Below are 350,608 nucleotides of genomic sequence, written 5' to 3' on the forward strand. Positions count from 1 at the left end.
AGTTCGTGCCGAAACCTCCCGGCATTCTCCAGCGCATCATCGTCCAGGCCCGCTGGTACGCCATCGGCATCTTCCGCGACGAGCCCCATCCACACGAGCCCTCTCCCGCCGAGCACTTCAATGCCCTCCAGGCCATCACCTACTGGAAGGTCATGTACCTGCTCATGCCGCTCATCCTCATCACCGGACTCATCTATCTCTATCCCGAGTTCGCCCCGGACAGCCTCTTCGGCTTCGACGGCCTTCTCCCCGTCGCCATGCTCCATTACCTCGCCGCCGTCGCTATCCTCCTCTTCATGCTTTCCCACATCTATCTCGGCACCACCGGCAAAACCGTCGGCCAGATGTTCAAGATGATGTTCACCGGTTGGCACGAACACTAGTCCTTGCCGCCTTCCTTCAACCCCTCATCGATCCCCGGAGTCCTCCCATGAAAACCTCCCTCATCATCTCCTCCCTCGGCTTCGCCGCCGCCATCGCCTTCTCGCCCCTCTCCCATGCCGCCGACGCCGCCGCAGGCGAAGCCCTGGCCAAGAAGGAAGGCTGTCTCAAGTGCCATGCCATCGACAAGAAAAAAGATGCCGAATCCCTCAAGGGCATCGCCAAAAAATTCGCCGGCAAGCCCGACGCCGAAGCCAAAATCATGACCCAGATCACCTCCGGCGCTAAAGTCAAACTCGAGGACGGCTCCGAAGACGAACACAAAATCGTCAAAACCAAGGACAAGGCCGAACTCTCCAACATGATCCAGTGGATCCTCTCCCTCAAATAAACCCCGCAACAACACCTCTGCGTGCCTAGGGCGCGTCTCAATCCAGCAGTTAGTTGAGAACACACCCTAACAGCACGCAGAGCCTGCGGTCATGACACACAACATCATTTCCATTAGCGGCCTTTCCAAGACCTACCCCAAGGGCTTCGAGGCGCTGCGCAATATCCATCTCGACATCCGCCAGGGCGAACTCTTCGCCTTGCTCGGCCCCAACGGCGCAGGAAAGACGACGCTGATCAACCTGATCTGCGGCATCGTGCGCCCCACCGTGGGCAGCGTCAGCGTCGGCGGTTTCGACATCATCACCCGCTACAAGCAGGCGCGCGCGATGATCGGCCTGGTGCCGCAGGAACTTACCACGGACGCTTTCGAGACGGTCTGGGCGACCGTCTGCTACACGCGCGGGCTGTTCGGCAAACGCCCCGACCCGGCCTATCTTGAAAAACTGTTGCGCGACCTGTCGCTCTGGGAAAAGAAGGACAGCCAGATCGTCACGCTTTCGGGCGGCATGAAACGGCGTGTGCTGATCGCCAAGGCGCTCTCGCACCAACCGCACGTCCTGTTTCTCGACGAACCGACCGCCGGCGTGGACGTCGCCCTGCGGCGCGACATGTGGCAACTCGTGCGCGATTTGCGCAATGCCGGTGTCACGATCATCCTGACGACGCATTACATCGAGGAAGCCGAGGAGATGGCCGATCGCATCGGCGTCATCCGCAAGGGCGAACTGATCCTCGTCGAAGACAAGGTCGAGTTGATGCGCAAACTCGGCATGAAGCGACTGTCATTGCAACTGGCCGAGCCGATGACAGCGATTCCGCCGAGCTTGGCCGGCTATGGACTCGAACTCTCGCCGGACGGCAACGTATTGACCTACACCTACGACAGTCAAAGCGAACGCGGCATGATCGCCGCGCTGCTCGACACCCTGAACCGGCTCGGCATCGCCTTTCACGACCTCAACACTTCGCAACGCTCGCTCGAAGACATCTTCGTCAGCCTCGTGCACGAGGATGCTGCGCCATGAATCCCATCGCTTTTCTCACCATCTACCGCTACCAGATGGCTCGTACCTGGCGGACCCTCTTCCAGAGCGTCTTCTCGCCGGTCATCTCGACGTCGCTCTATTTCGTCGTTTTCGGTTCCGCCATCGGCTCGCGCATCACCGAGGTCGACGGTATCCACTACGGCGCCTTCATCGTGCCTGGCCTCGTCATGATGTCGCTCCTGACGCAAAGCGTCTCGAACGCCTCGTTCGCCATCTATTTCCCGCGCTTTACCGGCACCATCTACGAATTGCTGTCAGCACCGCTGTCGTACATGGAAATCGTCCTCAGCTATACGGCGGCCGCCGTTTCCAAGTCGATCCTGCTGGCTACCATCATTTTGCTGACCGCCAGCATCTTCGTCCCACTGCATATCGCCCACCCGGTCTGGATGGTGCTGTTCATGCTGCTGACGGCAACGACATTCAGCCTGCTCGGCTTCATCATCGGCATCTGGGCCGACAACTTTGAAAAGCTCCAACTCGTTCCACTACTGATCGTCACTCCGCTCACCTTTCTCGGCGGCACTTTCTATTCTGTCCAAATGCTGCCGCCCTTCTGGCAGACGGTCTCGCTGTTCAATCCAGTGGTTTACCTGATCAGCGGCTTCCGCTGGAGCTTCTACGACATCGCCGACGTACCGCTCTCGATCAGTCTCCTCGTCACCGGCGCTTTCCTCGCCATCTGTCTCGCCATCCTCGCCTGGATTTTCAAGACCGGTTACCGACTCAAGCAGTGAGACTGGCGATAGCCGGCAGGCCCGCCTTTATGGGAGAATGCCAGACATTCGCTCTTACTTCGGAGTCTTGGAGATGCTTGACCAGCCACTGCCGGATCTCGATGCCTGGATCGCTTTTTTCAGCGAAGCCGAATTGCCGATTCTTCGGCAGACTGGACGTCGCCTCGAAGAAGCGCAAGTCGATATCGACAAGCTCAATGGACGCGACATCGCAACCATCGTCTTGCAAGACCCCTTGATGGCCGTCCGCGTCCTCTCCTACATTCAGCCTTTGAGCAGCAAGCGACTGCATTCCGACATCACCAACATCGGTAATGCCATCATGATGCAGGGCGTTTATCCGTTTTTCGCCAACATCGGTACGCCACCGACGATCGAAACCATGCTGCGTGCCGAACCGCAAGCGCTGCTCGGCGTTCTCCAGGTCATCCGGCGCGCCCAGCGCGCATCACGCTACGCGCACGACTGGGCTTTCGACCGTCATGACATGAACATTGACGAGGTCACACTCGCAGCCCTCCTGCACGACCTGCCGGAAACCCTGCTGTGGTGTTTCGCGCCAAAACTGGCGATGGCCATCCGTGACCAGCAGCAAGCCGATCCCAAGTTGCGCAGCGCCATGGCACAAGAAAAAGTGCTCGGCATCCGCCTCGTCGACATGCTGCTCGCGCTCTGCGACGTCTGGCATCTGCCAAATCTGCTCAGGACGCTGATGGACGACAACAACGCGCACATCCCGCGCGTTCAGAACGTCACTTTGGCCGTCAATCTGGCGCGCCACTCGGTCAACGGCTGGGAAAACCAGGGACTTCACGAAGACTTTGCCGGCATCGAAAAACTCATGCGGCTCGACCGCGAGACGCTGCTCAAGCGACTGGACGTCCCCGAAGACTTCCGCCCGCGTTTCATGACGCCAGCCGAGACCGGCGGCGAAACGCCACCGGTCTGAATTCGCGTTTCGTTTAGCCGCCGAACGCCGGTTTACGCTTCTCGACGAAGGCTTTCACGCCTTCCAACCCGTCCGCCGAACGACTCAACTCGGCGATCTGCCGCGTTTCCCGCTCCATCTGGGACTCCAGCGAGTCGTTTGCCGACAGCAGCAGCAATTTTTTGACGCCGCCCATGGCGCGCGTCGCGCCGCGCGCCAACTGCATGGCCAGGGCATCCACCGATTCGCTCAATTCAGCCGCCGGAACGACCCGATTGACCAAACCCCACTCGAGCGCTTCTGGCGCCTTCAGCACACGGTTGGTCAGGAACAATTCCATCGCCCGGCGACGTCCGATCAGGCGCGGCAAATAGTAAGTGGCGCTGCCGTCAGGAGTCAGCCCGATCTGCGTGTAGGCGCTGGTAAAGACCGCCGTATCGGCAGCGATGGCGAGATCGCAGGCGGCGGCAAGGCTCAGCCCCGCACCGGCGGCCACCCCATTCACTGCGGCGATGACCGGCGCATCCATCCACGCCAGCCGTGAAATCGCCTGATGCAGATAACCGGTGATTTCCTTGATCAGCAGATCGACTGTTTCCGGCTGTGCGGCGAACGAGGCCACGTCGCCGCCGGCGCAGAAAGCCTTGCTACCGGCACCGGTGATGATCACCGCACGCACGGAACGATCGGAACCGCAACGATTGACGATATCGCACAGTTCCCGGGCGCTCTCCAGGTCGATCGAATTGAAGGCTTTCTCTCGGGAAATCGTGATGCGGGCAATCTGTGCGTCGACGCAATAATCGAAATTTTGGTAATTCACGGAACACTCTCCTCAATAGCCTGGGTTGATCGCAGTAAGGCGCCAGCGGGCAATGGGTCGGCAGCCTTATTCGCCGCCGCCGAGCATTTCTCGTGCGTGCCGGCGCGTGATCTCGGTAATTTCAACGCCGCCCAGCATGCGGGCGATTTCCTCGACCCGTGCCGACGCTTCCAGCGTTTCGACACGGCTGCGAATGACACCATCCTGAGCCGACTTCGCCACTTGCCATTGCCAGTTCGCCCGCGCTGCCACCTGCGGCAAATGCGTCACGCACAACACCTGTCGCTCCTGCCCCAATTCACGCAGCAGCCGACCGACGACCTCGGCGACGCCGCCGCCGATACCGACATCGACCTCGTCGAACACCAGGGTCGGAACGCTCGCCGCCTTGGCCGTCACCACCTGTATCGCCAGACTGATACGCGACAACTCGCCGCCCGAGGCCACTTTTGCCAAGGGCCGCGCTTCACTGCCGGCAAGACCGGCGATCCGGAATTCGACCTGCTCGAGTCCGCTCGACGCGCCCCCCTCGACCGGTACCAGCCCGACCTCAAACCGGCCTCCGCCGAGTGCCAATTGCTGCATGACACGACTGACCGCGTCGCCGAGTTCCTTTGCCGCTTTTAGACGCGACTTAGACAAGCGCGTCGCAACCGCGTCGTACTGCTTGTGCGCAGAGGCGACACGTGCGGCGAGCAACTCCACATCGGCCGCCTCGCCGAGTGCCGACAGGCGCGCCTGCCAACGATCGAGCAAGGCCGGCAAAGCCTCTGGCGCGACGCGAAACTTGCGCGCGCAGGAGAGCACCGCTTCGATCCGGCGTTCGACCTCGCCCAAGCGCTGCGGGTCCAGATCCATCCGGTCGGCATAGCGACGCAAGGCCGACACCGCTTCAGCAAGTTCTGTCTGCGCCGAGGCCACCTGCGCAGCGATCTCTCCAAGACCGGCGTCGTAGGCAAGTAGATCGTCGAGGCGACGAACGACCGCGTCGATTTGTCCTTCGCAGGCGCCTTCCTCCTCGGACAGGATTCCCAACGCGAAGCGCGCCCCGTCGGCCAGGCTGGCCGCATGTGCGAGCCGTTTGTGCTCGACGTTCAATCCATCCCATTCATCTGCCGAAACGCCGAGGGCCGACAATTCCCGGCATTGCCACTCAAGCTGCTCGCGCTCCTGGATGATCGCGTCCGCCCCGGCCGATGCCGCGTCGAGCTGGCTCTGCGCTTCCCGCCACTGACGCCATGCCGTAGCGACCTCCTCCGCCAGCGGCATCAAGCCGGCATGCTCATCGAGCAGGCTGCGCTGCACCTCCCGGCGCAATAACGACTGGTGCGCATGCTGTCCATGAATATCGACCAGCGCCTCGGCAACCTCGCGCAACTGCTGGACCGTCACCGGCGAACCACAGAGATAGGCGCGCGAACGCCCGTTCGTATCGACAACCCGACGCAGGATCAGGACGCCGTCGTCGCATTCGAGGTCAAGCTCACGCAACCAGGCAATGACCGCCGAGGAATCGGCCACCTCGAACTCGGCACTGACCTCGGCACGCTCTGCCCCGGCCCGAATCCAGCCGGTGTCGGCGCGTTCGCCGAGGACGAAGGCCAGCGCATCGACGAGAATCGACTTGCCCGCCCCGGTTTCCCCGGTCAGGGCGCCGAAACCCCGCTGAAAATCCAGTTCAAGCCGATCGACAAGGACAAAATCGCGGATCGTCAGGCGCAGCAACATCGTCAGTCGTCCCCTTGGTCGCCGTGCTTGAGAATCTGCGGCAATTCGCTCCAGTGGAGTTTTTCGCGAAGCATCGCGAAATAACTGTAGCCCGGCGGATGCAGCAGGCAGATCGAAAATTTGGAACGACGAATGCGGACCACGTCCTCGGTACGCAGATCGAAGGTCACCTGCCCATCGAAGTGGGCACGGGAATCGATCGCCTGGCGGATGCGGATCTCGATTTCGTTGCGGTCGCTGACGAGAATCGGACGATTGGTCAGCGAATGCGGACACAAGGGCACCAGCGCGATGCCGGACACCTGCGGATGCTGAATCGGACCGTTCGCCGACAGGGCATAGGCGGTCGAGCCGGTCGGTGTCGAGACGATCAGACCGTCGGATCGCAGGGTGAAGACGAATTCATTGTCAATGTACAACTGGAACTCGATCAGACGGCCGATCGGCCCCTTGTCGACGACGACCTCATTGAGCGCCAGGCTGGACGCGACTTTCTCGCCGCCGCGGAAGACCTCGGCTTCGAGCAAGAGACGCGTTTCCGGTTTGAATTTTCCGGCCAGCAGATCATCCATGGCGGCGAGCATGTCGCTGCGCGCGATGTCGGTCATGAAGCCGAGCCGACCCTGGTTAACGCCGACCAGCGGCACGCAATAATGTGCCAACTGCCGTGCCGCATTCAGCATGGTGCCGTCGCCGCCGAGCACGATGGCCACATCGGCACGCTGACCGATCCCGGCGAAATCACAACGCTCCCAGCGGTCAAATTCGGGCGACGACGCGCTGTCCGCAGTCGACTTCTCGACGATCACCGTCAGACCGCGACGTTCCAACTCGCGGGCCAGCAAGGACAGGGATTCGGAAATCTCGCGGCTTTGGTATTTTCCGATCAGAGCAACCGTTTTCGGGTCGAATCGGTAGTGTGTCGGGTGAGCTTCTTCCATGGACGGAATTAAACCACAAACGCCGGTATTGCGTCCTCATCACGGAAATGCCAATGCTTTTTTATCCGTCATTTCCACCGATTTTTTTGTAGAATCCCTCCCATGCTCGACGACCGCGCCCAAACCCTGCTCAAGACCCTGATCGAACGTTACATCGCCGACGGACAGCCGGTCGGATCGCGCGTACTCTCGAAGTACTCCGGACTCGACCTGTCGGCGGCGACCGTCCGCAATGTCATGGCAGACCTCGAGGACCTGGGCTTCATCGCCAGTCCGCATACTTCAGCCGGGCGTGTGCCGACGCCTCGAGGCTACCGTTTCTTCGTCGACCGCCTGCTGACGATGCAACCGCTCGACTCCGACAAGATCCACGCGATCGAAGACCAGTTGCATCCTTCCCAGCCGCAACAACTCATCAGTAGCGCCTCGAATCTCATCTCGGAACTGACCCATTTCGCCGGTGTGGTGCTGACGCAACGCCGCAAGGCTCCGAAAATACGGCAGATCGAATTCGTCAGCCTGTCGGAAAAGCGGATTCTGCTGATTCTCGTCACCACCGACGGCGACGTCCAGAACCGGATTCTCTTCGCCGAACGCCCTTATTCGCCGGCCGAACTCGTCACCGCCACGAACTATCTCAACCAGTATTTCGCTGGACAAGACTTCGACCACATCCGTCAACGCGTCAAGGAAGACCTGCTCAAACTGCGCGGCGACCTACAGGCCCTGATGGCGGCCGCGCTCGCGGCCGGCGACGATGCATTGCATCAGGCAGACAGCCAGTACGTCATTTCCGGGGAGCGCAACCTGCTCGAGATCGAGGAGTTGTCGTCGAACATGAAGCGGCTGCGCGAACTTTTCGATCTTTTCGAGCAGCGCACGGCCATGATGCAACTGCTCGACATGTCACACCGCGCCGACGGCATCCAGATCTTCATCGGCGGCGAATCGGGACTGGCGCCACTCGACGAGTGCAGTGTCATCGCCGCCCCCTACGCAGTCGACGGACAGATCGTCGGTTCTGTCGGCGTCATCGGCCCAACCCGCATGGCCTATGAGCGCGTCATTCCGATCGTCGACATCACCGCCAAGCTGCTGTCTTCGGCGCTCACATTCCAGTCGAATTCCTGATGCCGCGCTATCTTCCCGAACCGAAAGTACGGCCCGACGTTCCGGGCGGCACCGCCTGCCTGCTGATCAATCTGGGTACGCCCGACGCGCCGACGGCGCCGGCAGTACGCCGTTATCTCAAGGAATTCCTCGGTGATCCGCGCGTCGTCGAACTTCCGCGCGCGCTCTGGTGGCTGATTCTCAACGGCATCATCCTCAACGTCCGACCGAAGCAATCGGCCAAGAAATACGCGTCGATCTGGACGCCGGAAGGCTCGCCGCTAAGAGTCAATACGGAACGCCAGGCAGAGCAACTCCAGATCGCCATGAACGACGCCGGTCTGAACGTCCGGATCGACGTCGCAATGCGGTACGGACAACCGTCGATCGCATCGGTCCTTTCACGACTGAAAGCCGATGGCTACCAGCGCATCCTGTTGCTTCCGCTCTATCCCCAATATGCCGGCAGCACAACGGCAACGGTGTTCGATGCGGCTTTTGCCTGGGCGACGGAAACGCGCAACCAACCGGAATTCCGAACGATCCGCAGCTTCGCCGACGACCCCGGCTACATCGCCGCCTTGGCGGCACGCGTCCGCGCCCACTGGACCAAAGTCGGCCCACCCGGCGACTCGTACCGACTGCTGATGAGCTTTCACGGCATCCCGCGCGCGACGGTCGACCAGGGCGACCCGTATGCTCAGGAATGCTTGCAGACCGGCGCCAAGCTCGCCGCCGCGCTCGGCCTGACGCCGGATCAGATGCAGGTCACATTCCAATCCCGTTTTGGGCGCGCGCAATGGCTTCAGCCCTACACCGCGGAAACACTCGCGACATTCGGCAAGTCGGGGCTGCAGCGCGTTGACGTCATCTGCCCCGGATTCACATCCGACTGCCTGGAAACGCTCGAAGAAATCGCCATCGAAGGAAAAGCGACCTTCCTAGAATCCGGAGGAAAAGCGTTCCATTACATTCCCTGTCTCAACGACAGCCAGGAATGGATCCAGGCGCTTGCCGACATTGCCATCCGCCACCTGCAGGGATGGCCGCTCGTCTCCGACAAAACCTGAAGAAGGCGGCAAGGGGACTTCTGCGAAATCGCGGCGTTACATTTCAACGCCTCAGCACGTCGAGAAAATCGCCTCGTTTTCAGCACGCACCCCCTTTTCGAGATTAGGTAGAACTACTCAGTCGCAAATCGGCACTATGCCTGACGTGGCCTGACAACCTGACCTAAAACCCATTGACGGACAAGTCTCCCAAGCATAGAGTTCAAGGCAGTGCCTGCCGCTCTGAACGCGCACTGCACACCAATAACATTCACATAAACGAGGAGTCATGAACATGAAACGCAGAACCCTGCTCGCGTCCGCTTTGGTTTTGACTGCCGGCCTCTTTGCCGCTCCGGCCTTTGCCGCCTTCCCCGAAAAGCCGGTCACCGTCATCTGCCCGTGGACAGCCGGCGGCGGCACTGACGTGCTCTTGCGCGCGCTGTCGAAGGAAGCCGAGAAGTTCCTCGGCCAGACGATCAACGTCGTCAACCAGACCGGTGGCGCCGGCGCCATCGGCCACAATGCCATTCGCACCGCGCGTCCGGACGGCTACACCGTCGGCATGATCACCTTCGAGCTCAACTCGCTGCCGCCGCAAGGTCTCGTTCCGTTCACCTGGAAGGACTTCGACCCGCTGATGCGGATCAACTCCGACCCGGCCGCGCTGACCGTCAAGGCCGACGCGCCCTACAGCACCGTTCGCGGCTTCATGGACTACGCCAAGGCACATCCGGGCGAAATCACCATCGGCAACTCGGCGCCGGGATCGGTCTGGCACATCGCCGCCGGCCTCGCCGCCGAAAAGACCGGCGTCACGGTCAAGCACGTTCCCTTCGACGGCGCGCAACCCGCAGTCACCGCGCTCGTCGGCGGTCACATCAAGGCAGTCGCGGTATCGGTCGCCGAAGTGCGCAGCCAGGTTCAGGCGAAGAACCTGAAGATCCTCGGCGTCATGTCGTCCGAGCGCGACAAGATCTTCCCCGATGTGCCGACCTTCAAGGAACAGGGTGTCGACGTCCAGTTCTACACCTGGCGCGGCCTTGCCCTGCCGAAGGGCGTCCCGGCCGCCAACAAGGCAAAGATCCTCGACGCCTACAAGAAGGCTTTCGAAACGAAGGACTTCCAGGAATTCGCCGCCAAGGCCTCGCTCAACCTGTCGTATCAGGATAGCGCCGAGTTCGCCAAGTTCCTCGACCAGAACTTCAAGGATGTCTCGGCCGTCATGAAGAACCTCGGCCTCGCCAAGAAGTAGAACATCGCACCAAACAGGGCGGCCGATGTCTGGCCGCCTTTTTTGTATCGCTTGCAGGCGCTCAAGGAAGTACTCCTGACATGAAAAAAGCAGACATCATTGGCGGTCTGATCGGTATTCTGATCGGTCTCTACGCCATCTGGGAAGGCAGCAACATGCCTGAAGACGTGGTCATGAAAATCGGCCCGAGCTTCTTCCCGACCATCCTCGCCTCGCTCCTGATCATTTTCAGCCTCGTGCTGATCGTCAATGCTCTGCGCGGCAAGAGCAAGGGCGAAGTCACGCCGCTCAAGCTTTCGGACAAAGGCGTGCAGCGCGGACTGATCACGCTGGTTGCCGCGATCGTCTTCTGCATCGCGCTCGACCCGATCGGTTTCATTCCGACCGCCATCGTCTTTCTTGCCTGCATGATGTGGGTGATGGGCAACCGCAAGCCCATGCTGATGATCGTCGTTCCGCCGCTGATAACGCTGTCGATCTGGCTGATCTTCGAAAAAGTGCTCAACCTGTCGATGCCGGCGGGTTTGCTCATCGATATCCTGTAACAGGAAATATTATGGAATTCAACTGGGAATTGATGTTCACCAGCTACGCGGCGGTCTTCACGCCGAGTATCCTGTTCATGATCTGCGTCGGCACAGTTGCTGGCATCGTCATCGGCGCACTGCCGGGACTTACCGCCACCATGGGCGTTGCGCTTCTGGTGCCGCTGACTTTTGGCCGGGCGCCGCTCGAAAGCCTGTCGATGCTGATGGGCATTTATTGCGGCGCCATGTACGGCGGCGCCATTTCGGCGATCCTGATCCGCACACCGGGCACGCCCGCCGCGGCTGCCACCGTGCTCGAAGGCTATCCGATGGCAAAGCGCGGCGAAGCCGGCCGGGCCATGGCGATGGCGCTCTTCGCCTCGTTCTTCGGCGGCGTCGTCGGCGCGCTGATCATGACCTTCGCCTCGCCATTCATTTCGAGCGTGGCCCTTGAGTTCGGCCCCGTCGAGTATTTCGGCCTCGCCATCTTCGGCCTCTCGGTCATCATCTCGATCTCGGGACGCTCGCTGATCAAGGGCATGATGTCGGCGTTCTTCGGACTCCTCATCTGCACCACCGGGTTCGACCCCATCTCCGGCTATCCACGCTATACCTTCGGCATCGTCGAGATGATGGAAGGCCCGCCTTTTATCCCGACGCTGATCGGCCTCTTTGCGGTCTCGGAAGTCTTCAACGAAGTGCAGAAGATCGGTGGCGCCCAGCAGATCATGGCAAAGCTCGACCAGTACCTGCCGAGCTGGGCCGACATCAAGTACTGCTTCAAGGAGTTGTGCCGGTCGAGCATCATCGGCACAGTCATCGGCGCGATTCCGGGCGCCGGCGGCGACATCGCAGCTTTCATTTCCTATGGCGAAGCCAAGCGTGCCTCGAAAAACCCGGAACGTTACGGCCACGGGGAAATCGAGGGATTGGCAGCCTCCGAATGCGCGAACAACTCCTGTTCGGGCGGGGCGATGATTCCATTGCTATCGCTCGGCGTTCCTGGCGACGCCGTTACGGCCGTCCTGCTCGGCGCCTTCGTCATCCAGGGCTTGCAGCCGGGACCGATGCTGTACAAGGAGCATATCGATCTCGTCTACCAGATCTTTGCCTCGATGATGCTCGCGCAGTTCGCCATGCAGTTCATCGGCATGGCCGGCATCCAGCTCTTTGCCCGCGTCATCATGGTCGACCGCGCCATCCTGACACCGGCGATCTTCGTGCTCTCCTGCGTCGGCGCGTTCGCCATGCGTGCCAATGTCTTCGACGTCTATTGCACGCTGTTCTTCGGCATCCTCGGCTATGTCATGATGCGTTATGACTATCCGCTGTCGCCGATTTTGCTGGCGTTGATCCTGGGCCCAATGGCTGAGTCGAACTTGAGGCGCGCGCTGGTCATTTCCGGCGGCGACTTCAGCATTCTATTCAGTCGACCGATCGCGGTCACGCTGATGGTCCTGGCCGTCATCTCGCTCGTCATGGCCATCCGCGGCCACCAAAAGGTCGAAGCCAAGCTTGCCGAACAGGAAAAACTGTTCAACGAAGTCACCCAAGAGTAAGCCGAACAGCTGGCCGGAAACCGCTTCCGGCCAGCGTTTCATCCCCTTCGCACAGAACCGCCTCAAGTCTCCGGCATCTTCGCCCGTTAATCCGTGTAAAGCCCCTTACGGAAAACGAGGAGACGGCCATGAGAATCGCCAGCGGATCGCTGTCGCTTGACGCGCAACACGCGTCGCAACAAAGCTGGGCGCTACAGGAGAACCTGGACATCCGGGTGAGCCAGAACACGGGGGCGACGGCAAACACCGCCGGAACTTCGGCAGCGCCACTCACCTCTTCGTTGGTCGCCATCTCCAGCGCCGGCAGCGCAAGACAATCGAGCGAAACGAATGCCGTCAGGCAAGGTCTCGATGCGGCCGAGCGCGACCCGATGCTGCAGTTGTTACGGGCAATCATCGCGCTGCTGACGGGCCATGAAGCCAAGGTCTTCGATGCCAGTTCGCTCGCTCAAGGCTCCGCCGCTTCCAGCACCGACACAACGACGCCGACAACAAGCCAGGTGAGTTCGCCATCGCCATCTGCACCGGCGATCAGCCTGGACTACACGCGCACCGAATCCTATACCGAGGTCGAACAGACGAGTTTCAATGCCAGCGGCAGTATTCGCACCGCCGACGGGCAGACACTCCAGTTCTCCCTCTCGCTCGACATGTCGCGGGTTTACCACGAAGAATCGAGTACGCATATTCAGATCGGCAATGCCGCCCGCACACAGGACCCGCTCGTCCTCAATTTCGCCGGTACCGCCGCCCAGTTGAGCAGCCAGCGCTTCCAGTTCGACCTCAACGCCGACGGCCAGAACGAAAGCATCAATTTTGCCGGGCCCGGAAGCGGCTTCCTCGCCATCGATCGCAACGGCGACGGCGTCATCAACAATGGTAGCGAACTGTTTGGCGCGCAATCAGGCAAGGGGTTTGCCGATCTGGCGATCCTCGACGCCGACCATAACGGCTGGATTGACGAAAATGACCCGGCCTACGAACAACTGCGCGTATGGACAAAGGACGCGAACGGCAACGACCAGTTGGGCACACTCAAGCAGGCAGGGGTCGGCGCCTTGAACCTGGCCAACACCGCGACACCGTTTGCGTTGAAGGACGCCAACAACGAACTCCTCGGTCAGATCGTGTCGTCCGGCGTTTTCCTCAATGAGAACGGAAGCGTCGGAACGATCCAGCAGGTCGATCTGACGGTCTGAAGCCGACGCTGCGCAACCCGTAATTTTTTCGCTTGCGCTCTTGAAACCCGGAAAGCCGCCCTCATATGAGTGCGGTTTTCTGGAGATCAGACACTATGCAAGCGCACGACACCCCCAACAACGAAGCGACCCCGGAAGCTCTTTCCGTCAAACCCGACACGGCTTCGACCGAAGCACCTCAGACCGAGGCAACTGCGACCGAATCGACGCCCAGCCTTGAGGAAATGATTCGCAAGGCCGAACTGCAAGCTGCCGAGCATCACGATGCCTGGCTGCGTGCCAAAGCCGAGACCGAGAACGTCCGCCGGCGCGCCGCCGAGGACATCGCCAAGGCCTCGAAATTCGCCGTCGAGAAGTTCTCCAAGGAACTGCTGGCGGTCAAGGACAGCCTTGAAGCCGGCCTCGCCACCGAAAATCCGAGCGTGGACAGCCTCAAGTCGGGCACCGAACTGACGCTCAAGCAGCTCGTCGCCGCCTTTGAAAAGGCCAGCATCAAGGAAATCAATCCGACCGGCGAGAAATTCGACCCGCATTTCCACCAGGCCATCAGCATGATCGAGGCAGACCAGGAGCCGAACACCGTCGTCACGGTGCTGCAAAAAGGCTACCTGCTGGCGGAACGCGTCCTGCGCCCGGCGCTCGTCGTCGTCGCCAAAGCGAAGGCTTGAAAAGTATCCCCTTATCCCCAAATAGGCACTAGCAATCGATTAACTGCGGGGCGCGTGGCGTGGAAGGAAAGCACCACCCACTCTTCCACCCGTGACCACCCAACTGAAAGGAATTGACATGGGCAAGATTATTGGCATCGACCTCGGCACGACGAACTCCTGCGTCGCCGTCATGGAAAGCGGCAAACCGAAAGTCATCGAAAACTCCGAAGGCGCGCGCACGACGCCGTCGATCGTCGCTTACGCCGACGAAGGCGAGATCCTTTGCGGCGCCCCGGCCAAGCGCCAGGCCGTCACCAACCCGCACAACACGCTGTTCGCGGTGAAGCGCCTGATCGGCCGCCGTTTCGAGGAAAAGGAAGTACAGAAGGACATCGGCCTGATGCCCTACAAGATCCTCAAGGCCGACAATGGCGACGCCTGGGTTGAAGCGCGCGGGAGCAAAATCGCGCCGCCGCAGGTTTCGGCTGAAGTGCTGCGCAAGATGAAAAAGACTGCCGAAGACTATCTCGGCGAAGAAGTCACCGAAGCCGTCATCACCGTGCCGGCTTACTTCAACGACAGCCAGCGCCAAGCAACCAAGGATGCAGGCCGCATTGCCGGCCTCGAAGTCAAGCGCATCATCAACGAGCCGACCGCGGCCGCGCTTGCCTTTGGCATGGACAAGAAACAGGGCGACAAGAAAATCGCCGTCTATGACCTCGGCGGCGGCACCTTCGACATCTCGATCATCGAGATCGCGGAAATCGACGGCGAGCACCAGTTCGAAGTGTTGTCGACGAACGGCGACACCTTCCTCGGCGGCGAAGACTTCGACCAGCGCCTGATCGACTACATCATCGACGAATTCAAGAAGGAATCCGGCGTCAACCTGAAGTCCGACGTGCTCGCCCTGCAGCGCCTCAAGGATGCGGCAGAAAAGGCCAAGATCGAGCTGTCGTCGAGCCAGCAGACCGAGATCAACCTGCCCTACATCACCGCCGACGCCAGCGGCCCGAAGCACCTGACGCTCAAGTTGACGCGTGCCAAGTTCGAAGCGCTGGTCGAGGAACTCATCGAGCGCACCATCGAGCCGTGCCGTATCGCCATGAAGGACGCCGGCTGCAAGCTGTCGGACATCGACGACGTCATCCTCGTCGGCGGCATGACGCGCATGCCGAAGGTGCAGGACAAGGTCAAGGAATACTTCGGCCAGGAACCGCGCCGTGACGTCAACCCGGACGAAGCCGTTGCCGTTGGCGCTGCGATTCAGGGCGGCGTGCTTCAAGGCGAAGTCAAGGACGTGCTGCTGCTCGACGTCACGCCGCTGTCGCTCGGCATCGAAACGCTGGGCGGTGTCATGACCAAGCTGATCAAGAAGAACACGACGATCCCGACCAAGGCCTCGCAAGTCTTCTCGACCGCCGATGACAACCAGTCGGCCGTGACGATCCATGTCCTCCAAGGCGAACGCGAAATGGCCGGCGGCAACAAGAGCCTCGGCCAGTTCAACCTGACCGACATCCCGCCGGCACCGCGTGGCATGCCGCAGATCGAAGTCACTTTCGACATCGATGCGAACGGCATCCTGCACGTCTCGGCGAAGGACAAGGCGACCGGCAAGGAAAACAAGATCAAGATCCAGGCTTCCAGCGGTCTTTCCGAGGAAGAAGTCCAGCGCATGGTGCAGGACGCCGAGTTGCACGCCGAAGAAGACAAGAAGGCGCACGAACTGGCCGAAGCGCGGAATCAGTGCGACACGATGATCCACATGGTCAAGAAGTCGCTTGCCGAGCACGGCAGCGAACTGACCGAAGAGGAAAAGGCAGCGATCGAGAAGGCCATGAAGGACGCCGAGGAAGCCCATCGCGGCAACGACCTCGATGACATCAAGGCCAAGAGCGAAGCGCTCGGCACCGCAGCCCAGAAGCTCGGCGAAAAGGTGTACGCCAAGCAGCAAGCTGAAGCCGGTGCGGCCCAGGGTGCTGCCGGCGGCGCTGGCGCGGCGCCTGGCGGCGAAGCCAAGAAGGACGACGGCGACGTGGTCGATGCCGAATACACCGAGGTGAAAGACAAGAAGTAAGGCTGCAACAACGAGGGAGCCGGAAGACACGCCGGCTCCCTTTCTGCCGTACACTGGCGACACTGATCACCCATTCCCCACGGTTTCCCCATGTCCAAACGCGATTTATATGACATTCTCGGCGTCAACCGCGACGCCAACGAGGATGAAATCAAGAAGGCCTACCGCAAGCTGGCCATGAAGTACCATCCGGACCGTAATCCGGACAATCCCAAGGCGGAAGAGCACTTCAAGGAAGCGAAGGAAGCCTACGAAATCCTCTCCGATGCGCAAAAACGCGCTGCCTACGACCAGTACGGCCACGCCGGGATCGACCCGCAGGCGGGCATGGGCGGCGGCTTCGGCGGTTTTGGCGGCGCGGGCGGATTCTCCGACGCTTTTGGCGGAATCTTCGACGAAATCTTCGGCGGTGGCGCCCGCGGCGGACGTTCGAACGTCTATCGTGGCGCCGACCTGCGCTACAACATCGAGGTCACGCTCGAACAGGCCGCCTTCGGCACCGAGACCAAGATCCGCATCCCGACGATGGAAGCCTGCGAATCCTGCAAAGGAACGGGCGCCAAATCGGGTACCCAGCCGAAGACCTGCCCCACCTGTCAGGGCAGCGGCCAGGTTCGCCTGCAACAGGGTTTCTTCTCGATCCAGCAAAGCTGTCCGAAGTGCCACGGCACCGGCAAGTTCGTCGCCGACCCGTGCAACGCCTGCCATGGCGCCGGTCGCATCAAGCAGCACAAGACGCTGGCCGTCAAGATCCCGGCGGGGGTCGACGAAGGCGATCGCATCCGGCTCTCGGGCGAAGGCGAACACGGCATTAACGGTGGTCCGTCGGGCGACCTCTACGTTCAGATCCACCTCAAGCCGCACGCCGTCTTCCAGCGCGAAGGCAACGATCTCCACTGCGAAATGCCGATCAGTTTTGCGACGGCGGCACTCGGCGGCGAAATCGAGATCCCGACGCTGGACACCGTTGCCAAGATCAAGATCCCGCCGGAAACACAGTCGGGCAAGATCTTCCGCCTGCGTAGCAAAGGTATCAAGGGCGTCCGCAGCAACACGCACGGCGACCTGCTCTGCCATGTCGTCGTCGAGACGCCGGTCAATCTGACCGAACGGCAGAAGGAACTGCTGCGCGAACTGGAAGCCACCAGCCGCGAACAGGACGGGCGGCACAACCCGCGCGCCAAGTCGTGGATGGACCGCGTCAAGGAATTCTTCGCCGCCAGCTGATCTTGCCGCAGAGCCGGGAGACACCACCGGATCGATGCATCAAAGCACGAAAGCCCCGCATGCGGGGCTTTCGTTCATTCCGGGGACCGCAGACTTCAGCGCGGCCAATGGCGAATTACGGCAGGATCAGCGTCGAGCCCTCGGTGGCGCGCGCTTCGGCGGCCCGGTGCGCCGCAACGATATCGGCGAGCGCAAAGCGTGCACCGATACTGGACTTGACCGAACCCGCGGCGATCGCCGCGAAAAGTTCGGCGGCATTCTCGCGGAACACGCGCGAATCGGCGTTATGCGGGAACACCGACGGGCGCGTCAGGAACAGGCAGCCCTTCTTGTTGAGCAGTTCCGGCTCGATCGCCGGCGCCGGCCCGGAAGCCGCGCCGTAGAGCACCACGAGTCCGAAGGGCGCGGCACACTCGAGCGACTTGAGAAAGGTATCCTTGCCGACCGAGTCGTAAACCACGTTCGCCTTGCGACCGCCGGTCGCCTCCAGCAGGGTCTTCGTCCAGTCCTCGCGCGAATAATCGATCGCCACGTCGGCCCCCGCTGCGCGGGCGGTCTCGCACTTGGCCGGGGAGCCCGCCGTGCCGATGACAAAGGCACCCAAGGCCTTGGCCCAGCGGCAGAGAATCTGTCCGACACCGCCCGCCGCCGCATGCACAAGCACCACTTCGCCGGCCTTGACGGCATGCGTCTTGCGCAGCAGATATTGGGCCGTCAATCCCTTGAAGATCAGCGACGCCGCCTGCTCGTCGGTAACGTCGTCGGGAATGCGCACCAGACGGTCGGCGGCGACGTTGCGGACATCGGTATAGGCACCAAGTCCGGCGTGCATGTACGCGACCCGGTCGCCCACGGCAAAATCGCTCACCTCGGCGCCCACCGCCTCGACCACGCCGGCCGCCTCATGCCCCAGGCCCGTCGGCAGCGGCAGCGGGTAAACTCCCTTGCGCTGATAAACGTCAATGAAGTTGAAGCCCATCGCGGTTTGCCGAATGCGGACCTGATTCGGCTGCGGATCCGGCAGTTCGACCTGCGTCAGTTGCAAGACTTCCGGACCGCCGAATTGTGTGATGATGACTTGGCGAGCTGTTGTTGTCACTTTCAATCTCCGTTATGCCAATCAAAAGATCAGTCTAGGGCGCGGCATGCAGGCTTGCCAGCCGCAATAAAACAAAAAGAATCACATCGCCGGCGCATGCACCACGACTGCCAGCTACGACCGCACGAAGGCGCGATAATTCAGTTTCCGTGCGCGATGCGTTCAAGGCCGACGATATCGGCCGCAAAAAACCGCCCGCCCGATTCACGGCGCACGATCAAGCGCTCGCGCTGGAACGCCGCGGCGATACGGCTGGCCGTTTCGATGGTCACTCCCAGCATCAAGCCGAGCTCTTCGCGCGAAAAATTGTAGATGCGCGTACTTTCGCCATCACGCAGGCGCAAGAGCAAACGCGCCATGCGCGTCCGCGCACTTGCGCCGGGACTGGCCAGATCGACCAGCCATTGCTCGGTCTCACGCAAGGCGGCTTGCATCCGTTGCATCAGATTCCATTGGAATCCGGGATGTTCGAAACAGAGTTGCCGAACCGCCGCCAGCGGCACGCGACAGGCATGCACATCGCCGAACAGCACGGCCGTATGGGAAAACCGCCCCGCCAACAAGGCTTCGAGCCCTGCCACGTCACCCGCCTTGAGCACCCGGACGATACGCTGCGAGCCATCCCATGCCGTCGCCAGCAATTTAACGGCCCCCGTACGCAACACCCAGACGTATTCCGCGTCGGACTGCGGCGTATAGAGCGTCATGCCCTCGGGCAGCGCTGTGTTATCCACATCGACATGCATGCCGGCCACCACGTCCGGGGCCAGTCCGGCAAAAAACGCATTCTCGCGACCATCGCAGGCAAGGCATTCGCCCTGCCCGCGCCAGGCCGTACAAATGCGCAGGGGCTCCATCTCAGGCGCGCCTCCAGGTCGTCCCCTGTGCCGTATCCTCGAGAACGATGCCCGCTGCCAGCAACGCGCCGCGAATGCGGTCGGCCTCGGCAAAATTCTTCGCCTTCTTGGCCGCCACACGTTCGGCGATCAACGCATCGATCTGTGCCGGTTCCATTCCGCCAGCATCGGCGCCTTCACCGGCCGGCGTGGCCTGCAGGAAAACCTGCGGATCGCGCTTCAGCAAACCCATGAGTCCGCCCAGGGCGCGCAACTGGCCCGCCAGCGCCGCCGACTTGCTGCGATTGACTTCGGTGGCCAGATCGAAGAGCACGGCACAGGCTTCCGGCGTATTGAAATCGTCATCCATCGCCGCCTTGAAACGGAGCGCGTGCGCCTCGTTCCAGTCAACGCTCACCTCGGCCGACTGGACGGCCTTGAGCGCCGTGTAAAGCCGCGCCAGCGCCTGCCGCGCATCGTCGAGATGCTTGTCCGAATAATTGAGCGGACTCCGGTAATGCGCGCGCAGGATGAAGAAACGGACGACTTCGGCGTCATACTTCTTGAGCACTTCGCGGATCGTGAAGAAATTGCCCAGGGACTTCGACATTTTCTCGTCATCGACGCGCACGAAGCCGTTATGCATCCAGTAGTTAACGAATTGGCATTGATGCGCACCTTCCGACTGGGCAATCTCGTTTTCGTGGTGCGGGAACTGCAGATCCTGTCCACCGCCGTGAATGTCGAAACGCTGCCCGAGCAGATGCGAACTCATCGCCGAGCACTCGATGTGCCAACCCGGACGCCCCTTGCCCCAGGGGGAATCCCAATGCGGCTCGCCTTCCTTGGCGTGTTTCCAGAGAACGAAATCGAGCGGGTCGTGCTTGGCTTGATCGACATCGACACGCTCGCCAGCGCGCAGATCGTCGAGCGACTTGCCGGAAAGCTTGCCGTAACCGGGAAACTTGCGCACGGCAAAATTGACGTCGCCGTCAGGCGCCTGATAGGCCAAGCCATTGGTTTCGAGCGAATCGATCAGCGACAGCATCTGCGGCACATATTCGGTCGCGCGCGGCTCGTGGTCCGGACGCTGGACGCCGAGCGCATCGGAATCCTCGTTCATGAAGGCAATGAAGCGATTGGTCAGTTGCCCGATTGTTTCGCCGTTCTCGTTCGCCCGCTTGATGATTTTGTCATCGATGTCGGTGATGTTGCGCACATAAGTCAGCTCGAAACCGCTCGCCCGCAGCCAGCGCTGGACCATGTCGAATACCACGAGGACGCGCGCATGACCGAGGTGACAATAGTCATAAACGGTCATCCCGCACACATACATGCGAACCTTTCCCGGCTCGATGGGAACAAAATCCTGCTTTTCCCTGGACAGGGTATTATAGATTTTCAGCATTTTTGGGCTCGATCAACGGCGCCCTCAGGGCGCTGGAAAGAAGAACGAAGCGACGTGAAGATTTTGGTTTCGCCGCGCTTCTTGATAGAATTCGTCGGTTAAATACCAACCTTCCGCGAAGTATACCATACCGATGTTTCTATTCTCCGAGACGCCTTCGCTGGCACGCCTTACCGCAGTTCTCGCCGGCCTCGTGCTGTGCTTCTCCGCCTCGTGCATCAACGCTCAGCAAAACACCCAGGCGGCCCCGGCCAACACCCAGGCGGTTGCTGAAATCCAGCGCCTGATGAAACAGGGACAACTCTCCCAGGCGCTCGAAAAGACAGAGCAGCTGATCGCTTCAAAGCCGCGCGACGCCCAGGGCCGCTTCCTCAAAGGTCTGATCCTGACCGAAAGCGGGCGTCAGCAGGATGCCATCGCAATTTTTACCCGACTGACCGAGGATTTCCCGGAACTCCCCGAGCCATACAACAACCTGGCCGTGCTCTACGCCCAGCAAAAGCAGTATGACAAGGCGCGCACCGCGCTCGAGATGGCGATCCGCACGCATCCGAGCTATGCCATCGCCCACGAGAACCTCGGCGACGTCTATGCCAAGCTCGCCAGCCAGGCCTATGACAAGGCACTGCAGCTCGATTCGTCGAACAAGTCGACGCAATCGAAGCTGTCGATGATCAAGGATCTGATCACGACCAAGCCCGGCGCCAAACCGACAACACCGACCGAGGCAGCCGTGCCCACCCCGACCAAGGTAGCCACGGCGGAACCGGCCAAACCGGCACCAGTGGTGACGCCACCGGCTGCCCCGGCAGCGAGCAAGCCGACCGAGAAACCGGCTGAAAAACCGGCCGAAGCCGCCGCCGACGCCAAGAAAGCCGAACCGAAGCCGAGTCCCGAACCCAAGCTTGAAAAAGCCCCGGTCGCAAGCGGCGTCGAAGCGGACATCACCAAGGCCCTGCAAAGCTGGGCCAGCGCCTGGTCGAACAAGGACGTCAAGGGCTACCTCAGCCATTACGCGGGTGACTTCCAGACCCCCAACGGCATGCCGCGCAAAGCCTGGGAAAGCGAGCGCGCCCAGCGCATCGACAAGCCGGGCAAGATCCAGGTCAGCGTCGACAACTTCAAGATCTCGATCGCCGGCGACAAGGCAACCGTCAAATTCCGCCAGCATTACACGTCGGCAACGCTGAAGACCTCGGCCGCCAAGACCATCGTGCTGGTGAAATCGGGTAGCCGCTGGCTGATCCAGCAGGAGCGTGTCGGCTGATGCGTCGTACCCTCATCGGCCTGCTGCTCGTCGCCTGCGGCATTGCCGGATCGCTGGTCGTCATCGGATCACCGAGCCGAAACACCCCAGTCGCGACGTTTTCGGACTCCGGGCCTGAACCGCAGCTCGCGCGCATCTTCGGCGAAATCGAGAACAACCGGCTCGACCAGGCGCTGACGCAAACCGAAGCCCTGCTCCAGCAATATCCGAAATTCCGTCTCGCGCACCTGATCAAGGGCGACCTGTTGCTGGCACGCAGCCGTCCAATCTCGACGCTCGGCAACGCCGGCGGCGCGCCCGAGGAAAAACTCAGCGACCTGCGCGAGGAAGCGATCGCCCGGCTCAAGGCCTACCGCGAACGCGGCGCCGTCGCCCACAACGTACCGCGCTACCTGCTGCAGTTGCAGCCCGACCAGAAATACGCCATCGTCATCGACACGCAAAAGGCGCGGCTGTACCTCTACCAGAACGACAACGGACGCCCGCGATTCGTCGCCGACTACTACGTCTCGCATGGCAAGCTCGGCGCCGGCAAGATGCTGGAAGGCGACAAGAAGACGCCGACCGGCGTCTATCACGTCACGTCCAGCCTGCCGGCACAGAAGCTCGGCGATCTCTATGGCGTCGGCGCCTACCCGCTCAACTATCCGAACGAGTGGGACAAGCGGCAGGGGCGCAAGGGACACGGCATCTGGCTGCACGGCACGCCGTCAGACACCTATTCGCGCCCGCCGAAAGCCTCGGACGGCTGCGTGGTGCTGACCAATACCGATCTCGATGCCGTCGCCAAGAACCTGCAGATCGGCCTGACCCCCGTGATCATCAGCAACTCGGTCGAATTCCTCTCGCTCGACGACTGGCAAAAGGAGCGGAGCTCGCTCAACAAGAAGATCGACGAGTGGCGCAACGACTGGGAAAGCCGCGACGTCGAACGCTTCCTCAAGCACTACTCGAAGAACTTCCAGACGCGCGACACGAATTTCGCCCAGTTCGCCGAGCAGAAGCGCAAGGTCGGTTCGGGCAAGGAGTGGATCAAGGTCAAGATTTCCAACACGTCGGTCTTCCGCAATCCCGGCAAGGAAGAACTCGTCGTCGTGACCTTCGAACAGGATTACCAAAGCAACAACCTCAGCAACCAGATGAAGAAACGTCAATACTGGATTCGCGAAGACGGCCAGTGGAAGATCGTTTATGAAGGAGCCGCCTGATGCATCGCACGATTCGTTTCCTGTCGGCCGCTTGTGGCCTGATCGCCGCCGTCGCCTTTGCCGCGCCGAGCGTCGAAATGCAGACGAGCGCCGGCAAGATCGTCCTTGAACTCGACGCCGCCAAGGCTCCCAAGAGCGTCGATAATTTTCTGCAATACGTCCGCAGCGGTCAGTATGACGGTACCGTATTTCACCGCGTCATCGACGGCTTCATGATCCAGGGCGGCGGCTTCAACAAGGACATGGGCGAAAAGCAGACCCGCGCACCAATCCAGAACGAGGCCACAAACGGACTCAAGAACCAGCGCGGCACGATCGCCATGGCGCGTACCGGCGACCCGCACTCGGCGACGGCGCAGTTCTTCATCAATCTCAACGACAACGGCTTCCTCAACCACACAGCCCCCTCGGGCAACGGCTGGGGCTATGCCGTCTTCGGCAAGGTCACGCAAGGCATGGAGGTCGTCGACCGGATCGCCAAGGTCGCCACAGGCAACCGCGGATTCCACCAGAACGTGCCGATCGAGCCTGTCGTCATTCAAACCGTCAAAGTTCTCTCCGACAAATAGCAAGGAAACTTTATGATCAAGCTGCACACCAATTTCGGCGTCATCGCACTCGAACTCGACGCCGAAAAGGCCCCCGAAACGACGAAGAACTTCATCGCCTACGTCGAGGCCGGCCACTATGACAACACCATCTTCCACCGCGTCATTGCCAAGTTCATGATTCAGGGCGGCGGTTTCGAACCGGGCATGAAGCAGAAGCCGACACTGGCAGCGATCAAGAACGAAGCCAACAACGGCCTCAAGAACGACCGTTACACGATCGCCATGGCGCGCACCAACGACCCGCATTCGGCGACGGCCCAGTTCTTCATCAACGTCAAGAACAACGACTTCCTCAACCACACGGCGCCGACTTCGAACGGCTGGGGCTACTGCGTTTTCGGCAAGGTCGTCGAAGGCACCGAGATCGTCGACAAGATCGAGGGCGTCGCCACGGGCAATGCCGGCTTCCATCAGGACGTCCCGAAAGAAGACGTGATCATCGAACGTGCCGAGGTCTGCTGACCGCTACTCCAAGAGAGTCCCGTGATCCACTTCATATCGGACCTTCATCTTTCCTCAGATACGCCGGGCATCGCCCGGCGTTTTCTTCATTACCTCGAACACGACGCGCGGAGCGCCGAGCAGCTGTTCATCCTCGGCGACCTGTTTGAAGCCTGGCCGGGCGATGACTGCCTCGACGAACCGGAAGATCATCTCGAGCGCGATATCGCTGCCGCCTTGCGCCGAACCGGCGATGCCGGCGTCAAGATCTCCGTCATGCACGGCAATCGCGATTTCATGCTTGGCGAGGACTTCGCCAGGCGCTGCGGCGCCCGGCTACTGCCCGACCCCTTCCTGCTTCCGATCGACGGAGGAGCGATAGTGCTTTCGCATGGCGATGCCTTATGCACCGACGATATCGAATACCAGGCGTTCCGCGCCAAGGTGCGCCATCCCGCCTTCCGCGCCGCAGTCCTGTCGCGGCCGCTGAGCGAGCGCAAAGCAACAGCGGCCGCCCTCCGGCAGCAGAGCGAACAGGCCAAGCAGGAAAAGAACGCACAGGGCCGCTATTCGAGCGACCTCAATCGTGAGGCGACCGACGCCTTCCTGCGCGAGCACGGATGCATCGTTTTCATCCACGGCCACACCCACCAGCCGGCAACGCACACGCATCAGATCGAGGCACGCACGGTCGAGCGCTGGGTGCTCGCCGACTGGACCGAAATCCGCGGAGAATACCTTGCCTTCGACGGCCGGGATTTTCGCCGTTGCCCCATTCAACTCCCCCTTTAATCATCCAGCGAGAGCGAGCACAGATCATGACTGATACCTCCGCCGTTCCGACCCTTCTCCTTGACGCCGAAATCGAACGCAATGTCGCGGCCGCGCTGGCCGAAGACGTCGGCGGCGGCGACCTCACCGCGCAACTCGTTCCGGCCGGCACCATCGCCCATGCCACAGTCATCGCCAGGGAAAACGCGGTACTCTGCGGCACGGCCTGGTTTGAGCGCTGCTTCCGCACTCTTGACACAAGCATTCAGGTGCGCTGGAAGGCAAGCGATGGCGACCGGGTCGTTCCCAACCAGTTGATTTGCGAAATCGATGGACCGGCGCGCGCGCTGCTGACGGGCGAGCGCACCGGGCTCAATTTCCTCCAGATGCTGTCGGGCGTCGCCACCAAGGCCCGGCAATACGCCGACCTTGTCGCCGGCACATCAGCCGAAATCGTCGATACGCGCAAGACCTTGCCGGGGCTGCGCCTGGCGCAGAAATTCGCGGTCAAGTGCGGTGGCGGCGGCAACCACCGCCTCGGTCTCTATGACGCCATCCTGATCAAGGAAAACCACATTCATGCGGCCGGCAGCATTGCGGCAGCCGTCGCCGAAGCCCAACGCATCGCTGCGGCCAATGGCGACCGTTGCAAGTTCATTCAGGTCGAAGTGGAAAATCTCGACGAACTCGAACAGGCCCTCGTCGCGGGCGCCAAGATGATCCTGCTCGACAACATGAACAACGAGCAGATGCGCCAGGCGGTGGCGCAGACGAACGGCCGCGCGATCCTGGAAGCTTCAGGCAACGTCAGCCTCGACACGGTGCGCGGCATTGCCGAAACCGGTGTTAACCGCATCTCGATCGGCAGCCTGACGAAAGACGTGCGCGCGCTCGATCTGTCGATGCGCTTTCAATAGAACCAAAAGCCTATTTCGGCGGGGCTCGCGGGCCGCGTTGTCGATAGGGGCGGAGGGATGCAAGGCGCGAGGCGCAGCGCATGGTTGTTCCATGCGCAAGCGGAGCAACGCCGCAGACACCGTCCCTATCGGCAAACTGAAGGGCCGCCGGCGCGGCCCACGATCCCTATCGAAATAGGCTCTAAGGAATATCGGCCGGCGCAAGGATCGCCGGCCGTAGCAACGCTCAGTTGCAGTGGCGCTCGATGTAGCGCTTCACCGCATCGACATCGACGTCCATGACCTCGACGCGTTGCGGCAGATTCTCGATGCCGACCATCGACGCCGGCCGTGCTGGCGTCATGCCCAGCGCTTCGACGATCGTTTCTTCGAACTTGGCCGGCAAGGCCGTCTCGAGCGCCAAAGTGGAAATCCCCGGCAGACGATGTTCGGCGGCAACCTTGAGACCGTCGGCCGTATGCGTATCGACCATGATCCCGTATTGCTCATGAATGCGCCGGATCGTCGCCAGGCGATCGGCATGGCAACTCTTGCCGGAGGCAAAACCAAACGTCGGCAGCCTGGCGAAATGCGGCGTCCCGGTCAGATCGAAACTGCCGCCGGCATCGACGCTCGCCCACAAGGCACGGACAACGTTGGGATCGCGCCCGACGAGATCGAAGACGAAACGCTCGAAGTTCGATGCCTTTGAAATATCCATCGACGGACTCGATGTCACCATCGTTTCCGCCGTGCCGCGCGGACGATAGATACCGGTACGGAAAAACTCGTCGAGCACGTCGTTTTCATTGGTCGCCAGCACCAGGCGGGCAATCGGCACCCCCATCATGCGGGCGATGTGTCCGGCGCAGATGTTGCCGAAATTGCCCGACGGCACCGACAGGACGATCTGCTCGTCATTGGAGCGGGTCCCCGCCAGATAAGCCCGCACGTAATAGACGGTCTGCGCCAGCACACGCGCCCAGTTGATCGAATTGACCGCGCCGATCTTGTAGCGCGACTTGAATTCGTGGTCGTTCGACACCGCCTTGACGATGTCCTGCGCGTCATCGAACATGCCGCGCACGGCGATGTTGAAGATATTGGCATCCTGCAGCGAGAACATCTGCGCCCGCTGGAAAGCGCTCATCCGGTTGTGCGGAGAAAGCATGAAGACGCGGATGCCGCGCTTGCCGCGCATGGCATACTCGGCCGCGGAACCGGTATCGCCCGAGGTCGCGCCGAGGATATTGATGGTCTCGCCCCGCTTTTCCAGCACATACTCGAACAAATTGCCAAGCAGCTGCATCGCCATGTCCTTGAAGGCCAGCGTCGGACCGTTGGACAGCTCAAGTAGCCCAAGCCCCGGCTCCAGCCAGCGCACCGGCGTGATCTCGGCAGCCAGCTCGGGATTGCGGCCATTGCAATACACCGACGCCGTGTAAGTCTTGTCGATCAGCGCCTTGAGATCGTCGGCGGGAATATCGTCGACGAATTTCGAAATCACGGCGAATGCCAGTTCGGCATACGACAGACCCCGCCAGGCATCGAGTTCGGCGCGCGTAATCTGCGGATATGATTCCGGCAGATACAAGCCGCCATCCGGCGCCAATCCGCCCAGCAGAATATCGGTGAAAGTTTTACGGGCGGGCGTCGACGAATCGTCGCGAGTCGAGATATAACGCATGGTGATCGAGGGTCGGCTTGGTTTTCTGAACAAGCAAGTCTACCATGCCCGCCCGGCAAGCCGCTATTTGGCGGCTACTTCGGCCACAACTTGCGAACCGCCCGAGGAAGATCGCCGCTCAGGCGGCAACGACGCAACGCTTTCCCTGCCGTTTGGCGACGTACATCGCCCGGTCCGCGCGTTGGATCACGTCGTCGAGATCTTCAGCACCACAGTACATCGCCACGCCGGCGCTGAAACTCATGCCCTGCGTCGTGCCGGGAATGTTCGACGACGAGAACTCCTGCAAGAATCGACGGACGACACCAAGCGCTGCATCGATCGCCGTATCCGGCAACATGACGACGAATTCCTCTCCGCCGAAACGTGCGACAACGTCCGATGGCCGCAAGGAACGCCGGAGACGGCTGACGAGGTATTTCAGCGCACGATCGCCGACCGCATGACCGAATGAGTCGTTTAGCCGTTTGAAATCGTCGAGATCGATCTGCACCAGACAAAACCGTGTCCCAAAGCGTGCAACCCGTGCCATTTCGCGCTCGCACACCTGCTCGAACCCGCGTCGATTCAGCGCACCGGTGAGCGGATCGACGAGAGCCGCTTCGCGAGCCTCTGCCAACGCCTTTTCCAACTCGGCAATCCGCATTTCCGCCGCCAACAACTCGAGCATGCCCGCATCGCGAACGACATTTTCCGGCAAGCCCGCAAGAATGCGCGGCGCACTTTGGGGAAACTGCGCAACCGCCGGCGGCAAATACGACGACGTCAAGCGCACCGGACGACGGTGCAGACGGCGCGAGGCCAATCGATTTGACAAGACGATTTGCGGCGTACTGCGATTCATGCTTCTCACTCCGTGGTCGGCGCTTCGGGTATGGCACCCGAACTCTTGTCAACGGAGCAAAAAAGAGAAACTTGAATCGATTTTCAGGAAGGAATTACAAGAACTTGTTTTTATTATTTTCTTACCCACTCACCCTTACTGCCGATCCGCCACCATCCAGCCGGAGACTTCGCCTGCCAGGCCTTGCCGAAAGTCGTACGCACGAAGGACAACCAGGACGAAAGAGAATCATCGCCATGCCCGACGGCAATGCACATACCATAGTAGAACACGTCCCGATCGTCATTTTCGTCGCGTACAAGCTGAAACAATTCCGGCGAAACGCGCTCCACCTCACGAACGGCAAGCTTGCCGTCGTCCGTCAGGCCAATCTCGCCACGCTCGAGATGTTGTTGCAACTGCGGGAAACGCGCCTGCATGCGCGCCAGCGGCTCGGCAATATTGATCGCCCCCTGCCGTCCCTGATAGGGCAAGGGCCAGACATCCTCACCGAACATCTGGCCAACCAGGCGTTCCGCCTGGATCTCCGTCCCGGCGGCGGCGTAGGTCAGCAGGCGGTTCGGCGTACTCTCGCACGCCGCCAAGGACAATACCGCGACGATACCAGCCACGCGAATCAGCGTTCTCATATCCCAATGTCCTTTCACCGCCGCGCCGAACAGGCTTTCAACGCTCGATTAGAGCAGCGACTCCATGCGCAAGCGGATCGTCTTGCCGGTAACGACGGACAAGGCATTGATGCTGGCGATCGCCGCATCGATGTTCTTTTCCTTCGTCTGATGGGTCAGCATGATGATATCGGCCTGATCCTCGCCCTCTGCCGGTTCCCGCTGGAACATCGCGTCGATCGAAATCTGGTGATCGGCGAGGATGCGAGTGATGTCGGCCAGCACACCCGGCTTGTCTTCGACGCGCAAGCGCAGGTAATAGCTGGTGACGACTTCAGCCAGGGGCAGAATCGGCAGATCGACCACGGCATCCGGTTGGAATGCCAGGTGCGGAACCCGGTTTTCCGGATCGGAGGTATGCATGCGCGTGACATCGACGAGATCGGCAATGACCGCCGAGGCCGTCGGCTCGGCACCGGCACCCTTGCCGTAATAGAGCGTCGCGCCCACCGCATCGCCCTTGGCGAGCACGGCATTCATCGCGCCCTCGACATTGGCGATCAAGCGTTTCGACGGAATCAGCGTCGGATGGACGCGCAACTCCACCCCTTCCGGCATCCGTTTGGTGATCCCGAGCAGTTTGATCCGGTAGCCCAGTTGTTCGGCATACTTGATGTCGACCGCTTCAAGCTTGGTAATGCCCTCGACCGAGGCCTGATCAAAGCTGACCCGATTGCCGAAGGCGATGGCGCTCATGATCGACAGCTTGTGTGCCGCATCGATGCCCTCGACGTCGAAGGTCGGATCGGCCTCGGCATAACCGAGTCGCTGCGCTTCCTTGAGCACGACGTCGAACGGCAGGCCCTTTTCACGCATCTCGGTCAGGATGAAGTTGGTCGTCCCGTTGATGATGCCGGCGATCCATTCGATGCGGTTGGCCGTCAGCCCTTCGCGCAAGGCCTTGATGATCGGAATGCCGCCAGCGACGGCAGCTTCGAACGCGACCATCACGCCCTTTTTCTGGGCCGCGTCGAAAATCTCGTTGCCATGCTTGGCGAGCAGCGCCTTGTTCGCGGTGACCACATGCTTGCCGTTTTCGATGGCCTTGAGCACGAGTTCGCGGGCAATGCCGTAGCCGCCAATCAATTCAATGACGATATCGACGTCGGGATCCGTCACCACCGAAAAGGCATCGTCGGTCAGACGGCATGCCCCGCCCGTCACCTTTCGCGCCAACTCGAGATTCTTGTCGGCAACCACCGTAATCTCGATCGGCCGACCGGCCCGCCGGGTAATTTCCTCGCTATTGCGCTTGAGAACGGAAAAGGTGCCGCCACCGACGGTACCAATGCCCAACAGACCGACGTTCATTGCCTTCATTTCAAAGCCTTCCTAAAACAAAATGCGGGAATATGCATTCCCTCGCGAAAATAAAATCGATGGGCGCCCGCCCGTTGCACGCCGGAATCCAGCGCCAAGGCATCGCACCCCAAAGACACCGCCTTCTGTTCCAACCACCCGAGCAAACATTTGCCGACGCCTTGTGAGCGATGCAAATCGTCGCTGACGAGGTCGTCGACATACAGTCGCCGTCCCTCGCTGGTGTTTTCGATCACCCGCCAGATCGCCACAGCGAGTAATGCCTCGCCATCGACGACCACCGCCATGCGCCCGCCATTGGCGAAAATCATCGCCATCCGAGCGCAATAATCTGCCGGAAGACACGGCCGCAACTGGCGATGTACCGCCTCCGCCTTTGCCAGCCATCCGGTCGACAGGACCGCGCCCGCATCATCGGTCACGGCCAATGCCTGCATCGTTACACCCCCGCCCCGTGCCGCTTGCGATAGTTCTCCAGGAAGCGGGCGATGCGCGCGATCGCCTCGCGCAGGTCATCCTCATAGGGCAGGAAAACCAGGCGGAAGTGATCGGGCTGCGGCCAGTTGAAGCCAGTACCCTGCACCAGAAGAACACGCTCCTGCTGCAAAAGTTCCTTGATGAACAATTGATCGTCGGCGATCGGATAGATCTTGGGATCAAGGCGCGGGAACATGTACAGCGTCGCTTTCGGCTTGACGCAGGAAACGCCGGGAATCGACGTGATCAAATCATGCGCAACCTCACGCTGACGATACAGACGCCCGCCCGGCATCACCAGGTCATTGATGCTCTGATAGCCGCCGAGCGCCGTCTGGATGCCGTACTGTCCCGGCACGTTGGCGCACAAGCGCATCGAGGCGAGCATGTCGAGCCCTTCGATATAGTCGCGCGCCGAACGCTTGTCGCCGGAAACCACCATCCAGCCGGCACGATAGCCGCACGACCGGTAATTTTTCGACAAACCATTGAAGCTGATCGTCAGCACATCTTCCGAAAGCGAGGCGAGCGCCGTGTGCTGCACGCCGTCGTACAGCACTTTGTCATAAACCTCATCGGCATAGATAATGAGCCCGAACTCGCGCGCGACGGCAACGATCTCGCGCAGCAGGTCGTCCGGGTACACCGCCCCGGTCGGATTATTCGGATTGATGACGACGATGGCGCGCGTATTCGGCGTGATCTTCGCGCGGATATCGTCGATATCCGGCAACCAGCCATTGCTCTCGTCGCAAAGGTAGTGACGCGGCGTGCCGCCCGACAGGCTCACTGCGGCGGTCCACAGCGGATAGTCTGGCGCCGGCACCAAGACTTCGTCGCCGGCGTTGAGCAACGCGTTCATCGACATGACGATCAATTCGGAAACACCGTTGCCGATGTAGATATCCTCGAGCGTCACGCCCTTGATCTGCTTCTGCTGCGTGTAGTGCATCACGGCCTTGCGCGCCGCGAAAATCCCCTTCGAATCCGAATAGCCTGCCGCGTTCGGCAGATTGCGGATCATGTCGAGCTGTATCTCTTCCGGCGAGTCGAAGCCAAAGGCTCCCAGATTGCCGATGTTGAGCTTGATGATCTTGTGGCCTTCGTCCTCCATTCGTTTGGCTTCCTGGAGCACGGGTCCGCGAATGTCATAACAGACATTGGCCAGCTTGTGCGATTTCAATACCGGTTTCATACACATTCCCTTCGCAGCGCGCGCGCCGGGCACGCCGCCGTTTCAAGCCCGCCATGCCCCGGAGATGCAATCCCGGAAGACGGGCGTCGATAAGATCCGCCGAAAAGTTATAATCCTACTTCTAATGACCGCATGCCGCAATTTATGACGCTCCCGCCCGACGGCAACAGCCCGCCCTACACGTTCACGGCATATGGGGATGCCCACGTTTGCGTTAACACGATCCGTCACGACAATAATATCATTGTCATGAAGGACCGCCTGATTCCGGCGTGGACACAGAACAAATTCGCATCGTTGACGATCGAGGACATGGAGATCGTGGCCCCGCTTGATGCTGAGATCATTCTCTTCGGCACTGGCCGGCAGATTCGTTTCCCGAGACCCGAACTGATGCGGCCGCTCGTGCATGCGCGCAAAGTGCTGGACGTCATGGACATCCATGCTGCCTGTCGTACCTACAACCTGCTGAGCAGCGAGGGCCGCAGCGTTGCGGCCGTGCTGCTCTTCGACTGAACTGCCAGAGCCTCATCCCAAAATCACGCAATGAAACGCATCGCACTGAAAATCGACGTCGACACCCTGGCCGGAACGCGCATCGGCGCCCCGGCGCTCGCCCAATTGCTCGATCGCCAGCAAGTCAAGGGCACCTTCTTTTTCTCCCTCGGTCCGGATCGCGCCGGCTGCCAGAAATCGGGCGAATCGCTCAAGCGCTTCTATCCACTCGCCACGCGACTGCGCGGGCGCCTGTTGCCATCAGCCGACATCAGCCGGCGGACGCTCGACATTCTGCGACGGATTCATTCCGAAGGCCATGAGGTCGCCCTGCACGCCCACGACCGCGTCGCCTGGGAAGCAGGCATCGACAAAGCGACCACGGCATGGATCGACGCCGAGATGTCTCGCGCCGAAAAGCGCTTCACCGAAATATTCGCAGAAAAGCCCGCCGCCTTCGCCGCTCCCGGCTGGAAAAGCCAACGTCATGCGCTGCGCCTGACCCAGCGCCTTGGATACAGCTACGCCAGCGACACCCGCGGCAGCCACCCGTTCATTCCCGTCATCGACGGCGAAATCGTCGCTTGCCCGCAGCTCCCGACGACTTTACCCACGGTCGACGAAGTACTGGCGCTCGACCCGGCGCTAACCACTGCCGGCGCCTACGAACGCATCCTGAAACTGTCGCTGGCCATCCCGGGCGATCACGTATTCACGCTGCGCGCCGAAATCGAAGGCATGCGTTTTCTCACCGAATTCGAAAAGCAGATCGCCGACTGGAAAGAAGCCGGCACCGCGCTCGTGCCACTGCGCGAACTCCGAGCCGACTCGGCCGTTGCGCTACTGCCGCGGCACGTCGTCGAATGGGCCGAAATTCCCGGTCGCCGCGGCTTGCGCATGACTCAAGGCCCGGCCTACCCGCTCGGCGAATGACAACAAAAAGGGCGGCCGCAGCCGCCCTCGCAGGAGAATTACTTCTCCGACTCAGTCGCGATCGCCGCTGAAAGCCATGAGCAGATTGAGCAGGCTGACGAAGACGTTGTAGATGTCGAGATACACCGCCAACGTCGCCGTGATGTAGTTATCCTCGCCACCATTCACGATCCGGCTGATGTCGAACAGGATGTAGGCGGAGAAGATCATCACGACCAGCGCCGAGATCGTCAGCGACAGGGCCGGAATCATGAAGAAGATATTCGCCAGCGACGCCAGCAGAACAACGATCATGCCGATGAAAAGGAACTTGCCCATGAAGCTGAAGTCCTTCTTCGTCACCGTCGCAACCCCGGCCAGGGCAAAGAAGATCGCCCCGGTACCGCCTGCCGCCGTCGCGATCAGGCTGCCGCCGTTGGAGAAGCCCAGCGCCACCTGCAGGATGCGCGACAACATCAGGCCCATGAAGAAGGTGAAGCCGAGCAGCAAAACGACCCCGGTCGCGCTGTTCTTGGTCCGCTCGATGCCCCACATGAAGGCAAAGGCGATGCCGAGGAACACGAAGAAGGAGATCAGCGGACTGCCGGCGAAGAACGAGAAGCGCATCTGCACGCCGATCAACGCCCCCAGAACCGTTGGCACCATCGACAGCGCAAGGAGCAGATAGGTATTACGCAGCACTCGGTTCTGCTGCAGCGTATCGACCTGAGTGCCTTGTTGTGTCAAATGATAGGGCTGTTGCATCGATTCATCCTCCGTGGAAAAAACGTTGTGGAACTAGGACTCTACCAGACTATCAATAGTTTCAAAACATCGGGTAACCGCGTGTAACGTGGTATGATGCGCGCCTCGCCCAAACAGGGCGCGCACGGACCGCATCGGAAGCGTGGCAGAGCGGTTAAATGCACCGGTCTTGAAAACCGGCAGGGGTTTACGCCCCTCGTGAGTTCGAATCTCACCGCTTCCGCCAACAATCATTAAGAATCAAACGCTTAGGTGATTTTTTCGTTTCAACCATCAAACCAAGCATCAAACAAGTCGAGCTTTGCACGTTGATTGCTTGCTTGATGAGTGACGCTGTGACCCACGCCCGGCCATCGGTGACGCTTATAGGTCAACCCGATCACCATAAACCTGACGACACACCGTCGACGCGATCCACTTGCGCGTATCAAAACGCACGTGCTTGTTTTGCACCCAAGCGGACCAACTCGCAGGATCACGCCCCTCGGGGATGGGTTCGTCGGCCAACGCGATCAACTCCTCGGCTAGAAACGCGGCACGGTCTTGCACCGCAAGGTCGTAAGCATCGCGAAGTGCGGGGTCGGATCGGGTGTGGATTTTTGCAAGAGCATATTCGACTCCTGTTCTTTTCCTTTAGCCAGGCTTCGACGTTGATGCCGAACACGCTTTTCTGTCTTTGCTGAAATCCTTTCAGCACATCATCTGCCTGGCAACAAACAATCCCCTCCCTGTTGCCCGCTTGTCGAGGGCAAGCGCACTCGCCCGCAACATCGCCAACCAACGCTAAGGTCATGTTCTAGCCGCCCGAGTATGAGAGAATGTCGCATTGCGCTACCAGGCCTGGTACAAAAAACCGGTACAGACGACGAAGCACAAAATTACCAAGAAATTGTTTATTAAGATTTTTCAGAACGGTGTCGAATCTCGCCGTTTCGACAAAAACACCATCGCATACCCCTGCCACAACGCCTTGTGATACGCACGCATGAGCACCTCCGTCCCTCGCCTGGAACTGCTGAACATTACTAAGCGCTATCCGACGATCGTCGCCAACGCAGACGTCAGCCTGTCGGTCATGCCCGGTGAAATCCACGCCATCCTTGGCGAGAACGGCGCCGGCAAGAGCACCTTGATGAAGATCATCTACGGCGCCGTCAAGGCCGACGCCGGCACGATCCGGATGAACGGCGAGGACATCGCCATCACCAATCCGGCGCAGGCCCGACGCCTCGGCATCGGCATGGTCTTCCAGCACTTTTCGCTGTTCGAGACGCTGACAGTCGCCGAGAACATCGCGCTGGTACTCGACGAACCTTTCGACCTGGCAGCGCTGTCGCAGCGCGTCAAACAGATCTCCGAACGCTATGGACTGCCGCTCGATCCGGATCGACGCGTGCACAGCCTGTCGGTCGGCGAACGCCAACGCGTCGAAATCGTCCGCTGCCTGCTGCAAAACCCGACGCTGCTGATTCTCGACGAACCGACCTCGGTGCTGACGCCGCAAGCCGTCGAAAAGCTTTTCGACACGCTGCGCCAGCTGGCCGCCGAAGGCGTCTCCATCCTCTACATCAGCCACAAGCTGCACGAGATCCAGGCGCTCTGCGATCGCGCCACGATCCTGCGCAACGGTCGTGTCACCGGCACCGCCAATCCGCGGGAGGAATCACCGGCCAGCCTGGCGCGCATGATGATCGGACGCGAACTGCCAGTCTGCGAAGCGCCGCCTTATCTCGGCGAACGCCGCCCGATGCTGACGGTGCAACATCTGAACCTGACGTCTGCGGGACCGTTCGGCACCTCGCTGCATGAGGTCTCACTGACTGTGCACAGCGGCGAGATCCTCGGCATTGCAGGCATCTCCGGCAACGGACAATCCGAACTGATGGCCGCGCTTTCCGGCGAACACCCGGTCCACAAGGACGCGGTTCGCCTCGACAGCAAGCCGATCGGCCATCTCAACGCCGGCACCCGCCGCGCCAAGGGCCTCGTCTACGTCCCCGAAGAACGCCTCGGCCGCGGCACCGTGCCGCCGCTGAGCCTGAGTCGCAACGCCCTGCTCACCGCGCACCGCCACGGCATGAAACACTGGGGGCTCGTCCGTTACGGCAAGGCGCGCGACTATGCCGAGGAATGCGTCGCGCGCTTCGACGTCCGCGGCGGCGGCGCCGGCACCAATGCCCGCGCGCTCTCGGGCGGTAACCTGCAAAAATTCATCGTCGGCCGGGAGATCATGCTCAAACCCAAGGTCATGATCGTCGCCCAGCCCACCTGGGGCGTCGATGTCGGCGCCGCCGCGGTCCTTCGCCAGGCACTGCTCGACCTCTCGCGTACCGGCGTCGCGATCCTCGTCGTTTCGGAAGAGCTCGAAGAGCTTTTCGAAATCTGCGACAGCATTGCCGTCCTCGCCCAGGGACGGCTCTCGCCGGCCCAACCGAAGACGAGCCTCAACGCCGAATCGGTCGGCCTGCAAATGGCCGGACTTTTTCCCAAAACACCTCTGACCGTGCACGCCGAATTCGATCATGCATCTGCTTGAACCCCGTCCTTATCCCTCGCGCGTCATGCGCTGGACGGCGCCGCTGATCGCCGTCGCCGCCACGCTGATCGTCGGTTCGATGCTTTTCCTTGCGCTTGGCAAGGATCCGCTCGAATCCTTCCATGTCTTCTTCGTCCAGCCGCTGGAAAGCAGCTACGGCTGGAGCGAACTGCTGATCAAGGCCTGTCCGCTGATCCTTATTGCCCAAGGCCTCGCACTCGGCTTCAAGGCTCGCATCTACAACATCGGCGCCGAAGGTCAGCTGATCGTCGGCGCACTGGCCGGCGGCGGTGTCGCGATCGCCATGGAAGGCAGCGACGCAAGCTGGATCGTCCCGGCGATGGTCGTCGCCGGCGCCATCGGCGGCGCGCTCTGGGGCGCTATCCCGGCGCTGCTCAAGACGCGCTTCAACGCCGAGGAAACGCTGACGACGTTGATGCTCTCCTATGTCGCCAACCATCTGCTTTCCTACATGGTCAACGGCCCCTGGCGCGACCCGGAAGGCATGAATTTCCCGCAATCGATCATGTTCAGCGACAGCGCGCTGTTCCGCATTCTGCTCGAAGGATCGCGCGTCAACACCTCGGTTTTCATCACCCTGTTCGCCATCGTCGCCTTCTGGATCTTCAACGCGCGTAGCTTCCTGCATTTTCAGATCGAAGTCGGCGGCCACGCGCCGGCCGCGTCACTGTATGCAGGCTTTTCGTCAAAACGCGCCGTCTGGCTGACGCTCGTCCTCTCCGGCATGACCGCCGGCATCGCCGGCGTCGGCGAGATCGCCGGCCCGGTCGGGCAACTCAACCTGAATATTTCACCGGGCTACGGCTTCGCCGCCATCATCGTCGCCTATCTCGGCCGCCTCCATGCACTTGGCATTGTCCTCGCCGGTTTCCTGATGGCGCTCATCTATCTTGGTGGCGAGGCCGCCCAGGTCGCGCTGCAACTGCCGGCGGCGATCACCGGCATCTTCCAGGGCATGCTGCTGTTCTTCCTGCTCGGTTCCGACGTTTTCATCGACAACCGCCTGCGTCGCCGGCTCGCCTGATTTCCTTTCACTGGCCATGATCGAACATCTCATCCCCATTCTCGCCGGCACCTTCGGCGCCGCCGTTCCGCTGATCTTCGCGGGGCTCGGCGAACTCGTCACCGAACGCACGGGCGTCATCAACCTCGGCGTCGAAGGCATGATGCTGATCGGCGCCATCGCCGGTTTCGCCGCTGCCGCGGAGACCGGTTCCGGCGCCGCCGTCGGCATCCCCGCCGGCGCGCTCGCCGGTGCCGGCATCGCGCTGGTCTTCGGCTTCTTCGCGCTGTCGCTGGCCGCCAACCAGGCCGCCTGCGGGCTGGCACTGACGATTTTCGGTATCGGCCTCTCGGCCTTCATCGGCCAGCACTACATCAGCTACAGCCTGCCCGGGCTCAAGCCGATCATCATCCCCTTGCTCTCGGACATCCCGGTGCTCGGCCCGATCGTTTTCAAGCAGGATGCCGTCGTCTACCTGTCGCTGCTGGCGTTTGCCGCGATCGCCTGGACGCTCGCCAAAACCCGCCTCGGCCTGCTGCTCAAGGCGATCGGCGAATCGCCCGAAGCCGCCCATGCGATCGGCTATCCGGTCATCAGCATCCGCTTCGGCGCCGTTGCTTTCGGCGGCGCCATGGCGGGGATCGCCGGCGCGTATCTCTCCACAGTCTATACGCCGCTGTGGGTGCAGAACATGAGTGCCGGACGCGGCTGGATCGCTGTCGCGCTGGTGGTTTTCGCGTCCTGGAAACCGGCACGACTGATGCTCGGCGCCTACCTGTTCGGCGCCGTCACGATCCTGCAATTCCATGCCCAGGGACTAGGCATCATCGTTCCGGTGCAATTCCTCGCGTCGCTTCCTTATGTCGCAACGATCATCGTGCTGGTAATCATCTCGCGCGATCGCCGCGTTCTCCAGAACAACCTGCCAGCCTCGCTCGGCAAACCTTTCCTGCCCTGACCGCCCAACGCCCATGACCACGCTCCTGCTCAACCATGCCGATGTTCTTGTCACCATGGATGCCGAACGTCATGAAATCCGTGACGGTGGCGTATTCATCCGCGATGGCGTGATCGAGGCCGTCGGACCGAGCGACAGCCTGCCAGCCTACGCCGACGAAGTCGTTTCCCTCGCCGGCTGCGTTGCCATGCCCGGGCTCGTCAACACGCACCACCACATGTATCAGAGCCTGACGCGGGCGATTCCCGGCGCGCAGGACGCGGAACTCTTCGCCTGGTTGCGCCGCCTCTATCCGATCTGGGCCGGCATCACCCCGGAAATGATCCGGGTATCGACGCAAACCGCGATGGCCGAACTGATCCTGTCGGGATGCACGACCAGCAGCGATCACCTCTATCTCTATCCGAACGGCGCCCGACTCGACGACTCGATCGAAGCTGCCGCCGAAATCGGCATGCGTTTCCACGCCGCGCGCGGCAGCATGAGCGTCGGCGAGAGTGCCGGCGGTTTGCCGCCCGACCGGCTCGTCGAGGACGAGGCGGCGATTCTCAAGGACACGCAACGCCTGATCGAAACCTGGCACAACCCCGCCCGCCATGCCATGCAGCGCATCGTCGTGGCGCCCTGCTCGCCCTTCTCGGTCAGCCGCGACCTCATGCGCGAAGCGGCGAATCTGGCCCGCTCCTTCGGCGTTTCGCTGCACACGCATCTTGCCGAAAACGACAACGACATCGCCTACAGCCGCGAAAAATTCGCCATGACACCGGCGCAATATGCCGAGTCGCTGGGCTGGGTCGGCCCCGACGTCTGGCATGCGCACTGCGTCAAGCTCGATGCCGAAGGGATCGCCCTCTTCGCCCGCACCGGCACCGGCGTCGCCCACTGCCCGTGTTCGAACATGCGACTGGCCTCGGGCATCGCGCCGATTCCGGCGATGCGTGCTGCCGGCGTACCGGTCGGCATCGCCGTCGACGGCAGCGCCTCGAACGATTCCGGCCACCTGTTGGCCGAGACCCGGCAGGCCATGCTGCTTGCCCGCGTCGGTTTCGGCCCGGCGGCGATGAGTGCGCGACAGGCGCTCGAAATCGCGACATTGGGTGGCGCCAAGGTGCTCGGCCGTGACGACATCGGCGCGCTGGCGCCGGGCATGAGCGCCGACATCGTCGCCTTCGGCCTCGACAGTCTCGACCTGACCGGCGCAGCCGTACACGACCCCGTCGCCGCCCTGCTCTTCTGCACGCCGCCAAGCGTAAGGCACTCGATCATCAACGGCCGGCGCATCGTCAGCGACGGCACCCTGGTGCCGATCGACCTGCCGGTGCTGATCGAACGGCACAACCGCTTGGCCGTCGAACTTCTCAACGCCAGATAAAAGAAAACCGGTCGCATGACCGGTTTTCCCCTTGCTGCCCGGCATCCGCCGGGTGAGTTCGCACGTCTACTTGTTCTTCTTGAGCGGCGGCACGAATTTGTAGTCGATATCCCAGGGGAAATATATCCACTTGTCCTGGTTGAATTCCTTGACACAGAGATCGACGATCTCGCGGCCCATCGGTTTGGCATAGAGCGTGGCGAAATACGCCTTGGGCAGCAATTTGCGGATGACGCGTGCGGTGTTGCCGGTATCGACGAGGTCGTCGATCAGCAAATAGCCCTCGCCGTCGTGCTCGATACCTTTGAGGATCTTTACGTCCGAGCGCTTGATTTGCGCGCCTTCGCTGTCTTCCGCGCTTTCCTCGTAACTCGACGCGCAGATCGTGTCGATCAGGCGGATCTCCAGTTCGCGCGCCACCAGCGCCGCCGGAATCAGGCCGCCACGGGCGATGGCGATGATGCCCTTGAATGGGCCCTTGTCCATCAACGCATGGCACAAGACTCGGGTGTCGCGATGCAGTTCCGGCCAGGAAATGACGATATCGTCCCGATACGGGCTGACGAACGAAGCTTCCATGAAGATCCTCAGAGGCAGAGATGAAAGGTGCGAATTATATGCCGGTCCACGCCGGAAGGGAGCGTTGAGATGCTGTAAACGCAAGACGCGGCCCTGAAGGCCGCGTCGCTTCGAAACGACTTACTTCGGAATGCTGCCTTCGACGCCTTCGACGTAGAAATTCATCTTCTTCAACTCTGCGTCGGAATAGACCTTGCCAGCCGCCAGGAATTCCTTGCCCGACTGATCCTTGAGCGGCCCGGTGAACGGATGCAGTTTGCCGGCCTTGATGCCATCGCGGCGCTCTTCAGCCACCTTCTTCACGTCAGCGGGAACGGCTGTGCCGAAGTTGTCGATATTGACCGCGCCATCCTTGACGCCCCACCACAGGTCGCCGGTCTTCCACGTTCCGGCCTGGACTTCTGCCGCCGTTTTCTTGTAGATCACGCCCCAGTTGAGGATCGATGCGGCCAGATGCGCCTTGCCACCGAACTTGGTCATGTCCGAATCCCAGCCGAAGGCCATGACGCCTTTTTCCTGGGCGGTCTGGACAACTGCCGGCGAATCGGTGTTCTGCATCAGCACGTCGCAGCCCTGCGAAATCAGCGCCAATGCCGCTTCACGCTCCTTGCCCGGATCGAACCATGCGTTCACCCAGATGACGCGGGTCGTCACCGCCGGATTGACGCTGCGCGCGCCGAGCGTGAAGGCGTTGATGTTGCGGATGACTTCAGGAATCGGAATCGACGCGACGATGCCGAGCTTGTTGCCCTTGCTCATCTTGCCGGCGACGACGCCGAGCATGTACGAGCCTTCATAGGTGCGGACGTCATAGACGCCGAGGTTCGGTGCCGTCTTGTAGCCGGTGGCGTGCATGAAGACGGTATTGGGGAAGGCCTTGGCGACCTTGACCATCTGGTTCATGTAACCGAAGGACGTGCCGAACACGACCTTGTGGCCCTTCTGAGCAAGATCGCGGAAGACGCGTTCGGCATCGGCCGTCTCCGGCACGTTCTCGACGAAGGTGGTCTTGACCTTGCCGGCCGACTCGGTTTCGAGCATCTTCCGGCCGACGTCGTGCGAATACGTCCAGCCATGATCGCCGGTCGGGCCGATATAGACGAAGCCCGCCTTCAAGGGCTCGGCGGCATGAGCCAGGGTAAAGCAGGAAACGGCGGCAAACGCCGTCATCAGCGTTTTTAGACGAGATAGCGCCATGCTGGAAACTCCTTGTATGCGGAAAACAGAGGGGGAAAAACCAAAACCGCATTGTCCGGAAGTTTGATGCGCTTGTACACCTCGGTTTACTTCATTCGCCGCGTACGGGAAAAGATCGGGTCATCGGGCGCAAAGAGCGCCGAACACAGCCTCGCCGGCAGCCAGCAGACGCTCGTCTTCACCGTGGCGCGCCACCAGTTGCACACCCAGAGGCAGGCCGCGCGGACCGACGCCGAACGGCAGGTGCAGACAGGGTACGCCGAGCAGGGTCCACAACCGGCCGCAGAGCGGATCGCCGGTTGCTGCGAGACCCTCGGGCGCCTCACCAAGCGCCGACAGGGTCATCAGCACGTCGGCATCACCGAGGAAGGTGTCAAACTGCGCGCGGCAACGCTGGGCGAGTTGCTGGTCGGCGACATAGCGATCGGGTGTCACCGACTCCGCCGACGCGATCAACTGCCGGAGCGGCGTGCTCAGCTGTGTCGCATGGCAGGCCACCTCATGGCTCAAGGCTTCCGCGGCTTCGACCGCCATGATCTCGGTCTGGGCGGCATACAAGCCCTCGAACACGCCGGGAAGGTCGTGCTCGACAACGGTCGCGCCCTTTTGTGCCAAGCGTGCGGCGGCCGCCTCGAGCGTCGCCAACGCCGCCGGTTCGGCCCGCTCGGCCGCCGGAGTGCGGCACAGGACGATGCGCGGCAATCCCGCCGCGGCCGGAATGCGCCCGGCACGCCCCGACAAGACACCGGCAAACAGCGCGGCATCGGCAACATCGCGGGCGAACACACCGATCGTATCGAGCGATTCCGACAAGGGTTTCACCCCGGCCCGGCAGATCCGCCCGAAACTCGGCTTGAAACCGACGACACCGCAATAGGCGGCGGGCCGGATCACCGACGCGGCCGTCTGCGTTCCATAGGCAAGCGGCACCATGCCATCGGCCACTGCCGCCGCCGAACCGCTCGACGACCCGCCCGGCGTCGCGCGGGGATCATGCGGATTCGCCGTTTTCCCGGGGCAGTACGTGGCAAATTCCGTCGTCACCGTCTTGCCGAGCACCAACGCCCCCGCCGCACGCGCACGCGCGACACAGGCGGCATCCCAGGCCGGACGATGGCCTGCATAGATCGACGAACCATAGGCGGTCGGATACTGGACCGTGTCGATCAGATCCTTGACGCCCAGAGGCACGCCGGCCAAGGCCCCCCTAACACCGGCGGCATCGAGCCGACGCGCCTCGGCAAGCGCGTCGTCGACGTTGAGCCAAGTCCAGGCGCCCACCGTCGGCTCGCGCTCGGCAATGCGCTCAAGACACGCACGTACCACGGCCTCGACCGTCGTCGTCCGCTGGGCGATGCGCTCGACAATCTGCCGGGCGCTCATTGGCATGAACGTCGTCATTGCCTTGTCTCCGTATTCGTCTCGCTCAGAAGGGAAATACTCAAACACGCCGCGTGGCGTCGCCCCACTGATCGCGCAGGATACGCCGCCCGACCGAAGTAATCCGCCCTTCCAGACAGGCGGCACATTGTCCGGCACTGTCGTCGAGACAGGGTTTTCCGTCGTAGAGCGTGTATTCGCGCCGCACATGCAACGGCGTCGCCTGCGGCATGATGACATTGGCACCATAGCGCAAGCCCTGCTCGCGTCCATCGGGCGCCAGCGTCTGCAAGGCCGTCGTCGCGGCGATGTTGATCGACGGCAACAGCAGGCGGGTTGCAGCGATCATGCGCAAGGCGAGCGTCATGCGCGCTGGCACGTCGCGCACCGACGCCGAGTGCATCGGCGTCTGCTCGTGCGGGATGTACGGTCCCATGCCGATCATGTCGGCGCCGATGTCGCGAAAGAAGAACAGATCGTCGACAAGATCGTCGACCGTTTGTCCCGGCAAGCCGATCATGACGCCCGTCCCGACGCGGTAACCGATCGCCTTCAGCGTTTTCAGGCAGTCGACGCGCGACGCGTAACGCTGTTCGGCCGGATGCAGCGCTGCGAACAATCGCGGCGACGAGGTCTCCATGCGCAGGAGATAACGATGCGCACCGGCCTCGTACCATTCGGCATAGGTTTCCGGCGATTGCTCGCCGACGCACAGCGTGATGCCGACGCCTTCGCGCAGCGCGTCCGAACGCGTCGCCGCCTTGATCGCGCGCACAGCCTCGGTAACGAAAGCCGCGAACTTCTCGTCGCGCCGTTCGCCCGACTGAAGCACGACCGAACCATAACCCTGTTCGCCGCACCAGCGCGCCGTCTCGACAATCTCATCAAGCGCGAGCGTGTAGCGCGTCGGCGCCCGGTTGCTGCGGCGGATGCCACAGTAATAGCAGTCGAGCGTGCAGCGATTGGAGAACTCGATCAACCCACGCAGCCGCACCGTATCGCCGCAGTGCGTGAGCAAGGCCTGTTCGGCCGCCTGCCGGATGACCTCGACCTCATCGGCGAGATCCGTCGCCAGGATGCGCCGCAAGGTCTCGCGATCGGGCACACCCGATTGCAACCGGGCCACCATCGCCTGCGCCTCGACGCCGGGCGCGGTCACCGCCGTCTTGCGCACGAACTGGACCGTCGCCGTCGTCATCGGGCGCTCCCGGCCATGCCACGCCGATACGCATCGAGGGCAGCGGGGAAACATTCGAGCGCACGCTCGATGACGCCCTGCGAGACCGAAATGGCCATTCCGTAATTGGTCATCGGCACGCCCTGTTGCGCCGCGCGATATTGCCGCACGAGGATCTGCTTGCGCGTCACTGTACAGCCGCCGCACTGCACGATCAGCGCGTACGAACTCAGGTCCTCGGGAAAGTCCTTGCCAGAACGCACTTCGATGTCGAGATTGCCGCCAGCATACTGACGCAACCAGCGCGGAATCTTTACGCGGCCGATATCGTCGGCGAGCGCGTGGTGCGAACAGGCCTCGGCGATCAGCACCTTGTCGCCCGGTTTCAGGCGCGAGATGGCACCGGCGCCTTCGGCCAGGCCGATCATGTCGCCCTTGAAGCGCGCCATCAGGATCGAGAACGTCGTCATGCGGATGTCGGGCGGCGTATCGGCCGAAACCTTGTTCACCACCTGCGAATCGCAGACGACAAGCCGTGGCTTGTCGCTCATGCGAGCGAGCGCCGCGGCGAGTTCGCGCTCCTTGACCATCAGACCGACGGCATCGCTGTCGAGAATGTCGCGCATCGTCTGCACCTGCGGCAGGATCAGGCGACCTTTCGGCGCGCCGAGATCGATCGGCACGACAAGCACGACGAGATCGCCGGGGCCGATCAGATCGCCGACCAGGCGCGGATCTTCGATGCTGCTCTCCGGCGCCTGCCGGAACAGCGCTTCCTTGACCCGGTCGATGCCGCGCCCGGTAGCCGCCGAAATCGAAACGGTCTCGATCGCCTCGGCCGCGAGTTGCGCCAACTGCTCGGCCGGCGGCTCGCCAAGATCGCTCTTGTTGAAAACGATGGCAAACGGCGTATTGGCGGCGCGCAGCGTCGCCATCAAATCGCGTTCGGTCGCGGTCATTCCACCGGCATCGACAACGACGAGCGCGACATCGACGCGTTCCAGCACCTGGCGCGTCTTCTCGATACGCAGCGCGCCAAGATCGCCTTCGTCATCGAGACCGGCCGTATCGATGAAGACGACGGGGCCGAGCGGCGCCAGCTCGAAGGTCTTCTCGACCGGGTCGGTCGTCGTGCCGGGCTGGTCGGAAACGATGGACACCGACTGGCCGATCAGCGCATTCATCAGCGTCGACTTGCCGCTGTTACGACGGCCAAATATGCCGATGTGCAAGCGCAGGCCCTTGGGGGTTTCCAGCATGTTCAATCCTTCAGTCTCTGATTCGGCGGATAGCCCAGCGCCGTCATCGCATCGACCGAGAGCAGACGATCGAGCACCGGCTCGCCGAGCAGGCCGCGGGCAAGGACGACGGCGCGGATCGTCTGTCCGGTAGCTTGCGCTTCCTTGGCGACCTCGGCCGCGAGATCGTAACCCAGCGCCGGTACCAGCGCCGTCACCTGCGCGTGCGAGTGTTCGAGTAGATCGACACAACGTGCCGCGTCGGCCGTCATGCCGGCGATACAACGCTCGCGGAAGAGCGTGTCGGCGCGTTCAAGCAGGCTCAGATTGCCGAGCAAGGCGTGCGCCACGAGTGGCAGGAACGCATTCAGTTCGAGTTGGCCGGACTGGGCCGCCGCAGTCACCGCCGCATCCTGCGCGATCACCTGCAGCGCCGCCTGTCCGACGGCCTCGCAAATAACCGGATTGACCTTGCCCGGCATGACACTCGACCCGACCTGCATCGCCGGCAGGCGCAGCTCGCCGAAACCGGCATGCGGCCCGGAGGCCAGCAGGCGCAGGTCGGAAGAAATCTTGAAGAGATTGACCGCATGCGCCTTCAGAATACCGGACACCTCGACAAGCGCATCGGCATTCTGCGTCGCATCGACAAGATTTTCGGCGCGGGCGAGGTTCATCCGCGTCAGCTCGCGCAGCGTCTCGGTCGCCCGGAAAATATAATCGCGCGGCGCCGTCAGCCCGGTGCCAATCGCCGTGCCGCCAAGATTGACGACACGGATGCGCTCCTCGCACTTGAACACGCGCCAGCGGTCGCGCCCGAAGGCTTCGGCCCAGGCTGAACACTCGGCACCCAGCGTCATCGGACAGGCGTCCTGCAACTGCGTGCGGCCGACCTTGAGGATCGCCGCGAATTCGCTTTCCTTCGCCTGAAACGCTGTCTGCAAGGCCGCGATTGCCGGCTCCAGCCGCTTCAACCCTTCGATGACCGCAATCTTCAAGGCGGTCGGGAAGACATCGTTGGTCGACTGGTGCAGGTTCACATGATGCAGCGGATGCACGCGGACGTAGCGGCCGCGTCGCCCGCCGAGCAATTCTTCGGCACGATTGGCGATCACCTCGTTGACGTTCATGTTCAGCGACGTACCGGCGCCGCCCTGCAGTGCGTCGACGATCACCGCCTCGCGGTGTTGGCCATCGGCCAGTTCGTTCGCCGCCTGGGCGATCGCCTGCGCCACCTCGGCATCGAGATAGCCGAGCGCCGCATTGGTGCGGGCGCAGGCCAGTTTGACGAGCGCGACGGCGCGAATCAGCCCTGAATGACAGGGCTGTCCGCTCAGGGAAAAGTTCTCGCGCGCCCGGGCCGTGTGAATGCCGTACAGCGCGTCCTGCGGCAACTCGAACGGCCCCAGCGAATCGGTTTCCGTCCGCATGCTCGCCTCCCTGTCCTCAGCAGAAAACGTCCCGCTTGCCGGCCTTGATGTGCGACAACATCTTTTCGGCATTGCGTCGCGCTTTGGTACCCATCTTGTCGAGTTCGCAATCGATCGCCGCCTCACCGGCGCACCGCGTCTCTTCCTTGGCGTAATCGATCAGATATTCCTGGAAGGTCGTCACGGCGTTCGGATCGCACTTGAGTTTGATGAGACCCGGCTTGGCCAGATCCATGAAATCCTGACCGGTTCGTCCGAGACGATAACAGGCGGTGCAGAACGACGGGATAAAGCCCGACTCGGCCAGGTCGGCGATGACCTCTTCGAGCGAACGATGGTCGCCAAGCTGGAACTGCCCGGCCGCATGCGCGTTCGCATCCTCGCCCTCGCTGTAACCACCCGGATTGGTGCGGCTGCCGGCCGAAATCTGCGACACGCCAAGCGCATAGCACTCGCGCCGGATCGCCGTCGACTCGCGCGTCGACAGGATGATGCCGGTATAGGGAACGGCGAGCCGCAGAATGGCGATGATCTTCTTGAAGTCGGCATCGCTGACCGCGGCCGGCGGCGCCATCGAGAGATCGGAACCGTCCGCCGGCTCCATGCGCGGCACGCTGATCGTATGACAGCCGACACCGAACACATCTTCGAGATGCTGGATGTGCTGCATCATGCTGAGAATCTCGAACCGCCAGTCGTGCAGCCCGAACAGCACGCCCATGCCGACGTCGTCGATCCCGGCCTGCATGGCCCGGTCGAACGCAGTCACGCGCCAATCGAAATCGCGTTTCTTGCCGGAAAGATGCACCGCCGCATAAGTCTCGCGGTGGTAGGTTTCCTGGAAAAGCTGGTAGGTGCCGATCGAGGCGTCCTTGAGCAACTTGAACTCGTCGACCGTCAAGGGCGCCAGATTGACGTTGAGTCGGCGGATATGGCCATGCTTCTCGGTCACGTCATAGACGGCACGAATGGCGTCGAGTACGTAGTTGAACCCGCCCTTCGCCGCCGAATAGCCCTCGCCAGCCACCATCAGCAGGCGCTTGTGCCCCTGCCGCACGAGTTCGAGCGTCTCGCGGCGGATGCCGTCCATGTCGAGCGCCGTCCGCACCAGTCCCTTGTTGGTCGACCGGAAAGCACAATAGGTGCAATCGTTACCGCAAACGTTGGAAATATACAGCGGCGCGAACAGGACCATGCGATGGCCATAAATCTGTTCCTTGACCGTTCGCGCCGTTTCGAACAAGGCCTCGGCCAGATCGGGAGAACCGATCTGGCATAGCGCCGCCACGTCGGCAGCATCGAGCCCCTTGAGCTCGCGGGCCTTTGCCAGCACCTCGCGAATTTTTCCTTCGTCGCACTTGGCAGTTTGAAGCAGATTCCCGACTTCACTTGCCACCAACCAATCCCGAGCCGGGAACTCCTTCATATCAACCCCTGCCTTGTTTGCTGAGTTCGCTCCAGGCGGCATCGATATCGGCATCGATTCCGCAGAGGCGAGCGGTGTACTTCGTGTGCAGCATGTGATGCGCTTTCTCCGAATGCGGCGCTTCAAGATACTCGGCATACAGCCGCTTGACCTGGCTGTTGTTGTGCGACTGCCGTACCTTGGTCTTGCGATCGATGTTGAAGATCGTCTCGCGGCGCTTCATGGCATATGGAATATACGCCTTCTTCGAACGCAAGGTACCGCCGCCATCGACGCAGCCACCCGGGCAAGCCATGATCTCGATGAAATCGAAATCGGCCCTGCCGCTCAGCACCGCCTCGACCAGCTCGCGCGTGCCCTTGAGACCGTGACACATCGCCACCTTGATCTCGCCGTACTGCCCGCCGAGATTGACGTTGGCCGAGCGGACGTTCTCGAAGCCGCGCAGCTGCGACACTTCGATATGCTCAAGCTCCTTGCCATTGACGACGTAATACATCGTCCGCACGGCGGCTTCCATGACACCGCCGGTGGTGCCGAAGATCGCCCCGGCACCCGAGTACTCGCTCATGAACGGATCGTCATAGAAGGACGGTTCCAGTTGCTTGAGATCGATCCCTTCGCGCCGCAGGAGCCGTGCGAATTCACGCATGGTCAGCACGACATCGACATCGGGAACGCCGTGCGTCGCCAGTTCGCCGCGCGCCGCCTCGCCCTTCTTCGCCGTGCAGGGCATGATCGAGATCACGCGCATCTTGGCCGGATCGATGCCGCGCTTCTCGGCCAGATAGGTCTTGATCACCTTGCCCATCACCTGCTGCGGCGAACGCGTGCTCGACAGCAGCGGCAGGACATCGGGATAGTGCTTCTCGGCGAAATTGATCCACGCCGGACAGCAGGAGGTGAACACCGGGCGCTTCTTCTCGGCCAGTTTGCCGAGCAGTTCGGTGCCCTCTTCCATGATGACGACGTCGGCGGCGAAGTTGGTGTCGAGGATGATATCCGCGCCCATCTTGCGCATCGCGGCGATGATCTGCCCTTCGACGTTCGTCCCCGGCGGCAAGCCGAATTCCTCGCCGAAGCCGACACGAATAGCCGGCGCGGTCTGGAAGACGGTGACGATATCGGGATCGGCCAGGTAATCGAGCACGTCCTGCGTCTGGTCGCGTTCGGCCAAGGCGCCGGTCGGACAGACCATCACGCACTGACCGCAATTGACACAGGGCGACACATCGACCGCGCCACCTTTCAGGCGTATGCCCGCGGTATTGCCCCAGCCGGTCAACTCAAGCGCGTCGACGTTCTGCACTTTGCGGCAGACGGCGACGCAGCGCTGGCAGCGGATGCAGCGACTGCGGTCATAGACGATCGGCTGCTTGCCGTGATCCGGTTCGAGATTCTCCCAACCCTCCGTGTAGTGGAAGCGCACCTGCTTCAAGCCAACTGCATTGGCCGTCGGCAACAACTCGCAGTTACCGGTGCGCGGACAGGAAGCGCAGTCCTGATGGTGATCGGCCATGATCATTTCCATCTGGAGTTGCCGCATTTCCTGCACCTTCGGCGTACGCGTCCGCACCTGCCAGCCTTCGACCATCGCCGTATCGCAGGCGGTCAGATGCTTGGGTTCCGTATCGTCGTCCGACTCGACCTCGACCAGGCAGACCCGGCAGGTCCCCGGTGCGTGGTCGATGTCATTCAGTTCGCACAGCGTCGGAATGTAAATGTCGTTGCGTCGCGCCACGTCGAGGATGGTCTCATTGGCCTCGAAAGCGACTTCTCTTCCATTGATAAAGGCTTTCATTCGATCACTCCGCGAGGACGGTTTCGTTATTGGAAATCAACGGTTCGCGTGGCAGATGTTTCTCGGTCACCACCGAATAGAGCCGGTAACAGCGCAGGCACCGGCTGGCTTCCTCATAGGCACTCTGTTTGGAAATGACCTGATCGACCTCGTCAAAGTTCTTGACGCGCTCGGCCGCATCGAGCTCCGGCATGACCGCACGGTCTTTGTGCGGCGGCGCAACCTCGAGACACTCGTCGGCCAGCAGCTTGTTTTTCGACAGCAGATTCTGGATTCTCCGCTCAGGCCGCACATAGACGTCGCCGCTGAGGAGGAAATCGCGAATGCTTGCCGCCGCCCGTTCGCCCTGGTCCAGCGCATGCACCAGGGTCAATGGCCCGAGCACGCAGTCGCCACCGGCGAACACACCCTTGCGCGTCGTCTCAAGCGTATCGGCATTGACGACGATACAGTTCCAGCGATCGAGCTCGATGCCCTCGCCGGGCTTCACCACGTTGCGCTCGACCTGCTGGCCGATTGCCGCGACGACGAGATCGCAGGGCATCGTGTACATCGAATCGGGCACCGGTTCGATATTCCAGCGGCCTTTTTCGTCGCGCCCCTTGGTCTGCATTTCGACCATTTCCAGCGCGGTGACGGTGTTGTTTTCGACCATCAAGCCGGTCGGCGTCGTCAGGAAGTGGAAGATGACGCCCTCATGCTGCGCGGCGATCACTTCCTCGCGCTCTGCCGGCATGTCTTCCTCGGTCCGACGATAGACGAGATGCACCGACTTGGCACCCAGTCGCAGCGCCGAACGTACGCAGTCCATGGCGACGTTGCCGCCGCCGACGACGACCACGTCGCCTTTGACCTCGAACGGAACGTCGTGCTCGACCCGCTGATGGACCTTGAGCAGGAAATCGACGCCGGTGATGTAGCGATTCAATCCCGGATACTCGTTCTTGATGCCGAAGCGCGTGCCCTGGCTGGCGCCGTACGCGAGGAACACCGCGTCGTAGCCCTTGCCGAGCAGTTCATCGACGGTGAAATTCTCGCCGAGCACCTTGCTGTAGAAGAAGTTTCCGCCCAACTGGCGAATGATGTCCTCGCTCTCGGCCTTGAGCACGTCCTTGGGCAGGCGGTAGCTCGGAATACCGACCGAAGCCATGCCGCCGGCGGCGCGCTGCGCGTCGAACACGTCGACCTTGATGCCGCCGAGCAGCAGTTTATAGGCGCAGGTAATGCCGGCAGGACCGGCGCCGATGATGGCGACGCGCTTGTCATGTTGTACCGGACTCGGCTGGAAATGCAGGCGATTATTCAGAATCGCCTGATCCGCCGCATAGCGCTTCAGCATGCGGATTCCGACCGGCCCTTCGGCCTCCTGGCGCCGACACGCCGATTCGCAGAAGCGCACGCAGACACGTCCGCAGGTCGCCGCCATCGGATACTTGTCGAGAATCACCCCGAGCGCATAGTCGAACTTGCCGCCCTTCACCCCGTCGATATACTTGGGCACATCGATCTTCGACGGACAGGCTTCGACGCAGGGTGCCGTCGTATAGACGAAACTGTGTTGAAAGACGGCCTGGGCTGGCGTCAGTGGTTTGAATTCATCACGGAAATGTTCGAGTGCGTCGAGCAGGCTGCGCGCACAGGACTGGCCCATACCGCAGAGCGACGTATCGGTGACCTGACGCGCCAGTTCGGCGATGTCGTCGAGCACGCCCGGATCGGCCTGATTGGCAGCGACTTCGCGCAGCAGGTCGCGCATCCGCTGGGTACCGACTCGACACGGCGTACAGCGTCCGCAGGACTCTTTTGCCGCTTGTGCCATATAAGCACGAAAAGCTTCGACCAAACTGGTTTCGCGATCGAAAACCATGAAGCCCCGGTCGGCGATGAACGCCTTGGTCGGGTTATGCGGCGCAAAATCTTCGAGACCTTCCAACACCGGGGGCGGCATGCCCTGCGGCGCGTTTCGGAAATCGTGCACCTTCCCATCCCAGATACCATATATAGAAGTACTCACCACGTCCCCCTGAGAACACATCGGCCTTAGCCTGAAAAACTGTCGAACGACCCTTTCCCTTGTGTACTGCCACTGCATCAGTCCGTGAAGCCCAACCATCCTGCCATCATAGACCCGAAATCGATTCTCGAAGCAAGATCGGCAAACCACAAACGACAATTTGGCAGATGTTTATTCCAAAAAAGAACTTATCCGCCAATATCGAAAATATCACGATACAAAACGAAAGAACTTAGCCGCTAATTAAACTCATTTTTTTCCAAAAAGAAAATCCTATTTTCATAATTTCAAAACTCAATATACGAAATCACATTGTGCAATGCTGGAACAAGCACGCTTCTCACCCAAGCCAGCACCGCTTGTACACCCATCACCCGAACACGCCGTCCAGGCAATTGAGTTAGCGGCCAAGACAAACGCATTTCCGGAGGCAAACACCAAAAATTCACAACAAGCGTTGACACGCCGCCAAAGGCACGTATAATGCGCGCTTCTTCGACGTCGCAAGCAGCTCGGCGACACAGAAGGCGCGTAGCTCAGCTGGTTAGAGCACCACCTTGACATGGTGGGGGTCGTTGGTTCGAGTCCAATCGCGCCTACCAATTTTAAAAAGCCAGAGCCCGTCTCTGGCTTTTTTCATTTCTGGGGTTGAAACATGCCGGTCATTACACTGCCTGATGGTTCGCAACGGGAATACGCGCAATCGGTGACGATTGCCGAAATCGCACAAAGCATCGGCACCGGCCTAGCCAAAGCCGCCCTTGCCGGCAAGATCGACGGAAAGCTCGTCGACACCTCCTACCGTATCGAAGCCGACGCACAGGTCGCGATCATTACCGACAAAAGCGATGAAGGCATCGACATCATCCGTCACTCGACGGCGCACTTGCTGGCCTATGCGGTCAAGGAACTCTTCCCCGATGCACAGGTGACGATCGGTCCTGTCGTCGAAAACGGCTTTTACTACGACTTCGCCTACAAGCGCCCATTCACGCCGGAAGACCTCCTGGCCATCGAAAAACGCATGGCGGAACTCGCCAAGCGCGATCTGCCAGTCACGCGCGAAGTCTGGAAACGCGATGACGCCACGGCATTCTTCAAATCGATCGGCGAACACTACAAAGCCGAACTGATTGCCGCGATCCCCGCGGGTGAAGACGTTTCGCTGTACCGCGAAGGCGATTTCGTCGATCTGTGCCGCGGCCCGCACGTCCCGTCGACCGGCAAGCTGAAGGTCTTCAAACTGATGAAGGTTGCTGGCGCCTACTGGCGCGGCGACCACCGCAACGAACAGCTGCAACGCATCTACGGTACCGCCTGGGCGAAGAAGGAAGACCAGGAAGCCTACCTGACGATGCTTGAGGAAGCGGAAAAGCGCGACCACCGCAAGCTCGGACGCCATCTTGACCTCTTCCACCTGCAGGACGAAGCCCCGGGCATGGTGTTCTGGCACCCCAAAGGCTGGGCCATGTGGCAGCAGATCGAGCAGTACATGCGCCGCGTCTATCAGGACAATGGCTATCTTGAGGTGAAGTGCCCGCAGATCCTTGACCGCACGCTCTGGGAAAAATCCGGCCACTGGGCGAACTACAAGGACAACATGTTCACCACCGAATCGGAGAAGCGCGACTACGCGATCAAACCGATGAACTGTCCGGGCCACGTCCAGATCTTCAACACCGGCCTGCGCAGCTACCGCGACCTGCCGCTGCGCTATGGCGAATTCGGCTCCTGCCACCGCAACGAACCATCGGGTGCGCTGCACGGCATCATGCGGGTCCGCGGCTTCACGCAGGACGACGGTCACATTTTCTGTACCGAAGACCAGATCCAGTCGGAAGTCACCGCTTTCAACGCGCTGGTCCGCAAGGTTTACGCCGATTTCGGCTTCAACGACATCACGGTCAAGCTGGCGCTGCGCCCGGAAAAGCGCGTCGGTGCCGACGACGTCTGGGACAAGGCCGAAGACGGTCTGCGCGAAGCGCTGAAGTCCTCCGGCCTCGCCTGGGAAGAACTCCCTGGCGAAGGCGCATTCTACGGTCCGAAGATCGAATTCCACATCAAGGACGCGATCGGTCGCTCCTGGCAGTGCGGCACGATCCAGGTCGACTTCTCGATGCCGCAACGATTGGGCGCCGAGTACGTCGGCGAGGACAACGCCCGCCACACGCCCGTCATGCTGCACCGCGCGATTCTCGGCTCGCTTGAACGCTTCATCGGCATTCTCATCGAGAACTGGTCCGGCGCGCTGCCGCTTTGGCTGGCGCCGGCGCAGGCGGTGGTTCTGAACATCTCCGAGAACCAGGCGCAATATGCTGAAAATGTTGCAAAAACGCTACGTGAAGCAGGTTTCCGGACCGAGGCGGATTTGCGCAACGAGAAAATTACCTATAAAATACGAGAACATAGCTTGAACAAGTTGCCGTATCAGCTTGTCGTGGGCGACAAGGAAATGGCAGCAAACATGGTTGCCGTGCGTACACGCGGCGGTCAGGATCTCGGGCAGATGACGCTTGAGACGCTGATCGGGCGACTTCAGAACGAAGTCGCCGCGCGAAGTGGCACGGCTTAATTTTTGTCAGATCAAGGAGCTTAGCCATCGCACTGCAAAAGACGCAACGCATCAACGAGGAAATCAACGCACCCGAGGTCCGTCTAGTCGGCGTCGAGGGTGAAGCGCTCGGAATCGTGAGCGTCCGGCAAGCGCTGTATCTGGCGGAAGAAGCTGGCGTTGATCTGGTGGAAATTGCCCCGATGGCGCAACCGCCAGTTTGCCGAATCATGGATTTCGGCAAATTCAAATATCAGGAGCAAAAGCGCCAGCACGAGCAGAAGCTCAAGCAAAAACAGATACAGGTCAAGGAAGTCAAACTTCGGCCGGGCACGGACGAAAACGACTACCAGATCAAGCTGCGCAATATGACGCGTTTCTTGCAGGACGAAGACAAGGTAAAAGTGACGCTGCGTTTCCGCGGTCGCGAAATGGCGCACCAAGAAATCGGCATGCGGCAGATTGAACGCATCAAGATCGATTTGCAGGACTATGCGACGGTCGAGCAGATGCCCAAGATGGAAGGCCGCCAGATGGTGATGATTCTGGCGCCGACGAAGAAGAAGTAAGAGTAACGAGCAGTTTTGTAGTTGTAGTACCCAAGTGGCATCAGGTTAACAAGCATTCCCGCCGGGAAACACCTGCCGCCATGGATAAAAGAGGAGCATTCAATGCCCAAGATGAAGACCAAGAGTGGCGCCAAAAAGCGCTTCAAGGTCAGTTCCAGCGGCCGCATCAAGCGCGGCCAGGCGTTCAAGCGCCACATCCTGACCAAGAAAACCACCAAAGGCAAGCGCCAGTTGCGTGGTATGACCGGAGTGCATGACTCCGATAAGGCCATGGTTCACGCCATGCTGCCCTACGCGTAAGGAGGAAGAAAGATGCCCCGAGTCAAACGTGGAGTAACGGCGCACGCTCGCCACAAGAAGGTTCTTGCCCAAGCCAAGGGTTACCGCGGTCGCCGCAAGAACGTATACCGCATCGCCAAGCAAGCGGTGATGAAGGCCGGTCAATACCAATACCGCGACCGTCGTCAACGCAAGCGTCAGTTCCGTATTCTGTGGATCGCCCGTATCAACGCAGCGGCCCGCGAACTCGGCATGAAGTACAGCACGCTGATGAATGGCCTGAAGAAAGCGCAGATCGAAGTGGACCGCAAGGTTCTGGCCGATCTCGCCGTCTTCGACAAGGCGGCCTTTGCCGCGCTGGCCAGCCAGGCCAAAGCGCAACTCGGTTCCTGATACATCAGGCGCGGACAAGGGAGGCTCGCGCCTCCCTTTTTTGTTCGAAGACTGGAAACACACTCTCATGCAGAACCTCGACCAGATAGCACTGGAAGCGGCCGCCGCATTTGCCGCGACCGATGATCCCGATACACTCGAACAGATCAAGTCACGCTACCTCGGCAAGAGCGGTCAAATCACCGAACTGCTCAAAGGCATGGCCAAACTGGCGCCCGAAGAGAAAAAGCAAGCCGGCGCCGCCATCAACCGAGCCAAAGTATCCATTGAGAACGCCCTCGCAGACCGTCGCGATGCCATTCGCCGCCTGGCGCTAGAAGCGCGACTCGCGGAAGAATCGCTCGACGTCACCCTGCCCGGCCGCAGCGAAATGCGCGGCGGCCTCCATCCGGTCACCCGCACGCTGGAGCGCATCGAAGCGCTGTTCCGTTCGATCGGTTTCGAAGTGGCCGACGGCCCCGAAATCGAGGCTGACTTTCAGAATTTCACGGCATTGAATACGCCCGAGGATCACCCGGCGCGTTCGATGCACGACACTTTTTATCTCCTCGACGAACAAGGCAAAGTTGCCGAGGACATCCTGCTGCGTACGCACACCAGCCCGATCCAGGTGCGCTATATGCAAGCGCACGTGGCCAAATACGCGCATCTCGAAACGATGCCGGAAATCCGCATCATCGCGCCAGGCCGTGTCTACCGCGTCGACTCCGACGCCACGCACTCACCGATGTTCCATCAGGTCGAAGGTCTGTGGATCGGTGAGAAGGTCAGCTTCGCCGACCTCAAGGGCGTCGTTGCCGACTTCCTCCGCCGTTTCTTTGAAAGCGACGACCTTCAGGTCCGCTTCCGCCCTTCGTTCTTCCCGTTCACCGAGCCTTCCGCCGAGATTGACGTCGCCTTCATGAGCGGCACGCTCAAGGGCCGCTGGCTGGAAATCGCCGGCTGCGGAATGGTGCACCCGAATGTGCTGCAGCACGTCGGCATCGACCCGGAAATGTACGTCGGCTTCGCCTTCGGCATGGGACCGGATCGCCTGACCATGCTCCGCTACGGCGTCAATGACCTGCGCCTCTTCTTCGACGGTGACCTGCGCTTCCTGCGCCAGTTTGTGTAATGGAACGCCCATGAAATTCTCAGAATCCTGGCTTCGCACTTTCGTCAATCCGGCACTGACCGGAACCGAGTTCACGCACCTCCTCACCATGGCCGGCCTTGAGGTCGAGGAAGAGGAAAGCGTCGCCCCTCAATTTAACAACGTCATTGTTGCGCAGGTGCTCGAAGTCACCAAGCATCCCGATGCCGATCGACTCAACGTTTGCCGCGTGGATATCGGACGCGACACGCCGGCGCAAATCGTCTGCGGCGCTCCCAATGTCGCCGCCGGACTCAAGGTTCCGTGCGCGCTTCCCGGCGCCAATCTGCCGGGCGATTTCAAGATCAAGATCGCCAAGGTGCGCGGCATCGAATCGTCGGGCATGCTCTGCTCGGCGAAGGAACTCGGCATTGCCGAAGACGCCTCCGGACTGCTCGTGCTGCCGTCCGATGCGCCTGTCGGTCAGGACATTCGCCGCTATCTCGACCTCGACGATCGTCTGCTGACGCTCAAGCTCACCCCCAATCGCGCCGACTGCCTCTCGCTCACAGGCATTGCCCGCGAGGTTGCCGCGCTGACCGGCGCGCCGATGACGCTCCCGGTGATTGAGCCCGTAAGCGCCACGATCGACGCGCAACGTACGATTGTTCTCGATGCACCCGAGGCCTGCCCGCTGTATTGCGGTCGCGTCATCGCCGGCGTCAACGCCAAGTCACCGACGCCCGAATGGATGAAGCGCTGCCTCGAATGCTCGGGCATCCGCTCGATCTCGGCGCTGGTGGACATCACCAACTACGTGATGCTCGAACTCGGCCAACCGCTGCACGCGTTCGACAACGCCAAGCTCGAGGGCGCGATTCACGCCCGCATGGCCGCGCCGCAAGAAAAAATCCTGCTGCTCAACGAGCAGACGCTCGAACTTCAGGACGACGTCCTGCTCATCGCCGACGACAAGCGTCCGCTCGCCATGGCCGGCATCATGGGCGGCGAAGACAGCGGCATCACGCTCGACACCACTGAAATGTTCCTCGAATCGGCATTCTTCGCCCCCAAGGCGATTGCCGGCAGAGCGCGGCGCTATGGCTTCGGTTCGGACGCATCGCACCGTTTCGAACGCGGCGTCGATTTCGGCACCGCGCGCGCGGCGCTCGAGCGCGCATCGCGGCTAATCGTCGACATCTGTGGCGGCCAGGCCGGCCCCGTCTGCGAGACAACAGCCACGTTGCCGGCACGTGCGCCAGTACGGCTACGTCCGTCACGCGTTGCCAAGGTACTGGGCATCGCCTTCTCCGACGACGAGATCGCAGCGCTGTTCACGCGTCTTGGCCTGCCCTTCACGCGGGACAATGCCGACTTCGTCGTCACGCCGCCGTCCTATCGTTTCGACTTCGAAATCGAAGTCGACCTGATCGAGGAAATCGCCCGATTGCACGGCTATGACAACATCCCCGCCCCTGCCCCGCAGGCTGCGCTGGCAATGTTGCCGCAGACCGAGGACACCCGACCGCTCTTCCGCGTGCGCCAGATCCTGGCCGATCGCGGCTTCCAGGAGGTCGTCAATTACGCCTTCATCGAAGAGTCGTGGGAAGCCGATTTTGCCGCCAATGCGTCGCCTATCCGCCTCGCCAACCCGATCGCCAGCCAGATGAGCGTCATGCGCTCGACGCTGATCGGCGGGCTGGTCGCCAACGTGACGACCAACTTGAAGCGCAAGCAGAACCGTATCCGTGTTTTCGAAACCGGCCGCTGTTTCTATCGTGATGCAAACGGCGGCCCGGTGACGGGTTTCCGCCAACCGCTGAAGCTTGCGGGACTCGCCTACGGAACGGCGCAACCGGAACAATGGGGAACACCGTCGCGCAATGTCGACTTCTTCGACATCAAGGGCGAAGTCGAACTGCTTCTCGCGCCGAAGACCGCCCGCTTTGAGAAGGCCACGCATCCGGCCATGCACCCGGGCCGTTGCGCACAAATCATCGTCGAAGGCCGCGTCGTTGGCCACATCGGCGAACTGCACCCGCAGTGGCAGCAAAAATACGAGCTGCCGCTCGCCCCGGTCGTGTTCGAACTTGAACTCGACGTCCTGACGCAGTCGCGTCTGCCGAAATTCAGCGAAGTTTCGAAATTGCCGCCGGTCATCCGCGATTTGGCGATCGTCGTCGATCAGAAACTCGAATACCGGCAGATCATCGATGGTCTCGAAGGCAAATTGCCAACGCTCATTCAGGACATCCGACTCTTCGACGTTTACACCGGAAAAGGTGTTGAACAGGGTAAAAAAAGTCTTGCTTTTCGTATAGTTATGCAAGATACTCAAAGGACTTTGCAAGACGCGGAAATCGATGTCGCCATGCAGCAGCTGATCACCAGCCTGCAAAATAATTTTGCGGCACAGCTTCGCGTCTGACAGGGATAACCAAAATGACGCTCACCAAGGCAGAACTCGCAGACTTGTTGTTTGAAAAAGTCGGCCTCAATAAACGTGAGGCCAAAGACATGGTAGAAGCCTTTTTCGAGGAAATCCGTAACGCGCTGGAGCGTGGTGACGGAGTAAAGCTCTCGGGATTCGGCAACTTCCAACTCCGTGACAAGCCACAGCGCCCTGGGCGCAATCCGAAGACCGGAGAAGAAATTCCGATTACGGCACGCCGCGTGGTCACCTTCCATGCCAGCCAAAAACTGAAGGGTGAAGTGGAGCAATCCTACGATGGAAGCCAGCAGTCCTAAGGACATTGGCAAGGAACCGCTACCTCCGATTCCTGCCAAGCGCTACTTCACCATTGGTGAAGTGAGCGAGCTATGCGGCGTCAAGCCGCATGTTCTGCGCTATTGGGAGCAGGAATTCACCCAACTCAAGCCGGTAAAGCGCAGAGGTAATCGTCGCTATTACCAGCACCACGAAGTGCTGCTCGTTCGCCGCATCAGAGAACTTCTCTACAACCAGGGATTTACGATCAGCGGCGCACGCAACCGGCTTGATGAAGGCAAGACTCATCAGCAGCCGGAGGTCTTCACACCGGAAAAAATCCGGGCCGAGTTGCTGAGCATTGCTGAAATGCTCCGAATATAAGCCACACACGCCGAAAATCAGTTATAATTGAAGGCTGTCGGGGCGTAGCGCAGCCTGGTAGCGCACTTGCATGGGGTGCAAGGGGTCGCGAGTTCGAATCCCGCCGCCCCGACCAATAGTTTCAAGCACTTAGGCCAGTCTTCGGACTGGCCTTTTTGCTTTCTTTGAATTGAGCACCACCGGAACGACCCCATCCGTATCGCCAGCACAGCAAAAGAATTTTCATTTCGTAAACCAGTAGATCATTAATGCAATCCACCGGACGGCTTTGCAAATTACGATCCATGCCGAGATGAATTGAGTGCACATCGCACGCACGCGATCTATCCTGACAAAACCTGCACCGATACGTCGCCATCATGACTCGATGCACGGCAAGAATCGCTTGCCGAAGCAAACTTTCTTGCGCTATTGTAGTGAACATGTAATCGATTACACATTGCTTGTTTCTGTCCCTTGCCCGCATGTCCCCGCGCGGTCGGTTCGGCACCGCAACTATTGATTGGGAGGACGCAGAAGTGCGACTTGCCGTCTGCAATGAGTTGTTTGGACACATGCCGCTGCGCGATGCCGCGGCGATGACTGCGCGATGCGGTTTTCATGGGCTGGAACTGGCGCCTTTCACCGTTTTCGGCGATTTCACGGCACCGGCGATCAAACGCGGTATCGCTGAAACGAAAGCGGCCCTGCAGGCATCCGGGCTGCGCTTCGCCGGCTTCCATTGGTTGCTGGCCAAGCCCGACGGGTTGCACATCACCACCGCCGACAAGGCGCTCCGGCAGAAATCCTGGGATCATCTGCGCCGCCTGCTTGACGCCGCCGCCGAACTGGGGGGCGGCAACATGATCCTCGGCTCGCCGAAGCAGCGCGGCACGCCGCCCGGGCAGACACACGCCGAAACGATCGACATCCTGACCGACGAACTCGCGGCGATCGCGCCCTACGCGGCCGAACGGCAGTCGGCGATCCTGCTCGAAGCCCTCTCGTCGGACCAAACCGATGTCGTCAATCTGATGAGCGAAGTCGACACCATCATCCGTCGCATCAACAACCCCGGCGTCTGCGGCATGTTCGATTTCCACAACTGCGCCGACGAGTCTTCATCCTACGAAGCGCTGATCGATCGACACTTCGACATGATCCGCCACGTGCACCTCAATGATTCCAAGGGCAACGCCCCTGCCTGCGGTGACACGAGCTACCACCCTGCCTTCGCAACCTTGAAGCGGTTTAACTATGCTGCTTGGGTGTCGCTGGAAATTTTCTCGATACCCGAAGACCCGTTGAAGATCCTGCAGCAAACAATGGCATATCTGAATGAAGTCGAAACGATGACGAAGTAATTTCTTGCCCTGTCCGGGGCTGGAGACTGAACCGGCGCAGTTCGGCCATCTGCAATCTTGATCAAGTGGAGGAGTTCGACATGAAAGGAAGACAGATTCTGCTGGCATCGGTTGTTGCAATTTCGGCCCTGAGCATCATCCCGCTCACCAGCATCGCCCAGGAAAAATGGAAACCGACGAAGACCATCTCGGTCGTCGTACCCTGGCCCGCTGGGGGCGCTTCTGACACCGTCGCCCGGATGACCGCCGGCGTCATGGAACAGTCGCTCGGACAACGGATGGTCGTCGTCAATACGCCGGGCGGCGCCGGCGCCATCGGCACCAAGGAAGTCTGGGACAAGCCGCACGACGGCTACACCCTCACCGCCAATGCCACCGTCAGCGTCGGCAGCTATCCGATCCTCGGCAAGCTCGAACAGACCCACCGCGACTGGATTTACTACCTGCCGATCTTCACGCCGAACGTCGTCTGCGTCAAAGCCGACTCGCCGATCAAGTCGATCGACGATCTCGTCGCCCTGATGAAGTCGAAGCCCAATGCCACCGTTCTGGCATCGGCCGGCGTCGGCAGCTCGGGCTACTTCGCCGCGGAACTCTTCAAGGCCGCGGCCGGCGTCACCTACCGGCACGTTCCCTATGCCGGTGGCGTACCTGCGGTGATGGCGGTCGCCTCCGGCGAGGCCGAAGTCGTTATGCAACTGTCGGTCGAAGTCGCAGAACTGCTGCGTAGCGGCAAGCTGCGCGCGCTGGCGGTGTCGTCGAAGCAGCCGCTGGCCATCGACGGCTACGGCGAGATTCCGTCCTTGCAGAAGTTCATTCCCAACTTCCCGGACTACGGCTCGTACTTCGGCATCATCGCCCCGGCCGATCTGCCCAAGGACGTCGTCGCCGCCTATGACGATGCCTTCGTCAAGGGCGCGGCGTCGCAAGCGGTGAAGGACTACGCGAAGACCAAGGGTGCCATGCCGATCGCCATCTACGGCAAGGACGCCAAGGAACTCACGGAACGGCTGGCCAGCAAGGAGGCCTGGATCCTGTTCGATTCCGGCACGGCCGCCAAGTCGCCGGCCGACTTCAAGATCGCACGCTGACCGGGCATGACGGAAGAATCGATCAAGGCGGCAGAGGACCCGGTCCTCTTGCCGCCGGATGAAACGACGCGGCGGCCACGCCGGGAATTTCTCGGCGCCCTGCTGCTGATGGCCGTCGCCGCCGCTTTCATCTTCCAGGCGCTGAGAATGCCGTTCAAGGACCCGTCCTGGGAGTGGTACACGGCGCCGAACATCTTCCCGCTTGCGATGGCCGTCTGCCTCGGCCTGTGCGCACTCTTCGTCGCCGTTCGCGGCGTCCTCGAATGGCGCGCCAATCCCGCCGCCGTCGAACCGCTGAACGTGGTCGACAGCGCCCGCCGCTGGGGAATGGGACGCTTCATCGGCGGCGTCGCGATGATCGGCGTCCTGATATTCCTCCTCGGCAAGCTCAGTTTCTATGTGCTGGCACCGGGTTCGATCCTCGTCTTCGGCCTCATCTTCCGCAGCGATCCCTGGCCCAAGGCCATCCGCGCTTCGGTGATCGCGGCGGTTTTCATCGTCGTCTTCCTGTATTTGATCAGCAGGATCTTCGGCATCGTCTTTCCGTAATGAGAACAGCATGGATATCCTGAGCATCCTGTCGGGCATGTGGAAACTGCTCCTCGATCCGGTGACGATCGCCTATATCTTCGTTGGCGCCCAGGCCGGCATCATCTTCGGCATGATGCCGGGCCTGACGACGACGACCGCGCTCAGCCTGCTCACCGGACTCACCTTCTCGCTCGCACCGGACAAGGCCATCGCCGTGATCCTCGGCGCCTATGTCGGATCGGTAACCGGTGGCAGCCGCTCGGCGATTCTCGTCAACATTCCCGGGACACCGGCGCAAGCTGCCGTCTGCCTCGACGGCTATCCCCTGGCGAAACAGGGAAAGGCCGCACAGGCCATCGGAATGTCGGTCACCGCATCGACCATCGGCACCCTGCTCGGCTTCATCTGCCTCGCCCTCTTCACCCCCCTGATCGGCACCGCGGCCCTGAGCTTCGGCACCTATGAATTCTTCTGGCTGGCGGTGTTCGGCGTCATCATCGCCGGCAGTCTCTGCGCGCCGAAAGACCCGATCAAGGGATGGATCTCCGGCTTCCTCGGACTGGTCCTGATGACCGTCGGCGACGACAACATCCACGCCGTCGACCGCTTCACCTTCCACCTCAGCGCCCTGTCGGGCGGCTTCGCGCTGATCCCGGTGCTGATCGGCGCCTACGGCATTCCCGAGGTCCTCGACTCGCTGCGCAAGAAGCAGCACATCCAGATCCAGACCGAGGTCGGACGCGTCGTCCCGCGTCTGTTCGAGGTGTTGCAGCACAAGTGGGTCATCCTGCGCTCGGCCTTGATCGGCATTGTCATTGGCATCATCCCGGGCGTCGGCAGCGATACCGCCTCCTGGCTGTCCTATTTCACCGCCAAGAAGAGCAGCAAGACACCGGAATTGTTCGGGCACGGTTCCGTCGAAGGCTTCGTCGCCGCAGAGGCCGGTGATAACGCCTGCATCGGCGGCGACATCATCCCCACCCTCACACTCGCCATCCCCGGCAGCGCCCCTGCAGCGGTGCTCCTGGCCGCGATGACGATCCACAACCTGCGCCCCGGTCCCTTGCTCGTCGCCGAACAACCCGAAGTGGTCGGCCAGATCATCGCCATCTCGATGGTGTCGACGCTTGCCGTCTTCATCCTGAGCCTCGCCTGGACGCGCCAGATGGTCAAGATCCTGTTGATTCCGCGCTACGTGTTAATGCCAACGGTCTTCATCATCTGCGTCACCGGCGCCTATGCCCTCTCCGGGCGGCTCTTCGACATCTACGTGCTGTTCGCCTTCGGGCTGCTCGGCGTCGTCATGAACGAACTCGACTATCCGGTCGCCCCGCTGGTGCTCGGCTTCATCCTCGGCCCGATGGCCGAAGACAATCTGCGGCGCGGCCTGATGATCACCGGCGGCGATCCCTCGCCCTTCTTCACCCGGCCGGTATCCATGGTGCTGTGCGTCACGCTGATCGTTTCGGTGGTCTGGTCGACCCGCGCCGGGCAACGGATCAAAGACGGCGTCATGCGCCGGATTCGCGGCCTGCGGACGACAGGCACCCGCTAGCGGAGGAGACATCGATGCAAGAACGCAAAGTCAGATTCGGCATCATCGGCGCCGGCATGATCGCCAACTACCATGCCGAGTCCATCCGGGCCGTACCGCAGGCCGAACTCGTCGCCGTCTGCGGATCGAATCCGGCAAGGACAAAAGCATTCGCCGACAAATACGGTATCGCGGCCTACACCGATCTCGAGGCGTTTCTCGCACAGGCGCCGATCGATGCGGTGACGATCGCCACGCCCACCGGCCTGCACGAGCCCGTTGCGGTGCCGGCGGCGCGCGCCGGAAAGCACATTCTCTGCGAGAAGCCGCTCGATGTGACGCCGGAAAAATCGCAGGCGATCATCGACGCCTGCCGTCAGGCCGGTGTCATTCTTGCGCCGGTCTTCCAGTACCGCTTCGGCCACGGGGCGATCACCGTCAGCAAAGCGATCGCGGCGGGACGCTTCGGCAAGCTCTTGCTCGTCAGCGGCCGCATCAAGTGGTGGCGCAGCCAGGAATACTACGATTCCGGCGCCTGGCGCGGCACCTGGGATCTCGACGGCGGCGGCTGTCTGATGAACCAGTCGATCCACACCATCGACCTGATGCTGCATTTCGGCGGCAAGCCGGAACAGGTCTTCGGCTACACGGCAACGCGAACCCACACCGGCATCGAGGTCGAAGACAATGCCTGCGCTGTCCTCCGCTACGAGAACGGTGCACTCGGCGTCATCGAAGCCAGCACCTCCTGCGCGCCGGGTTTTCCCTTGCGCATCGAGGTCTCCGGCGAGCGCGGCACCGCCATCATTGAAGGAGATGCCATCATCGACTGGCGCTTCACCGACAGCGATCCGGGCGACGCCGCCATCCTGGCGCAGATCGGCGGACGCGCGCTGGGCAGCGGCGCCAGCGACCCCAAGGCGATCAGTACCGAAGGGCATCGACTGCAGATCGAAGACATGACGCGAGCCATCCTGTCCGGCACGTCGCCGGCCGTCGACGGTGCCGAAGCGAAGACCCCGGTCGAACTGATTTGCGGCATCTATGCCTCGATGCAGAGCGGCCGCCCCTATTTCTTCAAGGAGTAAGCGATGCGACTCAGCGGCTTTGCCGACGAAGCGGCGAACGGAATCGACGGCCAGATCGAAGCGACGCTGGCGCTGGGATGGCGTCATATCGAGGCGCGAAGCATCGATGGCACCAACATCCACGACCTGCCGGAAGACAAGTTCGATGCCGTCTGCAAGAAGCTCGACGAGGCCGGCATCCGCATCAACTGCTTCGGTTCGACGATCGCGAACTGGAGCAAGAAGCTCGACGAACCCTTCGCCGACACCCTGGCGACCGTCGATCGCGCCATCCACCGCATGCAAGTCCTCGACGTCCCCTTCGTGCGCATCATGAGCTATGCGATCCGGCTGGACGACAGCGGTCGCGCCCTCGCCGATCAGCACAAGGAGGAACGTTTCCGCCGCCTGCGCGAGATTTGCGCGCGCTTCCTCGCCGCCGGCATCACCCCGGTTCATGAAAACTGCATGAATTTCGGCGGCATGAGTTGGCAGCACTCGCTCGAAATGCTAGAAGCGGTACCCGGCCTCAAACTGGTGTTCGACACCGGCAATCCCGGCATCACGCCGGACTTCCGCAAGTCTTTCCCCTATCCCAACCAGGACATCCAGGAAAGCTACCACCACCTGCGCGAGCATATCGTCCATGTGCACATCAAGGACGGCGTCCGCGACCCGCAAACCGGCAAGGAGACCTACTTCTTCCCGGACGAAGGCGTCTGCCAGGTCCCGTCGATCGTCGAGGATCTCCTCCGCACCGGCTATGACGGTGACTTCAGCATCGAGCCGCACATGGCGGTCGTCTTTCACGACGCCCACGTCTCCGCCTCCGAACGCGCCCGCTTCGACAATTACGTCGACTATGGCAAACGCTTCGAGCGTCTGCTCGAACGCGCCAGAAGCAACGCAAGAGCATGAGCCGGAACGGAATCAGACATGAATGAGCCGATCCACACCGCGCACATCGATAGGCTGCGCGTCGAGGTTTATGCCGATCGCGAAGCCCTCGGCGCGGCGGCGGCCCGCGCCGCGTGCCAGCGCATCGAGGCGGCAGTCTCGCGTACCGGACGATGCCGGGGTATTTTCGCGGCGGCACCGTCACAGAATGAACTGCTCGCTCACCTGCGCGCGGCGCGCGCGCTTCGCTGGGACGCAGTGGAAGCCTTCCACATGGACGAATACATCGGCCTTCCGGCCGGCGCCCCGCAACGCTTCTCGCATTTTCTGCGCACGGCGCTCTTCGACCACGTTCCGCTCAAGGCTGTGCATCTCCTCGACCAGGCCGGACTGCCGATTGCCGACGAGATGGCGCGTTATGCCGACATGCTCGCCAGCGCGCCGATCGACGTGGTCTGTCTCGGCGTCGGCGAGAACGGCCACATCGCCTTCAACGACCCGCCGGTCGCCGATTTCAATGACAGTCGACTGGTCAAGGAAGTGCAGCTTGACCTCGCCTGCCGCCTTCAACAGGTGAACGACGGCGCCTTCGCCACGCTTGCAGCAGTCCCCGAGCGCGCCATGACGCTGACCGTCCCGGCGCTGATGCGCGGCGAATCGCTGATCTGCGTCGTCCCCGGCGAGCGCAAAGCAGCAGCGATCCAGTCGATGCTGTGCGGTCCGATCGAGGAAAACTGCCCGGCGAGCATCCTGAGACGGCATGACGACTGCACGCTGTATCTGGACGCCGCCTCGGCGGCACTGTGGCTGGAATCCGCCGGCCGGTGATCACCGGAAACGTTCAACTGGCGTGATTCAGGCGGCGGCGATCTGCCTGACCGAATCGCCGGCGAGCACGACGCTGTCGAGGACGATCTCTTCTACCGGTGCATCGACATCCCGCAAGCATTTGAGCAACAGCCTGGCCGCCGCCTCGCCCATCGGGTGCTCAGGCCGCTGGATGCAGGTGATGCGCGGACGCAGCACCCCAATCCAGTCGGGCGTGCCGATCATCACGACGGAAATATCGTCCGGCCAGCGTACCCGCTGGTCCTGGAAATACAGGAGCGATCCCCGCGCCGTGTCGTGGTGCCCGAAAACGACGGCGCCAATACCCGCATCGAGCAATTTCGCCGCCATGCGCTGCCCGCCCGCCTCGTTCAACTCGTCGACGAGGACGCACTCGTCCGAAACGGGAATCCCGAATTCGCGCAGCGCCATGCGATATCCGTCGATGCGGTCGCGAACGTTTGGAATCGGCGAATCCCAGCCCGAATAAGCAATCCGCCGATGCCCCGCGTCCAGCAGTTGCCGCGTGGCGAGATAGCCGGACTGGAAATTGTCATGGCCAACGAAATGATGGCGCGTCGGCGATCCCGGGAACGAACGCTCGAGAATGACATAGGGAATGCGATGGCGCCGCAACAATTCGGTATTTTCCTCGCGCGAGAGCGCCGGGCTCAATATGCATCCGTCAATGCGCTGGGAAATCAGTCGCTCGATGATCATCCGCTCCTGCGCCGGGTCCTCGTCGCTGTTGCACAGGGTGACGACAAAGCCGGCATCGCGGGCGATGGCGACGATATCGACGCACATCCGGGTGAAAAAGGTATTGCCGAACTGGGCGACGACGACCGCCAGGATGCCGCGCTGTTGCCCGCGGATGCTGCCGGCCGCGGCATTCTTGACGTAACCGATCTCGGCGGCGGCTTTGAGCACGCGTTCGCGGAGTTCATCCCGCACATAGCGGTCGCGGTTACTCAACACATAGGAAACGGTGGCGACCGAGGTCCCCGCGTGCGCCGCGACATCCTTGATTGTGACAGAGCGCTTTGTCTGACTCACGGACCGTGACCTTCGATCAACTTCGCCTCACCCGCGACGTCGACAAACCTCGAGTCTGCATACGCCGCCCACCCTCCAACAGTGCTTGAATTCTAGCACTTGGCGAACATCGCAAAGCGCCGTATTTCAGCCGCCGCAAGCGGAAAAACGGCCCAGCGCCTCGACGAGCGATGCCACGACGCCGGCCCAGTCACCGCGTTCGCGCTGACGGAAAAGGCGCGCCGTCGGATACCAGGGCGAGTCCTCGCGACCAAGCAGCCAGCGATAATCGGGCGCATAGGGCAGCAGGATCCACACCGGTTTGCCCATGGCCCCGGCCAGATGAGCGACGGCGGTATCGACGGAAATGACGAGGTCCATCGACGCGATCAAGGCCGCCGTGTCGGAAAAATCCTCCAGCATCGTCTCGTGCCGGACAATGACATCATAGTGATCAAGGACAAGGAGATCGGTGTCGCGATAGTTGTTTTGCAAGGAGTGAAACTCGACCGCCGTATCGAAAAGCCTCGCCAGGCGAGCGAAAGGCATGCTGCGATTGGCGTCGTTACGATGATTTTCCGCGCCGGACCAGGCGACTCCGACCCGGAGTTTCTTTGCCGGCCCGAGCCGCGCCTGCCACTGTGCCGTTTTGGCGACATCGGCAAAAAGATACGGCACCGGCGCCGGGATCGTATCGACCGTCGTCGCCAATGCCAGCGGCAAGCTCATCAACGGACAGTGATAATCGAATTGCGACGGCAGAAAGCCCTTCTCGACGATTGTCATGACACACGGCAGGCTCGACACCAAGGCAACGAGCGGCGCCGGCACGAGAAACGTCAGTTCGGCGCCGAGCGCGGCCAGCGTCGGCAGATACCGGCAAAACTGAATGGCATCGCCGGCCCCCTGCTCGGCATAAATGAGCAGGCGCTTTCCGCCGATATCCTGCTCTCCCCGCCAGGCCGGCTGGGGAAAGCGATAATAGTTGTCGCGCGTGCTTTCCTTTTCCAGCCGCGACTCGTAGAGCGCCCATCCTTCCCGGTAGTCTCCCATCAGGAGCCGGGTCAGCGCCTTGTTCCACAGGGCATCGGCATAGTCCGGCCGCAGGGCGATGGCGCGATCGTAGTCGGCCAGCGCATCTTCCAATCGCAGCACGCCATGCAGGGTATTGCCGCGATTGGAATAGGCCGCCGCGAAGTCGGGCTTCAAGGCAATCGCTTCGTCATAGCGCGCGAGCGCCTCGGTGTCGCGGCCAAGCTCTTTGAGGGCATTGCCGCAATAGTTGTAGGCCTCGGCGTAGTCGGGCCCAAGGAGAATCGCGCGCTCGAAATCGGCTAGCGCCAGATCCAGCTGCCGAAGGTCATAGCGCAAGACGCCGCGATGGCAGAACACCAGGGCGTAGTCGGGCTTCAGCGCAATCGCCTGCTCATAGTCGGCGAACGCCGCTTCGTACTGCCAGAGATCGCGATGAACGACGCCACGGTGGCTGAACGCTTCGGCATGGTCGGGATTCAGCACAATGGCCCGGTCGAGGCTTACCAAGGCCTCGTCGAATCGTCCGAGCATCCTGAGCGCAAGGCCACGGTTGCAGAACGCCTCGGCATGGTCGGGCTGCAAGGCAATCACCCGGTCATAACTCCCAACCGCTTCGTCGGCACGCCCGAGATCGATCAGCGCGTTGCCGCGGTTGTAATGGGCAATGACATCGTCCCGGTTCAGGCCGATCGCCGTATCGCAACTTGCCAGCGCCGCCTCCGCCTGCCCCAGATCGAGAAGCGCCGCGGCGCGCGCACGATGGGCCTCGACGAGGCCGGGCGCGAGTCCTAGCGCCGCATCATAATCGCGCAGCGCTGCCGCGTGCTTCCCCCGTTGCGCCAACAGGAGACCGCGGTTGCAGAGCGCCTCGACGTAATCGGCTTTGAGCGCGATCGCCCGGTCATAACAGGAAAGCGCCGCGTCCGCCTGGGCCTCGTCTTTCAAGGCGTTGCCGAGATTGTTGTGGGCAAAGGCATGGTCGGGCGACAGAACGACCGCCCGTCCGAGAAAATCGATCGCCGACGCGAGATCGCAGGCCTGATGACAGGCAGTGCCAAGAAGATAGAGCAGCTCGCCGTTGTCGGGATTTCCGGACAACACGAGCCGGTACAGCGGAATGGCATCGGCGACTCGGCCGGCCTCATGCAACTGCAGGGCAGCGTGAAAAACTGCCTGCAGGTGAATCACTTCTCGCCTTCCGGCAAGGCGGCGCGGCGGGGTCGCACCCGGCAGCGCATCGCTTATGCGTCCCGGATACGCCGATGCAATTTTGCCGGAATCGTGATCGATGCCGGCACCGGATCGCCGCCGATCATGGCCAGCAGGCGTTCGAGACTGGCCGCCGCGAGCGCGTTGCTGTCCTGCTCGATGGAATCGACGCGCAAGGGCAGGCAGTCGAGCAGATTATGATCGTCGAATGTCACCAGCCGCTTCGGTGCGATGTCGAAATGATCATGCTCGCTGATGAAGGCCAGCGCGCCTTCGAGCAAGGTGATCGACCCCGTAAACAGGAAGCGGGGATAGCGGCCCAGTTCGAGATAGCACGCCCGCATGAATTCGTAGCCGCTGCTGCGGCGGTAGTCGCGCGCCCGAATCCACTCCGGTTGCACCGCGACGCCCTTGCGCGCCAAGGCGGCGCAAAAACCTTTGAGGCGGTCGATACTCGGCGAGAAGTCGGGCTGACCGCCGAAATAGTAGATCTCGTCATCCGGAGAACTCAGCGTGTCGCTCACCAGTTCCGTCACCGCGGCCTCGGCATCGGACACCACATACGGCAGCGCCGGATCGTCGAGACGACGATCGACGAGGAAAAGCGGGAGCCGCGTTGCCCACTTGCGATAAACATCGGATTCGATGGCACAAGGCACGATCACCAGGCCATCGACCTGCCGCGCAATCAGATGCTCGATCCCGGCCTTCTCCTGCTCGGGATCGTCGTTACTCGTCACCACCAGCAACTGATAGCCGACCTGATGACAAATCGGTTCCATCGCCTGTGCCAGGCTCGCGTGCGCGAAGTTGGTCAGTTCCGGAACCACCAGGCCCAGCGTATTGCTCGACCCGATCCGCAAGGTGCGCGCCGAATGCGACGGCTGGAAATTGTTGTCCCGCGCCGTCGCCAGGACGCGCTCCTGCGTCGCGGCGGAAATACGGTACTGCCCGGCACGCCCGTTGAGCACCATGCTCGCGGTGGTGCGCGACACGCCCGCCATGCGGGCGATGTCGTCGATGGTAAGGCGGGTATAGGTGCTCATGGGATGCCTGCAGACTTTATTGCGTCACGTAACCCATCGACTTCGGCAGCCACAGGATGATCTCGGGCACCAGGGTCAGGGTCAGCAACAGGATCAGCAACATGACGAGGAACAACCAGCCCTCCTTCATCATGTCCTTGATCGGGATGCCGGTCAGCGCATTGGTGACGAACAGCAACATGCCGAACGGCGGGTGGATCAGACCGATCATCATGTTGAGCACGACAACGACGCCGAAGTGGACGAGATCGATGCCCAGCATCTTGGCGATCGGCAGCAGGATCGGCACGAAAACGAGCAGGATCACGGCGATATCCATGAAGCAGCCAAGCGCCAGGAAGAGCAGGTTGGACAGCAGCAGGAAGCCGACCTTGCCGAGATGCATCTCGAAGACCCATGCCGCCAGCATCTGCGGCACGCCTTCGGCCGTAAACGCGTAGTTCATCATGTAGGCGCCGGCGATGATCATGGTGATGACCGCGCTCGAGCGCGTCGACTCCAGGATGACATCGAAGAACTGCCGCCACGACAAGGCACGATAAACGATACAGGCGAGGATCAGCGCATGCAGCGCGGCGACGGCCGCGGCCTCGGTCGGCGTAAAGATGCCGGTGTAGATACCGGTCAGCAGCACTACCGGCAACGACAAGGGCAAGGCGCCGCGGAACAGGATGTTCGGCCATTCGGACAGCGGCACCGGTTCGTCGCGCGGCATGTTGCGTCGCGTGGCGATGATGTGCGTCGCGATCATCAACACGACGGCCATGAGCAGACCGGGGAACACCCCGCCGAGGAACAGCGCGCCGACGGATGCGCCCGAAACCAGGCCGTAGATCACCAGCGGAATCGACGGCGGAATGATCGGCCCGATGGTCGCGCTGGCAACCACGACGGCACCGGCAAAACCTGGCGAGTATTCTGGCTTCTTCAGCATCTGCTTGATGCTGACAAGACCCGGTCCGGCGGCATCGGCAATGGCGCTGCCGCTCATGCCGGAGAAGATGACGCTGACCAGGATATCGACTTGCGCCAGACCGCCCGGCAATCGTCCGACCAGGATGCGGCAGAAATCGAAGAGCCGATCGCTGACCGTTCCTGCGTTCATCAGGTTGGCGGCAAGAATGAAGAGCGGCACCGCCAGCAGCACATAGCTGTTATAGAGGCCGTTCAGGATCTGATCGGCGACCAGGCCAACGTCCTGTCCTTTGACGGCAAGATAGGCGACGCCACTGACGATCATCGAAAAACCGATCGGCGCCCTCAGGATGAAGCCGGCGACGATCACGGCAATTAGAGCCAAAAGCGCGCTTGTCATTTATTTACCTCGGCAATCGCTCGCAGGTGCGTCACAATCGCCCAGATTGCCCTGCAGACCAAAGAAATCAGAAACAATGCGAAGGGCAGGAATACCCACATGAACGGCCATCCGAGCACCGGCGTTCCTTCGCGTTCCATGAAGTGAATGTAGCTCCACGATGCCGGCAGCCCCCACGCCGCCAGGCCACCGACCATCACGTGCGCCAAAATGCTCATGACATGCTTCATCCCGGGCGACGCCATGTGATAGACAAGATCGAAGACCACATGCTCGCGTTCGGGCACCATGAATGCCGCTGCCCAGAGAATCACCCAGATATACAGGATAACCACCAGTTCGTCGCTCCACGGCAACGGCTGGTTGAAGAAGAAACGGGCGATCACCTGAACGATGAACACCCCGAACAGGGTCAGGTACAAAAAACCGCCGACAGTGTCGGCGGCTTTCTTACCCAGTTTGCCAATATCAGCGAACCGCATTGATGCGCTCCAACAGTCCCTTCGGCCAGGTCGCGGCCATTTCCGACTTCTGGTACTTTTCCTGCACCGTCTTGCGGAATTCGGCGACGTTCGGCGTGATCACCTTCATGCCCTGCGCCTTGAAGAAGTCGACGATTTCCTTTTCGTCCTTGATGCGATTCTCGTTGTTGTACTTGGCAGCAGCTTGCGCGGCCTCGACCACTTTCTTCTGCTGTTCCGGCTTCAGCGCATTGAAGGCCTTGGTCGAATAAGCGAGGAAGATCGCGTCGACGAGGTGGCTGGTCAGCACCACCGTCTTGCTCGGCTCGTAGAACTTGGCGGCACGGGCGCTTGGCAGCGGATTTTCCTGGCCGTCGATGGTGCCGGTCTTGAGCGCAAGATAGACTTCGCCGAAGGCCAGCGGCGTCGGCGTCGCGCCCAGCGCTTCGCCAAGGAACAGCCATTCCTTGCTGGCCGGCATGCGCAGCTTGACGCCCTTGAGATCGGCCGGGACCATCACGTTCTTGTCTTCACGCAGCATGACCTGACGCGTGCCGAGGTAGGCTGTCGCGAGCGGCGTCACTTCCATCTTCTGGACGACGGGCTTGAAAACTTCCTGGCCGATCGGGCCGTTGAACACCTTCTGCTGGTGATCGGGATCGCGGATGATGTAGCCGGCGGTAAAGATCGAGAACTCGGGCACGATCTTGGAGATGTCCTGCGCCGAAATCGGCGCCATTTCCAGGTTGCCGCGCGCCATCGCCGCCGGCTCGGTCCCCTGCTTGAACAGCGTGGCGTTCAGGTGGATCTGGACTTCGAATTCGCCGGGAGCGGATTTTTCCAGGCTGTCCTTGAACACCGTCCACATCTTGGCATGCCAGTCTTCAGGAACGGCGGCAGTCGAGATGCGGATGACCGTCTTGTTTTGCGCCATGGCGTACGGCGCGGCGAAACCGAGACCTAACGCGGCAGCCAGGGCCAGCGCCTTGAATGTCGTGCGGCGAAGCGTGCTTGTCATGATTTAACCTCTCCTTCGGTGACGTTGTGATGAATGTGGGCGATGAGCCGCCCCTGGACCTCGTTGCTGCTTGCTTTTGATTTAACTTCGTTCGAACAAAAACGACTCGAGTTGCGCGCGCGTCGGCATACCGCTCTGGGCGCCGCTGCGGGTGACCGACAGGGCGCCGGCGGCACACGCCAGACGGGCGATCTCGGCCATCGGCAGCCCCCAGAACGCGGCGATCGCGCCATTGAAGGTATCGCCAGCGCCGGTCGTATCCACCGCTTCGACGGGGAATGCCGGCTGATGGCGCAACTGCCCGTCAGCGTCGGCGAACCAGGCGCCCTCGGCGCCATGCGTCATCAGAATGCGCTGCGGCCGGCTGCGGAGCGTCGCTTGCCAATCGCCGCAATCGCCCGCGTAGACGAGCGCCAGCTCGTGCTCGTTGGGCGTCATCAGCGTCACACGATCGAGAAGTTCGTCAGACAGGACGACCGCCGGTGCCGGATTGAGCAAGAACGGCTTGCCGTGGGCCGCCGCTTTCCGGGCGACGACATCGACGATCGCAAGCGGAATTTCCAGTTGGCAGAGTACGACATCGGCATCGGCAAACGCCGCTTCCGCCGCATCGAGCTGCGCCTCCGTCAGCGCATGATTGGCGCCCGGGACAACGACAATCGAATTCTCGGCACCGCTCAGCGTGATCGTCGCAACGCCGGTCGACACGCCGGGTACCCGGCGAACAAAACGGGTATCAATCCCTTCGTTCGCCAATTGTTCGGTCAGCTGGGTGCCAAAAGCATCATCGCCGACGCAGCCGATCATCGTCACGTCCGCACCGAGGCGCTTCGCCGCCACCGCCTGGTTGGCGCCCTTGCCACCGGGAAAGGTGGAAAACGACTGCCCGAGCACGGTTTCTCCCGGTCCGGGGAAACGCGCCGCGTTGACCACGAGGTCCATATTGATGCTGCCGATGACCAGAACACGGGCCATAGCCATCCCACTCCCGAATTTGTTGTTTTAGATGCAAAGACAAGCACTAAATCGTGCACAGCACAGCCAATTTAACCTGATCGACAGCGCTTGTCTAGTCCCTCATATCGCCTATGAATTCGACGGCTATCACGTTTTAGCAAACCTCCGACAACCGGCGGCGACACGCCCCTGCCCAATCGAGCCCGAGGCCGGCCGACGCACCGGCAGCCGGCGCATCGCGCAGACGTTCAGGTATCGACATCGATCAGCCGCGGCGGCTCATCGACATCGTCATAGGGCGTGGGCATGCGAGGGAACAGCGACAACTGCGTCGCGAGCGTCTCAGGTAGCGTAGAAGTCTCGGGCGTCGCCGCTTCTTCGGGCAATGCCTGGACGACAGGCTCGGGCAGCACGAAATCCTTGATGTCCAGCCATTTCACGTCGCCGCGCGGCAAGGACGCAAAAATCCGGGCTGCCGCCGTTTCGGACAGCCGCTCGCTGCGCTCACCCTCGACGACGAACACGGCGCACTCGAACCGGCACCCGTGCGCTTGCATGATTTCGCAGCGATCATGCATGGCCAGCAAGGCGTTATGCAGCCCGATCTTGCTGCCGGGATGGATCGAATAATCGACCCAGCGCGGTTCGCTGCGCCGATCGACAAAATCGCGCGGAAGCAAGGACGACCAATAGCGAACGACAAATTCCATGATCGAAACATTCGTGGACTGCCCCGATTCACAATGCGACCGGCATTTACCCGACCCCGCATCGCCCCACTTCCCGACTTCCGACGACACCCGCCAGCGCCGCTCGACACGCGCCGAACGATCCTATCATGCCGCCGACCTGCCGAATCAAGCGCAGGCGCCCCGCCCGCATCTTATTCGACGGGGCAACGTGTTTCGCCAAGCTGGACGAGAAGATAACTGAGTTCGCGCCGTTTGGCCTGGGCAGCCGCCTGATCCGCCGGCAACTGGCGGATTTCCTCGCGCAAGCGCGCCACCGCCTGACGCATCGACACCTCCGACGGCACCAGACCGGCACGTTTGAGGATGTGATTGACCATGCGCTGTTCCGGCGAAACGAAGGGCTCATCGACCAGGTCGAGCGGCTGTCCCGCCCCCGGCAGGTCGTCAAGATCGCCGTTCGCAATCGCGTCGCGAATCTTCTGTTCGGCAAGAATCTCGAAAAACAGCATGCTGGCATTGAACCCGAGTGAATTGCCGGCGAGCTTAGCACGCCGGCCCGGAAGCCAGAAACCGCGGGACCGCGCCGCATGCGCGGTCGCGACACCCGGTCTCGGCCGTCACTGCGGCCCGGAAAATTCCGGATTCTTGTTATAGAACTCGAAGCATTGCTTCATCAAGGCCGTCTGGACCGCATCGAGCACACCGAACTCGATGCCGCACTGGTAGCTGCCCCCGACCTTTCTTTGCCAGGCGATCTTGCCCTCGACGCGCAGGGGTTCCTGCTTCTCATAAACGGCCAGGTCGTCATGGGGAAGATAAAGCGCCAGTTCGACGCTCTTCGATCCGGAAATCGGTTGCGCCAGTCTGAGCCGCAAGCCTTTCAGCGAGAAATCGCTCGCCACCGACTCGAAGGTGGTGCCATTTTGGCCGATCTTGACGCGCAGGCTGTTGCTGGCGCGCGGCACGTCGCGCTTCTCGTGCTGGACCGGCTCGATCTCGAGTCCGCCGACAAAGGTAAAGCCGGCCATGATGTCGTTGAGCCGCCCGGTCACCGCGCGCAAATCTTCGCCGATCGTCGCCGTCGTCTTGACCTTGAGACCGCTTTCGCGCAAGACGGCGAACAGCGTGTCGAGCGTCGCCCGCAGCAACTCGAACTGCGCCACCTGCTCCTGGCTGACCGTCGAAATCGTCCGGTTGGCCTTGGCCGTCTCGACCGCCGTGCTGGCAATCCCGGCCATGGCATCGGCCGTCTTGCGGGCCTCCTGCTGGGTCGCGTCGACCTTCTGGACGACGATATCCATCGTCGATACGACCTGCGTCACCTTGCCCGACAATTGCCCGATGATGTCATTGACCTCGGTCGCCGAGCGCGTCGTGCGCTCCGCGAGTTTCCGCACTTCGTCGGCGACGACGGCAAAGCCGCGCCCGGCTTCGCCCGCCCGTGCCGCCTCGATCGCCGCGTTCAGCGCCAGGAGGTTGGTTTGCTCGGCGATCTCCTTGATGACGTTGACAATGCGGTGGATCAACTGTGCGAACTCTTCCAGCTCCTGCGTTTGCGTCGACGCACGGCTCACCTGGTGAGAGGTTTCCTCCATCGAACTGATGTTCTGGCGAACATTTTCGATACCGTCACGCGCCAGCCGCTCGACCTGATCCGACTGCGCCAAAGCTTCCAGTGCCTGGGTCTGCACATCGGACGAAATGCGATAGACCTGTTGCATCACGCTCGTCACTTCGCCGGATTGCCCTTCCTGCTGCCGGCTGACATCGGCAATCTCGTTCGAGATCATCGCCACCTGAAACGCCGACTGCCCCATGTTCCTGCCGCAATCGCCGATTTCCTTGAGCACGACATGGAGCTTCTCCTGCATCTGCTCCAAGGCCGTCAGCAAGGCACCGGGTTCGTCCTGCGCGACAATATGAATGTCATTGTCGAGGCGGCCGGCCGCCACCCGTTCGGCAACGGCGACCGCGTTGGCCAAGGGCCGGCTGACAAAGCGGCGGACAAAGAGGAAGACGACGATCAGGAAAGGAACGCTCAACAGCACCGCCAGACCGGCAAACATCGACACGAAGCGCGTGGTCTGCTGATTCACCTTTTCGAGCGAAATCTTCATGCTGACCGCGCCAAGCACCGAACCTTCCGGAACCTGATGACACATCAGGCAATCCTTGCCCAGATAGTTCTTTTGCGCAAACGCCGGGAGGGTCGCCTTCAGGAAGCCTTTCTCGACATCGACACGCAGGAACGGCTTGCCCGTTGCCAGAACTTCCTTGTCTTCCGGCTCGGTCGCCGTCTCGTCCGAGGCGCCGGGACCGAACTGGTTAACGACGTGTTCGCTGCGGAACACCTCCAGCTTCTCGATGCTACCGGCATTGCGAACCTGATCGAGATAAAGCGCACGCTGCCCGATCGACCCGGTCATCATCATGCCGGTCAGGGACGCCAGCGTCATCTGGTGGACGCTGGCAGCGAATTCCTTCGCCTGCGTTTCCGCGTTGTTCTTCTGTTCAACATAGGTCCAAACGATCATGCTGCTGAGCAAGAACACCAGCATCGCCCAGATCGTGACCACCAGACGCACCCAGATCTTCTGATTCCGAAACCAATTGCTGACCATGACCATCTCACCGCTTTTCAACCAGAGCCTGAGCGCGAACCATACTACGTCGCTCTGCCATTGTCATGCTGTCATGACGATTTATTTTTTTGCCAGCAATGAATCGCGTTGAACGAGCGCATGTCGCCCGCCCTGACAATACCCATGGAATAGCGCCGGATGCGGAGAATCAGTTCTTCAGCGGCCCGACTTCGCCCCGCTCACATGCGCTCCGGCATCGTCCGGGAGCCGGACGAAATCGAGGATGGCCAACGCCGAAAAGAGCGCCATCGCGAGAAAGGCGACCTGGAAATTGAAGAGTTCGAGCGTGACACTGCCGGTATTCAGGAGCGTACTGGCCTGAAGCGCCGCAGCCCCGAGGGCGACGCCCAAGGCGATGCCCATCTGGAAGAAAATGCTGCTCAGCGTCGAGGCGCCGTTCATCCGGTCCTTGGCGATATCGCAGAAACTCAGGGTATTCAGGCAGGTAAACTGCATCGAGCGACACAAACCGCTGAAAAACAACACCGCCATGATCAGCGCCTTGGATGTGCCTGGCACCAGCAGCGCGCAACCGACAAAGCCAAGGGCCACCAGCCAGCCATTGACGATCAGCACACGCCGGAACCCCCAGCGCTGCATCACCCAGGTCGTACCCGGCTTCATGCAGAGGTTGCCGGCAAACAGGGCGAGCAGCAACATGCCCGACATCGACGGAGAAAAGCCGAAAACAAGCTGGAACAGCAGCGGCAGGAGGAAAGGCGCGCTGTTGATCGCCATCCGGAAAACCGATCCACCCCACATCGCCACGGCAAAGGTCTGAATCGACAGCGCCCGCAAATCAACGAGCGGATGCTGCGCCCGTTTGAGATGCCGCACCGCCCAGACCGTCGCGACCAGCCCGACGACGGCCAAAACGGCCACGTCACGCAGGACGAAAGGCGTGTGGCTGGCCAAGTCACAAGCGAGCATGAGCGCGGAACACCCCACCCCGGACAAGAGAAACCCCGGCAGATCGAACGGCCGCGCTTCCCCTTGCGAAACGCCGATCCAGCGCAAGGCGAGAATGAAACCGATCAACCCGAGCGGCACATTGATCCAGAAAATCCACTGCCAGCCCCACTGCTCCGTAATGAAGCCGCCTAGCGGCGGCCCCAGCACCGGTGCCGTCAGCGCCGGCCAGGTCAGCATGGCGATGGCGCGAATCAAGCCTTCCTTCGGCGTCCCCCGGAGCACGGCAACACGCCCGACCGGTACCATCATCGCCCCGCCGATACCCTGCAGTATCCGCGCACCGGTAAACAACCAGAGCCCGGTACTAAGACTGCAGAGCGCAGAAGCAAGCGTAAACACGAAAACCGCCCCGCCAAAAACGCGCCGGGGACCGAAACGTTCGGAAATCCAGCCGCTCAGGGGAATGAAGACTGCCATGGCGAGCATGTAGGCACTCATGCCGGTCGACATCTCGACGGTCTGCGCGCCAAAGCTTCGAGCCATTTCCGGCAAGGCTGTCGTAATGACCGTCGCATCGAGAAATTCCATGAAATAGGCGCCGGCAACGAGCCACACGACCCCGGGATGATCGACGCAGGAAGACTCTGGATCTTTTTCAGACACGGACGGAATCACTCGACAAGAAGCACCCAACGAGCCCAGCGATCTGGTCTCGATGCATGTACGGTGCGGGGCCAACAGACGTGCGACGGAAATCCCGTGGATTATATGACGCTCACGTGCCACCCGACGAGCGCCAATCTGCTGATTGAGCGATTCGGCAGTGGATATACCGGCATCGATGCAACAGACACGGTTCCCGGATCGATGCATCGAGGCAAAGCGCATCGCCTCCGTGGCGGCATCGCGGTTGCGATGATGCCTGACACCGATAACTGGCGAAAAACGGGCGAAACGCCCCGAAAATCAGGTTCGTTTCGCCCGCGGCGGTTGCCGCAAGAATCCGTCCGCGAGGTGCCAGTGTGCTGCGGCACCTCCGGGGACCCTTCGACTATTGGCCGGATTATGGTTAGATGCGGACAATCATGGTCAGATACGGATAACCGACGCCAAGCAGCACGCAAAGATAGATCGCCCCGAAGATGAGACCCAGGCGCCAGAAATCCTTGCTCGGCAGATAACCACTGCCGAAAAAGATCGGCGACTGCCCGGCGGCATAAGGCGAGATCACGCCCATGATGCCAAGACTGAAACAGAACATCATGGCGATAATCTTGACCGGCATATCCGGCACGGCAATGGCTGCCGCCATGAATACCGGCAGCAACGCCGTCGTATGTGCCGTCAGGCTGGCGAACATGTAATGCACAAGGAAGAAGATGACCACCAACGACAATAGAATGGCGGCGATCGGCAGCCCCTGCATCGCACCGGCAGCCGATGTAGCGAACCAGTCGAGAAACTTGACGAGTTTCAGACCATCGGCCAGCGTCACCAGCGTACCGAACCAGACCAGCACGTTCCAGGCGGCCTTATTGGTGACGACGTCATCCCAACTGATCACGTGCAGCAGGATCATGGCGCAAAACACCATCAGTGCCACCACCGTCGCATCAAGCTTGAACAACTCGGCACCGAAGATCCAGAGGATCAGGGCGAGCACCGCCAGCACCGCCATGGTGATTTCTTTGCGGCCCATGGGGCCCATCTTGGCGAGTTCGGCCGACGCCCAGGCCGGAACGTCGTCGCTGGTACGAATCTGCGGCGGATAGATCTTGTAGCTGAGATAGGGATTCAGCAAGAAGAGGATCAGACCGACCGGCAGGACGCCGAGGAACCAGTCCATCCAGCTGAGATTGATCTTGGCCACCTTGGCCAACAGATCGATCGCGAGAAGATTCGGCGCCAAAGCCGTCAGGAACATCGAACTCGTAATACAGGCCGTGGACACCGCAACCCACATCAGGCAGGAACCGATCTTGCGCCCCGACTCGCCCGGATAGGAATCATAGAGCGGCGGGATGTTCTTGATGATCGGGTAGATGGTGCCGCCGCTGCGCGCCGTGACCGACGGTGTAAACGGCGCGATGACGAGATCGGCCAAGGCGATCGCATAGCCAAGCCCGAGCGTATCCTTGCCCAACAAGCGGACCAGATGCAGTCCGATCCGGCGTCCCAGCCCCGTATTCTCGTACCCCTTGGCAAACATGAAGGCGATGAAGATCAGCCAGACAATGCTGTTGCTGAAGCCTGAAAGCGCCCAGCGTAGTGAACCTGCCGGCTTCGGATCGACCAGCAGCAGGACCGCCGACAGCGTCACCCCCATAATACCGATCGCGGCGGCCGGGATCGGCTCAAGAACGAGGCCGGTCACCACCGCCGCAAACACCGCAAAATAAAACCACGCCGCGGGTTGCAAGCCTTGCGGCACGGGCATGAGACACAGTCCGACACCGATCGCCAGCGGCACAAGAAACTTCCACAATACCGGTTTGTTCATTCTCTCCCTCCATCTCGGAAAAACCGCGTGATATCGCGCCACATCGAGCGCACATAGCCGTCATCACGAAACTGGCATTTCGTCCACATGTGCAACATGTCGACACTCATGCCGCCCGACGACATCGACCAGGGATTTCAGTGTTTTTCTTTGATTCAGCCCCGGGAGAAAGGTATCCAGCAATCCGGACACCACGGAGTTATACACCGAGATGAAATAAGGCAATGTGCCATTTTTACTTGACACAAGACCACCGCAAGTGTAGATGACAGCATCAAATGAAATCCGTCGTGGCGACGCAGAAACGCACGCCTGGCAGCCATGGAAACCGGATACTGGCTACCGGACACACCTATTCCTCACGGACATCACGGGCAATTCGCATCACCGGGCTTACAGCCCGCGCCCTGGCGCTATAGGCCATTTGAATAGACGCAACACTCGGATCGACAAGCGCAACTGATCACGGCTCTGTGCCGCAGTCGAGAAAGGCGGTGCCGATGTATCGACACCTCATCAGGAAAGCCCGCACTGCCACTCGCCTGTCATGCCGAAGATGCCGCCGCGCTAACTCCACCGGCACCATGCCGGCACAGGAGACGTTGTGCGGAGGCCAGCACCATGCCGTTGTACCTGAGGGAATGGCGTACAGCCAAACGCATCGTCAGACGTCCGCTACAACGAGCCAAAAAGTCGACGCTATGCCGTCCGCTTCAGCCCGGAGACAAGGATTCAACCGTGAACAATGCGGCGCGCAAGCGCTCGGCGTCGACAGCCCCGGGAAGGAAGTGAATCGACTCCTGCGCCCGTAGCGTATGCGCAACGAAAGCGGCAATGCCATTTTCATCGTGGGGATCGACACCGAGATCGGAAAGCCGACGCGGCAAGCCGAGCGCGCCGAGCGCGCCATACAAATTCAACAGCTCGCCCTGCCGCTTCTCGAGCGCCAACTGAACAAGAATGCCGTAAGCCACCTTGGCGCCATGCAGGAAGCGCTCTGTACCGGCAACAACGGTCAGGCCGTTGTGAACCGAATGCGCCGCGGCCAGCCGCGTAAAGCGCTCGCCGAGCCCACCGACGAGACCACCGCCGGCAATCACGGCGTCGATGACGCGAACGAGCGCGGGCGTGACCAAACCATCGGTATTGGCCGGCACCGCCGATGCCCCATCCACCAGCAGCACGTCGCGAATCTGCGCAGCCACCGACAACCCGATGCTGGCGGTCAGCGGCAAGACGCTCTCGGCGTCACAGAGCACGCGCGCTTCGTACCATTTGGCCAAGGTATCGCCGATGCCGGCGCGCAGATAGTCGGGCGGCGCCGCCGCCAGGAGTCGCGGCTCGACCAGCACCAGCTGGCTGGCCAGCGGGAAAAGTTCATAACCGAGCGCGCGCCCGTCATCGTCATACCACACCGAGAGCGGCGTCCAGGCGGCGCAGGTCGCGGCGATCGTCGGCACGGCGACGAAGGGCCGCTGCAGGCGATGCGCCACGGCCTTGGCCGTATCCAGCACCGAACCGCCGCCGACGCCGATCACCAGATCGGCTTGCCGTCCCTCTTCAACGTAGGCGGCCACCTCGCGCTCGCTGCAATGACCGGCGAATACCTTCCGGCGCGACCGCGAGTCCTGATACAGCGCCGGCAGATACGGCGCGGCGGCTTCCAGCGCGCGACGCCCGCCGATCCAGAGTACCTGACCGAGGCGCTCGGCGGGGAAGAAGCGCTCGATCTCGCCGAGCGCGCCTTCATAGGAAAAGTAATTGGCCGCCCCGGGCTGGACCCGGATTCCATCACTTTCGTTCATCGCGATCCCTCGCTTACCACGCGGGGAAGACGGAATCCTTGAATTCCTTCTTGATGAACTGCTTGACCTCGTCATTCTGATAGGCCTTGAGCAGCTTCTTGAGCACCGGGCTGTCCTTATCGGCGGCACGCACAACGATCACGTTCGCATAAGGCGACTTGAGGCTCTCCATGGCGATGGCATCGCGCGAGGGCACCAGACCGGCCTGGATCGCGTAATTGGTGTTGACCGCCGCCACGTCGGCGTCATCGAGTGCGCGCGGCAACTGGGCAGCGTCGAGTTCGATGAACTTCAGTTTCTTCGGGTTCTCGATCACATCGAGCGGCGTCGCCTTGAGACCGGCTTCCGGCTTCAGCTTGATCAGCCCCTTGGCCTGGAGCAGCAGGAGCACCCGTCCGCCGTTGGTCGGATCATTCGGTAGCGCCAGGCGGGCGCCGGACGGAATCTGCTCGAGCGTCTTGAATTTCTTCGAATACAGGCCGATCGGGAAAATGATCGTCTGGCCGATCGACACGAGTTTGTAGCCGCGATCCTTGTTGGCGTTGTCGAGATACGGCTGGTGCTGGTAGCTATTGACGTCCAGATCGCCGGCCGCCAACGCTGCGTTCGGCTGGACATAATCAGAGAACTCGACGATCTGGAGCTTGAGACCATCCTTCTCGGCGATCTTCTTGACGAACTCGAAGATCTGCGCGTGCGGCCCGGCCGTGACGCCAATCTTCAAGGGTTTGTCATCGCCCAGCGCCGCGTGCGCGGCGACGGATACCAGGGCCAGGGCGGCCACCAGGCCGCGAACGAGTTTTGCAATTTGCATGGGAAATTCTCCTTTGAATGGATGCGAAATAAGCAGGCGGTACCGGATCAGCGGTGGCTCAGACGCTGCGCGAAACGGTCGCCGAGGGATTGAATGAGTTGCACGAGGACGATCAGCACGACAACGACCAGCGCCATGACTTCGGGCAGAAAACGCTGGTAGCCGTAGCGAATGCCGAGATCGCCCAAACCGCCGCCACCGACCGCGCCGGCCATCGCCGAGTGGCCGATCAGACTGACGAGGGTGATGGTGAGACCGGCGACGATGCCCGGCAATGCCTCCGGAATCAGCACGGTGCGGATGATCTGCCAGGGCGTCGCTCCCATCGATTGCAGGGCTTCGATCAGGCCACGATCGACTTCGCGCAGCGCCGATTCGACCAGGCGGGCAACGAAGGGAATTGCCGCAATCGACAGCGGCACGATCGCTGCGCCGGTACCGATCGAGGTGCCGACGATCCAGCGCGTCAGCGGAATCACGGCCACCAGCAGAATGATGAAGGGCGTCGAGCGCACGGCATTGGCGAACACGCCAAGCACACGGTTGAGCGGCCGGTTCTGCAGCAACCCGTACTGATCGGTGATGACCAGCAACACGCCGAGCGGCAGACCGAGCGCAGTGCCGATCGCACCGGAGACGCCGACCATCCACAGCGTTTCGAGCAGCGAGGTCTGGAATAACGCGAGCAATTCGGGACTCATAGCACCACCTCTTCGACGCGGATGTCTTGCGATTCGATAAATGCCGCCGCGGCATCGAGCACGGCGTCGGCACCGGCGGCCGCGACGACGAGCGAACCAAAGGGCATGCCCTGGATGTCGTCGATATAGCCGTGCAGCAGATTGATCTTGAGACCGAAGCGCTCCGCCGCCTCGGTCAGCGCAGGACGGTCGACGCTCTCGCCGCGGAAGGACAGGCGCCAGATCCGCCCCTCGCCGCTCTCGAGCAAGCGTGCGGCGCGGTCGCGAACGCCGGCCGGAATGTCGTTGCCGATCACTTCGCGCAGCAAGGTGCGGGTGATCTCCTGCGTCGGCGCGGTAAAGATGTCGCCGACACTGCCCTGCTCGGCCAGATGCCCGCCGTCGAGTACGGCGACGCGGTGGGCGATCGCCTTGATCACCTGCATCTGGTGCGTGATCAGCACGATCGTCAGGCCGAGCCGGCGGTTGATGTCGGCCAGCAACGCAAGGATCGACTGGGTCGTTTCGGGATCGAGCGCCGAGGTCGCCTCGTCGCACAGCAGCACGCGGGGCTCGGTCGCCAACGCACGGGCGATACCGACGCGCTGCTTCTGGCCGCCGCTGATCTGGTTCGGATAACGGTCGCGCTGCTCGCGCAGGCCGACGAGATCGAGCAGTTCGTCAACGCGCGTCGCAATGTGCGATTCGGGGACGCCGGCGAGTTCAAGCGGCAAGGCGATGTTGCCGGCGACGGTACGCGACGACAACAGGTTGAAGTGCTGGAAAATCATGCCGATGCGCCGGCGCAGTTGCCGCAATTCGGCGGCATCGAGCGTCAGCAGGTCGCGGCCTTCGAACTCGATCGTGCCGGCACTCGGTCGCTCCAGCAGGTTGAGCGTGCGCAGCAAGGTGCTCTTGCCGGCACCGCTGCGCCCGATGATGCCGAAGATCTCGCCTTCACGGATATCGAGGTTGATATCATCGAGCGCCTGAACGCCGCCGTCGAAGAGCTTGCCGATCGTCCGCAGCGAAAACAGGCGACTGGCGGCTACATCCCCCACGCCTTGCGTCGCCGCCGTCGGCGCCACGATGTCTCGGACCAAGGGGGGCAGCGCCGTCGAGCGATCGCCACCCCGGTTCCCGGCATCCCGCCAGGCCGTCAGCCAGCGGGAAAGAACACCGCCTTGCGCCGCCACGAGCGGCAAAGTTCTTATTAACTCCGTCACGTTTCATCACCTCATCAGGACACGCTGTGCGAGGCCCGAGCGACGAAACATCCGGAATTCATCCGACGGCGTACCGTCCGTGCCTTGCAGTCAAGGCCACACCTTATAACCAGAAAAAGGCGCCGTGAACGAATTAATAATTATTTGAATATATCAAAATGGCAGATAGGCCCCAAACCGGTGCTGCTCGAGACGTCAGCGCGGCGGCCGCACGGATGCCGACCGCGTGCCGACCACGCAGCGGCCGTCCTGCCGCTTCCGCACGAACGGCCGGACAGACGCCGCGCGTGCGCCTCAGTCGCGATGGAAACTGGGCTTCTTCGGATCGTATTGCCAGTCCGGCACGAGGTAGCGCATCGCCACCGCATCGTCCCGCGCGCCGGGCCCGAGCGACCGGTACAGCGCATGGGCACGCTCGATCGCGTCGAGGTCGGGTTCGATGCCGAGACCGGGCCGCTCGGGTACCTGCACGAGACCATCGACAATACGCAAGGGTTCGCGCGTCAAACGCTCACGCCCTTCCTGCCAGATCCAGTGCGTATCGATCGCCGTGATCTTGCCCGGCGCTGCCGCGGCGGCATGGGTAAACATCGCCAGCGACACATCGAAATGGTTGTTGGAATGCGAGCCCCAGGTCAGTCCAAAGGCATCGCACATCTGCGCCACGCGGACCGAGCCTTGCATCGTCCAGAAATGCGGATCGGCGAGCGGAATGTCGACGGCATCAAGCTTGAGCGAATGGTTGAGCTGGCGCCAGTCGGTCGCCACCATGTTCGTCGCCGTCGGAATGCCGGTGGCACGCCGGAACTCGGCCATGATCTCGCGCCCCGAATAACCGGCCTCCGGACCGCAGGGATCTTCGGCATAGGCGAGGATGTCGCCGTGTCCGCGACAAAAGGCGATGGCGTCGGCCAACGGCCAGGCGCCGTTTGGATCGAGCGTCACGCGCGCCTGCGGGAAGCGTCGCTTGATCGCGGCGACGGCTTCGATCTCCTCGTCACCCCGCATCACCCCGCCCTTGAGCTTGAAGTCGCTGAAACCGTAGCAGTCGGCCGACGCTTCGGCCAGACGTGCGATCGCCGCCGGCGTCAGCGCCTCTTCGTTGCGCAGGCGATACCAGTCGTGATTGCCTTCCGACACCCCGGAATACGGCAAGTCGGTGCGCGTCCGGTCGCCGATATAGAAGAGATAACTCAGCATGCGCACGGCATCGCGCTGCTGGCCGTTGCCGAGCAGTTCGCACACCGGCACGCCGAGATGCTGACCGAGCAGGTCGAGCAGCGCGGCTTCGACGGCGGTAATGACATTGTCCATGCGCAGGTTGATCTCGTGCGGCTGCGCCAGCACCCGCGCTTCCGAATCCGACACCACCCGATGCACGATCGTCTGGTGTGCCGCCGGACCATGCGCGAACGACTGGCGCAAGCGGTTGAGCACGGCGTTGTAGCGCCCGACCGGCTGCCCGATCACAAGCTCGCGCGAGCGCTCGAGAGCCTGCCGAATGCCTTCGCCGCCGGGTACCTCGCCGATGCCAAGACGGCCGGCGTCATCCTTGAGCAGGACAATATTGCGCGTGAAATACGGCCCGTGGGCACCGCACAGGTTGAGCAGCATGCTGTCCTGGCCGGCCACCGGGATCACCTGCATCTCGATTACGCGCGGCGTGTCGGCCCGCGCACTTGCTTCCGAATAATCCTTGCTCATGAATGCTTTCCATCGTTCGTCATGATCACCCTGTTCATGCCATCCGCCGCGCGCGACAACAGGGCAGCACCGACCGGCGCGCCGCGCCGGTCGTCCTCTTTAATGCAAGCTTTCAGGGTCAGTCGACCGTCGCGCCCGACTTCTTCACCAACGCCGCCCAGCGCGGAATCTCGCGCTGCATCAGGGCGGTCAGTTCTTCCGGCGAACTGGCGACGATTTCCATGCTGATGCCTTTTTCCAGCTTGTCCCGGGCGTCCTGCGACTTCAGGCCCTTGACGATCTCGGCATGCAGGCGCTTGACGATCTCCTTCGGCGTGCCGCGCGGCGCATAGACCGCCTGCCAGGACACCATTTCGAAGTCCTTGACGCCGGCCTCGGCCATCGTCGGCGTCTCGGGCGCCAGCGGCGAACGCTTCGGCGAGGTCACCGCCAGCAGCTTCAATTTGCCGGCCTTGACCAGCCCTGCGCCGGCCGTGAGCTGATCGAACATGAAGGCGACCTGCCCGCCCGCCACGTCCTGGAAGGCCTGCGGACTACCCTTGTAAGCGACGTGCGTGACCGGCACACCGACGATATCGCCGAACAGTTCGCCGGCCAGATGCGTCGAGGTTCCGGCGCCCGACGACGCGAAGGTACGCACGTTGGCATCCTTCTTGAGCAACGCGACAAGATCGGCGACCGAATTCACCGGCAATTGCGCGTTCACATACAGCGCGTTGGGAATGAAGCCGACGAGCGTGATCGGCTCGAAATCCTTGACCGGATCGTAAGGCAGATTTTTGTAGAGACCGGCATTGATGGCATGCGTGCTGATCGTCCCGCCCATCAGCGTATAACCGTCCGGTTTTGCCTTGGCGGTATAGGTCGCACCGACCGCGCCGGCGGCGCCGGGACGGTTCTCGATAACGACCGGCTGGCCGAGCGCCGTCGATAGATGCTGCGCCACCGTGCGGCCGACGACGTCGGTCGTCCCGCCGGCCGTAAACGGCACCACATAGGCGATCGGCTTGGTCGGCCAGGCCTGCGCCGAAGCCGGAAGAGACACACAGGACAGCACGGCGGCCGCCGCCAGGATGAACTCACGTCGAATCACAGCAAACTCCTTCCCTGAAGTTGATACACCCGATTCCCCACCTCGCGCCGGACCGCCGAAGGAGCGCGCCGACGCCATGACAAAGCCATCAATCGTCCTCGACGAACACCTCTTCGCGCTTCTTGCGCAAGGCCGGCAGCAAGACCGTCAGCATCGCCAGCGCGGCGATCGCCAGCATCGTTGCGCTGATCGGCCGCGACACCAGCACCAGCGGATTGCCTTTCGAGAGCAACAGGGTGCGGCGCAGGAATTCCTCCATCATCGGCCCGAGGATGAATCCCAGCAGCATCGGTGCCGGCTCGCATTCGAGCTTGCGAAAGAGGTAGCCGGCCAAGCCGAAAACCGCCATGAAATAGATATCGAAGGTGGTGTTGGCGAGGCTGAAGACGCCGATCGCGCAGAACACCATGATCGCCGGAAAAAGAAAGTGATACGGCACCGACACCATGCGCACCCACAGGCCGATCAGCGGCAGGTTGAGCACGACGAGCATCAGGTTGCCGATCCACATCGACGCGACGAGCCCCCAGAACAGCGCCGGCTGCTCGGTCATCACCGACGGCCCGGGCTGGATGCCCTGCATGATCATCGCGCCGATCATCAGCGCCATCACCGGATTCGAGGGAATCCCCAAGGTCAGCATCGGAATGAAGGACGACTGCGCGCCGGCGTTGTTGGCGGCTTCCGGCGCCGCGACGCCCTCGATCGCCCCCTTGCCGAAATTCTTGGCATTGCGCGAAACCTTCTTCTCCAGCGCATAGGCGGCAAAGGACGACAGCATGGCGCCGCCGCCGGGCAGGATGCCGAGGATCGAACCGAGCGCGGTGCCGCGCAGGGCCGGCGCCGCGATCGCCTTGAGTTCGTCGCGGGCCAGCATGAGCCCGGTCACTTTCTTCACCAGCAGGCTGCGCTCCCCCTCCTTCTCGAGGTTGCTGATGATCTCGCCGAGGCCGAAGACGCCCATGGCGACGACGACGAAATTGATCCCGTCAAGCAACTCGGGTACGCCGAAGGTATAGCGCGCGACGTTGGCATTGACGTCGGTACCGACGATACCGAGCAGCAGGCCGAACACGATCATGCCGATCGCATGGAGCAGCGAGCCATGGGCGAGCACTACCGAGGCGACGAGACCGAGCACCATCAGCGAGAAGTATTCGGCGGGTCCGAATTTCAGCGCGATCTCGGCGAGCGGCGGCGAGAACAGCGCAATCAGCACCGTCGTCACCGTACCGGCGAAAAAGGACGCCAGCGCCGCCGTCGCCAAGGCCTTGCCGGCCCGGCCCTGTTTGGCCATTTCGTGCCCGTCGAGCGCCGTCACGACCGACGAGGATTCGCCGGGCAGGTTGATCAGGATCGCTGTCGTCGAACCGCCGTACTGGGCGCCGTAGAAAATCCCCGCCAGCATGATCAGCGCCGACACCGGCGGCAAGCCGAAGGTTACCGGCAGCAGCATGGCGATCGTCGCCACCGGCCCCAATCCAGGCAACACGCCGATTGCCGTCCCCATGACAACGCCAAAGAGGCAATAGGCCAGATTGACGGCACTCGCCGCCGTTTGCAGCCCCAGTCCGAGATTGGCAAAAATACTCGCATCCATCGTCGTGCCTCAGCTTTCGAACCAGGAACCGAAGAGCGGCATCGGCAGCGACAAGCCCTTGACGAAGACCAGCGCGCAGAAGGCGATCAATCCGATCGCCGCCAGGATCGCCCGCCATTCGAGCCGGAATTTCGCGCTCGCCGAGGCGCTCCCGAGGATCAGCACCGCCAGGGCGATCAAGAGCCCGGCCCGTTCGAGCAGGAAGGCGAACGCGACGGTCGCGGCGAACACGATTCCGGCCTTGCGCCAGGCGAAACCGTTCAGCGGCGCACCGCGGCGCGTCAGGCTGCGCAAGAGCGACAGCGCACCGATCAGCATCAGCAGGCCGGACAGCAGACTCGGAAAATACCCCGCGCCCATCCGGCTCGCCGTCCCGACCGGATAGTCGCGGGCGATCCAGTAGGCGGCCGCGCCGAACACCAAGTACAGGCATCCGGTCCAGAAATCCTTCTGGCTCTTGATCTTAACGCTCACACGCTCCCCTTCCCTGTTCCTTCGGCAGAGCCGCGCCGCAATGACGCTTCCTGCCCGGTCGCTTGCCACGAAACGCGCGGTGCCGTAATGCACGGCGGGCACGCTTGCGTCTAAGAGCCTATTTCGGTAGGGATCGTGGGCCGCGCCGGCGGCCCTTCGGGTTGCCGATACGTGCGGTGTCTGCGGCCTTGCTCCGCTTGCGCATGGAACAACCATGCGCTGCGCCTCCCGCCTTGCATCCATCCGCCCCTATCGACAACGCGGCCCGCAAGCCCTACCGAAATAGGCTCTAAACTGTCGTACTTGTTGTTGCGAAGGGCAGTAAAGCACTAATATATTAGTGTGTCAACGCCGTTACGGAGCCAATCCATGGAAGTCATGTCCACTCTTTCCTCGCCGCCGTCGTCAGCGAGCCCGGATACGCCGCGGCTCGACCGCTCGCGTCATGCCGCGCCGCAAGTGCTCGACTACTTGCGCGAACAGATCATTTCGCTGCGTTTGCCGCCGGGCAGCGTGCTCTCGCGACAGGACATCGCGACCCAGTTCGGCCTCAGCCAGACGCCCGTGCGCGACGCCCTCATCCACCTGACCGAAGAAGGCCTGGTCGACGTCTTCGCCCAGCACAAGACCGTCGTCAGCCGGATCGACGTCCAGGCGGCGCAACAGGCGCATTTCCTGCGCCGATCGATCGAAAAGGAAATCGCCCGCGTGCTCGCCAGCCAGAGCGATCCGGCGCTCATCAAGGCGCTCGAGGCGATCATCGCCAGCCAGCAACACGCGCTCGAGGCGGAGAATTACGAGGACCTGATCGGTAACGACCGGGGCTTTCACCGTCGCATGTACGACGCTGCCGGCGTGCCGGATCTCTATGCGCTGGTGCGGCGCAACAGCGGCCACCTCGACCGCCTGCGCCGCCTGCATGTCCCGGTCCCGGGCAAGGGATTGTCGGTGATCGAGGAACACCGGCGCATCGTCGCGGCAATCGCCTCGGGCGATCCCGATGCGGCGATGCGCAGCGTCGAGAAACACCTCGCCGGAACGCTGTCATGGATTGACGGCGTCCGCGAGCAATTCCCCGATTACATCATCCACTGACGCCGGCCGGCGTCCGCCGTTTACTTGCCGGGCGCGGGCGACGCCGCTTCCCCCGGCGCCTTGGGCGCCGGCGTCTTCGGCAGCGTATTCACCACCATGAAGGTGACGAAGGAGGTCGCGACCATCACCCAGATCAGCGCACCAAATCCCGCCTGTTTGACCACCGGCCCGATCAGCCAGACCGCCAGCGAACTGGCACCGAGCGCGACGGTGAGCCGCATGCCGGAGACGCGCGAGCGCATGGCATCGTCGACAAAACGCACGACCATGGCATCGGTAAAGGGAATCGCGCCGAAAATCGCCGCCATGAAGACGATCTGGGCGACATAGAACAGCCAGCCCTCGGCGCCGCTGGCGACGATCAGACCGAACAACTGCAGGACAACGACGCTGATATACAGCGGCTTGAGCGCGACGGTGTCGATCAGGCGGCCGATCACCAGCTGGTTCAGCGAGGCAATCGTATAGACGATCGCGAGCAAGAGGCCGATCTGCGCGGGATCGGACGCCAGGTCGGCGAACTTGCTGCTGAGCAGTTCGAAATTGCTGCTCGTCGAGAAATTGAACAGCGTGCTGCCGCTGGTCGCTGCCACGGTCATGATGAACAGGACCTTGGCCATCGACATGCCCTGATGCTCGCCCGCCGCCGCCTTTTTCTTGGCCGGGGCCGAATGCTCGCGCGTCGCGGCCAGCGCGAAGGCGATACCGGCAAGCACGCTGATCACGCCGGGCACGACGAAGGCCATGCGCCAACCAAAATACTTGATGAGCAGACCGGTCACCCCGGCCGCTGCGGCCACGCCGAGATTGCCGGCCAGGCCGTTGAGGCCGATCACCCAGCCCGGCCGCTGTTCGCCCTGCACCAGCATCGGAATGCCAACGGGATGATAGATCGAAGCCGCGCAGCCGATCAGCGCCATGGCGATCGAGAGCTGGAGCGGCGATGCCGTCAGGCTGACGGCGATCGAGGCGAGTCCGATGCCGACGAAAAAGACGACCATCATCGGGCGCCGCCCCCAGAGATCACCGAAACGCCCGGCAGGCAAGGAGCCGAGGCCGAAGCAGAAGAAGGCCGGCACGCTGTAGGGCATCAGGTCCTCCCAGCGGGCGAGGCCGAAATCGCGGGCGATCGAGGTCACCGCTGTGGCAAAAATCAGCAGGAACATGTGGTCCAGCGCGTGACCGAGATTGAGTAGAAGCCGTGTCGTCAGATTGTGCATGGGCTGATTATCGACTACGATCGCTTGTCGTATTTGTTATAAAACGCAAAGATTGAGTCCAAAACCGCCAACACCGACCGCCGCCCGTCCGCACAAGGCACCGCATGCCGATGCGCAGGCGGCCAACCGTGTACCGCGTCCGGTCTCGGCCTTTTCACGCCAGGACAAGGCCGGCCAACTGATCCGCACGCACACGCACGAGCGCGACCAGCTGATCACTGCCATCCGCGGCGTCATGACGGTCGAAACCGGCGACACCTTATGGACGATCCCGACCAGCCACGGCCTGTGGATGCCGGCCAGGGTCGGGCATTCGGTGCGCATGGACACCGACGTCGAGATGCACACGCTCTATTTCGAGGCCGGCAGCGTCGCCGGCGCGCCGCACGACTGCCGCCTGCTGGCCATCTCGCCGCTGCTGCGCGAACTGATCGTCCGCGCCATGGCGATTCGCCCGGTCTATGAGATCGACGGGCCGGACGGTCGACTGATGCGTGTCATCGTCGACGAGGTCGGACGCCTCGAAAGCGCGCCGCTCAGCCTGCGCCTGCCCGCCGACCGCCGGCTCGCCCGCCTCTGCCGGCATTTGATCGAAACGCCGGGAAACACCGAATCGATTGCCCAACTCGGCCCCCGCGTCGGTCTCTCCGAACGCAGCGTCATCCGCCTGTTCCCGCTCCAAACCGGCCTGAGCCTGCATCGCTGGCGACAGCAGGCCAAGCTGATGCGCGCCTTCGCGCTGGCCGAGCAGACGCCGTCGATCGGCGCCATCGCCGCCGATCTCGGCTACAGCAGCCCGTCGGCCTTCGCCAAGATGTTCCGCAAACTGTACGGCCGGCCGCCGACGGCGATACTGGCGCCGCGGCGCTGAGGTGTCCACGTAGCACCAGCGTCGCAGCCCCGCCGGGGACATCGGTGACGGATAGCGTCACGCCGACGCTTGTCAGCGCTTGGCGGCGACTTTCCAATCAAGGACGCGCCTGTCAACCAGATCGCGAAAGGCCTGCTGGTTTCCACCCAACTCTTTCGCATCCGGAAGGCGCTTGAGCACAAATCCGCGCCCGTCTGACCAAGCGACGCTGGCGGTCTTCATCAAGGCAATCAGTTTGATTCGCCGCGGATCCGTGTCGGGAAGAAGCCCATACCACCCCCACTCGTCAGGACGGAAGCCGTCTTGCGCGGCATTGGCGGCTTTGTTGGCGATCGACACATCGAGGGTTGCGTCGCTGACGGTGTTCATCAGCGTCTGCAGTTTTTCGTTCGACCACCAGTTCTCACCGATCAGTTTCGAGAGTTGCGCCATGTAGCACAAGGGTTGCAAACTGAAATTGTGGTAGTACAGGGCGCGCTTGCCGCGCCAGATTTCGGTCGCCAGAAAGCCGTCCGAGCGGACGGCACGGGTGAGCTGATTGAACGCGGTCCTGCCAAAGTCAATGTCATCCTGGTTGTTGGTCAGCACCCCGAGTTGCATGACGCCGACGGCGCCCCACGCGTAGTGGTTGTTGCGATACTCGTTCCCGGCCCAGAACTTCCTGATGTGCAGCGAAACCTGAGTCAGCCATCACTTGATGCGCGCATCCTGGTCGGGCGTCGCCAGATCCTGCACCTTGAAATACTGGGCGGACACCGCCGCAAACAGCCACTGCTGGTGGTAATAGCTCTGCCGCGGTTCATGCGGCATTTTCCTGATTTCGCCGAGCAAGGCATTCGCACGCGCCCAATCGTCGAGAAAGGCGACGGCGCACTTTCCCGATTCGAGGTCTTTTCTGAGCAGATAGTCATCCGCCAACGTGTTGAGCTTGAGATTCCACGCCTCCAACTGCTTGAACGCTTCCTTCCACGCGTTAAAGCGCTTGGTGTCCATGATCGAGTAGCTTCCGCCCTTCATGTCGGTGTAGAAACCGTCGAGCGCAAGATCGACCGGAATCGGCGACATGCTTCCGCAAGCACCAGGCGTTGCCGTGACAGCCGTCTTGAAGACCGATGGTTTCGACGCTTCGACCTCTTTCAGCGTCGGCGCCGATGCACAGGCCGTCAACAGGACGACCAACGGCAGCGAGAAACTGGTTTTCCGCATGCTTCTTCTCCCTGCCTTGCGGACCCTGATTTCATGCTTGGCCGCAAGCCCATGTTTCGCATCGCTCCATGGACTGCCCACCATGGATGAAGGCTCTTTTTTGCCCCTTGCGATACTCGCCGCTATCCCTCGTCGCGTATGACATATGCCTTAATCCTGAGATCGTGGTGAACGATATGGTCAACGATCCAGGCCTTGAGATGTTTCAAGGTCTCCGTACGGCTTTTCACTTCCATATTCAGCAAAGCTTCATTCACCCGATGGTATTGCTCGAGAATTCGGCGGTGCGCTTCGACGTGTCTAATCACTTCCTCAGCCGACATGCCGAGCGACCCAAGCACTTCTTCCTCATTCAGGAAGTGTGACTTGAGCACCCGCCCAATCTCGTTCATGGCCTGGGAAAAACGCTCGGATCCGGGCGTCGATTCCTCGTCGTTCAGCAAGCCGTCGAGCAGAAGGACCAAATCAAGGTGCTCCTGGTCGATCGCAGGAATACCCGTCTTCAGCGACGGATCGATGCCGGCGGGCTGCGCTGGCGCATCCAACGCTCTCAGCAGCGTCGAATACAGCATCTCCGGAATAAATGGCTTGGCGATGAAATCGTTCATTCCGGCAGCCAGGCAACGCGCCCGATTTTCGACGAAGGCATTGGCGGTCACCGCCAGAATCGGCGTGCGCTGCCGTCCCGGCATGGTGCGGATTCTCTGCGTCGCCTCCAGGCCATCGACATTCGGCATCTGCATGTCCATCAGGATTGCGGCATAGTTGCTTGTACTCGCCTTCCGCATCGCATCCAGCCCGTCCTTCGCCGTGTCAACCTTGAGACCGATGTCTTCGAGCAGGAACTTTGCAACCTCCAGATTCATTAATTCGTCATCGACGATCAATATATGCCGACCGGCATGCCGATCCCTGAGCGCGTGTTCGGCCGCCGATGACATGACCGGCAATCGAGTTCCATGGCCATCGATTTTCTTCAATTGCGCCGTAAACCAGAACGTGCTGCCAACACCAAGGGTGCTTTCCACACCGGCTTCGCCCCCCATCAATTCGGCCAGGCGTTGGGTGATCGCCAGCCCCAGCCCGGTCCCGCCATATTTCCGGGTCGTTGAACTGTCGGCCTGTGAGAAAGCGCTGAACAGACGAGGCAACACCTCCGTAGCAATGCCGATTCCGGTGTCTTGAACTTCGAAGCGGATCAGCACCGCCTCGGCCGTCTCTCGCAATTTCAAGGCGCGCAGGGTGATGCCTCCGCGTTCGGTGAACTTGATCGCATTCCCGACATAGTTGATCAGGGACTGCTGAAGGCGCGTCGAATCTCCCAGCAATTCGCACCACGCCGTCCCCGCCTCGACCTGAAGCTGCAGCCCTTTCACCTGGGCACGGCCACTCAGGATCGTCTGGACGTTGCCGAGGAGCGCCGGGATATCGACCAGGGTCTCTTCCAACATCACCTTGCCAGCCTCGATCTTGGACAGGTCGAGAATATCGTTGATGGTATTGAGCAGGTGCTCGGCCGAAGCATCGATTTTGTCGAGGCGCTCGGCCTGTACCGGGGTCACGTCGCTTCGGCGCAGGACATGCGTCATGCCGATGATGCCGTTCAGGGGCGTGCGGATCTCATGGCTCATGTTGGCCAGGAAAACGCTCTTTGAAAGATTGGCAGCTTCGGCAGCTTCTTTGGCTAGCGCCAACTCGCGAGTACGCGAATCCACCAATTCCTCGAGGTGCTGCCGGTATTGTTCGAGCTCGGCCTCCGTCCGTCGCTGTTGGGAAACATCCATGACCAGCGAAAACACGCCAATCACCTTGCCGTCACCATCGCGCAGCGACGTGCTATACCATTCGCATTCGATGATACTGCCGTCCTTACAAGTATTCTTGTTGTCCGTCTTCGTCCCTCTGTGACCGAGAGCCAACTGTTGCATTGCAGCCTGAACAAGCAGAGAAGCCTCTTCGGGAACGATGAAGCTTGCATGTTGCCCGATCGCTTCACTGGCGCTATAGCCGAATATCTGCTCGGCCGCCGGATTCCAGCGCGCCACTTTGAACTCCAGATCCCATTCGATAAAAGCCAGCGGAGCCTGCTCGAACTGCAGGGCAAGCTTTTGATTGGCGGAAAGCAATTCTTCTTCCCGTAACTTCAGCTCGCTGATGTCCGCATTGATACCCAACATCCGCTCCGGCTCGCCATCGCTGCTTCGAATGACCAAGCCATTGGCCTTGATATGCTTGACGATTCCGTTGGAATGGCGAACGCGGAAAGTCGTATCGAACGCTCGTTCGCCGGCAAGGGCCGCATAACAATCGGCAATGGCCCTGTCCTTGTCCTCCGGATGCAAGCCCTGCGTCCAGGCTTCGATGGTGCTTGGGGTACTCTCTCTTGACCGCCCGTACAACTCGTACATCCGGTCATCCCACACCATGAAATCCTGCCGAAGATCCCAGTCCCAAACGCCGAGCTGCGCTGACGAGGTCGCCAGCAAAAGCCGCTGCGACACCTGTTGCACCAGTTCCTCGGCTTCTTTCCGTTTGCTGATATCGACGATACTGATCCGTAGCAATTGCCGGTCCTTGTGCGGAAGCCTGGCAAGTCGCATCTCGCAGAAAATGTTTCGCCCATCGAAGGTCCGCAGGGCCCGCTCTATCTGAATGTGCTCGCCGGCGATGACCCGTTTGAAATTGGCCTCCCGCGCTTCGTCAGATGCTGCACCAGGATGGCTGGAATCATAGAATCTGAACAGATCCCCGTTCAGCAACTCGGCGCGAGAGCATCCCAGGAGCATTTCGGCGCTGGGATTCGCTTCAATGATCAGTCGTGTTTCCCCATCCTGCAGCAGAATCGCATCCGGAGCCTCTTCGACCAACATGTGCGAAAGCGCTTCTGCCAGGCGGCGGCGATGACGCTGGTAAATCAGCGCGATGATCAGTCCGGAAAGAAGGAATATCGCCAGTCCCGCAACGATGACATAGCCCCTGTACTGGCCCCAGAGCGTCACCGGCTTGTTGATGAAGAGCGTGTCGGCAGCCAAGACGCCGGGATCGCCCCCCCATCGTTCGACTTGCTGCCAGTCGAACATCGCCGTGCTGGGGTTCGAAATGAACATCACCGGATCGCTCGGCCGGTAGCCACCCTTGAGTATGTCGACTCCGAAGGACGAAAGCTGCGATGCGTCGCCGCCGATCCGCGTCACCATCCCGCCAACGAAGCCCGTGCCGATAGTCGTGTCATAGAGAACGAAGGCCGGCGCCTTGGCGAACTTGACGATCCGGGCGTAGGAATCGTTCGGAAGAAACTTTGCCCCGGTTGCGTCCTGGAGAATCCCGACTCCCATGATGATGGTATTGGGCGCCGGATTGGACAGCTTGTGGTCAATCTCGTCAAAGCTCAGGGCGCGGGTATCCTCAATCTGAAGTTTCCCCGCCCAGGGCGCGAGATCGTCGTGGATGTTCGCTTGCCTGGCCAGTTCAAGCTCGCTGTTTCCCTGAATGACGATGACACGCTCGGTCTTCGGAAACAGCTCGAGCGCACGCTGCAGGGTGCCTCGATAATCGAGGCGCGATGTCTGGAACACGAATTTCTGGGTGCTGGTGTTCGTCCCTGGCGGCAATTGGGCGTAGGCGCTCAGAACAGTCGCTCTAGGCGCCAGATCCCGGGCATCATTCAGCAAAAAATTCAGCGCCGGCTGTTGTACGCAAAAGACCACGTCGAAATCGACATGACGATATTTTTCCTTGAGCAGCGTGGCCAACGGCTTACGAAGCCTGTCGCCGATACTGGGCAGATCGAGGTATTCGGTATGAATATCGGTGCTCTTGATGCCGCCCTTTTTCAGCCCGCTGTTCAGCGCAGCGACATACTGGTCGATCCCCGGGCCGCCGAACTCCACCGACACCAGGATCAGCGCCTGTTTGCCCGAGGACGCCGCAACGGCACCGGCAAGCGCGCTGAATGAAGAAAAGGCAAACCAAAGGAATAAAACGACAGCCAATAGACGCGGCACAAGTCTTACGCGGGACACCGGCTTGATCATATCGCCCTCGATAGTTGGATGTTCTTTTCGGGTCAGCGAGTCATCGCGTCGACGTTTCTTGTTGTGCATAACTCTAACGCAATAAAGAGGCAGAAGTGAAGCAATTGGATTGGCATCACCTGCCGCGCGATCCTCCTTGGCGTTTCATCTGCCAAGGCCGGTATCCGCCGGCGACGGACTTTACGTCGCCAGCATTTAGTCTTACTCTTCCAGGGCCCGAAGCAGTCCGCGAAGAGATGCCTCTTCAACTGACGCGAGGTCGAAAAAGATGCCCCTTAGGAACATGCTGCGGCGCGCATCGAATGCATGGATTCGCCGTAAAAGGAGGAAGGTAAAATTTGTGAATTGTTAGGCATGAACTGCAACGTCCCGACCGACATCTGCTTCTCCTTCAGCGGATTCCAGGCGCGTGGCGGCGCCACCGATGTGCACCGCGACGGCTGGGGCATCGCCTTCTTCGAGGGCAAGGGCGCCCGCGTTTTCCTCGATCCGCAGCCTTCGTGCGACTCGCCGGTCGCCGAACTCGTGCGCCGTTATCCGATCCGCTCGCTCAACACGATCGCGCATATCCGCAAGGCGACGCAGGGGGCGACCGGGCTTGAGAACACACACCCCTTCATGCGCGAGCTATGGGGCCGCTACTGGATCTTCGCCCACAACGGCAACCTGACCGATTATGCCCCCGCCCTGGACGGCAGCTTCCTGCCGGTCGGGCAGACCGACAGCGAACGCGCTTTCTGCCATCTGCTGCAGCGCCTGCGTCAGCGCTTCCCGCAGACGATGCCGGCCGCCGACGCGCTGCTCGCGGCACTTGAGGAATTCGCCGCGGAAACGCGCCGTTTCGGCAGCTTCAACTTCCTCTTGTCGAACGGCGAGCGGCTGTTCGCCCACCGCGCCACCGAACTCCATTACCTGGTCCGGCAGGCGCCCTTCTCGGTCGCCCACCTCAAGGACGAGGACCTCAGCATCGACTTCAACGAGGTGACGACGCCGAACGACCGCGTCGCGCTGATCGCGACGCAACCGCTGACCGACAACGAATGCTGGCACCCGCTGCCCACCGACCGCGTCTCGATGTTCTGCGACGGCACGCTGGTGTCATAAGCAGGTGAAGCTGCCTCGCCGCTAGACCGCGATGATTTCGAAGTCGTGCGTGATCTCGGCGGTCTTGCCGAGCATGATCGACGCCGAACAGTATTTTTCCTTCGACAGGGCGATCGCCCGCTCGACGACTTCCGGCTTCAGTCCCGTGCCGCTGACGCGGAAGTGGAAATGAATCCGAGTGAACACCTTGGGGTCGGTCTCGGCCCGCTCGGCCTGCAGGCTGACTTCGCAGCCCTGCACCGCATGCCGGCCCTTCTTGAGAATCGAGACGACGTCGAAGGCCGTGCAGCCGCCGGTGCCGGCCAGCAACAATTCCATCGGTCGCGGCGCCAGATTGCGTCCGCCGGCCTCGGGTGGCCCGTCCATCATGACGACGTGGTTGCTGCCGGTCTCGGCCAGAAACGACATCCCGCCTTCAATCCATTTCACACGACATTCCATGGGGTTTTTCCTGTCTTCGCAAAGAAATAAAAAACACGGCGAAGCATTGCCTCGCCGCGCCTCTTTGAACTAAGACGCCGCCAGCGCGCTGGTGGTTCCACGCGCTAGCCGGCGACCGCTCCGACGATCACTTCACCAGCACGTACTTGCCTTGGCGAATCTGCAGCTTGGCCAGCGTCTTCGACGGTTCGCGCGTCTTCGGATCGAAGGAGGTCGCGCCGGTCACGCCGGGAAAATCGCGGGTCGCCGCCAGCGCGTCGCGGACCTTGGCACGCGTCGCATTGGCACCGCCGGCGGCGACAATCGCGTTGAGAACGATATTGGTCGCATCGAAGGCCTGCGCCGCGAACATCAGCGGCTTGCTGCCGTAACGCGCCTCATACGCCTTGACGAAGGCGCGGACATGCGATTCGGGGCTATCGACGACGAAGGAGGTCGACAGGTACAGTCCCTCGGTGGCGGCGCCCGCCAGCTCGATCAGCTTCTGCTCGTAGAGCGACGAGGTGCCGTAGATCGCCTGCTTCAGGCCGAGCTGCGCCTTCTGCTGCAGGAAGGCCGAGCCGTCCTCGTAAAACGCGCCGAGATAGATGGCGTCCGGGTTGCTGCGTGCAATCTTGGTCAGGATCGAACGAAAATCGCGCGTGCCGGGATTGAACATCTCGGTTTCGGTGACGACACCGCCACCGGCCTTGACCGCATCGACGAAGTTCGACACCACCGACTGGCCCCAGTCGTTCTGGATCGCCACGACAGCGATGCGCTTGACGCCGTTGGCCAGCGCCCAGCGCGCCACCAGCGGCCCCTCGTAGGCCTGCGTCGTGATGTTGCGGAACTGGTACTCGCTGATCTTGGTGAAGTCGGGATGCGACGCGGTCTGCGACAGCTGCGGCAGCTTCGTCTGGGCATAGACCTGCCCGGCCGCCATCGACACCGTCGAGCTGAAATCGCCGAGCGCCGCGACAATGCTTGCGTCATCGGAGAACTTTCGCGCGATATTGACGCCTTCCTTGGCGTCGCCCTTGCTGTCCTCGAATTTCAGCTGGACGGTGACGCCCGGCAGACGTCCGGACTTGTTGAATTCATCGACCGCCAGCGTCGCCGAGTTGCGGAACAGTACGCCGTACTGCGCATTCTCGCCGCTCAACGGCGCCTGGTAGCCGATGGCGACCGTCTTGTTCTGCGCCAAAGCGCTGCCGGCCAGCAGCAGGGCCGACACGGCCGACAACAGGATATGGCTTCTCTTGATGCTCATCATGCACTCTCCATGGCAGGGAATCGAAATCGGTGCTCATGGTAGCGGGCCGCTCGCGGCCGGCAAAAGAAGAAATATCTCTATCGATATAATCGCTCGACCACAATGCCTATCGCATAAAAAATCCTCACCGCATCAATGACGAGCGGACACGTCGCGACGCGCGGCGTGTCGACCTCAGCGAACGCCGGCGGCCAGACGTCGGACTTCGGCGGCGATTTCCAGGGCGGCGCGCCCCAGCGCGCGGCGTTGCGCGGCGACACGCTCGCCCACCGAGGCGGAAGTTAACGCAACTTCGGACGCCACACCGGACGTCGTTTCGCGAATCCGGCTGCGCCCGACGATCTCCTTGCCGTCGCGCGGCTTGAGCACCCAGGAGAGGTCGAGATCGACGGCCCCGTCGGTCTGCGCATCGAGCTGCTGGACATGCAGGGCGAGGCGGAAATCGGCATCGAAATACGGCGCCCCCGCCGGCACGGCAACAATGCCGGACGAGTCGAGCGCTTCGGCAAGACGCGCGGCCATCAGCCGGGGAATCGCGCTGCGCAAGGGTTCCGCCCAACGCTGCTGTTCGCTCAGGACGAGACGCGAATCGGCGGCGCGGAGCACCATCTGCGGTCGGTCCAGCGCCTCCGGCACACTCGCCGACGTCACCAGCACGGTCGGACTGGCGCCACGCGCGGCAACAATGACGCCATCATCGAGCGCGTAGTAATTGACGCTCGGCGACGAAGTGCACGCACCCAGCGCGACCAATCCCATCAACATCCAATATCGACTTGGCATCGTCTACTGTTCCTTTTTTCCCTTGAGCAGCGCTTCCGGCTGCCGTTCGAGCAGATCGGCCAGATCATGCACCGACCGCGCCGCCCGTGCCACTTCGCGCAAAGCGTCGCGAATCTCCTGCTGCATTGGCGTATCGCTCGCCATCAGCGTCCGCGCCTGTTCGAGCGTGCCGCGCGCCGACCGCATCGTCTCGTTGAATTCCGGCGCGACCTCCTTGTCGAGCCGGGCGATCAATCCATCGGCATGCTGCAGCGTCTGTTGCAGCATGGTCGCGATATTCATCAGTTGATCCTGCAAGGAATCGAGGCTGCCCGGCTGCGTCGGCAATTCGGGGATACGCTTGTCCCAGCGGATCTTCGCCGGCTCGGTGCGCGGGAAATAATCGAGCGCGACATAGCGCTGACCGCTGATCACGTTGCCGGTGCGCAATTGCGCCCGGAACCCGCGCGCGACCATCGCATCGAGTACTTCGCGCATTTCCTTGCTCGACGCATCGCGTGCCGACAGATTGCGCGTGCGCCGGGTCAGGCGTTCGGGATACAGCTTGACCTCGACCGCCAGCGAGAAATCGGTGGTGCTCTTGTCGAAATCGAGTTCGATGCGCGAGACCTCGCCGGCGACGATGCCGCGGAAATCGACCGGCGCGCCCTCCGACAGTCCGCGCACCGATTCCTTGAAGACCAGAACGTATTTGAGGAATTCGGTATCGCGTACGCGCTGCGCCGAGGCCTGGTCGCCAAACAGCGTGAACACCGTCGTTGCCGGCACCGTTTCGGCCGCCTCCATGCCATCGCGCTCCGGTGAGGAAAAGGCGATACCGCCGACAACCAGGCTGGCCACCGACTGCATGTTGAATTTAATGCCATCCGCATCCATCGCGACATCGACGCCGCTGGCATGCCAGAAGCGTGATTGCGGCACGACGAAGCGGTCATACGGCGCGTCGATGAAGATCTGCACATCGACGCCGCGCCCGTCTTCCTGCATGCCGTAACCCGTCACGCGCCCGACCTGGATGCGACGGTAATAGACCGGCGCGCCGATATCGAGCGAGCCGAGGTTATCGCTGCTCAGTCGAAACGCGTGGCCGCGTGTCTCGTTGGTGATCGTCGGCGGTTCTTCCAGGCCGACGAACTTCCGGGTAGTGGTACTCGACTGTCCGGGATCCATGGCAATGTGCACGCCGGAAAGCAGCGTCGCCAAGCCGGACACGCCGGCAACCGTCACGCGCGGGCGAACGACCCAGAAGCGGCTGTCTTCGGAAAGCAGATCGCTGGCATCGCGGTTGAGTTGAATCCGCACCAGCACGGCCCCGCGATTCTCGCTCAGCATGATTTCCTTGACCGTGCCGATATCGACATCCTTGTACTTCACGCGCGTCTTGTTGGCTTCAAGCCCTTCCGCCCGCACGAACTGGACAAGCACCTCCGGACCGCGTTCGAGCAGCGCCTTGATGCCGAGCCCCAGGCTCAGGCAGATGGCGAGCAAGGGGACGATCCATACGAGGCCTAAGCGAAAGCGCGGCGCGTTCACACGCACCTCGGGAATGGACGCGTCATCTTCGGAAGGTTTCATTCAGATTTTCCTGGAAAAGGCGGTGGCGACTCGACATCCCAGATCAGCCGCGGATCGAAGGCCATGGTCGCCAGCATGCTGAGCACCACGACAGCGCCGAAGGCGACAATGCCGGGACCGGGAACGATGACGGCCAGGGACTGGACCTGAACCAGGGCCACCAACAAAGTCACCACGTAAACATCGAGCATCGACCAGCGCCCGATCAGTTCGAGCAGACGAAAGAGACGACTGCGCGCGCGCCGGTGACGGACCGAGCGTCGCCCCACCGAGAGCAGCAGATAGGTCAGGGAAAACAGCTTCAGCATCGGTACCACGACGCTGGCCGCAAAGACCACGACGGCGAGCGACCAGGAGCCGGAGTTCCAGAGAAAAACGACGCCGCTCAGGAGGGTGCTCTCCTCGGTGCCGAAGGGTGATTGCGTCTGCATCACGACCAGCAGATTGGCGGGCAGGTAGAGCACGCAGGCGGACAGGAGCAGCGCCCAGCAACGCCCGAGACTGCCGGGTTTGCGCAGGTGCAGCGGCGCCCCGCAACGCGGGCAGTGCGCGGCTTCGGCGAGCGGCGTGAGGCGTCCGCACACCTCGCAGACGGCCAGGCCGCGGCTGGCGGCGGTCACCGTCACGCGCGCGCCTTCCTGAACCGTCGCAAGGCGCCGCCGGCAAACGGCAGCGGCCGTGCCGCATCCCAGGCCTGCCAGAGCGCCGGCGGGTCGATCAGCACCGACAAGGCGGCGAGCAGCGCCATCAAACCGCCGAAGCAGGCCATCGCCGGACCCGGCAGCACATCGGCCAGATGCGAGAGCTTGACCAGCGACACCAGCACACCGAGCACGAAGACCTCGACCATCGCCCAAGGCTGCGCCAGACGAAGCAAACGGAACACCCGCGCGAAGCCCCACGGCCGCCACCCGCGCCACAAAGGCAGGACCAACCAGAGGACGGCGCCCAGCTCGAAGAGCGGCATCAACACCGTGGTCAGCAACACCAGGCCGGCAAGCAAGCCGCGCTCCTCGCGCCAAAGCGCCTGCGCGGCATCGAGCACCGTCGTTTCGGCATAGTGACCCTGGATGTCGAGGCCGACAATCGGAAAGCTGATCGCCGTCACCAGCAGCGTCAATGCCGCCACCGTCAAGGCCAGGATCTTTTCCAGGCGATCGTGATGACAGCCATACAGCCGGGCGCCGCAGCGCGGGCAGTACGCCTGACTGCGCGCCGCGCTCAATTCCAGCGGCATCAGCAGGAGATCACATTCATGACAGGCGATCGGAGTCATCACAGCTCATTGCAGCTCGGCGCAAGGCAAACTGTTATGATACCGGCCTCACCGCCGGCTGCGCCAGGAAACTTCACCACGGCAGCGCCCGGACGCCGCCTGACGAGCGCAGCGGGCACGCTTCGACACATGGCGTACGCGCCGCTGCCGACGCGATCAAAAATGCAGCGCACCGCCCCCCCGGAAGACAAAAAACAATACTAGAATAGCACCTTCATTCATCGACACCCCGCTGATGTATTCTCGCAAGGCAGTTCCCTCGTGCGCGCGCTGCGCACTGTCCGCCGGCTCACGCCGCGTCGAGGAGACGCGATGAGCAAGCTGCCGGCCGGAACCCCCAAAGGCATTCTTCTCGTCATGACCGCGGTCGTCTTCTTCTCGGTCGGCGACCTCCTGGCCAAACAACTGACCCGCGACTATCCGATCCCGCTGATCGTCTGGGCGCGTTTCACCTTTCACCTGCTCTTCGTCATCGTCGCCCTCGGCCCGCGTCATCGCCTCGCGCTTTTCCGCACGCGTTTTCCCGGCATCCAGTTCCTGCGCGGCCTGATGCTGCTTTTCGGTTCGATCTTCTTCATCACCGCGCTCAAGTACATGCCGCTCGCCGAGACGACGGCGATCGCCTATCTGGCGCCGATCCTCGTCACCCTGATGTCGGTCGTCTTCCTCAAGGAAAAGGTCGACCTCGGCCGCTGGATCGCGATTCTCTGCAGTTTCGTCGGCGTCCTGACGATCATCCGGCCGGGCAGCAGCGTGTTCACCTGGGCCGTGTTGCTGCCGATCGCCAACGCGCTCGCCTTCGCCACCTACCAGATCCTGACGCGCCGCATCGCCGGCCTCGAAAGCCCCTACACCTCGATCCTCTACGCCGGCCTTGTCGGCTCGCTGCTCTCGCTCGCGACGCTGCCGGACGCCTGGACGCTACCGAAATCGCCGGTGCATCTGCTGCTCTTCCTCGGCATCGGCATCCTCGGCAGCGCCGGCCACCTGATCCTGATCAAGGCCTACAACCACGCACCGCTCTCACGGTTGGCACCCTTCAGCTATTCGCAGTTGATCTGGGTGGCAATCATCGGCTATGTCGTTTTCGACGACTTCCCCGATGCCTGGTCGCTGACCGGCATCGCCATCCTGCTGGCCAGCGGCATTTACATCGCCGGCCGTGCGCGCCAGGGCGATCCGGTGCAGACGTCCTAAGACGCCGTCATCGCGCCGGCGTGCTCAGGAACCCAATCCCCGCACAAGCGCACCGGCCCCCTGCCAGAATATTTCGATGCCGATGCACAGCAGGATGAAGGCCGAGAGCCTGAGGAACACCGCCGTGCCGGTCTCGCCGAGAAAAACGAGCAGCCGCGAGGCGTAGGCAAAGGCGTAGTAGGTCGTGATACCGATCACGCATACGGCGATCGCTCCGCCGATGGTGTTGGCGACCGTCAGATAGAGATTCTGTGAGTTCATCGCGACGCCGACCGTGATTCCGATGGAAATCGACGCCGGCCCGCAGGTCACGGGAAAGGTCAGTGGATAGAAGGCCAGCTGGCGTATGACGTGCAATGAAGTCGGGCTGAAACTCGGCGCTTTGTCCTGCCCCGGCCCAACCGCGTTGAGCATGCGCCAGGCATTGGCGATCAGGACGATGCCGCCACCGACGCGCACGATCGGGAGCGACAGGTTGAAAAAGTCGAGGACATAGGACCCAATCAGCATCGCCCCCATCATCAGCATGACGACATTGCGCGCGATCAGCCGCGCCAGATGCCGCCGCACGCGCGGCGCGGCGCCCTCGGTCAGCCCGAGGAACACCGGTGCCGAAGCGGCCGGATTGAGAATCGGCATCAGCGCTGCCAGCACCAGCAGAAAGCTCTTGCCCAGCCCTTGTGCCAGCAGCTCAATGCTCATCGATTTCCCGGCGCCCCGACCATCTCGAGCAGGCGGCGACGCATCGCGCGTTCTGCGTGCTGTCGTTCGAACCAGTCGGCCCGAATGGCGCGGATCAGCGCCACCGCCATGAGCGGAATGACGAAGGCAAACGGCAGGGCAAAAACGATGGTGGCAGTCTGCATGGCCTTGATACCGCCGGCCAGCAACAGGCTGATGGCGATTCCGGTGATCAGCAGCCCCCAGACGAGCTTGGTCCGGGTGCTCGGATTTTCCGAACCGCCGGAACTCATCATGCCGAGCACCAAGGTCGCCGAGTCGCCGGAGGTGACGAAGAACAGCAGGACCAGCAAGGTCGCCATGACCGACATCACGGTCCCCAGCGGCAGGGCATCGAAGAGCGCGAACAAGGCGGTGGCGACGTCGGCGCGGACGGCCTCGGCGATCGGCACGCCCTGCCAGATTTCCATGTACAGCGCCGTCCCGCCGAACACGGAAAACCAGACGAAAGCGGCGACGCACGGCGCCAGCACCGTCCCGACAATGAATTCGCGCACGGTGCGCCCGCGTGAAATGCGGGCGATGAACAAGCCGACAAAAGGCGACCACGAAATCCACCAGGCCCAGTAAAAGACCGTCCAGTTACCCACCCAGGCGCTCTCGCGGAACGGCGTCATGCGCAAGCTCATGCGCACAAGATCGCTGATGTAGGCGCCCAGCGTCGTCGTCAGGGTATTGACGATGGCGATGGTCGGCCCGAGGAAGAAGACGAGGGCCGCCAGGCCGGCGGCAAGCATCAGGTTGAACGATGACAACCACTTGATGCCGCGATTGACGCCGGTCGCGGCCGACAACATGAACAGTCCCGACGCGATGACGATGATCGTGATCTCGGCCAGCGTCGAATTGGGAATGCCGAAGACAGCGTTCAAGCCGCGATTGATCTGGGCCGCACCGATCCCCAGAGAGGCCGCGACGCCAAACGCCGTCGCAATGATCGCGACGACATCGAAGACGCCGGACAGCTTCCTGACCGGCAACCACGGGAGGCTGGACGTGACGGCGCTGACGAGGCCCGCCGCGCCGCGCCGGAAACGGAAATAGGCGATGGCCAGGCCGACGATGCTATAGACCGCCCAGGGATGGAAGCCCCAGTGGAAAAAGCTGTATTTCATACCGGTGTTGGCCGCGTCGGGGGTCAGCGCCACGGTGCCCGGTGGCGCGCTGGCATAATGCGAAAGCGGCTCCGCCACCCCCCAGAATACAAGACCGATGCCCATGCCCGCGGCAAACAGCATCGAAAACCAGGCACCGCTCGAAAACTCCGGTTCCTCGTCGTCGCCGCCCAGGCGCAGATCGCCGTAGCGGCTTACCGCAAGAAAAAGCGCGAGCATGACGAGGGCCAGCACTTCCCAAAGATAGAACCAGCCGAAATTGCGCGTCACCGACAGCAGGGCCTGGTCGAAGACCTGCCCCAGACTGGCGGGAAAGACCACACCCCAAAGCACGAGCACGGCGATTGCAAGCGCCGAAACAACAAGTTTCATGGCATTCCTCCTCAAGGCCCGGTCGATTCGATGTCAGCGCGACACAACGGACGTCATACGCTTTCCGACCCGGCAGATTCTTGCCGACCGCCGCTGATAGGCGGGACGCTCGAACTGAGCGAACGATCGGCGGGATGCCGCGGCATCCGGGGAGGCAAGCTCATCTGCGCGTAGTGTTTGCGCAAGCCGCTCCCACAGATCCTGCAGCCATTGTTGAACACGCTTCGAACAACGAAGCCCCATGACAAAAACAATTTTTCGACGCGCCGGCCTCACAGCCACCAGAACGCCATGCCGGCCACCCAGGTCGGCGCGAGCGCAGCAACGAACAAGCGAGACGGACTGATCGACTGCTTGTCGAAATGGCGACGCAGGATGCTGATGCCAGCGGGATTGGGCGCGTTGGCGATGATCGTCAGCCCGCCCCCGGCCACCGCACCGGCCACCAGCGCGTACTGGAAGTCGGACGAAAGACCGTCGACCAGCGAGCCGAGATAGGTCAGCGCGGCATTGTCGGTGAAGGCCGTCAGGCCGAGCGCGCCGACGAAAACGCTGTTTGAATCGAGGCGCATCAGCAGCGGTTTCAGCCACCACTCCTGAAGTCCGCCCAAGACCACGAGGCCGCCGAGAAAGAAGCCGACGAGCAGCGCCTCTTTCAGGATCAGGCGCTGTTGATAGCGCGGATAGGCATGGGCAACGCCGAGAAAGAACAGCAGGATGCCGAGAAAGATCGGCGGGTGATGCGCAAACGCCACGATCCCGCCGAGAAAGCCCAGATGCAGCAGGACCATCGGCAAGGGAATCGCCGGGCGCGCGGCGGCGGACGCCCCCTCCTCCGGCGGCAATCGCTTCAGTTCCCGCCGGAACAGCCAGGCCGCGCCCAAGGTATTGACGCAGACGACCACCATGGCCTTCCAGCCAAAGTGCTGCAACATGAACAGCGTGTCCCAGCCCCAGGTCGACGAAACCATCAGGACCGGCGGCGCGGCGAAATTGGTCAGCGTGCCGCCGACCGACACGTTGACGAAGAGCACAGCCAGCGTCGCGTATTTGAAACGCAGCGAAACGCCACGGGCGAAAAACTGCTGGCCGATGATGATGGCCGCCAGCGTCATCGCCGCCGGCTCGGTAATGAACGATCCCAACAGGGGAATGAGGCACAGCGTCGCGGCATAGGTGCCGAGCATCGTCGTCGCACTCAGCGCCTTGCCGATGCGCAGGATGATCGCCGAGGTCGATTCGAGAATCGGCCGCGTCGCGGCGACCGCCATGATCGCGAAGACGAAGAGCGGCTCGGTGAAATTCCGGCTATCGATATAGGCGATCGCCGAAGACAGATCGCCGGCCAGCGCCAGCAGGGCGAACAACACGAACGCCCAGAGACCGAATACCACCTCGACCTCGCCAAGCAGGTGCCAGAAGCCCTGGTGGTCCGCCGACAGGCGGGCACGGTGCTCGAAGTACTTGGTCGAAAAGGTGTGCGTCACCGCGATGACAAACAAGGTCAGCGCAATCAACTCGGTGGCATTCGGATTCATGGTGTCTCACTGGTAACAGGATGGATGGATAAGCTCGCGTCAGGCAGACCCCGCCGTCATCGCCGTGTCGGCGGAAACGAGGAGCAGCGGATGGAGGCGCAGACGCTCGGAAATTCGCAGCGTCGCCCGCTCGATCGCCGTATTCATGCTTTCGCCGACGCCTTCGACGACGACAAAGGAGTGATCGCGAAAATGCAGGACGATCCGGCACAGCTGGCTGACGCCGCTGCGACTCGATTGACTCAGGTCGTCCAGCTGTACACGGACGTGCTCGACCGCGCGCGAAAACTGCCCGACCTGCACCAGCGTCGCCTGCACGGCAAAGCGCCGGCAACGCGAAGCCAACGCGCTCCCCTGGGCTTTCACGGAAATGTTCAAGGCATACCTCCTGTGGTTTTATCGCTGCAACAGGCGACACTATACGGCGCGGTATCTCTACGGTATATTCGTATTTAATTCATATTCCATACCGTTTTTTCGGATAGTTAGCCATGAACTACAAGCATCTGTTCTATTTCTGGAACGTCGCCAGGCACGGCGGCATCCTGCGGGCAAGCGAAGCCATCCACATCTCGCCGCAAACCCTGAGCGGCCAGATCAAGCTGCTCGAGGAAAGTCTCGGCACCCCGCTCTTTCGCCAGCGCGGCCGACGGCTCGAACTCACCGAGGCCGGCGACGTCGCCCGTGAATATGCCGACGAAATGTTTTCGCTGGGCGCCGAACTCGAGCAGGTGATCCGCGGCTATCCGCGCGGGCGTCCGGTCGAATTCCGCGTCGGCGTCTCGGACGCCCTGCCGAAGTCGGTCGCCTATCGCCTGCTGCGTCCGGCGATCAGCCTCGACAAGGAGGTCAGGATCGTCTGTCGGGAATGGCGGCTCGACCGCCTGCTCAACGAACTCGGTCAGCATCGCCTCGACCTGGTGATCTCCGATGCACCGACGCATGCGGCGGTGGATGCGAAGCCCTATGCCCAGCGACTGGGACGATCGGCCGTCGTTTTTCTCGCCCACCCCGAACTCGCCAAACGCGGCTCGGGCGATTTTCCCGAACGACTGCAGGACATTCCGCTCTTGTTCCCCGGAGAGGATTCGGCCTTGCGCAACGCCATCGACCGCTGGGTCAAGCGCCGGAATCTTCGCCTTTATACCGCCGGAATTTTCGACGACATGGCGCTGATGGCGGCATTCGGACGCGAAAAAATCGGTGCCTTCCCCGCCCCGGCAACGCTTGTCGACGAATTCACCGCCGACGGGCCACTCGTCGTCCTCGGCCAGGCCGACGGTGTGTACGTCGATTACTATGCGCTGTCCGTCGAGCGCAAGACGCGCCACCCTTGCGTCGCCGCCATCACCGCGGCCGCCCGCGACAGTCTCGAACCGGCCTAGGCCAGGCGCTCCTCCTGACGCGGCGCCCGGCCGTAGTTCAGCTGTTCCGGCGCGTTGGCGCCCCCGGTCATGACAAACGCCAGCGCCTCCTCGACCGACCAGTCGATCGGCGTCGTTTCGGCAAGCGGAACGATTTCGATATAGCCCGATGTCGGATTCGGCGAGGTCGGCACGTAGACCGCCGCCAACTCGATGCCGCTGTCGGCATCGCGCATCAATTTCGTGACGAAACCCAGCGTCTTGAGTTGCGGCGACGGAAAATTGATCAGCACGACGCGTTGCCCTTGTACCGGCGGTGTCCTCAGCGTCTGCAGGAATCGCTTCGTTCCCGAATATACCGTCTGGATAATCGGCAGCCGGGCAAGCACGGATTCGAGCGCCGCAATCAGGCGCAATCCGGTCATGAACGACGTCAGCAGTCCGACGACATAGAGCGCACCGACCGTCAGCAGCAACGCGACAACCGTCTCGACCCACGGATGCTGCAGCCATCCGGCCAAGGGCAGCGCGCTGGCGGAGGCGATGGCGCCCACTGCGCGCAGCAGCGGGCGCCCCGAATCGGCCAGCAACCGCAGGACGAACTCGAAGAGCATCCAGGTGATCCACAAGGGGGCGATCGTCATCAAGCCGATCAGCATCGTGCGCACCAGATGGCGCGGCGTTTCATGCATGCATGACCTCCACTGTGCGATCGCTCAATACCCCATCGCCTGCGGAATGAACAGCGAGATGGCCGGCACGTAGGTCACCAGCAAGAGCACGCCGAGCAGCCCGACATAGAACGGAAGCATGCTCTTCACCACCGCTTCGATCCTGAGTTTGGCGACGGCACTGCCGACAAAGAGCACCGATCCGACCGGCGGCGAGATCAATCCGATGCCGAGATTGACCATCATGATCATGCCGAAGTGCACCGGATGGACGCCGAGCGCGCTGACGACCGGCAACAGGATCGGCGTCAGGATCAGGATCAGCGGCGCCATGTCCATCAAGGTTCCGAGCACCAGCAACATCACATTGATGCACAACAGAATGACATAAGGATTGTCCGACAAGGACGTGAATAGCGCGGTGATCTCGGCCGGCAGCTGCATGAAGGTCATGATCTGCCCGAAGCCGGCGGCGAACCCGATCAGGATCATGACGATGGTGACGGTCTTGACCGTGCGGTGAATGAGCTTTGGCAAATCGCGCCAACGGTAGTCGCGATAGACGAACATCGTCACGCCGAAGGCCCAGACACAGGCGACCGCGGCCGATTCGGTCGCGGTGAAGATCCCCGACATGATGCCGCCGAGAATGATGACCATCGTCATCAGCCCCCAGAGCGCATCGAGGACGATCCGGCGCGCCTGCGCCATGGGGATGACCTCGCCTTTCGGATAGCCACGCCGATACGCGAAAAACAGGCACAGCCCGGCAACTGTCATGCCGAGCAACAAGCCGGGCAGGATTCCCGCCAGGAAGAGGCTGGCGATCGACACCGAGCCGCCGGCGGCAAGCGAGTAAATGACGGCGTTGTGACTGGGCGGAATCAACACCGCCTGGACCGAGCCGCTGACGGTCACGGCCGTGGCGAAATCGCGCGGATAGCCCTTCTTCTCCATTTCCGGAATCAGCACAGTGCCGACCGAAGCCGTATCGGCGACGGAAGAACCGGAAATGGCGCCGAAGAAGGTCGAGGCGAGAATATTGACGAGCGAAAGTCCACCGCGGATAAAGCCGACGAGAACGCTGGCGAACTCGACGAGCCGGCGGGCCATGCCGCCCTCGGCCATGATCGCGCCGGCCAGGACGAAGAATGGAATGGCCAGCAGCGAGAACTTGTTCACGCCCGATCCGATCGCCACCATCAGCGCATCGAGCGGCAGGTCGATGACCCAGTAGCCGACCATCGAGGCGATGCAGAGCGAGTATGCGACCGGCACGCCGATCGCCAGCAAAACGGCAAGACTGCCAAGTAGAATCAATGCTTCCATGGTCAGGACTCCTCGACGTTCTGATCAATCGTGCACACGGCACGCCGCGACTGCGACCCCGACACGATGCATTCAATGACAAACACGATCGTGCACAAGGCGCCGAGCGGAATCGGCAGATACGACAGACCGACGCGAACCGCCGGCAGGTCGGGCATGGTCTGATTCCAGGTCAGCAGGCACAGCTGCGCCCCCCAGATCAGGACGAATCCGGCCGCGCCCAGCATGAGCAGATTGACCAGCACGCCAAAGATTTTGCGCAGCAACGCCGGGACGCGGTCGGTCACCGCCGTCACGGCGATGTGGGCACCGGCCCGATAACTCGCCGCCGCGCCGAGAAAGGTGAACACGAGCATGCAGATGATTGCCACCGGCTCCGGCCAGCTGGCCGCCCGGTCAAGAACGTGGCGGGTGAACACGCCCCAGGGCACGATCAGCGCCATGACGACCAGCGACGCGCCGGAAATCCATATGCAGGAAAGATAAATACGGTCGAGCAGCTTTGCAGTGACTTCACGCATCGACTACCTCCGGGTCTGGCTGGCGGCCGAAGCCGCCAGCGGTGGATGGGATAACGTCGTCAGTTGACGTCCTGGATACGGCGGATGAGATCGGCATAGGGACGGCCGTACTTCTCGCGCACCGGTTCGGTGGCGGCGATGAAAGCCTTCTTGTCCACATCATCGACAAAGCTGATGCCCTTGGCCTTGAGGCTTTCCGTATCCTTGCGCACGCGTTCATCCCACAGCGTGCGCGCCTCGAACTGCGCCTCGCGCGCCAGGCGCCGGATGCGTTGCTGATCGTCAGGACTCAGCTTGTTCCAGGCGGCCTTCGAGAACACCAGGATTTCCGGCAGGATCAGGTGCTCGGTGCGGCTATAGACCCGGACGACCGAGTAATGGTTATGCGTCCAATAGGTCGGCTCATTGTTTTCAGCACCGTCGATCAAGCCGGTCTGCATCGCCGAATACACCTCGCCGCTGCCCATCGACACTCCCGATCCGCCCATCGCGTTCATCGTTTCGACGAACAGCGGATTGCCCATCATGCGGATCTTGAGGCCGCGCAGATCGCCCGGCGTCCGCACCGCGCGGTTGCTATACACGCTGCGCGAACCGGAATCCATGAACGCCAGCGCGACAAGGCGCGCCTGGCTGTCGGTGATCTTCTTGAGGATCTCGTCGCCGATCGGGCCATCGATAACCTTGCGCATGTGCGTCACGTCGCGAAACACAAACGGCATGTTGAAGACGTTCACCTCGGGAACGACGGGTCCCAGCGCGCCCAGCGACATCCGCTGGAACTGGATGGCGCCGGCCTGGGTCTGTTCGAGTGTCGACTTTTCATCACCGAGCACGCCGCCCGCGTACATCCGCACTTTCAACCGCCCTTTGGTTTCGGCCTCGAGTTTCGTGCCGAGGCTTTTCACGGCCTCCACCGTCGGATAGCCGTTCGGATGCACGTCGGCCGCCTTGAAAGTCGCTTTCTGCGCCAGCGCTCCGCCGGCTGTGCACACGGCAACCGCCAGCACGGCACATTTCCATAACATTCGATGTTTCATCTCTTCTCCTTGGTTATTTGGATCGCATTAATCCTGGCGATCGCCCGGGGGCGACGATGGCGCTCGCGCCGAACGAAAGACCGCGGGGCGATACGCCGACGCGTCCCCGGCCGGCGCTGACGACCGTTTCTCCTGCGACGATTCCGGCTGGCGCCGATCGATCCACCTCCGTCCATTCGGCATATCGTGTGAGCGGATCGAGTCGTGAAGCCTGCGATCGCGCCCAGTGCGACGCTCGGTGTTGCTGGACATGACGTTCTCCTTTCGCGTTGAGTGATTGCATAAACAGAAGCGGGCACGCCTATCGACACGGACGCACCGCGTGGCTAACAAGAAGCCGTGCCGCACAGCCCTATCGTAGGGATCGAAGGCGCCGGCGGCTTGACCCGGAACGCCATCCGCTTGACATCCCGCGCCATCCGGCCACGACCGGAACAGGCACAGGCCGCCACGTCGTGGAGGCGCCGAATCCGACGATAACCGACACGCTCATTCGCATCAGTCGGCCGCGATACGCTCCATCCGAATGGCATTTTTCCCCGAGCGCTTGACCTCATACATCAGGCGATCGGCCACCTGGAGCATCGTGTCGAGCTGCGTTGCCGGCCGGCTGTAATAGGCGATACCGATACTGAAGCTGATATCCCAGCCGCGCTCGCTCATGCGGCGGGCCAGTCTTTCGCTCAGATCGCGCGCATGACTGACCGAGGTCTCCGGCGTCGTATCGAGCACGACCGCGACGAACTCGTCGCCGCCCATGCGTCCGATGACATCGGATGCGCGCGAGTTGGCCTCCAGTTCCCGCGCAATCGCCCTCAGGACCTCGTCACCGATGGCATGGCCCAGCACATCGTTGACCTTCTTGAATCCATCGACATCCATGAACATCACGGCGACAGGAACCTGGTTGCGAACGGCATAGGCAAGCAGGCGCTGCGTCGCCTCAAAGAAGCCGCGACGGTTGAGCAGTCCGGTGAGCCGATCCTTGCGCGCCAGTTCGCTCTCCTGGATGAGCAACTTGCGGATCTGGGCCAGGCCGAGCACCAGCCCGGAAAAGATCAGCGTGCGGGTCAGCCAGTTGAAGGACGCGGCCTGCAAGGATGAGGCCTGGTCGAGACTCATGACGCGGTCGGAGACGTACCATACGCTCGTGCATAGAGCGGCCTGAAGCAATCCCATGGCGGTGCCATAGCGCCAGGTCACGACGATGACCGGCAACAGAAACAGCAGATGGAATTCGTAGGCGGTGCCGGTCGCGTAGTGGATGCCGGCAATCAGCACCGTCGCCAGCACGGCCGTGAACAAGGCCAATCCACTCGGCGCCTGCGTGGGTAAGACGGTCATCGGATTTTTCCAGAGGCTCTGGCGATGATCCAGGCTAGTCATCCTGGCGTCTCCAGGATCGATGGGGATCGTTGGCTGCCGGCACGCGGCGGGCCAGCCAAGCGAGCAGTTCGTCGGCCGTCATCGGCGGTGCGTAGTGAAATCCCTGGAACGCATCGACCCCGGCTGCCACGATCGCGACCGCCTGAGCGGTGGTCTCGATCCCCTCGGCCACCACGCGCATGCCCAATTCATGAGCCAGGCGTGTCAGCGCAGTGACGATTGAATAGGTCCGGTCGTCGCCGGGAAGTCGGGCGATAAACGAGCGATCCAGCTTGATCTTGGTCGCCGGGATATCGCGCAGGCTGGCGAGCGAAGAATATCCCGTACCGAAGTCATCGATCGCCAATGAAATACCGGCCTTGCGTATCGCCCTGAGGTTCTCCCAGACAATCGTCGATGCGCCAAAAAAGGTCGACTCGGTCAATTCAAGCTCGAGCAGATCCGGCGGCAGCACGCTGTCATCGAGCATCCTGTTCAGCATCGACGAGAAGCTTGCCGAGCCGATTTGCGCAGCCGACACATTGATCGCCACCTTGGTCGGAAGGCCATGCGCCATCAACCATTCGGCGCGCCGGATGCCCAGCCTGAGCGCCCATTTTCCGAGCTGGACGATTTTTCCCGACGCCTCGGCAATCTGCACCAATCTCGCCGGCGCAACCGAATATTTCCAATCGCTGCCGCAACGCACCAGCGCCTCGACCGCCTCGATCTCCCCGGTCGCTGTCACCAGCGGTTGATAAGCCTGTTCCAGGCTGTCCGCGTCGAGCGCGTCATGCAGCGCGTTTTCGATACGCAAATGTTCACGCGCGCCGACGACGACAAGCGCCTCGTCATCCAGGCCGCCGACATAAGCAATGCGGTCGCCGCCGTTTGTCTTGGCGAGGCTGCGGGCATGATCGGCGCGCGCCAGCACCGTCGACATCCTTTCGCCGTCACGCCAGAGCGCCAGACCAATGCTGGCCGACAGACGGAACGATTCGCCACCGATGCGCAAGGGCTTCCTGACTTCGCGCAACCAGGTGCGACAGTAGCGAATCGCCAGGCGGTGCGAACATCCCGGAATCAGCACCACGAACTCGTCATTGCCGACGCGGATCAACTCGCCCGCCGGCACCGCGGAAAGACGGATACGCTCGGCAACGATCCTGATGACGTGGTCGCCGCCAACGTCGCCGAGTGCGTGGTTGATGTGTTGAAAGCGATCCAGGTCCAGCCAGACCACCGCCAGATAACCGCCATGCAGCCTGGAATGCAGAGCCATGGGTTCGGCGAGCTTCTGCATGACGCTGCGATTCCACAGGCCGGTCATGGCATCGCGCTCGCCCCCCCGCACGCCTTCGTGTCGTGATGACGGGTTGATTGTGGAGCTGATTGCCGTTTGCATGAAATCCTCGTGCAGATCGTTTCGGACCCCAAGGATAGCCAGCGCCGGCCGGGGAAACTTGACCCAACGCGCCAGATGCTTGACTATCGATGCCATCTTCATCATTCCGGCTTCCCGACGCGATCTGGTATGCAACAACCGGCAAGCACGCTGGCCACGCTTTGGCAAATCATCCTGCGCCTGATTGAAAAACAGGGACTCGACGCAGAACAGTTTTCCCGCGAACTCGGCATTAGCGCGGAAGTGCTGCGCGACCCGACGGCGCGCCTGCCGAGTCGCCTGACCGACCGCGCCTTTGCCAAAGCCGAGGCCGTGCTTGCAGACCCGGCCTTTGCGCTGCGGGCGGCAGAATGCTGGCATCCGTCGAACCTCGGCATCATCGGCTTTGCCTGGCTTTCAAGCCGTACGCTGCATACGGGACTGAAGCGAATGGAGCGTTTTTCGCGGATTCTCGGCAGCCGTTTCAGCTACCGTTGCGCCATGGAAGATCGCGGACTCCGCTTCGTCTATAACCACGGTCGCGGCGATTGGGATGTCGGCCATGCCATGACCGATTTTTCCCTGTCGATTCTCGTCGACATGTGCCGGACAAACATCGGCCACCGCCTGGAACCGCTCGAAGTCACGCTACGCCGCCCGGAACCGGCCGACACGTCGCCGTGGCGGGACTATTTCGGCTGCAAGGTCCGCTTTGGCGCCGATGAAGACAGCTTTCTGCTGGATGGGGAAACCGCCAACGCACCGCTGCCGACCGTCAACGTGCCGCTGGCGAACACCTTCGACGCGATTCTCACCGAACAACTCGCCACCGTGTTCAACGACGATATCGTCAGTCGGTGCAAGGCCTTCCTGTTGCGGGAACTGACCTCGGGCGAGCCTTCCGCCGCCGCACTCGCGCTGGCGTTGTGCATGAGCCAACGCAGCCTGCAGCGGCGCCTCGCCGCGCTCGGCCTGACGTTCCAGGGCATTCTCGACGAGACCCGGCACGAACTGGCACGCCGCTATCTTGATGACAGCAGCAAATCGGTGACCGAGATCACCTTCCTGCTGGGATTTTCCGAGCAGAGCGCGTTCACCCGGGCCTTCCGGCGCTGGAGCGGCATGTCACCGACCGGATACCGGGGCAACAGCGCGTTTGCGCATTGAATTCCGCAAGCATCGGCCGGGCCGTTGCCACGCGGCAAAGCCCGGCGTTGCCCGGTGACATCGGCATGGCGAAACGATCGCTGCAAAGCCGATAAAAAAAGCTCCGCACATGGCGGAGCTTTTGGGTGATACCGATTGATTCGAACGCTCAGCGCGCCGTCATCCACTTGAGTGGCAAGGTGACGAGTTCGGGCACGAAGACGAGGAGGAAGAGCACCACCGTCTGCGCGATCATGAACGGCACCACCCCCTTGATCGCCCCGCTCATCGGAATCCGAGCCACGCCGCAGACGACGTTGAGCACCGTCCCGACCGGCGGCGTCACCAGTCCGATCGCGTTGTTGATCATGAACAGCACACCGAAATAGACTGGATCGATCCCCGCCTGCTTCAGCACCGGCATCAACACCGGCGTCATGATCAGGATCGTCGGCGTCATGTCCAGCGCCGTCCCGACCACCAAGACCAGCAGCATCAGCACGAAGGTCAGCAGCATCTTGTTGTCCATGAACGGCTCGACCATCTGCGCCAGCTGTCCCGGAATGTCCGCCGCCGTGATCAGCCACGCCGATACCCCTGCCGCCGATACCAGGAACATGATTACCGCCGTCGTCTCCGACGCCCGCAGGAACAGGCTGAAGAGCTGCGATACCTTGATCTCGCGATAGATCACCACGCCAACGAAGAGCGAATAGGCCGCCGCAATCACCGCCGCTTCCGTCGGCGTGAACACGCCGATCTTCAGGCCGCCGACAATGACGATCGGCAACACCAGCGCCCACGCCGCCTTACGCGTTTCCTCCAGCTTCACCTTCAGGCTCGTCTTCGCCTCGACGCGCATCTCGTCATGCTTCGTGCACCACCACCAGGCAAGCATGATCGAGGTTCCCATCAGCACCCCCGGCACAATCCCGGCAATGAACAGCTTGGTGATCGACACCCCGCCGGTCACGCCATACAGGATGAAGCCGATCGACGGCGGGATGATCGGCGCGATGATGCCGCCGCAGGCGATCAGCCCGCATGAACGGTTGACGTTGTAGCCGGCATTGCGCATCAGCGGTACCAGCACCGAGGCCAGCGCCGCCGTGTCGGCCACCGCCGATCCCGACAGGGCCGCCATGATCACCGCCGCCATGACCGCGACATAGCCGAGTCCGCCACGGATGTGACCCACCCAGGCCATCGCCATCGTGATGATCCGCCGCGTCATCCCGCCGGCATTCATCAGTTCGCCCGCCAGCATGAAGAACGGGATCGCCATCAGCGGAAAATTGTCCGCCCCGGACACCAGGTTCTGCGCCAGAATCTGCACGTCGAACGAGTTCAGGTGAATCATCAGCGACACGCCGCACACCAGCAGCGCAAACGCCACCGGCATGCCCAGCGCCATCAGCCCGAGCAGCGACGTGATAAAGACTAATACGGTCATGCCTTGTTCCCCCCGTGGCTCGCGTGCTCGGCCATTTCCTTCTCGATCTCGTGCGCCTCTTCCATGCCTTCTTCCTGCACGTCGATCAGTTCGCTCTCATCGACCTGCCCGAGCAGCAAACGCACAATGTTCGACAGACAGATGATGGTGATCGCCGTCCCCGTCAGGTAGCTCACGCCATAGACCCACAGCATGCTCAACTGCAGCACCGGCGAAGCGTTCGACGCAATGATCTCGTGCTGCATCCACGTCCCGTACAGCATGTACAGGCTGCACACCGTCATGATCACCTGGCTGATGCCCCAGCACACCTTGCGCCCGAATACCGGCAAGGCCGCCACCACCATATCCACCCCAAGGTGCGTGTGCTTGTTCATCCCGATCACCGCACCGACAAATGTCATCCAGATGAAGGCGAAGCGCGGTATCTCCTCGGCAAAATCGATGCCCGTGTTGAAAAAAATCCGCAGCATCACGTTCAAGAACACCAGCACAAACATCACCACCATGCTGATCACCAGTATCACTTCCAGCAAACGGTAGAAGCCACTTCTCACCGCGTGCAAAAAATCTTTCATCTCACGCTTCCTTACGAGAGAACAGACACAAGTTCAGACGCTCCCCGAGAGCGCCCGGCCCCTTGAAACACCGAGGCCTCGGCCGGGTTGCCGCCCGACTGGCAACAACCCGGCATCCATTGACGCAGCTTACTTGGCGGCGCGAACCTTCTCGATTTCAGCCTGGAATTCCTTGAGGAATTCCTCGCCGATCTGCGGTGCGAACTTGGCGATCACCGGCTTCACCTTTTCCTGGATCTTGGTCAGTTCGGCCGGCGGAATCGCATCGACCTTGACGCCGGCATCGCCGAACTTCTTGATCACGTCGCGATCGCCTTCGTCGAGCAACTGGCGTTGCACGAGACGGGCTTCATCGGCCGCCTTCTGCACGCCTTGCTTGTCAGCCGCGCTCAGGCCATCCCAGAACTTCTTCGAGGCGACGAGCGCCACCGGGGTGTACACGTGGTTCGACAGCGAGATGTACTTCTGAACTTCCTGCATCTTGTTCGAGTACATGTGCACGAGCGGGTTTTCCTGACCGTCGATGGCCTTGATTTCGAGCGCCGTAAACACTTCGGCGAAAGCCATCGGCACGGCGTTGGCGCCGAGCGTCTTCCAGGTTTCGAGCGCCACCGGGTTGGCCATGACGCGCACCTTGAGACCGTTGATGTCTTCGAGCTTGGTCACCGGACGCTTGCTGTTCGACAGATTGCGGAAGCCCATGCCAGTCCACATCAGGCCATGCACGCCGATCGGCTCGAGCTTCTCGAAAATCTTCTTGCAGGCGGCGCCGTCAAGCACCGTATAGACTTCCTTGGTGTTGGCGAACAGGAAGGGCAGATCCCAGACCTGGACTTCCTTGACCTTCGCCGAGAACGGCGCCAGCGTGCCGATATAGAGTTCCTGCGTGCCGGCCTGAACCGCCTGCAGCATCTTCTCGTCGCTACCGAGCGTGGCGCTGTGGAAGGCCTTCAACTGGACATTGTTGTTGGTGTACTTCGCGGCCAGTTCGACGAATTTGTTCATCGCCTTGGCTTGCGGATGGTCTTCCGGCATCGCGTGACCGACACGTCCGGTCACTGCCGCAAATGCACTGCTGCCGGCCAGAAAACCGAAAGCCACAGCCACGGCGATTTTCTTCAACATCGACTTTCTCATGCTTGCTCCTTTATAGATGGAATTGACCCCACAAAAAACACAATCAAGTTTGCCTGAAACCAACATACCAACTGCACGCACGCGGCCCCTGCAAACGCTTACAAAAAATCATGAAACCTCTTCCTTGACCAGTTCGGCAAAGGCCCGATCCTGGGTATCCAGCACCATATGACGCGATGCTTCTTCCGCCGCCACGGCATTCTTCCGCCGGATGGCGTCGAACAACTCCTGATGCACCTGGATCGTCCGCGCGATATGCGCCTCGTCGGTGCGGAAAGTGTAGTCAAAGATCGCCCGCTGCAGCGCCGTGATCGCGTCGCTCAACTGCTGGATGACGACGTTGTGGGTCGCCAGCAGAATGGCATTATGAAAACCGATATCGGCCTCGTGGAAGGCATGCGGATGCCCCCGGCTGGCGATCATCGCATTCAGGTTGGCTTCGATGGCAACGAGATCGACCGCCGTCGCGCGCTCGGCCGCCCAGCGCGAAATCGTCGGCTCGATCAGGCTGCGCACCTCGATCAGCGACGAAATCAGATCCTGGTTGACGCCTTTCTCGAGCACCCATTCCAGCACGTCGGCATCGAGATAGTTCCACTGCTCGCGCGGCATGACGAACAAGCCGCGATGACGCTGGGCATCGATCAGCCGCTTGGTCGACAAGACCTTGACCACTTCGCGCAGCACATTGCGCGAGGTCTCGAAGCGCGTGCAGAGTTCAGCCTCGGACGGCAGCGCCGAGCCCGGCACGTAGTCGCCCTGGGCGATCTGCTTGCCGAACGCTTCGATCAGTCGATCGGTCTTGGTCATAATGGGTGGGTCGCTTTCGAAAAGAAGAATGAGCCTACGGCGAAACGATTACCTTCATCAAGCCCGGCTCGCCGCGGTGCAAGCGCTCGAACCAGGCCGCAGCATCCTCGAGCGGCACGACCGCCGACATCATCTCGTCGACCTTGACGCGGCCGCTGGCGATCATGTCGAGACAGGCCGGATACTCACCCGCCGACGCGCAGGAACCGTAGATCGTGATCTGCCGCGTCACCACCGCCTGCAGCGGCAGATCGATCTTCGGCGAGAGATTGCCGACGAGCGCGACCTTGCCGCCCTTGCGCACGCCGTTGATGGCGAGATTCACCGTCGGCGTGATGCCGACGACCTCGACGGCGAGATCGGCGCCACGTCCATGCGTCAGCGCGCGGATCTTGTCGATGATCTCGGCATCATCGGCCTTGAGCGCGTGGTCGGCGCCGAACTTGATCGCCTTGTCGAGACGGGACTGATCGAGATCGATGGCGATGATGCTGCCGCAGCCCTTGATGCGCAGCGCCTGAACGACGAACAGGCCGATCATGCCGCAGCCGACGACGATGGCACTGTCATTGAGTTCGCTGGGCAGAAGATTGACCGCGTGGAAAGCGACCGAGACCGGCTCGGTCATCGCCGCCTGCTCGAAGCTCAAGCCCTCGGGCAGCCGATAGAGCACCGACTGCGGCACCGCGACGAACTCGGCGAAGGCACCATGCTGACGGTATTCCGGGCAGGAGACGCCGAGCACCTTGCGGTAATCGCTGAGATTGAACGTGCCTTTTTGCGAATAGAAATCCTGACGCGTGACGACCGTCGAATCGAAGGTGACGCGCTCGCCGACCGCCCACTCGCTGACGCCCGAACCAACCTGCTCGATGACGCCGGCGGCTTCGTGCCCCATGATGATCGGCGGGATGCGCCGGCCGGTGCTGCCGTCCATGCCATGAACATCGCTACCGCAGATGCCGCAGGCCTTGACGCGGATCAGTACCTCGTCGGCGGCGATCTCGGGGACCGGCACTTCTTCACAGACAAAATGATTGTATTCCTTGAGAACCAGCGCTTTCACAAACCTTCTCCTGAAGACATCGTCATTGCAAGGGCACCGATGTGTAGGTGCCGTAATCCCGATCGCCGGCGTCCGGCGCGAGCGGGAACTTGACCGGAGCGCCGGTCTTCTGCGAGCGATAGATGGCGGTGAAGATCTCCACCGTCCGCCGGCCGTCCTCGCCGCTGATCAGCGGTTCGGTCCCGGCGAGAATCGCGCGCAGGAAATCCTGAAGTTGCAGATGGAAATAATGCGCGACGGCATTGGGCAAGCCGTTGAACGCGTCGCTGTCCTGACGCTTCCACTGTTCGAGCAGATGCTCTTCGCCGGGTACGGTCCATAGATCGTTGATCGGCGGTTCGAGCACCGACGACATGCCGGCGACGAACATCGCGCCGCCGTCGGTCTGCACGCCGACCGAGGCACCGTTCTGTCCATGCACATGGACTTTGCCGTAGATGCCGGGCTTCTGCGAATTGCTGACGACGATATTGCCGAGCGCACCGCTGCGGAAACGCACGATCGCCACCGCTGTATCCTCGACCTCGATATAAGGATGGTTGAGATTGGCCCAAACGCCGAACAACTCGTCGATCGGCCCCATGAACCATTGCAACAGGTCGAGCTGGTGCGGCGCCTGGTTGACCAGCACGCCGCCGCCCTCCGACGCCCACTGGCCGCGCCAGGGATCGCTCTCGTAATATTTCTCGTCGCGCCAGCCGAGCATCAGTACGGTGCCGAGTGCCGGCCGTCCGATCTTGCCGTCGTCGATGGCGCGGCGCAGACGCTGCACCGGCGCGTAGAAACGCCGTTGGCATACCGTGCCGATCTTGACGCCGGCACGGCGGGCCGCGTCGATCATGTCGTCGCATTCCTGCAGGCTCGCGCCGAGGGGTTTCTCGACGAGCACATGCGCACCGGCTTCGGCCGCCGCGATGGCGGCGGCGCGGTGCGCCGGATGCGGCGTGCATACGACAACCATCTCGACGCCCGCCGAGACGATCATCTCGCGGATATCGCTGAACCCTTGCACGCCATATTTCTTGCCGTACTGCTCGGCCTTGTCGCGACTACGGCTGTAGATCGCGACGAATTCGGCCTCCGGCGTCGCTTTCATTGCTTCGGCATGGAGGTCGCTGACCTTGCCGCAGCCGATGATCGCCGTCCTGACTTTGCGCATCGACATCTGCCTTCGACTCCCGCCTTAGCGTTGCACGCGCGCCGAACCGCCTTGCGCCAGCGCCCGCACTTCGTCGACCGAGGCCATACTGACGTCACCGGGGAAGGTCGTCAGCAGCGCGCCGTGCGCCCAGCCGAGCTTGATCGCCGCTTCCGGCGTCTCGCCGCTGAGCAGGCCGTAGAAGAAGCCGGCGGCAAAACCGTCGCCACCGCCGATGCGGTCATGCACATCGAGTTCCATCGTCGGTGCCGCATAGGTCTTGCCATCCACCCACGCCACCGCGCTCCAGCTATGACGATTGGTCGAATGCACTTCGCGCAGTGTCGTCGCGACGATCTTGATCTGGGGATGCTTGGCCAGCACGGCATCGATCATGCCGAAGAAGGCGCTCGAATCGAGCTTCGACTTGGCCTCGACTTCCGGTCCCGCAATACCGAGGCTCTTCTGCAGGTCTTCCTCGTTGCCGACCAGCACATCGACATGCCTGAGGATGCGGTCGAGCACGGCCACGGCATGCTCCTCGCCACCGGCGACGTTCCACAGCTTGGCGCGGAAGTTGAGGTCGAAGGAAACGACGGCGCCCTGCGCCTTGGCCGCTTTCATGCCCTCGATGATCACCTCGGGTGTCGTCGCCGACAGCGCCGAGAAAATGCCGCCGCAATGGAACCAGCGGACGCCACCGGCAAAGATCTGAGCCCAATCGAAGTCGCCGGCCTTGAGCATGCCTGCCGCTTCGTTCGCCCGGTTGTAGAAGACCACCGGTGGACGCACGCCCTGACCGCGATCGCTGTAGACCGTCGCCATGTTCGGGCCATTGACGCCGTTATGCTTGAAGCGTTTGTAGAAAGGCTTGACGCCCATCGAGCGCACCGCGTGATCGATCAGTTCGCCGACGGGATAATCGACCATCGCCGAGACGATGCCGGTCTTGAGGCCGAAGCAGCTGGCGAGATTGGCGGCACAGTTGAACTCGCCGCCGCTGATGTGGATGTCACAGCCCGTCGCGCGCCGGAACGGCACGATGCCCGGGTCCAGACGGTGAATCAGTGCGCCCAGCGAAACGAAATCCAGCGCGCCCTGCGGAAGAATATTGAGTCCGTATGCCATAGTGTTCACCCTTGCCTCGTCTTCATGGTCCGTTAATGCCATGGCCCTGTCAGCGGGAAGAGCACACATCGGCCCCGCACGCGCGATCGCCGCGCGCACTCGCCTCAGGCACCCTCCCCCCATGTTGTCTCGCCCCCCAAACGGGAAAACGGGACGGCACTCGACAGGTGCCCTTTATCGTTTGTGACCCACAGTCTGCTACACGTTATGGTGCAATGTCAACACGATTGTAGTACAATCCTACTTGTATTGTAGATCACACTATTTCCATTGAGACGGGATGAGACCCTCCCACCACGACGCATGAAAACACAGCACGAAGTCATCAATCCCGAGTTCGCCTCGCTCCATGTTGAAGAGCGCAGCAACCCGTATCAAGAATGCATCCAGGGTCTCGCCAACGAGCCCATTACCGTGCAGGCGCTGCTCCGGCGCGCCGCCGAACTGCTCGATGCCGAGCCTGGATTTGCCGGCCTGGGCGAAATCTCGCAGGCGGTCATCGTCGAGCGCCTCGTCGCCAACCGCCCGCGCATCTGCATCATTGCCGGATCGCCCGACCATCCGGCCCACCTCTACGACCACGAACACGTGCTGCGTGCCGCCGCGCGCATCTGGCAGAACGGCGGCGTTCCCTTCGCCTTCGGCCTGCCGGTGATCTGCGACGGCACGGCCCAGAGCAACATCGGCCAGAGCTATTCGCTCGCCTCGCGCAACCACAGCGCGATGGCCGTCAACATCAATTTCGAAGGACACAGCTACCACGCCGCCTACGTGCTGTCGGGCTGCGACAAGACACCGACCGGCATCCTCTCCGGCCTCGCCGCTGCCGACCGGGCGCGGCGCGCGCCCGAACGCGGCACGGCGCCGGTCTGGGCCGTTTTCGTCCCGGCCCATGTGCTCAAGGGCGGCACGATCCCGGCGACGACACGTGAAAAGTTGCTTGTCATACAGGACAAGGCACGCGCCGCCGGCGACGAGCAACTCGCCGACGACATCGAGAACAACTGCCATTACATCCTCCAGTGCTCGTCCGACGAAGCCTTCCTCGGCATGCTCAACCGCGCCGTCGAACACGACCTCATCGGCGCGTCGGAAGCACGCACCATTCTCAACGAACTTGCCGCCGCCACCTGCGACGACAAGGGCGGCATCTGCGCCTTCAACGGCAGCGGCAACTCGTCGCGCACCCTCGTCTCGGCGCTCGGCTTCGTCCCGCCCGAGGCCGAACTCCTGATCGACGAACCGCCGACGGCACTCGTTTCGCGTTACGTCGACAGCCTGTTCCGCCTGATCAATCGTCCGGAATATGCCGTCTGCGAGATCCTGGCCGCCAACTATGCCAATGCGATCCGCATCCACAACGCCACCGGCAGCTCGAGCAACCTGATGCTGCACATGCCCGCCGTCATGCGCCACGCCGGCTTCGACGTTTCGCTCTTCGACTACGAGGCGATCGGCAACGAACACCCTGTGCCGGACATCTTCGCCCACAGCCTGACCCAGCAGCGCGATACCTACGTGCTGGCGCAGCAATGGCTGGCCGGACATCACCATGGCATCGCCAGCTTGTACAAGGCGCTCGAGACCCTGCGTGTACCGCTCGACCTCGACGCACCGACCGTCGCCGGCAAGACCTGGGGCGAGCGCCTCGCCGCCATCGACGTCGCCGTCTCGCCGGCGCTGCCGCAGGAACGCTCGGTCATCCGCATCCATCCGATCCGCGACATCTCCGGCACCGACATCCTGCGCGGCAACTTCTTCTCGTCCTGCACGCTCAAGGTTTCGGGCATGGCGACGGCGCAGTACGAATGCTTCAACGACCATGTCTTCGTCGTGCGCTATTACGAAAACGAGCATCCGTGCAACGACGAACTGCATTCCGGCAACCTCGTCGACACCCTCGCCGAGATGCCGGAACTGACGCCCGAACTCCTCGCCGCGCTGCGCCGTCACAATCACGCACCAGCGGACGAAGACATCCGCACGATGATCGAGCGCGGCACGCTGTCCTTTGCTTTTGTCATTGCCGGCCAGGGACCCAAGGCTTTCGGCATGCCCGAGATGTTCGCGCCGAGCCAATACCTGCGCCACCACGGCGTCGTCGAAAAGACCTCGATCATGATGACCGACGGCCGCTATTCCGGCGTCACCAAGGGCGCCTGCGTCGGCCACACGGTGCCGGAAGCCTTCGAAGGCGGCGGCATCGGCGCGCTGATGAACGGCGACCTGCTCTGGGTCCGGCTCAGCGACAAACGCATCGACCTGCTCGATCGCCAGGCTTTCCTGCGCGGCGAACTCGTGCCGCTTGCGGCGCCGCCCTTCGATACGCGTCGCGCGCTGATGGACGAACGCCGCGCGCGCATGGAAAAACGGCAGGCGCAGATCGCCGCCTGCAGCCTCTTGGACAGCGTCTCGACGGCCGAGTATGGTGTCGTACCGATGGCCGTCCATCGCCGCGCCACCCTGCCCTGGCGAAAGCCCTCCGGCCGCTGAGACGAATCGCAACGCATAGAACACCCGCATTGAACAATCTTGACAGGAGAATGACCATGGAATCGCTTGCTTGTGTACTCCACTCAGAAAAGGATCTGCGCATCGAATCGGTGCCGGTCGCCGACATGGGCGATGACCAGGTGCTCGTGCGCATCGGCGCCGGCGGCATCTGCGGCTCCGACCTGCACTACTATCTCGACGGCGGCTTCGGCGTCGTCCGCGTCAAGCAACCGATCGTCCTCGGCCACGAAGTCGCCGGCACGGTCGAAGCCGTTGGCGCCAAGGTCACCAAGGTCAAGCCGGGCGACCGCATCGCGCTCAACCCGAGCCGCCCCTGCGGCCACTGCAAATTCTGCCAGGCCGGCGAACAGCAGCACTGCCTGGACATGTGGTTCTATGGCAGCGCCATGCGCATTCCGCATAGCCAGGGTGCTTTCCGCGAGCGCATCGTCGCCCACGAGTTCCAGTGCGAACCGGTTGGCGATACCGTCTCGCTCGGCGAAGCCGCCTGCTGCGAACCCTTGTCGGTGGCGCTGCACGCCGTCCGCCAGGCCGGATCGCTGACCGGCAAGCGCGTGCTCGTCACCGGCTCCGGCCCGATCGGCGCGCTCGTCATCGCTGCCGCCCGTTATGCCGGCGCGCTCGAAGTCGTCGCCACCGACCTTCATGACGCCGCGCTGAAGAAGGCGACGGCGATGGGCGCCACGCGCACCGTCAACGTCTCGCAGGCACCCGGCCTGGCTGCCGAGGAATTCACCGCCGACAAGGGCTACTTCGATGTCGCCATCGAGTGCACCGGCGCCGGCGTCGTCATCAAGGACGTGCTGCCGGTCCTGCGGCCGCGCGGCACGCTCGTCCAGGTCGGCGTCACCGGCGAAGTGCCGATCCCGATCAATGCGCTCGTCGGCAAGGAAATCTGCTTCCAGGGCGCCTTCCGCTTCCATACGGAATACGCGCTGGCCGCCCGCCTGATCAAGGAAGGCCGCATCGACGTCAAGCCGATCATCACCGCCACGGTACCCTTCGAGCGCGCCGTCGAAGCCTTCGAGATGGCCTCCGACCGCAAGGCGCACATGAAAGTCCAACTGACGTTCTGAACCGCAACGAGGTCCGCCCCATGAGCATCCGCATCACCGATGTCAAAGTCATCCTGACGGCGCCGGAAGGCATCAACCTCGTCGTCGTCAAGGTCGAGACCAACCAGCCGGGGTTGTTCGGCCTCGGCTGCGCCACCTTCGCCTACCGGCATGTGGCGGTCAAATGCCTGGTCGACGAGTACCTCAAGCCGCTGCTGGTCGGCCGCGATGCCGAAGCGATCGAGGAGCTCTGGCAACTGATGCACCAGAACGCCTACTGGCGCAACGGCCCGATCGAGAACAACGCCATTTCCGGCGTCGACATGGCGCTCTGGGACATCAAGGGCAAGCTCGCCGGCATGCCGCTCTACCAGCTGTTTGGCGGCAAGGTGCGCGAAGGCGTGCCGATCTATCGTCATGCCGACGGCAAGGACCTCGCCGAACTCTGCGACAACATCCAGCGCTACCGCGCCCAGGGCATCACCCATATCCGCTGCCAGAGCGGCGGCTACGGCGGCGGCGCCTACGGCCCGGCGCCGACGACGGCGCCGACGGGCGCGCCGGAAGGCGTCTATCTCGACAGCAAGCGCTACATGCGCGAGACGATCAAGCTCTTCGAAGGCATCCGCGACCGCGTCGGCTGGGACGTCGCGCTCTGCCACGATGTGCACGAGCGCCTGAAACCGATCGAGGCGATCAAGTTCGCCCAGGAACTCGAAGCCTTCGAGCTCTTCTTCCTCGAGGACGCGATTCCGCTCGAGGAAGGCGACTGGCTGCGGCAACTGCGCGAGAAGACTTCGATCCCGCTCGCACAAGGCGAGCTCTTCAATCATCCGCTCGAATGGAAGACGCTGATCGTCGAGCGCCTGATCGACTATATCCGCGTGCATCTCAGCCAGGTCGGCGGCATCACGCCGGCGCGCAAGCTGCAGATCTTCGCCGAGCAATTCGGCGTGCGCACGGCCTGGCACGGCCCCGGCGACATGTCGCCGCTGGCCCATGCCGCCAACATCCATATCGATCTCGCCGCGCGCAATTTCGGCATCCAGGAATGGTCAGGCACCGAACCGCCCAACTTCGTCATCCAGGAACTCAAGGGTCCGCGCGAGGCGCTGCTCGACGTCTTCCCCGGCCTGCCGGAGTTCCGCGCCGGTTATGTCTATGCCAACGACAAGCCCGGCCTCGGCATCGAGCTGAACGAAGCCGAAGCCGCCAAATACCCCTGCGAGAAAACCGTGACGACCTGGACGCAGACGCGTCTCGCCGACGGTTCGCTGCAGACGCCCTGACACCCTGACACGAAGGAAAGACAACATCATGTCTCCCCTCTTCAATCTCTCCGGCCGCACGGCATTGATCACCGGATCGGTGCGCGGCATCGGTTTTTCGCTGGCCGAAGGCCTCGCCGCCGCCGGCGCCCGCATCCTGATCAACGGCCGCCAGCAAACCGCCGTCGATGAGGCCGTCGCCAAGCTGCGTGCCGCCGGACACGCCGCCGAAGGCTGCGTCTTCGACGTCATCGACGAAGCCGCCGTTGAGGCCGCCTTCGCCGATCTCGATGCCCGTGGCATTGCCGTCGACATCCTCATCAACAACGCCGGCATCCAGTTCCGCAAGCCGATGGTCGAACTCGAGGTCGCCGACTGGCAACGCGTCATCGACACCAACCTGACCGGCGCCTTCATCGTCGCGCGCGCCACGGCGAAACGCATGATCGCGCGCGGCCAGGGCGGCAAGATCATCAACATCGGTTCGCTGACCAGCGAAGCCGCACGCGCCACGGTTGCGCCCTACACCGCCGCCAAGGGCGGCATCAAGATGCTGACGCGGGCGATGGCGGCCGAATGGGCGCCGCACAACATCCAGGCCAATGCCATCGGCCCCGGCTACATCCTCACCGAAATGAACACGGCATTGATCGAGAACGCCGCTTTCGACGCCTGGGTGCGCGCCAGCAACCCGGCCGGACGCTGGGGCAAGCCCGACGAACTGGCCGGCACGGCCGTCTATCTCGCTTCGGAAGCCTCGAACTACGTCAACGGGCAGATCATCTACGTCGACGGCGGCTGGCTCGCCGTGCTGTAGCATTTATTAGTCACGCCCGCGCCGGGAGTTGCCATGAAGATCACCCGCCTGACCACCTACCGCCTGCCGCCGCGCTGGATGTTCCTCAAGGTCGAGACTGACGAGGGCATCAGTGGCTGGGGCGAACCGGTCGTCGAGGGCCGGGCGCGCAGCGTCGAAACCGCGGTCCATGAGCTTTCCGACCTCCTCATCGGCAAGGACCCGGCACGCATCAACGACCTCTGGCAAACGCTCTACCGCGGCGGTTTCTATCGCGGCGGGCCGATCCTGATGAGCGCCATCGCCGGCATCGACCAGGCGCTCTGGGACATCAAGGGCAAGGCACTCGGTGTGCCCGTCTATCAGTTGCTCGGCGGCCTCGTCCGTGATCGCATCAAAGCCTACAGCTGGGTCGGCGGCGACCGACCGGCCGAGGTCATCGCCGCTATCCGCAGCCTGCAAACGGCCGGCTTCGACACCTTCAAACTCAACGGCTGTGGCGAGATGGCCCTGATCGAAAGCAGCCGCCAGATCGATGCCGCGATCGCCACCGTCGCCGAAATCCGCGCGACCTTCGGCAACAGCATCGAATTCGGCCTCGATTTCCACGGACGCGTCACCGCGCCGATGGCCCGCGTCCTGCTCAAGGAACTCGAACCTTACCGGCCGCTGTTCGTCGAGGAACCGGTACTGTCCGAACAGGCCGAACACTATCCACGCCTGGCCGCCGCCACCTCGATCCCGCTGGCCGGCGGCGAACGCCTCTATTCGCGCTTCGACTTCAAGGCGCTGTTTGCCTCCGGTGGCCTCGCCATCGCCCAGCCCGATCTCTCTCATGCCGGTGGCATCACCGAGTGCCACAAGATCGCGTCAATGGCCGAAGCCTACGACATCGCCCTGGCGCCGCACTGCCCGCTCGGCCCGCTGGCGCTGGCGGCCTGCCTGCATATCGACGTCGTCGCGCGCAACGCCGTGCTGCAGGAACAGAGCATGGGCATTCATTACAATCAGGGCGCCGACCTGCTCGACTATGTCCTCAACCCCGAGGATTTCCGCTTCCATGACGGCCACCTGTTGCCGCCGTCACGGCCCGGACTCGGCGTCGAGATCAACGAAGCGCGGGTGATCGAACGCAGCGCCAACGCACCCAACTGGCGCAATCCGGTCTGGCGCCACGCCGACGGATCGATCGCCGAATGGTGAGCGGCGCCTGAAACGACGGGTTTCGCACACCGCGCCAGGACTGCTTTGAGTTCGCTGCGCCGACATCTTCTCTGTCGCCGGGCTTTGGTGTAGGCTACGCTGAGCTTGGCGACCCCCGCTATTCCAGCGACATCGCCACATCGACGAACACCGCGACGGAGGTGGCCCATGAACCGCAAAATCCCGTACTGCCTGTGCCTGATCGGCTCTCTTGCCCTCACCGCCTGCGGCCAGAAGGATGTCAGCTTCAAAGCCGACGTCATGCCGATCCTGCTGCAGAACTGCCTCGAGTGCCACACCGAAAAAGGCGAAGGCGCGCAAAAGAGCGGCCTGGTCATGGAAAGCTATGACAGCCTGATGAAGGGGACGCGCTTCGGCGCCATCGTCAAACCCGGCGACAGCCTGACCAGCGCGCTCAACATGCTGGTCGAAGGCCGTGCGGCGCCGTCGATCCGCATGCCCCACCACAAGACTGCGCTACCCAAGGAAAAGACCGACATCATCAAGAAGTGGGTCGACCAGGGCGCCAAGAACAACTGATTGCCGTTCCCAGCGCGAGCGCTATATCCCGCTTTCGCCGCTATATCCAGCTGCTATATCCAGCTGCTATATCCAGCTGCTATATCCAGCCGCTGGCGCCGAGGATGCCGCCGAGCGCCAGCAGCCAGAGGATGTGAACGCGGTAACGCGCAACGAGGACCACGGTCAGCGCCGACAGCAGCCACAGCCGCCAGTCCTGTTGCGCATCGCGATGCGCGCCCGCCAGGATCCAGCCGGTCGCCACCAGCAGCGCCACGACGATCGGCCCCATGCCGAGCTTGAAGGCGCGCACGGCGCGCAGTTCGCGATTACGGTGCCCCCACTGCGCAGCGAAGTACGTCAGCAGAGAACTCGGCAACAAGGTGCCGAGCAGCGTCAGCAACAAGCCGAACGCCGCCCACGCGAAACCGCCGGCATTGAGCCCGATATTCCAGCCGACGATGCCGACAAAAAGCATATTGGGACCCGGCGCGGCCTGGGCGATGGCGATCGAACCGTTGAATTGCGCGTCGGTCAGCCAGGCATGCTGATCGACCAGATAGCGATGCATTTCGGGTACCGTGGTGATAACGCCGCCGATCGAAATCAGCGAGAGCATCGCGTAGTGCAGGAACAGCGACAACCAGTCGTGCCACTGCAGATCGATCATCAGGGCGGTCATCGACCGATCCTCCAGTAGGCGATGACGCAGGCGATGCCGCCAAGCCCGAAGAGCACATAGACCAGCGGCACGCGCAGCAGCGCGATGCAGACGAAACAAACGCCGGCGAAGAGCGCGCACAAGGGTACGCCGAGCGGGTTCTTGCGCAGCGCCGGCAGCATCTTGAGACCGGTGGCCATGATCAGCCCGGCGGCGACCGCGCCCATGCCGCGCAAGGCACCGGCGACGGCCGGAATATCGGAGAACTGCTGGTAGCTGACGGTCAGCACGAGCAAGAGCAGCAGCGGCAGGACAATCATGCCGGACATCGCCGCCAAGGCGCCGGGCAGCCCGAAATAGCGGCTGCCGATCATGATCGAAATATTGATGACATTCGGGCCGGGCAGGATCTGCGCGACCGCCCAGTTCTCGACGAATTCCTCGTTCGTCATCCAGCGCTTGCGTTCGACAAGTTCCTGCTGAACGACGGCGAGCACCCCGCCGAAGCCCTGCAAGGCGAGCCAGGTGAAAGAAAAGAAGAGGTCCGACAACGAGGTCGGCCGGGGTCGATCGTCACACGCCAAGACCGGGCTCCTCCCGCAACCCACGCACGGCCTCATGCCATCGCAATTGCGGTCAAAGCCGGGATTCTAGCGTAATCGGAACGACTATGACGGCACGACGCCGACGCTCAGAGCCTATTTCGGCAGGGCTCGCGGGCTGCGTTGTCGATAGGGGCGGATGGATGCAAGGCGCGAGGCGCAGCGCAGGGTTGTTCCATGCGCAAGCGGAGCAACGCCACAGACACCGCCCCTATCGGCAACCCGAAGGGCCGCTTCGCTGCGGGAGGCAGCGCAAGGCGTGGGCGATGAGGTGGAGTTACTCTCCACGAATCGACCGCAACGCAGCGATGCGCCCGCAGCGAAGCGGCTCGGCCCACGATCCCTACCGAAATAGGCTCCTAATGCGTCACGTGTGTACCGACGCTGACACCGAGATAGACTTCGCGCAAAAAAAGCCCGAGCGCGGCAATGACGGCGCACAGCGCGAGAATGAAAACGATGGCGACGCCCTTCGAAAGATCGACCGAAATCAGCGCACCGAGGAAGGCGCCGATCATCACGAGACAAATCAGCAGCGCCGACAGCACGGCGAAAAAAATGCCGAGATACGACAGATGGGCACGCAGGCTCAAGGTCCGCAACTCGAGGTCGCACTCCTCGTCGATCGCCGGATTCTCGCCCCGCCGCTGTTCGAGCACCTTGCGGCGACGATCGACGATGCGGCCGAGACGGGTGTTCATCGCATTGATCATCGTCGCGATCGAGGTCAGCAGGAAAACCGGCGCCACCGACAGCTGGATGACATGCGAAATATCATTGACATGCAATTCCATGAGCAAGGCTCCAGAAAACGGAAAATCAGATCGCCGCGTCGTCGTCCGGCAAGCGTGTCAGCAGCACCTTGTCGACCCGGTTCTTGTCCATATCGACAACTTCGAAACGGCAACCGGCCGCCTCGAAATGATCGGTAACGCCGGGGATGCGGCCGAGCACGAACATCACCAGCCCGCCCAGCGTGTTGAAGGCGTTCTCGTCCTCGCCCGGCAAATTCTCCTCGATCCCGGCCACCTGCTTCAGCCGTTCGATCGACAAGCCGCCATCGACCAGCCAGGAACCGTCCTCGCGCTGCACGACGTCGGGCGCCTCGCCGCTATCGGACGAAGGCAACTCGCCGACGATCGAGGTCAGCACATCGGTCAGCGTCACCAGTCCCTGCAATTCGCCGTATTCGTCGACGATCAGCGCGCATTGCTGCCGCGAGGAACGGAAGCTCTCGAGCAACAATGTCGTGCTGACGCCTTCCGGCACGTACAGCGGCAAACGCAGATGCTGCTCGATGTCGAGCTTTTCGCCAGCCAATGCCGGCCGCAGCAGATCGGCGGTACGCAGTATCCCGACGACATGATCGAGACCGTCGCGGCAGACGATGACGCGCGTGAAGGGCGACTCGGCCACTTTGGCCCGCAGCGTCTCCTCCGAGTCTTCGAGGTCGAGCACATAGATGTCGTTGCGATGCGTCATGATCGCGCCGATGCGCTGCTCGTCAAGGCGCAGGACATTGGAAACGATCGCCTGTTCGCTCTCGTGAAAGACGCCCGCCTCGGCGCCCTGCTCCATCAGCACATTGATCTCGTCGTCGGTCACCGGCGGCTCGTCGCGATTGCGCGTGCCGATCACGCGCAGCACCAGGGTCGATGACGACGACAACAGCAGGACCAGCGGCCGCGCCGCGCGCGCCAGGAAATTCATCGGCGCCGCCACCAGCGCCGCGATCGCTTCGGGCGCCAGCAGACCAAGACGCTTTGGCACCAGCTCGCCGATCACGACGGAAAAATACGTCAGTCCGACGACCACCAGCGTCAGCGCAATGCCGCGCGCATAGGGAGCGAGAAATGCGAATTGCTCGAGCCAGCCGGTCAGCGGGTCGGCCAGTGCGCCTTCGCCGATCGCGCCGCTGAGAATGCCGACGGTGGTGATGCCGATCTGGATCGTCGACAGGAAGCCCGACGGTTCGTTGGAAAGTTCGAGCGCACGCTGCGCGCCGAGACTGCCGTCATCCGCCAGTTTCTGCAGACGCGCCTTGCGCGACGACACGACGGCGATTTCCGACATTGCCAGCACGCCGTTGAGCAGCACCAGGAAAACCAGCAGCAGCAATTCCATCAAGAAGGCAGATTCCGAAAGGACAGGCCTTGATTATAGGGGATCGCGCCGCACGCGCGAAACAAAGGCACGGGCGGCGATCAACAAGAGCGCATCATGCCAGCGCTTCGACGGCGACAATGGCCTTGGCCTGGTTGAAGTCATCGGCATAGCCGCTGGCGTACAGACAGCACGCCAGTTGATTCGCCAACGGTGCCGGCATCGCCACCGTGCCGGCCAGTACCGCCTGCATCCACGTTACCGTCGAATGCACATCGCATTGCTCGGGCAGATGCGGCATCGCGCGCAGGCTTTCGTGCTCGGCGTCGAAAAGCAGATCGATGGTGCCGTCATGCAAGTACTCGATACGCGGCCGACGCTTTGGATTGGCGACGGGTTCGCCCTCGGTCGCACGCAGGAGCAATGCCGTCGCCCCAAGTTTGGACAGCAACTCGCGCATCAACTCCAGATATTCCGGATGCGTCGCAGCGGCAAGTAACAAGCCCTTGCCGGCGAAAGGATCGAGCATCTTGACGAGACTGTGCGCCGAGTTGCGCAGACCGAGGCGGCTGCGGGCGGTCAGGAGTTGCGCCAGGCCCGGCGATATGACCGAGAGCGGCACAAAGGTCACCGCCCCCTCCTTCAGATGCTGATTGGCATGCGCCCGACTGGTCACCGGCATGATGCCGAGCTCGCGCAGGATCTGCGCCGTCGTCACCCGACCATAGCCCTCGATCAGACCGTGGATCAGTACCGGCACGCCGAAACGTTGCAGCAACAGCGCAAGCAGGGGCGTCAGGTTTGGCCCCTTGCGGGCGCCGTTGTAACTCGGGATGACCACCGGACGCAGGCGGTCGCGCGGCAGGTCGAACGTGGTCAGGCGCTCGTTCGCCGCCGCCATGAAGCCGGCCATCTCGTCGATGACCTCGCCTTTCATGCGTAGCGCGATCAGAATCGCACCCAGCTCGATATCGGGAACGCCGCCATCGAGCATCGCGCCGTAGAGTTGCTGCGCCTCGGCAAACTCGAGGTCGCGTGCGCCTTCGCGGCCGCGCCCGATTTCCCGGATGAAATGTGCAAAATTCATGTCCGCTCCGCTCTTGGATTGTCTATGACAAAGACCTGTTTGCTGCGTACTGGTTTCGCAAAAAACACAGCAACAGACGTGCCACCCATCAAAAACAGGTATTTAAGTCATAAAACCGGAATTTTCGGTACCGCGACGCGCCATTCTGGTGCGCCACTCGGCCAGACGGCCGACTCGGTGCGCCCAATGGACGCCGGTCCGGCATCGGACCCGCACCGGGCAAAAGATGCGCTTACTTGATGCGCTGCAGCTTCGGGCGATTCGGCGACGGCGGCGGCTCGGTGGGCTCGGTGGATTCCGGGCTCGTGTCGCCGGTTTCCGTCGACGGCTTCGACTCGGTCTCGAAGGACATGCCGACGCCATTTTCCCTGGCGTAGATGGCCGCGACATTGTCGATCGGCACGTACAACTCGCGCGCGACGCCGCCAAAACGGGCCTGGAAGGTGATTTCCTCGTTGCCGATATGCAGGTGTCCGGTCGCCTCAAGGCCAACGTTCAGGACGATCTGGCCGTCCTTGACGAATTCGCGCGGCACCCGCGCCCGCCCATCCGGAAAGACTGAGATGTAGGGGGTAAACCCGTTGTCACAACACCACTCGTGAATGGCGCGCAGCAGATAGGGTTTGGTCGATGGCAGATTCATGGCGTTCCGGAAGAAAAAACGTCCGCCCGGTCACCCGGACGGACGTCGATACGTCGATCAGCGGCGCATGGCCTTTTCCGACGGCGTCAGCGCGTCGATGTAGCCCTGGCGGCTGAAGATCCGCTCGGCATACTTCATCAACGGCGCCGCCGACTTCGGCAGTTCGATGCCATAGTGGTCGAGACGCCAGAGCAGCGGAGCGATGGCGACGTCGAGCATCGAGAACTCCTCGCCCAGCATGTGCTTCTGTTTGACGAAGATCGGCGCCATTTCGGTCAGCCGGTCACGAATGATCTGACGCGACTTGTCGGCCGTCTTGAGATTCTTCTCGAGCGCCTCGATGTGCGCGAAAACTTCGCGTTCCATCGTGATCAGCAACTGGCGCGCCCGCGCGCGCATGATCGGATCCGGCGGCATCAACTGCGGATGCGGGAAACGCTCGTCGATGTACTCGTTGATGATGTTGGGCTCATACAGGATCAGGTCGCGCTCGACGAGCACCGGCACCTTGCCGTACGGATTGGTGACAGCGATATCCTCGGGCTTGCCGAAGAGGTCGACGTCGATTACCTGAAAGTCCATCCCCTTTTCGTAGAGGACGATGCGGCAACGCTGACTGAACGGGCAAGTCGTGCCCGAATAAAGGTTCATCATGGTCAATATCCCGAAAAAACAAACCGGCATCGCTACAGCGGGCGGTGATTTTCCGCTCGCCGGCGATGCCGAGACCTGAAAGCAGGTGGCTTACAGCCGTAATGATACCCGATCTACTTGATATCCTTCCAGAATTCCTTTTTCAGCGCGTAGGAAACCCCGAAAAGCACGAGCAGGAAGAGCAAAACGCCGACCCCGACCTGACGCCGGAAGGCCGCCGACGGCTCCGCCGCCCAGACCAGGAAACCGACGAGATCGGCCACTTGTTTGTCGTATTCGGCTTCGGAAAGCTGGCCGGGAACGCCCGGCACGATCTTCTTGGCCGTCGCGTCGAATTCAGGCTGGCCCTGCAATTCCCACAGCACATGCGGCATGCCGACATTGGGGAAAAGCGTGTTGTTCCAGCCGGTCGGCCGCTGCGCGTCGCGGTGGAAGGAGCGCAGATAGGTGTAGAGCCAGTCGGCGCCGCTACCGTCCGCCGAGGCGCGGGCACGGGCGACGAGCGAAAGATCGGGCGGCGCCGCGCCGAACCAGAGCTTCTGCTCGCCGGTACGCGCGGCAACGCGCATCGGCTCGCCGATCTTGTCGGCGCTGAACATGAGATTGTCCTGAACCTGCTGCTCGTTCAGCCCAAGCTCGGTCAGCCGCTTGTAACGCACGAAGCTCATGCCGTGGCAGTTGAGACAATAATTGACGAAGAGGCGTGCGCCATTCTGGAGCGCGGCCTGATCGCCCTGGACATCCGGCGCCCGATCGAGGTGCGCGCCGCCCGCGGCGAACACCGCCAGGGGCAGCAGGAGAATCGCCGTCAGGAAAGACTTCAGCATGCGAGTTTTCATTAGAAGGTCACCCTTTCCGGAACCGGTTTGCACTTGTCGATCTTCGAATACCAAGGCATCGCCAGGAAGAATCCGAAATAGATCAGGCTGCAAATCTGCGAAATCAGTTCGCTCGCCGGCGACGGCGGCTGCGTGCCGAGATAGCCGAGCGTCAGAAAGGCAACGACGAAGACCGCCAGGAAGGACTTGTAGATCGGCCCGCGGTAGCGGATCGACTTGGCCGGGCTGCGATCGAGCCAGGGCAGGAAGGCGATGATCATCACCGACGCGCCCATCGCGACGACGCCCCAGAACTTCGCATCGATGCCGAAGATCGGCCAGACGACGGCGCGCAGGATCGAATAGAAGGGCGTGAAGTACCACACCGGCGCAATGTGCGGCGGCGTCTTGAGCGGATCGGCCGGGAAGAAGTTGTTGTACTCGAGGAAGTAGCCGCCGCCTTCCGGAGCGAAGAAAACGACGCCGGCAAAGACGATGGCGAAGACCACGACGCCAACGATGTCCTTGACCGTGTAATACGGATGGAAGGGGACGCCGTCGAGCGGAATGCCCTTTTCATCGAGGTGTTCCTTGATCTCGATGCCGTCGGGATTGTTCGAGCCAACCTCGTGCAGCGCCATGACGTGCGCGGCGACGAGTCCGAGCAGCGCCAGCGGCACGGCGATGACATGGAAGGAGAAGAAGCGGTTGAGCGTCGCATCGCCGATCACGTAGTCGCCGCGAATCCAGAGCGAGAGAGGATCGCCGATCAGCGGGATGGCCGAGAACAGATTGACGATCACCTGCGCGCCCCAGAACGACATCTGCCCCCAGGGCAGCAGATAGCCCATGAAGGCTTCCGCCATCAGCACCAGGAAGATCAGCACGCCGAACACCCAGATCAGCTCGCGCGGCTTGCGGTACGACCCGTAGAGCATGCCGCGGAACATGTGCAGATAGACGACGATGAAGAAGGCCGAGGCGCCGGTCGAATGCATGTAGCGTATCAACCAGCCCCAATTGACGTCGCGCATGATGTATTCGACGCTGGCGAACGCCGCCGGCACGCCGTTGGCATTGAGCGCGGCGTCGGGCTTGTAGAACATCACGAGGAAGATGCCGGTGGTCAGCTGGATGGCCAGCACGACGATGGCGAGCGAACCGAAGAAGTACCAGAAGTTGAAATTCTTCGGTGCGTAGTATTCGGCAAGATGCCCGCGCCACAAAGAGGTGGCCGGGAAGCGCGCATCGAACCACTCGAGCACGTTGCCGAGCAGCGAACCGTCCGATTTGTATTTTTCGTAGCCGGAATTCGACGCCATGATCAGGCTCCCTTCCTGTCTTCGCCGATCAGGATGCGCGTATCCGACAGATACGTGTGCGGCGGAATTTCAAGGTTGGTCGGCGCCGGCTTGCTCTTGAAGACACGCCCGGCAAAGTCGAAGGTCGAACCGTGGCACGGACAGAGGAAACCGCCCTGCCAGTCGGCCGGCATACCGTCTTCGGCACCCTTCTTGAATTTCGACGACGGCGAGCAGCCGAGGTGCGTGCAGATGCCGATGGCAACGAGCATGTTGGGCTTGATCGAACGCGTCGCGTTCTTGCAATACTCCGGCTGCTGCTTGACCTCCGACTTGGGATCGGCCACCGCGCTCTCAAGCTTCGGCAACGTTTCCAGCATTTCGGGGCTGCGGTTAAAGATCCACACGGGCTTGCCGCGCCATTCGACCGTCATCAACTGGCCCGGGGCCAGGTTGCCGACATCGACCTCGACCGGCGCACCGGCCGCCTTGGCACGTTCCGACGGCAACATGCTGGAAAGAAACGGCACCATCGCCGTCACCATACCCGCACCGCCCACGGCCGCCGTCGCGACGATCAAACGCCGCCGGCCACAATCCACCTTGCCTTCTTGACTCATCAGACCCATCCTCTGAACGACGCTGCCGATGTGGTAAGCATTAGCAGCCGATTATACGCAAAAGCCCCTAGCGATCAAGGCAGCGTTCATGCCAAAGACCTATTCTGCGACGCCGCTATTGCGTCACTGCCCGGCGTTCACGGACAGCCTGCGCCAGCGTTCCGGCATCGACATATTCAAGCTCCCCGCCGACCGGCACGCCGCGCGCGATGCGCGAAACGCGAAGGTCGCGACTCTTCAGCATTTCAGTCAGATAATGCGCGGTGACTTCACCTTCGTTGGTGAAATTCGTCGCCAGAATGACTTCCTGCACAATGCCGTCGCACGCCCGCGTCATCAGCTGTTCTAGCTGCAGTTCGCGAGGCCCGACGCCGTCAAGCGGAGAGACCCTGCCCATCAAAACGTAGTAAAGACCATTGTAGGCGTGTGTTTGTTCCATCATATTCATGTCGACCGGCGTTTCGACGACACAAAGCTGCGTCGGGTCGCGCCGGGAGGACAGACAACGCTCGCAAATCTCCGCCTCGGTGAAGGTGTTGCACCGCTGGCAATGGCGCAGCGCGGAAAGCGCGCGCTGCAGGCTATCGGCCAGGAGCCTCGCGCCCGGCCGATCCCGCTGCAACAGGTAGTACGCCATGCGCTGTGCCGACTTCGGCCCAACCCCGGGCAGGCAGCGCAACGCCTCGATCAGGGAATCGAGACTGGATGGATGGGTCATCAGAACGGCAGCTTCATGCCGGGCGGCAGGTTGAGACCGGAAGTAAACCCGGCCATGCGCTCCTGCGACACCGCTTCGGCGCGGCGCACGGCGTCATTGACGGCCGCAGCGACGAGATCCTCGAGCATTTCCTTGTCATCCATGACCGAAGCGTCGATGGCAACACGACGGACATCATGGGCGCAGGTCATGACGATCTTGACCATGCCGGCGCCGGACTGGCCCTCGACTTCGACTTGCGCCAGTTGCTCCTGCGCCTTCTTCATGTTTTCTTGCATTTGCTGAGCCTGTTTCATCAGGCCGGCGAGTCCGCCTTTCATCATTGCGATTGCCTCAATTCGTTGAAATGGGTTTGATGGAAGATTCGATTACAGTGGCATCGAACAGATCGATCGCCTCGCGGACGAATTCGTCCTGCTCAAGCGATGCCACCGCTTGTTCCTGGCGCTCCTGCCGCCGTCGCTGCGCGGTGACGGCCGGCGTGTCCCCCGCGACCTCGTCGAGGTCGATACGGAGCGAAAGGGGACGACCGAAATACTCGGACAAGGCTTGCTGCAGCTTGTCCTGCGCCGGTTTGATCTGCAGGTGCCGATGCGCCGGCGACAGACAGAGCACGATCCGCGTTTCCTCGACGCTCTGCAGCAAGCAATGCTGTCCGAGTTCGCGCGCCATGCCGCTCACCCCCAGCGCCGGCAGGATATCATGCCAGTCGCCTGAAACCTGCTTCGGCGCCGATGTCTTCTGCGCCACGGGAACGACCGCTGGCGGCACGTCCTGCGCTTCCGCAATTTCGGCAGCCGCCGCTGGCGCACGCTGCGCAAAGTCCGGCGCCTCACTCATGCTTTTGGTCGTCGGCACCCCCGCCTCCGGATTGGCGACCGGTGCCGCAGCCGCGACGACCGGCGCTCTTGCCGGCGCCGGACGCGCCGTCGGCGGCGCTGCCGGCCGTGCCGCGGGCGGCGGCGATACGTCGCCGTCATTGGCCGGACGGAAGGTATGGAGTCGCAACAGGGTCATGATGAACCCCGCCTGCTCGTCCGGTGCCAGCGGCAGTTCCTTGCGCCCATGCACGGCGATCTGATATCCCAACTGGATGAACTCCGGATCGAACTGCCCGGCCAGCGCCAACAATCGCTCGCGCTCCGGCAACTCGTCGGCGATCGCCTGCGGCGCCAACTGGGCGATCTGGAGGCGCGTGAATAACGCCGCCAGTTCCTGCAGCGCCTCGTCGAACGACAGACTGCGGGTCGCCATCGCGTCGGCCACCTGCAGCATTCCGCTGACATCATCGGCAAGCAGGGCGTCGAGAATCGAATACAGGTAGTCGAGATCGACGGTACCGAGCATGTCGCGCACCTGGTCCTCGTCGACCTTGCCGGCGCCATGGGCGATGGCCTGGTCGAGCAGCGACAAGGCGTCGCGCATGCTGCCCGAGGCCGACCGCGCCAGCAGGTTCAGCGCCGCCGCGTCGGCGGTAATGCCCTCGACATCGAGAATGTGGCGAAGATGACCGGAAATCAGCGGCGGCGTCATCTGCTTGAGGTTGAACTGCAGACAGCGCGACAACACCGTCACCGGAATCTTTTGCGGATCGGTCGTCGCCAGGATGAATTTGACATGCTCTGGCGGCTCTTCCAGCGTCTTCAGCATGGCGTTGAAGGCCGAGTTGGAGAGCATATGGACTTCATCGATCACATAGACCTTGAAGCGGCCACGGGTCGGCGCATAGACGGCATTTTCGAGCAACTGCCGCATTTCATCGACTTTGGTGTTGGTTGCCGCATCGACTTCGAGCAGATCGACGAAACGGCCGGAATCGATTTCGGTGCAGGCCGAACAGACACCGCAGGGCGTCGCCGTCACACCCGTCTCGCAATTGAGCGACTTGGCGAGGATACGTGCCAGCGTCGTCTTGCCGACCCCGCGCGTGCCGGTGAACAGGTACGCGTGGTGCAGTCGCTGATCGCTCAACGCATGCGTCAGGGCGCGCACGACGTGCTCCTGCCCGACGAGACTTTCAAAGGATTTCGGCCGCCATTTGCGCGCCAGGACTTGATAGCTCATAGCCGGATTTTACTCTGGATTCGCCCCCGAACGCTGCCGGTCACTGCAGGCATTCCTGTGCCGCGACGACACCGCTGGCCTTGAGCGGCACGCCGAAGGCGCGCATGCCCATTTCGCAGCCGCTCAAGGCTGCCAGCAGGGTCAGTGCATTGCAGTCGCCGAGATGGCCGATACGGAAGACGCGGCCCTTGACCTTGCCGAGCCCGGTCCCCAGGGACAGGTTGTAGCGTTCGAGAATCAAGCGGCGCAGTCCATCGGCATCGTAGGCTTCGGGCAGCAGGACCGCCGTCGATACCGGCGAAACCTGTGACGGATCGAGACAGAGATTCTCCAGCCCCCAGGCATCGATCGCCGCCCGGCAGGCGGCGCCCAGGCGCTGATGACGCGCCAGGACATTGTCCAGTCCTTCGCCGAGGATCATGTCGATGGCTTCGTGCAGGCCGTAGAGCAGATTGGTCGCCGGCGTCGTCGGCCAATAGCCGTTGCGGTTCATGTCGAGATACTCGTCCCAGGCCCAGAAAGCCTTGGGCAGGCGCGCCAGCCGCGACGCCTCGAGCGCCTTCGGCGAAATGGCGTTGAAGCCGAGTCCGGGCGGCAGCATCAACCCCTTTTGCGAGCCGGCGACGGTGACGTCGACGCCCCAATCGTCATGGCGGTATTCGGCCGAGCCAAGCCCGGAAACGGCATCGACCATCAGCAGCGCCGGATGTCCGGCCGCGTCGATGGCCCGGCGCACGGCGGCGATGTCCGAAACGACGCCGGTGGAGGTCTCGTTATGCACGACGCAGACCGCCTTGATGCGATGCTGCGTATCCTCGCGCAGACGTGCCGCGATCCGCTCGGGATCGACGCCGCGACGCCAACCCTCGATACCGGGGAAACTGATGAATTCGGTCTGCAGGCCAAGCCGGTCGGCGAGCTTGCGCCACAGCGAGGCGAAATGCCCGGTCTCGTACATCAGAACGAGATCGCCGGGCGACAAGGTATTGACCAGCGCGGCTTCCCACGCCCCCGTCCCCGACGCCGGATAAATGACAACCGGATGCTGCGTGCGGAAGATCTGCTTGATGCCCTCGAGTACCTTGAGCCCCAATTGCCCGAACTCGGGGCCGCGATGATCGATCGTCTGAAAACTGATCGCGCGCAGAATCCGCGCCGGCACCGGACTCGGTCCCGGAATATGCAGAAAGTGCTGACCGGACGGGTGGGAATCTAGCCTAAGCATCGTTCATCCTCTCTGTGCGTTTTTATGACTCCGCGATCCGCACCGCGGAACGAAGGACGAAGACTATACCGTGTTTCGACGCGATCGTTACAGCGCAACGCGCATCGGATCACTGCCGCGGACATGAAAAGGCCCGGAAACCTGTTCCGGGCCAAGCTTCTGCGGCACGACGGCTGCCGCTCGGTAAATCAGACGGTGTGCGTCATATGCGGATAGACATAGGACTCGCAGATCGTCGGCGTTCCCAGCAATTCGTCAATCTGCGTCTGCACGGCAATCCGGGCTTCGCTCGCAAGCCAATCGAGCCAGCTCTTTTCACTGTCCCAGATGCTGATGACGACATACTCTTCCGGCTTGGCCGAGTTATGCAGGGTCTCTCCGGAAATGTAGCCTTCCTGCCCGGAAGCGCCAATACGCAACTGCGTGACCAGTGCCAGCAATTCCTTTTCCTTGCCGGCAGGAACTGTCCGTTTAAGAATTACCTTGAACATCATGAACCTCCTTTCGTCCAGATGACCTTCGCCCCTAGACCCATCCCGTACTTTCAGCGTAGGAGATAAATCCGGGGAATCAAGCCTTCCGAAAGAAGGTTCTGCGTCAGCCCTCCGAGCGCTGGGCCCGCCGACGTTCATGCTCGGACAGGAACTGCTTGCGGATGCGAATATTCTTGGGCGTGATCTCGACCAGTTCGTCGTCGTCGATGAACTCGACCGCGCTTTCGAGCGTCAGTTGCACCGGCGGCGTCAGACGCACGGCCTCGTCGGTACCGGACGCCCGCACGTTGGTCAGCTGCTTGCCCTTGATCGGATTGACGACGAGATCGTTCTCGCGCGAATGGATGCCAATGACCATGCCTTCATACAGCCGGTCGTTCGGCACCACGAACATGCGACCACGATCCTGCAGCTTCCACAAGGCATAGGCGACGGCTTCACCGTGTTCGGCCGAAATCAGCACGCCGTTGCGACGTCCGGGAATGTCACCCTTGATCGGCGCATAGTCGTCGAAGACGTGGCTCATCAGACCGGTACCGCGCGTCAGGTTCATGAATTCGCCCTGGAAGCCGATCAGGCCGCGCGCCGGCACGCGGTATTCGAGACGCACGCGACCGCGACCATCCGACACCATGTCGACGAGATCGCCCTTGCGATAACCGAGCGCTTCCATGACACCGCCCTGATGCGCTTCCTCGACATCCAGCGTCAGCATTTCATACGGCTCGCACTGCTCGCCGTCGATCGTCTTGAAGATCACCTTGGGACGTCCGACCGCCAGTTCATAGCCTTCGCGCCGCATCGTTTCGAGCAAGATGGTCAGGTGCAGTTCGCCGCGTCCCGACACCAGGAAGGAATCGGTTTCGTTGGTATCCTCGACGCGCAGGGCCATGTTCGTCAGCAGTTCCTTCTGCAGGCGCTCGCGGATCTGGCGGCTGGTGACGAACTTGCCTTCGGTCCCGGCATACGGCGAATCGTTGACCATGAAGGTCATGTTCAGCGTCGGCTCGTCGATCTTGAGCATCGGCAGGGCTTCCGGCGCGGCCGGATCGGTAATCGTGCAACCGATCGACAGTTCGTCGATGCCGGTCACCAGCACGATGTCGCCTGCCACCGCCTCGGCCATCGGCGTGCGCTCGATACCGCGGAAGCCAAACACCTGATTGACCTTGGCGGTCTTCGGCGTCCCATGCGCGAAATTGCCATCGGCATCGGGCTGGCCGTACATCACGGTAACCTGCTGCGCCGGCTTCAACTTGCCGCGCTGAATGCGGCCGATACCGATGCGGCCGACATAGGACGAATAATCGAGCGCCGCGATCTGCAGTTGCAGCGCGCCCTCGATGTCGTCAGCCTCGGGCGGCGGCACGTATCTCAGGATCTCGTCGAACATCGGACGCATGTCGGTACCGGGATTCTTGAGATCGGTCATCGCGTAGCCGTTGATTGCCGACGCGTAGATCACCGGAAAATCGAGCTGTTCGTCGGTCGCGCCGAGTTTATCGAAGAGATCGAAAGTATGGTCGACCACCCAGTCCGGGCGGGCGCCGTCGCGGTCGATTTTGTTGACCACGACGATCGGCTTGAGACCCAGCGCCAGCGCCTTCTTGGTGACGAAGCGCGTCTGCGGCATCGGCCCTTCGACCGCATCGACGAGCAGGAGCACGCCATCGACCATGCCCAGCACGCGCTCGACCTCGCCGCCGAAGTCGGCGTGTCCCGGCGTATCGACGATGTTGATATGCACACCCTCATAATCGACGGCCAGGTTCTTGGCCAGAATCGTGATCCCGCGCTCGCGCTCCAGATCGTTGGAATCCATGACGCGCTCGGCAACATGCTGGTGGGCAGCGAAGGTGCCAGCCTGCTGCAGCAGCTTGTCGACGAGCGTGGTCTTGCCGTGATCGACGTGGGCGATAATGGCGATATTGCGGACGGAACGGGACATGAGGGCCTAACTCGTTGAAAAAGGCGGCAATTCTACCACAAGCCAAGCATCACCGCCCGGCATGATCGCATTATCGCGCCGTGGCGCGACCGAAACCCTTGACGCAGCGCCAGCAAGCACGGGGATATCTCCTATAATGACGCCGTGCATCCGCAAAGGATCTGACCGATGAACCCGAGCAAATCGCTGCGCACCCTTGCGCTTGCCCTGCTGGCAGGCCTGGCCGCACCCTCGGGGCACGCCGAAGACAAAGTCATCAGCTGGGCGACCAACCCGAAATATCCGCCCTATGACTGGAGCATCAACGGCACACAGTACGAGGGCGCCTGCACCCACCTCCTCGAACTCGTCATTCCAAAGGAATACACCCTGCGCCCTGTCCTGGTCCCCTGGGCAAGAGCACAGAAAATGGCCGAGGAAGGCAGCATCGATCTGCTCGTCAATCTGCGGGTCACACCGGAGCGCTCGACCTGGCTGGAGTTCTCGAAGAATCCCACTTTCAGCAACCCGATCGCCATCTTCATGCGGAGGGATCAGAGCATTACCTTCAAGTCGTGGAACGAACTCAAACCGCTGACCGGCGGCGTCACCATCGGCGACGCTTTCGGCAACGGCTTCGACGAATTCCTCAAAGCCAATCTGAAGGTCGAGCCGACGGCCAGCCCTTTCAACAATTTCCGCAAACTCGACAGCGGACGCATCGACTACTTCGTCACCGGCTACTACATGGGCATGGCAATGCTGAGCAGCGCCCAAATCAAGGATCACATCGTCGCGCTACGCCCCTTCGTTTCCGACCAAGCGATCCATCTCGGATTCAGCAAGCGCTCGCCCTATCGGACACTGCTCCCCGAAATCGACCGGAAACTCGCACAACTGACCGCCGACGGCACCCTCGCCAAGATTCTCAACGACCACCTGCTTGAAGCTTCCCGGATTCCGATTTCGGTATTTTCAGAGTAGCTTCGCCGTCGCTCGGCCCCTGCCCAAGACGAGGACTCAGCGCCCGCGCCGCACCGCCGGCCCCGGCCGTTTGCCACTCGGCGCCTTGCCACTCGGCGCCTTGCCACTCGGCGCGCGATCGACCTTCTTGCCCGCCGCGCCCGATCCGGTTTCGCGGACGGCGCCGAAACGCAGCCCGGTGCCCGCCGGCTGGAAGTTCGGCACCAGATGTTTCTTGCCGTTGCCGATCAGGTCGGCCCGACCCATCTGCTTGAGCACCTCGCGCAGGAGCGGCCAGTTCTCCGGATCGTGATAGCGCAGGAAAGCCTTGTGCAGGCGCCGCTGGCGCGCGCCGCGCACGGTGCCGACCAGCGGCCCGTTACGCGTCACCTTCTTGAGCGGATTGCGCTCGCTGTGATACATCGCCGACGCGATCGCCATCGGCGTCGGCAGGAAAGTCTGCACCTGGTCGAGACGGAAATCGTTGCGTTTCAACCACAGCGCGAGATTGACCATATCCTCGTCGCGCGTACCCGGATGCGCGGCGATGAAATACGGGATCAGGTACTGTTCCTTGCCCGCCTCCTTCGAGAACTGGTCGAACAGGCGCTTGAAGGTGTCATAGGTGCCGATGCCCGGCTTCATCATGTGCGCCAGCGGCCCCGGCTCGGTATGCTCCGGCGCGATCTTGAGATAACCACCGACGTGATGCGTCACGAGTTCGCGGATATACGCCGGCGAGCGTACCGCCAGGTCGTAACGCAGCCCCGAACCGATGAGGATGCGCTTGATGCCCTTGAGCGCCCGCGCCTTTCGATACAGCTCGATCAGCGGCGCGTGATCGGTACCGAGATTCTCGCAGATGTCCGGATAGACACAGGACAGACGCCGGCAAGCCGCCTGGATACGATCGTCGCGACAAGCCAGCCGGTACATGTTGGCGGTCGGTCCGCCGAGATCGGATATGACACCGGTAAATCCCGGCGTCTCGTCGCGGATCTCCTCGATCTCTTGCAACACCGATTCTTCGGAACGACTCTGGATGACCCGGCCCTCGTGCTCGGTGATCGAGCAGAAGGTGCAACCACCGAAGCAGCCACGCATGATGTTGACCGAAAAACGGATCATTTCGTAGGCCGGAATCTTCGCCTCGCCATACGACGGGTGCGGCCGGCGCTGGTACGGCAGGCCATAGACGCCGTCCATCTCGGCGGTCGACAGCGGCAAGGGCGGCGGGTTGAGCCAGACATCCCGGCCGCCGTGCGCCTGCACGAGCGCCCGCGCGTTATTCGGATTCGATTCGAGGTGGAAGGTGCGCGAGGCATGCGCGTACAGCACCGGATCGTCCTTGACCTGTTCGTACGAAGGCAGACGCACCGCCGTGTGCGAACGATCGGCGCGAGCGCGACTGGCCGGCGGATGAAAGCGCACCGCCGCCGTAGTGGCTGCAGCGGGCGCCGGCGCCGCCGCATCGGCCTCGCCATACGGATTGGGATGCCGCATCAACGGCCCCGGCATATCGACGTCGGAGGCGTCGATCTCGACCCATTCGTCATCAGGGCGCCACCCCGGCGGCACCATGAAGGCCGAACCGCGCAAATCGCGGATCTGCGCGATCGGCTCGCCGGCGGCCAGTCGATGCGCCAGCGCGACGATGGCGCGCTCGGCGTTCCCGAACAGCAGCAGATCGGCCTTGGCGTCCGGTAGCACCGAGCGCCGCACCGTATCCGACCAGTAATCGTAATGGGCAATGCGTCGCAGGCTGGCTTCGATCGAGCCGATGACGACATTGACATTGGGGAAAGCCTCGCGACAACGCTGCGCGTAGGCCACTACCGCACGGTCGGGCCGCTTGTCGGACGCACCATCCGGCGTATAGGCGTCGTCGGAGCGGATCTTGCGGTCGGAGGTGTAGCGATTGACCATCGAATCCATGTTGCCGGCCGACACACCGAAAAACAGGTTGGGCCGGCCGAGCGCCCGGAAAGCCTCGGCCGAACGCCAGTCCGGCTGCGCGATGATGCCGACACGGAAGCCCTGCGCCTCGAGCAGGCGCCCGATCAGCGCCATGCTGAAACTCGGATGGTCGACGTAGGCATCGCCGGAAATGATGATGATGTCGCACGAATCCCAGCCGAGCGCATCCATCTCCTCGCGCGACATCGGCAGGAACGGCGCGGTGCCGAAGCGTTTCGCCCAGTACTTGCGGTAAGAAAACAGGGGCTTGGGTGCGTCCATCGGCAACTCAATCGACAAAATAATGGCAGGGGGACGGATTGTAGCGCCTCGCCGCCGGCGACACTACATGGCAGGATACGACGGCCCGTCGCCGCCCTCCGGCGGCGTCCACTCGATATTCTGCGAGGGGTCCTTGATATCGCAGGTCTTGCAGTGCAGGCAATTCTGCGCGTTGATCTGCAAAACGGCACGCCCGTCGGCCTCGTGCCGGATTTCATAGACACCCGCCGGGCAGTAGCGCTGCTCGGGCGCGTCATATTCGGCCAGGTTGACCCGGATCGGCAATTCAGGATCCTTGAGTCGCAGATGGCAGGGCTGCTGCGCGTCGTGGCGGATGTTCGACAGGAAGACCGAGGAGGCACGATCGAAGCTCAAGACACCGTCCGGCTTCGGATAGACGATGGCCGCACTATCCGACGCCTTGTCGAGCCGAAGATGATCGGCCGGGCATGGCGACAGTGTCCACGGCGCCGACGCGCCGAACAGCTTCTGTTCGATGCCGAACAGGGCGCCGCCAACAAACAGGCCCTTGTCCAGCCAGGATTTGAAGTTACGTACCCCCCAAAGCTCGCGGTACAGCCAGCTGTCGCAGACCGCCTGCGGATACTCGACCAAGACATCGTTGTGACGGCCTGCCTGCACCGCCGTCACGACTGCCTCGGCCGCCAACATGCCGGACTTCATCGCCGTATGCGAGCCTTTGCTGCGCGCTGGGTTGAGGAAACCGGCCTCGTCGCCGACCAGCACACCACCAGGAAAGGCCAGCGCCGGCAAAGCGCCAATCCCGCCGGAAACGACCGAGGCGGCGCCGAAGGCTACGCGCCGGCCGCCGGCGAGCACGCCGCGGAGGGCCGGATGCGTCTTGAAGCGCTGGAATTCCTCGAAAGGCGACAGATACGGATTGCGATAGCCGAGCCCGACCACCAACCCGACGGCAACACGCCCGCCCGACTGGTGATAGACGAAGCCACCGCCGTAGGTATCGGCGCGCAGCGGCCAGCCGCAGGTATGAACGACACGCCCCGGATGCGATTGCGCTGCCGGCACTTCCCACAACTCCTTGATGCCAAGGCCATAGGTCTGCGGCGCCACGCCGTCACGCAGGCGATACTGCGCCATCAGACGCTTGCCGAGCGGACCGCGGCAACCCTCGGCGAAGATCGTGTAACGGCCACGCACCTCGATCCCCGGCTGGAAATTCGGCCCGGCGCTGCCGTCTGCCTGCCGGCCGGCATCGCCAGTGATGACACCAGCAACGGCGCCGTCGGCATCGAAGAGCACATCGATGGCGGCAAAGCCCGGAAAAATCTCGACGCCCTGCGCCTCGGCCTGCTGCGCCAACCAGCGGCACACCTCGCCGAGCGAAACGACGAACCCGCCGTCATGATGAAAACACTGCGGCAACAGCGCCGTCGGCAGGCAGAGACTGCGCGATGCGCCGAGCCAGAGAAAATGCGCGTCGGCAACGGGGGCATCGAACGGCGCACCGGCGTGCCGCCATTCCGGCAACAACTCGTCGAGCGCACGCGGATCCATGACCGCTCCGGACAGGACGTGCGCACCGATCTCGGCCGCCTTCTCGAGGACGCATACCGACAGATCGAGCGCCTGAGCCTGCGCCAGTTGCCGGAGACGAATCGCCGCCGCCAGCCCGGCCGGGCCGCCGCCAACGACGACCACGTCGAACTCGATCGATTCTCGCGTCATGATTGTCCCGTCCCTGCGACGCTTGCCGTTTATCCGAGCGCGGCGACCAGCGCCGGCACCGCTTCGAACAGATCGGCGACGAGGCCGTAGTCGGCCACCTTGAAAATCGGCGCCTCGGGATCCTTGTTGATGGCGACGATGATTTTGGCATCCTTGATGCCAGCCAAGTGCTGAATGGCGCCAGAGATGCCGACGGCAACGTAGAGATCCGGCGCGATGATTTTTCCGGTCTGGCCGATCTGCAAGTCGGGAGCGGCATAGCCGGCACTCACTGCCCCATAACTCGCGCCGAGCGCGGCACCGAGCTTGTCGGCCAGCGGCGTCAATAGGCGATTGAAATCATCGCAGCTACCGACCCCGCGCCCACCGGCGACGACGACGCGGGCAAGACCGAGCTCGGCGCGCCCGGCATCGCGCCGATCGCGGCGCAACACTTCGACGAGACCCAGATCGGGCGACGCGGCGATCTCCAGGACAGTGCCATTGCCGCCCTCCTCGACCGCCGAAAACGCCGCCGCGCGGATACTCAGCACCTTCTTCGCGTTAGCGTTGCGCACCGTCGCCAGCGCGTTGCCGGCATACACCGGGCGCACGAAGGTGTCGGCGGAAAGAATGCGGCAGACGTCGGAAACCTGCTCGACATCGAGCAGCGCCGCAATCCGCGGCAACAGGTTCTTGCCAAAGGCCGACGCCGATGTCAGGACATGCGAATACGGCCCGGCTTGCGCCGCGACCAAGGCCGCGAGATTCTCGGCCGTCTGCGCCGCATAATGCGCGGCCTCTGCCAGCAACACCGAGCGCACGCCAGCCAGGGCTGTTGCCGAGACAGCGACGTCGCGGCAATCGCAGCCGGCCACCAGCACATCGACATCCAGACCGAGTTGTTGCGCGGCGAAGACCGCATGCCGCGTCGCCGGAAACAAACGCCGATGATCGTGCTCGGCAATGACAAGAACGCTCACGCTGCCCTCTCCTTACAAGACCTTGGCCGCGCGAAGCCGATCGACGAGATCGGTAACGCTCTCGACGCGTACGCCGGCGCGCCGTACCGGCGGCTCGGCCCATTCGATTGTCATCACCCCGACAGACGGCTCGCCGCCCAGTTCGCCCGGCGCAACGACGCGCAGCGGCTTCTTGCGCGCCTTCATGATGTTGGGAAGCGTCGCATAGCGCGGTTCGTTGAGTCCGAGCTCAGTCGTCACGACGGCCGGCATCGGGAGGCGTAGCGCTTCCCGACCGTCATCGAGATCGCGCGTGACACAGACGCGGCCATCGACGATATCGAGCGCCGACGCGAACGTCGCCTGTGGCCACCCAAGCAGTGCGGCGAGCATCTGCCCGGTCTGGTTGGCGTCATCGTCGACCGCTTGCTTGCCGCAGATGACGAGATCGGGCTTTTCCTCGGCGCAGACGGCCTTGAGCAATTTGGCGACGGCCAGCGGTGACAATTCGTTCGCGGTCTCGACCAGGATGCCGCGATCGGCACCAATTGCCATGGCGGTGCGCAGTACCTCCTGAGACGCAGGAACACCGCAGGAAACCGCGACGACCTCGGCCGCCACCCCCGCTTCACGGAAACGGACAGCGGCTTCGACGGCGATTTCATCGAACGGATTCATGCTCATACGCACGCCGCTGGCATCGATACCCGACGCATCGGGCTTGACCCGCACGGCGACACACGGATCCACCACACGTTTGACAGGCACGAGAATTTTCACCAACAATCCTTACGTTCGAACGGCCAGCCGCAAGTCTAGTGTTTTTCCGCGCACAGGCCAAATACGGAGGCATCGAACGCCCGTAAGAAATACGCCATTGGCATCACGCGCAAAGAAACCATGAAAGAAAAAGCCCCGCAGTTCGCTTGAACTGCGGGGCTTTGTCTGGGGCGATGTACCGGGATCGAACCGGTGACACTCGGAATCACAATCCGATGCTCTACCAACTGAGCTAACACCGCCATTGTTCTGGCGCGCCCGGCGAGACTCGAACTCACAACCCCCGGCTTAGAAGGCCGGTGCTCTATCCGGTTGAGCTACGGGCGCGAGGCACGCATCTCTCGGAGTTTCGCTTCCTGCTGGCAACGCTTTGCTGCTTAATTCTGGTCGGGGCGGTGGGATTCGAACTCACGACCCTCTGCTCCCAAAGCAGATGCGCTACCAGGCTGCGCTACGCCCCGAAGAAGCGCGCATTCTACAGAGACTGACCGGTCAGGTCAATCGTCATTTCATCAAATTTGAATTGCGCAACACCCAGCCCAAAAAGTAGGAAATAGTTGGAGACAGAATTTGCGCCAAAGACTATTCTTCGCATATGGGCGCGCGACAACACAGGCGCTTGCGGCGCTCGAAAAATTCTGATATTAAGTCGCCTTTTTGCAAAAAATAGAGGATGGTCTCAGACATGCCTGAAGATATGCTCCATAAACAATTTGCTCCCTACGTTCCGAAGAAGGGCGAGGAATACATGAGCACTCGGCAACTGGCTCATTTCCGCACCATCCTTGAAGCGCTCAAGACGGAACTGATGAACGACATCGAGCGTACCGTCCACACGATGCAGGACGAAGCAACAGTCTTTGCCGACCCGAACGACCGCGCCAGCCAGGAAACCGATATTGCCATCGAACTGCGCAACCGCGACCGCGAACGCAAGCTGATCAAGAAAATCGAGGAAACGATCGGGACGATCGACAGCGGCGATTATGGCTACTGCAGCAGCTGCGGCGTCGAGATCGGCATCAAGCGCCTCGAAGCGCGTCCGACGGCCTCGCTCTGCATCGATTGCAAGACGCTCGAGGAAGTCCGCGAAAAGCAAGTCGCCAAGTAATATCGCGCGGAACGAGGGGAGCGCTCCGCCGACACAGCCCGTCGAGTTCAGCATCCGGGCAAAAAAAAAAAGGACGCCGCATGGCGTCCTTTTTCATTACCTGATACTTACTGCGGTGCGGCAGGCGTTTCAACCACCGGAGCCGGCGCCGGCGCCGGAGCCATGCCACCCTCTTCAACCGTCACCGCCTTCATCGACAGACGGACACGACCCTTCTCATCGGCTTCGAGCACTTTGACGCGCACTTTCTGGCCTTCCTTGAGGTAGTCGGACACGGCATTGACGCGCTCGTTGGCGATCTGCGAAATGTGCAGCAGACCGTCGCGACCCGGCAGGATGCTGACGATGGCGCCGAAGTCGAGCAGCTTGAGCACGGTGCCCTCATAGACCTTGCCAACCTCGACGTCGGCGGTAATCGCCTCGATACGGGCCTTGGCGGCATTCGCGGCATCGCCGTTGACCGACGCGATGGTGATCGTGCCGTCTTCCTTGATGTCGATCGTCGTACCGGTTTCCTCGGTGATGGCGCGGATGACCGCACCGCCCTTGCCGATCACGTCGCGGATCTTCTCCGGATTGATCTTCATCGTGTAGAGACGCGGCGCGTAGTTCGACACGTCCTGACGCGGCGCGGCAACGGCACCCTGCATCTGCGCAAGGATGTGCATGCGGGCTTCCTTGGCTTGCGCCAGCGCCACTTGCATGATTTCCTTGGTGATGCCCTGGATCTTGATATCCATCTGCAGCGCCGTCACACCCGAATCGGTACCGGCCACCTTGAAGTCCATGTCGCCCAGGTGATCTTCATCACCGAGGATGTCGGTCAGCACGGCGAAACGGTTGCCTTCCTTGATCAGGCCCATCGCGATGCCAGCGACATGCGCCTTGAGCGGCACGCCCGCATCCATCAGCGCCAGCGTCGAACCGCAGACCGACGCCATCGAGCTCGAACCGTTCGACTCGGTGATTTCCGAGACGACGCGCATCGTGTAGGAGAAGTCCTCAGCCTTCGGCAGCACCGCGATCATCGCGCGCTTGGCCAGGCGGCCGTGACCAATTTCACGACGCTTCGGCGAACCGACGCGACCGCATTCGCCGGTAGCGTACGGCGGGAAGTTGTAGTGCAGCATGAAGCGATCGCGCGACTCGCCTGCGAGCGAATCGATGATCTGCTCGTCGCGGCCCGTGCCCAGCGTCGCCACCACCAGCGCCTGCGTTTCGCCACGCGTAAACAGGGCCGAACCGTGCGTACGCGGCAGCACGCCGGTACGGATCGCGATCGGGCGAACGGTGCGCGTGTCGCGACCGTCGATACGCGGTTCGCCGGCCAGGATGCGGCCGCGGACGATACGCGATTCCAGATCGAAGAAGAGGTTGCCGATCGTCGTCGCATCCGGCGCACCTTCACCCGCGGTCAGCGTTTCGACAGCCTTGGCGGCGATTTCATTGACGCGGTGCGTGCGTTGCTGCTTGCTGGTGATGCGATAAGCATCTTGCAGATCGCTTTCGACGAGCGCGGCGAGCTTGGCCACGAGTTCCTCGTTCTTCGCCGCGGGCGCCCAGACCCACTCGGGCTTGCCGGCTTCATCGACGAATTCGTTGATGGCGCTGATAACGCTCTGCAGTTGCTCATGACCGAACACCACGGCGCCGAGCATGACGTCTTCGGGCAGGACATCGGCTTCCGACTCGACCATCAACACCGCTGCCTGCGTACCGGCGACGACGAGGTCGAGACGGCTGGTTTGCAGTTGCGTGCGCGTCGGGTTGACCACGTACTGGCCGTCGACATAACCGACGCGCGCAGCGCCGATTGGGCCGTTGAACGGGATGCCGGAAACGGCCAGCGCCGCCGAGGCGCCGATCATCGCCGGGATGTCCGCATCGATCTCGGGATCGAGCGAAACAACCATCGCAACGACTTGGACTTCATTGTAGAAACCGTCCGGGAAGAGCGGACGCAGCGGACGGTCGATCAGACGCGAGGTCAGCGTCTCCTTCTCCGAAGGACGGCCTTCGCGCTTGAAGAAACCGCCGGGAATGCGGCCGGCGGCATAGGTCTTCTCGATGTAATCAACGGTCAGCGGGAAGAAATCCTGACCGGGCTTGACCGACTTGGCGCCGACCACGCTCACCAGAACGACGGTGTCGCCCATCGACACCATGACAGCCGCGCCGGCCTGCCGGGCGATCTCACCGGTTTCAAGCGTCACCTGGTGTGCCCCGTAGGTGAACGTCTTCTTGGCGATATTGAACATGTTTTCCTCTCTCAATGGTTTCGCATACCCACGACACCGGCATGCAATGCAACGTGCCTAAATGGCAAAAAACTCCAATACGACAACAGCGGCACAACCCGCCCGGGCTGGCCGCTGTCTTTCATTCGACTATCTGCACACGAACCGCATCGCGGTCTGGCAGACAGATTACTTACGCAGACCGAGACGCTGGATCAGCGTACGATACGAATCAACATCGGTACGCTTCAGGTAGTCCAGCAGGGTGCGGCGACGGCTGACCATGCGCAGCAGACCACGACGCGAGTGGTGATCCTTGACGTGTTCCTTGAAGTGACCCGTGAGGTCATTGATGCGCGCCGTCAGCAGTGCGACCTGAACTTCGGCCGAGCCAGTGTCAGCGGCGTCGCGCTGATAATCCTTCATGATCTGCGCTCTTTGCGCAACGGTAATCGCCATGTCAAACTCTCTTTCTGAGAAAACGACGCCGCCCCGGTTTGATAGAGCCGGACGCCTGGTTGATGAAAATAAAATCGCTTGGCGAAGCGAGCCGCGGATTATAGCGCAGCGGACGCCCGCCGGCAAGAAACCCCTCGGCCGTTCGGGACTTGTCAGGCCGAGACAAGACGACGCGGCGCCAGTCGGCCGTCATCGCCAAGATCGCCGACGCCAAGCAGTACCGTATCGGCATACACCCGGCACTTGCCGACCGCCCTGTTGTTGTCGCCGACGCCGACCTCGACGGGATTGCCATGCGTGAAGCGACGCGCCAGACCTTCCGGCAGCATGATTTTCGGCAGCGACTGCAGCAAGGCATCCGGCGACTGCAGCATGGCAGCACGGACCTCTTCAGCCAACGCCTCGATCTGTTCGAGTGTTACCGCCATCGTCACATCAAGATCGCCGACGCCGATGCGGCGCAAGGCGACAAGATGCGCGCCGCAATCGAGACGCTCGCCGACATCCTCGGCCAGCGTGCGGATATAGGTGCCCTTGCTGCAGCGAACACGGACGCGGCAGCGCTCGCCACTCCATGACAATAGCGTCAATTCGTGAATCGTCACGGCACGCGGCGCGCGCTCGACTTCGACGCCCTGCCGGGCAAGTTCGTACAAGGGCCGCCCGTCGCGTTTCAATGCCGAATACATCGGCGGGACCTGCAGGATCGGACCGCGGAACGCTGCCAGCGCGGTCACCAGATCGGCGGCCGAGAACGTCACCGGGCGGCGTTTGACGACGACGCCATCGGCATCGCCGGTATCGGTCGTCGCACCGAACAGCACATCGGCTTCATAGGTCTTGTCGGCATCGAGCAGATCGGCCGAGAACTTGGTCGCCTCACCGAAGCACAGCGGCAGCAAGCCGGTGGCCATCGGATCGAGCGTGCCGGTATGCCCGGCCTTGGCAGCGGAAAACAGGCGACGCGCTTTCTGCAGCGCCGCATTCGAGGTCATGCCTTGCGGCTTGTCGAGCAGCAGCACACCATCGACGCGCCGCCAGACTTTCCGGGGCGCCTGCGCTGCCACCGTCAATTCAGCGCTCGCCCGAACCGGCGCCGTCAGCAGCTTCGCTCTCGTCGCCACCGGACACCGAGACCGCCTGCTGGATCAAACGGGTCAGATCGGCGCCGCGTTCGAGCGACTGATCGAAGACGAAGTGCAGTTGCGGCGTCGTGTGGATGCGGATGCGCTTGCCCAATTCGCGGCGCAGAAAACCCGAGGCTTTTTGCAGACCTTCGAGCACGCCGTCAACCGACGCACTGCCGGACAAGGTGCTGAAAAACACCTTGGCATGAGCATAATCGGGCGTCACCTGCACTTCGGTGACACTGACCATGCCGACGCGCGGATCCTTGACCTCGGCCCGGATCAGCTCCGCCAGTTCGCGGCGGATCTGTTCCGATACCCGGTCCTTGCGGGAAAAGCTCTTGTTGCCTGCCACTTAGAGCGTCCTGGCCACTTCGGTGACGTCGAACACCTCGAGTTGGTCGCCCGACTCGTAATTGGTGTAGTTCTTGAGCGACAGACCGCATTCGAAGCCGGCGCGCACTTCCTTGACGTCGTCCTTGAAACGCTTGAGCGACTCGAACTCGCCTTCCCAGATGACGACGTTGTCGCGCAGCAGACGGGCCCGCGAAGTCCGCTTGACGACGCCTTCGAGCACGTAGCAACCGGCGATCGTGCCGATCTTGCTGGCACGGAACACCTGCCGGATCTCGACGAGACCGGTGACATCCTCGCGCTTCTCGGGCGAAAGCATGCCGGACAAAGCCGACTTCACATCATCGACAGCGTCGTAAATGATGTTGTAGTAACGGATCTGGACGCCCGCACTTTCGGCCGCCTTGCGCGCACCGGCATCGGCACGGGTGTTGAAGCCGATGATGACGGCCTTAGACGCCTGCGCCAGATGCACGTCGGATTCGCTGATCGCGCCGACCGCAGCGTGAATGACATTGACCTTGACCTCGTCGGTCGACAACTTCTGCAGCGAATGCACCAGCGCTTCCTGCGAACCCTGGACGTCGGCCTTGATGATCAACGCCAGCGACTTGACTTCGGCTTCGCCCATCTGTTCGAGCAGGTTCTCCAGGTTCGCCGCCTGCTTGTTGGCGAGCTTCACATCGCGGAACTTGCCCTGACGGAACAGCGCGATTTCACGAGCCTTGCGTTCGTCATTGAGCACCACGGCTTCCTGACCGGCCGTCGGCACGTCCGACAGACCGAGGATTTCGACCGGGATCGACGGACCGGCTTCCTTGATCGAGCCGCCATTCTCGTCGAGCATGGCGCGGATACGACCGAACACTTGCCCTGCCAGCAGCACGTCGCCCTGGCGCAGCGTGCCGGATTGCACCAGCATCGTCGCCACCGGACCACGCCCCTTGTCGAGCCGCGCTTCGATGATCAGACCCTTGGCCGGCGTTTCCTTCGGCGCCGTCAATTCGAGAACTTCAGCCTGCAGCAGGACGTTTTCGAGCAGCTCGTCGATGCCCTGGCCGGTCTTGGCCGACACCGAGATGAACGGCGATTCGCCGCCATACTCCTCGGGCACCACCTGCTCGGCGACGAGTTCCTGCTTGACACGATCCGGATTGGCTTCCGGCTTGTCGATCTTGTTCACCGCGACAACGATTGGCACTCCTGCCGCCTTGGCGTGGTGGATGGCCTCGCGCGTCTGCGGCATGACGCCATCATCGGCAGCGACAACCAGGATGACGATATCGGTGGCCTTGGCGCCGCGGGCACGCATTGCCGTAAAGGCCTCGTGACCCGGGGTGTCGAGGAAGGTGACCATGCCGCGCGCCGTTTCGACGTGGTAGGCACCGATGTGCTGCGTGATGCCACCGGCTTCACCGGATGCCACACGCGTACGACGGATGTAGTCGAGCAGCGAGGTCTTGCCGTGGTCGACGTGGCCCATCACGGTCACCACCGGCGCACGCGGCAGTTGCTCCGCATCCTTGTGTTCCGAATCGTCGATGAAGGCATCGGGATCGTCAAGCTTGGCAGCAAAGGCGCGGTGTCCCATTTCCTCGACGACGATCATCGCCGTTTCCTGGTCGAGCACCTGGTTGATGGTGACCATCGAACCCATCTTCATCAGCGTCTTGATGACTTCGGTCGCCTTGATCGCCATCTTGTGCGCCAGATCGGACACGGAGATGGTTTCGGGCACATGCACGTCGCGCACGACCGCCTCGGTCGGCTGCTGGAAGCCATGCGACTCATCGGCCTCGTGCGAGCGCCCGGAGCGCTTGCCCTGCCGTCCGTCGCGCCAGCCGGAACCACCGGTCGGCGCAGCACCGCCGCGCGTCTTGAGACCCGGACGCTTGGCGCCGCCCTCATCCTTCCAGGTCCCCTTCTTCTCGCCCGGACCCTTCTTGTCGGTTTTCTTGTCTGCCACGCCGGCTTTTCCGGCCGGCTTGTGCAAGGTCTTGTCCTCGGCAGGACGGTCCGATGCCGTCTTCGCCGCGACCTGCTTGGCAGCTTCCGCAGCCTTCGCCGCCACAGCCTTGGCCTCGGCCTCCTGCTTCAGGCGAACGAGTTCAGCCGCACGCTGCTGCTTCTCGAGGAATTCGGCTTCCTGGCGCGCGCGCAGTTCCGCCTTGCGCCGTTCTTCCTCGGCGCGCAGACGCTGTTGCTCCTCGCCGATAATCGACGCACGCGAAACCACTTTCTTGACAGCCACCTTGGTCTCGCCAACCGGTTTCGTTTCCGGCGCTTTTTTCGCATCGCCGGCATGCTTGGCGGCATGACGCTGCGGCGCAGGACGACCGTCCTCAGCTTTTCTCGCCTCCGGCGCCTTCTCGGTTTTCCTGGCAGGCGCGGCTTCCACGACGACAGGCTTCTCGACCGGCACTTCAGCCACCGGTTCGACCGGCGCTGGCGCCTCGACCACGGGCTCGACCGCTTTTTCGACGACCGACTCGACCTTCGGCGTTTCGACCACAACTTCCTTCGGCGCCTCAACCTCCACCGCCTCGGCGACGACGGGCGCAACCGGCACGACCTCGACGGGTGTCGGCGAAATCTCGACGACGACTTCCGGCTTGATTTCCTCGACCGGCGCCGACGCGGCTTCGACAGGCGTAGCAGCCTTGATTTCGGGAATATCGCGCTTGACGAGGATGCGCTTCTTGCGCACTTCGACCTGCACCGTCCGCGATTTACCCTGCGCATCCTGCGATCGGATCTCCGACGTTTCTTTGCGTGTCAGGGTAATTTTCGTCTTCGCTTCGACCGCGCCATGCGAACGCCGCAGGTAGTCGAGCAAACGGGTCTTGTCCTGTTCGGTCAGCAGGTCGTCGGTCTTGGTCTTGACCACACCCGCCTTCTGCAATTGCTCCAGCAGGACGACTGCTGGCATCTTTAGGCTATCGGCAAATTGGGCAACGCTTGTTTGCGCCATAGAATCCTCTTCTCCGCTTACTCGAACCAGTGCGCACGCGCCGTGGTAATCAGTTGTTTGGCCCGATCGGCGGTGATGCCGGTCATCTCGGTCAGTTCATCGACGGCAAGATCCGCCAGGTCGTCGAGCGTCTTGATCCCGTTCGTCGCCAGCTTTCCGGCCAGTTGTTTGTCCATGCCGTCCATGCCAAGCAGATCGTCGGCGACATCGCCGATCTGCTCTTCGGTGACGATGGCCTCCGTCAGCAGGACGTTGCGGGCCCGCTCACGCAATTCCTGAACCGTCTCTTCGTCGAAGGACTCGATTTCCAGCATTTCATGCAGCGGCACATAGGCGACTTCTTCCAGCGTCGAGAAGCCCTCGGCGATCAGGATGTTCGCCACTTCCTCATCGACGTCCAGTTTTTCCATGAACAGCACGCGGATCGCCGCCGATTCCGCTTCGACCTTGGTGACCGACTCTTCTTCGGTCATCAGGTTGATGGTCCACCCGGTCATCTCCGACGCCAGACGGACATTCTGGCCGCCGCGGCCGATGGCGACGGCGAGGTTGGCCTCGTCGACCACCACGTCCATGCTGTGCTTGTCTTCATCGACGACGACCGAGCTCACGTCGGCCGGCGCCAGCGCGCCAACCACGAATTGCGCGGGATCCGGCGACCAGAGCACGATATCGACGCGTTCGCCGGCCAGTTCGTTGGTTACCGCCGTCACACGCATGCCGCGCATGCCGACGCAGGTACCGATCGGATCGATCCGCTGATCGTTCGACTTGACCGCGATCTTCGCGCGCAGACCGGGGTCGCGCGCCGCCGCCTTGATCTCGAGCAGGCCGTCATCGACTTCCGGCACTTCCATCTCGAACAGCTTGACAATGAATTCCGGCGCCGTCCGCGACAGGATCAACTGCGGGCCGCGTGCCTGGCGATCGACGCGCAGCAAATAGGCCTTGACGCGGTCGCCGATGCGCAGGTTCTCACGCGGGATCATCTGATCGCGCGGCAGGACCGCCTCGATCTTGCCGGCCTCGACGATGGCGTTGCCGCGTTCCATGCGCTTGATCGTCCCGGTAACGAGATGTTCCTTGCGGTCAAGGAAGTCGTTGAGGATCTGATCGCGTTCGGCGTCGCGAATCTTTTGCAGGATGACCTGCTTAGCCGCCTGCGCACCAATTCGTCCGAAATCGATCGGCTCGAGCGCTTCTTCGAGAAAATCGCCGACCTCGACATCGGGATCCTGCTTGCACGCTTCCGACAGGGGGACCGTCAGCGCTTCATTGAGATAGTCGCCGTCGGCGACCACTTCCCAGCGGCGGAAGGATTCGAAATCGCCGGACTCACGATCGACGACGACGCGGACATCCGCCTCGTCGTGGAGGCGCTTCTTGGTCGCCGACGCCAGCGCCAACTCCAGCGCTCCGAAGACGATTTCCTTGGCGACGTTCTTTTCGCGCGCCAACACGTCGACCAACAGCAAAATTTCACGGCTCATACGCTCACTACCCCCTCTTCCGCACTCAGTATTCGCTCGGCACCCTCAGGCACGCCGCGCTCAATCAAATTTCGGCACCAACCGGGCCTTGTCCACATTGGACAACTCCAGCTCAACGTCGCCCGTGTCGATGGTCAGACAGACCTTGCCGTCACGGACGCCCTGCAGAATGCCATTGAAGTTGCGCCGCCCGGCCAGCGGCAGCCGCAACCTGAGATTCACTTCCGACCCCGCAAAACGTTCGAAATCCGCGAGTTTCTTCAGAACCCGATCCAGCCCCGGCGACGACACTTCGAGGCGGTCGTAATCGACGTTCTCGACCGCCAGCACGCGCGTCAGATGGTTGCTGACCGTCGCGCAGTCTTCAACATCGATGCCGCCCTCTTTTTCAGGCTTGTCGATAAACAGACGCAGGACGCGACCGCGCGGGCTTTGTTCAACGTCTACCAGCTCAAATCCCAAGCCGGTCACCGTTTTTTCGAGAAGTTCGTGCAAATCCATGGCCACAAATAAAAAATGGGCAAATGCCCATCCAGAAAAAATGCCCGCAAAGGGCGCTCCGAAAAATCGGACGGATTATACCCGTTATTCTTCGCCCCGACAATGCCAACATGCAATTAAGCTGCTGTTGAAAAAACCCTTTTTTTCGATTTCTGCAATTTTCCATCGGTGCGGCGGCATCAAAACAGCGCCGCACCGAAGCCCGTCGTCAGCGCGGACGTCGCTTCACCGGCGTCCGTTCCGGCGCCTCGAGACCGAACTCGGCCATCAGCTTGGCTACGACCGCGTCATCGAGTTCCTGCACCTGGCCGCGCTTGAGGTTGGGCGGCAGCACGAAAGGACCGTAACGCACACGCATCAACCGGCTGACGGTCACGCCGACGGCCTCGAACATGCGGCGCACCTCGCGGTTGCGTCCCTCGAACAAGGAGACGCGGTACCAGTGATTGGCGCCATCGCCGCCCGCATCCTGAAACGACGAGAACTGCGCCAGCCCGTCCTCGAGTTCGACACCGTCGAGCAGGCGCTTTTGCGCCTCGACGCCGAGATCGCCGAGCACCCGCACCGCGTATTCCCGGACCAGTTGGTAACGCGGATGCATCAAGCGGTTGGCCAACTCGCCCGACGTCGTGAATAGCAGAAGACCGCTGGTATTGAAATCGAGCCGGCCGACCGCTACCCACCGCGCCCCGGAAAGCCGAGGCAGCGACGTAAACACGCTCGGACGGCGATCCGGATCGTCGCGCGAGACGATTTCACCCTCCGGCTTGTGGTACAGGATGACGCGCGGCAGGCGGTTGGAAAACTTCAGATTGACGAGCCGACCGTTGACCTTGACGCGATCGCCGGGACTCGCCGACTGCCCGAGCGTCGCCGTTTCGCCATTCACCGTCACCCGCCCTTCGCCGATCAGTGTCTCCATTTCGCGACGCGAGCCGATCCCGCTTTGCGCCAGCAGCTTCTGCAGGCGCTCGGGCTTGGCCGGCGCCACCATGTGCCGCTCGCGCTTGCCGAGATCGGTGGGTGGACGGCGCGGACGCTCGACTGCCGGCGCAGCATCTTCGGGCGTCGGACGCCCGGCCGGTGCCGGCACGCGCTCGGCGGGGCCGCCACGACGCCCGGTCGTGCGGCGGGAATCGGCCTGAGGCGACCGGAACGGGGTTTTCTTCTGATTATTCGGCATGAACGAGGTCCAGTGTTTGATTCATCATATCGAGTTGCGGAAGCTCGGACACGCTGCGCAAGCCGAGATCGTCGAGGAATTGCCGGGTCGTCGCCAGCAGCGCCGGGCGCCCCGGCGTATCGCGATGCCCGACGACATCGACCCAGCCGCGCTCCTCGAGCGCCTTGATCACCTGCGAAGACACCGTCACACCCCGGATATCCTCGATATCACCGCGGGTTACCGGCTGACGGTAGGCGATGATTGCCAGCGTTTCAAGCACGGCTCGCGAGTACTTGGGCGGCTTTTCCGGATGGAGCTTTTCGAGGTAGGGCATGAACTCGGCCCGAATCCGGAAACGCCAGCCGCTCGCCAGTTGCAGGAGTTCGAGCGGGCGCGTCGCCCATTCGGCGCGCAGTTCGTCGAGCAGCACGCGCAGCGCGTCGCCCGACATTTCGCCGTCGAAAACCCGCCGCAACTCCGACATCGACAAGGGCTGCGTCGAACTCAGCAGCACTGCCTCCAGAATGCGCTTGATTTCGCGGGTGTTGTCCGGGGGATCGGGCGGCGACGGTTCGAGCGCGAATTCGGAAGCATCCGGAATCACCTGCCCGTCCGGCGCGATCATCGCCGCCGGCACCTCAGGCGCCGTCGCTGCGTCCGTCATCGTCTCCGGCGTCTCCACTGTCGGCGGGTTCATCGGGCTCGGCATCGTTTCCGTGGTGTGGTTCGTTTCGTCCATCGGCCAACCTCACATAGATGGGAGCAAAAGCTTGTTCCTGGGTCAATACGAGCAAATGCTCGCGCGCCAGTTCGAGCATGGCGAGAAAATGCACGACGACGACCGGCGCCCCCTTGGCGGCATCGAACATCTGTGTGAATTCGACGAAGCCGCCGTTGTCGCGCAGCAGACGAAGGATTTGCCCCATGTGCTCGCGCACCGACAATTCCTCGCGCTGGATCGTGTGGTGCGTGTGCAGCTTGGCCTGGCGCAGGATCGCATTCCAGGCATCGCGCAAATCCTCGGGCTGGACTTCGGGCAATCGCTGCATCAGCGACTTCTCGACCCAGACCTCGGCCCAGTCGAAATCGCGCTCGGCCTGCGGCAAGTCGTCGATCCGCGCTGCCGCGAGCTTCATCTGCTCGTACTCGATCAGGCGCCGCACGAGTTCGGCGCGCGGGTCCTCGGCCTCGCCATCTTCATCGAGGCGCGGCTTGGGCAACAGCATGCGCGACTTGATCTCGATCAGCATCGCCGCCATGACCAGGTAATCGGCCGCCAGTTCGAGGTTCTGCGAGCGCATCGCCTCGACGTAGGTCAGGTACTGTACGGTCAGCGGCGCCATCGGAATGTCGAGGACATTGACGTTGGCCTTGCGGATCAGATACAGCAATAGGTCGAGCGGCCCTTCGAAAGCGTCGAGCATCACCGCCATCGCGTCGGGCGGGATGTACAGGTCGAGCGGCATCTGCTGCATCGGCTCGCCGTAGATGCGCGCGAGCGGCTCCGCCTCGGTCTCGAGAGACGGGGACGCCTGCGCCTCGGCCACGGCCTCCGCCGTGCCCTCTGCGGGCATCTCCGCTGCGTCGTCCGCCAAAGGCGCGCTGATCGTCGTTTCGCTCATGCGTGGAGTTTAGGCGTAATTGAGGCCCATCGCCGCGCGCACGTCGCGCATCGTCTCGCGCGCCAGCACCCCGGCCTTGCGATTGCCTTCGGCGATGATGTCGCGCACCAGCGCCGGTTGGTCCAGGTATTTCTGCGCCCGTTCCTGCATCGGCGCCTGTTCGCGCAGGATGCCGTCGATCACCGGCTGCTTGCACTCGATACAGCCGATGCCGGCACTGCGGCAGCCCTTCTGCACCCAGCCCTTGCACTCGGCATCGGAATAGACCTGATGCAGTTGCCAGACCGGGCAACGATCGGGTTCGCCCGGATCGGTGCGGCGCACGCGCTGGGTGTCGGTCGGCATGCGCTTGATCTTCTGCGTCACCGACGCCGCATCCTCGCGCAGCGTAATCGTGTTGTTATAGGACTTGGACATCTTCTGGCCATCGAGCCCCGGCATTTTCGAGGCTTCGGTCAGGAGATAGCCCGGTTCGACGAGAATCGTCTTGCCGGTGCCTTCGAGATAGCCGAGCAAGCGCTCGCGGTCGTCGGCCGAGAGTTGCGGCAATTCGGCCAGCAGCGCACGGCCCTTGGCCACCGCCTCCTTGTCGCCGTCCTGCTGGAAGCGCGTGCGCAAATGTTCGAAGGAGCGCTTGTTCTTGCTGCCGAGCCGGGCGACGGCTTCCTTGGCCTTTTCCTCGAAGCCCGGTTCGCGCCCGTACATGTGGTTGAAGCGCCGCGCCAGTTCGCGGGTGAATTCGACGTGCGGAATCTGGTCTTCGCCGACCGGCACCTTGTCGGCCCGGTAAATCAGGATATCGGCGCTCATCAGCAACGGATAGCCGAGGAAGCCATAGGTCGTCAGGTCCTTGCCCGACATCTTTTCCTGCTGATCCTTGTAGGTCGGCACGCGTTCGAGCCAGCCGAGCGGCGTCATCATCGAGCACAGGAGGTGCAGTTCGGCATGCTCGGGCACCTGCGACTGGATGAACAGCGTCGCCTTCTCGGGATCGACACCCGCCGCCAGCCAGTCGATGATCATGTCCCAGGTCGCCTTCTCGATACCCTGCGGATCGTCGTACTGGGTCGTCAGCGCATGCCAGTCGGCGACGAAGAACAGGCAGGGATACTCATGCTGGAGCTTGATCCAGTTTTTCAGCACGCCGTGATAGTGGCCGAGATGCAGGCTGCCCGTGGGGCGCATGCCGGAGAGGACGCGTTCTGCGAACATGGTGTCGGTTCGTTTCAGTTGAGTTGGAAGAGGGAAAGAATAGTCTGCTTGAGCAGCGAAACCAAGGGCCAGACGGTGACGTCGAGCACATTGAAATACATCAGCGCGAGTAGGATGAAGAAGCCCCAGCGCTCAAGGCGGGCGAAGCGGATCGCCAGCGACCACGGCAGCAGGCTGACAGCAATGCGACCGCCGTCGAGCGGCGGTAGCGGAATCAGGTTGAGCGCCATCAGCGCCAGATTGATGCCGATACCGACCTGGCACATCAGCGCCAGCGGATAGCTGAATTGATTGACCGGAATCAGGGTATCGACCTTGAGCAGCGCCGCCCAGCCGAGCGCCATGACGAGATTGACCGCTGGCCCGGCCGCCGCGACCCAGAGCATGTCGCGCTTCGGATGGCGCAGCCGGCTGAAATCGACCGGCACCGGCTTGGCCCAGCCGAACAGGAAGGGACTATTGACGAGATAGAGCAGGATCGGCAGCAGGATCGTCCCGAACAATTCAACGTGGCGCAAGGGATTCAGGCTGATGCGCCCGGCCAGCCAGGCGGTCGGATCGCCAAAATAACGCGCGGCATAACCGTGCGCCGCTTCGTGCAGCGTGATGGCCAGCACCACCGGTAGCGCGGCGATCGACAGCGTCTGGATGATCGAGGCGAACTCCATGCTCACTCCAGGCCGAAAGGTTCGAGCGCCCCGCGCCCGGCCCGCACCAGCTGCGGCGGCAGGCTGGTCAGATCGACGACCGTCGTCGGCTCGGTACCGCACCAGCCGCCATCGAGAATCAGGTCGACATGATCGTCGAGCCGGTCCTGGATCTCCCAGCCTTCGGTCAAGGGCGCTTCGTCCCCCGGCAGCATCAGCGTCGAGGTCAGGATCGGTTCGTCGAACACCTCGAGCAGCGCCAGCACGGCCTTGTGATCCGGGATACGCAAACCGATCGTCTTGCGCTTCGGATGCAGCACCCGGCGCGGCAACTCGTGCGTCCCTTCGAGAATGAACACATAACTGCCCGGCGTCGTCGCCTTGAGCAGGCGGTACTGGGCATTATCGACGCGCGCGAACTGGGCGATCTGCGAGAGATCGCGACACATCAGTGTCAGGTGGTGCCGGTCGTCGAGCGCGCGGATGCGGCGAATGCGTTCCATCGCGTCCTTGTCGCCAACGCGGCAACCGAGCGAATAACAGGAATCGGTCGGTATCGCGATGACGCCGCCCGCCTGCAAGACCTCCGCCGCCTGCGCCAGGAAACGCGGCTGCGGATCTTCCGGATGAATCGACAGATAACGTGCCATGTCAGAAAGACTCCCACACGGGCGTCAAGCCCTCGGGCAGGCTGGCCACCCGACCGAGATCGGCATAGCTCTCGTCCGGCCCGTGAAAATCGGACCCGCTGGTCGCCATGAAGCCATATTCGCGGGCGATGCGGCTGTAGGTGCCGACATCGTCGACCGAATGACTGCCGGACACGACCTCGATAGCCTGTCCGCCGCATTGTTTGAATTCGTCCAGCAGCTTGCGCATCTCGCCGCGCGAGAACGCATAGCGGGCCGGGTGTGCGACGGCGGCAATGCCGCCGGCACCGACGATCCAGCCGACGGCTTCGGCCACCGTCGGCCAGCGATGTTCGACATAACCGGGTTTGCCCGGCACCAGATAGGAATCGAAGACGCTGCGAACATCCTTGCAGACACCGGTAGCCGCCAAATGGCGCGCGAAATGCGCGCGGCTGATCAGCTTGGGATTCTCGGCAAAGCGCATGGCGCCCTCGAAGCACCCGGCAATCCCGATTTTTTCAAGCGACTCGGACATGCTCCGGGCACGCACCAGGCGTCCGCTGTGGATCGATGCCAGCCCCCCGGTCAGCGCCGCGTCGTCGGCATCGAAACGATAACCGAGCAAATGCACCTGCGCGCCGCCCCATTCGATCGAGATCTCGACGCCATTGACGAAGCGCATGCCGACCGTCTCAGCCTCCTGACGCGCCCGCGCCAGTCCGCTGACACCGTCGTGGTCGGTCAGCGACAGCAACGAGACGCCGTTGCCGGCGGCGCGGCGCACCAGCGCCTCGGGCGACAACAAACCGTCCGATACGGTGGAATGACAATGAAGATCAACGATGAGCTGCACCAGGAATCGCCGGAAAATTAAACCCTCGATGATAGCACAGACCCCTCTCCGAACACGCCGCACACTGCCCGGCGACGGGGCGACGACGCGCCTGCCGGCGAGCACTGGCGGCTAGCGTCACGAAAGTTTCCTTCGGCAAGGAAGAGCGGAAACGGGTCGGCCGACCCAAACGCAGGATGCCGATCTCAGCGTCGCGAAGACCGGCCGGCACGCCCCTATCCGGGAAGAATCACTGCGGATAGCGAACGAGCTGTCGCTCGCCGGCGCGCTCCGAAAAACGGTTCATCGCCGTCAGGCGTTCCTGCTCCAGTTGAAAGGGCCGTCCGCCATACACCGACGCCGACAGCCAGGCAATTTCCTCGTCGAAAACCGCCTTCCGGATCGCCTTGGCCCAGACTTTCTTGTCCGGATTCCAGCGATAGCCGCGTTGTCTGAGTACATCCTTCGATTCAAACGGCGAGCCCAGCGCGGAAATCCGGATCTCCGCCTCACGGGCATTGACCAGCAAGGCCTGCATGGCCTTCGTCCCGGACGTCGGCAAGTCCGCCTGCAGCACTTCGAGCAAGGCCTGGCAATCGATCGAAGCCCGGTGGCCGGTGAAGTGGAAGCCGCAGCGATAGGCGAGAAACTCGAGCTTGGCCGAAGAGATACCTTCATCGCTCCACGGCACCTGCTGGAACGAACACGCCCAGGCCTTAGTGGCAAAGACCGGCCAGCGTTTTTCGACGAAGGGCCGGTCGAAGCCGGCATTGTGCGCGACGACGAGCGCGACCGGCGCCAGCAGGCGGGCGACTTCGTCATCGTCGATACGCTTGCCGGCCACCATCTCGTCGGTGATGTGGTGGATCTGCGTCGACGCCGGCGGAATCGGCATGCCGGGATCCTCAAGCTGATTGAAGACCTGCAGCACGCGATACGCCTGGCCGGTATCGGGCGCGATCTCGACGAGCACCATGCCAAGTTCGATTACCTTGTCGGCCTGCTGATCAGTGCCGGTGGTTTCGGTATCGAGAATGGCGACCGTGACGAGTTTCTCCGGGCGCTCGCCGACAGCGAAGGACTCACGCGCAACGAGTGGTCGGATGAGGCGATAATCGGCACCGCCAAGCCAGCGCGAAATCGTTTCGATCTGGTCGGGCGTCGGCGGATTCGCAAGGTCGATGACAGGCATGGGGAATCAAGACGATGTAATAACAATACGTCATGGTACCCATTTGTCCTTGCCAGCGCACGCCAGCACCGAAAAACGAAGAAGCGAAGTAGATACGCACGCCATTCGGGACGCCGACAGCCCGGCTTGCACGGCAAAATACAGCCCGTGCAATTACGAACGCTTACATACCGGCCACGATAAATGTGATAAACAGGTAGTTTGCGACGACCAGAGCGCTTCACATCGAATTCAACATCAGGGGGTGTTCACAATCAACCGCTGGATTGCGTTGCACCCTGCGCTGGAACGGCTGCAAGGCGCGTGTCGCAGCGAAGGGTCACTCCCTTCGCAAGACACGCAACGCCGCAGACGACCGGCGCAGGGGCAACCCGAAGGGCAAGGGATTGGCAGGGTGCATCGCGTTGTTGCCGGATGCTTGCATGGATGGCCATGCGGCGCATCCGACGCCTAGCGCTGCGCCCTGCCAGTCCCTTGCGCAACCAACGCTTGATTGTGAACACCCCCTAGAAAAATAGGTTGGTCATGCACGACACAACGGCATCCCTGAGCAAATGCCTTGCCTCTCTCCTGATCCTCAGCCTGTGCGGCTGTGCCGCGGTCGGCCCCGACTATGTCGCCCCGACGCTCAGCGGCAAGGAGGTCCCGGACCAATGGACCTCACGTACCGACGTCCCGCCGGCAACGGAAACGTCGCCCACGGCAAAACCCGAACAGGTGCCGCAATGGTGGGGCGAACTTTCCGACCCGGTGCTTGACCAGCTCGTTACCGAAGCCTTCACCAACAACCCGACGATCGAGGCGGCCATCGCCCGCCTGCGGCAATCGCGCGCGGCCTATACCCAGAGTGCGGCCGCGGGATCGCCCGCGGCCAGCGCCGGCGCGTCGAGCCAACGGGCGACGGATTCGTCGGGCACGCTGGCGACCGAATCCTGGCTATCGATGAATGCCTCCTGGGAACTCGATTTCTTCGGCTCGGTGCGCCGCGCCAAGGAAGGTGCCCTGGCCCGCGAAGGCGTCCAGCTGGCGACGCTGGCCGATGTCCGGGTCAGCCTCTCGGCCGACGTGGCCGATGCCTACCTGAGTCACCGCGCCTGCCAGTCGCGCCTCGAACTGACCGAACAGGACCTAGTTTCGCGCGAAGCCACGGAAAAACTCACGGCCGACAGCATCAGCGCCGGCTTTACCGCGCCCTACCAGGGCATTCGCAGCACGGCCTCGGTGGCCGAGGCCAAGACCCAGGTAGCGGCAACGCGTTCCCAGTGCGAACAGATCGAGAACCTGCTGACGCGGCTGACCGGCATGGCGCGGCCGGGATTGATGAAACTGCTGGCCGAGCGACCGACCGGACTCGCCCGGTTGCCGGTGCCGAAACACTTCAGCATCGCCATTCCGCGCGATGCCCTGATGCAGCGGCCGGACATCCGCGCCGCCGAGCGTGCCGTCGCCGCGGCCTCGGCCGACATCGGCCTGGCCGAGGCTGACCGCTATCCGCGCATCGCCCTCAACGGCACCCTCGGGTATGCCGCGAACAGCACCAGCGGCAGCGGCGCGTTGTCGTTCGGCACCTGGTCCTTCGGCCCCTCGATCAGCCTGCCGATTTTCGACGGCGGCCGCCGCAAGGCCGCGGTGGAGATCGCCAGGAGCAAATACGACGAGTCGCTGGCGAACTACAAATCGACGACACGGCGGGCGATCCAGGAAGTCGAGGACGCGCTGACCCGTTATGCTGCCACGCACGAACGCGCCGAAAACGCGCGACAGTCGGCGGACCAGTACCAACACTTTTTCGACGCAGTCGAACTCCGCTACCGCGAAGGTGCCAACAACCTGCTCGAACTCGAGGACGCCCGGCGCGCCATGCTGACAGCGCAAAAGACGCTGCTTGGCGTCCAGCACGAGCGCCTGCAGGCCTGGATCGCGCTCAACCGGGCCACTGGCGGTGCCGCCCAATTCGACCCGGACGCCGCGACGCCGGGCCCTCTTTCCGACAAGCGATGAATATTGACCGGACCCCGATTTATGCGCTCACCTGAACACAGCGACCTGACTTTCCGATTTGCCCGACGCGCCGCACTCCTGATCGCCCTCGCCTCTGCCCTGATCAGCGGCGTGGTGGCGCAGACGCATCCCCCCGCCGAAGCGCCGGCGAAAAGCGCCGTCCCGGAACGCAGCAACAAGGAATCGACGACGCCCCCGAGCAGCAGTGCCGAACCGGTCATCCCGCAGGTAGCGATCGTCCGCCCCAAGCAGCAGAGCTGGCCGGCGGCGGTCGACGCTCAGGGCAACATCCAGCCCTGGCAGGAAATTCATATCAGCGCAGAAGTCGATGGCCTGCGCGTCAACAGCGTGCTCGCCAGTCTGGGCGACGTCGTCAAGAAAGGCCAGGTGCTGGCCCGCCTCAATTCGGCCTCGGTCGAAGCCGAACTCGATTCGGCGACGGCGCAGCTCAACGAAGCCAAAGCCGCGCAAGCGCAAGCCGCCTCGACGCTCGAACGCGCCACCCGGCTGGCGCCTTCGGGCGGCATCAGCAAGCAGGAACTGACGCTCTACGAAACGCAAAAACGCACGGCCGACGCACGTTATTCGGCCGCGCTCGCCCTCGTCAAAAAGCAGCAGCTCCGGCTCGAACAGGCGACGATCGGCGCTCCCGATGACGGCGTGATTTCGTCGCGCACGGTCGTCGAAGGCGCCATCGTCCAGACCGGCAACGAACTCTTCCGGATGATCCGGCAAGGCCGCCTGCAATGGCGCGCCGAAGTCCCCGGCGACCTCCTGCTGAGGGTCGCACCGGGACAAGAGGTACTGGTCAAGAGCCCGCTCGGCGAAGCCATCAAGGGCCGCGTTCGCCAGGTATCCCCGACCATCGACGTCGCCACCCAGAAGGGCGCGGTCTTCGTCGACCTCCCGACCGACAGCAACCTCAAGGCGGGACTGTCCGTGAGCGGCACATTGAATGCCGGAAAACGCCAGGTGCTGGCGCTGCCGGCCTCGGTCATTCGCAGCCGCAACGGGGTCGAGACCGTGCTGACGGTAAATCAGGACAACAGGATCGAGATCGTCGAAATCAAGACCGGCGAACGCCGCGACAAGTTCGTCGAAGTCCTCTCGCCGCTGGACGAAAAGACACGCGTGCTTGCCGACAAGATCGACACACTGACGCCCGGAGACAGCGTCAGTATCCTGCCACGGGCCGCAGCCCCGGCTGCCCCCGCCATCCCCGCTCCGACGCCCGCCAACTGACCGTCCCGCCCGGCGCGGGACCGCAGGACGGCGCGTACCCCGACCCAGCCCGGCGACGCCAACCTGTCATTGGAAAGTCGCCGAAATCCATCTACCATCGGGAGTGGATCCGGCCGACGCCTCTCGCATCACCCTCCGCCGTTCGCCGACGTCCGGATACGCCGCACAACCAGAAGAAGGGGGTCACATGGCACTCGTTCTCTCCGCAACGCAAGGGCACACCGGCATCATCACGCTCAACCACAGTGAAAAGCGCAACGCCCTGAGCGAAGCGCTGGTCCACGAACTGATCGGAGTGCTCGACGACTTCCGGCATCGGGAAATCCGCGCCGTCATCCTGCGCGCCCAGCCCGGCATCAAGGTCTGGTCGGCCGGACACGACGTTAACGAACTGCCCGGTCGCGGCCGCGACCCGCTCGGCTGGAATGACCCCTTGCGCATCCTGATCCGCACCCTCCAGGAATACCCGGCACCGATCATCGGACTGATCGAGGGCAGCGTCTGGGGCGGCGCCTGCGAGGTCGCGATGGCCTGCGACATCCTCGTCATCACGCCCGACGTCAGCTTCGCCATCACCCCGGCCAAGATGGGCGTACCCTACAACATCGGCGGCCTGCTGACGCTGCTCAACATGATCCCGCTGCCGATCGTCAAGGAAATGCTGTTCACCGCCGAACCCTTGCCGTCCGACCAGGCCTTCAATCTCGGCATCGTCAATTACGTCAAACCCGCCGACGAAATCGAGGCCTTCGTCGGCAACATCGCCGACCGCATCGCACTCAACTCGCCGCTCAGCATCGGCGTCATGAAGGATGCATTACGCCTGCTGTCGAGCGCGCACGCAGTCAGTCCGGAACTCTTCGAGCGCATCCAGGGCATGCGCCGGATCGTCTATGACAGCGAGGATTATCAGGAAGGCATCCGCGCCTTCCGCGAGAAGCGCAAGCCCAAGTTCCCGGGCAAGTGAGGGATCGGGTCGGTCGCTTGCCATCGGCCATCGATTGCGTCACACTGGCCCTTGTCCGCATGACTGACGCGAATCAGGGGAGGCGACACCCCGAGGGAGTGCGGACCTGGGTGAAAACCCGGTAAAGCCGCGCGTCTGGGCGTATTCCTGCTGGCCGACAGCAGGGAGCGCCCACCGGTTCTCCCCGTTGCGACCAGCCCAACACGTTTGTGGAGGTCGCCATGCAACAATCATCGCAGTCCATTCAATCCGCATTTCCCCTGCTCTCCTCGTCCGATCCGCAACTCGCCGCGCTGCTCGTCGATGAAGAACATCGTCAACGCGACAAGATCCGCCTGATCGCCTCGGAAAACTACGTTTCCGGCGCCGTACGCGAAGCCTGTGCCTCGGTCATCACCAACCAGTATTCGGAAGGCTATCCCGGGGCCCGCTATTACGAAGGCCAGCAGATCGTCGACCAGGTCGAACGTCTCGCGATCGACCGCGCCAAGGCGCTGTTCGGCGCCGAGCACGTCAATGTCCAGCCGCACTCCGGCTCGCCCGCCAACCTCGCCGTCTACCTCGCCTTTCTCAAGCCCGGCGACACCGTGCTGGCGATGCAACTCGCCCATGGCGGCCACCTGACGCACGGCTCGAAAGCCTCGATCACCGGCAAACACTGGAACGTCGTGCATTACGGCCTCGACCCGCAGACGCGGCGGCTCGACACCACGGCGATCCGCGAACTGGCGCTGCAACATCGGCCGAAACTGCTGATCGCCGGCCACTCCGCCTATCCGCGCCTGCTCGATTTCGCCGCTTTCCGGGCGATTGCCGACGAGGTCGGCGCCCTCCTGATGGTCGACATGGCCCATTTCGCCGGCCTCGTCGCCGGCGGCGCCCATCCCTCGCCGGTTCCCTATGCCGATGTAGTCACGACGACGACGCACAAATCCTTGCGCGGTCCGCGCGGCGCCATGATCCTGTGCCGCGCCGAACATGCGGCAAAGATCGACAAGGCGGTGTTTCCCGGCCTGCAGGGCGGTCCGCACAACGCCATCACCGCGGCGATCGCGGCGACGCTGAACGAAGCCCTGCGCCCCGAGTTTGCCACCTATGCGGCGCAGTGCGTGACCAATGCCCGTGCGCTCGCCGACGAACTCATGTCAAACGGATTCGAACTGGTCACCGGCGGCACCGACAACCACCTGATCCTGATCGACCTGCGCAACAAGGGCATCGGCGGCAAACCGCTGGCGGCGGCGCTCGACCGCGCCGGCCTCGTCACCAATTACAACGCGGCCCCCTGGGATGACCAGCCACCGCAGAATCCGTCAGGATTGCGCCTCGGCTCGCCGTCGATGACGACACGCGGATTCGGCGAAACGGAATTCCGGCAGATCGCCCGATGGCTCGCCCGCGTGGTCGACTCCGGACTCGATGAAAGTGTCATCACGACGGTGGCAGCGGAAACCGGCGCGCTCTGCCGACGGTTTCCACTTCCCTGAGTTGCGGCCACACTGACTGTTTTCCAGTCAAAATGAGATAAGCGTCAGCGAAACCGGCTCACGTCACAACGGGCTGGTTTCGGCGAACTTCAGCGCCGAATCGACGAAGTGGAACAGAACCGTCGGGGGGAACCAGCCAGACGCCGGGCGCAGGACTTTCTTGACCGACTGGTCGAGCTGCAGTTCGATCCGGTACGAGGCCGGGAAAGTTGTGTCCCAGCGCGGAAGAACCTTCTTGAGATAGTCGAGTTGCAGGCTTTCGTCGCGAATGACGCCCATGGTTTCGAGCAGGCTCAGCTTCGGCCAGTGCTCGCCGCCCGGACGCCCGTAGGAAACGATGCTGAGAAAACGGTTGAAACTGCGGTAAAACTTGTCACTCGGTTCGACGAGCTTGCCATTCGAATAAATGGCATCCATGAAATAGGTCACCGTGTGGTTCTTCGGCGCCCGCTTGGCCCACTGGTAGAGGATGTCGTGCAAGGACGCCGACATGCAGGCTTCGAGATGCCCGCCGACGATATAAAGATGATCGGCCGACAGATCGAAGCTGATCTCGCCACCGGCGGAGGAGACCCAGTAGTCCGGGTTGCAGTCCTCCATGAAATAGAATTTTTCCGGCGACTCATCGACGAGATAGATCACCGGTATCCGTTTCGACTTGGCAAAACGAACGGCCTCGTCCACGCCCCGTTTCGTCGAATACCGCGCGTCATAGGTCGACGTCTCATGCACGACGATCATCACCGAATCGCCCTGGATATGGATATGGGACGGCACGGTCGTCCGGGCCTCCTGGCACGCCCAGGACAACGAGAACCAAAACACGCCGAGCACGACGACCCAGAAATTCCTGACGGTCATGGCGATTTGATCAGAAAAATGTAATGACGGGATTATGAGCACGGCAAAACAAGGCCGTAGCAACGGAAATAATTTGAAATGACTTTTTCCTCCCGGGCGATTTTCGGCGCTGGCTTGCCGTCACCGCCCCCCTCGCGTTATAGTTCGGCCGCGAACGGGAGAGAGCGGAAAGAGCGATCCCCGCCGCCGAAGGCGCAATCCACCCGAAAACGCTCAGGCAAAAGGACCGTTCGTGCAATGAACTCTGGAGAGCGGCGCCCGGCAGTTGCACGGAGCGCCCACCGATGGGGCAACACGGCACCGCCTGCGGGCCGTGATAATCTCTCAGGTACCAAGGACAGGGGGGTGAACTCGAGACGAGTTCGCCCTTTTTTTGTTTCCGAAATTCAACGCCTTTTCCAAGGACTTGAAATGACACAGAAAACTGTCCTCAACGAAACCCATCGCCGGCTTGGCGCCCGCATGGTCGATTTCGGCGGCTGGGACATGCCGCTTCACTACGGTTCGCAGATTGAGGAGCACCACGCCGTGCGCCGCGACTGCGGCATGTTCGACGTCTCGCACATGTGCGCCGTCGATATTGCCGGCGCCGACGCAAAAGCCTTCCTGCTGCGCCTCATCGCCAACAATGTCGACAAGCTCAAGGAACCCGGCAAGGCCCTCTACAGCGCCATGCTCAACGAATCCGGCGGCGTCGTCGACGACCTGATCGTTTATTTCGTCGCCGACGGCCAGTACCGCATGGTCATCAACGCCGGCACCGCCGAAAAGGATCTCGCCTGGATGGCTGCCCGCCTCGCCGACTGGCAGCTCGATGTCGCCGTCGTGGCGCGCCGCGACCTGGCGATCATCGCCCTGCAGGGCCCGAACGCCAAGGCGCGTGTCTGGCAGGTCCGGCCCGACGCGCGTGCCGCCACCGAAGCGCTGAAGCCCTTCTACTCGGTCAGTGTCGGCGACTGCTTCATCGCCACGACAGGCTATACCGGCGAAACCGGTTTCGAGATCACGCTGCCGGCCAGCCAGGCCGAAACGTTCTGGCAGCAATTGCTCGATGCCGGCGTCGCGCCGATCGGCCTCGGCGCCCGCGACACCCTGCGCCTTGAAGCCGGCATGAACCTCTACGGCCAGGACATGGATGAATCCGTGTCACCGCTCGACGCCGGCCTCGCTTGGACCGTCGATCTCGACAGCCCGCGCGATTTCGTCGGTAAACCGGCGCTGCTCGCCCAGCCGCAGCAGAAACAGTTTCTCGGTCTGGTACTGCTCGACAAGGGCGTGCTGCGCGCCCACCAGAAGGTCGTCACCGCGCAGGGCGACGGCGAGATCACCAGCGGCAGCTTCTCGCCTTCGCTGCAACAGTCCGTTGCACTGGCGCGCTTGCCGCTCGCCACCGCCATCGGCGACACCGTCCAGGTCGATATCCGCGGCAAGCTGCTCGCCGCCAAGGTCGTCAAACCCTGTTTTGTCCGCAACGGCAAAGCCCTCGTCTAAACCACCGATCCCCAGGAGTTCCGCATGAACATTCCCGCCAACCTGAAGTACACCAAGAGCCACGAATGGGTGCGCGTCGAATCCGACGGCACGGTCACCGTCGGCATCACCGACCACGCCCAGGAACTGCTCGGCGACCTCGTCTTCGTCGAACTGCCGGATATCGGAAAAACGCTGGCGGCCGAACAGGAAGCCGCGATCGTCGAATCGGTCAAGGCCGCCTCCGACGTCTACGCGCCAATCGCCGGCACGGTGATCGAGGTCAACGGCGCCGTCCCCGACGCGCCCGAGAGCGTCAACCAGGATGCCTACGCCGCCTGGCTGTTCAAGCTGAAGCCGGCCAACGCCGCCGATGTCGATGCCCTGCTCGACGCCGCTGCCTACGCCGCCTGCGCCGACGAATAATCCGGCCGATTTCCGTCGATTTCTGTCGCACCGGCGCAAGCCGGTGCATGGCGATTTGAGGCCCCGGATTCCGGCCGTCGCCGCCATGACACTTTCTTCGCCCCGCCACCCTCTTTGCGCTTTTTGACGCTTCCGCCATGCCCACAATGCCACCGCTCTCCGCGCTCGAGCAGCGCGACGAATTCATCGCCCGTCATATCGGCCCGTCGCCCGACGACATCCCGGCCATGCTGGCGGCCATCGGCGCACCCGACCTCGAGACGCTGATCGACGAAACCGTTCCGGCCGCCATCCGGCTGCCGGCGCCCTTGCCGCTCGCCGAGCCGCGCCCTGAAGCCGAGGCGCTGGCGGCACTGAAGGCGATGGCGCGCAAGAACAAGCTGTACAAGTCGCTGATCGGCATGGGCTATGCCGACACGCGGACGCCGACCGTCATCCTGCGCAACGTGCTCGAGAATCCGGGCTGGTACACGGCCTATACGCCCTACCAGGCAGAAATCGCCCAGGGGCGCCTGGAAGCGCTGCTCAACTACCAGCAGATGGTCATCGACCTGACCGGCCTCGAACTCGCCAACGCCTCGCTGCTCGACGAAGCCACCGCCGCCGCCGAGGCGATGACGATGGCACGGCGCATCAGCAAGTCGGCGTCGAACCGTTTCTTCGTCGATGCCGGCTGCTTCCCGCAGACGATCGACGTGCTCAAGACGCGTGCCGGCTACTTCGGTTTCGAACTCGTCTTCGGCGCGCCCGAGGAAGCCGCCGACGAAGCGGTCTTCGGCGCCCTCTTCCAGTATCCGAACGACTCCGGCGAAGTCATCGACCTCAGCGAGCCGATCGCCGCGGTCAAGGCGCAGGGCGGCGTTACCGCCGTCGCCGCCGACCTGTTGGCGCTGGTGCTGCTCAAGTCGCCGGGCGAAATGGGCGCCGACATCGCGCTCGGCTCGACCCAGCGCTTCGGCATCCCGATGGGATTCGGCGGTCCGCACGCCGCCTTCTTCGCCACGCGCGACGAACACAAGCGCTCGGTCCCCGGCCGCATCATCGGCGTCACGGTCGATGCGCGCGGCAAGCGCGCGCTGCGGATGGCGCTGCAGACACGCGAACAGCATATCCGGCGCGAGAAAGCCAACTCCAACATCTGCACCTCGCAGGTGCTGCTCGCCAACATGGCCGGCATGTACGCCGTCTATCACGGACCGCAGGGGCTGCGCACGATCGCCGAACGCATCCACCGTTTCACCCAGCTGTTCGTCACCGCGGCGACACATGCCGGCGTCGACGTGCTGACGACGCATGCTTTCGACACCGTCTGGGTCGACCTCGGCAGCCACGCACCGCTCGTCTATGAAGGCGCGCTGGCGGCCGGCTACACCCTGCGCCGCGTCGCCGACGGTGTGCTCGGCTTCGCCTTCAACGAGACGACGACGCGCGATGACGTCGCCGCGATGATCACGCTGGTCGTCGGTTTCCCGCCCAACCTCGACGCCATCGACGCACGCCTCGCCGAGGGCGAAGCGCTGCTGCCAGACGCCCTGCGCCGCCAGGATGCGATCCTGACGCATCCGGTCTTCAACCGCTACCACACCGAGCACGAGATGCTGCGCTACCTGAAGCGCCTGCAGAACAAGGATCTGGCGCTCGATCACTCGATGATCTCGCTCGGTTCGTGCACGATGAAGCTCAACGCGACAAGCGAGATGATTCCGATCTCCTGGCCGGAATTCGCCCAGATGCATCCGTTCGCGCCGCTCGACCAGGCGCGCGGCTACATGGAGATGATCGGTACGCTCGAAAACTGGCTTAAGACGATCACCGGCTTCGATGCCATCAGCCTGCAGTCGAACTCGGGCGCCCAGGGCGAATATGCCGGCATCGTCGCCATCCGCCGCTATCACGAGAGCCGCGGCCAAGGTCACCGCAACATCTGCCTGATCCCGCGCTCCGCGCACGGCACCAACCCGGCGACGGCGCAGATGTGCGGGCTCGAGATCGTCGTCGTCAATTGCGATGACAATGGCAACGTCGATGTCGCCGACCTGACGGCCAAGGCGGCGCAGCATGCCGACACGCTCGCCTGCCTGATGATCACCTATCCGTCGACGCACGGCGTCTTCGAGGAAGCGATCGGCGACATCTGCGCGATCATTCACGCCCACGGCGGTCAGGTCTACATGGACGGCGCCAACCTCAACGCCCAGGTCGGTCTCACCTCGCCCGGCCACATCGGCGCCGACGTCAGCCACATGAACCTGCACAAGACTTTCGCCATTCCGCACGGCGGCGGCGGCCCCGGCATGGGTCCGATCGGTCTCAAGGCGCATCTCGCACCGTTCATGGCCAACCACGCCGTGCAGCCGATCGACGGACCGCACGAAGGACAGAGCGCGGTGTCGGCGGCCCCCTGGGGCTCGGCCTCGATCCTGCCGATCTCGTGGATGTACATCGCCATGCTCGGCGGACGCGGTCTCACGCGCGCCACCGAAGTCGCCATCCTCAATGCCAACTACATTGCCGCGCGACTGAAGCCGCACTACCCGGTGCTCTACACCGGCAGCCAGGGCCGCGTCGCGCACGAGTGCATCCTCGACATCCGCCCGATCAAGGCGGCCACCGGAATCGCCGAGATCGACATCGCCAAGCGCCTGATGGACTACGGTTTCCACGCGCCGACAGTCAGTTTCCCGGTCGCCGGCACGATCATGGTTGAACCGACCGAATCGGAATCGAAGGCCGAACTCGACCGCTTCATCGCGGCGATGATCTCGATCCGCGAGGAAATCCGGAAAATCGAGCAAGGCTTGTGGCCGGCGGGGAACAATCCGCTCAAGCACGCGCCGCACACGCAGGCCGACATCGTCGCCGACTGGGACCGCCCCTACAGCCGCGAAGAGGCGGTTTTCCCGCTGGCGTTCGTGCGCGACAACAAGTTCTGGCCGAGCGTCAACCGCATCGACGACGTCTACGGCGATCGCAACCTGTTCTGCGCCTGCACGCCGATGGAGGACCTCGGCTAGCGCTGAAACACGAAGGCCCCCGTCGTCAGGCGAGGGCCTTCGGCATCAAGGCGCCGCGATCCGGGCCAGCGCCGCGCGGATCGATTCGGCGTCGTGCGGACGCACGAGGCGCTCGACTTCCTTGCCGTCGCGCAAAAAAATCAGGCTCGGCCAGAGCTTGACCGTGAACGAGCGGCCGAGAGGCCGTCCCTTGCCGTCCTCGACGCGGATATGGCGAACGCCCGGAAACCCGGTAAACGCCTCGGCAATCAGCGGCTGAGCCGCCTGGCAGTGCTCGCACCACGGCGCGCCAAACTCGAGCAGCGTCGCGCCGGCCAGGGCGTCGATCTCGCTACGTACCGGCTCGACGGCCACAAATGTCGCATTCAGTCCCATCGCATTCCTTTCGTTTCAACAACGCGCACCATGACGGTCGCAAAACCACATTATATCGGCGTCGAAACCACACCTTAAGCGAAACGCCGGCAAAAGGGGCTAGCGGACGGACCGCGATGCTATACTCGTCGGCAGTTTCCTTGCACCGGCGGATCGCCAATGCCGGTCGTAGATAAAGAGGGATACCCATGAACGCCCCCACCGCCTCTCTCATCCTCACCGCCATCGGCGACGACCGCCCCGGCCTCGTGGAATCCCTGGCCGCGACAATCTCCCGTCATGACGGCAACTGGCTGGAATCGTCGATGTCGCATCTGGCGGGAAAATTCGCCGGCATCGTCAACATTGCCTTGCCGGCCGACCGGATCGACGGTCTCAAGGCCGACCTTGCCACGCTGCAGGGGCTTCGGGTCACGGCGGAAATCTCCGATGCCGCAGCGAAAGAAAGCGGCCAGCGCAAGCTCAAGCTCTCGCTTGTCGGCCACGACCGGATCGGCATCGTCAAGGAGGTCTCGCAAGTACTGGCGCGACAAGCGATCAACGTCGAGTCGCTGACCACCTTCACCTCGAGCGCCGCGATGTCGGCCAGCACGCTGTTCCACGCCGTCGCCGAACTCACCGCGGCGCCTTCGCTCGACGCGCGGGCGCTCAAGCACGAACTCGAAACGCTTTCGAACGACCTCATGGTCGATATCACGCTCGACGAAACCATCAACTGACAGCGCCGCGCTTTCATGGCCCCCGCCCAGCAACGCCTGACAACCCATTCGCGCCTGATTGTCGTCATCTTTTTCCTGATGTGCGGCGGCTTCGTGTTGACCTCGTTGAGCACCTATTACGTTTCCCGGGCTGAAATTCGCGACGCGATCATTAACACGGAACTGCCGCTCACCGCCGACAACATCTATTCGGAAATCCAGAAAGACCTGGTCCGCCCGACGCTGATTGCCTCGATGATGGCGCGCGACACCTTCCTGCGTGACTGGGTGCTCGTCGGCGAGCGCAACACCCCGCAAATGACGCACTACCTGAACGAGATCCGGAACCACTACGGCGCCACGAGCAGCTTCTTCGTCTCCGACCGAACACACGCGTACTACTCGACGCGCGGCATTCTCCGCAAGGTCAATGACCAGGATCCGCGCGACGCCTGGTATGCCCGTGTTCGCAGCATGAAGGAAACGCATGAGATCAATGTTGATTCGGACGAGCCCCCCCCCGGAGCGATGTCCATCACCATCAACCACCGAGTGCTCGACTACAACGGCAATTTCATCGGCGTCACCGGCGTCAGCCTCTCCGCCGATACGGTCACTCGCCTGGTCGACGAATACCAGAAGCGCTACGGCCGCAACATCCTTCTAACCGACGCCGAAGGCAAGATCATCCTGCGCGGCAAGGCACCCCGTAACGCCGGCGGCCAGTCCGCCCCTGCCTCCGACATCTTCAAGACCCCGGGATTGCGCGACATCGCTCCGGCGATCCTGAAGGCCAGCAGCGCCTCGTTCGAATACACGAACGACGGCGAGCGCCACTTCATCAACGTCCGCGCCCTTCCCGAACTCAAGTGGTTCCTGATCGTCGACAAGCCCGCGCACCAGGCATACAGCGCGGTACAGCGAAGCCTCTTGATCAACCTGCTGCTATGCCTCACCACCACGATGATCGTGCTGGGGATCGTTCATCTCGCACTCCTGCGCCATCAGCAGCAACTCGAAGTCATCGCCACTACCGACCGCCTGACGGGCCTCGCCAACCGCCGCGCGCTCGACGTCCTGTTGAAGCAGAAAATCCACGAAGCAAGCCGTCAAAAAACGCCGCTGACGGCCATCCTGATCGATATCGACCATTTCCGGACGATCAACGACACGCGCGGCCAACTCGCCGGCGACCGCATCCTCAGCGAGATCGCCCAAACCTTGCGCAACAACCTGCGCGCGTCTGACGTCGCTTGCCGCTGGGGCGGTGAAGAATTCCTCATCTCGCTGGCCGATACCGACCTCGAGGCGGCCACGCAAGTCGCCTGTACGCTCAGGGAAAAAATCGAAAACAGCCTGTATTTCTTCGAGAACGAAGCGCTGCGCGTCAGCGTCAGCGCCGGCGTCTCGCTTTTCCGCACCGGCGAGACGGTAGACGACTTCGTCGCCCGTGCCGAAGCGATGCTCCAGCGTGCCAAGGAAGAAGGCCGCAACCGGGTCTGCCGCGAGCCGATCGAATCGAACTGAGTCCGCTCCCGACCGCCGGCTTCGGATTTCCGCAATAGCATTGTCCTACCCATTTTTGATATACCTATGGGATTGGCGTTTTGTGCTTGCACAACGTCAATCTTCGCAATGCCTCACTCTGAAGGAAGAGGAAACATTCCATGAAAAAAACAACACTCAGAAGTATCGCCGCCATAGCACTTGCCTCGCTCGGGCTGTTGTGCGCAGGGACCGCGGCGGCCTCCGATGCCACCACCAACAAATACAGCAACATATCCCTCGACGAACTGCACAAGGGTAAGAAGGTGACCTGTGTCGGTTGTCATGAAGAAAAGCAGCAGGACAAGATCGCCGTCGACGACAACGAAACGGTCGTGAACGCGACCTGCGTCGAATGCCACGGCACGCTCGGCGAACTCGCCGCCTCAGCCAAGGGGCATATCACCCCGCACCGTTCGCACCTGGGTCAGATTGCCTGCACGTCCTGCCATAGCGGACACAGCCAGTCGAAGGTCTACTGCAACAACTGCCACACCTTCGACATGTCGATCCCGGGCGGCAAGGCGCCGGTCAAGAAGGTCGAGCGCCTGGCGATCAACGCCCGCGGCGTCGAGAAGACCGATGTCCTCGTCATTGGCGCCGGCGCAGCCGGATTCACCGCCGCGATCACCGCGCATGACGGTGGCGCCAAAGTCATCCTGGTCGAAAAGCAGCCGATCACCGGCGGCAACAGCGCGCTGTCGGCCGGCGGCATGAACGCGACCGAAACCGTCTTCCAGAAGAAGAAAGGCATCAAGGATTCGGTCGACGTGATGATCAGCGACACGATGAAGGGCGGCGGCAACGCCAATGACGCCGAACTGGTCAAGATCCTGGCGACCAAGTCGGCCTCGTCGGTCGACTGGCTGACCTCGATCGGTGCCGACATCAGCGACATCGGCCAGATGGCCGGCGCGACCAACTACCGCACGCACCGTCCGACTGGCGGCGCGGCCGTCGGCTCGCACATCACCAACGTGCTGAAGAAGAATGCTGCCGACCGCAAGCTCGACGTGCGCGTCAATAGCAAGGTGCTCAAGCTCGTCGAAGACGGCTCGGGCCGCGTCATCGGCGCCGTCATCGAAGGCAAGCACAGTGGCACCTACACCATCCTCGCCAAAGTCGTTGTCATGACCGCCGGCGGCTTCTCGGCCAATCAGGGAATGATCGGCCAGTACCAGCCGCAATACGTCGGCATGACGACGTCGAACCAGCCGGGCGCGACCGGCGACGGCATGCTGATCGGCGAACAGGCCGGCGGCCAGCTGATCGACATGAAGGAAATCCAGATCCACCCGACCGTCGCAGCCGGCAGCCGCATCCTGATCACCGAAGCCGTGCGCGGCAACGGTGCGATCCTGATCAACCGCGACGGCAAGCGCTTCGTGAACGAGCTGACGACGCGCGACAAGGCTTCGCAGGCGACGCTGGCGCAGCCGGGCGGCTCGGCCTACCTGGTCTTCGACTCGGTGATCCACAAGAGCCTCAAGCAGATCGACGGCTACTTCGAACTCGGCCTCGTCAAGGAAGGCGACTCGGTCGAGGCGCTGGCCAAGGCGATCGGCGCCCCGGCCGATGTGCTGGCACGCAGCATCGACACGTACAACAAGTCGTTCGACGCCAAGAAGGACAGCGAATTCGGCCGTCCGGACATGCCGCGCGCGATCCGCACGGCGAAGTTCTACGCCATCGAAGTCAAGCCCGGCATCCACTACACGATGGGCGGCCTGAAGATCAACCGCGACACGCAAGTCATCGGCAAGGACGGCAAGATCGTTGCCGGCCTGTTGGCGGCGGGTGAAGTCACCGGCGGTGTGCACGGCAAGAACCGCCTCGGCGGCAACTCGATCTCCGAGACGATCACCTTCGGCCGCATCGCCGGCGCCAACGCGCTCAAGATGGTCAAGGACAGCAAGTAAGCTGATTCAAGTAACGCAAGAAGGCGGACCGATAAGCGGTCCGCCTTTTTTATTCCCGCATCGCAACGCGCCACACAGCGGCTGGCTCGGGTAAACTTGCGGTTTTTCCATTTTCATTCTCGAAATCAACGCCCATGGCCCAATACGTAATGTCGATGCTGCGCGTCAGCAAGATCGTTCCCCCGAAGCGTCAGATCATCAAGGACATCTCGCTCTCCTTCTTCCCCGGCGCCAAGATTGGCCTGCTCGGCCTCAACGGCTCAGGCAAGTCGACGGTGCTGCGCATCATGGCCAACGTCGACAAGGAATACGACGGTGAAGTCCAGCATCTGGCCGGCATCAAGATCGGCTACCTGCCGCAGGAACCGCAGCTCGACCCGGAAAAGACGGTCCGCCAGGAAGTCGAATCGGGCATGGGCGAAGTCATGGAAGCGCAGGCCAAGCTCGAAGCGGTTTATGCCGCCTACGCCGAGCCCGATGCCGATTTCGACAAGCTCGCCGAAGAACAGGCACGTCTGGAAGCGATCATCGCCACCGCCGGCTCGGACACCGAAAACCAGATGGAAATCGCCGCCGACGCGCTGCGCCTGCCGCCCTGGGACGCCGCGATCGGGAAGCTTTCCGGCGGCGAAAAGCGCCGCGTCGCGCTGTGCAAGCTGCTGCTCTCGCGCCCCGACATGCTGCTGCTCGACGAACCGACCAACCACCTCGACGCCGAATCGGTCGAATGGCTGGAGCAGTATCTCTGCCGCTTCCCCGGCACGGTCGTCGCCGTCACCCACGATCGCTACTTCCTCGACAACGCCGCCGAGTGGATCCTCGAACTCGACCGCGGCCACGGCATTCCCTGGAAGGGCAACTATTCCTCCTGGCTGGAGCAGAAGGAAGCCCGCCTGGAAACCGAGCAGAAGCAGCTCGACGCTCACATGAAGGCGATGAAGCAGGAACTCGAGTGGGTGCGCTCCAACCCGAAGGCCCGACAGGCCAAGAGCAAATCGCGTATCGCCCGCTTCGAGGAGATGTCGAGCGTCGAATACCAGGCACGCAACGAAACGCAGGAAATCTTCATCCCGGTCGCCGAACGACTCGGCGGCAAGGTCATCGAATTCAACGGCGTCAGCAAGGGCTTCGGCGACCGTCTCCTGATCGACAACCTCAGCTTCAGTGTTCCGCCCGGCGCCATCGTCGGCATCATCGGCCCGAACGGCGCCGGCAAATCGACGCTGTTCCGCATGATCACCGGCACCGAAACGCCGGATAGCGGCAGCGTCGACATCGGCCCGACGGTGAAGATGGCCTACGTCGATCAGAGCCGCGAGGATCTCTCCGATACCAAGACCGTGTTCGACGAACTCTCGGAAGGCCGCGACATCATCCAGATCGGCAAATTCGAGATGCCGAGCCGCGCCTACATCGGCCGCTTCAACTTCAAGGGCGGCGATCAGCAGAAGATCGTCGGCAAGCTCTCCGGCGGCGAACGCGGCCGGCTGCATCTGGCCAAGACGCTGATGACCGGCGGCAACCTGCTGCTGCTCGACGAACCCTCGAACGACCTTGACGTCGAAACGCTGCGCGCCCTCGAAGATGCGCTGCTCGAATTCGCCGGCTGCGCGATGATCATCTCGCACGACCGCTGGTTCCTCGACCGTATCTGCACGCACATCCTCGCCTGCGAAGGCGAATCGCAATGGAGCTTCTTCGCCGGCAACTACCAGGAATACGAGGAAGACAAGAAAAAGCGGCTCGGCGAAGAAGGCGCCAAGCCGAAGCGCATCCGCTACAAGCCGATCAGCCGCTGATTACCGGCTTGCCCAGCAAAAGGCCCGCAGGACGCGGGCCTTTTTCATTTTGCGCCAGCATCAAGCGAAGCGGCAGATCAGGCGCGCAACGAAGGGGCCGGTCAGGATCACCAGGAACAGGCGCAAGGTCTGCGCCGCGACGACGAAGGGGACGTCGGTATTGGCGCCCATGGCCAGCAGGATCACCGAATCGAGGCCGCCCGGCGTCGTCGCCAGATACGCGGTGAGCGGATCGCAATGCGAGAAGTGATAGAGCGACCAGGCGAAGAAGGCGCACAGCGCGATCAGCAGGAAAGCCGAGAAGAACAGCCAGTGCAGCTTGCGCAAGGTCGAGATCAGCAGCGCGCGATTGAAGCCCAGGCCGACGTACCACCCGACCAGCACCGAGGCGCCGATCTGGAAGGCATTGGGCAGGCGGAACTCGACGACGCCAGCCGAATTGAGGACGGCGCCGACGATCATCGTCGCCAGCAAGGGACCGGCCGGAATGCGCAGGCGAACGGCGATCAGGCTGCTGACGACGGCGATCGCCAGCGTCAGCGCCATCTGCACCGGCTGTCCCTGAAACAGCGCGGCGAACGACCACGGCGATGCCAATGCCGACGCGACCGGTTGCGGTACCGTCAGCCAATGCGCCACCATCGAGGCTGAGAGCACGACGACGAGCACGCGCAGATACTGCATCATCGCCACCAGGCGCGCATCGGCACCGAAGGACTCGGCCATCGCCACCATCGCCGCCGCGCCACCTGGCGAAGAGCCCCAGGCGGCGGTATTGCCCGGCAGGATATGGAAACGGGTCATGCACCAGCCGACGAGGCCGCCGGCCACGACCGAACTGCAGACCATGCCGGCGAAGACCAGCCAGTTGGCGGCGAGCACACCGAAAATCTGCGGCGACATGCTCTTGGCCACCGAACAGCCGACCAATGCCTGGGCACAGAAGAAGAAACGACGCGACAGTTTCAGGCCGCTGCCGGACAGGCTGAAGATCAGGCCGCAGACGACCGCCCCGACGAAAAACGCGGCGGGGACATCAAGCCAGACGAGACCTGCGCCCGCAAGCAGGGACACGGAAAACAGCAACAGCCACAAGAGCACGGGCTTTGTGGCGATTCGGGGCGAAGGGGTATCGGACATCGGGGTCGGCCCCCGCAATCGGGGGCATGGCAGTCGGATCGGAAAGGCGGACATCATACCTCAGGCCGACATGGACCGCGCGGCGAATGGTCTGCCGAAATAAAATAACCCGCCACAGAGGCGGGTTATTTTGACGATCCGGGTTTTCGGCCGGGCGGCCGAAAACAAAATTTCAGTGTTCGGCGCGCAGGCTGGCAGCGAAGGCCGCTTCCATGCTCTCGGGGAACTCGAACTGGCTGAAGGTGCGATGGATCTCGGCGTGATTGACGCCGGAAGTCGCATCCTGGAAGCTGATCCCCAGCGGCCGCCCGTTCGACGCGAGGGTCGCAAAGGCAAAGCGCCAGCGTTGTGCTTCGGCCAGACGTTCGCGCAATTCGCGCTCGTTGCTGATCGCAACACCCGCCTGCTTCAAGGAATCCAGAAACTCATCGAAGGATTCGTTACTCAGACTGCCCATAATTTGCTCCGTCAGAAACAGTGGATTTCCCACCATGCGCCAAATAACGCGTCCTATTGAGGCCGGTTGACACAGTTTTTAATAATTTTGAAAAATTTTTACCAGAACCGCCGGCGCCGCCCTCTTGCCACTTTTCGATCAAGTACTTAGGAATGATTTAAAATACGCGCCCGTTTGAAAATCCCAACCCATGACCACGCGCCCCCCCTGTCTCGAACTCCTGGCCCCGGCCAAGAACGCCGATTTCGGCATCGACGCCATCACCCATGGTGCCGACGCCGTCTATATCGGCGGCCCGAGTTTCGGGGCTCGCAGCGAGGCCGGCAACAGCATCGCCGACATCGAGCGGCTCGCCCGCCACGCCCACCGCTTCAATGCCCGTGTGCTGGTTGCGCTCAACACCATCGTCGACGACCGCGAACTCGCGCAGGCGCGCGACATCGCCTGGCAAAGCTGGAACGCCGGCGCCGACGCGCTGATCGTCCAGGACATGGGCCTGCTCGAATGCGACCTGCCGCCGATCGCGCTGCACGCCAGCACGCAATGCGACATCCGCACACCGGAAAAAGCCCGTTTTCTCGACGCCGTCGGCTTTTCGCAGATGGTGCTGGCGCGCGAACTCTCGCTCGCCCAAATCGCCGCCATTGCTGCGCAGACGACGGCAACACTCGAATTCTTCGTACACGGCGCCCTCTGCGTCAGCTACAGCGGCCAGTGCTACCTGAGCCACGCGCAGACCGGGCGTAGCGCCAACCGCGGCGAATGCTCGCAGGCCTGCCGCCTGCCCTACACCGTCGCCGACGGCCAGGGCACCGTACTGCTCGAACGCAAACACGTCCTGTCGCTCAAGGACAACAACCAGACCGACAATCTCGCCGCATTGATCGACGCCGGCATCCGCTCGTTCAAGATCGAAGGCCGCCTCAAGGATCTCTCCTACGTCAAGAACGTCACCGCCCACTATCGCCAGCGGCTCGACGCCCTCCTTGAGCAACAACCGGCCTTGCGCCGCGCCTCGTCGGGCCGCAGCACCTTTCAATTCACGCCGAATCCGGACAAGACTTTCCATCGCGGCGCCACCGATTATTTCGTCACCGGCCGCCAGATCGACATCGGCGCCTTCGACTCGCCGAAATTCGCCGGCGAAGCCATCGGCGAAATTGCCCGGCTTGGGCGCAAGGAATTCGATCTCGCGACAAAAATTACGCTGAACAACGGCGACGGCCTCAGCTTCTTCACCGCCGACGGCGAACTGACCGGGTTGCGCGTCAATATCGCCGAGCCGATCGACGGCGGCTTCCGCCTGTCGCCCTCATTGACCGACGGGCGCCTGCCGGCTGGTCTCGCGGTCGGCACGAAAATCTTCCGCAACCACGACCAGGTGTTCGAACGGGCGCTCGAGAAGAAGTCGGCCGAGCGCCGCATCCCGCTGCAGATCCGGCTCGACGAAAGCGCCGACGGACTCGTGCTCGGCCTGACCGACGACCGCGGCGTCAGCGCCACGGCGACGATCACCCAGCCGCTCGAACCGGCCCGCGACGGCGAGCAGGCGCTGGCGGGGCTGCGCGAAGGTCTCGCCAAGCTCGGCAATACCCTCTACACGGCCGACACGATCACCCTCGACATCGCCACGCCGCGCTTCATCCCGGCCTCGCTGCTCAATGCACTGCGCCGCGAGGCGGTCGAAGCGCTCGACGCGGCACGCGCCGCCGCCTATCGCCGGCCCGAACGGGTCGCGGCACAAATACCACCGGCGCCTTACCCGGAAGCGGCGCTCTCCTATCTCGGCAACGTCTTCAACGCCGGCGCGCGCGCCTTCTACGAAAAACACGGCGTCACACGCATCGAACCGGCCTACGAATGCGGCGAGGAAACCGGCGAGGTCTCGCTGATGGTGACCAAGCATTGCCTGCGCTTCAGCCTCACGCTCTGCCCGAAACAGGTCAAGGGCATCCGCCCCGAACCGTTGCAACTGATCCACGGCAAGGACCGCCTGATGCTGCGTTTCGACTGTCGCGCCTGCGAAATGCACGTCCTCGGACGCCTGAAACCGGTTCGCCGCTAGCCCCGCCGTCGGACCGTCCGCAACACTCCCCAAGCCGGAGTGATCGCACCGATTATCAAATGTGATTTGCCTGCCTGTCTGGGCCGCTCTAGATTGCGTCCCACGACGACTGTGGCGCGGCCATTCCGCGTCGACCGGTCGCTCACTTCCCAAGGAGGAAAATCATGCATTGTCGGAAACTCGTCTCCCTCTGCGCCGCCGCGGTCTGTCTCACGGCGCTGTCGATGACAGCACACGCGCAACAGAAGCTCTACGTTTACACCTCGATGAAGGAATCGATGGTCAGCGGTCTCAAGACCGCCTTCATGAAAAAACACCCGGACATCAAGATCGACTTCCAGTCGGCCGGCGCCGGCAAGTTGATGGCCAAGATCGCCGCCGAACGCGAATCCGGCAAGATCCTCGCCGACGTACTCTGGACCAGCGAAATCCCCGACTTCTATCAACTCAAGGCCAACGGCCTGCTGCTCAAGTACGTGCCGACCGAGATCAAGTCGCTGACCAATCCGATCCCCGACTATGACGGCTCCTTCACCCCGGCCCGCCTCGGTACCATCGGCATCGCCTACAACACGCGCTTCGTCAAGGAAGCGCCGAAGAGCTGGGACGATCTCAAGAAGCCGGCCTTCAAGGGCGCCTTCGGCATCGCCAACCCGGCGCTGTCAGGCACAGCCTTCATGAGCGTCGACGTCCTCGTTCAGAAATTCGGCTGGCAGTTCTTCGAAGGACTGCGCGCCAACGGCGCCAAGATCGGCAAGGGTTCCGGCCAGGTCGTCGACGACACCGCCTCGGGCGACCTCGTCGGCTGCCTCGGCGTCGACTACATCACGCTCGACAAGGTCGAAAAGGGCGCTACCCTCGCGCTCGTCTTCCCGCCCGAGATGCTGGTCATCCCGAGCCCGGTGGCGATCTTCAAGAACAGCCCGAACGCCGACGCCGCCAAGAAATTCGTCGACTTCCTCGTCTCCAGGGAAGGCCAGGCGATCATCGCCGAGGACGGCACCATCCCGGTCCGCACCGACGTCAGCATCCCCGAGCGTTTCCGCGCCGTACTGCCGCCGGCCGACCAGGCCATGAAGCGGGCGCTGCCGGTCGACTACCGCAAGATGGCCGCCGAGAAAGAAGCGGAAGTGCGCGGCACCAAGAAGCCTGAAGCGGCCGGACAGCTCAGCGACAAGGAAGCGACGATCAAGAAGTTCACCGACATCATGCAGAAGTGACGCCATGGCCAACATCCAGATCGACCACCTCGGCAAACGCTACGGCGACAAGACCGTGCTCGCGGATTTCTCGCTCGACCTGACGGACGGCGAATGTTTCACGCTGCTCGGCCCGTCCGGCTGCGGCAAGACCGTGCTGCTCCGGCTGATCGCCGGCTTTGAAAAACCCGAGTCCGGAACGATCCGGATCGATGGCCAGGTCGTCACCGACGCCGGCGACGGCAGTTCGGTGTCGCCGGACCGGCGCGGCCTCGGCATGGTCTTCCAGGACTATGCTGTCTGGCCGCACATGAGCGTCTTCGACAACATCGCCTATCCGCTCAAGCTCGCCGGCATCGAAATATCGGCGCGGCGTGAGCGGACGCTGCGCGCCATCGAACTCGTCGGCCTCGCCGGGCTCGATGCGCGCCTGCCCTCGCAGCTCTCGGGCGGCCAGCAACAGCGTGTCGCCCTGGCGCGCGCGCTGGTGTCGGAACCGCGCCTGCTCCTGCTCGACGAACCGCTCAACAACCTCGACGCCAACCTGCGCGAGGAAATGCGCTTCGAGATCAAGGCACTGCAACAGAAGCTCGGCATCACCATCCTCTACGTCACGCACGACCAGGAAATCGCGCTGGCGATCGCCGACCGCATCGCCGTCATGGACGAGAACGGCCGCCTGCGCCAGCTCGGCACGCCGGAAGAGGTTTACGAGCGCCCGGTCGACGACTTCGTCTTCCGCTTTCTCGGCATCGCCAATTTCCTGCCGGTCAGCCGCCGCGACGGCGCGCTTTGCGTCGGCGACCAAGCCGGAGACTGGCCGTCGCTGCCGCCCGCGCATTACGGCGACACACTCACCGCCGGTTTCCGTCCCGGCGACGTGCAGCTCAGCCGCGACGGCGCCGGCCTCACCGGCACGATTCGCCGCGCCAGCTTTCTCGGCGCCCAGTTCGACTATCTCATCGACATCGGCGGCGCGCTGATCCGCACCGCGCTGCCCAGCCATGACGCCCTCGCGCTCGGCCTGCTGTTCGACGAAGGCGACGCCTGCCGCGTCGGCTTCCACAGTGTGCAGTGGTTCGACCGCGCCATCCCGACTTCCGACAAGGTGTAAGTGATGATCGCGACCAAACGCTTCAACTTCGGCACACCCGAGCTGCTGTTCACGCTCTCGGTGGCGGTGCTGCTCATCGTGGTCGTCTTCCCGATGCTGCTCATCTTCTTCAACGCCTTCTGGGTCGACGGTCACTTCAACGTCACCGACGTGCTGCGCGTCCTGCAGCGCCAGGAAACCTACCAGGCGCTTGGCAATTCGCTCGTCCTCTCCGGCGGCGTCACGGTCACCGGCACCCTCGTCGGCACGCTCTTCGCCTGGCTCGTCACCCGCACCGACCTGCCCTTCAAGAAGACGATGAAGCTGCTGTTCCTCGTCCCCTTCATGCTTCCGGCATTCATCGGCGCCCTCGCCTGGAAAATGCTGCTGTCGCCCCGGGCCGGCTACATCAACCGCTTCTTCATGGATTACCTGGGTTTCGACAGCCCGATCTTCAACATCTATTCCTATGCCGGGATCATCCTGGTCGAGACGATGTACCTGTTTCCCTTCGTCTTCATCCAGGTCAGCGGCGCGCTTGAGCGCATGGACCCGACGCTCGAGGAATCGGCTCGCATCTCGGGCGCCGACCTGTTCACCATCACGCGCAAGATCACCATCCCGCTCGTCATGCCCTCGATCCTGTCGGGCGCGCTGCTGATCATGCTCTACTCGATGGCGCACTTCGGCACCGTCGCCGTGCTCGGCATCGAAACCGGCATCTACAACATCCCGACGCTGATCTACGAGAAGATCCACCAGAGCGCCGGCAGCTTTGATTCGATCCGCACCGCGACCGTGCTGGCGACCGTGCTCGTCATCACCGCGGCGGCGATCCTCTGGCTGCAGAACCGCATCCTCAGCAAGGGGCGCTACCAGATCATCGCCGGCAAGAGCTTCCGGCCGAGCGAACTCAAGCTGCGCGGCCTGCGCATCCCGATCCTGATCTTCTGCCTCGCCTACATCGCGCTGACCATCGTCCTGCCGACGGTGACGATCTTCATGGTCGGCGGCCTCAAGACCTACGGCCTGCCCTTCGCGCTCGAGAACATGACCTGGGCCAACTACTCGCACATCCTCTTCGAGTGGGACCTCACGCGCGATTCGATCTGGAACAGCATCAGCCTCGGCCTCGCTTCGGCGCTCGTCACGATGTTTGCCGGCGTCATCATCTCTTATGTCATCGTCAAGATGAAGGTACGCGGCAAGGGCCTGCTCGAATTCCTCGGCATGCTGCCCTTCTCGGTGCCAGGCTCGGTCATCGCGCTGGGCGTCATCCTGGCCTGGAGCGGCAAGTTCGGCGTCAGCCTCTACAACACCGTCTGGATCATCCTGATCGCCTACATCGCCCGCTACATGGCCTTCTCGCTCAAGGCCAACTCGGCCGCGCTCGAACAGGTGCACGATTCGCTCGTCGAAGCGGCGCGGGCATCCGGTGCGACGATGGCGCAGGCGCTCCGTGACGTCGTCATCCCGCTGGTGCGCCCCGGCATGGTCGCCGCCTTCTTCCTGATCTTCCTGCCGGCGCTGCGCGAACTGACCGTCTCGGTCCTGCTCTACGGCCCGACGACACGCACCATCGGTGTCGCCATCTACACGCTCAACGAAGACGGTGAAACCGTCTATTCGGCGGCGCTGGCCGGCATCGCGCTGATCATCATCGTCACCGGCGAGGTGCTGATCAAGCGCCTCGTCACCGGCAAGAACGCCGCCTGAGGGATACGTCATGGCCTATATCGAACTCAAGCAAGTCACCAAGCTGTTCGGCGCGGTCCGCGCCGTCGACCGCCTCGACCTCGACATCGCCCAGGGCGAATGCGTCGCCATGCTCGGCCCGTCGGGTTGCGGCAAGACGACGACGCTGCGCATGGTCGCCGGTTTCGAGGATCTCGACGACGGCGCGATCCGCGTCGGCGAACGCATCATCTCGTCGAAGCGCGACAATTTCTATCTGCCGCCCGAGCACCGCAATTTCGGCATGGTCTTCCAGGCGTTCGCCGTCTGGCCGCATCTCTCGGTCTATGAGAACGTCGCCTTCCCGCTGCGCATCCGCAAGCTGCCGAAGGAAGAGATCGCGGCGCGCACCGAGGAAGCGCTCAAGCACACCAACCTGTGGAAGGCCGCCGGCGACAGCCCCGACGACCTCTCCGGCGGCGGCAAGCAGCGCGTTGCGCTGGCGCGGGCGCTGGCCATCCGCCCCGACGTCATGCTGCTCGACGAACCGCTGTCCAGCCTCGACCCGCATTTCCGCGAGGAGATGCGTTTCGAGATCAAGGACCTGCAACGCCGTTTCGGCTTCTCGATTCTCTACGTCACGCACGACCAGTCGGAAGCGATGGCGCTCTCGGACCGCATCCTCGTCATGCGGTCGGGCGTCGTCCAGCAGGTCGGCACCCCGCTCGAAGTCTATGGCGAACCGGCCAACCGTTTCGTCTTCGAATTCATCGGCCTGTCCTGCTTCCTCGACGCCGACCTGACGCCGACCGGCATGCGCATCAACGGCGTCGACGCGGCCTGGCCAGCCGGCATCGCACCGGCGCCGGAACTCCTGGCCGCCGGACGCGCCTGTCTGGCGGCGCGTCCCAGCGAGATCGATTTCGTCGGCGAAGGCGGCTTGCGCGGCATCGTCTCGCGCAAGGCCTACCTCGGTGAAACCGTCGATTACCGCGTCATGGTCGGCGACGCCGAGATCCGCGTCCAGAAAGGCCGGCGCGTTCCCGGACCGGGCATCGGTGAAGCCGTCGGCCTCGCCTTCCCGCGGCCGCACTGGTATCCGACCGCCTAGCGCCATGCCCGCCAACCGGTCGATCCGGGAGATGGACGGCACGTTCCGGCGCCGCCAGCCATGACCAGGACCTGGCAGCGGCAGGCGCTCGCCGTCGGCATGCTCTGCGCCACGCTCATCGCCGGCGTCTGCCGCGGCGACAATGTCGTGCTCGTCGCCTCGCCGTTCCCGAAGGAAATCCTGTCGGCCTACAAGCAGGCTTTCGACGCGCAGTCCCCGGACACGCGCGTCGAGTTCCTCAATTTTCCGGCGACGCAGATCCTCGCCTTCGTGCGCGGCCGTCCGCCCGGCGCACGTCCCGACGTCTTCTGGGGTTCCTCGCCGGAGGCCTTCCGCGCCCTGCAACGGGAGGATCTGCTCGAACCGTCGCCCGACGCCGCCAATCCCGGCATCCCGACGCACATCGGCCGCGTCCGCATCAACGCCGCCGACGGCACGGCGCTCGGCCAGGCGCTGTCGGGCTACGGCATAATGTGGAACACGCGCTATCTGGCGGCACGCGGGCTGACACCGCCGGAAAGCTGGGACGAACTTGCCGAAGCGCGCTATTTCGGCCACCTCGTCATGGCGCCGCCGTCGCGCTCGTCGACAACCCACCTGATCGTCGAATCGATCCTGCAAGGCAAGGGCTGGGATGCCGGCTGGTCGCTGATCATGCGCCTCGCCGGCAACGCGGCGACGCTGACCGAGCGCACTTTCGACGTCCCGAACGCCATCACCCGGGGACGCTTCGGCCTCGGCCCGGTCGTCGACTTCCTGGCGCTCTCGGGCAAATACTCGGGCTTCCCCGTCGATTTTCGCTATCCCTGGCCCAACGTCGTCACGCCGGCCGGCATCGCCCGGCTGCGCGGCGCGCGCAACCCCGAGGGCGGCCGTGCCTTCGTCGCCTTCGCGCTCTCCGAAGCCGGTCAGCGCCTGCTGCTGCGTCCCGAGATCAGCCGGCTGCCGGTGCTGCCGGCCGCCTACGCCAGCGCCGACCGGCCGAGCGGCTTTCCCGACCTCTCCGAGGTCGCCCGCAGCACCCTGCCCGACTATTCCGCTGAACTGTCGGCAGCACGCTACCGCAGCGTCAACGCGCTCTTCGATCAGCTGATCACTTTCCAGCACCGCGCTCTCGTGCGCATCTCCGGACGCATGCACACGCTCGAAGCGCGTCTCGTGCGCACTCCGAACGCCGCCGCAGCCGCCCTCCTCGACGAAGCGCGACAGCTCGCCTACCGGACACCGGTCACCGCCGCCGAAGCCAGGGCCGACGCCTCGCACGCCGACGAGGGCGCCCACATGGCCGCGCGCGAAGCCGACTGGTCGCGTCAGCGCCGCCGCGACCTCACCGACGTCGACGCGCGGCTCGAACGCGCTTTCGCACAGGTGGCACCATGAAGGCCGCCGGACGCCGTGAGCCGCCCCTCGTGCACCTCGCCGTGGCGCTGCTCTTCCTCTTTCTTCTGCTTTTCCTCGCGCTGCCGGTCGGCCGGCTGGTGCTGAGCGCCCTCGGCGACAACGCCAGCGGACACTCGACCTTCGCTCTGCTGCTGGCCAACCCGCTCTACCTCGACAGCCTGATCGGCAGCCTCGCTGCCTCGGCCGGCGCCGCGCTGCTCGCCGCCATGCTCGCGCTGCCGCCCGCCTGGACGCTGTGGCGCCTGCAATGGCAGCCGCCGCTGGCCGTTCAACTGCTCGGTTTCATGCCGCTCTTCGTGCCACCGTTCATGCTCTCGTTGTCGCTGCAGTCGCTGCTCGGGCGCGGCGGCGGACTCGGCTTCTGGCTCGCCGGCCGCATCGACCTCGACCCGTCGCAATGGGGACTCGCCGGACTGATCGTCATCGAAGCGATCCATTACGCGCCGCTGCTGCTCAGTCTCGTCGTGCTCAGCACGGCGCCGTTGGCGCGCGACGCCGGCATCGCCGCCCACCTCGGCGACGGCTGGGCGCGTCTGACGCGGCGCGTCTTCCTGCCGCTTGGCATGCCCGGCCTCGCCTTCGGCATGGCCATCACTTTCCTCAAGACGCTCGACGACCTGGCAACGCCGCTCTCGCTCGGGCTGACCAACCTGATCGCACCGCTCGCCTATTTCCGCGTCGGCACCCACGGCGCCGGCGACCTTGTCGCGGCCGCCCTCGCCCTCGTGCTGATCGCCGTCTCGATGCTGGCCTGGACGCTTGGCGCCGGACGCATGCGACAAATCCCGATGACATGGAATGGGACGCACCTGCGCCCGGATGCCGCCCGCCCCGGCCAACAGCACCTCGCCGCGACATTGCTCGCCGCCGTCGCCGGCTTCACCGCGCTCTGTTACTCGGGCATGGTAGTCACCGCGTTCGCCGGCGTCTGGAGCCACACGCTCTGGCCGGAGTCCTGGGGACTGCAACATTTTGCCGCGGCACTGGCGACCGAATCGGCCAGCTTCATCAACACCCTGCGCTACTGCGGCACTGCCGCGCTCATTGACGTCGTCATCGGTCTGGCGATCGCCTATGTCCTGCGGCGGGCGCCGGCGCGGCGGGAACTGCGTCTGACGCAGGGCGTTGCCGGCCTGCTCGGCGTCCCCGGCGTGGCGCTGGCGATCACCTACCTGCAGTGCGTCGACAGCGGCATCGCCATTCCCTTCGATGCCACCGGCGTACTGCTGGCGCTGGCCTTTGCCCTGCGTGGCCTGCCTTTCGCGCTGCCGGCCTGCAGCTACGCGCTGCGCGGCCTGCCCGACGCACACCTCGACGCCGCACGCCTCTCGGGCGCTTCGACTTTCCTGATCGCCTGGCGCATCGTCCTGCCGGCGCTCGCCTTCGGCCTCGTCGTCGCCTTCCTGATCTCGTTCGGCATCGCCGCCGTCGACCTGTCGTCGGCAATGCTGCTCATCCCAAGCGAAACCGAAGCCCCCGCTGCCTACACGATCTACCTCAACATGCAGACCTCGACCGGACGTGGCACCGGCTCGGCGCTGGCAGTGCTCGCCATCGCCGCCGTGGCCATCGTGCTGACGGCAACGGCGGCGCTCATCGCGCGCCGCGACCCCGGCGCGGCAGCCCCCCGGTCGGAGCACGGAGCCCCGCCATGAGCCCGAGTCGCATCGAACTCTCCGACATCGACTTCGCCTTCGCGGCCAAGCCGGTCCTGCGTCACCTCTCGCTCAGCGTCGAGGCCGGCGAACTCTTCGCCGTCGTCGGCCCCTCGGGCGCCGGCAAGACGACGCTGCTGCGCATCCTCGCCGGACTCGAACGGCCGGACGCCGGCAGCGCCACCATCGGCGGCATCCCGGCCGACGCCAAACGCGAGGACGGTGAACGCTGCGTCGGCATGGTCTTCCAGGATTTCGCGCTCTGGCCGCACCTCTCCGTCTATGAAAACGTCGTTTTCGGCATGCCACGGCAGGCGCTTCGCGACGGATCGGCCAAGGCGCGCGCCGAGGAGCTTCTGGCGGCGCTCGGCATCGCCGACACGCGCGACACACGACCGGACTGCCTCTCCGGCGGACAGCGCCAGCGCGCCGCCCTGGCGCGTGCGCTGATCGGCGCGCCGCGCCTGCTCTTGCTCGACGATCCGTTCTCCAATCTCGAGCCGACCCTGCGCCGGCTGTTGCGCCGGGACTTGCGCCGATTGCAGCGACAACTCTCACTGACGACGATCTTCGTCACGCACGACCTCGATGATGCCTTCAGCATTGCCGACCGTGTCGCTGTCATCGATGCAGGCAAGATCCGTCAGGTCGGCACACCGATGGCGATCTACGATTTTCCCAACTCGGTCGCCGTCGCGCGCTTCGTCGGCATCGAGAATTTCGTGCCGGGCACACTGACGCCGCTTGACCGCGTCCGCGTCGAATTTCATAACACCGATCTCGGCACGCTGCGCTGGTCGATGCGCGAAGCGCCGCCGGCCGGGCCGTCCATTCTCAGCATCCGGCCGAACGCGCTCTGCCTCTGCCCCATCGACAGTTTCCGCGACGCGCGTTACCTGTGGGTCTCCGGCGAAATCAGCGCCAGCGAATTTCTCGGCGAGGCGGTGCGTTACCGCGTCGCCATCGGCGAGACGCGCCTGACCGTGCAGCAGCCCCACGCGCTCGGCGCCCCGGTGACGCCGGTCGGTACGCCGATGCTGGTCGGCATCGACCCGACGCTCGCCCGGCTGTTTCCGGTTCTCGACGAAACGACGGAAACGGCCCGATAATACGCCATGGACATTGTGCGCCTCCGCTCGTTCGTCATGGTCGCCCGACTCGGGCACCTGACGCGTGCTGCCGAACGCCTGTGCCTGACGCAGCCGGCCGTCACCGCCCACATCAAGGCGATCGAGCAGGAACTCGGCCTCGCGCTTTTCGACCGCGCGCCGGGACGCATCAGCCTGACCCGCCACGGCGAACTCCTGCTGCCCGAAGCCGAGCATGTGCTCGCCACGGTCGAAGCTTTCGCCGGCAAAGCGCGCCAGATCAAGGGCGAGGTCTCGGGAAATCTGCTCATCGCCACCGTCGACGACTCCGACTTTCTGCGTCTCGGCGAACTGCTCTACGCGCTGCGCGGCGCCCTGCCACTACTGCAACTCAAGACGCGGCAGATGCTCGCCGACGACATTCTCGACGGCCTGCTCAACGAAGAGATCGATGCCGGCTTCCACATCGGCAGTGCCGATCATCCCGATATCGGCGTCCTGCCGCTGCGTACGCTCGTCTATCAGGCCGTCGGCCCCCGGTCCCTGAGCGACCGCCTCGCCGGCGCGAGCTGGAAAGACATCGCCCAGCTTCCCTGGATAGCGGCACCGGAACGCTCCCATGTCGCGCGTTTCACGCGCACCCTGTTCGCCCAGCACGGCGTCCGGCTGAACGAGGCGATCGAATGCGACCAGCTTTCGGCAACGCTCGATCTCGTCCGCTCCGGCCTCGGCCTGAGCCTGCTGCGCGAGGATCTGGCGCTCGCCGCCGTCGAAAAAGGCGAAGTCGCGCTCTGGCCGCACGGCCGCATCGAGGCGCGTCTGAATTTTCTCTACCGCCTGCGCAGCGAAGCCGACCCGAGCATCATCGGCCTGCTCTCGGTGCTGCGCCAGCACTGGGCCGTCTAGCGAATCTGGAAGCGGGCCACCGATTGCCGCAAGGCTTCGGAAAGCATCTGCAACTGGTCGGCCGACGAGACCACCTCGCAGATCGCCGCGTAATTCGACTCCGACATCTGCGCGATGTGTTCGACACTCCTGGCGATCTCGCCATTCGCATGGCTTTGTTCGCGCAATGAGGTCGAAATGCCGTCGATCGCCACCAGCACCTGGTCCGTGCTGCCGTGGATCGTCGTCATCGACTCGCCGGTATGCCCGACGAGTTGCATGCCCTCATTCACCATGACCACGCCATCGGTCATGCTCGCCACCGCCTGCAAGGTGCCGCTGCGGACCGCCTCGATCATCACGGCGATATCCTCGGTCGACAGCCGGGTACGCTCGGCCAGCTTGCGCACTTCGTCGGCGACCACGGCGAACCCACGCCCCTGTTCGCCGGCCCGCGCCGCTTCGATCGCTGCGTTGAGGGCCAGCAGATTGGTCTGTTCGGCGATTTCCTTGATGACATTGACGATGTCCGCGATCTTGTGCGACTGCTCGTCCAGCGTCTTCATGAATACTGAGGACTGATTGACGTTGTCGACGATCCGATTCATCTCAGCAATCGTCTTCCCGGCAAATTGCTCGCCTTCCTCGGCCATTTCCTTCGACGCGACGGCGCGCCGGTTCACGTCGGCCGTATTGTCGGCAATGTGGCCGATACTGGTGGTCAGTTCCTCGACCGTCGCCGCAACGCTCGCCGCTGCATCGGTCTGGCGATTGCTCGCTTCCTGCACCTGATGCGAAGACGCCGACAACTGCCGCGCGAACCCGGCCAGCTGGACGGTCGCGACGATGATCTGCTCGATCATTTCACGCAATCCATCCTGCATGACCTTCATCGACGCCAACAGGCTCGTCGAATCGTCATGATCGAGGCGGATCGCCGCCGACAGATCGCCTTGGGCGATGCGACGCGCCACGCGAGCGGCATATTCAGGCTCACCGCCCAGCGTCAGCAGCAGGTTGCGGACGATCGCAAAACAAATCCACAAGGTCACGCCGAGCGACGCCAGCAGCAGGCCGAGGTAGCTGAGCAAGGCATCGCGATCGGCCTTCATGTTGGCGCGGATTTCACGCTCAATGTCTTCGGTATAGCGCTCCTCGACGCTTCTCAACAGGTCGATCTTGCTGGAGATCTTGGCAAACCAGTCTTCCGGCGAATAGACGAGTTCGCCATTCGCGCCCTTGTCCGCGACCATTTGCTCGATCGTCGCCACCTCCCTGGCAATCGGCTCGTCCAGCTTGGCTTTCAGCAATTCCTCCTGCGTTTCCGTCGCATAGGTGATCGCCATCCGCAAATAGGTCGCCTGATCGCCCAGCAGCGTGCCGAAGGTCGCAAACTGCGCCGGCGTCAGCCGCCCGGCGCTGAAACCGCCGGTCAACAAGGCGCGCTCCTGGCCGTTGCGCTCCTTCAGGAACAACAGGGCCTGTTTGGCATTCGACAAGCGCGACAGCTTCGACGAGGGCATTTGATTCCCCGTCCGCGCGGCGATTTCGAGCAACTGCGAAATCGTCCGGCTGTAAAAATCGAAGGACTCGCTCGGCGCGAGCGTCAGCCTGGAAATCTGTTCGCGCTTATTCACCAACTCGCCCAAGGGCTCCCCGGTCGCCGCCAGGAGCTTGACGAAACGCGGCCCGATCCGCGCCAGATCGACGCGCCGGATATTCTCGTTCAGGCGCGCGATGGCCGCGTCCGACCGGGTCCGCTGCGCCGGAAGCGTGTCGGCGAATTTGCCGCCCTTGCTGCCGAGAAAGCCCGAACTCATGCCGCGCTCTTTCTGCAGTTCATGAACCGTCTCACCGAGTTCGACCACCAGCCTGACCAGCACATCCGCCGCTGCACGGGCCTGGTATTCCGAATATTTCTGCCAGGCCCCGCTCGCGCCAAGCGCGAGCACGATGACGAGCGGCACTGTCGCGATCAGCAACAGACGTTTTTTCAAACTCAGCTTTTCAAACATACGATTCCTATCGACCCGGCAAAGGCCGGCGCTGACGCAAACAGGACATGAGCATCAAACGCGCGTCGCGACGTTTGCGCATGTGCCGAAATCGCTGCTCACCGGGAGAAATCGGGCGCAGCGCGGCCGCGCGACTGAAATCGGCGCCACCGCAGCAGGAATATCGACGAGACCGCCATGCAAACGCGACGGGCCGACACCATGCGGAATCACTTCGGCCGGAATTCCCCAATCATATTCCGGCAAACGAAAAATGCCTGAAACATGCGATACAACGAGGTCGGATCAGACTCCGGGGCGAGATTCTACCTCGTCGCAGAAGATGCCGTTTGAATTTCACCGAAAAAAGACGAATGCCGCGAAAACGGCATCCGTGGGGTCGGGCGGCCAAGGCCCGACGTCAATGCGGTGCGGCGGCGATTCAGCCGGGTCGGCCGTCGACGCGCGGATTAATCAGGATCGGCGCGTATTTCCACAGATAGAGCACAAACGCCAGCGACCAGGCGAGCGACGATGCACCGAGGAAGGCGTGGTAATTCGCCGGCAGACCGAACTGCGGCAGCACGCGCAGCGCCAATGCCACCTGCATCAGCCAGTAGGCCGCGGCCTCGATCCGCCCGGCCTTGAGCAGACGGCCGGTATGGCCGAGTGCGGTACGCGTGATCATGCCGACGATCAAGCCGCCGGTGGCACCGACGGTCAAGAGATGCAGCACCGGCGTCGCTGCCACCGCGCCGCTTCCGGCCAGGGCCAGCCAGAACAGCGCGACGACGATCCAGCCGTGCGAGACGTGCAGGATCCAGAGCAGCGGCGTGCCGACCGTCGCGCCGGGACGCCAGCCCCGGATGCGCACCGCCTGCAGCAGCGCCGCGCCGGCGGCGACGATGCCGGTCAAGGCCGGCGCCAGTTCGAGCGCCCAGCCCGCCAGCGCCGCTGCGGTCAAGGTCACCGCGGCGAGATCGACACCGCGATGCCGCCAGGGCACCGTCTTCAGCGCGTTGGCCGTGAAGCTCGGGACGATGCGACCGGCGATCACGGTTTCGAGCAGTGTCACCAGCGCCACGGCGAGATGCAAGCCGGCCTGCGGCGAAACGTCGAGCCAGCCATTGACGCCGGCATGAACGACGGCGTTGCAACCGGCCAGCGCCAGCAACAGCACCGGCACAAAGTAGTTGCGACGGCTGCCGGCGCGCAGGACGAGACGCGCCAGAATCAGCGCGACGACCGGCAGAAAGGCGAGATCGATGACGGCGGCGATCGCCGGATTGGTGCAGAACATCGCCCCCCGGCCAGCCAGCCAGAGTGCCAGGAGCGCCGCCAGCGGGGCGCCGGTCGGCGTGGCGAGGCCGGTCCAGTTGTGCCCGGCAGTGAGCAGAAAGCCGACGATGATCGCCGCGACGAAGCCGAACAGCATCTCGTGGCCATGCCAGAGCATCGCCGGCAACACCGGCTGCAGCGGCAGGCCACCGGCCAGCACGACGATCCAGAGCGGCACGGCAATCGCCGCGAAGGCGGCGCCGAACAGGTAGAAGGGACGAAAGCCGAAGGCAAACAGGGCAAAGCCCTTCGGCGGCGTTTTGGGCATGACCCGGGGTTCTTCGAGACGAATGATCGCCATGGTATTCCTGACAGACGGTGAATCGGAGCACGCCCGCCGGAAAGAACAGACCGGCGTACTAGTAGTGGGGCGGAATCTCGTCGCGCGGCGTCGTCACCGCCGTCGGGTCGGCCGTCTCGTTCTGAGACTGCATCTGCCGATAAAGGTGGCGCAACTGCGCCTGGAGAAGATCCAGCTGTTCCTGTTGACGGAAAACAGTGCGGTTGAGTTCCTCAATCAGGTCCTCGGTCAGGCTCAGCTTGATTTCAAGTTCGGTGATGCGATCAGTCATGGCGCGTCTTCACAGGCAAACCGCGAGCGTCACAGGCTGCGGCGTAGGGGGTGTTCGAACACCCCCCAGCTATTATAATCGGGCTATCCCGCCCCTTGAGGAAACCGCCATGCCGCTCGTCTCCTGCCGTGCCTGCAAACATCAGGTCGATACCTCGGCAGAGGCCTGCCCACGGTGCGGCGCCACCGACCCGGCGAAGAAAATCAGCCGACAGCAGCGCGAATTCCGCAGTTTCATCGTCCAGACCGTGCTCTGGATCGCCCTGCTCGGCACCGCCGCCTGGTACGGCTGGAACGTCGGCATCCCGATGCTGCGTCAGCTGCTCAACAAGCCGGCCGCCGTCGAGCAGACGCAAACCGAGAAATAGGCACACGGTCGACGGCGCTCAGGCCGGCGACGCATCATTCCCCGCATCGTCCCCATCGTCAGCAGACGCCGCCGGCGCTTCCGCCGCGCGCATCGCCGCCAGCATGGCTGCCCGCGTCGCCGGCGTTTCCAGGCTGATGCGTCCGAGCTTGCCGTCGCGGTAGTCCTGCAAGAAGATCAGCGCCGCCTTCTCGAGGTCCGGCTCGCCGCCGCGCAGTCTCAGCGCGCGCCGACGGGCGATGCCCTCGACGATGGCAACGGCGTCGATCTCCTTGACCGGAAAACCGTAGCGCGCTTCCAGCTGCGCCGCGTAGCGCGTCTTCAGCACGCCGGCAAGAAAGATCGCGACCTCGTCGTCGATGATGGCGTTACGGCCGATGGCGTGACTCGCCGCCAGCATGAAGCCGTCGCTGTCGTGCTCGATCTTCGGCCACATCATTCCCGGCGTATCGATGATCGTCTGGCGCACGCTGATCTGGTGCACCTGCTGCGACTTGGTCACCGCCGGCTCGTCGCCGACCTTGGCGATCTTGCGCTTGACCAGCGCATTCATCAGCGTCGACTTGCCGACGTTGGGAATGCCCATGATCATCATCCGCAACGGCTTGACGTTGTCGCTGCGATGCGGCGCCAGCGTCTGACACAGGCCGGGCAGACGGGCCACCTCGCCGGCCTTCTTGCTCGACACCGCCACGGCCTTGACGCCCGGCTGGCGATTGTAGAATTCGATCCACGCCCGTGTCGCCTCCGGATCGGCAAGATCGGACTTGTTCAACACCTTGAGACAAGGACGCTGACGGTGCAGGCGCAGCTCATGCACCATTGGATTGGTACTTGCCGCCGGCAGACGCGCGTCGACCACTTCGATGACGACGTCAACGTTGGCCATCGTCTCGGCCGCCTTCTTGCGCGCCGAGGTCATATGCCCGGGATACCACTGAATCGCCATACCCAACCCGATTATTCGAAAAGAACGTCATTATCCCATTTGTCGGGCGATTTCTCCGCATCGGTATTAAAGAACCTGTTTCGGCAGGGATCGCGGGCCGCGCCGACGGCCCTCCGGGTTGCCGATACGGGCGGATGGATGCAAGACGCGAGGCGCAGCGCATGGTTGTTCCATGCGCAAGCGGAGCAACGCCGCAGACACCGCCCTTATCGGCAACGCGATCGCGTGCCCTGTCGAAATAGGCTCTAGAATGAGCGCCTATGAAGAAAACCGCCCCCACCCCGCCCGCCGAACTGCGCCCCGGCCAGTCGATCGAACTGCTCAAGGAACTGCATATCCTGACGCGCGACGGCCAACTCAACCAGGACAGCCGGCGCAAGCTCAAGCAGGTCTATCATCTGCTCCAGTTCATCGAACCGCTGCTCGCCGAACTCGCCGAAGATGGCACGCTCAGCGACGCGCCGACGCTCGTCGACCACGGCGCCGGCAAGTCCTACCTCGGCTTCCTGCTCTACGACCTCTTTTTCAAACAACGCGCCGAAGGCCGCATCGTCGGCATCGAAACACGCGCCGAACTCGTCGACAAATCGAAGCAACTCGCTGAACGCCTCGGTTTTACGCGCATGGATTTCCATCACCTCAGCGTCGACGCCTCGATCGCCTCACCCTTGCTGCCGGAACGCATCGACATCGTCACGGCGCTGCATGCCTGCGACACCGCCACCGACGACGCGATCCGTTTCGCCCTGCGCAAGAACGCCCGCTTCATCGTGCTCGTCCCCTGCTGCCAGGCCGAGGTCGCCGCCGTGCTGCGCAAGCACAAGAACGCCTCGTTCGGGCTGACCCCGCTCTCGGAACTCTGGCGCCACCCGATCCACACCCGCGAATTCGGCAGCCAGGTCACCAACGCCCTGCGCTGTCTCGAACTCGAAGCCGCCGGCTACCAGGTCACGGTGACCGAACTCGTCGGCTGGGAGCACTCGATGAAGAACGAACTGATCGTCGCGCGGCACACCGGGCAAGCGCGCCGCAACGCCGCCGAACGGCTGCAGGCGATCCTGCACGCGCTCAATCTCGACGAGTTGCGCGAGCGCTTCCTCCCGCAAGGACAATGACATGGAACGCTGGATCATCCGCTTCGTCGCGCTGCTCTGTCTCGCCGGCAGCGCCGGTCTGCTCTGGACCTTCGGCGTCTTTGTCGTCGTTCCCTGGCGCGCCGGCCGGCTGCTCGCGCTCAGCGCCAGCGAACTGCAGGTGCTGGCCGCCTCGCTCGGTTTTGGTATTGGTGTCGGCGTCGCCGCGCTGCATCTTTTTGCGCTTGGCGAGAAAGAAGCGCATCCGCGCCGGTATGCGGTGCTGCGTGCCGCGCTGATCATCGCCCTGCTGGCGGCAACGAGCTCCGGCGTGCTCTGGTCGCTGCAGCGCGGCTAGGCGCCACGCGACACGTCGGGCGGCACGCCCGGCGATCCCCGATCAGGCCGTGGTATTGACGCGCGTGCCGACGGTTTGCCCGCTGCTATTGACGCTCGGACGATTCTGTTCGGCTTCGGCACGGGCACGTTCGGCGGCTGCTTTTTCCTCGCTCACCCGGCGGCTTGCATCGCTTTGTTGCGCCTGCTGCGCGGCCTTTGTTTCCTGCGCGTTTTTCTCCTGCTGCACGTCCTGCGCCTGCTTGGCCTGCTGCTCCTGGTCGGCCGACCGCGCCCGCGACTGCCCTGAAGCGGCATTGGCATTGGTGTTGGTGTTGGCGGCAACCGGCGACCCACTGACTGATCCGACGTCCATCATCGACTCCCTCATTCCGGGAAGAAAGCCCGGACGGTTCCATCATAGCCCAAACGGGAAAAAGCGCAGACCGTCATTCGGCCGAGAGGGCAGCGCCGCTTGCGGGCATTTGCGAACACACCCCGACGCAGGCGAGGCATAATTCGGTCTGGTGTCATTTTCAGCAGAAATCCCTCATGCGCTCTCTCCGCTGGCCGCTCATTTCCACGATCCTGGTCGCTCTTCTCGTCGCTGGCGGATTCGCCGGCTACCAGACCGCCGTCCGGACCCTCCGCGAACAGATCGAACGGGCGCTCGGCCCCGATGGTGAAGCCCGCGAAATCCGCGTCGACCTGACCGGCATCGAACTCATCGACCTGCGCTTCAAGGCGCCGGCCGATGCCACCTGGTCGGCCGGCGAACCGCTGCGCGCCGACCGGGTCTTCATCTCCCCCGACTATATCAATCTGATTGCCGGCAAGCGTTCGATCGATACCGTGCGCATTGAAAACGCCCGACTGGCCGTGCTGCGCACGCGCCAGGGCAAACTGATCGTCCTGCCCGGACTGGCCGGCCGGGCAGCGGCCCCCGGCGCGGCCAACACACCGGCAAACGCACGCAATCCTGATGCCGACGTCTTCATCCGCCGCATCGAAATCGTCGGCAGCACGCTCGAACTCGTCGACGCCAGCGTGCGTACGCCGCCGCAGGTGCTGCGTCTCGAACAGATCAACGCCGCCATCGGCCGCGTCAGACTGCCGTCGCTGACCGGCGTCAGCACCATCGACCTCGTCGCCGCTCTCAAGGGCCCGAAGGAAAACGGCACGCTGTCGATCACCGGCACCGCCGAATTGGCGACGCGCGAATCGGGCCTGACCGTCCGCCTGCGCAGCCTCGACCTCGTCGCCCTGCAGCCCTACCTGCTCAAGGCGGGTGAAGGCGGCGTCAAGACCGGCTCACTCGACCTCGACATCAACGCATCGGTCCGGCAAGGACTGCTGCATGCGCCGGGGACACTGACGCTCAGGAACCTGAACCTGGCGACGATGAATGGCACGCTGATGGGCATGCCACGCCAGGCGGTCGTCAACCTAATGAAACGGCGCGACGGCAGCCTCCGCTTGCGCTTCGTCCTCGAAGGCCGGCTCGACGACCCGCAGCTCGCCCTCAACGAAAAACTCGCCCGGCAACTGGCGAGCGCGCTCGCCGCCGCACTCGGCACACGGCTCGAAAATTTCGCCCGCGAGGTCGATAGCCTCGGCGGCAAGGCGATCCAGGAACTCGGCAACAGCCTCGGAAAGGCAGGTCGCTGATGAGCACCTCCGCCGACCTGCGCATCACCGTCGCCGGCGCCGGCGCGATCGGCGGTTTCATCGCCGCCCGCCTCGCCGCCGCCGGGACACCGATCAACGTGCTGGCGCGCGGCCAGACGCTGGCGACGCTGCAACGCCAGGGACTGCGTCTCGTCACCGGCGATAGCTGCCGCGACCTTCCGGTCAAGGCCAGCGACACGGCCGACGATTTCGGCGTCCAGGACCTGCTGATCATCGCCGTCAAGGGACCGTCGCTGCCGGTGCTGGCGCCGTCGCTGCGTCCGCTGATCGGCCCGCAGACGACGATCCTGCCGACGATGAACGGCGTGCCCTGGTGGTTCTGCCAGACCGGCCAGGGCTACACGCCCTTCGCGCTGAAAAGCGTGGACCCCGACGGCAGCATCGCCCGTCACCTGCCAACGGCGCAGACGCTCGGCTGCGTCGTGCATATCGGCGCGAGTTGCGACGCGCCTGGCGTCGTGCGTCATGCCATGGGCAAGGAACTGATTCTCGGCGACGCCCGCGGCGGTTTTTCGCCGCGCACCGAGGCGATCGCCGCGCTGTTCGAACGCGCCGGCCTCGACATCAAGCGCTCGTCCGACATCCGCCAGGACATCTGGTACAAGCTCTGGGGCAACCTGACGATGAATCCGGTCTCGGCATTGACCGGTGCGACCATCGACCGCCTGCTTGGCGATCCGCTGGTCAGCGAGTTCTGTTCGGCGGCGATGCGCGAAGCCGCCGTCATCGGCGACCGCATCGGTTGCCACGTCGATCAGCAACCGGAAGACCGCCACGCCATCACCTTCCGGCTCGGCGCCTTCAAGACCTCGATGCTGCAGGACGTCGAGGCCGGACGTCCGATCGAACTCGACAGCATCGTCGGCGCAACCTACGAAATCGGCCACCACTTCGGTATGCAAACGCCCTGCATCGACGGGATCTTCGGGCTCACGCGCCTGATGGCCCGGACGCGCGGGCTCTATCCCGACGAAACCAGGCCGACGCCGGCCGCCGGCTGAACGTTCAGGCCTTCAGCCGGGCGATCTCGGCGGCGATCGCCGCCGTCGCCAGGCCCGGATCGGGCTGCCCGCAGATCGCCGACACCACCGCCACCCCGCCGGCACCGGCCGCGAACAGGTCGGCGCAATGTCCCGGCTTGATGCCGCCGATGGCCACCGTCGGCAGCGTCGTCGCCGCCGCCAGCGCGGCAAAGCCGGCGACGCCGGTGGCCGCGCCGGCATCCGGCTTGGTACCGGTCGGGAAGATCGGCCCGATGCCGATGTAATCGACGCCCTCGGCCGGCACCGATGCGAGCTCGGCAAAATCGGAGACCGACACGCCGAGCAGCCTGCCCGGCCCGATCAGGCGGCGCGTTTCGGCCACCGGCAGATCGTCCTGGCCGATATGTACACCGTCGGCATCGATCGCCAGCGCCACGTCGATCTGGTCGTTGACGATCAGTGGCACCTTGAACGGCGCCAGCGCCGCCTTCAGCGCGCGACCGGCTTCGAGCCAGGTCTTTTTCTTCCAGCCCGGCGCGCGCAACTGCACGACCGTGGCGCCGTTCTCGGCCGCTGCCCGCGCCGTGCGCACCATGCCTTCGACACCGCCGCAGAGGTCGGGATCGAGCACCAGATAGAGCGAGAGATCGATCGGATTGCGGCTCATTTCACCAGCTCCCGCAAGAGATCCGGCGTCACCTGGTAGAGGCCGTCGAGGAAGGCCGACTTGAACGAACCGGGGCCATGGCACTCGCCGGCCGCCCGCGCACCGCAGAGCCCGGCCATGGCGCAGGCGGCAGCGACGGCGTCGAGACGGCTGTCGGCCTTGGCGGTAAACGCCGCGACCAGCGCCGAGAGCGCACAGCCGGTACCGACGACGCGCGTCATGATCGGATTCCCCCACGGCGTCGCCCAGGTATCGGTGCCGTCGGTGATGTAATCGGTCTCGCCGGTCACCGCGACGATGGCACCGGTCGCCCGCGCCAACTGCTCGGCCGCCGTCACCGCCGACTCGGAACCGGCGGTCGTATCGACGCCGCGACCGCTGCCGGCGAAACCCGCCAGCGCGAGGATTTCCGACGCATTGCCGCGGATCGCCGCCGGACCGGCGGCGAGAAACTCGCGGCACGCCTCGCTGCGATAGTCGAGCACCCCGACGGCGACGGGGTCGAGCGTCCAGGGTACGCCAGCGGCATTGGCCGAGGCGATCGCCTGGCGCATCGCCGCCAGCCGCGCCGGATAGAGCGTGCCGACATTGATGAGCAGCGCCCCCGACATCGCCGCGAACGGCGTCACCTCTTCCTCGGCGACGATCATCGCCGGCGACGCACCGGCCGCCAGCAGCACGTTGGCCGTAATTTCCTGCACGACTTCGTTGGTCAGGACATGAACGAGCGGATTGACGGAGCGCAAGCGCGCCAGTTCGTCGGCGACGAGCGCCAAGGGCAGGATGGTCGGCATCGGGCGGGGTTCCAGGTCAGCGAAAAAGCCGAAGTATACGCGTTCTGCCGGGCTGGCTGAACCATCGACCCACGGACACGGCATTCGAACCGGCCTTTTCGGCGACAGGCCGGCCGGGCATTGCTACACTATCGCCCTTTTACCCACCCGGCCTATGACTACCATCGCCATGCGCCTGTGCCTCGTCCGGCACGGCGAAACTGCCTGGAATGCCGAACAACGCATGCAGGGCCACAAGGATCTGCCGCTCAGCCCCGAAGGACTCGAGCAGGCGGAACAAGCGGGCGGCCTGTTCGTCGGTCTCAAGGCCGCCGCCCTCTACAGCAGCGACCTGCAGCGCGCCTGGCAGACGGCTCAACCGATCGCCGCCGCACTCGGACTGCCGATCACGCGCCTCACGGCGCTGCGCGAACGCAACTATGGCCGCTGCGAAGGCATGATCCGTCACGAAGTCGCGGCGCGTTATCCCGACGACGCCACCGCCCTGCGCGAGCGTACCCCTGACTACGTGCTGCCCGGCGGTGAAAGCCTCAACCAGCACCGCCGGCGCATCGAGGCGTGCATCAACGCGCTGGCCGAAAAACACGCCGGCGAGACGGTCGTCGTCGTCACCCACGGCGGCGTGCTCGACCTCATCTACCGTCGCGCTACCGACACGCCGATCGAAAAACCGCGCGACTTCCCGATTCCCAACACCGGCATCTGCTGGCTCAACATCGCCGGCGACGACTGGCAGATCGAACAATGGGCCGACACGGCCCATCTCGGCGAACGCGGCGCCATCGAAGTAACGGCGAATTTCTAGGGAGTGTTCAGGCGCGAACGACGATCGGCGTGATGCGGACCGGGTCGCCGCCGCCGGTGATCAGCGCCTCGCCTTCCTGGATCGTGCATTGCAGCGACATCGAACGGCTGGCGAGCCCCGCCAGCGCCTGCACATCGTCGGCGCCGATGCGATAAACGCTGAGGTTCGGCAATTTTTCGAGCGTCGCCCGGTTCTGCTCCCACCAGACCTCGGCGACGCGATCGCCGTAGGACATGACGACCACCCGCCCGGCCCGGCCGGAGGCCTTGCGCAGCCAGCGCTCGTCGAGCTGGCCGAGCGAGATCCACAGCTCGATCGCGCCGGTGAGATCCTTCTGCCAGAGATCGGGCTCGTCGTCGGACGACAGGCCGCGCCCGAATTCAAGCCGCGCATCGGCAAAGAGCATGAAGGCGAACAGCCGCACCATCATCCGCGCGTCATTTTCCGACGGATGCTGGGCGAGCGTCAGCGTGAAGGTGTCATAAAGATTGCGGTCGAGGTCGGCGATCGCCACCTCGGCCTTGAAAATCGTTGCCTTGAGTGCCATGAAAGTCTGCAGTGCTCCGCAAAACGCGGGCGCGATCACATCGACACGACGCCGACGTCATCCGACCCGCTGCGAGGGAAAGGAAGGCCGCTATACTAGCGGAAAATCCGGATTCGCCCACTTTATGCCGCTCGCTTCGACCGCTTTCGACGTCGCCCTCCCCCCCGTCCCGGACAACGCATCCGGCATCCTGCCGGCCATCCGCAGGGCGCTGGCGCTCGTCGCCGCGTCGATGGCATTGATGGCCACACCGGCCGCCGCAACCGGTTTCGACCCACTCGGCACCGACGCCCTGCTGCCGCCCCGCCCCCCGGTCGCCGGCGAAGACGGCCGCTTCGCACCCTGCCCGCCACCGGCCGCCGATGCCGCTCTCGGCGTGCTCGACGTCGTCGACCAGGCGCTCTGCCGCCACCCCAAGACCTTCGAAATCTGGGCCAGTGCGCGCAACCAGGCGGCGCTCGTCGGCGTCAGCCAGGCCACCTTCCTGCCCGGTGTCAGCGCCAGCGGTACGCTGAATCGCAGCCGCAGCGACGGCGAAAATGCAACGACGCGCAGCACGGCGATGACGCTATCGTGGCTGCTGGCGGACTTCGGCACGCGTTCGGCCAACCTCGAAAACGCCCGGCAGTTGCTCGTCGCCGCCGCCTCGACGCTCGACGCCACGGTCCAGAGCGTCTTCCTCAACGCCCTGCAGGCCTACTACAACACCCAGGCCGCGCGCGCCGCCGTCGATGCCGCGCAGGAGGCCGAGAAAGCCAGCCGGGAAAGCCTCAACGCCGCCGAAACGCGCTATCGCGTCGGCACCGCCACCCCGGCGGATCAGTTGCAGGCGCGCACCGCCTGGTCGCAAGCGGTACTCAACCGCATCAAAGCCGAGGGCACGCTGCGCACGGCGCTCGGCACGCTCGCCAGCGCCATCGGCCGCGATCCCGGCGCCTCGCTCCGGCTCGACGCCATCCCCGACGCCACGCCCGACACCGCCTTCAGCGTCGACGTCGACGCGCTGATCGCCACCGCCCGCGGCCTGCGCCCCGACCTCCGCGCCGCCGAAGCACAGGCCCGCGCCGCCCGCGCCTCGATCGACGCCGCCCGCGCCGCCGGCCTGCCGACGCTCTCGCTCGGCGCCGGCCCCTCGTGGCAAGGCACGCGCAGCGGCGGCGATACTTTAACCACCCATGCCAACGCCATCGGACTGACGCTGACCGTGCCGATCTTCTCCGGCTACGACACCACCTACCGCGTGCGCTCGGCCGAAGCCAAGGCCGAAGTCGCACTCGCCCAGCGCGACAGCCTGGCGCTGCAAGTCGGGCTCGACGTCTGGTCGACCTACCAGGCGCTGCAGACGGCGACGCAATCGCTGCGTACCGCCGCCGACCTGCTCGCCAGCGCCGAAGAATCCGAACGCGTCGCACTCGGCCGTTACCGGGCCGGCGTCGGCACCCTCATCGACTTGCTCAACGCCCAGAGCGCGCTCGCCGCCGCCCGCGTGCAGCGCATCCAGGCCGCACTCGACTGGCATGTCTCGCGTGCGACGCTGGCCAAGGCCGTCGGCACGCTCGACCGCCGCCTGCTCACTTCCGCCGAACTCACCCTGCCATGAAACCGATCGCACGCCTCGCTCTCGCCGCCCTCGTCGTCATCGCCCTCGGCACCGGCGCCGTCATCGCCTACCGACTCGCCAGCGCGCCGACACCGGAACAGCGCTATCGCCTGCAAACCGTTGAAAAGGGCGACATCGTCCAGTCGGTCTCGGCCAACGGCACGCTCAACCCGATCGTCCTCGTCAACGTCGGCACGCAGGTCTCCGGCACCGTCACCCGGCTCTTCGTCGATTTCAACGACAAGGTCGAGAAAGGCCAGGCGCTGCTCGAACTCGACCAGTCGCTGTTCGCCGCCCAGGCACGCCAGTCCGAAGCCAACGTCATCAACATCCGGACCTCGCTCGACCTCGCCCGCGCCACCGAAGCGCGCATGCAGGCGCTGTTCGCGCAGGAATACGTCTCGCGCCAGGATCTCGACCAGGCCGTGCAGGCGCGCCGCTCGGCCGAAGCCCAGTACGCCCAGGCCAAGGCCGCCGCCGACAAGGACCGCGTCAATCTCGGCTACACGACGATCCGCTCGCCCGTCTCCGGCATCGTCGTCGACCGTGTCGTCGATCTCGGCCAGACCGTTGCCGCCAGCCTGCAGACACCGACGCTCATCAAGATCGCCCAGGACCTGTCGGAAATGCGCATCGACACGAGCTTCGCCGAAGCCGACGTCGGCAAGATCCGCGAGGGCCAGAAAGTGCGCTTCACCGTCGACGCCTTCCCCGACCGCAGCTTCACCGGCGAAGTCCAGCAGGTGCGCATGAACGCGACGGTGACGCAGAACGTCGTCACCTACAATGTGCGCGTCTCGCTGCAGAATCCCGATCACATGCTGCTGCCCGGCATGACCGCCTACGTCAACATCGCCGTCGCCCGGCGCGACGATGTCCTCGTCGTCCCCAATGCCGCGCTGCGCTTCAAACCGGCCGACGCCGCCGACAAGCGCGAGGACGCTGCCGGCAACGGCAACGGCGCCGCCGCCGGCGAGGAAGGACGCGGCAAAGGCCGCAAGCGCGATCAGCGCAGCGGCACCGTCTACGTCGTCGACGGCAAAACGATCAAACCGGTCGCCGTGCAGATCGGCATCACCGACAACCGCAACACCGAGATCAGCGGCGGCGACCTCAAGGCCGGCGACCGCGTCGTCGTCGGCGACGCGCCGGGCGCCGCCGGCAAACCAAGCAGTGTCGGCGTGAGACTGTTCTGATGCGCGTCGACGCCGAGGACAACGTCATCCGCGTCGCGCGGCTGACGAAAACCTACGAAACCGCCGCCGGCCCGTTCCCGGCGCTGCGTGGCGTCGATCTCGACATCCGCCGCGGCGAATACGTCGCCATCATGGGACCGTCGGGATCGGGCAAATCGACCTTCATGAACCTGCTCGGTTGTCTCGACACGCCGAGTTCGGGCGAATACGCGCTGGTCGGACGCAATGTCGCCCACCTGCCCGGCGACGAACTCGCCGCGCTGCGCAACCGCACGATCGGCTTCGTTTTCCAGGGTTTCAACCTGCTGCCGCGCATGACGCTCGAGGACAATGTCGCGCTGCCGCTCGTCTATGCCCACGTCGAACGCGAGGAGCGCCGCCGTCGCGCCCGCGAGATGCTCGCCCGCGTCGGACTGGAAGGTTACGCCCGTTCGCTGCCGGCGCGTATCTCCGGCGGCCAGCAGCAGCGCGTCGCCATCGCCCGCGCGCTGATCAACGGGCCGCGCCTGATCCTCGCCGACGAGCCAACCGGCAACCTCGACAGCCACACCAGCGAGGAGATCATGACGTTCTTCCGCGAGCTCAACGACGAAGGCATCACCATCGTCCTCGTCACGCACGAGGCCGACATCGCCGCGCACGCCGAGCGCCAGGTCCGTTTTCTCGACGGCCTGATCGTCAGCGACCGGCCGACGCCGCGCATGGAGATGCCGACATGCTAAGCGTCATGCTCGGAGAAGCCTGGCACGCGATGGGCTGCAACCGCCTGCGCACGGCGCTGACGATGCTCGGCATGGTCATCGGCGTCGGCTCGGTGGTGCTGATGATGGCCATCGGCCAGGGCGCCCAGTACGCGGTCGCGCAGACCATCAGCACCATGGGCAGCAACCTGTATGTCATCATCGCCGGCTGGACGCAGCAGGCCGGCGTACGCAGCGGCGGCGGCTACGGTTTCACCTTGCGTCTCGGCGATGCCGACGCCATCGAGGAACTCGACGGCGTCTCGCTCGTGGCGCCGGCGCACCAGGGGACACAGCAGGTCGTTTACGGCTCGAAGAACTGGAGCTCGGTCATCGTCGGCACCACGCCCGCCTATCTCGAAGCGCGCGCCTGGTCGGTCGCCAGCGGCTACGGCATGGACGACTCGGATGTGCGCTCGGCGACGCGCGTCGCGCTGGTCGGCAAGACCGTCGTCGAGAGCCTGTTCGAAGCCGACGAGGAACCGCTTGGCAAGACCATCCGCATCCGCAACACGCCCTTCACCATCATCGGCACGCTCGCGCCCAAGGGCCAGAACCTCGACGGCCGCGACCAGGATGACACCATCATCGTGCCGCTGACGACGGCACAGCGCAAGGTCTTCGGCGTACCGTTCGCCGGCTCGATCCGCCAGATCGTCGTGCAGGCCGAATCGAACGAAGCGATGCCGGCGGTGGAAAAATCCGTGACCGCGCTGCTGCGCCAGCGCCACCGTCTGCGCGCCGATCAGGACAATGATTTTTATATCCGCAACCTCGCCGCCGCCGCCGACTCCGCCGCCGAGACGACGCGCGTGATGTCATTGCTGCTCGGCGCCATCGCCTCGGTATCATTGCTTGTCGGCGGCATCGGCATCATGAACATCATGCTCGTCTCGGTCACCGAGCGGACGCGCGAAATCGGCGTGCGCATGGCCATCGGCGCGCGCCAGAAGGACATCCTCGCGCAATTTCTGCTCGAAGCCATCATGATCTCGATCACCGGCTGCCTGATCGGCCTCGCGCTCGGTATCGGCAGCGCGCTCGCCGTCAATGCGCTCACCGACATGGTCATCGTCATCTCCGGCAGTGCCGTGCTCGTCGCCTTCGTCGTCGCCGCCGGCGTCGGCGTCTTCTTCGGCTTCTACCCCGCCCGCAAGGCGGCCGCGCTCGACCCGATCGAAGCACTGCGCTACCAATAGGCCCCGCAGTTATGCTACGGGCATCGAAGCGGAACGGCCATTCCGGTTAAGGACGGTGGCATCGCGTAAATCACGGTAAGAGTCGGTTGATAGCGGTGCCGCACCGGTATTTCCAGCGCATAGTACGGGTGTCCACATGACGAACACCCGCAACTCCGATGGAGCATATTGCCGATGAAACTGATCCCTTCCCTGTTGATCCCGCTGAGCATTTTCGCAGCCGCCGTGGCCCATGCCGCCGAACCGGCCCCGGCCAACACCGGCGCCCCGGCGCCGAACAGTCCGCCACCGCATCACCGGCATGGCGACATGAAGGGCCCGCCCCCCTTCGATCCGGCGCTCTGCCAGGGCAAAGCCCCCGGCACCGTGGTCGAACTGCGCATGCCCGACGGACGCGCCTTGCGCGGCAGTTGCCAACTCGTTTTCCTGCCCGACATGCCGGGACAGGCCGCGGCCCCGGCGCAGCCCGCCGCGTCGGCGGGCAAGCGCCCCTGACATTCGCAGCACCGAGTCAATCGGCATAGCACCGACCGCATCGACTCTTCCTGACTCCCGCCCAAGGCACGAAGGGGCCACGCCGCAAACGGCATGGCCCCTTCGTGGGGAGCTTCCTCAGTAACGAATTACGACTTCTGCGCGAGCGGCTGCACGCCCAGCGTACCGATCAGGCTGCTGCGGTAATCGCCGCCACCGACCCGCACGCGCTCCGCCTGCACCTGCGTGCGACGGGCGACGAGCCCAAGCCGGTTCACCACTTCGCCATTGTCGGCCGCGTCGATGAAGTCATAGAGACTCGCCACCGCCTGCTTGAGTCGCGCCTCGTCGGCCTGCTGCTTGGCATCGAGCCGCGCCGCATACCAGTCGCTCGCCAGCACGCTCTCGCGCGTGAATTGCGCACGCACCTGCGGCGCGTCGAGCCCGTAGCCCTCGGCCGTCTTGCCGTAGGCCATGATTTCGAGCAAGGCCTTGAGCGGCGGGCAGGCCAGGGCGATGGTGCCGTCCTTGAAATAGCTCTCGGCGACGCGTTCGTGCGTGGCGACGATGTTGGCCATGCTCTCGGCGAACACGTCCATGTCCTGCAGTTCGGGACGCAGCATCTCGTCGGTGAATACCGAGTGCGGATGCAGGAAGATGCGACCGAAATAGATCGCCGCGAAGCGCGCCGTCATGCGATAGCCGAGACGGCTGGCCAGCACCGGCTTGCCCTCGTGCTCGAAATCGGCGACGCGTTCGAGCGCGCCCAGCGCGATCAGGTTCTCGGCGCTGCGTTCTTCCGGGCTCATGCGCGCGAAGACTTCCGGCACGAGCAGGCTGACGTCATGATCGACGCGCACGTTCGGACCAACGTAGCCGGCGCTCGACACCCAGCCGTCATAGCCGGTAAGCGCGAAGGAGACGAAGGCGGCGTTGAGGTCGATGACGGCCGGCAGGGCGTTGAACGGCCCCTTGGTCAGCGCGCCCTCGGAGCCGGCGCCGGTCGTCGACGGCGACTTGCCGGTCATCGAGCTGATGAACTCGATGAAGAGCTCGGGCAGTTCCATGTAGTGCAGTGGGTTGTAGGTACACAGCGGCCGCACGCCCTCCTCGGGCGGATTGTTGCGGCGTCCGGCGGCGACGACGTGCACCGGCGTCACCATCGGCGCCTGTACCGACTGCTTGCGGAAGAGCCGCATCGCCAGTTCCGCCGAGGCGGGTGCCTTCGGATTGGCGACATCGGGGCGCAGCTGCAGATAGCGCGGGTTCTTCGACGGCTTGCCATCGACCATGCGCGGATGCGCCGACGAGACGAAGTACTGCGGCGAGGTGCCGTCCGGCGCGCCGGCGGCACCGGCGATCAGTCGCTGCATCGGTTCGGTGTAGGCCGAGAAACCGATGACGTCGTCGACGAGTTCCTGCGCGTCGTTCTTGTTGAGCGGCTCGAAGTTGGAGATGAAGGTATCGGGTTCGGCGATGTCGGCTTCGGCCTGGTGGTCGTAGCCGCGATGGATCGCGTCGTCCGGACGCTGGAACAGGCGCCGCTCGCAGTTCTCGATGATCTTGCGCGAGAGGTTGCCGGCGGTGCCGGGCACGACGCCGGCCGGCGCGACGACGCTGGCGGTGATGTCGTCCTCGGTCTGCACCTTGCAGGCCGGGTGGAAGTCATGGCGCAGGCAGAAAATCCGCCACGAACCGTCCTTCTGGAAACCGACGCGCAAGGTGTTGGCAACGAGCTTGTTGCCGTCGAGGCGCAACGCGTTGCCGAGCCGTCCGTTGATGATGTCGACCGAGTAGTGGCTGCGCCAGTCGTTGCCCCATTCGGGCTTGTGGTAACGCTTGACGACGAAGACGAGTTCCTTGACGTGCTGCGGGATGGCGTTGAGCCAGGCGTTGTATTCGTCGGTGTAGTCGGCGCTCGGCGTCAAGAGTTTGATGACGCTGCCCATCGAGCGCGCGGCGCTGAGGATCAGGCGGTGGTCGACACCGTTCTTCTTGGGATCGCGGAAACGATCGGAGAAATCGCGGGCGAAGATCTCGGTCACCGCATCCATGTCCTTCTCGAGGTCGGCGACATAGACGGCGCCGGCCAGGATCGCGTCCGACAGCGCCTTCGAGATTTCCGATTTGCCGCCACCCGAGACGGTGCTCGGCTTGTGGCAGGACGTGACTTCCGGCGAGGTGCCGACGAGGCTCCACACGCGCCGGTCGGGACTCGTCGGCTCCATGTGGATGCGGTAGCCGTTCGGCCCCATGTAGGTCTTGTCGGCGCGCAGCTTGATCGACGCGCGCGTGCCGTCGGCCTGGGCCCACGACACCGTCTGCGTGCGCAGGCTGTAGGTAGACTTTTCCGGCACCAGCACGATATGCGACTGTTCGCGGTCGAGCGCGTAGCCTTCCGGCTGCAGCGCGAAACGCTGCGGGTCGCGCGCCAGCACGTCGGCGAACTTGTACGCGTCGCCGGCCGAATTGTCGACGTATTCGAGCCCTTCGTTATAGCTCGGGAAAACCAGCGCGCCGCCAGCGTGCTCCTCTTCGGCAAGGCCATAGAGGTTGGCCGAATAGCTGATCTGCGTTTTGACTTCCTTCTTGCAATAACCGAAGTAGTTGTCGGCGATCACCGTGACGATGACGCCGCGCGCATCGCGGGCGCAGATCTTGAACGCGCTGCCATTGTTGTAAAGCTCGGTGTCGCTCTTGTAGCACATGCCGTCGCGGCGCTGACGCTCGGTCGCGTCGTCCCAGTGCGGCAGGCCAAGCAGGTGCTTGGGCACATGCGTGAGGTGCGGCGCCAGGATGACGCAGCCGGTGTGACCGGTCCAGCCGTCCGGGTCGAGCGAAGCGTCGTTCTCGGGCAGGTAGGGATCGCCGCCGTTACCAAAGATGCTCTCGACGAAATCGAGGTTGGAAACCAGTCCGCCCGGCACGAAAAACCGGACTTCCATGCGCTTCTCGGTGGTGAATCCCGGCACCGCCGGCACCACCAGCGGACGCAGCAGCAGCGAGACGAAACAGGCGCCCGGCGTCGCGGCATTGGCCGTGTAGGGCAGACGCATCGAATCCTCGGGCGGCGTCAGCGCGATCGCGAGGAGTTTCGAGAAGGCGACTTTCGGCACTTCGAGCTTGTCGTCCGGCGTCGGCAGACCGCCCTCGACGACGTGGAAAACACCGGCCGTCGTGCGCCGGTCGTTGGCCGGATTGTGCAGCACGCCGTTGCGCAGGCGATAGCTCGACAAGAGCGGCGACTTGAATTTGTCGGCGTCATGCGGCAGCGACAGCCCGCGTGCCAGCCCCGACTGATCGAGCACCAGCGTCCGCCGCGGCAGCGACGGCGCCGAACCGGTGTCGGCGAGGTATTCCTTGAGGAAGTTCTGAATCCGGGCATCGGTGGCGCAGAGCCGATCCGACAGGCGCCGGCTCAGTTCGCGCTGGCGCGCCAGAATCGGTGAAACCAGGCTCGAAATATCGGCGCCGTGGGCGCCATCGCTCAGCGGCAGATCCAAGAGCGCCAAGCGCAGATTGATAGCGGCATGAAGATCCTCCCCGCACAGGGAAGGCGCATTCGACACAGTTGCTTTTGCAGCGACATCCATAGTTCGCATCCAATCAACATAACAAGAAAACATCACCCTCCACGCACCCGGGCGCGGAGCAAGACCCGGCAGACCCTGCCGGCCGAACTCGCCTCAAATGGCCTGACCAGTTTACCACATTCGAACTTCCATACAAGTTACCGTACCATGAAACGGCCGCAACGCCAAAAGCCACGTCGGCGACACGGATTAGCACCAGGCACGGCAAGGCTTTGCCGGCATCGGCAGCGACCGCTATACTCACTCTCCCCAGCCCGCCCGGCGCGCCATGCCGGCGCGATCCCTCCACTCAAAACATCATCAACACCATGCCTGTTTACGCCCTCGGCTCCCTCGCCCCCGAACTCGATCCGCAAAGCTGGATCGCCCCCAATGCCACGGTCATCGCCCAGGTCGTCCTGAAAAAAGACGCCTCGATCTGGTGGAACTGCACCGTCCGCGGCGACACCGACCGCATCGTCATCGGCGAAGGCACCAACATCCAGGACGGCAGCATCATCCACACCAATCGCGGCATCGTCGTCACGCTCGGCAACCGCGTCACCGTCGGCCACGGCGTCATCCTGCACGGCTGCACGATCGGCGACCACTGCCTGATCGGCATGGGGGCGACGATCCTCAACCGCGTCAGCATCGGCCGCAACAGCATCGTCGGCGCCCATTCGCTGCTGCCCGAAGGCAAGCAATACCCCGAGCGCTCGCTGATCATGGGTTCGCCCGGCAGGGTCGTACGCGAACTCACCGACGAGGAAGTGGCACGACTGCCCGACAGCGCCGAACGCTATATCGTCAACTGGAACCGCTACCGCAACGAACTGACGCCCGTTTGAACAAAAATCATTCGGTTTTCCGAATGATTATAGCGTCATAAATACGGATTTCCGAACAACTGTATTGGTCCAGACAGAAAACCGGAACCGCTTCAACGACTTGCAAATACAACACAACTGGCATAAACCGTGCTCTAATGAATTGTGCTGCAGGTCGGGCTGCTCTGGTCGGCCAGCAACCTTGTGTGTAAAACAATTTAACTTAGGAGAGTGTCAATGAAGCAACATACCAAGTTGTTGCTGGGCTTCATCTTCGGCGTAGCCCTCGGCCTGATCGGCTTTTACTATTTCCCGGCCAAGGAAATGGTCTTCATGGGTCGGGTGACCGAAGTATTCACCTTCGTCGGTGCGATCTTCCTGCGCATGATCTTCATGGTGACCATTCCGCTGATCCTCGCCGCGCTGATGCTCGGCACCATGGAACTCAGCCAGGGGACGGGCGGTTTCGGCAAAGTCGGTAGCCGTTGCCTGATCTTCACGGTCGTGCTCAGCGGCATCGCCGCCTGTATCGCGCTGTTCACCACGAACACCCTGAAGCCGGGTGCCGGCCTCGTGTTCGACAAGGCTGCGCTGGCTGCGAACTCTGGCGTGCTGACCATCGCCAAGAACGCGACCGCGGCGAAGGACAAGCCCTGGTTCCAGTACCTCGTTGACCTCCTGCCGCAAAACCCGATCGACTCGGCGGCACGGGCCTTCCAGGGCGAAATCATCGCCATGATGGTCTTCGCGCTGTTCTTCGGCTGGGCACTCAGCACGGTCATCAAGGAAGAAAATCACCCGATGACCAAGGTCCTCGACGCGATCTTCCAGGCCTGCATGAAGATCATCGCCGTCGCCATCCAACTCGCGCCGGTCGCCATCTTCTGTATCGTCTTCAACACCGCCTACCGCATGGGCGCCGGCTTCCTCGGCAACGTCGCCTACTTCGCGTTCGTCGTCGTGCTCGGTCTGCTCATCCAGTTCTTCGTGGTGTACAGCATCGTCCTGATCACGATCGGCAAGACCAATCCGTTCGCCTTCTACAAGCAGTGCCGCGAGGTCTACGTCTATGCCTTCTCGACGGCATCGTCGAACGCCACGCTGCCGGTCGCGCTGAAGTGCGCCACGGACGTGCTCAAGATCCCGCCCCGCATCGCCCGCTTCGTCATCACCATCGGCGCGTCCGCCAACCAGAACGGTTCGGGCCTGTATGAAGGCGTTGTCGTGCTGTTCATGGCCCAGGTCTTCAGCGTTGATCTGACCGTCGGACAACAGGTCCAGGTCGTTCTGATGTCCATGCTCGCCGGTGTCGGCACGGCCGGTATCCCCGGCGGTTCGCTGCCGCTGATCGTGGTGCTGATGGTTAACGTCGGTGTTCCGGCCGAAGGTATTGGCCTGATCCTCGGCGTCGATCGCTTCCTCGACATGTGCCGTACGACCCTGAACGTTGCCGGTGACCTGGTCATCGCCAAGCTGATCACGGAATCGGTCGGCCAGGAAGCCATCGACCAGCTTCACGCCTCCTGATTTTCCAGGAATACGCAAACGCTTCAAGCAACGGCCCCGGGGCAACTCCGGGGCCGTTTTTTCACTCAAGACACCTGATCCGACGACGATCTTGACCCTGAGACAGCACCTGCAGATCCGCCACCCGCTGCGCCTGACGGCCCTCGTCAGCGCCTGCGCGCTGCTGATTGCCATGATCGCCTTCGCGACCTACCGCATCAGCCAGCAGATGGGCCTCGCCGAGATGCAGATCACCGGCCGGCACCGGCTCGACCTCTACGCCGCCAGTCTGGAACGGGAGATCGTCAAATACGCCTACTTCCCCTCGACGCTGGGACTCGAACAAAGCGTCCTGCAATTGCTTACCCACCCCAACGACCCGAAGCTCGTCGCCAAGGTCAACAGCTTTCTCGAACAGGTCAATGAACGCGCCGGCACGCTATCGATCTACGTGATGGACAACAAAGGACAGGTGCATGCCTCCAGCAACTGGCGCCGTCCGGACAGCTTCATCGGCGAAGACCTGTCATTCCGCTCCTATTTCCGCGACGCCATGGAAACCGGCACCGGCCGCTTCTTCGGCATCGGCACGACGCGCAGCGAACCCGGGTACTACCTTTCCTCGGCCGTCGAAAACCGCAACGGCACGCTCGGCGTCGCCATCGTCAAAGTCAGTCTCGAACAACTCGAAAAATCCTGGACGACCGTCGAGACGCCGGTGCTCGTTTCCGACGAAAATGGCGTCGTCATCCTCACCTCGGTCCCCGACTGGAAATTCACGACGCTGCTGCCGCTCGACGACAGGACGCGCACAGCCTTCGACCGCACGCAGCAGTACAACCGCCGCGCCCTGCAATCGCTCGGCGTGCGCGAGATCAGCCGGCTCGGCAACGGCGCGCGCCTCGTCAATGTCGCCCGCCACAAGCAGGAACTCGTCTCGCCCTACCCGGTATCGGGCCGCTTCATGGAACAGTCGCTGCCGCTGCCCGGGACCAAATGGTCGCTGACCGTATTCACCCCGCTCGACGCCGTCGACGACATGAGCACCACGCGCGCCGCCGTCGCCGCCGTCTCGACGCTGCTGCTCTGCATCCTCGCCTTGCTCGTCAATCAACGCCGCCGTCATCTGCGCGACCTGCTCGCGGCGAGCCAGGCGCTGCAGAAAGCGCACGACGAACTCGAACGCAAGGTGGCGGAGCGCACTGCCGACCTGTCGTCGGCCAACCGCCAACTGCAGGAGGAAGTCGTCGAGCGCGTGCGCGCCGAACGCAGCCTGCGCGCGACCCAGGACGGCCTCATCCAGGCCGGCAAACTGGCGGTCATCGGCCAGTTGTCGACCGGTATCGCCCACGAACTCAACCAGCCGCTGGCAGCGCTGCGCACGCTGTCGGGCAACACCATGCGCTTCCTCGAACGCGGCGACGCGACGACGGCGCGCTCCAATCTCGAACGCATCGCCCAGATCGTCGATCGCATGGGCCAGATCACCGGCCAGCTCAAGGCCTTTGCCCACAAATCGAGCGGCCGCCCGCAAGCCGTCGATGTGCGCCAGGTCGTCGCCCATGCCGTCGCATTGCTCGACCAGCGCCTGAAAACCAGCGCTACCGAAATCCGCACCGATTTCCCCGACAGTCCGCTCGAAGCCTGGTGCGACCCGAACCGCCTCGAACAGGTCCTGATCAACCTTCTCGGCAACGCCCTCGACGCCATGGCCGGACTGGCTTCGCCGCGCATCGACATCAACGGTTGCGAAGAAGGCATGATGATCCGCCTCGAAGTGCGCGACCACGGCCCTGGCCTCAGCGACGAGGCGCTGGCGCGGCTGTTCGAGCCCTTCTACACGACCAAGGAGGTCGGCGTCGGACTCGGGCTCGGACTCACCATTTCCGCCGGCATCGTCAGCGACTTCGGCGGCACACTGACCGGCGACAACCACCCCGATGGCGGCGCCTGCTTCACGCTCGTCATTCCAAAGTCATAGCACTGAATCCATCATGACCGACACGCTCAAAGTCCTCATCATCGAAGACGACCCCGATGTCCGCCTCGGCTGCGAACAGGCGCTCCAACTCGAAGGTATCGCCACCGAGGCCGTCGACAGCGCCGAGGCCGCCAAACGCCGCGTCGGCCCGGACTTCCGCGGCATCATCGTCAGCGATATCCGTCTGCCGCGCATGGACGGCATGACCTTCCTGCGCCAGATCATGGCGCTCGATCCGGAACTGCCGGTCGTCCTGATCACTGGCCACGGCGACATCTCGATGGCCGTGCAGGCGATGAAGGATGGCGCCCAGGACTTCATCCAGAAGCCCTTCCCGCCCGAATATCTCGTCGAGGTCGTCCGCCGCGCGCTCGAAAAGCGCCAGTTGATCCTCGAGAACCGCGAACTGCGCCACCGGCTCGAAGGCCGCGAGCAGATCGAGGCCCGCCTGATCGGCGACTCCGGCGCAATGAAGCGCGTGCGCCAGCTGATCGCCGGGCTCGCCGACAGCGCCGCCGACCTGCTGATTCAGGGCGAAACCGGCACCGGCAAGGAACTCGTCGCGCGCTGCCTGCACGAAGCGAGTCCGCGCCAGACCGGAAACTTCGTCGCCATCAACTGCGGCGGCCTGCCCGAAACGCTGTTCGAGAGCGAAATTTTCGGCCACGAAGCGGGCGCCTATACCGGCGCCAGCAAGCGCCGCATCGGCAAGATCGAGCACGCCAACGGCGGCACGCTCTTCCTCGACGAAATCGAGAGCATGCCGATGCCGATGCAGATCAAGCTGCTGCGCGTCCTGCAGGAACGCTCGCTCGAACGCCTCGGCTCGAATACCACGATTCCGATCGATTGCCGCGTCATCGCCGCCACCAAGGAAGACCTGCTGGCGCTCTCGGAACAGGGCCGTTTCCGCAGCGACCTCTACTACCGCCTCAGCGTCGCGACGCTGATGCTGCCCTCGCTGCGCGAACGGCGCGAGGACATCCCGCTGCTGTTCCAGCACTTCCTGATGCAGGCCGCGGCACGTCACGGACGCCCGGTGCCGCCAACCGACGCGGCGCGCAGCAACACCTTGCTCGGCTACCACTGGCCCGGCAACGTGCGCGAACTGCGCAACGTCGCCGACCGCTGCGTCCTCGGCATCGAAGCCAGCGCCCCGCCCTTCGGCAACGACAGCGACGACAAGCCGCGCCCGCTCTCGGAGACGGTCGAAGCCTTCGAGCGCGCGCTGATCGCCGACGCGCTCAAGCGCCATCAGGGGAGCCTCGCGCGCAGCGCCGAAGCGCTTGGCATTCCGAAGACAACCCTGCACGACAAGATCCGCAAGTACGGATTGTCGGACACCGGCACCGCCTGAACGGCGACGAACGATCCGACGCCGGCACGGTCCGAAGCCCATCACCCTCAGGAGTCCGCCATGAAACGCCTGCCGAAACTCTCGCTGCTGTTGTCGCTGTGGATCACCCTGCCCTTGGCCTGCGCCCTGCCCGCCGCTGCCGCCGACATCAGCCTGCTGAGCGGCGGCGCCGTCGAACCCGGCATCGTCGCCTTCGCCGCGCTGGTCAAACGTGAACTCGGCCACGACCTGAAGATCCAGTTCAATACCGCACCGCAGATCGCCAAACGCCTGGCCGCCGGGGAAACCTGGGACATCCTCGTCTCGCCGCCGGCGGTGATCGACGCGGCGCAGAAGGACGGCAAGATCCTTGCCGACGGCCGCACCCAGGTCGGACGCGTCGGCGTCGGCATCGTCGTGCGCGAGGCGCTGCCAGCACCGGTCATCGGCTCGGCCGAAGCGCTCAAGGAGGCGCTGATGCGTGCCGACTCGGTCGTCTATAACTCGGCCTCGACCGGACTCTATCTCGACCGGCTGTTCGCACAACTCGGGCTGAGCGACGCCCTGCGCCCGAAGACGACGCGCTACCCGGACGGTGCCTCGGTGATGGAACACGTCATCCACGGCAAGGGACAGGAGATCGGCTTCGGCGCCATCACCGAGATCGGCCTCTATACGAGCAAGGGCTTGCGCTACGTCGGTCCGCTGCCGGCCGAAACGCAAAATTACACCCGCTACGATGCCGCCATCATGACCGGCGCCAAGCAGGGCAGCGCCGCCGCCGACGTGCTCAAGCTGCTGGCGACGCCGGCCGCGCGCGCGGCCTTCACCGCCGCCGGCATCGACTGAGCGCCGACGCCGGTTCTACTCGCGGGCCGGCAAGCCGTCCCAGTCGCCGCCCAGCGCCTTGAACAGCGCCGCCGCCGCGACCAGGCGGCGACCGCTGACATCGACGACGCTACGGTCGGCCGACAGCGCCGCCGTCTGGTTCGTCACGACATTCAGATAACTGACGGTGCCGGCCTGGTACTGGTTCTGCGTCAGCCGCAAGGCTTCGGCGGCAAAGCCCGCCGCTTCGCGCTGGACGCCGTCTTCCTCCGCGAGCACGCGCAGCGCCGCGAGATTGTCCTCGACCTCCTGGAAGGCCGTCAGCACGCTCTGACGGTACGTTGCCACCGTTTTGTCATAGGCAGCGAGGGCCTGTTCCTTCACCGCCGACCGGGCGCCGGCATCGAACAGCGTCAGCGCCAGCGCCGGGCCGAGCGACCAGAAACGGTTGGGTAGCGTCGTCAGTTCCGACAGGCTGGTCCCCTGATAACCACCGCTCGCGCTCAGCGTCAGCGCCGGGAAGAAGGCGGCCTGGGCAACGCCGATCTGGGCGTTGGCCGCCGCCGCCCGGCGTTCGGCACCGGCAACGTCGGGACGACGCTCCAGCAGGCGCGCCGGCAAGAGTTCCGGCAAGGCCGGCAGACGCGGCAGAGCGCCGGTCGGCGCGATCGAGAAATCGGCCGGCGCCTTGCCGACCAGCACGGCAATGGCATGTTCGTACTGCGCCCGCGCCACCTTGAGGTCGACGGCCTGCGCCTCGGTCGTGCGCAGTTGCAATTCTGCCTGCGCCACATCGATACGCCCGGCGACGCCAACCTCGAAACGGTTGCGCGTGATCTCGAGCGAGCGGCGATACCCCTGCGCGGTTTCTTCGAGCAAACGTCGCTGCGCATCGTTGACGCGCAACTGCAGGTAGTTCTGTACCAACGTCGCCTGCGCGCTCAGCTTGGCCGCCTGCAGGTCGGCGGCGCTGGCCGCGACGCTCGCCCGGTTCGCTTCGACGTTGCGCGAGATGCGCCCCCACACGTCCGCCTCCCAGCTTGAGGTCAGCGTCAGACGATCGGTGTTCTTGATCGGCGTCCCCGGCGATACCGTGCTGCCGCTCGTCGTCGTGCTCGACACGCCCTGCGCGCGCGAGGCCGTGAAATTGCTGCCGAGCGTCGGAAACCACGCGGCGCGGGCGGCACCAAGCACGCCCTCGGCCTGGCGGAATTGCGCGGCGGCGGCGAGCACGTTCTGGTTGGAAAGATCGACCTGTTCGACCAGGGCGTTCAACTCGGCATCGCCGAAGCGCGCCCACCAGCGTCCGGTCGGCGCATCGTCGGCCGGCTGCGCCGGTTTCCAGTCGCGCGATTCCTTGAAGGCGGCCGGCAGCGGCGCCTGCGGACGCACATAGTCAGGCCCGACGGCACAACCACCGAGCAGGGCAAAAACGCAGGCGGCGATCAGGCAAGGCTTCGTTCTCATCATTGCGCATTCCATCCGAAAATCATGGCAAAACCTCCGCCGCGGCCGAGGCGGCACGGCGGGCCAAGCGCGCGGCGCGGCGGCGTTCGCGCCACAGGCGCAGGCGGTCGAGCGAGAGATAGACGACCGGCGTCGTATAGAGCGTCAGCAACTGGCTCAGGATCAGGCCGCCGACAATCGAAATACCCAGCGGCTGACGCATCTCGGCGCCGTCACCGCGTCCGAGCATCAAGGGCAAGGCCCCGAACAGCGCCGCCATCGTCGTCATCATGATCGGCCGGAAGCGAAGTAAACAGGCTTCGCGGATCGCGTCGCGCGGATCGAGGCCACGCTGGCGCTGCGCCTGGATGGCGAAGTCGATCATCATGATCGCGTTCTTCTTGACGATGCCGATCAGCAGGATGACGCCGATCAAGGCGATGATCGAGAAATCGGTCTTGAAAGCGAGCAGCGCGAGAATCGCGCCGACGCCGGCCGAGGGCAGCGTCGACAGGATCGTCAGCGGATGCACGAGGCTCTCGTAGAGCACGCCGAGCACGATATAGACGGCCAGCAACGCCGCCAGGATCAGGACCGGCTGGCTGCTGAGCGAGGCCTGGAAGACCTTGGCCGTGCCCTGGAACGAGCCGATCAGCGTCGCCGGCGCGCCAAGGCGCTGCATCGCCGTATCGATCGCCCGCGTCGCCTGCGACAAGGACACGCCAACCGGCAGATTGAAGGAAATCGTCGACGCGGCGAACTGCCCCTGGTGATTGACGGCCAGCGGCGTCGAGGTCGTCTCCCAGCGCGCAAAAGCCTTGAGCGGCACCTGCACCGTTCCGCCGGCGGCGGTCGTGCCAACGACATAGACATCCTTGAGACTTTCCTGACTCTGCCAGTATTCCGGCGCCGCCTCCATGACGACGCGATACTGATTGAGCGGGTGGTAGATCGTCGACACCTGGCGCTGGCCGAAGAGATCGTTGAGCGTCGCGTCGATCAGCCGCTGGTTGAGACCGAGCCGGGCGATCGCGTCGCGATCGACGACGAGGGAGGTCTGCAGGCCCTTGTCCTGCTGGTCGGTATTGACGTCGGCGAGTTCCTTCAACCCGCTCAGCGCCGCCCGTACGCGCGGCTCCCAGGTACGCAGCTCCTCGATGGTGTTGGCCTGCAAGGTAAACTGGTAGAGCGCGTTGGCCGCGCGGCCGCCGACACGGATGTCCTGGACCGGCTGCAGGAACAGGTTGGCGCCCGGCTCCTGCGCCAATTTGCGGCGCAGGCGGCCGATCACCTGGTCGGCCGAGACGTCGCGTTCCGAACGCGGCTTGAGCGAGACGAACATGAAGCCGGAATTGCGCTGGCCACCGCCGGTGAAGCCGATGACACGCTCGACCGCCGGATCGCTGCGCACGATGGCAATGAAACTGGCGAGCTTGTCGCGCATCGCCTGGAAGGAAATGCTCTGGTCGGCCTGGATGTTGCCAACGATGCCGCCGGTATCCTGCTGCGGGAAAAAGCCCTTCGGCACAATGCTGTAGAGATAGATGTTGAAGGCGATGGTGCCGAGCAACAGAAGCAGCATCAGGCGGCCGTGCGCCAGTGCCCAGTCGAGCGAACGGCGGTACCCGGAAAGCATGGCCGCGAAGAGGCGGCCGCTGCCGGCCGGAGCCTCCTTGGCCGCCGCGTTCCCGGCCGGCCCGCCACGCCGACGCAGCAGGCGTGCGCACATCATCGGCGTCGTCGTCAGCGAAATGACGAGCGAGATGAGGATCGCGGCCGACAGCGTGAAGGCGAATTCGCGGAAGAGGCGGCCGACGATGCCGCCCATCAGCAGGATCGGAATGAAGACGGCGATCAGCGACAGGCTCATCGACAACACCGTGAAACCGACCTCGCGCGCGCCCTGCAGCGCCGCCTGGAAAGGTTCCATGCCGTCCTCGATATGGCGCGAGATGTTCTCGAGCACGACGACGGCATCATCGACGACGAAGCCGGTGGCGATCGTCAGCGCCATCAATGACAGGTTGTTGAGGCTGAAGCCGGCGAGATACATGATGCCGAAGGTGCCGACCAGCGAGACCGGCACAGCGACGATCGGCACCAGCGCGGCGCGCGCGTTGCGCAGGAAGAGGAAGACGACGAGCACGACGAGCGCGATCGAAATCATCATCGTGCGCTCGACCTCGATGAGCGAGGCGCGGATCGTCGGCGTGCGGTCATTCGCCACCTCGAGATCGATCGTCGCCGGAATCGAGGCACGCAACTGCGGCAGCAGCGCCTTGACGGCATCGACGGTCTCGATGATGTTGGCGCCCGGCTGCCGGTTGATGATCAGCATGACCGCCGGCTTACCGTTGAAAAGGCCGGCGTTGCGCACGTCCTGCTCGGCATCCTCGACCTTGGCGACATCCGACAGGCGCACGGCGGCACCGTTGCGCCAGGAAACGACGAGCGGCATATAGTCGGCGGCCTTCATCGCCTGGTCGTTGGCGACGACCTGCCAGTGCCGGTCGCCCGATTCGAGCGCGCCCTTGGGCCGATTGGCGTTGGTCGCGACGATCGCCGCGCGCAGATCCTCGACACCGATGCCGGCACGCGCCAGCACGCCCGGATTGACCTCGACGCGCACCGCCGGCAACGAACTGCCGCCGACGCTGACCTGCCCGACGCCTTTCACCTGCGCGATCTTCTGCGCCAGGATCGTCGACGCCGCGTCGTACATCTGGCCGCGCGTCATCGATTCCGACGTCATACCGAGGATGAGCACCGGCGCGTCAGCGGGATTGACCTTGCGATAGGTCGGATTGCTCGGCAGTCCCGTCGGCAGGAGGTTGCGCGCGGCGTTGAGCGCCGCCTGCACGTCGCGGGCAGCACCGTTGATCTCGCGATCGAGGTCGAACTGCAGCGTGATGCGCGTCGAGCCGAGCGAACTCGTCGAGGTAATCTCGGTGACGCCGGCGATCGTGCCGAGCGACCGTTCGAGCGGCGTCGCCACCGTCGCCGCCATCGTTTCCGGACTCGCGCCGGGCAAGGACGCCTGCACCGAGATCGTCGGAAAATCGACCTGCGGCAAGGGCGAGACCGGCAACAGGCCGAAGGCCAGCGCACCGAACAGCGCAATGCCCACCGTCAGCAAGGTGGTGGCCACCGGGCGCCGGATGAAAGTCGTCGAGATGAACATCGCCGTTCAGTGCGCCGAATCGACGTCTTCGAGAGCGTCGTCAGAAACGAAACGGCTGTGGATGCGACGACCGAAACGCCGCGCCAGCCGATCGAAGGCGAGATAGATGACCGGTGTCGTGAAGAGCGTCAGCACCTGGCTGACGATCAGGCCGCCGACCATGGTGAGACCAAGCGGATGCCGCAATTCGGCGCCAACGCCGGTGCCGAGCATCAGCGGCAAGGCGCCGAGCAGCGCCGCCATCGTCGTCATCAGGATCGGCCGGAAGCGCAACAGACAGGCCTCGAAGATCGCCTCGCGCGGCGTCTTGTCCTGCTCGCGTTCGGCTTCGAGCGCGAAGTCGATCATCATGATCGCATTCTTCTTGACGATGCCGATCAAGAGGATGATGCCGATGATCGCAACGATGTCGATGTCGGCACCGGCCAGAAGCAGCGCCAGCAAGGCGCCGACGCCGGCCGAGGGCAGCGTCGACAGGATCGTCACCGGATGCACGTAGCTCTCGTACAGCACGCCGAGCACGATGTACATGACGACGATCGCCGCGAGGATCAGCAGCAGCGTATGGTCGAGCGAAGCCTGGAAGGCCTTGGCCGCCCCCTGGAAAGCGGTCTGCACGCTGGCCGGCGGATCGAGTTCCTGCTGCGCCGCCATGATCGCCTTGACGGCATGGCCGAGCGAGACGCCGGGCGCCAGGTTGAACGACAGCGTCGCCGCCGGGAACTGGCCGATGTGATTGACCGACAGCGGCATTGTCCGTTCGGAAATCCGTGCGATCGCCGAGAGCGGCACCGGCACGGCCGATCCGCTCGTCGTCGAGACGAGATAGAGATCGGCCAGCGACAGCGGATTCTGCTTGAATTCCGGCTTGACCTCGAGGACGACGCGATAGAGGTTCGACTGCGTGAAGATCGTCGACGCGATGCGCTGCCCGAACGCGTTGTAGAGCAGATTGTCGATCGCCGAGACACTGATGCCGAGCCGGCTGGCGCTGGCGCGATCGATGTCGACGTAGGCCTGCAGACCCTTGTCCTGCACGTCGCTGGCGACGTCGACGAGTTCCGGCAGGCGGCGCAGACGCTCAAGCAGCTTCGGCACCCAGACGGCAAGCTCGTCGGGATTGGCGTCCTCGACGCTGTACTGGTACTGCGTGCGGCTGACACGGTTCTCGATCGTCAGGTCCTGCACCGGCTGCAGATAGACGGAGATGCCAGCCACCCCGGCGAGCCTCGGTTGCAGGCGCCGGATGATGGCACTGGCATCGGCGTCGCGTTGCGCTTTCGGCTTCAGGTTGATGAGCAGGCGACCGCTGTTGAGCGTGGCATTGGCGCCATCGACGCCGATGAAGGACGACAGGCTATCGACGGCCGGATCGGCAAGCAGCGCATCGACGACCGCCTGCTGCCGTTCGGCCATCGCCGGGAACGAGATCGACTGCGGCGCCTCGGTCACGCCCTGAATGACGCCGGTATCCTGGACGGGGAAGAAACCCTTGGGCACGACGAGGTAGAGCAACACGGTCAACGCCAGCGTGGCGAAAGCGACGAAGAGCGTCGCCGCCTGGCGGTCGAGCACCCAGGCCAGCACCTTGCCATAGCCGGCGATGATCGCGTCGAAGACCGCGCCGCTCCAGCGGAAGAAGCGGCCCTGCTCGGCTTCCGGCGTGTGATGCAGGAGGCGTGCGCACATCATCGGCGTCAGCGTCAGCGAGACGGCCGCCGAAATCAGGATCGCCACCGCCAGCGTGATGGCGAATTCGCGGAAGAGGCGACCGACGACTTCGCTCATGAACAGCAGCGGAATCAGCACGGCGATCAGCGAGACCGTCAGCGAAATGATCGTGAAGCCGATCTGCTGCGCCCCCTTGAGCGCCGCCTGCAACGGCGACTCGCCCTCCTCGACGTAGCGGGCGATATTCTCGATCATGACGATCGCATCATCGACGACGAAGCCGGTGGCGATCGTCAGTGCCATCAGCGTCAGGTTGTTGATCGAGAAGCCGGCGAGGTGCATGACGCCGAAGGTACCGACCAGCGACAGCGGCACGGCGACGCTCGGGATGATCGTCGCCGGCACGTTGCGCAGGAAAACGAAGATGACCATGACGACCAGCGCGATCGAGAGCAGCAGTTCGAAGCGCACGTCGTCGATCGAGGCGCGGATCGTCGTCGTCCGGTCGGTCAGGACGCGCACGTCGACCGACGGCGGCAGCGCCGCCTGCAGCTGCGGCAGCAGGCGCTTGATGCGATCCACCGTCTCGATGACATTGGCACCGGGCTGGCGCTGGATGTTGAGCACGATCGCCGGCTGCTGCCGGCCGCCGACCGCCGCCCAGGCGGCCAGGCGGGCATTCTCGGCGCCATCGACGACGTCGGCGACATCGGCGACACGGATCGGCGCGCCGTTGCGCCAGGCGATCACCAGTTGCCGGTATTCGTCGGCCGAGCGCAACTGATCGTTGGCATCGATCGTCGAGGCGCGCGTCGGGCCGTCGAAGCTGCCCTTGGCCGAATTGACGTTGGCGGCGGCGATCGCCGTGCGCAGGTCCTCGAGATTGAGCCCGTTGGCGGCAAGCGCCTTGGGATTCGCCTGCAGCCGCACGGCCGGACGCTGTCCGCCGGCGAGGCTGACGAGACCGACACCGGGCAGCTGCGACAACTTCTGCGCCAGCCGCGTATCGACGAGATCCTCGACCTTCGGCAGCGGCAGCGTCTGCGAGCTGATCGCCAGCGCCATGACCGGCGTGTCGGCCGGATTGACCTTGCTGTAGATCGGCGGCATCGGCAGGTCGGTCGGCAGGAAGGAATTGGCCGCGTTGATCGCCGCCTGCACCTGCTGCTCGGCCACGTCGAGGCTGACCTCAAGCGTGAACTGAAGCGTGATCACCGAGGCACCGCCCGAACTCGTCGATGACATCTGGTTGAGGCCGGGCATCTGCCCGAACTGGCGTTCGAGCGGCGCGGTAATTGAAGAGGTCATGACATCCGGACTGGCGCCCGGATACAGCGTCGTCACCTGGATCGTCGGATAGTCGACCTCGGGCAGCGCCGACACCGGCAGGAAGCGGTAGGCCAAGAGGCCGGCCAACAGAATGGCCAGCATCAGCAGCGAGGTCGCGACCGGCCGCAGGATAAACTGACGCGAAGGATTCATTCGCGGCCCTTGGCGTCCGCCGGCGCGGCTTTCGTCGCGGCCGAATCCGGGGCGCGGCGTTCGCTCCCCTCGGCCGGCGCGCCCTCCGGCGGCCGTTTGCCTTCGCCACGACGCGCACCGCCCCGCTCACCCGCCGGCTTGCCACTCGCCCCACCCACCTGGCGCGACTCGGGCGTCATGATCTCGACCTTGGCATCCTGGCGCAGCTTGTCGGCGCCATCGACGACGACCTGCTCGCCCGGCGCCAGGCCCTTCTCGATGGCAACGACGTTGGCATTGCCGGCGCCGAGCGTCACCGGCCGCACGGCCACCTTCTTCTCGGCGGGGTCGATGACATAGACGAAGGTCCCCGGCGTCCCGCGCTGCACGGCGGCAACCGGCACCAGCGTCGCGCCGCGACGGGTGTCGACGCGCAATGCGGCGTTGACGAACTGGTTGGGGAAGAGCGCCTGATCGTCGTTGGCGAACTCGGCCTTGAGCTTGACCGTGCCGGTCGTCGTGTCGATCTGGTTATCGACCGAGGCGAGCTTGCCGACCGCCAGCCGCGTCTTGTTCTCGCGATCCCAGGCCTCGACCTGCAGGGTCTCGCCGGCGTTGATGCGCTGCAGCACCGCCCCGAGGCTGTCGGCCGGAATCGAGAAGACCAACAGGATCGGCTGCGTCTGGGTGATGACGACGATGCCGGTGGTATCGCTGGCCTTGACCATGTTGCCGAGATCGACCTGGCGCAGGCCGAGCCGGCCGGAGATCGGCGCGGTGATGCGGGTGAAATCGAGTTGCAGCCGCGCCGTGTTGAGGTTGCCCTGATCGGCGAGCACGGTGCCGCGATACTGTTTGACGAGCGCTTCCTGCGCATCGAACTGCTGGCGCGCGATCGAATCCTTTTCGAGCAGCGCGCGGTAGCGCTCGAGGTCGATCAGCGCATTGGCGAGCAGCGCGTGATCGCGCACCAACTGGCCGTTGACCTGTTCGAGCACCGCCTGGAAGGGACGCGGATCGATCTCGGCAAGCAGTTCGCCGGCCTTGACGATCTGCCCCTCGTGAAAAGCGATGCGCACCAGTTGGCCATCGACGCGCGGCTTGACCACGGTGGTGTTGCGCGCCGTCACGGTGCCGAGCGCGTTGACGATGACATCGATATCGCCGCGCACCGCCTCGGCCGCCATCACCGGCACCGCACGGCCATCCATGCCGCGCCGACCGCCGGGGCCACCGGGGCCGCCCGGCCCACCCGATCCGCTCACCGCCGCGCCAGGCGCGCCGGCTTGCCACGGCAGACCATACAGTCCGTAATAGGCGGCGGCACCTGCCACCAGCAGGACACCCGACAGCGCCCAGACGGTTTTCTTCTTCATGTCTACAGTCCCAGACAATCCCGTCCGATTCGCACGGCATACCAACGGGGCATACCTGAACGGCGCGAAAATACCGGGCGGTCAACAGAGTGCCACTATAGCAAACGCAACGGCACCGGTTACCGGAGTGGAATATTTTGCAACGATTGCGCCCGGCGCCCGTCACGCCGCGAGACAGCGGGACAGGCGCCCCGGGTGCCCCCCGGACTACAGCAGTTCCGGAATCGTCACCAGCGAATAGCCGGCCCGACGCAGGCCGTCGCGGATCGCCTCGGCCACGGCCACCGCTTCCTCGTTGTCGCCATGCACGCAGATGCTCTGCGGATTGACCGGAATGCGCTTGCCGGTAATCGAGATCAGCGCCCGCTCCTCGACCATGCGCATGACATGGGCAAGGCTCGCCTCGGCGCCGTGGACCATCGCCCCCGGCTGGCTGCGTGGCACGAGATTGCCGTCGTCGAGATAGGCGCGGTCGGCGAAGATCTCTTCGACGATGGTCAGCCCGAGCGCCTGTCCGGCCAAGGCCATCTGCGAGGCCGCCGGCGCCAGCAGAATCAGCGACGGGTCGAGCCGATGCACGGCGCGCGCGACGGCATCGGCAACCTTGCGGTCGGCGCTGGCGATATTGGACAGCGCGCCATGCGGCTTGACGTGGGTCACGCGCGTCCCTTGCGCCCGCGCGCAGGCATCGAGCGCGCCGATCTGGTAAATCAGCATGGCTTCGAGTTCCGGCGCCGGAATGTCCATGCGCCGCCGGCCGAAACCCTGCAGGTCGGGGAAGGACGGATGCGCGCCGATGCTGACGCCGTTTTCCCGGGCGCGCGTCACCGTCTTGATCATCACCAGCGGATCGCCGGCGTGATAACCGCAGGCGACGTTGGCCGAATTGACCGTGCGCAGCATCGCGTCGTCGCCCGCCATTTCCCAGGCGCCGAAACTTTCGCCCAGGTCCGAATTGAGGTTCAACTTGATTGTCATTGCCATCTCCTTGCCGGGAAAATGTGGCGGCGGTCCGACGACCGCCGCCATCGAACAGTCTCTAGCCGAGGTCGCCGACCCACGCCTGCCAGCGTGCCGCCAGTTCCGCCCGCGCCGCCGCGGCCTGCGCCGCATCGACCGCCGCGAAGCGGATCGCCTCGCCCGGCCGCAACTGCGCGAGCCGGGGCAGGTCGGCCGAAATCACCGTGGCGATCTTCGGATAACCGCCAACGGTCTGGCAGTCGGCCAACAGGATGATCGGCTGGCCGTTGGCCGGCACCTGGATCACGCCCGGCGTGACGCCGTCCGAGACGATATCGGCGGCCGCCGGACTGCGATGCACCAGCGCCTTTCCTTCCAGACGCAGGCCCATGCGGTCGCTTTGCGGCGTGACGCGATACTCGCCGGCAAGAAAATCCTCAAGCGCCGCCGGCGTGAAATGATCGTCCTGCGGCCCGAGCATGACGCGAACCAGCCCGCTACCCGCCGACCAAGGCGCAGCAGCGCGCTCCGGCCCGGAGGCCACATCGCACGGAATCTGCAGCCCGAAGCTGATCGCCGAACCGATCTCGGCGCGCAGGTAAGTCGAACGACTGCCGAGTTGCAGCAGCGTCGCGAAACCGCCCGAGACCGCGAGATACGCCGTCCCGCCCGGCTGGAAGCCGACCTGCAACTCGTCGCCGGCATCGAGCGTCACACTCTGCCAGGGCAAGACCTCGGTCTCGTCGCCCTCGGCGCTGACGCGCGTCGCCGTCGCCTCACCGGCCAAGGCGAAACGCAGGGGCCCGCTCAACACCGCCAGCGACGGCCCGGCCGCGCGGATTTCGATACAGGCGCAGTCGGCGTCATTGCCGACCAGCGCATTGGCGCAGCGCGCCAGCCAGGGATCGAGACAGCCCGACACGGCGATCCCCATGTGGCGGAAGCCGATCCGTCCGAGATCCTGGAGACTGTTGGCGATGCCGGCGTTGACCACTTCGACAAGCCCGTTCATGGCCGTCCCTCCTGCACCAGCAGACTGTCGCGCGCGATCTCGCCGCGCTGCGCCGCCGCTTCCATGGCATCGAACTCGGCCCGGTCGATCGCCCGCCACATCACCCGGTCACCCGAGGCGAGCAGCGCGGGCGCCGTCTCGTCGGCCGCCGAGAACATCGGCATCGGCGTGCGCCCGAGCAGGCGCCAGCCGCCGGGACTTTCCCAGGGATAGACAGCGCACATCGATCCGGCCACCGCCACCGAACGCGCCGGCACCGCCTTGCGCGGCGAGGCGAGACGCGGCATCTCGAGTTCGGCCGGCAGCCCGCCCATGTAGGGAAAACCGGGCATGAAGCCGATCATGTACACCTCGAAGCAGGTGCTCGTCATTTTCTCGATCACGGCCGCGCGCGTCAGGCCCTTGGTGGCGGCCAAGTCATTGAGGTCCGGCGCCAGGTCGTCGTCGAAGCACACCGGGATGCACCAGCGGCGCCCTTCGCGGCGCACCGCGCCGGCAGACTGCGCCAGCGCCACCAACGTGCGCCCGAGCGCTTCGCCGTCGCCCCGCTGCGGATCGTAATGCACCGTCAGCGAACGGTAGGTCGGCACGACGTCGACCACCGCGCCGCACTCGCCGCGGCCCCGCGCCGTTTCGAGCGCATCGAGCAGGCCGATGACGCGGGCATGCAGCGCCGGGTCGATGCGATCGCCGAACTCCACCGTCCAGGCGGTGTCCCCAAGCGGCAGCAGGCGCACGGCCTTTTCCTGCGACATCTCGCTGGTCATGACGGTCCTCACCCCTCCATATGTTTCGGCAGCCAGCTAACGATTTCGGGAACGAAATACATCAGCAGTACCATCACCACCATCAGCACGAACAGCGGGAAGGCGTGCTTGGCGATGTAACCGATATCTTTCTTGGTCATTCCCTGCAGTACGAACAGGTTGAAGCCGACCGGCGGCGTCACCTGCGCCATCTCGACGACCAGCACGATGAAGATGCCGAACCAGATGAGATCGAACTGCATCGCCTCGATCGTCGGCAGCAGCACGCCCATGGTCAGCACGACCATCGAGATGCCGTCGAGGAAACAGCCGAGGACGATGAAGAAGACGGTCAGCACGGCGATCAGCGCCAGCGGCGACAGATGCAGGCCGATGATCCACTCGGCCAGATGACGCGGCAGGCCGATGTAGCCCATCGACAGCGTCAGAAAGGCGGCGCCGAAGAGAATCATGGCGATCATGCAATAGAGCCGCGTCCCGCCCATCAGGCTGTCGATGAAGGTCTTCCAGGTCAGATCGCCCTGCACACCGGCGATGATCAGGGATCCGACGACGCCGAGCGCGGCCGCTTCAGTTGCGGTGGCGACACCTGTATAAATCGAACCAAGCACGGCGACGATCAGCGAGACGACCGGGATCAGGTGACGCGATTCGTATACCTTCTGCATGAAGCTCAGCTGCTGGTCGGCCGGCGGCACCTTCTCCGGATTCATCAGCGCCCAGACGATCGTGTAGCCCATGAACAGGCCGGCCAGGATGATGCCCGGCAAGACGCCGCCGATGAACAGCTTGGCGATCGAGACGTTGGCCATGACACCGTAGACGATCATGATGATCGACGGCGGAATCAGCAGGCCGAGCGTACCGGCGCCGGCCAGCGTACCGATCGAGATCGACTCGGGATAGCCGCGCTTCCTGAGCTCCGGCAGCGTCATCTTGCCGATCGTCGCGCAGGTCGCTGCCGACGAGCCCGACACCGCCGCGAAAATCGTGCAGCCGATGATGTTGGTATGAAGCAGGCGACCCGGCAGACGGTCGAGCCAGGGAGCCAGGCCCTTGAACATGTCCTCCGAGAGCTTGGTGCGGAAGAGAATTTCGCCCATCCAGATGAAGAGCGGCAGCGCCGTCAGCGTCCACGAGGAGGCCGAGCCCCAGATGGTGATGACCATGCTGTCGCCGACCGGGCGGTTGGTAAACAGCGCCATGCCGATCCAGGCGACGCCGGTCAGGGTCAGACCGATCCAGACGCCGCTACCGAGAATGACGAACAGCGCGAGGATGAGAAATGCGGTGACGTAAAGTTCCATGAAGTTTTCCCCGTCGCTTTGGCTATTCGGTGCGGGCCATTTCGCCCGATTCCTCGCGGACCTTGCGTCCGGCCAGGAGATCGACGAGTTCGGCGACGAAAGCGAGCGCCAGCACGGTCGTGCCGACGGCCATGCCGATCTGCGGAATCCACAGCGGCGTCGCATCGAGGCCGGTGGAGATGTCGTTGTAGTTCAGCGATTGCAGCACCAGCTGGATCGAGTACCAGGCCAGCGCCGAGGACACCACCAGGGCGACAACATGACAAAAGATATCCATGCGGCGATACCCGGCGTCGGACAGACGATTGATGATCAGCGTCACGCGGATGTGTTCGCCGCGGCGCAAGGTCGTCGCCAGCGCGAGGAAAGCCGAGGTCGCCATGCAATAGCCGGCGTAGGCGTCGGCGCCGTGCAGATCGAGCACCGGCAGGATGCGGCCGAAGATGCTTGAAAGCACCGCCAGCAAGGTGCCGATCATGAACAGGCCGGCCAGCCAGCCGGTCGCCTCAAACAGGCGATCAAAAAAAGTTCGCATTCGAAACAATCCCCAAAAAGGACGGACGCCCCGAGGGGCGTCCGGTCAGCTACTTATTTGCGAAAAGCATCGATGATGGCTTGCCCTTCGGCGCCCGTCTGCGTCGTCCAGTCGCCGATTATCGTCAGGCCGATTTTCTTGAAGTCGGATTGCAACTGGTCGGAACCGGCGCTGACCGTCATGCCGTTCTTGATGAGTTGCTCCTTGTACCACTTGTTCTTCTCTTCGCTGACCTTCCAGCCACGCGCCTCGGCAGCGGCTGCCGCCTTGAGCACCGCGTCCTGGGTCGGCTTGTCGAGCTTGTCGAAGGCTTTCTTGGAGACGATGACGAGGTTCTTCGGCAGCCAGGCATTGACTTCGTAGTAGTACTTGACCTGCTCCCACACTTTGCTGTCATAGCCGGTCGCGCCCGAGGTCATGAAGGTCGTGACCGCGCCGGTCGCCAGCGCCTGGGTGAGTTCGGCCGCCTGGATCGTCACCGGCTGCGCGCCGACGAGTTGGGCGATGCGGCTGGTGTTCGGGTTGTAGGCACGCCACTTGGCGCCCTTGAGGTCGGCCGCCGAATTGAGCGGCTTGGCGCTGAAAATCCCCTGCGGCGGCCACGGCACATTGAACAGCACCTTCAGGCCCTGCTTGGCGAGCCGCGCCTCGGTCGCCGCCTTGGCCGCAGCCTCGAGCTTCTTGGCCGCCGGATAACCGGTCGCCAGGAAGGGAATCGAATCGACGCCGAACATCGGATCCTCGTTCGAGAAGCCGGAGATGATGATTTCGCCGATATCGGCCTGCCCGCCCTGAACGGCGCGCTTGATTTCGTTGGCCTTGAACAGCGAGCCGCTGTCATGCACGGTAATCTTCAGCTTGCCCTGCGTCGCCTTGTCGACATCATCGGCGAACTGGCGGATGTTTTCGGTGTGGAAATTGTTCGCCGGATAACCGGTCGGCATATCCCACTTGGTCTGCGCCTGTACCGAGGCACCAAAACAGAGCATCGCCGAAACGGAACCGGCGACAACGAGCTTCTTGAACATAGAGTTCTCCCACGAGAAAAATCGAATCAACAAGAATCCGCACGGAAAACAACCCGCCCGGGACGCCAACCATAAACACGAGCAATGCTTTTATTTCAGGCGCTTAGAAAATGCGCATACTGGCCTGACCAATCGAGCAAACACAACGCTAATAAAACATCAATATAATGTCAATGAAAATTCCGTATAACATCTTGAAACTTTCGCACCACTCTTGGGGAACACCACATGACTGCCCGAACCCCCTCTAGCAAGGATCATGCAAAGGAACAACCGCGCATCGTCTCCTCGGCGCACCTGGTCTCGGAAAAATCCCCCGAACTGTCGGAAATCGAGTTCGGTCTGATCATCTTTTCGCACGCCTTCAACCGCTGGATGATCCGCTGCATGAGCGCCGCAGGCGTCAAGGACATGACGCCGGTCGACGTGATGGTGATGCACCACATCAACCACCGGGGATCGGAAAAGCGCCTGGCCGACATCTGCTTCGTCCTCAACATCGAGGACACGCATGTCGTCTCCTACTCGGTGAAGAAGTTGCTCGGCATGGATCTGGTGCAGAGCACCAAACGAGGGAAGGAAGTCTTCCTCAAGGCGACCGAGGCCGGCGCGGCGCTCTGCGCGCGCTACCGCGACGTGCGCGAGGCCTGTCTGTTACCGGGATTTTCCGGCGAGTCCGAAGAAAACGGTCGCTTCGGCGAGGTCGCGCAACTCCTGCGCACGCTCTCCGGCCGCTACGACCAGGCGGCCCGCGCCGCCTCGTCCTATTGATCGGGAAACGCCTGTTTCAGCGCCCGCGGTAAAGCACGCTCGGGTGGATCTCGTGCAGAATCTTCTGCATACCGAGCCGTGACTTGAGATTGAGAATCACCGGCGAACGGGTGTTGGCGCCGATCGCGCCGTCGGCGGCGGCATCGCGGTAGACAATGACGACCACCGCGGCATCGGCCGGGTCCGACAGACCGAGCAAGGCACAATCTTCGTCGGACAGTTCGATTTCGTAGGCGAGATCGAGCGCCTCGGGCACGACGATCGGAAACATCACCAGCGAATCATCCACCGACTGCAGCCAGAACACCGTGCCGCCGCCTTCCTGGTGGAAGAGCTTGAAACGGCGATGCGCCTCGAATCCGGCCAGCCCCTGCGGGAAATTGAACAGCGTGTCGGGGTCCACGTCCACGTTCTTGAGCCCCAGTCGGTCGATATCGATTTTCATGCCCACTCCCGGAATGAATAGGTTGCCGAGCGCACGGACCGCACCCGATCCTCGCAATTATGACGGGCGCGCACGACAAATGCCAGGCACGCCGAATTGCGTCGACGCGGATCGATTCGGCGAATCAGCAGGCGGACGCTCTCCCTTTCCAAAACCAAGGTGGCATGCCTGTGCTTCACTCCGATCCGCGATCCGACAGTGGCGGAATTCCGCACTTCCGGACGGAATATCAATACGCTCTCGCAAGCGCCCTGAGGCAGGTTCTCACGACATCACCGGAAAAAAGGCTTTTCCTTCTGGGCATGGAACTGTTCTTTGTCTGATTCCACTCATTCCCGGCAAGACATTTTTTCCGAAAACAGTGCGCGACGGCGACCCTCTCGCTGCCGCACCGACACGCAAAGGAGCGCACCATGAGAATCAGCGAATACAAGACGGCTTTGGCACAAGTTGACGACCACCAGATGGACCGCTTGTTCGCCACGCTGAAGGGCACAATCATGCATTTCGAGCGCCCAAGAAGGCCGCCTAAGCAATGGCAGAAAGTAGTGGGCGCGATCACCCATATGCCGGGGCCGCGAGCGCCCAAAGGCAATAACCATCCAACCGACAGCAAGTTCCCTCGGCCGATATTTCTCACTCTCACCAAGTTCTTCCTGGATCTGCAAGACGAATTCGGTGCCAGCATCGCAACGGACTGCATTAATCGTCTCAAGCAGACCGGCGATACCCCACTCTCAGCCCGCACCGTCAAGAATGTCATCGACAACGCCGAAGAGTCTCGGAAATTCACGCAATTGGAAAACGACGCCCGCCTGACCTCATATCTTGGCAGTGTCACGTGGGTCGGTCTCGTGCCCCCGGCCAACCCAAATCTGAGAACAAACCGCGATCACGGAATCCCTGACGACAATATCTCAGAATTCGTCAAGACCCTCATTATTGATAGATGCGTGGCTAGCCCCGACTACGATCGGCGCCTACTGCAGCACGCCGATTTTAACGATATCGCGCTACCCGTACTCCAGCTGTACGAGGAGGTCCTGCGCTTGCCGGGAATGACCGGCTCCATGCTGAACACGACCTTTGAGATGGCCTACAAAAACTCTCGGATGGAAGGGATCGAAAACGTCACGCAGAGACTCGCGAGCTACGCCGCCACGGCCTACATTCACCACAATCTCGACTCCGACGACCCGGATTCGTTAATGAATAAGGCGGTGCAAGCCCACGACTACGATCCGCCCCTCCCGCCGCTTTCAGACATATTCATGACCCGTATCGAATCCGCGTTAACGGCCAGGATAGCGAAAGCAACGGACGAACACGAAATCGCAGAAGAGGCCTCGATACGCATCGTTTTCCAAATCCTGACCGAACTGGCGACGCAAACCCTCGACTCCCTTCTCAAAGAACACTACTGGCTGCAACACCAGATCGAAACTTCGACGGTCCTTACCCAACGACAAAAGACGATGCTCCACCAATCGCTCGACCATGGACAACTGCCGCGCGAACGGCTGCCCTTTATTTTGCGGCGGGCCGAATGGATGAATACGCAAATTGCTCCACGCATGACCCGGTTGAATGATGACCGGAAAGGAAAATCCGGCAACGACGTCACTGACATCCTGACTTTGCTGGACGATCTCGCCTCTCCAAGCCAGGAAGACATCAACGCCTTTCAGGCGCAATATCCGAAGCTCCGGTCGGACGCAACGCTTCACAGCGAGATTACCCAGTGGTTTTGCAAGACGCAGATGGCCTTCTTTGCCGCCGGACTCAGCAATAATGACGCGCAAATCCTGGCGGAAGTGCTATCCAGCACCCCAGTCAACGTCTTCCCGGAAGAACGCTTCACGCAGGATAAGGCAGCTATTCTGTTAGCCTACCGCACATTGAAGAGCGCACTGAACCGACGGCAGAGGGAGGTCGGCGACGACATTCACGCCCTGATGGCCAAGACCTTCGATCAAACGATTCGCCAAATCAAATCCAATCACGACAACTTTGTCCAGACTCCCTCCGGACTTACCGTCGCACAAGCTTTCTGGGAAGCGGTGCGCGATGGCATACTCAAGCTCGAAAATGATGACAACACGGCTTTCATCGGTTTTCACGGATGGGACGAAGGATGGCAAGCCGACGCCAAAGACCTCACCGAATCCTACATCGATCTTGAGGACTGGGACAATATCGACGAGGCGACGAAACTCCGGCGCCTGGATGACGGCCTCCAAAGCATCGTCAACACCGTATTCGACGGCGACAAAGGCAAGGCTGCCACTTTCACACGCCACATCATAACCTTCTTCCCGGCCATTCTAATGGCAGTCACCGCCAACGAGGATTTGAACCCGATCAAACTGGGAGGAGAGATCCCCGTGAGTGGTTTTGGAACAAATCGCGCTAAGACAATATACAAAGTCACACTGTTGCACGTGGACAACGGCCACCTGACGATCCGGTTCGAACTGTCGAGTCTTGGACTTCGAGTCGCCACTGACATGCATAACCACCGGTACTGGCTGGACAGCAAGGGAAGCGCGATATCGCTTAGCAGCCTCTTCACGCTGAGCCCCAACGGACGATTCACCCTGCAAATGCCGATGACGCTCTCGTACCGACTGGAACTCGACGATTGGCCGGAAAGCGCCTACCCGCAACCGATACCGAGTGACTTGTACAGTCCGCGACGTCCCGTCCACGGCGATCTGTTGAACTACGTCGCATTGAAAGGGAACCCAAGCGAGCTCGCACTGATGCTGGCGCTCGACGCCGTGCATCGATTCAAGGAACATCCTTCGGCCGAGCAGGCGCTGTTGGTTTATCACCACTTCATTACCGCCGGCAACCAGGCGAATCTGGAAGATTTCAGTGCTATAACCTGCGCAATAATGCAGAAGCTCTCCGACAAGGAGTATGACGAAATCCGCCTCGGCCAATTGAATTTCTTACGCAACACCCTGGACATTGTCTTGGGCACCCCCAGCCTCGCTCACCACAAAGATGCAGCGCTCGCGCTCCGGAACCATATCGACGCTTTCATCGCCAGTCCGACCCCGGATATCTTCAACCGGCTGCTCGAGGAATTACACACTCCAGACAGTCCATACGCAGCGCTTAAGACGGTGATACCTGATGCTATTGAACTTGTGCTCTCAGGTCCGCCGATGAATTCATCCCAGGTGGCTGACGCATCGCTGGTTGACGCACTGGAGAAAGGCCTCGTCAATTACATCGGCGACGAGGTTCTGCCTTCATTCATCGAGTCCGTCAGGGCGTCGGCCACAAGCACTTTTGCAAACACCTGATTGGAAGCGCGTCGGAACGCCGGCGCAACCCGGGCGGGTACGTGTCATTCGAACACGATGACCTGACACCCGCTCATTTTCGTCTCAGTGGTAGACGCAGGCAACACCGCTTCCTTACACCACCGGCAAGGACCCGCCTGCGCTCTCGAAAACCTCCGGGCGACGCCGGCGAAGACGTGTCTTTTGCCTGACGACAGGACAGGTCCGGGCTTCCGTGATTCCGGACGACTTGTCAATACATTTCTGCCAACCGTTCCAAACAAGTCATCGCGATTATCCGCGCAAAAAAGCCGCTTTTTCTGGGCAAATGGAACCGTTTTTCACCCATCCCCACTCATTCCGTGCAAGACAGTTTTTCCAAAACACGCACACGACGGCTCCCCCCTCGCTATCGCACCGACACGCAAAGGAACGCACCATGAGAATCAGCGAATACAAGGCAGCTTTGGCCCAGATTGACATCAAGGACATGGACAAACTTATCGCCGCGCAGACGGGAACCTCCGTGCATTTTCAAGCGGCGACGGCGCCGCCCGAGCGCTGGCAACGGGTACAGGGTGCAATCATCAACGCAGCGGGAGACACAGGGACTGAAGGCGGCAGCCCTTCGCCCGGCGACGCCCCCCCGCCGTCGGCGATACTCTCACTCGCCACGTTCCGCACGGATCTGCAACGAGAGTTCGGCGCCAGCATCACGATGGAATGCATTGACCATCATCACCTGGCCGGCGACACCCCGATCACGGCCCGCACCGTCAAGAATGTCATCGACATGGCCGAAAACAGACGGAGAGCCATGCAAATGGCCAACGACAGCAACCTGTCCGCATACTTTGACCATGATATGTGGGCGGGCATCCTGCCCTCGGCCAAGACAACCGGGGGCAGCCAACATCTGCACACGGCCGTCCCTCGCGGGATCCTTGGCGAGCGTGCCGCACAATTCGTCACGACGCTCATCACGACAATGTGCGAGCGTCACCCCGACTACAGCCGGAAAGCGCTGACGCTCATTGAATTCATCCATGTCGCGCAGACCGCACTCAATCTGTACGACAACGTCGTGCACTTGTCGGCAATCCCACCCGCCACGCTGGAATTGACCTTTGCCATGGCCTACGAAGATCTCTTGAGACACGGGATCAGCCACGCCGTGCGGAGGCTCCCGGTCTACGCCGCCACAGCCTGCCTTTGCCACAAACTCGACCCACGGGATCCTGGCTCGTTCATGCATCAAGCCCTGCAGACTGCCGCCCGCGATCCGGGACTCCCGCCGTTGTCCGAGATGTTCATCTCCTGTGCCGCGAACAAGTTCACGATCGAAATCAAGAAAATGGCGGCCTGCCAGGAAATTTCCGAGAACGACTCGATGGCGACCATATTCGCCAACCAGATCGCACAGGGACGCCTCACCCTCGAGCGCTTCTTCGAAGATCACTACGAACTGCAAAGTCTCATCGAAACCTCGACCGTCCTGACGCAACGGCAGAAGACGATGCTCCACCAATCGCTCGACCACGGACGCCTGCCTCCCGAACGACTGAAATTACTTGTGAACTTGGCCACATGGATGGGAAACGAATTTGCGGAGCGCTTGAACTCACTCCTCGATCCGGAACGTTTTTTCGTCGACCACGTTGTCTACGTCTTCAACGCCTGGGTGGAAACACTCGCCAAGACAGCCCTGCAGGAAGTGGACGAAGCAATGGGTGACTTTCTCGCACAACCGCAGGGGGACGATTCCGACGACAGCCTACGCGCCGAGATGATCGAGAGCTATTGCAAGGCTCATGCGGCCTTCATGGCCGCCGGACTCAGCACGGACGACGCAGGAGCCCTGGCGACCCTGCTATCCAAGGAGTCGGTCGTCGCATTCCTGAACGAGCACCTCGATAAGCTAGACCCCCTTTATGGGCTTATCTACCGCAGCCTCATGACTGCGCTGGCCCGACGGCGGATAGAGGTCGGGGACGACATTCATGCCCTGATGCTCACATCGCTCGACCAAACGATTCGCAACACCGTCGTAAACCCCGCCGGGCCTTTTCAGCTTCTCTGCGGACTCCGCATCCCGAAAGCTTTCTGGGAAGCCGTGCGCGATAACACGCTGATCCTCAGCAAGGATAACGATACGGCTTTCATCGATTTTTACGGATGGGAGGAATCACTGGAGCAGCTCGAAGCCGGCAACTTACAATCCTTCATCAACCTCACAGACTGGCACGACCTTGGCGACGAAACGAAGTTGAAGCGCCTGGAGATCGCCTACCAGAACATCGTCAACACCATATTCGGGGGCAACGCAGACAAAGCCGCCACCTTCATGAACAACATCATGGCCTTTCTTCCGGCCGTCCTGGCGGTATGCGCCACAACCCCGGCGTCGGATCCGATCAACCTGGGCCCGGAAAACGCCGTGATCAATCTGGGCACAAACTTCAACCAGACGCAATGCATCGTCACGCTGATGCGCAAAGACAACGGTCATTTGCCGATTCGATTCGAGTACTCGAGTCACGGGCTTCGTAGCGCCACCAACACGCGTCGCCAGCGGCACTGGATGGACGTGGACAAAAGCCAGATATCGCTTGAATGCCTGGTTACACTGAGCCCCAACGGACGGATCGTCCCGCAGGCACCGATGAAACTTGAGTACCTGCTGATGCCCGACAACTGGCCGATAGACAACTATCCGCGGCCGATACCGGGGGACTTATACAATCTGCAGTATGCGGCCCATGACGATCTGTTGCACTACGTTGCGTCGTCCGGGAACGAAAGCCAGCTCGACCTGATTCTGGCACTCGACGTCATCCATGACTACCGGGCGCAGCCTTCGTTCCAGCGGGCGTATCTGATTTATGACTCATACATCGCGACCGGCGCCTTGGATTGCCTGAATGACGCGAAGCCCGCATTCCTCGAGATCGAGCAGATGCTCTTCGATCAACTCAATGCCAAGCCCTTCTGCGACGTCTTGAAGTCCGTGGACGGCAGCCTGGAAATTGTCTTTGGCGATCCACACTTCGCTCGTTACGAAAACGCAGCGGTCGCTCTCCGGAACCACATCAGTGCTTTCATCGACACTCCGGACCCGATTAGCTTCAGACGACTACGCGCGTACATGTTCACCCGGGGAGGCGCTTACTCACTGCTTCGGGACATTATTCCCAAAGAATACCAGGAAGCGCTCGCCGGGCCGCTCACGGAAGCACTCCGGGCACCCAGCGCATCGCTGGTCTACGCGCTGGAGAGAAAGCTCGTCAAGTACATCGGCAAGGAAATTCTGCCTGGATTCATCGCGTCAGTCAGGGAATCCGCCGCAAGGACTCGGCCGAACACCTGACCCCCCGTCCCGAAACCTCCGGGTAACGCGGGCGAACACTTGTCTTTTCAAACATGATTGCGTAGTGTTCGCCCTTTTTTCCCCTCGACAAGAACCACCGATGTCCTCTGCAGAACTTCGCATCACCCAGAAAATCGCCGAAGAAGTCGGCTGCCGCCTGCAACAGGTGGTGGCTACCGTTACCCTGCTCGACGAAGGCGCGACCGTCCCGTTCATTGCCCGCTACCGCAAGGAAGTCACCGGCGGGCTCGACGACACGCAACTGCGCCTGCTCGACGAACGCCTGACCTATCTGCGCGAACTCGAAGACCGCCGCGCCGCGATCCTTGCCTCGATCGAGGAGCAAGGCAAGCTGACGCCCGAACTCGCCGCCCAGATCGACGGCGCCGAAACCAAGCAGAGCCTCGAAGACCTCTATCTTCCGTACAAGCCGAAGCGCCGCACCAAGGCGCAGATCGCCCGCGAAGCCGGCCTCGCGCCGCTCGCCGAAGCGCTGCTCGCCGACCCGACGCTGTCGCCGGAAAGCGAAGCCGAAAAATACCTCAATGCCGATGCCGGCTTTGCCGACACCAAGGCCGTACTCGACGGCGCGCGCCAGATCCTGATGGAGCAGTTTTCCGAAGACGCTGTCCTGCTCGGCGAACTGCGCGCCTACCTCGACGATCATGGCGTCGTCAAATCGACCGTGGTCGAGGGCAAGGAAACCGAAGGCGCCAAGTTCCGCGACTACTTCGACTATTCGGAACCGCTCGCCAGCGTTCCCTCGCACCGCGCGCTGGCGCTCTTACGCGGCCGTAACGAAGGCATGCTGCAGGTCGCGCTGGTACTCGATTCGGAACTCGACGAAGCCAACAAGCCGGTCGGCCACAACCCCTGCGAGGCGCGCATCGCCAAGCGTGCCGGCATCAGCGACCAGGGCCGTCCGGGCGACAAATGGCTGTCCGACACGGTGCGCTGGACCTGGCGCATCAAGGTCTTCATGCACCTTGAATCGGACCTGATGAACGCCTTGCGCGAACGCGCCGAGGAAGAAGCCATCCGCGTCTTCGGCACCAACCTGCACGACCTGCTGCTCGCCGCGCCGGCCGGGCCGCGCACGACGATGGGCATCGACCCCGGCATCCGCACCGGCTGCAAGGTCGCCGTCGTCGACGCCACCGGCAAGCTGCTCGAAACGGCGACGATCTACCCGCACGAGCCCCGCTGCGACTGGAACGGCGCGCTGCACACCCTGGCCGTGCTGGCGAAGAAGCACAATGTCAACCTGATCAGCATCGGCAACGGCACCGCCTCGCGCGAAACCGACAAGCTCGCCGCCGACCTCATCCGCGGCCTGCCGGAAATGCACATGACCAAGATCGTCGTCTCCGAAGCCGGCGCCTCGGTCTATTCGGCTTCCGAATATGCCGCCCGCGAATTTCCCGAACTCGACGTCAGCCTGCGCGGCGCCGTCTCGATCGCGCGCCGCCTGCAGGACCCGCTCGCCGAACTCGTCAAGATCGAACCGAAATCGATCGGTGTCGGCCAGTATCAGCACGACGTCAGCCAGACCAAGCTGGCGCGCGCCCTCGACGGCGTCGTCGAGGACTGCGTCAACGCCGTCGGGGTGGACGTCAACACCGCCTCGATCCCGCTCCTGACGCGCGTATCGGGCCTCAACAGCACGCTGGCGAGCAACATCGTCGCCTTCCGCGACAAGCACGGCGCCTTCGCCAACCGCAAGGCGCTGCTCGAAGTACCGCGCATGGGCGAGAAAACCTTCGAACAGGCCGCCGGCTTCCTGCGCGTCATCAGCGGCGACAACCCGCTCGACGCCTCGGCCGTGCACCCGGAAGCCTATCCGCTCGTCGAACGCATCCTTGCCGACATCAAGAAAGGCATCAAGGACGTGATCGGCGACACGCGCCTCGTCAAGTCGCTGCAAGCGGTCAAATATACCGACGACAAGTTCGGCCTGCCGACCGTGCAGGACATCCTCAAGGAACTCGAGAAGCCGGGCCGCGACCCGCGTCCCGAATTCAAGACCGCCGTTTTCAAGGACGGCGTCGAGGCAGTCAAGGACCTGCGCCCCGGCATGCTGCTCGAAGGCGTCGTCACCAACGTCGCCAATTTCGGCGCCTTCGTCGATATCGGCGTGCACCAGGACGGCCTCGTACACATCTCGTCGCTCTCGAACAAGTTCGTCAAGGACCCGCGCGAAGTCGTCAAGGCCGGCGACGTCGTCAAGGTCAAGGTGCTCGAAGTCGATCTGCCGCGCCAGCGTATCGCGCTGACCATGCGCCTGACCGACGACGTGCCGGCCGGACCGAAAACCGGCAACGTGCCGATGAGTGGCAAGGCGCGGCAACAGCAGGCGCGCCAGCCGGAGCAATCCGGCGCCATGGCGGCGGCATTTGCTAAACTGAAGCGCTGAGCCCGGGCGGGGCGCCTGCCCCGCCTCCCCGCCAACGAAAGGAGTCCCGCATGGTCCTGCTTGAATTCTCGATGTTCCCGACCTCCGTCGGCGAAAGCAAGAGCGCTTATGTCGCCCGCATTATCGACATCATAGACAAGAGTGGCGTCACCTATCAGTTGACGCCGATGGGCACCATCCTCGAAGGCGAGTGGCCTGAAGTGATGGGCGTCGTCACCGCCTGTTTCGAGGCGCTCAAGGCCGACTGCCCGCGCATCAGCACACAGCTCAAAGTCGATTACCGCGCGGGCGGCGAAAGCCGGATGAAGACGAAGATCGCCTCGGTCGAGAACCATCTCGGACGCACGCTGTCGACCTGAGCCCGACACTTACCGCATCCCATGATCACGGTCTACGGCATAAAAAACTGCGACACGATGAAGAAGGCGTTTGCCTGGCTCGACGCGAATGGCATCGCCTACGAATTCATCGACTACAAGCAGGCCGGCGTGACGGACAGTCGCCTGCCCGACTGGAACCGCCGCGCCGGATGGCAGACGCTGCTCAACACGCGCGGTCTGATGTGGCGCAAGCTCTCCGAGGCGGAGCGCACCGATCTCGATGAAGACAAGGCGCTGGCCTTGATGAAGCGCTATCCGGTACTGATCAAACGCCCGGTACTCGATACCGGCACAGCGCTGCTGGTGGGCTTCTCAGCCGACACCTATGGCGACACGCTGATCTGACCCTCCCCGCACGAACCCGGCGGACAACGAAAAAAACATTGCGAAGCCGGCCAAGTGCCTGCTTGATTTCCTTGTCACGGCGTATCACAGGCAGACGCAAGACCGACTCCGAAACATAACAACGGCGATGCCATTCTCGCCAGCATCCGCAACATCGGATCGACACCGGTGGGTAGCGGCATCATCGAGACCATCGCTCAGCTCGGCCAGGCCCTGAAGCTCTCGGTCATTGCCGAAGGCGTCGAGACTGCGCAACAACTCGCGACACTGAAAACGCTCGGCTGTAACGAGGCGCAGGGCTACCCGATCAGCCGCCCGCTCGAAGCTGAAGCGTTCGAACGCTTCCTGGCCGAACGGCCGGGGCGGAAATTACAGTAGAATAGTCGCCCGTTTAGCCAAGAAAGTGAATTGAAGCGATGCCCAATATCGTCCAACGTTTTCTGTTCGACGACCTCGACATCCGCGGCGCCGTCGTTCGCCTGGACACTGTCTGGCAGCAGTTGCTGACCGGTCGCGACTACCCGGCAACCATCATCGACCTGCTCGGACAGATCAGCGTCACCACCGTGCTGCTTGCCGACGCGCTCAAACAACCGGGGCGGCTGACCATCCAGTTGCGCGGCAACGGTCCGCTTTCGCTACTCGTGATCGACTGCAGCGAAACGCTCAACCTGCGGTGCATGGCCCAGGTCGGCGAAAACATCGGCAGTTCGACGAAGCTGGTCGAACTGCTCGGCCATGGCCAACTCCTGCTCTCGCTCGACATGGCCTCGATGCGAGAACCGTATCAGAGCGTGGTGCCGGTCGTCGGCGACAGCATCGCCGCGATCTTCGAACACTACCTGGGGCAGTCCGAACAGCTCGCTTCGCGCTTCTTCCTTGCCGCAACGCCCACGGGCATCGCCGGCCTCTTCCTGCAGAAAATGCCCTCGACCGACCAACGCGACGCTGACGGCTGGGCGCGCATCGAGGCACTGGCCGCGACGGTTACCAAGGACGAACTGCTGACGCTCGGCAGCGAAGCGCTGCTGACCCGGCTGTTCCATGAAGAAACGGTACGTCTCTTCAACGCGCGCGAGATCACCCACCATTGCCCGATGGACTGGGAGAAAGTCGGCAACATGCTGCGCACGCTCGGCCGCGAAGACGTTTACCGGACGCTGGCGGCGAACGGCGCCGTCGTCATCCGCGACGACCTCGCCAACCACACCTACCGCTTCGACAAGGCAAAAATCGACGAGATCTTCAGCAACGTCTCCGACTCGCCGCGATCGGTGCACTAGGCCTCCGCAACGCTTCGGAAAAACGAAAGCTGTTTGCAAGCTTGCCCGGCTAGAGTTCCCCTGTCGCCAACGCACAGGGGAGAACATCAGCATGGACCGCCGTCAATTCAATCTCGGAATGCTCGGACTCGGGGCCGCTTCGACACTGCCGCTCGGACTGGCCGCCTGCGCCACCGGCGCGACCGGTGAAAAACGCGCCGTCACCGGCGTCGACACGCATGCCCACGTCTTTCACCGCGGCCTGCCCTTCGTGCCGAACCGGCGCTATACGCCCGATTATGACGCCTTGCCCGCCGACTATCTGCGCATGCTCGACAGCAACGGCATGAGCCACGGCGTCATTGTCCCGATCAGCATACTCGGCACCAACAACGACTACACGCTCGACGTCATCCGCCAGAGCGGCGGACGCGTGCGCGGGCTGGCGGTCATCGACCCGGCCAAGGACATCGGCAAGCTCGACGCACTCAATGCCGGCGGCATTGTCGGCATCCGCCTCAACCTGATCGGCAAGCCGGTCGACGACATGAAGAGCAGCGTCTGGCGCGAGCTCGTCGCCACCTGCCGCCGCCTCGACTGGCAGATCGAAGTCTATGACGATGCGGCACGTCTGGCGCAGACCGTGACGCCGCTGCTCGACCAGGGCGCCAAGGTCGTCATCGACCACTTCGGCAAGCCCGACGTCACCCAAGGCATCAACGACCCCGGTTTCAAATACCTGCTGGGACTGGCAAACACGCGCCAGGTCTGGGTCAAGCTCTCGGCGCCCTACCGCTCGAGCGACGCCATCGCCGCCGACGCGGCGCCGTTGCTGCTCAAGGCCTTCGGCCCCGAGCGCCTGGTCTGGGGCAGCGACTGGCCGCATACGGCTTTCGAAGGCAAGGTCTCGCACCGCACGCTGCGCGCCCAACTCGACGGCTGGGTTCCCGACGCCGAAGCCCGCCGCATCATCCTGACGGAAACGCCGGCCAAGCTGTTCCGCTTTTGAGTCCGGCTTTTGCGTCGTGCTCCCAAGTACTGTTTCCGAGCACTTGAAGGCAAGCCGCCCGAAGCGGCTTGCCGTATAGCGCCCTACTTTCCCGCGAACAGCTTGACGACCGCCGTCAGCTGTTCGGCGCCGAAACCGGCGGCCGCGGTATCGGCAAATACCTGCCGCGCCGCCGCGATCGTCGGTGCTGCGGCGTCGGAACCGGCGGCGCGCAGCACATAGCCAAAATCCTTCTCGACCAGTTCGACCGGAAACTGCGGACGGAAATCGCCCGCGAGCATCGATGGCAAGGCCCGCGACGCGTAGGGGCTCCAGACCGCCGTCGAACCGACGATCTCAAGCGCGCGCGCCGGGTCCATGCCATTGCGCTGGAGCACACCGACGAGTTCGGCGATCACCGTAACCTGCACGCCGAGCAAGGTGTTGGTCGCCAGCTTCACCAAGGCGCCGCTGCCGACCGGCCCGGCGTAATGCGCCGCCGACCCCATCGCCTTGAGCACCGGCTCGACCTGCGCGAACACTGCCTGATCGCCGCCGACGAGAAAGATCAGTTGCCCGGCATCGGCCTGTGGACGCGAGCCGGACACCGGCGCATCGAGGAAGCGGACGCCCTGCGCCTCGATGGCGGCGCCGAGCGCGCGGCTGCCCTCGAAAGACAAGGTCGAACTGTCGATCGCCACCGCGCCGGCCTTCATGCCGGCCAGCGCGCCCTGCCCGGCATCGAGCCAGACCGCCCGCGCGGCCTCGTCATCACGCACCATGACAACGACAATATCGGCACCAAGCGCAGCCTCGCGCGGCGTTGCGGCCAGACGAGCCCCCCGGCTGACGAGTTCGGCGGCCGCTGCCGGCGTGCGATTCCAGACGGTCAGCGGATAGCCGGCCGACAACAGATGAGCAGCCATGCGGGACCCCATCGCCCCGAGGCCGAGAAATGCAATTTGCATCATTCAGTCACTCCATGATCAATGAAAAATGGCGCTGCCGCGCGCCCGAAGGCACGCCTGCGACGCCCTTGAAATACGATCTCAACCCGGCCGATAGCGGTTCAGCCAATGCGCATACGGTGCCGGCAGGACCCAGGCGGCTTTGTCTTCCTTGAGCGCCAGCGCCGCCTGATACGGCCAGTGCGGATTGGCGAGGTGCACGCGACCGATCATGACGAGATCCATCTGCTGCTCGGCCACGACACGGTCGGCCGTCTGCGGATTCTCGATCCCCCACGACGACGCCACCGGCAGCCCGGCTTCGCGCCGCACGCGCTCGGCCACCGGCGCCAGGAACGCCGGGCCCCAGGGAATCTTCGCATCGGGAATCGAAAAGCCGACGCTGACATTGAGAAGATCGAGGCCGCCCTGGCGAAACTGCCGGGTCAACTGGATCGATTCGGCCAGCGTCGCCTCATCGTTGCCGTCGTATTCGATGACACCGAAACGGGCCGTCAGCGGCAGATTTTCCGGCCAGACGGCACGCACCTCGGCGAGCGTCTCGAGCAGGAAGCGGCTGCGCCCGGCGAAGCTGCCGCCGTAGGCGTCGTCGCGGCGGTTGGAATGCGGCGAGAAGAAATTCTGGGCAAGATAGCCGTGGGCGAAATGAAGTTCGAGCCACTCGAAGCCGGCCGCCCGTGCGCGCCGCGCCGCGGCGGCGAAATTGCCACGCACGCGGTCGATGTCGGCGAGACTCATGGCCTGCGGCACGCGCGGCAGATTGGCGCCGAAGGCGACGGCCGACGGTGCGATCGGCGTCCAGCCACTCGGATTGTCGGCGGCAAGGTGATCGTCGCCCTCCCATGGCTTGTTGGCGCTGGCCTTGCGGCCGGCGTGGCCGATCTGGATGCCTGGCACCGCGCCGGCCGCCTTGATCGCGCGCGCAATGCGCGCCAGGCCTTCGACCTGCGCGTCATCCCAGAGACCGAGACAGGCCGGGGTAATGCGGCCCTCGGGCGCAACGGCAGTCGCTTCGACGATGACCAACCCGGCGCCACCGCGTGCCATGCTGGCGTAATGGACCTGGTGCCAGTCGTTGCTCAGGCCATCGACAGCGCTGTACTGGCACATCGGCGGAATCGCGATGCGGTTGCGCAGGGTGACATCCTTGAGCTTGAACGGTGAAAACAGGGCAGACATATTCTTCTCTCCTCAAAATCGAACGGCAGGCGTTCCGGCATGCCGTCATTGTGCTACGAAAAACGACAAAAGCATCGATACTGAAAACGCCGGCGCTCAGACACGCTCACGCAAGAAAAAATTCCTGCAACACTGGCCGCATCGGGCTCTTGCATTCACTCTCGCTCAAACCTTGCCGGCCCGGGCCGCGCGCACCAAACCGTCGAGCCATGCCTGATGCGCGTTGAGCATCGGATTCGGCGTCGTCGCCGCAAGCGCCTTCGCCGGCACACCGTTCTGCGTCTCCTGCGTCAGGATGCGCACGCGACCGCCCGGCAGATCTTCGAGCAACCAGGCATGATGCACATCGAGACGCGCCGTCGCGTCGCCCTTGACCCAGCCGTGCCAGGCGACATGCGCCGATTTGCCCGCTACCGGCGGCTCGAACTCATTGACCTCGGCCTCGACCAGGAAGCCGAAGGTGCTGAAACGAAAGCGCATGCCGAGACCGAGTTCGGCAGCACCGTCGTGATGAAGCCGCACCGCCGAGGCGTTGTCGTAATAGCCCGGCCAGCGCGACGGCGTCACCAGAAACGGCCAAACCTCGGCCACGGATAGACCGGCGACGATGACTTCGTTCGACACATAGTTGTCGCTCATACCCGGCAGATAAGCGTCGGGCCAACAGATTTCGCTCATGATGCAATACGTCCTTTTCTCAAGATTGCGGATTAACCCGGGAAGCCCGGGCCGAAGCCAGGCGGCGAGAGGCGCCGTTTCCCGACAGGCGTCACTGTATTCGGCACCGCAAAGCGAATAAAGACCGGTAGAATCATTTTATTTATTACATTGTTGAACATATGCGCGGCATCGACCCGGTCCAACTGAGCAGCATCGAACAGTTCTGCAAGGCCGCCGAACTCGGCAGTTTCACCGCGGCGGCGGAGTTTCTCGGCCTGACGCCGGCCTCGGTCAGTCGCTCGATCAGCCGGCTCGAAAACCGACTCGGCGTGCGTCTCTTCTCGCGCACGACGCGCAGCATCCGCCTGACCGCCGAGGGCGAACTCTATCGCCAGGAATGCCAGCAGGCACTCGAACGGATCATCGAAGCCGAGCGCGCCATCACCGGCCGACAGAAGACGCCGTCCGGCACACTGCGTGTCAGCGTCGGCACGCTCTACGCCAACTACCGCCTGATGCCGCTACTGCCGGCCTTCACGGCGGCCTATCCGCAGATCGAACTCGAACTCAGCCTCTCGAGTCAGCTTGTCGATTTCGTCGAGGAAGGCTTCGACCTCGCCATCCGCCTGGGCGTCCCCGACGACTCGCGCCTGATCGCCCATCCGCTCGAAAACGCGCCGGTCGGCGTCTTCGCCACCCCGGACTATCTCGCCCGCAAGGGCACGCCGCAAACCCTCGCCGACCTCGCCGCGCACGACTGCATCCAGTTCATCCTGCCGAGCACGGGCCAGGCGATGTCGTGGATATTCCGGGACGAGGATGGCCGCGACATCGACTACAGCTTCCGCAGCCGCCTGCGCGTCCTCGACGACGCCCTCGGCTGCATCAGCTGGGCCGCTGCCGGCGGCGGCCTCTTCCAGATCTACCACTTCATCGCCGCACCGGCCGTGGCACGCGGCGAACTCGTCGAAGTCCTCGGCCGCTACGGCGGCCGCAGCCGTCCATTCTCTATCCTGTATCCGCAGAACCGTCACCTGTCGGCAAAAGTCCGGGCATTTGTCGACTTTCTCGTCAACGCCGTGCGAACACCGCCGCGCGCATCGTCCTAGTCCGACCGGCGTCGCTTTTCGCAATCGCCCGGGTTCCTTCTATACTGGCCGCCTTGACGCCAATATTTCCACCTTCAATTCTATTTCCCGCACCCGCCATGCCCTCGCAACAGGCCATCGACCGCGCCCTCCGGCAAATCGCCGTCGACCTCTCGAACACCATGCCGGGCGAGGTCCAGTTCCAGCGCCTCGTCGCCGCCATCGGCTCGGTCCTGCCCTGTGACGCGATCGCGCTGCTGCACCTGCAGGATGGCCAACTGATTCCGATGGCAAGCCAGGGCCTGGCGCCCGAACTCATGGGCCGCCGCTTCGATCCGGCCGCGCATCCGCGCCTGGCGGCGATCATCAACAGCCCGACGCCGGTCCGTTTTCCCGCCGACAGCACGCTGCCCGATCCGTTCGACGGACTCATCGCCACCGACGCCGATCGCGCCCTGCCGGTCCATGCCTGCCTCGGCTGCGCGCTACACGTCGACGCCGAACTCGTCGGCGCGCTGACGCTCGACGCGCTCGACGAAGAAGCCTTCGACCGCATCGGCGACTCGACGATCGCCGCCTTCGCCGCGCTCGCCGCCGCCACACTGCGCAACGTCGCGCTGATCCGCGCCCTCGAACAGGCGAGCGAACGGCAACGCGCGATCGCTCGCGACCTGATGCAGGAAGCCTATCGCCGCGAAGGCAACCTGGTCGGCAACAGCCGCGCCATGCGCCGCCTGCGCCAGGAAATCGCGACGGTGGCGGCCACCGACCTCGCCGTCCTGATCACCGGCGAAACCGGCACCGGCAAGGAACTCGTCGCGCGCACGCTGCATGCCCAGTCGAGCCGCAGCGAGCAGGCGCTGGTGCAGATCAATTGCGCGGCGCTGCCGGAAACCGTCGCCGAAAGCGAACTTTTCGGCCACCGCAAGGGCGCCTTCACCGGCGCCACCGCCGACCGGCCCGGCAAGTTCGAGCTGGCGCACGGCGGCTCGCTCTTCCTCGACGAAATCGGCGAATTGCCGCTGTCCTTGCAGGCCAAGCTGCTGCGCGCATTGCAGCAGGGCGAAATCCAGCGTGTCGGCGCCGACGAGATCATCCGTGTCGATGTCCGCATCATCGCCGCGACCAACCGTGACCTGCAGCGCGAAGTCGACGCCGGACGCTTCCGCAGCGACCTCTATCACCGCCTGCACGTCTACCCGGTGGCGGTGCCGCCGCTGCGCGAACACCGCGAGGACCTCGCCGTCCTCGCCGGCCATTTCCTCGATCTGGCCCGCCACAAGCTCGGCCTCGCCCGCGTCGACCTGCATCCGTTGGCGCTCGCGGCCCTGGCGGCCTACGACTGGCCCGGCAATGTGCGCGAACTCGAACACCTGCTGCTGCGCGCGAGCCTCAAGGCAATGCAGCGCGATCCGGAACGCACCTTGATCCAGCCTGAAGACCTCGGCCTCGGCAACGGCACGACGGCGCGCACCGAGACCACCGCTGCACCGCAAGCGACACCGACCGACAGCCTGCCCTTGCGCCAGGCCATCGACGCTTTCCAGGCACAACGCATCGCCGCCGCCCTTGCTGCCTGCGACGGCAACTGGTCGCAAGCAGCGCGACAACTGGGTATCGACCGCGCCAATCTGCAGCGCCTTGCCCGCCGCCTCGGCATCGGCAGCTGACGCCAGGCGGCAAGCCCTTCAGCGCGCCGCGCCGTCCGGACGGCCGGGACTCAGCGCGACGTAAAGACCGCTGGCGGTGATGATGGCAATGCCGAGCAAGGACCAGACATCCGGCACTTCACCGAAGAACACCAGGCCGAACAACGCGGCCCAGGCGAGCTGCGTGTAGGTGAAGGGCGCAGCGATCGCCGGCCCCATGCGCTCGAAGACCTGGATCAGCATGTAGTGGCCGATGCCGGCGAGCAGGCCAAGGCTGACCATCAGGCAGCCCGGTCCCCAGGCGGGAATCACCCAGCCGGGTTGCCAGGCGAAGCTGCAGACGACGAAGCCGACGAGGCCGGTATAGAAATGCGTCGTCACCGGATGCTCGCTGCCCTTGAATTTGCGCGTCAGCACCTGGTAGAGGCTGTAGCAGACCGCCGACGCCAGCGGAAAGATGATCGCCAGATTGAGCGACGAACCGGCCGGCCGGACGATCACCAGGACGCCGATAAAACCGGCCAGCACCGCGCCCCACTGGCGCGCATCGACACGCTCCTTGAGCAAGGGCGCCGACAAGGCCGTGACGAGCAGCGGGGTCAGGAAGATGATCGCCGTCGTCTCGGCCAGCGGAATATGACGCAAGCCTTGCATGACGAGGAAGGAAACCGCCACCAGCATCGACGCGCGCAGGAGTTGCAGCACGGGGCGCGCGGTGCGGACGATATCCCAGCCCATGCGGCGGCCGAACAGCGCGACGAGCAAGGTGACGTGGGTCACATAACGGATCCACAGCAGTTCGGGAATCGGATACCCGCGCGCCAGATACTTCGAAATCGCGTCGTACGCCGCGAACATCACCATCGTCACCAGCACCAGCGCGATGCCCTGTTGCCGCGGCGTCAGCCGCCATGCTGTCGTCCTGCCTTCCCCGCCCGACCCCATCATTTCTCCGCCGATCCCGGCCAACAAAGGCGACATCCTAACCGTCGCCGGGCGATCTGACTACGGCCACACAGCAGAGTCAAAACGACTCACCGGAGTGTTTTTGACTCCAACACCGGCCGAGTCATTTCGACTCCACCTCCTCCCGAGTTGGCGACAAGTCATTGACGCAAAAGGCCGCAGCGTCCCTGGCACGATCCTCGCAATAAGGTTTTCCGTTTTCCAACCCATCCCATTTTTCGAGAAAGGCAACCCCATGTTTTGCGTGCAATGTGAACACACGATCCGAACCCCCCAAGGCGACGCCGGCTGCACCTTCGCCCGCGGCATGTGCGGCAAGACCAGCGAGGTTTCCGACCTGCAGGACATGCTCGTGCACCTGTTGCAAGCCGTGTCGACCTACGCCGTCGCCGCGCGCAAGGTCGGCGTCGTCGATGCCGAGATCGACGCCTATGTGCCGCAAGCCTTCTTCTCGACGCTGACCAACGTCAACTTCGATGCTGAACGCATCATCGACTTCAGCCGTCGCGCCGACCACTATCGCAACGACCTGCGCGCCCGCTACGAAGCCGCCTGCGCCGCGCAAGGCATCGTCGCCGAGACGCTGCCGGCCGCTGCCCACTACCGCCTGCCCGACGCCAAGACGGTGATGCTCTCGGACGCGCTGTCGTTCGCGCTCAACCGCCAGAAGAAGGACGTCGGCGAAGATGTCATCGGCCTGCGTCTGCTCAGCCTCTACGGCCTCAAGGGCGCCGCTGCCTACATGGAACACGCCCGCGTGCTCGGCCAGACCGACAGCGAGGTCGCCGGCCGCTTCCACGAAATCATGGCCTTCCTCGGCACGCAACCGGCCGACGCCGGCGCGCTGTTCCAGTGCGCGATGGACATCGGCACGCTCAACTACCGCATCATGGAAATGCTCGACAAGGGCGAGACCGAGACCTTCGGCCACCCGGAGCCGACCCGCGTCAACACGCAGCCGATCAAGGGCCGTGCCATCGTCGTCTCGGGACACGACCTGCACGATCTCGAACTCATCCTGCAACAGACCGAAGGCAAGGACATCAACGTCTATACGCACGGCGAAATGCTGCCGGCGCACGCCTACCCGGCCTTCAAGAAGTACAAGCACCTGGTCGGCAACTACGGAACCGCCTGGCAGAACCAGCAGAAGGAATTCGCTGCCTTCCCCGGTTCCATCGTCATGACCTCGAACTGCATCATCGACCCGAACCTCGGCCAGTACGGCGCACGCATCTTCACGCGCAGCATCGTCGGCTGGCCCGGTGTCACCCACATCGACGGCAACGACTTCACGCCGGCGATCGAAGCCGCGCTCGCCCAACCGGGCTTCGCCACCGACGCGGCGCCGGTCTACACGACCACCGGCTTCGCCCGCAACGCGCTGATGGGCGCCGCCCCGGCCGTCATCGACCAGGTCAAGGCCGGCAACATCCGCCACTTCTTCCTCGTCGGCGGCTGTGACGGCGACAAGCGCGAGCGCAGCTACTACACCGACCTCGTCGCCGCCGCGCCGAAGGACGCGCTGATCCTGACGCTCGCCTGTGGCAAGTTCCGCTTCAACACGATGGACCTCGGTGACATCAACGGCATCCCGCGCCTGCTCGACATCGGCCAGTGCAACGACGCCTATTCGGCGATCCAGCTCGCCCTCGCCCTCGCCGACGCCTTCGGCTGCGGCGTCAACGACCTGCCGCTGTCGCTGGTCCTGTCGTGGTTCGAGCAAAAGGCCATCGTCATTCTGCTGACGCTGCTCTCGCTCGGCATCAAGGACATCCGCGTCGGCCCGACCGCGCCCGGCTTCCTGACGCCGAACCTGATCGCCACGCTCAACCGCGAATTCGGTCTGCGCCTCATCTCGACCGTCGAGGACGACCTGCGCGACATGCTGGCTGCGTAACACCGGCGCGTCCCGTCTTTCGTAGCAACTCACGCGCCGGGCTTGGACCCGGCGCTTTTTCTCCTGGCATCGAATCCAAACATCATGACCTCAGCCAATCCCCCGTACAACGACACGCCGCTCGCCTGCGTCGGACGCCGCGAAGAGACGCCCGACACGGCGACCTTCGTGCTCGCTCGGCCCGACGGCGCGCCGTTCTCCTTCCTGCCCGGGCAATTCCTGTCGGTCGGCGTCGACATCGACGCACGCCGCCACTGGCGCGCCTATTCGATCTCGTCGAGCCCGACCACGCCCGACACCGTCTCGATCACCGTCCGTCGCGTCGCCGGCGGGCTCGTTTCCAACTGGCTGCTCGACCATCTGCAGCCCGGCATGGCACTGCCGGCGCTGGCACCGGCCGGCGAATTCGCGCTGCCACCCGGCCCGCCGCCGCGCCATCTGGTGCTGCTCTCTTCCGGCTGCGGCATCACGCCGATGATGGCGATGTCGCGCTGGCTGCTCGACACGAATGCCGACTGCGACATCCACTTCGTGCATAGCGCCCGCGACGAGGAAAACTTCATCTTCCGCAAGGACGTGCTGGCCCTGGCCGAGCATCATCCGCGCCTCAAGCTGCACGTCTTCCTGACCCGCCCGCGCGGCGACCTGGCCTGCCAGCACGGCCGCCTCGACGCGGCACGCCTGCAGGCGCTGCTGCCCCCGGCCCAGGAACTGCGCGCCTACCTCTGCGGCCAGACCGGCTACATGGCCGACGTCGCCAACTGGCTACGTGCGGCCGGCGTCGCCGACGACGCGATCGTCCAGGAAGATTTCGCGCCGATCTGCAGCGAAGCGCCGACAAGCGACGAGCGCTTCCGGCTCGACGTCCCGTCCTTCGGCCGGAGCGCCGAGATCGCCGTCGGCGAACTGCTGCTCGACGTGCTCGAACGCGAGGGCCTGCCGATCATCGGCGCCTGCCGTACCGGCGTCTGCGGGTCCTGCAAATGCCGCCTCGTCGACGGCGAAGTCGAGAGCGCCAGCGCACTGCCGCTCACGCCCGAGGAACAGGCCGCCGGCTACGTGCTGGCCTGCAGCAGCCGCGCCAAGGGCGATCTGGCCGTCGAACTGGGCTAGGAGGCGGAGAAAGAAGCGGCGGCGGGCGCCCTGCCCGCGCCGCGCTCGCCAGGCGCCACGCCTACCACTTGTTGCTGACGCCGTCGGTGACGACCTCGTGGTGGGCGATCGCCGTTGCCAGGTGATCGACGAAGGCGCGCACCTTGGCCGACAGGTTTTTCTTGACCGGGTAGACGACGTAAATATCGGCCGCCGGCAATTCCCAGTCGGACAGCAAGAGCTGCAACTGTCCCGAACGGATGTACGGCGCCACGTGCCACTCCGAGCGTTCGAGGATGCCGAGGCCGCGCAAGGCGAGCAGCACGGCGGCTTCGCCGTCGTTCGAGACGACGGTGCCGCGCACCTTGATCGTCTCGGAACTGACGCCGTTGCTCAGGTGCCAGGTGCCGACGCTGGAATTGGCCTGGTGGATGACGATGCACTTGTGGTTCTGCAGGTCGGCCGGCGACTGCGGCATGCCGTATTTCTTCAGATACTCGGGCGACGCGCACAGATAGCGGCGGTTGGTGGCGATCTTGCGCGCGACGATGCGGGCGTCGGGAATGTGTCCGAAACGGATGCAGACGTCGAAGCCCTCCTCCGCCAGATTGATCGGCCGGTCAGTCAGGCGCAGTTGCACCTCGACATCGGGATACATCTGCAGGAAATCGGCAATGATCGGCGTCACATACTCGCGCCCGAAACCGAAGGTCGCATTGACGCGCAACAAGCCCTGCGGCACCGAGTGCCCACTTGAGACGCGCTGCTCGAGCTCGTCGAGGTCGTCGAGGATGCGCCGACCTTCCTCAAGATACAATTCACCCTCGTAGGTCAGCGAGATCCGCCGCGTCGTCCGGTTGAGCAGGCGGATGCCCAGGCGGTTCTCCAGCGACGACAGGCGGCGGCTCACCGCCGGCGGCGTCACGTCGAGTTCCTGCGCCGCGGACGACAGACTGCCATGCTTGATTAGCAAGGCGAAAAACGCGAGATCGGAGACGGAATCCATTATTAACCTGTAGTAACTAAAAATTTGCCTATACGTATATTGTAAACCAGCGAAAAATAGTTAGACTCCGCTCCATACAAAAGTCACTGTCAACTGTCCAAGGAGTCTTACATGAAAAACCGCATTCTCCGCTCGATGCTCCTCATCGCCTACATCGGCTTCGCCCTGTCCGGACAACTCGGCACCCTGCAAAGCAACGTATCCCCGAGCGCCGTCGCGAACGCCGCGACCGGTTACGTTCAACTCGGCAAGTAAGGGAACGACCGGCCGCGGTCACGGGTATCGCGGCGCCTGTCTTCCCTGACGGTTCCCCAAGGCTAACACGGGGACGCGTCAGCCGTCCGAATCACCCCCTGAATCACCCGACCGCACCAGCGGTCCGCATCACCCTCCAAACTCGGCGCCATGCTGCGCCTGCGCCAGTTCCGCCACCCGCGTCCGGCGCGCCTCCGGGCACATCACCAAAGCACTCGCCAGCCAGTCGACCCCGGCATTCGGGATCAGCCGCGCGGCTTCGACCAGATCGGCCGCCAGGGCCAGCTCGGAAGTCTCCGATTCGTCCAGAATATGCCGCGCCGCGTTTGAACAGACGCGCGTCATCCGCGCCCGCGCCGACTCCGAACCGCGCAGCAACTGGATCACCAAGGCCGGCAGACGCCAGCGCTCGGCGCATTGCAAGGTCAGATCCTTGAAGGCAAAACCGCAGGCCAGGAGTTGCGCCTGCGCGCTGCGCGCCGCCCGTCCCGAGCGCAGCAACTCGGCCGCCTTCTCGGGAATTTCAGGCGCATAGACCCAGAGCAGCAGGTCGCCGACACCACCGAGCAAGGCCGCCAGCGCGACCTCGTCGGGATTGAGGTCGCCTCGCCCGGTCGACCAGGCCAGCGCCAGACGCGCGGCAATATGGGCGCGCTGCTCGACGAGGAGCAATCCGGCGTTGTTCTCATCGACCGTCGGACTCGACTGCAACAAGGCGCGAAACTCGTCGCTCCCCAATTGCAGGATCGCCGCCAGCGCCGTCGTCGTTTCACGATCGAGGCGATGCGACTTGCGCCGCTCGGCCTCGCGCAGCAAACGCAGGCACAGCAAGGGATCCTGCAGGACGATGTCGGACAGGTCCTTCGGCGACGGCGCCTCGCCTTCCTCCGCGTCGAGACGTTCGAGCCACTCCTTGGAGCGCACCATCACCGGCAAGGCCTGGTTCTCGAAAAACGCCGCCCACTGATTGATGCCCCAGCGCATTTTCCACGAATCCAAGCGATGCCTCCGTCGGCCCCGGGTTAAGCGGCGCCCAGCCGCCAGAGCGACGTGACCTCGGCCGCGCGCGCCAGATAAAGGGGATCGTCGGCGTCGCGCGACTTGCCGTGTTCCGGCCGCGCATCGAGCCGACCGAGCACCCTGAGCCCCGCCGCGGCGATCCAGTCGAGCAAGATCTGGCGCGTGCGCAAGCCGAGATGTTCGGCAAGATCGGACAAGATCAGCCAGCCTTCGCCGCCGGGCGCGAGATGCGCCGCCAGGCCACCCAGAAAACCGCGCAGCATGCGGCTGTCGGGATCGTAAACGGCGTATTCGAGGGCGGAACTCGGCTTGCCCGGTACCCAGGGCGGATTGCAGACGATCAACGGCGCCTGTCCGGCCGGAAAGAGATCGGCCTCGACGACCGCAATCGCCGCCGACAAGCCCAGCCGTTCGGCGTTGTCGCGCGCGCAGGCGAGCGCCCGCGCATCCTGGTCGGTGGCGACCACCTGCGCGACGCCCCGGCGTGCCAGCACGGCCGCCAGTACGCCGGTACCGGTGCCGATGTCAAACGCCGACGCCGGCAGCTTGCCGCCCGGCCAGGGCGCCTGCGCCACCAGACCGACATACTCGCCGCGCACCGGCGAGAACACGCCGTAATGCGGATGGATACGATCGCCGAGCGCCGGGATCTCGACGCCACGCCGCCGCCATTCGTAGGCGCCGACCAAGCCGAGCACTTCGCGCAAGGAGACAACGCAAGGCGCCGCCGCATCGCCCCAGGCGGCGAGACAGGCCGCGCGCACGTCGGGGGCACGCCGCAGCGGAATTCGATAGTCGGCATCGACCGGAATCAGCACGCTGCCGAGAATCCGCGCGCGCTGCGCCTGCGCCATGCGATTGCGGTGAAAGGCGTCGGTCAGGTTGGCGGCCGGCTTGGCGCTGGCGTTGCGCCGATCGATGCGCCGCGCCATCGCCTGCAGCAACTGCCGCGCATTATGAAAATCACCACGCCAGAGCAGCGCGGTCCCGGCGCACGCCAGCCGATAGGCGTCATCGGCACGCAGCGTGTCATCGGCGATTTCGACGCGTGACGGCGCCGCCAGCCCCGCTTCGGAACGCCACGGCGCAGCGACCGTGTCGCCACCTTCCTGCCAGCGCACGCAGGCCACCGCTACGGCCTCAGCCTTGAGCTCACGCATCCGCCGCTTCCTGTTGTTCGTCGCTCTCTCGCATCGCCTGTCGCACAAATTCAAAATAGGCGACATCCTCGTGCAAAAGGTGCCGGAACACAACCTCCTGAACGAGGAAGGCGACCAGATCGCCGACGCCGATCTCGCCGATCGACACGCGCCGATGCAGCATATGCACGCGTTTGAGCAGCAAGCGATGGCGCAGCGCATGCGCTGGCGCACCGCGATAGACCAGCTTTTCCAGCAAGGCTTCCTCGTGGGCGAAATGTTGTTCGACGTCGCGGATCAGCGGATCGAGCAAGGACAAGCGCCCCCCGTCGCCGGGACTGCTGCGCAGCATCGCGTCGAAGACCGCATTGGCGCGTTCGAAAAGCCCGCGATGCTCGTTGTCGATCATCGCCACCCCGCACTGGAAGGTACCATGCCAGACCAGGCGCAGGACCGGCACATTCTCGCCGACGCTTGCCGTCACCACCGGCTGCATGGCGTGCTCGTACAGTGTCACGCAATTGCGTCCGCGACTCTTGGAAACGTACATCGCCTCGTCGGCGCGGTTCTGCAGCACCCGCTCGCTTTCGCCATGATCCGGGAACAGCGCCACGCCGATGCTGCCGGCGACCGACACGCTCGGCCCGTTATCGATCACGATCGGCGTAACGAGTTCGGCGCGGATCTTCTCGGCCACGCCCAACGCATCTTCGACCGCGTCGATCCCCGGCACCACCGCGACAAACTCATCGCCGCCGACGCGCGCCAGCGTATCCGACTCGCGCAGACAGGCCCGCATCCGGCCCGCCACGGTCCTCAGGACGATGTCGCCGACCTCATGGCCGAACTGGTCGTTGACCGGCTTGAAGCGATCGAGGTCGATCAGCATCATCGCCAGACGATTACCGGACCGCCGGGCTTGCGCTATCGCCACCTGAAGACGGTCGTGGAGAAGCCGGCGATTCGGCAACTGCGTCAGCGGGTCGTGATAGGCCATCATCGACATGCGCGCCGCCGCCGCGGCCCGCTCGGTCACGTCGGTGGCGACGCCCAGGCAGCCGCAGACATCGCCACTGGCGTCGCGAAGAAAGGTCACTGTCAGCATGACCTTGAGCCGATGCCCGTCGCGGCGGATATAGATCCATTCGCTCTCGTCGATTTCACCGAAGGCGCGCAGCCGCGCGACGAACACGCCGAAACCCTGGCCGACCGGCATGCCGCTTTCCTGCGCCAGGCGCTCCGCATGCTCGCGGATCTCGTCCGGATCGTGGAACAACAGCGGCGTCTGCTTGCCGACGACATCGGCGGCGCTGTACCCCAGCATTTTTGCTGCGCCGGGGCTGAACACGGTAATGACGCCGTCAAGATCGGTGCTGATGATGGCCTGCGGCGCACACGCCAGGATCGACGCATTGACCGATTCGCTCGCGCGCAACGCGGCTTCGGTCGCCATGCGGGCAGCAATGGCGCTGTCGAGCATCGACAAGGCTTGCTGCACCTTGTCCAGTTCGTCGCCGCCCGCGCCTGCCTGCTCCACAACACCACCTCCGGCACTGTCATCACCGCTCTTGCCACCGCTTTTTCCACTGCCTTTTCCACCATTCCCGGCCTGCGTCATCAGCAGGACGTCGATACGCCGCAGGATTTCGTCGAGCGGCGACGCGAAACGACGCCGATAGAACCAGGCGGCGAAGCTGCAGGCGACGAGAACGCAGACGATGCCGCCGCCCGAGAAGACCATGCTGCGCCGCGCCTCATCGGCCTGTCGTTGAACGTACTTTTCGGCGCTGCGATTGATCGAATCGGCGAGCGCGGCCGTCGCCTCGAGCGCCGGAACGGCCGCGGCGACGTAGCGTTCGACCGGCATCGGCGCCACCACTGCAGCCTCGCCGGCCAGCAGGATTTCGTCCTGCAAGGGACGCAACACCCATAGCACCTGCGCCTGGGCGCGCGCCACGAACTGGAACACTGCGACATCGCCGAGCCCCTCGGCACTTGCTTCGAGGACCGACCACAACTGGTCGATCCGACCGCGCGTCTCATAGGCTTCGCGCAAGGCGGCACGTCCCGGGAGCTTTCCGGACGACAACTGCGCACCGACCTGCGTCGCCAGTTTTCCGACGAGAACACGGAAATGCAGCGCCGACACGCGCAAGGCTGCGAGGCGGTCGAAATAGGGGTCGCCGTCGCCGATTTTTTCCGTCGAGGCCACCAGCAGACGTTCCAGACGGTCGATCAGATCGTCGCTGAGATCCATCCAGCGCACGGGAAGTGAAGGATCGCGCTGCGGCGTGGGCAAGGCGATGTCGCGATCGACCTCGTCCCGGAGCGACTGGATCGACGACCAGGCGCGGCGCACGTCCTGCGCCTTGACCTCCGCCGAATTCGGCGTCGCCGCGAGCACCCGCTCGATATGACGATCGGCACGTTCGCGCTGGGCGTCGATGAAGCTGCGATTATCGGCACTGACCGCCGCAGCGCCGCGCAGCACGATGTTCACTCGCCCGCGCTCGAAGGCAAAACTCGCGACCGACTGCAGGCAATCGTCAGCCAGGCGATTGCGCTGGGCGAGGATCGCCACTTTCTGCACCAGCGCCCGGTTTCGCCAGAAATCCTCGACGGCATAGGCCAGCGCGACGCAGACCAGCACAGCGGAAAACAGCGCCAGGAAAAACCGCAGGGTCATGACCGGTTTTTTATTCATCTTCGCCCATCGCCCATCGCTCTCCAACGCAGTATCTTCGCCGGCCGTCACAATGTCAAAGTGATTTTTCCTGGCGCCAGTAACGTGCCTGCACCTGCCGCCAGGCGCGCACCTCCGGCGTCGCCGAGAGCACGAAGCGTAGTTCGCCGTCGCGGTCGGTGCGCCAAACGCGGCTGCCGGCATGGCGCGCCAGGATATCGGCGCGCGGATGCCCGTAGGAATTGCGGTAGCCGACCGAGAATACAGCTTCCTTGGCCGCCACCGCGGCAACGAACTCGGGCGACGACGATCCCCGCCCGCCATGATGCGGCACCACCAGCACGTCGCTACGCAGACGATCGCCGGCACGCGCGATCAGCGCCCGTTCATCGGCGCTCTCGATATCCCCGGTCAGAAGCACTACCCGGCCCTCGGCTTCGACGCGCAGCACGCAACTGCGATGATTCTCGCTGCCCCGCGTCCGGTCTTCGCTTGCGACCGGATGCAGCAGGGAAAAGCGGACACCATCCCACCACCAATCGTCGCCGGCGACGCAGGCTTCGCCGCTGCCGCCAATCCATTCGGCGATCGAGGTCAGGAGACGCCCGACCGGCATGTCCTCGCGCACCGCGTCGGCACCGCCGGCATGATCGGCGTCACGATGCGAAACGAGCAGCGCATCGAGCCGGTCGATACCGACCGCGCGCAGGAACGGCAGGACCACGCGCGTCCCGGCATTCGTCTCGGCGCCATAACGCGGCCCGGTATCGTAGAGCAGCGCGTGCCTCGCCGTACGAATGACGACAGCAAGCCCCTGGCCGACATCGAGCACATCGACCCAGGCCTTTCCGGCAACGGGCCGCTCGGCCTCGAAGGCCAGCGCCGGCAAAAGGAGAAGGATGCCCAGCCAACGCGCCGGCATACCGCGCGGCAGCAACAGCCAGGCGACGCCGATGAGCGCGATCGGGAGGCTCCACAGGGGCGGCGCCGGGCGCTGCCAGGTCGGCCATTGCGCCAGCCAACCGAGGCAATCCATCAACGGCACCAACACGGCATGGTCGAGCGCCAGCAACGGTGGCCAGGGCAGAACGGCAAACAGCAGGGCCAGCGGCGTGATGACGAAGCTGACCCAGGGAATCGCCAGCGCGTTGGCCAGCGGCGACACCAGAGAGAACTGCTGGAAAAAGAACAATAGCATCGGCGCGCTGAACAACGTCACCGCCCACTGGGCGATGCCCCAGCGCTTCAGTCCGGCGCGCCAGCCGGACGAACGGCCGATGGCCGGCGACGCGACAAACAGCAGCACGGCGACGGCACCGAAGGACAGCCAGAAGCCGATCGCCAGCACCGCCCAGGGATCGAGCAGCAACACCGCCAGCAGCGCCAGCGCCAGCGTGCGGCTGGCGCCGAAGTTGCGCCCGGACAGGAGCGCCAGTGCGACGACGCTGAGCATGTACAAGGTGCGTTGCGCCGGCACCTCGAACCCGGCGAGCAAGGCATAGCAAAGCGCCGCCAGCCAGGCCGCCATGACTGCCACGCGCTGCGCCGGACAACGCAGCATCGCGCGTTCGCTGCGCCGCCAGAGCCAACCGCCCAGCGCACCGAAGAGCGCGGCGATCATCGTCACATGCAGGCCGCTGATCGACACGAGATGCGTGACGCCGGTGCGATTGAAGAGCGACCACTGTGCCGCCGGAATCGCCCGCTGATCGCCGAGCGCCAGCGCCACCAGCACGCCCAGATACGGCGCCTCGGGCAGTACCGACAGAAAACGTGCACGTACCGCGTCGCGCAAGCGCTCGACCACCGTATCGTGTCGCCAGACGAAGGCATCGAGACGCGTCAGATCGCCGCGCGGACGGATCGAACCGGTCGCACGCAGGCCGCGTTCGAGCAGCCAGCCCTCGTAATCGAAACCGTGCGGGTTGGCGTTGCCGTGCGGCCGCTTCAGGCGCACCGTCAGGCGCCAGCGCTCGCCCGGTCGCACGGCCGGCCCCAAACCCGACTCGGGATCGTCATGCGCGTCGGGCGCGTGATACCAGGCCAGCAGTATCCGCGGCGGCACCCGCGCGCCGGGGGTATGCACCGCCTCGACGGCGAATTCGAAGCGCTCGCCGCGTTCGATGCGTTGCGGCAAGGCGACGACGACACCGGTCAGCACAATATCGCGCGCTTCCCACTCGACCGGCAGCGCGTCGGCGAGACGCGCGTCGGCGCGCAAGGCCGCGTAGGCAAAGCCGAGCGCAAAAACCGCCAGCGCGAGCAGCACGCGCCAGCCCCGATGCGCGGGCATCCGCCATCGCCGCCAGACGACCCACAAACAGCCGACCGCGCCGGACAGCAGCGCCGCCAGCAGCGCACGGCCGGGCAACTGCGCCTGCTGTTGCAAGAACACGACACCGGCGGCGAAGGCAAGAATCGAGGCGCGCATCGGCACGACTTCCCAAGGAACGAGGTCGGCGGCGATTCTTCCACGGTTTCACGCCCATCACTGTGACATCTTCCGCTATAGTTTCCGGTTTACGCGTTTTTCCCGTTGAGCCATGACCGACTGCCACGACTGCCAGCGTGACCATTTCAACCCGATCCTGCGCGGCGACGACGGCGCCCTGAAACGCGCGCTCTACAAATCGATGGGCCACAGCGACGCGCAACTGCGCAAACCGCTGATCGCCGTCGTCAACACCTGGACCAACGCCACGCCGGGCCACGTCAACCTCAACGCCCTCGCCGAACGCGTCGTCGCCGGCATCGAATCGAGTGGCGGCCACGCCTTCAGCTTCGGCACGATCGCGCCCTGCGACGGCATCGCCGAAGGCCACCTCGGCATGCGTTACGCGCTGGCCGCCCGCGACATCATCGCCGCCTCGATCGAGATCATGATGCGCGCGCACCGCTTCGACGGCATGGTCCTGCTCGGCTCTTGCGACAAGATCGTGCCGGCACAACTGATGGCGGCCGCCCGCCTCGACGTGCCGGCGATCTTCCTCAACGGCGGGCCGATGGCGCCGGCCGAATACGGCGGCAAGCACTGGGACGGCAACATCGTCGTCGAGGCGATCGGCTGGAAGCGGCGCGGTCTCATCGATGCGGCGGAATTCCGGCGCATCGAGGACCTGGCCGAACCCGGACCCGGCTCCTGCACGATGTACGGCACCGCCAACACCATGGCCGCGCTGGCCGAAGCGCTCGGCATGAGCCTGCCGGGTGCGGCGACGGCGCCGGCGACCTCGTCGCGACGCCTCGACCTCGCCGAACGCAGCGGGCGCCGCGCCGTCGCACTGGTTCAGGACGGCATCGGCGCACGCCGGATCATGAACGCCGACGCCTTCCACAACGCCTTGCGCCTGCTCCTCGCCACCGGCGGCTCGACCAACGCCGTCATGCACCTGCAGGCCATCCACCGCGAGGCCGGACTCGGCGAACTGCCGCTCGCCGAATTCGACCGCCTGAGCCGGGAGACGCCCTTGCTCGCCGCGCTCTACTCGGCTTCCGAATACGACATGCTCGATTTCGACGAAGCCGGCGGCGTCGGCGCCGTCGAGAAAGCGCTGGCGCCCCTGTTGCGCGGCGACGCGCTGACCGTCGACGGGCGCCGCAAGGCCGAAATCCTTGCCGAGACACCGGCGACGCCGCGCCCCGAAGTGATCCGCACGCTGGCCGCGCCGATCCGCGCCGAGGCCGGGCTGGTCGTGCTCTACGGCAATCTCGCGCCGCTCGGCGCCATCGTCAAACCGGCCGCCGTTCCCGAATCGCTGCAGCGCTTTGCCGGACCGGCGCGCGTCTTCGACGCCGAAGACGACGCCGTCGCTGCCATCCTCGGCGGCGAGATCGCCCGCGGCAGCGTGCTCGTCCTGCGCTACGAAGGTCCCAAGGGTGGCCCCGGCATGCCCGAGATGTTCCGGCCGATGAAAGTGCTCGAAGGCATGGGACTCGCCGACGCCTGCGCGCTGATCACCGACGGCCGCTTCTCCGGCTCCAACCGCGGCCTCTTCGTCGGCCACCTCTCGCCCGAAGCCCTCGAAGGCAGCACGCTCGCGCTGGTCGAGACGGACGACGAAATCCTCATCGACATCGCGGCGCGCCGCATCGAATTGCGCGTCGATGACGATGTGCTGAAAGCACGGCGGCAGCAGTGGCAACCGGTGAACAAGGCCGTGCCGCGCGGCATCCTCGAACTCTACCGCGACCGCGCCAGCTCGGCGGCGGACGGCGCGACACTCGTCTGAACGCGGTCGGCGGACGGCCGCCGCCCGTGTTGCCAAAGATCGGCGCCTGTGCGTATGATGAATTCACGGATTAGAGCCTATTTCGGTAGGGCTCACGCCCCCTACCGAAATAGGCTCTTGGCCGCCCTTCCCTGCGGAGCCCTTCATGCGCCTGAAAACCCGGGTCCTGATCATCATCCTGGCATCGCTCGTCGGCCTGTTCGTCATGGCCGGCGCCGGCCTGCACGCGCTGCGTCAGAGCCTGTACGAGGAACGCCGCGCGCAGATCGCCCAGCTTCTCGACTTCTCCGAAGCAATGATCAAGCATTACTACGGCCTGGAAACCGCCGGCATTCTTTCGCGCGAAGAAGCGCAGCAACGCGCCAAGGAAGCCATCGCGGCGCAAAAACAGGGCAACAACTACTTCTTCATCCGTAACCTGAGGGACGACTATTTCATCCTCCATCCGATCGCCAGCCGCCTCGGTCGCTCCGACGACGGCGGCAAGACGCCGGACGGCCGCACCGTCGTCCAGGCCTATCGCGACGGACTGGAAAGAAACCCGAATGGACGCGCCTTCGTCGAACTCGAGGCGCCCAAACCCGGTGTGCCGACGCAGAAGAGCTTCCCGAAACTCAACGGCGTGCTCAAGTTCGAGCCCTGGGGATGGATGCCCGGCATTGGCTTCTTCATCGACGACATCGAGGCACGCTTTCGCGACCAGGCCGCGCTTTTCCTCTCCATCGGCGCCTTCCTGCTGGCAATCGTCGCCCTCCTGCTGCTGCGCATGCGCGCCAGCATCCTGCGCCAGCTCGGTGGCGAACCGCATGACGCCGCCGAATGCATGCGCCGGATCGCCGGCGGCGACCTCTCGGTCAATATCCGCCTCGCCCGCGGCGACGACGACAGCATGATGGCCTCGCTCAAGCTGATGCAGATGAAGCTGACCAACATCACCACCGCCATCCAGGACAACACGACGGCGCTCGAAGACCAGGTACGCAAGTTCGACGAGGCGGCACGCGCCTACGCCGACACCCGCTCCGAAGAACAATGGCCGGCGCTGATGAAGGCGGTATCACGCATCGGCAAGACCTCCGAAATCCTGAAGCGCTCGATCGCGCGCTTCAAATTCTGAACAATTGCAAGCGCACGACGATCAAAGCGAAAAGCGCTCAGCCGCTTCCTGAACCCAGCAGCCAAAGGATACGCACGTGGATCACTCGGCAGTACTGCATCTCACCGAAAAAGGCGCCGACGAGGTCGCCCACCGGACCTGCAAGCTCGGCATCAAGCTGCGCAGCGTCCTGCTGTTCCTGCAACACCCGCAGAGCATCGCGTTCACGCTGCAGAAATCGGTGTTTCCGGAAGCCGATATCCTCGACGCCATCGACAAGCTCGCCAGCGACGGCTTCATCGTCGTCGAAGCGCCGCCCGCGGCGGCACCGCGCCACAACGCTTCGATTGCGTCGCCTCAATCAGCCATTGCCACGCCGGAGACCAAGGCCGCCGACTTCGCCATCGGCGACGACATCCTCCTGTCGGAAGCGCGTTTTCTGTTGATCGATTTCTGTGTCGACTGTTTCGGCATGGCCGCGGAAAAATTCACCGACGACCTGCGCGCCTGCAAGAGCGTGAGCGCCCTGCGCGCCGTGCTCAAGGAACTGCTGCCGCTGGTCGGCGCGCAGAAACCCGAACAACTGCCGGCCTTGCGCGACACCATCCGGGCCATCAACGACACGGCCTGAAACCCCCTGGCCCAGCCAAATCACGCACGCGCAGGATGCCTTGAACGTCTCCGGGAGGCGCTGAAGCCTCCCGGCCGGGAGAAGAACGCCCCCTAGAGACGGTACTCCGAAACGATCCTGCGCACCTGCGACGCCAGCGCATCGAGTTTCTCGGCCGTCTGCGACGACGCCTGCGAGGCGGCGCTGCTCTCTTCGGCCTTGACGGCGATCTCCTCGACCATGCGCGCGATATTGCTGCTGGCCGTGCTCTGTTCGCGAATCGCGTCGGTGATCTCGCTGACCATGCCGACGGTTTCCTGGCTGCTCGCGCCGATCCGGCTGATCGCCTCGCTGGCATTCCGGGCGCGACCGACGCCATCGGAGACCCGGGCGACGGCGACATTCATGCTATCGACGGCTTGCTGGGCGCTCAGCCGCATCGCATCGATCGTCGCTGTAATTTCCTGCGTCGACAGGCCGGTACGCTCGGCCAGCTTGCGCACCTCGTCGGCCACGACCGCGAAGCCGCGCCCCTGTTCGCCGGCGCGGGCGGCCTCGATCGCCGCGTTGAGCGCCAGGAGATTGGTCTGATCGGCGACTTCCTTGATCACCTGGATGACATTGGAAATCTGCTGCGTCTGGCTTTCGAGCTGGTTCATCAGCGATGCTGCGGCGCCAACCGTCGCAGCGATGTCGTTAATGTCCTGCACGGTCTGACTGATCACCCGCTGCCCGTCGAGCGCGAGTTTCCCGGCATCGGTGGCGAGCCCATTGGCTTCGCTGGCGCGATCGCCGACATGGTTGATGCTGACGGTCATCTCCTCGACGTTGGCGGCCATGCTCGACGCTTTTTCGCTTTGCTGCGACGACGCTTCCGCCACTTGCCGCGCGTTCTCCGACAACTCGCCCGACGACTCGGCCACCGCATGCGTCGATTCGGCGATGCTGCGCAGGTTGCCCTGCATTTTCTCGACCAGCCGGTTGAAGGCGCCTGCCATCGTGCCGATCTCGTCCTGCTGCTTGACCGGCACGCGCACCTTGAAATCGAGATCGCGCTCGATGCGGGTGACGGCATCGAGCATCGCGTTGACCGGTCCCGTGATATTGCGCATCAACATCCAGCCGAGCAGGCCGATCAGCGCGCCGCCGATCGCTGTCAGACTCCAGATGAGCAGATGACTCATCCGCGTCGCCGCTTGCGCGTCCTGTTGCTGCTGCGCCGCCGTCGCCTTGTTGAATTCGATCAGTTTGCCGAGCGCCTCTGCCAGCCGCTTGCCGAGCGGCGTGCCCTGGTTGGCGATCATCGCGGCAACTTCATCCTTCTTGTTCTCGCGCGACCGTTGCTGGATTTCCGCGTAAAACGTCTTGTATTCGGCCATGATGCTGCGCACGTCGGCGAACAGTTGCCGATCCTTGTCGTTGCGCACCAGGCGTTCATACGCGCCCATGGCCGCGTCGAGCTTCGAGAACGCGTCGGCCGCCTGTTTTTCCAGCGGCGCCTGCCGCTGCGGATCGGTCGTCGCCGAATGCTGCGCGCCAAACAGGCGCGCCATCAGGAAATTGATCTGGATCTGGTCGAGCGCCTCGATGGCCGGCAAGGTGGTGTTCGTCGATTCGTCAAGCTTGCTCGAGAGCGAGCCCGACACCCAGGCGGCGGTAACGCCAACCGTCAGCAAGCTCAGAATGGCAAGGCCGATCATGGCACTCAGGCGACGGGCGATGGAAAGCTTCATGGCAGGATTCCCCAAAGTGTTTTGACAATCGGCAAGGCCGCACAGACGTCATGCTAACCAAGAAACATAATCCCATGGGCATAACAAGGCGACGCCTCCATAGTTTGTGAGTCATTCCGGCGGCGTGCGCGCACGACCGTTCCAGGCCGACGGCCCCGCGACGGTGCCGTATTCACCGTGTCAGCGCGGGGAAAAGCGCAGGAACGGACGGCTAGGCGCCGACCGGCGCATCCGCCATCAGCACGCCGTCGCGCAGGCTCAGGATGCGGTCGGCCTTGGCGGCGAGACCGGGATCGTGGGTGACGATGACGAAGCTCGTCCGATGCGAGCGATTGAGCGCCAACATCAGGTCGAAGACATGCGCCGCCGTCTGCCGGTCGAGGTTGCCGGTCGGCTCGTCGGCAAGCACGCAGGCCGGCTCGGTGACCAGCGCGCGGGCGATGGCGGCACGCTGCCGCTCGCCGCCGGAGAGTTCCGCCGGCGTGTGCGACAACCGGTGTCCGAGTCCGACTTCCTCGAGCATCGCCGCCGCCTTCGCCTCGGCGTCGGCCTTCGGCAGACGCCGGATCAGCAGCGGCATGGCAACGTTTTCGACTGCTGTGAATTCCGGCAGCAGGTGATGGAACTGATAGACGAAGCCCAGATGCCGGTTGCGCAGCACACCGCGCTCGGCATCGCCGATCGTGGCGAGATCGCGGTTCATCAGCCGGATACTGCCGCCGCTCGGCGCATCGAGACCGCCGAGCAGATGCAGCAGCGTGCTCTTGCCGGAACCGGAGGCACCGACGATGGCGACCCGCTCGCCGGCCGCGACCGCGAGGTCCACACCCGTCAACACCGGCACCTCGGCGCCTTCCCCGGCACCCTGTCGGTAAATCTTCGAGAGCCCTTCGCAGGCCAAGACGATGTCATTCATAGCGCAAGGCCTCCGCAGGATTGACGCGCGACGCGCGCCAACTCGGATAGAGCGTCGCCACCAGCGACAGGACGAAGGACACACCGGTCACGGTCATCACGTCGCCCCACTGCAGTTCGGACGGCAGGCTCGAAATGTAATACACCTGCTTGTCGAAGAGCTGCGTGCCGAGCACGCGCTCGATGAAGGGCACGACGACGTCGACGTTGAGCGCCAGCGACACGCCGCCGACGATGCCGAGGCCGAGGCCGATGAAACCGATCAGCGCGCCCTGGACGATGAAGATCGCCATGATGCTGCCGGGACTCGCGCCGAGCGTGCGCAGGATGGCGATGTCGGCGCGCTTGTCGGTGACCGCCATGACCAGCGTCGAGACAATGTTGAAGGCGGCGACGGCGACGATCAGCGAGAGAATGATGAACATCATGTTCTTCTCGATCTGCACGGCGCGGAAGAAGTTCGCGTGGCTGCGCGTCCAGTCGCTGAGATAGGCCGCCGTGTTGATCTTGCCGGCCAGCTGGCGCGCCACCGCCGGCGCCTTGAAAAGATCGTCGAGCTTCAGACGTACGCCGGAGACGCGGTCATCCATGCGATAGAGCCGTTGCGCGTCCTCCAGCCGGATCAGCGCCATGCCACTGTCGTATTCGAACATGCCGACCTCGAAGAGGCCGGAGACGGTGAAGGTTTTCAGGCGCGGCACGACGCCGGCCGGGGTGACGACGCCCTGCGGCGCGATCAGCGTCACCTTGTCGCCGACGAAGACGCCGAGGGCATTGGCGAGTTCGCTGCCGAGGACGATATTGAACGCATCCGGCGTCAGCGAATCGAGACGTCCGGCTTTCATGTGCGGGCCGAAATCGGCGACGCGGTCCTCGAGGTCGGGCAGAATGCCGCGCACCATGGCGCCGCGCACCGACTGGCCGAACGACAGCATGCCCTGCGCCTGCACATAGGGTGCCGCCGCCAGCACGTGCGGCTGACCTTCGGTCTGTTTGGCGACTTCCTGCCAATCGGCCATTTCGCCGGTCGCCCCGCCGATCTGGATATGCGAGACGACGGCCAGGATGCGCCCGCGCAACTCGGTCTGAAAACCGTTCATCACCGACAGCACGACGATCAGCGCGGCAACGCCGAGCGCGATGCCGAGCATCGAAATCAGCGAAATGAACGAAATGAAATGATTGCGCCGCTTCGCCCGCGTGTAGCGCAAACCGATCAGAAGCTCGTAAGGAGAGGCCATGCAGCCGGCTTTCGTATCCGAAGAGGAGAAAGGCCGTATGGTACACTTTCTCGGCCTTCTTTCCTTCTCCGGCCCCATGTCGATCACGCTTTTCGCCCCCGAGCTCCTGTGGCCGGAACCGGGCGTCCATCCCGAACCACCCGCCTGCCCCGCACTCGAACGCCTGCTCGCCCGCGGCAGTCTGCGCCGGGCACCCGCCCAGGCCAGCGAAGATGTGCTCTGCGCCCTTTTCGGTCATCCGGAACGGCCAGCACTGGCCGCCCTGCGCCGGCACGGCGAAGACGACGCCCCGGCGGTCGGCGGACGCCGCTGGCTCTGCGCCGACCCCGTGCATCTGCGCTTCGACGACGACCGCCTGATCCTCGCCGACGCGACACGGCTCGATATTTCGGCCGAAGAAGCCGAGGCGCTCGTCGCCGCGCTCAACGCCGAATTCCCCGAACTGGGCCGTTTTCATGCCGCCGCCGACGGACGCTGGTACCTCGACCTTGCCGACACGGCACCGGCGGCCCGCCTCGACGCGCCGCCGCTCTCGGCCGTCGCCGGCCGCCACGTCGGCACCTTGCTGCCCGACGTTCTCGCCGACCGCGCCTGGCGCAGCCGCTTCACCGCCTTGCAGACGGTGCTGCACGCGCATCCCGTCAATCAGGCGCGCACCGGCAACGGACGCCTGTCGATCAACAGCCTGTGGCTGTGGGGTGACCAGAACGACACGGCCTCCGCCAGCGACACCCCGGCCAATGCCGGCTGGCAGCGCCTCTGGAGCGATGACACGCTCGCCCGTGGACTGGCGCGCAGCGCCGGCCTCAAGCCACAGCCGATCCCGGAAAGCGCCACCACGCTGCTCGCCGAGGCCTCGACCAAGCGACGCAGCCTGGTCGTCCTCGACGACCTCGTCACGCCGGCCAGCTACGACGATGCCGATGCCTGGCGCGACGCGCTCGCCCGGCTCGACGCCGACTGGTTTGCGCCGCTCGCCGCGGCCGTGCGCGCCGGCCGCGTCGACCGGCTCGAACTGATCGTCCCCGCCGCCTACGGCACTTTCTGCTGGACGCTCCGCCGCGCCGACTTCTGGCGCTTCTGGAAAAGGAACACGCCACTGGCCAGCGTCGCCACGCGACTGGCCGAGGACCGCCAATGACCCGATTCAAGCCCCGCGCCGTCCCGCCGCGGCCGCAATGGCAACTCGAACAGCAGGGCCTCCACCCGCTGCTCGCCCGCCTCTATGCGGCCCGCGGCGTCACCACCCGCAGCCAACTCGATTACGACCTCAAGCAGCTGATTCCGCCCGCCCAGCTGACACACGCGGCCGACGCGGCGGTGCTGCTCGCCGACGCCATCGAAGCCGGCGCCCGCATCCTGATCGTCGCCGACTACGACTGTGACGGCGCCACCGCCTGCGCCGTCGGTGTGCGCGCGCTGCGGGCGATGGCCGGCGACGCTGGCGCCGTCATCGACTATCTGGTGCCGAACCGCTTCACCTACGGCTACGGCCTCTCGCCCGAGATCGTCGATCTCGCCGCCGAACAGAGTCCCGACTTGCTCGTCACCGTCGATAACGGCATCGCCAGCATCGAGGGCGTCGCGCGCGCCAACGAGCTCGGCATCGCCACGCTGATCACCGACCACCACCTGCCGGCCGACACGCTGCCGGCGGCCGAGTGCATCGTCAATCCGAACCAGCCCGGCTGCGAATTCCCGAGCAAGCACCTGGCCGGCGTCGGCGTCATGTTCTACGTCATGCTGGCGCTGCGCGCCGAACTGCGCACGCGCGGCTGGTTCGGCGAGACGATCGCCGAACCGAACCTCGCCAACCTGCTCGACCTTGTCGCGCTCGGCACCGTCGCCGACGTCGTCCGCCTCGACGGCAACAACCGCATCCTCGTCAGCCAGGGCCTCAAGCGCATGCGCTCCGGACGCATCAATCCGGGCCTGCAAGCGCTCTTCCGGGCCGCTGGACGCGATCCGGCCAAGGCCGGCAGCCTCGACCTCGGCTTCATGATCGGCCCGCGTCTCAACGCCGCCGGACGCCTCGCCGACATGTCGCTCGGCATCGAGGCGCTGATCACCGACGACCCGGCGCGCGCGCTCAACATCGCCCAGCAACTCGATGCGCTCAACCGCGAGCGCAAGGACATCGAAGCCGGCATGCAGGAAACGGCGCTGGCGCATCTCGACGCCATCGACCCGAGCGAAGCCGCCGCGCTGGCGCTGTTCGACCCGACCTGGCATCAGGGCGTCATCGGCATCCTCGCCTCGCGCATCAAGGACCGGCATCACCGCCCGGTCTTCGCCTTCGCACGCGGCGACAACGGCGAGATCAAGGGCTCGGGCCGCTCGATCGCGGGCCTGCACCTGCGCGATGCGCTCGACCTCCTGTCGAAACGCGAGCCGGGCCTGTTCAAGCGCTTCGGCGGCCACGCGATGGCTGCCGGCGCGACCATCCTCGAAGCCGATTTCCCGCGTTTCCGCGACGGCTTCGCGCGCATCGCCGACGAACTCCTCGACGTCGCCGACCGCACCCGCACGCTCGACACCGACGGCCCGCTCGAAGCCGGCTACCTGTCGATCCAGACCGTCCGGCTGCTCGAGGACGAGGTCTGGGGCCAGGGTTTCCCGCCGCCGCTGTTCGACGACGAATTCCTCGTCGACAGCCAGCGCGTGCTCAAGGAAAAACACCTCAAGCTGCGCCTGCGCAAGGATGCGCTCAGCATCGACGCGATCCAGTTCAATTTCAGCACCGCGCCGGGACGCCGCATCCGCGTCGCCTACCGTCTGGCGATCAACGAGTACAACGGCGTGCAATCGCCGCAACTCATGATCGAACACTTCGAAAACACCTGATTTTCCCGGAGCCTGTCATGACCCTCGCCCGCGTCGACGCCGAAGTCGCCCCGATCGGCACCCTCGAAGCCCTCTCCCGCGCCGAAGCGGCGATGCTGCTCGATCGCGGCCACGGCGGCCTGCACGGGCTCTTCCGCGACTGCGCGCTGGCGGTCCTCAACTGCGGCAACGAGACCGACGACGGCAAGGAACTGCTCGACCGCTACGCCGACTTCGATATCCGCCTGATCCCGCGCGAACGCGGCATCAAGCTCGACATCCGCAACGCGCCGGCGAGCGCCTTCGTCGACGGCAGGATGATCGTCGGCATCCAGGAGCACCTCTTCGCCGTGCTGCGCGACGTCGTCTATCTCGGCGAGGAAATCCGCAATGCCGTGCGCTTCGACGAAGCGACCTCCGAAGGCACGACCGACATCGTCTTCCACCTGCTGCGCAATGCCGGCATCCTGAAGCCGACGCTGCACCCGAAGCTCGTCGTCTGCTGGGGCGGCCACTCGATCGGGCGCGACGAATACGAATACACCAAGCATGTCGGCTACCAGCTCGGCCTGCGCGGCCTCGACATCTGCACCGGCTGCGGTCCCGGCGCGATGAAAGGCCCGATGAAGGGCGCCGCGATCGCCCACGCCAAGCAACGCTTCGACGGCCGCTACCTCGGCCTCACCGAACCCGGCATCATCGCCGCCGAGGCCCCGAATCCGATCGTCAATGAACTCGTCATTTTCCCGGACATCGAGAAACGGCTCGAAGCCTTCGTCCGCGTCGGTCACGGCTTCATCGTATTCCCCGGCGGCGTCGGCACGGCCGAGGAAATCCTCTACCTGCTCGGCATCCTGCTGCATCCGGACAACGCCGACCTGCCCTTCCCGCTGATCTTCACCGGCCCGGCCAGCGCCGAAGCCTACTTCCGCCAGATCGACGCCTTCATCGGCGCAATCCTGGGCGTCGAGGCGCAACGCCGCTACAAGATCATCGTCGACGACCCCGAACGCGTCGCCCGCGAGCTCAAGACCGGCATCCAGGCGGTACGCGAGTTCCGCAAGGACAAGCACGACGCCTACAACTTCAACTGGTCGCTCAAGATCGATCACGACTTCCAGCAACCGTTCCAGCCGACGCACGCCAACATGCGCGCGCTCGACCTGCACCGCGACCAGCCGCCGCATCGCCTCGCCGCCCAGTTGCGTCGCGCCTTCTCCGGACTCGTCGCCGGCAACGTCAAGGCCGACGGCATCCGCGAGATCGAGCGGCACGGCGTCTTCGAGATCCGCGGCGATGCCGACATCATGGCGACGATGGATACCCTGCTGAAATCCTTCGCCGCCCAGCGCCGCATGAAACTCTCGGGCAAGGCCTACACGCCCTGCTACCGGATCATCTAGGAGCCGGCATCAGAAGAGTTCATCGACAACGATCCACAGCGCCGTCCCGGCCAGCAGCGCCGCCATCGCCAGGTTGAAGCAGCGCAGCGCGCGCGGCGCATGCAGGGCGTCGCGCAAGCGGTCGCCGGCAACCGCCCAGACGGCGATGCACGGCAGATTGATCAGCACACAGGTCGCCATCAGCGAGAGGATGGTGCCGACACTCCGCTCTTGCGGCAGGAACAGCACGGCCATGTTGAGCGCCATCACCCAGACCTTGGGATTGACCCACTGGAACAGCGCCGCGCCGACGAAGCCCAGCGGCCGTGACGCCGTCCCGGCGCCGGGGCGCGCCGCCCGCGCCTGACGCCAGGCGAGCCAGGACAGATAGCCGCAGCCGCCGAGCACCAGCGCCGGCCGCAGTGCATCGAGCCAGGCCATCGCCCAGGCCATCAGTGCCGCCACCAGACCAACGAGAAAGGCGTGACCGACGGTGATCCCGAGCATCATCGGCACAGTGCGCCGCAGACCGAAATTGACGCCGCTCGCGGCCAGCATCAGGTTGTTCGGACCGGGCGTCACCGACATCGTCGCGACATAGGTCATCAGGGGAAGATCGGTCAGCATGGCAGGCTCCTCGACATCGACAGGGGATGTGCCACTGTAGCCAGCCCGGCAACAAAGATACAGAACCAAAAATATCGATATATACTGGATACAATTTCAATATTTAAGGTCTGCACCCCTACCATCTCATGTCGACTGTATCCACCGCCACGGGCGACACCCGCCCCCGCTACGAGCGCCTCGCCGAAGAATTCCTGGCGGCGATCGACGACGGCCGTCTGCCGCCTGGGAGCCGCCTGCCCTCGATCCGCGAAACGGCGCAGAGCCACGGACTCAGCATCAACACCGTCGTCGCTGCCTATCATCAGCTCGAAGCCCGCGGCCAGGTCGAGGCACGGCCGCAGTCCGGCTATTTCGTCAGCGCGCGCTGGCCCGCTGCGGCGATGGCGCCGACACCGGCCGCCCTGCCGATGGAACCGCCCGCCCTGCCCGACAGCGCTGTGCTCGACCGCATTGCCGCCGTCGTTGCGGCCCAGGCCAACCCGGACACGATCGACTTGTCGCTCGCCTGCCCCAAGCGTAGCGATGCCTACCCCGACAAGACGCTCAGCCGACTCGCCGCCGAATTCGCCCGGCGACAACCGGAACTCCTGACCGACTATTCGTTGCCGCCCGGACCGCTGCGCCTGCGCCAGGCGATATGCCGCCACGCTCATGACTTGGGCATGACGCTCGACGCCGGCGAGATCATCCTCACCAACGGCTGCATGGAAGCCTTGCAGCTCGCCCTGCGCGGCGTGACGCGTCCCGGCGACACGATCGCGATCGAATCGCCGACCTATTTCAACCTGCTTTCGCTGGCCGACCATCTCGGTCTCAGGACGATCGAGATCCCGACACACCCGGATCGCGGCATGGCGCTCGATGCGCTCGAACTGCTGCTCGCCGAAGGACGCGTCCAGGCCGTCGTCAGCATGCCGAACGTGCACAACCCGCTCGGCACCGGCATGCCGCTCGACGCCAAGCAACGCCTGGCCAGGCTCGTGCGCGACTACCGCGTGCCGGTCATCGAAGACGCTCTCTACGCCGAGCTGCAATATGCCATTCCACTAGCGCCGACAGTCAAGGCTTTCGACGCCGACGGCTGGGTCATCGTCTGCACCTCCTACACGAAGACGCTGGCGCCGGGGCTCCGGATCGGCTGGATGCACGCCGGTCGCTTTCATCAGCGCATCGCCGCGCTCAAGTTCAGCGCCTCGATCGCCCAACCCGCCTTCCTCGGCGAAGTTCTTGGCGCCTACCTCGACACCGGCGGTTACGCCCAGCATCTGCGCCGCTTGCGGCGCCTCAGCGCGGCGCAGGTCAATCGCCTCTGCGGACTCGTCAACACGCACTTCCCCACGGGGACGCACATCGCCCGGCCGACCGGCGGCTTTCTCGTCTGGATCGAACTGCCACCGGGCTGCGACGGCAACCGCCTGTGCGACGCCGCGCTGGCACAGGGCATCACGATCACGCCGGGCAGCGTCTTCTCACCATCCGGACGGCATACCCGGCATATCCGGCTGTCGGGCTGCCACAATTTCTCCGATCGTCACATCCACGCACTGGTCACGCTCGGACAACTGGCGCATCGACAACTCGACCAGGGACTCCCCCGCTAAAACCCGAAGGCCTCGCCGACGCCCATCAGCGTGGCGACGCCGAGCACGGCGAAAATGCCGGCGGCAATGCGATGCACAAGCGCGACCGGCATGCGTTCGGCGACACGGTCGCCGAGCAACACCGCCGGCACGTTGGCGATCATCATGCCGAGCGTCGTCCCGGCGACGACAGTGTAGAAGGCGTGATAGCGGGCGGCCAGCGCCACCGTCGCCACCTGCGTCTTGTCGCCCATTTCCGCCAGGAAGAAGGCCAGCAAGGTCGTGCCGAAGACACCGAAGCGCGCGAACTTCGCATCCTTTTCGTCGAACTTGTCTGGAATCAGCGTCCAGGCGGCCATCGCCAGGAAGGAGATGCCGAGAATCCAGCGCAGCGTTTCCGGCGTGATCATGCGCGTCAGCCAAGCGCCGACGGCACCGGCAAAAGCGTGATTGGCGATCGTCGCGGCGAGGATGCCGAGACAGATCGGCAGCGGACGACGAAACTTGGCGGCGAGGATGAAAGCGAGGAGTTGCGTCTTGTCGCCGATTTCGGCGAGGGCGACGATACCCGTTGAGACGAGAAGGGATTCCATGACAATACCATAGGCCGGAAAAGACGAATGACCACGCGACTTCTCCGGCCCGATGGGAGGTCGTGTGGTCAAAGGTCTTGCCAGGCGGGAACACTGCCTGCGCCATGCCGTGACCGGCAAGTGTGTTGACGCAAGCCTCTTCGCGCGGAAGAGCGGCTACTCCCCAATGACGGGGCCGGATTATAAAGGCATCGACAGGGCGTGTCCAATCCGGCTGCCCGCCAGTTGAACCCATGAAGCCCGCGCGGCAGTCCGGGCGCCGGATGCTTCAACCCGTTCAGGCCAGCGACACATACCTCATATTCTCATACCCATGGCGATTCGGCCCTCTCGATTTGCTCGGGCGCACGCAGGAAAGGACGGCATTTATGATCGCCGACTTCCTGAAGCGATGCAGCACTTCCATGCAAAACACATAGTCCTCGGCCTTTTTGAAAGGCAGATCGCCGGGATCCCGGAACTTCACCTGATCGAGCACCGAACGATCGACATAGGTATGACCGGTGATGACGTTCTTGAAGTTGTCGGGCAATCCGCCGCCGTAGATGGGCGTCAGGCGAATGCATTCGGAAAAATCGCCGCTGGGAAAATAAAGCGGGTACAGGACATCGGAATTGACGTAAGTGATCGGGCCGACGGGGTCGTTGCGCATTACCTCGAAACAGCCGCAATGATTGAGATGAACGATGTCGAGACTGGAGAACATGAATGACACGGTCTCGAACAGATGCGGATGAGGAATGTCGTCGGCATCGAAGAAGGCGACGACCTCGCCGGTGGCCAGGGCGGCGCCGCGGTTTCTGTTGCCCGCGGCAAACAGCATTTCCCGATTCAGGATAACGCCGCCGCGCTTGGCTCGCCCGAACTCGTTCTCGATCTCGCGGACCAATTCGGCAGGAACACTCTTGCCGCTTGATATGGAAATGATGATTTCGAAGGGAACAAAGCTTCCGCGGTTGATCGTCCTCAGAAGTTCGGGCAAGTAGTGCGCATCTCCTGGAGTCGCGGGAATGACAAGGGAAATCGCTTTCATGGCATGTGTAAAGTCTGATGCTTGAATCAGGCGATGGTATCGATCATCGTGCCGACGACCTGGCCGTTCAAATTGACTGTCGGCGACGGACTTGCGAACACAATCGCCCGGTCATCCTTGTCGGCATCGTTTCGTGTTTCGCTTCTGACTGGCGTTGCCGTCGAAGCAATCGACTGTTGTTGACGAGCAATCACATAAGAGGTGGACGAAGCAATCGATTCCGTCGACATCTACCGCTCCTTTCGCGAATGGCATGAACATTCAGCATAGTTCCTCGATCACGGGTCGCATGCTCCCGACCGCAGGCATACCGTAGCGACATTAACGGCGAAGCGGCCGACTTCTTGATACCAGCCCTCGTTCAAGAGTCCGATTTTCAACGCAAGCATGAGCGCTACCCCCTTCCCCGCCTCGTTGGCGCGAGCGCCATGCCGGGCAATCTCGAGGCAGTTCAGGACATGCAAAGCCGCGCCGCGTCGCCGACCGCCGGCGGTGACACCGGCATGTCGGAGAAGTGAAATCCGCTCTAGCCCATAGGCATGACAAAGACGCTTGTCGCCCCTGTCCGCACATCTCGTCAAAGAGAAAAAATACGACATCGCCGCACCGGATTTCACAAGACGAAAATTATCGCCCTTGCCTTTCATGGCGAGGCTTCATACTATGACTACTGCTACTGGCATACATGTAATTGGCTTAAGGATGCTCGCAAGAATCCGGAGCCGTCATTCCTGCGCAGACTGGAATTGAGACAAATCAACAACGGGGCCTCGGCTTTCGCCGAAGGGGGGTACGAGCAGGACTTCGTATCCTTTTAGCATTGGCAATGACCAATTTGTTGACAGTCACACCAGCATGACGACCAATTTTTGCGAAGAAAATATTGACTACCGGGCGATCGTGGACGGCCTGCCTGGCCTGTTCGTGATCATGGATGCCGAATTGAGGATCATCGGCGTGAGCAACGCCTACACCCGGTCGACCATGACGCGGCGCGACGAGATCCTCGGGAAGACGATGTTCGAGGTCTTTCCGGACAACCCGGACGACCCGGCCGCCGACGGCGTGCGCAATCTTCATGCCTCGCTGCAACGCGTGCTGAAATCGGGCGTTCCGGACACCATGTCCGTGCAGAAATACGACATCCGCAAACCACCGGAGGATGGCGGCGGGTTCGAGGAGCGTTACTGGACCCCGATCAATTCCCCGATACTGGACAAGGATGGACGGGTCCGCTACGTCATCCACAAAGCCGAAGACGTCACTGAATTCATTCGCCTCAAACAGAAAGGTCTCGAGCAACTGCGCTGCAACGAAGGCCTGAACCAACAGGCCGCGCAGATGGAAGCGGAGATTTTCGAGCGCACCCGCGAAGTCGCGGCGGCCAGCGCATTGCTCAAGACCACCAACCAGGCGCTCGAAGAGGCAAAAGTCGCGGCCGAGGCGGCCAATGTCGCCAAGAGCGCCTTTCTCGCGACCATGAGTCACGAAATCCGCACCCCGATGAACGGGGTCCTGGGCATGGTCAGCCTGCTACGGCGAAGCCCGCTCAACGCGAAGCAACAAGGCCACCTCGAAAAAATCCAGACCTCCGGCGAACACCTGCTCGCCATCATCAACGACATCCTCGATTTTTCGAAGATCGAAGCCGGCAAGATCGAACTCGCCAGCGACGACTTCCGCCTCGCCGACCTCATTGGCGAATCCTGGACGCTCGTCGGCGACCGAATCACGGCCAAAGGACTGGAACGCCGGACCATCTGCTGGAAACCCGAGCTGATCCTGCGCGGCGACAAGACCCGACTGAAACAGGCGCTGGTCAACTTCCTGAGCAACGCCGTCAAGTTCACCGAAAAGGGCAGTGTCACGCTTGCCTGCAGGGTGGAAGAAGACTCGGGCACCGGCTACCTGCTCCGTTTCGAAGTCACCGACACCGGTATCGGACTGAGCGAGGAACAGCAGACACGGATCTTCAACGCCTTCGAGCAGGCCGACAGCGGCACCAGCCGAAAATATCAGGGGACGGGACTCGGCCTCGCAATCACCCAACGCATCGCGCAACTGATGGGCGGCGAGACCGGCGTCATCAGCGCCCCCGGCCGCGGCAGCACTTTCTGGCTGACCTGCCGCCTGCCCAAGGGAGAACATGCCAAACCGGTCGTCGCGCCGTCGGCCGAAGTGCCCGAGGCCATTCTGGCGCGCGACTATCGGGGACGCAAGATCCTGGTGGTCGATGACGAACCGATCAATCGCGAAATCATCGGCTACATGCTCGATGACATTGGACTCAAGATCGACACGGCGGGGGACGGCAAGGAAGCACTGATGAAAGCCCGCCAGACCGGCTACGACATCGTGCTGATGGACATGCAGATGCCGGAACTGGACGGCCTCGACGCGACACCGCAACTACGCGCCCTGCCCGGCTTCGAGAACCTCGTCATCATCGCCCTGACGGCTAATGCCTTCGATGACGATCGCGTCCGCTGCCTGACGGCCGGCATGAACGATTTCATCGCCAAACCCTTCAAACCGGAGGTCGTGTTCGAGAAGCTGCTCCAGTGGCTCCGTCACGGAAACCGCTGAGCGCGGTCGTCGGCGATCAGCCCCCTGCGGCCAATGCGCCGCAGATCGCCGTCATCGCCTCGGCCGCGCCGATCGCCAACCGATAGCGCACACTGCCGCTCAGCCGCGTCGCCGCCGGATTGATCTCGACCGTCGGCACGCCGCGCCGTACGGCCTGCAGCACCGGTTCGGCAATATAGGGAAATACCGCCGTCGTACCAATGATGAAGACGAGATCGAAACCCTTCGCCAGTTCGTCGTACAAGCGCTCGATCGCCGGCCCCGGCAATTGTTCGCCGAAGAGCACGACGGCAGGCCGCACGACACCGCCGCAACGCCGGCAATGCGGCGGCACCTGCGGATCGGCGAGATCGGCCTCGGCGCCGCACTCCTGGCAATAGCGCCGCGCCAGCGTCCCGTGGATCTCGATCAGATCGCCGCTGCCGGCACGCGCATGCAGGCCGTCGATGTTCTGCGTCAGGACCACCACTTCATGCGTTCGCTCGAGCGCAACGATCGCCCGATGCGCCGCGTTGGGTTCGACGTGATGACAATTGCGTTCGATCTGCGCCAGGTACTTCCAGGTGATGTCGGGACGCACGGCCAGGCAGTCGCCGGACAGGGCTTCCTCGATCTCGAGCCCGTCCTCGGTCGCTTCGCCGTTGTAGAGACCGCCGACGCCGCGATACGTCGGCAGGCCGGAATCGGCCGAAATACCGGCGCCGGTGACGAACAGCACACGCTGCGCCGTCTCCAGCAGCGCGGCGATTTCGCGGCAGCTACGCGCCGCTTCCGGGTTCATCGCCATGTCATCCCCGCTGATAGCGCTCAAGCGCGTCGAGCCACCCCTGTTTCTCCGTATCGCTCGCGAATGCGGCAACGAAGGCGTTGCGCGCGAGCTGCACGAGGTCGTTCCGGTCAAGTCCCAGCGCCTCGGCCGTCGCCAGGAAGTTGGCGTTCATGTAGCCGCCGAAATAGGCCGGATCGTCGGAATTGACGGTGACACACAGCCCGGCTTTCAGGAGCCGCGCCAGATTATGATCGCGCAGGTCCTGCACGACACGGAGTTTCAGGTTCGAGAGCGGGCAGACGGTCAGCGGCACCTGATCCTGCGCCAGACGCGTCATCAGCGCCGCATCTTCCTCGGCACGCACGCCGTGGTCGATGCGCTCGGCGCCGAGGGCGTCGAGCGCGCCCCAGATGTACGCCGGCGGTCCTTCCTCGCCGGCATGGGCGACGACGCGGAACCCGAGCGCACGCGCCTGCGCGAACACGCGGCCGAATTTTTCCGGCGGATTGCCGACTTCGCCTGAATCGAGACCGACACCGATCCACAGGTCGGCATACGCCTCACGCAAGGGCAGTGCCTCGGCGAAGGTCGCCAGTGCGTCCTCTTCGCTGAGATGACGCAGGAAACAGAGGATCAGACGGCTCGAAAATCCGTGCGCCACCTGCGCGTCGCGCAGGGCGCCGGCAATACCGGCGAACACCGTCGCCATCGGCACGCCGCGCACCGTATGCGTCTGCGGATCGAAAAAGATCTCGGCATGGAGAACATTGTCGGCCACCGCCCGGGCCACATAGGCCGCGGTCAGATCGTAGAAATCCTGTTCGGTACGGAGCACGGCAGCGCCGGCGTAATACAGGTCGAGAAAGGATTGCAGATCGGAAAAATCGTAGGCGGCGCGCACGGCGTCAACCGAGGCATACGGCAGGGCCACGCCGTTGCGCCGGGCCAGCGCGAACATCAGTTCCGGCTCGAGCGAGCCCTCGATATGCAAATGCAATTCAGCCTTGGGCAGGCCGCGAATGAAATCGGGAAGGGTCTGGGTCAGGGGCATCGTTATGATAATCGGGAAGGAATGGCGCCCATTATCCTCCAGAACGCCGTTCCGTACCCCTGCCCGACCGAAAAGCCCCGCGCCCGGGTCAGCGTACCTTCTTGCTGACGCCGGCCGACTCGAAGCTCGCCATCTCGTTCATGAACGCCATCGCCGCTTCCAGCATCGGATAGGCGACCATGACGCCGGTTCCCTCGCCCAGACGCATGCCAATATCGAGAATCGGGTCGGCGTCGAGCGCGCGCAACTGCACGACATGACCGGCCTCGGCCGACTTGTGGCAGAAGATCACATAGTCGAGGACATGCGGCTCGAGGCGTACGGCCGCGAGCAAGGCCGAGGTGGCGATGACGCCGTCGGCCAGGATGGTGATGCCGGCTTCGGCCGCGGCCAGATAGGCGCCGACCATCATGACGATCTCGAAGCCGCCGAACTCGGTCAGCACGGTCATCACATCGGCATCGGCCGGCAGTTGCGCCCGATCAAGCGCCTGTTGCATCAGCCGGCGCTTGGCCGCCAGACCGGCGTCATCGAGACCGGTGCCGCGGCCGACGCATTCGGCGATCGGCGTACCGGTGAGGAAATGGGTGATGAGCGAGGCCGAACCGGTGTTGCCGATGCCTTTTTCGCCCAGCCCGATGACGTTGCAGCCCTCGGCCACGGCCGCGCGGACAAAGCCGGCGCCGCGGCGCAGCGCCTCCTCGCACTGCTCGCGCGTCATCGCCGCTTCTTCGAGGTAATTGCGCGTGCCGGTCGGAGAAATCTTGGCGTTGATAAGTCCCTCGCGCTCGCCGAAATCATGCGCGACGCCGGCATCGACGACGACCATCTTGAGACCGTTGAGGCGCGAGAAAACGTTGGCGCCGGCGCCACCGCGCAGGTAGTTCTCGAGCATCTGCCAGCTGACGTCCTGCGGATAGGCCGAAATGCCGGCCTTGGCGGCGCCGTGGTCGCCGGCGAAGATGATCACCTGCGGGCAGTTGAGACGGGGCGACAACGTGTTCTGGATGCGGCCGATCTTCAGCGCGAGCTTTTCGAGTTGGCCAAGCGAGCCGATCGGCTTGGTCTTGTTGTCGATCTTGTCCTGCAATGCGGCGGTCAAGGCATCGCTGACGGGTCGGATAGTGAATTTCAGGGCCGTGCAGGCCTGGGATTGGGTTGCAGTGGACATCGGGTTCCGCTCCTCGGGTATGAGAGCCTGTTTCGGCAGGGATCGCGGGCCGCGCCGGCGGCCCTCCGGGTTGCCGCTATGGACGGCGTCTGCGGCGTTGCTCGGCTTGCGCATGGAACAACCATGCGCTGCACCTCGCGCCTTGCATCCATCCGCCCGTATCGACAACGCGGCTCGCGAGCCCTACCGAAACAGGCTCTGAATCAAAAAAACAAAAAGGGCTCCGGCTGGCGGCGCGCAAACGCACGCATCCAGCCGGAGCCCTTTCCATGGCTCCGTATCGATTCGATCCGTCTTCTGGCTCCCGGATCAGCCGAAGTCTTGCGTCTTCCCGGCGAGGTCTGCCTCGTCAGTGACTGGTCTTTGCGACCCAGCAAGCTTCGTCCCCGGATACAGCGGCGGGCCCGCCACGGATTCACACCGTGTTCCGTTGATCGAATCTCAAGGAGCCGGCATTTTCTTCGCCGTCCGCGCCGCTGTCAAGTCGGCGCCGGGGCATGCCCGCCAGCGCTTACCGCCGGCCCCGCGCGAAGATCTGGTCGAACGATCCACCCTCGGCAAAATGCGCCTTCTGTGCCTTTTGCCAACCGCCGAAGACAGCGTCGATGGTGATCAGATTGACCTTGCCGAATTGTTTCGCATATTTCGCGGCGACCTTTTCATCGCGCGGCCGGTAGTAATGCCGGGCCGCGATTTCCTGCCCTTCCGGCGAATACAGGTACTCGAGATAGGCCTGCGCGAGCTTGCGCGTTCCCTTCTTGTCGACCACCTTATCCACCACCGATACCGGCGGCTCTGCCAGAATCGACAAGGACGGCGTGACGATCTCGAATTTCTCCGGCCCGAGTTCCTTGACCGCGAGATACGCCTCGTTTTCCCAGGCCAGCAGCACATCACCGATGCCACGTTCGGTGAAGGTCGTCGTCGCGCCGCGCGCGCCTGAATCGAGCACCTTGACGTTGTTGAACAACGCACCGACGAATTCCTTCGCCTTTTCCTCATTGCCGCCAGGCTGCTTGAGCGCATAGGCCCAGGCCGCCAGATAGTTCCAGCGGGCGCCACCCGAGGTCTTCGGATTCGGCGTCACGACGCCGATGCCCGGCTTGACGAGATCGGTCCAATCCTTGATCTGCTTGGGATTGCCCTTGCGCACCAGAAAGACGATCGTCGACGTGTAGGGTGAGGCATTGTGCGGCAAGCGTTTCTGCCAATCCTCGGGAATCAGCTTCTTGTCCGCCAGCGCGATGACATCGTAGCCGAGCGCCAGCGTCACGACATCGGCTTCGAGGCCGTCGATGACGGCGAGCGCCTGCTTGCCCGAGCCGCCATGCGACTGTTTGACGGACACGACTTCCCCGGTCTTTTCCTTCCAGTGGCGGGCAAAGGCCACGTTATAGTCCTGATACAGTTCCCGCGTCGGATCGTACGAGACGTTCAGCAAGGCGGTTTCCGCCCGCACCGGCGAAAACGCCGCCGAAAGAAGAATGCCGACGCCGAGACCGGCAAGCAGTTTGCGAAATTCCATGATCCGACTCCTGTGCGAAAAGATGTTGGAGCGAGTCTAGGAAAAAGGCCGGATCGACGGAACGATGTATTTCTTATGAGCTTATAGTCCCGATCCGCAGCAAGAAGCCGACGCGGCAAAAATGGCCCGGGCAACGCACAGCGGCAAAAAATAGACGACAATACGCGCTTGTCTTTTCCCCTCACGCACTTCACGTCGACCATGAAAGCATTCGGATTCACTACTGCCACCCTGCACAGCGACCGCGCCAAGCCGGTTGAGCACGGGGCCATCCACAAACCGATCCACAATTCCGCCGCCTTCGGTTTTGCCGATGTCGGCGACCTCGTCCGCGTTTTCCAGGGCGAACAGGCCGGCTTCGTCTACGGCCGCCAGGGCACGCCGACGACGGCGGCGCTCGAAGAAAAGATCACGCGCATGGAAGGCGGCATCGCCACCGCCACCTTCGGCAGCGGCATGGGCGCCATTTCGTCGACCCTGCTTGCGCTCTTGCGCGCCGGCGACCACTTCATCGCCAGCAGCTTCCTCTTCGGCAACACCACCAGCCTGTTCGAGACCTTCGCCCAGATGGGCGTTGCCGTCAGCTTCGTCGATGCCACCGACACCGCCCAGGTCGAAGCTGCCATCCGGCCTGAAACCCGCCTCGTCTTCGTCGAAACGATCGCCAATCCCTGCACGCAGGTCGCCGATCTCGCCGGTATCGGCCAACTCTGCGAAGCGCGCGGACTCGTCTACATCGTCGACAACACGATCACCTCGCCCTACCTGTTCCAGCCGCAATCGGTCGGCGCCTCGCTGGTCATCAACTCGCTGACCAAGTACATCGGTGGACACGGCAACGCCCTTGGCGGCGCCGTCACCGAAACCGGCCGTTTCGACTGGAGCCGCTATCCGAACCTTTACGACTACTACAAGAAAGGCAACCCGGCGACCTGGGGCATCACGCAGATCCGCAAGAAGGGCCTGCGCGACGCCGGCGCCACGCTCGGACCGGAAGCGGCGCACCACCTCGCCGTCGGCTCGGAAACGCTGGCACTGCGTATGGAACGCATCTGCGCCAACGCCCAACGCCTAGCCGAATTTCTCGACGCTCATCCCGGTGTCAGCCGCGTGTACTACCCCGGTCTTGCCGAGCATCCGCAGTACGAGCGCGCAAAAACGCTGTTCAAGGGCAACAGCGGCATCCTCTCGTTCGAACTCGTCGACGGTCGCGACTGCCTCGACCTCTTCCGCAAGTTCCGCGTCGTCATTTCATCGACCAACCTTGGCGACAACCGGACGCTGGCGATCCCGGTCGCGCAGACGATCTACTTCGAACTTGGCCAGGCGCGCCGCGCCGAACTCGGCATCGCCGAATCGCTGATCCGCGTCTCGGTCGGCATCGAGGACGGCGACGACCTCATCGCCGATTTCTCGGCCGCGCTCGAAGCCTGACGTCGATCGCCGCTCGCCACTGAAGGCCGCCCGCCGCAGGGCGGGCGGCCTTCATGCAAAAATCATTTCAAGTCACGCTGCAGGCGAACGATCTTCGCCAACCCGCCGGCGGCCGTCTCGCGATAGCCGGAATTGAGATCGCGCCCGGTTTCCCACATCGTCTTCACCACCTCATCGAACGAGACGATATGCCTCCCGTCAGAGAGCAGCGCATAGGCGGCACAGTCGACGGCACGCACGGCAGCAATCGCGTTGCGCTCGATGCAGGGAATCTGCACATAGCCGCCAATCGGATCGCAGGTCAAGCCGAGATGGTGTTCGAGCCCCATCTCAGCGGCATATTCAACCTGACGCGACGAACCGCCGAGCAACTGGGCGGCGGCGGCGGCCGCCATGGCACACGCGGTACCGACCTCACCCTGGCACCCCACTTCAGCGCCGGAAATCGAAGCATTGCGCTTGACAAGATTGCCGATCAGGCCGGCCGTCGCCAATGCGCGGGCGACCTTTTCGTCGGAAAGCGCCGATTGCTGCTGGAGGAAGAACAACACGCTGGGCAAGACCCCACAAGCCCCACAGGTCGGCGCCGTGACGATCGTCCGTCCCGACGCGTTTTCTTCGGACACCGCCAGCGCATAGGAAAAGAGCAAGGCCGTCTGGCCGAAATACCCGGCCATGCTGCCGGCCCGGGCGTGGTAGGACGCGGCCTTGCGCGGCACGTTCAGGTCGCCCGGCAACTTGCCTTCGGCATCGAGTCCGCGTGCGATGGTCGCCTGCATGGTCGACCAGATATCAGCAAGAAACGGCCAGATGGCCTCGCCCTCGCACTGCCCGACGATTTCCCACAAGGACAGGCCGTCGCGGTCGCACTGCGCCAGCACTTCCTGCAACGAGGCGAAGGGATAGACGGCAGGGCCGCCACCGGCACGCCCCTCGGCATCCATCAGCGCTCCACCACCGACTGAATAGACGACACGCGCGGCGAGCACATTGTCATCATCATCAAGCGCCTCGAACTGCAAGCCATTGGGATGGCGCGGGAGAACCGTTTCCGGCCGCCAGCATATCTCGGTCGGCAGAGGCAGGAACGGCTCGCTGACCGCCCGATCAGTGAGGTGTCCTCGCCCGGTTGCGGCGAGGCTCCCGAACAGGGACACGCGAATCCTGCAGGCATTGCCGGGCAAGTCTGAACGAAAGGATTCGGCAGCAAACCGCGGCCCCATCGTATGACTGCTCGACGGACCGATTCCCACCCGAAAAAGCTCGCGAAGTGATTTCATCCAATGCCATCCCAAGGCAAAAGCCACAAAAAATGGAATGCCCGGAACCGCCCCGAAAATTAGCGTTGGCGCACCCGCCGGACGTTCGCACTATAGCGCACTGGCGTATCGACGTAAGCGATGATATTGGCAAAAAAAGACGGGGCATGAACTCGGGGGATGTTCATGCCCCTAAGAGCCTATTTCGATAGGGATCGTGGGCCGCGAGCCCTACCGAAATAGGCTCTAAGTCAGACTGGGCGATCGTTACTGCGTTACAACTGATCGATCTCAATCCAACAGGCAAAAAGAGGGTGACCACCGACAACCAACGGCGGCCCGGCGCGGTGGGCGCGAAAACCCGCATGGCGCAGCAAGCGCTCGACGCCCAGCGGAGAAACAGTAATCAGCCTTTTCGCCCCCAAGCCTGAAGCCGTCTCGATCGCCCCTTTGAGAAGAGCGACGGCAATGTGTGACGAGAACTGGCCGCTCTGAATACAGGAAGCGGCAGAAACATCGACGGCGGCAAAGCGAGAAAGCTCCCAGATATCCGGAGACGAAGGCGGAACGGCACCGTTGAGCAATTCCGGAAAGACTTCGGCGAGCAAATACGGCCGAACCGTCGGTAACAAGCGCGCGCACCCGCTGATGCGATTGCTGTCATCCCGGGCAAGGACGTAGACCGTATCCTCACGGTCGAACTGGTCCCGTTCGAGGCGATCCGGCGTCGCCAGATCGGACCAGCCGAGCATTTCGACGAAAACCTCATGACGATACGACGCCAAGCCACGATACAAACCGGCCGGCAAACCAGCGCGCATTCCAGAAAGAATATCCATTTCAACCTCGCCGCAATGCTTAACGAGGCTTCATTAGAGTACCTTTCTGCGCTTGTCCGAAACTGACAGATCTGACAGGAGAACAAATTATTTACAAAAAATCAATTTGTTACAGCGCATACAAAACAACACGGAGATCCGCGAAGTATCAATAACTGTGATTTTGTACCAACTATTTCCTATTTATCAGGAATACCGCATGGCAATATGATCCCGGACAGAAGCCTCCCATGCCTGTCGGTCGATCCAGAGGACAATACATGTTGCAGTCGCCTCGTCACCCAAATCGCGACCACTCACCGGATCAATAAGCATCATGTTTGATCGCGGCAAGCCATCACGAACGTATCTCGGCACCCCGGCGGTAATCCGCAACGACCAATCCCAGCCGATCGATACCGCGGGCTGGGAGGTGGACACCCATTCCGTATACCCAGTGATTGCCGCCCGAGCGCCACATTCGGCAACACGTTCGACCGGATCCGTATCAACCCCTGAGAGGAAATGCCTCATGGACATGGACAGAAACTCCGAAGTCGAAAGACGCACATACCCATCCTGAGACAAGACTGGAAGAGAAACTGGCTCATCGTCGGACATGTTTTTCAAGAATGATTGCGTCATTTCTAGTCACCGTCTCATGGGATTCACGCACACACTACCTGACTGCCCAGCCGGAAGCCAGTGCCAATACTAACAACCCTAAGGGCTGAAAAGCAGGAGAAGTCACATGATAAAAGAATGGGAAAACGAACTGCTGCACCGCTTGCGCAAGGCAAGTTTCGAGCAGCAACTGATCGAGGAACTCAAGGCAGAAGCGGGCAACCTCGGCTTTGACCATTGCAACTATGGCGTTCGCCTTCCCCTGCAACTGAGCAAACCCAAGATCATCATGTTCAATACGTATCCGATGACATGGCAGAAACGATACCAGTCACGGAACTACCAACGTATCGATCCAACCATTCAGCATGGCGTACGCTCCCAGACGCCACTCATCTGGACTGACGAGGTCTTTCGCAACACACGGGAATTCTGGGAAGAAGCGCGCGGCTATGGCCTGCGCTACGGCTGGTCACAATCGACGGTCGGACCGCAAAGTCTGCGCGGAATGCTGACCTTGTCGCGTCGACACGGTTCGCTGACCGCGTCGGAAATGAACGCGCACGGCTACCAACTGGTCTGGCTGACGCAAGTGGTGCATCAATCCATGAGCAAACTGCTCTCGGCCAGACTGCTTCCGGAAGCCCATGTCGATCTGTCGTTACGCGAAAAGGATGTCCTGCGCTGGACTGCGGAAGGCAAATCCTCGTTGGAAATCGCCGACCTCCTCAACATCACCGAGCGTACGGTCAATTTCCACATCGCCAACATTCTGAAAAAAATGAACTGCGCCAACCGGACCGCTGCCGCAGTGCGCGCCACGCTGCTCGGTTTGCTCGATTGAACGAGCATCACGACGTCACGACATCCGGCCATACCGCGCTCAGGAGGCCGTCGCAAGCGTTACGCAGTTTCGCCCCTTGCATTTCGCCGCATACAGGGCGGCGTCACCCCGCGCCAGGAAGGTCTCGGCCGACTCGCCCGGACAATAGCTGGCCACGCCGAACGACACCGTCACCTGCGCCATTTCCTGTTGAGTATCTGTGCGTCGTATACGACAGCCTTCAATGGTCGAACGGATCTTTTCGGCAACCGAAAGCGCACCATCGATCCGCGTATCGGGCAGCAGCACGACAAACTCCTCTCCACCGAAACGTGCCGCCGTATCCTTGCCCTTGACGTTGGCGCGCAGGATCTGCGCCACCGCCCGCAGCACCTTGTCTCCCATCAGGTGTCCGTACGTATCGTTGACCCGCTTGAAATGATCGATGTCGGCGAACAGCAGACAGGTGCCATGCCCCTCGGACGCCTCGTCGCCCAGGCACGACGCCAACGTCATTTCGAATCCGCGGCGGTTCATGAGCCCGGTCAATTCGTCGGCCAGCGCCTCTTCGCGGGCGCGGGTAACGTCCTGTTGGAGCTTTTCGATCTCCTTCTGACTGGCATCGAGGCGCGCTTGCAGCGTCGTGATCGCCTCTTGCATTTCGCGCGTGCCTGACAACAGCGTGTCGATTTCTGCGCTCGGCACGGCCGATGCGGCCTCCTGCTCTTCGGTCCACCGGGCCAGCGTCGTGCCGAAACGATGCGCCGACGCGCCCGCGCTGGCGGCATCCTGCGACACATCGTCCATGACTTTCTTGAAACCGGTGGCGACGTGGTGGGCGACGCGCTGGTCGCGTTCGGCCACATAAGTCCGGAACAGCTCTTCGGCGCTTGCGTTAGTGAGTGTCTGTCCGCGACCGATAAACTCGTCGATGGCCGCCCGCAATGGCGGATTTATGCCCGCAACATATTCGTACCAAAGGCAATAGGAAACGGGATGAAACGGCACCGCCTGCCTCGACATCAATGGAATGGCGAGTCTCAGGTATTCGGCACTCTGCTCTATCGTCTCTTTATACCGAACCACAGGGAAATTCCTTTGTGAGAACGCGTCCGGCGCCCGGAACACTGACCCCGTTATCATATCAGCATCGCTACCCCCCAGCCAACGCGATCACGCACAAAAGAGTCCTCGCACGAGCGTTGCGCCGGCGCGGGCGCCGCTATAATGCGCAGGTATTTTTCAGGGGTTCGACACGGTGGGTTTTCAATCAGGCAAGGATTGCGCAAGAAGCCGGCAAGACACATCGCGCTGCGATGCTGCTGCCGTACTGCCATCCGGGCTTTCCGCCGACACCGCCATGCGCCACCGCCCCTCGGCCCACCGGCATTGCCTCGTGCCTGCCGCGGGGGTACTCCCGTGAATTTCCGCGCGCTTCTCAACGGCAAGGTCGAATTCGACGATAGCGAAGAATATCTGGAATTCCGCTTCCGCCTGCTCAATGCCGTGATGCTGACCGGCATCTTCTTCTCGGCGCTTTTCGTCGCCATCGATCTCGCCGGCATCAACAGCCTCGGCTACCGGCAACTGGTCGCCACCGAGATCAACTGTGCCGCGTCCGTCGCCCTCTTCCTGACCCTGCGTGACCACAAGAAGCGTTTCCTGCCGGTCGCGGCGCTGTTCGTCGCCGTCAATTTCCTGACCTTCCTTTCAGCGCTCGTCTTCGCCCTGGCCGACGAATTGCGGGTCATCTGGTTCTTCGTCTGCGTCATCTCCGTCTATATCCTGCTGGGGGTTCGTGCCGGCATCGGCGTCACGCTGCTGACGATCGTCTGCATCGTCTTCGCCAACCGGCTCATCGACGCGCCGTTTTCCGGCAACGCCATGACCACGCTACTCATCAGCCTGAGCACCATGAGCGTGATTTCCTGCGCCTATACGCTGCGTACGCTGTCGTTCTTCGATCGCATGCGCGCCACCACGATCAAATTGCGCGAACTCGCCGAAAAGGACCCGCTGACCGGCGTCTATAACCAGCGTGCTTACTACCAGGTCACCCACAAGATGATTTCGCTGGCGCAGCGTAACGGCAAGCCGTACTCGTTGCTGTTCATCGACCTTGACCACTTCAAGGCGATCAACGACGGTTACGGCCACGAAATCGGCGACGCCGTCCTGCGCAATGTCGCCAATACGCTGGTCACCCAGTTGCGCCAGAGCGATGTGCTCGGCCGCATTGGCGGCGAGGAATTCTCGATTTTCCTGCCCGACACGCCCTTGATCGGCGCCACCGCACTCGCCGAAAAGCTGCGCAAGGAGATCGCCCAGCATAGCCACCGTCTCGACGACAGCCAGTCGATCCATGTCACGGTCAGCATCGGCGTCGCCGGACATCGCCTCGCGGACCGCTCGATCGCCGACATCCAGCGCCGCGCCGACCGCTTCATGTACCAAGCCAAGCGCCAGGGAAGGAACCAGACGGTCGCCGAGTCCGACCCGCTCGGCCAGTCCGCCAATGACGAGCAGATCGACGCCAGCACACTGCAATGACCACGACATCGACACCTGCAAGCGACAGCGCCACACCGATCGAGCGTTTCGAACTCAGCCCCGGCGTCTTCGTCTATCGCGCCCACAACACCGAAGACGAAGCATCCTTCCTGTGCCCGACCTGTTTCGAGGCCGGAACAACGTCGATACTGCGGCGCAGCGAAGCGACGCTGACCGTGCATCGGGTCTGCGACCGCTGCGACGCGCGCTTTCTCGAACGCAAGAAACCGCTGACGAATCTCGCAATGAGTCCCTGGAGCGGCTTCTAACGGGTGTGATCAGCCCAGCAGCGGCTGGACGAACGCCGCCGCCTCGCGGGCGACGAAAGCATCCTCGTCAGCCTTCATGCCGCTCACGCCAAGCCCGCCGACGAGTTCACCGGCCGCATTGCGCAGCACGACACCGCCCGGCAGCGCCGTCATCTTCGCATCGCAGAAATAGGCAATCGACAGGTTCTCGCGCTGCAAGCGAGCGAGGAAAATGTCCGTATCGACGCCCATGCGCACCGCCGTGTAGGCCTTCGCCTGCGAGATTTCGACGCTGCGAAACAGACCGCCCTCGACCCGGCTGAAAGCCATCAGCAGACCGTTGGCATCGTAGACCGCCACACACGCCGGCTTGTCATACTCGGCGCGAGCCACTTCGATCGCCTTGTCGATAGCCGCCTGAGCCGTTTTCAATGTCAAACCCATAATATTCTCCCAACGCCTGAGCCACATGATCGACGCGCATCAGTCGAGATACAGCGTCTTGCCGGCCGACAGCAGTCCGGCCTCGTAAATTCGCATCAGTTCGAGCGAGTCCTCGAGCGTCCCCAGTTCGGGCTGGCGGCGCGCTCGAATGCAATCGCAATAGTGCATCATTGCAAAAACCATACCCTGGGTAAATAGCGCCTTGTTTTCGAGCGTCGCCAGGCAGTTCGACGGCTCCCAGACGACGGCGCCGCTGTCGTCCCCCTCGGGCGCATAGTTCGTCGTTTCCTTGTACACGAACGGGATACCCCGCTGCAGCGTCACGCGTGCGTTGTCGATCTCGAGTTGCCAGTGCTTGCCGTAGACGCCATAACGCTCGAAGCGCGGCGACGGTCCGGAGGCGAGATGGAGATTTCCGACCGCACCATTGGCGAACTGCAGCATCAGCACGCCATGTCCGCTGGCGTTGCACAAGGCGGTCACGCTCGCCACGCGACCGCCGACGGCTTGCAGGAACGACAGCGGATGGACGCCGTTATTGAGCCAGTTGCTGACCTGCGGACTATCGAGTACGGCAGCGCCGTCGGCAGGAATCGTCATTGGATAGACGGCGAGCACCGACTGCAACTCACCGTATTTCGGCGAGTTCACGATTTCGACAGCCTTTCGCGTCGCCGGCGCGAAGGCTTTTTTGTAACCGGTGACGACGACGCGGTCGCCGCGATGCGCCATGATTTCCCGCACCTCGTCGGCACGCATGCCGATCGGCTTCTCGACCCAGACGTGCTTGCCGGCATCGAGCGCCTCGATCATCAAACGAGGATGCAGTTGTGGACTCACGCAAATGAAGACAGCATCGATCGCCTCGGCGTCGTACATCTCGGCCGGCGTCCGGTAATGCCGGCAGCCGTACTGCGCGGCGGTCACGCCACCGACCGCCGCATCGCGGTTGCAAACCGCCTTGAGCCGGACCGGGAGATAGTTCAGGGCCGGCAGAATATTCCGATAGCAATGCGAACCGATACCGATCACACCGACATTGATCGGCTCGGCGAACTCCCGCTGATACGTCATGACACGCGCTCCCCGGCCGCGCCGGCCTGTCGTCATCGCACACGCCCGTCGCGCCCCGGCGGTTGCCGGAGCGCCCGGGCAACACCACCTGCTATTTCCGCGCCAGCACCCGGCCGACCGCCGCAACCACGTCCTTGGCCGTCAGCTGATACTTGGCCGCCAGTTCCTCGGGCAGGCCGCATTCAAGGAAAGTGTCGCGGATGCCCATCATCTCGACCGGCACCGGCCGATGGCTGACGAGCAACTCGGCCACCGCGCCACCGAGTCCGCCGGCCAGTTGCGCCTCGTCGATCGTCACGATCGCACCGGTTTCCTTCGCCGCCGCCAGTACCGCCGCTTCGTCGAGCGGCTTGATCGTGTGCATGTTGATCACCCGCGCCGAAACCCCCTGCGCAGCCAGAAGGTCGTGCGCCAGCAAGGCTTCGTAGACGAGCGGCCCGGCGGCAATGATGCTGACATCGGTGCCCGGCTTCAGCACGACGGCCTTGCCGATCTCGAACGTATCGTTCTCGTCGGTAAACACCGGCGTCGCCTCGCGCGCGAAACGCAGGTAGCACGGCCCGTCCATCTTCGCCGCGGCAAGCGTCGCCCGTTTCGCTTCATTGGCATCGCAAGGCAGAATCACCGTCATGTTCGGCAGCACGCGCATCAGCGCCACATCCTCGAGCGACTGGTGCGTTGCGCCGTCGCCGCCGGCCGAGATGCCGCCGTGGGCGCCGGCGATCTTGACGTTCAGCTTCGAATAGCACACCGTCGTGCGCACCTGATCCCAGGCGCGCCCGGCGACGAACACCGCGTAGGTCGTCGCGAACGGGATCTTGCCGCCCAGCGCGAGGCCCGCCGCCGTGCCGATCATGTCCTGCTCGGCGATGCCGATGTCAAAAAAGCGATCGGGATACTTGGCCTGGAACCAGTCCGACCGCGTCGATTTGGCGAGATCGGCATCGAGCACGATGACATCCGGATTGGTCGCCCCGAGTTCGACAAGCCCATGGCCGTAGCCATCCCGCGTCGGCAACATCTTCACGCTCATGATCAGTTCCCCTTCCCGTAAATGTCGGCCAGCGCCTGCGCCATTTCTTCCTGATTGCACGGCTTGCCGTGCCAGCCGGCGACGTTCTCCATGAACGAAACGCCCTTGCCTTTGACCGTCTTCATCACGATCACCGAGGGTTTGCCCTTGGTGCGCCTGGCTTCGTCATAAGCGGCCAGCATTGCCGCGACATCGTGACCGTCGGCCTCGATGACGTGCCAGTTGAACGAGCGCCACTTGTCGGCGAGCGGCGCGAGTCCCATCACTTTCTCGATGTCGCCGTCGATCTGCAGGCCGTTGTAATCGACGATGCCGCAGACGTTGTCGAGCTTGTAGTGGGCGGCCGTCATCATTGCCTCCCAGATCTGCCCTTCCTGCAATTCGCCGTCGCCCATCAGGCAGTAGGCCCGGTACGGCTTGCCGTCGATCTTGGCAGCCAGCGCGAAGCCGTTGGCAACCGACAGTCCCTGTCCAAGCGAGCCGCTCGACACCTCGATGCCCGGCAGCGTCTTGCACGACGGATGCCCCTGCAGGCGCGTGCCGAGCTTGCGCAGCGTCAGGAGTTCCTCGACCGGAAAATAGCCGGTGCGCGCCATCGTCGCATAGACGACCGGGCAAGAATGGCCCTTCGACAGGAAGAACCGGTCGCGTTCGGACCATGACGGATCCGACGGCCGGTGATTCATGACATTGCAGTACAAGGCGACCATCGCCTCGACCGACGACAGACTGCCGCCCGGATGGCCCGAGGCCGCCGCATTCGTCATCCTGACGATGTCGGCGCGGACGTCGCAACAGATCTCCTTGAGGCGTTCAACGCTTTCCATATTCATCCCTTTCCCTGTGACGTGTTCTTCTGGTTCGACCGGCATGCCGCTCAGACGCGCTGCCAAGCCAGGTTCAGCACCCGTTTGGCATTGGCGACGACCAGATCGGGATCTTCGTCGCCGACTGGCTTCACCTCGAAACTGACGATCGGACGCTTCTCTTTGCTGAGGAAGCCGATCGCCAGCAGGACGCGCAGATATTCAACGAGTTGGTCGACGTCGTTCTCGCCGCCGGGAAAGCCGAAACGCGGATGCGCATCGCCATACGCCGGCCAGCTCGGATCCCTGACGACGCAATTGCCCATGTGCGCGTGAATGATGAAGTCCTTGATCGGGATCAGCGACTCGAAGGGCGTCTCGTGCAGCAGCGGGATATGACTGAGATCGACCATCAGGCCGAAGTTGTCGAACTCGGCACATATCTCTTCGGCATAGCGCCGGGCAAGCGCCGCCGGTCCGATCAGCGACTTCTTGTCGACGTCGAAATCGAAGACTTCGAGCGCCACCTTCAGGTCGCCCTTGGATTTGGCATAGGCGCAAAGCTCGCGCGTCGACGCGACGAGCGCGCGATAGGCGTCCTCGAGTCGGTCTTCCGGGTACTTGCCGCTGAGGAAGGCGAAGCCCTTGGCGCCCATTTCATACGCCTCGTCGATGCCAGCCTTGAGATTGGCGAGCGCCTGCTGCCGCCCGGTCTCATCGAGGTCGTTGATATTCATTCCGGTGGTCAGCAGGCGCGGTTGCGCGCCATAGGCCACATCGATATGCGACGTGTCGATCATCTTGCGGACGTTCCGGCGCACCGCCGGGTCCTTGATCCAGGTGATCTCGACGGCATCGAAATAGTCATCCACCGCGATCTTCCGGAACGTTTCCTCGATCGGTCCCTCCCCCTTGATTACGTTTGGATACGCCATGAAATGAATCAGGCCTACCCGCATATACGCACGCATCGATTCGTTCATTGCCTCGCCCGCCTCCCTGTTGATGACGACACTTTGGGCACGCGTGCCGCCAGGACGCGCGTGCCCCCCAGGCCGGATCCCCGTGACGGCAATCCAACCAATCCCTGTTCTTTTCCGCCGCCTACTTCGCCGGCGCGAAGCCAGCCACCTCGGCGATCGTCGCCCGCGCCGCCCGCATCATCATTTCGACGTCGTTGCCGCACAAATTCAATGTCATGCCCTTCTCGATCCATGGCTTGAGACCGGCCGACGCCATCAGGTGGATGCCGGAGAACTTCTCGAACCGGCGCGCCGTGGCGATAACATGATCGAGCGCAGCAATGAAGTCCGGATGGGTCAGCTGACCGTAGATGCCCATGTTCTGGCTGAGATCGTTCGGGCCGATGAAGGCGGCATCGATGCCGTCGATCGACAGGATCGCCTCGACGTTGCTGACGCCGAGCGGCGACTCGATCTGGGCCATCAGGAGCGTCTCGTCGTTGCTCTGGCGCATGTAGTCCACCGCGCTCTCGATCTTCTCGAAGCCGGTATGCGGACGCAATAGAGAGACGCCGCGCCGTCCCATCGGCGTGTATTTCGAATATTCGACGAGCGCGCGCGCCTGTTCGGGCGTGTCGGTGTTCGGCAGGAGCAGGCCGGCGGCGCCCATCTCCATGAACTTGAGCACGACTTCGCGCTTGGCTTCCGGCACCCGAACGACGCCGGCGATACCGATCTCGCGCGCCATCGCCAGGATGTTGGCAACGGCCCCGTAATGAAAGGCGCCGTGTTCACAATCGACGATGAAGTAATCGAAACCGCACACCTTGAGCAGTTTGGCGATTTCGGGATTGTCGAACACCGTGATCATCGTTCCGAGAACACGTTCGCCCCGCCGCAGGCGCGCTTTAAGCTGATTTTTTTGCACAGAAACCTCCTGGTCGTAAGATCGCATCGATAAAGTCGAGAAAAAACGAGCAAGGGCCATGCCACGCTTGGAAACATGCGGGTTTGCGCCGAAAGCACCGGTATTCGCCACAGCGACACCCGGCCTATCGCCACACAACTCTGTAGCGCGTGCAACACTTTGTGTCAGATAATGCGGCACATCCGAAAAAGGAGACGCCGTGCCGAAAATCGTCCTGATCGCCCCCGACAAGCAGGTCTTCCTGCAAGGCAAACAAGTCATCGGCGAACTCGATCCGGAGATCGAAACCGACCTTTTCCTCGCCCGCGAAGACCGTGCCGTCTCGCTCGCCCGCAAGCTCGAGAACAGCGACACGGCGGTCATCATCTCGCGCGGCGGCACGGCGCGGATGATCGTCGAAGCCAACATCCGCATCCCGGTCGTCGAAATCCCGGTCACCGCCGAAGACCTCGTCTTCATGATGCGCGAAGCGAAGCGGCTGACGCAGAAGGAACATCCGCGCGTACTGATCGCAGTGTTCAGCAACTGGCTGCGCGACGCCATGACAGTGGCCGAAGTGATGGGCATCGAACTGACCGTTTTTCCGCGCAGCAGCGGTGCCGCGACCGACAACACCATCGCCCGCATCGCCCGCCTGGCACCGACCGATTTCGACATCGTCATCGCCGGCAAGGGCACGCTGATCACCGCTGCCAAGCGCGGTTTCAAGACCCTGCCGCCGAGCACCGGCATGGTGGCGATGAAGAGCGCCTTCCTCGAGGCCCAGCGCGTCGCCCTCGGCCGCAAGCTCGAGAAGGAGCATGCGCAACGCTTCACCACGCTCGTCCAATCGAGTTCGGAAGGCATCATCAGCGTCGACCAGGACAAAGTCATACAGGTGCTCAACCCGGCGGCCGAGCACTTCCTCAACTGCAGCGCCGACGAAATCATCGGGCAGCGGCTCGACGACTGCCTGCCTTTCGCCAACATCGATCCTTGCCTGGAAAAGGCGCAGGAGACGATCGGCCAGACGGTGCAATGGGGCAAGAGCTGGCTCTCGTTCAACATCGCGCCGATCAGCGTCGACAATGCGATCACCGGCGCCATCATCACGCTGCAGGACGTCACCCGCGTCCAGGAGATGGAGGCCCGCTACCGCAACGAGGTGCTGGCGAAAAAATTCGTCGCCCGCTACACCTTCGATCACATCGCCGGCAGCTCACAGCGCATCGAGGAAGCCCGGCGGATCGCCGCCGAAATGGCGGCAGTGGACGCTTCGGTGCTGATCAGCGGCGAATCGGGCACCGGCAAGGAGCTTTTCGCCCAGAGCATCCACAACGCCAGCGCACGCCGCAACGGCCCCTTCGTCGCGCTCAACTGCGCGGCACTGCCGCCGAACCTGCTCGAGAGCGAGCTGTTCGGCTATGTCGAAGGCGCATTTACCGGCGCGACCAAGAAGGGCAAACCCGGCCTCTTCGAGATGGCGCACCGCGGCACGATTTTCCTCGACGAGATCTCGGAGATGGACAAGTACGGCCAGAGCCGACTGCTACGCGTACTGCAAGAAAAACAGGTGATGCGCCTGGGCGATGACAAGAACATCCCGGTCGATGTGCGCATCATCGCCGCCACCAACCGCAACCTCGGCACGGCGATCGACGAAGGCCTGTTCCGCCAGGACCTCTACTACCGGCTCAAGGTCCTGACGTTGAAGCTGCCGCCGCTGCGCGCCCGCACCGGCGACATCCAGCTACTGGCCGAGTCCTTTGCCCGCAAATACAACCAGCTGCACGGCAAGCGGCTCAAGATCACCCGCGACGCCTTCGACGCACTGGCGCGCTACGCCTGGCCGGGCAACGTCCGTGAACTGATGTTCTTCATCGAGCGACTCGTCGTCATCGCCAACGAAAAGATCGTCACCCCCGAGGTCATCACCAAGTACTGGGAAGACAGCGACGACGACATCGCGCCGCACGCGCTGAAGAAGCCGAGCTTCTCGCCGGCCGCGCCCGAGGAAAACGAGCGCGACCGCATCCTCGCCGCCCTGCAGGACTGCCGGCACAACAAGAAACGTGCCGCCGCCGCGCTCGGCATCGACCGCTCGACGCTCTATCGCAAACTGCGGCAGCATGGCATCGACGCCGGATGAGGCGCTTCCGCCCATCCGCCCGCGCCGGCTGACAAAATTGTCATTTTGGCGTCACCCGTTTGTCGGCCGCGAGCCCCTAAGATAGCAACAGGCTCGACAAGCGGGCGCACGCGTTTTATCTTCGCGCACCGGACCGAATAACAAGCCACTTCATCGATGAACACGCCCAAACACTCCGATTCGCCTGAAAACCCGGTATCTGTCGGCTGGGCGCTGGCTTTCGCCGCCTGGCTGATTGCCGCAGTCTCGACGCTGGGATCGCTCTTCCTCGGCGAAGTGATGGGTCATACGCCCTGCGTGCTCTGCTGGTACCAGCGCATCGCCATGTATCCGCTCGTCCTGATCCTCCCGGCCGGACTGTTCCCCTTCGACCCGCGCGTCGTGCGCTACGCATTGCCGCTCGCCATGCTCGGCGAGTGCCTGGCGCTCTACCATCTGGCACTCGTCGCCGGCTGGATTCCCGAAGCGCTCAAGCCCTGCCAGCAAGGCGTGCCGTGTTCCGACGCGCAATCGCTCTGGTTCGGTTTCGTCTCCATTCCGCTGCTTTCCGCGATGTCATTTTCATTGATCGCCGCCTTGCTCCTGGCGACTCATTTCAAGGAATCCAAATGAAACAGAAAACCGTCTTCATCGCCTCCGCGATCGCCCTGCTGCTTGCCTTTGTCGCCGGCGTGCTGTTCTACCAGAACCAGCAGGAAAAAGCGGCCAACGAGAAGGCAGAAGCCAATCGCGCCATTCTCACCCGCATGCATTCGCCGACCCTTGGCAGCGCCAACGCGCCGGTGGTCATCGTCGAGTTCCTCGACCCGGCCTGTGAAACCTGCGGCGCCTTCTATCCGCGCGTCAAGAAAATGATGGCCGAGCACCCCGACAGGATTCGCCTGGTGCTACGCCACGCGCCGTTCCACCGGGGCTCCGACAACGTCGTCGCGGCACTCGAAGCCGCGCGTCGGCAAGGCAAGTTCTGGCCGGCGCTCGAAATCCTGCTGGCCAACCAGTCCGACTGGGCGCAGAACCACACGGCCAACATCGACCGGGCGTGGAAATACCTGGAACGCGTCGGACTCAACATGGAACAACTGGCGCTCGACATGCGCTCGCCGGAAATCGCCAACGTTATCACGCAGGACCTCGCCGACGCCAAGGCGCTCGGCGTCACCATGACGCCCGAGTATTTCGTCAACGGCAAGCCCTTGCCGAGTTTCGGCTTCGAGCAACTGAAAGACCTTGTCGACAAGGCGCTTGCCGAGACGCGCGGTCGCTGAACCGGCAGGAACGGCGCGGGACCGCCGCGCCCGCCCGCCTCAATCCTCCTCGACAAACACCTCCTCGCGTTTCTTGCGCAGCGCCGGCAGCAGGATCGAGGTCATGATCAGCACGGCGAAGACCAGCATCGTCGCGCTGATCGGCCGGGTCACCAGTACCGCCGGACTGCCTTTCGAAAGCAGCAGCGCGCGGCGCAGGAACTCCTCCATCATCGGCCCGAGGATGAAACCGAGCAGCATCGGCGCCGGCTCGCATTCGAGCTTGCGGAAGAGATAGCCGAGGCAGCCGAATCCGGCCATGAAATAGACGTCGAAGGTCGTGTTGGCGAGGCTGAACACGCCGATCGCGCAAAAGACGATGATCGCCGGAAACAGCAGATGGTAGGGCACCGACACCATGCGCACCCAGAAGCCGATCAGCGGCAGGTTGAGCACGACCAGCATCAGGTTGCCGATCCACATCGACGCGACGAGGCCCCAGAACAGCTCGGGCTGCTCGGTCATCACCGATGGTCCCGGCTGGATGCCCTGGATGATCATGGCGCCGATCATCAGCGCCATGACCGGATTCGACGGAATGCCGAGCGTCAGCATCGGTATGAACGATGCCTGCGCGCCGGCGTTGTTGGCCGCCTCCGGCGCGGCAACGCCTTCGATCGCGCCCTTGCCGAAATTGGCGGCGTTGCGCGACAGCTTCTTCTCCATCGCATAGGCGGAAAAGGACGAAAGCATTGCACCGCCACCGGGCAGGATGCCGAGGATGGCACCGAGCAAGGTGCCGCGGCAAACCGGCGCGGCGATCGCCTTGCAGTCCTCGCGGCTCAACATCAGGCCGGTGACCTTGGAGATGCTGAGGTTGCGCTCGCTCTCCTTTTCGAGGTTGCTCATGATCTCGCCGAGGCCGAAGACGCCCATCGCGACGATGACGAAATTGATCCCGTCCATCAGTTCCGGCAACTCGAAGCTGAAGCGCGCCGTGCCCGAATTGACGTCGGTACCGACGATACCGAGCAGCAGGCCGAAAACGATCATGCCGAGCGCATTGAGCAGCGAACCGTGGGCGAGCACCACCGAGGCGACGAGACCGAGCACCATCAGCGAGAAATACTCGGCCGGCCCGAACTTCAGCGCGACTTCGGCGAGCGGCGGCGAGAACAGCGCGATCAGCACGGTCGTCACGGTACCGGCGAAGAACGACGCGATCGCCGCCGTCGCCAGCGCCTTGCCGGCGTGGCCGCGCCGCGCCATCTCGTAGCCGTCGAGCGCAGTGACGACCGACGAGGACTCGCCGGGCAAATTGACGAGGATCGCCGTCGTCGAGCCGCCGTACTGGGCGCCGTAGAAAATCCCCGCCAGCATGATCAGCGCCGACACCGGCGGCAGGCCGAAGGTCAGCGGCAACAGCATGGCGATCGTCGCCGCCGGCCCGAGGCCGGGCAGCACGCCGATCGCCGTGCCGAGCGCAACGCCGGCGAGGCAATAGAGCAGATTGACGATGCTGCACGCAGTCTCGATGCCGAGCAGCAGGTTGCCGAAGAGTTCCATGACTTTGTCCTTTCCTTCCGGGCGCCGAATCAGCCGCCGAACCACTCGCCGAGCAGCGGCAGCGGCAAGCCGAGCCCCTTGACGAAAACGAGCACGCAGAACGCGATCAGCGCCGCCGCCAGCGACAGCGCTTTCGGGTCGGCCGAGAAACGCGTGCTTGCCGATGCGCTGCCGAGAATCAGCACCGCCAGCGCGACGACAAAGCCGGCACGCGGCAAGAGCCAGGCGAATGCCGCCGTTGCCGCAACGATGCGTAACACCGGTTTCCAGGCGAAGGCGCCGAACGCCTGACCCGGCGTGCGCAGACCCCGCCACATCGCCAGTACGCCGAACAGCACCAGCAATGCCGACAGCATGGTCGGAAAGTACCCGGGCCCCATACGGCTCGCCAGCCCCATCGAATAGTCGCGCGCGAGCCACCAGGCCGCGCCGCCGAAACCGACGTACAGCACGCCGGTCCAGAAGTTTTTCGGACTCCTGATCGTGATCGACATCTCTTTATCCTCCCTGTGCAATCGTCATTGCCGGCGGTATTCCACGCCCCCCGCCAAGCCCCCGAACCGACGCCTCAGACCGGCGTCACCAGCGCTCCTTCGGCGAAGAAACGACGCAGGTTGTCGAGCACCAGATCCTCCATTGCCGCGAAGGTCTCGCGTGTGCTGCTCGCCAGATGCGGCAGCAGCAGCACGTTATCGAGCGTCCGCAGCGCCGCCGGCACCTCCGGTTCACGCTCGAAGACGTCGAGCGCGGCCCCGGCGATACGCCGCTGCGTCAACGCCGCGATCAGCGCCGCCTCATCGACGACCGAGCCGCGCGAGACATTGACGAGGAATCCGTTCTCGCCGAGCGCGACAAGCACGCCGGCATCGACGAGGTGGCGCGTCGAAGCGCCGCCAACGACGGTGACGATCAGGAAATCCGCCCAGGCGGCGAGATCCTGCGCCGACGCCTCGTAGCCATGGCGCACGTCGCTCACCGGGCGACGGTTGTGATAGCGCACCTCCATCGAGAAGCCGGCGGCGCGCGCCGCCACGGCACGACCGATGCGCCCCATGCCGAGGATGCCGAGTCGCTTGCCATTGAGGCGCGGCGCCAGCGGAAAGCGTCCCTTGAGCCAGGCGCCTTCGCGCACGAAACGATCGGCGGCGGCAAAATTCCGGACGATCGCGATCAGCGCGCCGAAGGCCGCATCGGCGACGCATTCGTTCATCACGCCCGGCGTATTGCTGACCGCGATGCCGCGCGCCCGCGCCGCGGCGAGATCGATGCCGTCGATGCCGACGCCACGGCTGGCGATCACACGCAAGGACGGCAGCGCGGCAATCAACGCAGCATTGGCACCGACGAGACCGTTGGTGACGATGCCGACGATGTCCTGCCCCTGGCGAACGAGAAAGTCCTCGGGATCGGTCTCCGCCCGGAACGGACAGACCTCGTATTCGGCCGCCAACGCCGCCTCGACAAGCGGCGTGAAGCGGACCAACTGCAAGATTTTCGGTTTCATGATGGCCCCGGCTCAGTCGGCGACGATGCCCTTGTCGGCAATCAGCTTCCGGTAGCGCTGTGTCTCCGAATCGATGAAGGCCTTGAATTGCGCCGGCGAGCCGCCGACCGGCGTCGCGCCCTGGCCGACCAGGCGGTCGCGCATTTCGGGCGCATTGACCACCTGTTGTACGTCCTTGGCGATCTTCTCGACGATCTCCGGCGGCGTGCCGGCCGGTGCGAGCAGGCCGATCCACGAAATCGAGAAATAGCCGGGCACGCCCGACTCGGCCAGCGTCGGGACCTCGGGCAATGCCGGCGAGCGCTTGTCGCTGGTGACGGCGACCGGCCGGACCTTGCCGCTCTTGAGCGCCGATGCGCTTTCCAGCACGGTCAGCAGGGTCAGCTTGATATGGCCGGCCATCACGTCCTGCATCGCCGGACCGCCGCCCTTGTAGGGCACGTGCATCAGCTTCGTCCCGGTCGCGTCCTCGAAGAGCGACGCGGCGAGGTGCGTGGACGAACCGTTGCCGGCGCTTCCATAGGTCAGCTCGCCGGGGTCCTGCTTGGCCAGCGCGATGAACTCCTTGGTCGTCTTCGCCGTCACCTCGCTATTGACGAGCAGTACCAGCGGCAATTCGGCGACCAGGCTGATCGGCGCGAAGGCCTTCTCGGTGTTGTACGGAATCTTCTTGAGCAGGCCGGGATTGATCGCCACCGTCTGGGCGTTGGCCATCATGATCGTGTAACCGTCGGGTTTGGCGCGCGCGACGTAATCGGCGCCGATGGTGCCTGAGGCGCCCGGCTTGTTGTCGACGACGACCGATTGCCCCCATTTCTCCGACAGCTTCTGGGCCACCCAGCGCGCACCGGTGTCGGTACCGCCGCCCGGCGGGAAGGGCACGACCATCGTCACCGTCTTGCTCGGGAAGGCGGGATCCTGCGCGAACGCCGCCGGCGTCGTCAGCAGACCGCAGATCGACATGGCAATGCAAAGGGATTTCATGATGTCACCTCGCGAAAGTAAGAAATTGATCGAAGACCTGGAAAAGAAAAGGATTCAGCGGAACACCGGGCGTAACGCCGCCGGCGATCCCTTGAGCGGCAGGCGCTGGCCGTCGTCGACAAGGCGCTCGTTATCGATGCGGAGCACCTGGATTTCCTGCTCGGCCGTGTTCTGGACCAGCACGAAGCGCGCATCGCTCGAAAACGCCAGGCCCTGCGCCCAGCGGCCGATCGGCGCGCGCGCCAGCGGCACCAGCCGGCGCCCCTCGACCTTGAGCAGCGCGAAGTTGCCGCGCGACTGGTAGAAAGGCGAACTCGTCGGCTTGTTGCTGCCTTCCATGACATTGACACCGACGAAGCGGCCGTCGGGTGAAAAGAAAGCGCCTTCGGGCGTCTGCCCGACGCTGACGGTGTCGATCACGCGGGGCGGTTCGACGGAAAGATCGATGAGGCTGAGCGTATCGGCATCGCCCTGCCCCTTGCCGATGTTGGCGACGACCGCGAAATCTCCCTGAGCACGCACATCGATGCAGTCGGGCCGCTGTCCCGGATAGAGGTCGCGCGACGTCGCCGTCACGCGCAGCCCATCGACGGCGAGGACCGTCACGCGATGATCGCCGTCGCGCGTCAGCAGCGCCCGGCGCCCATCCGGCGTAAAGACCGCATGCATCGGCCCCGCCTTGGCGTCGGCGAGGCGCACTTGATCGACTTCGCGCACCGTCTTGCCTTCGATCGCCAGGACCGACACGGTCCCATCGTTGTGGTTGGCGACCAGTGCCAGACGGCCGTCCGGACTGATCGAGACGCCGCCCGGCGCCTTGCCGACACGCACGCTGCCAACGAGTCGCGGCGGCAGTGCCGCGAGATCGACGACCGACACCTGGTCGTTCTCGACGGTCTTGCCCGGATCAGCGGCATCGCGCCTGAACCCCGCCGTCACCAGGGCCAAGCTGCCGTCCGGCGACACCGCGACGGAGGTCGGCGGGCCGATCACCGAGGTCGGCACTGCCACCTCGGCCCGGATCGCCGGGCGCCCGTCCTTCATTTCGATCAGCACCAGCGCATCGTCACCGGGCGCCGTCCGGATGACGCCGTTATCGAGCACCTGCTTGCCGTCCTGAACCGAGACGAACCACTCGGCCTGCGCGCTTCCCATCGTGACGGCGCCAACCACCAGCGCCGCAGCCGTTTTCCGGATGACACCATACTGTCTGAGACTTAACATGGACCGCTCCTCTCTTTATGATGTCCGCGTGGCGGGACATTTATTGAAGAGCAGAAACGCAAACACTGTGCCAAACCTTCGGCCAGCCAAAAAACACGAATGTTCATAGGGTTATACCAACAACGGGGAAAGGCGGGCGACGGCGGATGTCTCATGCAACACAACATGTGGCACAAACTGTTGCATACACTGCACATCACGGCACCGGCGGCGCCCCGAGCGGCCTGCAGCCCTCCCGGCCAATCTCAGTAATGGCAGGGCATGGCAGCGTTTCCTGCCGGCGTGGCAAGCGTGTTGCTTACCTAAGGGGTGTTCACAATCAACCGCTGGATTGCGCTGCACCCCGCGCTGGAGCGGCTGCAAGGCGCGTGTCGCAGCGAAGGGGCATTCCCTTCGCAAGACACGCAACGCCGCAGACGACCGGCGCAGGGCGCAACCCGAAGGGCAAGGGACTGGCAGGAGGCATCACGTTGTTACCGGATGCTTGCATGGATGGCCATGCGGCGCATCCGCTGCCTAGCGCTGCCCCCTGCCACTCCCTTGCGCAACCAACGCTTGATTGTGAACACCCCTTTGTGCCCTTCTCTTTGCGATAAGCACCGCCATGCCCACGCCCCTCGCCCTGATCGCCACCCTGTCGCTGACGACGTTGCTCTATGCGCTGCACGACGCGACCATGAAATACCTGAGCCTCACCTATGCCGTGCCGCTGCTCGTCTGGGCGCGCTACCTGATCCAGATGGTGCTGATGCTGATCGTGCTGGGGCCGACGATGGGGCGCAGCCTCGTCGTCACCGGACGGCCGGCGCTGATGAGTTTTCGGGCGCTGATGCAGGTCGGCAGCGCGCTCGGCGTCCAACTCGCGCTGCGAACGATGCCGCTGGCCGAAACGACGGCGCTGCTATTCCTGACACCGATGATCGTGGCGCTTCTCGCCGGCCCGACGCTCGGCGAGCAACCCGGCCGGCGCGGCTGGCTGGCGATCCTCGGCGGTTTCGGCGGCGTCCTGCTGATCGCCCGCCCCGGCAGCAACGTCGACACCGCCGGACTGGTCTTCGCGCTTGGCGCCGCCTTCTGCAGCGCCTGTTACCAGCTATCGACGCGCTATCTGTCGGCGAGCGAGCCGCCGCTACGCCAGCTTTTCTACCTGACGCTGCTCGGCACGTTCAGCATGTCCTTTGCCGTGCCGGCTGAATGGACCGGCGAGATCCCCGACGCCATCTCGCTGGTTCTCCTCGTCGGCGCCGCCCTCAGCGTCGCCACCGGGCACTTCCTCTTCATTCGCGCCACCCGCGACACGCCGGTATCGACGCTCTCGGCGCTGCTCTACACCAAGCTGATCTGGGCCGTGCTGCTCGGCCTCGCGATCTTCGGGCAAGCGCCCGACGCCTTCTCGGTCGCCGGCATGCTCGTCATCGGCGCCGCCGGCCTCAGCCTGATGCGGCCAGCACCCGCCGCAGCCACTGCCTGAGCGGCTGATACCGCCCTTGGCGACAAGCCTGCGTGAGCTTAAAGCAAGCGCCGCTCCGCTACTTCGCACCTGTAGCGTGCCACTGCGAAAACAGCGGCGTTGCCTTGCCCCGGATGACACACCTCAAGCAGATTGACGTCAAGTGCCGGTTGAAGTCATGCAAGCGCCGACAGAACCGTCTGTCCGCTCCGTCGTACCGGTAACTTTCGCCCCCTCGATCACCGCTCTCGTCCACTTTCGTGCAAGGCTTTCCGGACCGGCGAGAGCAGGTATTCCATCACGGTACGTCGCCCTTGATTAATCTCTGCAACAACCTGCATGCCTGGCACAAGCTTCAGTTGCTTGCCTTGGGCTTCAAGAACCTGCGAGTCAAGCCAGATCAACGCTTTATAAGAGAGAGCTTGTTGCGCCGATGCCTTATCCTTGTTGCCGTCCTTTGCCGGAAGATTGGCCGCCTCGCTGGCATCGGGGCCAACGTGGATCACCTCGCCATCGAGCATCCCGTATTTCTGGAAGGGATAGGCCGACAACTTTAACTTTACCGCCTGCCTTGGAAAGACAAAGCCAACATCGTCGTTCTTGACCATCACTTCGGCAACCAACGGTTCGTTCTCGGGCACGAGAGACACGATGACGGTTCCCGGCGAAACGACTGTCCCAATCGTGTGAGTCGCGAGATCCTTGACAACGCCGGTCTGCGAGGCTCTTAGCTCCAGGAGTTCACTCTTGCGCTCCTGTTTGACGAGTTCCTGCTGTAGCTTGCGGTGCAGCCCTTCCGCGTCGACGCGCTCGTTCTGAAGATCGCTGCGATACTTCGAGGCGATTTGACTGAGCTGCCTGGCCGCTTGGGCGACGGCAGCTTCGAGACTTGCGACGGTCTCTTCCTGGGCGCGCAGGTCGCGGGCTTTTTCGAGGTGCTCCCGCTGTTTGTCGCGCACCTGCACCTGCGCGGCGAATCCTTCCTTGCCCATGTCAGCAAAGGCATCAGCCTGCGCCTTGAAGATCGGCGTGACCTCGCGCAGCTTGGCGAGTACCTCTTTACCGGCTTCATAGTCGCGCTGCGCTTTACGCAGCGCTTCACGCGCCTGACCCGTACTATCTTCGAAGACGCGACGGTGCTCTCGGCATTGAGCCTCAATCTGCCGGAAAAGATCGTCCGGATCATCGGCCTTACGCAACAGCGATTTTTCGGCAAGCTCCGCATCAATCCGGCGTAGTTGCAGCCCACGAAGCACAAGGTCCGTTTCGATGACCTTCTGGTCCGCCTGGGCGACGTGCATATCCATGCGGATAAGGACTTGATCCGCCAGCACGGACTGACCCTCCTTGACCAAAATCTCCCGCACGATGCCCGCATCAGCGGGCTGCACGATCTTGACGTAGGTCTGAGGGATCAGTTTCCCTTCCGCACTCGCGATGATGTCAAGTTGACCAAAAACGGCCCAGGCAAGAAGGACGCCGAACAGCCCTGTCACTGCGTACATCACGGTACGCGGCAGCCGCGCCGGCGGGCTTTCCTGAATCGAGAGTAGGCCCGGCGCGAAGTCAAGCGCCGCTGGAGACAGCGTTTTACTTGCCGTTTGATTCATCGTTTCCGCCCTCCCATTGGCGGCTTAGTGTTTCGTCGGCAGATCCGCAGGCGGATACTCGCGAACGGTAGTCGCGCCCGGCTTCGCTGGATCGGGAATCAGGGCACAGACCTTGCGTCCGGCAAAGATCGTTTCACGCAGACCCTTAAGCGTCTCTTCGAGTTGCCCGAACGGCGCCACCGCGTCGATGATCCAGACCTCATCTCCGCATTTCCACTCGTGCGGCGCAATCTTTGGCTGAGCCGACCGCAGACGCGCGGCGACGTGCTCGTTGGCCAATGCCCAGGTAAAAAAGGCGTAAGGCAAGGCGCCCCGGGTATACAGCCGACATTGATCGAGAACGACCGGCGGTAGCACCGCCCAGTCGAGATCACCGATAAACAGGAACCTCTTGAACGGATCACGCGCGTATAACCAAAGTGCGGGGCCGAGGATAACCGCTTGCACTCGCGTGCCGACGGCATCGGATTCCAGCGCCGGGCTCGCCATCTGCAGCGTCCTTCCCCCTACATCATAACTGCCGCGCCTGTAGTGCAGCGCCGTGATTTCCATGTCATCCAGCCGTTTCGCCTCGCCGTCATCTACCGCGCCGTTGCCATTCCTGTCCTGCCAGACCTGCAGTTTGTCGAACACCGGGTCGCTTGCCGTGATGTCGCCGTCGCCATTGGCATCGATCCAGCTGAGGCTCGCGAGACCCCGCGCGCCGTCCACCACCTTGCCGTTCGAGAAGAGTTCGCCGCCATCGTCAAGCAGTCCATTGGTATTGCGGTCGAGCATCAGGTAAGCGTCGTCCGCTCCTGCCCATGCCGTCGCCTTGAGGTAATCACCATTGTCATTTCCGGGCAGCGTGATATTGATTGTCCAGTCGACGTCGATGCTTGCCTTCTCCTGGCGAAAGTTCCGTCCTACCGAAGCACTCCGGCATTCCGGCGCCGGCGTCGGTCGGCCGGCTCTTCCGGTTGTAGTGAATCGAGCCATTCGCCTCGTCATGGGGCTGTGTCGGCCTGTGCGTACCTCATGTCGTCGGGCGAGATGCCCGACTGTCGATTCACGAGCGATCCCGACGGGTCAATCGGCACCTGCTTTTGGAGGATGGCGTTGCAGCCCGCGCCGCGTTGCGCCTGGAGCGGCGTCGCTCAGAGTTCTTCAAGTCTCGTTTCAAGGTCCTGAATATCCCTCAGCGTTTTTATGGCGTCAATACGCGCCAATATCCTGTCCTTGATTTGCTCGGTTTGCAGCAGCAATTCGCGCCCTTCGGCAACCGAGCCAACGAGCAATCGCGCCGCATCGAAAAGCGATAGGCCGCGCGCTTCGGCATAAATGCTCAGTGCGTCATAGTCAACGCCGTCGCACGGCCGACCGTCGTTGTCGAGCAGACTCTGGGCGAGCATTGCCTTATGCCGGCGAATCTCCTCATTACCGCAATAACCGGAGCCGAGGGGTTCCCGCTTGCGATTGATCGCCTCGCGCAATTTCACCTTGAGGCGGGCGATTTCGTGCAAACGATGCGTATCGGCGACAGGCGCGTCAAGATCGATCGGCTCGGTGTTGTCGATGCGGTATTTGAACTCTTTCGTCAATTCCGGATACACCTTGTCGAGCAGCCATTCACGCAGTTGCAACAGGGTCTTTTCATCCCTGGCATTGGCGATGGCCTGGCTCATCTGTTCACGGAAGCGCTCGCTCTCAAGCAGCACGCGTTCCGTCTCTTCGGCCTTGGCGGCGACCAGTCTGGCAGCTTCGAGCATCGTACAATTGCGCGCGACGGCAACGGCTTCAAGCATTTTGAATGACGCGCCAATACTCGGGCGTTCCGGTTGCGCCAGAAATTCGCAAGCCTCGCGATGTTTTGCCTGGCGCACTACATCTCCATAAGCGCAGGATGACAGGAACGGCTTGCGCACCGCGCCGATCTTTTCATGAAGAATACGCATCAAGGCTTTGCGGTTGGCCTCCAGAAGCGCTTCGGCGGCCGACTGCCTTGGCGCTTCACGCGCATCAATGAACACACCGCCGTTAAAGCGCCAGCCCCAGCAGTTGCGCAGGGTCATCGCTTCGGGTAACGCTCCGGCATAGCCACTGACGTAGTACCAGTCATCGTCCGTTGGCGGCCGGTAATCGGGGTCGTCGGTGAAGTAGACGACCCGATTCGATTTAACCTGGCTGACGATCGTGTATCGCGGCACGTTCGCCGCGGCCGCCGGAATGGGTTGCTCCGTAAACGTCATATCGTTCATATCGCTCATGCGGGGGCCTCTTTTTGAAGATCGGCTGACGGGCGCTTCAACAGCGCTGCCGTTGGGCTCCGTAGGTGATAATAAGGGTGGATATCAAAAACCTTGAGCCCCTCGTTATTGCTAGCGGCAGCAAGCAGCGTGCCGTAGCCGGTTGTGCCAACGGCAGGCGGCTGGTGGTAGCGTCCGCCGATCGCGCCCTCCCACAGTTTGAGTTCGCGCACCGGATCAAAGACAGCGAGATGCCCGCCCTGCGAGAGCAGCAGCCAGTGTTCGCCACAGCGCACAGGGTTCCAGCAGGCCGGACTGCGCAATCGGGTTATCCAGCGGATTTCGCCGGTTTGCGCATCGAATGCAGTCCCATGCCACTTGCCGTCGACGGTCAGCACGACGTCATCGCGCAGCTGGGTGAACTGGTGCGCGTTCGGACGGCCATACCGGGTTTGCCAGACGGTTTCGCCGGTAGCCAAGTCGAGGCAATGCAGGCGCCCTTGCTCGGTGGCGAGATACGCCCGTCCTTCGGCGACGGCGGGCTTGCCGCGCACCATGCCTTGAGTTTTCCTCTTCCAGCGCAACGAACCGGTGTCGGCATCGACACAGAGGACGCTCTGATCGTTGCAGGTGGCGATGACGATATTCTGCGCTGCGTCGTAGACCGGGCTACCCGGAGGCCACCACGCATGGTCGCGCGACCAGAGAAGACGACCGCTCCGCCAGTCCATGGCGATCAGGCGGCCGAACGGCCGACCGTCGTTCCACTGTTCGGTGTTGATGAACAGGCGGCCGCGCGGCAGATCGAGTTCGGGCGTGGCATGGACGCTCGAATCCTGCCGCCAGCGCCAGACGATGTCACCGCTCGCGGCGTCGAGCCGGGTCACGGTCCCGTCGTAACAGCCGAACACCAGGCTGCCATCGGCATATTGCAGTTGTTGCACGATGCCCTTGGCCGGGTCAGCCAGACTGTCGTAGCGCCACTCGATGGCGCCGTCGCCGGCATGATGACGCCATACGCGCGCATGATCGTCGGCGACGAAGACGGCATCGTCTGCAATAACGGGAACACATTTCCGGGGATGGGCCGTCTTGTCGTTCAGGTCGTAGCGCCACCAACGAGGCTGGTCGACGAAATCCGGACAGCCACCTTTCATCAGAGGCGGCGCGGCATCGAAACAGTCCCGAGATAGACCGATTTCGTGGCGCCTGAACAAGGAGACAACCGGGTAGCGCCCGGTGGAAATCTGCCGCGAACCGAGCGGCTGCCACATGTCGAAAAACACGCCGATCGCCTGGATCGCAAGCACGTGCCCGTCGGACTTGAGCGCCTTTTCGACCAAGGGAAGCGCGGAGCCGCCTTCCATGAAGTCGTCAATGACAACGGCACGACTGCCGTCGGGCTGACGCTGTCCCTCGACCCATTTCTTCTGGTGGTGCGCCTTGCGCTTGTCGCGCACCATCAGGATGGACAAGGACGTGCCGTCGGCCAGCGCAGCCAGCGCCGTGCCGGTCAGCAGCGACGCCGCACCGAAGCCCGGCCCCACCAGCACTTGCGGCGCAAACGGTTTGATGATCTGCCACATCAGCCGACCGGCCATCTCGATGTTGCGTGCATCGGACAGCAGGAGCCGGAAATCGAAAACCGCATTGTCGGCCATGCGCAAGGCGCGACGGTAAATTTGGCGGCGTAAAGCCGCCCACTCGTCGGACAGCCGGACATCGTGTATCGCGACCTTGGCTTCGTCCCAAGCCGACTGAGTCGGCGCGGCAATCGTCGGGGCTTTGGCGATTGTCATACACTCCGCCCACCTGGGGCCAGGCCTTGGGAAATCGACGATGCCGCATCAGGCACGCATCGATCAAATCCGCCCGGCCGTCTTTCTCCGCCTATCCTCACCACCTCATCCACCTGCAGCGATTTCGGCAACGCATGCGTGATGAACAGCATCGTCACCTTGCCCCTGAGCTGATTGATCGTCGCCGCGAAGTGTTCCGCCGTCTCGGGGTCGAGCGCGCTGGTCGCCTCGTCGAAAACGAGAATCCGCGGGCGCTTGAGCAAGGCACGGGCGATCGCCAACCGCTGCTTCTGCCCACCGGAAAGGCCGACACCCCGCTCACCGATCTCGGTCTGGTAGCCCTGCGGCAACCGATCGATCGTGTCGTGGATCTCGGCCATCTTGCAGGCGTGCGTGATCTGGTCGAAGGTGGCATGCGGGTTGGCCATCAGGAGGTTGTCGTAAAGCGTGCCGGAGAACAAGGTCGTCTCTTGCGGCACGACGCCGAAAGTGGCGCGCAGCTCGTTGGCCGAGAGATAACGGATATCGTTTCCGTCGAGCTTGATCGTGCCGCCGGTCGGCGCATAGAAACCTTGCAGCAGCTTGGCCAAGGTACTCTTGCCGGAACCCGACGGCCCCATGATGACAACGACCTGGCCCGGTTCGACGGCAAGATTGAAGCGCTGGTACAGGAACGGCAGATTCTCGGCATAGCGGAAGGCGAGATCGTGGATTTCGATTTTGCCCTTGCCTTCGCGCAGACGGCTGGGCAGGATCGAGTACGGTTCCTTCGGTGCATTCATGATGTCGCCAAGCCGCTGCACCGAAAGATTGGCCTGCTGGAACTGCTGCCAGAGGCCGACGAGGCGCAGCATCGGCTGCGAGACCCGGCCGGCGAACATCTGGAAGGCGACGAGCATGCCGATGGTGAAATCGGTGCTGGTCATCACGGCATAGGCACCGACAATCAGGATCAGCGTGCTCATCAGCTGTTCGATGCCATTGGCAACGACGTTGTAGCTGTTGGCGATCTGTTTCATGCGGAAGCCGGATCGCAGGTAGTCGGCGAGGTAATCGCCGTAGCGGGCATTGAGCTGCGGTTCCATTTGCAGACTCTTCACCGTTTCCAGTCCAGAGACGTATTCGGTAACGAAGGCCTGGTTGCGCGCGCCGAGCAGGAATTGCTCGTTGAGGCGATTGCGGAACATCGGGGCGACGATCAAGCTGAGGGCGACGATGGCGCCGATCAACGCCAGCGCCAGGCACGTAAGACCAACGCTGTAATAGAACATGATGCCGACGAAGATGCACAGAAACGGCAGGTCGAGCATCAGCGTGACAGCGGCGCCGGCGACGAATTCGCGGATCGTCTCAACGCCGTGCAGGCGCGCGGCGATAACGCCGGTCGGGCGGTGTTCAAAGTAGCGCGGCGGCAGCTTGAACAGATGCTCGAAGACGGCGGCGCCGAGAACGGCATCAACGCGATTGCCTGTATGCAGAACGAGATATTGGCGCACCCAGCTCAGCGCGGCCGAAAAAACCATGAAGACGGCAAGACCGATACCGATGACGATCAGCGTGCTTTCGGTGCGATGGACGACGACCTTGTCGATGATCGTTTGCGTGAACAGCGGAGTACCTAAGGCCAACAACTGGATGACCAGCGAAGCGAGCAACACGTCACGCCAGACATGCTTGTGCTTGAGGAGTTCGGGGACGAACCAGCCGAAACCAAAGCCCGACTGCCCGGACGCCGTGACATCGGGATCGCGGAGTTGCTTCGGGTTCAGGGCCAACTGGCAGGCGGTGCCGGTAAAGCGCTCGGAAAATTCGACGAGAGTCAGTGTCCTGGGAGCATTGGTACCGGCGACGAAGAGAACAATCTTGTCGGCGGTGGCGTCGACCACAATAGCCGGGCGCACTTTCGCGGGCGTATTTGAAACGGATGAGGCTGCCGGCAAGGGCGTATCGTCTTCGGGAACGTCGTCGGCTTCAGTTACGTCGTGCTTGCTGTCTGTGCCATCAGCTTTATCGCCCACAACATCCGCACGCGTTGTTTCACTTGCCGCATTCCGATCCGGTTCGTCATCGATATCGCAATTGCATGCAGATGGCATCGCGATTCCCTTGGCACCGGACGAGGCGTCATGCAGAACGACAAGACAGGGAAAATGCAAGGTGTTGAGTAACTCGGCCGACGTTTCCTGTTGCCGGATGCGAAACCCGAGTGCGCGGGCGGCATGGATTAGCGCTTCGCCACCGTACGGCGGCGGGAACTGACGAACAAGGAGTTGCGGATCGAACGGCTTGCGGTTCAGGGCGCAAAAGCTACCCATAACCCAGACAAAATCTTCGGTAGTGAACACGTAAGGCGGCAAGGCAGTCCGTGCAGGCGTTGCCAGCGGGCCCGCCACCCGCTTAAGGAGCCGGCGCAGCATCAGTCGGTGTAACCAGGCTGTTCTTGAGAAAAACGCCGACACCGCCGACAAAGCAGATTTTCAACGCGGCGAGGCTGTCGCAAGGACAACGCGTCATCCCGCAATAAATAATCAGCGCCACGATTGATGCTGGCTTGCACCTTGAATGCCACTGCCCTCTCCCAATTTGTGCAGTCTAAATTGGATTGTTGAAAGTTCTATCCGTTTTGCACCTTAAGAGAATAACAAGATATTTTGTCGAATACTGTTAAAAATTACCACAGCGCTCCCGACCGGAAGAAGGCTTATTACCCATCGAAAAATCAGACACTAATTAGCTTTTTTTGCACACATACCAAAAGAAAATTAGATGCACCGCACAATTAGCTCACCGAATAGGCAGCACGGCAATGGACATAATATGCAGTTCTAATACTCCCCTCCCCGACGAACCGATGCATTGCTGTCAGAGTCATGGCAGATCGCTCTCCAAGGCTCGCGAGAGTTCTGCCATAGCGGGCACCACTGGTTACGCGAGAACGGAGCTGGCATTCTCAACGCTCACGCGCTGCCAACGTCAGCGTGGCCAAAAGGGAATCACCAAGGGCTACAGCGCTCCACTGCCGATCGCGCGCACCGGCAGCGGCGTCATTGCCGTCGGAGAGGCGGTCACGGTACCGCCGCAGCCACTGCCTGAGCGGCTGATACCGCGTCGCCGTTCCTTACGCCGCCGTCTCCGCGTTGTCGAGCAGACGCCCGAGCAGCGCTACCGCCTGCGCGAGTTCAGCCGCATCGATGCCGTCCAGCATCTGCCCGCGCACGGCCAGCACCTCGCCCTCGATCTCGGCGGCCAGCGCCCGCCCGGCGTCGGTGATTTCGATGTACTTCTGGCGGCGGTCCTGCTTGTCCGGCACGCGGCGCAGCAAGCCGAGGTTTTCCATGCGATCGACGATATGCACCAGCGTCGGCGTCTCGATGTTGAGCCGCGCCGCCAGCGACCGCTGGTTATAAGGCCTGGCATCGCTGCGCAGAATCCACAGCGCCCGCCAGGTCGTCTGCGTCATGCCCCAAGGGCGCAGACGTTCGTCGAGGCGGTTGCGCCAAAGCCCGGCACTGCGATGTAACAGCGTCGCAAAATCCTGGCGAAGATCGGCCAGCGCCGCGACCGGGTCGGCACAGGTCGTCTGGCAAGCATCCGCCCGCCCCGCTTCCGTCCGCGGTAACGTGCCCCCGGCGGATATCTTCCGTTGAACTTTCGACATAATTAGCTTACTAACAATTATCTTGGTAATATGCTGCACTTTTCGCCGCCGTTCGTCCACATGAATTTTCTGCCGCCCGCCCGCTCCTACGATGACCTGCAAACCCGCTACGGGCGCCGCGCCAAGTGGCTGGTGCTGTGGATCGTCGGCACCGGCACCGTCGCTGGCGTCCTGTCGACGACGAGCTTCAATGTCGCCGTGCCGGCGTTGATCCGCGCCTTCGGCCTCGGCCAGCACGAGGTGCAGTGGGCGATCACCGGCTTCATGGCGGCGATGACGCTGGCGATGCTGCCGACCTCGTGGCTGCTCGACCGCTTCGGCTTCCGCCGCGTCTTCCTGACGGCGTTGATGGCGCTGGCCGCCACCAGCGTGCTCGGCAGTCTGGCGCCCAACTTCCCGGCCGTCGTCGGCGCGCGCATCCTGCAGGGCATGGCCACCGGCGTGCTGCAACCGCTCGGCGTGCTTGCCGTCATGCGCCTGTTTCCGCCGCACCGCCAGGGCAAGGCCTCGGGCATGCTGAGCTTCGGCATCGTCCTGGCGCCGGCTGTGGCGCCGGCGCTCGGCGGCGGCCTGCTCGACCTCTTCGGCTGGCGCGCCATCTTCCTGATCAACCTGCCCTTCTGCCTGATCGCCGGCATCGCCGGACTCTTCCTGCTGCCGACACCGAAGGAACGCCTGCGCCGCGCCTTCGACTGGACCGGAACGCTGCTGCTCGTCGTCCTCACGCTGTCGCTCGTCGAATGCGCCGTCAGCCTGCAGAACCACGGCCTGCTGGCGCCCTGGACGCTCGCCCAACTGGCGGTTGCCGGCACGGCGACGGCCTTCTTCCTGCGCCACGCCCGGCGCGCGCCCGAACCGATCATCCGACTCGAACTGTTCGCTCACCGCAACTTCCTGATGGGCAGCCTCGTCTCCTTCGCCTACGGTTTCGGGCTCTATGCCTCGACCTACCTGATCCCGGTCTTCCTGCAGAGCGCCTTGCATTTTTCGGCGACCGCCGCCGGACTCGCGCTGATGCCGGCCGGCGTCGCGCTGGCCCTGACGATCCCGCTCGCCGGCCGCATGGCCGACCGCCACGCGCCGAAATGGATCACCGCCGGCGGACTCGGCTGCTTCGCCCTTTCTTTCCTGCTCTTCGCGCTCTGGGGCGGCCGCATCAGCCACGCCGAACTCGTCGGTGCCACCGTACTCGGCCGCATCGGACTCGGCCTCATCCTGCCGGCACTCAGCCTCGCGACGCTGCGCCACCTCGCGCCCGAGCAGCTATCGCAATCCTCGGTAGTGGTCAGCTACACCCGGCAACTCGGCGGCGTCCTCGGCGTCGCCGTCGCCGCCGTCTTCGTCGAATGGCGCGAGACGATCTACGGCCACGTCGCCCCCGGCGTCTTCACCGCCTACGCACAGGGCTTCCTGCTGCTGACGGCCATCTTCGTCCTGGCCCTCTGCGCTGCCAGTCTGATGAAGGCGGAGACGCGCGCACCGGCAAGCGCTGGGGGGTCGTAGTTAAAAAAATCCGCGCCCGAAGGCGCGGCAATTCCCGAGGGAGGTCATAAACGCGGCGTTCAGACGCAACTCGTCATGCCGCCATCGACATAGATGATCTGGCCGTTGACGAAATCGGAAGCCGCCGACGACAGGAAGATCGCCGCGCCCTGCAGCTCCTCGACCTTGCCCCAGCGGTTGGCTGGCGTGCGCTTGCACAGCCAGGCGGAAAACTCCTCGTTTTCGACGAGGGCGCGGTTCATCTCGGTGGCGAAATAGCCGGGCGCGAGGCCGTTGGCCTGGATGCCGTACTTGGCCCAGTCGGCGCACATGCCCTTGGTCAGGTTGGCGACGCCGCCCTTGGCCGCCGTGTAGGGCGCGATCGTCGGCCGGCCGAGCAGGCTCTGCACCGAACAGATATTGACGATCTTGCCGCGACCGCGCGGGATCATGTGCCGCGCCACCGCCTGCGAGACGTAGAAGACGCTCGACAGATTGGTTTCGAGGATCGCCGCCCAGCTCTCCGCCGCGAAGTCTTCGAGCGGCGCCCGGCGCTGGATGCCGGCGTTGTTGATGAGAATGTCGATCGGCCCGATCTCGCGCTCGACGCGTTCGATGCCGGCCTGCACGGCCGCCTGGTCGGTGACGTCGAAGACGACGTAGTCGACCGTATGCCCTTCGGCGCGCATCTTCGCTGCCGTCTCGCGCACACGTTCTTCGTTGCGACCGTTGAGCACGATCGCGGCGCCGGACGCGGCGAGCCCGTACGCCAGCGAAAGGCCGATACCCTGCGTCGATCCGGTAATCAGCGCGCGCTTGTTCTTGAGGCAGAAGAGTGAGTTTTGCATGTCAGTGATAAATATTCAGAAGAGATACGTATTCAACGATAACCCGCCTCCTGGCAGGATTCATGACGTTATACTGCGGCGTATTTCCGCTCGCCAATAGTCTTTGATAATATTTGTTATCACTATTGTTGATTACCGGATCGACCCATGGAACTCAAACTGCTGCGTGCCTTCGTCGTGCTCTCCGAAGAGCTGCATTTCGGCCATGCCGCCGAGCGCCTGTGCATCGTCCAGCCGGCGCTCAGCATGCAGTTGCAGAAACTCGAACGCGAGCTCGGCGTCACGCTGTTCGAGCGCGACCGCCACAGCGTCGAACTGACGGCGCTCGGGCGGACTTTCCTGCCCGAAGCGCAGGCGATCCTGGCGCAAGCCGAGCGCGCCGTCGGCCTTGTCAAAGCCGCCGATGCCGGCGAAGTCGGTGTCATACGCCTCGGCTTCGTTTCGTCGATCCTGCCGTTCTACCTGCCCGAACTGATCCGCCGTCTGCGCGTCCGTTATCCCGCGATCGAACTCGAACTCAAGGACATGCCGAGTCCCGAGCAATTGCTCGCACTGCGCAGCAACCGCATCGATATCGGCTTCGTTCGCCTGCCGATCGACGACCGCCGCGTCACGACGCAGACGGTGCTGACCGAATCCTTCGTCGTCGCCCTGCCCGACGATCACCCCTTGGCGCAGGCCGAAGCGATCACCCCGGCGGCGCTCGCCGACATCCCGGTCTTCTTTCTCGCGCGCCGCTTCGCCCCCGGCTACTACGACGAAGTCATGCGCGCGTTCCGCCGCGCCGGGTACGCGCTGCAGGTCGCCCGCGAATTCGGCGAATTCACGACGATGGCGGCGCTGATCAGCGCCGGCATGGGCATCGGCATCCTGCCGAAATACGCGATGTCGGCCAAGTATGACAACGTCGCCATCCGCCCGCTCACCGGCCCCGACCTGCAAGCGCGCGTCGGCCTTGCCTGGACCGAGCCGGAAAGCCGTCTCAAGCAGGCCTTCCTCGACGTCGCCGGCGAAACGGCGCAGGCGCTGGCGACGACGCCGTGAAGACACTCCCGCCGCAAAAACATCGCCGGCAATAGGGATTTTTCCCTAGTCGCCTCGGCGGTTCTTCCAATATCCGCCCGCCGCCGCGCGCACTAAGCTCTGCCCGTTCCCATTTTTCCGGAGCGGATCATGAGCGATCTCCCCGACCGCAGCCGCCGCGCTTTCCTTTCGGCACTGCCCACCCTGACCGTCGGCCTGGCGGCACCGGCCCGCGCGGCCGACACCCCAAGCCGGCAGCCCCGCTGGGGCATGCTCGTCGACACCCGGCGCTGCATCGCCTGCCAGGCCTGCACCATGGCCTGCGCGATGGAAAACGCGACGCCGGAAGGCGCCTTCCGCACCGTCGTCGCCACCTATGCCGTCAGCGACGCCGACGGCAGCACCGGCCTGTCGGTGGTGCCGCGCCTCTGCAACCACTGCGCCCAACCGCCCTGCGTCGACGTCTGCCCGGTCGGCGCCACCTTCAAGCACGGCGACGGCAGCGTCCTCGTCGACGGCGAGCGTTGCGTCGGCTGCGCCTATTGTGTCCAGGCCTGTCCCTATGACGCGCGCTTCATCAACCATGCCACGGGCAAGGCTGACAAATGTACCTTCTGCCATCACCGTCTCGAGGCGGGACTGCTGCCCGCCTGCGTCGAGACCTGCGTCGGCGGCGCGCGCATCTTCGGCAACCTCGACGCGCCCGACAGCGAGATCTCGCGGCGCCTGAAAGCGGCCGGCACGTCGCTGCGCGTGCTCAAACCCGACGCCGGCACCGCGCCCAATGTGTTCTACATCGGCCTCGATGACGCGCTGACCGGCCATGTCGCCGGCGTTTCGGCCGCCGACCTGATGTGGCGCCCTGACCACCACGGAGGATGACCATGACGACAACCGTCGAAGTGCTCGGCTTTGCGCGCGGCCCCGACTGGCTGCCCTGGGCGGTGCAGTACTTTTTCCTGATCGGCGTTTCCTGCGCCGCCTTTTTCGTCTCGCTGCCCGGCCTCGCCTGGCGCCGGCCAGCGTGGCGCGCGCTGTCACGCTACGCGCTGCTCGCCGCGCTCGTCAGCGGCCTGACCGCGCCGGTGGCGCTGATGGCCGACCTGCACCAGCCCGGCCGCTTCCTGAATTTCTACCTGCATCCCAATTTCGGCTCGTGGATGGCCTGGGGGTCCTTCTTCATTCCGCTCTATGTCGGCGGGCTGCTGCTCTACGCTTGGCTCTGCCTGCGCCCGGCGCTCGCCCGGCTGGCCGACGACGGCGGACGCCTGGCGCCGCTCTACCGGCAACTCGCCTATGGCGGCCACGACAGCCCCGGCGCGATCCGCCTCGCCGCGCTCGCCTGCGGTCTCGGCGCCGTCCTGCTGCTGCTCTACACCGGTATGGAGACGATGATCGTCAGCGCCCGCGCGCTCTGGCATACACCGGTTCTGCCGCTCGTCTTCGCCGCGTCTGCCGGCGTCGGCGGCCTCGGCATGACGCAGCTCGTCGCCGCGCTGGCCGGACGACGCGAACTCGCGCCGCTGCTCAACCGCTGGCTGGTCCGCTGCCTCGGCGCCAGCCTCGTCCTGATCGCCGTCTGGTTCGTCCTCGCCGCCTCCGGCAGCGCGTCGCACAGTGCCGAAGCGCTCGCCGCCCTCGCTGGATCGCGCGTCTGGGCGATGACCGGGCTGTGGTTCCTCGCCACGACGCTCTTCAGCCTCTGGCTCTCGGCGGCGCGCCCGCAGGCACTCTGGGCGCCGGCGCTGCTGGCGCTGCACGGCGCCTGGCTGCTGCGCTGGATCGTCTTCATCGGCGGCCAGGGCATTCCGAAGATGGGCAGCACCTGGTACGCCTATTCACTTGGCATCGGCGCCGACGGATTGCTCGGCATCGTCGGATCGCTCGGCCTCGCGCTGTTCCTGTATGTCGCCCTGACCGCCTTCGTCCCCTGGGACGCACGAAATGAAATGGGAGAAAACCATGGCATTTGATAAGCGCCGCAAACTCCTGGCCGCCGGCGGACTCGCCGCCTTCGCCGCCGGCTACGCGGAAACCGCCGGCCGTGTCGTCGGCACACTGTTCGGTCGCGACGCACCGAAACACAAGACGGCCGGCGACGCGCCGGCCCCCGAATACCGCGTCGACGCGAACGGGAAGGTCACGCTCAATCCGGCGCAGCAGGTCAGCTACACCGTCTGCGTCGGCTGCACGACGCAATGCGGCGTGCGCGTCCGGCTCGACAAGGCGAGCGGCAAGGTGCTGCGCGTCTCGGGCAATCCCTACAGCCCGCTATCGACCGAACCGCATCTGCCGATGAAGGCCTCGGTGCACGACAGCTTCGCGGCGGTCTCGGCGGCCCGGGAACGCGGCCTCGACGGGCGCTCGACCGCCTGCGGCCGCGGCAACGCGATCGCCCAGCAACTCGACTCGCCGTATCGCGTACTGACGCCGCTCAAGCGCGTCGGACCGCGCAACTCCGGCCAGTGGCAGCCGATCAGCTTCGAGCAGTTGATCCAGGAAGTCGTCCACGGCGGCGACCTCTTCGGCGAAGGTCCGGTCGCCGGCCTCGCCGCGCTGCGCGACCTGAAGACGCCGATCGACCCGGCGCAGCCCGAACTCGGCGCCCGCGTCAATCAGGTCGTCGCGCTGTCGAGCGTCAATGACGGGCGCGAAGGCTTCGCCCGCCGCTTTATCCAGAAAGCCTACGGCACGCTCAATTTCGTCGGCCACGGCTCGTATTGCGGCGGCTCCTACCGCTCGGGCTCGGGCGCGCTGTTCGGCAACATGAAGACGATGCCGCACGCCAAGCCGGACTTCGCCAACGCCGAGTTCATCCTCTTCGTCGGCACCGCACCGGGCCACGCCGGCAACCCCTTCAAGCGCACCGGCGCGCTGGTCGCCAAGAGCCGCGCCGAGGGCACGCTCAGCTACGTCGTCGTCGATCCGGTCATGACGCACGCCGACAGCCGCGCCAGCGGCGACCGCGCCCGCTGGGTGCCGATCCGCCCCGGCACCGACGGCGCCATGGCGATGGCGATCATCCGCTGGCTGTTCGAAAACGATCGCATCGACCGCGCCTTCCTCGCCCAGCCGAACGCAAAAGCCGCGCAAAAGGCCGGCGAGCCGTCCTTCTCCAACGCCACCCACCTCGTCGTCGTCGAGCCCGGCCACGCCCGCGAAGGCCGCATGCTGCGCGCCTCCGACCTCGGCGCCGCGATCGCCGAGGACCAGCGCTACAAGGACGGCGACGCCTTCATCTGCCTCGACGCGAGCGGGCGCCCGGTCGCGCACGATCAGGCGACGGGCGCGGCCGAGCTTTTCGTCGACCGCGTCATCGACGTCGGCGGCACGCCGCTGCGCGTCAAATCCTCGCTACAACTGCTGCGCGAGGAAGCCCTGCGCCTCGACCTGCCCGACTACGCCGCGGCCTGCGGCATTCCCGCCGACACGCTCGCCGCGCTGGCGGAACAGCTCGCCCGCCACGGCAAGCGCGCCTCGGTCATCGCCCATGGCGGCATGATGAGCGGCAGCGGTTTCTACAACGCCTACGCGCTGATGAGCATCAACGCCCTGCTCGGCAACCTCAACTGGAAAGGCGGCTTCGTCGCCAACGGCGGCGGCTTCCGCGACGACGGTCCCGGCCCGCGCTACAACCTCGACACCTTCCCCGGCATGGTCCAGCCGAAGGGCACGCCGCTCGGGCGCAACGTGCCGTACGAGAAGAGCAGCGACTTCGCCAGGCGCAAGGGCGCCGGCGCCGCCTACCCGGCGGGTGCGCCCTGGTTCCCGAACGCACCGGGGCTGACCACCGAGATCCTGCCCGGCGGCCTCGCCGGCTACCCCTATACGATGAAGGCGCTGATCCTGTGGTCGGCCAACCCGCTCTACGGCATCCCCGGCCTGCGCCAGCGCATCGGCCGCGAGCTCGCCGACCCGAAAAAGCTGCCCTTGATCGTCTCGATCGATCCCTTCATCAACGAGAGCAACGCCTATGCCGATTACATCGTCCCGGATTCGTTGCTCTACGAGAGCTGGGGCTGGGTATCGGCCTGGAACGGCGTGCCGACCAAGGCGATGGCCGCGCGCTGGCCGGTAGTCGAACCGAAGGCTGCAAAGACCGCCGACGGCGAAGCGATCGGCATGGAGACCTTCTTCATCGGCCTCGCCCACGAGATGAAACTACCGGGCTTCGGCGAGGGCGCGCTGAGCGACGCCGAGGGCAATCCCTGCGCGCTCACGACGCCAGCCGACTGGTACCTGCGTGCCGGCGCCAACGTCGCCTGGCAGGGCAAGGAACCGGTGGGCGACGCCAGCGACGAGGACCTCGTCTACTCCGGCGTCGAACGCCTGCGGCCGCTGCTCGAACGCACGCTCAAGCCCGAGGAGGTCGCCAAGGTCGGCTTCCTCTACAGTCGCGGCGGCCGCTACCAGCCGGCCAAGGACGCCTTCGACGAGGAACAGCCCGAGTGGATGCGCAATCCGATGAAGGCGATGTGCCATCTCTGGAACGAATCGGTCGGCGGCGCCCGCAACAGTCTCTCCGGCCAACGCTTCCACGGCAGCGCGCGCTGGCAGGAACCGTCCTTCGCCGACGGCACGCCGATGCGCGCCCGCTATCCGGCCGAACGCTGGCCGCTGCTGCTCGTCAGCTACAAATCGGCCTTGCAGAGCGCCCACTCGGTCGGCGCCACGCGGCTCTTGCGCCTGCATCCGGAAAACCCGGTGCTGATGCATCCGGACGACGCCGGTCGGCTCGGACTACGTACCGGCGACCGGGCCGAGATCCGCACCCCCGGCGGCACGCTGGCGGCGCGCGTCACGGTCCATCCTGGCGTCATGGCCGGGACGATCGCCTGCGAGCACGGCTTCGGCCACCGCGAACTCGGCGCCCGCGCGCATCGCATCGGCACGCAGCGCCAACCGGACAACCCGGCGCTCGCCGCCGGCATCAACCTCAATGACATCGGCCTGATCGACCCGACTCGCCCGGACCGTGCGCCCTGGGTCGACGCGATCTCCGGCGCCGCCGTGCGCAACGGCTTGCCGGCGTCGGTGCAGCGGCTCTAAGCCCCTCCGGCAGACCGCAAATGGGAGCGCGATCAAAAGGGTTGGGCAACATGCTCAACCCTTTGTATTTTTGCTACGGAATGCGGGAAAGACCGGCGATCACCGACGACCTTCAAAACCCAAAAAACAGGAGATCCAACGCAGCAGTAATCTCGTCCCGGCGATCCGCCAGCGAACAGGTGGCCTTCTTCAGTGTTTTAGCCGGAATGGCCGCCAGGTATTGCGTCACCATCACACACTGCGCGCCATCGACCTTGAATATCGGATTCAACGCCTGAGCTGGCTTGGGCGCTTCGCTGACCGGAATAAGCGGGACGACAACCCGGGTATTGAGATCGCTCAACTCATTCGCCTGAACATCGAGCAGATAGGGGGCATTGCCCGATCCGAGAAAGACATCGAATCGAGCCATCAGAACATTCTCAGGGAGTCCAGGGGAAGGCCTCGTTCTTCCACATACGTATTGGAACTGGCAATCGCTTCCTGATTCTGCTGGCGCCAAATTTCGGCTCGACGTTCTGCCACAGCCTGCATCAAGCCCAACTCGGCGGCTTTCGAAATGTTGATGTCGAGCGACTTTGCTTCGGCCAGCAAGGTTTCAGGCAAGGTCACGTTGGTCGCTTTTCTTGGCGCAGGCGTGGAAAGACGGGTCAGCATCGGGAAATCTCACAAAAACACATATTCATGCTCGCATAAATGCGCATTCTCGGCAATATACATAGCGTGCGTCGAGCTTAATGCCGACGGCGTCTCCTTGCAAAAAATCTTGGTCGCATTGCTCCGCGCTCGCCCCCCCTGCTGCGTCAACTCAAGAAGTGGCGTGCCGCGCCCTCAGTCGAGGGCCGCCGGATCGACGCGCAGCATCAGCCGGGCGAGTTCGGCGGCCGAGGCGATGCCCATTTTTTCCATGACGTGCTGACGGTGGATATGCACCGTCTTTTCGCTGATCGCGAGCGTCGCGGCAATCAGCTTGTTCGGCTCGCCGAGCGCGACACAGCGGGCGACCTCGCGTTCGCGCGGCGACAAGGTCTCGAACAGGCGCAGGGCATCGGCACGCCGCCGTGCCTCGGCCAGCTGTTCGGCGCTGCGGCGCACGGCGACCGAGACGGCGTCGAGCAGCACCTGGTCGCGAAACGGCTTCTCGATGAAATCGGCCGCCCCGGATTTCATCGCCTGCACGACCATCGACACATCGGCATGGCCGGTCATGAAGATGATCGGCAAGGTCACGCCGCGCTCGCGCAGGATCTGCTGCAACTCCAGCCCGCTCATCGCCGGCATGCGGATGTCGAGCAGCGCGCAGGCCGGCGCTTCGAGCGGCGCCAGCGCCTCGAGAAATTCCTCGGCCGAAGCGTGCAGCCGCACCTGCCAGCCGACCGATTCGAGCAGGAAGCGCAGGGCACGGCGCAAGGCGCCGTCGTCATCGACGACATGGACAACACAGTTTTCAGGCAGCGGATTCATCGCTCGGCTCATGACACGGCAATTGAAAGAGGAAACGCATCCCGATGCCATCGGCATTGACTTCGGCCCACAGCCGGCCGCCGTGGGCCTCGATGATGCTTTTGCAGATCGGCAGCCCGAGGCCGAGGCCGTCGGGCTTGGTCGTGAAGAAAGCTTCGAACAGGTGTTCGCGCTGGTCGGCAGCGAGCCCGGCGCCGCGATCGGCGACCTCGACGACGACGCGATTGCCGGCGCGCGCGAAGCCCAGGCGGATGCCCTGCCGCGCCTCGGGCAGGCCGCGTGCGGCGTCGATCGCGTTCTTGATCAGGTTGACCAGCACCTGCTGGATCTGCAGACCGTCGCTGAGCGCGACGCACGGAGATACGGGCGCCGCGATGGCGATCTCGGGGCATTGCACCAACATGCCGGCGACAAGCCGCCGCGCTTCGCCGGCAAGACTGACGAGATCGACCGGCTCGCGCACTGCCGCGCGTTTGCGCGCGAAATGACGAATGCGTTGCACGACACCGCTGGCGCGCTCGGCCTCGCCAGCGATCTCGCCGCAGGCCTCGCGCAGCGCCTCGGGCGTCAGCGTGCCGGCGGCCTCGCGCCGCAGCAAGCTATTGGCATAGGTGGCGATGCTCGCCAGCGGCTGGTTGATCTCGTGCGCCAGGCTCCCCGACAGCTCGCCGAGGATCGACAGCCGCGACAGATGCTCCATCTTCTCCTGCTGGTCGCGCGCCCGGTGCTCGGCCGCCTCGCGCGCAACCAGCGAGTCCTTGAGCTCGCGCGTGCGCCGATGCACGAGATGCTCGACGCGTACCGTGTGCGCGACGCCAGCGACGAGCACCGCCAGCAAGCCGAGCAGCCACGGCCAGAAGCGCCGGGCCAGCCCTTCGGGCGTGATCTCGCGCAGATAGGCATACGGCCCGAGGCGCAGCTCGCGATAAAGATCGAAGACCGGTTGGTAGTCGCGCGGCACCGACCAGCTGACGTGCTCGGCGTTCTCCGGCATCGCCAGCAGCACGCGCGCGACCGCCTTGGCCAGCGCCGGATCGAGCCGCCGCGTGACGGCGATCGGCCAATCGGGATAGAGCGCCGACGAGAGCGCGCAATCGAAACCGTCCACCTGCCGTGGCGACAGGATGCGGAAATCGTCGAGGCGCAGCGCGCCCTCGCGCGCCAGTTGCTCGGGCAGGCAGGCGCGGACGATGCCGGCATCGACCTCGCCGTCGCGCACGGCGTCGAGGATGCGGGTCATCGGCAGACCGAGAAAGCGCAGTTCGCCAAGCGCCGATTCCGGATCGACGCCGGCCTGCAACAACTCGCGCGCCGCGATCAGATAGCCGCCGAAGGCTTCGGGCGCCACCGCCGCAACGCGCCGCCCGGCGAGATCGGCGAGGGTCGAGAGGTCTGTCCGGTCGGCGCGCGCCAGCACCACCGAGCCCAGCGCGGCACCGTCGTGCGCCGCATTGCGCGACTGCAGCGTGGCGATGCGGCTCAGCCCGAAGGACGTTTCGAGCGTGACGTAATACCCCGGATTGGTGATCACCAGATCGACCCGCCCGGCGGCCAGCGCGGCCTTTAGTCCATCGGCATCATAGCTGTCGAGATGGAAGCCGTGTCCCGGCAACTCGCGGTTGAGTGCTGCGACCATCGGCGCCCAGTCCGACATCGCCGCGCGCTCGCCCTGATAGGCGAAGACGCCGATCGCCACCTCCGCCCGCGCCGGCGACGCGAGCATGGCGAGCGCCGCAAGGACGCAGCCGCAGGCGGCAAGACGGAAATTCGGCGCGAAAGATTTCATGACGAAGGATTGTACCCGCGCAATACACGCGACGACGCGCCGTCGCGCCTAGCGCCGGGCGCGCTAGGTGCCGATGCTGGTCGTGCCGATCGCTTCCTGCGCCAGGGCGATCTGATGCGCGATCTCCTGCATCGGCGCAAGCACCCGGGCCTTGAGGTCTTCGTCGGTCGAATGCACCGAGGGCGCGACGACGCTGATGGCCCCGGTCGCCCAACCGTCGGGACCGATCACCGGAACGGCCAGCAAGCGCAGGTCGGCGGTAATCGCGGATTCGCCGACCAGATAGCCGTCCTGGCGGATCGAGTCAAGCATGCGATCGAGCGTCGCCCGATCCGGCACCGGCACCGTCGCGATCGAATGACGCGGCGGAATCGACAACGCACGCTCGAGTTGATGCTCGGGCAGGAAAGCCAGGATGGTTCGTCCGATCGAGGTAATCGGCGCGTGGATCGTCGTACCGATGCGGATGTCGGCGCCGATCCGGGTAAAACCGGCCCGGACGCGCTCGATGTAGAGCACGTCGCCCCCCTCCAGCACGGCAAAGCTCGCCGCCTCATTGACCTGGTCCACAAGTGACTGCAGCAGCGGCCGCACCAGCGCGCGCAAATCGGTGTGGGCAATGGCGTTAAAGCCGAGTTCCAGCACCTTGAGCGAAAGACGGAAGCGCGTACTGTCGGGAATGCGCACCAGGTAGCCGGCGTCTGCCAGCGTATTGACCATGCGAAAAGTGGTGCCGGCATCGAATCCGGACGCGGTGGAAATCTCCGTCAGCGTCATTTCTTCGGCTGCGCTGGAAAAGGTCTCAAGCACCCGCAGTCCCTTGACGAGCGACTGTACCGCGCTTTTCCCTTCCTTGGGATCGAGCTTCTTGATGGCAGTCAGCGATGGCGGCGGCGCAATTTTCCGAGGTTTTCCGGGAAGAACCATAATCGTGGGGATGTCGCAGTTTGAAATAGTCCGAATGACCGGCGACAGTATGGCAGGGCCAGAACGCCTGTCAATTCAACAGACGGATCGGGCACTGCTGCGCTTGTCGCCGGAGACCGGCCCAATCAAACCAGGCGGATCGACAGCGGCGGGAATCCCTCGATGCCGCAATCGACGACATCGCCGCGCACGATCGTCGACACGCCGGACGGCGTCCCGGTGAAGATCAGGTCGCCTTCGGCCAGGGCGACGTAGCTCGACAAATTGGCGATCACCTCGGCGACGTTCCATGTCATCTGGTTCAGATCGCCGTCCTGCTTGGAGTCGCCGTTGACGGAGAGCCAGATCCTCCCCCGATTGGGATGACCGACCTGCGTCGCCGGCACGATCGCACCGATCGGCGCACTCTGGTCGAAGCCTTTGCCGAGATCCCAGGGCTTGCCCTTCTCCTTGGCTTGCGCCTGCAGATCGCGGCGCGTCAGATCGATGCCTACGGCATAGCCAAAGACATGAGAGAGCGCCCTTTCAACCGGAATATCCTTGCCACCGCGCCCGATCGCGACCACCAGTTCGACCTCATGCTGCAGTTTGTCGGTACGCGACGGGTAGTCCACATTTCCGCCCAATGGCACCAAGGCGTCGGTAGGCTTGCCGAAGAATGCCGGCGGTTCGCGTCCGTCGCCGCCGACTTCGAGCGCATGCTGCGCGTAATTGGCCGCCACGCAGTAAACGCGGCGGACCGGAAATCCGGCGTCGGCACCGAGAATCGGAAGGATCATCGGGGGCGCGGGAGGGAAGATGGCTTGCATGTAAGACTCCGGACAGGATGAACGACGGCCCCGTCTGTACGCTCACAGATGGACGGGGCCGCACGGTGATTAAGGCGAGAGTTCCTCGAGAACCTTGCCCTTGGTTTCGATGGCGTACAGCACGGTGATGATGCCGCCGATCAGCGCGATCGCCGCGAACGCCGAGAACACGTAGCGGATGCCGAGGTCGCCGACGACGAAGCCGACGAGAATCGGGCCGGTGGCCGAACCGGCACGCAGCCAGGCACTGCCGAAACCGGTGCCGAGGGCACGCAAGCGCGTCGGGTACAGCTCCGACGAATACAGGTACAGCGAGAAGGTGACAGTCTGCAGGATGGCGTAGGCGCAGGTCGCCAGGATCAGCACCTCGACCGGCGACGTCGCGCCCAGCGTCGTCAGCAGGATCAGGGGCAGCATCGCCAGCAGGAAGGCCCAGCTGTACCAGGGCCGGCGGCCGACCTTGTCGATCAGCAGGGCGCAGACGATCGACGCCAGCACGCCGACGCCGGAGGTGATCCAGCCGTAGGCCAGACTGGTCTGCAAGGGCAGCTTGAAGACCGACTTGTAGAGTGTCGGCAACCAGGTGATCAAACCGTTATTGACCATGTAGGCACAGAACCACAGGCTCCAGATCGTCAAGGTGCGCTTCAGGTAAATCCCCTGAAAGAGTTCGCGCCAGTCGGACTTGGCCGTGGCCTTCGGATCGAGCGTACGGATCACCGGTTCAGGCAAGGGCAAACCATGCTTGATCGCGTCGTTTTCGAGCATTCCGACGACGGCGTTGGCTTCGTCAATCCGGCCCTTCGATGCCAGCCAGCGGGGGGATTCCGGCATGAACCAGCGCAAGGGAAGCGTCAGCACCGACGGTACGAGTCCAACGAGGAACATCGCTTTCCAGCCGTAGATCGGCACCAGAAAGAATCCGGCCATGCCGGCGAACATCAGTCCGATCGGGAAAATGACTTCGTACAACAGGAAGAAACGCCCGCGCTTGTGCGCACCGATGAATTCGTTGATGTAGGCGCTGGCCACCGGGACTTCGCCGCCGGTGCCGATACCCTGCATGAAACGGAAGGCCAGCATCGACATGCCGCTCCAGGCGAAGAGACAGGCGATGTCCATCGAAACGAAGAGGACGATGGTGAAGAAAAGGACTTTCAAACGCCCGAATTTCTCGGCCAGCGAACCGAAAATCACGGCGCCGAACAACTGGCCGATATAGCCCGCCGAAATGATGAGGCCGACTTCCGCCGGCGAGAGTTTCCACTCGGACACTAGGCTGGGCATGGCGAAGGCGATGCACAGCACGGTATAGGCATCGAAGAACGTGGCGATACCGATAATGACGCGGACAAGCAACAATCGGCGCGTCACCGGCAGCCGCTCAAGGCGTGCAACGAGTTCGGCGTTGGCAGCGCGATGAGCATCGCTGTCGAGTACATGGGCAGACATGGTGCTGACTCCTCCTGAATTGTAATAGGCCAACCCTCTCCGGGGTTGTCGGCCAATCGCTCGACCGGCAGCCGTTCGCAGGCTGCCGGTATTGCGTCGGATCGGGAAGCGGGCGACGCTGCGCCGCCCGCGTCCTTCAAACGACGAGTCGGACGCCGGCTCAGGCCACCTTGCCGAGACCCGCGGCGGCCATCGCCGCGTAGATTTCCTTGTCGGCACCCGGTTCGAGCGGCAGGAGCGGCGAGCGCACCGTGGCATGATCGAGCAGGCCGCGGGCGATCAGACCATGCTTGAGCGCAACCGTACCTTCCATATGCGAACCGCGATGGTAGACGACCTTGGTCACCGGCAGCAGACGATCGTGAATTTCGCGCGCTTTCTTGTAGTCCTTGGCCTTGCCGGCCAGGAGCATTTCGTACAGCGCTTCCGGCGCGATATTGCCGTAACCGACCAGGAAACCATCGATGTCGAACGCCGTCGACAGCAGGTATTCATCATGGCAGCTGAGAATCTGCAGATCCGGACGCTCCTTGCGGATCACCGGAATTTCCGTATCCCAACGACGCATGTTGCGAACCCCGTTCTTCATCGCGAAGACACCGGGCTGGGCCGAAATTTCGAGCAGGGTGTCGAGGTTGTACGTGCACTTCGTCACATCCGGGTACTGGAACAGCACCAGCGGCAGACCGCTTTCTTCGTAGACCTGACGATACTTGTCTTGCGGCGCGCCCTTCTGGTAGCCGAAACGCAGCCAGCCGTGCGACGGGTAGAGCAGGCCTGCCTTGGCGCCAGCCTTGACGGCGCGCTTGGCTTCGTCGGCAGCCACTTGCGTCCCTTCCAGCGTGATGCCGGCGATCACCGGGATCTTGCCGTCGGTCGATTCAACGAACGCTTCGATCACCTTCGTTTGCTCGTCACGCTCAAGGAAGGTGCCTTCGCCGGCGTGACCGAGGACGGTCAAGCTCTTGACCCCTTCGATGCTGCCGAGCCACTTGCCGATCCGCTTGCACGCGGCGTAATCCACCGTACCGTCCAGATTGAACGGCGTCACCGGCGCGGGATTGACACCGCGCATATCGAAACCGACGTTTTTCATGATTCCTCCTGAAAGTTGTTTGAAACCGTAGTCGCATTGCCCAAAACGCGGAAACTTCGGATTCCGAAAAATGTTTCGGAATACAAACAGGCTACACCTGCGGCAAAAATGCTGTCAATACATTTCCGAAAATATTTTCGGATTTCTCGGCGGCTCGGCGGCTCGGCGGCTCGGCGGCTCGGCGGCTCGGCGGCTCGGCGGCTCGGCGGCTCGGC

General features: G+C 63.3%; 307 protein-coding genes, 6 tRNA genes and 5 riboswitches. Of the genes, 129 read left to right on the top strand and 184 right to left on the bottom strand.

Annotated features, from left to right (window positions below; translation table 11 throughout):
- The 5 genes from BLR25_RS03600 to BLR25_RS03620 form a co-directional block, all read left to right on the top strand.
- On the top strand, positions 1-383 hold a 383-nt coding region (locus BLR25_RS03600; protein ID WP_176785740.1), incomplete at its 5' end, for a cytochrome b/b6 domain-containing protein.
- 47 nt (positions 384-430) lie between these two features.
- A complete protein-coding gene (locus tag BLR25_RS03605) occupies positions 431-772 on the top strand; it encodes a c-type cytochrome (protein ID WP_091933738.1) in 342 nt (113 codons plus the stop codon).
- Positions 773-863: 91 nt separating this feature from the next.
- Positions 864-1,799, top strand: a complete 936-nt coding sequence (locus BLR25_RS03610; RefSeq protein WP_091933742.1) for an ABC transporter ATP-binding protein — start codon at positions 864-866, stop codon at positions 1,797-1,799.
- Positions 1,796-2,557, top strand: a complete 762-nt coding sequence (locus BLR25_RS03615) for an ABC transporter permease (RefSeq protein WP_091933745.1) — start codon at positions 1,796-1,798, stop codon at positions 2,555-2,557. Before BLR25_RS03610 ends, BLR25_RS03615 begins: the two co-directional genes overlap by 4 nt.
- Positions 2,558-2,630: 73 nt before the next feature.
- Positions 2,631-3,506 (top strand): HDOD domain-containing protein, encoded by an 876-nt coding sequence (locus tag BLR25_RS03620; RefSeq protein ID WP_091933749.1) that lies wholly within the window; start codon positions 2,631-2,633, stop codon positions 3,504-3,506.
- Between the two features lie 13 nt (positions 3,507-3,519).
- Here the strand turns inward: BLR25_RS03620 and BLR25_RS03625 are convergent, their stop codons facing one another.
- The 3 genes from BLR25_RS03625 to BLR25_RS03635 form a co-directional block, all read right to left on the bottom strand.
- A complete protein-coding gene (locus BLR25_RS03625; protein WP_091933754.1) occupies positions 3,520-4,308 on the bottom strand; it encodes an enoyl-CoA hydratase/isomerase family protein in 789 nt (262 codons plus the stop codon).
- A 66-nt stretch (positions 4,309-4,374) separates the two neighbouring features.
- Positions 4,375-6,036, bottom strand: coding sequence for a DNA repair protein RecN (recN, locus tag BLR25_RS03630; protein ID WP_091933757.1), 1,662 nt, complete (start codon positions 6,034-6,036; stop codon positions 4,375-4,377).
- A gap of 2 nt (positions 6,037-6,038) precedes the next feature.
- A complete protein-coding gene (locus tag BLR25_RS03635; RefSeq protein ID WP_091933760.1) occupies positions 6,039-6,977 on the bottom strand; it encodes an NAD kinase in 939 nt (312 codons plus the stop codon).
- Positions 6,978-7,079: 102 nt separating this feature from the next.
- On the opposite strand from BLR25_RS03635, the gene hrcA reads away from it, so the two are divergent.
- From hrcA to dnaJ, 9 genes are all read left to right on the top strand, one after another.
- Positions 7,080-8,108 (top strand): heat-inducible transcriptional repressor HrcA, encoded by a 1,029-nt coding sequence (gene hrcA / locus BLR25_RS03640; protein ID WP_091933763.1) that lies wholly within the window; start codon positions 7,080-7,082, stop codon positions 8,106-8,108.
- Positions 8,108-9,157: a ferrochelatase gene (gene hemH, locus BLR25_RS03645; RefSeq protein WP_091933766.1), complete on the top strand. Its 1,050-nt coding sequence runs from the start codon at positions 8,108-8,110 to the stop codon at positions 9,155-9,157. The genes hrcA and hemH overlap by 1 nt, the downstream gene beginning before the upstream one ends.
- A gap of 274 nt (positions 9,158-9,431) precedes the next feature.
- On the top strand, positions 9,432-10,391 hold the full coding sequence (locus tag BLR25_RS03650) for a tripartite tricarboxylate transporter substrate binding protein (RefSeq protein WP_091934682.1): 960 nt from the start codon (positions 9,432-9,434) through the stop codon (positions 10,389-10,391).
- An 80-nt stretch (positions 10,392-10,471) separates the two neighbouring features.
- Complete coding sequence (locus tag BLR25_RS03655; RefSeq protein WP_091933770.1) at positions 10,472-10,936, top strand: tripartite tricarboxylate transporter TctB family protein; 465 nt, start codon at positions 10,472-10,474, stop codon at positions 10,934-10,936.
- 11 nt (positions 10,937-10,947) lie between these two features.
- On the top strand, positions 10,948-12,477 hold the full coding sequence (locus BLR25_RS03660; RefSeq protein ID WP_091933773.1) for a tripartite tricarboxylate transporter permease: 1,530 nt from the start codon (positions 10,948-10,950) through the stop codon (positions 12,475-12,477).
- A 128-nt stretch (positions 12,478-12,605) separates the two neighbouring features.
- Positions 12,606-13,676, top strand: coding sequence for a hypothetical protein (locus BLR25_RS03665; RefSeq protein ID WP_091933777.1), 1,071 nt, complete (start codon positions 12,606-12,608; stop codon positions 13,674-13,676).
- Positions 13,677-13,771: 95 nt separating this feature from the next.
- The gene (gene grpE, locus BLR25_RS03670) at positions 13,772-14,344 is read left to right on the top strand and encodes a nucleotide exchange factor GrpE (RefSeq protein ID WP_091933780.1); all 573 of its coding nucleotides are present in this window, start codon (positions 13,772-13,774) and stop codon (positions 14,342-14,344) included.
- Positions 14,345-14,462: 118 nt separating this feature from the next.
- A complete protein-coding gene (gene dnaK, locus BLR25_RS03675; RefSeq protein WP_091933782.1) occupies positions 14,463-16,406 on the top strand; it encodes a molecular chaperone DnaK in 1,944 nt (647 codons plus the stop codon).
- 90 nt (positions 16,407-16,496) lie between these two features.
- Positions 16,497-17,633: a molecular chaperone DnaJ gene (gene dnaJ / locus BLR25_RS03680; RefSeq protein WP_091933785.1), complete on the top strand. Its 1,137-nt coding sequence runs from the start codon at positions 16,497-16,499 to the stop codon at positions 17,631-17,633.
- 115 nt (positions 17,634-17,748) lie between these two features.
- Here dnaJ and BLR25_RS03685 read toward each other — a convergent pair whose 3' ends face one another.
- From BLR25_RS03685 to cysS, 3 genes are all read right to left on the bottom strand, one after another.
- Positions 17,749-18,732, bottom strand: coding sequence for a quinone oxidoreductase family protein (locus tag BLR25_RS03685; RefSeq protein ID WP_091934686.1), 984 nt, complete (start codon positions 18,730-18,732; stop codon positions 17,749-17,751).
- A gap of 140 nt (positions 18,733-18,872) precedes the next feature.
- Positions 18,873-19,589: a Crp/Fnr family transcriptional regulator gene (locus tag BLR25_RS03690; protein ID WP_091933788.1), complete on the bottom strand. Its 717-nt coding sequence runs from the start codon at positions 19,587-19,589 to the stop codon at positions 18,873-18,875.
- Between the two features lies 1 nt (position 19,590).
- Positions 19,591-20,976 carry a cysteine--tRNA ligase gene (gene cysS / locus BLR25_RS03695; RefSeq protein ID WP_091933791.1) on the bottom strand — a complete coding sequence of 462 codons (1,386 nt, stop codon included), beginning with the start codon at positions 20,974-20,976 and terminating at the stop codon, positions 19,591-19,593.
- A 133-nt stretch (positions 20,977-21,109) separates the two neighbouring features.
- Between cysS and BLR25_RS03700 the strand changes: the two genes are divergently transcribed.
- Genes BLR25_RS03700 through nadC form a run of 6 tightly spaced genes read left to right on the top strand, consistent with a single transcriptional unit; the run spans position 21,110 to position 26,191 of the window.
- Positions 21,110-22,243: a nuclear transport factor 2 family protein gene (locus tag BLR25_RS03700; RefSeq protein ID WP_091933794.1), complete on the top strand. Its 1,134-nt coding sequence runs from the start codon at positions 21,110-21,112 to the stop codon at positions 22,241-22,243.
- The gene (locus BLR25_RS03705) at positions 22,243-23,451 is read left to right on the top strand and encodes a L,D-transpeptidase family protein (protein WP_091933797.1); all 1,209 of its coding nucleotides are present in this window, start codon (positions 22,243-22,245) and stop codon (positions 23,449-23,451) included. Before BLR25_RS03700 ends, BLR25_RS03705 begins: the two co-directional genes overlap by 1 nt.
- The gene (locus tag BLR25_RS03710; RefSeq protein WP_091933800.1) at positions 23,451-24,020 is read left to right on the top strand and encodes a peptidylprolyl isomerase; all 570 of its coding nucleotides are present in this window, start codon (positions 23,451-23,453) and stop codon (positions 24,018-24,020) included. Before BLR25_RS03705 ends, BLR25_RS03710 begins: the two co-directional genes overlap by 1 nt.
- 12 nt (positions 24,021-24,032) lie before the next feature.
- Complete coding sequence (locus BLR25_RS03715) at positions 24,033-24,524, top strand: peptidylprolyl isomerase (protein WP_091933803.1); 492 nt, start codon at positions 24,033-24,035, stop codon at positions 24,522-24,524.
- A 21-nt stretch (positions 24,525-24,545) separates the two neighbouring features.
- Positions 24,546-25,295: a UDP-2,3-diacylglucosamine diphosphatase gene (locus BLR25_RS03720; RefSeq protein WP_091933807.1), complete on the top strand. Its 750-nt coding sequence runs from the start codon at positions 24,546-24,548 to the stop codon at positions 25,293-25,295.
- A 26-nt stretch (positions 25,296-25,321) separates the two neighbouring features.
- Positions 25,322-26,191, top strand: coding sequence for a carboxylating nicotinate-nucleotide diphosphorylase (gene nadC, locus BLR25_RS03725; protein ID WP_091933810.1), 870 nt, complete (start codon positions 25,322-25,324; stop codon positions 26,189-26,191).
- 226 nt (positions 26,192-26,417) lie between these two features.
- On the opposite strand, the gene thrC is transcribed toward nadC, so the two are convergent.
- The 6 genes from thrC to BLR25_RS03755 all read right to left on the bottom strand — a co-directional run bounded on the left by thrC (position 26,418) and on the right by BLR25_RS03755 (position 32,361).
- A complete protein-coding gene (gene thrC, locus BLR25_RS03730; protein WP_091933813.1) occupies positions 26,418-27,857 on the bottom strand; it encodes a threonine synthase in 1,440 nt (479 codons plus the stop codon).
- 118 nt (positions 27,858-27,975) lie between these two features.
- On the bottom strand, positions 27,976-28,701 hold the full coding sequence (locus BLR25_RS03735; RefSeq protein ID WP_091933816.1) for a GGDEF domain-containing protein: 726 nt from the start codon (positions 28,699-28,701) through the stop codon (positions 27,976-27,978).
- Positions 28,702-28,814: 113 nt separating this feature from the next.
- On the bottom strand, positions 28,815-29,330 hold the full coding sequence (locus BLR25_RS03740) for a DUF1318 domain-containing protein (protein ID WP_091933820.1): 516 nt from the start codon (positions 29,328-29,330) through the stop codon (positions 28,815-28,817).
- Between the two features lie 48 nt (positions 29,331-29,378).
- On the bottom strand, positions 29,379-30,689 hold the full coding sequence (locus BLR25_RS03745; protein ID WP_091933823.1) for a homoserine dehydrogenase: 1,311 nt from the start codon (positions 30,687-30,689) through the stop codon (positions 29,379-29,381).
- A complete protein-coding gene (locus BLR25_RS03750; protein ID WP_091933827.1) occupies positions 30,686-31,126 on the bottom strand; it encodes a GNAT family N-acetyltransferase in 441 nt (146 codons plus the stop codon). The genes BLR25_RS03745 and BLR25_RS03750 overlap by 4 nt, the downstream gene beginning before the upstream one ends.
- A 2-nt stretch (positions 31,127-31,128) precedes the next feature.
- Complete coding sequence (locus BLR25_RS03755; protein WP_091933831.1) at positions 31,129-32,361, bottom strand: pyridoxal phosphate-dependent aminotransferase; 1,233 nt, start codon at positions 32,359-32,361, stop codon at positions 31,129-31,131.
- 144 nt (positions 32,362-32,505) lie between these two features.
- Here BLR25_RS03755 and BLR25_RS03760 point away from each other — a divergent pair, with 144 nt between their 5' ends.
- Both BLR25_RS03760 and BLR25_RS03765 read left to right on the top strand, forming a co-directional pair.
- On the top strand, positions 32,506-32,877 hold the full coding sequence (locus BLR25_RS03760; protein WP_091934689.1) for an Mth938-like domain-containing protein: 372 nt from the start codon (positions 32,506-32,508) through the stop codon (positions 32,875-32,877).
- 30 nt (positions 32,878-32,907) lie between these two features.
- Positions 32,908-33,789, top strand: a complete 882-nt coding sequence (locus BLR25_RS03765) for a polysaccharide deacetylase family protein (RefSeq protein ID WP_091933834.1) — start codon at positions 32,908-32,910, stop codon at positions 33,787-33,789.
- 51 nt (positions 33,790-33,840) lie between these two features.
- Here BLR25_RS03765 and BLR25_RS03770 read toward each other — a convergent pair whose 3' ends face one another.
- The gene (locus tag BLR25_RS03770) at positions 33,841-34,533 is read right to left on the bottom strand and encodes a Bax inhibitor-1/YccA family protein (RefSeq protein ID WP_091933837.1); all 693 of its coding nucleotides are present in this window, start codon (positions 34,531-34,533) and stop codon (positions 33,841-33,843) included.
- Positions 34,534-34,669: 136 nt separating this feature from the next.
- On the opposite strand from BLR25_RS03770, the gene BLR25_RS03775 reads away from it, so the two are divergent.
- Positions 34,670-34,759, top strand: a tRNA-Ser gene (locus tag BLR25_RS03775).
- A gap of 137 nt (positions 34,760-34,896) precedes the next feature.
- Here the strand turns inward: BLR25_RS03775 and BLR25_RS21900 are convergent.
- The gene (locus tag BLR25_RS21900) at positions 34,897-35,130 is read right to left on the bottom strand and encodes a terminase small subunit-like protein (protein ID WP_425438676.1); all 234 of its coding nucleotides are present in this window, start codon (positions 35,128-35,130) and stop codon (positions 34,897-34,899) included.
- A 388-nt stretch (positions 35,131-35,518) separates the two neighbouring features.
- Here BLR25_RS21900 and BLR25_RS03785 point away from each other — a divergent pair, with 388 nt between their 5' ends.
- Genes BLR25_RS03785 through BLR25_RS03800 form a run of 4 tightly spaced genes read left to right on the top strand, consistent with a single transcriptional unit; the run spans position 35,519 to position 40,423 of the window.
- A complete protein-coding gene (locus BLR25_RS03785) occupies positions 35,519-37,069 on the top strand; it encodes an ABC transporter ATP-binding protein (RefSeq protein WP_091933844.1) in 1,551 nt (516 codons plus the stop codon).
- The gene (locus tag BLR25_RS03790; RefSeq protein ID WP_091933848.1) at positions 37,056-38,114 is read left to right on the top strand and encodes an ABC transporter permease; all 1,059 of its coding nucleotides are present in this window, start codon (positions 37,056-37,058) and stop codon (positions 38,112-38,114) included. The genes BLR25_RS03785 and BLR25_RS03790 overlap by 14 nt, the downstream gene beginning before the upstream one ends.
- 16 nt (positions 38,115-38,130) lie before the next feature.
- Complete coding sequence (locus BLR25_RS03795; protein ID WP_091933851.1) at positions 38,131-39,051, top strand: ABC transporter permease; 921 nt, start codon at positions 38,131-38,133, stop codon at positions 39,049-39,051.
- Positions 39,052-39,064: 13 nt separating this feature from the next.
- Positions 39,065-40,423: an 8-oxoguanine deaminase gene (locus tag BLR25_RS03800; RefSeq protein ID WP_091933855.1), complete on the top strand. Its 1,359-nt coding sequence runs from the start codon at positions 39,065-39,067 to the stop codon at positions 40,421-40,423.
- A gap of 66 nt (positions 40,424-40,489) precedes the next feature.
- Here the strand turns inward: BLR25_RS03800 and gpt are convergent, their stop codons facing one another.
- The 9 genes from gpt to BLR25_RS03845 form a co-directional block, all read right to left on the bottom strand.
- Positions 40,490-41,002, bottom strand: coding sequence for a xanthine phosphoribosyltransferase (gene gpt, locus BLR25_RS03805; RefSeq protein ID WP_091933860.1), 513 nt, complete (start codon positions 41,000-41,002; stop codon positions 40,490-40,492).
- A 120-nt stretch (positions 41,003-41,122) separates the two neighbouring features.
- Positions 41,123-42,199 (bottom strand): BMP family ABC transporter substrate-binding protein, encoded by a 1,077-nt coding sequence (locus BLR25_RS03810; RefSeq protein ID WP_091933863.1) that lies wholly within the window; start codon positions 42,197-42,199, stop codon positions 41,123-41,125.
- A gap of 120 nt (positions 42,200-42,319) precedes the next feature.
- Positions 42,320-43,600 carry an amidase gene (locus BLR25_RS03815; protein ID WP_091933866.1) on the bottom strand — a complete coding sequence of 427 codons (1,281 nt, stop codon included), beginning with the start codon at positions 43,598-43,600 and terminating at the stop codon, positions 42,320-42,322.
- Between the two features lie 40 nt (positions 43,601-43,640).
- Entirely contained in the window at positions 43,641-44,777 is a 1,137-nt protein-coding gene (gene hydE / locus BLR25_RS03820; protein ID WP_091933870.1) for a [FeFe] hydrogenase H-cluster radical SAM maturase HydE, read from the bottom strand.
- Positions 44,774-46,015 (bottom strand): [FeFe] hydrogenase H-cluster maturation GTPase HydF, encoded by a 1,242-nt coding sequence (hydF, locus tag BLR25_RS03825; protein WP_091933873.1) that lies wholly within the window; start codon positions 46,013-46,015, stop codon positions 44,774-44,776. The genes hydE and hydF overlap by 4 nt, the downstream gene beginning before the upstream one ends.
- A gap of 2 nt (positions 46,016-46,017) precedes the next feature.
- The gene (locus BLR25_RS03830; RefSeq protein ID WP_091933876.1) at positions 46,018-47,424 is read right to left on the bottom strand and encodes an aspartate ammonia-lyase; all 1,407 of its coding nucleotides are present in this window, start codon (positions 47,422-47,424) and stop codon (positions 46,018-46,020) included.
- A 16-nt stretch (positions 47,425-47,440) separates the two neighbouring features.
- Positions 47,441-48,820 (bottom strand): [FeFe] hydrogenase H-cluster radical SAM maturase HydG, encoded by a 1,380-nt coding sequence (gene hydG / locus BLR25_RS03835; protein ID WP_245715463.1) that lies wholly within the window; start codon positions 48,818-48,820, stop codon positions 47,441-47,443.
- A gap of 31 nt (positions 48,821-48,851) precedes the next feature.
- Positions 48,852-50,651 (bottom strand): [FeFe] hydrogenase, group A, encoded by a 1,800-nt coding sequence (locus BLR25_RS03840; protein WP_091933883.1) that lies wholly within the window; start codon positions 50,649-50,651, stop codon positions 48,852-48,854.
- Between the two features lie 4 nt (positions 50,652-50,655).
- Entirely contained in the window at positions 50,656-52,665 is a 2,010-nt protein-coding gene (locus BLR25_RS03845; RefSeq protein WP_091934692.1) for an FAD-dependent oxidoreductase, read from the bottom strand.
- Positions 52,666-53,190: 525 nt separating this feature from the next.
- Between BLR25_RS03845 and BLR25_RS03850 the strand changes: the two genes are divergently transcribed.
- From BLR25_RS03850 to BLR25_RS03930, 17 genes are all read left to right on the top strand, one after another.
- Positions 53,191-53,267 (top strand) — tRNA-Val (locus tag BLR25_RS03850).
- A 53-nt stretch (positions 53,268-53,320) separates the two neighbouring features.
- Entirely contained in the window at positions 53,321-55,237 is a 1,917-nt protein-coding gene (thrS, locus tag BLR25_RS03855; protein ID WP_091933887.1) for a threonine--tRNA ligase, read from the top strand.
- 50 nt (positions 55,238-55,287) lie between these two features.
- Positions 55,288-55,785 (top strand): translation initiation factor IF-3, encoded by a 498-nt coding sequence (gene infC, locus BLR25_RS03860; protein WP_425438677.1) that lies wholly within the window; start codon positions 55,288-55,290, stop codon positions 55,783-55,785.
- Between the two features lie 102 nt (positions 55,786-55,887).
- A complete protein-coding gene (gene rpmI, locus BLR25_RS03865; RefSeq protein WP_091933893.1) occupies positions 55,888-56,085 on the top strand; it encodes a 50S ribosomal protein L35 in 198 nt (65 codons plus the stop codon).
- Positions 56,086-56,097: 12 nt separating this feature from the next.
- Positions 56,098-56,457 (top strand): 50S ribosomal protein L20, encoded by a 360-nt coding sequence (rplT, locus tag BLR25_RS03870; RefSeq protein WP_091933898.1) that lies wholly within the window; start codon positions 56,098-56,100, stop codon positions 56,455-56,457.
- Positions 56,458-56,524: 67 nt separating this feature from the next.
- Positions 56,525-57,571, top strand: a complete 1,047-nt coding sequence (gene pheS / locus BLR25_RS03875) for a phenylalanine--tRNA ligase subunit alpha (protein WP_091933903.1) — start codon at positions 56,525-56,527, stop codon at positions 57,569-57,571.
- Positions 57,572-57,581: 10 nt separating this feature from the next.
- On the top strand, positions 57,582-59,957 hold the full coding sequence (gene pheT / locus BLR25_RS03880) for a phenylalanine--tRNA ligase subunit beta (protein WP_091933908.1): 2,376 nt from the start codon (positions 57,582-57,584) through the stop codon (positions 59,955-59,957).
- A gap of 14 nt (positions 59,958-59,971) precedes the next feature.
- Positions 59,972-60,277, top strand: a complete 306-nt coding sequence (locus tag BLR25_RS03885; protein ID WP_091933911.1) for an integration host factor subunit alpha — start codon at positions 59,972-59,974, stop codon at positions 60,275-60,277.
- Complete coding sequence (locus BLR25_RS03890; RefSeq protein ID WP_091933914.1) at positions 60,258-60,620, top strand: MerR family transcriptional regulator; 363 nt, start codon at positions 60,258-60,260, stop codon at positions 60,618-60,620. The genes BLR25_RS03885 and BLR25_RS03890 overlap by 20 nt, the downstream gene beginning before the upstream one ends.
- 38 nt (positions 60,621-60,658) lie before the next feature.
- Positions 60,659-60,735 (top strand) — tRNA-Pro (locus BLR25_RS03895).
- A gap of 403 nt (positions 60,736-61,138) precedes the next feature.
- Positions 61,139-61,963, top strand: coding sequence for a sugar phosphate isomerase/epimerase family protein (locus BLR25_RS03900; protein WP_176785741.1), 825 nt, complete (start codon positions 61,139-61,141; stop codon positions 61,961-61,963).
- 80 nt (positions 61,964-62,043) lie between these two features.
- Positions 62,044-63,054: a tripartite tricarboxylate transporter substrate binding protein gene (locus tag BLR25_RS03905; RefSeq protein WP_143009756.1), complete on the top strand. Its 1,011-nt coding sequence runs from the start codon at positions 62,044-62,046 to the stop codon at positions 63,052-63,054.
- 6 nt (positions 63,055-63,060) lie between these two features.
- Positions 63,061-63,603, top strand: a complete 543-nt coding sequence (locus BLR25_RS03910; protein ID WP_091933924.1) for a tripartite tricarboxylate transporter TctB family protein — start codon at positions 63,061-63,063, stop codon at positions 63,601-63,603.
- Positions 63,604-63,613: 10 nt separating this feature from the next.
- Positions 63,614-65,140 carry a tripartite tricarboxylate transporter permease gene (locus tag BLR25_RS03915; RefSeq protein ID WP_091933927.1) on the top strand — a complete coding sequence of 509 codons (1,527 nt, stop codon included), beginning with the start codon at positions 63,614-63,616 and terminating at the stop codon, positions 65,138-65,140.
- A 14-nt stretch (positions 65,141-65,154) separates the two neighbouring features.
- Positions 65,155-66,207, top strand: coding sequence for a Gfo/Idh/MocA family protein (locus tag BLR25_RS03920; RefSeq protein WP_091933930.1), 1,053 nt, complete (start codon positions 65,155-65,157; stop codon positions 66,205-66,207).
- Between the two features lie 3 nt (positions 66,208-66,210).
- Entirely contained in the window at positions 66,211-67,104 is an 894-nt protein-coding gene (locus BLR25_RS03925; protein WP_091933932.1) for a sugar phosphate isomerase/epimerase family protein, read from the top strand.
- 18 nt (positions 67,105-67,122) lie between these two features.
- On the top strand, positions 67,123-67,911 hold the full coding sequence (locus tag BLR25_RS03930; RefSeq protein WP_091933935.1) for a 6-phosphogluconolactonase: 789 nt from the start codon (positions 67,123-67,125) through the stop codon (positions 67,909-67,911).
- Positions 67,912-67,938: 27 nt separating this feature from the next.
- On the opposite strand, the gene BLR25_RS03935 is transcribed toward BLR25_RS03930, so the two are convergent.
- From BLR25_RS03935 to BLR25_RS04030, 20 genes are all read right to left on the bottom strand, one after another.
- On the bottom strand, positions 67,939-68,967 hold the full coding sequence (locus BLR25_RS03935) for a LacI family DNA-binding transcriptional regulator (RefSeq protein WP_091933939.1): 1,029 nt from the start codon (positions 68,965-68,967) through the stop codon (positions 67,939-67,941).
- A 126-nt stretch (positions 68,968-69,093) separates the two neighbouring features.
- On the bottom strand, positions 69,094-71,169 hold the full coding sequence (locus tag BLR25_RS03940) for a tetratricopeptide repeat protein (RefSeq protein WP_091933943.1): 2,076 nt from the start codon (positions 71,167-71,169) through the stop codon (positions 69,094-69,096).
- Between the two features lie 53 nt (positions 71,170-71,222).
- The gene (locus BLR25_RS03945; protein WP_091933947.1) at positions 71,223-72,236 is read right to left on the bottom strand and encodes a LacI family DNA-binding transcriptional regulator; all 1,014 of its coding nucleotides are present in this window, start codon (positions 72,234-72,236) and stop codon (positions 71,223-71,225) included.
- Positions 72,237-72,252: 16 nt separating this feature from the next.
- Positions 72,253-73,551 carry a TRAP transporter large permease gene (locus tag BLR25_RS03950; RefSeq protein WP_091933950.1) on the bottom strand — a complete coding sequence of 433 codons (1,299 nt, stop codon included), beginning with the start codon at positions 73,549-73,551 and terminating at the stop codon, positions 72,253-72,255.
- A complete protein-coding gene (locus BLR25_RS03955) occupies positions 73,548-74,033 on the bottom strand; it encodes a TRAP transporter small permease (protein WP_091933953.1) in 486 nt (161 codons plus the stop codon). The genes BLR25_RS03950 and BLR25_RS03955 overlap by 4 nt, the downstream gene beginning before the upstream one ends.
- A complete protein-coding gene (locus tag BLR25_RS03960) occupies positions 74,020-75,030 on the bottom strand; it encodes a sialic acid TRAP transporter substrate-binding protein SiaP (RefSeq protein ID WP_091933956.1) in 1,011 nt (336 codons plus the stop codon). The genes BLR25_RS03955 and BLR25_RS03960 overlap by 14 nt, the downstream gene beginning before the upstream one ends.
- 81 nt (positions 75,031-75,111) lie before the next feature.
- On the bottom strand, positions 75,112-76,005 hold the full coding sequence (gene rbsK / locus BLR25_RS03965) for a ribokinase (RefSeq protein WP_091933960.1): 894 nt from the start codon (positions 76,003-76,005) through the stop codon (positions 75,112-75,114).
- A gap of 230 nt (positions 76,006-76,235) precedes the next feature.
- Positions 76,236-76,697 (bottom strand): hypothetical protein, encoded by a 462-nt coding sequence (locus BLR25_RS03970; protein WP_091933963.1) that lies wholly within the window; start codon positions 76,695-76,697, stop codon positions 76,236-76,238.
- Between the two features lie 173 nt (positions 76,698-76,870).
- The gene (locus BLR25_RS03975) at positions 76,871-77,188 is read right to left on the bottom strand and encodes a DnaJ family domain-containing protein (RefSeq protein ID WP_091933966.1); all 318 of its coding nucleotides are present in this window, start codon (positions 77,186-77,188) and stop codon (positions 76,871-76,873) included.
- 108 nt (positions 77,189-77,296) lie between these two features.
- Entirely contained in the window at positions 77,297-79,300 is a 2,004-nt protein-coding gene (locus BLR25_RS03980) for a methyl-accepting chemotaxis protein (RefSeq protein WP_176785742.1), read from the bottom strand.
- Positions 79,301-79,477: 177 nt separating this feature from the next.
- Positions 79,478-80,896: an MFS transporter gene (locus BLR25_RS03985; protein WP_218122619.1), complete on the bottom strand. Its 1,419-nt coding sequence runs from the start codon at positions 80,894-80,896 to the stop codon at positions 79,478-79,480.
- 406 nt (positions 80,897-81,302) lie between these two features.
- Positions 81,303-82,733, bottom strand: coding sequence for an anion permease (locus BLR25_RS03990; protein WP_091933972.1), 1,431 nt, complete (start codon positions 82,731-82,733; stop codon positions 81,303-81,305).
- Positions 82,734-83,446: 713 nt separating this feature from the next.
- Positions 83,447-84,538: an oxidoreductase gene (locus BLR25_RS03995; RefSeq protein WP_091933976.1), complete on the bottom strand. Its 1,092-nt coding sequence runs from the start codon at positions 84,536-84,538 to the stop codon at positions 83,447-83,449.
- 13 nt (positions 84,539-84,551) lie between these two features.
- Positions 84,552-85,352: a MetQ/NlpA family ABC transporter substrate-binding protein gene (locus BLR25_RS04000; protein ID WP_091933979.1), complete on the bottom strand. Its 801-nt coding sequence runs from the start codon at positions 85,350-85,352 to the stop codon at positions 84,552-84,554.
- 47 nt (positions 85,353-85,399) lie between these two features.
- Positions 85,400-86,053 (bottom strand): methionine ABC transporter permease, encoded by a 654-nt coding sequence (locus tag BLR25_RS04005; protein WP_091933983.1) that lies wholly within the window; start codon positions 86,051-86,053, stop codon positions 85,400-85,402.
- A complete protein-coding gene (locus BLR25_RS04010) occupies positions 86,050-87,258 on the bottom strand; it encodes a methionine ABC transporter ATP-binding protein (RefSeq protein WP_281245557.1) in 1,209 nt (402 codons plus the stop codon). The genes BLR25_RS04005 and BLR25_RS04010 overlap by 4 nt, the downstream gene beginning before the upstream one ends.
- 294 nt (positions 87,259-87,552) lie before the next feature.
- Positions 87,553-88,962 (bottom strand): enolase C-terminal domain-like protein, encoded by a 1,410-nt coding sequence (locus BLR25_RS04015; RefSeq protein WP_091933986.1) that lies wholly within the window; start codon positions 88,960-88,962, stop codon positions 87,553-87,555.
- 118 nt (positions 88,963-89,080) lie between these two features.
- A complete protein-coding gene (locus BLR25_RS04020; protein WP_218122620.1) occupies positions 89,081-90,055 on the bottom strand; it encodes a Bug family tripartite tricarboxylate transporter substrate binding protein in 975 nt (324 codons plus the stop codon).
- An 88-nt stretch (positions 90,056-90,143) separates the two neighbouring features.
- Positions 90,144-91,655: a tripartite tricarboxylate transporter permease gene (locus BLR25_RS04025; RefSeq protein WP_091933992.1), complete on the bottom strand. Its 1,512-nt coding sequence runs from the start codon at positions 91,653-91,655 to the stop codon at positions 90,144-90,146.
- A gap of 9 nt (positions 91,656-91,664) precedes the next feature.
- Positions 91,665-92,129, bottom strand: a complete 465-nt coding sequence (locus BLR25_RS04030; RefSeq protein WP_091933995.1) for a tripartite tricarboxylate transporter TctB family protein — start codon at positions 92,127-92,129, stop codon at positions 91,665-91,667.
- 369 nt (positions 92,130-92,498) lie between these two features.
- Between BLR25_RS04030 and BLR25_RS04035 the strand changes: the two genes are divergently transcribed.
- A complete protein-coding gene (locus tag BLR25_RS04035) occupies positions 92,499-93,224 on the top strand; it encodes a GntR family transcriptional regulator (RefSeq protein ID WP_245715464.1) in 726 nt (241 codons plus the stop codon).
- A 20-nt stretch (positions 93,225-93,244) separates the two neighbouring features.
- Here BLR25_RS04035 and BLR25_RS04040 read toward each other — a convergent pair whose 3' ends face one another.
- Positions 93,245-94,444 (bottom strand): MFS transporter, encoded by a 1,200-nt coding sequence (locus BLR25_RS04040; RefSeq protein ID WP_091933998.1) that lies wholly within the window; start codon positions 94,442-94,444, stop codon positions 93,245-93,247.
- Positions 94,445-94,496: 52 nt separating this feature from the next.
- On the opposite strand from BLR25_RS04040, the gene BLR25_RS04045 reads away from it, so the two are divergent.
- Positions 94,497-95,315, top strand: coding sequence for an AraC family transcriptional regulator (locus BLR25_RS04045; protein ID WP_091934001.1), 819 nt, complete (start codon positions 94,497-94,499; stop codon positions 95,313-95,315).
- 72 nt (positions 95,316-95,387) lie between these two features.
- Here the strand turns inward: BLR25_RS04045 and BLR25_RS04050 are convergent, their stop codons facing one another.
- The 3 genes from BLR25_RS04050 to BLR25_RS04060 all read right to left on the bottom strand — a co-directional run bounded on the left by BLR25_RS04050 (position 95,388) and on the right by BLR25_RS04060 (position 100,624).
- Positions 95,388-96,002: an alginate lyase family protein gene (locus tag BLR25_RS04050; protein WP_091934006.1), complete on the bottom strand. Its 615-nt coding sequence runs from the start codon at positions 96,000-96,002 to the stop codon at positions 95,388-95,390.
- A 3-nt stretch (positions 96,003-96,005) separates the two neighbouring features.
- Positions 96,006-96,521, bottom strand: a complete 516-nt coding sequence (locus BLR25_RS04055; RefSeq protein ID WP_091934009.1) for an alginate lyase family protein — start codon at positions 96,519-96,521, stop codon at positions 96,006-96,008.
- Between the two features lie 122 nt (positions 96,522-96,643).
- Positions 96,644-100,624: a PAS domain S-box protein gene (locus BLR25_RS04060; RefSeq protein WP_091934012.1), complete on the bottom strand. Its 3,981-nt coding sequence runs from the start codon at positions 100,622-100,624 to the stop codon at positions 96,644-96,646.
- Positions 100,625-100,891: 267 nt separating this feature from the next.
- On the opposite strand from BLR25_RS04060, the gene BLR25_RS04065 reads away from it, so the two are divergent.
- The gene (locus BLR25_RS04065; protein ID WP_091934015.1) at positions 100,892-101,659 is read left to right on the top strand and encodes a class II glutamine amidotransferase; all 768 of its coding nucleotides are present in this window, start codon (positions 100,892-100,894) and stop codon (positions 101,657-101,659) included.
- A 21-nt stretch (positions 101,660-101,680) separates the two neighbouring features.
- Here the strand turns inward: BLR25_RS04065 and BLR25_RS04070 are convergent, their stop codons facing one another.
- The 6 genes from BLR25_RS04070 to BLR25_RS04095 all read right to left on the bottom strand — a co-directional run bounded on the left by BLR25_RS04070 (position 101,681) and on the right by BLR25_RS04095 (position 106,989).
- Positions 101,681-102,100, bottom strand: a complete 420-nt coding sequence (locus BLR25_RS04070) for an OsmC family protein (protein WP_091934018.1) — start codon at positions 102,098-102,100, stop codon at positions 101,681-101,683.
- A gap of 127 nt (positions 102,101-102,227) precedes the next feature.
- Complete coding sequence (locus tag BLR25_RS04075; RefSeq protein ID WP_091934023.1) at positions 102,228-103,355, bottom strand: ABC transporter substrate-binding protein; 1,128 nt, start codon at positions 103,353-103,355, stop codon at positions 102,228-102,230.
- A gap of 174 nt (positions 103,356-103,529) precedes the next feature.
- A complete protein-coding gene (locus BLR25_RS04080; protein ID WP_091934027.1) occupies positions 103,530-104,138 on the bottom strand; it encodes a PqiC family protein in 609 nt (202 codons plus the stop codon).
- Positions 104,139-104,141: 3 nt separating this feature from the next.
- A complete protein-coding gene (locus BLR25_RS04085; RefSeq protein ID WP_091934030.1) occupies positions 104,142-105,713 on the bottom strand; it encodes a PqiB family protein in 1,572 nt (523 codons plus the stop codon).
- Positions 105,710-106,339 carry a paraquat-inducible protein A gene (locus tag BLR25_RS04090; protein ID WP_091934033.1) on the bottom strand — a complete coding sequence of 210 codons (630 nt, stop codon included), beginning with the start codon at positions 106,337-106,339 and terminating at the stop codon, positions 105,710-105,712. The genes BLR25_RS04085 and BLR25_RS04090 overlap by 4 nt, the downstream gene beginning before the upstream one ends.
- A complete protein-coding gene (locus BLR25_RS04095) occupies positions 106,336-106,989 on the bottom strand; it encodes a paraquat-inducible protein A (protein ID WP_091934036.1) in 654 nt (217 codons plus the stop codon). Before BLR25_RS04095 ends, BLR25_RS04090 begins: the two co-directional genes overlap by 4 nt.
- A 312-nt stretch (positions 106,990-107,301) precedes the next feature.
- Here BLR25_RS04095 and BLR25_RS04100 point away from each other — a divergent pair, with 312 nt between their 5' ends.
- Entirely contained in the window at positions 107,302-108,186 is an 885-nt protein-coding gene (locus tag BLR25_RS04100; RefSeq protein WP_143009757.1) for a DMT family transporter, read from the top strand.
- 24 nt (positions 108,187-108,210) lie between these two features.
- Here BLR25_RS04100 and BLR25_RS04105 read toward each other — a convergent pair whose 3' ends face one another.
- The 4 genes from BLR25_RS04105 to BLR25_RS04120 all read right to left on the bottom strand — a co-directional run bounded on the left by BLR25_RS04105 (position 108,211) and on the right by BLR25_RS04120 (position 112,330).
- Positions 108,211-108,888 (bottom strand): MarC family protein, encoded by a 678-nt coding sequence (locus BLR25_RS04105; RefSeq protein ID WP_091934043.1) that lies wholly within the window; start codon positions 108,886-108,888, stop codon positions 108,211-108,213.
- The gene (locus BLR25_RS04110; RefSeq protein ID WP_091934048.1) at positions 108,885-110,414 is read right to left on the bottom strand and encodes a BCCT family transporter; all 1,530 of its coding nucleotides are present in this window, start codon (positions 110,412-110,414) and stop codon (positions 108,885-108,887) included. Before BLR25_RS04110 ends, BLR25_RS04105 begins: the two co-directional genes overlap by 4 nt.
- Positions 110,415-110,686: 272 nt before the next feature.
- Entirely contained in the window at positions 110,687-111,952 is a 1,266-nt protein-coding gene (locus BLR25_RS04115) for a putative Na+/H+ antiporter (RefSeq protein ID WP_091934052.1), read from the bottom strand.
- Between the two features lie 39 nt (positions 111,953-111,991).
- Positions 111,992-112,330, bottom strand: coding sequence for a hypothetical protein (locus BLR25_RS04120; RefSeq protein WP_143009758.1), 339 nt, complete (start codon positions 112,328-112,330; stop codon positions 111,992-111,994).
- Between the two features lie 113 nt (positions 112,331-112,443).
- Here BLR25_RS04120 and nhaR point away from each other — a divergent pair, with 113 nt between their 5' ends.
- The gene (gene nhaR / locus BLR25_RS04125; RefSeq protein WP_091934058.1) at positions 112,444-113,337 is read left to right on the top strand and encodes a transcriptional activator NhaR; all 894 of its coding nucleotides are present in this window, start codon (positions 112,444-112,446) and stop codon (positions 113,335-113,337) included.
- Here the strand turns inward: nhaR and BLR25_RS04130 are convergent.
- The 6 genes from BLR25_RS04130 to BLR25_RS04155 all read right to left on the bottom strand — a co-directional run bounded on the left by BLR25_RS04130 (position 113,334) and on the right by BLR25_RS04155 (position 119,752).
- Positions 113,334-114,008 (bottom strand): DUF502 domain-containing protein, encoded by a 675-nt coding sequence (locus BLR25_RS04130; protein ID WP_091934061.1) that lies wholly within the window; start codon positions 114,006-114,008, stop codon positions 113,334-113,336. The genes nhaR and BLR25_RS04130 overlap by 4 nt on opposite strands.
- A gap of 24 nt (positions 114,009-114,032) precedes the next feature.
- Positions 114,033-115,316, bottom strand: a complete 1,284-nt coding sequence (locus tag BLR25_RS04135; protein ID WP_091934064.1) for a TRAP transporter large permease — start codon at positions 115,314-115,316, stop codon at positions 114,033-114,035.
- Positions 115,317-115,318: 2 nt separating this feature from the next.
- Positions 115,319-115,837 (bottom strand): TRAP transporter small permease, encoded by a 519-nt coding sequence (locus BLR25_RS04140; protein WP_091934067.1) that lies wholly within the window; start codon positions 115,835-115,837, stop codon positions 115,319-115,321.
- A gap of 59 nt (positions 115,838-115,896) precedes the next feature.
- Positions 115,897-116,877 (bottom strand): TRAP transporter substrate-binding protein, encoded by a 981-nt coding sequence (locus BLR25_RS04145; protein ID WP_218122621.1) that lies wholly within the window; start codon positions 116,875-116,877, stop codon positions 115,897-115,899.
- 498 nt (positions 116,878-117,375) lie between these two features.
- Positions 117,376-118,221 (bottom strand): diguanylate cyclase, encoded by an 846-nt coding sequence (locus BLR25_RS04150; protein ID WP_218122622.1) that lies wholly within the window; start codon positions 118,219-118,221, stop codon positions 117,376-117,378.
- A gap of 34 nt (positions 118,222-118,255) precedes the next feature.
- Positions 118,256-119,752 (bottom strand): putative bifunctional diguanylate cyclase/phosphodiesterase, encoded by a 1,497-nt coding sequence (locus tag BLR25_RS04155; RefSeq protein WP_091934078.1) that lies wholly within the window; start codon positions 119,750-119,752, stop codon positions 118,256-118,258.
- 24 nt (positions 119,753-119,776) lie between these two features.
- Here BLR25_RS04155 and BLR25_RS04160 point away from each other — a divergent pair, with 24 nt between their 5' ends.
- Positions 119,777-120,793, top strand: coding sequence for an AraC family transcriptional regulator (locus tag BLR25_RS04160; RefSeq protein WP_176785743.1), 1,017 nt, complete (start codon positions 119,777-119,779; stop codon positions 120,791-120,793).
- 148 nt (positions 120,794-120,941) lie between these two features.
- On the opposite strand, the gene BLR25_RS04165 is transcribed toward BLR25_RS04160, so the two are convergent.
- From BLR25_RS04165 to BLR25_RS04195, 7 genes are all read right to left on the bottom strand, one after another.
- On the bottom strand, positions 120,942-122,225 hold the full coding sequence (locus tag BLR25_RS04165; protein WP_091934084.1) for a TRAP transporter large permease subunit: 1,284 nt from the start codon (positions 122,223-122,225) through the stop codon (positions 120,942-120,944).
- On the bottom strand, positions 122,222-122,803 hold the full coding sequence (locus tag BLR25_RS04170) for a TRAP transporter small permease (protein ID WP_091934087.1): 582 nt from the start codon (positions 122,801-122,803) through the stop codon (positions 122,222-122,224). The genes BLR25_RS04165 and BLR25_RS04170 overlap by 4 nt, the downstream gene beginning before the upstream one ends.
- A gap of 129 nt (positions 122,804-122,932) precedes the next feature.
- Entirely contained in the window at positions 122,933-123,940 is a 1,008-nt protein-coding gene (locus tag BLR25_RS04175; protein WP_091934092.1) for a TRAP transporter substrate-binding protein, read from the bottom strand.
- A 108-nt stretch (positions 123,941-124,048) separates the two neighbouring features.
- Entirely contained in the window at positions 124,049-124,750 is a 702-nt protein-coding gene (locus tag BLR25_RS04180; RefSeq protein WP_091934096.1) for a FadR/GntR family transcriptional regulator, read from the bottom strand.
- A gap of 34 nt (positions 124,751-124,784) precedes the next feature.
- Complete coding sequence (locus BLR25_RS04185; protein WP_091934099.1) at positions 124,785-125,816, bottom strand: galactitol-1-phosphate 5-dehydrogenase; 1,032 nt, start codon at positions 125,814-125,816, stop codon at positions 124,785-124,787.
- Positions 125,817-125,838: 22 nt separating this feature from the next.
- Positions 125,839-126,981 (bottom strand): Gfo/Idh/MocA family protein, encoded by a 1,143-nt coding sequence (locus tag BLR25_RS04190; RefSeq protein ID WP_218122623.1) that lies wholly within the window; start codon positions 126,979-126,981, stop codon positions 125,839-125,841.
- A gap of 18 nt (positions 126,982-126,999) precedes the next feature.
- The gene (locus BLR25_RS04195; RefSeq protein ID WP_091934102.1) at positions 127,000-128,082 is read right to left on the bottom strand and encodes a PfkB family carbohydrate kinase; all 1,083 of its coding nucleotides are present in this window, start codon (positions 128,080-128,082) and stop codon (positions 127,000-127,002) included.
- A gap of 303 nt (positions 128,083-128,385) precedes the next feature.
- Here BLR25_RS04195 and BLR25_RS04200 point away from each other — a divergent pair, with 303 nt between their 5' ends.
- The 6 genes from BLR25_RS04200 (at position 128,386) to BLR25_RS04225 (ending at position 135,458) form a co-directional block, all read left to right on the top strand.
- A complete protein-coding gene (locus BLR25_RS04200; protein ID WP_091934105.1) occupies positions 128,386-130,575 on the top strand; it encodes a dihydroxy-acid dehydratase domain-containing protein in 2,190 nt (729 codons plus the stop codon).
- A 56-nt stretch (positions 130,576-130,631) separates the two neighbouring features.
- The gene (locus BLR25_RS04205; protein ID WP_091934710.1) at positions 130,632-131,672 is read left to right on the top strand and encodes an L-idonate 5-dehydrogenase; all 1,041 of its coding nucleotides are present in this window, start codon (positions 130,632-130,634) and stop codon (positions 131,670-131,672) included.
- Positions 131,673-131,692: 20 nt separating this feature from the next.
- Complete coding sequence (locus tag BLR25_RS04210) at positions 131,693-132,940, top strand: enolase C-terminal domain-like protein (RefSeq protein ID WP_091934108.1); 1,248 nt, start codon at positions 131,693-131,695, stop codon at positions 132,938-132,940.
- Positions 132,941-132,968: 28 nt separating this feature from the next.
- Positions 132,969-133,736: an SDR family oxidoreductase gene (locus BLR25_RS04215; protein WP_091934111.1), complete on the top strand. Its 768-nt coding sequence runs from the start codon at positions 132,969-132,971 to the stop codon at positions 133,734-133,736.
- Between the two features lie 33 nt (positions 133,737-133,769).
- A complete protein-coding gene (dgoD, locus tag BLR25_RS04220; protein WP_091934114.1) occupies positions 133,770-134,918 on the top strand; it encodes a galactonate dehydratase in 1,149 nt (382 codons plus the stop codon).
- A 168-nt stretch (positions 134,919-135,086) separates the two neighbouring features.
- The gene (locus BLR25_RS04225) at positions 135,087-135,458 is read left to right on the top strand and encodes a c-type cytochrome domain-containing protein (protein ID WP_091934117.1); all 372 of its coding nucleotides are present in this window, start codon (positions 135,087-135,089) and stop codon (positions 135,456-135,458) included.
- Between the two features lie 79 nt (positions 135,459-135,537).
- On the opposite strand, the gene BLR25_RS04230 is transcribed toward BLR25_RS04225, so the two are convergent.
- From BLR25_RS04230 to typA, 16 genes are all read right to left on the bottom strand, one after another.
- Positions 135,538-136,119, bottom strand: a complete 582-nt coding sequence (locus BLR25_RS04230; RefSeq protein ID WP_091934120.1) for a chromate transporter — start codon at positions 136,117-136,119, stop codon at positions 135,538-135,540.
- Positions 136,116-136,682 carry a chromate transporter gene (locus BLR25_RS04235; protein ID WP_245715466.1) on the bottom strand — a complete coding sequence of 189 codons (567 nt, stop codon included), beginning with the start codon at positions 136,680-136,682 and terminating at the stop codon, positions 136,116-136,118. The genes BLR25_RS04230 and BLR25_RS04235 overlap by 4 nt, the downstream gene beginning before the upstream one ends.
- A gap of 377 nt (positions 136,683-137,059) precedes the next feature.
- Positions 137,060-137,494: a DUF2721 domain-containing protein gene (locus BLR25_RS04240; protein WP_218122624.1), complete on the bottom strand. Its 435-nt coding sequence runs from the start codon at positions 137,492-137,494 to the stop codon at positions 137,060-137,062.
- 25 nt (positions 137,495-137,519) lie between these two features.
- Complete coding sequence (locus tag BLR25_RS04245; RefSeq protein WP_091934129.1) at positions 137,520-138,824, bottom strand: hemolysin family protein; 1,305 nt, start codon at positions 138,822-138,824, stop codon at positions 137,520-137,522.
- A 94-nt stretch (positions 138,825-138,918) separates the two neighbouring features.
- Positions 138,919-139,890, bottom strand: a complete 972-nt coding sequence (gene ybiB, locus BLR25_RS04250) for a DNA-binding protein YbiB (RefSeq protein ID WP_091934132.1) — start codon at positions 139,888-139,890, stop codon at positions 138,919-138,921.
- A gap of 232 nt (positions 139,891-140,122) precedes the next feature.
- Positions 140,123-140,533 (bottom strand): ClpXP protease specificity-enhancing factor, encoded by a 411-nt coding sequence (locus BLR25_RS04255; protein ID WP_091934135.1) that lies wholly within the window; start codon positions 140,531-140,533, stop codon positions 140,123-140,125.
- Between the two features lie 57 nt (positions 140,534-140,590).
- On the bottom strand, positions 140,591-141,187 hold the full coding sequence (locus tag BLR25_RS04260; RefSeq protein WP_091934138.1) for a glutathione S-transferase N-terminal domain-containing protein: 597 nt from the start codon (positions 141,185-141,187) through the stop codon (positions 140,591-140,593).
- Between the two features lie 113 nt (positions 141,188-141,300).
- Entirely contained in the window at positions 141,301-142,014 is a 714-nt protein-coding gene (locus BLR25_RS04265; RefSeq protein WP_245715467.1) for a cytochrome c1, read from the bottom strand.
- 11 nt (positions 142,015-142,025) lie between these two features.
- Positions 142,026-143,327: a cytochrome b gene (locus tag BLR25_RS04270; protein WP_091934144.1), complete on the bottom strand. Its 1,302-nt coding sequence runs from the start codon at positions 143,325-143,327 to the stop codon at positions 142,026-142,028.
- Between the two features lie 2 nt (positions 143,328-143,329).
- The gene (gene petA, locus BLR25_RS04275; protein ID WP_091934713.1) at positions 143,330-143,926 is read right to left on the bottom strand and encodes a ubiquinol-cytochrome c reductase iron-sulfur subunit; all 597 of its coding nucleotides are present in this window, start codon (positions 143,924-143,926) and stop codon (positions 143,330-143,332) included.
- A 115-nt stretch (positions 143,927-144,041) separates the two neighbouring features.
- Positions 144,042-144,644: a recombination mediator RecR gene (recR, locus tag BLR25_RS04280; protein WP_091934148.1), complete on the bottom strand. Its 603-nt coding sequence runs from the start codon at positions 144,642-144,644 to the stop codon at positions 144,042-144,044.
- The gene (locus BLR25_RS04285) at positions 144,644-144,967 is read right to left on the bottom strand and encodes a YbaB/EbfC family nucleoid-associated protein (protein WP_091934151.1); all 324 of its coding nucleotides are present in this window, start codon (positions 144,965-144,967) and stop codon (positions 144,644-144,646) included. Before BLR25_RS04285 ends, recR begins: the two co-directional genes overlap by 1 nt.
- A 10-nt stretch (positions 144,968-144,977) precedes the next feature.
- Positions 144,978-146,708, bottom strand: a complete 1,731-nt coding sequence (gene dnaX, locus BLR25_RS04290; RefSeq protein WP_091934154.1) for a DNA polymerase III subunit gamma/tau — start codon at positions 146,706-146,708, stop codon at positions 144,978-144,980.
- Positions 146,709-146,748: 40 nt separating this feature from the next.
- Complete coding sequence (locus BLR25_RS04295) at positions 146,749-147,933, bottom strand: pyridoxal-phosphate-dependent aminotransferase family protein (RefSeq protein ID WP_091934157.1); 1,185 nt, start codon at positions 147,931-147,933, stop codon at positions 146,749-146,751.
- Between the two features lie 188 nt (positions 147,934-148,121).
- Positions 148,122-148,427: an antibiotic biosynthesis monooxygenase family protein gene (locus tag BLR25_RS04300; protein WP_176785744.1), complete on the bottom strand. Its 306-nt coding sequence runs from the start codon at positions 148,425-148,427 to the stop codon at positions 148,122-148,124.
- A gap of 103 nt (positions 148,428-148,530) precedes the next feature.
- On the bottom strand, positions 148,531-150,375 hold the full coding sequence (typA, locus tag BLR25_RS04305) for a translational GTPase TypA (protein ID WP_091934163.1): 1,845 nt from the start codon (positions 150,373-150,375) through the stop codon (positions 148,531-148,533).
- Positions 150,376-150,543: 168 nt separating this feature from the next.
- Here typA and BLR25_RS04310 point away from each other — a divergent pair, with 168 nt between their 5' ends.
- The gene (locus tag BLR25_RS04310; protein ID WP_091934166.1) at positions 150,544-151,338 is read left to right on the top strand and encodes a substrate-binding periplasmic protein; all 795 of its coding nucleotides are present in this window, start codon (positions 150,544-150,546) and stop codon (positions 151,336-151,338) included.
- Positions 151,339-151,374: 36 nt separating this feature from the next.
- Here the strand turns inward: BLR25_RS04310 and BLR25_RS04315 are convergent, their stop codons facing one another.
- The 7 genes from BLR25_RS04315 to BLR25_RS04345 all read right to left on the bottom strand — a co-directional run bounded on the left by BLR25_RS04315 (position 151,375) and on the right by BLR25_RS04345 (position 157,444).
- The gene (locus BLR25_RS04315) at positions 151,375-153,480 is read right to left on the bottom strand and encodes a YgiQ family radical SAM protein (RefSeq protein WP_218122635.1); all 2,106 of its coding nucleotides are present in this window, start codon (positions 153,478-153,480) and stop codon (positions 151,375-151,377) included.
- 138 nt (positions 153,481-153,618) lie between these two features.
- Complete coding sequence (locus BLR25_RS04320; RefSeq protein WP_091934173.1) at positions 153,619-155,262, bottom strand: electron transfer flavoprotein-ubiquinone oxidoreductase; 1,644 nt, start codon at positions 155,260-155,262, stop codon at positions 153,619-153,621.
- 29 nt (positions 155,263-155,291) lie between these two features.
- Positions 155,292-156,224, bottom strand: a complete 933-nt coding sequence (locus tag BLR25_RS04325) for an electron transfer flavoprotein subunit alpha/FixB family protein (protein ID WP_091934175.1) — start codon at positions 156,222-156,224, stop codon at positions 155,292-155,294.
- A gap of 12 nt (positions 156,225-156,236) precedes the next feature.
- Entirely contained in the window at positions 156,237-156,983 is a 747-nt protein-coding gene (locus tag BLR25_RS04330) for an electron transfer flavoprotein subunit beta/FixA family protein (RefSeq protein WP_091934178.1), read from the bottom strand.
- Positions 156,984-157,149: 166 nt separating this feature from the next.
- Positions 157,150-157,225, bottom strand: a tRNA-His gene (locus BLR25_RS04335).
- 8 nt (positions 157,226-157,233) lie between these two features.
- Positions 157,234-157,310 (bottom strand) — tRNA-Arg (locus BLR25_RS04340).
- 57 nt (positions 157,311-157,367) lie between these two features.
- Positions 157,368-157,444 (bottom strand) — tRNA-Pro (locus tag BLR25_RS04345).
- A gap of 224 nt (positions 157,445-157,668) precedes the next feature.
- On the opposite strand from BLR25_RS04345, the gene dksA reads away from it, so the two are divergent.
- Positions 157,669-158,094 (top strand): RNA polymerase-binding protein DksA, encoded by a 426-nt coding sequence (dksA, locus tag BLR25_RS04350; RefSeq protein WP_091934181.1) that lies wholly within the window; start codon positions 157,669-157,671, stop codon positions 158,092-158,094.
- A gap of 107 nt (positions 158,095-158,201) precedes the next feature.
- Here the strand turns inward: dksA and pnp are convergent, their stop codons facing one another.
- The 15 genes from pnp to BLR25_RS04425 form a co-directional block, all read right to left on the bottom strand.
- Positions 158,202-160,352, bottom strand: coding sequence for a polyribonucleotide nucleotidyltransferase (pnp, locus tag BLR25_RS04355; protein WP_091934184.1), 2,151 nt, complete (start codon positions 160,350-160,352; stop codon positions 158,202-158,204).
- 168 nt (positions 160,353-160,520) lie between these two features.
- Complete coding sequence (gene rpsO, locus BLR25_RS04360; protein ID WP_091934187.1) at positions 160,521-160,790, bottom strand: 30S ribosomal protein S15; 270 nt, start codon at positions 160,788-160,790, stop codon at positions 160,521-160,523.
- A gap of 152 nt (positions 160,791-160,942) precedes the next feature.
- Positions 160,943-161,857 carry a tRNA pseudouridine(55) synthase TruB gene (gene truB, locus BLR25_RS04365; RefSeq protein WP_281245561.1) on the bottom strand — a complete coding sequence of 305 codons (915 nt, stop codon included), beginning with the start codon at positions 161,855-161,857 and terminating at the stop codon, positions 160,943-160,945.
- 7 nt (positions 161,858-161,864) lie between these two features.
- Entirely contained in the window at positions 161,865-162,272 is a 408-nt protein-coding gene (gene rbfA, locus BLR25_RS04370) for a 30S ribosome-binding factor RbfA (RefSeq protein WP_091934192.1), read from the bottom strand.
- A complete protein-coding gene (gene infB, locus BLR25_RS04375; RefSeq protein WP_091934195.1) occupies positions 162,273-165,242 on the bottom strand; it encodes a translation initiation factor IF-2 in 2,970 nt (989 codons plus the stop codon). It lies immediately after the preceding gene.
- A 17-nt stretch (positions 165,243-165,259) separates the two neighbouring features.
- Positions 165,260-166,732: a transcription termination factor NusA gene (nusA, locus tag BLR25_RS04380; RefSeq protein ID WP_091934198.1), complete on the bottom strand. Its 1,473-nt coding sequence runs from the start codon at positions 166,730-166,732 to the stop codon at positions 165,260-165,262.
- Positions 166,733-166,792: 60 nt separating this feature from the next.
- Entirely contained in the window at positions 166,793-167,233 is a 441-nt protein-coding gene (gene rimP / locus BLR25_RS04385) for a ribosome maturation factor RimP (RefSeq protein WP_091934202.1), read from the bottom strand.
- A gap of 208 nt (positions 167,234-167,441) precedes the next feature.
- On the bottom strand, positions 167,442-168,416 hold the full coding sequence (gene rluB / locus BLR25_RS04390) for a 23S rRNA pseudouridine(2605) synthase RluB (RefSeq protein WP_091934205.1): 975 nt from the start codon (positions 168,414-168,416) through the stop codon (positions 167,442-167,444).
- The gene (scpB, locus tag BLR25_RS04395; RefSeq protein ID WP_245715476.1) at positions 168,406-168,882 is read right to left on the bottom strand and encodes an SMC-Scp complex subunit ScpB; all 477 of its coding nucleotides are present in this window, start codon (positions 168,880-168,882) and stop codon (positions 168,406-168,408) included. The genes rluB and scpB (BLR25_RS04395) overlap by 11 nt, the downstream gene beginning before the upstream one ends.
- A gap of 154 nt (positions 168,883-169,036) precedes the next feature.
- Positions 169,037-170,020, bottom strand: a complete 984-nt coding sequence (locus BLR25_RS04400; RefSeq protein WP_245715468.1) for a segregation and condensation protein A — start codon at positions 170,018-170,020, stop codon at positions 169,037-169,039.
- Between the two features lie 9 nt (positions 170,021-170,029).
- Entirely contained in the window at positions 170,030-171,232 is a 1,203-nt protein-coding gene (locus tag BLR25_RS04405) for a tryptophan--tRNA ligase (RefSeq protein ID WP_091934208.1), read from the bottom strand.
- Between the two features lie 14 nt (positions 171,233-171,246).
- Entirely contained in the window at positions 171,247-171,900 is a 654-nt protein-coding gene (locus BLR25_RS04410) for a site-2 protease family protein (RefSeq protein ID WP_091934211.1), read from the bottom strand.
- A 2-nt stretch (positions 171,901-171,902) separates the two neighbouring features.
- Positions 171,903-172,529, bottom strand: a complete 627-nt coding sequence (locus tag BLR25_RS04415; protein WP_091934214.1) for an L-threonylcarbamoyladenylate synthase — start codon at positions 172,527-172,529, stop codon at positions 171,903-171,905.
- A gap of 1 nt (position 172,530) precedes the next feature.
- A complete protein-coding gene (locus BLR25_RS04420; RefSeq protein ID WP_218122625.1) occupies positions 172,531-173,364 on the bottom strand; it encodes a 3',5'-nucleoside bisphosphate phosphatase in 834 nt (277 codons plus the stop codon).
- A gap of 229 nt (positions 173,365-173,593) precedes the next feature.
- On the bottom strand, positions 173,594-174,535 hold the full coding sequence (locus BLR25_RS04425; protein ID WP_091934217.1) for a 3'-5' exonuclease: 942 nt from the start codon (positions 174,533-174,535) through the stop codon (positions 173,594-173,596).
- A 525-nt stretch (positions 174,536-175,060) separates the two neighbouring features.
- Here BLR25_RS04425 and BLR25_RS04430 point away from each other — a divergent pair.
- The 4 genes from BLR25_RS04430 (at position 175,061) to BLR25_RS04445 (ending at position 180,232) form a co-directional block, all read left to right on the top strand.
- Positions 175,061-176,536: an efflux transporter outer membrane subunit gene (locus BLR25_RS04430; RefSeq protein ID WP_091934220.1), complete on the top strand. Its 1,476-nt coding sequence runs from the start codon at positions 175,061-175,063 to the stop codon at positions 176,534-176,536.
- Positions 176,537-176,557: 21 nt separating this feature from the next.
- Positions 176,558-177,778, top strand: coding sequence for an efflux RND transporter periplasmic adaptor subunit (locus BLR25_RS04435; RefSeq protein ID WP_091934223.1), 1,221 nt, complete (start codon positions 176,558-176,560; stop codon positions 177,776-177,778).
- 187 nt (positions 177,779-177,965) lie between these two features.
- Positions 177,966-178,745, top strand: a complete 780-nt coding sequence (gene scpB / locus BLR25_RS04440; protein WP_091934228.1) for a methylmalonyl-CoA decarboxylase — start codon at positions 177,966-177,968, stop codon at positions 178,743-178,745.
- A 49-nt stretch (positions 178,746-178,794) separates the two neighbouring features.
- A riboswitch (ZMP/ZTP riboswitch) is annotated at positions 178,795-178,893 on the top strand.
- A gap of 73 nt (positions 178,894-178,966) precedes the next feature.
- Positions 178,967-180,232: a serine hydroxymethyltransferase gene (locus BLR25_RS04445; protein ID WP_091934730.1), complete on the top strand. Its 1,266-nt coding sequence runs from the start codon at positions 178,967-178,969 to the stop codon at positions 180,230-180,232.
- Positions 180,233-180,295: 63 nt separating this feature from the next.
- Here the strand turns inward: BLR25_RS04445 and BLR25_RS04450 are convergent, their stop codons facing one another.
- Entirely contained in the window at positions 180,296-181,093 is a 798-nt protein-coding gene (locus BLR25_RS04450; protein WP_091934233.1) for a hypothetical protein, read from the bottom strand.
- A 145-nt stretch (positions 181,094-181,238) separates the two neighbouring features.
- A riboswitch (glycine riboswitch) is annotated at positions 181,239-181,332 on the top strand.
- A 3-nt stretch (positions 181,333-181,335) separates the two neighbouring features.
- Positions 181,336-181,436, top strand: a riboswitch (glycine riboswitch).
- Between the two features lie 68 nt (positions 181,437-181,504).
- Between BLR25_RS04450 and gcvT the strand changes: the two genes are divergently transcribed.
- The 3 genes from gcvT (at position 181,505) to gcvP (ending at position 186,003) form a co-directional block, all read left to right on the top strand.
- A complete protein-coding gene (gene gcvT / locus BLR25_RS04455; protein ID WP_091934236.1) occupies positions 181,505-182,584 on the top strand; it encodes a glycine cleavage system aminomethyltransferase GcvT in 1,080 nt (359 codons plus the stop codon).
- Between the two features lie 24 nt (positions 182,585-182,608).
- A complete protein-coding gene (gene gcvH, locus BLR25_RS04460; RefSeq protein WP_091934240.1) occupies positions 182,609-182,989 on the top strand; it encodes a glycine cleavage system protein GcvH in 381 nt (126 codons plus the stop codon).
- Positions 182,990-183,126: 137 nt separating this feature from the next.
- Positions 183,127-186,003, top strand: coding sequence for an aminomethyl-transferring glycine dehydrogenase (gene gcvP / locus BLR25_RS04465; RefSeq protein ID WP_091934243.1), 2,877 nt, complete (start codon positions 183,127-183,129; stop codon positions 186,001-186,003).
- Positions 186,004-186,048: 45 nt separating this feature from the next.
- Here the strand turns inward: gcvP and BLR25_RS04470 are convergent, their stop codons facing one another.
- Positions 186,049-186,378, bottom strand: coding sequence for a thioredoxin family protein (locus BLR25_RS04470; protein WP_091934247.1), 330 nt, complete (start codon positions 186,376-186,378; stop codon positions 186,049-186,051).
- A gap of 188 nt (positions 186,379-186,566) precedes the next feature.
- Here BLR25_RS04470 and BLR25_RS04475 point away from each other — a divergent pair, with 188 nt between their 5' ends.
- The 4 genes from BLR25_RS04475 to ettA all read left to right on the top strand — a co-directional run bounded on the left by BLR25_RS04475 (position 186,567) and on the right by ettA (position 192,339).
- The gene (locus BLR25_RS04475; protein ID WP_091934253.1) at positions 186,567-187,097 is read left to right on the top strand and encodes a glycine cleavage system transcriptional repressor; all 531 of its coding nucleotides are present in this window, start codon (positions 186,567-186,569) and stop codon (positions 187,095-187,097) included.
- A gap of 15 nt (positions 187,098-187,112) precedes the next feature.
- The gene (locus BLR25_RS04480; protein WP_091934256.1) at positions 187,113-188,603 is read left to right on the top strand and encodes a sensor domain-containing diguanylate cyclase; all 1,491 of its coding nucleotides are present in this window, start codon (positions 187,113-187,115) and stop codon (positions 188,601-188,603) included.
- 140 nt (positions 188,604-188,743) lie between these two features.
- Positions 188,744-190,540, top strand: a complete 1,797-nt coding sequence (locus BLR25_RS04485) for a flavocytochrome c (RefSeq protein ID WP_091934259.1) — start codon at positions 188,744-188,746, stop codon at positions 190,538-190,540.
- A gap of 134 nt (positions 190,541-190,674) precedes the next feature.
- Entirely contained in the window at positions 190,675-192,339 is a 1,665-nt protein-coding gene (gene ettA / locus BLR25_RS04490) for an energy-dependent translational throttle protein EttA (RefSeq protein ID WP_091934262.1), read from the top strand.
- Between the two features lie 60 nt (positions 192,340-192,399).
- On the opposite strand, the gene BLR25_RS04495 is transcribed toward ettA, so the two are convergent.
- Positions 192,400-193,479 carry an AbrB family transcriptional regulator gene (locus BLR25_RS04495; RefSeq protein ID WP_176785745.1) on the bottom strand — a complete coding sequence of 360 codons (1,080 nt, stop codon included), beginning with the start codon at positions 193,477-193,479 and terminating at the stop codon, positions 192,400-192,402.
- A gap of 172 nt (positions 193,480-193,651) precedes the next feature.
- Positions 193,652-193,936: a hypothetical protein gene (locus tag BLR25_RS04500; protein ID WP_091934268.1), complete on the bottom strand. Its 285-nt coding sequence runs from the start codon at positions 193,934-193,936 to the stop codon at positions 193,652-193,654.
- A 190-nt stretch (positions 193,937-194,126) separates the two neighbouring features.
- On the opposite strand from BLR25_RS04500, the gene BLR25_RS04505 reads away from it, so the two are divergent.
- From BLR25_RS04505 to BLR25_RS04545, 9 genes are all read left to right on the top strand, one after another.
- Positions 194,127-196,001, top strand: coding sequence for a peptidase U32 family protein (locus BLR25_RS04505; protein WP_091934271.1), 1,875 nt, complete (start codon positions 194,127-194,129; stop codon positions 195,999-196,001).
- A 164-nt stretch (positions 196,002-196,165) separates the two neighbouring features.
- A complete protein-coding gene (locus BLR25_RS04510; protein ID WP_091934275.1) occupies positions 196,166-197,221 on the top strand; it encodes an ABC transporter substrate-binding protein in 1,056 nt (351 codons plus the stop codon).
- 4 nt (positions 197,222-197,225) lie between these two features.
- A complete protein-coding gene (locus BLR25_RS04515; protein WP_091934278.1) occupies positions 197,226-198,314 on the top strand; it encodes an ABC transporter ATP-binding protein in 1,089 nt (362 codons plus the stop codon).
- Positions 198,315-198,317: 3 nt separating this feature from the next.
- Positions 198,318-200,009 carry an ABC transporter permease gene (locus BLR25_RS04520; protein ID WP_091934281.1) on the top strand — a complete coding sequence of 564 codons (1,692 nt, stop codon included), beginning with the start codon at positions 198,318-198,320 and terminating at the stop codon, positions 200,007-200,009.
- Positions 200,010-200,019: 10 nt separating this feature from the next.
- Complete coding sequence (locus BLR25_RS04525) at positions 200,020-201,078, top strand: ABC transporter ATP-binding protein (protein ID WP_091934284.1); 1,059 nt, start codon at positions 200,020-200,022, stop codon at positions 201,076-201,078.
- A gap of 60 nt (positions 201,079-201,138) precedes the next feature.
- Positions 201,139-202,458: an ABC transporter substrate-binding protein gene (locus tag BLR25_RS04530; RefSeq protein ID WP_091934287.1), complete on the top strand. Its 1,320-nt coding sequence runs from the start codon at positions 201,139-201,141 to the stop codon at positions 202,456-202,458.
- Positions 202,455-204,134, top strand: coding sequence for an ABC transporter permease (locus BLR25_RS04535; protein ID WP_091934292.1), 1,680 nt, complete (start codon positions 202,455-202,457; stop codon positions 204,132-204,134). The genes BLR25_RS04530 and BLR25_RS04535 overlap by 4 nt, the downstream gene beginning before the upstream one ends.
- Positions 204,131-205,243, top strand: coding sequence for an ABC transporter ATP-binding protein (locus tag BLR25_RS04540; protein ID WP_091934294.1), 1,113 nt, complete (start codon positions 204,131-204,133; stop codon positions 205,241-205,243). Before BLR25_RS04535 ends, BLR25_RS04540 begins: the two co-directional genes overlap by 4 nt.
- 6 nt (positions 205,244-205,249) lie before the next feature.
- Complete coding sequence (locus tag BLR25_RS04545; protein WP_091934295.1) at positions 205,250-206,128, top strand: LysR family transcriptional regulator; 879 nt, start codon at positions 205,250-205,252, stop codon at positions 206,126-206,128.
- On the opposite strand, the gene BLR25_RS21490 is transcribed toward BLR25_RS04545, so the two are convergent.
- The 3 genes from BLR25_RS21490 to BLR25_RS04565 all read right to left on the bottom strand — a co-directional run bounded on the left by BLR25_RS21490 (position 206,125) and on the right by BLR25_RS04565 (position 210,011).
- Positions 206,125-208,122, bottom strand: coding sequence for a methyl-accepting chemotaxis protein (locus BLR25_RS21490; RefSeq protein WP_091934298.1), 1,998 nt, complete (start codon positions 208,120-208,122; stop codon positions 206,125-206,127). The genes BLR25_RS04545 and BLR25_RS21490 overlap by 4 nt on opposite strands.
- Before the next feature lie 421 nt (positions 208,123-208,543).
- Positions 208,544-209,740, bottom strand: a complete 1,197-nt coding sequence (locus tag BLR25_RS04560; protein WP_091934303.1) for an NnrS family protein — start codon at positions 209,738-209,740, stop codon at positions 208,544-208,546.
- Between the two features lie 58 nt (positions 209,741-209,798).
- Positions 209,799-210,011: a SlyX family protein gene (locus BLR25_RS04565; RefSeq protein ID WP_091934305.1), complete on the bottom strand. Its 213-nt coding sequence runs from the start codon at positions 210,009-210,011 to the stop codon at positions 209,799-209,801.
- A 109-nt stretch (positions 210,012-210,120) separates the two neighbouring features.
- Here BLR25_RS04565 and BLR25_RS04570 point away from each other — a divergent pair, with 109 nt between their 5' ends.
- Entirely contained in the window at positions 210,121-210,378 is a 258-nt protein-coding gene (locus BLR25_RS04570) for an FmdB family zinc ribbon protein (RefSeq protein ID WP_091934311.1), read from the top strand.
- A gap of 18 nt (positions 210,379-210,396) precedes the next feature.
- Here BLR25_RS04570 and ylqF read toward each other — a convergent pair whose 3' ends face one another.
- Positions 210,397-211,326, bottom strand: coding sequence for a ribosome biogenesis GTPase YlqF (gene ylqF / locus BLR25_RS04575; RefSeq protein WP_091934314.1), 930 nt, complete (start codon positions 211,324-211,326; stop codon positions 210,397-210,399).
- Positions 211,327-211,586: 260 nt separating this feature from the next.
- Here ylqF and BLR25_RS04580 point away from each other — a divergent pair, with 260 nt between their 5' ends.
- Positions 211,587-212,441, top strand: a complete 855-nt coding sequence (locus tag BLR25_RS04580) for a class I SAM-dependent methyltransferase (protein WP_091934317.1) — start codon at positions 211,587-211,589, stop codon at positions 212,439-212,441.
- Between the two features lies 1 nt (position 212,442).
- On the top strand, positions 212,443-212,757 hold the full coding sequence (locus tag BLR25_RS04585; protein ID WP_091934320.1) for a hypothetical protein: 315 nt from the start codon (positions 212,443-212,445) through the stop codon (positions 212,755-212,757).
- A gap of 42 nt (positions 212,758-212,799) precedes the next feature.
- Here BLR25_RS04585 and BLR25_RS04590 read toward each other — a convergent pair whose 3' ends face one another.
- Positions 212,800-213,114, bottom strand: a complete 315-nt coding sequence (locus tag BLR25_RS04590; RefSeq protein WP_091934323.1) for a hypothetical protein — start codon at positions 213,112-213,114, stop codon at positions 212,800-212,802.
- A 173-nt stretch (positions 213,115-213,287) separates the two neighbouring features.
- Between BLR25_RS04590 and BLR25_RS04595 the strand changes: the two genes are divergently transcribed.
- Together BLR25_RS04595 and BLR25_RS04600 are read left to right on the top strand one after the other, a co-directional pair.
- The gene (locus BLR25_RS04595; RefSeq protein ID WP_091934327.1) at positions 213,288-214,403 is read left to right on the top strand and encodes a DUF748 domain-containing protein; all 1,116 of its coding nucleotides are present in this window, start codon (positions 213,288-213,290) and stop codon (positions 214,401-214,403) included.
- Positions 214,403-215,425 (top strand): 2-dehydropantoate 2-reductase, encoded by a 1,023-nt coding sequence (locus BLR25_RS04600; RefSeq protein ID WP_091934331.1) that lies wholly within the window; start codon positions 214,403-214,405, stop codon positions 215,423-215,425. The genes BLR25_RS04595 and BLR25_RS04600 overlap by 1 nt, the downstream gene beginning before the upstream one ends.
- A 4-nt stretch (positions 215,426-215,429) precedes the next feature.
- Here BLR25_RS04600 and thiE read toward each other — a convergent pair whose 3' ends face one another.
- Both thiE and thiM read right to left on the bottom strand, forming a co-directional pair.
- Complete coding sequence (gene thiE, locus BLR25_RS04605) at positions 215,430-216,074, bottom strand: thiamine phosphate synthase (protein WP_091934334.1); 645 nt, start codon at positions 216,072-216,074, stop codon at positions 215,430-215,432.
- Positions 216,071-216,868 carry a hydroxyethylthiazole kinase gene (gene thiM / locus BLR25_RS04610; protein WP_091934337.1) on the bottom strand — a complete coding sequence of 266 codons (798 nt, stop codon included), beginning with the start codon at positions 216,866-216,868 and terminating at the stop codon, positions 216,071-216,073. Before thiM ends, thiE begins: the two co-directional genes overlap by 4 nt.
- Positions 216,869-217,022: 154 nt before the next feature.
- On the opposite strand from thiM, the gene BLR25_RS04615 reads away from it, so the two are divergent.
- Positions 217,023-217,673 carry a histidine phosphatase family protein gene (locus BLR25_RS04615; protein WP_091934340.1) on the top strand — a complete coding sequence of 217 codons (651 nt, stop codon included), beginning with the start codon at positions 217,023-217,025 and terminating at the stop codon, positions 217,671-217,673.
- Between the two features lie 7 nt (positions 217,674-217,680).
- Here BLR25_RS04615 and BLR25_RS04620 read toward each other — a convergent pair whose 3' ends face one another.
- Positions 217,681-218,220 carry a YaeQ family protein gene (locus BLR25_RS04620; RefSeq protein ID WP_091934344.1) on the bottom strand — a complete coding sequence of 180 codons (540 nt, stop codon included), beginning with the start codon at positions 218,218-218,220 and terminating at the stop codon, positions 217,681-217,683.
- Positions 218,221-218,344: 124 nt separating this feature from the next.
- Between BLR25_RS04620 and BLR25_RS04625 the strand changes: the two genes are divergently transcribed.
- The 5 genes from BLR25_RS04625 (at position 218,345) to BLR25_RS04645 (ending at position 223,450) form a co-directional block, all read left to right on the top strand.
- Complete coding sequence (locus BLR25_RS04625; RefSeq protein WP_245715469.1) at positions 218,345-219,820, top strand: TolC family protein; 1,476 nt, start codon at positions 218,345-218,347, stop codon at positions 219,818-219,820.
- A complete protein-coding gene (locus BLR25_RS04630) occupies positions 219,817-221,016 on the top strand; it encodes an efflux RND transporter periplasmic adaptor subunit (RefSeq protein ID WP_091934347.1) in 1,200 nt (399 codons plus the stop codon). The genes BLR25_RS04625 and BLR25_RS04630 overlap by 4 nt, the downstream gene beginning before the upstream one ends.
- Positions 221,016-221,738, top strand: coding sequence for an ABC transporter ATP-binding protein (locus tag BLR25_RS04635; protein WP_091934350.1), 723 nt, complete (start codon positions 221,016-221,018; stop codon positions 221,736-221,738). Before BLR25_RS04630 ends, BLR25_RS04635 begins: the two co-directional genes overlap by 1 nt.
- Positions 221,732-222,955, top strand: coding sequence for an ABC transporter permease (locus tag BLR25_RS04640; RefSeq protein ID WP_091934353.1), 1,224 nt, complete (start codon positions 221,732-221,734; stop codon positions 222,953-222,955). Before BLR25_RS04635 ends, BLR25_RS04640 begins: the two co-directional genes overlap by 7 nt.
- A gap of 174 nt (positions 222,956-223,129) precedes the next feature.
- Positions 223,130-223,450 carry a hypothetical protein gene (locus tag BLR25_RS04645; protein ID WP_091934356.1) on the top strand — a complete coding sequence of 107 codons (321 nt, stop codon included), beginning with the start codon at positions 223,130-223,132 and terminating at the stop codon, positions 223,448-223,450.
- A 128-nt stretch (positions 223,451-223,578) separates the two neighbouring features.
- On the opposite strand, the gene BLR25_RS04650 is transcribed toward BLR25_RS04645, so the two are convergent.
- Complete coding sequence (locus BLR25_RS04650; protein WP_091934359.1) at positions 223,579-227,022, bottom strand: PPi-type phosphoenolpyruvate carboxykinase family protein; 3,444 nt, start codon at positions 227,020-227,022, stop codon at positions 223,579-223,581.
- 308 nt (positions 227,023-227,330) lie between these two features.
- Here BLR25_RS04650 and BLR25_RS04655 point away from each other — a divergent pair, with 308 nt between their 5' ends.
- From BLR25_RS04655 to BLR25_RS04675, 5 genes are all read left to right on the top strand, one after another.
- Positions 227,331-227,852, top strand: a complete 522-nt coding sequence (locus BLR25_RS04655; protein WP_091934362.1) for a gamma carbonic anhydrase family protein — start codon at positions 227,331-227,333, stop codon at positions 227,850-227,852.
- A gap of 216 nt (positions 227,853-228,068) precedes the next feature.
- Positions 228,069-229,358 (top strand): dicarboxylate/amino acid:cation symporter, encoded by a 1,290-nt coding sequence (locus BLR25_RS04660; RefSeq protein WP_091934365.1) that lies wholly within the window; start codon positions 228,069-228,071, stop codon positions 229,356-229,358.
- 91 nt (positions 229,359-229,449) lie between these two features.
- Positions 229,450-231,318: a sensor histidine kinase gene (locus BLR25_RS04665; protein ID WP_245715470.1), complete on the top strand. Its 1,869-nt coding sequence runs from the start codon at positions 229,450-229,452 to the stop codon at positions 231,316-231,318.
- Between the two features lie 13 nt (positions 231,319-231,331).
- The gene (locus BLR25_RS04670; RefSeq protein WP_091934370.1) at positions 231,332-232,675 is read left to right on the top strand and encodes a sigma-54-dependent transcriptional regulator; all 1,344 of its coding nucleotides are present in this window, start codon (positions 231,332-231,334) and stop codon (positions 232,673-232,675) included.
- A 60-nt stretch (positions 232,676-232,735) separates the two neighbouring features.
- Positions 232,736-233,503: a molybdate ABC transporter substrate-binding protein gene (locus BLR25_RS04675; protein ID WP_091934373.1), complete on the top strand. Its 768-nt coding sequence runs from the start codon at positions 232,736-232,738 to the stop codon at positions 233,501-233,503.
- A gap of 15 nt (positions 233,504-233,518) precedes the next feature.
- Here BLR25_RS04675 and BLR25_RS04680 read toward each other — a convergent pair whose 3' ends face one another.
- The 10 genes from BLR25_RS04680 to BLR25_RS04725 all read right to left on the bottom strand — a co-directional run bounded on the left by BLR25_RS04680 (position 233,519) and on the right by BLR25_RS04725 (position 248,226).
- Complete coding sequence (locus tag BLR25_RS04680; RefSeq protein WP_218122626.1) at positions 233,519-234,952, bottom strand: efflux transporter outer membrane subunit; 1,434 nt, start codon at positions 234,950-234,952, stop codon at positions 233,519-233,521.
- Positions 234,953-234,971: 19 nt separating this feature from the next.
- Complete coding sequence (locus BLR25_RS04685; protein WP_091934381.1) at positions 234,972-238,109, bottom strand: multidrug efflux RND transporter permease subunit; 3,138 nt, start codon at positions 238,107-238,109, stop codon at positions 234,972-234,974.
- Between the two features lie 6 nt (positions 238,110-238,115).
- On the bottom strand, positions 238,116-241,262 hold the full coding sequence (locus BLR25_RS04690) for an MdtB/MuxB family multidrug efflux RND transporter permease subunit (protein WP_091934384.1): 3,147 nt from the start codon (positions 241,260-241,262) through the stop codon (positions 238,116-238,118).
- Entirely contained in the window at positions 241,259-242,617 is a 1,359-nt protein-coding gene (locus BLR25_RS04695) for an MdtA/MuxA family multidrug efflux RND transporter periplasmic adaptor subunit (RefSeq protein WP_091934387.1), read from the bottom strand. The genes BLR25_RS04690 and BLR25_RS04695 overlap by 4 nt, the downstream gene beginning before the upstream one ends.
- Before the next feature lie 207 nt (positions 242,618-242,824).
- On the bottom strand, positions 242,825-243,595 hold the full coding sequence (locus BLR25_RS04700; RefSeq protein ID WP_091934736.1) for a LamB/YcsF family protein: 771 nt from the start codon (positions 243,593-243,595) through the stop codon (positions 242,825-242,827).
- Positions 243,596-243,656: 61 nt separating this feature from the next.
- A complete protein-coding gene (locus BLR25_RS04705) occupies positions 243,657-244,589 on the bottom strand; it encodes a 5-oxoprolinase subunit C family protein (protein WP_091934390.1) in 933 nt (310 codons plus the stop codon).
- A complete protein-coding gene (gene pxpB, locus BLR25_RS04710) occupies positions 244,586-245,356 on the bottom strand; it encodes a 5-oxoprolinase subunit PxpB (protein WP_218122627.1) in 771 nt (256 codons plus the stop codon). Before pxpB ends, BLR25_RS04705 begins: the two co-directional genes overlap by 4 nt.
- Before the next feature lie 8 nt (positions 245,357-245,364).
- Positions 245,365-246,663 carry a TRAP transporter large permease gene (locus BLR25_RS04715; protein WP_091934393.1) on the bottom strand — a complete coding sequence of 433 codons (1,299 nt, stop codon included), beginning with the start codon at positions 246,661-246,663 and terminating at the stop codon, positions 245,365-245,367.
- A gap of 22 nt (positions 246,664-246,685) precedes the next feature.
- On the bottom strand, positions 246,686-247,198 hold the full coding sequence (locus BLR25_RS04720) for a TRAP transporter small permease (RefSeq protein ID WP_091934396.1): 513 nt from the start codon (positions 247,196-247,198) through the stop codon (positions 246,686-246,688).
- 53 nt (positions 247,199-247,251) lie between these two features.
- Positions 247,252-248,226, bottom strand: a complete 975-nt coding sequence (locus BLR25_RS04725; protein WP_091934399.1) for a TRAP transporter substrate-binding protein — start codon at positions 248,224-248,226, stop codon at positions 247,252-247,254.
- 228 nt (positions 248,227-248,454) lie between these two features.
- Between BLR25_RS04725 and BLR25_RS04730 the strand changes: the two genes are divergently transcribed.
- A complete protein-coding gene (locus BLR25_RS04730) occupies positions 248,455-248,997 on the top strand; it encodes a winged helix DNA-binding protein (RefSeq protein WP_091934402.1) in 543 nt (180 codons plus the stop codon).
- Positions 248,998-249,013: 16 nt separating this feature from the next.
- On the opposite strand, the gene fliW is transcribed toward BLR25_RS04730, so the two are convergent.
- Positions 249,014-249,442, bottom strand: a complete 429-nt coding sequence (gene fliW, locus BLR25_RS04735; RefSeq protein ID WP_091934405.1) for a flagellar assembly protein FliW — start codon at positions 249,440-249,442, stop codon at positions 249,014-249,016.
- Positions 249,443-249,855: 413 nt separating this feature from the next.
- Between fliW and BLR25_RS04745 the strand changes: the two genes are divergently transcribed.
- The 8 genes from BLR25_RS04745 to BLR25_RS04780 all read left to right on the top strand — a co-directional run bounded on the left by BLR25_RS04745 (position 249,856) and on the right by BLR25_RS04780 (position 261,511).
- Positions 249,856-252,756, top strand: coding sequence for a hypothetical protein (locus BLR25_RS04745; RefSeq protein WP_143009759.1), 2,901 nt, complete (start codon positions 249,856-249,858; stop codon positions 252,754-252,756).
- Positions 252,757-253,174: 418 nt separating this feature from the next.
- Positions 253,175-256,102 (top strand): hypothetical protein, encoded by a 2,928-nt coding sequence (locus tag BLR25_RS04750; RefSeq protein ID WP_091934417.1) that lies wholly within the window; start codon positions 253,175-253,177, stop codon positions 256,100-256,102.
- A gap of 100 nt (positions 256,103-256,202) precedes the next feature.
- The gene (locus BLR25_RS04755; RefSeq protein WP_091934420.1) at positions 256,203-258,515 is read left to right on the top strand and encodes a Tex family protein; all 2,313 of its coding nucleotides are present in this window, start codon (positions 256,203-256,205) and stop codon (positions 258,513-258,515) included.
- A 50-nt stretch (positions 258,516-258,565) separates the two neighbouring features.
- Complete coding sequence (locus tag BLR25_RS04760; RefSeq protein ID WP_091934423.1) at positions 258,566-258,874, top strand: MTH1187 family thiamine-binding protein; 309 nt, start codon at positions 258,566-258,568, stop codon at positions 258,872-258,874.
- A 21-nt stretch (positions 258,875-258,895) separates the two neighbouring features.
- Positions 258,896-259,240 (top strand): arsenate reductase, encoded by a 345-nt coding sequence (locus BLR25_RS04765; RefSeq protein ID WP_091934426.1) that lies wholly within the window; start codon positions 258,896-258,898, stop codon positions 259,238-259,240.
- Positions 259,241-259,393: 153 nt separating this feature from the next.
- Positions 259,394-259,618, top strand: a complete 225-nt coding sequence (locus tag BLR25_RS04770) for an EAL domain-containing protein (protein WP_281245562.1) — start codon at positions 259,394-259,396, stop codon at positions 259,616-259,618.
- A gap of 38 nt (positions 259,619-259,656) precedes the next feature.
- Entirely contained in the window at positions 259,657-260,523 is an 867-nt protein-coding gene (hslO, locus tag BLR25_RS04775) for an Hsp33 family molecular chaperone HslO (protein ID WP_091934432.1), read from the top strand.
- Between the two features lie 91 nt (positions 260,524-260,614).
- Complete coding sequence (locus tag BLR25_RS04780) at positions 260,615-261,511, top strand: amidohydrolase family protein (protein ID WP_091934435.1); 897 nt, start codon at positions 260,615-260,617, stop codon at positions 261,509-261,511.
- An 83-nt stretch (positions 261,512-261,594) separates the two neighbouring features.
- On the opposite strand, the gene BLR25_RS04785 is transcribed toward BLR25_RS04780, so the two are convergent.
- The 3 genes from BLR25_RS04785 to BLR25_RS04795 all read right to left on the bottom strand — a co-directional run bounded on the left by BLR25_RS04785 (position 261,595) and on the right by BLR25_RS04795 (position 264,315).
- The gene (locus tag BLR25_RS04785) at positions 261,595-262,461 is read right to left on the bottom strand and encodes an NAD(P)-dependent oxidoreductase (RefSeq protein ID WP_091934438.1); all 867 of its coding nucleotides are present in this window, start codon (positions 262,459-262,461) and stop codon (positions 261,595-261,597) included.
- A 78-nt stretch (positions 262,462-262,539) separates the two neighbouring features.
- On the bottom strand, positions 262,540-263,637 hold the full coding sequence (locus tag BLR25_RS04790; RefSeq protein ID WP_091934442.1) for an NADH:flavin oxidoreductase/NADH oxidase: 1,098 nt from the start codon (positions 263,635-263,637) through the stop codon (positions 262,540-262,542).
- 165 nt (positions 263,638-263,802) lie between these two features.
- Positions 263,803-264,315 (bottom strand): SRPBCC family protein, encoded by a 513-nt coding sequence (locus BLR25_RS04795; RefSeq protein WP_091934445.1) that lies wholly within the window; start codon positions 264,313-264,315, stop codon positions 263,803-263,805.
- A 161-nt stretch (positions 264,316-264,476) separates the two neighbouring features.
- On the opposite strand from BLR25_RS04795, the gene BLR25_RS04800 reads away from it, so the two are divergent.
- Entirely contained in the window at positions 264,477-265,406 is a 930-nt protein-coding gene (locus BLR25_RS04800; protein ID WP_091934448.1) for a LysR family transcriptional regulator, read from the top strand.
- A gap of 98 nt (positions 265,407-265,504) precedes the next feature.
- The gene (gene norR / locus BLR25_RS04805) at positions 265,505-267,055 is read left to right on the top strand and encodes a nitric oxide reductase transcriptional regulator NorR (RefSeq protein ID WP_091934451.1); all 1,551 of its coding nucleotides are present in this window, start codon (positions 265,505-265,507) and stop codon (positions 267,053-267,055) included.
- Between the two features lie 18 nt (positions 267,056-267,073).
- Here the strand turns inward: norR and BLR25_RS04810 are convergent, their stop codons facing one another.
- Positions 267,074-268,015 (bottom strand): DMT family transporter, encoded by a 942-nt coding sequence (locus BLR25_RS04810; protein ID WP_091934455.1) that lies wholly within the window; start codon positions 268,013-268,015, stop codon positions 267,074-267,076.
- Positions 268,016-268,235: 220 nt separating this feature from the next.
- Here BLR25_RS04810 and hcp point away from each other — a divergent pair, with 220 nt between their 5' ends.
- The gene (hcp, locus tag BLR25_RS04815; RefSeq protein ID WP_091934457.1) at positions 268,236-269,900 is read left to right on the top strand and encodes a hydroxylamine reductase; all 1,665 of its coding nucleotides are present in this window, start codon (positions 268,236-268,238) and stop codon (positions 269,898-269,900) included.
- A gap of 84 nt (positions 269,901-269,984) precedes the next feature.
- Positions 269,985-271,013 carry an FAD-binding oxidoreductase gene (locus BLR25_RS04820; protein ID WP_143009760.1) on the top strand — a complete coding sequence of 343 codons (1,029 nt, stop codon included), beginning with the start codon at positions 269,985-269,987 and terminating at the stop codon, positions 271,011-271,013.
- Positions 271,014-271,074: 61 nt separating this feature from the next.
- Here BLR25_RS04820 and BLR25_RS04825 read toward each other — a convergent pair whose 3' ends face one another.
- A complete protein-coding gene (locus BLR25_RS04825; RefSeq protein WP_091934463.1) occupies positions 271,075-271,998 on the bottom strand; it encodes a LysR family transcriptional regulator in 924 nt (307 codons plus the stop codon).
- A gap of 111 nt (positions 271,999-272,109) precedes the next feature.
- Here BLR25_RS04825 and BLR25_RS21195 point away from each other — a divergent pair, with 111 nt between their 5' ends.
- The gene (locus tag BLR25_RS21195) at positions 272,110-272,253 is read left to right on the top strand and encodes a hypothetical protein (RefSeq protein ID WP_176785746.1); all 144 of its coding nucleotides are present in this window, start codon (positions 272,110-272,112) and stop codon (positions 272,251-272,253) included.
- 129 nt (positions 272,254-272,382) lie between these two features.
- Here the strand turns inward: BLR25_RS21195 and BLR25_RS04830 are convergent, their stop codons facing one another.
- The 4 genes from BLR25_RS04830 to BLR25_RS04845 form a co-directional block, all read right to left on the bottom strand.
- Positions 272,383-273,252 (bottom strand): HDOD domain-containing protein, encoded by an 870-nt coding sequence (locus BLR25_RS04830; RefSeq protein WP_143009761.1) that lies wholly within the window; start codon positions 273,250-273,252, stop codon positions 272,383-272,385.
- A gap of 23 nt (positions 273,253-273,275) precedes the next feature.
- On the bottom strand, positions 273,276-274,433 hold the full coding sequence (locus tag BLR25_RS04835) for a methyltransferase (protein WP_091934470.1): 1,158 nt from the start codon (positions 274,431-274,433) through the stop codon (positions 273,276-273,278).
- On the bottom strand, positions 274,426-277,098 hold the full coding sequence (locus tag BLR25_RS04840; RefSeq protein ID WP_176785747.1) for a diguanylate cyclase domain-containing protein: 2,673 nt from the start codon (positions 277,096-277,098) through the stop codon (positions 274,426-274,428). The genes BLR25_RS04835 and BLR25_RS04840 overlap by 8 nt, the downstream gene beginning before the upstream one ends.
- Positions 277,099-277,171: 73 nt before the next feature.
- Positions 277,172-279,526: a DNA internalization-related competence protein ComEC/Rec2 gene (locus BLR25_RS04845; RefSeq protein WP_091934479.1), complete on the bottom strand. Its 2,355-nt coding sequence runs from the start codon at positions 279,524-279,526 to the stop codon at positions 277,172-277,174.
- Between the two features lie 112 nt (positions 279,527-279,638).
- Between BLR25_RS04845 and ilvD the strand changes: the two genes are divergently transcribed.
- The 3 genes from ilvD to BLR25_RS04860 all read left to right on the top strand — a co-directional run bounded on the left by ilvD (position 279,639) and on the right by BLR25_RS04860 (position 283,051).
- Entirely contained in the window at positions 279,639-281,324 is a 1,686-nt protein-coding gene (gene ilvD, locus BLR25_RS04850) for a dihydroxy-acid dehydratase (protein ID WP_091934484.1), read from the top strand.
- A gap of 145 nt (positions 281,325-281,469) precedes the next feature.
- Positions 281,470-282,441 (top strand): cache domain-containing protein, encoded by a 972-nt coding sequence (locus tag BLR25_RS04855; RefSeq protein WP_091934488.1) that lies wholly within the window; start codon positions 281,470-281,472, stop codon positions 282,439-282,441.
- A 76-nt stretch (positions 282,442-282,517) separates the two neighbouring features.
- The gene (locus tag BLR25_RS04860) at positions 282,518-283,051 is read left to right on the top strand and encodes a hypothetical protein (RefSeq protein ID WP_091934491.1); all 534 of its coding nucleotides are present in this window, start codon (positions 282,518-282,520) and stop codon (positions 283,049-283,051) included.
- A gap of 92 nt (positions 283,052-283,143) precedes the next feature.
- Here the strand turns inward: BLR25_RS04860 and BLR25_RS04865 are convergent, their stop codons facing one another.
- From BLR25_RS04865 to BLR25_RS04875, 3 genes are all read right to left on the bottom strand, one after another.
- A complete protein-coding gene (locus tag BLR25_RS04865) occupies positions 283,144-284,763 on the bottom strand; it encodes a methyl-accepting chemotaxis protein (protein WP_091934494.1) in 1,620 nt (539 codons plus the stop codon).
- 211 nt (positions 284,764-284,974) lie between these two features.
- The gene (gene lolD / locus BLR25_RS04870) at positions 284,975-285,679 is read right to left on the bottom strand and encodes a lipoprotein-releasing ABC transporter ATP-binding protein LolD (protein WP_091934497.1); all 705 of its coding nucleotides are present in this window, start codon (positions 285,677-285,679) and stop codon (positions 284,975-284,977) included.
- A complete protein-coding gene (locus BLR25_RS04875; protein WP_091934500.1) occupies positions 285,672-286,919 on the bottom strand; it encodes a lipoprotein-releasing ABC transporter permease subunit in 1,248 nt (415 codons plus the stop codon). The genes lolD and BLR25_RS04875 overlap by 8 nt, the downstream gene beginning before the upstream one ends.
- A gap of 37 nt (positions 286,920-286,956) precedes the next feature.
- Here BLR25_RS04875 and BLR25_RS04880 point away from each other — a divergent pair, with 37 nt between their 5' ends.
- The 3 genes from BLR25_RS04880 to ppnN are packed head-to-tail and all read left to right on the top strand — an operon-like array spanning position 286,957 to position 291,145.
- On the top strand, positions 286,957-288,060 hold the full coding sequence (locus BLR25_RS04880; RefSeq protein ID WP_143009762.1) for a hypothetical protein: 1,104 nt from the start codon (positions 286,957-286,959) through the stop codon (positions 288,058-288,060).
- Complete coding sequence (gene recJ, locus BLR25_RS04885; protein ID WP_091934507.1) at positions 288,057-289,763, top strand: single-stranded-DNA-specific exonuclease RecJ; 1,707 nt, start codon at positions 288,057-288,059, stop codon at positions 289,761-289,763. Before BLR25_RS04880 ends, recJ begins: the two co-directional genes overlap by 4 nt.
- Positions 289,764-289,780: 17 nt before the next feature.
- On the top strand, positions 289,781-291,145 hold the full coding sequence (ppnN, locus tag BLR25_RS04890) for a nucleotide 5'-monophosphate nucleosidase PpnN (RefSeq protein ID WP_091934511.1): 1,365 nt from the start codon (positions 289,781-289,783) through the stop codon (positions 291,143-291,145).
- 9 nt (positions 291,146-291,154) lie between these two features.
- Here ppnN and BLR25_RS04895 read toward each other — a convergent pair whose 3' ends face one another.
- Positions 291,155-291,751, bottom strand: a complete 597-nt coding sequence (locus tag BLR25_RS04895) for a LysE family translocator (RefSeq protein ID WP_245715472.1) — start codon at positions 291,749-291,751, stop codon at positions 291,155-291,157.
- 128 nt (positions 291,752-291,879) lie between these two features.
- Here BLR25_RS04895 and BLR25_RS04900 point away from each other — a divergent pair, with 128 nt between their 5' ends.
- A complete protein-coding gene (locus BLR25_RS04900; protein ID WP_091934514.1) occupies positions 291,880-293,355 on the top strand; it encodes an aminotransferase-like domain-containing protein in 1,476 nt (491 codons plus the stop codon).
- Here the strand turns inward: BLR25_RS04900 and BLR25_RS04905 are convergent.
- The 4 genes from BLR25_RS04905 to BLR25_RS20885 all read right to left on the bottom strand — a co-directional run bounded on the left by BLR25_RS04905 (position 293,352) and on the right by BLR25_RS20885 (position 295,607).
- Positions 293,352-293,927: a TMEM165/GDT1 family protein gene (locus BLR25_RS04905; RefSeq protein ID WP_091934516.1), complete on the bottom strand. Its 576-nt coding sequence runs from the start codon at positions 293,925-293,927 to the stop codon at positions 293,352-293,354. The two genes, BLR25_RS04900 and BLR25_RS04905, sit on opposite strands and share 4 nt — an antisense overlap.
- Positions 293,928-293,930: 3 nt before the next feature.
- Positions 293,931-294,106, bottom strand: a riboswitch (yybP-ykoY riboswitch).
- A gap of 98 nt (positions 294,107-294,204) precedes the next feature.
- Positions 294,205-294,960 carry a glycosyltransferase family 2 protein gene (locus tag BLR25_RS04910; RefSeq protein ID WP_091934520.1) on the bottom strand — a complete coding sequence of 252 codons (756 nt, stop codon included), beginning with the start codon at positions 294,958-294,960 and terminating at the stop codon, positions 294,205-294,207.
- Positions 294,961-294,986: 26 nt separating this feature from the next.
- Positions 294,987-295,190, bottom strand: coding sequence for a hypothetical protein (locus tag BLR25_RS04915; RefSeq protein ID WP_091934523.1), 204 nt, complete (start codon positions 295,188-295,190; stop codon positions 294,987-294,989).
- A gap of 48 nt (positions 295,191-295,238) precedes the next feature.
- Positions 295,239-295,607, bottom strand: coding sequence for a hypothetical protein (locus tag BLR25_RS20885; protein WP_143009763.1), 369 nt, complete (start codon positions 295,605-295,607; stop codon positions 295,239-295,241).
- 208 nt (positions 295,608-295,815) lie between these two features.
- Here BLR25_RS20885 and BLR25_RS04920 point away from each other — a divergent pair, with 208 nt between their 5' ends.
- Entirely contained in the window at positions 295,816-297,546 is a 1,731-nt protein-coding gene (locus BLR25_RS04920; RefSeq protein WP_091934527.1) for a PAS domain-containing sensor histidine kinase, read from the top strand.
- A gap of 16 nt (positions 297,547-297,562) precedes the next feature.
- Here the strand turns inward: BLR25_RS04920 and BLR25_RS04925 are convergent, their stop codons facing one another.
- From BLR25_RS04925 to BLR25_RS04940, 4 genes are all read right to left on the bottom strand, one after another.
- On the bottom strand, positions 297,563-298,327 hold the full coding sequence (locus tag BLR25_RS04925; RefSeq protein WP_425438678.1) for an NAD-dependent protein deacylase: 765 nt from the start codon (positions 298,325-298,327) through the stop codon (positions 297,563-297,565).
- A gap of 7 nt (positions 298,328-298,334) precedes the next feature.
- Entirely contained in the window at positions 298,335-299,366 is a 1,032-nt protein-coding gene (locus BLR25_RS04930; protein WP_091934535.1) for an adenosine deaminase, read from the bottom strand.
- A gap of 88 nt (positions 299,367-299,454) precedes the next feature.
- Positions 299,455-300,537: a nicotinate-nucleotide--dimethylbenzimidazole phosphoribosyltransferase gene (gene cobT / locus BLR25_RS04935; protein WP_091934744.1), complete on the bottom strand. Its 1,083-nt coding sequence runs from the start codon at positions 300,535-300,537 to the stop codon at positions 299,455-299,457.
- Between the two features lie 292 nt (positions 300,538-300,829).
- A riboswitch (cobalamin riboswitch) is annotated at positions 300,830-300,966 on the bottom strand.
- 82 nt (positions 300,967-301,048) lie between these two features.
- Positions 301,049-302,062, bottom strand: a complete 1,014-nt coding sequence (locus tag BLR25_RS04940) for a sulfate ABC transporter substrate-binding protein (RefSeq protein WP_091934539.1) — start codon at positions 302,060-302,062, stop codon at positions 301,049-301,051.
- A gap of 201 nt (positions 302,063-302,263) precedes the next feature.
- Between BLR25_RS04940 and BLR25_RS04945 the strand changes: the two genes are divergently transcribed.
- Positions 302,264-303,496 (top strand): cystathionine gamma-synthase family protein, encoded by a 1,233-nt coding sequence (locus BLR25_RS04945; protein WP_091934542.1) that lies wholly within the window; start codon positions 302,264-302,266, stop codon positions 303,494-303,496.
- Positions 303,497-303,558: 62 nt separating this feature from the next.
- Here the strand turns inward: BLR25_RS04945 and BLR25_RS04950 are convergent, their stop codons facing one another.
- The 3 genes from BLR25_RS04950 to BLR25_RS04960 all read right to left on the bottom strand — a co-directional run bounded on the left by BLR25_RS04950 (position 303,559) and on the right by BLR25_RS04960 (position 306,218).
- Positions 303,559-304,776, bottom strand: coding sequence for an L-serine ammonia-lyase (locus tag BLR25_RS04950; RefSeq protein WP_091934545.1), 1,218 nt, complete (start codon positions 304,774-304,776; stop codon positions 303,559-303,561).
- 254 nt (positions 304,777-305,030) lie between these two features.
- Entirely contained in the window at positions 305,031-305,594 is a 564-nt protein-coding gene (locus BLR25_RS04955) for an acyl-homoserine-lactone synthase (RefSeq protein ID WP_091934548.1), read from the bottom strand.
- A 186-nt stretch (positions 305,595-305,780) separates the two neighbouring features.
- On the bottom strand, positions 305,781-306,218 hold the full coding sequence (locus BLR25_RS04960) for a DUF4902 domain-containing protein (protein WP_091934552.1): 438 nt from the start codon (positions 306,216-306,218) through the stop codon (positions 305,781-305,783).
- A 106-nt stretch (positions 306,219-306,324) separates the two neighbouring features.
- Between BLR25_RS04960 and BLR25_RS04965 the strand changes: the two genes are divergently transcribed.
- Positions 306,325-307,041 (top strand): autoinducer binding domain-containing protein, encoded by a 717-nt coding sequence (locus BLR25_RS04965; protein ID WP_091934555.1) that lies wholly within the window; start codon positions 306,325-306,327, stop codon positions 307,039-307,041.
- 39 nt (positions 307,042-307,080) lie between these two features.
- Here BLR25_RS04965 and BLR25_RS04970 read toward each other — a convergent pair whose 3' ends face one another.
- Positions 307,081-308,148 carry a GGDEF domain-containing protein gene (locus tag BLR25_RS04970; protein WP_176785748.1) on the bottom strand — a complete coding sequence of 356 codons (1,068 nt, stop codon included), beginning with the start codon at positions 308,146-308,148 and terminating at the stop codon, positions 307,081-307,083.
- Positions 308,149-308,439: 291 nt separating this feature from the next.
- On the opposite strand from BLR25_RS04970, the gene BLR25_RS04975 reads away from it, so the two are divergent.
- Positions 308,440-309,570, top strand: a complete 1,131-nt coding sequence (locus BLR25_RS04975; RefSeq protein ID WP_176785749.1) for a GGDEF domain-containing protein — start codon at positions 308,440-308,442, stop codon at positions 309,568-309,570.
- On the top strand, positions 309,567-309,839 hold the full coding sequence (locus BLR25_RS04980) for a hypothetical protein (protein ID WP_091934566.1): 273 nt from the start codon (positions 309,567-309,569) through the stop codon (positions 309,837-309,839). Before BLR25_RS04975 ends, BLR25_RS04980 begins: the two co-directional genes overlap by 4 nt.
- A gap of 9 nt (positions 309,840-309,848) precedes the next feature.
- Here BLR25_RS04980 and BLR25_RS04985 read toward each other — a convergent pair whose 3' ends face one another.
- The 6 genes from BLR25_RS04985 to BLR25_RS05010 form a co-directional block, all read right to left on the bottom strand.
- Entirely contained in the window at positions 309,849-310,262 is a 414-nt protein-coding gene (locus BLR25_RS04985) for a GlcG/HbpS family heme-binding protein (protein ID WP_091934587.1), read from the bottom strand.
- 39 nt (positions 310,263-310,301) lie between these two features.
- Positions 310,302-311,336, bottom strand: a complete 1,035-nt coding sequence (locus tag BLR25_RS04990) for a Gfo/Idh/MocA family protein (protein WP_091934590.1) — start codon at positions 311,334-311,336, stop codon at positions 310,302-310,304.
- A 91-nt stretch (positions 311,337-311,427) separates the two neighbouring features.
- Entirely contained in the window at positions 311,428-312,369 is a 942-nt protein-coding gene (locus BLR25_RS04995) for a transketolase family protein (RefSeq protein WP_218122628.1), read from the bottom strand.
- A gap of 2 nt (positions 312,370-312,371) precedes the next feature.
- Positions 312,372-313,196 (bottom strand): transketolase, encoded by an 825-nt coding sequence (locus tag BLR25_RS05000; protein ID WP_091934593.1) that lies wholly within the window; start codon positions 313,194-313,196, stop codon positions 312,372-312,374.
- Between the two features lie 50 nt (positions 313,197-313,246).
- Positions 313,247-314,110, bottom strand: a complete 864-nt coding sequence (locus BLR25_RS05005; RefSeq protein ID WP_218122629.1) for a sugar phosphate isomerase/epimerase family protein — start codon at positions 314,108-314,110, stop codon at positions 313,247-313,249.
- 169 nt (positions 314,111-314,279) lie between these two features.
- Positions 314,280-315,065 (bottom strand): HpcH/HpaI aldolase family protein, encoded by a 786-nt coding sequence (locus tag BLR25_RS05010; RefSeq protein WP_218122630.1) that lies wholly within the window; start codon positions 315,063-315,065, stop codon positions 314,280-314,282.
- Positions 315,066-315,264: 199 nt separating this feature from the next.
- Here BLR25_RS05010 and BLR25_RS05015 point away from each other — a divergent pair, with 199 nt between their 5' ends.
- The 3 genes from BLR25_RS05015 (at position 315,265) to BLR25_RS05025 (ending at position 318,458) form a co-directional block, all read left to right on the top strand.
- Positions 315,265-317,193 (top strand): sigma 54-interacting transcriptional regulator, encoded by a 1,929-nt coding sequence (locus BLR25_RS05015; RefSeq protein ID WP_091934602.1) that lies wholly within the window; start codon positions 315,265-315,267, stop codon positions 317,191-317,193.
- A gap of 156 nt (positions 317,194-317,349) precedes the next feature.
- Positions 317,350-317,805, top strand: a complete 456-nt coding sequence (locus BLR25_RS05020) for a disulfide bond formation protein B (protein ID WP_091934605.1) — start codon at positions 317,350-317,352, stop codon at positions 317,803-317,805.
- Positions 317,802-318,458, top strand: a complete 657-nt coding sequence (locus BLR25_RS05025) for a DsbA family protein (protein ID WP_091934608.1) — start codon at positions 317,802-317,804, stop codon at positions 318,456-318,458. Before BLR25_RS05020 ends, BLR25_RS05025 begins: the two co-directional genes overlap by 4 nt.
- A 39-nt stretch (positions 318,459-318,497) precedes the next feature.
- On the opposite strand, the gene BLR25_RS05030 is transcribed toward BLR25_RS05025, so the two are convergent.
- The 5 genes from BLR25_RS05030 to BLR25_RS05050 all read right to left on the bottom strand — a co-directional run bounded on the left by BLR25_RS05030 (position 318,498) and on the right by BLR25_RS05050 (position 323,715).
- Entirely contained in the window at positions 318,498-320,003 is a 1,506-nt protein-coding gene (locus tag BLR25_RS05030; protein WP_091934609.1) for a tripartite tricarboxylate transporter permease, read from the bottom strand.
- Between the two features lie 29 nt (positions 320,004-320,032).
- On the bottom strand, positions 320,033-320,497 hold the full coding sequence (locus BLR25_RS05035; protein ID WP_091934612.1) for a tripartite tricarboxylate transporter TctB family protein: 465 nt from the start codon (positions 320,495-320,497) through the stop codon (positions 320,033-320,035).
- A 74-nt stretch (positions 320,498-320,571) separates the two neighbouring features.
- A complete protein-coding gene (locus BLR25_RS05040) occupies positions 320,572-321,507 on the bottom strand; it encodes a 2-hydroxyacid dehydrogenase (RefSeq protein ID WP_091934615.1) in 936 nt (311 codons plus the stop codon).
- Positions 321,508-321,519: 12 nt separating this feature from the next.
- Positions 321,520-322,491, bottom strand: a complete 972-nt coding sequence (locus tag BLR25_RS05045; protein ID WP_091934618.1) for a Bug family tripartite tricarboxylate transporter substrate binding protein — start codon at positions 322,489-322,491, stop codon at positions 321,520-321,522.
- A 54-nt stretch (positions 322,492-322,545) separates the two neighbouring features.
- Complete coding sequence (locus tag BLR25_RS05050; protein WP_143009764.1) at positions 322,546-323,715, bottom strand: lactonase family protein; 1,170 nt, start codon at positions 323,713-323,715, stop codon at positions 322,546-322,548.
- Between the two features lie 604 nt (positions 323,716-324,319).
- Between BLR25_RS05050 and BLR25_RS05055 the strand changes: the two genes are divergently transcribed.
- Positions 324,320-325,186, top strand: a complete 867-nt coding sequence (locus BLR25_RS05055; RefSeq protein ID WP_091934624.1) for a DMT family transporter — start codon at positions 324,320-324,322, stop codon at positions 325,184-325,186.
- Positions 325,187-325,404: 218 nt separating this feature from the next.
- Here BLR25_RS05055 and BLR25_RS05060 read toward each other — a convergent pair whose 3' ends face one another.
- From BLR25_RS05060 to BLR25_RS05085, 6 genes are all read right to left on the bottom strand, one after another.
- Entirely contained in the window at positions 325,405-326,775 is a 1,371-nt protein-coding gene (locus BLR25_RS05060; protein WP_091934627.1) for an HlyD family type I secretion periplasmic adaptor subunit, read from the bottom strand.
- Positions 326,776-326,799: 24 nt separating this feature from the next.
- The gene (locus tag BLR25_RS21495) at positions 326,800-327,753 is read right to left on the bottom strand and encodes a toxin-activating lysine-acyltransferase (protein ID WP_218122631.1); all 954 of its coding nucleotides are present in this window, start codon (positions 327,751-327,753) and stop codon (positions 326,800-326,802) included.
- A 158-nt stretch (positions 327,754-327,911) separates the two neighbouring features.
- The gene (locus BLR25_RS05070; protein WP_091934631.1) at positions 327,912-329,021 is read right to left on the bottom strand and encodes a hypothetical protein; all 1,110 of its coding nucleotides are present in this window, start codon (positions 329,019-329,021) and stop codon (positions 327,912-327,914) included.
- Positions 329,018-330,799, bottom strand: coding sequence for an outer membrane protein assembly factor BamB family protein (locus BLR25_RS05075; RefSeq protein WP_091934634.1), 1,782 nt, complete (start codon positions 330,797-330,799; stop codon positions 329,018-329,020). Before BLR25_RS05075 ends, BLR25_RS05070 begins: the two co-directional genes overlap by 4 nt.
- Positions 330,796-333,114 (bottom strand): peptidase domain-containing ABC transporter, encoded by a 2,319-nt coding sequence (locus tag BLR25_RS05080; RefSeq protein WP_218122632.1) that lies wholly within the window; start codon positions 333,112-333,114, stop codon positions 330,796-330,798. Before BLR25_RS05080 ends, BLR25_RS05075 begins: the two co-directional genes overlap by 4 nt.
- An 803-nt stretch (positions 333,115-333,917) precedes the next feature.
- Complete coding sequence (locus tag BLR25_RS05085) at positions 333,918-334,457, bottom strand: MarR family winged helix-turn-helix transcriptional regulator (protein WP_091934640.1); 540 nt, start codon at positions 334,455-334,457, stop codon at positions 333,918-333,920.
- Between the two features lie 60 nt (positions 334,458-334,517).
- On the opposite strand from BLR25_RS05085, the gene BLR25_RS05090 reads away from it, so the two are divergent.
- The gene (locus tag BLR25_RS05090) at positions 334,518-335,960 is read left to right on the top strand and encodes a DHA2 family efflux MFS transporter permease subunit (RefSeq protein ID WP_091934751.1); all 1,443 of its coding nucleotides are present in this window, start codon (positions 334,518-334,520) and stop codon (positions 335,958-335,960) included.
- A 59-nt stretch (positions 335,961-336,019) separates the two neighbouring features.
- Here BLR25_RS05090 and BLR25_RS05095 read toward each other — a convergent pair whose 3' ends face one another.
- Complete coding sequence (locus BLR25_RS05095; RefSeq protein WP_091934643.1) at positions 336,020-336,787, bottom strand: SDR family NAD(P)-dependent oxidoreductase; 768 nt, start codon at positions 336,785-336,787, stop codon at positions 336,020-336,022.
- A 147-nt stretch (positions 336,788-336,934) separates the two neighbouring features.
- Here BLR25_RS05095 and BLR25_RS05100 point away from each other — a divergent pair, with 147 nt between their 5' ends.
- The 4 genes from BLR25_RS05100 (at position 336,935) to BLR25_RS05115 (ending at position 342,859) form a co-directional block, all read left to right on the top strand.
- Positions 336,935-337,831, top strand: a complete 897-nt coding sequence (locus BLR25_RS05100; protein WP_091934646.1) for a LysR family transcriptional regulator — start codon at positions 336,935-336,937, stop codon at positions 337,829-337,831.
- A 129-nt stretch (positions 337,832-337,960) separates the two neighbouring features.
- Positions 337,961-338,692: a sulfate reduction electron transfer complex DsrMKJOP subunit DsrO gene (gene dsrO / locus BLR25_RS05105; RefSeq protein ID WP_091934649.1), complete on the top strand. Its 732-nt coding sequence runs from the start codon at positions 337,961-337,963 to the stop codon at positions 338,690-338,692.
- 2 nt (positions 338,693-338,694) lie between these two features.
- Entirely contained in the window at positions 338,695-339,783 is a 1,089-nt protein-coding gene (gene nrfD / locus BLR25_RS05110) for an NrfD/PsrC family molybdoenzyme membrane anchor subunit (protein ID WP_091934754.1), read from the top strand.
- Complete coding sequence (locus BLR25_RS05115) at positions 339,773-342,859, top strand: molybdopterin dinucleotide binding domain-containing protein (RefSeq protein ID WP_091934652.1); 3,087 nt, start codon at positions 339,773-339,775, stop codon at positions 342,857-342,859. The genes nrfD and BLR25_RS05115 overlap by 11 nt, the downstream gene beginning before the upstream one ends.
- Positions 342,860-342,971: 112 nt before the next feature.
- Here BLR25_RS05115 and BLR25_RS05120 read toward each other — a convergent pair whose 3' ends face one another.
- The 9 genes from BLR25_RS05120 to BLR25_RS21500 form a co-directional block, all read right to left on the bottom strand.
- The gene (locus BLR25_RS05120; protein WP_091934655.1) at positions 342,972-343,271 is read right to left on the bottom strand and encodes a CcdB family protein; all 300 of its coding nucleotides are present in this window, start codon (positions 343,269-343,271) and stop codon (positions 342,972-342,974) included.
- Positions 343,271-343,516 (bottom strand): type II toxin-antitoxin system CcdA family antitoxin, encoded by a 246-nt coding sequence (locus tag BLR25_RS05125; RefSeq protein WP_091934658.1) that lies wholly within the window; start codon positions 343,514-343,516, stop codon positions 343,271-343,273. Before BLR25_RS05125 ends, BLR25_RS05120 begins: the two co-directional genes overlap by 1 nt.
- Before the next feature lie 174 nt (positions 343,517-343,690).
- Positions 343,691-344,323 carry a response regulator transcription factor gene (locus tag BLR25_RS05130; protein WP_091934661.1) on the bottom strand — a complete coding sequence of 211 codons (633 nt, stop codon included), beginning with the start codon at positions 344,321-344,323 and terminating at the stop codon, positions 343,691-343,693.
- Positions 344,307-346,109 carry a sensor histidine kinase gene (locus BLR25_RS05135; protein WP_245715475.1) on the bottom strand — a complete coding sequence of 601 codons (1,803 nt, stop codon included), beginning with the start codon at positions 346,107-346,109 and terminating at the stop codon, positions 344,307-344,309. The genes BLR25_RS05130 and BLR25_RS05135 overlap by 17 nt, the downstream gene beginning before the upstream one ends.
- A 63-nt stretch (positions 346,110-346,172) precedes the next feature.
- Complete coding sequence (locus tag BLR25_RS05140; RefSeq protein ID WP_091934666.1) at positions 346,173-347,036, bottom strand: IclR family transcriptional regulator; 864 nt, start codon at positions 347,034-347,036, stop codon at positions 346,173-346,175.
- A gap of 125 nt (positions 347,037-347,161) precedes the next feature.
- Complete coding sequence (locus tag BLR25_RS05145; RefSeq protein ID WP_091934670.1) at positions 347,162-347,845, bottom strand: fumarylacetoacetate hydrolase family protein; 684 nt, start codon at positions 347,843-347,845, stop codon at positions 347,162-347,164.
- A 69-nt stretch (positions 347,846-347,914) separates the two neighbouring features.
- On the bottom strand, positions 347,915-349,297 hold the full coding sequence (locus BLR25_RS05150) for an MFS transporter (protein WP_091934673.1): 1,383 nt from the start codon (positions 349,295-349,297) through the stop codon (positions 347,915-347,917).
- 160 nt (positions 349,298-349,457) lie between these two features.
- Entirely contained in the window at positions 349,458-350,393 is a 936-nt protein-coding gene (locus BLR25_RS05155; RefSeq protein ID WP_091934677.1) for a dihydrodipicolinate synthase family protein, read from the bottom strand.
- The coding region (locus tag BLR25_RS21500) for a hypothetical protein (RefSeq protein WP_218122633.1) at positions 350,390-350,608 on the bottom strand (219 nt) is incomplete at its 5' end. The genes BLR25_RS05155 and BLR25_RS21500, both read right to left, overlap by 4 nt.

It is taken from the genome of Propionivibrio dicarboxylicus, from assembly GCF_900099695.1.
GTDB classification, from domain to species: Bacteria; Pseudomonadota; Gammaproteobacteria; order Burkholderiales; family Rhodocyclaceae; genus Propionivibrio; species Propionivibrio dicarboxylicus.

Bases quoted from the DNA above. Each gene is read 5' to 3' on its own strand.
- BLR25_RS03605 (WP_091933738.1), top strand. From the start codon at position 431: ATGAAAACCTCCCTCATCATCTCCTCCCTCGGCTTCGCCGCCGCCATC.
- BLR25_RS03610 (WP_091933742.1), top strand. From the start codon at position 864: ATGACACACAACATCATTTCCATTAGCGGCCTTTCCAAGACCTACCCC.
- BLR25_RS03615 (WP_091933745.1), top strand. From the start codon at position 1,796: ATGAATCCCATCGCTTTTCTCACCATCTACCGCTACCAGATGGCTCGT.
- BLR25_RS03620 (WP_091933749.1), top strand. From the start codon at position 2,631: ATGCTTGACCAGCCACTGCCGGATCTCGATGCCTGGATCGCTTTTTTC.
- recN (WP_091933757.1), bottom strand. From the start codon at position 6,036: ATGTTGCTGCGCCTGACGATCCGCGATTTTGTCCTTGTCGATCGGCTT.
- BLR25_RS03635 (WP_091933760.1), bottom strand. From the start codon at position 6,977: ATGGAAGAAGCTCACCCGACACACTACCGATTCGACCCGAAAACGGTT.
- hrcA (WP_091933763.1), top strand. From the start codon at position 7,080: ATGCTCGACGACCGCGCCCAAACCCTGCTCAAGACCCTGATCGAACGT.
- hemH (WP_091933766.1), top strand. From the start codon at position 8,108: ATGCCGCGCTATCTTCCCGAACCGAAAGTACGGCCCGACGTTCCGGGC.
- BLR25_RS03650 (WP_091934682.1), top strand. From the start codon at position 9,432: ATGAAACGCAGAACCCTGCTCGCGTCCGCTTTGGTTTTGACTGCCGGC.
- BLR25_RS03655 (WP_091933770.1), top strand. From the start codon at position 10,472: ATGAAAAAAGCAGACATCATTGGCGGTCTGATCGGTATTCTGATCGGT.
- BLR25_RS03660 (WP_091933773.1), top strand. From the start codon at position 10,948: ATGGAATTCAACTGGGAATTGATGTTCACCAGCTACGCGGCGGTCTTC.
- BLR25_RS03665 (WP_091933777.1), top strand. From the start codon at position 12,606: ATGAGAATCGCCAGCGGATCGCTGTCGCTTGACGCGCAACACGCGTCG.
- grpE (WP_091933780.1), top strand. From the start codon at position 13,772: ATGCAAGCGCACGACACCCCCAACAACGAAGCGACCCCGGAAGCTCTT.
- dnaK (WP_091933782.1), top strand. From the start codon at position 14,463: ATGGGCAAGATTATTGGCATCGACCTCGGCACGACGAACTCCTGCGTC.
- dnaJ (WP_091933785.1), top strand. From the start codon at position 16,497: ATGTCCAAACGCGATTTATATGACATTCTCGGCGTCAACCGCGACGCC.
- BLR25_RS03690 (WP_091933788.1), bottom strand. From the start codon at position 19,589: ATGGAGCCCCTGCGCATTTGTACGGCCTGGCGCGGGCAGGGCGAATGC.
- cysS (WP_091933791.1), bottom strand. From the start codon at position 20,976: ATGCTGAAAATCTATAATACCCTGTCCAGGGAAAAGCAGGATTTTGTT.
- BLR25_RS03700 (WP_091933794.1), top strand. From the start codon at position 21,110: ATGTTTCTATTCTCCGAGACGCCTTCGCTGGCACGCCTTACCGCAGTT.
- BLR25_RS03705 (WP_091933797.1), top strand. From the start codon at position 22,243: ATGCGTCGTACCCTCATCGGCCTGCTGCTCGTCGCCTGCGGCATTGCC.
- BLR25_RS03710 (WP_091933800.1), top strand. From the start codon at position 23,451: ATGCATCGCACGATTCGTTTCCTGTCGGCCGCTTGTGGCCTGATCGCC.
- BLR25_RS03715 (WP_091933803.1), top strand. From the start codon at position 24,033: ATGATCAAGCTGCACACCAATTTCGGCGTCATCGCACTCGAACTCGAC.
- nadC (WP_091933810.1), top strand. From the start codon at position 25,322: ATGACTGATACCTCCGCCGTTCCGACCCTTCTCCTTGACGCCGAAATC.
- thrC (WP_091933813.1), bottom strand. From the start codon at position 27,857: ATGCGTTATATCTCGACTCGCGACGATTCGTCGACGCCCGCCCGTAAA.
- BLR25_RS03735 (WP_091933816.1), bottom strand. From the start codon at position 28,701: ATGAATCGCAGTACGCCGCAAATCGTCTTGTCAAATCGATTGGCCTCG.
- BLR25_RS03740 (WP_091933820.1), bottom strand. From the start codon at position 29,330: ATGAGAACGCTGATTCGCGTGGCTGGTATCGTCGCGGTATTGTCCTTG.
- BLR25_RS03745 (WP_091933823.1), bottom strand. From the start codon at position 30,689: ATGAAGGCAATGAACGTCGGTCTGTTGGGCATTGGTACCGTCGGTGGC.
- BLR25_RS03750 (WP_091933827.1), bottom strand. From the start codon at position 31,126: ATGCAGGCATTGGCCGTGACCGATGATGCGGGCGCGGTCCTGTCGACC.
- BLR25_RS03755 (WP_091933831.1), bottom strand. From the start codon at position 32,361: ATGAAACCGGTATTGAAATCGCACAAGCTGGCCAATGTCTGTTATGAC.
- BLR25_RS03760 (WP_091934689.1), top strand. From the start codon at position 32,506: ATGACGCTCCCGCCCGACGGCAACAGCCCGCCCTACACGTTCACGGCA.
- BLR25_RS03765 (WP_091933834.1), top strand. From the start codon at position 32,908: ATGAAACGCATCGCACTGAAAATCGACGTCGACACCCTGGCCGGAACG.
- BLR25_RS03770 (WP_091933837.1), bottom strand. From the start codon at position 34,533: ATGCAACAGCCCTATCATTTGACACAACAAGGCACTCAGGTCGATACG.
- BLR25_RS03785 (WP_091933844.1), top strand. From the start codon at position 35,519: ATGAGCACCTCCGTCCCTCGCCTGGAACTGCTGAACATTACTAAGCGC.
- BLR25_RS03790 (WP_091933848.1), top strand. From the start codon at position 37,056: ATGCATCTGCTTGAACCCCGTCCTTATCCCTCGCGCGTCATGCGCTGG.
- BLR25_RS03795 (WP_091933851.1), top strand. From the start codon at position 38,131: ATGATCGAACATCTCATCCCCATTCTCGCCGGCACCTTCGGCGCCGCC.
- BLR25_RS03800 (WP_091933855.1), top strand. From the start codon at position 39,065: ATGACCACGCTCCTGCTCAACCATGCCGATGTTCTTGTCACCATGGAT.
- gpt (WP_091933860.1), bottom strand. From the start codon at position 41,002: ATGGAAGCTTCGTTCGTCAGCCCGTATCGGGACGATATCGTCATTTCC.
- BLR25_RS03810 (WP_091933863.1), bottom strand. From the start codon at position 42,199: ATGGCGCTATCTCGTCTAAAAACGCTGATGACGGCGTTTGCCGCCGTT.
- BLR25_RS03815 (WP_091933866.1), bottom strand. From the start codon at position 43,600: ATGACGACGTTCATGCCAATGAGCGCCCGGCAGATTGTCGAGCGCATC.
- hydE (WP_091933870.1), bottom strand. From the start codon at position 44,777: ATGACGACGGCGACGGTCCAGTTCGTGCGCAAGACGGCGGTGACCGCG.
- hydF (WP_091933873.1), bottom strand. From the start codon at position 46,015: ATGCTGGAAACCCCCAAGGGCCTGCGCTTGCACATCGGCATATTTGGC.
- BLR25_RS03830 (WP_091933876.1), bottom strand. From the start codon at position 47,424: ATGCGGACGGAAACCGATTCGCTGGGGCCGTTCGAGTTGCCGCAGGAC.
- BLR25_RS03840 (WP_091933883.1), bottom strand. From the start codon at position 50,651: ATGAAAGCCTTTATCAATGGAAGAGAAGTCGCTTTCGAGGCCAATGAG.
- thrS (WP_091933887.1), top strand. From the start codon at position 53,321: ATGCCGGTCATTACACTGCCTGATGGTTCGCAACGGGAATACGCGCAA.
- rpmI (WP_091933893.1), top strand. From the start codon at position 55,888: ATGCCCAAGATGAAGACCAAGAGTGGCGCCAAAAAGCGCTTCAAGGTC.
- rplT (WP_091933898.1), top strand. From the start codon at position 56,098: ATGCCCCGAGTCAAACGTGGAGTAACGGCGCACGCTCGCCACAAGAAG.
- pheS (WP_091933903.1), top strand. From the start codon at position 56,525: ATGCAGAACCTCGACCAGATAGCACTGGAAGCGGCCGCCGCATTTGCC.
- pheT (WP_091933908.1), top strand. From the start codon at position 57,582: ATGAAATTCTCAGAATCCTGGCTTCGCACTTTCGTCAATCCGGCACTG.
- BLR25_RS03885 (WP_091933911.1), top strand. From the start codon at position 59,972: ATGACGCTCACCAAGGCAGAACTCGCAGACTTGTTGTTTGAAAAAGTC.
- BLR25_RS03890 (WP_091933914.1), top strand. From the start codon at position 60,258: ATGGAAGCCAGCAGTCCTAAGGACATTGGCAAGGAACCGCTACCTCCG.
- BLR25_RS03905 (WP_143009756.1), top strand. From the start codon at position 62,044: ATGAAAGGAAGACAGATTCTGCTGGCATCGGTTGTTGCAATTTCGGCC.
- BLR25_RS03910 (WP_091933924.1), top strand. From the start codon at position 63,061: ATGACGGAAGAATCGATCAAGGCGGCAGAGGACCCGGTCCTCTTGCCG.
- BLR25_RS03915 (WP_091933927.1), top strand. From the start codon at position 63,614: ATGGATATCCTGAGCATCCTGTCGGGCATGTGGAAACTGCTCCTCGAT.
- BLR25_RS03920 (WP_091933930.1), top strand. From the start codon at position 65,155: ATGCAAGAACGCAAAGTCAGATTCGGCATCATCGGCGCCGGCATGATC.
- BLR25_RS03925 (WP_091933932.1), top strand. From the start codon at position 66,211: ATGCGACTCAGCGGCTTTGCCGACGAAGCGGCGAACGGAATCGACGGC.
- BLR25_RS03930 (WP_091933935.1), top strand. From the start codon at position 67,123: ATGAATGAGCCGATCCACACCGCGCACATCGATAGGCTGCGCGTCGAG.
- BLR25_RS03945 (WP_091933947.1), bottom strand. From the start codon at position 72,236: ATGAGCACCTATACCCGCCTTACCATCGACGACATCGCCCGCATGGCG.
- BLR25_RS03950 (WP_091933950.1), bottom strand. From the start codon at position 73,551: ATGACAAGCGCGCTTTTGGCTCTAATTGCCGTGATCGTCGCCGGCTTC.
- BLR25_RS03955 (WP_091933953.1), bottom strand. From the start codon at position 74,033: ATGCGGTTCGCTGATATTGGCAAACTGGGTAAGAAAGCCGCCGACACT.
- BLR25_RS03960 (WP_091933956.1), bottom strand. From the start codon at position 75,030: ATGACAAGCACGCTTCGCCGCACGACATTCAAGGCGCTGGCCCTGGCT.
- rbsK (WP_091933960.1), bottom strand. From the start codon at position 76,005: ATGGCCCGTGTTCTGGTCATCGGCAGCATCAATATGGACCTCGTGGTC.
- BLR25_RS03970 (WP_091933963.1), bottom strand. From the start codon at position 76,697: ATGGAATTTGTCGTTCGCTATTGGTCGTCCTTGCTTCCGCGCGATTTT.
- BLR25_RS03975 (WP_091933966.1), bottom strand. From the start codon at position 77,188: ATGCTGTTTTTCGAGATTCTTGCCGAACAGAAGATTCGCGACGCGATT.
- BLR25_RS03980 (WP_176785742.1), bottom strand. From the start codon at position 79,300: ATGGTCAGCAATTGGTTTCGGAATCAGAAGATCTGGGTGCGTCTGGTG.
- BLR25_RS03990 (WP_091933972.1), bottom strand. From the start codon at position 82,733: ATGAACAAACCGGTATTGTGGAAGTTTCTTGTGCCGCTGGCGATCGGT.
- BLR25_RS03995 (WP_091933976.1), bottom strand. From the start codon at position 84,538: ATGAACGAAAGTGATGGAATCCGGGTCCAGCCCGGGGCGGCCAATTAC.
- BLR25_RS04000 (WP_091933979.1), bottom strand. From the start codon at position 85,352: ATGCAAATTGCAAAACTCGTTCGCGGCCTGGTGGCCGCCCTGGCCCTG.
- BLR25_RS04005 (WP_091933983.1), bottom strand. From the start codon at position 86,053: ATGAGTCCCGAATTGCTCGCGTTATTCCAGACCTCGCTGCTCGAAACG.
- BLR25_RS04015 (WP_091933986.1), bottom strand. From the start codon at position 88,962: ATGAGCAAGGATTATTCGGAAGCAAGTGCGCGGGCCGACACGCCGCGC.
- BLR25_RS04025 (WP_091933992.1), bottom strand. From the start codon at position 91,655: ATGGATGCGAGTATTTTTGCCAATCTCGGACTGGGGCTGCAAACGGCG.
- BLR25_RS04035 (WP_245715464.1), top strand. From the start codon at position 92,499: ATGGAAGTCATGTCCACTCTTTCCTCGCCGCCGTCGTCAGCGAGCCCG.
- BLR25_RS04040 (WP_091933998.1), bottom strand. From the start codon at position 94,444: ATGCACAATCTGACGACACGGCTTCTACTCAATCTCGGTCACGCGCTG.
- BLR25_RS04055 (WP_091934009.1), bottom strand. From the start codon at position 96,521: ATGCGGAAAACCAGTTTCTCGCTGCCGTTGGTCGTCCTGTTGACGGCC.
- BLR25_RS04060 (WP_091934012.1), bottom strand. From the start codon at position 100,624: ATGCACAACAAGAAACGTCGACGCGATGACTCGCTGACCCGAAAAGAA.
- BLR25_RS04070 (WP_091934018.1), bottom strand. From the start codon at position 102,100: ATGGAATGTCGTGTGAAATGGATTGAAGGCGGGATGTCGTTTCTGGCC.
- BLR25_RS04075 (WP_091934023.1), bottom strand. From the start codon at position 103,355: ATGATGAGCATCAAGAGAAGCCATATCCTGTTGTCGGCCGTGTCGGCC.
- BLR25_RS04080 (WP_091934027.1), bottom strand. From the start codon at position 104,138: ATGCCAAGTCGATATTGGATGTTGATGGGATTGGTCGCGCTGGGTGCG.
- BLR25_RS04085 (WP_091934030.1), bottom strand. From the start codon at position 105,713: ATGAAACCTTCCGAAGATGACGCGTCCATTCCCGAGGTGCGTGTGAAC.
- BLR25_RS04095 (WP_091934036.1), bottom strand. From the start codon at position 106,989: ATGACTCCGATCGCCTGTCATGAATGTGATCTCCTGCTGATGCCGCTG.
- BLR25_RS04100 (WP_143009757.1), top strand. From the start codon at position 107,302: ATGAGCAAGCTGCCGGCCGGAACCCCCAAAGGCATTCTTCTCGTCATG.
- BLR25_RS04105 (WP_091934043.1), bottom strand. From the start codon at position 108,888: ATGAGCATTGAGCTGCTGGCACAAGGGCTGGGCAAGAGCTTTCTGCTG.
- BLR25_RS04110 (WP_091934048.1), bottom strand. From the start codon at position 110,414: ATGAAACTTGTTGTTTCGGCGCTTGCAATCGCCGTGCTCGTGCTTTGG.
- BLR25_RS04115 (WP_091934052.1), bottom strand. From the start codon at position 111,952: ATGAATCCGAATGCCACCGAGTTGATTGCGCTGACCTTGTTTGTCATC.
- nhaR (WP_091934058.1), top strand. From the start codon at position 112,444: ATGAACTACAAGCATCTGTTCTATTTCTGGAACGTCGCCAGGCACGGC.
- BLR25_RS04130 (WP_091934061.1), bottom strand. From the start codon at position 114,008: ATGCATGAAACGCCGCGCCATCTGGTGCGCACGATGCTGATCGGCTTG.
- BLR25_RS04135 (WP_091934064.1), bottom strand. From the start codon at position 115,316: ATGGAAGCATTGATTCTACTTGGCAGTCTTGCCGTTTTGCTGGCGATC.
- BLR25_RS04140 (WP_091934067.1), bottom strand. From the start codon at position 115,837: ATGCGTGAAGTCACTGCAAAGCTGCTCGACCGTATTTATCTTTCCTGC.
- BLR25_RS04145 (WP_218122621.1), bottom strand. From the start codon at position 116,877: ATGAAACATCGAATGTTATGGAAATGTGCCGTGCTGGCGGTTGCCGTG.
- BLR25_RS04150 (WP_218122622.1), bottom strand. From the start codon at position 118,221: ATGACCGTCTTACCCACGCAGGCGCCGAGTGGATTGGCCTTGTTCACG.
- BLR25_RS04155 (WP_091934078.1), bottom strand. From the start codon at position 119,752: ATGATGAAGATGGCATCGATAGTCAAGCATCTGGCGCGTTGGGTCAAG.
- BLR25_RS04160 (WP_176785743.1), top strand. From the start codon at position 119,777: ATGCAACAACCGGCAAGCACGCTGGCCACGCTTTGGCAAATCATCCTG.
- BLR25_RS04165 (WP_091934084.1), bottom strand. From the start codon at position 122,225: ATGACCGTATTAGTCTTTATCACGTCGCTGCTCGGGCTGATGGCGCTG.
- BLR25_RS04170 (WP_091934087.1), bottom strand. From the start codon at position 122,803: ATGAAAGATTTTTTGCACGCGGTGAGAAGTGGCTTCTACCGTTTGCTG.
- BLR25_RS04175 (WP_091934092.1), bottom strand. From the start codon at position 123,940: ATGAGAAAGTCGATGTTGAAGAAAATCGCCGTGGCTGTGGCTTTCGGT.
- BLR25_RS04180 (WP_091934096.1), bottom strand. From the start codon at position 124,750: ATGACCAAGACCGATCGACTGATCGAAGCGTTCGGCAAGCAGATCGCC.
- BLR25_RS04190 (WP_218122623.1), bottom strand. From the start codon at position 126,981: ATGTCGATGCGCAAAGTCAGGACGGCGATCATCGGCTGCGGCAAGGTC.
- BLR25_RS04195 (WP_091934102.1), bottom strand. From the start codon at position 128,082: ATGGCATACGGACTCAATATTCTTCCGCAGGGCGCGCTGGATTTCGTT.
- BLR25_RS04200 (WP_091934105.1), top strand. From the start codon at position 128,386: ATGAAAACACAGCACGAAGTCATCAATCCCGAGTTCGCCTCGCTCCAT.
- BLR25_RS04205 (WP_091934710.1), top strand. From the start codon at position 130,632: ATGGAATCGCTTGCTTGTGTACTCCACTCAGAAAAGGATCTGCGCATC.
- BLR25_RS04210 (WP_091934108.1), top strand. From the start codon at position 131,693: ATGAGCATCCGCATCACCGATGTCAAAGTCATCCTGACGGCGCCGGAA.
- BLR25_RS04215 (WP_091934111.1), top strand. From the start codon at position 132,969: ATGTCTCCCCTCTTCAATCTCTCCGGCCGCACGGCATTGATCACCGGA.
- dgoD (WP_091934114.1), top strand. From the start codon at position 133,770: ATGAAGATCACCCGCCTGACCACCTACCGCCTGCCGCCGCGCTGGATG.
- BLR25_RS04225 (WP_091934117.1), top strand. From the start codon at position 135,087: ATGAACCGCAAAATCCCGTACTGCCTGTGCCTGATCGGCTCTCTTGCC.
- BLR25_RS04230 (WP_091934120.1), bottom strand. From the start codon at position 136,119: ATGACCGCCCTGATGATCGATCTGCAGTGGCACGACTGGTTGTCGCTG.
- BLR25_RS04240 (WP_218122624.1), bottom strand. From the start codon at position 137,494: ATGGAATTGCATGTCAATGATATTTCGCATGTCATCCAGCTGTCGGTG.
- BLR25_RS04245 (WP_091934129.1), bottom strand. From the start codon at position 138,824: ATGGAATTGCTGCTGCTGGTTTTCCTGGTGCTGCTCAACGGCGTGCTG.
- ybiB (WP_091934132.1), bottom strand. From the start codon at position 139,890: ATGAATTTTGCACATTTCATCCGGGAAATCGGGCGCGGCCGCGAAGGC.
- BLR25_RS04255 (WP_091934135.1), bottom strand. From the start codon at position 140,533: ATGAATCTGCCATCGACCAAACCCTATCTGCTGCGCGCCATTCACGAG.
- BLR25_RS04260 (WP_091934138.1), bottom strand. From the start codon at position 141,187: ATGATGAACCTTTATTCGGGCACGACTTGCCCGTTCAGTCAGCGTTGC.
- BLR25_RS04265 (WP_245715467.1), bottom strand. From the start codon at position 142,014: ATGCTGAAGTCTTTCCTGACGGCGATTCTCCTGCTGCCCCTGGCGGTG.
- BLR25_RS04270 (WP_091934144.1), bottom strand. From the start codon at position 143,327: ATGGCGTCGAATTCCGGCTACGAAAAATACAAATCGGACGGTTCGCTG.
- petA (WP_091934713.1), bottom strand. From the start codon at position 143,926: ATGAGTCAAGAAGGCAAGGTGGATTGTGGCCGGCGGCGTTTGATCGTC.
- recR (WP_091934148.1), bottom strand. From the start codon at position 144,644: ATGACCCATCCATCCAGTCTCGATTCCCTGATCGAGGCGTTGCGCTGC.
- BLR25_RS04285 (WP_091934151.1), bottom strand. From the start codon at position 144,967: ATGATGAAAGGCGGACTCGCCGGCCTGATGAAACAGGCTCAGCAAATG.
- dnaX (WP_091934154.1), bottom strand. From the start codon at position 146,708: ATGAGCTATCAAGTCCTGGCGCGCAAATGGCGGCCGAAATCCTTTGAA.
- BLR25_RS04295 (WP_091934157.1), bottom strand. From the start codon at position 147,933: ATGCTTAGGCTAGATTCCCACCCGTCCGGTCAGCACTTTCTGCATATT.
- BLR25_RS04300 (WP_176785744.1), bottom strand. From the start codon at position 148,427: ATGATGTTCAAGGTAATTCTTAAACGGACAGTTCCTGCCGGCAAGGAA.
- typA (WP_091934163.1), bottom strand. From the start codon at position 150,375: ATGTCCCGTTCCGTCCGCAATATCGCCATTATCGCCCACGTCGATCAC.
- BLR25_RS04310 (WP_091934166.1), top strand. From the start codon at position 150,544: ATGAACCCGAGCAAATCGCTGCGCACCCTTGCGCTTGCCCTGCTGGCA.
- BLR25_RS04315 (WP_218122635.1), bottom strand. From the start codon at position 153,480: ATGTCGCGCGAGGAGATGGATGCGCTCGGCTGGGATTCGTGCGACATC.
- BLR25_RS04320 (WP_091934173.1), bottom strand. From the start codon at position 155,262: ATGACGCGAGAATCGATCGAGTTCGACGTGGTCGTCGTTGGCGGCGGC.
- dksA (WP_091934181.1), top strand. From the start codon at position 157,669: ATGCCTGAAGATATGCTCCATAAACAATTTGCTCCCTACGTTCCGAAG.
- pnp (WP_091934184.1), bottom strand. From the start codon at position 160,352: ATGTTCAATATCGCCAAGAAGACGTTCACCTACGGGGCACACCAGGTG.
- rpsO (WP_091934187.1), bottom strand. From the start codon at position 160,790: ATGGCGATTACCGTTGCGCAAAGAGCGCAGATCATGAAGGATTATCAG.
- infB (WP_091934195.1), bottom strand. From the start codon at position 165,242: ATGGCGCAAACAAGCGTTGCCCAATTTGCCGATAGCCTAAAGATGCCA.
- nusA (WP_091934198.1), bottom strand. From the start codon at position 166,732: ATGAGCCGTGAAATTTTGCTGTTGGTCGACGTGTTGGCGCGCGAAAAG.
- rimP (WP_091934202.1), bottom strand. From the start codon at position 167,233: ATGGATTTGCACGAACTTCTCGAAAAAACGGTGACCGGCTTGGGATTT.
- rluB (WP_091934205.1), bottom strand. From the start codon at position 168,416: ATGCCGAATAATCAGAAGAAAACCCCGTTCCGGTCGCCTCAGGCCGAT.
- scpB (WP_245715476.1), bottom strand. From the start codon at position 168,882: ATGTCGGAGTTGCGGCGGGTTTTCGACGGCGAAATGTCGGGCGACGCG.
- BLR25_RS04400 (WP_245715468.1), bottom strand. From the start codon at position 170,020: ATGAGCGAAACGACGATCAGCGCGCCTTTGGCGGACGACGCAGCGGAG.
- BLR25_RS04405 (WP_091934208.1), bottom strand. From the start codon at position 171,232: ATGTTCGCAGAACGCGTCCTCTCCGGCATGCGCCCCACGGGCAGCCTG.
- BLR25_RS04410 (WP_091934211.1), bottom strand. From the start codon at position 171,900: ATGGAGTTCGCCTCGATCATCCAGACGCTGTCGATCGCCGCGCTACCG.
- BLR25_RS04415 (WP_091934214.1), bottom strand. From the start codon at position 172,529: ATGGCACGTTATCTGTCGATTCATCCGGAAGATCCGCAGCCGCGTTTC.
- BLR25_RS04425 (WP_091934217.1), bottom strand. From the start codon at position 174,535: ATGCCTGTCATCGACCTTGCGAATCCGCCGACGCCCGACCAGATCGAA.
- BLR25_RS04430 (WP_091934220.1), top strand. From the start codon at position 175,061: ATGCACGACACAACGGCATCCCTGAGCAAATGCCTTGCCTCTCTCCTG.
- BLR25_RS04435 (WP_091934223.1), top strand. From the start codon at position 176,558: ATGCGCTCACCTGAACACAGCGACCTGACTTTCCGATTTGCCCGACGC.
- scpB (WP_091934228.1), top strand. From the start codon at position 177,966: ATGGCACTCGTTCTCTCCGCAACGCAAGGGCACACCGGCATCATCACG.
- BLR25_RS04445 (WP_091934730.1), top strand. From the start codon at position 178,967: ATGCAACAATCATCGCAGTCCATTCAATCCGCATTTCCCCTGCTCTCC.
- BLR25_RS04450 (WP_091934233.1), bottom strand. From the start codon at position 181,093: ATGACCGTCAGGAATTTCTGGGTCGTCGTGCTCGGCGTGTTTTGGTTC.
- gcvT (WP_091934236.1), top strand. From the start codon at position 181,505: ATGACACAGAAAACTGTCCTCAACGAAACCCATCGCCGGCTTGGCGCC.
- gcvH (WP_091934240.1), top strand. From the start codon at position 182,609: ATGAACATTCCCGCCAACCTGAAGTACACCAAGAGCCACGAATGGGTG.
- gcvP (WP_091934243.1), top strand. From the start codon at position 183,127: ATGCCCACAATGCCACCGCTCTCCGCGCTCGAGCAGCGCGACGAATTC.
- BLR25_RS04470 (WP_091934247.1), bottom strand. From the start codon at position 186,378: ATGGGACTGAATGCGACATTTGTGGCCGTCGAGCCGGTACGTAGCGAG.
- BLR25_RS04475 (WP_091934253.1), top strand. From the start codon at position 186,567: ATGAACGCCCCCACCGCCTCTCTCATCCTCACCGCCATCGGCGACGAC.
- BLR25_RS04480 (WP_091934256.1), top strand. From the start codon at position 187,113: ATGGCCCCCGCCCAGCAACGCCTGACAACCCATTCGCGCCTGATTGTC.
- BLR25_RS04485 (WP_091934259.1), top strand. From the start codon at position 188,744: ATGAAAAAAACAACACTCAGAAGTATCGCCGCCATAGCACTTGCCTCG.
- ettA (WP_091934262.1), top strand. From the start codon at position 190,675: ATGGCCCAATACGTAATGTCGATGCTGCGCGTCAGCAAGATCGTTCCC.
- BLR25_RS04495 (WP_176785745.1), bottom strand. From the start codon at position 193,479: ATGTCCGATACCCCTTCGCCCCGAATCGCCACAAAGCCCGTGCTCTTG.
- BLR25_RS04500 (WP_091934268.1), bottom strand. From the start codon at position 193,936: ATGGGCAGTCTGAGTAACGAATCCTTCGATGAGTTTCTGGATTCCTTG.
- BLR25_RS04505 (WP_091934271.1), top strand. From the start codon at position 194,127: ATGACCACGCGCCCCCCCTGTCTCGAACTCCTGGCCCCGGCCAAGAAC.
- BLR25_RS04510 (WP_091934275.1), top strand. From the start codon at position 196,166: ATGCATTGTCGGAAACTCGTCTCCCTCTGCGCCGCCGCGGTCTGTCTC.
- BLR25_RS04515 (WP_091934278.1), top strand. From the start codon at position 197,226: ATGGCCAACATCCAGATCGACCACCTCGGCAAACGCTACGGCGACAAG.
- BLR25_RS04520 (WP_091934281.1), top strand. From the start codon at position 198,318: ATGATCGCGACCAAACGCTTCAACTTCGGCACACCCGAGCTGCTGTTC.
- BLR25_RS04525 (WP_091934284.1), top strand. From the start codon at position 200,020: ATGGCCTATATCGAACTCAAGCAAGTCACCAAGCTGTTCGGCGCGGTC.
- BLR25_RS04530 (WP_091934287.1), top strand. From the start codon at position 201,139: ATGACCAGGACCTGGCAGCGGCAGGCGCTCGCCGTCGGCATGCTCTGC.
- BLR25_RS04535 (WP_091934292.1), top strand. From the start codon at position 202,455: ATGAAGGCCGCCGGACGCCGTGAGCCGCCCCTCGTGCACCTCGCCGTG.
- BLR25_RS04540 (WP_091934294.1), top strand. From the start codon at position 204,131: ATGAGCCCGAGTCGCATCGAACTCTCCGACATCGACTTCGCCTTCGCG.
- BLR25_RS04545 (WP_091934295.1), top strand. From the start codon at position 205,250: ATGGACATTGTGCGCCTCCGCTCGTTCGTCATGGTCGCCCGACTCGGG.
- BLR25_RS21490 (WP_091934298.1), bottom strand. From the start codon at position 208,122: ATGTTTGAAAAGCTGAGTTTGAAAAAACGTCTGTTGCTGATCGCGACA.
- BLR25_RS04560 (WP_091934303.1), bottom strand. From the start codon at position 209,740: ATGGCGATCATTCGTCTCGAAGAACCCCGGGTCATGCCCAAAACGCCG.
- BLR25_RS04565 (WP_091934305.1), bottom strand. From the start codon at position 210,011: ATGACTGATCGCATCACCGAACTTGAAATCAAGCTGAGCCTGACCGAG.
- BLR25_RS04570 (WP_091934311.1), top strand. From the start codon at position 210,121: ATGCCGCTCGTCTCCTGCCGTGCCTGCAAACATCAGGTCGATACCTCG.
- ylqF (WP_091934314.1), bottom strand. From the start codon at position 211,326: ATGGCGATTCAGTGGTATCCCGGGCATATGACCTCGGCGCGCAAGAAG.
- BLR25_RS04580 (WP_091934317.1), top strand. From the start codon at position 211,587: ATGAAGAAAACCGCCCCCACCCCGCCCGCCGAACTGCGCCCCGGCCAG.
- BLR25_RS04585 (WP_091934320.1), top strand. From the start codon at position 212,443: ATGGAACGCTGGATCATCCGCTTCGTCGCGCTGCTCTGTCTCGCCGGC.
- BLR25_RS04590 (WP_091934323.1), bottom strand. From the start codon at position 213,114: ATGATGGACGTCGGATCAGTCAGTGGGTCGCCGGTTGCCGCCAACACC.
- BLR25_RS04595 (WP_091934327.1), top strand. From the start codon at position 213,288: ATGCGCTCTCTCCGCTGGCCGCTCATTTCCACGATCCTGGTCGCTCTT.
- BLR25_RS04600 (WP_091934331.1), top strand. From the start codon at position 214,403: ATGAGCACCTCCGCCGACCTGCGCATCACCGTCGCCGGCGCCGGCGCG.
- thiE (WP_091934334.1), bottom strand. From the start codon at position 216,074: ATGAGCCGCAATCCGATCGATCTCTCGCTCTATCTGGTGCTCGATCCC.
- thiM (WP_091934337.1), bottom strand. From the start codon at position 216,868: ATGCCGACCATCCTGCCCTTGGCGCTCGTCGCCGACGAACTGGCGCGC.
- BLR25_RS04615 (WP_091934340.1), top strand. From the start codon at position 217,023: ATGACTACCATCGCCATGCGCCTGTGCCTCGTCCGGCACGGCGAAACT.
- BLR25_RS04620 (WP_091934344.1), bottom strand. From the start codon at position 218,220: ATGGCACTCAAGGCAACGATTTTCAAGGCCGAGGTGGCGATCGCCGAC.
- BLR25_RS04625 (WP_245715469.1), top strand. From the start codon at position 218,345: ATGCCGCTCGCTTCGACCGCTTTCGACGTCGCCCTCCCCCCCGTCCCG.
- BLR25_RS04630 (WP_091934347.1), top strand. From the start codon at position 219,817: ATGAAACCGATCGCACGCCTCGCTCTCGCCGCCCTCGTCGTCATCGCC.
- BLR25_RS04635 (WP_091934350.1), top strand. From the start codon at position 221,016: ATGCGCGTCGACGCCGAGGACAACGTCATCCGCGTCGCGCGGCTGACG.
- BLR25_RS04640 (WP_091934353.1), top strand. From the start codon at position 221,732: ATGCTAAGCGTCATGCTCGGAGAAGCCTGGCACGCGATGGGCTGCAAC.
- BLR25_RS04645 (WP_091934356.1), top strand. From the start codon at position 223,130: ATGAAACTGATCCCTTCCCTGTTGATCCCGCTGAGCATTTTCGCAGCC.
- BLR25_RS04650 (WP_091934359.1), bottom strand. From the start codon at position 227,022: ATGGATGTCGCTGCAAAAGCAACTGTGTCGAATGCGCCTTCCCTGTGC.
- BLR25_RS04655 (WP_091934362.1), top strand. From the start codon at position 227,331: ATGCCTGTTTACGCCCTCGGCTCCCTCGCCCCCGAACTCGATCCGCAA.
- BLR25_RS04660 (WP_091934365.1), top strand. From the start codon at position 228,069: ATGAAGCAACATACCAAGTTGTTGCTGGGCTTCATCTTCGGCGTAGCC.
- BLR25_RS04670 (WP_091934370.1), top strand. From the start codon at position 231,332: ATGACCGACACGCTCAAAGTCCTCATCATCGAAGACGACCCCGATGTC.
- BLR25_RS04675 (WP_091934373.1), top strand. From the start codon at position 232,736: ATGAAACGCCTGCCGAAACTCTCGCTGCTGTTGTCGCTGTGGATCACC.
- BLR25_RS04680 (WP_218122626.1), bottom strand. From the start codon at position 234,952: ATGATGAGAACGAAGCCTTGCCTGATCGCCGCCTGCGTTTTTGCCCTG.
- BLR25_RS04685 (WP_091934381.1), bottom strand. From the start codon at position 238,109: ATGTTCATCTCGACGACTTTCATCCGGCGCCCGGTGGCCACCACCTTG.
- BLR25_RS04690 (WP_091934384.1), bottom strand. From the start codon at position 241,262: ATGAATCCTTCGCGTCAGTTTATCCTGCGGCCGGTCGCGACCTCGCTG.
- BLR25_RS04695 (WP_091934387.1), bottom strand. From the start codon at position 242,617: ATGAAGAAGAAAACCGTCTGGGCGCTGTCGGGTGTCCTGCTGGTGGCA.
- BLR25_RS04700 (WP_091934736.1), bottom strand. From the start codon at position 243,595: ATGACAATCAAGTTGAACCTCAATTCGGACCTGGGCGAAAGTTTCGGC.
- BLR25_RS04705 (WP_091934390.1), bottom strand. From the start codon at position 244,589: ATGAACGGGCTTGTCGAAGTGGTCAACGCCGGCATCGCCAACAGTCTC.
- pxpB (WP_218122627.1), bottom strand. From the start codon at position 245,356: ATGACCAGCGAGATGTCGCAGGAAAAGGCCGTGCGCCTGCTGCCGCTT.
- BLR25_RS04715 (WP_091934393.1), bottom strand. From the start codon at position 246,663: ATGGAACTTTACGTCACCGCATTTCTCATCCTCGCGCTGTTCGTCATT.
- BLR25_RS04720 (WP_091934396.1), bottom strand. From the start codon at position 247,198: ATGCGAACTTTTTTTGATCGCCTGTTTGAGGCGACCGGCTGGCTGGCC.
- BLR25_RS04725 (WP_091934399.1), bottom strand. From the start codon at position 248,226: ATGTTCAAGAAGCTCGTTGTCGCCGGTTCCGTTTCGGCGATGCTCTGT.
- BLR25_RS04730 (WP_091934402.1), top strand. From the start codon at position 248,455: ATGACTGCCCGAACCCCCTCTAGCAAGGATCATGCAAAGGAACAACCG.
- fliW (WP_091934405.1), bottom strand. From the start codon at position 249,442: ATGAAAATCGATATCGACCGACTGGGGCTCAAGAACGTGGACGTGGAC.
- BLR25_RS04745 (WP_143009759.1), top strand. From the start codon at position 249,856: ATGAGAATCAGCGAATACAAGACGGCTTTGGCACAAGTTGACGACCAC.
- BLR25_RS04750 (WP_091934417.1), top strand. From the start codon at position 253,175: ATGAGAATCAGCGAATACAAGGCAGCTTTGGCCCAGATTGACATCAAG.
- BLR25_RS04755 (WP_091934420.1), top strand. From the start codon at position 256,203: ATGTCCTCTGCAGAACTTCGCATCACCCAGAAAATCGCCGAAGAAGTC.
- BLR25_RS04760 (WP_091934423.1), top strand. From the start codon at position 258,566: ATGGTCCTGCTTGAATTCTCGATGTTCCCGACCTCCGTCGGCGAAAGC.
- BLR25_RS04765 (WP_091934426.1), top strand. From the start codon at position 258,896: ATGATCACGGTCTACGGCATAAAAAACTGCGACACGATGAAGAAGGCG.
- hslO (WP_091934432.1), top strand. From the start codon at position 259,657: ATGCCCAATATCGTCCAACGTTTTCTGTTCGACGACCTCGACATCCGC.
- BLR25_RS04780 (WP_091934435.1), top strand. From the start codon at position 260,615: ATGGACCGCCGTCAATTCAATCTCGGAATGCTCGGACTCGGGGCCGCT.
- BLR25_RS04785 (WP_091934438.1), bottom strand. From the start codon at position 262,461: ATGATGCAAATTGCATTTCTCGGCCTCGGGGCGATGGGGTCCCGCATG.
- BLR25_RS04790 (WP_091934442.1), bottom strand. From the start codon at position 263,637: ATGTCTGCCCTGTTTTCACCGTTCAAGCTCAAGGATGTCACCCTGCGC.
- BLR25_RS04795 (WP_091934445.1), bottom strand. From the start codon at position 264,315: ATGAGCGAAATCTGTTGGCCCGACGCTTATCTGCCGGGTATGAGCGAC.
- BLR25_RS04800 (WP_091934448.1), top strand. From the start codon at position 264,477: ATGCGCGGCATCGACCCGGTCCAACTGAGCAGCATCGAACAGTTCTGC.
- norR (WP_091934451.1), top strand. From the start codon at position 265,505: ATGCCCTCGCAACAGGCCATCGACCGCGCCCTCCGGCAAATCGCCGTC.
- BLR25_RS04810 (WP_091934455.1), bottom strand. From the start codon at position 268,015: ATGTCGCCTTTGTTGGCCGGGATCGGCGGAGAAATGATGGGGTCGGGC.
- hcp (WP_091934457.1), top strand. From the start codon at position 268,236: ATGTTTTGCGTGCAATGTGAACACACGATCCGAACCCCCCAAGGCGAC.
- BLR25_RS04820 (WP_143009760.1), top strand. From the start codon at position 269,985: ATGACCTCAGCCAATCCCCCGTACAACGACACGCCGCTCGCCTGCGTC.
- BLR25_RS04825 (WP_091934463.1), bottom strand. From the start codon at position 271,998: ATGGATTCCGTCTCCGATCTCGCGTTTTTCGCCTTGCTAATCAAGCAT.
- BLR25_RS21195 (WP_176785746.1), top strand. From the start codon at position 272,110: ATGAAAAACCGCATTCTCCGCTCGATGCTCCTCATCGCCTACATCGGC.
- BLR25_RS04835 (WP_091934470.1), bottom strand. From the start codon at position 274,433: ATGCGTGAGCTCAAGGCTGAGGCCGTAGCGGTGGCCTGCGTGCGCTGG.
- BLR25_RS04840 (WP_176785747.1), bottom strand. From the start codon at position 277,098: ATGACCCTGCGGTTTTTCCTGGCGCTGTTTTCCGCTGTGCTGGTCTGC.
- BLR25_RS04845 (WP_091934479.1), bottom strand. From the start codon at position 279,526: ATGCGCGCCTCGATTCTTGCCTTCGCCGCCGGTGTCGTGTTCTTGCAA.
- ilvD (WP_091934484.1), top strand. From the start codon at position 279,639: ATGACCGACTGCCACGACTGCCAGCGTGACCATTTCAACCCGATCCTG.
- BLR25_RS04855 (WP_091934488.1), top strand. From the start codon at position 281,470: ATGCGCCTGAAAACCCGGGTCCTGATCATCATCCTGGCATCGCTCGTC.
- BLR25_RS04865 (WP_091934494.1), bottom strand. From the start codon at position 284,763: ATGAAGCTTTCCATCGCCCGTCGCCTGAGTGCCATGATCGGCCTTGCC.
- lolD (WP_091934497.1), bottom strand. From the start codon at position 285,679: ATGAATGACATCGTCTTGGCCTGCGAAGGGCTCTCGAAGATTTACCGA.
- BLR25_RS04875 (WP_091934500.1), bottom strand. From the start codon at position 286,919: ATGGCCTCTCCTTACGAGCTTCTGATCGGTTTGCGCTACACGCGGGCG.
- BLR25_RS04880 (WP_143009762.1), top strand. From the start codon at position 286,957: ATGGTACACTTTCTCGGCCTTCTTTCCTTCTCCGGCCCCATGTCGATC.
- recJ (WP_091934507.1), top strand. From the start codon at position 288,057: ATGACCCGATTCAAGCCCCGCGCCGTCCCGCCGCGGCCGCAATGGCAA.
- ppnN (WP_091934511.1), top strand. From the start codon at position 289,781: ATGACCCTCGCCCGCGTCGACGCCGAAGTCGCCCCGATCGGCACCCTC.
- BLR25_RS04895 (WP_245715472.1), bottom strand. From the start codon at position 291,751: ATGCTGACCGATCTTCCCCTGATGACCTATGTCGCGACGATGTCGGTG.
- BLR25_RS04900 (WP_091934514.1), top strand. From the start codon at position 291,880: ATGTCGACTGTATCCACCGCCACGGGCGACACCCGCCCCCGCTACGAG.
- BLR25_RS04905 (WP_091934516.1), bottom strand. From the start codon at position 293,927: ATGGAATCCCTTCTCGTCTCAACGGGTATCGTCGCCCTCGCCGAAATC.
- BLR25_RS04910 (WP_091934520.1), bottom strand. From the start codon at position 294,960: ATGAAAGCGATTTCCCTTGTCATTCCCGCGACTCCAGGAGATGCGCAC.
- BLR25_RS04915 (WP_091934523.1), bottom strand. From the start codon at position 295,190: ATGTCGACGGAATCGATTGCTTCGTCCACCTCTTATGTGATTGCTCGT.
- BLR25_RS20885 (WP_143009763.1), bottom strand. From the start codon at position 295,607: ATGAAAGGCAAGGGCGATAATTTTCGTCTTGTGAAATCCGGTGCGGCG.
- BLR25_RS04920 (WP_091934527.1), top strand. From the start codon at position 295,816: ATGACGACCAATTTTTGCGAAGAAAATATTGACTACCGGGCGATCGTG.
- BLR25_RS04925 (WP_425438678.1), bottom strand. From the start codon at position 298,327: ATGAACCCGGAAGCGGCGCGTAGCTGCCGCGAAATCGCCGCGCTGCTG.
- BLR25_RS04930 (WP_091934535.1), bottom strand. From the start codon at position 299,366: ATGCCCCTGACCCAGACCCTTCCCGATTTCATTCGCGGCCTGCCCAAG.
- cobT (WP_091934744.1), bottom strand. From the start codon at position 300,537: ATGTCCACTGCAACCCAATCCCAGGCCTGCACGGCCCTGAAATTCACT.
- BLR25_RS04940 (WP_091934539.1), bottom strand. From the start codon at position 302,062: ATGGAATTTCGCAAACTGCTTGCCGGTCTCGGCGTCGGCATTCTTCTT.
- BLR25_RS04945 (WP_091934542.1), top strand. From the start codon at position 302,264: ATGAAAGCATTCGGATTCACTACTGCCACCCTGCACAGCGACCGCGCC.
- BLR25_RS04950 (WP_091934545.1), bottom strand. From the start codon at position 304,776: ATGAAATCACTTCGCGAGCTTTTTCGGGTGGGAATCGGTCCGTCGAGC.
- BLR25_RS04955 (WP_091934548.1), bottom strand. From the start codon at position 305,594: ATGGATATTCTTTCTGGAATGCGCGCTGGTTTGCCGGCCGGTTTGTAT.
- BLR25_RS04960 (WP_091934552.1), bottom strand. From the start codon at position 306,218: ATGACGCAATCATTCTTGAAAAACATGTCCGACGATGAGCCAGTTTCT.
- BLR25_RS04965 (WP_091934555.1), top strand. From the start codon at position 306,325: ATGATAAAAGAATGGGAAAACGAACTGCTGCACCGCTTGCGCAAGGCA.
- BLR25_RS04980 (WP_091934566.1), top strand. From the start codon at position 309,567: ATGACCACGACATCGACACCTGCAAGCGACAGCGCCACACCGATCGAG.
- BLR25_RS04985 (WP_091934587.1), bottom strand. From the start codon at position 310,262: ATGGGTTTGACATTGAAAACGGCTCAGGCGGCTATCGACAAGGCGATC.
- BLR25_RS04990 (WP_091934590.1), bottom strand. From the start codon at position 311,336: ATGACGTATCAGCGGGAGTTCGCCGAGCCGATCAATGTCGGTGTGATC.
- BLR25_RS04995 (WP_218122628.1), bottom strand. From the start codon at position 312,369: ATGAGCGTGAAGATGTTGCCGACGCGGGATGGCTACGGCCATGGGCTT.
- BLR25_RS05000 (WP_091934593.1), bottom strand. From the start codon at position 313,196: ATGGAAAGCGTTGAACGCCTCAAGGAGATCTGTTGCGACGTCCGCGCC.
- BLR25_RS05005 (WP_218122629.1), bottom strand. From the start codon at position 314,110: ATGGCGTATCCAAACGTAATCAAGGGGGAGGGACCGATCGAGGAAACG.
- BLR25_RS05020 (WP_091934605.1), top strand. From the start codon at position 317,350: ATGAACACGCCCAAACACTCCGATTCGCCTGAAAACCCGGTATCTGTC.
- BLR25_RS05025 (WP_091934608.1), top strand. From the start codon at position 317,802: ATGAAACAGAAAACCGTCTTCATCGCCTCCGCGATCGCCCTGCTGCTT.
- BLR25_RS05030 (WP_091934609.1), bottom strand. From the start codon at position 320,003: ATGGAACTCTTCGGCAACCTGCTGCTCGGCATCGAGACTGCGTGCAGC.
- BLR25_RS05035 (WP_091934612.1), bottom strand. From the start codon at position 320,497: ATGTCGATCACGATCAGGAGTCCGAAAAACTTCTGGACCGGCGTGCTG.
- BLR25_RS05040 (WP_091934615.1), bottom strand. From the start codon at position 321,507: ATGAAACCGAAAATCTTGCAGTTGGTCCGCTTCACGCCGCTTGTCGAG.
- BLR25_RS05045 (WP_091934618.1), bottom strand. From the start codon at position 322,491: ATGAAATCCCTTTGCATTGCCATGTCGATCTGCGGTCTGCTGACGACG.
- BLR25_RS05050 (WP_143009764.1), bottom strand. From the start codon at position 323,715: ATGTTAAGTCTCAGACAGTATGGTGTCATCCGGAAAACGGCTGCGGCG.
- BLR25_RS05055 (WP_091934624.1), top strand. From the start codon at position 324,320: ATGCCCACGCCCCTCGCCCTGATCGCCACCCTGTCGCTGACGACGTTG.
- BLR25_RS05060 (WP_091934627.1), bottom strand. From the start codon at position 326,775: ATGAATCAAACGGCAAGTAAAACGCTGTCTCCAGCGGCGCTTGACTTC.
- BLR25_RS21495 (WP_218122631.1), bottom strand. From the start codon at position 327,753: ATGGCTCGATTCACTACAACCGGAAGAGCCGGCCGACCGACGCCGGCG.
- BLR25_RS05070 (WP_091934631.1), bottom strand. From the start codon at position 329,021: ATGAGCGATATGAACGATATGACGTTTACGGAGCAACCCATTCCGGCG.
- BLR25_RS05075 (WP_091934634.1), bottom strand. From the start codon at position 330,799: ATGACAATCGCCAAAGCCCCGACGATTGCCGCGCCGACTCAGTCGGCT.
- BLR25_RS05080 (WP_218122632.1), bottom strand. From the start codon at position 333,114: ATGGGTAGCTTTTGCGCCCTGAACCGCAAGCCGTTCGATCCGCAACTC.
- BLR25_RS05085 (WP_091934640.1), bottom strand. From the start codon at position 334,457: ATGTCGAAAGTTCAACGGAAGATATCCGCCGGGGGCACGTTACCGCGG.
- BLR25_RS05090 (WP_091934751.1), top strand. From the start codon at position 334,518: ATGAATTTTCTGCCGCCCGCCCGCTCCTACGATGACCTGCAAACCCGC.
- BLR25_RS05095 (WP_091934643.1), bottom strand. From the start codon at position 336,787: ATGCAAAACTCACTCTTCTGCCTCAAGAACAAGCGCGCGCTGATTACC.
- BLR25_RS05100 (WP_091934646.1), top strand. From the start codon at position 336,935: ATGGAACTCAAACTGCTGCGTGCCTTCGTCGTGCTCTCCGAAGAGCTG.
- dsrO (WP_091934649.1), top strand. From the start codon at position 337,961: ATGAGCGATCTCCCCGACCGCAGCCGCCGCGCTTTCCTTTCGGCACTG.
- nrfD (WP_091934754.1), top strand. From the start codon at position 338,695: ATGACGACAACCGTCGAAGTGCTCGGCTTTGCGCGCGGCCCCGACTGG.
- BLR25_RS05115 (WP_091934652.1), top strand. From the start codon at position 339,773: ATGGCATTTGATAAGCGCCGCAAACTCCTGGCCGCCGGCGGACTCGCC.
- BLR25_RS05120 (WP_091934655.1), bottom strand. From the start codon at position 343,271: ATGGCTCGATTCGATGTCTTTCTCGGATCGGGCAATGCCCCCTATCTG.
- BLR25_RS05125 (WP_091934658.1), bottom strand. From the start codon at position 343,516: ATGCTGACCCGTCTTTCCACGCCTGCGCCAAGAAAAGCGACCAACGTG.
- BLR25_RS05130 (WP_091934661.1), bottom strand. From the start codon at position 344,323: ATGAATCCGCTGCCTGAAAACTGTGTTGTCCATGTCGTCGATGACGAC.
- BLR25_RS05135 (WP_245715475.1), bottom strand. From the start codon at position 346,109: ATGAAATCTTTCGCGCCGAATTTCCGTCTTGCCGCCTGCGGCTGCGTC.
- BLR25_RS05140 (WP_091934666.1), bottom strand. From the start codon at position 347,036: ATGGTTCTTCCCGGAAAACCTCGGAAAATTGCGCCGCCGCCATCGCTG.
- BLR25_RS05145 (WP_091934670.1), bottom strand. From the start codon at position 347,845: ATGCAAGCCATCTTCCCTCCCGCGCCCCCGATGATCCTTCCGATTCTC.
- BLR25_RS05150 (WP_091934673.1), bottom strand. From the start codon at position 349,297: ATGTCTGCCCATGTACTCGACAGCGATGCTCATCGCGCTGCCAACGCC.
- BLR25_RS05155 (WP_091934677.1), bottom strand. From the start codon at position 350,393: ATGAAAAACGTCGGTTTCGATATGCGCGGTGTCAATCCCGCGCCGGTG.